Here is a 442365-nt window from a genome sequence, read left to right on the forward strand (position 1 = left end):
GGCCGTGCCGCGACCCGGCCCGGGCGAAGTCCTGTTGCGGGTGCGCGCCGCCGGCGTCAACCGGCCCGACATCATGCAGCGCCAGGGCCTGGCCCGTCCCGCCGCGGGCGTCACCGATGTGCTGGGCCTGGAAGCCTGCGGCGAGGTAGCCGCCTGCGGTCCGGGCGTGCCCGACACCCTGCGCGGACGACGCCTGATGTGCCTGCTGCCGGGCGGCGGATATGCGCCCTGGTGCGTGGCGCGGGTCGAGCACGCGCTGCCGGTGCCGCCGCATCTGGACGACGAGGCGGCAGCGGCCCTGCCTGAAGGGCTGTTCACGGTGTGGCACAACCTTTTCGAGCTGGGCCGCCTGCGGCAGGGCGAGACCGTGTTGATCCACGGCGCGGCCGGCGGCATCGGCACGCTGGCGATCCGCATGGCGCACGCGGCCGGGGCGCGCGTCATCGCAACCGCGGGCCGCGCCGAGCGCCTGCCGGCGCTGCGGGAAATGGGCGCGGTCGATGCGCTGTGCTACCGCGACACGGATTTCGTGCCGGCCTGCCTCGACCTGACCGAGGGGCGCGGCGTGGATGTGGTGCTGGACGTGGTGGGCGGCGACTACGTGCGGCGCAACCTGCAGGCGCTGGCGTTCGGCGGGCGCCACGTGAGCCTGTCGTTTCTGCAGGGCGCCACGGTCACGCTCGATCTGCTTGTGCTGATGCAAAAGCAACTCAGCCTGCATTCCTCGACCTTGCGGCCCCAAACCGTGGCCGAGAAGACGCGCATGGCCCAGGCGCTGGCGCGTCATGTCTTGCCGCTGATCGCCGATGGCCGGGTCGCGCCGCGACTGAGCGCCAGCCTGCCGCTGGCGCAGGCGGCCGATGCCCACCGCCTGCTGGAAAGCGGCGAGGTGTTCGGCAAGGTGGTGCTGCGTCCCTGACGTCCGCGCGCCGGTTTCCGATTTTCATTGAAGGCACGGACCCGCCATGCTCAAACTGCTATACGCAACGACTTCTCCCTACGTTCGCAAGGTCATGGCCTGCGCCCATCTCGCCGGCGTGGCGGACCGCATCGAATGGCTCGATAGCGCGGCCCATCCAGTGCGTCGCGACGACCGTATCGCGGCGCACAACCCGCTGGCCAAGGTGCCGACGCTGATCCTGGCGGATGGCACGGCGCTGTACGACAGCCGGGTCATCTGCGAATACCTGGCCGACCTGGGCGCGGCGCCCGGGCTCTTTCCGCCCGCCGGAACGCGGCGCTGGCAGGCGTTGACCTGGCAGGCCCTGGGCGATGGCCTGCTCGATGCGGCGCTGCTGGCGCGCTATGAGCACACCGCCCGGCCAGCGCAATGGCAGTGGCCGGACTGGCGCGAGGCGCAGTTGGCCAAGGTGGCGGCCTGCCTGGCCGCCATCGACCGGCTGGCGCCCGCGCTGGCGCGGGACCTGCCCACGATCGGCGAGGTCACGCTGGGCTGTGCCCTGGGGTATCTGGATTTCCGGTTCCCCGAACTCGACTGGCGCGCCGGCCATCCGGATGCCGCGCGCTGGGAGGCCGCCTTCGCCACGTTGCCCGCGATGCGGGCCACGCTTCCCCACGAACCTTGAGGTCATCGTCCATGAACGCATCGACGCCCGCCACCATCCCCACGCCGGATCGCACCATCTGGTTTCTGAACGGTCCCAACGCCAACCTGTATGGCCTGGATGCCAACAAGACTTATGGCAGCGACAGCTTTCCGGTATTGCGCGAACGCTGCGAACGCAAGGCCGCCAGCCTCGGCCTGGGGCTGAGCTTCCTGCAGTCCAACCATGAAGGCCAACTTGTCGACTGGATCCAGGAGGCGCGTGGCCAGGCGCCGGGGCTGATCATCAACGCCGCGGGCCTGACCTATTCCTCGGTTCCCATCCTGGACGCGCTGCTGGCGTTTCCCGGCCGCATCATCGAGGTGCACATGAGCAATATCTGGCGGCGCGAGCCGTTTCGTCATCACTCGTATATCTCGAAGGCCGCCGACGGCGTCATCGCCGGCCTGGGCGGCGATGGCTACGAACTGGCCATTGAAGCCATGGCGCGCATGATCGCGCGCCTTGCCTGAGGACGCGGCGATGCGGGCAGACAATACGACGCCTTCCGGCGCGCTGGTGTTCTACAGCGATTTCGACGACTTCGACACCTGGCGCCAGGCGCTGCGGGCGCGCTTGCCGGGGTTGCGCATCCTGCATTCGAGCGAGGTCGCCGACCCGGCCGACATTCATTACGCATTGGCCTGGAAGCCCCCGGCGGGCTTCTTCGGCCGCATGCCCAACCTGCGCCTCATCATCAACCTGGGCGCTGGCGTGGACTCCCTGGTGGGCCGCGACGACCTGCCGGCCGGCGTGCCGGTCACGCGCATCACCGATCCGGACATGGCGCGCATGATGGCCGGCTACGTGCTGTTCGCCGTGCTGCGCCACGCGCGCGACATTCCCTGGTTCGAACAGGCCCAGCGGCGCGGCGAGTGGGCATACCGCCATCCGCGCGCGCCGGCCGACACGCGCGTGGCGGTGCTCGGCCTGGGAGAACTGGGCGCATACGCCGCGCGCGAATTGCAGCGTCAGGGTCTGACGGTTATCGGTTGGTCGCGCAGTCCGCGCGTCATCGACGGCATCCAATGCCATGCCGGCATGCAGACGCTGGATGCCGTGATCGCCCAGGCTGACATCCTGGTGGTGATGCTGCCGCTCACGCCGCAGACGCGCGGCCTGCTCGATCGCCAGCGGTTGCAGCGCCTGCCGCGCGGCGCGGCATTGGTGAATGTGGCGCGCGGCGCACTGGTCGACCAGGCCGCGATGACCGAGCTGTTGCGCAGCGGCCATCTGGGCGCCGCCACGCTGGACGTGTTCGAGCGCGAGCCGTTGCCGCCGGAAGATCCGCTCTGGCGGATGGACAACGTCCTGATCACGCCGCATCTGGCGTCGGTGGCGATTCCGGCCTCCGCCGCCGCCCAGATCGCCGACAACATCCTGCGCGTTTCGCGCGACGAAGTGCCGCACAACCAGGTCGATCCGACACGCGGTTACTGAGGCCCGATGTCGTTTGGCGTGGCAAAAAGGCGGCGTGGACGTTCCGGTCCACGCCGCCTTTTTCCGTGCCGCCGCTCAGTGCGTCTCGTCGATGTTGAGGATGCGGCCCAGCCCCAGGAAATAGTTGGCGAAGGCCAGCAGGCTCGCCGTCACGGCGATGTAGACCACTGACAGCGCCGCCAGGGTCGGGTCGGCGAATTCACGCACATAGTTGTACATGGCTACCGGCAGCGTTTGGGTCGCCTGGGTGGTCACGAACAGCGAGGCGGTGAATTCGCTGAAGGACATGATGGCGGCGAACAGCCAGCCGCCGAACAGGCCGGGCGCCAGCAGAGGCACCGTCACGGTGAGCATGACCTTCAGCGGCGAGGCCCCGAGGCTCGCCGCGGCCTGCTCCAGGCGCTCGTCGATGTTCTCCATGGAGACATAGACGCTGCGCATGACGAACGGCAGGACCAGCATCACATGGCACAGGATCACCAGGCCGTAGCCGCGGTCCATGTCCAGCTGGGCCACCAGGATCAACAGGCCCAGCCCCAGCGTGAAGTGCGGGATCACCAGCGGCGACAGCAGAATCGCCTGCAGCAGCTCCTTGCCCGGAAAGCCCATGCGCTTGACGGCAATCGCCAGGGCGGTGCCGATGAACAGCGCCAGGAACGATGTCCAGGCCATGACCACCAGGCTGGCGCGAAAACCCTGCTGGAAGTCCGGATAGGTGAATACCCGCGTGAACCACCGCAGCGACCAGCTCTGTGGCGGAAAGGTCAGCAGGGCTTTGTCGTTGAACGAGGCCAGCGTGACCACGAGTACCGGCAGCAGCACAAACGCCAGGATCAGCGTGATGAGCAGCGGCGCGCCCAGGCGCAGCGCCAGGGAAGATTTATGGGTCATGTCAGTGGGCTCCCAATGCCTTCAGACGCTTGGTGGCGCGGCCCAGCAGCAGCAAGGACACGACCGTCAGGGCCAGGCCGGAGACGCTCAGGCTGGCCGCCAGCGGGAAGTTCATCGAAGAGAATCCAAGCTGGTAGACCAGCGTGGAAACGGTGGGAACGCGTCCGCCGCCGATCATCTGCGGCGTGGCGAAGGCGCTGAAGGTCCAGGCGAAGGCGGTGGTGATACTGGCGATGATGCCCGGCATGGACAGCGGCAGCGTGACGGTGATAAAGGTGCGGACCGGCCCGGCGCCCAGGCTCTGCGCGGCCTTTTCATAGTCGCGGTTGATATGCGAAATGGCCGTGGCCAGCATCAGGACCACTACCGGTATCGTGACGTGGACCAGGGCGATCAGCACGCCCAGGTGCGTGAACATCAGATTCAGCGGCAGGTCGATCACGCCCAGTTTGCGCAGGACGGTGTTGATGAAACCGTTGCTGCCCAGCACGATGATCCACGAATAGGTGCGAACGATCTCGCCCAGGAACAGCGGCGTGATCGACACGATCAGGATGAACGACTTCAACAGGCGGTTGCGCACGCGCACCATGGCATAGGCCAGGGGATACGCCACCAGCAGCGAGCACAGCGTGGTTTCAATGCTCAGCAGCAGCGTGTTGGCGAATGCCGTCAGGTAAATGGACTTGCCCAGTCCGGAGAAGTTGGCCAGCGTCAGGCCGCCAACCGCCATCGAACCGGGGATAAAGGCGCGCACGCTGAATTGCAGTACCGCGGCCATCGCCACGACGATGCACAGTGCGATGAAGCCCGCTGGCGAGATCAGCCATCCCCTCAGGCCGGAACGCGTATTCATAGATCGTTTTATTCCCGTATGCGTTGATGCGTGCGGCAATGCCCGCATCCCGGCAAGGCGAATCGCCGGGACGCGGGCGCGGCGCTGGACGGCACCGCCATCAGTTCATGATGTTCTCGGTGAACCACTTGCGCCAGGTCGCCGTCTTCTCCGCGCGCAGCTTGTCGTCGATGACGATGGCCTGCTTGTCCCATTGCTCCTTGGTGGTGAAGACGCCCGGCAAGGCGGCGTCTTCGGGGGAAACCTTGGCATTGGTAATGACCGGGCTGGCCTTCTTGTAGGCCACGATCTTGGACTGGACTTCGGGCGACAGCGCGATGTTCATGAATTTATAGGCCAGGTCCGTCTTGGCGCTGCCTTTCATGATGCCCATGGTGTCGATGCCGAGCACGGCGCCTTCCTTGGGCATCGCGACCTTGATCGGCACGCCCTGGCCGATCATGTAATAGGCGTTCATCGACAACAGGATCTGCACCGGGGTTTCGCCGGTGGCGATCAATTGCTGGCTATTGGCGTCGTTGGTGTAGAACGCCTTGAAGTTGGGCTTGAGGGCCTTGAGTTTTTCCTCCCCTTTTTCCCATGTGGCCGCGGTGCCGCCCGACAGCAGGGCGGCCACCGTGATGATGTGGCTGGGATCGAAGTCGGGCGCCGACAGCTTGCCCTTGAGCGCGGGATTCCACAGATCGTTCCAGCTGTCGAACTTGATGTCCTTGGGCACCAGGTCGGGGCGGTAGCCGATCGTGTAGACATAGGCCCAGCTGCCGATGTGGTACGGACTGACCTTGGCGCGGTTCACCAGGTTGGCGTAGTTCGGCAGCTTGGCCGTGTCGAGTTTCTCGAACAGGCCGCCGTCGACATACAGCCAGCCGATGTGCGAGGTGGTGAAAGTAATGTCGCTTTCCGGCGTCTTGGCGAGCTTGGCCTTGTTCAGGCGGTCGATCGTGCCGCCGGTGATGTACTTGACGGGCACGCCGGTCTGGCGCGTGAATTCCTTGCCGATGTTCTCATCGATGAGGTCACGGAAGCTGCCGCCCCAGGTGCTGACCACGAGCGCATCCTCCGCCCAGGCCACATTGGCCAGCAGCACGGTTGAGAAAAGACCGGCTACGGTTAGTTGTCGAATCATTGCAAACCCCTTGAGTGTTTTGTGTCCGCCGAGCGCCGCCGACTTGAGCCCAGATGATGAAAGAGGGGGGCGGCGCGGGCCAAGTCGCCTTTTCCTTAGGCCTGGCTCGCAATTCCTGAGGCGCCGCGTTAACCCTTGCATGCGGGCCCGCAGGCGTCCCGGGTCGGAATTTCCGAGACCGGCCCCCGGAAAAAACAAATAGGCGTGGCGCGGCGCCGGGTCCGAAGATGGAGTCCCGGCGCGGCGTCCAGCGCGCGCCCTTGCCTACAGGCCCCATTTCTCGAGCAGCCATGAAACACAAGCGCATCCGCACCTTCAATACCAAGGCGACCTACCCCGAACAGAACCTGGACAACGACCTGTGCCAGGCGGTGGTGGCGCGCGGCAGCACGGTATTCCTGCGTGGACAGATCGGGCAGAACCTGGATACCTCCGAAAGCGTGTGCATCGGCGACGCCGCGGGCCAGGCCGAGCAGGCCATGGCCAACATCGCCATGCTGCTCAAGGAGGCCGGTGGCGACATCGAGGACATCTGCAAGATCACCATCTACATCATCGACCCGCGCTATCGTGAAGCGGTCTACCGCGTGGTCGGCCGCTGGCTCAAGGGCGTGTTTCCGGTCTCGACCGGCATTGTGGTGTCGGCGCTGGCCCGTCCCGAGTGGCTGGTGGAGATCGATGCCACCGCCGTCATACCCGACTGACCCGCTACAGGCAAAGGCCCTCGACCATGACCTTCTCGATCATTGCCCGCTGCCCCGCGTCCGGCCAGTTCGGCGCCGCCGTGTCCTCGTCCTCGCCCGCCGTGGCGGCGCGTTGCATACGCGTGCGCGCCGGCGTCGGCGCGGCGGTCAGCCAGAACATCACCGATCCGGCGCTGGGGCCGCTGGCCCTGGACCTGATGGCCGCCGGACGCACCCCGGCCCAGGCGCTGGCGCAGCTGCAGGAACGCCCGTTCATCGACTACCGGCAACTGATGGCGATCGACGCCACCCATCCGCCCGCGGTCTTCACCGGCGCCAGCGCGCTGGGTACGCTGGCCAGCGCGGCAGGCGCGCACGCCGCCTGCGCCGGCAATATGCTGGCCTCGCCCGAGGTGCCGGCGGCCATGCTGGCGGCCTTCGAACGCGCCGAGGGCGTGTTGGCCGAACGGCTGATGCTGGCGCTGCTGGCCGGGCAGGCCGCCGGCGGCGAAGCGGGGCCGGTGCATTCGGCCGGCCTGCTGGTGTGCCAGGACCTGGATTGGCCGATGGTCGACCTGCGCCTGGACTGGGTCGAAGACGGCCCCGTGCAAGCGTTGTACGCGGCCTGGAAGCTATACGAACCGCAGATTCCCGCCTACCTGACGCGGGCCCGCGATCCGCGAGATGCCCCGAGCTTTGGCGTGCCGGGGGATCTCTGAGTTCGGCAGCCGGACGCGCCTGAGGAAAATCTTGCCCGGCGCCGCGCGAGGAGGGGATACTTTGCGTGCCCCTTCCGCGCGTTCGCCGGCCTTTTGACCCTGTTTCCTCAAGTCGGACCATGCTCAACCGCATTTCCCTACGCCAGATGGAATACTTCGTGGCGACCGCCAAGCATGGCAGCATCGCCGCGGCTTCCGCCCAGATCCACATCTCGCCGCCGTCGATCTCCGCGGCCATTGCCCACATCGAAACCGAACTGGGCGTGCAGCTGTTTGTCCGGCATCCGTCCAAGGGACTGGCGCTGACGCCGCTGGGCACGCAGGTCATGCAGGAATGCGAGGACCTGCTGGAACGCGCCGCCAAGCTGTACGAGATCGCTTCCAACTCCAACGACACCATCCAGGGCGTGCTGCGCGTGGGTTGCTTCCAGCCGCTGGCCGCCATGATCGCGCCCGAGGTCATCTTCGGGTTTTCGCGCGCGTTCGAGAAAGTCGAGCTGCATATGGCCGAAGGCGACCAGCAGGAACTCATCAACCGGCTGCATCTGCTGGAAATCGACCTTGCCATCACCTATGACCTGCAACTGGGCGACGAGATCGGTTTCGAGACGCTGGCGCATATGCCGCCGCACGTGCTGGTGAGCGAGTTGCATCCGCTGGCCCAGCAGATCGCCGTCACGCTGGACGAACTGGCGCAGCTGCCGATGGTGCTGCTGGACCTGCCCATGAGCCGCGAGTATTTCCTGTCGCTGTTCGCCAAGGCCGGCCTGGAGCCGAACATCGTGGCGCGCTCGCGCTCCGAAGACGTGGTGCGCTCGATGGTCGCCAACGGCATCGGCTATGCGCTGTTCAACGTGCGGCCCAAGTCGAGCCAGTCGCTCGACGGCAAGCGCCTGGTGCGGCTGCGCCTGGCCGGCGAGCACCGGCCCATGCTGCTGGGATTGGCCACCTACCGGCCGATGAAGCCATCGCGGCTGACGCAGGCCTTCATGCAGCGCTGCCGCGCCTATATCTCCGATCAATACATTCCCGGCATGAGCGCGGCGAGTTTCTTCGATCCGTACATCTCCGGCCCGGCCGCCGACACGCTGCCTTCTTCCTGAGCCTCGCATGAATCGCCTCCCCCCTGACAGCCTGGCGCTGCTGCGCGAACTGATCGCGTTTCCCTCCGTCACCCTGACGTCCAACGCCGCCCTGATGGACCGCGTGCAGGCGGTGCTGGAGCAAGCCGGCATCGCCTCGACCCGGGTGCCGGACCCGCAGGACGCGACGCGCTGCAATCTGTACGCCAGCGTCGGCCCGCGCGACGTGGCGGGCATCCTGTTGTCGGGCCATACCGACGTGGTGCCGGTGGCGGGCCAGCCCTGGACCACGCCGCCTTTCGAGGCCAGCGAGCGCGACGGCCGACTGTATGGCCGCGGCGCGGCCGACATGAAGGGGTTCGTGGCGTGCGCGGTGATGGCCATGGTGCGGGCCGCGCGGCGTCCGTTGCGGCGGCCGCTGCTGCTGGCCTTGTCGTTCGACGAGGAGATCGGCTGCGTCGGCGTGCGGCACCTGCTGCGCGAACTGGAGGGCCTGGAGCCGCAGCCGCTGCTATGCGTGGTGGGCGAGCCCACGCTGATGCAGATCGGCACCGGCCACAAGGGCAAGGCGGCCTACCGCGCGCGCTGTTGCGGGCAGGCGGGCCATTCCGGCCTGGCGCCGCGCTTTGTCAACGCCATCCATACCGCCGCCGACCTGGTGGGCGCGCTGCGCGATGTGCAGCGCGAGCTGGCCGAACAGGGGCCGCGCGAGGACGGCTACGCGATCCCCTATTCGACGGTGCATGCCGGTACGGTGCGCGGCGGGACGGCGCTGAACATCGTGCCGGCCGAATGCGAGGTGGACTTCGAGATCCGCAATGTCGCCCAGGATGAGCCGCAGCGCATCCTGGCGCGCGTGCTGGAGCGCACCCGGACGCGGATGCGCGAGGCGCAGGCCCTGCCCGAGGCCGCAATGCCCGAGATCGTGCCGGGCAACGCGTATTCTCGCAGATCGAGGCCTGCGACGCGATGCTGGCGCGCCTGACCGATTATCTGTGCGACTGAGCGTCGCCGAAAAAGAAAAACCCCCGGGGCGAAGGACCGGAGGTTTTTCGGGGTACTGCGTTCCCCGGCCGAAGCCGGGGAGGCCTTGCAGGGGAAGCGGGGCTTAGAAGTCCATGCCGCCCATGCCGCCCATGCCGCCGGGCATGGCCGGGGCAGCGGGCTTGTCTTCGGCCAGTTCCACAACGGCGGCTTCGGCGGTCAGCAGCAGGCTGGCGACCGAGGCGGCGTTTTGCAGGGCGGTGCGGGTCACCTTGGTGGGATCCAGCACGCCTTGCTCGACCAGGTCGGTGTACTCGCCGGTCGCGGCGTTGTAGCCGTAGTTGCCCTTGCCTTGCAGCACGGTGTTGACCACGACGCTGGCTTCTTCGCCGGCGTTGGTGACGATGGTGCGCAGCGGCTCTTCGACGGCACGCAGGATCAGCTTGATGCCGGCGTTCTGGTCAGGCGTGTCGCCCTTCAGGTCGGTGATGGCTTGCTTGGCACGCAGCAGGGCCACGCCGCCGCCGGCCACAACGCCTTCTTCCACCGCAGCGCGCGTGGCGTGCAGGGCGTCTTCGACGCGAGCCTTCTTTTCCTTCATTTCGACTTCGGTGGCAGCACCGACGCGAATCACGGCAACGCCGCCGGCCAGCTTGGCCACGCGTTCCTGCAGCTTTTCACGGTCGTAGTCGGAGGTGGCTTCCTCGATCTGGACGCGGATCTGCTTGACGCGCGCTTCGATCGACTTGCTGTCGCCAGCGCCGTCGATGATCGTGGTGTTTTCCTTGCCCACTTCGATGCGCTTGGCCTGGCCGAGTTCGGCCAGCGTGGCCTTTTCCAGCGACATGCCGGTTTCTTCGGAGATCACCGTGCCGCCCGTCAGGATGGCGATGTCTTCCAGCATGGCCTTGCGGCGGTCGCCGAAGCCCGGGGCCTTGACGGCGGTGGTCTTCAGGATGCCACGGATGTTGTTGACCACCAGGGTCGCCAGGGCTTCGCCCTCGACGTCTTCGGCGATGATCAGCAGCGGACGGCTCGACTTGGCGACTTGTTCCAGCACCGGCAGCAGGTCACGGATGTTGCTGATCTTCTTGTCGAAGATCAGGACGAACGGGTCTTCCAGCGCGGCGACTTGCTTTTCCGGGCTGTTGATGAAGTAGGGCGACAGGTAGCCGCGGTCGAATTGCATGCCTTCGACGACGTCCAGCTCGTTTTCCAGCGACTTGCCGTCTTCGACGGTGATGACGCCTTCCTTGCCGACCTTGTCCATCGCGTCAGCGATGATCTGGCCGATCGAGGAATCGCTGTTGGCCGAGATCGAGCCGACCTGGGCGATTTCCTTGCTGGTCGTGACCGGCTTGGATTGCTTCTTCAGTTCGGCGACGGCGGCGGCGACGGCCTTGTCGATGCCGCGCTTCAGGTCGATCGGGTTGAAACCGGCGGCAACGTACTTCAGGCCTTCCTGAACGATGGCCTGGGCCAGCACGGTGGCGGTGGTGGTGCCGTCACCGGCGTTGTCGGAGGTCTTGGAGGCAACGTCCTTGACCAGTTGGGCACCGATGTTCTCGAACTTGTCCTTCAGTTCGATTTCCTTGGCGACGGAGACGCCGTCCTTGGTCACGGTCGGGGCGCCGAACGAGCGCTCCAGCACGACGTTGCGACCCTTGGGGCCCAGGGTGGTCTTGACGGCGTTGGCGAGGACATTCACGCCACGGACGATGCGCACGCGGGCGTCGTCACCGAACAGTACTTGCTTGGCAGCCATTTGTTAGCTTCCTTCGAAAATTCGTTTGAGGCAGGGTTTACAGCACCACGGCGAGGATTTCGTCCTCGCGGATGACGAGCAGCTCTTCGCCATCGACCTTGACGGCCTGGCCGGCGTACTTGCCGAACAGAACCTTGTCGCCAGCCTTCAGGTCGACCGGCAGGATCTTGCCGTCTTCGGTCTTCTTGCCGGGGCCGACGGCCACGACTTCACCTTGATCAGGCTTTTCAGCGGCGCTGTCGGGGATGACGATGCCCGACGCAGTCTTGCGCTCGTTTTCGAGGCGTTTGACGATCACGCGATCGCCCAGGGGACGCAAGGCCATGAGGAACTCCTGTTACTAAAGAAGAAAGTGAATGATCGGTTGGGCCCGGGAGGATTGTTAGCACTCACCGGAGTCGAGTGCTAATTATAGGGATGATGTCGCGGGGTTCAAGGGGGGAGGGGCACGCTGTTACATTTGGGCGAGGTGTCGGGGAAGTGCGTCCCTGTTTTGTCGAATTTCATCGAACTTGAGATTTGGTTCATGGACGTCGAACGCCACTCAACTTGGCAGTTGCGTCATGCCGATTGAGATTAACCAAAATGTGTCGGCCCAAAGCAGATCTGGCACTTGGGTCGATTTCAGCCCCTAAGGTACTTAGCCCCGAGTCCGTTTTTTTTTGAGAATTTCTTGGCACTGGGTCGTCACGGGTGAGCGATAGGCTCAACCCGCTTTCAGAGAACTTCCGCTTTCGACCCGAAGCAGCCCTTAAACCGAAGCCGACCCGTTTGGCCGAGGCGCGCTGAATCAGGTGCGGCCCTGAAGAGCTACGCCTCGGGCTTCTTCGAGAATCCATGTCGCAAATGCCTGAAGCGGCCCTGCACTCAATTCGATTGGCTCGGGAAGAACGAGGCAGAAGTTCTTGGAGACCCCTTTACCGTCCGGCCAGGGCGTTACCAAACGGCCTTGTTCAAGCTCTGTCCCGATGTAAAGGCGCGGCACCAATGCCACGCCCAAGCCGGCTAGCGCTGCCTCAATCAGCATGGAATGGAGATCGTAACGGGCACCGACCGCAGAGTTCGTCAGCACGAAGCCGGACTCTTGGGCATAGAGCTGCCAGGCGTCCGGATTTTGCCGCCTGTGAAGGCGTGGCAGTGCATCCAGTGACGTGTTTGCACCGGCGTCCTCGAGGAGCGCCGGACTGCACACGGGCACCAGCACCTCTTCGAGCAGGTGATGCAGATGCATACCCGCCCACGCGGGATGCTCGAAATGGATGGCGGCATCGAATCCGCTCCCGGCTAGGACGAAGGGGTCCATGCGCTCGGCAAGATGCACAGTGATGTTCGGATGTTTCTGTTGGAATCTTGACAAGCGAGGAATGAGCCATCGCATCGCGAACGTGGGGATGGTGGCAATGTCCAGGCTCGCGCCATCGCTCGGCTGCCCCATCAAGTACTGGCTGTCCCGATCCAGGCGGTCAAGCGATTCGCGGACTTGGGCCGCGTAACGCTCTCCGTTGGGCAGGAGGCGCACACGATTGCCGACCCGCTCGAACAGCGTGACCCCGAGGAAGGCTTCCAGCCTGCCAATCTGGCGACTGATGGCTCCTTCAGTCAGAGACAGTTCCTCTGCCGCGCGCGCGAAGCTGCCGTGGCGGGCGGCGGCTTCAAATGCGGTCAGTGCCGTGCTGCTGGGGATCTTCCTTCGCATGAGCGCTCCCGTTCTGAAGCTGGTGATCCAGCTTAGCTTGATCTTTTATCACTGAAGCATACCGAATAATCGTTTTATGCGCGGATATCAAGGTCATACCATGACGGAACATCAACAAAGAGGGCCGGACGCACAAGAAGTCCGGTAGCGAGTCACCCATGATCTATACCGTCGAGTGCAGCTTTGCCGACCCAGCCAGCGAAGCGGAGTGGAATGATTTCTACAGCCTGGAAAAGCTGCCCGCGCTTATTTCAGTAAGCGGGTTCCATACCTCGCAGCGATTCAAGGCGTTGAGCCTTGGCTGCCCCGTCTACCTGGCCATGCACTCCATCGACGGTTTGTCCGTGCTTGAGGGCGATGAGTACCGCCAGAAGGGTGGCGGCAATTTCGCTCGTTGGCAGCACCACATCACCGATTGGCACCGCAATCTTTATGGCGGCCTTGAACGCGCGCCTGCCATCGGTGAAGGAGACCATCTGATCGTCAGCGCAGTCGGTCCCGAGCCGCTCATCGAGATGGGGCTAAAGCCGGATCTGATGCGGGCCGTCGCATTGGAGAAATTCCCTGAAAACAGGTGGCTGGCGAAGCTGGATAGCGCCATCGGTCTTAGTGTGGAAACCCTTCCGAAGGACGTGTACCTCTATGCCCCGATGACCCCGCAATTGACGAGTGGCCATGGCGCAGTGCCCCAGACGCAGGGGCAGAATCGACATGCCTAACCTGACGATCTTCATCCAGGCGGAAAGGATGCCGCCCGAAGCGAATCTGGCGGAACTCACCGAACGATGCACTCGGCTTTGCACGGACGTCCTCCAGGCTGCGCTGGACAACGTGCATGTCATCTATGTCGCTGTTCGCCAGGGGCGCGGGCATCCTGCTTACGCGGAAATCAAATACCGCCTCGAACCGCTCAGAACGCCATCGGTCATGGACGCCTTCATGGCGCGACTGGATGAGGCCATAAAGCGCCATACGGGGCTAACGGCGCGCATCCGTTGCTTCGGCTATCCGGCCCCTGCCATCTGCGCGCGGAACTGATGACGCGCAAGGAGCGCCACAATGAAAAAAATGAAATTTCCAGGCCAGCAGATCGGCGAGTTTTCGATCACGGCCGTCGGTGACGGATACCTTTTTGCAAGTCTGGATCTTCTCTCCAATATCGATCCTATGGAGGCGTCCAAGTTGCAGCAGGACGCAGGCGTGAGCGACCCATCCTCGATCCACATCAACTGCTATCTGGTGCGTGGAAGGGGTCGCACGATCCTCATCGACGCAGGGGCGGGTGGGTTCAAGCAATGGGGTGGAAAGTTGATCGCGAATCTCGCACTTGCTGGTGTGCAGCCCGCTGACATCGACACCATTCTTCTGACGCATGCCCATCCCGACCATGTTGGGGGGCTGCTTGACGCGTCAGGGGAAGCTGCCTTTCCCGATGCAGAGTTAGTCATCCACCAGCGTGAGGCTTCTTTCTGGAAGGATGATGGCAACCTCAGCCGAGCGAGTGAGCGGGCTCGTGGCAACTTCCTGTTTGCTCGGAAGGTGTTCGATCAGTATCGGGAGAGGACGCGCGTATTCACTGATAGCGAAGTTCTCCCCGGCATTAGTGCGGTGCCCCTTCTGGGGCATACCGCAGGACATTCCGGTTATCGCATCGAATCCGATGATCGTAGTCTGCTGGTTTGGGGGGATATCGTTCATTTCCCCCAGATCCAGATTGCGCGTCCCGACGTATCCATTGCATTCGACCAAGATCCGATTCTCTCCGCCGAAACACGATCAAAACTGTTGGATGTTGTTAGCTCGGACAATATCCTTATCGCTGGCATGCACCTTGGCGAGCTTGGATTCGGAAACATCGAGCGCAAAGGTACGCGCTACGAGATTTCCTATGAGGCTTAGCGCCCGGTAGAGATGTCTGGGATCAGCCAGCAGCGAGGAATGAGATCAATGATCCCATGGTGCTTGCTGCCAGCGATCAAACAGAAAATCACTGAACGCCGTCAGCCGGCGCGGCACCGGTTCGCGCCGTGCTCGCACGATGCTGACCTGTATTGACCCAGCGGAACCTGCTCAGGTTAAGCGGCTACCCGAATGCGCGTTGTCCGTTTCTGGCCGGGCGCCGCCAACCCGTTACTCTCTCATCCTTGCCAGGCACTGGCCGCCACGCCGGCGGCCAGCAGTAGGCACAGTGGTGAAAACACGTACGTGTCCAACCGGGCGAAGGGCTCGCCGCCAAACCGCTTGAACAATCCCACGTAGCGGAAGTCGCCAATTGCCCGTCCGAGCAGAGCCAGCGCCAGCACAGCGCCAGCCCAGCGTAGCCAGGTTGGCGCCCCAAGTGTGTTCAGTAAGCCCGCGTTAACCGCAACGAGCCCGGCAAACGCCATCAATGCCAAACCCACCACGAATGTCCCCAGCGCAGACGGCCGAAACAGGGGCTTTCCGTCTTTAACAGGCAAGGCGATCTGGTAGGCGACGCGACCGCCCAGGGCCCAGTAGATGTGCCACAGCGACAGCACGACGAACACGGCACAGGTCAAGGCGGCAATGGTGGCTTGCATGATGATTTCAGAAAGTTGGAACCTGCGTGATTGTGCCCCGGAATTACTGAGAATGATCGGTAGGGACGAGCCGGTCATTGGCAAGCGGTCAGGTGGTCAACGCGCCGTTATCGGCTCTTGGAAATCACATCGCTCATGTACTTGTTCAAATCGCGAAAATCCTGAACGCTCCAGGAGTGCGGCGCCAGCTTTACGCCGTTCTCCCTCAACGTTCTCGGAATCAGGTCTCCGTTCGGACGAAGTATTACCGACGAGACAATGACGCCAGGATAATCATTGAGCCGCTTTTTGAACGCAGCAGTTGTGAGGTCAGGCGTGGGAGGATTGCTTTTCTTAGCCAATGGCCCTGTGCCCTTGATATCTGCACCGTGGCACATCGCGCATCTCTGCGTGTAGAGAGCCTTTCCGTTGATGTTTTCTGCGAAGGATGGCGACGGTTGAGTCAAAACCAACGTTCCTAGCGTAGCGATGAGTAATTCTCTTGCTTTCATGGGCCCTGGCTTATCACGCAAATTGGCGGGGCGCCGAGTATAGACTCCTAAGCTAGGAATGGCTCGTCTTGGCCGCTTCTGGCCGATTACGGGCATTGCGTGACACGAGGTCCCGACCCGCGCGACCTGGACGACCTGAGCGACGACAGCGTCCATCCGGGGGCGCACGTCTCAACGCTAAGCCTTGATGGCGATGAGGTCAGTTAATTTGTGCTGCGATACCTTGTCGGTATTTGCCGGGACCGATACCGAAGTATCGCTTGAACACGCGGTGGAAGGCGGCCTCTGACTGGTAGCCGACAGCCTCCCCAACGGCTGCGACCGAAACGCCACCGCGTTTGAGCATGGCACTGGCGTGTGCCATACGCGTTTGCAGCAATAGCACTGCCGGCGTTGTTCCTGAAACTTGCTGGAACAGCCGTGCCAACGTAGCGCGCGACATATTGCACTCGCGCGCCATGTCTTCAAGCGACCAGTCTCTTTCGGGGGCGGCCAACATACCGTGCAGTGCAGGCTGCAGACGGCGCTCACCCAGTAACGCGTAGAGCCCTGATACCGCAGGCGCTTGTTCTAGCCACGCACGGATCAGTAGGGCGAACAGCACCGAAGCCAGTTGAGAGACCACAATGTCCGAACCTGGGCGCGGCGTCTCCGTTTCTTTGCGCAGCATATCAATCAACGCCCGCAGATCGGCAATACCGCTAGCGTGCGCATCGCCTCGAATCACGACCGTATCCGGCAACGCCGCCACCATCGCATTCGGCACACCGGAAATTGGTGCGAATTCGCCGCAGAGTATGTCCGTCACCGGCCCATCTCCGTCATTGACCCGCTGCATCAGCGACGACACGGAAGGGACCAGGCGACTCGGCGATGCGTCGGCTGGTGCCCCGGTGTAAAGACGATGCGCCCGACCTCTGGGAAAGAGGGCGACGTCGCCGATATTGAGCGGCGTAGCGGTTTCGTCTGACCCATCCAGCCACGCGGTTCCGCTCAGTACCAGGTGATAGGGCACGACACCTGGCGCCGCGGCAGGATGATCAATGACCCACGGGGCACGGAAGTGACAGCGAACATCAAGCGACCCCTGCATGGGATAGAGCGACAAAAGCCGGCTGAGGGTATCCATCAGGAAAGAACGTTGAGACGAAAAAGCAAATTGTAGAGTGATTCAAGCATTAATCATCCGAAGTGAGCGCCATACACTGGGTTCATGTCAGCACGAGCTGTCACCGAACCGATCACCACAAGGAATCATCATGAGCCGTCTGTATACGCAAGCCCTTTCCGAAGCCACTGGCCAGTCTGCCGAACTGTTTTCCGCAATCAAGAGCGCCGTGGGCATGGTGCCCAATGCCTACCAGGTCATCGGCAATAACAGCCCCATTGCGTTGGAAGCGGCACTGAAGCTGGATGCTGCCCTCGGCAAGAGCAGCCTCGATGCGCGTGAGATCGAAGTCGTCAAGCTGGCCGTCAGCGAGGCAGCGGGTTGTGACTATTGCCTGGCCGCGCATACCCTCATGGGCCGGAAGAAAGGGCTGAGCCGCGAAGCGATGTTGGCCGTGCGCCAGGGCGAGCCATCGGGCGAGGAGCGTTTCGACGCGCTGGCCAATTTCGTGCGCACACTGGTGTCGACTCGTGGCACCGCCTCGCAGGAGGTATTGGCCGAGGTGAAGCGGGCGGGTTACAGCGATGCGCAAATTGTGGACACTCTGCTGGCGGTGGCAAGCATTACCTTCACCAATCTTTTCAACCGGGTCAATGACACTCCCGTGGATTTTCCCGCCGCAGATTGAGGCGCAGGTGATCCACCGGGTTTCCTGGATAGCGTCGATGTTAGTAATCGAGCGGTCATGAGTTCCGACTTGCTCAAGCAGCCCGGTGGACACGTCCCGCAGATCGGGCTGCATCTGGTCAATCGATTCATGCCAGGTCATGCGGCCTCGTAATGCGGATGTGCTCATCCAGCAAGGTGCGGTGCAGCCGTTCGACGACGCCGTTGCCACGCCCCAAGGTGGTCACCTGTCAGGTGAATACCCTCTCCGTACACGCCAGGTCCATGACAACTCATCGGGCGCGTTGCAGCAAGCTCTCGTTGACCTCCCGCAGATCGACGATACCGAGCAGGCCCATGTTGCGTCGCACCTCTTCGGTGATGAGCGCGATGGCATGGGCCACGCCGCGCTGGCCGGCCACCGTGGCCGCGTAGTTGAATGGACGGCCGACGAATACGCAGCGCGCGCCAAGCGCCAGCGCCTTCAGCACGTCTGTGCCGCGCCGCACGCCGCTGTCGAGCATGACCTCCATGCCGCCCGCGGCGTCCACCACCGCGGGCAGGGCCTGCAAGGGCGCCAGGCTGCCGTCCAGTTGCCGGCCGCCATGGTTGGACACGATGATCGCGTCCATGCCGTGCGCGCGGGCGGTGCGCGCATCGTCCGGGTGCAGGATGCCCTTCAACACCATCCTGCCTTTCCATGTCTTGCGTATGGCGGCGATGTGCCGCCAGTTCAGGTGGCCGCGATCGGAAAAATCCCGCAGCACATGCCTGGACAGAATCGGCGCGCCGCGCGTGGCGTAGTTGTTTTCGAAGTGCGGCATGCCGTGGCGGGCCAGCGTGCGCAGCAGAGTTCCGATCAACCAGCGGGGGTGCGTGAGGCCCTGCCAGGCCAGGCTGACGCTCGGCCGCAGCGGGGTGGAAAAGCCCGCCCGCACGTTGTTTTCGCGGTTGGCGGTGACCGGTGTGTCGACCGTCAGCACCAGCGTGTCCACCCCGGCGGCGGCGACGCGATCGATCAAGGCGGCGATCTGTGCGCTGTCGCCGGGCAGGTAGGCCTGGAACCAGGTCCCGGGCGCCGCCTCCATCACGGTTTCCAGGCGGATCAGCGAAGAACCGCTCATGATGCAGGGCACGCCTGCCTCGGCCGCCGCGCGGGCGAGCACCACGTCCCCGCGATAGCGCGTGAGCGCGGCAATTCCCATGGGCGCCACGCCAACGGGCGCCGCGTATTCGCGGCCCAGTACCGTGCAGCGCGTGCCGCGGCGGGACACGTCCACCAGCACCTTCGGACGGAACCCGTACTCGCCGTAGGCCTGCCGGTTGCTCCGCTCGGACTGCCCGTCTTCCACCGCGCCCGACACATAGGCAAACAGGGGTTTGGGCAGAATCCGCCGGGCGGCGTCTTCGAAGTCGTGCAGGCTGAGCATGTGGCGCAGCGGATCTGGCATGGCTGGGGTTCCTGGCGGCGCTCGGCGGGCACGCCGCCGCGCAAGGGTCATCGGTTACGGCGAATGACTATAGGCCGGGCCGAGGTTTGAATAAAGTGACTTTATTGAAGTCCCTTATTACACTTTTCTTCGTGCTCAATCGCCTGCCGCCGCCCGGCCTTTACTCCCATGACGCTCAAGCAACTCGAGGCCTTTTACTGGGCCGCCACCTGCAAGAACTTCGCCATCGCCGCGAATCGCCTGAATATTTCGGTGTCGTCGTTGTCGAAGCGGATCGGCGAACTGGAATCCTCGATCGGCGCCGCGCTGTTCAGCCGCAGCGCCCGTAGTGCGAGCTTGACCGCGCTGGGCGAGCAACTGGTACCCCATGCCAAGGACTTGCTGCGCAATGCGGACCAGTTCATGCAACAGGCCAGTGACAACCTCAGCTACTCCGGCCGATGCCGCTTCGGCGCCGGCGAGCTGACCGCCATGACGTGGATGGCCGGACTGATCGACGTCATCCAGCAGGCTCACCCCAATCTGCTGGTCGAGCCTTTCGTGGGCGTGGGCGAACTGGTCGAGCGCGGGCTGGAGGAGGGCGAGCTCGACTTCGCTGTGATCGCGGGCCCGTCGTCCCGGGCATCGCTCGCCTCGCGCGTGATCGGCAGCGCCCGCTTCGAATGGGTGGTGTCGGCTCGGGCCGTGCCCGATGCGGCCGCGCTCGAACCGGCCGACCTGCCAGGCCTGACGCTCATCACCCTGCCGCAAAGCTCGGGCGCGATCCGCATCCTCGACGACTGGCTGACCGAGCAGCGCGTGTCGCCGGGCCGCAATCAATGCTGCAACAGCTGGTCAGGCATTGCCGCCATGCTGCGGCAAGGGCTGGGGCTGGGCTTCCTGCCCGCCGCCTGGGCCCGGATTTTGATCGAGCGCGGCGACTTGCAGCCACTGTCGCGCTTTCCGCCATTGCCTCCCCTGGCCTATACCTTCCAATGGCGTCGCGACGACACGCGGCCCATGCTGGAAAGCCTGCGCGCACACGCGCAGGCGTGTCTGGACTTCCACGCGCCCGCCGGGATGATCTAGCCCGGGCGCCGGCGTGCGACGTGCGCGACATTTTCCAAAAAGCGTTGTTTTCCACATCAAATTATTCGCTTTAAACCGCCTTGAGCCCGGCGTAGAGTCTTCCCGGACAACGATCCAAGGAGACCAGGCGTCATGTCGGAGTTCGGATTTACCCTGCAGGAATGTCCTGCCGGCCCCAGCCGCGAGACGCTCGCGGCCTATCAGGCGCTGGCCGTGGCCAACATCAGCGATGCGATGAGCCGCGCGACCGGCACCTCGGCCTTGCTCCCGATGCATCGCTCGCGCCGTATCCTTGGCCGTGCCTACACCGTGCGCACGCGGCCGGGCGACAACCTGATGGTCCACAAGGCGATCGATTCCGCCGAGCCGGGGGACGTGATCGTGGTGGATGCCGGCGGCGATATGAACAACGCCATCATCGGCGAGATCATGGTGGGTTGGGCGGCCCGGCGCGGGCTGGCCGGCTTCGTGATCGACGGCGCCATCCGCGATAGCGAAACGATCGGCGCGGGCGATTTTCCCGTCTATGCGCGCGGGGTCGCGCATCGCGGTCCCTACAAGGATGGCCCCGGCGCCATCAATGTGCCGGTCGCGGTCGACGGGATGGTGGTGCTGCCCGGCGACCTGCTGGTGGGCGATGCCGACGGTCTGTTGGCCATCCGTCCCGACGAGGCGCCCGCTATCGCGGCGCGCGTGCGCGCGATCGCCGCGGCGGAAGCCCGAGTGCTGGAGGATATCGCGCGCGGAACGCTGGACCGCGCCTGGGTCGATGCCACGCTCAAGGCGCGAGGCGTGCTGTGAGCGTGGCGTCCCATCCCAAGACTGCCCGGCTCTGCCGCCTGGATCTCTGGCTCAATCCGGTGTTCGACGAGATCATCGGCGGCACGCCCGGTGTCTCGCTGTCGGTGCTGCCGGCAAGGGGCGACGATGCCCGCACGCTGGCCGGCCTGCAGTCGGCCCATGCGTATCACGTTTCCGCGGCCAAGGACGAGTTGCCGCGGCAATGGTTCGTCAATGCCGAACTGATCTCGCAATGCCCGGACCTGGTATGTGTCTCGTCCGGCGGCGCGGGCTATGACACCATCGACGTGGCGGCCTGCACCGCGGCAGGCATCGCCGTGGTCAATCAGGCGGGGGCAAACGCGGAGTCCGTGGCCGAGCACACGTACGCGCTGCTGCTCGCCGTGCAGCGCCGCGTGGTGGAATCGCACCATCGCCTGCGCCACGACGCCGGCTTTACGCGCGAGGACCTCATGGGCCATGAGATCCATGGCCTGGTCCTCGGCCTGGTCGGCATCGGCAAGATCGGCAGCAGCGTCGCCCGCATTGCGCGCGGCTTCGGCCTGCGCGTGATCGCGCACGATCCGCTGCTGTCCGCCGACACCATCCGCAGCCGTGGCGCGGAACCGGTGTCGCTGGACGAATTGCTGGCGCGGGCCGATGTGGTGTCGCTGCATTGCCCGCTGGACGCCTCCACGCGCGGCCAGTTCGGCGCAAAGGCCTTCGCGGCCATGAAGCGCGACGCGGTGTTCATCTCGACCGCGCGCGGCGGCATCCATGACGAAGCGGCGCTGCACGACGCGCTACGCGCCGGGCATCTGCGCGGCGCGGGACTGGACGTCTGGGAACAGGAGCCGCCCGAACGCGGCGCCCCGCTGCTGGGTCTGCCCAATGTTGTCGCCACCTTCCATACCGCCGGCGTCACCCACGAAGCCCGGCGCAATGTCGCCCGTTCATCGGCCACGCAGCTCGTTGCGATGCTGCGCGGCGAACGTCCACCGCAACTCGTCAATCCGGAGGCCTGGCCGCTGGCGGCCAAACGCATCGCAAACCTGGCATGACAACACGGCATGGGTCCCTGCCCGCATCGAAAAGCGCGAATCAGGCAGCCCCCCGCCAAAATACAAAGGAGACAACTCATGCAAAAACAAGACAAACGCTGGAAGCGGCGCGCCGTGGCGACCCTGCTGGCGACCGCTGCGCTGCTCACCAGCGGCGCGCAGGCGGCCGGCTACCCCGAACACCCGATCAACCTGATCGTGTCGTACGGGCCAGGCGGAGGCACCGACCTGGTGGCCCGCATGATGGCGCCCTATCTGCAGAAATACCTGGGCAGCGACGCCCGTATCGTCGTACTGAACCGCCCTGGCGCGGGCGGGGCGATAGGTTTCTCGGAATTGGCGCGCGCCCAGCCGGACGGCTATACCATCGGCTTTATCAACACGCCGAACTTGTTGACGATTCCCATCGAACGCAAGACGAGCTTCACGTGGCGCAGCTTCGATCTGCTGGGCAACCTGATCGACGATCCCGGCGCATTTTCGGTGCTGAACGACAATCCGATCAAGACCCTGGCCGATCTTTCCGCCTATGCCAAGAAGAACCCGGGCAAGGTGACGGTGGGCACCACCGGCACGGGCTCGGACGACCATCTTGCCATGCTGCGCTTCGAGCGGGTTTCCGGCGGCAAGCTCAGCCATATTCCCTACAAGGGCGCGGGAGAAGTGCGGGGCGCGCTGGCAAGCGGCGAGATCACGATCGGCGCCATCAACGTGGGCGAAGCGCTGCAGTACCAGAAGGGCGGAACCCCGTTGCGCATGCTGGGCCAGATGGGCAAGACCCGGTCGGCGGCGCTGCCGGACGTGCCGACGTTCAAGGAACAGGGCTTCGATTTCGAGTTGGCCTCGCTGCGAGGATTGGCCGCGCCCAAGGGCTTGCCCGAAGATATCCGCGCCAAGCTTGTCTCCGCGGTGAAGCGCACGGTGGACGATCCGGAATTCCAGGCCAAGGCCAAGGACATGTTTGTCCCGCTGCGCTATCTGCCGCCTCCCGAGTACGCCAAGGAACTGGCGGCCGGCGAAGCGGAATTCCGGGCGCTCTGGAAAGAAGCGCCGTGGCTGGATAAGTAACGGGTCGGGTGGCGGGAAGCGGGCCTCGGCCTGAGGTCCGCGTCAAGCGGTGCATGTCCCGGTTTCGCGGCTAATTCACCTTGATTTTGAACTCCCGCACGAGAACCGTATTGCGCTCCAGTTCTGTCTTTATGCGTGCGCCGAACGCAGCACCCGGCAGGCCCACCGGATCGGTTCCCATCTCGGCGAGCTTTGCGCGGACCTCGGGTTTGGCCAGTACGGCCAACGCGGCATCCTGCAGCTTCTTGATCGCTTCAGTCGGCGTGCCTGCTGGCGCCAGCAGGCCGTACCAGGTCGTGGCAATAACATCTTTGCCAGCAGGCCCGAGCAGTTCGCCGACCGTGGGGATGTCGGGCGCCAGCGGCGTGCGGGTTAGCTGGGTCACGGCCAGCGCCCGTAGCTTGCCCGCATGAATCTGCGGCAGCAGCGGCGGCAGCCCCGCGATCACCAGTTGCACCTGGCCCCCCAAGGCATCGGACACGGCCGGCCCCGCGCCCTTGTACGGAACGTGGATCAGATCGGCGCCGGTTCGGGCCTTCATGATTTCCAAAGCCAGTTGATGTGTGGATCCCGTTCCAGGCGTGCCCACGGTCAGGGGCGAACCTGATTTTGCCTGTGCAACCACGTCTTTCAGCGTGCCCTGGACCGACGGATGGGCGGCAATGATGTTCGGCGATTCCGCTATCAGCACAAGCGGGACCAAGTCGCGCGACACGTCGTATCGCGTATCCCGATACAGCGCGGGGTTGACCGTCAGTTCCGGGTTGCCCGCAACCAGCACGGTGTACCCATCCGCGCGGGCGCGCACAACGGATTCCGTGCCGATCATGCCCGCAGCGCCGCCTTTGTTTTCGACGACCACGCTTTGCTTGAGCTCGGTGGACATGGCTTGCGCAAGCAGACGCGCAATGACGTCGATGCCGCCTCCTGCCGGGTACGAAACCACCATGCGTATCGGCCTGTCGGGATACGTATCCGCCTGCGCCACGCCTGCCGTCATGGCCGTGGCAGCGGCTAATACGGCAAGTTTCGCACCGAGGCCTTTGCGCGCCAGACGCGCGAACGAATCGAACATGGATGTCTCCTGCGATGCCGGCATTGAGCGCCGATCTGGTAGGTGTAATGAAGAGGATTAATAGAAACGGGGGCGCTCGTTGGGCGCGGGGGTGTTCCCGAAGTCCCCGCGCTGCAGGATAGCGTCACGGCCGCCATGTTTGGCAATCAACTCGGATTGCCGAGTCTTGGCGCGTTGGTCGACGGCTTCGGGAATGCAGATAGCGCGCAGCGCCCGATCACACGCAGCGCGTTCGCTGGCATAGCCGGGATCGTCCGCGACATTACGCAGTTCTTCGGGATCGGCCTGCAGGTCGTACAGCTCGGGCGGCAAGTCGATATGGTGTATGTATTTCATCCTGCCAAGGCGCACGGCGAAGGCGCCCGCCACCGAACCGGTCGCGTGATACTCGATCAGCACGCCGCGATCTGGCTGTTGACCTTCGCATAGTTGCGACAGCGAAACGCCAGGGCGGTCGTCCATCAGGCCGGCCGTGTCCTCCCCCACGGCTTCGAATAGAAAGGGGAATATGTCGACGTGGCTGACCGGCGTCTGGACCGTCTTGCCTGACGGCAGCCCCGCGCCGCTGACAATCAGCGGGCAACCCGCTGACTCTTCGTACAGGGTCGATTTCCCCCATAACCCGCGCGCGCCCAGGTTGTCGCCATGGTCGCTGGTGTACACGATACGCGTATTGTCCTGAAGCCCTGCTTTGTGCAATGCCGACATCACGTTGCCGATCTGTTCGTCCAGGAAGGTGCACAAGCCGTAATACGAAGCCAACGCGCGTTGCACGTGCGCGTCGTCTTCGAAGTAGGCGCCGTAGTCCAGGCAGGACGCATAGTTGCGCACGTACGGATGCAGGTCGTCGCCAGGGCGCTGATGCAGTTTGGGCATGGGCAAGGTGCGATCGGCATAGCGGTAGTAATGCTCCGGGGGCGCGGTCAACGGAAAATGCGGCGCGACAAACGACACGAAGAGCACCCATGGCTTGTTCGTGTATTTGTGTGCCTCTTCTCGCAGCCACACCTGCGCGCTGGCCGCGATGGCGCGGTCGTAAGTTGTGTAGGTGGATTCGCCAGGCCCGGCGGTGGCGGCCAGCTTTTTGGCATGCCCACGCACGGCCAAGGGATCGCGCAGCAAGCCGATCAGGTCTCCCTTGCCCTCGACGACATGCATGGGCAGCAGCTCCTCCGAAAAGCCATTGTCCTCGTCTGAACTGCGAAAGTGCAGCTTGCCGATCGAGGCCACATGATGTCCGCGGTCGCGAAGCAGGTGATGCCAGCTTTTTACCGAGCCGTCATACGGGTCGGCGTTGTCCCAGAATCCAATCTGGTGCACGTACTTGCCCAGGGCAAAAGCCGCGCGTGCCGGCACGCAGATGGGACTGGTGGTGTAGGCGTCGGTGAACAGCGTGCCTCGCTGCGCCAATGCATCCAGATTGGGCGTATGCACAATGGGGTTGCCGTAGCAGCCCAGGACTTTACGGCTATGTTCGTCGGACATGATGACGAGCAGGTTTTGCGGTTTCATGCGGGTCTCCGGTGTTTTTCGATGTTGTCGCGGGAAAGTCTAGGCCCGGCTTGGCAGCGCGATGCGGAACGAGCTTATATGGGATAAGCTAATTCTTATGAATGCGCCCATATACGATTCGCTGGATGACGCACGCCGCGCGCTCGGCCGCTTGACGATGACCGAATTCCGGACGTTGCTGGCCATCAAGACGGCGGGAACCTTGTCGCGCGCCGCAGTGGCCTTGGGCGTGAGCCAGCCTGCGCTCAGCCAACATGTGCGTGACATGGAAAGCAAACTGGGCGTGCCTATGTTTGTGCGTGGCGCGGGCGGTATGACGCCCACCGCCTATGGCGACGCAGTCTGGCAACTGGCGGCAAGCCTGCGGGCGGACATCGGGGTCGCTGCCGAGGCGCTATGGCACGCGTCACGGAACGACAAGCCGCCGCTGCGCATTGGCAGCATGTCGGTCACCTCGGGCGGCATATTGGCCGTGGCGCTGGGGCGCTACGCCTCGGAAGCGGCCAACCCCGCGTGCGTGCTGGTCGAAGGGTCGCGCGAAGTTCTGCTTGAGCATTTGCATCACCGGCGCATCGATATGTTCGTGGGCAGGTTGGCCGACGATGAGCCCCCTTCTGGCATGCTGCGGGAAACCTTGTTCCAGGATAGTTGCGTTGTCATCTCCTCGTTGCGGCACCCGCTGGCACGTAAAAGCCGCCTGAATATGGAAGCGCTTTACGATCATTCCTGGATCGTGCCTGCCGAAGACACCAGCTTCTACAAGCAGATTGCGGAATCCATGCGGCGGGCGGGTGTGGCGCAGCCCGAGGCGCGCATCGCATCCTATTCCATGCTGGCATTGGCGGCCGTCGTTTCAACCTCGGAATTATTGGGCTTCCTGCCGATGTCGTTGTACGCATCGGGTACCTTGTCCAACAGTGTGCGCAGGCTGGAGGTGGATCTGGCCTGGACGCCGTCGCCGCTAGGTATCGTGATGTGGCGCGATGCCAGCCTGAATCCACGCGCGCAGCGTCTGTTGGAAATCCTGCGCGCCGTTGCTGGCAGCGCTCGCGCTTCGGCGCCGCATGCATGACTCCTTGATCCGTTAACCATGACGCCACGCCAGCTTCGTTATTTTCTTGAAATCGCCCGCAGTGGCAGTCTGTCGCTGGCGTCCAGCGCGCTGCGTATCGCGCAGCCCGCGCTCAGCCAGCACGTGGCGGTGCTGGAAAGCGAGTTGGGCGTGGCCCTGTTCGAGCGGCACGCCAAGGGCGTCACGCTGACGGCCGAAGGCAAGCGCCTGCAGCAGCGCGCCGCGTCCATCCTGGACCAGTTGGAATCGCTGAGAGCCGATGTGCTGGGCTCGACGGGAAAACCGCGAGGACCGGTGCGGGTATGCCTGGCGCGTTCGCTGGCGCAGGTGGTGGCCGCGCCCTTGATACGGTATGTGGAACGGGAATATCCCGACATCCGGCTCTTGTTGTCGTCGGCGCTGTCCAGCCAGGTGCGCGCGGCGCTTGAGACGCGGCAACTGGATGTGGCGCTGATGCCCAACGCGTTCGAACTGCCGGGCTTGTATTGCAAGCCGGTATACGAGGAAGGATTTTCGCTGTTCGGTCTGGAATCGATGTTCGACCGGCGCGGCAAGACCATCGCGTTTTCGGAGATCGGGTCGCGGCCACTGGTGGCGCCGGACCGCGATCACGATCTGCGCCGGCTGGTTGAGCGCACGGCGGTGGATCTGGACTGCCCGTTGAACGTGAAATATGAAATCAACGATCCCGAGTTGAATTTTGCCTTGGTGCGTGAGGGCGTGGCGTTCGCGATCCTGCCCGACAGCGCAGGCCGGGAACTGGGGCTGGGCACCCACACCGTGGGAGCACGGCGCCTGCTGCGGCCGCCGATCAAACGGATGCAGGCCATCGTGCGCGTGGCGGATAACGCGCCCGGCAGCGCGGTGCTGGCCGTGGAGCTGGCGCTACAGGCTGTGTTGCGCAGCTTGGTGGAACACAAGGTGCTGCGCGGCACGCTGGTATATGAAAAAACTTATACAAAACGCAGATAAATAATATTTGTCTTCAGGGCCGCTGCGACCGTACGCTACCCCAAAAATGGCGCACAGAAAGCGCCGATACGGAGACAAGCATGCAAGTCGGACGCAGACAATTTCTAGGCGCCCTGGGCGCCGCCGCGTGCTGTAGCGCGGTGCCGTTCAGGCAGGCGCGAGCCAATCCCCCTTTGCGTATGTTGGTCGGTTTCGCCCCGGGAGGCGCGGCCGACCTGGTGGCGCGTGCGCTGGCCGAAGGCATGCGAGCATCGGGCTACACCACCATCGTCGAAAACAAGGCGGGAGCGGGTGGCCGCATTGCGGTCGATGCGCTGTTGGCGTCGGGCGCAGATGGCAATTCCGTGCTGTTCACGCCCTCCACGAACCTGACGCTATATCCCCATTTGTACAAGGACTTGCGCTACACCACGGCGGATTTCACCCCCCTGGGAACGGCCAGTCAATTCGATTTCGCGTTCGCGGTGGGCGCCAACAGCCCTGCCAGAACACTGGCTGAATTTCTGCAACTGGCGAAAAAGGACATGCGCATGGCCGTGTACGGCACTCCCGGCGCCGGCACCGTCATGCATTTCCTGGGCATCATGCTGGCGAACGCCAGCAAAGTGCCCTTGACGCCCATTCCCTACAAGGGCGGATCGCCGGCGCTGGCCGACACCGTGGGCGGGACATTGCCTGCGTTGATCACAACGCTGCCCAACCTGATTCCCATGCACAAATCCGGCAAGATCCGGATCCTGGCCACGACGGGATCGGCGCCGTCGGCTGCGCTGCCCGACGTGCCCACGTTCGCGTCCGCTGGATATCCGTCGCTGACGATGGCCGAATACTTCACGCTGCTGGGCAACAAGGGCTTGCCCGCCGAGCGGATGCAGGCATTGACCCGTGCCGTGGCCGACACCGTGCGCTCCCCGGCTTTCGAACGGGTCATGCGGCAGCAATTCTTTCAACCCAAAGTCACCGCGCCCGCGGCCTTGAAGCAGCAGCTGGTACGCGAAGACGCGTTCTGGGATCAGGTCGTCAGGGACAGCGGCTATCGCCCCGAGGCCTGACGCCGCGTGAGCGCGGCTATCCTATTTGCAGGAAGCACAATGAAAGGCAAGAACATCGTCGTCATCATGTCCGATGAGCACAATCCCCAATTCATGGGCTGTTCCGGGCATCCGTTCATCAAGACCCCCCATTTGGATGCACTGGCTGCGCGCGGCGCACGGTTTCCCAACGCATACACCCCCAGTCCGATCTGCGTGCCGGCCCGGGCGGCGTTTGCCACAGGCCATCGGGTGCACCAGACCCGGCATTGGGACAACGCCATGCCGTACGTGGGCGATCCCCAAGGCTGGGGCCATGTGCTGCAACAGCGCGGCATCAACGTGGAGAGCATAGGCAAACTGCACTACCGCAATGAAGAGGACCCAGTCGGCTTCGACGCGGAACATATCCCCATGCATGTGGTGGGCGGGCACGGAATGGTGTGGGCGTCGATCCGCGATCCGTATCTGCCCGTGGCCGGCCGCAAGCGCATGCTAGGCGACCGCATCGGCATGGGGGAATCTGCCTATACCTCCTATGACCGATCGGTCACGGGGCGCGCGCTGGACTGGCTGCGCGCGGCGGCGGACCGGGGGCATCCCTTTGTGCTGTACGTGGGCCTGGTGGCGCCCCATTTTCCGCTGATTGCGCCGCAGGAATTCTTCAGTTTGTACGAGGCGCGCCAGATTCCCGAGGCCAAACTGCATCCGAAAAACGGCTACGAACGACACCCCTGGGTGCAGGCCTATGCGGAATTCGAGCGCAGCGAGGAAACGTTCCAGGATGAAGAGGAGCGGGTCAACGCCTTCCTGGCGTATTACGGACTTTGCAGCTTCCTTGACAGCAACGTGGGCCGTATCGTGGACGCGCTTGCCACGCTGGGCCTGGCCGACTCGACCCACGTGGTCTACACATCGGACCACGGCGACAACGTCGGGGCCCGCGGTTTGTGGGGAAAGTCCACGCTGTATCAGGAAAGCGTGGGCATCCCCATGATATTGGCGGGCCCGGACGTGGCGCCCACCGTCTGCGAGACGCCGGTGGATTTGCTGGATCTTTACCCGACGCTGTTGCAAGCCGTGGGCGTGGATCCGGCGCCGTATCAGGGCGCCCGGCCAGGAAAGTCCTTGTTCGACATCGCGCGGCAGCCGGCCGACGCCAGCCGCGCGATTCTCAGCGAATACCATGCCGCCGGCAGCAACACGGCGGGCTTCATGCTGCGCAAGGGGCCTTGGAAGTATCACCACTATGTGCGCTTCCAGCCGGAGCTTTTCAACCTGGATTCAGATCCCGGCGAACTGCACGATCTGGCGGGCGACCCGGCTTATGCGGCCGTACTGTCCGAGATGAAGACGGCGCTGTACGCAATCTGCAATCCGGAAGACGTGGACAGGCAGGCCAAGGCCGACCAGGCCGCGATGATCGAACGCTTGGGCGGCCCCGAAGCCGCCTCGACGATGGGCGCCAGCGGGGCAACGCCGGCGCCCAGGGTGGAGCAAGCAGCATGAACGTGGATGCCCGGTATCTCAAAGACTGGAGCGGCCTGACGCGGGGTGTGCCTAGCGAGGTGCACCGGCCCATGACCACGGACGACGTGGCGGCGCTTGTTCGCGATGCCGATCTGCGGGGGCGCAAGATCACGATCCAGGGCGGGATGACGGGGCTGGCTGGCGGCGCGGTGCCGGGCGATGGCGATGTGGTCATCAACATGGAGCGCATGAATCGCATTGAATCCATCGACGAGGTGGAAGGGATCATGCAGGTGCAGGCGGGCGCCACGCTGCAACAGGTGCAGGAAGCCGCCGCCGCAGCAGGTTGGTTCTTTCCGGTGGACCTGGGCGCGCGCGGCACGTGCCAGGTCGGCGGCAACGCCGCTACCAACGCGGGCGGCACGCAGGTTGTGCGCTACGGCACGATGCGCGATTCGGTGTTGGGGCTGGAAGCGGTCTTGCCTGATGGGTCGGTCGTGACGTCGTTGACGCGCCTGGTCAAAAACAGTTCGGGTCTGGACTTGCGTTACCTGTTCATCGGCTCCGAAGGGACGCTGGGCGTGATCACCCGGCTGATCCTGCGCTTGCAGCCCGATCCGGGTGCGCCGGCGACGGCGTTGGTGCAGGTGCCGGACACGGCGTCCATGGCCTTGTTGTTGCGCCATTTGAAAAAGACCTTGGGTCCGCAACTGACCGCCTATGAATTCATGTCGGCGCCGTTTCTACAACGCGCCGCAGCGCTGACGGACGTGTCCCTGCCATTGCCTGGCGGCGCGCCATGGAGCGTGCTGATTCAGGCCAGCGGGTTGGCTGGCGTGGACCCGCAACTGGCGCTGGAAGGCGCGTTGGAACAGGCGTGGGAGGCCGGTACGATCAGCGATTGCGCGGTGGCGTCCAGCCTGTCCGATGCGCAGAAATTCTGGCGGCTGCGGGAATGCATTCCCGAACTGTTGACGGCGCTCAAGCCCACAGTGAATTTCGACTGTGGCCTGCCCTGGACCGAAATGTCGGGCTTCGTGAGCGAGGTCGAGGCCGCGCTGAGACTGAAATACCCGGATGCGGCGCACTTGTTCCTGGGCCATTTGGGCGACAACAACGTTCACATCCTGACGGGACCGCATGACCCAAGCGAATGGCTGGACGTGGAGGAGGTGGTGTACAGCGCGCTGCGAGGCCGGCAAGGGACTGTCAGCGCTGAACACGGCATAGGCTTTCTGAAAAAGCCGTTTCTGGGCTATACCCGCAGCAACGGCGAGATCGCGTTGTTGAAGCGCCTGAAGCGTGCGCTAGACCCCAACAATACGTTGAACCCGGGCCGCATTGTCGATTGACGGTCGGTTTCCGACGGAAAGTGTTCCGGGTGCAAGTGGCTCTGCCCCATCCGGAGGTTCGTAGCGCGGGTGACTGGTCACGGCCGCGCCGAACGGGCGCCAGCCCCCCGGCGGTGGGCCTCGAACGCCAACCGCCGGCATGCGCACCTCCCAAGTAAGCCGTGACACGCCACGGCATTGGCAGGATGCGCTTTGCCTCGCCGCAGGTAGGGGGCCCAGCCCTAGTTTTTATCCCCGATGCCAGCGTCATCGACGACTTTCTTCCAGCGGGCCTGTTCCGCCGCGATGTAGGTCTGATAGGCCTCGGGCCCCATATAGTCTTTCTGCAGGCCCAGATTCGCCAGCTTATCCGCGACGCCTTTCTCGTTGAGAATCTGCTCGATATCCTTGGCGAGCTGATGCACGATGGGCGCTGGCGTCTTGGCCGGCGCGGCGAAACCGAACCAGGACCTGACATCGAAGTCCTTGATGTTCAGCGCCTCCTCGACGGTCGGCACGGACGGCAGCGCCGAGCTGCGCACGTTGGTCGCCGCGGCCAGCGCTTTCAGTTTGCCCGCTTTGACGTATTGCCCGGCCAATGCGGAAGTGAGCGCCATCATGTCGACGCGGCCGGCCATCAGGTCTGACAGCGCATCCGATTGGCCCTTGTACGGCACATGGACCAACTCGGTGTGGGTGCGCTGGGACAGCAATTCGCCGGTGAGGTGATTGGAGGTGCCGACGCCAGGCGACGAGTAGGTCAGGGGCGGGCCGGACTTGGCGCGATTGAGCAGGTCCCGCAGCGACGAGGCCGGATTGCTGGGGTTGACCACGATGACGTTGGGAATCATCCCGACGTTGGCGACCGCGACAAAGTCCTTGGTCGGAGACCACGGGATGGTCTTGCTGATGCTGGGCAGTACCGTGAAGTAGGTGCTGACCGCCAGCAAGGTATAGCCGTCCGCGGGCGCGCTGGCGACGTGTCCGGTGCCAATGGCGCCGCCGGCGCCCGCGCGGTTCTCCACGACCACCGGCTGCCCGTATTTGGCTGACAGGCGCTCGCCGATGATGCGGGCGATGGAATCCACGACCCCGCCCGGCGAGAACGCGACGACCAGCGTGATGGGTTTGGTGGGATACGCGGCGTCCGCCGCCGAGGCGACGCCCGTCGTCGCCAATGCGCTCGCCGCGACTGCGGCCAGTATGATTTTTTTCATGGTCTCCTCCGGTGCCGTGGCGATTGTCCGCCCGGCCGTGCTGTGGCTGATGCGCCGTTCTAGTTGTTCAGTTGTCCGGGCAGCGTTGCGCTGCTTGCGCACACTTCAAAGTATTCGACTTTGGGGTCATAGGATTCCAGGCGCTTTTGCGTGCTTTCCTTGACGATCGCATCTTCCAGGGGCGCGCCCTTGGCGAACAGCTTTACGGCGTCCATGTCGCGCCAGTAGCTCAGATATAGCAGTTCGAATTTGTCGCCGACCGGCTTCTTGGACAGGGATGCGCCCAGGTTCCCGTCCAGCGCGGCCATTTCCCGGAACGTGGTTGCCTGCAGATGCGCAATGTACTCGTCGATGACGGCTTGGGATGTGGCGATCGCGCGCCAGGATCGGATGATCATGTTTTGCTCCAATTGAAGGGTGGGTTGAGAGCGGCTCGTCGCTCGCGTTAGTCTGGTTGAACGACTTTGCCGGGGTTCAGCAGGTTCCTGGGATCGAGCGCCTGCTTGATGCGCTGCATCATGCGCAGGCGGGCGCCCGCCTTGTACTTGCGCAGGTGGCTCGTCTTGCGAGCGCCGATGCCATGCTCGGCGGAAAACGATCCTTCGAGATCGAGCACGATGCGATACAGCTCGTCGCGCAGATCGTCCTCGATGTTTGGCGTGACTGCCGCTTCGTGCAGACGGGACGTATGAACGCTGAAATGCAGGTTCCCGTCGCCCAAGTGGCCGAAGCAGACGATTGGCAGCGCGCCATGGCGTTCTTCGATTTTCCGCGCCGACAGAACCAGGAATCGATTGACCGCCGAAATCGGCACGGAAATATCGACATTGACGACGTGCGGCTTGCTGGCCTGGGCCAGGACGATGTTCTCCCGGATCAGCCAGAAGCTCTTGGCGCGCTGCATGCTGTCGGAGATCGAGGCATCGATCAGTTCGGCGTCGTCCATCGCGGCGCCCAGCGTCTGCTCGATGCGTGCCTGCAGCGTCTCGTGCGGCGCCTGACTGTCTAGCTGCATCAGGGCAAACTGTTCGACATCCTTGTTGTCGAGAAAGGGTATTGGCATGCCGGGAAATGCGTCCGCCGCCAATTCCAGGCTGGCGCGATTCATGATCTCGAAGCTGGTGAGCTCGGTTCCCAGCGAGGCCTGGCAGCGGCGCAGGAGCGCGACCGCGCTGTCCACGTTCCGCAAGCCCATCCAGGCGCACACCGATGACGCCGGCGCGTGTTCGATCTTGAGCGTTGCCGCCGTGATGATGCCCAGGCTACCTTCGCTGCCGATGATCAGGCCCTTGAGATCGAAGCCGGTGTTGTTCTTGCGCAGGCCGCCCAGCTCCGACACGAGTTCTCCGTCGGCGGTCAGGAACTCCAGACCCAGGCAGAGGTCGCGTGCGTTGCCAAAGCGCAGGGCCTGCGCGCCGCCGGCATTGGTGGCGAGGTTGCCGCCGATCGTGCACGTGCCTTCCGAACCCAGGCTGAGCGGAAAGAGCAGGCCTTGTGCCATCAGCGATTCACGCAGGCCTTGCAAGGTGCAGCCGGCTTCCACCGTGACGGTCATGTTGGCGCGGTCGACCTTGCGGATCGCGGTCAGCCTGCGCAGGCTCAGGATGACCTGGGAACCCGATGCGTCAGGGGTCGCGCCGGCCGCCAGCCCCGTGTTGCCGCCTTGAGGCACGATGGCAACATGCCGGTCGGCGCACTGTTGTACGACCGCGCGGGTTTGCTCGACCGATCCGGGTCGCACGACGGCGAGCGCCGATCCGTGGACCTGGCCGCGCCAGTCCGTTTCATAACTTGCCTTGTCGTCGCCGGCCAGCACGTTGGCCGGGCCGACGATCCGGCGCAACGCGCCCAACAGTTCGTCATGCATTCGATGGCTCCCCCGATATTCTTTCGGCGCCATAGCGCCATTTTGCTGGCGAGTCTGGCCGAGGATCCTTGTCTTGGAAAGGGCTGTTTCGCTGTGCGGTTCACCGTGGCGCCACGGCGTCGGTCAGGCGCCGGGGCGTCTGTTTTGCAGTGCGAAACGGCTCCTCATGGTCAGGGAGCCTTGATCTACTGTCTGGGTATTGGCCGATGCGCGGCCCTTGCCGCCGTTGGGGAGAAGCCGCTTCGGTCGCATAGAAACAAGAACATACGATGCGTGGATGGGACAATGGATCAAAAATTCGCTGATTATTTCGTGAAGCCGCTCGAATCGCCGATTCGAGCGCTGTTTCCCTATCTCAAGGATCCGTCGATCATCGGATTTGCCGGAGGCAACCCGGCCGTCGACGTGTTTGACGTGGCGGGGCTTCGTGAGGCCATGGCCGAGGCGATGTGCGCGTCGGCCGACGGCTGGGCGCAGTACTCGGCCACCGACGGCTTGCCGCGTCTAAGGCAGGCCATCATCGGCTACATGGGCAGGCGGGGCGCGCCAGTCGACGAGGCCTCGCTGTTGCTGACGGCGGGCTCGCAACAGGCGCTGGACCTGTTGGCGCGGGTACTGGTCAATCCGGGCGACAGGATCATCGTCGAGCGGCCGACGTATCCGACGGCCATCCAGACATTCAAGTCCGCCGGCGCGCGGCTGGTTGGCGTGGATAGCGGACCCGACGGCATCTGTCTGGCGCACCTCAGAAGCATCCTGGAGGAGTCCAGCGCGAGCGGCAGACCCAAGGCGCTTTATTGCGTGCCTACGTTCGGCAACCCCACCGGGCGGACGTTTTCCGCGCAGAACCGCCGCGGCCTGCTGGCGCTGGCGAGCGAATTCGATCTGCTGATCATCGAGGATGATCCCTACAGCGCGCTCAGCTTCGAACCCCTGGATTTGCCGAGCCTCCATCGCCTTGCGCAGCAAGACGCGTCGACCTCCGGTCTGGTCGTGTATCTGTCGAGCCTGTCCAAAGTCATGGCTCCCGGGATGCGAATCGGCTGGATGATCGGGGCGGCTGCGCTGGTGCGGCGATGCGCCATCGCCAAGCAATCGGTGGATCTATGCTCCAGCACCTGGACGCAGGCGGCGGCCGCGGTCTACCTCGAGGCGGGACGGCTGGAGGCGCATCTGCCGCGCGCGTGCGAAGTCTATGCGGAACGCGCCCTGGCGATGCAGTCCTGCTTGTCCTCCCTGCTTGGCGACCGATTCGAATTCGACGCGCCACGGGGAGGCATGTTCATCTGGGGACGCTTTCCGGCGCGGGTGAATACTCAGGCGTTGCTGAAAGCATGCATCGCTCAAGGAGTGGTGTTCGTGCCGGGGGATGCGTTCTATGCCGATGACGCGGACGGCAGCACGGCGCGGCTGTGCTTCTCGATGTGCTCGCCGGATCGCATCGAAGCAGGCGTGCGCCGGCTGGCGCAGGCGCTCGACCGATACCAGGCCGGTCAGGTCGCCGATTGATTCGGCCGATCGCCCGATGCCGGCATTATCCGCTGCGGCGCGATGGCGCGTCAGGCGCCGCCGAGTACTGCAGCGCGATTTTCCTGGCGGCGGCGTTCAGTTGTGGCGCCAGTTCGGCAAGGTCGACCTTCAGGTTGGCCTTGTTCGAGATCGTGCAGTTGATGGCCGCGGGCTCGGCCGAGCTGGGCAGGGGGATATACGTTGCAATGGCGTCGATATCCGCCAGCCATGGGCCGCGCGCGCGGCAATGCCCCGCGGCGCGAAAAAGCTGTTCATCGGCTTCGAGGTATTCGAGGCCCGCGGCGTAACTGGCGGGATCGGAAACCTTGATGCGGTTGAGCAGTTGTTCGCGCTGTTTGGCTGGATGCGCCAGGACAAGCGCCCGGCCGATGGCGCTGTGCAGCAACGGGCTGACGCTGCCCACGTCGGGCAGGTACGGATTGGCCAGATCGGAACGAACCGAGTCGATATAGATGGCTTGGACCCGTTCCTGGGCCGCGAGGTTGACCGTGCAACCGGTTTCCGTGGCAAGTTGCTGCAAGACCGGTCTGGCGATCTGCCGTAGCGCGAGTCCGCCCAGTACGGGGTGCGCCAAGGTGAGCACGGCGGTGCCCAGGCGGTATGCCCCCGCCTCGTCCTGGCGCAGATAGCCGAAGGCGGCGAGCGTGTAGGTCAGGCGCGAGACCGTCGCCTTGGGCAAGCCCGTGCGATCCGAAATCGTGCGATTGGTGAGCACGGGATCCGCGGCAGTGAAGGCGCGCAAGACTTCGAGCCCGCGCGCGAGGTTCATGGAGAACTGGCGGTCTTCGCCCCCCGAACTGGCCTCTTCGATTATCGGCGAAAGACGCCGCGCGGCTTTTTGCTTGGGATGGGCGTCCATCGCGGGCTTTCGCTCCGGTTAAACAACGGTAGGGGAGGGATTATAGTGACTGTCACGGCCGCGAGACCGGCAAGCGTTGATCGCCCGGGGAGGCCGACGCCGGGTCCGTCCAACCCGCGCCCAGCGCCTTGTACAAGGCAACCGCGCCACGCAGCTGCGCCAGTTGGCTAAGGGCCAGCGCGTCGCGCGCCTGGTTCACGCTGCGCTGCGCCACGAGCACCGGCAGGTAGGCGCTCAGCCCGCGCGCATAGCGTTGCGTTGCCTGCTGCCGGGCCTGTTCGCTGTCGGATGCGGCCTGGCGCAACGCGGATTGCCGCTGGCGTTCGCTGTTCCAGGCCGTCAAGGCGTCTTCCACGTCGCGCAGCGCGGACCTCACATCCCGTTCGTAGACGCGCCGCACGGCGTCGGCGTTGGCCTGCGCCGCCGTAACCCCTGCCTGTGCGCGTCCTGCATCGTAGAGGGACTGACTGCCCTGTATCGCGGCCGACCATGCCAGGCTGGCGCCCGAGAACAGGTCATGGATGACGCTGGCCGTGGAGCCGATGCCCAGCGGGATGCGGAAGGTTGGGAACCGCCCGGCCTGCGCGACACCGATTTGCGCGGTGGCGGCGGCCAGGCGGCGTTCGTCCGCGCGCACATCGGGACGCTGGCGGATGACCTCCGAGGGCAGCGACAGCGGCAGGTCCGCCGGCACCGGCAAGGCCGGCGCGGCAGTGGCCAGGGCGGCGTGCCAGTCGCCGGGAAACCCGCCCGCCAGCACGCCGATGGCATGGCTGAAACGGGCGATATCCGCTTGCAGCAATGGCGGCTGCGCCTCGGCCGCTTCGCGCTCGGCGCGCGCCTGGGTGACGTCGGCCAGCGCGCCCAGACCGGCGCGGTATGCCTGTTCGGCCAGCTTCTCGGCGTTTACGAGGGTGCGGATATTGTCGCGCGCGATGGTCAGGCGCACTTGCGCGGCGCGCAACCCGGCGTAATCGGACACCATTTCGGCCACCAGGCTCACTTGCAGCGCGCGATGGTCCTCGGCCAAAGCCTGGATGCCGGCGTCGGCGGCCTCGACCGCGCGGCGCGTGCCGCCGAAAAGGTCCAGTTCCCAGCTGGCATCGACGCCCAGATGCCAGGTCCGCGCCTGTCCGCCGGGCTGCGAGGCGAGCGCTTTGCTGTCGCGCACGGCCTGGCCGGCGGCGCCGGCGGACACCTCGGGCATGGCCGCCGCGGCGATCTGCACGCGCTCGGCGCGTGCCTGACGCAGGCGCGCCAAGGCGATGTCCAGGTCCTGGTTGTGGGCCAGGGTCTGGCCGACCAGCTTGTCCAGCAGGGGATCCTGGAAGGCGCGCCACCAGGCGCGCAGGCCGTCGTGGCCGTCGGCAGGCATGGCCGTCCCGGCCTCGGTCCAGTTCGCGGGCACGTCCTGCGTGGGCGCGCGATAGTCAGGGCCCACGGTGGCGCAACCGGACAGGCCCGCCAGCAGCGAAGCCAGCCACAGTGCGGGCCGAGGGCACCGCCACGCGCGGAGAAATGATGCATGCATGGCCTGCCCCTCACATCCAGCGATGCAGCAGGGAGATCAGCCGGCCCTGGGGCATCCCGGCGCTTCCCGGTGGCGCCACTTCGATGCTGCCGGTCATGCCGGCCGCCAGCACGATCTCATGCGGGAGGTGTTCGAACTCGACGCGCACGGGAATGCGCTGCGCCAGCCGGACCCAGCTGAAAGTGGGTTCCACGCTCGGCAGCCCGCGCGCATCGGCCTGTTGGTTGGCGTCGGTGATGCCGCGCCCGATGCTCGCCACGCGTCCCGGCAACACCTGGTCGAACCCCATCAGGCGAATCCGCGCGGCGGCGCCGGGCTGGATGCCGCGCAGTTTGGTTTCCTCGAAATAGCCGGTGATCCAGAAGCTGTGGGCGTCGATCAAGGCGATATTGGGCTGGCCGGCCACGGCGTAGTCGCCTTTGTTCAAGCGCAGGTGCGTGACGTAGCCATCCGCTGGCGCACGCAGCACGGTTCGCGCCAGGTCCAGCTTTGCCCTGTCCACGGCGACCTGCGCACTGCGCAGCTCGGCCTGGGCGATGGCGGCCGCCTGTTTCGCGCGCTGGATTTCCTCGGCGGGTACCAGGTGTTCCATGCCCTGACGGCGGCGCGCATCGTCGGTTTTCTGGCGCCAGGAAAGTTCGGCCGCCGCCAACTGCGCTTCGGCCTGGGCCAGTGCCAGCGTGAAGCTGGCGCTGTCGACCCGATAGAGCACATCGCCCTGTTTGACGTATTGATCGTCCGATACCGAGACGTCGGCGACGGCGCCGGACACCTGCGGGGCGATGCGCACGATCTGCGCGCTGACGCGGCCATCGCGTGTCCAGGGCGCGACGACGTAGGCGCGCCACAGCGCGCTGACCAGGAAGCCGGCGGCGATGACCGCTGCCAGCGTGAGTACCGCCCGCAGAAGTTGGCTGGCGGGGAATGAGCGTTCAGACATAGAGAACCAACAAGGAAACGAGGCAAAGGGAAAGGGCGAATTCGAACAGGCCCGGATGCCAGACCCAGCGCAGCACGCCCGTGCGCGCGAGCACGAAGCGGATGCCCAGGTAGATCGGCAGGGCGACGCAGGCGTAGACGAAGAAGGGCGGCAGGTAGATGCCGGCCACCGGGAATTCACTGAGCATGGGCATGGCTTCCAGAGGGAGATGAAACGGCGTCCGCGTGGCGCTCCAGCAGCGCGGCAATATCCAGCAGCACGACCGTCAGCCGCCGCACTTCGTTTGTCGTCGCGTGCGACTGCGCCGGCGAGCGCGCCAGGGATTTGGCCGCGCGGCGGGCATGGCGCGCGGCCCGCGCGGGATCGCCCGCCCGCAGGCGCATGCGGCGCAGCGCGGTGTCCACCACACGCGGACACTCGGCGTTCTTGGGCGCCTGGCGCAGCCAGCGCCGCAGGCCCAGGACTTCCTGGCCCAGATGCAGGCTGGCCAGGGCCTGGGCGATGGCGCGATCCATCGCCTGCGGCTGCGTCCTGAGCAAGGCCCCCAGCTGCGTGATGCGGTGCTGCTGGCGCCACTGCCAGGCCCGCGCATCGGCGGGCGCGCCACGTAAGGTGGCCAGCGCCTCGTCCCTGATGCGCTGGCGCAGGCGCGTGACGTCGCGCGCCAGGTTGCGCGGCAGCACGATCCTGAAACCCAGCAGCGTGAAACACGTCGCCAGGACCCAGGCCGCGGCGCTATTGAGGAATAGCGCGAAGTCGTAGCGCATCGGATTGTCCGCCGCCGCCAGTGTGGTGAAGGCCACCAGATAGGCGACGCCCGCCAAGGCATGGCGCGGCATCGTGGTGGCGTACACGCCGGGCAGCCAGAACAGGATCAGGACCGCCAGCAACAGCGGCAGTCCCGCGACGTGCGGCAGCACGATGAACGTGCACAGAAAGGCCATGGCCACGGCGGCCACCGTGCCCTTGATGAAGGCGACGGCGCCCAGGCGCGGGTCAGGGGCGGTGGACAGCAGCGCGCATGCCGCCGCCAATCCGGCCAGCATCATGTTGCCGTTTGTCCAGCCGGTGGCGATCCAGAAGGCGCCGCCCATCAACACGGTCAGCAGGGCGCGCGCGCCGTTCTGGATGGCCGCCGCCGGGTCGCGGTGGAACGGCACGGACACGCGCGCCGGGGCGGGCCTGGGCTGGTGCAGGCGCCCGATGCCGGCCAGGGCCTGCAGGTAATCGTCGAGCTGCCTGGTCAAGCGGTCGCCCGCGAGCATCAGCGCGGCATGTTCGCGGGCATCGTCGAGCGAGGCCGCGTCGAGCACGGCCGCCAGCTGGGCACGCAGGCCGGTCAGAAGCCGGACGGCGCACGCCCGCCCGCCGGGGCCGGGTTCGCGCGCCAGGGCCTGGCCGGCTTCCCGCCAGGCCTGCTCCCATTGCGGCCGCAGTGTTCTCAGCGTATCGAGGCTGGCACGGTGTTCGCGCTGGGGCGGCGCGCCGCCCACCAGGGCGGAAAACAGCGACACCATCGTTTGCCGCACCGTGCCGGCGCGATGGGCCAGATCGGCGGACTCGGCTTTGCCCAGCGCCAGCAGATCATCCAGGCCATAGACCTCGACAATGAGACTGCGCCGGTCTGCATCCAGCGGCTCGCCGCCGGGGTCGGCGCTGCCGTGAATGGCCTGATGATGGGTGGCCAGCACGCCCGCCGTGGCGGCGGCCAGCCGGTCTAGCTGCGTGGCCAGGCGGCTGCGCACGCTGCGGGGGCTGAACAAGGCCGACACCACCGCCAGGCAGATCACGCCAACCAGCACGGACGCGCCGCGCCCCATCACCTGGTCGAAGGTGAGCTGCGGATGCTGCATGGCGCCAAAGGCCGCCAGGCCGACGGTGTAGCCTGCCAGCGCCGCGCCATAGGCGCGGAAATGGCGCAGCAGGGTCATGCCCACCACGCAAAGCCCCAGCCACAGGCCGAAGCCGAGCAGGAACAGCCACGGCATCTGCCCGAAGGCGCTCATCAGGACGAACGCAGCCAGCATGCCGGCCAGGGTGCCCAGAACCCGCCAGACCCCTTTGCCGATCACGGCGCCCTGGACGGGGTTGATGACGAGCAGCACGCTGGAGGCCGCCGCATAGGGCGCGTGCAATTCCAGCAGATAGGCCACTGACAAGGCCAGGCAAGCGGCCAGGATAGAACGCATCACATAGGTCGCGCGCGGTGTCGTCAGATCGAGGCAGCACAGCCCGCGCGCGAGCCCCGCCCGAAGCCGGGAAATGGCTGGAGAGACGCCTGAATCCGCTTCAGGCTGGTTCGCCGAATGCACGATGCAACCCTTCTGCAGTGACCAGAATGCATCACTGTAGGCAGGCGCAATCGTTCCGAAAAGTGAATTTATTGCAATCGGTCGATTGCGCTACGCGCACTGATTGCCGGCGTGCCAGCGCTTACACCTTGGCTCGCATCGCCGCCTGTGCGGGATGCTCCTGGCAGAGCGCGTGAATGGTGTGCCGCAGCCATTGGTGGGCCGGGTCGGCATCCAGGCGCGGATGCCAGGCCTGCGTCAGCAGCACCGTTTCCAGCGGCGTCGGCAGGTCGAACAGCCGAATGCGCAGGCCAGCGGCCAGCGCGCTATTGGCCAGATGCCGCGGCAAGGGCAGGAGCAGATCCGAATTCTGCAGCGCGAATAGCGCCGTATACGGGCTGGGCACCACCAGGGCAACATGCCGGCGCAGCCCTTGCGCTTCCAGCGCGTCGTCGACCGGCCCGGCGGCCTTGCCGCGCCGCGACACGCTGATGTGCTCCCAGCGGGTGAGGCGCTCGGGCGTGATCTCGTCGTCGAAAATCGGATGATTGGCGCGCGCGACGCCCACGAAGGTCGTGGTGTACAGGGACTGCACGCGGATTTCCGGCCCCAGCTTGCGCGACGCGCTGATGAACAGGTCGATGCGGCCGTTGCGCAGCGCCTCTTCGTCCACGTCGTCTTCCTCTGGCGCGAAACGCAACGTCGCGCGCGGCATCTCCCTGGCCACGGCATCCAGGAGATGGCCGAGATGGGCGCTGACGAACTCATCGGTGGCGCGGATATTGAATCGCCTGGCGAGCGATTTCAGGTCGATCTGCGTGCCGGAAGAAAAAACCTGCGAGGCCTGCGCGACCGCCGTGCGCACCGTCTCGCGCAGCGCCAGCGCCTTGGGCGTGGGCACGAGCTTGCGGCCGACCTGGACGAACACCGGATCGCCCAGCGCCTCCCGGATTCGGCTCAGGGTGCGGCTCATGGCGGGAGCGCTCAGGTGCATGCGACGCGCAGCGCCGATGACGCTGCCTTCGTCCAGCAAGGCATCCAGCGCCAGCAGCAGGTTGAGATCGGGACGCGTCATGAAAGTCCCCCGTGAGCGTTAACGTGTGTGCAATCATATTCCATATGACGCTGGGCGCATGGACCGGTTTGCCATCTGCGCCGGCATTCAGGCGGGTCGGAGCGCGGTCACCCAGGACCCAAGAAATGAGGCTCTCTCCTGTCCGCCGAAATCTTCCGCCATCGCACCGCCGAACGCGCCAAGACGCTGGACAAAGACGAATACCGCCAGAAGGCCAGCGGCGTCGGCATGCGGCGGCTGCCGGTACCGGACGGTCGCGCGAGATCACTGCGGCATGCATGAGAAGCGGTCATCGGCGGGAGGCATCGATGGGGATGAAGATCGCGACGCTAAGACCGCTTTGCTTCTCTCTGTCAGAGAAATCGAGTTGAATCTTCGCGCCAATGCGGTTCGCGATTGTCTGGACGATGGATAGTCCCAGGCCCGAGCCCTGGTGGGTGTTGCCGAGCGTGCGATAAAAGGCGTCGAATACCCGCTCCCGTTCGGCCAGGGAAATGCCGGGACCGTTATCCTCGATGCGCAGTTCGGCAAAGCCGCCGGATGCGCGAATCGAGAGATCCACGCGTCCTCGCTCCGGGGTGTAGCGGATCGCGTTATCGACCAGATTTCTGATGAGGAGGGTGAGGTCCAGCTCGCTGGTCCATATTTCGACATCTTTGGCCCCTTCCACGCCGATGTCGATGTGCTTGGCCTCGGCGAGCGGCATGAGGTCTTCAAGCACGCGTCTGAATACATGCTGGGCGGAGACCGGTACCGGGGCAGGCATCGTGCGCGACTGCGCTTTGGCCAGGGCGAGCAATTGATCGACCAGACTTCGGCCGCGTTCTATGCCCTGGCGCAGCACGGCCAGCCGTTCGCGCGCGACCTCGGACATCTCCGCTTGCGCCAGGCGCTCCGCCTGCAGCGAAAGCGCGGTCAAGGGCGAGCGCAGCTCGTGAGCGGCGTCCGCGAGAAAGCGCCGTTGTGATGTCATCGCCTGGTCGACACGCGCGAGCAGGCGGTTGATGGCCACGGCGAAGGGGCGTACCTCGACGGGCAAATGATGGTCCTGCACCGGGTGCAACGCCTGTTCTTCCCGCAAATCCACCTCTTTGGATAGCGTTGCGATGGGGCGGAACATTTTCCGGATCAGATCGCCGACGATCAGCAGGAGCACGGGTACCAGGATCAAGAAGGGCATCACCGTGCGCAGCGCGCCATCGCGGGCGATTTCGTTGCGGAAATCTGCTTCCTGCGACACGGCAAAGCGTTCGCCCGAGGCGAATGTCTTGATCATCACACGGAAGGACTCTCCGTCCAGTTCAAGGGTGTGCAGTCCATCCGCCAGGTTGGCCGGGATCGGGAGTGTTCCGGCGCCTGCCGCAACGGGCGTCGACGGTGGGGAATCTCCCAGCCGCTGAACGGTCACGCGGGCATCTTCATTGCTCTCGTCGAGCGCAGCGTTGGCGGGGGAGGCAACGAGATGCTGCCGATCCATGAGGTGGGCGATCTGCCGCAACAGATCATCCTGTAGTTCATGTGCTTCGTTCAAAGCCGAGGCGAACGAGAAGACGCCCGCCACCAGTGCCGCCAAGAGAATCGATAGCGACAGTGTGAACGAGAGCTTGAGCTGGACTGACTCGTTCAGGCGCCTTTTGAGACCATCCATCCAACCCCCCTGACATTCTTTATGATTTCGCTACCGAGCTTGCGCCTAAGTGCATGGATCAGGTATTCAACAGCGTTGCTTTCGACTTCTTCGCCCCAGCCGTATATGCGATCTTCCAGTTCGCTGCGCGAGAGAATGGCTCCTGGCCGGACCAGCAGGGCTTGCAGCAATGAGAGTTCGCGGTTGGAGAGTTGCTGGGCGGCGCCGTCCTTGGCCCAAGCCTCTTTGGTGGCCAGATCCAGGGAAACCAGGCCGTTGCTCATTACCGGTGCCGAAGATCCGGCTTTGCGGCGTAACACCGCGCGCATCCGGGCTTGAAGCTCCGCCATCTCAAAGGGTTTAAGCAGATAGTCGTCGGCCCCGCCGTCCAGACCGCGCAGCCGGTCGTCAAGACCGTCACGCGCGGTGATGATGATCAGCGGTACGTCATTGTTCCTGGCGCGAAGATCGCTCAATATCTGCAGCCCATCCTTGCCCGGCAGGCCCAGGTCCAGCAGCAGCAGATCGTAATGCTGGCAGTCCAGCGTTGTCAGCACACATAGCCCATCCTGCACCCAATCGACCGCATAAGCGGCGTCCTTCAACGCGCTTTGGATCGCTCCACCAATCATGAGGTCGTCTTCGACGAGCAGGATCCGCATAGATTCTCCAGACGGTTCGGTGAGCCGCTCAAGGCAGCATTGACCGCAGCACCCTGTCCTTGAGCACGAAGTGGTGGTAGAGGGCGGCCACTGCATGGCCCCCCGCCAACCAGATGATGGCATCGCCCAGGAAGGCGTGAACGTCGCCCCAATCGGCCAAGCCGAGGATGGGCAACGAGGTAATCCCAGGCAGTTCAGTGATGCGCAAGCCCCCCAACAATGTCAGGGGCTGGCCTTCCGAGGCCACGGTCAGAAATGCGGTCAAAGGCAATGCAAAAAGCAGGGTCCACAAGACGACGTGCGTCAATTTGGAGGCAAAGTGCAGCTTGGGTTCGAGCTTATGGTCCGGCGCTCCCGACCGCAGGGCGACCCAGAGCAGGCGCAGAAAGGTCAGCACGAAGATGCTGACTCCCAGCGTTTCGTGCCAAACGATGTCCAGCCTTGCGCCCGGATCCGCGCCGGCGCGGACCAGGCGCCCGAAATCCCCCGGGCCGAGAATAAAGGCGGCAAGAATGAGGATGACCGTGAGCCAGTGAAATATCTTGCTGACCCCGTCGTAGTGGATGGTTTCAGTCGTGTTCATCTTTTTCTCCAGGCAGTTGCCGCGTCGCGTGTGTTGCGGCTCATCAGTGCGCAGCGCGGGCTGCCCGTTGTTTGAAGAGAAGAATGGCGGTCAGCATGAAAGCCAACAGCGCGGCCGAAGCCGAATAGCGATCCAGCGCCAGCCCGCCGGAACTCAAGGGTTTGTCGAGAAAGTCGCCGACCACCGCGCCCAGGGGACGAGTGAGGATGAATGCCGCCCAGAACAGCAGGGTGCGTGAGATTCTGGTGAAGTAATAACCCATGGCCACGAGCGCCAGCAAGCCGCCGAAGACCAGGGCCGCGCCGGTATAGCCCAGGCCGGCGGTGTCGGCAGTCCAATCGCCCAGCGCGGTGCCCAGGGTTTGCGAGAGCATGATCGTGAGCCAGTAGAACGCCTCCGCCTGGGGCGAGATGACCGTGTTGACAGACACCGATCCGAGCACGCGCTGCCAAGCGAAGAGCGATGCCAGCAACAATACGAGCAACAGGCTCGTCCCGCCCGCATACCCTATCCCCAACGAACGGTCGGCGAAGTCGGCCAGCGTCGTGCCGACGGTGGTCGTGGCGATGATCGTAATCCAGTAGAGCATGGGATGAAAGCGCCGGGCCTTGACTTGCGCGGCCACCGCCAACAGGAAGAGCACGGCAAAAATGCCCGTCCCGACCAGGTAACCCAGGTTCAGGGACATGGAGACCGCGTCTCCGCCGGTTTCGCCCAGGGTGGTGGCGGCAATTTTTATGAGCCAGAACCCCAATGTGACTTCGGGTACCTTGGATAGGGCGTTTTCTGTCGATGCGTTCATGGGAGTCCCTCATGTTAAGGCTGGCCGCGTCCGTTTTGCGCGCCATCGCCGTTGCGGCGATGGCTCAAGCGCGGTTACGCCGAGTCTGAGGGGACAGACTTAGCGTAGCCATAGGGATCACGCGCGTACCCGGCCCGTTGTGGAAACGGCCAGGAGCGCGCGCTACGCATCGATCTCCCGGACCTGCAGGTCATGCAGGATTCCTTCCTTCAATGCCATGAGCGTGGCGGCGTGGCGGCGCTCGATCGACGCGCCGGGCTCATCGGTTGCCAGGCTCAGGTTCAACACCATCGCCTGCCCGCCGGTTCCGTTCAAGGGCGTGGCGATGGCCACGACGCCCGGCTGCCAGGAAGCCACGCAATAACCGGCCGCCGACACCTTGGCGATCGCCTTGTCGATTTCCTGGCCGACGGGCCGCCATGATGCGCTGCGGTAGCTGCGCATGATCCGCGCCAGCAGCTCGCCACGGGCCGCGTCGTCCAGCGTGGCGAGGTAGGCCCGTCCCAGGGAGGTCAACTCGATCGGCACGCGCTGGCCGGCCACGATGGTGCGCAGCGAGGCCCTGCGGTTGTAGCGAATCGATTCCAGGTAGACCATCTCGGCGCGATCGGCGCTGGCCAGACCCACATTGACGTGGTGCTTGAGCGAGACGTCGCGCATCAGCGGGGTGGCCGCCCGCAGGACCGGCGATGCCGCGCGCATCGCGTGTCCCAGGCTGAGCACGGGCGCGGCCAGCCGGTAGGCGCGGGCCCGCCGGTCATGTTCCAGGAAGCCGCTGGTCACCAGCGTCTGGGTCAGCCGGCTGACTGTCGCCGCGGACAGGCCGGTGCGTTCGGCCAGTTCGCCGTTGCCCAGCAGGTCGGTGCCGGGTTTGAAGGCGCGCAGGATTTCCAGCCCCCGCTCCAGCGAGCGGTTCTGGCTGGTCCCATCGAAACGCCGGTGCTCGCCGGCCGCGGCGCCGGATACCTGTTTCGCGTTCATGCAATTCCATTCTGTGGAAATAGGGGCGTGTCTGCGCATACTGTAGCGCCTACTGTGTCGCCATATCCAGAAAAAACCTGCTGCCGCCAGGGCAGGAGCAACCGAACACGGAGAGAGCGAGAACATGGCCGACTATGAATTCATCACACTGCAATCCCATGAGGGCGTGGCGACGCTGACGCTGAACCGGCCCGACAAGCGCAACGCGATCAGCGATGCGATGCGCACCGAACTGATCCATGCATTGGAGACGGTGGCGCAGGACCGCGCCATCAGGGCGCTGGTGTTGACGGGGGCCGGCAAGGGATTCTGCGCCGGCGGCGACATCGCCGGCATGCAGCGCCGCATGGACGCGCCGGCCGGCGAAGTGGCGTTCAACGGGTGGTCGCGCCAGCAGCGGGTCCATCACGCGGTCAGCCTGCTGTACCACATGCCCAAGCCGACCATCGCCGCGGTCAACGGCGCGGCCGCGGGCCTGGGCGCCGACACGGCGCTGAGCTGCGATTTCGTGGTGGCATCCACGGCCGCCAGCTTTACCTGGAGCTACATCGCGCGCGGCCTGATCCCGGACGGGGGCGGCATGTATTTCCTGCCGCGCCGCGTCGGCCTGGCGCGGGCCAAGGAGCTGATCTATTCGGGACGCAAGGTGTCGGCCGATGAGGCGCTCAAGCTGGGCATCGCCGACCGCCTGGCGTCGGCCGGTGACGAACTGGCCGCGGCCCAAGGCTGGGCCGCGGAACTGGCGCAGGGCTCGGCCACCGCGTTGGCATTGAGCAAATCCATTCTCGACCAGAGTTCCGAACTGACGGCCGACCAGGTTTTCGCCATGGGCAGCCAGGCCCAGGGCATCTGCTACACCAGCAGCGAGCATCGCGAATCGGTGGCGGCGTTCCTGGACAAGATCGGGCAGGCCAAGGAGCAAGCGCGATGAGCGGCGTGTGGCAATTGCTGCGACCCCGCAGCGTGGCGGTGGTGGGCGCGTCGGCCGATCCCGCGAAGACGGCCGGGCGGCCGGTGGCCTATTTGCGCAAACACGGCTTCGAAGGGCGGATCTACCCCGTCAATCCGAAGGCTGCCGACATCGATGGCTTGCGCTGCTATCCCGATGTGCGGTCGTTGCCGGAGGCGCCCGACGTGGCGATCGTGCTGCTGGGCGCGGAACGCACCCAGCAGGCGATTCGTGAACTGGCGGCGATCGGCACGGGCGCCGCCATCGTCCTGGCCAGCGGCTACTCGGAGACCGGCGAAGAGGGCGCGCGCCGGCAACGCGAATTGCGCGAAGCGGCCGGGTCCATGCGCATCCTGGGGCCGAACACGATCGGGCTGGTCAATCTGACGGACCGGATCACGCTGTCGGCCAGCGGCGCGCTGGCGGTGGATCAATTGGTCAGCGGCGGCATCGGCCTGGTGTCGCAAAGCGGCGGGATCCTCGGCGCGCTGCTGTCGCGCGCCACCGCGCGGGGAATCGGATTCTCCAAACTGATTTCCACCAGCAATGAAGTCGATCTGGAGCTGGCGGATTTTGTCGATGCGCTGGCCGACGACCCGGCGACCCGGGTGATTGCGCTCTATGTCGAGAGCATCCGAAATCCGGCCGCGTTCCGCGTCGCGGCGCGCAAGGCGGTCCAGGCGGGCAAGCCGATCGTGGCCTTTAAGATCGGCCGCTCCGAGTCGGGCGCCCAGGCCGCGGCATCGCACACCGGGGCGCTGGCAGGCGCCGATGGCATGTATGACGCGCTGTTCGAGGATGCCGGCATCATCCGCGCACAGACGTTTTCCGACCTGCTCGATCTGCCCATGGCGCTGGCCTGCGAGCGGCCGCTGAACGGGCGCCGCATTGCAATCCTGACCTCGACAGGCGGCGCGGGCACGCTGGTGGCCGATTGCCTGGGGCTGGCCGGCTTTGACCTGCCCGCGCCCGACGCGCAGACGGGGGCGGCCCTGCGGGCGCTGCAGACGGGCGACCATGCGGCGCTGGACCGCAATCCCATCGACGTGACCCTGGCCGGGCTGCAGCCTGATCTGTTGCGCGGCGCGATCCGTATCGTCCTGGAGAGCGACGCTTATGACGCGCTGGTGGTCATCGTGGGATCTTCCGCCGTCGCCCAGCCGGAACTGATGGCCGATGCGTTGCGCGATTCGCTCGCCTTGAACGCAAAGCCCGTTCTGGCCTATATCAGTCCGCATGCGCCGCGGGCGGCCGAGGTGCTGAGCCGCTATGGCATTGCCGCCTTCCATTCGCCCGAGAGCGTTAGCGCGGCGTTGGGGGCCATGTGGCGGGTCCGCGCGCGCGGCTCGGCGGTGGCATCGGCGCCGCCGCCGGCGCCCGAACCGGTTTCATGTCCGGAACGCGGTTCATTGGATGAAGCCCGGGCCAAGGCCCTGTTCGCCCGGTTCGGCGTTCCCGGCGTGCGGGAGATCGTCGTGCGGTCGCCGGCCGAGGCGCAGCGGGCCGCCGTGCAACTGGGGCCGCGCGTGGTGTTGAAGGTGCTGTCCGGCGAGATTCTGCACAAGAGCGAGGTTGGCGGGGTGGCGGTCAACGTGGCGCCCGAAGACGCCGGGCCGCGATTGACGCAGATGGCGGCCGACGTACGGCGGCATACCGGCCAGACCCCGGAGGCTTTTCTGGTGCAGGAGATGGTGTCCGGGGCGGCCGAGGTGATCCTGGGCGTCCATCGCGATCCGCTTGGCACCGCGATCCTGCTGGGAATGGGCGGGGTGGTCGCGGAGCTGATCCGTGACACCACGCTGGTGCTGCTGCCCGAAGACGGTACGGCGTTGACGGCGGGGCAGGTCGAGGCGGCGTTGCGGCGGCTCAAGACCTGGCCATTGCTCGACGGCTATCGTGGCCGCGAGCGCGCTGATGTGCCGGCGCTGGTCGATGCGGTGCTGGCCTTCGCGCGCATGGCGCAGTCCCTGGGCGATCAGCTCGTGGAGGCGGAGATCAATCCCCTGTTCGTCAAGCCGCTGGGCCAGGGCGTGTGCGCGGCCGACGGCATCGCGATCCTCGGGCCCGGCGCAGGCGGATTCCGATAGGTGGAATTGACGGGATGGCAGGCCGAGCCGGCCTCCCTACACTTTTTCTTAGCGTCGCGACCAGACTGGCGCTGAACAACATCAGGAGACAATCCATGAAGAACAGCTGGATCAAGGCGCGCTGCGCCAAGAGCATTGCCACCGCGTTGGTCGCGGTGGGCACGGTGATGGCGTCGTCGCTGGCGCAGGCCGCCTTTCCGGAGCGGCCGCTGCGTATCGTGGTGCCGTTCACGCCGGGCGGCGGCACGGACATCGTGGCCCGCCAGTTGGCCAAGGGCCTGACCGATGTGCTGGGCCAATCCGTCATCGTCGAGAACCGGCCGGGCGGAAGCACCATCATTGGCACCGAAAACGTCGCCAAGAGCCCCGCGGATGGTTATTCGCTGTTGATGGCCACCTTCGCGCACGCGGTGAACCCCGCCATCCACAGGAAGTTGCCCTATGACACGGACAAGGCCTTCGCGCCGGTCGCGCTGATCGGCAAGTCGCCCAACGTGCTGGTGGTGTCGACGAAATCGAAGTTCAACAGTGTGCAGGACATTCTTGCGTACGCCCTCGCCCATCCGGGCAGGCTGACCTTCGGGTCTTACGGCAATGGCACGTCCGCGCATCTGGCCGGCGAAATGTTCAAGAGCCTGGGACATGTGGATATCCTGCATGTGCCCTACAAGGGCGCCGGCCCCGGGATCAACGACTTGATGGGCGGGCAGATCGACATGATCTTCTCGACCTCGGCCAGCGTCAGCGGCCAGATCAAGAACGGCCAGCTGCGCGCGCTGGCGGTGACGACGAAGGAGCGCTCGCCGTCCTACCCCGGCGTGCCCACCGTGGCCGAGTCCGGCGTGCCAGGCTATTTCGTCGACAGTTGGTATGGCGTGTTCGTGCCGCAGGGCACCCCCAAGGATGTCATCGACAAGTTGAACAGCGCCATCAAGAAGGTGTCGGCCAATGCGGAATTCCAAACGGCGCTGAAGCTGGAGGGGCTGGTGGCCGATGTGGGCACGCCCGAGGCGCTGGGCGATTACGTCAAGGAAGAAGAGGCGCGCTGGACCAAGATTGTCCAGCAGGCGGGTATCACCGACAAGCCTTAGCCGCCCACGCCGCCGGCCTTGGGGGCCGCGCGGCGCCCGGCGCCTGCGGGCCTGCCGCAACGGCAGCCCGCCAGGCCGGGGTCACTCGGCCCTGACGTTTCCGGTCTTGATGACCGACGCCCATTTCCCGGTGTCCCGGCGCACCAGTTCGCGGAAGGCTTCGGGCGATGAGGGGCTGGGCTCGATCCCCAGGCTGGCGAGGCTGGCGACCAGCGCCGCCGACTGCAGACTGTTGCGCACGGCCTGGTTCAACCTGCCGACCACTTCCGTCGGCGTCCCCTTCGGGGCGAACATGCCGTACCAATTGCTGGCTTCGACGTTTGGAATGCCCTGTTCGGCCAGGGTGGGCACATCGGGCAGCGATTTCAGCCGCGCTGGCGCGGCGACCCCGAGCGCCACGAGCTGGCCGTCCTTGATGAAGGGCATCAGGCCCGAGACGTCGCCGAAGAAGGCTTCCACGTGGCCGCCGATCGTATCGGCGATGGCCGGCGCGGCGCCCTTGTAGGCCACGTGCAGGAAGTCGACTTTGGTCTGGCTCTTGAATAATTCGATGGTCATGTGCGGCATGCTGCCGACGCCGGAGGAGGCCAGGGTGGCCGCTTCGCCGCGCTTGCTTGCGGCGGCGACATAGTCCGCCGCGCTCCTGGCGGCGTTTTTCGGCGAAACGACCAGGACTTCAGGTGTGTGGACGACCAGGGCGACAGGCGTCAGGTCTTCGGCCGGCTTGTACGACAGGTTGGGATAGAGCGATGGATTGATGGCGATGGCGCCGGCCGAGCTGAGGAACAGCATGCTGCCGTCGGTGGCGCCGCGCATGACGTAGTTGACCGCGATGGCGCCGTTGGCGCCCGGTTTGTTCTCGACGATGACGGTCGTCTTGAGTTCTGTCTCCAGTTCCTTGGCCAGGATGCGAGCCAGCGAGTCGGCCGGCCCGCCGGGCGGGAAGGCGACGACCAGCCGCGTGGGCGGGGTCGCGTGGCTGACGCTGGTCAGGGAAAATGCGGCGAGCAGGGCGCCCGCCAGGAGGGTGCTGGCGATGGTGGGTTTCATGATGGGTATTCTCCTTGCGCGGCGCGGTCAACCGCCAGGCGCGCCTTGCGTGTTGACGTAGAGCGAATAGATGGAGGTGCAGGAAGCCATGAACAGCCGGTTGCGGTGCGTTCCGCCGAAGCACAGGTTGGCGCAGCGCTCCGGCAGCGCGATATGGCCGATGGCGTCGCCGTCCGGCGTGAAGACGCGAACGCCGTCGAGTTCTTCGGTACCCATGCCCCAGCCGCACCACAGGTTGCCGTCGACGTCCACGCGAAAGCCGTCCGGCGTGCCCGGTCCTGCGTTCATCAGCACTTCGGCATGCGACAGCGATGCGCCATCGTCCTGTACCCGGAAAACCAGAAAGTTGCGCGGTCGGGCGCGTGATTCCACGACATACAGCAGCTTTTCGTCGGGCGAGAAGGCCAGGCCGTTGGGGCCGTTGACGCCTTCTGCCACGACGCTCAGTTGTCCCGACACGCCATCGATCCGATAGATATTGGCCGGCAGCTCCTGGCGCGCGGGCTCGCCCTGGTAGTGGCCGACAATGCCGAACGGCGGATCGGTGAACCAGATTGAACCGTCCGACTTCACCACGACGTCGTTGGGCGAATTCAGGGGCCGGCCGGCGTGGCTGTCGGCCAGGACGGTAATGCGTCCGTCGTGCTCCGTCCGGGTGACTCGCCGCGTGCGATGTTCGCAGGTGATCAGCCGGCCCTGGCGGTCGCGGGTGTTGCCGTTGGCATGGTTGGAGGGCGAGCGGAAGGCGTGGACGGCGCCGGTGATTTCATCCCAGCGCAGAATGCGGTCGTTGGGAATGTCGCTCCACAGCAGGTAACGGCCGTCGCCGAACCACACGGGCCCTTCGGCCCAGCGGCTGCCGCTGGCCAGACGTTCGACCGCCGCCGATAGCAGGTGGTACTTTTCGAAGGCCGGCGCCAATACGCGGATGGCGGGGTCGGGATAGCGTTGCGAGGGTTGCCACATGGGGCCTCCGCGGAAAGAGAGTTGGAATCAGCCGTAGAGGCGGCCGGGGTTGTCATGCAGGATCGCGGTGAGCGTTGCCGGGTCGGCGTCGCAGGCCCGGCGCAGCAACGCCAGCAGGCGTGGCACGCTGGGCTGGGGATAGCGGATGTTGACGTGCGGCCAGTCGCTGCCCCAGATGGCGCGGCCGGGGAATGCCTGCATCAGGCGCGTCATCAGGGGCAGGGCGGCCTGGTAATGACTGGCGCCGCCGGTGACGCGGTCGGCGCCCGAGAGCTTTATCCAGACGTCCGGACAGTCCGCCAGTGCCAGTAGCGGCGCCAGGGCGGCCGCGTCCGATAGCGGCGCTCTGGCCATGTGGTCGATCACCAGGGGCACGCCGTGCCGCAGCAATGCCGGGACGCTATTCAGCACGTCCGGCATCTCGGCATGCACCAGCGCGTGCCAGCCGTATGGCCGGATGCGTTCCAGCAATGCGCCCATTCTGCCGATGTCCGGCTTGCCCGCCAGATGCTTCATCATGCCCAGGCGGATGCCGCGCACCCCCGCCTGATGCATGTGCGCGAGCGTCTCCGGCGGGGTTTGCGCGTCGATCAGCGCGATGCCCCGGTACGCGCCGCCGCTGGCGCGCAAGGCCGCCAGCAGGGCGCGATGATCCGCGCCGTAGGGCGTGGCCTGCACGATTACGCCGCGCGTGATGCCGGCCGCGGCATGCAGGGCGGCGAGCGCCGGGAACGGGGCTTGCGCAGGCGTGTAGGTGGCATCGTCCGCGAGCGGATAATCCTCCCAGGGGCCAAAAATGTGGGTATGGCAGTCCCAGACGACGGGGTCCATGTGCATGGCGGGTTTCGCTTCAGTTGGAGGTGGCGCCGGTTTCTTTGATGGTCGCGCTCCAGCGGCGGTACTCCGACTTGATCAGCGCTCCGTATTGCGCGGGCGTGCCGGGGGTGGGTTCCGCGCCCTGGGCATCGAGGCTGGCCTTCAGGCTGGCATCCTTGAGCGCGTCGTTGACGGCCTGGTTGAGCCGGGCGGTCACCTCGGGCGCCATGCCGGCGGGGCCGACAATGCCTTGCCAGGTGCCGGAATCGAAGCCCGGGGCCACCGTCTCGGCCAGGGTCGGTACGTTTGGCAGGGCCGAGACGCGCTGCGCGGTCGTGACCGCCAGGGCTTTGAGTTTTCCCTCCCTGACATAGGGCAGGAAGGCGTTGAGGCTGCCTGACATCATGAATTGGATCCTGCCTGACAGCAGGTCGGGCAGCGCCGCCGCGTTGCCCTTGTAGGGCACGTGGGCGAACTCGGTGGCCGTCTGCCGGGCAAACAGCACACTGGTCAGGTGGTCGATCGTGCCGTTGCCGGATGAGCCCATATTGAGCATCCCGGGCTTTTCCTTGAGCAGCTTGACGAAGCCCGCGGCGGTATCGGCGGGAACTTCGGGATTGACGATGAGCACCAGCGGCACGTTGGCGACCGAGGCGACCGGCGTGAAGATCTTGCCCGGGTTCAGTTTTTCATTGCCGAAGAGGGCGGGCGAAATGGCGATGGATGAGCTGTTGTAGAGCAGGGTGTAGCCATCGGCCGGCGCGTTGGCGACCATCTCGGCGGCGATGTTGCCGCCGGCGCCCGGCTTGTTTTCGACCACGACCTGCTGGCCCAGGTCGTCGCCAAGGCGTTTGGCCACCAGGCGCGCCAGCACATCGGTGGGGCCGCCGGGCGAAAACGCGACGATCAGCCGGATCGGCTTTTCCGGGAACGTGGCCGCCGACACGGGGGCGCCGGTCAGGGCCAGGAACGTTGCTGCGGTCAGGGCGCCCAGAAGGCGCCGGCGCGGTTTACCGGAAAGCGGCGGGAATTGATGCATGGTGTCTCCTTGGAGACGCTGGGCGCGTCTCTCTTTTCTGGGAAAGAACGGGGGGGCAGTCGCAGCGCACGCTCATGCCGCCGTCGACAATGATTTCGGTGCCGGTCACAAAGCGGGCCTCGTCCGAGGCGAGAAAGAGCGCGGCATTCGCGGTATCGGTGCCGTCGCCCATGAAGCCCAGCGGAATGCGGGCCTGGCGCTGGGCCAGCAAGGCGTCTACGTCGCCGCCCGCGCGCTGGCCGGCCAACCGGGCTTCGACCATGGGGGTATGCATCTGCCCGGGCACCACGGTGTTCACGCGGATGTTGTGTTTGGCATATTCCACGGCGACCACGCGCGATAGCTGAATGATGCCGGCCTTGGCGGATGCATAGCCGACCTGGGCCGCGCCCGTCCAGCGGATGCCCGAGGTGGACGCCGTATTCACGATCGCGCCGCCGCCATGGCGCTGCATGACGGGAATCACATGCTTGCAGGCCAGGAAGACACTCTTCAGGTTGAAGTCCATCTGCGCGTCCCAATCGGCCTCGGACAGATCCACCGGACCGCCGCGGCGCGATCCGCCTACGTTGTTGACCAGGATATCGACGCGCCCGTAGCGCTCGACACACGCCTGCACCATGGCCTCGACGTCCGCGCCGAGCGTTGCGTCGCCGGTCCAGGCGGTGATGTCGCCGCCCGCGGCCCGGGCGCGCGCAAGCGTCTCGTCCATGGCCTGCGCGCTCTTGTCCACGGCGAAGACCTTGGCGCCTTCCTGGGCAAAGCGCACCGCCACGGCGCGGCCATTGCCCCAACCCGGGCCGACGCAGCCGGCGCCGGTGACGATCGCGACTTTTCCTTCCAGTCGTTTTTGCATGTGCTTCTCTCTTGAGTGATGTGATCGGGACCCGTCAATCGCCGCCGTTATCGGCGGCCGCCAGCTCGCGCGGTTCGCCCTCGGGCGGCTCGATCTCGAACACGTTCAGGGTCATGGATATCAGGGTGTAGTACCCGGCCAGGGCCACCAGATCGATGACGCCATTGCGCCCGAACATGGCCTCGGCGCGGCGGTACAGCGCGTCGGGAACGCGGCGTGTCCGGTGCAGTACGGTCAGGAACTCGTGGACCAAGGCTTCGTCCGCGTGTTCGAAGGCAATGTCCCGGCCATCGCGCAGGGCGTCGATGACTGCCGGCGCCACGCCCGCCTGCAAGGCAATGGCCTTGTGCGCCCACCACTCGAACTCCGAGCCCCACCAGCGCGCCAGGACCAGGATGCCCAGTTCGGACAGGCGCGGCGGCAGCGAGCTGTCGTAGCGGCAGAACTGCCCCAGCGCCTGGGCGGGCTCGGCCATGGCGGGGCGATGCAGCCAGACGGCGAGGGGTCCGCGCACGCGGCCGCGCGGGCCGGAGGCGATGACCGCATGGATGCGTTGTTGTTCCGCGGTCATCTCCTGGACCTGCGGCGGGTGGATTCGGGCCATCGTGATTCCTGTGTTACGCGGGCTTGGTGCCTGGCTTGCTTGTTCGGTGGGGCGATTCTGCTTATTCTCGGTAATAGCCGTCCAATACGTTTTTCGGATGTCAGTAATTCGATTACGGAATTACGCTTCTTGGTATCGTCCGCTACCCCCTCACCGTTCGAGCTTTCCCCATGGATCAGAAATCGATGCGCATGTTTCTCGCGTTGGCCGAAGAGCTGCACTTCGGGCGCGCGGCGGCACGTCTTTTCATCTCCCAGCCGCCGCTGACCAAGGCCATCCAGCAGTTGGAGGAGCGCCTTGGCGTCACGCTGTTCGACCGCAACAAAAGAAGCGTGAGGCTGACGGTGGCCGGCGCCGCGATGGTCCAGGAGGCGCGCAGGCTGCTGGCGCAGACGGAACTGTCGATTCGCGCCGTGCAGCGCGCCGAACGCGGCGATGCGGGGCGCCTGCGCATCGGCTTTGTCGCCGCGGTGCTGTTCATGGACATACGCGAAGTCATCCTCGGGCTGGAGCGCGACCTGCCCGGTCTGGAAAGTGTCTGGGAGGAAATGGGTTCGTCCGAGCAACTGCAGGCGCTGGCGCAGGATCGCATCGACATTGGATTTGCCCAGGTGTCGCAAGGCGTGGGCGAGATGCGGTCGATTCCGGTGGGGCGCGTCGACCTGGTCATCGCGCTGGAGCAGGGGCATCGGCTTGCCCGCCGGCGGCGGGTGCGGCTGCAGGACTTGGCCGAGGACGCCTTCGTGGCCATCCCGCGCCACAGCGGGCCGAGTTTTCACGACCTGACGATCGCGGCCTGCATGCAGGCGGGATTCAGCCCGCGCATCATGCACTACGCCAAGCATCTGGTGTCGGTGGTGAGCCTGGTGGCGATGGGGCGCGGCGTGTCGCTGGTGCCCCGGTCGTTCGCGCGCGCGGGGGTGCCCGGTGTCGTGTTCAAGGATATCGACGCAATGGTGGTGGAGGCGGAGTATTCCGCCGTATGGAATCCCGCCAACACCCTGCCCCTGCTGCCGCATGTGTTGAGCCTGCTGGGCGATAAGTGCTAGGCGCGGCGGATGCGCCGCGCAGCGCATTTCCATTGGATGGAACGCCAGGATTGCCCGGCGGGGCGCGGCCTCCTAGACTCGGACGCGCCGGCCTGACAGGCGGGCAGTCCCTGGATATCGACAATTTTCACGAAGCCGCGCCATGTATGCCATCGAAACCCTGAGCGCTTTTGCGCAGCAATTCCAGCAACGTCCCCTTTCCGACGAAGTCGTCCGGCACGCCAAGCGGGCGCTGATCGACTGGTATGCGGCCGCCTATCCCGGGGCCGCGGACCGGGCCGTCGGGATCCTGCGTGCGGTGCTGCTGGACGAGCCGGCCGCGGATGCCGCCGGCCTCGTCGGCGGCGGATCGGCCACCGCGCGCGCGGCGGCGCTGATCAATGGCGCGGCCGCGCACGCGGCGGAGCTGGACGACAGCTATCGTGACGCCATGTACCACCCCGGCGCGGCAACGATCGCCGCGGCGCTTGCCGCCTGCCAGGAGCAGGAGATGAGCGGCGCGCGGCTGCTCAGGGCCATCGTGACCGGCTACGAAGTGTCCACGCGCATCGGTGTCGTGCTGGGGCGGGCGCACTATCGCTACTGGCACAGCACGGGCACCGTCGGCACGTTCGGGGCCGCCGCGGCGGCGGGTTCGGCATACGGGCTGGACCGGGCGCAGTTCGCGCATGCGCTGGGCACGGCCGCCACCTTCGCAGCCGGCCTGCAGCAGGCATTCCGCAGCGATTCGATGTCCAAACCCTTGCATGCGGGACGCGCGGCGGAGGCGGGCGTGCTGGCCGCCAAAGCCGCGCGCCGCGGCCTGACCGGGGCGATGGATATGCTGGACGGGGAGGATGGCCTGGGCCGGGCCATGAGCAACGCGCCCGCCTGGGACGACATCGGCGATACCCTGGGGAAGGATTTCCATATCACCCGCCTGACCTTCAAGAACCACGTGGGATGCGGCCACACCTTCGCGGCGATCGATGCGGCGCTGGCGTTGCGAGAGCGCGCCGGATTCGATTGGCGGGCCATCCGGCGTATCCATGTCCACACGTATCGTCCGGCGCTGGATATCGCCTGCTACGGCATGCCCGCCTCGGCGGGCGAAGCGCGCTTCAGCTTGCGCTACGTGGTGGCGCACGCCTTGCGGTACGGCAGCGTGCGCCTGGACGCGTACCGCGACGAGCGCGTCAACGATCCGGAGATCCGCGCGCTGATCGCGCTGATGGATGTGTCCACGGACCCGGATATCGATGCCGCCTTTCCCGCCAGCCGGTCCGCGCGCGTGGAGATCGAATCGGTCGCGGGCGAAAGGCATGTCCACTTTCAGCGCGACCGCAAGGGCGACCCCGAGGCTCCCCTGAGCGATGCGGAACTGAACGATAAATTCATGGAGCTCGTCGCGCCGCATCTGGGGATGCCGGCGGCGCGCGCGCGGCTGGACGATCTGTGGCGCGTCGAGCAGCGCCCGGACCTGCGGGCAATGACGTAGTCCGGCATATAACTGTCGGTCGAAAACGGTATTGGACCGTCTCGACGCCACGCAGCTAGAGTGCCTGTACGGACGCGACAGACGTCCCGCGCGCGCCGCGCCTGCTCAGTGACGCAGGTGCGTGTGCCCGCCGAATGAACTCGACCTGTGGCTGGAGACACCATGACATTCCATCAACGACGCGCCATGCTCGGCGCGAGCCTGTCCGTGGCCGCGCTGGCCATGCTTGGCCCCAATGCGTGGGCCGACGCACCCTATCCCAAGAAGAAAGCGATCACCATGGTCGTGCCCTACACGCCGGGCGGTTCCATCGATACGATGGCGCGCCTGGTGGCCGAGCAATTGCAGACCGGGTTGGGCCAGAGCATCATCGTGGAGAACCGCGCGGGGGCGTCGGGGTTCATTGGATCGGAATACGTGGCGCGTTCGGCGCCAGACGGCTACACGCTGCTTTTCAATGCGTCCAGCCAGGTGGAGATGCCGCTGGTCATGGGACGCGCCACTTATGACGCGGAAAAGGATTTCACGCCGATCGCGCAGGTGGGGCATGTGCCTTTGCTGGTCGTGACCGATCCTGCCATTCCCGTCAGGAACCTGCGCGAGTTCACCGCGCTGGTCAAGGCCGGGAAAGCCAAGTACACGTGGGCGACCTCGGGCTATGGCACCTCCGGCCACTTGGCCGAAGAGCGTATCAGGCATGGCCTGAAGCTGGATATGGACATCATTTCCTATAAAGGCGCCGCCCCGCAACTGACGGACGTGATGGGCGGTCACGTGTCGGCTGCCGTGTCGCCCATGCCGGGCGTCTATCCCCACGTCAAGTCCGGCAAGCTGCGTCCGATTGCCGTGACGAGCGCCCAGCGCCTGCCGCAATTGCCGGACGTGCCGACCGTGGCGGAAAGCGGTCTGCCCGGGTTCGAACTGCTGTCGTGGTATGGCGTGTGGGGACCGGCCGGCATGCCGCCGGACGTGGTTCAACGGCTGGCCGACGCGGTCGAAACCGCCAAGCAGAGCGCCGCGCTGCAACAGCGCCTGCGCGAGCTCTCTTTCGTGTCGGTGCCGTCCACGCCCGCCGGCTTTGCCGAGATGATCCGCAAGGATATCGAGAAGGTCAGGGGCATCGTCGCGGATGCGAACATCCGCGTGGCTTTCTGAGGAGCGCGGCGAATGGAACCGATCACGATGACGCTGGCGCAATGGATCAGTGGTCTGCGCCGCGACGACGTTCCCGCCGACGTGCGCGCGACCTTGCGCCTGCTGGCCCTGGATACGTTCGCGTGCGCGTTGGCTGGCCGCAGCCAGCCCTGGACCCGTGCCGTGCGCGCCTGGGCCTTGGCGCCGGGTTCGATCCCGCAGGCGCCGTCGCGCATCTGGGGCGAGCCTTGCGGCCGCCTGCGCGCGGCGGACGCGGCCCTGGTGAACGGCGCGGCCGCGCATGCGTTCGAGCTGGATGATTTCCATAACGCCAAAGTGCATCTGGGCGCCGTGGTGGTGCCGGCGGTATTTGCGCTGGCCGAGTCATTGAATGCCGTGCCCGAACGCATCGAGGCGGCACTCGCCGCCGGCTACGAAGTCGTTATCCGCAGTTCGCTGGCGCTCAGGCCCGGGTTGGCGCGCTTGCAGGGGTGGCACCTGACCGCGGTGTGCGGCCCGTTGGGCGCCGCTGCGGCGGCCTCGGTGCTGCTGGGCCTGGATGCGCAGCGCACGGCTTGGGCGTTGGGGCTGGCCGGCACCCAATCGGGCGGGTTGTTCGCCTTCACGGCCGATGGCGCCAGCTCCAAGCGCTTCCATCCCGGGCGCGCGGCGCAGGCCGGCGTCATGGCGGCCGAGTTGGCCAGCCTGGGACTGAGCGGTCCGACACAGTTGTTCGAGGCGCGCGACGGCGGCTGGCTGCGGGCGTTTTCGCAAGACCCGGACCCCGCGGCGCTGATCGATGGCCTGGGGAAACTCTGGCACGGCGCGGAAACGAACTTCAAGCCCTATGCCTGTTGCGGCAGCGTGCATGCGCATGTGGACGCCGCGCTTGCCCTGCGGTCGCGGTGGGCGCCTGGGCGCGGCGTTCGGGTCGGCATGCCGAAGGTGGTGCTCGTGCAGTGCGGCTACGAGTATCGGCCGGGCACGGCGCTGAATGCGCAAATGAGCGGGCGCTACAGCGTGGCGGCGGCGTTGCTGGACGGCGCGGTGCTGCCCGGGCAATTCGATGACGCGCGCATGCGCGCGGCCGATGTGGTCGATCTGGCCGGGCGGCTCGAATTGGTGCATGACGAGGCGCTCGATGCGTTGTATCCGCGGAACTTCTGCGGCTGGGTGGAGGTGCAGGAAGGCGACGGCGCCTGGCTGCGCCATGCCGTGTTGAACCCGTCGGGATCGGCGGCGAACCCGGCCCGGGGCCAGGCCATTGCGCGCAAGGCCGAGCTGCTGCTCGAGCCGATCGTCGGCGCGGGCGGCGCGATGCGCCTGCGTCGGTCATTCGAGGAACTGGACGCGACGCCCTTGCGTGAACTGCTGGCGGACGGGTGTGTCGGTGAATCGGTCGCGCCAGGCGAGGCCGGCAGCCCCGGCGCCTAGGCGATCGGCGGTTCGAGGATTTCCCGCACCACGTTGGCAACCAGGTCCGAGGGCGTCTTGGGGTCCCAGATGGCGCAGATGCGCACGCGCTGCGTGACCTGGTCCAGTTCGCGATAGGTGACACCGTTGGTGGCGCCGCGCGCGAACGAACTGGGCACCACCGCCATGCCCAGTCCGAGGCCGACCATCTGGAAGATCGTCAGGGCATGGCGGGCCGTGTGCGCGATGTTGGGACTGAACCCGGCCTGCGCGCAGGCGGCGATGAAGCTGTCGAACAAGGCCGGCGCATGTTCGCGTGAAAATGCCACGAACGGCTGTTCGCGCAGTTCAGGCAAGGGGATGCTGAGACGGGCGGCCAGCGGGTGGGCGGACGGAATCGCCAGACTGAAGGCCTCGCTGAAAATCGGGCGCGAAGCCAATTCTTCGATATGCGGCTGCTCGTGGATGATGCCGATGTCGATCTTGCCCTGATGCACGGCGCGGATCTGGTCGCGCGAACCCATGTCGGTGACCGCGACGTTCACCTGCGGGAACTGCCGCCGCAGCCGTTCCAGGATGGCGGGCATGACGTGGAAGACCGCCGAGGTGGCCATGCCCAGGCGCAGTTCTCCCACGTCGCCCTTGGCCGTGCGCAGCGTGGTGTCCACTGCCGCTTGCAGGTGCGCCAGGACCGCGCGGCTTTCACGCAGGAACACATGGCCGGCGTCGGTGAGCTTGACCTCGCGCCGCGTCCGCAGGAAAAGCGCCACGCCCATCTCGTCTTCGAGCGCCTTGATCTGTTGCGACAAGGGCGGCTGCGACATGTGCAGGCGTGTTGCGGCGCGGCTGAAATTCAATTCTTCCGCCACGGTGACGAAGTAGCGCAGTTGGCGTATGTCCATTAGTTCCTGTGCCGATAACTGTTAGCCGAATTCCATATTGGATGAATTGGCGGAGAGTGCATACAGTGCGGGAGCGGCTCCGTCATCGGGGCAATGTGTCAATGCTGCCAGGAGAAAAAATTGGAACGATTGGATCAACAGTCTCGCATGGAATCGCGCGAGCCGTTGGGAAATTTCGCGTCGGTTGAGGTTTCCAGATTCTTTGTCGAGCGCCCGGGCGGAATCCGCCTGGAGGTCTACGCCCAAGGGCGCGGCGACCTGCTGGTGATGCTGCCGTCCTTGGGGCGGGGAGCGGTGGATCTGGAAGCGATCGCAACGCCGCTGGCCGCGGCCGGGTTTCGCGTGCTGCGGCCGGAGCCTCGCGGCAATGGCGCGAGCGTGGGGCCGTTGGAGGGGAAAACGCTGCATGACTGGGCGGCGGACATCGCCGCCGTGGTGGAAAGCCAGAATGCGGGGCCGGCTTTCATCGTCGGCCATGCGCATGGCAACTGGATCGCCCGGACGCTCGCGTCGGACCGCCCTGATCTGGTGCGCGCCTTGTTGCTGCTGGCCGGGTCGGCGGGGAAGGTGCCGGCGGATCATTCGGGCGTGCCGATCAGCGATGAAATCCGGGCCGTTATCGAGCGTTGCGGTGACACATCGCTTTCCGATGCGGTGCGGCTGCAAAGCTTGCAGCAGGTCTTCTTCGCGCCGGGAAACGATGCCCGCGCCTGGCTGGACGGCTGGAATACCAGGCTGTTGACTCTGCAGACCCAGGCACAGAAGCGGACGCCGGTGGACGACTTCTTCGCCGGCGGGCGCGCGCCAATTCTGAATCTGCAGGCGGAACACGACGTCATTGCCCCGCAGCGGTTCGCGCGGGTGCTCAGCGATGCGCTGGGCGAGCGCGTCACCAACGTCACCATCCGCAATGCCGCGCACGCGTTATTGCCGGAGCAGCCCCAGGCCGTGGTGGCGGCCTTGCTCGACTACCTGGCGCGGTTCCGCTAGGCACCCGCGAGGTCCGCGGGACCGCCGGCGCCAGAGCCGGGGGCGGGTCGCGGCGCGCAGCGCGTTTGCGTGGCGGCCCGCGCGCCCCGGGTTCAGGTTCGATGGGCGTCAACGTCCGGCACCCTGGCCCCATCGAGGGAATGCGCCGTGGCGCCGAACCGCTCGGCCAGTTGCCGCGCCTGGCCGGCGGCCAGGCGCGCATTGACTTCCATGGATGTGGTCCAGAAGTACGTGCCCGCGGCCAGGCTGCCGAGCACCGACACGGCATCGACACGCCGGCCGTGCGTGTCCAGCAGGCAGCCGGTGTCGAAGTCCAGGTCGAACCCGCCCAACCCATGCGCGCGGGCGATGCCGTCCTCGCACAGTTGCCTGACCAGCGCATCCGCCGTGCTGGCCACGTCGAGCGAAAAGCTGGTGGCATTGATGACCCAGGGCGCACGCAGCTCGCCGGGGGCTGCCTGGATGACGAAGCCGTTGCGCGCGGCCTCGAAGCGGACGTCGCGGAATCCGCCATGCACGTGCAGGCGGCCCTCATGCAGCAAGGTCTGCAGCGTGAGCGCATTGCGCATCGGAAAGGTGGCGCGGCGCGCCATCCATAGGGTCCGCCAGTCGCGATGGAAGCGGTTGCGCTGCGCGTCGTCGAGCGCGTGCCAGATGTGCTCGATGCGATCGTTGGTGGCCGCGGCCACTGCCTGCCAGGGACGCGGGCCGGCCTGGGAGCGCGCGATTTCCGCGTCCAGCGCTTGCGCGGCGGGGCCCGGCACGCCCAGGATGTCGTTCGGTTCCTCGATGCCGCCTGCCTCGCGCAGCGCGCGGCGCAGGCTGTCGAGCAGGCCATCGAGCGTGACGCGGCCGTCGGCCTCGGGCTCCGGCAACATGGGCAGCCGCAGGCTCTTGTTGTGGGGGCTGCGCACCGCGGGCAGCCGGCCATTGCGCGAGACGCAATGGATGGGGCCGCGATGGCCGGACGCCTGCAGTGCCGCGATGGCGTCGATGGCGCTCAGGCTGGTGCCGATGATGCAGACCGCATCGTCCTGGCCGATCTTGCCGGTCATGCCGGCCACCGGATAAGGGCTGTTGAAATAGCCGGGCAAGGCCGCGAGGCGCGGGAACGCGACCGAGGGCAGGTTGCCGTTGCACAGCACCACGCGATCGGCCCGCAGGTGCGTGCCGCGCTCGCCCAGCACCGCCGCGCCGCCGCCAGCCTGCGGCCAGACGCCGACGACCCGTTCGGCATGGCGCGTCACCGGGATGCCGCGCGCGGCTGCCCGGGCCAGCGCGGCTTCATAGAGATCGCGCAGGTACAGGCCGAAGACCGGGCGGGGCACGAAGTCGCCCGGATCGATGCGCCGCACGCCCATGCCGGCGAGGAACGCGGGTTCGCGCTGGCGCAGCCAGGCCAGGAAGCTGTCGGGATCGCGGCACACTGCCGACATGCGGCTGACCGGGATATTGAGCAGGTTGCTGGCCGCGTCGGCTTGATAGGCCGTGCCGGGCCCTACGTCGGCGGCGGGCTCGAAAAGCGCGACCGACAGCGGCGCGCCATCCGGCAGGGCATCGATCAGTTGATACAGGAAAGACACGGCGACAGAGCCGCCGCCCACGATGGCGACGCACGCGCGGGATACGGACATGCAGGACTCCTGGGAACGTTATCGGCGGTGGGGCGCGGGCGCGTCGGCGCGCCCGCGGCCAGCGGTCATTGCTTGGCGGTGCGGGTCACGGAGCGGCGTACCACCGCGCCCCATTTGTCAATTTCGCCGGCGATCACCTTGTCGGTTGCCGCGGGCGTGGTGGGCGTGGCCTTGGCGCCCAGTTTGGCCGCGCCCTCGCGCAGTTGCGGCGATGCGCCGGCTTGCTGCATGGCCATGGACATCTTCTCGATGGCTTGGGCGGGCGTGCCGGTCGGCGCGAGCAGCGCGTACGTGGTGGCCACCGCATAGCCCGGCACGCCCTGTTCGGCCAGCGTCTTGACCTCGGGCAGGGCGGGGGCGCGCGTATCGGTCGTGACACCCAGGATGCGGATCTTGCCGCTGGCCAGCTGCGGCAGCAGGGCGGGCAGGGTATCTATCACCATGTCGATCTGCCCGCCAAGCAGGTCGGTGACGGCCGGGCCGCTGCCGCGATACGGCACGTGCAGGATGTCGGTGCCGGTGATCTGCTTGAACAATTCCCCCGCCATGTGCTGGGAACTGCCGTTGCCGGCCGAGCCCATGGTGAGCTTGCCAGGACGCGACTTGGCCAGCGCGATCAGTTCCTGCACCGTCTTGGCGGGCACGGCGTCATTGACCGCCAGCGCCATCGGCATCGTGATGGCGACGGATACGCCCTTGAAGTCCTTGACGAAACTGTAGTTCTGCTTGTCCAGCAGCGAGGCGTTGATGGCCAGGCTGCCCAGGGCGCCCATGAGCACGGTGTAGCCATCGGGCGTGGCGCGCGCCACGGCTTCGGCGCCGACCTCGCCGCCCGCGCCGGCCTTGTTTTCCACGACCACGGTTTGCTTGAGGTAGTCGCCCATCTGCTGTGCATAAAGGCGCGCGGCCACGTCGGTGGCGCCGCCAGGCGGGTAGGGCACGATCATCCGGATCGGGCGGTCGGGCCAGTCGGCGGCGTGCGCCGCGGGCAGGACGGAGCCGCTGATGGCAGCGGCGAGAAACAACAATAGGTACTTGCGCATGATGGCTTGTCTCCGATGTTTTTTTCGCCGCTGACCGCGCGGCTTGTTCTGCTTTGTGTCCTAACATATAGGAAGTGAATCCCAAATTAGGCTTAACAAGAATCTCACGCAGTGATATTCTGGTCAAGCAATGATCGATATCTCCGGGTTTTCTTGGGATTCGATTTACAAGAATCAGGATCAAAAGCGAGACGACATGGATCACAAGCAAGCGTTGGCCGGCGTGCGCGTTATCGAGGTGTGCAACGTGGCCGCCGGTCCCTACTGCGGCATGCTGTTGGCCGATATGGGCGCGGACGTCATCAAGATCGAACATCCCGAGGGCGGCGACACGCTGCGGGCCTGGCCGCCGATCAGCGAGGGCTACAGCGAGAATTTCGCTTCGCTCAACCGCAACAAGCGTTCGGTCACGCTCAACCTGAAGGACCCGGCCGATGCCGAGCTCGCGCGGCGCCTCATCGACGAGGCCGATGTACTGCTGGAGAACAACCGTCCCGGCGTGATGGAGCGGCTGGGGCTGGGCTACCCGGCGCTGTCGGCGCGCAACCCGCGGCTGATCTACTGCTCGATCTCGGCGTACGGCCAGACCGGTCCGCGCGCGCAGGAAGGCGGCTTCGACCTCACCATCCAGGCCATGAGCGGCATCATGAGCGTGACCGGCGAGCCCGGCGGCGCGCCGGTCAAATGCGGCGTGCCGCTGGCCGATTTCACCGCGGGCCTGTATGCCGCCACGTCGATCACCGCGGCGTTGCGCGTGGCCGAGCAGAGCGGCGTCGGCACGCATCTGGATGTCGCCATGCTGGGGGTCACGCTGGGCATCGCCGCTTTGCAGACCTCTGAGTATTTCGGCAGTGGCAAGGACCCGCAGAAGCTCGGTTCCGCGCATCCGCGCAATGCGCCCTACCAGGCGTTCCGTTGCCGCGACGGCTACTTCGGCATGGCGGCGGGCAACAACGCGCTGTGGCGCGCGGTCTGCGAGATCGTGGGCCATCCCGAGCTGGTGGAAGACCCGCGTTATGCCACGACGACGCTGCGCGCGCGCAACCAGGCCGAACTGCGTGAATTCCTCGAAGCCATTTTCGAGACCCGCGATGGCGACCACTGGCTGCGGCAGTTCCGGGGCCGCGGCGTGCCGTGCGCGCCCATCAACAGCTACTCGGAAGTGCTTGCCGATCCGCAGGTCGAGCATATGGAATGGGTGCGGCCGCTGGAACTGCCCAATGGCGTGCGCACCCGCACGTTCGGTGCGCCGGTGCGTATCGGCGGCGCCGCGACGCCGATACGGATGCGGCCGCCAGGGCTGGGCGAACACAGCGACGAGATCCTGGGCGCGCTGCGCGGCGCGCGCAAGGAGCCGGCATGAGCTTGGTCGATGTGCGTCATGAAGAGGGGTGCAGCCGCATTACATTGCAGCGCCCGGACAAGATGAATGCCCTGTCCGGCGAGCTGGTCGAGGCCCTGATCGCCGCGGTGGATGACGCCCATGCCCGCGAGAGCGATGCCATTGTGTTCCAGGGGCAAGGCAGGAATTTCAGCGCTGGCTTCGATTTCGGCGGTTTTGCCGAACAGAGCGAGGGCGACCTGTTGCTGCGCTTCGTGCGGCTCGAACAGCTGCTGCAGAAAGTGGCGGCGTCGCCCGCGCTCACGCTGGCGCTGGCCCATGGCAAGAATTTCGGCGCCGGCGTCGACCTGTTCGGCGCGTGCCGGCTGCGGGTGGCGGCGCCGGACGCGAGCTTTCGCATGCCGGGCCTGAAGTTCGGCCTGGTGCTGGGCACGCGGCGCTTCGCCGCGCTGGTGGGCGCGCAGACGGCGCACGACGTGCTCCTGCATACCCGCACGTTCTCGGCGCAAGCCGCGCGCGAGATGGGCTTTGCCACCCAACTGGCGCAGCCATTGGAGTGGGAGCCGGTGGCGGCCGCCGCGTTGGCGAGCGCGCGCGAGCTCGACGCGGTCACGCGCGCGCGGCTGCACGCCGCGATTGGCGGCGGCGAGCGCGACGCCGACCTGGCCGACCTGGTGCGATCGGCCGCCGCGCCCGGGCTGAAGGACCGCATACGTGCTTATCTGAATCCCTAGGCGCAGGCCTGTATTGGGCACCGACGTTGCCAGCGAGCAGCGCGGTCAACTGGAGCGAGACACATGACATCAGGTTTCAACCAATCCGATAAGCGGATCTCCCTGGCCGCGCTGGGCGCGATGATTCCAGACGGGGCATCGGTGGCGCTGGGCGGCAGCTTTCTGCATCGCGGGCCTTTCGCGCTGGTGCGCGAGCTGATCCGGCAAGAGCGCCGCGGCCTCGAAATCATCAAGCAATCGCCGGGTTACGACATCGATATCCTGTGCCGGGCCGGCGTGGCCACGCGGGCGCGGGCCGGCATCGTGGCGATGGAAGGCAATTTCGGCCTGGCCCCCTGGTACCGCAAGGCCATCGAACAGGGGCGGCTCGAACTGGAAGAGCACGCGTGCGCCAGCCTCACGGCGGGCCTGCGCGCCGCCGCCTTCGGGGTGCCGTTCATGCCCTGCGGCGGCCTGCATGGCAGCGATCTGCCCGCGCTGAATCAATGGAAGCTGCTCGACGATCCCTATGGCAGCGGGGCCAGCACCTATCTGATTCCCGCGGTAAAGCCCGATTTCGCGGTGCTGCAGGTGTCGGAGATCGACCGCCTGGGTAACGCCCGCGTCCATGGCACGGCGCATTGGGACCGCATCATGTCGCGTGCCGCGGGCTCGGTGCTGGTGGTGGCCGAGAAGCTGGTCGAGACGGAAGTGTTCGAAGCGCAGCCCGAAGCCACGCTGCTGCCCTACTTCATGGTCGAGGCGTTCACGGTATTGCCGGGCAGCGCGTGGCCAGGGTCCTGCACGCCGTATTACGACATCGACTACCCCGCCGTCGAGCGCTATATGGATACGGAACGCACGCTGCAGGCGCATATGGCCGAGGCGCCCGAGCTCAAGGAGACTTCGCATGCCTGACACCTTTTCGCCCTTCGCGCACGTGGTGCTGGGGCTGGCCCGTTTCATCCAGCCCAATGAGATCACCTTCAGCGGCGTGAACTCGACGCCGCCGATGCTGGCCTGCCTGTTGGCCAAGCAGGCCTACGATTTCGATTTCATCTACATCAACGTGGCGGGCGGCGTCGATCCGCGCCCCGAATCCATCCCGATTTCCAGTTCGGATCCGCAACTGGCCGCCCATACCGCCTCGATTTTCTCCAACGAAGATTTCTATGATCTGTGCACCCGCGGCCGGATGGATCTGACCTTCCTCGGCGCCGCGCAGATCGACGGCGAGGGCTGCGCCAACAACTCGTGCATTGGCGACTGGCATCAACCCAAGGTGCGTCTTCCGGGCGGCGGCGGTGGCGCGGTGATGTTGCCGACCGCGCGGCGCGCCTGCACCTGGCGCACCGAGCATTCGCCGCGGACCTTCGTGCAGACGCTCGATTTCCGCACCTCCTGGGGAGGCTTTCACGGCGTGGTCACGCCCATCGCCGTCTTCATCAAGCGCGATGGCCGCCTGGCCCTGCAGTCGTGGCATCCGGAATCGAGCCTGGCCGAGGTGCGTGAGCGCACGGGATTCGCGTTCGACGCCACCGGCGCGGCGCCGACGCCGCAGCCCACCGCGGCAGAGCGGGCCGCCCTGGCGGCGCTCGACCCCGAAGGCATATTCGAACGCGATGCCAACGTGCGGCTGCGCTGACGCGCGGCAGGGAGACTGGCAATGAATGAAATTCCGACGCTGCCGCAGACCTGGCAGGCGCAGTGGCGCGCGCCCGGACTACGCGACCGGCCCGCACTGATCACGGCACAGCGCGAATGGACCTACCGGCAATTGGACGCGGCCGTGCGCGGCGTCGCGGGCGGCCTGCGGCGCGCCGGCGTGCAGGCCGGGGATTTCGTGGCGCTGGCACTGGAACGCGGGCCGGCGCAAGTGATCGCGCTGCTCGGATGCATCGCCGCGGGCGCCTGCCCGTGTCCGCTGGAGCCGCGGATCGCCGCCGAGGAAACTGCGCGGCGGGTCCAGGCGGTTGGGCTGGGCTGGATCGTGCACGATGATGACAATGCCGCAGGCGCGACGGCTTGCGGGCTGCCGGCGGCGCGCATCCTGGCCTGGGAGGCGTTGGCGGATGCGCAGCCGTACTGGGCGCCGCACCCGGCGCCCGCCGATGCGGCGTTGCTGCTGTTCACGTCGGGCAGCACCGGCAGGCCAAAAGGCGTGCTGCTATCGCATCGCGGTATCGCGCGCAATACGGCAGGCATTCTGGCGCACACCGGGCTTGGTCCGGAGGATGTGCTGCTGCACCTGATGCCGCTGCACCATACCAACGCCATCAACAACCAGGTGTTCGCGCCGCTGGCCTGTGGCGCCGCCATCGCCTTGGCCGAGCGCTTTCGCGCCGAGGCCCTGCCGCAGGTGCTGTCGCGCTTCCGGCCGACGGTGTTGACCGGCGTGCCCACCATGTATGCGCGCATGCTGCGCCAGACCTTCGCGCCGGATGCATTTTCGCGGTTGCGGCTATTGCGTTGCGGGTCGGCGCCGATTACGACCACGCTGCATCGTGAAATCGAGGCGTTCACGGGCTGCGAACTGATGGTGTCGTATGGGCTGTCCGAGGCCACCTGCACCTCGACCATGAATCCGCCGGGCGCGCGCCGCATCGGCACGGTCGGCACCGTGCTGGCGGGGCAGCAGGTGGCCTTGCTGGACGCCTCCGGCAAGCCGGTGGCCGCCGGGGGGGAAGGGGAGATCTGCATCGGCGGCGATGCGCTGATGCTCGGCTATCTTGGCCACGATGGCGATGACCCGGTGCGCGACGGCTGGCTGCACACCGGCGACCTGGGCCGTTTCGACGCCGACGGCTATCTCAGCATCACCGGCCGCATCAAGGAAGTGATCATCCGCGGCGGCGAGAACATCTCGCCCAGGCTGATCGAAGACGTGCTGGTCACGCTGCCGGGCATTGCCGCCTGCTGTGTGGTGGCGCAGGGCGATGCGGATCTGGGCGAAGTGCCGGTGGCGGTGGTGATGGCCGATGGTTCGGCGGCCATGCCGGCCGAGGCGGACATGCGGGCCCTGGTGCAGGAGCGGCTGGGCCGGATCTATGTGCCGCAAGCGGTCTACTGCCGCGATGCCCTGCCCGAGAATGCGGTGGGCAAGGTGGATCGCAAGGCGCTGGCGGAGTGGGTGCTGACCCGCGCGGCCGAGCGATAGGCGACCAGGCGTGGCGCGGCTGCCGGCGTCCCGCGCCACGGCATCAATGGCATTGAAGTCCGCGGCCGCCGCGCCGGCGCGCGGGCGTCAGGGGCTGGCCGCGGGCGTTGGCGCCACCACGGTTGCGCGCGGCAGCTCCACGCGGAAACGCGTGACGGCGTCGCGCGATTCGGCACTGATGCGGCCGCCATGGGCCTGCACCACCTGTTGCGCGATGAACAGTCCCAGCCCCAGGCCGCGATGGCCGCCGGCGCGCCGGGCGCCGCTGCGGAAGGGGTCGAACAAGCGCGGCAGCACATCTGGCGGAATGTTGCCGCCGTTGCTGACGGTGACGGCGACTTGGCCGGCCGCCGTGCCGTCGACCTCGACCTGCACCGGGACGTCGGGGCTGCCGTGGTGCAAGGCGTTGCCCAGCAGGTTGGCCAGCACCTGCGCGATGCGCTCGCCGTCCCAGACTCCGTTGGTGTCGCCGCGATAGGCGGCTTCGATCGGGCGGCCGGCGAAGCCGGTGCGGATTTCGTCCAGCGTGCGCTCGACCAGGGTTTCCATGTGGGTGCTTGCGGGCGCCAGCGCCAGGCCGCCGGCCTGGCGGATGCGCGTCACGTCGAGCAGGTCCGAAATCAGGAGGTTCATGCGCTCGCCGCTTTGCAGGATGCGCTGCGCCAGGCTGACGACGCGCGCGTCGTCGCTCTGGCGCCGCAGCAGCGCAGCGCCCATGATGACCGCCTGCAGCGGCGTGCGCAGATCGTGGCCGAGCACCGCCATGAACATGTCATTGACCCGCAGGGCCTCGGTGCGCGCTTCCAGTTCGCGCGCCAGCGCGCGCCGGCGTTCATGCAGTTCGAAGAAGACATTTGCCTTGCTGCGCAGCATGTAGGGGTCGACCGGCTTGTACAGGAAGTCCACCGCGCCGCTTTCGTAGCCGCGGAATTGCCAGCTCTGTTCATGCGAGCCGGCGGTGATGAAGATCAGCGGGATATGGCGGGTGCGCGCGCTGCCGCGGATCAGTTCGGCCAGCTCGAAGCCATTCATGTCGGGCATCTGCACATCGAGCAGCGCCAGCGCCACGTCGGGATGGTTCAACAGCAGTTCCAGCGCCTGCGGGCCGGACTGGGCCTTCAGTACCTGGACGCGGTCGCTGGCCAGCAACGCTTCCAGCGCGACCAGATTCTCGGGAACGTCGTCGACCAGCAGGCATTTGACAGGGGTGTCCGGCGTGGGGGCAGGTGTCGATATCATGGTGTCGGGGAAGTGGAATCAGGACAGCGGCCGCGCGGGCAGGCGCGCCAGCAGGGCGGCGATGGCCGCGGGAGAGCGCACGCAGGGCGTATCCAACAGCGCCAGCGCGGCGTCGGGCATGGCGCGCATGGCGGCCGAGTCCGGTGCCTGCACCACGGCCTGGCCGCCGGCGGCGTGGATCGCCGCCAGCCCCTGGGCGCCATCTTCGTTGGCGCCGGACAGCAATATGCCCAGCAGCCTGGCGCCGTAGCAGTCGGCGGCGGATTGGAACAGCACGTCGATCGATGGTCGCGAGAAATGCACCGGCGGCCCGATCGACAGCGCCAGGCGCGGGCCGCGGTCGACCAGCAGATGGTAGTCCGGCGGCGCGAAGTAGAGATGTCCGGGCAGTATCGGCTGCTGGTCCTCGGCCTCGCGCAAGGGCAGCGCGCAGCGGTCGCGGAAGATCTCGACCAGCAGGCTGCGGCGGTCGCGCGGCAGGTGCAGCAATACGATCACCGCCGCGCGCAGGCCGGCGGGCAGGGCCGGCAGCAGCAGATTCAGGACTTCGATGGCGCCGGACGAGCCGCCGATGACGATCGCGTCCCAGCCGGGCGTGGACGCCTTGTCGTCGCGGGGCGCTGACGGGCGGCGGCTCACAGCCCGGCCTTTTTGCGGTAGATGCGGTCTTCGAGCACGAAGTCGTCGAAGCCGTCGGCCTGGGCCGAAAAGCGTACCGATTCCCGCGACCCCAGGCCCAGGAAGCCGCGATGGACCAGGGCATCGTGGAACAGGCGCAGCGCCCGGTTCTGCAACTCGCGCTCGAAGTAGATGAGCACGTTGCGGCACGACACCAGGTGCACTTCGGCGAACACGCTGTCCGTGGCCAGGCTGTGGTCGGAGAAGACCATGTGCGCGCGCAGCGCCTTGTCGAACACCACGCGGCCGTAGCGGGCGGTGTAGTAGTCGGACAGGGAGCTACGGCCGCCGGCCTGAGCGTGGTTGCGGGTGAACGCGGCCACCCGCTCCAGGTCGAACACGCCTTGCTCGGCCGTGCGCAGCGCATGGGGATTGATGTCGGTGGCATAGATCAGTGCGCGCTCCAGCAAGCCTTCCTCGCGCAGCAGGATGGCCAGCGAATAGACTTCTTCGCCGGTACTGCAGCCGGCCACCCATACCTTGATCGAAGGGTAGGTGCGCAGGATCGGCACCACTTCTTTGCGCAGCGCCAGGAAGTAGCCAGGATCGCGGAACATGTCGCTGACCTGCACCGTCAGGAACTGCAGCAACTCGGTGAACACCGGCGGTTCGTGCAGCACGCGGTCCTGCAGCAGGGACAGGGTCTTGCAGCCGAAATGCGCCAGGGCGCTTTGCAGGCGCCGCTTGAGCGAGGCCTGCGCGTAGGCGCGAAAGTCGTAGTGATAGTGGTGGTAGATCGCCTCGAGCAGCAAGCGCTGCTCGATATCCTCGGTAGGCGTCTGGTTCGGTCGCGGCATGGTCGTCATCGGGGCAGGGGGCGGCCGGTCATTTTCCCATCCAGACGCGCACCAGCGACAACAGGCGTTCGACATCCAGCGGCTTGGCGATGTAGTCGTTGGCGCCCGCGGCCAGGCATTTCTCCTGGTCGTCCTTCATGGCCTTGGCGGTCAGGGCGATGATGGGCAGGCGGCGCCATTGCGGCCGTGCGCGGATCTCGCGCATGGCGGTGTAGCCGTCCATCTCGGGCATCATGATGTCCATCAGCACCAGGTCGATGGCCGGCTGGCCCTCGGCGCCGGCGCGGTCCAGCGCCTCGAGCGCCTCGCGGCCGTTGCGCGCGATCTCCACCCGCAGGCCGGTCGGCTCCAGAATGCTGGAGAGCGCGAACACATTGCGCACGTCGTCCTCGACCACCAGCACGGTGCGGCCTTCGAGCGCGGAATCGCGGCTGCGGGCCAGTTCCAGCATCTGGCGCTGCTGCGGCGGCAGGTCGGCTTCGACCTGGTGCAGGAACAGCGTCACTTCATCGAGCAGGCGTTCGGGCGAACGCGCGTCCTTGATGATGATGGACTTGGAGAAGCGGCGCAGCTGCTGTTCCTCGTCGCGCGACAGCGCCCGCCCGGTGTAGACGATGACGGGCGGGAACGACACGCTGTCCTGCTCGGCCATGGCGCGCAGCAGCTCGTGGCCGCTGATGTCCGGCAGGTTCAGGTCCATGACGACGCAGTCGAAGGTGGTGTTGCGCAGCAATTCCAGCGCGGCATGGGCGGTGGCGGCCGGGACGATCTGCACGTCGTCGCGCGCCAGCAGTTCCCGCACGCTGTCGCGCTGGCGTTCGTCGTCCTCGACCACCAGCACGCGCCGCACGTTCTGGGTGAACTTGGCTTCCAGGCGCTGCAGGGCCCGCTCCAGTTCCTCGCGCTTGACCGGCTTGAGCGCGTAGCCGACCGCGCCGCGGCCCATCGCTTCCTGGGCGTAGTCGGCGACCGAGACGATATGGACCGGAATGTGGCGGGTGTGCGGATTGCGCTTGAGCTGGTCCAGCACGCCCAGGCCCGAGAAATCGGGCAGGTTGATATCGAGCACGATGGCGTCGGGCCGGCGCCGCGCCGCCAGCGCCAGCCCTTCGGTGGCGGTGTGCGCCGCCAGGCAGCCGAAGCCCATCTCGCGCGCCAGGTCGCCCAGGATGGCGGCAAAGCGCTCGTCGTCTTCGATGACGAGGATGCTGCGGCCGGCGTCCTGTTCCGGTTCGGGCTCGGGGTCCGCGGCAAGGGGCGTGGGGGAAGGCGCCATCGCGGGGGGCTGGGGTATCGCCGCGCGCGGCGGCACGCCGTCATGCGGCGCCGGCTGGGCTTCCAGGCGCAGCGGCAGCAGCAGCGTGAAGACGCTGCCTTGCCCCGGCGTGCTGACCAGCGACAGGGTGCCGCCCAGCAGCTTGGCCAGGTCGCGCGAGATCGACAGGCCCAGGCCGGTGCCGCCATGCTTGCGGTGAGTGCTGCCGTCGGCCTGGCGGAAGGCCTCGAAGATCAATTCCTGCTGCTCGGCCGGCACGCCGATGCCGGTATCTTGCACCGCGAATGACAGCATGCCGCGAGGCGCGCGCGCCACCTTGAGGGTGACACTGCCGCGCTCGGTGAATTTGAGGGCGTTCGACAGCAGGTTCTTGATCACCTGGCCGAGGCGCTGCGGGTCCGTGTGCAGGGCCGCCGGCGAGTCGGCGGCGATATCCAGGTCCAGCTTCAGCCCCTTTTCCTGGGCGATCGGCCGCAACGGGTCGAGCAGCCGTTGCAGCGTCGGGGCGATCGCCACCTCTTCGACCTCCACGGTGGCCTGGCCGGCCTCGATCTTGGCCAGGTCGAGAATGTCGTTGATCAGCGCCAGCAGGTCGCTGCCGGCGGCATGGATGGTCTGCGCATACTTGACCTGTTCCGGGCTCAGGTTGCCGGGCTTGTTGTCTGCCAGCAGCTTGGCCAGGATCAGGGTCGAGTTGAGCGGCGTGCGCAGTTCGTGGCTCATATTGGCCAGGAATTCGCTCTTGTACTGGCTGGCCTGGCTCAACAGGCGCGCCTTGTCGGTCAGCGCGCCCTGGACCCGCAGCAACTGCTCGGTCTGCAATTCCAGGCTGACGTTGGCCTGCTTGAGCTCGGTCTGCTGCGTTTCCATGCGCGCCTGCGATTCCTGCAGGATGCGGCTTTGCTGTTCCAGTTCTTCGTTGCTGACGCGCAGTTCTTCCTGCTGGGTCTGGAGTTCTTCGGACTGGCGTTGGGTTTCCGCCAGCAGCGCTTCCAGCCGGGTGCGGTCCAGCCCGGCGCGGATGGCCGAGGCCAGCATCTCGGAGGCGCCTTCGAGCAGGCTGCGTTCGCTCTGGCCCACCGGATGATTGAAGCCCAGCTCGATCACGGCATACACCCGCTCGTTCTGCATGGCGGGCGCCAGCACCAGTTCGGCCGGATTGGAGCGGCCGGTGGCCGAGGACACCTCGAAGTGGCCGGCGGGCACGTCGCGCAGGTGCAGCAGTTGGCGTGAACGGGCCGCCTGTCCGACCAGCCCTTCGGCGGGGGATATCTTCTGCGCCAGGCGCTCGGGGGGCAGAGCATAGCCGCCGAACAGCGTCAGGTCGTCGCCGCCGTTGACCACGTAGCCGGCCCCCACGCTGGCGTTGAGGTACTGCGCCAGGTATTCGAGCGCGCGCTTGCCGATCTCGTCCAGACGGTGATCGCCGCGCAGGCGCAGGCTCAATCCGGAAAGCCCGGCGGTGATCCAGGCCTGGCGCGCCTTGGCGCGGTATTCGCGGATGGTCATGGCGGCCGAGGCCGTGATCAGCACCAGCAGCAGCAACGACCCGCCCCATGAGTAGTAGGCCGAGGTGGCCGAGGCGGCGACCCAGGCCTCGCGTTGTTCCGTGACCAGGGACATTTGGCGCGTGTACAGGTCGGCGACCAGGTCGCGCAGCCGATCCATTGCTTCCTTGCCCGAGTCGGTCCGCACTACGGCCAGCGCGCCTTCGACATCGCCGGCCTTGCGCATTTCGATGGTGGTCCGCAGCTCGGCCAGTTTCTGCTGCGTGATGCCGGCGATATCGTTGACGATGCGGCGTTGCGCCGCGTCCGCGGCGGCGGCTTGCTGGACCACCGCCAGGCGCTGTTCGATCAGCGGCACCGAGCGCAGGTAGGGCTGCAGGTAGGCCGGATCGCCCGTCAGCAGATAGCCGCGCTGGCCGATTTCGGCGTCCTTGAGCGCCGAGTTGAACAGGCTCAGCTGGCGCAGTGTCTCGGTCGTGTTGTCCATGGCCTTGACCGCCTCGGCGCGGGTATTGGCCGAGCGCACGTTGACGAAGGCGATGAGCAGCGTGGCCAGCGCGGCCATCACGAAACCGATCATCAGGGCGCGCGGAACGGCATGGCGGCTGGCGGAGTGCGGCATGTGCGGCATGGGAACGGTTCGGCGGGGAAAAAATGAAGCAACGACTATACAGGGGTCCGGGGGAGTGGTTTCGTCCGGATACAATTGCTTCCCCCTCGAAGGGCGCGCATCCCCTAGGATTCGGCCTTCCCCGCTGTGCCAATCCGCTTGCGCGCCGCCTGTGGCGCGCGCGGGACATGACAACCATGACGAAAATCCTTTTGGTCGACGATCAGCCGGCGTTGGTCGCCCTGATGAGCGAATTCCTGAGTAGCGAAGGCTACGACGTCATCACGCATACCGATGGCTTGACGGCCTTGCGGCAGATGCTGGAATTGCGGCCCGACCTGGTCATCACCGACTTTTCCATGCCCGGCATGGACGGCGGCGCCTTGCTGACCGCCATGCGTGAAAACGCCTATCTGAACGATACCCCGGTCCTGGTGCTCAGCGGCCGGCCCGAATCCGAGATCGGCCCGGCCTGCGCCGGGCGCGCGACCCTGTTGCGCAAGCCCGCCGAGCCGGAAGCGGTGCTGCTGGCCATCCGGCGCTTGCTGCCGGCCGCGCCGCGGCAGGGGGCCGGGCGTATGGACGCGGGCCTGGCCGCGACGGCCCCGGCATTGACGGCGGGTTGCTAGCCGGATCGGGGACGGCGCGGCGGCGCGCGCCATGCGGCCAGCGGGCAAGGCGCGGATCGCTGGCGGCTCATTGTTGCTGGGGAGGCGTCGCGGCGCGGGAGGCCTGCGTGGACAGGCGTTCCTGCGTCAGGGTGCCTGGTTCGGCCTGGGAAGGACGCACCACGACGGCATTCCGGCTGTCGCTGGCGCCCAGCTTGGGCAGGTCCACCGGACGCGCGGCCAAGTTCGAAAAGGGGCCGCCGCCGCTGGCCGGCACGCCGTCCAGCGTCAGGTTCGCCGCCCATTGGCCATCACGGCGCGATAGCACCTGGTAGCGCTGTGGCGAGCCAGCCATGCGCGCCACCACATACAACGTGCCGTCAATCAAATGGATCGCCGGCGGTGACGCCGCCTCGGCCGGCAGCCTGGCGGGCTTGCCGCGCTCGACCAGCCAGAGCGGGCCATCCGCGCGCTCCAGGACCGCCACCACCACGTTGCCCTGCGCGTCGGCATCGATTGCCGGACGGCCTATGTAGGGCACGCCCAGGTCGGCCGGCACGCTCCAGTCCATTTCCAGGTCGGTGGTGTCGCCGGTTTCCTCCAGGCGGGTCAGGTGGTTGTTGCCACGTTGGCGGAAATACAGTTCGACCCGGTGTTCGTGGTTGCGGATCGCGGCCAGCCCGCCGGCCGCCGCGGGCGCCGGCACGCGGCGCCAGGCCTGCCAGTCCGGCCGCTGGCCCTTGGCGGCCGGCAATTGGCGGGAGGAGAACAACTGCCCGCCCGCCGACGCGAAGACGATGTAGCGGCCATCGTCGCCGCGCACCACCGCGGGCGCGCCGGAGGCGCCGTCCAGCGGCGGCAGGCTTTGCCAGGGCCCCCAGCTGCCATCGATGCCGGACGGTGAGATCCAGTGCAGCCGGCCGTCATAGCCCAGCGCGACGGCGGCGGCCTCGCCGCGCGGCGCCACCGCGGGAATCTGGATGACGCGGATGCCGGCCAGCGCCTGCCACCCCTGCCAGGTGCCGTCGTGGCGTTGCTTGTTGGCCCATACCCCGCCCAGCGGATCGCGCGCCATCAGGCCGGCGGTGCCGTCGGCGTGGCCGAACGTGACCAAGGGGCCGCCGGTGCGGCCGCCCAGGCTTTGCCAGCGGCGCTGACCCGCGTCCCAGCGGTTGGCGGCGGCGTTGGTCTCGCCCGCCGCGAACACCACCAGCCCGTCGCGCTTGTCGGGATAGATCTGCGGCGGCATGTCCCGGCGCGAGACGTAGTAGGCGCGCTGTACCCAGGCGGCCGCGGGACCGGCGGGTTCCTTGCAGCCGCTGGGGCCGGCGCAATAGTGGTAGTCGTTCCAGGCGTAGTGCTGGAAGATGATGGATTTGCTGGCGATCTCGCTGTCGGCGAGATTGCTGGCGCGCTCCTGGCTGGGATAGTCGATATAGCCGGTCTCGGCATAGTTGCCGGGCGCGCGCAGCATGGCGGCGCGCACCAGCCGCGCGCTGGCGATGTGGTCGGGATGGCCGTGTCCGGCGCAGCGCCAGCACAGTTGCGTATACGGCACGCTGATCGTGTCGTCCAGGTGACGCACGGTGGTCGGCTGGTATTGCCGGATCAATTCGGCCAGGGTGTCGATCAACTGTTCGCGCGAGTACACCTCGGGGTATGGGCCGAGCGTGTCCACGTTCTGTCCGGGTTCGGATTCGGCGCGGCTCAGCGGCGTGAGGCTGCCCCAGCCGTTGCCCAGCCACGGGTCCTTCAGGCGCAGATGCCACAGTTGCACGCGCGGGTTGCCCGACAGGCTGAAACGCGCGATCCGGCGCTGGCCCGCGTGGCCGACGCCTTCCTTCCAGAGATCGGGCTGGCCTGCCATATAGGCATAGGCCGCGCGCACGCCGCGTTCCCGACCCAGCATGTAGGGGGCGCCTTCGCCCGCATCGCTGGCGGTCAGGTAGACCACCCGCACGCAGCCGCCGGCCGCGATGTTGGAGGCGATGTCCGGGTTCATGAACAGCAGGTCGTCGTCCAGGTGGGCGACGAAGGCGAGGTCTTTGATGCCATTGCATTGCGCCAGGGTGGGGGGCGCGGCGAAGGCGGCGCCGGCCAGGCCGGCGAGCATCAGCGCTTGCCCGAAACGGGCGAGCAAGGTCGTGAGAATCCGCGTCAAGGGGCCCGCTCCTGAGGCATGGTCATGAAACTGCGCGATTGCGCGCATCTTAGCAAGCCGCGCCTGGGCGCAGGCAGGCGGGATGGCGCCCTTTGGCGAAAAGCCAACAAGCGGATTGCCTGGCAATGCAACCGCCGCGCGCAACGGCCAGCCGCCGCCGCGGCGTTGGCCGCCTGCACACAAAGTGGGTGCGTGCGCATAGAATCAGGCAGGAAATCCAGCGGATTGCACTACCGGCAGGCGCTCCGATTCCGGAAAATGCCAGTCTGGCCGGCTGCCGGCCCCGTTTCGGGACGACGGCCGGCGGATGCCCGCCGCCGTTGCCGCGCCAGTTCGCCACCTCCTTCCACCTCCATGAGGATTTCGCCATGACACAACTGCAAGTCAACGGCCAGGCCAGGGACGTGACCGTTCCGGACGATATGCCTTTGTTGTGGGTGCTGCGCGACGAGCTTGGCATGACCGGCACCAAGTTCGGCTGCGGCATGGCCCTGTGCGGCGCCTGTACCACGCACCTGGATGGGCAGCCGATCCGCGCCTGTGTCACGCCCGTGTCGGCGGTGGCCGGCCGGGCGATTGCGACCATCGAGGGCATGGATGCCGATCCGGTCGGCCGGACCGTGCAGCGCGCCTGGATCGAGAACAATGTGGCGCAATGCGGTTATTGCCAGGCGGGGCAGATCATGACGGCGGTCGGCCTGCTCAAGGCCACGCCCGCGCCCACCGAGCAGCAGATCGACGAGGCCATGAGCGGCAACATCTGCCGCTGCGGCACCTATCCGCGCATCCGCGCCGCGATCCAGCAGGCGGCGGCCCGCCTGGCCCAGGGAGGCAAGTGATGATGGACACGGCACAACGCGCGCGACGCGATTTTCTCAAGGGCGGGCTGGGCGCGCTGACGCTGGCGGTGACAGGCAGCGGCCTGGTCAGCGCGGTGCGGGCGGCCGGGGCGGAGCCTCGCAAGTACGGCGCCGATTCGATGCCGGGCGGCACGGTGGATGATCCGCTGGTGTTCGTCTCGATCGCGCCGGATGGCACGGTCACCATCGTGGCGCACCGGGCCGAGATGGGCACGGGCGTGCGCACCAGCCTGCCGATGGTGGTGGCCGATGAAATGGAAGCCGACTGGGCGCGGGTCCGCGTGGTCCAGGCCGGGGCCGACGAGGCGCGCTACGGCAACCAGAACGTGGACGGCTCGCGCAGCGTGCGGCACTTCCTGTTGCCGATGCGCCGGGTGGGCGCCGCCGCCCGCCAGATGCTGGAGGCCGCCGCCGCCGCGCGCTGGTCGGTGCCGCGGGACCAGGTGCGCGCGACCCGCCACGAGGTCGTCCATGACGCCAGCGGCCGCAGGCTGGGCTATGGCGAGCTGGCGGCCGATGCCGCCCGGTTGCCGGTGCCGGCCGGTGACGCGCTGCGGCTCAAGGTGCCCGCCGATTTCCGCTACATCGGCAAGAGCGAAGTGCGCCTGGTCGACCTGGAGGCCATCGGCAAGGGCCAGGCCGCCTATGGCATGGATTGCCACCTGCCCGGCATGGTGTACGCGGTGGTGGCGCGGCCGCCGGTGGTCGGGGGCAAGCCGCGCCGCGTCGACAGCGCCAAGGCGCTGGCCGTGCCCGGCGTGCTGAAAGTGGTGGACATTCCGCCGATGCAGGGCGCGCCCGCCTTCCAGCCCCTGGGCGGCGTGGCGGTGGTGGCGCGCAATACCTGGTCGGCGATCCAGGGCCGGGCGGCGCTGGAGATCGAGTGGGACGATGGCCCCAATGGCGACTACGATTCGGCGGCCTACCGGCAGACCCTGGCGGCCGCCAGCCGCGCGCCGGGCAGAGTCATGCGCGACCAGGGCGACGCGCCGGGGGCCTGGGCCCAGGCCGGGGAGGCCGAACGTTTCGCGGCCGATTACCATGTGCCGCATCTGGCGCATGCGTCCATGGAACCGCCGGTGGCCACGGTGCGGATCCAGGGGGATCAGGCCGAGGTCTGGACCTCGGTCCAGAACCCCGCGGCGGCGCAGGAGGCCGTGGCCCGGCGGCTCAAGCTGGACCCGGCGAAAGTCAAGGTGAACGTGCTGTTGCTGGGAGGCGGGTTCGGACGCAAGTCCAAGCCCGACTACGTGGACGAAGCCGCCATCGTGGCCCGTGCGATGCCGCAAGGCACGCCGGTCAAGCTGGTATGGACGCGCGAGGACGATATCCATCACGACTATCTGCACACGGTATCGGCAGAGCGCCTTGAGGCAGTGGTGGACCAGGACGGCAAGGTGCGGTCGTGGCTGCATCGCAGCGCCGCGCCCACCATCGGTTCGCTGTTCACCGAGGGCGCCCAGGGCGAGCAGTTGTTCGAATCGGCCATGTCCGCCATCAACATGCCCTATGTCATCCCCAACGTGCGCGTCGAGACCGCGCCGGTCGCCGCGCATGCGCGCATTGGCTGGTTCCGTTCGGTGTCCAACATTCCGCACGCGTTCGCGGCGCAGTGCTTCATCGCCGAGTTGGCGCATCGCGCCGGCAAGGATCACAAGCAATACGCGCTGGACTTGATCGGGCCGGCCCGCCGCATCGATCCAGGCACCCTGGCCGATACCTGGAACTACAGCGAATCGCCTGAACGCTACCCCTACGACACGGGCCGCCTGCGCGGCGTGATCGAGGCGGCCGCGCGCGGCGCCGGCTGGGGGCGGGAACTGCCGCGGGGTCATGGTCTCGGCCTGGCCTTCTGCTACAGCTTCATGAGCTACACCGCCACGGTGGTGGAAGTGGCGGTGGACGCCAAGGGCGAGGTCCAGGTGCTGGCCGTGGACATGGCGCTCGACTGTGGGCCGCAGATCAATCCCGAGCGCATCCGCGCGCAGATGGAGGGCGGCGCCATCATGGGCCTGAGCCTGGCCTTGCTGGGCGAGATCACGTTCGAGCGGGGGCGCGTCAAGCAGAACAACTTCTACGATTATGAAGTGCTGCGCCACGGGGCGTCGCCGCGCGTGATCCGCACTCACCTGGTCAACGATGACCATGCCTTGCCGCCAGGCGGCGTGGGCGAGCCGCCCGTGCCGCCGGTGGCGCCGGCGCTGTGCAATGCGATATTCGCGGCCACCGGCAAGCGGGTGCGCGACCTGCCGGTACGGACGGTGGCCTAGCATGGACCGGTACGACGCTTCGGACACGGCCGTGCCGCGCGCCGGGTTGCCCACGGTCATCGTGCTGGCCGCCGGCCGGGGCGAGCGCTTCACGCGTTCCGGCGGCGCCACCCACAAGCTGCAGGCGCCGCTGGCCGGCATGACCGTGCTGCAACGGGTGTTGCGCGCCGTGGCGGAATCGGGCCTGCCTTGCCATGTGGTGCGGGCCGAGGCGGACGATGGCGCCGGCGGGGCGGCCGGCATGGGCGATTCGATCGCCCGGGGCGTGCGCGCCACCGCCCGGGCCGCCGGCTGGCTCATCCTGCCGGGCGACCTGCCGCTGGTCGGCGCCGACAGCCTGCGGCGGGTCGCCGCCGCGCTCGCGTCCAGCCCGGTGGCGCTGCCATTCTGGAATGGCAATGGCCGGCAGGGGCATCCGGTCGGCTTCGGGCGGTGCTGCTTCGCGGCGCTGGCGCGATTGCAGGGCGACCAGGGCGCCGCGTCGATCGTGGCGGCGCACCGGCAGGCCGGCACGCTGTGCACGCTGGCATTGGCGGACCCGGGCATCGTTGCCGACATCGACACCGTGGCGGATCTGGCCCGGGCCGAAGCGCGGCTTGCCGCCACCATGCCCACCCTGGGAGCGTGCTGAATGGAAAGTGTCGATGTGCGCGTGCTGCGCGCCGCCCGTGACTGGGCCATGGCGGGCGACCGGGTCCTGTTGGCGACGGTGGCCCGGACCTGGGGATCGTCGCCGCGCCCGGCCGGCTCGATGATGGTGTTGCGTGAGGACGGCCGCTGCGTCGGCTCGGTCTCGGGCGGTTGCATCGAAGACGACCTGGTGTCGCGCTATACCCGCGCCCACGGCGGCCCCGGTATGCCGCGGGCCCGCCCCGAGCGGCTGCGTTATGGGGTGCAGGCGGACGAGGCGCGGCGCTTCGGCCTGCCCTGCGGCGGCACGCTGGAGCTGTTGCTGGAGTTCGATCCCGATGTCTCGCTGCTCGATGCGCTGGTGCGTCAGCTGGAAGCGGGCCAACTGACGCAACGCACCGTGGACTGCGTCACGGGCGCGGTGACGCTGGCGCGCGCCGGCGCGCCGGCGGCGCTGTGCTTTGACGGCGCGGTGCTGTCGCACACGCTGGGGCCGCAGTACCGCATGCTGCTGATCGGCGCGGGCGCGCTGGCCGAGTATGTCTCGACCATGGCGCTGTTCAACGATTTCGCGGTCACGCTCTGCGATCCGCGCGTCGAGCATCTGGGCGCCTGGTCGGTGGCCGGCGTGCAGCTCACCACCGAGATGCCCGACGATGCCGTGCGGGCGATGCGTCCGGACACGCGCACCTGTATCGTGGCGCTGAGCCATGATCCGAAACTGGACGACCTGGCGTTGCTCGAAGCGCTGCACAGTCCGGCTTTCTACGTGGGCGCGATCGGCTCGCGGCGCAACACCGAGCTGCGCCGCCAGCGCTTGATCGAACACTTCGACGAAACCGAGGAATCGCTGCAGCGCCTGCGGGCGCCGGTCGGCCTCTACATCGGCAGCCGCACGCCCGCGGAGATCGCCGTGAGCGTGATGGCCGAGATCCTGGCCGTGAAAAATGGCGTGCCGCTGCCGCCGGCCCTGTCGGTGGCGGCGGCCAAGACGCGGTTCCAGGCGCCCGCCTAGGTGGCGGGCCGCGCTAGCCCGCGCGCGGCAAGTCCGGGGGGGCGGTGGCGGTCGTCGCGGCGTCGGAAGGGAGCCGCGAAGGCCCCCTGAGGCGCCGGCCACCGCGTCCGCCCCGCTCCGCCGGGCCGGACTTGCCTGTATCATGCGTTCGAAGAGATCCGTCCCCCCGAGCGCCGTTTTCCGTCGCGCGGCCTGATTGCCAGTGACCCCGGATAGCCCTCATGCCCGACCCGCTTCGTCTGCAGGCTTTGATACAGGATTGTGCCCGCGGCCAGGAATCCGCGCTGGCCGAACTCTATCGACAGACTTCCCCGCATCTGTTTGCGCTCGCCGTACGTATATTGCGTCGAAGCGACTGGGCGGAGGAAGTCCTCCAGGACAGCTTCATCAATATCTGGCGCAATGCCGCCCGCTATTCTTCGGAGCAGAGCCAAGTGATGACCTGGATGACGCGCATCGTGCGCAACCGCTGCATCGACCTGTTGCGCAGGCCGGACCTGGAGCGCCCCGACGCCGACGGTGAGCTGACGCTGGCCTGGGCCGATGACGCACCCGGCCCGTTCGAACGGCTGCAGCGCGACCAGGACGGCCAGCGCCTGGCCGACTGCCTGAAGCAGCTCGAGGGGCCGCAGCGCACCGCCATCGCGTTGTCCTTCTTCGACGACCTCAGCCACAGCGAGATCGCCCGCCGCCTGCAGGCGCCGCTGGGCACGGTCAAGAGCTGGGTGCGGCGCGGCATGGACCGGCTCAAGAGGTGCCTGTCATGAACTACAGCAACCCCCAACTGCGCGCGCGGCTGGCGGCCGACTACGTGGCCGGCGCGATGCGCGGCGGCGCCCGCCGCCGCTTCGAGGGCCTGATGGCCGCCGATGCCAATCTGCGCCGCCAGGTGCGCGATTGGGAAGACGACATCTACCCGCTGCTGTGGTCGCTGCCGGCCCGGGTGCCGCCGCGCCGCGTCTGGCGCGCCATCGAATCGCGTCTCAAGCCGGGGCGCGCCCGGGGCTGGCAGGGCCTGGCGTTCTGGCGCGTGCTCAGCGGCGCGCTGGCGGCGGTGCTGGTGGCCGGGGTGGTGGTCTACCCGATGCAGGTCGACCGCGCCGCGCGCACGCAACTGATGGCGGTGCTGCAAAGTCCGGAGGCCCAGGCCATGCTGGTGGTGCGCGCCGACGAGCGCGGCGGCCTGCACGTCCATGCCCTGCAGGACTTGGCATCGCGCGCCGGCGGCAAGGCGCTGGAGCTGTGGGTGATTCCGCCCGGGCAGGCGCCGCAATCGGTCGGCCTGGTGGCGCCCGAGGGCCTGACGGCGCTGCAACGCCGCCAGGGCCTGGAAGGCATCCAGAAGCTGGCCATCACGCTCGAACCGCCGGGCGGCTCGCCTTCGGGCAAGCCGACAGGGCCGGTCATCATGAGCGGCGACGTGCTCAAGATCTGAACCGCATCCAAAGCGGGCCGGGCCGCGTATAGAGGGGTGTCCCATTGCGGAGCCCCTCATGTTTTCCTGGATAACCGCAGGCCCGCGCGGCCCGCTTGCGATCGTGGTCCTGGCCGCGCTGGCCCTGGGCCTGCTGGCCGCCTGTTCTCCCCTGACGCTGCTGAACGGCGCGGTGCCCGACGGCGCCAACCGCGTTTCGGCGGGGCTGGCCTATGGCCCGCTCGCGCGCCAGCGGCTGGACATCTACCGGCCGCCCGGCGCGGCCGGGGCGCCGGTGGTGGTGTTCTTCTACGGGGGCAGCTGGCGCAGCGGGGATCGGGCCGATTACCGTTTCGTCGGCGATGCGCTGGCGGCGCGTGGCATGGTCGCGGTCATTGCCGACTATCGCGTCTATCCCGAGGCCGGCTACCCGGACTTCCTGCGCGACGCGGCTCAGGCGGTGGCCTGGACCCAGCGCCATATCGACGCCTATGGCGGCGACCCCGGGCGCGTCTTCGTCGCCGGCCACAGCGCCGGCGGCTATATCGCCGCCATGCTGGCGCTGGACGGGCGCTGGCTCGGCGGCGCCGGCTCCAGCCCCGCGACGCTGGCGGGCTGGATCGGCCTGGCCGGACCCTATGACTTCCTGCCCATCGTCGCGCGCGACGTGCGGCCGGTGTTCGGCTATCCCGACACGCCGGCCGACTCGCAACCCATCCACCATGTCACTCCCCATGCGCCGCCCGGCCTGCTGCTGACCGGCACGGCCGACACCACGGTCGACCCGCGCCGCAACAGCGCCAGCCTGGCGGCCGCCCTGCGAACGGCCGGCGCCTGCGCGCGGCTGGTGACGTATCCCGACCTGGGCCACAAGCTGCTGGTGGGCGCGCTGTCGCGCCCGCTGCGCTGGCGCGCGTCCGTGCTGGACGACCTGGACGCGTTCGTGACCCATCCCTGTCCGTCGACCCAAGGAGAATGACGATGCGACGCCTGCTCGCGGTCCTGTTGCTGACTCCCCTGGCCGCATCGGCCGCCAACGAACACTACGTGGGCTACGCCTATGACAGCCGCGATGGCGCGGAACGCTATCGCGAAGAGCACTGGGTGGTGCGCGAGGGCGGCCGGCAAGTGCGGCTGGTGTTGTACCGCTGTCCCGGCGGCGAGGCATTCGCGCGCAAATGGGTGCGCGGCGCGGTCGATGATCCCGCGCCGGATTTCGCCCTGTATGACCAGCGCGACGGCTATCGCGAAGGCGTCGATACCCGCTTGGGCCGGCGCACTGTCTACGTGCAGGCGCGCGCCGGCGCGCCGATGCGCAGCCGGCCGCTGCCCGCCGTGGCCGACGCCGTGGTGGATGCCGGCTTCGATGCCTGGCTGCGGGCCAACTGGCAGCCGCCGGCCGCGCCGCTGCATTTCCTGGTGCCCAGCCGGCTGGAATGGATGCCGCTGACGGTACAGGCACGCGCCGCCGGCCAGGGCGAGCGCAGCTTCCGCCTGCGGCTCGATGCCTGGTATGGCTTCGCCGCGCCGGCCTTGCGCGTGACCTACGACAGCGCCAGCCGGCGCCTGCGGCGCTTCGAAGGGCCGAGCAACCTGCGCGACGGCAACGGCGGCACGCAGACCGTGCGCATCGAGTTCCCGGCCGACGCCGTCCGGCCGCCGCCCGCGGCGCAGGACCTGGACGCGGCGGCGGCCACGCCGCTGGTGTCGCGCTGCGGATAAGGGTTTTCACCTATGCATCCACCGCATCTCCGCGCCCGTATATCCCGACACGTTTCACACAGGACACCATGATGCGCTCCGTTCTCTCCGGCTGGACCGCTTCGATACGACGCTGGGTCGATACCCAGGCGCAGGACGCGCCGGGCGGCGATCCCGACCGTATCGACTGGACCCGCGCCTTGCCCTTCGCGTTGTTGCACGCCGGCTGCCTGGGGGCGCTGTGGACCGGCGTATCGCCCGCGGCGCTGGCGCTGGCGGTGGCGTTGTACGCCGTGCGCATGTTCGCCCTGACCGGGTTCTACCACCGCTACTTCTCGCACCGCACTTTCCGCACCTCGCGCGGCATGCAGCTGGTGTTCGCCGTGCTGGGCGCCTCGTGCGCGCAGCGCGGACCGCTGTGGTGGGCGGCCCACCATCGCCACCACCATCGCCATGCCGACGATGAGCATGACCTGCATTCGCCGCGCCGCCATGGTTTCTGGTGGAGCCACATGGGCTGGTTTCTGACGCGCCGCGCCTTCGCCACCGATCTGGCGCGGGTGCCGGACCTGCGCGGCTACGCCGAACTGCGCTGGCTCGACCGCTTCGACGCGGCGGTGCCGCTGGCGCTGGCCCTGGGCTGCTACGGCCTGGGCGCGCTGCTGGCACGCGTGGCGCCCGGCCTGGGCACAGACGGGCCGCAGATGCTGGTATGGGGCTTTTTCATTTCGACCGTGGCGCTGTTCCACGCCACCGTCACCATCAATTCGCTGGCGCACAGCTATGGCAAGCGGCGCTACGACACCGCCGACGACAGCCGCAACAACGCCTGGCTCGCGCTGCTGACCTTCGGCGAGGGCTGGCACAACAACCACCACTTCTACCCGGGGTCGGCGCGGCAGGGATTCCGTGCCCATGAGATCGACATCACCTGGTACGGCCTGCGCCTGCTGGCCGCCACCGGCCTCATCTGGGACCTCAAGGGCGTGCCGGCCTGGGCGCTGGCCGCCGCCAAGGAGTGAACATGCGCATCGCCATCATCGGTTCGGGCATCGCGGGACTGGTCTGCGCCTGGAAGCTGGGCCGCGATCACGACGTCACGCTGTACGAGGCCAACGACTACCTGGGCGGGCATACGCACACGCACACGGTCGAGCAGGACGGCCGGCGTTACGAGGTGGACAGCGGTTTCATCGTCCACAATCCGCACAATTACCCGCAGTTCACGGCATTGCTGGAAGAGCTGGGCGTGGCGTCGCAGCCCACCACCATGAGCTTCTCGGTGCACAAACAGGCCGACGGGCTGGCGTACAACGCCACGTCGCTGGACACGCTGTTCTGCCAGCGGCGCAACCTGCTGTCGCCGCGCTTTCTGGGCATGGTGCGCGACCTGATGCGTTTTTACCGGCAGTCGCCCGCGCTGTTGCGCGCGCCGGAGCCGGGCCCCACGCTGGGCGAGTACCTGGCGCAACACCGCTACGGCGAGGCGTTCCGCACCGACCACCTGATCCCGATGGCCTCGGCGCTGTGGTCGTCGCCGGCTGCGCGCATCCTGGAATTCCCGGCGCGGTATCTCGTGCAGTTCATGGCCAATCACCAGATGCTGCAGGTCAGCGGCCGGCCGCAGTGGCGCGTGGTGCAGGGCGGATCGCGCCGCTATATCGACGCCATGCGCCAGCGCTGGACGGTGCGCGAACGGTTGAACTGCGCCGTGCGGGCCGTCCGGCGCCAGCCGGCCGGCGTGCAGGTGATCACGCGCGATGGCCAGGAGCACCATGACGAAGTGATCTTCGCCTGCCACAGCGACCAGGCGCTGGCGCTGCTGGCCGACCCGACGCCGCAGGAACGCGCGGTGCTGGGCGCCATCACCTACCAGGACAACGACGTGGTGCTGCACACCGACGCCCGCCTGCTGCCGCGCCAGCGCAAGGCCTGGGCCGCCTGGAACGCCTACGTGCCGGCCGATCCGGGGGCGCCCTGTTCGGTCAGCTATTGCATGAACCTGCTGCAGGGCATCGCCTCGCCGCGGCCGTTCATCGTGACGCTCAACCGCAGCGAGGCCATCGACCCGGCGCAAGTGCTGGCGCGCATGCGCTATCACCACCCCGTGTACACCCACGAATCGGTGGCCGCGCAGGCGCGCCGGGCCGAGATTTCGGGCCGGCATCGCAGTTGGTATGCCGGCGCCTACTGGGGTTGGGGCTTTCACGAGGATGGCGTGGCCAGCGCGCTGGACGTGGTGCGCGCCATCCTGGGGCGGCCGCGGGTCTGGGCGCGGGAGGCGGCATGAACCTGCATAGCGCCGTCTATGAGGGCCGGGTGACGCACCGGCGCCACCATCCGCATGCGCATGGCTTCGGCTACCGCATGGGCCAGCTCTACCTGGATCTGGACGAGATCGACCAGGTGTTCCAGGGCCGCTGGCTGTGGTCGGTGGAACGGCCCAACCTGGCCCAATGGCGGCGCGCCGATTACCTTGACGCGGGCGGCGGGCTGCCGCTGGCGCAGGCGGTGCGGCAACGCCTGCGGGCGCATCTGGGCGACATGCCGGACGGGCCCATCCGCCTGCTGGCGCATCCGCGCTACGCCGGCTACGTCTTCAATCCAGTGAGCTTTTACTACTGCTACGAAGCCGACGGCCGCACGCTGGCCGCGATCGTGGCCGAGATCACCAATACGCCGTGGAAGCAGCGCCATTGCGTGGTGCTGCCGGCCGCGGCCGCCGAGCGCGAAGGCGACGCGCTGGCCTGGCGCTTCGACAAACGCTTCCACGTCTCTCCCTTCATGCCCATGGACTGCGCCTACGACTGGCGCTTCACTGCGCCGGCCGACGAGCTGCGCGTGCACATGCGCGTCAGCCGCCAGGACGTGCCGCAATTCGACGCGCGCCTGGATCTGCGGCGCCGCGCGCTCGACGGCGCGGCGCTGGCGCGCCTGTTGTGGCGCTACCCGCTGATGACGCTGCAAGTCATCGGCGCCATCCATTGGCAGGCGCTGCGCCTGTGGCTCAAGCGCAATCCCGTCTACGACCATCCCCGCACCCCCAACGGAGAACCGCAATGAAACCCATGACGCCCTCGGAACACGCTTCGATCGCGGCCAGCCGCCGCGCCGGCCCGCTCGACCGCCTGTTGCGGCGGCGCCTGTTCGCCAGCCTGGCGGCGCTGGACCATGGCCAGTTGCTGATCGAGGACAGCCTGGGCAGCGTTACGCTGGGCCGCGGCGAGCCGTGCGTGCGCCTGACCGTCAGCGACCTGGGCTTCTATCGGCTGGTGGCCGCGCAAGGCAGTGTCGGCGCGGGCGAGGCCTATGGCGACGGCCTGTGGCGTTGCGACGACCTGGTCGGGCTGGTGCGCCTGCTGGTGCGCAACCGCGACACGCTGGACGCCATGGAGTCCGGGCTGGCGCGGCTGGCCGGCTGGGCGCTGCGGCGCTGGCATGCCGGCAATGCCAATACGCGCGCCGGCAGCCGGCGCAACATCGCCGCGCACTACGACCTGGGCAACACTTTCTTCGGGCTGTTCCTATCGGATGACCTGATGTATTCGTCGGCGCTGTGGACGGGCGCCGATGACACGCTGGAAGCGGCCTCCCACCGCAAGCTGGAGACGATCTGCCGCAAGCTGGAGCTGCGGCCCACGGACCGCGTGGTGGAAATCGGCAGCGGCTGGGGCGGCTTCGCGATCCACGCGGCGCGTCATTACGGCTGCCATGTCACCACCGCCACGCTGTCGCGCGAACAGCACGACCTGGCGGTCGAGCGCGTGCGCGCCGCCGGATTGCAGGACCGTGTGGATGTCGTGCTGCGCGACTATCGTGATCTGCAGGGCCAGTATGACAAGCTGGTGTCGGTGGAGATGATCGAGGCCGTCGGCGCGAACTTCCTGGAAACCTATTTCGCCAAGGTCGCCAGCCTGCTCGACCCGCGCGGCCGGGCGCTGATCCAGGCCATCACCATCGAAGACCACCGCTACCAGCAGGCGCTGACTTCGGTCGATTTCATCAAGCGCCATATTTTTCCGGGCAGCTTCATCCCGTCCATCGAGGCGATGCTGCGCGCCAAGACGCGCGCCTGCGACCTGGCCTTGGTGCACCTGGAGGACTTCGGCCTGTCGTACGCGCGCACGCTGCAGGCCTGGCGCGAGCGCTTCCTGGCGCGCCTGCCCGAGGTGCGGGCGCAGGGCTTCGACGCGCGCTTCTGCCGCTTGTGGGAGTTCTACCTGGCGTACTGCGAAGGGGGCTTTCGCGAGCGCTCCATCGGCGTTGCGCACCTGTTGCTGACGCATCCGCAGGCGCGCGCCACGGGCGGCCGCTGGGCGCGGGAGGCGGCGTGATGCGTTTCTGGGCCAACCTGATCGGCTACCAGCTCGTGTGGTTCAGCGCCGTGATCGGCGCCGGCCGCGGGCTGGCCTGGCCGGGCGTGGCCGCCGCCCTGGTGTTCATCGCGGCGCAACTGGCGGCGTCGGCCACGGCGCGCGCCGACCTGCGGCTGGCCGGGGCTGCCGTGCTGTGCGGCGCGGCGCTGGATGGCACGCTGTCGGCGCTGGGCTGGGCGCGCTATGCCGCCGACGCCTGGCCCGCGCCGCTCTGGATCCTGGCGTTGTGGGCGGCGTTCGCGCTGACGCTGAACCATTCGCTCGCCTACCTGCGTCCCAGGCCCTGGCTGGCCTGCGTGTTCGGCGCGGTCGGCGGGCCGCTGGCGTATTGGGGCGCGGCCCGTGGCTGGCAGCCGGTGCAATTCGAACCGCCGGCCTGGCGCGCCACCGTCGCGCTGGCGGCGGGATGGGCGCTGGCATTGCCGGCGCTGACCGCCGGCGCGCGGCGCTGGGTCCGGGAGGCGCCATGACGGCCTGGCAACAATGGTTCTGCATCGCGGCCGCCATGGTGGTGGCGATGGCGCTGGCCTGGCGCTGGCAGCGCCGCCGCGCCAACGCCGGCATCGTCGATGTGGTGTGGTCGCTGGGCATGGGCGCGGCCGGCGGGCTGATCGCCGCCACCGGCACGGGCAGCGTCGCGGCCCGGTTGGCGCTGGCGCTGATGGCGGGCGTCTGGTCATTGCGGCTGGCCTGGCACCTGTGGCGCCGCGTGCGCGAAGGCGAGGACGGCCGCTATCGCGCGTTGCGCGAGCACTGGCAGGGCCACCAGGGCAAGTTCTTCGGCCTGTTCATGTTCCAGGCCGCGCTGGTGATGCTGTTCTGCCTGCCGTTCCTGGCGGTCGGCGCCAGTCCGGCGCAAGGCTGGCCGGTGGCGCTGGGCCTGCTGATCTGGCTGGCGGCGCTGGCGGGCGAGGTGATCGCCGACCGCCAGCTCGATCGTTTCCGCGACGACCCCGCCCACCGTGGCCGCACCTGCCGCGAAGGCCTGTGGCGCTATTCACGGCATCCCAATTACTTCTTCGAATGGTGCCACTGGTTCGGCTATGTGGCGCTGGCCTGGGGCTCGCCGCTGCAATGGCTGGCCTGGCTGGGGCCGGCGTTGATGTACGTGTTCCTGCGCTGGATCAGCGGCATTCCGTTCACCGAGCAACAGGCGCTGCGCACGCGCGGCGACGACTACCGCGATTACCAACGCCGCACGTCGGCCTTCTTTCCCTGGTTTCCCAAATCCTGACGAGGCACGCCATGACGACCGCTACCTTGCACGACACTTCCCTGGCCACCGACCGCCCCGCGCCCGGCCTGCTCGGCCTGGCCGAACGCGGCCTGCTGCCCGACGCGCTGCTGCGGTTGGGCATGCGGCGCCTGTGCGGCCAGCGCCTGGCGCAGGAATATGCCGGCGGCATCGAGGCCTGGACCGAGCGCGACCGCCAGCTCATCGCCACGCTGCGCGCCAGCGCCGTCGCCCTCCATACCGACGCCGCCAACGCTCAGCACTACGAGTTGCCGACCGCGTTCTTCCAGCTTTGCCTGGGCGCGCGCATGAAGTATTCGAGCTGTTATTACCCGACCGGCGCCGAAACCCTGGACCAGGCCGAAACCGCCATGCTGCGGCTGTACGGCGAGCGCGCCGGGCTGGCCGACGGCCAGGACATCCTGGAGCTGGGCTGCGGCTGGGGCTCGCTGACCCTGTGGATGGCCGAGCAGTTCCCCAACGCCCGCATCACGGCGGTGTCGAACTCCGCCACCCAGCGCCAGCATATCGAGGCGCGCTGCCGCGAGCGCGGCTGGTCGCACGTGCGCGTCGTGACCTGCGACGTCAACGTCCTGGCGCTGCCCGCCGCCGCCTACGACCGCTGCGTTTCGGTGGAGATGTTCGAACACATGCGCAACTACCACGACCTGCTGGCTCGCATCGCCCATTGGCTGCGGCCCGGCGGCAAGCTGTTCGTGCACATCTTCGCCCACCGCGAGCGCGCCTACCCCTTCGAGACCGACGGCGCCGACAACTGGATGGGGCGGCATTTCTTCACCGGCGGCATCATGCCGTCGGCCCATACCCTGCTGCATTTCCAGGATGACCTGCGGCTGGAGGAGCGCTGGTTCCTCGACGGCACCCACTATGCGCGCACCGCCAATCATTGGCTGGCCAACCAGGACGCCCGCCGCGAGCAGGCACGCGCGGTGCTGGCACAGGCCTATGGCGCGCCCCTGGCCGGGCTGTGGCACCAGCGCTGGCGCATGTTCTGGATGGCGTGCGCCGAACTCTTCGGCTACGACGGCGGCCAGCAATGGGGCGTGGCGCACTACCGCTACACGCGGCCCTGAGGAGAACGATCATGCTGCGCACCCTGTGTATCGGCCTGGCCGCCCTGCTGGCCGGCTGCGCGTCGCCGCCACCGATGCCGCCGGTGGCCCAGGTGGACCTGGATCGCTTCATGGGCGACTGGTATGTGATCGCGCACATCCCGAGCTGGCCCGAGCGCAACGCCTACGATGCGGTGGAAAGCTACCGCCGGCTGCCGGACGGCCGGGTGCAGACCGACTTCCGTTACCGCGATGGCAGCTTCGACGCGCCGGTCGACACCATGCACCCGGTGGCCACCGTGCGGCCCGGCACCGGCAACGCGGTCTGGGGCATGCAGTTCATTTGGCCCATCAAGGCCGAATACGTCATCGCCTACCTGGATGAGGGCTACCAGACCACCATCATCGGCCGTTCCAAGCGCGATTACGTCTGGATCATGGCGCGGGTGCCGTGCCTGGACCAGGCGGTCTATGCCGATCTGCTGCGCCGGGTGACGGCTCTGGGCTATACGGAAACCCCGCGCAAAGTGCCGCAGCGGTGCCCCCGGTGAAAGCGGGCCGGCGCCGCGGTTTTCATTCAAAGCATTGAAATGGAAGATAAAACGATGCGGGGTTAAGCGCGGGCCCCTGGTGTCGTCAATGGATCTGGAACCCTTTTTAAGGGAATGTTACTTACCGGGTTAATTATCTCGGTTTCCAAGGTCCATTGTGAAAAGAAACGCCTCGCTTGCCCCCGCCGTGCGTTCCGGCGTGTGGCCCTGTTCGCTGTCGCTTATCGCCGCGCTGCTCGCGGGCGCCACCGCTGGCGCGCAGGCGCAGGGGATACCGCATCTCTGGATCGCGGGCGGCGGCGCCGATACCCGATGGAGCACCGGCGGCAATTGGGATCTGTCGTCCCCGCCCGGGCCGGGCGACGATGTCTACATCGGCAATTCGGCCTCCCTGCAAACCGTGCGCCTGGATGGCGCGCAGCAGGTCGGGCTGTTCTATCTGGGCACCTCGGGCAGCGCCACGCTCGATTTCGATCCCGCCGCGAGCCTGCAGACCAATCTGAGCATCCTGTCCAACAGCGCCGCCTCCCAGGTTTCCATGAACCTGGCCGGGGGCCAGTCGTGGACGGATACCTCGTTGTCCGTCATCGGCAACTTCGGCCGGGCGCAGGTGTCGCTGTCCGACGGCGCTTCGTTCAACGGCTTTCGGGTCTACCTGGGAAGCGAGCAGGGGGCGCACGGCACCCTGCACATGCGTGACCGGGCCTCCGCGATCATCACCGCGCTGGAAATCGGCGCATCGGGCACCGGGGTACTCGATGCCGCGGACAAGGACACGCTGCTGCAGACCAGTTCGGCGGTGCTTGCGACCTCCGCGGGGTCCAGCGGCTCGGCCACGTTGGCGAACGAGGCGAAATGGATCGTCCTCAATCCGTTGACGGTCGGCAGCCAGGGCGCGGGCACCATCAATGTGGCCTCCGGCGCGCAACTGTCGGCGCAGGGCCAGGTGACCATGGGCCTGTACGCCGGCAGCCGGGGCGACATCACGGTCACGGGCTCCGGTTCCCTGTTCAGCGCCTCGGGCGCCCTTTTCGTGGGCGCGCGGGGCACGGGCCTGATCACGATTGAAAACCAGGGCGCGATGGTCGCGGGCGATACCGTGCTCGGCCGGGGCGGTTCGGCCAACGGCGGCATCGTGCTCAGGGGGGCCGGCACGACGATGGGGGTCAATACCCTTACCATCGGCGGCGACCGCACCGATACCGGCGCCGTGGCGGCCGTGGGCCGCCTGGACATCAGCGACGGCGCCAAGGCCACCACGGCCCAGGTCCGATTGGGCGATGCGGTCAACGCCAGCGGCACGCTGACTTTGACCGACACGGGCTCGTCGTTGACCTCCAGCGACCGGATCAGCGTCGGCTATGCCGGCACCGGCTCGCTGGTCATGACCCGCGGCGCGGGGCTGACGGCGCAAGGCATGCTGATCGGCCATGAGGCCGGTTCGTCCGGCACCGCCACTCTGGACGGGGCGGGCACGCGCCTGAACAGCGCCGGCGTGGTGTACGTGGGCAATGTCGGCAACGGCACCCTGGAGATGAGTGGCGGCGCCCGCCTGGACAGCACCGACGGCTACGTCGGCACCGAAAACGGCTCCACCAGCAGCGCCACGCTCAGCGGCGGCGCGGCCTGGGTGAACAGCGGCGACTTCTTCGTCGGCCACAACGCCGGGGCCCGGGGCGAGGCCGTGGTGGCCGGCGGCGCCCGCGTCGAAAGCCGCTATGGCATCCTGGGCGATCTGAACGGCGCCAACGGCACGATGCTCGTCACGGGCGCCGGTTCGCTCTGGCAGACGTCCAACGACATGAACGTCGGCCGTCTGGGCCAGGGCGAGATGACCCTGGCCAATGGCGGCACGGCGCGCGCGCCCGTGATCTATATCGCCAACAACGCCGGCTCGCGCGGCGTGCTCAACGTTGGCGCCGCGGCCGGCGCGGCGCCAGCGGCCGCTGGCGTGCTCGACACCCCGCGCGTGCATCTGGGCGATGGCGATGGCCGGCTGGTGTTCAACTTCGCCGGCGCGCCGCTGGTCTACGGCGGCAACATCGCCGGCCAGGGCGCCGTCGATCTGTACGCTGGCGACCTGGTGTTGAACGGCGCCAGCACCAACACCGGCCAGACCACCGTGCGCGGCGGTTCCCTGGCGGTGAACGGCAGCCTGGCCGGGCCGGTTCAGGTGCAGACCGGCGGCGTCCTCGGCGGCAGCGGCGCCGTGGGCCCGACCACGGTGGCGTCCGGCGGGGTGTTGGCGCCCGGCAATTCGATCGGCACGCTTACCGTCAACGGCGACCTGAGGCTGGCGTCCGGCTCGGTCTATCGCGTCGAAGCCGAACCGGCGGGCACCCAGAGCGATCGCGTCGACGTGCGCGGCACTGCCTATCTGGGCGGTTCGGTGCTGCACGTGGGCCCGCAAGGCAACTTCACCCCCAACCAGCGCTACACGATACTGACCGCCAACGCGATCTCGGGCCGCTTCGACAGCGTGGCTTCCAATTACGCCTTTCTCGACCCGGCCTTGAGTTACGACGGCGGCGCCGTCAGCCTGCAACTGGATCAGACCCGTTCGTTCGCCAGCGCCGGCGCCACGGGCAACCAGCGCGCGGTCGGCGCGGCGCTCGACAGCCTGCCGGAAGGGCACGCGCTGCGGCGTTACGTATCGACCTTGCCTGCGGGCCAACCGCAAGCCGTGTTCAACAGCCTGTCGGGTGAAGCCCACGCCAGCGTCAGCGGTTCGCTGGCCCAGGGCGCGGCCACCTTGCGCGCGCTGCCGATGACGCGGCTGCGCGCCAATCTGCAGGCCGGCATGCTGCCGGGGGCGCCCACGGCGCAGGCGGGCGGCGCCTTGCCGCAAGGCGCGCTGCCCGCATCAGCCGCCTTGCCCGCCTGGGCCGAGGTGGTGGGCGGCTGGCAGACCTTCGATGGCGACGGCAACGCGGCGCGCTTGCGCCAGCATACCGGCGGCGTCTTCGTCGGCGCCGATCAGCCTGTTGGCGCGGGCTGGCGCCTGGGCGGCGCGTTGGGCTTCACCGATACCCGGGCCAAGGTCGACGACCGCAGCAGCCAGTCGGACATCGGCAGCTACAGCGCTCTGGTCTATGGCGGCAAGTCGTTCGCGGCCGCCAGCGGCGCCTGGAACCTGCTGGCCGGCGCGGGCTACACCTGGCACGATATTTCCACCCGGCGCCAGGCGGCCAGCCAGGCCGATGCGTTGACGGCCGATTACGGCGCCAGCACCGTGCAACTGTTCTCCGAGCTTTCCTATGCATGGGCGGCAACCGCGGACTTCACGCTCGAACCGTATGCCGGACTGGCCTGGAGCGACCTGCGCACGCGCGGCTTCCGCGAGACCGGCGGCGCCGCGGCGTTGACGGGCCAGGCCTCGCGCCAGCAGCAGACCCAGACCTCGCTCGGTCTGCGCACGCGCCAGGATTTCGAGTGGGGCGGCCGGCAAGGACGGGTGACCGCGATGCTGGGCTGGCGCCACGCCTTCGGAGACGTGGAAGCGAAGACCCGGCTGGCGTTCGACGCCAGCCAGCCGTTCACGGTGGCCGGCACGCCCATCGCGCGCGACGCGGCCCTGGTGGGATTGGGCGCCGACCTGGCGCTCGGGCGCAACAGCAGCCTCGGCCTGTCCTACGACGGCCAGTTCGCGCGCGATAGCCGCGAGCACGCCGCGAGCGTGCGCGTGGCGTGGCGGTTCTGACCCGTCGATAGCCATCGCCCACGCCGGGCTGGCCCGTTTCAGCCGGCCCGGCGCCGCCCGAAGTGCATCAGCGCCATGCCCGAGATGGCGAGCGCGGCGCCGATGAACAGGCTGCCGGGCGTGGGCTCGCCGAGCCACAGGCTGGAGAACAGCACGCCGAACACGGGCACCAGCGTGATGTAGCCGGAAGCGGCGCCGGCGCCCAGCGCCTTGACGCCTTCGAAGTACCAGGCGTAGGCGATAGCGGTGGCGCCGAAGGCCAGCGCCAGCACGCTGATCCAGGCATTCAGCGGCGCGTCGCCCAGCGCCCGCCAGGCTGCGCTGCCCTCGAAGGCGAGGCTCGCCAGCAACAGCATCGATGCGCCGATCACGGTGGTGACCGTGGTGGTGGTCAGCGCGTCCACGCCCTTGAGCACCAACCGCCCGATCAGGGTATAGGCCACCCAGCAGGCCACGCAGCCGAGCAGCAGCAGTTCACCGACGCCGAGCGCGCCGGGCAGGGTGGCGCCCGAGCCGCCGCTGATCGCGATGTAGGCGCCGATGGCCGACAGCACCATGCCCGTCAGGATGGCGGGGTTCAGGCGCTCGCGGAAAAGCAGCGCGGCCAGCAACAGCGTGGCGCCTGGATTGAGCGTCACCACAATGGCGGCGCGGCCGGCCGGCACCAGTTGCAGGCTCAGCATGAAAAAGCTGGAGTAACCGAACACGCCCGCCAGGGCGGCGGCGGTCAGGCCGAGCCACTGGTTGCGGGTCAGCTTCTTCAGGTCGCGCAGCGCCGAGGCGCGATGCATCCACAACAGCAGCGCCACGCTGGCGAACAGGAACCGCAGGCTGGCCGCGGCCAGCGGCGCCATCGACTGGGCCACGACTTTGCCCCAGGACCACGACGCGCCCCATAGCGCCGCCATGCCGACCAGGCGCAGGTGCGTGGCCATCAATGTGTTTTTCATGTGTCGTTCTAGGCCTGGCGGCAAGGGTCGCGCGACGCGCGACGGGGCAAGGGGAGGGCGTCGGGACGGCGTGGGCCGACCGATCGCAGGCGGAATTTTAGCCGGCCATCGCCCCGGCCGGCATCGAGCGCCACGTCGAACCCGGGTTCAAGCGGTACACCACCAGGCGACCGCCTCGTACGAACACGGGATTGCATGCGCGGCGCTTGCTTCCGGCCGGGCGGATCCGTAGCCTGTACGCGTGGATGTCACTGCTGCCGGTATGATTGGCGCCTTTGGCACTGTCCAGCAAAGCACCAGGAGTACCCATGATCCGTTCGCATGCGCCCAGCCGCTTCCTCTTCGCTCTGATGGCCATGCTGGCCGCCGCCGGCACCCAGGCCGCCCCGGATCGCCCCGCCGTGCTCAAGGCGCTGGAGGCGCGCGGCCTGCGCGTGGTGCAGGAATTCAAAATCGACGGCGACCTGCGCGCCTTCGCCGGCGTGGCCGGCGACCAACCCGTGGCGATCTACGTGACCCGCGACGGCAACGCGATCATCGGCGCCCGCCTGGATGCCCAGGGCAAGCCGCTGGACGATGCCACGATCGAGACCCTGGTCAGCAAGCCGATGGGCGACCAGGCCTGGGCCCAGCTCGAGAAATCGACCTGGGTGCGCGATGGCCGCAAGGACGCGCCGCGCATCATCTACACCTTCAGCGACGCCAACTGCCCCTATTGCCACAAATTCTGGGAAGCGGCGCGGCCGTGGGTCGATGCCGGCAAGGTGCAACTGCGCCACGTGATGGTGGGCGTCATCCGCCAGGACAGCCCGGCCAAGGCCGCCGCCATCCTGGGCGCGGCCGATCCCTCCGCTGCGCTGCTGGAGAACGAGCACAAGTTCGACCGCGGCGGCATCACGCCGGCCGAGCGCGTGCCGGAGGACATCGGCAGGCAGCTCGACGCCAACCAGGCGTTGATGGTGTCGCTGGGCTTTCGCGGCACGCCGGGCATCATCGTGCGCGACGATGCCGGCGCGCTGAAAAAGTACAAAGGCATGCCGCAAGCCAGCGAACTGGACCAGGTGTTCGGGCCGCGCTGACGCGTTCGCGGCCGGCCCTCAGTAGCTGCCGGCCGGCAGGACGTCGCCGAGATAAGCCTGGGGCGCTGGCGCGGCGGTCAGCATGTGCCGTACCCAGGCATCGCGCTCGTGTGCGGTGACCACCAGTTCCCAGACACACGCCAGCGCCGGCGCCTGCACCGGCGTGTAGTCGCCAGGCCGCGCCAGCGGCGCCGACAGCATGCGCTGGCAGGCAATGCCGCCCGTGATCCACCAGTCCACCAGCAGCCATACGGCCTCCTGGCCCACGTGCACCATGCAGAAGCCCAGGCCATGGCCGCGCGCGTCCCGCGCGTGCTCATCCAGCACGGCGCCGACGGCCTCCCGCGCGGCCGCGACGGCGGCCGCATCGAGCAATGGCGCCGCATGGCGCGCGTCGTGGTGGATGGCGTAGGCCTTGATGGCGTGGGCGGTGAATTGCCAGTTGCCTAGCGGTTCGATGCGGCGGGGCAGGTAGGGTTCGGGCGGGTGTGTCATGGCGGCGGCTTGAACGACGGATCCGGTGATTTTATTGCGCCGGGCGGCGCGGGTCGGTTGCCGGTCTTGCCGGCGCGGGTTCAGAATGCCCGGGGCCAGCAAGGGAGAGGCGCCACGGGCAGCCGCGCGTCGCCGGCGCGTCAGATCGACGCTTGCCGCAGCCGCGCCGACAGCGCCTGCGCGCTTTCCTTGCGTTCGCTGTAGCGATCCGTCAGGTACGGCGACACGTCGCGCGTGAGCAGGGTGAACTTCATCAGTTCCTCGACCACGTCGACGATGCGGTCGTAGTACGGCGACGGCTTCATGCGGCCGGCCTCGTCGAATTCCTGGTACGCCTTGGCCACCGACGACTGGTTGGGAATGGTCAGCATGCGCATCCAACGTCCCAGGATGCGCATCTGATTGACCGCGTTGAAGGACTGCGAACCGCCGGACACTTGCATGACGGCCAGCGTCTTGCCCTGGGTCGGGCGCACCGCGCCCACCGACAGCGGGATCCAGTCGATCTGCGTTTTCATCAGGCCGGTCATGGCGCCGTGGCGTTCCGGTGAACTCCAGACCATGCCCTCCGCCCATTGCACCAGTTCATGCAGCTCGCGCACTTTCGGATGGCGCTCGCTGCCCGGCGCGTCGACCAGCGGCAGGCCGGTCGGATTGAACAGGCGGGTGTCGCCGCCCAGGGCCCGCAGCAGGCGCGCGGCTTCCTCGGCGGCCAGCCGGCTGTAGGAGCGCTCGCGCAGCGAGCCATACAGCAGCAGGAAGCGCGGCGCGTGGCGGGCGCGGACGGGCGCAAACAGCGCGGCGGCATCCGGCCGCGCGAACAGGGTGGCATCGAGGTTGGGCAGGTCGGTCAAGGAATGTCTCCGGACAAGGTGAGCCAGGGGCGGGGTCAACGGCGCGCGAGGCCGGCGTCGTACCAGCCCTTGCTGCGGTTGACGATGCGCACCACCAGCAGCATCACCGGCACCTCGATCAGCACGCCCACCACGGTCGCCAGCGCCGCGCCCGACTGGAAGCCGAACAGGCTGATGGCGGCCGCCACCGCGAGCTCGAAGAAGTTGGACGCGCCGATCAATGCCGACGGGCAGGCGATGCTGTGGCGCTCGCCCACGCGGCGGTTGAGCCAGTACGCCAGTCCGGAGTTGAACAGCACCTGGATCAGGATCGGCACCGCCAGCATGGCGATCACCAGCGGCTGGCGCAGGATGGCCTCGCCCTGGAAGGCGAACAGCAACACCAGCGTCAGCAGCAGCGCCGCCATCGAGAACGGCCCGATGCGCGTCAGCGCCGCGTCGAACGCCGACGGCCCGCGCTGCAGCAGCGCGCGCCGCCACAGTTGCGCCAGGAGCACCGGGATCACGATGTACAGGCCGACCGACACCAGCAGCGTGTCCCACGGCACCGTGATGGCCGACAGGCCCAGCAGCAGCCCTACCAGCGGGGCAAAGGCGAACACCATGATGGTGTCGTTGAGCGCCACCTGCGACAGCGTGAACACCGGGTCGCCGCCGGTCAGCCGGCTCCACACGAATACCATGGCGGTGCAGGGCGCGGCGGCCAGCAGGATCAGGCCGGCGATGTAGCTGTCGAGCTGATCGGCGGGCAGCCAGGCGGCGAAGACGTGGCGGATGAACAGCCAGCCCAGCAGGGCCATGGAGAACGGCTTGACGGCCCAGTTGATGAACAGCGTCACGCCGATGCCGCGCCAGTGCCGTCCCACCTCGCCCATGGCGGCGAAGTCCACCTTGAGCAGCATGGGGATGATCATGACCCAGATCAGCAGCCCCACCGGCAGATTGACCCGCGCGACCTCGAGCCGGCCAATGGCCTGGAACAGCGCGGGCAGGCTTTGGCCGAGCGCGATGCCGAGCACGATGCAGAGCAGGACCCACAGCGAGAGATAGCGCTCGAACAGGTTCAACCCTGGCGCGCGCCGCGATGCGGACGCCGGCTGTGTTTGCGACCTCATGGGTTACTCCTGTGTGTGGCCGATGCCGCGTAGTTCGGCCTGCAGCGACAAGGCGTCCAGCTTGTCGTGCGGCAACGACAGGAACAGTTCGATGCGGCGCTTGAGCATGCGCGCCGCGTCGTGGAACGCCTTGGCCCGTTGCGCCTCGTCGCCGCCATGGCTTGCGGGGTCCGGCACGCCCCAGTGCGCCGTCAGTGGATGGCCGGGCCAGACGGGACAGACCTCGCCGGCGGCGTTGTCGCAGACCGTGATGATGAAGTCCATCTCCGGCGCGCCGGGCGCGGCGAATTCATCCCAGCGCTTGCTGCGGTAACCCTCGACCGGCAGCGAATACGAGCCGAGCGTTGCCAGCGCGAGCGGATGGACCTCGCCCTTGGGCATGCTGCCGGCGGAGTACGCATGGAAGCGGCCGCCGGCCAGGCCGTTGAGCAGGCCTTCGGCCAGGATCGAGCGGGCCGAATTGCCCGTGCAAAGGAACAGCACGTTGAAGGGACGGGATGGCATGGGGGATCTCCAGTTCAGCAGGTGGCGCAGGCGCCGGGGACGTTGACGTCGCAGGGTTCGCCCTGGCAGCAGTGTTCGGTGAGATAGCCGAGCAGTCCGTTCATGCGTGAATAGTCCGCGCGGTAGATCAGATTGCGGCCCTGTTGTTCGACCGTGACCAACCCGGCATGCGCCAACGCCTTCAAGTGGAAGGACAGCGCGTTGCGGGCCACGCCGAGCTGTTCGGCCAGCACGCTGGGAGTGAGGCCGGGCAGGCCGGCCACGACCAGCGCGCGGAAGGTGCGCAAGCGTTGGGGGTGGGCGAGGGCGCCAAGCGCCGCGACGGCATGATCTTCATTCATTTTTCAATAATACAACGATTATTGAATCATTGCGAAAGTCATGCCGAGGTCTGCCTGCCCCAGGCATTGGCTGGAGGGCCCGCCCCGCGCCAGGAGCCGGCACCGGACGTATCGATGCCGGCGCGGGGCGGCGTTACCCCTGCTGCGCTTGCCACATCTGCCGATAGCGTCCCGGCCGCGCCAGCAATTCGGCGTGCGTGCCCTGCTGGGTGATGCGGCCGTCCTCGAACACCAGGATGCGGTCGGCCGCGACGATGGTCGACAGCCGATGGGCGATGACGATGACGCTGCGGTCCGCGACCAGGGTATCGATGGCCGCCTGCACCGCCAGTTCGCTCTCGGTGTCGAGCGCGGCGGTGGGCTCGTCCAGGATCACGATGGGCGCGTTCTTCAGGATGGCGCGCGCGATCGACAGGCGCTGCCGCTCTCCGCCCGACAGCTTGCCGCCGGCCTCGCCCAGGCGCGTCTGCCAGCCTTGCGGCAGGCGCTCGATGAAGTCCAGGCAATGGGCCGCGCGCGCCGCCGCCCGCACCTCGGCCTCGCTGGCCTCGGGCCGCGCCATGCCGATGTTGCCGAGCACGGTGTCATCGAACAGATGCACGTCCTGGAACACGGTCGAGATCAGGTCGTTCAGGCCGGCGGGCGGCAGGCTGCGGATGTCCACGCCGCCGATCCGGATGGCGCCGCGCTGCGGATCGGCGTGCCGCATCAGCAGGCGCGTCAGCGTAGTCTTGCCGGAGCCGGACGGCCCCACCAGCGCGGTCAGGCCGCGCGCCGGCAGGTCCAGGTCGATATCGCGCAAGGCCGGCGCGCTGCCGCCGGCGTAGCGGAATTCGAGGTGTTCGATGCGGATGCCGGCGGGCCCGTCCACGCCTGCCTGCGCGGGCCATTGCGGTAGCGGCGCCACCGCGCGCACGTCCTCGATGCGGGCCAGGGCGGCTTCGATCAGCGCCAGGACCGTGGTGAAGTTCACGAAGGTCGCCAGCGGCTCGGCAAAGCGCGTCACCAGCACCAGCACCGCGCCCAGCGCCGCGGGCGCCAGACTGCCCTGCGTGACCCAGAGCATGCCGCAACCCAGGATCGCCAGCATGCCGGATTCGACGATGGCGGCCACCATCAGCGACGGTTTGGCGCCGCGCGAATGGTGCTCGCGCTGCAATTGCTCCATCTGCTCGAAGCCGGCGCGCAGGCGTTCGTTGGCAGTGCCGGCCCGGCCCGTCGCCAGGCACACGGGCAGCCCCTGCATGTATTCCAGCAGTTCGGCGTTCAAGGCTTCGTTGGCGTGGCCGGCGGCCGCGTGGCCGCGGTCCAGCGCCGGCCGGCGCCAGCGGTAGAGCGGCACGATCAGCGGGAACACCAGCATCAGCGCCACGCCCAGCCGCCAGTCCCAGGCCAGCAGCGCCACGGCTGCGGTGGCCGGCGTGACGATGGCGGCCAGGATCAGGTTGATCAACGTCAGCGCATAGTTCATCTGCTCGTCGACGCCGCCCAGCAGCTTGGCGGCGATGCCGCCGGTGCGATGGGTCTGCAGGGCCTCCAGCGGCATGCGCCGCAGTTGTTCGCCCAGCAGCACGCGCAGCTCGTGCGTGGCGCGCGCCATGTGGCCGCGATAGTCGAAGCCCTGTGCGCGCCAGCGCAAGGTGATGGCGGCTGCCGCCAGCAGGGTGAAGGCCGCCAGCCAGGACAACGATGCGGACCAGGGGCCGCCATCGGCCACCTGCGTGAACAGGGGTACGATGCAGGCCAGCGACAGGCCCTGGCACGCCGCGGCCAGCAGCAGCAGGCACAGGCTGGCGCGCAGGCGGTCCGCCTGGCTGCCGGCGCTGCGCAGGAGGCGGCGATAGGTGTCGCGCCAGGGAGCGGGAGATGTGTTCATGATGGGTGCTCCCCCAAAGTCCAGCGACGGGCGCGTTGATGGTTGTGCCACAGTTGGGCATAGAGGCCGCCGGCCGCGACCAGGGCGTCGTGCGTGCCGGATTCGGCCAGCCGGCCCCGGTCCAGCACCAGGATCTGGTCGGCGTGGCGAATGCTGGCCAGGCGGTGGGCCACCATGATGACGGTCTTGCCGCGCATCAGCGCAGCCAGCGCCGCGCCGACCGCGCGCTCGTTCTCGGGATCGGTGGCGGCGGTGGCCTCGTCCAGCACCAGGATCGGGCGGTTCATCAGCACGGCGCGCGCGATCGTCAGCCGCTGGCGCTGGCCGCCGGACAGGTCCTTGCCGCCTTCGCGCAGCACGGTGGCGTAGCCGTCGGGCAACGCCAGGATGAAGTCATGCGCCTGCGCGGCCCGGGCGGCGGCCTCGATCTCGTCGGGGTGGGCGTCTGGGCGCCCCATGGCGATGTTCTCGGCCACGCTGCCGGAGAACAGGAAGCTGTCCTGGAACACGAAGGCCACCTGCTCGAACAGCGTTTCGCGTTCCAGGTCGCGCACGTCGACGCCGCCGATCAGCAGGCGTCCTGCGTCGATGTCCCAGAAGCGCGCGATCAGCCGCGCCACGGTGCTCTTGCCGGCGCCGGAGCGGCCGACCAGCGCCGTCACCTGGCCGGCGCGCGCGGTGAAGCTCAGGCCATCCAACGCGGTATTGCCGCCATAGCCGAAGCGCACGTCCTCGAAGCACACGCTGGCGTCGGCCGGCCGCCGCTGCGGCGCGCGCGCCGGCGGCAGCGGTGTGATCGCCAGCACCTGCTGGATGCGCGCCACGCTCAGCTTGGCCTGGTCGATCATGTGGGCCAGCGACATCATCGGGAACATGGCTTCGGCCATGCCCATGCCGAACAGCAGCAGCGCCAGCCAGATGGGGAAATCGAGCTGGCCCTGCGCCGTCCACCAGGCGCCCAGCCACAGCAGTGCCGCCAGTGTCGGCAGCGGCCCCAGCACGGCGATCGCGAAGCGCGAGCTGAAGCTGGCGCCGCGATACCAGTCGGTCAGCATGGCCAGGTAGCGCTCCAGGGCGCGATGGTAGCGGCCGAAGGTGGTCTGGCCGGTATCGAACGTGCGCACCACCGGCATCGCCTGCACGTACTCGATCACCGCGGCGCTGACCTGTTCGCGCGCCTGGTGGTAGCGCCGCGTCATGACTTCGCGGCCGCGCATCGCCAGCGACAGCCCGCCGGCGCCCACTGCCAGCACGCCCACGGCGGCCAGCGCCATGCGCCAGTCCAGCGCGAACAGCAGCACTGCGCTGAACACCGGCATGGCGTAGGCGCGGGCGAACAGCGGCGTGCTGTCGGCCACGAACACATGCAGCGCCTGCACGTCGTTCTGCACCACCTTGGCCAGCGGCCCGCTGCCCAGCGCCTGCAATTCACCGAAGGACAGCCGCGCCAGGTGCCGGACCAGGTCGTTGCGCAGGATCACTTCGAGACGGAAGGCGGCGTAGTGCGACTGGTTGAAGGCCTGCAGCCGCAGGAAGCACGCCAGCAGGGCGCAGAGCAGCGCGCCCGCGAACGCGGGCCAGGGATAGGTGGCCGGGGACCGCAGCAGGTCGCGCATGGCCAGCGCCAGGCAGCCCAGGCTGCCCAGGCTGCACAGCACGCCGGCCACGGCCAGTCCCATGGCCAGTCGGATCTGGCCGCGTACCGGCCGCATGATTTCCCAAGGCTTGTTCATACCGCCTCCCTGGGGATCCAGCGCGCGGCGGCGAGCAGCGCCAGCACGGCCAGCGCGACCGCCGCGCCGACCACGCCGCCGTAGCCGATGCGGCCCGCCAGCATGGTGCCGGCCGACGTCAGCAGCATCGAGAAGAAATGGCTCACGCTCATCTGCAGCGTGTAGTCGGTGGCGGGGCTCTGCGGCGAGGACTGATCCATGATCAGCGTGCACAGCACCGTGGCGGCCGGGGTGTACAGCATGTAGTACAGCACCACGGCCACGCCCGCGCTGGCGTGCGAGCCCCAGGCCATGGCCGGCAGCGCCAGGCCGGCGATGCCCACCACCTGCAGCAGGGCCGCCGAAAGCGTGGCGCCGCGCCGCGACCAGCGTTTCAGCAGGCGGCCGTAGGCCAGCGCCACGAGCAGGCCGGCGCTGGCGCCCACCACGTTGAGCACCAGGCCGATGTCGGCGAGCGACCAGCCGGTGTCGATCAGCGCGGGCATGATGACCGCGTAGCCCAGCGACGCGGAAGCCGGATAGAGCACCAGCAACAGCAGCCAGCGCTTGCGCTGCGGCCCGCGCCAGAAGGCCAGCAGGCGCGCATGGCCGGCGGGTCCGGCGCTGCGGGGCCATTGCGGTTCGCGGTAGCCCAGCAGTTGAACCCACGACATCGCCGTGAGCGCGGCCAGCAGCAGGCAGCAGCCGCCCCAGCCGAGCCGCGGATACAGCATCAGCATCATGCCGCCGCCGACCAGGTTGCCGATCAGGCCGCCGGCGATCTGCAGGCCATTGCCCAGGCCGCGGTCGGCCGGGCTGTCCAGCAGCCGGCAGGCCAGGCCATCCAGCGCGACGTCTTGCGCGCCCGAGAGCAGCGCGGTGGCCCAGCACAGCAGGTAGATCGCGGTGAAGTCGGCGCGCAGGTCGAGCATGCCGATCAGGGCCAGGCACAGCGCCAGCCCGCCCTGGGTCACCAGCAGCCAGCCGCGGTAATGGCCGCGCAGGCCGGTGGCATGGCGGTCGATCCAGGGGGCGTACAGCGCCTTGAGCGGCCAGGCCATGCCCATCAGGTAGACCAGGCCAATGGTATCCAGGCTGGCCCCGCCCTCGCGCAGGATGGCCACCATGGCGATGACGAAGAACATCAGCCCCAGGAACTGGGTGCTGTAGAGGCTGGCAAGCAAGGCCCAGGCGCGGCGGGATGGCACGGCGAGATTTCTCCGGACAAATGGACAGGCGGATTCCGAACCGGCGGATTTCGGGTGTGCGGCGCGGGGGAGGGCTTGCGCAAGGCGCGCGCGGCAAGCCGGGACCGCATGCCGGCTATCTGTTGATGATAATGATTTGAATTATTATTTCTACCCGATTCCGGTCATGTCAGCCTGAATCGGATGAACCTTGCATGAAACGTCTTTCATGAGCGCCGCCCTTGGTCCGCTTTTCGGGGAGGGAGGTAGGGGTACTGCACCGCCGGGATGGCCTTTATAATATAGTCCCCTACACTATATTTCCGCGCGCCGACCATGGCTCATACCATCCGCCAGAAAGAAAAACTCATCGCCCGCGTGCGCCGCATCCGCGGCCAGCTCGATGGGATCGAACGCGCGCTCGAGGCCGAGGCCGCTTGCGGCGAGGTGTTGCGCCAGCTGGCGTCGGCGCGGGGCGCGCTCAGTGGCCTGACCGCGGAGGTCATGCAGGGGCACCTGGACGAACACGTCGTGCATGCGCCCAGCGAGGCCGGGCGCGCGCAAGCGGCGCAGGAAATGATGGATGTCATCCGGGCCTACATGAAATAGCGGTCGGCCGGCATCGGGCCGCCGGCGCAACGTCCCGCGCGCAGGAGCAAGTCCATGAATACCCCCACGACCCATGAACACGTCTTTCTCGGCCAGGATCATCGGCGCAACGAGCGCCGGGTGTGGTGGGTCATCGCCCTGACGGCGGGCATGATGGCCGTCGAGATCGTCGCAGGCCATCTCTACGGATCGATGGCGCTGGTGGCCGATGGCTGGCACATGTCGACGCATGCCGGCGCGATGCTGATCACTGCCCTGGCCTATGGTTACGCGCGCCGCCACGCGCGCAATCCGCGCTTCACGTTCGGCACCGGCAAGCTGGGCGAACTGGCGGGATTCGCCAGTGCCATCGTGCTGGCCCTGATCGCGCTGATCATCGGCTGGGAAAGCGTGACGCGCCTGGTCGATCCCGTGCCCATCCGCTTTGACCAGGCCATCGCCATCGCCGTGGTGGGGCTGCTGGTGAACCTGGCATCGGCTTGGTTGCTGAAGGACGACCACGGGCATTCGCATGGACAGGGTCACGACAACAACCTGCGCTCGGCCTACATCCACGTGCTGGCCGACGCCATGACCTCGGTGCTGGCCATCGCGGCGCTGCTGCTGGGCCGCAGTTATGGCTGGCTATGGGCCGATCCGGCGATGGGCGTGGTCGGCGCGCTGGTCATCGCCCGCTGGTCCTGGGGCCTGATCCGTGACGCGGGCACCGTGCTGTTGGACGCCGCGCCGCAGAGCGGCCGGATGCGCCGCGACATCGAACGGGCGCTGGACGCCGGCGACGGCGAGATCGCCGACCTGCATGTGTGGCAGATCGGGCCTGGCCACTATGCGGCGATCGTGTCGCTGGTGACGCGCCATCCGCGCGACAGCGCGTTCTACAAGGCCAAGCTGGCGCATATCGCCGGCCTGTCGCATTTGACGGTGGAAACCCAGGCCGCGCCGTGAACGCCTCGTAACGGACTCGGCAGGCGGGTGGCGTTATGCTCGACCGGCGGCATCGCGCGCGCGGGATGCCGGGCCTTCGGGGCCGGGCGCGCGCGTGTTTCGTGTACCTCATCGCAGGAGACCGAAGATGATCAGCAAGAACACCATTTGCCTCTGGTACGACCGCGACGCCCTGGAAGCGGCGCGTTTTTATGCGCAGACCTTTCCGGACAGCGCTGTGGGCCGCGTGATGCACGCGCCTGCCGACTATCCGTCGGGCACGCAGGGCGACGTGCTGACGGTGGAATTCACCGTGGCCGGCATTCCCTGTCTGGGCCTGAATGGCGGCCCTGGCATCCAGCACAACCAGGCGTTCTCGTTCCAGATCGCCACCGACGACCAGGCCGAGACCGACCGTCTTTGGAACGCGATCGTCGCCAATGGCGGCTCGGAAAACGTCTGCGGCTGGTGCCAGGACAAATGGGGCTTGTCGTGGCAGATCACGCCGCGCGTGCTGACCGAGGCGCTGGTGTCGCCAGACCGCGCCGCCGCCAAGCGCGCCTTCGAGGCCATGATGCAGATGGGCAAGATCGACGTGGCCGGCATCGAGGCGGCGCTGCGCGGCTGAACGCGGCGGGCCGCTTGTCTCCGTTTCCCGGGCGCCGCAAGGCGCCCGCCTTGTTGTTGCCGCCTCGGGCACGCCAGTTGCTGCAGCCCGTGGGTCCGGACTCGCGCAAAGGACGGTCCGGACTTTTCTTCAACGACAGGCAGCGGGACGATCCCGCGGGAGAAACGCGATGGAACAGCAATCGAATATCGTCGGCGGTCCGAAGGCCAAGGCGCAGGGCCCCGGCCCGGAGGTCATGGCCGCCAACACGCTGGAAGGCAACGACGTCTACAACGGCGCCGGCGAGAGTCTGGGCGACATCAAGGCCATCATGATCGACGTGCCGCGCGGCCGCGTGGCCTATGCCGTGCTGGCACGCGGCGGTGTGCTGGGAATGGGCGAGAAGCTGTTCGCCGTTCCCTGGGCGGCGCTGACGCTGGATACCGACCGCAAGTGCTTCGTGCTCGACGTCGACAAGGAAACGCTCAAGAGCGCGCCGGGGTTCGACAAGGACAACTGGCCGAGCATGGCCGACGAGACCTGGGCGCGTGAGCTGCACAAGTACTACAACCAGGATATCTACTGGTAGGAACGGGCAGGCGCCGGGCTTCAGTCCGCGTCGGCCCAGTGGCCGTGGTCCGGCCGCACTTGCTGGCGGGCGGCGCCGCGGCGCACCTGCTCCGCGTCCAGCCGCGCGGCGCCGGCCGGATCGACGTCGAAGTCGATGCCCAGCGCGGCCGCCACGCGGGCATCTTCGATCGGCAGTTCCCAGGTCAGGAATACCTGCGACAGATCGCGGCCGTGTGTGAAGCCGGCGGCGTCGAACACGCTGGCGCCGCGCGGCACCACGCCATGCGGCTGGCAGGTGTCGAACAACACCGCGGTGCCGCGCGTCAGGGCGATGCGCTGGCCGGTCTGGGCGAACACCAGGTCCAGGCCCTTGTCGTCGCTCAGGAACAGGTTGCAGAAGGCCGCGCCGCCATACTGATCGCCGTCGTGGTGGTAACGGGCGCCGCGGCAGGCCATCAGGGCGATATCGCCGTCCTCCAGCGCATCGCCCAGGCCAAGCGTCGCGGCCCAGTCGCGCATGGCCTGCAGGCAGGCGCCATAGCCGGGCCAGCGCGCGATGGTGCGCGCCAGCGGCATCTGCTCGACATCGCCCGCTTCCAACTGCAAGCGGGTCTCGATTTCGCGCGTCCAGTCGGCCTGCAGGCGCGCGGGCGGCGCGGGCAGGGCCAGCGTGGCGCAGGGGGCGGCGATGCCGATGGCGCGGCTGCGCAGGGCTTCGCCGCTGCGGAAATAGGAGACGAGCGGGGCGCGGGACATACCGTCATTAGAGCGCAAAGCCGGCTCCGGGAGTCGACACTGCGCACTGGCGTCCAGGCAGCCGCGCCCCGGCGCGATTCGCGATTCAGCCGCCGAGCGCGCTGGCCCAGAGCCGCTGAATCCAGGAGCGGCGCGGCGGGCGCGGCCGGTTGCCGGTGTAGTCCTTCTGCGAGGCCTTGACCACGTCGCCGAACGGCGCGGCGGCGCGATAGTCGTCGAGCCGGTGGCCGGCGGCCAGCGCTTCCTCGTAATAGCGGTCGAACAACTCGGCCAGGTCGGCGCGCGCGTGCGCCACCACTTCGCCATCGAACCAGTGGCGCCGGCCTTCGGCCTGCAGGCGCGGCATGGCGTAGCGGTGCGAGAACTGCGTGCCCATGTCGGAATAGTGCAGGATGCCGATCTCGTCGCGCGCCAGTCCCGCGCCGTCGATGCTGTTGTAGCGGGCATCGAGGTGCTGTACCAACTGCGGGCGTTCGGCGAAATAGTGCTTCATCTCGCGATTGGCGTGGCGCTTGGCGCGCAGGGCATCGAGCGTGGGCAGGTGGGCGCGGGCGCGGGCGCAGTCCCACAGCGCCACGCATGACCGCCAGCCATCGCCGTCGCGGCGGCCGGCGACGATGGCCTCGCCCTCGAACGGCAGATCCCAGATGTCGGCCAGATCGCACAGCACCAGCATGTCGGCGTCCATGTACAGGGCGCGGCCCTGGAAGCCGGCGGCGGCCGGCACCGCCCAGCGGAAGGCGGAGAATGGCGTCGACCATTTTTCAGTGCGCCAGCCGCGTCCGCTATCCGGATCGCAATACCAGGGGCTGGCGGGGTCGCGCGACAAGCGCATCCAGGTGATCTCGACTGGCCGCGAGGCGTGCTTGCGGGCGCTGTAGTCCAGCACCATCATCTGTTCCAGGTCGCAGTCGTTCGGGTCGCAACCGACAAAAATCCTGATGGCGTCGCGCATGGGTCTCGTCATCCTCGGCAGTAGGGGGCGCCTGGCATGGGGCGCCGCACCTGAATTATTGCTGAATTGTAATCGGACTTTACCGTCCAGGCGATGCCGACGGACGCCGCGTGGTTGAATTCCCGCCGCGACGCCACTGTGCCGCTCTCATGGCAGCGCAGCAAGCTGCGTGCCCGCGCGCCGCGTTGCACGCAGCGGACGCTTGCCCGTGTCGCGCTGGCGCCCGGGCGCAAACCGAATAAAGTGCCTGGACCCCGTGGCGCGCGTGCCCGGGGCCCAGACACGACAAGGGAGACGATATGGATACGGCAGGGAACATGGGAACCGGCGTGCGCGAGCAGGTCAGCGCCACGGAATGGCAGGTGCGCAAGGATCTGGCGGCGCTGTACCGGCTGGTGGCGTTGTTCGGTTGGGACGACCTGATCTTCACCCACATCACCGCCAAGGTGCCGGGCACCGAGCATTTCCTCATCAACCCCTACGGCATGATGTTCGACGAGATCACCGCGTCTAGCCTGGTCAAGATCGATCTGGACGGACGCAAGGTGATGGATTCGGAATACGACATCAATCCGGCCGGCTTCACCATCCACAGCTGTATCCACGCGGCCCGCAAGGACGCCATGTGTGTGCTGCACACGCATTCCATCAATGGCGTGGCGGTGTCGGCGCAGAAGGATGGGCTGCTGCCGTTGTCGCAGTTCGCCTTCATCGTGCTGCGTTCGCTGGCTTATCACGACTACGAGGGCCTGGCGCTCAATCCCGAGGAACAGCCGCGGCTGGTGCGCGACCTGGGCAACAGCCAGTACCTGATCCTGCGCAACCACGGCCTGTTGACGGTGGGGCAGAGCATGGCCGAGGCGTTCCAGGCCATGCACCGGCTGGAAGCGGCCTGCATGGTGCAGGTGCGGGCCCAGGCGGGCGGCGGGGAGCTGAGCTTCATCCCGCCCGAAGTGCTGGCGCGCGCCGCAGTGGAGTCGCCAGCCGACCGCGCCCACAAGGCCGCGCTGGCCTGGCCGGGCCTGCTGCGCCGCCTGGACCGGCGCAATCCGGGCTACGCGGACTGATGCGCGCGGCGCAAGCCGCCGGAGCGGCGGCCTGGCGCCCGCGCCGCGCCCGCGGGCTGGCTCAGCCCTTCGCGGGCCGGGCTTGAAGGAACTCGGCGCAGTCGGGCAGCGGCGTGGCCGGCTTGTAGACCGAATCGTCGGCCTGCCACTTGTAGGTCACGGTGTAGCTGCATTGCTTGTCGGCCTGCGGTTGCCGCTGGGCCGCCGTCGGCGCCGGCTGCTTGGCCGGATCGGCGTCGCGGCTGGCGCGGGCCGGCGCGCGCGTGGCCCGCGTGGTGACCTGCAGATCCGGATACGGTTGGTCGCTGGCCAGGGCCTTGACCGTGGCGTCGTAGCGGTACTGCTCCATGCAGTCGCCTGCGCGCCGGCCCTCGTCGGCCTCGTTGACGCAGGCGCGGACCGACGCCTGGGTCGCGTACGGCAGCATCTGCGCCAGGTTCGACGACCTGTCACCCAGGTCGACCGCGAACAGGTATAGGTCGCGGCGCGAGAAGCTGCCGCCCGGGAACTGGATTTCTTCCTTGTAGTCGGGTTCGCTGGGGCCGATCACACCTACCAGGGCGCGTTCCTCGCTCAGGCGGATCAGGTGCGGCCAGACCGTGAAGTGCGAGAAGTCCGGGATCTCCGGCAGGTCCCAGAGCCGGTATTCGGCGCGCAGCGTGCGGCTGCTGGCGAACGGGCCGTTTTCCTCGAAGCCGCCATCGACCTTGATGCCGACGCACCAGTCGGCCTGTTCGTTGCAGTACAGCTTGTTCCGTGGATCGAGCGTCAGCGCCTCGACATCGGGCTGGGCGGCGGTGGCCAGCGTGGGCAGGGCGGCGCAGAGCAACAGGGCAAGGGCTTTATTCATCGGGGTTCCTGGTGAGGCGACAAAGACGGGGCGGAAGATGCCGGCGCATTGTGGCCTGAATTCCCCGCTAACACGTCACCAATTGTGTAAAGCGCTGCAGGAACCTACGGCGCTGGGGCTGGCACTGATGATTTCGACGCCCCCGCGGTCCGGCAGCGAGGCGGAGCGCCCGGCCATGTCTTATCATCGGGGCAGAAATCAAGGTGCCGCTGAATGGCTCCTGATCCACCTGCGTGGGAGACACACATGGATATCGGATTCATCGGCCTGGGCGTCATGGGCACGCCCATGGCGCTCAACCTGGCCCGCGCCGGCACGCCGCTGGTGGCCTGGAGCCGTTCCTCCGGCGGCTTTGACGCGTTGCGCGCCGCCGGCGCGCGCATCGCCGACGATGTCGGCCAGGTCTACGCCCAATGCCGCACCGTGATCCTGATGCTGGCCCACGACCAAGCCATTGACGCAGTGCTGGCGCGCGGCACGGATGATTTCGGCGCGCGCGTGCGCGGTCACGTGATCGTCAACATGGGCACCACCTCGGCCGACTATTCGCGCCGGCTGGGGGCGGACATCGAGGCGGCCGGCGGCCGCTATGTCGAGGCGCCGGTGTCGGGCTCGCGCAAGCCGGCCGAGGCGGGCCAACTGGTGGTGATGCTGGCCGGCCATGATGATGACGTGGCGGCGGTGCGCCAACTGGTGCGGCCCCTGTGCCGCGACAGTTTCATCTGTGGCGCGGTGCCGTCCGCGCTGGCCATGAAGCTGTCGGTCAACCTGTTCCTGATCACCATGGTCACGGGGCTGGCCGAGTCGGTGCATTTCGCCGAACGCCAGGGCATCGACCTGGCGCTGTTCGCCGAGGTGCTGAATGCCGGGCCCATGGCCAGCGACGTGTCGCGCGTCAAGCTGGGCAAGCTGGTGGCGCAGGACTTCTCGGTGCAGGCCGCGATCACCGACGTGCTCAAGAACAGCCGGCTGGTGGCCGAGGCCGCGCGCGGCGCCGGCATCGCTTCGCCCTTGCTGGATGCCAGCCATGCCCTCTACGGCGAGACCGAGGCGCAGGGCCTGGGCACGGCCGACATGGTGGCCGTCATCCGCGCCATCGAACGGCGCACCGAAGCGGGCTGAACCCCGCTGCGTACTTCCTTTTTTTTTGCGGTCTCATGATCACTTTCAGGACTTCCACCCCCGCGGACGGCGAGCGCGTCGTCGACATCTGGCGCCGCTCGGTCGACGCCACCCATGACTTCCTGACCCCGCAGGATCGCCAGGCCATCGAGGCCGAGGTGGTCGGCTTCCTGCCCGCTGCCGCGCTCGACCTGGCGCTGGACGCGAGTGGCCGGCCGCAGGCCTTCATGTTGCTGGACGGCAGCTACATGGAAGCGCTGTTCGTCGACCCGGACGCGCGCGGCGCCGGCGTCGGGCGCGCGCTGGTCGAGGAGGCGCTGCGGCGCCATCCGGACCTGACTACCGATGTCAATGAGCAGAATGCGCAGGCCGTGGGCTTCTATGAACGCATGGGATTCGAGCGCACCGGGCGTTCCGATCGTGACGGCCAGGGGCGGGCCTATCCGCTGATCCATTTGCGTCATCGCGGGTGACGCGACGCCGTTGCCGGGGCCCGCGTCACGGCATCGGCGGGTGGCGCGCCCAGGCGCTTTCCTGCAAACCGCGTGGCGGGTGCGCGCGACGCTACCGATCGTTAGCGATCGGCGCAGCGGTGTCGGATCGCAGGTCCGGGAGATCGAAGGCCCGCACCGCCGGCGCATCGCCGCGCCAGCGTTCCACCTGCACCAGCGCCGACAGCGCGCTCGGGCCTTGCGCCAGCCGTGACGTGCCCACGTCCACCGTCAGCACGTTGGGGTTGCCGTGGCGTTCCAGCGCGTCGTCCCGCGGATCGAACCAGGCGCCGGTGGGCATCACCACCACGCCACGCAGCAGGTCGGCGCTGAGTTGCGCGCCGCCGAGGCAGGCGCCGCGCTCATTGAAGATCCGCACCACATCGCCTTGCGCGATGCCGCGTTCGGCGGCGTCGTCGGGGTGTAGCAGCACCGCCTCGCGGCCGGCGACCTTGTTGGCGCGGGTGGCCGGCGCCGGGTCGAGCTGCGAGTGCAGCCGGTCGGCCGGCTGGCAGGTCACCAGGTGCAGCGGCCAGCGCGCCGCGCTTTCAGCGCCCAGCCATTCCACCGGTGGCAGCCAGGCCGGATGTGGCGGACTGTCGTCGTAGCCGAATTCGGCGATGGCCGCGCTGTGCAGTTCGAGGCGGCCGGAACGGGTCTTGAGCGGATGCGCGGCGGGATCCTCGCGGAACTGCTCGAACAGCACGAAGTCGCGGGCTGGCGGCGGCAGCGCGACATGGCCGCGCTCCCAGAATTCGTCGAAGGCCGGCAGCGTCAGGTGCGCGGCCTCCCAGGCCGGCCGCATCTGTTCGTAGATGCGGCGGATCCAGGCCATTTCGTCGCGGCCTTCGGTGAAGGCCTGCTCGAAACCGCCGCGCGCGGCCAGTTCGCGGTAGATGTCGAAATCGTTGCGGCTGTGGCCCACGGGCGCCACCGCCTGCCGCATCGCCAGGATGTAGCGGTCGCGCGAGGAGCCGCCGATGTCGTTGCGTTCCAGCGTGGTGGTGGCCGGCAGCACGATGTCGGCGCGACGCGCGGTCGGCGTCCACCACGGTTCGTGCACGATGATGGTCTCGGGCCGCGCCCAGGCCCGCGCCAGGCGGTTCAGGTCCTGGTGATGGTGGAAGGGGTTGCCGCCGGCCCAATAGACCAGGCGGATGTCCGGGTAGGTGCCGGTCCTGCCGTTGAATTCATACGATTCGCCCGGCTGCAACAGCATGTCGGCCAGGCGCGCCACCGGGATCGAAGCGCCGGCCGGATTGCGGCCGGCGCGCATCTCCGGCGCCGGCAGATCGGGGCGCGGATTGCCGGCGCCGTTCATCGAGCCATGGCCGAAGGCGAAGCCGCCGCCGGGCAGGCCGATCTGGCCCAGCATCGCCGCCAGTGCGACACTGCCCCAGTACGGCTGTTCGCCACGATGGCCGCGTTGCAGCGACCATGAGCAAGACAACAGCGTGCGGGTGGCGGCCGCGTCCCGCGCCAGCGCGCGGATGGTTTCCGCCGGCACGCCGCAGATGCTCTCGGCCCAGCGCGCATCCTTGGGCTGGCCGTCGGCGCGGCCCAGCAGGTAGTCGGCGTATTGCTCGAAGCCGTTGCAGCAGCGCGCCAGAAAGTCCCGATCGTGGCGCGCCTCGGCCAGCAAGGTATGCGCCATGCCCAGCATCAGCGCGGCGTCGGTGTTGGGCCGGATCGGAATCCACTCGGCCGCCAGCGCCGCCGGCGCGTCGGCGCGCGTGGGGCTGACCACCACTGTGCGCATGCCAGCCTGCCGCGCCTGCGCGAGCCAGCCAGGCGCGCTGTGATCGCCGGCGCCGCCCGAGGCGATCTGGGTGTTGCGCAGGGCAATGCCGCCAAAGGCAATCAGCAGCCGCGTATGGCCGACCACGCTGTGCCAGTCGGTGATGCGGCCGGTCACGGGCGCATAGGTGCCGATGATGTGCGGCAGCAGGAATTGCGCCGCGCCCCAGCTGTAGTTGCCGGATTGATCGACGCAGCCGCCGCCGGCATAGAGGAAACGGTGCGTGAGCGTACGCGCATGGTGCAGGCGGCCGGCCGAGGACCAGCCGTACGATCCGCCGAAGATGGCGGTGGGGCCATGCTGCGCGCGCACCCGTTGCAGTTCGTCGTGCACCAGCGCCAGCGCCGTGTCCCAATCGACTTCGACGTAGCCGTCGACCCCGCGCAGTTCGGGTGCGCCGCGGTGCCTGAGCCAGCTGGCGCGCACGGCCGGACGGTCGATGCGCAGCGGCGAATGCACCATGTCGGGCATCGTGTGGATAAGCGGGGACGGGGCCTGGTCGTGGGCGAACGGCTCGCAACCCACGACACGGCCATCGCGCACCAGCGCGGTGTACGCGCCCCAGTGGGACAGGGACGGATAACGGGAGATCGCTTCGGTCATGCGGGCGGCGCCGTGAAAAGCGTATTGTTATGGAAATCCTCATAACTTAACCGCATTGCTTTAGAAATTCTTTGTCTTTCGGGCGCCCTGGAAGTGTGGAAAATAGAATAATTTTCGGGGCCGCTCTTCCTATACTGCGTAAGCAACAAGGGGAATGGTCAGGTGCAGGCGCCGACCGCGCGCCACCCTGGCTTTGATCGGGCAGTCCATCCGCAAGTGGAGTAGGTCATGAGCAAAATGAAAATCCAGGGGTCTTTCGTCGCCATCGTCACGCCGTTCAATCGTGATGGCAGCGTCGATTTCAGCGCCTTCCGCAGCCTGTTGAAGTTCCAGGAAGACAACGGCACCGCCGCCGTGCTGATCATGGGCTCCACCGGTGAAGTTTCGATGCTGTCGCCCGAAGAACGGCGCCAGGTGATCGTCGAGACGGCCAAGATGAAGACCGGCAAGATGAAGCTGTTCTACGGCTGCACCGGCAACAACACCGACGCCACCATCGATTACCTGAAGTTCGCGCGCGCCAACGGCGCCGATGGCGCCATCCTGGCCGCGCCCGCCTACATTTGCGCCTCCGAGGCCGACACCGAAGCCTATTTCCTCGAGGTGGCCGATGCCACCGATCTGCCGCTGGGTATCTACAACAACCCGCCGCGGGTCAAGAGCGACCTGCACTGGGACCAGTTGCTGCGCATCTTCAAGCACCCCAACTACGTTGTGCACAAGGAATCGACCACCCGTGTCGGCCAGGTGGCGCAGGTGCTGCGCGGCCGTCCCGACGTGTCGGTGATGTGCTGCGATTCGCCCAACCTGGGCCTGGTGGTGCCCACCATGAGCCTGGGCGGCCACGGCACTGCCAACATGACCGGCAACATCGCGCCGGCCGAGATGGCCGGCATTTCGCGCCCCTGGGACACGCCGGACGTTTCGGTCAGCTTCCGCGAGGGCTATTTGGGCCTGCTGCCGATGCTGCACTACTCGTACTCCGCCATCAATCCGGTGGCGATCAAATCGCTGATGAAGGCGGTGGGCCTGCCGGTCGGTGACCTGCGGCGTCCGCTGCGCGGCCTGGAGGGCGATGCCCTGGCCAAGGGCCTGCGCATCGTGCGCGAACTGGGCCTGGACACCAAGTACGGCTTCAGCTCGGCGCAGCTCAAGGCGGCCTGATTCCTCTGTGCCGGCGGCGCGAGCCGCCGGGTTCATATGACGATCCACGACATGGCGGCCGCGCGCAACGCGGCCGATGGCGTGGTCGGCTCCTGCGCGTCCGGAACGGCCGCGCCATCGCCAAGAGAGACCCATCATGTTCCGATCCCTGTCCCGCCCCGCGCCGCTCAAGCGTCTGCTCAATGCCGCCCTGTTGGCGGTGGGCCTCGCATGCGGCGCCCATGCACTGGCCGAAGACACCTATCCGCAGCGCCCCATCACCCTGGTGGTGCCGCATCCGCCCGGCGGCTCCGTCGACGGCTTGGCGCGCCTGTATGCCGAACAACTGGCCAAGGAACTGGGGCAGTCCGTGGTGGTGGAAAACCGCGCGGGGGCCTCGGGCATGATCGGCGCGGCGTATGTCGCGCGTGCCGCCCCGGACGGCTACACGCTGTACCTGAACGCGTCGATCCACGCGATCAATCCGCTGCTGTACAAGAAGACCATCAAGTTCGATTCGGTCAAGGATTTCACGCCCATCAGCGAACTGGCGCAGGGCGCGCTGATCTTCAGCGTCAACCCCAAGGTAGCGGCCAACAACGTGCAGGAACTTGTCAAACTGCTCAAGGCAGAGCCACAGAAATACTCGTTCGCCACCACCGGCTTCGGCTCGGCGGGCCATCTGGCCGCCGCGTCGTTCCTGCACGACAACGGCCTGGAGCAGATCCCCATTGTGCTGTATCGCGGTGGCGGTCCGGCGCTGTCCGACTTGATCGGCGGACAAGTGCAAGGCCTGTTCGATCCGATGTTGTCGTCGCTGCCGATGGTGCGCGCCGGCAAGCTCAAGGCGCTGGCGCTGACCGGCGCCGAACGCAGTCCCCTGCTGCCCGACCTGGCCACCATGAAGGAGCAGGGGCAGAAGAATTTCGCGTTCTATTCCTGGTACGGGGTGTGGGGCCCGGCCAAGCTGCCGGCGCCGGTGCTGCGCAGGCTGGAGGCGGCTTCCGCCAAGGTGATGGCCAGCCCGAAGCTCGTCGAGCAGTTGAACGGGCTGGGCTTCGAGCCGTCGGTGAAGGATTCGGCGGCCTTCGCCAGGTTCATCGACGCGGAGATGAAACGCTATCAGATCATCATCGACCAGGCCAAGATCCACATCGCCCAATAGCACAAGCCGGGCCGCGGCGCGCTTCCCGGCGGCGGCCTGCGTTTCACGGCGCGGCCATCGCCTCCGTGGTCCGGCGCGGCGTGAAGGTCGCGGCCAGGGCCAGCAGCAGCAACAGGCCCGCGGCGATCGTGTACGGCAGCCACGGGCGCACGCCATACAGCAGCGTGCACACCAGCGGCGCCACCACCATCGCCATGCCCTGTACCGCGATCACCGAGCCGGCGGCAATGCCTTGCTCGTCGGCCGTGACGGCATTGGCCGCCATGGTCTGGATCGACGGGAACACCAGCCCCATGCCGGCGGCCATGACGGCATAGCAAGCCTCCAGGCCCGCGGTGCCGCCCAGGACCGGCACCAGCGCGAAGCCGATCGCCGACAGCAAGGCGCCGCCCGCCAGGCAACGCCCCGCGTTCATGCGGCGCGCCTTGGACAGCCCCACCTGCACCAGGATCAGCATGACGCCGACGGTGGTCATGGCGAACCCCGCCGTGCGCGCCGCCGGGCCGGGCGCCAGGCCCAGCGCGTCCATGGCGTAGAAGCCGACGATCATCTGCGCGGTAATGACGGCGCTCATGGCCAGCAGCATCGCGGCCAGCGGCAGCCGCAGGCGCCGGTCGCTCAGCTTCAGCGGCGGCGTGGCGCGCGGTTCGTGCGAGGCGTCGGACGGCAGCTTCGCGGCCAGCCACAGCGTGCCCAGCAGCGGCAGCGCCGCGGCGATATAGAGCGGCAGGGTCAGGCTGTCCGCGACCAGCAGGCCGCCGATGGCGGGGCCCAGCACCATGCCCAGGCCGTTGGCCGCGCCCAGCCTGGCCATCATGGCGCCGCGCTGTTCCGGCGCGGTGATGTCGGCGATGCGCGCGGCGCTGACGGTGGGCATGGCGGCGTAGAAGGCGCCGAGCAGCGCGCGCAGCGCCATCAGCGCGGCCAGCGCCAGCCACACCGGCGGCGGTTCGCGCAACATCAGATCCAGGCCCACAGCCAGCAGCAGGTAGCTGACGATGTAGCCGGCGGCGGCGCGCAGCAGCACCGCGCGGCGGCCGATGCGGTCGCTGCGGCCGCCCCAGTAGCGCGCCATCAGCATCCACAGCAAGCCGGCCACGGTGACCACCAGGCCGCCATGCCATTCGGCCAGCCGCAGGCCGCGCACCACCGGGCCGATCACGGGCATGAAGGCCATGATTGCAGTCAGGCACAGCGTATTGAAGACGAACAGGGCGGTGGCCTCGTTCGGCCGATGGGCGGGGTCTGGCAAATGGGACATGAAAAGGAAAGATGAGGATGAAAATTGTTATCATCCCGGCCGAGCGGCGGTTGCGCTAGCGAATCCGCGCCGGAAATTGCGGAATTGGAACAAAATGGCCTCTCAGCCTCGTCTTGCCCCTGACCGCGGCGCGCCCCTGACCGCGCAGGACCTGCTGCGCCTGCTGCCGCCCGATTGGCTCAGGATCCGCACCCAGCACGAGTTGCCGGGCGGGATCTCGATCGGCTGCCTCGATGGCCGGCCCGAGTCCGACTGGGCTGCCAGCGGCGCGGCCGAATCCAGCGTCGGTATCGCGATCGTGCTCGAGGGGCAGTTCGGCGTGGGTTTCGAGGGCGGCGCGGCCCTGCGCATTCGGCCTGGCAGCGTGATCCTGCACGGCACGGCCGAGCCGGTGCCGGGCTGGGACGAATTCAAAGGGCGGCACACCATCCGCGCGGTCGACATCCGCTTTTTCAACGAGGCCGTGCGCGCCCTGTGGCGGCGCACCTTGCGGCAGGTGCCGGCCTCCGCTTTCGCCGCCGACGGCAGCGTGCCGGCGCGCGATGCGCAGCTGGCGATGTTGCCGCTGTGGCCGGGCCTGGCCCGCGTGGCCAGCGAGATCCTGGCCTGGAACCAGGACCGCGGCGAGATCGCCGACCTTTATCTGCAAGGCAAGGCCCAGGAAGCCCTGGCCTTGACCCTGGCGCACCTGGCCGGACGCGGCGCGGCCGACCTGCCGCCGCCGGCGGACCGCGAGCGGCTGGCGGAGGCGCACCGCCGCATCCAGCGCGACTACGCCGATTGCGGCAGCGTGCGCCAACTGGCGCGGGCGGTGGGCCTGAGCGAAAAGCGCCTGCAAGCCGGCTTCATGTCGCTGTACGGCCAGTCGGTGCATGGCTGCCTGCTGCAAGCCAGGATGGACGCCGCCGCCGGCCTGTTGCGGCGCGGCTGCTCGGTCACCGAAACCGCCTACCGCATCGGCTTTTCCAGCCTCAGCCATTTCATCAAGGCCTTCAAGGCGCATCGCGGCGCCACGCCCAAGGCGTGGCTGCGCGGCGCGGCGCAATAGCGCGGCCAGGGCCGCCACGCCACGGCGCGGCCAGTCTGTGGGGGGTAGCCGCAATACCGGTATCGCGGCTGGCCTTGCTGCGCGGGACCTGGCTGGCAACAATTCCGGTTCCGCATATTCCCGCCCGATCGCCACAAGGCCCTTGTTCCATGACCGCACCCATTTCCACCGACGCCGACGCGGCCGCTCCGGCCCATAACATCCACTGGCGCCGCAATCTGGCGGTCTGTTTCGCCGGCTCGTTCAGCACCATCGTGGCGATGACGCTGCTGCTGCCGTTTCTGCCGCTGTATGTGGAAGAGTTGGGCGTGCAGGGCCATGCGGCCATCGTGCAATGGTCGGGCGTGGCCTACGGCGCCACCTTCTTCGCCGCGGCGCTGGTCGCGCCGTTGTGGGGCCGGCTGGGTGACCGCTATGGGCGCAAGCTGATGCTGGTGCGCGCCTCGTTCGGCATGGCGATCTGCATGTCGCTGACCGGCATGGTGCAGAGCGTGTGGCAACTGGTGCTGCTGCGGCTGCTGGTCGGGCTGGCCGGCGGTTATGCATCGGGCTCGACCATCCTGGTGGCGATGCAGGCGCCCAAGGCGCGCTCGGGTTGGGCGCTGGGCGTGCTGTCGGCCGGCATCATGGCGGGCAATCTGGTGGGGCCGCTGATCGGCGGCGCGCTGCCGCCGCTGATCGGCATCCGCGCGACCTTCCTGCTGGCGGGCGGCGTGATTTTCCTGGCGTTCCTGGCCACCGTGTTCCTGATCAAGGAAATGCCGCGCGCGGCGCGGCCCGCGCGCCAGGAAGGCAAGCGGCAGGGCGGCTGGGCGCAGATTCCCGACAAGCGGCCGGTGGCCGCGATGCTGGCGACCGGCATGCTGCTGATGTTCGCCACCATGTCGATCGAGCCCATCATCACCGTGTACGTGGGGCAATTGGTGGAGGATCCGGCCCGCGTCACGCTGGTGTCCGGCGTGGTGATGTCGGCGGCGGCGCTGGGCGCGATCCTGTCGGCATCGCGCCTGGGCCGCCTGGCCGACCGTGTCGGCCATTGGACCGTGATCATCGGCGCGCTGGCGGTGGCCGCGCTGCTGCTGGTTCCGCAAGCCTTCGTCAGCGCCGGCTGGCAACTGGTGGCGTTGCGTTTCCTGATGGGCCTGGCGTTGGGCGGACTGCTGCCGTGCGTGACCAGCGTGATCCGCCACAACGTGCCGGACGGCGTCGGCGGCAACGTGCTGGGCATGTCGATTTCCGCGCAGTACGTGGGCCAGGTGGCGGGGCCGCTGCTGGGGGGATTCGTCGGCGGCCATTTCGGCATGCCGGCCGTGTTCCTGGGCACCGCGGTCTTGCTGGCGCTGGGGGCGTTGGCCAATGGCGTGCTGCGCGCGCGCCACCAGCGGCTCGTGGCCGGCGCGTGACGCGCCGCCGCCTCAGAAACCGGCCGAGCGCGCGTCCATGACGTGGTCGATCAGGCCCCACTCCACCGCCTCCTCGGCCGTCATGTAGCGGTCGCGATCGAGGCTGCGCTCAACGTCCTCGTAGCTGCGGCCGCAATGCGCCGCATACAGGCGGATGATGCGCTGCTTGGTGCGCTGCATTTCCTCGGCGTGGATCAGCATGTCCGAGGCCTGCCCCTGGAATCCGCCCAGCGGCTGGTGCACATGCAGGCTGGCATTGGCCAGCGCGGCGCGCTGGCCGGGTTCGCCGGCCATCAGCAGGAACGAGCCCATCGAGCGCGCCGTGCCCATGCACAGCGTGTGCACCGGCGACTTGATGAATTGCATGGTGTCGTACATGGCCAGTCCGCTGGTGATGACACCGCCGGGCGAGTTGATGTACAGGTGGATCGGCTTGCCCGGGTTCTCGGCTTCCAGGAACAGCAGTTGCGCGCATACCAGCGCCGATACCGCGTCGTTGACCTCGCCGCTCAGGAAGATGATGCGTTCGCGCAGCAGGCGCGAATAGATATCGAACGAACGTTCCCCGCGGCCGGATTGTTCCACCACCATCGGGACGAGCTGCATCGTTTCGCTCATGAGCGAACTCCTGTCTTGCGTGAAAAGGAAGGGGCGGCGTCAGGCGGCGAGCTTGAAGCCGGCCCAGGCATCATTGGCGGCCTGCGGCAGCGGCTGCGTCAGGCGCGCATCGCCGGGCGTATGGGTGATGGTGAGCCGCGTGCCGCCGTCGGCGGTGGGGCTGAGCTGGAAGGTGACGACGCTGGCCAGGCAGGGCGGCAGCGTTTCGCGCATGCGATAGCACACCTCGACGCCAGGCGTGGCGGCCAGTGGCTCGGGGTCGGCCAGCGCGCTGTCCGGCAGCCACTGGTCGCGCAGGGCGGGGATGCTGAGCGCGCGCCAGACTTTCTCGGGCGGCGCGTCCAGTTCGTAATCGAGCACCAGGGCCGGGTCCTGCGGGGTGTTGTCCGTGGGGGTCATTGGTCCATGTCCTTGAGCAGCGTCTTCAGGGCGTCAACGCGCGCCGGCCAGTAGGCGCGGTACTTGGAGAGCCAGCCGGCGAGCAGCGCCAGGCCATCCGGATCGACTTCGTAATTGACGTAGCGTCCCTGGCGTTCCTCGCGCACCAGGCGTGCCTGGCGCAGCACCGCCAGGTGCTGCGAGACCGCGGGTTGGCTGATGTCCAGGCCTGCCCGCAAGGCGCTGGCGTTCATGGCGCCCAGCGCCAGCTTGTCGAAGATGGCGCGGCGCGTCGGGTCGGCCAGCGCCTTGAAGAGGTCGTTTTCGATCATGACGACACATTAGCAATGACTTATGTTTTGTGCAAGCCTTGTCCCGGCGGAAGGGGCCGCGCCTCAATGAATGGTGCGGGCCGCCTTGCGCGCATGCTTGACCTCGTACATGCGGGCGTCGGCCTGCCGTACCGCTTCTTGCGCCGACAGGCCGCGCGGATCCAGCGCCACCACACCAACGCTGGCGCCTTCGTAGGGCAGGAGGCCGTCGCCGAGCGGGTAGCGGCCGGCGGTGGCCGCGGCGACACGGTCTTCCAGCGAGCGGGCGGCTTCCTCGGCATCGCCGCGCTCGGCCTCGTGCCCCGGTGCCGCGTCGCCGCGCGCCAGCGCCGGGCCCGGCCCGATCAGCACGAATTCATCGCCGCCCAGCCGGCCCACCATGTCGGAGGCGCGCACGGCCATCGCCAGGCGCCGCCCGACTTCCTGCAGGAACACGTCGCCCTGCTGATGGCCATGGGTATCGTTGATGCCCTTGAAGCCGTCCAGGTCGACCACGCCCACCAGCACGCTGCCGCCGTCGCGCAGGGCGCGGCCGCGCAAGCGCTCCAGTTCTTCGTACAGGGCGCGGCGGTTGGGCAGGCCGGTCAGCGGGTCGGTCAGGGCGAAGGCCAGCAGCTTGGCGTTGGCGTCGCGCAACTGCGCCACCAACAGCTCGCGTTCGAGGAAGCTGGCGATCACGTTACAGAATAGTCGCAGGATCGACTCGGTCTGCGGCGCGACCGGCTGCCGGCTGGCGCTGGCGCCGCACAGGGTGCCCAGCAATTGGCCATCGTCGGTGCGGATCGGGGCGCTGACGTAGGTCCGGATACCCAGCTGGCGGGCGGCGTCGGCATCGGGCCAGCAAGCGCTGACGTCGCTGGTCGTCATGCGGCCCTCGTCCAGCGCGCGCTTGCACAGCGTGTCCGGCCACGGCACCGACAGGCCCTCCGGAATCTGCAGCGCGCCGGTATTGCGCGCATAGCGCACGTGCTGCAGCTGACCGTGCGGATCGATCGACGTCAGATAAGTGGACTCCAGGCCGGTCACGGCGCCGAGCATGTCCAGGAGCGGGCGCGTGAGTTGCTCGACCGATCGGGCGGCCTGCAGCGATGTCGACAGTTCGGCGAGTATGGGGTCCAACGAAAGCTCCCAGGCAGGCGTTGGCATGGCGATGCCGGTTGCGGGCCTTTCCGGGATGTCCTGGCATCCCGGGCCCCGAGGGGGGACGGAATTGTTCCCCATTATGCCTTGCCGGCATGACAACGCCACATCCCTTGGGCGGGCGCGGGCCGTGGTCGTGTCCAGGCCCTAAAGTCCCTTGCCGTATTGCCGTAAGCCAGGGTGGCGTGGACGCCACCGTGCGCCGCGTACCTGGATACCCGTGCCCTCCGGCATGGGCAGCTGCAGTAAGAAGACAAGCATGAAAATCACCTCGTTGCGCAACCGGATCCTGTTGATCACCTGTTTCACCGTTATCGGCGCGCTGGTGCTCTCGGGCATCGGCATCTACCACATTGTGCGCGACAACATGATGGCAACCATCTCCGCCGACCTTGACGCCATCGCTTCCGGCAACGCCAGCGCTATTGACCGTTGGTCGGCCGACAAGGCCCAGGCGGTTGCCGCGACCGCGGCGGTGGTCGAGAAAGGCGATCCGCGCGGCCTGACCCGGCTCATGGGCGAAACCAACGGCTTTCCCATCACCAGCATTGGCTGGAGCGACAAGAGCTTTTTCTCGACCGCGCAAACTCCCGCCGGCTACGACCCCACCGCGCGCCCCTGGTACAAGAGCGCGGTGGCGGCCGGCAAGCTGACCGTGACCAAGCCCTATGGCGATTCGGGCACCGGCAAGCCGTACGTGGCCTTCACCGCGCCGATCGTGCGCGACGGCCAGACCACCGGCGTGGTCAGCGGCGCGGTGGCGCTGGACGGCATCAAGGACATCATCAAGGCCATCCGCCCCACGCCTTCCAGCACCGCGTTCGTGTTGGCCAGCGACGGCCAGGTGATCTCGCACGTCGACGACAAGCTGGCGCTCAAACCGTCGACCGAGGTGGCCGCCGGCCTCACGCCGGCGGTGCTGGCCGACATGGCGCGCGATGGCGCCGCGCCGGTTGCGCTGACGCTGGGCGGCGTGCCCAAGCTGCTCAAGGCGCGCCGCGTGCCGGGCACCGACTGGTTCCTGGTGATCGCGCTGGATCAGGCCGAGGCCACCGCCGGCCTGTCGCAGGTGTTCAACGCCACGCTGGTTTCGATGGTGGTGCTGACGCTGGTCGCGGTGTTGCTGGCCAGCGTGGTCACCTCGCGCGCGTTCAAGCGCCTGTCGGCGGTGCGCGACGCCATGGACACCATCGGTTCGGGCAACGGCGACATGACGCAGCGGCTGGCGGTGGTGGGCCACGATGAAGTGGCGCAGATTTCGTCGTCGTTCAATGCGTTTGTCGACAAGATCAGCCATGTCATGCTGGACGTGCGCAGCGGCGTGCATTCCATGACCTCGGCCACGCGCGAGATCGAAATGGGCAACCGCGACCTGTCGCAGCGCACCGAGATCTCGGCCGGCTCGCTGCAGGAAACCTCGTCGGCGCTGACCGAGCTGACTTCCAGCGTGCGCCAGACCGAGGAAGCCGCCGAGCACGCCACCCGCCTGGCCACCGAAGCCAGCCAGGCGGCCGAGCGCGGCGGCCAGGTGGTGACCGATGCCGTGAGCACCATGGGCGCGATCGCGCAGTCGTCCGAACGCATCACCGAAATCATCAGCGTCATCGACGGCATCGCCTTCCAGACCAACATCCTGGCGCTGAACGCGGCGGTGGAAGCGGCACGCGCCGGCGAGCAGGGCCGCGGCTTCGCCGTGGTGGCCGGCGAGGTGCGCACGCTGGCGCAGCGCAGCGCCGCCTCGGCACAGGAAATCCGTACGCTGATCCAGGCGTCGGTGCAGAACGTGCGCAGCGGCGCCGAACGGGTGCAGGCCGCGGGTTCGACGATGCAGGAAATCGTCGAAGGCGTATCGCGCGTGCAGAAGCTCGTCAGCGAAATCCACGGGGCCATGGCCGAGCAGAGCGTGGGCATCAGCCAGATCGACCGCAGCGTCTCCGAGATGGACCAGGCCACGCAGCAGAATGCCGCCCTGGTGGAGCAGTCGGCCGCGGCCTCGGCCATGCTGAGCGACCAGGCCGGCGCGCTGGCGGGTACGGTGGCGCTGTTCAAACTGCGGGAAGACGCGCTGGCGGTTGCCCCGGCCAGGGTCGCGCTGGCAGCCTGAGCGGGAAGGGGGCGTCAGCCCCCCAGCGCGGCCAGGTTGAGCGCGTGGCTGTGGCCGATCCATACCGCGCAGTCGCGGTGGTCACGCAGCGATTCGCCGGTATTGGGATGCAGGAACACGTCCAGCGCGCCATGGTTCAGCGTCAGCCAGGTGAGCACGCGCGGCAGCGCGGCTGGCGCGAAGGCGAGCTGGTAGCTCCATTGCGGATGCGGGCCGACCGGACGTTCGTGAAAGCGGCCCATCTGGAGGCTGTCGCCGAACGCGGCGATGATCCGGTCGCGCAGCGCCCAGGCCGCATCGCGGCTGTCGGCGTTGAAATAGACGTGGGCGTGCCAGCTGTCGACGCTGGCGGGGTCCAGGATCATGGCGGTCAACCTCCGGCGCGCTTGGCGCGATAGCCGAGTTTTTCGAGCGCGGCCAGGATGCGGTCGCAGTGATCGCCCTGCACTTCGATGACGCCGTCCTTGACGGTGCCGCCGGAGCCGCAGGCGGTGCGCAACTGCCTGCCCAGCGCGGCCAGCGCGTCGTCGTCCAGCGGCAGCCCCTTGACCACGGTCACGGCCTTGCCGCCGCGCCCCTTGGTTTCGCGCGAGACGCGCGTGGCGCCGGCGGGCGGCATGGGCCGCGCCGCCACCTTGCAGTGGCAAGCGGCGAGCGGTTGGCGGCATTGCGGGCACATCTGGCCACCGTCGGTGGAATAGACGAGCCCGCCTCGGGAGCTGCTTTTCATGGGGATTGCGGGGTGTTGCGGTTCAGGCAGCCATTATGCCGCAGCGGCCGCCGCGCCTGTTGCCGGTGCTTGTTCATTCGTCGAAACCGCGCGGCCCCAGCGCCTCGACCAGGTAGTCGATGAACGACTTGATGCGCGACGAGATCGCGGTGTTGCGGTAGTACACCGCATTGACCGGCTGGCGCACGTCCAGCGTCTGGCGCGGGAACAACTGGCGCAGGGCGCCGGACTGGCGGTCGGCGCGCGTCATGAAGTCCGACAGGCAGACGATGCCGGCGTCATTCAGCGCCAGTTGCCGCAGGGTCTCGCCGTTGAACGCGCGCAGCGCCGGCTGGATGTGCAGCGGCTGGCCATCGGCGTCCGCCAGCGGCCATTCGTTCAGCGATTCCAGCTGCGAGAATCCCAGCAGGGTGTGTGCGCTCAGGTCGGCCACGCGCCGCGGCGTGCCGTGCGCCGCCAGGTAGCCGGGGCTGGCCAGCACCCGCACGCGGCTGCGGCCGATCGGCACGGCATGCAGCGACGAGTCCTTCAGGTTGCCGATGCGCAGCGCCAGATCGGTGCGGCGCTCCAGCAGGTCGATGTTGCCTTCGTTGCTGTTCAACTCCAGTTCGACCTTGGGATAGCGCTGGCGGTAGCCCGGCACCAGCGGCACGATCACATGCAGCATGAAGGGCGAGGCGGCGTCGACCCGCAGGCGTCCGGCTGGCTGGTTGCGGCGCGCGCGCATCTGTTCCTCGGTCTCTTCGACCGCGGCGATGATCTTGCGGGCCTGCTCCAGGTAGGCGCTGCCTTCCTCGGTCAGTTCCAGCCGCCGGGTGGTGCGGCGCATCAGCGTGGTCTGCAGCTTTTCCTCCAGCCGCGTCATGGTGCGGCTGGTGGCGGAAATGGTCTGCTGCAGCGCATCGGCGGCGGCGGTGATCGAGCCGCAGTCCACGATGGCGATGAACACCTGCATTTCGTCGAGGGTCGTCTTCATCTTTGACGTCATATCAAAAGTATTTCGCCAATATAGGGCTTATTCCGCAAGTATTGCGCGGGCACACTGAGCGCATTCCAACACTTTCCGCGAGTTTTACATGAGCATTCCGTCTTTTGGCGTCGGCACGTTCCGCCTGCAGGGCCAGGTCGTCATCGATTCCGTGCGCAACGCGCTGGCGGTCGGCTACCGCGCCGTCGACACCGCGCAGATCTATGAAAACGAGGCCGAGGTCGGCCAGGCCATCGAGGCCAGCGGCGTCGCCCGCGGCGAGCTGTTCCTGACCACCAAGATCTGGGTGCCGAACTACGGCCGCGCCAGACTCGCGCCGAGCCTGAAGGACAGCCTGGCCAAGTTGCGCACCGACTACGTCGACCTGACCCTGATCCACTGGCCCGCGCCCGGCAACGGCGTTGCCATCGCCGAGATGATGGCCGGTTTGATGGACGCGCGCGAACAGGGCCTGACGCGCCGGATCGGCATTTCCAATTTCCCCATCGCCGAAACCCGCGAGGCCATCGCCGCCGTTGGCAAGGATGCGATCGCTACCAATCAGATCGAGTTGAGCCCGTATCTGCAGAACGCGAAGCTGGTGGACTTCCTGAATGAGCAGGGCATTCCCGTCACCTCCTACATGACGCTGGGCTACGGCAAGGTGCTCAAGGACCCGGTGATCGGCCAGATCGCGCAGCGCCATGCCGCCACGCCGGCGCAGGTGGCCCTGGCCTGGGCGCTGCAGCGCGGCTTCGCCGTGATTCCGTCGTCGACCAGGCGCGAGAACCTGGCGAGCAACCTGCTGGCCCGCGACCTGCGCCTGACCGAGGCCGACATGGCGCAGATCGCCGCGCTCGAACGCAATGGCCGCGAGGTCGACCCGGCGGGCCTGGCGGCGGCCTGGGACTGAGACAGGGGCTCGGCGTCAGCGGCGCCCGGCCCTGGAGACGAAACCGGGCCGGCGCGGCTTGAACGGGGCTGGCTGTCCACGGCGTGGGCCAACCGCGCGGCCCCGTCAGCAAAACGCCAACCGAGTTGCGGTAAGGTAATTGCTTCCTTCAGAGATTCCGCACGGAGCAGAACTTGAAATACCGCAAACTCGGCCGTACCGACCTGGACGTCAGCCTGATCGGCCTGGGCACCATGACCTGGGGCGAGCAGAACACCGAGGCCGAGGCCCACCAGCAGTTGGACTACGCGCTGGAGCGCGGCGTCAACCTGGTCGACGTGGCCGAAATGTATCCGGTGCCGCCCAAGGCCGAAACCCAGGGCCTGACCGAAACCTATATCGGCACCTGGCTGGCGCGCGGCAAGCGCCGCGACGACATCGTGCTGGCCAGCAAGGTGGCCGGTCCGGTGCGCGACCCCAAGCGCCCCGGCCACATCCGCGACGGCAAGACCTTCCTGGACCGCAAAAACCTGACCGAGGCGCTGGACGCCAGCCTCAAGCGCCTGCAGACCGATTACCTGGACCTGTACCAGTTGCACTGGCCCGACCGCACCACGGCCACCTTCGGCCAGCTGTCGTATCCGTGGGTCAAGGACGAGCACACCGTGCCCATCGAGGAAACCCTGTCGGTGCTGCAGGACTTCGTGCGCGCCGGCAAGGTGCGCCACGTCGGCGTCTCCAACGAAACGCCCTGGGGCGTGGCGCAGTTCCTGAAGGCTTCCGACAACCTCGGCCTGCCGCGCATCGCCTCGATCCAGAACGCCTACAGCCTGCTGAACCGTGTCTACGAGATCGGCCTGTCGGAATTCACCCACCACGAAGGCGTGGGGCTGCTGGCCTATTCGCCGCTGGCCATGGGCATGCTTTGCGGCAAGTACCTCGACGGCGCCCGCCCGGCCAATGCCCGCCTGACGCTGTACACGCGCTTCACCCGTTACAGCAACCCGCAGGCCGAAGCCGCCACCCGCGCGTACGTCGAACTGGCGCGCCAGCACGGCATCTCGCCGACCCACCTGGCGCTGGCCTGGGTCAACCAGCGCCCGTTCGTCACCAGCAACCTGATCGGCGCGACCAATCTGCAGCAGTTGAAGGAAAACATCGACAGCGTCGACGTCGAACTGCCGGCAGACGTGCTGCAGGCCATCGAGCAGATCCACGCGCGTCACCCGAACCCGGCGCCCTGAGCGCCGCCGATGCCAGGCGGTCCATCCGGCCCGCCTGGCGGCCGCGCCTGTCTTGCGCTCGCGCCGCTCAGTACACATCGCGCACATAGCGCTTGTCGGCGGCCATGCGCGCCACGTAGGCGGCCGCCGCATCGGCATCCATGCCGCCGTGTTCCGCCACCACCTGCCTGAGCATGGCGTCCACATCCCGCGCCATGCGGCCGGCGTCGCCGCAGACGTAAAAATGCGCGCCATCCGCCAGCCACGCCCATAGCCGCGCGCCTTGTTCGCGCATGCGATCCTGCACATACACCTTGGCGGCCTGATCGCGCGAGAACGCCAGGTCCAGCCGCGTCAGCAGGCCATCGTCGCGCAGCGCCTGCAGTTCGTCGCGATAGTAGAAATCGCTGGCCGCGTGCCGTTCGCCGAAAAACAGCCAGTTGCGGCCGCGGTCGCCGCGCGCCCGCCGTTCCTGCAGGAAGGCGCGGAACGGCGCCACGCCGGTGCCGGGGCCCACCATGATCATCGGCGTGTCGCCCTGACGCGGCGGACGGAAATGGCTGGCTTGCTGCACGAAGACAGGCACGTCGGCCTCGCCGGCGCGGTCGGCCAGGAACGTTGACGAGACGCCCTTGCGTTGCCGTCTGCCGTTGTCGTAGCGCACGGCGGAAACCGTCAGGTGGACCGCGTCGGGATGCGCTTTGGGGCTGGAGGCAATGGAGTAGAGGCGCGGCTGCATGCGCTTGAGCGCGTCCAGCCAGGCCTGTGCGGGCAGCGCCACGGGGAACGCGTGCAGCACATCGGCCAGCTGCTTGCCCCACAGCCATTGCCGCAGGTCGGCGCGGCGCTCCTCGGCCAGCAACTGTCGCAGGCCGGAGTCGCGCGCGTGTTCCGCGATCAGCGCCAGCGTGGCGGGCGCGGGGCGCGCGATTTCGTAATGCGCGGACAGCGCCCGGGCCAGCGGCATGTCGCCGACGCCCGGCACGCTGGCCACGGCATCGCCCGACAGGCCGGTCTGCGCCAGCAGTTCCTCCACCAGCTCGGGACAGTTCACCGGCCATACGCCCAGGGCGTCGCCGGCCTCGTAGTCCAGTCCCGTGCCGGCGATGTCCAGCGCCAGCGCGCGCGTGTCCTTGTCGCCGCTGGCGTTCAGCCGCTGGTTGCCGATCAGGCGCGCGGGGGCCGGCCGCGTCCGGGACGGGGGCGCGGGGCGCGCACCGGCCGGCGGGGCGAGCGGCTCGGGCGGCGCGAGGCCGACCACCACGGGGGACGGGGTGTCGGCCGCCAGCGCCGCCGCGATGTCGTCCGGCATCCGGCCACCGGCCGGATGGCCATGTTGTTCCGCCTCGGCCGCATGGATGGCGGCGATGACGCTTTCCAGCCAGGCGTCGGCCAGCGCTTCGTAGTCCGTATCGCAATCGACCCGCGCCAACAAGGGCTGCGCGCCCAGTTGCGCCAGCCGCTGGTCGAGCCGGCGACCGTGGCCGCAGAAAGCGTCATAGTTGCTGTCGCCCAGCGCCAGCACCGCATAGCGCAGCGACGCCAGCCGCGGCGCATCGGCGGCCGACAGGGCGCGCCACAGGTCCTGGCCGTTGTCCGGCGCGTCGCCATCGCCGAAGGTGCTGGTGATCAGCAGCAGGTACTGCGCGCGAGCCAGGGCATCGAGCGCACGGTCTGCCATGCAGGCGGTGCGCAATTCGAAGCCGGCCGCGGCCAGCGCGCTGGCGCTGCGTTCCACCAGCGACTCGGCATTGCCGGTCTGCGAGGCCCACAGCAGTGTCACGCGCGGACGCGGGCCGATGATGCGGGCGGCGCTTTCTTCGGTGCCGGCGGCCGCGGTGATCGCCGACGCGGCGTGCATCGGCGCGCGGCTGTAAAGGCCATGCAGCAGGCCGTTCAACCACAGGCGGGTGGCGTCGTCGAAAGGCGCATGGACGGGCAGTTCGGGTACGCCGGACGCGCGGCCGGCCTGCCGCAAGCCGCCAAGAAAGCCCGACAGGTAATGGCGTTGGCGCGTATCCAGCGCGGGCGGCTCGCCGCCCGCCAGGCCCAGCACGGCGGCCATGGCCTCGGCCGGCGCGGTCGCGCCAGCCAATGCGGCGACCGGCAGCGGGGCCGTGTCGGCAGGCAAGGGGGCGGCCGTCACAGGCGCTTGCACGCGGCACAGCGCAACCGCGCAGAACTTCAGCTCCGGCTGTTGCGATACCGGATCGATGGCGTCGCTGGTGACGGCGTTGATGCAGAGTTCATCGCCATACACGTCGTTCCAGTGCATGGGCGCGAAGCAGTTGCCGGGCCGCACCCGTTCGGTGACGACGGCGGGCAACACCGCGCGGCCGCGGCGCGAGCGGATCTCGACGCTGTCGCCGGCGCCGATGCCGAGCGTGGCCGCGTCGTCGGGGTGGATCTCCACGAACGGCGCGGGATTGAGCTTGTTCAGCATTGGCACCTTGCCGGTCTTGGTCAGCGTATGCCACTGATGCTGCAGCCGCCCCGTGTTGAGCACCATGGGGTAGTCGGCATCGGGCAGCTCGGCCGGATCCCCGTGCGGCCGCGCATGGAACTGCGCGCGACCGTTGGCGGTGGCGAACACCAGGCGCGGGCGGGCGCCGTCGTCCGCCAGGAGCGATGGCTGGCTGATGCCGTCGTTGAGATAGCGGATCGGATTGCGCTCCGGGCCGTCGGCGCGCGCGCAGGGCCATTGCAGCGGCGTCTCGCGCAGCCGCGCATGGCTGGCGCCGCGCAGGTCGTAGCCGGTGGCGGGGTTGGAGAAGCCGGCGATCTCATCGAACACCTCGGCCGCGCTGGCGTACTGGAACGCGTGGCCGTAGCCCATCTCGCAGGCCACGGTGGCGATGATGCGCCAGTCGGGCAGGGCGTCGCCGGGCGGCGGCACGGCTTGCGGCATCAGCGTCAGGGTGCGTTCGGAATTGATCATCACGCCCTCGGCCTCGGCCCACAGCGCGCCGGGCAGCAGGATGTCGGCGTAGCGGTTGGTCTCGGTATCCAGGTAGGCGTCCTGCGCGATCACCAGTTCCGCCGCCCGCAGCCCGGCCACGACGTTGGCGCGGTTGGCCACGCTGGCCACCGGGTTGGAGCAGATGATCCAGCAGGCCTTGACCTCGCCCGCGGCCATGCGTTGGAACAGGTCGATGGTGCCTTGCCCGAGCCGCGTAGGCAGCGTGCCGGCGGGCACGCCCCAGCGTGCCTCGACAAAGGCGCGATCCGAGGCCGACAGCACGCTGCGCTGGCCCGGCAGGCCGGCGCCCATGTAGCCCATCTCGCGCCCGCCCATGGCGTTGGGCTGGCCGGTCAGCGAGAACGGCCCGCTGCCGGGCCGGCAGATGCGGCCGGTGGCCAGGTGCAGGTTGCACAGCGCGTTGGTATTCCAGGTGCCGTGGGTGCTCTGGTTCAGCCCCATGGTCCAGCAGCTCATCCATTCGGGCGCCGCGCCGATCCAGTCGGCGGCCTGGCGCAATTGCGCGGCGGGAATGCCGGTCAGCGTCTCGACCCGCTCGGGCGCATAGTCGCGCAGGAAGTCCGGCATCGCCTCCCAGCCGTCGGTGTGGGTGGCGATGAAGGCCGCATCGGTCTTGCCCGCCGCGTGCAGCAGGTGCAGCAGGCCATTGAGCAGCGCCAGGTCGGTGCCCGGACGGATCGCCAGGTGCAAATGCGCTTTCTCGGCGGTGGTGGTGCGGCGCGGGTCGACCACGATCAGGCGCGCGCCGGCCTTGACCCGTTCCATCATGCGCAGGTACAGGATCGGATGGCAATCCGCCATGTTGGCGCCGATCACCAGGAACAGATCGGCGCGGTCGATGTCCTCGTAAGATCCAGGCGGCCCGTCGGCGCCCAGCGACAGTTTGTAGCCGCTGCTGGCGCTGGCCATGCACAGGCGCGAATTCGATTCGATGTTGTTGGTGCCGATGAAGCCCTTGGCCAGTTTGTTGGCCAGGTATTGGGCCTCGATCGACATCTGTCCCGACACGTACAGCGACACCGCGTCTGGGCCATGCGCATCGATGATGGCGCGCAACCGCGTGGCGGTGTCGCGCAGGGTGTCCGCGATCGGCCGCGGCGCCAGATCCTGTCCACGGCGGGCGCGCACGTAGGCGTGTTCCAGCCGGCCCGACTGGCGCAGGGCGATGTGGGCCGAGGACCCCTTGGTGCACAGGCGGCCGAAGTTGCTGGGATGGTCGCGGTTGCCGGTGATTTTCACCACCTGCTCCCGTTCCACGTGCAGGGTCATGCCGCAGCCCACGCCACAGTAGGGGCAGACGGTGTCGACGGTGCGCGGGGTGCCGCTCATGCTCGGCTCCAAAAAAGAAAGGCGCCCTGCCTGCGCGGCCAGCGGGCCGGGCGGGCAGGGCGCCATTGCCCTGGTTTCCCGGCAGCGCCGGGTCGATACCCCGTCGATGCAAGTTCCATGCCAATCGCTTGCCACGGGCGGGCAGCGGGGCATGGGGAGCGGCGGCGTGCGCGGTGGTGCGCGGCCGCACCGGGTTGGTGCGGCGCGGAACCGTTTGGGTGCGCGGCGGGGGTGGCGGCGCGGCGCCGCGCGGGCGCCGCCGGGATGGCACGCTTATTGCTTTGATTGCCATACCGGGCCCGTGTCCGGCCAGACAACGCAAGCATTGCAGGCAACGGCGCCCGGACCCAACAGTCCCGGGCGCCGTTTGTCTTTTTGGAAACCGAACGGCTCCGCCTGGATGGACCCATGAATACAGCGACCTCCACGACTCCCATGCAGACCCTGATCGTCATCGGCAACGGCATGGTCGGCCATCACTGCGTCGAGCAACTGATCGAGCGCGGCGCGCTGGCGCGCTACCGCATCCTGGTGCTCGGCGAAGAGACCCGGCGGGCCTACGATCGCGTGCACCTGTCCGAGTACATCGGCGGGCGCGACGCCGAATCGATGGCCATGAGCGAGGCCGCGTTCTATGAACGGCCGGGCCTGACGTTGCGGCTGGGCACGCCGGTGCTGCGCATCGACCGCCAGGCGCGGCAGGTGGTGACGGCGGACGGCAGCCATGGTTACGACAAGCTGGTGCTGGCCACCGGCTCCTATCCCTTCGTGCCGCCGATCGCCGGCGCCGAAGGCGCGTCGCGCCTGGTGTACCGCACGCTGGATGATCTGGACCAGATCCGCGCGGCCGCCGACGGCGCCCGGCGCGGTGTGGTGGTCGGCGGCGGGCTGCTGGGCCTGGAGGCCGCCAACGCGCTCAAGTCGCTCGGGCTGGAAGCGCACGTGGTCGAGTTCGCGCCGCGCCTGATGCCGGTGCAATTGGACGAGGCCGGCGGCGCCGCGCTCAAGGCGCGCATCGAAGCGCTGGGTGTGGGCGTGCACCTGGCGCGCGCCACGCAGGAAATCAAGGACGGCACGCAGTACCGCTACCGCATGCGCTTCGCCGAGGGCGCGCCGCTGGAGACCGATCTGGTCGTGTTCTCGGCAGGCATCCGCCCGCGCGACGGCCTGGCGCGCCAGGCGGGACTGACCGTGGCCGAGCGCGGCGGCGTCGCTGTCGATGGCCATTGCCGCAGCAGCGATGCATCGATCTACGCGATCGGCGAGTGCGCCGCGTTCGACGGCGCCATCTTCGGGCTGGTCGCGCCCGGCTACCAGATGGCGCGGGTGGCCGCCGCCGACCTCTGTGGCCAGGAAAGCGCGCCGTTCGCTGGCGCCGACATGTCGACCAAGCTCAAGCTGCTGGGGGTGGACGTCGGATCGATCGGCGATGCCCACGGCGCCACGCCGGGCGCGCGCAGCTATCGCTACATCGATGAGGCCGGCGCCTCGTACCGCCGCCTGGTGGTGTCGGCCGACGGCAAGCGCGTGCTGGGCGCGGTGCTGGTGGGCGACAACCGCTACTACGACACGCTGCTGCAGTACGCGCAGAACGGCATCGCACCGCCGGCCGACCCGGCCAGCCTGATCCTGCCCGCCGGCCAGGCCGCGCCCGCGCTGGGCGCCGGCGCGTTGCCGGCCACCGCCACCATCTGTTCATGCCACAACGTCAGCAAGGCCGCCATCTGCGAGGCGCTGGACGGCGGCTGGGCCGATGTCGGCGGCGTCAAGGCCTGCACCAAGGCGGCCACGGGTTGCGGCGGCTGCGCCGCGCTGCTCAAGCAGGTGGTGGAACACGAACTGGCCAGCCGCGGCATCGCGGTCGACAAAAGCCTGTGCGAGCATTTCGCGTATACCCGCCAGGAGCTCTACGCCATCGTGCGGGTGCAGGGCATCGAGTCGTTCGAGGAACTGCTGGCGCGCCACGGCCGCGGCCAGGTCGGCTGCGACCTGTGCAAGCCGGTGGTGGCGTCGATCCTGGCGTCGTGCTGGAACCGGCCGATCCAGGACCCGCACCTGGTGCCGCTGCAGGACACCAATGACACCTTCATGGCCAATATGCAGAAGAACGGCACCTACTCGGTGGTGCCGCGCATCCCGGGCGGCGAGATCACGCCCGACGGCCTGATCGCGATCGGCGCCGTGGCCAGGAAGTACAAGCTCTACACCAAGATCACCGGCGGCCAGCGCATCGACCTGTTCGGCGCGCAGCTGCACGAGCTGCCCGACATCTGGGCCGAACTGATCGCCGCCGGCTTCGAGACCGGCCACGCCTACGGCAAGTCCACCCGCACCGTGAAGTCCTGCGTCGGCAGCACCTGGTGCCGCTACGGCGTGCAGGACAGCGTCGCCATGGCGCTGCGCATCGAAGACCGCTACAAGGGCCTGCGGGCGCCGCACAAGCTCAAGTTCGCGGTCTCGGGCTGCACCCGCGAATGCGCCGAGGCGCAGAGCAAGGACATCGGCGTCATCGCCACCGAAAACGGCTGGAACCTGTACGTGTGCGGCAATGGCGGCATGCGGCCGCGCCACGCCGAGCTGTTCGCGCAGGATCTGGATGACGCCACGCTGATCCGCTATATCGATCGCCTGCTGATGTTCTACATCCGCACCGCCGACAAGCTGCAGCGCACCTCGGTCTGGCGCGAGTCGCTGGAAGGCGGCCTGGATTACCTGAAAGCCGTGGTCATCGACGACAGCCTGGGGCTGGGCGCCGAGCTGGAGGCGCAGATGCAGCTGGTGGTGGACCGTTATGAATGCGAGTGGGCCAATGCCCTGTCCGATCCGGAAAAGCTCAAGCGTTTCCGCACTTTCGTCAACAGCGCGGCGGCGGACCCGGACATCCGTTTCGTGCAGGAGCGTGGCCAGCCGCGGCCCGCGCCCGCCGCGCGCGTGATTCCCATCGCCGAGGAGCTTGCCTGATGCGCCCGAATGCCGCCCTGGCCACCCCGCCTGTCCCCGACACGCCCGCCACCGCGCCCCCTGCCGCCTGGCGTCCCGCCTGCGCGCGCCACGACCTGGTGGCCTATTCCGGCGTGGTGGCGTTGGTGGACGGTCTTCAGGTGGCCCTGTTCTACCTGCCGGACGCCGCTGAAGGCACGCTCTACGCTCTCGACAACCGCGATCCGAAATCGGGCGCCAATGTCATCGGTCGCGGCATCGTGGGCCACCTGGCGGGCGAACTGGTGGTGGCCTCGCCGCTCTACAAGCAGCATTTCCGGCTGCGCGACGGCGCCTGTGTCGAATATCCCGAACAATCGCTGCGGGCCTGGCCGGTGCGTTTCCACGGCGATAAGGTGCAGGTCCAGCCGCCGGCGGCGGGTTGAGGATGTCCGCGATGTCGCCACGCGCCATGCCTTCGACCCTGCGTTTCCTCCTGGCGGCCCGCCGCAGCGAACTGCATGGGCTGGAGGCGCTGGCCGGCACTTGCGAACTGGCCACCCTGGTCAGCAAGCTGGTGCACGTGCTGCAGAAAGAGCGCGGCTCGTCCAACCTGTACCTGCGGGGCGGCCAGGATACGTTGCGCCAGACCCTGGCCGGCCTCAGTTCCGATGCCTGCGCGGTCGAGGAAGAGGTGCGCCGCTTCCTCGACCGGCTCGAACCGGACGCCACCCGCAGCGCGGGTAAGGCGCGCCTGCTCAATTGCATTGCGTGTGCCCTGTACCGGCTGGACGAACTGCCGCGCACGCGCCGCGCCATCCGCGACCGGCGGGTGGCGGCCGAGGAAGCGGGCGCGGTTTTCACGCGGCTCATCGCCAGCCTGTTCGCGCTGGTGTTCGAGGCCGCCGATTCCTCGCTGGACGCGGGTGTCACGCGCCTGCTGGTGGCCCTGCTGAATTTCATGCAAGGCAAGGAACTCTGCGGCCAGGAGCGTGCCTATGGCGTCACGGGCTATACCGCCGGCTACTTCACCGAGTCGCAGAAGGCCCGGGTGCGCGAACTGATGGACCTGCAGGCGCGTTGCTTCGACAGCTTCGCCCAATACGCCAACCCGCAGGCGCTGGCGGCCTGGCAGCAGGTGGAGCAGGGCGCCGCCCCGGTGCAGCGGCTACGCGACATGGCCTTGCGTACCTCTGACGCCGAGCGCGTCGACACCGGCCTGGCCGAGTTGTGGTTCGCCCTGTGCACCGAACGCATCGACGCCATGCGCGCGGTCGAAAGCCTGCTGGCCGAGGCGTTGACGCTGCAATGCCACCGCCGCATCGTCGAGACGCGCGCCGAACTCGACAACCACCGGCTACTGTTGAGCCGCTTTGCCGATCACGCCAGCGACGCGGCGCCGGCGATGCTGTTCCAGTTGCAGGGCCGCATTCTCGATGTGCCGCCGCAGGACGGCGTGGGCGAAGCGATGGAGCGCTCCATCCTGGATCTGATGCGCGAGCAGGCGCAGCGCCTGCGCCAGTCCGATGATGCGCTGGCGCTGGCTCGCGGCGCGCTGGAGGAGCGGCGCCGCATCGAGCGCGCCAAGTGGCTGCTGGTCAGCCGCCACGGCCTGAGCGAACAGGCCGCGCACGACCAATTGCAGCGCGTGGCGATGGACCACCGGCGTTCGCTCGACGAGGTCGCGCGGCAGGTGCTGGCCGAACTGGAGCCCGCCGCGCGCTGAGCGGCGCTGCGTTACGCGGCCGGCACCTCCCACAGCGCGTCGGGCAGGAAGCCGTCCTGCTCGCCCTTGCGGGCATAGCCCAGCGGATTGGCCACCACGCGGCAGCCATCCTTTACGTAATCGAGCGGGCAATGCAGGTGGCCGTGCATCCACAGGTCGGCCAGCGGCAGCAGGTGGTCCAGTGCATTGCAGAAACCCGCCGTGCCCGCCGTGACGCCATAGCGCGGATCGGCGCTGGCCAGGCTCGGCGCGAAGTGGGTGATGGCCAGGGTCGGGCCGTCGAACGGCACGCGCAGCGCCTGTTCCAGCCAGGCCTGACAGGCCAGCCCCTGTTCGCGCATCTGCTCGGCCATGAAGGCCGCGCCGTGGCGCCGCATCTGTGCTTTCTCCAGATAAAAGTCGGCGGCGCGAAAAGCCTTGCCGCGCTTGGCCAGCACTTGCGTCAGCGTGTCGCCGGGCGCGGCCAGCGCGTCGAAATCGGTCCACAGCGTGGTGCCCACCAGGCGCACGCCGTCGATCACCCGCGTATCGCGCTCCAGCCATTGGATTTCCAACTGGTGGCAGAGCGCCTGCAGGCGCTCGTGGGTCTGGTCGAAATCGAGGTTGTCGTATTCATGGTTGCCCGGCACGTACACCACCGGCGTCGGCCAGCCGTTGCGCGGCGCGTAGCGGCCCAGGCCGAAGTCGTCGGTGGTCAGCCGGGAGCGCGCCTGGTACGAGCCGATGTCGCCGGCCAGCACCAGCAGGTCCGCGCCCGGCACCGGCTGCGCGGTGAACGTGGGATCGGATTCCAGGTGCAGGTCGGACAGCAATTGAATTTTCATGGGCCAGGGCTTGTGTTGGTTGCGATTCGCAAGTAAATTGGTTGCGACCCGCAACTTCAGGACGCGACACCATGGATCTTATCGACTTTCCTTCCCGATCCCGGGAACAGACCATCCGCGACCTGCGGGAATTCTCGCGCAAACTGGTGCGCGAGCTGGGCTTCATGCGGCCATCCCTGGCCGGCAGCGACCTGGCGCCGTCGGCGGTGCACGCCATCATCGAGATCGGCCTGCAGCCCGGTATCCAGGCGCGCGACCTGGCCCTGGTGCTGCGGCTGGACAAGTCCAACACCAGCCGCCAGGTCGCCAAGCTCGAAGCGGCAGGCCTGGTGGCGCGCGAAAGCGACAGCGGCGACGCGCGCGCGTCGCGCCTGTCGCTCACGCCCGACGGCCTCGCGCTGCGCAACCGCATCGACCAGTTCGCCACCGAGCAGGTTTCGCGGGCGTTGCGCCAGCTGGCGCCGCCCGACCAGGAAATCCTGGTGCGCTATCTGTCCTTGTATGCCGACGCCTTGTCGCGCGAAAACCCCAACACCCGCGCCGCGCAGGCCAGCGATATGATCGACGCGCAGATCCAGGAGGGCTACGCGCCTGGCTGTATCGGCGACGTGGCCGCCTTGCACGCGCGCTACTACGCCCAGGCCGCCGGCTTCGGCGTGGTGTTCGAGCGCCTGGTGGCCACGGGGCTGGCGGCCTTCGCCGAAAGCCTGCCCGCGCCCGGCAAGAACCTGTGGCGCTACACCGACGGCAATCGCACCCTGGCCTCCATCGTCATCGACAGCGACCTGGCGGCGCGCACGGCGCACTTGCGCTGGTTCATCGTCGATGAATCGTTGCGCGGCATGGGCGTGGGGCGCGCGTTGCTGGCGCGCGCCATGGCCTTCGTCGATACGCTGGAAATTGACGAAACGTATCTGTGGACCTTCAGGGGCCTGGATGCCGCGCGCCATCTGTACGAGTCCGCGGGCTTCGTGCTGACGCAGGAAGCCGAGGGCACGCAGTGGGGCGGCGTGGTGGTCGAGCAGCGCTTCAGCCGCCGCGCCCGTTGACACACCGTTGACGCATCCGGACACACACTGAGGCCGCGCGCGCGCCGCGGCCCGCTGTCTTTCATTGCGCTGTCACTTCGCGTTCCTAGACTCGCTGGGGTCTTGCCGATCCTTCGCGGCAAGGCTGGTCCTTCCCTTTCCAAAGAACCTCCCCATGCCCTCCCCGAGTCTTGCAAGAACCCTTGCCGCGGTCCTGTTCGCCGCCGCTACGCTCGCCGCCTGTGGCGGCGACGATTCCCCGGATGATCCCGCGCAGCCGCCGGCCGCCGAACACCCTCAGCCCGCGCCGCAGCTGCGTTGCGCGCCGTAAGCGGCGGTTGCGCCGACCTCAACGAATCCGAGTATCCCCGATGACCTCCCGCCGCAATTTCCTCCAGACCGCCACCGGCGCCGGCTTCGCCGCCGCCGCGCTGGCCGCCTTTCCGCCGAGCATCCGCCGCGCCCTTGCGATTCCCGCCAACAACGCCACCGGCACCATCAAGGACGTCGAGCATGTGATCATCCTGATGCAGGAGAACCGCTCGTTCGACCATTACTTCGGCACGCTCAAGGGCGTGCGCGGCTTTGGCGACCGCTTCACCATTCCGCTGGCCAACGGCCGCAAGGTCTGGCAGCAGCAGCGCGCCAACGGCGCCGTGCTGACCCCGTTCCATATCGATGGCAGCACCCACAACGCGCAGCGCGCCGCCGGCACGCCGCACAGCTGGGACGACAGCCAGAAGGCCTGGGACGGCGGCCGCATGGCGCAATGGCCCACGCACAAGAACGACATCTCGATGGGCTACTTCAAGGACCGCGAGATTCCGTTCCAGTTCGCTCTCGCCAACGCCTTCACCCTGTGCGATGCCTATCACTGTTCGATGCATACCGGCACCGACGCCAATCGCTCGTTCCACCTGACCGGCACCAACGGCGCCGTGCCCACCAACACCGCCTTCGTCAACAACGAATGGGACTGGATCGACGGCCTGCCGGCCAACGTCGACAAGGGCTACACCTGGATGACGTATGCCGAGCGGCTGGAGCAGGCCGGCGTCAGTTGGATTTCGTACCAGAACATGCCGGATGAATGGGGCGACAACATGCTTGGCGCTTTCCGCACCTTCCGTCAGGCCAACGTGGATTCCGGCTATCCGGTATCCAGCGGCGGCCAGCCCGGCGTGCCGTACGCCAACACCGGCCAGGCGCTGCCCTACAAGGCCTATGACCCTGCCACCGACAACGCCGCCAATCCGCTCTACAAGGGCATCGCCAACACCTTGCCGGGCGCCGCGCCCGAGAACTACCTGGACGCCTTCAAGCGCGATATCCGCGAAGGCCGGCTGCCCCAGGTGTGCTGGATGAACGCGCCGTCGATCTACTGCGAACACCCGGGCCCGTCGAGCCCGGTGCAAGGCGCCTGGTTCCTGCAGGAAGTGCTGGACGCGCTGACCGCCGTGCCCGACGTCTGGAGCAAGACGGTTCTGCTGGTGAACTTCGACGAGAACGACGGTTATTTCGACCACGTGCCTTCGCCTTCCGCGCCGTCGCGCGACGCCGGCGGCCAGCTGGCCGGCATGACCACGCTGGCCGATGCCGACATGGCATTCGAGTATTTCACGCACGCTTCGCCCGTCGGCAGCACCAGCCAGCCGGCGACCAAGGATGGCCGCGTCTACGGTCCCGGCCCGCGCGTGCCGATGTTCGTGATTTCGCCCTGGAGCCGCGGCGGCTGGGTCAATTCGCAAGTGTTCGATCACACCTCGGTGCTGCGCTTCCTGGAAGCGCGCTTCGGCGTGGCCGAGCCCAATATCAGCCCATTTCGCCGCGCGGTCTGTGGTGACCTGACCAGCGCCTTCAATTTCAAGACCCCCAACACCGAGCCGCTGCCGACCCTGGCGGGCCGCGCCACGCGCGCGGCGGCGGACCAGTTGCGCAGCGCGCAGGAAGCGTTGCCGCAGATGCCGTTGCCCACCGACATGCAACTGCCCCTGCAGGCCAGCGGCACGCGGCCGTCGCGCGCCTTGCCCTACGAATTGCACACCAGCGCGCGCTGCGCCGCGACGGGCACGGTGGAACTGGTGTTCGCCAATAGCGGCGCCCAGGGCGCGGTGTTCCATGTCTACGACCGCTATCACCTGGACCGCCTGCCGCGCCGTTACGCGGTCGAGGCGGGCAAGACGCTGTCCGATACCTGGGATGCGCTGCGGGACAACCTCGGCATGTATGACCTGTGGGTGCTTGGCCCCAATGGCTACCACCGCCACTTCAAGGGCGACACCAACCGCATCGCCGACAGCGGCGCGCTGCCCGAGATCCGGGTCTGCTACGACATCGCCAATGGCGAGGTCTACGCCGAGTGCATCAACACCGGCGCCAATGCCTGCACCTTCACCCTCACGCCGCAAGCCTACCGGCAGGATGCGCCCGTGGCGCTGGAGGTGGCCGGCGGCGGCAAGGCCAGCCGCCACTGGAACCTGGCCGCCAGCGGCCAGTGGTACGACTTCGACGTCACCTGCTCCAGCGACCCGGCGTTCTATCGCCGCTTCGCCGGCCGCGTGGAAACCGGCGCGCACACGGTGAGCGATCCGGCCATGGGCGTGGCCGGCCGCTGAGCCGGCCCGGCGCCGGCCAGGCGGTCGGCGCTGGGCGATCCGTTACTGGAACATGCCGCTCTCGACGCAGAACGTCACCAGTTCCTGGTCGGTCTGCACATTGAGCTTGCGCATGGCCGAGATCTTCTGGCCGCTGACCGTCTTGACGCTGCGTTTGAGGCTGTCGGCCACCTGCATCATCGATTCACCGCGGATGAAATGCCGCAGCACCTCGAATTCCTTGGGCGACAGGCTGTTGATGCGTTCGCCGATGAATTTGCTGCGCGCCGCCAGCGTGCCGTCGCGCTGAAAGCCCGGGGGATAGTACTTGCGGCCCAGTTGCAGTGCGTGCAGCGCGGTGACGATCTCGCCCAGGTTGTCGTGCTTGAACACCACCGCGTCGACGCCGGCGTCGTACAGCGCCGAGATGATCATGGGGTTCGAGACCATGGTCAGCACGACGACGCGCGTATCCGGATAGTGGCGCAGCAGGTACTTGATCAGGCGGATGCCGTCGCCGTATACCTCGTCGCCGGGCATGGAGTAGTCGGTAATGACAACCTCCGCCTGGTCGCGCGCCAACTGCTCGACCAGCGCGGTCGGGCCGCCCAGCGTGGCGACGACGTCGAAGCTCAGGTCTTTGCGCAGCAGGTCGGTCATGGCCATCAATACGAGCGGATGGTCGTCGGCGATGACGATGCGGAGTCTTTGCATGCGAGGTGCAGTCAGTGGGGCCCGGTTGGGCATACGGCTCATTCTGCACCAGGATCCGGCCCTGAACCAGAATATTGCGCAGCCGGACGTAAGACCAAATCGTAGGTGCCGCGGCAGACGCCGGACATAAGAAGAATCTTAAAAAACAGGGACGCCGGCTCCGGACGGCAAAGGGCGCCCGCGGCTACGGGAGCGGTCCGGTCGAGCGGATGAATTGAGAATTTTCTTGTCCAGGCGCCCATTGCCGTTTGGCATCATCGTCGACTTACCCGCTCCAGTCTTCCAGCGTGCCGCGCCGCCGCCGGAATTGCGGTGCTCCCGCGCCGATACGAGGTTCCATGATGTTTCCCTCCACGCGCCGCCGCCGGCCGGCGTCCGTGGCACGGCTCCGCCATGCATGATGCCGTGCCGCCGTGGCCTGCGCGCGAAAACTCCCTGTTCCTGCGTTTCCAGCCGGTGTTCACGGCGCAGGGCCGGGTACACGAATACGCGGTGGCCGGCAGTCTCATGCCGTTGCGCAACGGCAGCGCGGGCCTGACCGCTCAGCGCAACCGCCTGCGGGCCGCCGCGGTGTTCGCCGCGCAATTCACCACGCCCATCGATATCTCCTTCGAACACGCCCTGGCCGCGCCCGACGGCGCCAGCCTGGCGCAACGCTTGTGCGCCGATCTGGATATCGGCCTGGCGCATGAGCTGCTCTGCTTTGGCGCGCCCGACGCGCTCACCTCGCCGCGCCTGTCCGGCCAACGGCTGGTCTTCGACCTGCCCTTGCTGCGCCATCTGTCGCCGCACGCGCAGGCGTTGGCCGCTTATGACGATTTCCCGGCCGGCCTGCGCGCGCGCCTGCTGCCAGCCCGCGGCGGCGGCAAGGCGGCCGCCGGCGGCAGCCTGCGCGTCGAAGGCCTGACGGTCCGCGTCCCGTCGGGCTTGGGGGGCAATCGTGCCTTGCAGCGGCGATTCCTCAGCCTGCTCGGCTACGCCGCCGATGCCAGGTTGGCGGTGGTGGCCGATGGCATTGACGACATCCACGATTTCGTCTGGCTGCGCCCGCAAAGGGGCCTGCTGTTCCGGGGCACGGCATTGTCGGCGCCGCTCAGCGCGCAGTGCCTGGAGGTCTGGCTGCGCGCCGACGGCCAGGCCTGGCGTAGTTTCAATGCCTGTGTCGCGCCATCGGGCTGGGCCGAGCGCTAGGCTGCGGCCCCGCGCACGCGCCAGCGCGCGACCCTCCCGCGGCGCGGGCGCGCCACGGCCGCCGGGTCATTCGGACTGCAGGCGGCCCAGGATGAAGCCATCGACCGCGCTGCTGCGCCCGCGCCACAGCGTGGGCTGGCCCGCGATCGGCGTGCCGTCGGCGGTGAAGAACAGGGCATCGTCCAGGTGGATGTAGTTGGGCAGCGGCTCGGCCGGCTGCGGCAGCCGGAAGACATCGCCCAATTCGGCCAGCGAGGTGCGCACCGACTGCCGGGCTTGCGGGTCCATGTCGGACAGGGAATCGGCGAAGGACGCGGCGAAGCGGTCGAAATACTCGGCGCCGGACACGATCGAGCCCGATACCAGCATGCCTCCCATTTGCAGCGTCACGCCGATGCTCTCGAGCTGGCCGCCGTTGTTCACCAGGTTCACCAGGAATTGCAGGAAGACGTCGGCCGGCGGCATGGGCAGGGCAGGGGTTTGGGGGTCGGCGGGGGTCGGTTCGAGACTCATGGCGGCGCATGCTCCGGAATAGGTGAAGGTGACACAAGATACTTGAACCCGGGGCGATGCGCACCGGGTGCAATCGGCGGATAAGCGAGGCGATCGGGCATCAGTCCATGGATTCGCCCGCGCCGCTCACGGGGTAACGTGTGGACCATCGAGCTATTCACGCAAAGGCCGCGTCATGATCGTCCTGAACCCCTCGTCCGCCGCCGACCCGGCCGCCCCTCGCCATTCCGTGACCGGTACCGACAACGGCGCCTTCCGCGCCGCCTTCGCCGATGCGCGCCAGCGCGGCGCCTCGTCCCTGGGCGGTGGCGTGCAGGGCGCGACCCAGGCCGCGCCCTCCGCCGCCGAACAGGAGTTCATGGACTACGCGACCCTGTCATTGCAGGACAAGATGTTCTACGCCGCGCTCGCCGCGCTTGGCATTTCCAAGGAAGACTACGACGCCATGTCCGCGGCGGACAAATTGAAGATCGCCGACAAGGTCTCGCTGGTCATGCAGCAGTTGGCCAAGGCCGAGCTGGTCAAGCAGTCCGAACAGGCCGGTCAACCCGCCTGATCCCCTTCCGTTCGCGCCGCGTCCGCGGCGTGGCGGCGCAGCATGCGGTCGATGCGCTCGCCCGCCTGCCGCAGGCGCTGCACCAGCGCCGCCGGCGCCAGCACATCGAATTCCACATCCAGCGCCAGCAGCCAGTAGCTCAGCGCGTCCATTGACTGGCCCGCGCAGCACAACAGGCAGCGGCCGTCGTCCAGCGCTTCGAGTTCACCGGCCCAGGACGGAATGCGCGCCGCCATCGCCGCGCGTGGCGCGTGCAGGACGATGCGGGCCTGCTCGGTGTTGGCGCCCTGGCCCACCGAGCGCGCGACATAGCCGCGCAGGTCGCCGCCGTCCGGGGGCGGCCGCGGCCGGAAGTGCGTTCCCGGCGTGACCGCGCCGCCGATACGGTCGAGCCGGAACGTACGCCAATCCTCGCGCGCCGGGTCCCAGGCCACCAGATACCAGCGCCAGCCCGTATGCGCCAATCCCTGCGGTTCGACCTGGCGCGTGCTGGGCTGGCCGCGGCCATCCGTATAGTCGAAGCGCACCCGCAACTGGTCGCGGCAAGCGGCGGCCAGGGCGGCCAACAGGCTCGCATCCACCAGCGGCGTGTGGCGCGCCAGCGGCACCAGGGCCGAGCGCAATGCGTCCATTTTGTGGCGCAGCCGCGCGGGCATCACCTGTTCCAGCTTGACCAGCGCCCGCAGCGCGGCTTCCTCGATGCCGGCGACCGTGCCGGTGGCGGCGGTGCGCAAGGTGATCGCCACCGTCAGCGCTTCCTCGTCGTCCAGCAGCAAAGGAGGAAGCGCGTGCCCGGCGCGAAAAGCGTAGCCGCCCGCCACGCCGCTGCTGGCCTGGATCGGATAGCCCAGTTCGCGCAACCGTTCGATGTCGCGCCGCAGGGTGCGCGGGTGCACCTCGAGGGCTTGGGCGAGGTCCGCGCCGCTCCAGTGGCGGCGGGTTTGCAGCAGCGATAGCAGGCGCAGGAGGCGGTTGCTGGAGGTGAGCATGGGGGGGAACGATACCGGGTATCAAGGGCGGAAACTGTCCGCAATGGATTCTACAGTTCACCGTATCGCCGGCGGCCATGGGGCCGCGGCGCAACCCCCTCGAAACGGAGTCTGTTCCATGTCCATCGTCTTCTATTGGCACCCGCAGTCCAGTGCTTCCCCGATCGCCTCCGCCCTGGCCGAACTGCAAGTGCCGCACGAGCGCGTGAAGGTCGATATCCGTGCCGGCGAACAGCGCCGTCCCGAATTCCTGGCGATCAACCCGAACGGCAAGGTCCCCACGCTCACCGTGGACGGCGCGCCGCTGTTCGAGGCGCTGGCGATCCAGCTCTGGCTGGGCGAGCAATGGGGCGTTGAACGTGGCCTGTGGCCCGCCGCGGGCACGCCGCAACGGCTGGCGGCCATGTCCTGGTGCTCGTGGGTCTATGTTTCCTATGGCGCGGTGCTGTGGCGCCTGTTCCATGTCGGCCACGGCGAAGCGGGCCAGCGCGACCCGCGCCAGGCGGAACGGGCGCTGGCCGATCTGGATGCCTTGCTGGCGGTGTTGGACGGCCACCTGGCGCGCCAGCCCTGGATGCTGGGCGCCGACTACTCGCTGGCGGATCTGGTGGTGGGATCGGTGATCGGCTACAGCACGATGCTCGGGGCGCCGGTGGCGGCGCACCCGAAGGTACAGGCCTGGCTGGGCAAGGTGCAGGCCCGGCCGGCCATGCAGATCGACCGCTGACGCGGGCCGGCGCCTGCTCCGTTGCGCGACATGCCGGCGCCGCGCTACCAGCCCCAGCAGGTGCCGGCCGCCGGCTTGCCGCAGGCGCGGTAGTTGACCGCGAACCACAGCTTGCCGGCGCCGCGCGGGCTGCCGTCGCCCTTGACGTCGTTGCGGGGCAGCTCTTCGAGCGTGTCGCGCGCGTTCTTGGTCGGCGAGCCGCCAGGCGCGCCGGGCACCAGCACGATGCGGCCGAGGCTGGCCGCCGTGCGATCCTCGAACACGAGGTCATTATCGGCCAGCGCCGTCATCTTCAGGGCGGCATTGCGCACCGCCGCCGCATAGCCGTCGTTGGCGCCGGTGGCGGCCAGCGCCGAACTCAGGGTACTGACCGTCAGGATCTGCGCCGGGGTCGAGGGCGCCATCATGGCGTACTGGTCCAGGTTCGGCAATTGGCCGCCGGCCACCTGGCGGCGCAGCCAGTCGCCCCACAGGAATTCGGCGAATTCCGGCAGATCGCCGTTGCTGTAGGCGATGTCGCGGGTGAAGTACACCAGCGAACGGTAGCGGTCTTCCTGCATGCCTCCGGCCTCCTGCGCATTGGCCATCCCCAGGCGCGTCGGCAACTGGTCCACCGTGATGGGCTGGTTCTGGCCATCGCGCAGCCAGGCCTTGCGTTCATCGACCATGCGTTGCCAGAACGCCGCGGCGCTGCCGATGCCGCTGTAGTTGGCGTCGACCTTGACCCACACCGGCAGCGTGGGGCCGCCGTCGGCGATCTCGCGCAGCGACGAAAAAGTGTGATGGCCGTCGGTCAGGTACAGATTGCCGTCCCAGCCGACCACCACCGTTTTCAGGTGGGTCGGGTCGGCGCCCATGGCGGCGATGCAGTGGAACGTGGCGGGCTGGTCCAGGCGCGCGGCCTGCGCTTCGGCTATCGAGGCAAAGGCCTGGGCGGTGGTGGCGCCCATGTCTTCGCAGTAGTCGCTGAATTTCTTGCCGACCGTGCGGTTCAGGTAGTCCAGCTGCTTGGCCGGATCGGCGGCCCAGGTGGCGCGATTGAAGTCGCCCTGCCAGCGGCCCAGCTTGTAGTAGATCTGGTCGTAGCCGATCGCGGCCTGGGTCGGGCGCAGCGCCTCGATGCGCACCTTGATCACATCGCCGGGCTTGGCCGCCAGGTAGGCCGGGTTGCGCGTATCCGCCGGCGGCGCCGGGTTTTCGGCCACGGGGCTGCCGCCTTCATCGTTGTCGCTGCCGTTGCATGCGGCCAGCATCAAGGGGAGCGCGGCCAAGGCCAATAGCCGCAGGACGGAACGCCAGGGAGGAGAGAGCGGACGAGGCATGGCGGGGGGAGACAGGCGCGGCATGGAAGCGGGACCGTAGACCAGGGAAGTATCCAATGATGACAGCAACGTGTTGCGCGTTGATGGCACCGCCCTGCCCGGGACAGGGGATAGGGGCGCGGGTGGCGCAATGCTAAGATCGCCGCCAATGACCGCGCCACCTGTCCAACCCTCGCTCGCCGCCGAATTGGCGGAGCTTGCCCGCACCCTGGGCAACGCCCATCGCCTGATCCTGCTGGAACACATCGCGCAGGGTGAACGTCCGGTCGAACGGCTGGCTGAACTGGCCGGGTTGTCGGTGGCCAATGCGTCGCAGCACCTGCAACAGTTGCGCCGGGCCGGATTCGTGGCGACCCGACGTGACGGCAAGCACGTGTATTACCGCCTGGGCACCGCGCCAATCGCCGGCCTGCTCAACGCGCTGGGCGCGGTGGCGCAGCACAATCGCGGCGAAATGCGGCGCCTGGTGGCCGACAGCCAGGACCGGCGCGACGGCCTCGAGGCCATCTCGCGCGACGAACTGCTGAGCCGGCTGGGCGAAGGCAGCATGACCCTGCTCGATGTCCGGCCCGCCGACGAGTTCGCGCAGGGGCACCTGCCCGGCGCCATCAATATTCCCGCGGACGAACTGCTCCAGCGGATCGGCGAACTGCCGGCCGACCATGAAATCGTGGCCTATTGCCGCGGGCCGTTCTGCGTGTTGTCTTCGGACGCCGTTACCGCGTTGCGCGCCCACGGCTTGCGCGCGCGGCGGCTGGACGCCGGATTTCCGGATTGGCGCGCCGAGGGCCTGCCGGAAGGGTGATCCCCAGACGGTAAGCCCCAGGCGGGTAAAGCCAAAACGGGGTGCGCCTGGACGCGCGCTTGCGACCCCGCGAATGCTGGCCGGCTTCCTAACCGCGCTCGCGCGCCAGCAGCAAACACCCGGCCACCGCCAGCCACGCCAAGCTCAATGGCAGCGGCGTGTCGAACGGCAGCCAGGACGTGGCTGCCAGACCCAGGCCCAGCAGACTGTAGTAGGCCAGTCCGAACAGGGCGCCGGCGCGGCCCAGGCAATCGCCATAACGGCGCAGCGCCGGGCCCAGCAGGTTGGGTATCGCCAGCCCGTAGCCGGCGAACACCGGCAGGGCCGTGGCGGCCCACAGCCAGCCTGGCTGCGGCTGCCAGGCCATCGCCAGCGCCTGGGCCGTGGCGCCGAGGGCGACGCAGCGCAGGCCATGGCGGACCCGTCGCGCGGCGTTCGCCGTGGCCGGCAGCCGGCGGTTGGCGGCCGCGCCCAGGCAGCCGGCCAGCGCCACGCCCAGGCCCACCCAGCCGAAACCCAATCCGGGCAAGCGCCCCGTCATGAACGGCCCGGCGGCATAAAAGGAAAACACCAGCAGGTTCAGGCCCGCCACCCGCAACACGGCCAGGCGCAACGCGGCGTCGCCCAGCATCCGGCGTGCCAGCGCGGCCAGCGCCACGGGCCCGGCCGGCGCCGGCCGGGTCTCGGCCCAGCGCCAGACGACCGCGCCCAGCAGCAGTGCCACGCCTGCCGCGATCGCCGCCAGCACGCCGGGATAGCCTCGCCAGTCGGCCAGCAATTGGCCGGTCAGCGGTCCGACCGCGGGCGACCATGCCAGCACCGCGCCCAGCGTGACGAAGTAATGGGTCAGCCGCTGGCCGTCCAGGCAATCGCGCAGCACGGTCTGCGTCACCACCGAACAGGCCGCCAGCCCCAGCGCCTGCACGAAGCGCCCGGCCAGCAACCACGGATAGCTCGGCGCCGCCAGCGCGCCCAGCGTGCCCGCCAAGCCGACGGCCAGCCCCGCCAGCATCGCCGGGCGGCGGCCGCGGGTGTCGGCCAGATGGCCCCACAGCAACACCCCGGCGGCAAAGCCGACGAAGAAGACGCCCATGACCGGCTGGGTGGCGGCGGGATCCAGGCGCCAGTGGCGCGCCAGGTCGGGCAGGGCCGGGGCGAGGATGGTTTCGGCGATCTGTGGCAGCGCCAGCAGCGCGATGACGAGCCACGGCGGCGGCAGGGCGCCCGTGGTGCAAGAGGATGAGGAGGAGAAGGAGGAAGGGGAAGCCATGATGCCGCCGTCACGCAAAAAGACGCTAGCGTAGGCGCGCCACGGCATGCAGAATCACGATATTCAGCCATAAAACATCGCCAACCAGACATGCCCGTCTACCCACCCGCCGCCGTCGAGGATCCGGATCTCGTGGCCTGCCCTGTCGTGGGCATGGCGATCGACACGCGCGCGCACGCCTCGGATTGGCATACCCACCGGCGCGCGCAATTGCTGTATCAGGCCGAGGGAGGCGTGACCCTCTATCTGGACGACCGGGTGGGACAGCTGGCGCCGCTGCAGGCGGCCTGGCTGCCGGCCGGCTGCCGGCATCGCACGGTGATGCAAGGCTCGTTCGCCTATCGCAGCCTGTATTTCGATGTCGGCGTCTATCCCGGCCTGCCGCGGGAGCCCGGAATCCTCGACGTCAATCCGCTCCTGCGCGAGATGATCCTGCGCGTGACGCAATGGCCCTCGAACCAAGCCCTGGACGCGCCGCGCCAGCGCCTGGTGCGCACGTTGCTGGATGAACTGAGGGCGGCGCCGGCGACGCCGTTGCATTTGCCGATGCCGCGCGACCGGCGGCTGCTGCCCATCGCGCGCGAACTGCTGGCGAATCCGGCCTGCCCGCTGTCGATCGACGATTGGGGAGGGCGGGTCGGCGCCAGCGAGCGGACGCTGGCGCGGCTGTTCCTGGCGGAAACCGGCCTGTCCTTCACCCGCTGGCGCACCCAATGCCGGCTGCTGATGGCGCGGGCGCGGCTGGCCGAGGGCGCGTCGGTGACGGCGGTGGCGCATGCCATGGGCTATGCCAGCGACAGCGCCTTCATCGCCATGTACCGGCGCGCCTACGGTGAACCGCCGGGGCGCCGGCAGCGCCGGCGCGAGCCTTCGTCTTAGAACACGTGGCGGATGCCGACACCGGCCGCGGTGCTCTTGAGGCCGTCGATGAACGCGTAGTCCTTGCCGTATGAGCCATAGGCGTACAGGTTGGTGCGCTTGGACAGGTCGTAGGTATAGCCCACGCTCCAGACGTTCATGTTGGCATCGCCGCCGGTCAGGCGGTCGTTAGACGGCGAAACGTGCTGCCACGACGCGAACAGGCTGCTGGCGCCGCTGAGCGGCAGCGTCGCGCCCAGCATGTAGGCGTTGGCCTTGAAGCCGTCGACGTAGCGGTTGGTGCCGAATTCATCGCTGAACGGCGTGCCGGCCGGCAGGTCCTGGCCGACGAACCAGCCATCGGTGGTGCGGCCATAGGCGGCGGCCAGCTTCACCACTTCCAGGTCGTACGAAGCGCCCACGGCATACTGGCGCGGCGTGGCATCGTGGTCGATCGACGCGCGGTTCGAACCATTGAGCTGGTCGTAGGTCAGCGTGACATTCACCGGGCCTTCGACATAGCGCAGGCCGGCGGTGATGCCGCGCGAGTTGTCGGCGGTGCGGAAACGGGTTTCGTCGCTATTGGTATCGTCGACGTTGAAGGAATAGCCCGCGGCGAACTGGAAGCCGCTCATCGAGGGGCTGCGGTACATCACCATGTTGTCCCAGCGCATGGTGTTGGCCGCGCTGAAACCCAGGCCCATGTTCGATTGGGTGTAGCTGGTATAGAAGGGGTCAATGTCGGCCAGGTAGTTCGAGCCCACCGTGGCCTGGCGGCCGAACTCGATCGTGCCCCAGGCGTCGTTGGCCAGCCCGATGGTGGCCTGGCGACCGAACAGGCGGCCGCTCTGGCCGCGGGTGCCATTGCCCGAATCGAAGCCGCTTTCCAGCTTGAACTCGGCGCGCAGGCCATCGCCCAGGTCTTCGGATCCGCGCAGGCCCCAGCGGGAGCCGGCCTGGATGCCGTTGATCATGCCGAGCTTGCTGCCGTCATAACCATTGCCCTTGATCTTGTTGTAGCCAATGCCGGTGTCGATGACACCATAGAGAGTGACTGACGGTTCTGCCTGAGCGATGCCTGCAAAAGTGGTCAACATTGCGGCTGCGAGCAGCGTCTTCTTCATCCGTGGAACTCCTGTTGTGAAGAGAAAAAACAAAGGGAACAGCACGTCAGGCAAGATGCCGATTGCTGTCCCCAGATTTCATTGTAGGTCAAAAATCCTTATTTTCTGGCAAAACGCATGAAATTCTCGCTACTTTGATCGGCTGGGCGAGGAGCCGAATCACAAGCACCTCGCGATCCGAAAGTCCAGGCCGCACCCGGGAAGGATCGCGAAAAAAACGCCGTCACGGACAGAGGCGTCCGTGACGGCGTTTTGGCGGCGTGGTGCCGGCGGTGCCGGCGCCGCAAGCGGGTTTAGAAGCGGTGGTGGATACCGACGCCGCCAGCAGTGCTATTGAGGCCGTCGACCAGCAGGTAGTTCTTGCCGTACGAGCCATAGGCATACAGGCTGGTGCGCTTGGACAGGTCGTAGGTATAGCCCACGCTCCAGACGTTCATCTTGGGATCGTCACTGTCGGTGGAGGCAAGATGTTGCCACGAACCAAACAGGCTACCTGCGCCACCCAGCGGCAGCGTGGCGCCGAGCATGTAGGAGTTGGCCTTGAAGCCGTCGCTGTAGAGGTAGGCTCCGGAGTTTTCGTTGAGCGAGCCCACCGGCAGATCCTGCATGACGAACAAGCCGTTGGTCGTGCGTGCGTAGGCGGCAGCCAGCTTCACGACTTCCAGATCGTACGAGATGCCCAGCGCGTATTGGCGCGGCGTGATGTCGTGGTTGAATTCGGTGGGGGTGCCGTTGATGGTGCGTTCGCGGCCGTTTGCGGCGATGTCGCGAGCCTGATTCGAACTGCTCAGTTGGTCATAGGTCATCGACACATTCAACGGGCCGTTGACATAGCGCAGGCCCGCCGTGATGCCACGCGCATTGTCGGCGGTGCGGAAGCCGCTCTGGTTCGCGTCCGTGCTGTCGGCGTTGAAGGAATAGCCCACCGCGAACTGGAAGCCGTCGGTCCAGGGGCTGCGGTACATGATCATGTTGTCCCAACGCATGGTGTTGGCTGCGCTGAAGGTCGTACCGATGTTGGCCTGGGTGAAGCTGGTGTAGAAGGGATCGATTTCTGCCAGGAAGTTGCCGCTGAGGGTGGTCTGGCGGCCGAATTCCAGGGAGCCCCAGCTATCGTTGGCCAGGCCGACGGTGGCCTGGCGGTTGAACAGGCGGCTCTGCTGCGACTGGCCGTTGCCCGAGTCGAAGCCGCTTTCGACCGTGAACATGGCGCGCAGGCCGTCGCCCAGATCCTCGGAGCCCTTCAGGCCCCAGCGCGAACCGCCCTGGATGCCATTGATCATGCCGACCCTGCTACCGCTCAAGTCGACGTCACGGCTCACGCCGGTATCGTCCATCATGGACGTGTGGCCGGAGATTTTGTTGTAGCCGATGCCGGTGTCAACGACGCCGTACAGCGTGACCGACGTCTCGGCTTGGGCGGCGCCGGCGAACGAGGCCAGGATGGCGGCGACAAGCAGGTTTTTTTTCATCGCGGGAACTCCTAGAGTTTTTAGGGAAGCCGAAGAACATGCCGCCGGGCGTGGTGCGCGGGGTGGTTTCGATGGCCTGTGTGGATTGCACTGGGCCATTCTCCGGTAGCTTCGGCCGACGCTCTGTGATCCGCAGGCGTTCTAGGACGTATCTGAGACGAGTTCGCCACAGGCGACGAACAGCCGCACGCCTAGCGACCTTTGGGCCGCGATAGGTGGGTATGCAGAGGGGAGGGCGGCGAGAGGGCTCGCCGCAGGCGGACACTCGCGGCCGCTGGCCGCGAGGGCAGGGATCAGCGGCGCGCGCGCAGCCGCCGTTCTTCGCGCACCACGATGCCGGCGCCGACGATGATCATCGCGGCCAGGGCATACCAGGTGATGGCATAGACCAGGTGATTGTTGGGAAAGGTCAGCGTCGTCAGGCCGCCGACCGGGGCCTGCGCCGGATCGCGGACGGCGCCGGGGGCGGCGTCGGCGTCAATGAAGTACGGCGCCACCGCGCCCAGCCCGCGCGCCTGGGCGATGGCCGGCAGGTCGCGCGAATACCAGAGGTTGGCGGCCGGATCGTTGTTGCGCAGGAAGCCGTTGCCCGGCTCGCCCATGCGCAGCAGGCCCTCGACCTTGACCGGCGCGGCCCCGGCCCCGGGCGGGGCGCCGGCGGCCTGGCGCTTGCGCCATTCGGGCAGCACGAAGCCGCGGTTGACCAGCACTGTGCCGCCGCCGTCCGCCCGTTGCAGCGGCGTCATGACCCAGTAGCCGCTGCCCAGTTCGGTGGCGGCCTGCACCAGCGTCTGCTTGTCGTATAGGTAAGTGCCGCTGGCCGATACGCGGCGGTATTCGGCATTGTCGGACGTCAGCGCCGGCCAGTCGGCGCGGGCCGGCGCGGGCACGGCGGGCGCATGGGCGCGCTGGTCCACCTGCGCGATCAGGTTCTGCTTCCAGGCCAGGCGGTGCACCTGCCAGGTACCGAGGGCGCACAGGCCCGCGAACAGCGCGGCTGCCACCACGCCCAGGATGACCAGGGTGGTTGCGCTGCGAGGGTTGCGGGGGGTGTCGCCGGAATGCGTAGAGTCTTTTGTTGCCGCCATCACGTCAGGGCATATTCCGCATGTCGTGGATCGACATGGGCATCATGTTGGAGTTCAAGTGGTACATGATCCAGATGGATCCGCTGAGCGTGATCACGACCAGCACCAGCGTGAATATTAACGCCAACATGTTCCAGCCGTTTTCGGACCTGGCATCCATGTGCAGGAAATAGACGATGTGCACCACGATCTGGACCGCCGCGAACGCCAGGATGATCAGCGCCGTGGTGCGCGAGCTCTCGAATACCCGGTCCATCACCAGCCAGAACGGGATGGCGGTCAGGATGGCCGCCAGGATGAAGCCGGTGACGTAGCTTTTCAGGGTGCCATGGGCGGCGCCGTCGTCATCGTCGTGATGGCCGTGATCGTGGCCGTGGCCGGCAGCATCGGCATGGGCGTTCATGGCAGCACTCCCATCAGGTAGACAAAGGTGAACACGCCGACCCAGATCAGGTCCAGGAAGTGCCAGAACATCGACAGGCACATCAGCCGGCGGCGGTTTTCGGGAATCAGGCCGTGCACGCGCACCTGCACCATCATCGTCACCAGCCAGACGATGCCGAACGTGACGTGCAGCCCGTGCGTGCCCACCAGGGTGAAGAACGACGACAGGAAGGCGCTGCGCTGCGGTCCGGCGCCGATGTGGATCAGATGCGCGAACTCATACAGTTCCAGCGACAGGAAGCCCAGCCCGAGCAGGCCGGTGACCGCCAGCCAGGCCTGCGTGGCGCCGACCCGGTTGCGCCGCATTTCCAGCATGGCGAAACCGTAGGTGATGGAGGACAGCAGCAGCAGCGAGGTGTTGACCGCCACCAGCGGCAGATCGAACAGATCGGCGCCGGACGGCCCGGCCGCATAGCTGCGCCCCAGCACGCCATAGGTGGCGAACAGGCAGGCGAAGATGAGGCAGTCGCTCATCAGGTAGACCCAGAAGCCCAGCAGCGTGCCGTTTTTCGGGTGGTGTTCGCCAGCCACGTGGAACACGGGCTCGGCGGGCGGCGCGCTGCCGCCGGGCAGGGTGGGAGCCAGGGTATCAGACATGTTTCGCCAACAGTTGGGTGCGGGCGGCCTCCGTGCGCACGACCTCGTCGGCCGGCACGTAGTACTCGCGCTGGTAGTTGAAGGTATGGACGATGGCCACGATGATCAGCGCGGCGAACGACAGCACCGCCAGCGGCCACATATGCCAGATCAGCGCGAAGCCCATGACCACGCTGATCCCCGCCAGCACGATGCCGGCCCAGGTGTTCTTGGGCATGTGGATGGGGATGAAGCCGCTCTGCGGACGCTGGTAGCCGTGCTGTTTCATCTGCCACCAGGCGTCCTGGTCATGCACCCGCGGCGTGAAGGCGAAGTTGTAGCTGGGCGGCGGCGAGGAGGTCGACCATTCCAGCGTGCGGCCGTCCCATGGATCGCCGCTGTCGTCGCGCAGCGCTTCCCGGCGGCGGTAGCTGACCACCAGCTGGATCAGGAAGCAGGCGATGCCGATGGCGATCAGGAAGGCGCCGAACGCGGCCACCTGGAACCAGATCTGCAGCGACATGTCTTCGAAGTGGTTCAGGCGCCGCGTCACGCCCATCAGCCCCAGCACGTACAGCGGCATGAAGGCGAAATAGAAGCCCACCAGCCAGAACCAGAACGAGCATTTGCCCCAGAACGGGTCGAGCTTGTAGCCGAATGCCTTGGGGAACCAGTAGGTGATGCCGGCCATCAGGCCGAACAGCACGCCGCCGATGATGACGTTGTGGAAGTGGGCGATCAGGAACAGGCTGTTGTGCAGCGCGAAGTCGGCCGGTGGCACCGCCAGCAGTACGCCGGTCATGCCGCCGATCACGAAGGTGACCATGAAGCCCATGGTCCACAGCATCGGCACCTCGAAGCGGATGCGGCCGCGGTACATGGTGAACAGCCAGTTGAAGATCTTGGCCCCGGTCGGGATCGAGATGATCATGGTGGTGATGCCGAAGAACGAGTTCACGCTGGCCCCGGAACCCATGGTGAAGAAGTGGTGCAGCCACACCAGGTACGACAGCACCGTGATCACCACCGTGGCGTAGACCATCGACGCATAGCCGAACAGGCGCTTGCGGCAGAAGGTGGCGACCACCTCCGAGAAGATGCCGAAGGCCGGCAGGATCAGGATGTAGACCTCGGGGTGGCCCCAGATCCAGATCAGGTTCACGTACATCATGGCGTTGCCGCCGAAGTCGGCCGTGAAGAAGTTGGTGCCGACATAGCGGTCCATCGACAGCAGCGCCAGCACCGCCGTCAACACCGGGAACGCCGCCACGATCAGCACGTTGGTGCACAGCGCGGTCCAGGTGAAGATCGGCATGCGCATCAGCGACATGCCGGGCGCGCGCATCTTGACGATGGTGACCAGCAGGTTCACGCCCGACAATAGCGTGCCGACCCCGGCTATCTGCAGGGCCCATATGTAGTAATCGACCCCCACGTCCGGACTCTGCGCGATGCCCGACAGCGGTGGATACGCCAGCCAGCCGGTGCGCGCGAATTCGCCGACGAACAGCGACATCATCACCAGCACCACGCCGCCGGTGGTCATCCAGAAGCTGAAATTGTTCAGGAACGGAAAGGCCACGTCGCGCGCGCCGATCTGCAGCGGCACCACGTAATTCATCAACCCCGTGACCAGCGGCATCGCCACGAAGAAGATCATGATGACGCCGTGCGCCGTGAAGATCTGGTCGTAATGGTGCGGCGGCAGGTAGCCGGTGGAATCGCCGAAGGCCACGGCCTGCTGCAGCCGCATCATGATGGCGTCGGCGAAGCCGCGCAGCAGCATCACCAGCCCCAGGACCATGTACATGATGCCGATCTTCTTGTGGTCGATGCTGGTGAACCACTCATGCCACAGGTAGCCCCACTTGCGGTAGTAGGTAATGGCGCCCAGCACCACGATGCCGCCGATGGCCACCATCACGAAGGTGGCCAGCAGGATCGGCTCGTGGAAGGGGATGGCGTCCCAGGTCAGGCGACCGAAGATCAGCTTGGTGAGGTCGGGTTGATCAGTCATCTCGGTTTCCAGGGTGAAGACCTTGGTTTCACGCAATGCGCCGCTGCTCCGGCGCAACCCCTACAACGTCAGATCCGCCGTCGACGTGCACATGGCGCCGACATACTTGCGCGGCGGCGCGCCGGCCAGGCCGAGGCGCTCGCGCGTGGCCTCGTCCAGGCTGGCGATGTTGCGCGCGCCGGGAATGCCCAGGCCGCCGCGGGCGTCGATCGCCATGGCGTCACTCATGCACATGCGGTTCGGCTCCACGCAGCGGTTGACGATGGCGTCGAACAGGCCGGGGGCGACGCTGGCGTAGCGCTGCACCGGATTGCGTTCGCTCGGCTGTTCCAGTTTCAGGTAGGTGTCGCGGCCCAGCGTGGCGCCGGAGGCGCGGGCGTCGGCGATCCATTTGTCGAAGCCCTGCTGGTCCAGGCCATGGAAGCGAAAGCGCATGCCGGAAAAGCCCGCGCCGCTGTAGTTGGCGGACAGCCCTTCGTATTCGCCGGGGTGGTTGATGACGGCGTGCAGCGTGGTCTGCATGCCCGGCATGGCGTAGATCTGGCCGGCCAGCGCCGGGATGAAGAAGGAGTTCATCACCGTGGACGAGGTGATCTTGAACTGGATCGGGCGATCGACGGGGGCCGCCATTTCATTGACCGCGGCCACGCCCTGCTCGGGATACAGGAACAGCCATTTCCAGTCGAGCGCCACGACTTCGACCACCAGCGGCTTGGTGCCGGGCGGCACCTCGCGGCCTTCGGACAGCCGCGCCAGGGGGCGGTAGGGGTCGAGCTGGTGGGTGCTGACCCAGGTGAGCGCGCCCAGCGCGATGATGATCAACAGCGGCGCGGCCCAGATCAGCAGCTCCAGCACCGTGGAGTGGTGCCAGTCGGGGTCGTAGTGCGCATCGCGATTGCTGGCGCGATAGCGCCACGCGAACAGGAAGGTCAGGCAGATCACCGGCACGATGATGAGCAGCATCAGGCCGGTGGAAATGATGATGAGGTTGCGCTGCTGCAGCGCGATATCGCCCGATGGGGAGAGCAATACCGCATTGCATCCGGAGAGCAATGGCAGGGCGGCAAACAGGAACAATCCGCGGAGCCTTGGGAAAGACGGCATGGCCATACCCCGAAACGTAACCGTGGGAGTTAAACGCAACACTACGCTGGAAGCCGCGAAAAATCTAGGGTAAAAAGAGCAAAAGTATGCACGCGTAGGTGTGCGGGCCAGGGCTGGCCGCCAGCGCGGCACGGCACGCGAGTCCCGGCCGCATGTGCGTACGAGTGTGTTGCAAATTCGTAGACAAGGCGTTGTTCAAACATCCTTTCAGCGAGCACTCACATGGCGACCACCACGCATTATCCCGGCCACGCCTCCGCCTTGCCGGGCCAGGGCGCGACAGGCGCAACCGGCAGCCACGCCAAGGTGGCGCCCGGCGAGATCGCGGTGGGGGTCGTGATCGGACGCGCCTCCGAATACTTCGACTTCTTCGTTTTCGGCATCGCCTGCGTGCTGGTGTTTCCACGGGTGTTCTTTCCGTTCGAACCGCAGCTTGAAGGCACGCTGTGGGCTTTCGTCATCTTCTCGTTCGCGTTCATCGCGCGGCCCATCGGCACCGCGGTATCGATGGCGATCCAGCGGCGCTGGGGGCGCGGCACCAAGCTCACCATTGCGCTGTTCCTGCTCGGCACCGCCACGGTCGGCATGGCCTTCCTGCCGGGCTACAACGCCATCGGCTCGCACGCCATCGTGCTGCTGGCGGTGTTCCGCTGCCTGCAGGGGCTGGCCTTCGGCGGTTCCTGGGACGGGTTGCCTTCATTGCTGGCGCTGAACGCGCCGCCCAAGCGCCGCGGCTGGTACGCGATGCTGGGCCAGCTGGGCGCGCCCATCGGCTTCATGATCGCCAGCGCGCTGTTCCTGTTCCTGCATGTGACACTGACCGAGGCCGACTTCCTCGACTGGGGTTGGCGCTATCCCTTTTTCGTGGCCTTTGCCATCAACGTGGTGGCGCTGTTCGCGCGGCTGCGGCTGGTGCTGACCGAGGAATACACGCAACTGCTCGAAGAGGGCGAACTGGAGCCCATCAGCACTGGCCAGATGGTGCGCGAGCAGGGCTACAACCTGTTCCTGGGCGCGTTCGCGGCGCTGGCCAGTTATGCGTTGTTCCACCTGGTGACGGTGTTTCCGCTGTCGTGGATCGCGGTCAGCGCCACGCAACAGATTCCCGATGTGTTGATCGTGCAGATCATCGGCGCGGGCGTGGGCATCGTGGGCACCATCGCCTCGGGCTGGATCGCCGACCGCATCGGCCGGCGCACCACGCTGGGCGTGCTGGCCGCGCTGATCGGCGTGTTCGCACTGTTCGCGCCGTGGCTGCTGGGCGGCGGCCCCAAGGCGCAGGACGCCTTCATCCTGATCGGTTTCGCGCTGCTGGGGCTGTCCTATGGCCAGGCCTCCGGCACGGTGACGGCCAACTTCAGCAAACGCTTCCGCTACACCGGCGCGGCGCTGACCACCGACATGGCCTGGCTCATCGGCGCGGCTTTCGCGCCGCTGGTGGCGCTGGGGCTGTCCGCGCGTTTCGGGTTGGTGGCGGTCAGCATCTACCTGCTGTCCGGCACCGCCTGCACGCTGCTGGCCCTGCGCATCAACAAGGCGCTGGAGACGCGCGACTGACGGACCGATGAGGGCCGGACCCGGCCGCTGTGCGTATCCGCCGTCGGCCGCCGGGTTCGATCAAGCGGCGTAGCCTTCCAGCACGTTGGCGACGTTGGTGCCGACCTCGGCCACCGCATAGCCGCCTTCCATGGTGAATACCGTGGGCAGGCCCAGCCGGGCCAGCCGCGCGCCCACCCGCAGGTAGTCGGCGCTGCGCAGCTTGAACTGCGAGATCGGATCGCCTTCGTAGGTGTCCACGCCCAGCGCGACCACCAGCGCGTCCGGCCGGAAGCGGGCGATGGCGGCCAGCCCCTGTTCGAGCGCCAAGGTCCAGCCGGCGAAGTCGGTGCCGGCCGGCAGCGGCAGATTCAGGTTGGCGTCCAGGCCCGCGCCCTGGCCGGGTTCGTCGGCATAGCCCAGGAAGAAGGGGTATTCGGTGGTCGGGTCGCCGTGCACCGACACGGTCAGCACGTCGCCGCGCGCGTAGAAGATGCTCTGCGTGCCATTGCCGTGGTGGTAGTCGATATCCAGTACCGCGACGCGTTCGGCGCCGGCCTCGCGCAACGCCTGCGCCGCCAGGGCGGCGTTGTTCAGGAAGCAGTAGCCGCCGAAGAAATCGGCGCCGGCATGGTGGCCAGGCGGGCGCGTCAGCGCCATGGCGGCGCGCGGGCCGTTGCCGCCCGATATCGCGCGCGCGGCGTCGATGGCGCAGGCCGCGCCGGCGGCGGCGGCTTCCCAGGTGCCCGCCGTCAGCGGGCTGCCGCTATCGAACGAGAACAGGCCAACGCGCGCGGCGAAATTGCTGGGCGAGATGTCGTGGCGAAAGCCGCGCACCGGCCACACCGACGGCAGGATGTCGAGGTCGGCGTTGGCCGGGTCCAGCGCGATCCAGTCGCGCCAGGCGCTTTGCAGGAAGTCGACGTAGCGCGGGCTGTGCACGCGCCGGACCAGCTCCAGGTCGGGCGCGGCCGGCGCCTGCAGCGTGCCGATGCCGCGCTGGCGCAGGGCCTGCAGCACGTATTCGAGGCGGGCCGGGGTTTCGTGACAGGGCACCAGCTTGCCGCGGAACATTTCCTGGCGGCCATCGTGTTTGCCGTGGACGGGGTTGTGGAAGATATGCACGGTAGCGTCTGGGGAAAAGGAAGGGGAATTAGAGCGGCCGCATCGCGTACCAGGCGATGGCGGGCAGCTCGCGCAGGATGGAATACAGGTCCCGCGCCTCGACGAAGCGGGGCGAGGCGCCGCCGACCTCGGGCACGCCGTGGCGCCTGAGCGCCAGCATGGTGCGCGGCACGTGGAAGTACTGCGTGATGGCGATGGCGCTGACGTAGCCATGCTCGCGCATATAGGCGCTGGCGTGGATGGCGGTGGCCCAGGTGTCGTTGCCGAGGCTGTCGGCCACCACCCGGTCGGCCGGCACCCCGCGCGCGATCAGATAGTCGCGCATGACCGCCGCTTCGTCGCGGCCGGCCGGATCGACGCCGCCGCTGACGAACAGCACGCGGCAACGCGCGGCGGCGTAGCAGTCGTAGGCGCGGTCCAGCCGGGCCGCCAGGCGCGGCGACGGGTGGCCGTCGGCGTCCACCGTATTGCCCAGCACGACGGCGACCTCGGCGGCGGGGGCTGGGGCGGCAAGGCCCGCGGCAACGAGCGCGCCGGCCGCTGCCAAGGTCAGGCAGGCGAGCGCGGCAAAGCGGCGCAGGAAAAGTGTCTTCGGAATCGGCACGGGGGGGGTGGGGCGGTGGCTGTTGCGGCAAGAGCTTAAGCCAGATCGGCCAGGGGCGCCGTGGCAGTGGGGCAATTGCTGACGTGGCTGCGCTGCGGGTTCCTTGTGGTAATGAGAATCATGATCGATAATGCGCGACTTCTTTCCTTGCCCGTTCATGCCGCCATGTCCCGCCGTCCGCCGTCCGAAAAAGGTTGGCTCGCTCATTATCGCGAGCTGATCGGGACGTGGACGCGCCGCGGCGGCAGCCGCCATGATGCGGAGGACGCCGCGCAAGACGTGGTGGTCAACATGCTGCGCAACGGTGATGGCGCGGTGCTGGACCCCAAGGCCTATCTGTACGGCGCCAGCCAGAACCGGCTCAATGGGGAAGTGCGGCGCCAATTGCGGCACGACCTGATCGCGCTGGACGAGTTGTCGGATGCCGATCATCCCGCGCACCAGGATCCCGATTCCGCGTTGCGCGCGGCGCGATTGGCCGATGCCCTGAAGGCCGCCCTGGCCGAGTTGCCTTTGAAGTGCCAGCAGGTCTTCCTGTGGAACAAGCTCGAAGGCTATACGCAGGCTGAAATCGCGGGGAAACTGGGGCTGACACAAAGCACCGTTGAAAAGCACATGAAATGCGCACTCGGCCATATCCAGAAACGGTTGCAAGATCATGCCCCGCACTGAGCTTTCCCACCAAGCCGTTGAGGCGCTTCAGGCCCAGGCCGTGCATTGGTTCACGCGCGAGCGATTGGGCACGCTGGATGACGCGGCGCGGGCGCAACGCGACGCCTGGCTGGCTGCCGACCCCGAGCACGCGCGCCGATACCATGCCGTCCAGGCGATGTGGCGGGTGGCTGACCATCTGCCGCAGGACGAGATGCGGGCCATCCTGGCGCGCACCGATGAAGCGCCGCGCGCTTTGCCGCGCCGGCGCCTGGCGTTGGGACTGAGCGTCGCCTGTGGGGTGGCGCTGGTGGCGGGCGTGATGGGCCCCCAGCTGTGGGCGCCGACAGCGGAATTCAGGATGGCCCTGTCCACGGCGCAGGGCGAGCGCAGCCGACACACGCTGCCCGATGGTTCGTTGCTGGAGTTGAATACCGGCACGCAGGTCGACGTTGCGCTCTACCCCGATCGCCGCGAGGTCGAGCTGGCGGCGGGGGAGGCCCTGTTCACGGTCAGTCCAGACGCCGCGCGGCCATTTGTCGTGACTGTGGGCCAGGCGCGCGTGCGAGTGACGGGAACGCGCTTTAATGTCCGACGCGATGGCGACGCCGTGACGCTCGCCGTGGAAGAGGGCCGTGTCCAGTTTTCCGCTGGGCCGTGGTGGAACCGGCGCACGCGCCGGCTCACGGCCGGCTATGTCGCGCACTATACGCCGGGCGCCGAGCTCGAAGCGCCGCGCCAGGAGAACGTGGCGGCCATTACGGCATGGCAACGCGGCCGGCTGGTGTTTCGCGACACGCCGCTGCGGCAGGTGGTGGCCGAACTGAACCGCTATCTGCGCGAGCCGCTGAGAATCGACGATGCCACGCTGGCACGCCTGCGTGTGGCGGGCACGCTGCCAATCGACGACCCTGAGGCCGTTCTGGATGTGCTGCCGCGGATTGCACCGGTGATCGTGCTCTATCCCGCTGGCGGTGGCCGGGTGCTGGCGCCCCGCTGACGCGCTGTGCGGTGGCTTGCGATGATACATTTAGTTTCAATAATTATACCGAGAATCATTCCGGTTTTTCTCCAATCGTGGCGTCTACCCCTTGAAGGGGTGCGTGCTCGCTCGCCGATCTCGACCCTGGAAGCGACCTTTGGCCAAGGGTGTGGGGCGCAACATGCGCGGGTAGGTGTACTGGAATGTTCTATTCATGGTGGACAAGCAAGTGATTTGGCGCGCGGAGCAAGCGCGCAAGTGGGCTCGGATGCAAGGGCGCGCGCAATGCGGCGCGCTGGCCGTGGCCTTGGCATTGGCCTGCGGCGCGATGCCGGCGGCGCAGGCGCAATCGGCGCCAGTGGCGATCAGCATCCCGGCCCAACCCTTGGGTGATGCGCTGATCGCATTGGGCGAGCAGGCGTCGCTGGTGATCTTCTATCTGCCGGAAACCGTGCGAGGGCGCGGCGCGCCCGCGGTGTCGGGCACGTTGACGCCCGACGAGGCGCTGCGCAGCCTGCTGGCCGGCACGGGCATCACCTTCCAGCGCGATGGCCGCAATGTGTCGTTGGCGCCGCCGTCCGGCGGTACCGCGCAACTGGAGCCGGTGACGGTGCGCGGCGTTGCCGTGGGCACGGCCGACAGCTACGTCGCGCTGAACTCGGCGAGCGGCAAGCTGGACGTGCCGCTGATCGAGACGCCGCGCTCCGTGTCCATCGTGACGCAGGAGCAGATCAAGATGCAGGCGCCGCGCAGCCTGGAAGGCGCGTTGGCCTACACCCCGGGTGTGCAGACGGAAGTGTCGGGATCGAGCGACGCGCGCATGGTCGGTGCGGTTATCCGGGGTTTCAGCGACGGCAGCGCCTACTACAAGGACGGCCTGAAACAGTTGTCCAGCGGCACGTACGCGTCGTGGAACGACAATCTGGACGAGTTGGACAGCATCGAGGTGCTGAAAGGGCCGGCGTCCGTGCTGTACGGCCAGGGCCGTCCTGGTGGCGTGATCAACGTGGTGTCCAAGCGGCCTACGCCCGGCCAGGTCAATAGCGTGGGTCTGAGCTACGGCACCTATGACCGGCGCCAGGCCACGGCGGATCTGGGCGGGGCGTTCGACCAGGACCAGAAAGTGCTGTATCGCCTGAACGTGACGGGCCGCAAAAGCGACGGCCGCACCGACGGCTCGCGTGACGACCGCCTGTCGGTGGCACCGTCGGTGTTGTGGAATATAAGCAGCCAGACGCGGCTGACGGTCTTGGGCACGTATTCGAAAGAACGGGCCACGCCCAAGAGTTGGTGGCCGAACCTGTTCACCTATCCAGCGATCAAGGACCTGCCCCTGAAGCGTACCGCCGGCGATCCGGATTTCGATCGTTTCGACCGCACCACCAAATCCATTGGCTACGCTTTCGAGCACGACACGGACAACGGATGGCGCTTGCGCCAGAATCTGCGCTATTCCGAGATCGACATCGACTATCGCCACCTCTACGCGATGGACCTGCTGGCCGACCAGCGCACCGTCACGCGCGGCAGCCTTGCCCAGCAGACCAACGGCAAGACGCTGGCCGTGGACAGCCGCGCCACGCGAGATTTCCAATGGGGCGACCTGAGCCATACCTTCGCGGTGGGCGTGGATTATCTGCGCTACAAGGAGCACGACGGATTGGGGTTTGGCTGGGATGTGCCTAACCTGGACATCTATGCGCCGGTGTACGGGCAACAGGTGGCGTATCCCGACCTGGATTACAGCCGCACCGATTTGAAGCAAACCGGTATCTATACCCTGAACCAGCTGAAGTGGAACCGCTGGGTCGGCAACGTCAGCCTGCGCCGTGACATCGTGCGGACTACCCAGAGCAGTGTCACGCAGCCCCGGGTCAACGATGAGGCCACCACCGGCAGCGTGGGCCTGCTGTACCTGTTCGACAGCGGCCTCGCGCCGTATGTCAGTTATGCCACGGCGTTCGATCCCATAACCGGCCAGAAATTCGACGGCAGTCCGTTCAAGCCTCGCGAAGGCAAGCAGTACGAGGCTGGACTGAAGTACCAGCCGCCGGGGGCCGATGCATTGTTCACGGCCGCTGTGTTCGACATTCGCCAGACGAACGTGGCCACGCAGGATCCAGACCATCCGCGCTTCAATGTGCAGACCGGAGAGGTTCGTTCGACGGGCCTGGAGCTCGAGGCCAAGTTTCCGCTGTCGCGCGAACTCAGCGTGATGGCCGGCTACACCTATCTGGATCCGCGCACCACCCGCAGCAACCGGCCGGCCGAGGTGGGCCGCCAGACGGTACAGACCGCCAGGCAGACGGCCAGTCTGTGGCTGGACTATCGGCCGCGGCAGGTGCAGGGCCTGATCCTGGGGGGCGGCGTGCGCTATCGGGGCAAGTCACCCGTCAACGTGGCGGCGGACGGTTCGACCAATTACAACCCCGCCTTTACGCTGGCGGACGTCGCGGTGGCCTATGAAACGCCGCGCTACCGCATCGCGTTGAACGTCAACAACGTCTTCGACAAGCGCTACTACACCTACACGTTCCGCGGGATGGAACGCGAGGCGATGCTCAGCGTGAATTACTACTGGTAGCGTCAGGCGGCCACTTCTGGAACGGGGGGCTTCGGGCGCGGCGCGATCTCGCCGGTAACCGAGCCGCCGAGGGTCGCGGCGGCGCGGGGTTCCTGGGTAGAATCATCGGATAGCTTGCGATGCGCCTGCCATGAACCTTCCGTTCCCCATCCGTCAAGAATGTCCCCCGGGCGCCTGTATGTGCGACCGCGACCGGCTGCTGGCCGATCCCGCGGCCGACGTGCGCATCCTGCGGCTCACCAAGGAAGAGGAAAAGCGCCTGGTGGCGCGGCTCGAGAACATCACCAGCCTGGAAGATCTGCGCGCGATGCAGGGCCGCATGCAGGCGCAACTGGGCATCGTGGTGCGCATCGTCCCCAGTGACAACGAGGTGCGCACCTCGCGCGGCATCGCCATCCAGCTCGACGACCAGCCCGGCCTTTGCCGCAAGACGCGCTCGTCGATTCCGGCCGCCATCCGCCGCGGCTTCGACAACCGGCCCGAAATCGTCTACGCCCTGCTGAACGAGCGCGATCTGCTGCATGGCGCCTAGGGCGTGTGGGCGGCGCCCCGCTGTATGAGCCGGCCGGGTGCGCCGGCCTGCCGGCAGAAGCGCGCGGCACGACGCCCGGCGGGCGCCGCTAGCGTGCGCGCGGCACGACGCAGGGCATGAGCGGAGTCACCTCGCTTGGCGCGCGGCCCGCCTCGGGGCGGTGGTCGCGCGGCTTGCCGGCGCGCGCGGGATAGGCCAGCAGGACCGCGCTGCCGGGCGCGAGGCGCGGCGCTTCGGGGCCGCCATAGGCCACCGTCCAGCCGCGCACGGCCAGCGGCGCCAGCGTGTATTGCAGCGCCGATCCGGGCGAAACGTGGGCGACCTTGCCGGCGTACAAGTCCTGCTGGCGGGTTTCGACACCGTCGATCATGCGGTAGGTAGCGATGCTGACCGGCGCGGCCGATTCGCCGTGGCGCGCCAGGATGGCGGTGGCGTATCTGCCCGGCGCGATGACGCCCAGGCTGACGTCGAAATTGTCCAGGGCCTGGCCGGCGGCGTCCAGCCGCACGCCGGTGATGTCGACGCGCGCCAGCGGCGCCGAGCCGGTGTTGCGCACCCGCACGCTGTACTGGCCCGAGGTTCCGGTCAGCGTGCAGACCTCGATGCCGTAAGGGGCCGGGCCCGCATGGGCGGGCGCCAGCGCCGCGAGGGCGACGGGCAGGATGGCGGCGCGAAGGAATCGGGACGGCACGGCATGCTCCTGTAGGGAGGCAGCGCGCCGGGACGCCGCGTTGCCTGCCTTATTACACCACTTGGCGGCCGGGGCCGTCGCCCTGCGGGCGCCTGCCGGCCAGCCAGTGCAGGATCAGCGCCAGCACCAGCAGGGCGGCCATGATGAAGCCCCAGAACAGCCAGCCCAGCACGGCGATCCAGGTGCCCAGGCTGCCGGCGGCGGGCAGGATCTGGTTCAGGCCCTGCACCAGCCAGACCAGGCCGGATTGCAGTGACTGGATCAGGCCGGCGTCGACCCAGGGGGCGGCCCAGGCGGGCGCGGCCCATTGGGCAGAGCCGATGGCCGTGGCGCCGGGCACTTGCGCCGAGGCGATGGTGGCCAGCACCCAGTCGGTCAGTTGCAGCGTCAGCGCCACCAATCCGGTCCATAGCGCGGCCAGCACGGCGAAACCGAGCCAGATGATCTTTTTCATTGCGGGGTACTCCGGTGATTCAAGAAAGAAACGTCACGATAGAGCGGAAATGGTTTCTAAAAAACCAGTATGTATGTGACAAACATTAAGAAAAAACCGAAGTCTTGGCATGCGCCAGTATCCGCTGCACCAATGGATGATGCTGTCCGCGCCGGTTGCGGATGCCGTGGATTTCCTCGTGCACGCTGTCGCAGCGCGCCAGCGGCCGCAGGCCGCGCAGCAGGCCGACATCGTCGCCGCCCAGGCGGCTGAGCGGGAATACGCCCAGGCCGCGCGCGGCGAACACCGACATCAGCGCGCTGTCCTCGAATTCGCCCACCACGTTGGGCCGCAGGCCCTGGTCATTGAACCACCGGTCCAGCGTCTGGCGCAGCACCGAATGGCCGGTGGGCAACAGCACCGGCAGGCGCTCCAGGCAGCGCGGGAAGTCCTGCGTGTCGGCCTTGCGCACCAGCCGCGCTGGACCGTACCAGTCCACCGGCGAGGACACCAGCCGGTCGCTGGTCAGGCGCAGGTTGGGGTTGGCCGGCGCGCCCTGGCCGGCCAGCACCAGGTCCAGGTGGTGGCGCGCCAGCTCGCCCAGCAGCTCCTCGACCTCGCCCTCGTGACAGGTCAGGCGCAGGTCGGGCGTGTCCAGCACCGGGCCCAGCAGCGCATGGGCGGCCAGCTTGGAGATGCCGTCCGACAGGCCCACCGACAGCCGGATCACCGGCTTGGTGGCGGCGGCGCGAACCTCCTGCGGCAGTTCCTGGCCGATCTGGAAGATCTCCTCGGCGCGGGCGAAGGCGGCCTGGCCGGCGTCGGTCAGGGCCACGCCGCGGCCGGCCGGGCGCAGCAGCTGGTGACCCAGGTTCTTTTCCAGTTCGCGCACCTGGGCGCTGATGGTCTGGATGGCCATGTCGAGCCGCTCGGCGGCGCGCGAGAAGCCGCCTTCCTTGGCGACCATCCAGAAGTAATACAGGTGGCGGTAATTGAGCATGGCGACATTCACTTCGGTTTTTTCGAACCATAACTCACTTTCAGGCTGATTTCTCGATCTGCCCGAGATCCGGATCATGAGGGCCTTCACCTACACGCGGGAACATCATGGAAGCCTTGCTCTCATTTCTACAAGCCGACTTCGCCGGCACGCCGGCCTGGAGCTGGCTGCTGTTCATCGGTATCGTCATCGCCCTGCTGGTCTTCGACCTGGGGGTGCTGCACAAGGAAGACCGCGAGATCGGCGTGCGCGAAAGCCTGCTGCTGTCGGCCGGCTACATCTCGGCCGCGTTGCTGTTCGGCGGCTGGGTCTGGTGGCAGATGGGCCCGGCCAGCGGCATGGCCTACTACACCGGCTTCCTGATCGAGAAATCGCTGTCGCTGGACAACGTCTTCGTGATCGCGCTGATCTTCAGCTTTTTCGCCATTCCGCGCCAGTTCCAGCACCGCGTGCTGTTCTGGGGCATCCTGGGGGTGATCGTGCTGCGCGCCATCATGATCGGCCTGGGCGCCGCGCTGGTCAGCAACTTCGGCTGGTTGATGTACCTGTTCGGCGCGTTCCTGGTGTTCACCGGCATCAAGATGTGGATGATCGCGGACCAGGAGCCGGACATCGCCACCAACCCGATTTTGAAGTTCCTCAAGCGCCGCATGCGCGTCACGGAAGGCCTGCGCGGCAACGCCTTCTGGGTGCGCGAGCCGGACGCGGCCACGGGCAAGACGGTGCGTTGGGCCACGCCGCTGTTCCTGGCCCTGGTGCTGATCGAGTTCGTGGACCTGTTGTTCGCGGTGGATTCGGTGCCGGCGATCTTCGCCATCACCACCGACCCGTTCATCGTGTACACCAGCAACATCTTCGCCATCCTGGGCTTGCGCGCGCTGTACTTCGCGCTGGCGGCGATGATCCACCGCTTCCACTACCTGAAGTACGCGCTGTCGCTGGTGCTGGTGTTCATCGGCACGAAGATCTTCCTGGTCGGCTTCATCGGCAAGATCCCCGCCGTGGTGTCGCTGTCGGTGACCTTCGGACTGATCGGTGGCGGCGTGCTGTTCTCGCTGTGGAAAACCCGCTCGGGCGCGCCGCAGCCTGAGTTGAAAACGGAGTAAGCACGGCACTTTTGCAGGGCCCGCCCATGGCGGGCCCTTTTTTCATGGGCCGGCGGATGCCGGTTCGAGCGCGCGCAGAAAGCCGGTGATGGCCTCGGCCGCGGCCTCGGGCGCGGCCTGCAGCAGGCAATGCGGCGCCTCGATGCCGATGAGGCGGGTCTGTGGCGCCAGCCGCGCGACCAGCGCGGCGGCGGCGGCGGGCACAACGCGATCATGGCGGGCCTGCAGGTACAGCAGCGGCATGCGCACAGCGGCAAACGTTGCGGTCTGGTCGGCGGCCATCACCGCTTTGAGCCGTGCCTGCATGACAGCGGGCGCGACCTGGGCGACGGCCTGGTCCAGCGCGGCGCGCAACGCCGGCGTGCCGTACGCGCCCAGCAGCAGATGATGCAGGATCGCGCGCGGCATCAGCTTGAGCGGCAACCAGCCGGCCAGGGGGCGCGCCACGCCCAGCCGGGGATAGGGCGCCCGGATGAACGAGGCGCACAGGATCAGGCCGCGCAGGTTCGGCGGCGGGGCGGCGGCGATGGCGGCGCCCAACGGCCCCGAGAACGATTCGGCCAGCAGCACGAAGGGCGCCTGCGCGGGCAGGGCCTGCCGTACCCGCGGTTCCAGCGCGGCGTAGCCGAGGGGTTCGGTGGTGGGATAGCGCACCACCACGGGCGGCGGCGCGGGCGGCAGCGCGGACAGCAGCGGGCCGAACAGATCGCCGGTGCCGTCCATGCCGGGCAACAGGACCAGGTGGGTCGTCATTCACGATGTTCCGAAGAGGCGATAACCGCATTCTGACAGGCCATTGGCATATTCAGTGGATATGTATTGATAGCGCTGTATATATTTGTCATATGGAAAGAGCCGGCGTAGAGTGCGGAACGTATCCAGACCCGCGCAAGGAGCCGTCATGACCTGGTCCGCCAAACAGTATTCCGCCTTCGAAAGCGAACGCACGCGCCCGGTGCGCGACCTGGTTGCAGCATTGCCCAACGAGGCCGTCGCGACCGCCATTGACCTGGGCTGTGGCCCGGGCAATTCCACCGAGGTGTTGGCCAGCCGCTACCCGCGGGCCGACGTGACCGGCATGGACAGTTCCGACGACATGGTGCAGGCCGCGCGCAAGCGCCTGCCGTCGATTGCCTTCGAACTGGCCGACATCGAAACCTGGAACCCGCCGCACCAGTATGACGTGATCCTGGCCAACGCGGCGCTGCAATGGGTGCCGGACCACGCCACCCTGTATCCGCGCCTGGTGGGCAAGCTGGCACCAGGCGGCAGCCTGGCGGTGCAGACGCCCGACAACATGGAAGAACCCGCCCACCGACTGGCGCGCCAGATTGCCGCCGAGGGGCCCTGGGCCGGCAAGATCGGCGGCGTGAGGCATCCACCGCGCCACAGCGCCGCCTGGTATTACGAATTGCTCAAGCCGCATTGCGATCGCCTGGATGTATGGCGCACGACCTATATGCATCCGCTGGCCGGCGCGCAGGCCGTGGTGGAGTGGTTCAAGGGCACGGCCCTGCGGCCTTACCTGAACGAGCTGGATGCCGGCGAGCAGGCCGCGTTCCTGGCGCGTTACCAGGAAGCGATTGCGCGCGCTTATCCGGCGCTGGCGGACGGCACCGTGCTGCTGCCGTTCCCGCGGCTGTTCCTGGTGGCGGGGGCGAAGCCCTGACGTAACGCCGCCGGCGCTGCGCCCGATGGCCCTAGGCCCTGGCGGCGCGCCAGTGCGCGTTCGCTCATGGCCAGGCGCCGGCCTCATTCGGACACCGTGCTGCGATCGGCCGGGTCCGCTCGCAGCGACTCGGCGATGTCTTGGCTGGATTCAGGGATATTTTGTCATTATCTCGAAACTCAGCAGCGCCGATTTTGCCTATGCTGGCGGCATGCATGCCTCTCCCGCCTCCCAACGCCCCGTCCTGCTGATCGCGGGCATTCTCTTCATCGCCATGGCATTGCGCGCGCCGGTCACGGGCGTGCCGCCGCTGGTCGGCCTGATCCGCGCGCAGCTTGGATTGTCGAATACCGCCGCCGGCATGCTGATCACGCTGCCGCTGCTGGCCTTCGCGGTCGTCTCGCTGGTGTCAGCCGGCATGGCGCGCCGCCATGGCCTGGAGCGCACCCTGTTCCTGGCGCTGCTGCTGATCGCTGGCGGCATCGTGCTGCGCAGCCAGGGCCAGGCCTGGGCGCTGTACCTCGGCACCGCGGTGATCGGATCGGGCATCGCCATTGGCAATGTATTGCTGCCCAGCCTGGTCAAGCGTGACTTTCCGCAGCGCGTGGCCGGCCTGACCTCGGCCTACGTGCTGACCATGAGCATCGCCGCCGGCGCGGCCTCGGCGTTGGCGGTGCCGCTGGCCAGCCTGGCCGGCGACGACTGGCGTTTCTCCACGTTGTGCCTGCTGGCGATTCCGGTGGCCGCGGGACTGTTGTGGCTGCCGCAGCTGGCCAACCATACGCCGCCGGCGTCTTCCACCACGCACGCGCCGCACGGCGGGCGGCTGTGGCATTCGGCGCTGGCCTGGCAGGTGACGCTGTACCTGGGCATCAATTCGTTTGTGTTCTACGTGGGCGTGAGCTGGCTGCCGGCGATCCTGCGCGATATCGGCTATTCGGCCGAGCGGGCCGGCTCGCTGCATGGGCTGCTGCAATTGATGTCGGCCGGGCCGGCCTTGTTTCTGGCGCCGGTGGTGCGGCGCATGCAAGACCAGCGCGCCGCCGCCTTCTGCGCGGCGGCGTCCTCGCTGGCGGCATTTGCCGGCCTGATCGTGGCGCCGGGCTGGGCCACGCTATGGATCGTGTTGCTCGGGTTGGGCACGGGCGGCGGCATCATCCTCGGCCTGACGTTCGTGGGGTTGCGCGCCAGCCATGCGCAGCAGGCGGCGGCGCTGTCCGGCATGGCGCAGTGCGTCGGCTATCTGTTCGCGGCCAGCGGGCCGGCGCTGGTTGGCGCCATGCACGACCGGCTGGGTGGATGGACGGCGGCGCTCGGGCTATGCGCCGCGCTGTGCGTGGCGATGGCGGGCTGCGGCCTGCTGGCGGGGCGCGCGATCCAGATCGGCCAGTTCCGGACGCCGCCGGCCAAGGCAGCGCCACGCGCGCCACGGTGACGCGGCCGCGCGGGGCGCTAATGCGCAAGCGCGCCGGGTCCGGCCGCTGGCCGGGCGCCTTTTCCGGCCTGCGCGTCAGCGGTCCTCCGGTGCGCGCCACAGGCGCACCAGCGCGTCCGGCGCCTGCGCCTCCGGCACGTCGAAGACCAGGCGGGTGGCGGCGCCGCCGGCTGGATCGCGGAACTCCAGTTCGATATGGAAGTAGCGCTGGTCGCCGCCCTGCCTGGCGCAATCCGGCGTGGCCAGCGGGGCGGTGCGTTGCAGGGCTTCGCCGACTTCCTGGCGCAGTCCGGGCGGGCAATGGGTCAGATCGATGCGGCGGGTGTGCGCCAGGCCGGGCAGGTAGGCCAGGCCGCCTTCGCGCGTCAGACTGACGCGCAGCGCGAACTCGAGCGGGGGCAGCTCGATCATGATGTCACGCCCACTGCCGCCCAGGCGTCGGCCACGGCCTTGCGCGCGGCTTCGCCGTGCGAATCGCGCGCCACCTCCAGCGTCAGGCGCGCGAACGTGGCGAAGTCGGCGTCGTGGCGCAGCCGCTTGTCGCGCAGGGTGTCGTACCAGATGCGCCCGGCCACTTCCCAGGCCGCGCCTTTCAGGGCGATCGCGGCCAGGTGGAAGGCCCGGTTCGGAATGCCGGAATTGATGTGCACGCCGCCATTGTCCCGCGGCGTATCGACGTAGTCGCGCATGTGGGCCGGCTGCGGGTCCTTGCCCAGCACCGGATCGTCATAGGCGCTGCCGGGCTCGGCCATCGAGCGCAGCGCGCGCGCCTGCAGCCGCGGCAGGAACAGGCCCGCGCCCACCAGCCAGTCGGCCTCGCGCGCCGTCTGGCCCAGCGAGTATTGCTTGACCAGGGCGCCAAACACGTCGCACAGCGATTCGTTGAGCGCGCCGGACTGGCCCTGGTAGGCCAGCGCCGCTTCGCTGTCGATGACGCCGTGGGTGAGTTCGTGGCCGACGATGTCGACCGCCACCGTGAAGCGGTTGAACACCTCGCCGTCGCCGTCGCCGAACACCATCTGCGTGCCGTTCCAGAAAGCGTTGTCGTAGTCGTCGCCGTAGTGCACGCTGCCCACCAGCGGCATGCCGGCGCCGTCGATGGAATCGCGCTGATAGACGTCGCGGAACAGCCTGTAGGTCGCGCCCAGGTGATCGTAGGCCTCATCGACCGCCGCATCGCCACTGGCGCGTTCGCCCTCGGCGCGCACCAGTTTGCCGGGCAGCGCGGTGGTATTGGCCGCGTCGTGCACAGCGCGTTGCGGCGTGCCGGCGTCGCGGCGCGCGCCGGCCGGCAGCTCATGGGCGCGCCGCGGCTGCGCCGCCATGTCGCGCAATCCGCGTTGCTGCTGGTCGATGATGAGCGTCTTGACCGCCGGCATGCTGACGCGCGCGTCGGCATGTTGTGCCAGGCGGTCCAGGACATAAGGCGGGATCACGCCGATCAGGGGCGTGGACGCGGAAGGGCGCGGCATGGTCGATCTCCCTGCGAGGTCATGGGGGACATGGCGCGCGGGCCGGGCCCGCGGCAGCCTTCACGGTAGCAGATCGGATGCGCGCGGACGTAACAGTGTGCGGCGCGATGCCAGGAACGTTAAATGCGCGCCCCGGATTGCGCCGTGTTAGTCGAACACGCCAGCCAGCACGTCGGCGACGACGCCGGTCGCGATGGCGATGAGAATCAGGTCGTTGCCGGCCACGCGCCATTCATAGCCCGGATGCACGGGCAGGCGCGTCAGCATCGGGCCCGGCACCATCTTCTTGGCGATCCCGGGCGGCAGCGGCTTGCCGCGCGCAAGGTTCTTGCGGATGCCGGGCGGCAGCGCGCCGTAGCCGGTGGCTCCGGCCTGCACGGCGTAGCCGCGCGCGGTCGAGACGCTGATGCCGGCGGTGCTCAGGGTCACGCTGAGGTGGGTATCGGCGTCGCGGCCGCCGCCATTGTTCTTGCCGTTACCGTTGCCGTGGCCGGCATGGTCCGGCTTTCCGCGGTTTTCAGGGGGGGCCGACCAGGCCGGCGCGATAAGGGCGGCACAGGCCAGGGCGGTCAGGAAAGCGGCGAAATGGCGGCGCATGATGCGATCCCAGTAGTGTGGCGCGCACAGCGTAGCGCAATGCCGGAACGCGCACTGTCTCTATTGGCAAGTGGTTTTTCTCATTGCAACAACCGTAACCTTTCATGCCGCTGACTCGGGCTAGAATCGCTCGCTTCCATTCCGGGGGAAAAGCCAGATGCGATATTTCCTGATCTTGGTGGGGGCGGCCGCGGTCGCCTACTTGCTCGCGCGCGGCATCGCCGCCGTGCTCTCGGATCGTAAACGCAATAAATCAGAAAGGGACTGAAAGTGAAGCCGACCGACCTCCAGATCGTCAAGTCCGTGAAACCACGCAGCCTGAAGCTGGCCATCGGCACGGCGGTGTTGTTCGTGTTGATCCTGTGCCTGGCGTTCGGTTCCTGGTTCCAGGTGGACCAGGGCGAGCGCGGCGTGGTGTTGCGCAATGGCAAGCTGGTGCGCGTGTCGGAGCCGGGCCTGGATTTCAAGACGCCGTTCATCGACACCGTGATGATGGTGTCGGTGCGCGACCACACCTTCGTGTTCGAAAAGCTCGAAGCCTACAGCTACGACCAGCAGCCCGCCACGCTGCGCGTGTCGGTGACCTACCGCGTGCCGGCCGAGCACGTGGCCGAGCTGTACTCGGAGTACGGCACCATCGGCAATCTGCAGATGCGCGTGCTCGAGCGCAAGACGCCCGACGCGGTCAAGAATGTTTTCGGCCAGTACACCGCCGTGCGCGCCATCCAGGAACGCCAGAAGCTGGGGCTGGACGTCAACAACGCTGTCCACAAGACCATGGAAGGCGCGCCGGTGCAGGTGGTGGGCGTGCAGATCGAGGAAGTCGGTTTCTCGCAGGCCTACGAGCATTCGATCGAGCAGCGCATGCTGGCCCAGGTGCAGATCGAGACCACGCGCCAGCAGAAGGAAACGGCGATGATCAACGCCGAGATCCAGGTGGTCAAGGCCAAGGCCGAAGCCGACGCGCGCCGTCAGCAGTTCACCGCCGAGGCCGACGGCATCCGCATGCGTGGCGAAGCCGAAGCCGCGTCGATCCGCGCCAAGGCCGAGGCGCTGGCCGCCAATACCAACCTGGTCAGCCTGAACGCGGTCGAGAAATGGGACGGCGTGCTGCCGGCGACCCAGGTGCCGGGATCGGCCCTGCCGTTCATCGGCATCAAATAGCGGCGGCGCTGCCGCCGGGCACGGCGGCGGGCTGTTCGCGCCGCGCGAACGCCATCATGGCGTCGCCCGACAGCGCCTTGCTGTAGAACCAGCCCTGCACGATGATCTCGGCGCTGGATTCCAGCGCTGTCAGCTGTTCGCGCGTTTCCACCCCTTCGACGATGATCCGCAGGTCGAGCGCCTCGCAAAAGCGCAGCAGGCCGCTCATCACCTGCGCGCCGCGCTCGCTGCCCTGCGCCTGCACGAAGCTGCGGTCGATCTTGACGGCGTCGATCTCGAACTGGTGCAGGTAGCTCAGGGCCGAATAGCCGGTGCCGAAGTCATCGATGTAGACCTGGCAGCCGATCGCGTGCAATCGGTCGAAGGCGGTGTGCAGGGCCTGCGCGTCTTCCACCAGCGCGTCCTCGGTCAATTCCACCGACACCTGGCCTTGGGCCTGCTCCAGCACCTTGATGAGCTTGTCCAGGTATGACGCGGACGTCAGCGTGCCGCTGGTGACGTTGATGGTCAGCGGCAGGCTGAAGCCCGCCAGGCGCCAGGCGCGGCATTGCAGCACCGCCTGCTTGGCCACCCACAGGTCCACTTCGCGCATCAGATCGGCCTGCGCCAGCCAGCGCAGGAATTCCAGCGGCGCCTGCTGCAAACCTTCCGGGCCGGTGGCGCGCAGCAGCGCCTCGCAGCCGGTGCAGCGGCCGCTGCGCAGCGACACCTGCGGCTGGTATTCGAGATAGAAGTCGTACTCGCTGATGGTGCGGATGCGCGAGATCTCGGCGCTGCGACGGGCGCGATTGGCGTAGGTGGAAACCACCGGGTCGTGCGCAAACAGCAGCGATTCTTCCTGCAGACGCGGAAACGTGGTGTCCAGCGACTTGAAGTAGACCGTGGCGTCGGCCTTGCGCTGCCGTTCCAGCGCCACCACGAACGGCGCGTAGATGCAGGCGCCGAGCGCGATCAGGAGCAGTTGCAGGACCACGCCGCCGACATGGCCGCCGGCGCCGAGATAGGCGTTGAGCAGCACGGGCGAGGTCAGCGGCAGCGTGACGCTGGCCGGCTCCAGCCAGCCGGCCTGCACCACGGCCAGCGCGATCAGCACGTTGCACACCGGCGCCAGGACAAAGGGCAACAGCAGGCGCGGATTGAGGATCAGCGGCAGGCCGAACAGCAGGATCTCGTTGACGTTCAGCAGTGATACCGGAATGCTGGCCAGCGCCAGCAGACGCAGGGATTCGCTGCGCGAGAACAGCAGGATGGCGGCGACCAGCGACAGCGTCGCGCCGGCGCCGCCGATGAAGACGAAGGCGCCCAGCAGGGTGCCGTTCAGGGCATACATGCCCTCGTAACCGGCGGCGGCGCTGGCGGCGTTCAGTTGAGTGGCCTGGTCCAGCACATCGATGATGGGCGACAGCGCGTGGTAGCCGTGGATGCCCAAGAACCAGAAGAGGGAATTCAGCGCCGCAATCACCGGCCCGGTGGTGAAGGGGCTTTCGAGCGACGCCAGGTCCAGCGGGATGTCGAACTGCGCCACCCCGGGGATGCGCAGCAGCGCGGTGACCGCCAGCGCCACGACGCCGGCGGTCAGCAGCCCGGGTATCACCATGTTGAGGGTGCCGCGCACGTTCTCGCCGATCAGCCCGTCCGGCGCCAGCCGGGTCCAGGGGCGCCGGTGCAGCAGGGCCAGCAGCGGCACGCAGCCCAGCGGCAGGAGGAGGGCGATGCACAGGATCAGGGTGGCGGCGGCGTGCGGATACGGCGCCAGCAGGGCGGTGGCGATGACCACGTATGACAGGCACAGGAATGCCGCGGGCAGGTTGGGCACGCGGTAGCGGATCGACATCATGTAGCCGACCGAGGTGCTCACTAGCATCGGCATGATGGCGTTGAGCCGACTATGGACGTCGGCCAGCGCCTCGGCGACGGCGACGGGCAGTCCCAATTGGCGGGCCAGCACCGACAGCACCAGGAACAACGCGGCCACCAGCAGGCATGGCATCGTCCAGAGCAGGCCTTCCCGTATGGCGCGCAGTCCGTTCGCGCCCGCCAGGGCCGCCAGCCGATCTTTCGGATAGCGCATGAAGCTCGATGTCGGCATACGGGTTCGCCCCAAATGGCCCCCTACCGAGGAGGGCTTGCACGGGGCGCGGGTGTGTTGCCGGCTCCCGGGTTTGTAAGAATCCTTTGCCGCATCCTAGCGCCGGAGTTCCCGCTTTAGCAATCGAGTTTCGGAAAAATCCTAGGGATTCCCCCCTGTCAAGAATTGAAAAGCGGGCGCATCGTGTGCTTATCGGGAGGCAGGCATCGCTATACGATTGAACGCGGTCCCCCGCGGGACCGCGCCTTCGGAACAGGCTGGATCAAGAGGGAGACGGGATGTCGCAGTTGGAATGGGTGTCTGGCGACACGGCGCCGGAACGGCAGGGCTATTACGAAACGCGGTTCGACACGGGCGGCACCGCGATCACGCTGTACAGCGTGCTGGGCTGGATGCCGGCCAAGGCGCCCGGCAACATGGTGAGCTGGCGCGCCTTGCCGCCTGCCGTCGAGCGCGAGCATGCCGAGCGGCACATCCAGGAACTGCGCGGGGCGCAAAGCCACGTACCGATGGATTACTAGCGCGCGGACACGGCTTGGCCGGCCGGGCGCGCTTGCGATAATGAGAATTGTTTGTAAAATCCGCAGCGTCGCTACCCTACGCCACCGGATCGTTCCATGTCCCGCCCCGTTTCGCCTCGCCCCGGATGGCTCGCCTGCTATGACGAGTTGATTGGCGCGTGGAGCCGTCGTTCGGGCAACCGGCACGACGCCGAAGATGCCGCGCACGACGCGATCGAACACCTGCTCAGGGCCGACGGCAGCGTGGCGGCCAAGGCGCGTGGCTATCTGTTCCAGGCGGCCGGCCATCGGCTGATCGACCGTTGGCGCCGCCAGCGCCGCGAGCAGCATGTGCCGCTGGATGAACTGGGCGAGCACGACGAACCCGTGCAGGCCGATCCCGACGGGCCGGTGCGCGCGGCGCGGCTGGCTGACGACCTGGCGCGGGTGCTGGCTGAACTGCCTCCCAAGTGCCGCCAGGCCTTCGTGCTGAACCGCATCGAGGGCTGGACTCAGGCCGAAGTGGCCACCCATATGGGGCTGTCCAAGAATATGATTGAACGCTACGTCATGCGAGCGATCGAACACGTGCGGGAACGCCTGCGCGAGCACAATCCGTGACGCGGTTTTCCTTCACCCCAGTTCCGCGCCACGGCGCGAGCCACAGCCAACGATGACCGAGTCCTGCTCCCGCGATGCCGACGATCCGCGCCAGCCCGCTACCGCCGCCTGGTGGTTTGCCCGCTGGCATTCGGGCGACATGACGCGGCGCGAGCGGCGCGCGTTCGCGCGTTGGCGCCGCGAGCAGCCGGATGCGGCGCGCGAATTCGACCGCATGCAGCAACTGGGCCAGGTCGCCGGGCAACTGCCGCGCGACCGGGTGCGCGACCTGCTGGGCGGCGCGGTGCCGGCCCGTCCGCCCCGCCGCCGCATCGCGGCGCCGTTGCGCTTCGCTTTCGCTTGCGCGGTAGTGGCGATGGTGGCGCTGGTCACCTGGTGGAGCCTGCCCAGCGAGGCGCCCACCTATGCCACGGTGGTGGGCGCCGACCGGGGCGAGCGCAAGCAGATCACCCTGCCCGATGGTTCGGTGCTCGAGATCAACGGCAGCACCCTGGCCGAGGTCAAGTTCTATGGCGGCCGCCGCGAGGTCGAATTGCAGGGCGGCGAGATCCTCTTCAGCGTCAGTCCGGATGCGGACCGGCCCTTCATCGTGCGCGCGGGCAGCGGCGAAGTGCGCGTGACCGGCACGGTGTTCGATGTGCGCCGCGACGAAGACGTGGTGACCGTGCTGGTGCGCTCCGGTACCGTCGAAGTAACCGGCGGCCATTGGTGGAACCTGGGCCTGGCGGTGTTGCGTGACGGCCATGGCATCCGTGTGCCGGGCAGCGGCGCCATCGGTGTTCCGGCTCCGGCCGACGTCGATACCGCGCTGGCCTGGCAGACGGGCAGGGTGGTGTTCAAGAACGCCCCGCTGGCCGACGTGGTGAGCGAGATGAACCGCTATCTGGCCACGCCGCTGCGGCTGACCGACAGCAAGGCAGGCCGCCTGCGGGTGTCGGCTTCGTTCAGCCTGGATCGGCCCGAGGCGTTGCTGGAGGCGCTGCCGGCCGTGGCGCCGGTGAAGTTGGTGCCGGCCGCCAATGGCGCCATCGATGTGACCCTGCGCTAGGCGGTATCGAGAACCAGGCACGCCGCGCCGTTACAAAATAATCGTCCCCCGCATTCAGGTTTTTTAGCGTCGGCATCGTTCTAGGAGAGAAGGCGCGCCGCGCCCTGTCTCCGCAAGGAGACTTCCTTCTTGCCCTCGAACCGAAACTGTCGCTGATCGTGAATGCTTCCTCCAGGCGCCGCGCGCGCGCCATGCCCCGTATCGTTCTCTCTTCCCTGATGTTGTCGTTGGCCATGACGACGGGTGTCTGCGGCGCGGCCGGGACGCAGGCGCCCGCGGTGGCGGTCGACATCGCCGCCATGCCGCTGGGCGAAGCCCTGCTGCTATGGGCCGCGCAGACGCGCCAGCGCGTGTTCTATGCCCCTGAACTGGTGGCCGGGCTGCAAACGCCGGGCCTGCGCATGAATGCCAGCCCGGCGCAGTCGCTGGCGCGCTTGCTGCGGGGTTCCGGCGTGGGCTACCGCTGGCAGGGCGACAGCATCGTCCTGACGCGCCAGGAGCAAACGGCGAGCCTGGCGCCGGTCACGGTGCTGGGCGCGGGCGATCCGGTCGTGACCGAAGGCACGGGGTCCTACACCACACCCGCGACGGCGGCGGCCACGGGGCTGTCGTTGTCGCTGCGCGAAACGCCGCAGTCGGTCACGGTGGTGACGCGCCAGCGCATCGAGGACCAGAACCTGCGTTCGCTGGACGAGGTGATGGGCAACGTGGTCGGCGTGCAGGTGGTGGCCGAAGACAGTGACCGCACCGATTTCTGGTCGCGTGGCTTTTATATCGATAGCCTGCAGTACGACGGCGTGCCGACCACGATCGGCTTGTCGATGTATGGCGAGTCCAACAACGATTCCATCATCTACGACCGCATCGAAGTGGTGCGCGGGGCCACCGGCCTGATGACGGGCGCTGGCAATCCGTCGGCCTCGATCAACCTGGTGCGCAAGCATGCCAACAGCCGCGAATTCACCGGCGAGGTCAACGCGGGCATGGGTTCGTGGAACCGGTATCGCGGGTCGGTCGACCTGACGACGCCGCTGAACGCGGCGGGCACGGTGCGCGCGCGCATGGTGACGCTGTACCAGAAGACCGATTCCTACATCGACTACTACCACGCCGACAAGAAGGTGTTCTATGGGGTGATCGACGCGGACCTGACACCGGCCACGCAACTGAGTGTCGGCATGGACTACCAGGACAAGCGGCCGCGCGGCTCGACCTGGGGCGGCCTGCCGGTCGTGTTCAGCGATGGCACGCCCACCGATTGGCGTCGCTCCAAGAGCAGCGCGGCCGACTGGACCTATTGGCACACGACGCAGCGCACGGCCTTCGCGACGCTGTCGCACCGCTTCGACAACGATTGGGAAGCGCGGCTCGCGTGGTCGCAACGCAAGAGCAAGTATGACGCCAAGCTGTTGTGGTTCAGCGGCCTGCCCGATCGCGCCACCGGCGCCGGTTGGCGCGGCTTTCCCGGCTACTGGAATTCCTATGCGCAGCAGACCGCGCTGGATCTGCTGGTCAAGGGGCCATTCCAGTTGCTCGGCCGTCGCCACGAGCTGGTGCTGGGTGCCTCGCGCAGCCGCTACAGCGAGGATTTCTACAGCTACGCCCGGCCCGCGTCGATGCCGCCGACGGGCTCGTTTCATGACTGGGACGGCTCCTATCCCGAGCCCGCCTGGGGCGCGTCGACGCTGCGCGACACCGTGACGCACCAGCGCGGCGTGTATGCCGCCGCGCGCTGGTCGTTTACTGACGATGTGACGCTCATCACTGGCGCCCGCCACGCATCCTGGAAGTCGCGCTCGCCCACCCGCGACCAGCGCGACTCGCGCCTGTTGCCATACGCCGGCGTGGTGATAGACCTGGATCGCACCTATTCGGCCTACGCCAGCTATACCGACATCTTCCAGCCGCAGGACTACCGCGACCGCAATGGCAACTACCTGGACCCGGTCGCGGGGCGGAACTACGAAATTGGCCTCAAGGGCGAATACCTGGAAGGCCGGCTGAATGCGTCGGTGGCATTGTTCAAGGTCAAGGAAACCAAGACCGCCGTGCCGGATCCAGGCTATGTGGTGCCGGGGTCGACCGATGGCGCCTACCGGACAGCCGACGGGGTCACCACGCGCGGCATCGAGATGGAACTGACCGGCCAACTGGCGCCAGGATGGAACACCACGCTGGGCGGCACCTACTACACCAGCCGCGACGTGCATGGCGTATCGGTCAATACCGAGCGGCCGCGCGCCTCGGCCACCCTATTCACGACTTATCGCCTGCCAGGTGCCTGGAACAAGCTGACGCTGGGCGGCGGCGCCAACTGGCAGATCAGCACCTATAGCAAGGTGCAGCTGAACGAAGGCAGTGTTACCGCCCGGCAGAAGGCGTACGCGGTGTTCAACCTGATGGCACGCTACGACTTCAGTTCGCACCTGTCGGCACAGCTGAACCTGAACAACCTGTTCGACAAGAAGTACTACCTGGGAGGCGTGGCCAATCAGGTGTATTACGGCGAGCCTCGCAACGTCTTTCTGAATCTGAAGGCGACGTTCTGAATGTGGCGTTCTGGCGGCGCGCGGGCGAAGCCCGGGAGGCGCGCGCAAGCATCGGCGGGAATGGGATAAAATAGTAACAATTCCCATTTAGATTGCTCGCGAGCTGCGCCGTGTCCCCGACCGATTTCCTGCCCGCCGACACCGTCACGCGGATCTATCGCCAGCACCATGGCTGGCTGTCGCTCTGGCTGCGCAGGAAGCTCGGTAATTCCTTCGATGCGGCCGACCTGGCCCACGATACCTTCGTGCGCCTGATGGCCGCGCGGGTGCGGGCCGGCGGCGGCGACGAGCCGCGCGCGTTGCTCACGCACATCGCCAAGGGGCTGGTGGTGGACCACTGGCGCCGGCGCTCGCTGGAAGATGCCTATCAAGCCGCGGCGGCGCAACTGCCGCCGCGAGAAGCGCCGTCGCCGGAACTGCGGGCGCTGATCCTGGAAACCCTTTACGCCATTGACGCCACCTTGCGCACCCTGCCGGCCAGGACGCGCGCGATCTTCCTGTCGTCGCAGTTCGACGGCATGGCGTATGCCGATATCGCCCGCGTGCAACGGGTGTCCCTGGCCACCGTCAAGCGCCACATGCAGAAGGCGTTGACGGCCTGTCTCATCGCCTACCAGGCCGATTCCGCGTGAGCGCCGCGCCGGACCCCGTGTTGCTCGAAGAGGCCGCCGGCTGGCTGGTGCGCTTCCAATCCGAAACGCTGTCGGCCTCGGACCGGGCGGCGTTCGAGCGCTGGCGCGGCCGCAGCGCGGCGCACGCGGCGGCCTGGCGCCGGGTCGAAGACATGTTGCGCAGTTTCGGGCAGGTGCCGCCGGCGCTGGGGGCGCGCACCTTGCGGCAACTGGACCGGCCCGCGCGCCGCCAGGCGCTGCGCACCGTGGCGGGCCTGCTGGCAGCAGGGCCGGCGGCCTGGCTGGCCTGGCGCGAACTGCCCTGGCGCGAATGGCGCGCCGACGCCCGTACCGCCACCGGCGAACAGCGGCAGATGCTGCTGGCCGACGGCACGCGGTTGTGGTTGAACACGGCCACGGCGGTGGATGTCCAGTACACCGCGCGGCAACGCCAGCTCTGGCTGCGCGCCGGCGAGATCCTGCTGGCCTCCGGCCGGGACCCGCAGCAGCCGCCGCGACCATTACGGGTGCGCACCGCGTTCGGCAGTGTGCGGGCGCTGGGCACCCGCTTCATGGTGCGCGACGCGGGCCATGACATCCAGGTGGCGGTGTTCGAAGACGCGGTGGAAATCCACACCGACGGCGATGCGCGGCGGGTGCTGCATGCGGGGCAGCAGGCGCGCTTCGATGCGGCCGGCATCGGACCCGGGCGGGCCGCCGATGCGGCGCTGGTGTCATGGGAGCACGGCATGCTGGCCGCGCACAACTGGCGGCTGGCCGACCTGGTGGACGAACTGGCGCGCTATCGGCGCGGCTTCCTGCGCTGCGATCCCGAGGTGGCCGGATTGCGGGTCTCGGGCGCGTTTCCGCTGGGCGACATCGATGCCAGCCTGCGCCTGCTCGAGAAGACCTTGCCGGTGCGGATCCAGCGCGTCACGCCGTACTGGATCAAGGTGGCCGCGCGGAGCGCGGGTGGCGATCCCGCTGTTACAAATTAATCGCGCTTGCCCTGACACTTTTTGCGCCTTCGTCCGGTGTGCCGGGTGAATCGTCGCGGCCCGGCCGCGAGCCCCTCGCCCATGAAGGATCGTTCCATGCCCGTCAGCTCCACCCGCCTTCCGTCGTTCCGCCGCGCGCGGCTCCCCTGCGCTTCACTGCGGGCCACCGCGAGCGCGTTCGGGCTGGGCCTGGCCCTGCTGCTGGCGGCGCCGCCGGCTGCCCACGCCACCGACGGCGCCAGCGCCGCGCCGGGCAGATCCTATGCGATCGCGCCCGGGGCACTGGGCGATGTGCTGGCGCAGTTCGCCGCCGCTTCGGGCGTGCCGCTGTCGTTCGATCCGGCGCTGCTGGCCGGGCGCCGCAGCGACGGCCTGAACGGCGTCTACACCGTGCGCGATGGCTTTGCGCGGCTGTTGGCCGGGTCGGGCTATGCCCTGGCCGAGCAGGGCGACGGCGCGTATTCACTGCGCACGCTGTCGCCGTCGGGCGCGGCCACCCTGTTACCGAGCATCGTTGTCGATGGCGCCGGCGTGTCGCCGTCGGCGTTGCCGTCCGAGTATGCCGGCGGCCAGGTCGCGCGCGGCGGCCGGCTGGGCATGCTGGGCAACCGCGACGTGATGGATGCGCCCTTCAGCGTCGCCAACTACACCGCCGACCTGCTGGCCAATCGCCAGGCGGTGACGCTGGCCGACGCGCTCAACGTCGACTCGTCGGTGCGCTTCACCGGCCAGATAGGCGGGGTGACGGATTCGTTCTATATCCGCGGTTTCCCGATAGGCGAAGGCAACCTGGGCGAGATCGCCTTCGACGGTGTCTATGGCGTGGCGCCCAACTACCACGTGTTCACCGACTACATCGAACGCGTCGAGGTGTTGAAGGGCCCCGCCGCGCTGCTGTACGGCATGTCGCCCAACAGCGGCGTGGGCGGCGTCATCAATATGGTGCCCAAGCGCGCCTTGCCGCAGGACCTGACGCGTGTGTCGGCCGACTACGCCGGCGCCTCGCAGTTCGGCGGACGCGTCGACCTGAGCCGGCGCTTCGGCGACGACGGCGCCTGGGGCGTGCGCGTCAATGGCCTGCACCGCCAGGGCGACACGCCGCTGGACAACCTGCATTCGCGCACCGACATCGGCGCGCTGTCGCTGGATTACCAAGGGGAAAAACTGCGAGCCTCGCTGGACCTGCTGACGCAGGAGGAGAAAGTCGATGCGCCCACGCGGCCGTTCCTGGTGGCGGCGGGGTTGCGTACGCCTGATGCGCCGGACGGCCGGCGCAACGCGACGCAGCCGTGGGGCTGGTGGAAATCGTCGGGGCAGTCCGCGCTGCTGCGGGTGGAGTACGACGTCAGCGACCGCCTGACCGTGTTCGCCGACGCCGGTGGCTCGGATACCGCCATCAACCGTCTGTCCGATCAGACCCCCACCATCGTCAATGCCGCCGGCGACACCGTGGTGACGCCCAACCACTTCAAGTTCCAGGTTGACCGCAGCACCTACAATGCCGGCCTGCGCGCCAGGCTGGATACTGGTCCGGTGCGCCACGCCATCACCTTCATGGGCACGCTGTACAGCGACCGCAATTCGCAGGCCAGCGTGACCGGCACGCCGCTGTCGTCCAACATCTACCACCCGGTGACGCGGCCGCGGCAGGACATCGCCGCGCCCGCCAGCGTGCCCAAGGTGTCGTCATCGGACCTGACCGGCTTCGCGCTGGCCGACACCCTGAGCGTGCTGGACGAGCGCGCGCAACTGACGCTGGGGGCGCGCCAGCAGCGCATCGAGTCGCGCAATTTCAATCCCGCCACGGGGGCGCGCACGCTCAGCTATGACGAGAGCGCCGTCACGCCGCTGGCCGGCCTGGTGCTCAAGCCGTGGGGCAATGTCTCGTTCTACGCCAACTACATCGAAGGCCTGAGCAAGGGCGACGTGGCGCCAGCCACCGCGTCCAACGCCGGACAGGTGTTCAAGCCCTACAAGGCCAAGCAGAAGGAGGTGGGCGTAAAGGTCGATTTCGACAGCGCCATGCTGACCCTGAGCGCCTTCGAGATCACCAAGCCCAGCGGCCAGTTGACCGGCTCGGTGTATGCCGCGGACAGCGAACAGCGCAACCGCGGCCTGGAGCTGAACCTGTCGGGCGAGCCGCTGCGCGGCCTGCGTCTGCTGGGCGGCGTGACCTTCCTGGATGCCGAGCTGACACGCACCAGCAACCCCGCCACGCGCGGCAACCGGCCGGTGGGCGTGCCGCGCTTTACCGCCAACCTGGGCGCGGAATGGGATACGCCCTGGGTCGCCGGCCTGACCCTGACCGGCGGCGTGATCCACACCGGCAAGGAATACGTCAACCAGGCCAATACGCAATCGGTGCCGTCATGGACCACGTTCGACCTGGGCGCCCGCTACGTTACGCGCATCGATGGCAAGGCGGTGACGCTGCGCGCCAACGTGGTCAACCTGTTCAACCGCGCTTACTGGTCGGGCGTGGCGTCCTACGGCACCCTCTCGCAGGGCGTGCCGCGCACGCTGATGCTGTCGGCGTCGATGGACTTCTGACGGCGCCGGGTTGTCCAGGCCTTACGGCGGGGCGGACTGGCCGTCCAGCGGCAGCGACAGCCCGACCCGCTCGCCGCTGCGCACCCGGCTGATGGCATGGCGCAGCGTGGCGCGGTAGTCGCCGTTGGCGCCCCGCACCGGCCGGTGCGCCGCCGCGATCACGGCGCCATCGCCCCGGCGCAGCGGCAGAACCATCGGGCGCGATTGCTGGCGCGGCCGTTGCTCGGTCATGACGAATTCGCCGCCGGTGAAGTCCCGTCCGGGCTCGGACAGCAAGGCAATCAGGCAGAAGGGGAACGCGGCGTCGTCCGCGGCATGGCGCAGGGGGAGGCTGCCGTCCTGGCCGAGCCGGCTCAGGCAGGCCGGGGCCGCCGCCGTGGCCGCGGGGGCGGCGCGTCCCAACCGCTGCGCCCATGACCGAGCCAGCGGCGCCAGCCGCGCGTGCAGCTGCCGTTGCAGCGCGTCCAAGCCATCAGGCAGGGGCGGGCGCCATGATCGGCATGCCTGGCCATCGGCGCCGGCGGGCAAGGTACGCGGATCGTCGAAGGCGCGCGCCAGTTCAGCGGCCCGCGCGGGGCTGAACAACGCGGGCAGCGGCGCCCAGCCCTCGGCGTCCAGCTGTTCAAGGATGTGGGTCCAGTCGTAGCGGTCCAGCGCCGGCAGCGCGCTCATGACGCCGCCGGTGAGGGCGAGGCGGGCAGGCGCCACAGATACCAGGCCGCGATCGTGCGGTAGGGGCTGAAGGCCTCGCCGATGGCGCGCATCTGCGCCGGCGAGGGCGCCTTGTCCAGCCGCTTCAGGCGGCGGTAGCCCTCGCGCACGCCATAGTCGTCCACCGGCAGGATATCCATGCGTTCGAGCGTGTAGATCAGCAGCATCTCCACCGTCCAGCGGCCCACGCCGCGCAGCGTCACCAGGCGCGCGATCAGGTCCTCGTCGCGCATCGCCAGGGCTTCGTCGCGCGCGGGGATCAGGCCGTCCAGCGCGGCCTGCGCGATGCCGCGGATGGTGGCCAGCTTGGACGCCGAAAAGCCGCAGGCGCGCTGGATACCGGGGTCGGTGTCCAGCAGCGCGCGGGGCGCGGGAAAGGCCTGCCCCGGATACAGCGCCAGCAGGCGGCCGAGAATGGCATCGCCGGCGCGCGCGTGCAGTTGCTGGTAGGCGATGGCGCGTACCAGCGCCTCGTAGGGATCGCGCGCCGGCCGCGAGGCATGGCGGCAGGGGCCGATGGCGGCCACATGGTCTGCCCAGTCCGCGTCCAGTGCGGCCAGGTGCCGCGCCGCGCGGGCATACAGGGCGGACATATCGTCGGCGGCGGGAGCCGTCCCGGCACGTTCAGAGGGCTTGGCGGGAGCGGGCCGGCGGCGGGCGGGCAGGGGAGCGGTTGGCGGCATGGGCACGGGGCAGCGGGTGGACGGGAGCGGGGCGCGCAGGGAGCGCCGCCCGCGAAACAGCATAGCGAACCGCGCGGCGCCGCGCACTCCGTTGCTTGCGCGGGCGGCCGAGGCGCCGGAGGTGAAGTATGCTCTGGGGCTTCTCCGCCCCTGACCCCCGTAGCCGCAATGACTGATTTTCCCTTTGACGCCGTGTTGTTCGACTGTGACGGCGTCCTGGTCGATTCCGAGCCGATCACCGCCCGCGTCCTGACCGAGATGCTCAACGAGCTGGGCTGGGCCATCACCTTCGAAGAGGCTACCCGCATCTTCACCGGCAAGGCGGTGCGTGATGAACTGCCCTTGATCCAGGCGCGCACCGGCGTGGCGCTGTCGCCCGAGTGGTTCGCGCAATTCCGCGAGCGCCGCAATGCCGCGCTCGACCGCGAGCTGCGCGAGATTCCCGGCGCGCCGGATGCGGTGCGGGCCTTGCACCAGACGCTGGCGGGCCGCATCGCCGTGGCCTCGGGCGCCGATCGCCGCAAGGTCGAGTTGCAGCTGGCCAAGGTTGGCATCGCCGAGTGTTTCGGCGAACGGGTCTTCAGTGGCCACGAGATGCCGCGCAGCAAGCCGCATCCCGATGTCTACCTGGCCGCCGCCAGCGCGCTGGGCGTGGATCCGCGCCGCTGCGCCGTGGTCGAAGACACCATCACCGGCGCCACCGCCGGGGTGGCGGCGGGCGCCACCGTGTTCGGCTACAGCCCGAGCGCCAACGGCCACAGCAGCGCCTCGGCGCTGCGCGAAGTTGGCGTGGCGCATGTGTTCACCGACATGGCGCATCTGCCGGCCCTGCTGGCCGGCTGGGCCGCGGCGCGCTGAGCCACAGGGCGCATCAGCGGCCGGCGTACTGCTCGCCGCCGTCCAGGTCGATCACCGTGCCGCTGAGATAACCGGCGCGCGGCGATGCGCCGAACACCACCATGTCGGCGACCTCTTCCGGTTCCATCAGACGGCCGAAGGGCAGGTCGTTAAGCGTCTCCTGCCAGCGCGATGCATCGCCCCAGCGGGCTTGCGCGCGCTGTCTGGCCAGGGTCAGCACCCGGTCGGTGCGGGTGCGCGACGGATTCACGCCGAACACGCGCACGCCGTGGCGCGGCCCGTCGCCGCCCAGGGCGCGGGTGAAGGCGATCAGCGAGGCATTGGCGGCGGCGCCGCAGATGTAGTCGGCGCGCGGCGCCGAGCCGGCCATGCCGATGATGTTGGCGATGACGCCGGCGCCCGCCTGGCGCATCAGCGGATAGTAGTGGCGCGCCAGATCGATGTAGCCATGCACTTTCAGGTCCCAGCCGGTGCGCCAGCGTTCGTCCTGCACCTGGTCCAGGGCGCCGCCAGGCACCGCGCCGGCATTGTTGACCAGGATGTCGATCGCGCCGGTCTGTTCCAGCACCCGCGCCGCCGCGCCGCGTTGCGCCAGGTCGACCGCCAGGGTGCGCGCCGCGCGGCCGGTCTGCGCCTGGATCGCCTGCGCGGCGGCCTGCAGCGCCGCGTCGTCGCGCGCCGCCAGGATCGGCTCGGCGCCCTCTCGCGCAAAGGCCAGGGCGCAGGCCAGGCCGATTCCCTTGGACGCGCCCGTGATCAGTACGCGCTTGCCATCCAGCTGCAAATCCATCCGAAGCTCCTCGTGGTGCCCGTCTCGATGCGGACCTGCCTGACGTTGTAAACCAGATGGCCGGCGCCGCGCCAGCGCGGCCTGCTATGCTGGCCGCATCCACCTGCCGCGGGAGACGACAATGGCGGATATCTGGCTACAAGTCTGGACCACTTTGCGCAGCGAATTCGCCGACATTCCCGATGTCGGCGAGGCCACTCGCATCGTGCTGCGATTGGGCATGGCGGTGCTGCTGGGCGGCTTGCTCGGCTACGAGCGCGAACGCAGCGGCAAGGCCGCGGGCCTGCGCACCCATATGCTGGTGGCGCTGGGCGCGGCCATCTTCGTGCTGGTGCCGCTGCAGAACGGCATGCAGGTCAGCGACCTGAGCCGGGTGCTGCAAGGGGTGATCGCGGGCATCGGTTTCCTGGGCGCGGGTGCCATCATCAAGCTCAGCGACGAGCGCGAGATCCGCGGCTTGACGACGTCGGCCAGCATCTGGATGACGGCCGCCATCGGCGTGACCGCCGGGATGGGGCGCGAGGCCACCGCCGTGGTCAGCACGCTGATGGCGCTGTTCGTGTTGGCGGTGCTGCGGCGGGCCGAGGCCCGCATCGCCGACAAGGACGACAAGCGGTTGATCGAGCGCGACCGGCCCTGAGCGGTCCTCAGATCCAGACATCGTTGGGCGCGCTGCGCTCGCCGCCCTGGTCGCCGGTGTTGCGCACGCCACGCGGCTCGATCAGCATGGCCTGCACCTCCTGCGGCGCACAGGGCTTGTGCTCCACCCCCTTGGGGATAACGGCCATTTCGCCTGGCCCCAGATCGATGTGGCCGTCGCGCAGGTCGATGCGCAAGTGGCCGGCCAGGACGATGAAGGTCTCGTCGGTGTCGGCATGGGCATGCCAGACGAACTCGCCGTGCAGCTTGACCAGCTTGAACTGGTAGTCGTTCATTTCGGCGATGACCTTGGGCATCCAGGTTTCCTGGATCAGCGACAGCTTGTGGGCGAGATTGATGGCGGTGATGGCGGGCATGGCGGCGTCCTTGGCCGGGGAAGAAAACCACAGCTTAGGGGCTGGCGCGCGCGGGGTCTTGTACGTTTGTGCGCAAGGCCGCGCGTCAGGGGCGCAGGGTGCCGCGCCAGCGCGCGGGCGTCATGCCGAAGGTTTCGGTGTGGCGGCGCGTCAGGTGGCTCTGGTCGGTGAAGCCGGCGGCCAGCGCGGCCTGCGCCAGGGGTTCGCCCACGGCGATCAGGCGGCGCGCCAGGTCGAGGCGGCGCAGCAGGGCATAGCGGTACGGGCTGGTGCCGTACAGCGCGCGGAAGTCGCGCGACAGGCTCCAGCGGTCGATGCCGGCGGCGCGTTCCAGGTCGTCCAGCGACACCGCCTGGCCGCGCGCGTCGTGGATGTACTGGCGTGCGCGCTCGCAGGCGGCATAGTCGGGGCGCGCCCGGGCCGGGACCTGTCCGGCGGCGGCGCACAGCGCCTGCGTCAGGTCGTAGAGCGCGTCGTCCTCGCGCAGCGGATCGGCGCAGGCGTCGGCGCCACGCAACAAGGTGGCGCAGGCCGCGCGCAAGCGCGCATCGTTGGAGATGCCGCCGCGCACGAAGGGCAACGGGCGGCCGCCCAGGATGCGCTGGATCAGCGCCGGCTGCACATAGGCCATGCGGTAGTGAAAGCCGGCGTCGGTGCCGGCCTGGCCGTCGTGCGCCTCGTCGGGGTGCAGCACCAGCACGCCACCCGGCAGGCTGTGCCGCAGGTCACGGCGGTAGTGAAAGCTCTGCACGCCCGCCAGCGTGCAGCCGATGGCGTAGGTGTCATGCCGATGCAGCCCGTAGCCGCGGCCGCCGAAGTAGGCCTCGATGTGCTCGAAGCGGTCGCCCGGCGCGTGGCGCACGATCCAGTCGCGGGAGGCGGGGCGGGCGGCCATCGGGCTACTTGAGCTGCACCAGCACGAACTCGTTGCCGTACAGGTCGATGAAGTGCGCGTAGCTGGTGGCGGAGTCGTCCACCGGCTCCTTGGTGAAGCGCACACCGCGCGCGGCCAGGCGGGCGTGGTCGCGCATCAGGTCATCGGTGTAGAACACGCCCACCGGCTGGCCGCCGGTCTGGTCGCCGACGCGGTCGCGCTGGGCCTGGGTCTGCGCCAGCAGCAGCCAGACCCCCACCGACGGCTGTTCGGGCAGGCGCAGGTGCACGTAACGTTGCGGCCCCACCGCCATGTCGACGATGGCCTCCATGCCCAGCTTGTCCTGGTAGAAGGCGATGGCGGTGTCGTAATCGTTGACCAGCACGACGAGGCGGCCAAGTGAATGCATGTCGGGACTCTTTTGAAAGTTCAGCTTGCGGCTATGCTAACCGGTCTTCATGGCGCCGCCGTGCGCCATGGGTGGAATCCGACCCGCGGAGCCGGCCTGCAGCGGGAATTTCAGCGGGCACGCTCGCGTGGGCCCCGTCGGCAAGGCCTCAGTCGGCCCGGCGCAGGGTGAAGTTGAACCGCAGGCTGCCCAGCGTCGGGTGGGGGCGCTCCTTGAGCGGCAGCACGCCGTGGTAGCGCAGCCGGTCGACCCCGCCCCACACCACCACGTCGCCATGGAACAGTGGCACATGCACGGCCCGGTCGCCGCGCGCATGGCCGCCAAACAGGAACACCGCCGGCATGCCCAGCGAGACCGAGACGATGGGCGCGCCGTAGTCGCGCTCGTCCTTGTCCTGGTGCAGCGACAGCCGCGAGCCCGGCTGGTAGCGGTTGATCAGGCAGGCGTCCGGCGCGAAGGCGGCAAAGCCCGCCGCCAGCGCGGCCTCGCGCGCCAGTGTGTCGAAGGCCTCGGGCATGTCCGGCCACGGACTTCGCGACTGCGGATCCTCGCGGGTGTAGCGATAGCCTTGCGCGTCGCTGGTCCAGCCGTAGCGGCCGCAATTGGTCAGCGCTACCGACATGGGCAGGCCCCCGGGCGTGACCATGTGGCGAAACGGCGCCTGCCGGCGCACCGTGTCGACGCCGGCCAGCAGCGCCTGCGCCACGGGCAAGGCGTAGCCGCGCAGCACCATCGACTGCGGGCCGATGCGCTCGCGGCCGGTCTGCGCGGTCTCTGCGTCATTGAACAGGTTGAGGCTGGTTCCCATGTCAGGCCGCATCGTGGAAGATCACGCCGAGCGTGTGGCGCCGCCCGCCGCGCAGCGCGCTGACGCCGTGGCGCATGGCCACGCGGCGCCAACCGCGCGCGCCGGCCACGGGACGCTGGTTGACGGTGAAGATCAGCGCATCGCCCTGGTCCAGTGGCACCACCTCGGCACGCTGCCCGGCGCTATCGGTTTCGGTCATGACGAATTCTCCGCCGGTGAAGTCCGCGCCCGGGCGCGACAGCAGCACCGCCGCCTGCAGCGGGAAGACATGCTCGCCGTACAGGTCCTGGTGCAGGCAGTTGTAGTCGCCGGGCCCGTATTGCAGGATCAGGGGGGTCGGCCGGCGCTGGCCGGCCTCGTGGCAGCGCGCCAGGAAGGCGGCATGCTCGGCCGGATACTCGACCGCGATGCCCATCTGGCGGTTCCAGCGGTTGGCGATCGGCGCCAGTCGCGGATACAGCGCGGTGCGCAGGTTGTGCAGCAGGCGCGGCAGCGGATAGGCGAAGTACTGGTATTCGCCGCGGCCGAAACCGTGACGGCTCATGACGATGCGGCTGCGGTAGCGATGTTCGTCGCCGTAGCCGCTGGCCAGGGCCTGGCACTGCGCGGGGGTGAGCAGGCCGGCGGCCACGGCGTGGCCGCGCGCGTCCAGTTCGGCGGCGAGGCGGGTCCAGTCCAGGGTGTCGAGTTTGCTCATGGGAAACGCGTGGTGGTGGGCGGTCGGCGGATATCCAGTCTACCGCCGACGCGGCCGGCGTGAACGCCGTAATTTGCGCCGCGGTCTGCGCAGTTCTCCGGGCCGTAAGCTGCTGCATCGAGTGCGGCCGCGCGGATCGGCGCCACGCCGGGCGCAGTCAGTGATTGATGGTTTTCCATATATGGGATAAATTTCCTTATATGGAAAAATCATCCGCACCCGATACGGACCTGGACCAACGCCTGGCCGGCCGCCTCAAGACCCTGCGCCTGGAGCGCGGCTGGTCATTGGACGAACTGGCCGGCCGTGCCGCGGTCAGCCGCGCGACCCTGTCGCGCCTGGAAAACGCCGAGGTCAGTCCCACCGCCAGCGTGCTGGGCAAGCTGTGCGGCGCCTATGGCATGACGATGTCGCGCCTGATGCGCATGGTCGAAGACGACTTCACCCCGCTGGTGCCGGGCGCGGCACAGGCGCTGTGGGTCGATGGCGACACGGGCTTTCGCCGCCGTTCGGTGTCGCCGCCCTCGCAGAAGCTGGCCGGTGAAGTGTTGGCCTGCGAACTGCCCGCGGCTACCCATATCGACTACGCGCAGTCGCCGCGGGCCGGCCTGGAACATCACCTGGTGATGCTGGAAGGCGAACTGACGATCCGCGTCGATGGCCAATGCCACACCCTCGCGCCCGGCGACTGTCTGCGGTACCAGCTCTATGGCGCCAGCGCCTTCGACACCCCGCCGCACAGCGGCGCCCGTTATCTGTTGTTCATCGTCTGAGTCCACCATGGCCATCGATTCCCTTGCATTGAACCGCGTCAGCGCGGCGGAGGCCCGCGCCTTGTTGCCCGGCCTGGGAGAACTGCTGCTTGCCTGCGTGCAAGACGGCGCCAGCGTCAGTTTCGTGCTGCCTTTCGACGCCGAGGCGGCACGGGCGTTCTGGCGCGACAAGGTACTGCCGCCGCTCGAAGGCGGCGGGCTGGTGCTGCTGGTGGCGATGCAGGACGGCCGGGTGGCCGGATCGGTGCAACTGGACTGCGATACGCCGCCCAATCAGCCGCACCGCGCCGAGATCCGCAAGCTGTTGGTGCATCCGGATTTCCGGCGCCGCGGCATTGCCCGCGCGCTGATGCGGGCAGCGGAAGCGGCCGCCGTGCAGGCCGGCCGCAGCCTGATCACGCTGGACACGCGCAGCGGTGACAACGCCGAGCCGCTGTACGCCTCGCTGGGGTATCGAACGGTGGGGAGGATTCCGGGATTCGCCCGCGATGCGCGCGATCCGGCGCGGCTGGACGCCACCACCATCATGTACAAACCGTTATAGCAACGCCCGGCGGCGGGCGGGAACCGCCGCTCAGGCGAGCGGCTTGAGGCCCACGCTGTAGGGCGGGGCGTTGCCGCGGGCAGCGGCCTTGATCTTCAGCATCGAGCCGCCGGGGGTGAATTCGAATTCCTGGAACGGCACTTCGAACCACTGGTGGAAACTGGTGCGCGAGAACTCCGGCACCCACACCTTGGGCCGCTTGGCATCGCAGTGGAATTCCACCAGCGTGCGGTCGATGCCCAACGGCCGGGTGTTGCCGATGCGGTAGCTGGCGCGCAGTTCGATGCTCTCGGTGCGGCCAGGTTGCCAGGTCAGGCCGATGGACATCATGAATTGTTCGATCGCCTCAATGCCGCGATACATAGCTGACTCCGAATGCTGCCCGGCGCGGGCGCCGGCGGGAAATAGCGGAATTATCCGCCATTCCCCGTTTTCCTGCGCGCCGCGCCCCGGCCTTGCGTTCCTTCAATGGCCCTGATTGAGTAAACCAAATGGACGCGCGCCGCCGCGCCCTGCACGATGATGCCCATGTCTTATATAAGACTGGCGCAGCCGCCGCCGGTCTGGGCATTCGACTCAAAGGAATCATCATGGCGAATCTTCTCCTGGCACTGGTCACCGCAGAACTCTCCCTTTTCGGTGTGGATGCCGCCGCGCCCGTCACGGAGCCGGTGGCGGACAGGGCCCCCGCCGGCAGCGCGCCGCGCTTCGACAGCGAGCACTATCGCAGCGCGCTGGGCTGATCCACCCGGCCGCCCGTTCGGGCCGGGGCGCCGTGGCGGCCCCCGTTTCCACGTGCGCCGGCGGGTGTCGGCAAGCCCGTAGAAATAGGCAGGTATCGCGCAAGAACGAGCCTGTGCGTGATGGCGCGCGATGCTTAATATCGCTCTCACGCCTGGGGTCGATGGGTTCCGCGTGAATCCGTCGGCGCCTGCGGGCCGCCGGCGTGTTGCCGGCCGCGGCGAGTTGAGGGAGATCGCATGAGCACCGAAAAAATCTGGTTTGTGACGGGCGTTGCCGACGGCCTGGGTCTGGCGCTGGTCAGGATGCTGCTCGATCAGGGGCACAAGGTCGCGGCCACGTCGCGCGACGTCGATGCGTTGCTGGACGCGGTGGACGCCAAGCTCGAAGGCCGCTTCCTGCCGCTGGAAGTGAACCTGGCCGACGAAGGCAGCGTGCGCCGCGCGGTCGATTCCGCCGTGGCCGCCTTCGGCCGCATCGACGTGGTGGTCAACAACGCCAGCCACGGCCTGCCGGGGGCGCTGGAAATGCTGTCGGACGCCGCGCTGCGCAGCAGCTTCGATATCAATGTCTTTGGCGTGTTGAATGTGGTGCGCGCGGTGATGCCGCGCCTGCGGGCGCAGCGCGCCGGCCACGTGTTCAACATTTCGTCGATCCTCGGTTTCGACGGCGGCAGCGCCGGCTGGGGCGCCTACAGCGCCGCCAAGTTCGCCGTCAGCGGGCTGAGCGAAGCGCTGGCCGCCGAGGCCGCCCCGCATGGCGTGCGCGTGTCGCTGGTCTATCCCGGCGCGATGCGCGCGCAGGCGGACGGCTCGCGCCCGGAGGCGGGCATCGGCCACGCCGCTTGCGGCGATCCGACCAAGGCCGCGCGCGCCCTGATCCAGGCGGCGCAGGCGCAATACGCGCCGCTGCACCTGTTTCTGGGGCGCGACGCCTTCGACCAGGCGCGCGGCAAGATCCAGTCGGTGCAGCAGGAACTGGCTCGCTGGCGTGAAATGTCGGTGTCGATCGGTTTTGTCGATGAACGGCGCCTGGCGGCCTGACGCTGGGCGTCTACCCGGACAGCCCCTGCGCCACCTGGTAGGCGCCCAGCAGCGCCAGGCTGACCATGAAGCATTGCTTGAACGCGCGCGCCGACAGCCGGCTGCGTAACCACTGGCCCAGCGCCATCCCGGCCAGCGCCGGCAGCAGCATCAGCACCGAGGTGCCGGCCGCGCCCGGCGTGTAGCTGCCGTTCAGCCACAGCCCCGCCGCCAGCGCCACGGTGGACAGCGTGAACGAGATGCCCATCGCCTGGATCAGGCCGTCCTTGCCCAGGTTCAGCGCCTGCAGATACGGCACGGCGGGAATCACGAAGACCCCCGTGGCGGCGGTGATGAGCCCCGTCACCGCGCCCACCGCCGCGCCCAGCGCGCCCTCGCGGCGCGCCGGCACTGTGGGCGGCGCGCCGAACATACCCCAGGCGGCATAGGCCACCAGAGCGGCGCCCAGGCAGACGCTGGCCCAATGGCCGGCGGGTGCGCCGAACCACGCGGCCCCCGCCAGCGTGCCGACGCAGACGCCGATCTGCATGGCGGCGATGCGGCGCCATACCCGCAACAGCGTCGGCCACGGCCGCGCCTGCCACAGGTTGGTGATGAGCGACGGCACGATCAGCAGCGCGGCGGCCTGCGCCGGCGCCATGATCAATGCCAGCATGGCCATGGAAATGGTCGGCAGGCCCAGCCCCACCACACCCTTCACCATGCCGGCCAGCACGAAGATCGCGGTGGTCGCGGCCAAGAGCGCGGGCGTGCCCACGCCCGGCAGGTCGGCGGCGCTCAAGCGGCCTCGCAGTGCGCGGTGAGCGCGTCGCGTGGACGGCCGAACAGGGCATAGGCGACGTCGTCGCCGGCGCCCTGGCTGGCGGCGCGCAGCAGCCACTGGCGGCCCTCGCACAGGTCGGCGGGCTGGCCGGCCCCATACAGGGCCGGGCCGCCGATCAGCGCGATGCCGAGCATGCGCTGGGCCGGCGCATGGCCGGCGCGCGCCGCCGCCCGCAGCCAGGTCAGCATCGCGGGGTAGTCGCCCAGGGTCTGGGCCTCCAGCGCCAGCGCGTACTTCTGCGCCGGCGTGGCGTAGGCCGACAGGGTGCCGTTGGCTTCGGCCAGGCCTGAGGAATGCAGCGCCAGCGCCGTCAACAGCGCCGCGCACCAGGTTCCGGCCTGGCGGCCTCCAGGGGAGAATGTCATGGGATTGATCCGCTTTCGGTGATGGATGCAGGCATTCTGCGCGCGGGGCGGCGCCGGCCCTATCGGGATCTGGCGCAGGCCGCCTACGGAACAGCCTGAGCCTGGCGTGCTACGCTTTTCGGTATGCGCTTCGACCTGACCGATCTGCGGCTTTTCCTCAATGTGCAGGAAACCGGCTCCATCACCGCCGGCGCGCGGCGTTCGCACATGACGCTGGCGTCGGCCAGCGAGCGTATCCGAGGCATGGAGCAAACGCTGGGCGTGCCGCTGCTGTTGCGCGAACATCGCGGCGTGCAGGCCACGCCCGCCGGCCGCACGCTGGCGCATCACGCGCGCCTGGTGCTGGCGCAGATGGACCGCATGCGCGGCGAACTGGACCACTATGGCCAAGGGCTCAAGGGCCACGTGCGGGTGTTGTGCAACACCACCGCGCTCAGCGAGCACCTGCCGGCGGTGCTGGGCGAGTTCCTCAAGGATCATCCGCGCGTGTCGGTCGATCTCGAAGAACGCCTCAGCTTCGACATTGCCGACGCCCTGCGCGCCGGCACCTGCGACATCGGCGTGCTGGCCGATTCGGCCGACCTGCAGGGCCTGCGGGTGTCGCGCTTTCGCCATGATCCGCTGGCGCTGGTGGTGCCGCCGGATCATCGCCTGGCCGGCGGCAAGACCGCGTTGCTGGCCGACGTGGCGGACGAGGAATTCGTCGGCCTGGTGGAAGGCAGCGCCTTGCAGGAACACATCGCCCAGCATGCGCGCCGCCGCGGCAAGGCGCTGTCGTACCGCGTGCGCCTGCGCGATTTCGACGCGGTCTGCCGCCTGGTGGGCCAGGGCGTGGGCATCGCCATCATGCCGCGCGTGGCCGCCGTGCGCCACGGCCGCGCCGCGGGCGTGCGGCGGCTGGCGCTGATGGATGACTGGGCGAGGCGCGACCTGGTGCTGTGCGTGCGCGGCGAGTTGCCGGCCTATGCCCAGAAGTTGGTGGCGTACGCGCTGCGCGACGCGCCCCGCGCCTAGTCTGGCGCGCGGCGTCTTCGCATGCGAACAGGGCCTGGTCGGCGCGGCTCAAGGCCCTGCCAGCGGCGCCCCGCGCAAGTGGCCGCGCTCGAACCACGACCCCGACGCCACGGCGGCCAGGATCACCAGTCCGTACAGGCCCATGGCCAGCGCGGCGACCGCGAAGAACCAGGTCAGCGATCCCGTCAGGTGCAGCACCGCGCCACCCAGGCCGATGGCGGTGGCCAGCCGCAGGACCCCGGCCCACAACGGCCATTTCAAGCGGCCCGCGCCCTGCGAGGCGAAGTACATCGAAAAGCCCATCGCGAAAAAGCCGTACATCGGACCGGCGATGCGCAGATAAGCGGCGCCGGCTTCCAGCATGTGGTCCTCGGCGCCGAACAGGCGCAGCCAGGCTTGGGGGAACAACGCCGCCGTCAGACCGATGGCTTCGGCCAGCGCGAAGGCCATGGCGCCGCCGGTCAGGGCGATGCGCAGCGCCCGTTCCGGCTGGCCGGCGCCGATGTTGGAACCCACCATCGCCACCATCGGCGCGCCCAGGCCGAACGCCAGCGGCATCATCAAGTATTCCAGCCGCACCGCGATGCCGTAGCCGGCCACCGCGGCGGTGCCGGCATAAGCGCCCACCAGCGCCGCCGTCAGCGCCACCAGGCCGTTGGTGAGCAGAGGGTTGAGCGTGGCCAGCGCGCCCACCCGCAGGATGCTGCGCATCAGGCTCAGGTGCAGGCGGCTGCGGGTCAGGCGCGCGGCGTTGCGGCCGCTCAGGCAATAGCCGCCCAGTACCAGCGTGCCCACCGCGTAGTAACTGACCAGCGCCCAGCCGCCGCCGGCCACGCCCAGCGCCGGGAACGGGCCCCAGCCGAAGATCAGGCAGGGCGACAAGGGCACCAGCAGCAGCGCGCCGCCGCAGATCACCGCGCCCGGCACCAGCATGTTGCCGGTGCCGCGGATGACGCTGGCGAAGGCGTTCATCAACCACATCAGCACGATGCCGCTGAAGATGACGTTGGAGTAGGCCAGCGCCGCGTCCAGCGCCGCGCCTTCGGCGCCGAGGGCGCCATACAGCAGCGGCCCGCAGGCCAGTAGCAGCACGCAGAACACCAGGCCCAGCGCAGCGTTCAATACCACCGCGTGCAGCACCAACTGATCGGCCTCCCGTTGCCGTCCGCCGCCCAGGGCGCGCGCCACGGCCGCCGAGATGCCGCCGCCCATCGCGCCCTGCGACATGTTCTGCATCAGCATCAGCACCGGCACCACCAGCGCCACCCCGGCCAGCACCGGCGTGCCCAGGCGCGCCAGGAACCAGGTCTCGATCAAGCCGGTGGCGGACTGCGCCAGCATCATCAGGATATTGGGCCAGGCCAGCCGCGCGAGCGTGGGGGCGATCGGCGCGTGCAGCATCGCCTGCAGGCGTGCGTTGGCGGGGTGGGGCACGGCGGCGGCGCGGGTGGCGGGCATGGTCGGGGAGGCCGGAGGAGAGCGTGCGGAAAATTTACGTGCATATGCCAATAATTGTCAACAATGCGCTAGACTCGGGTCCGTCGCGGCAGTAGCGTAATGGACTTGCCGTGCCCCTCCGAACCCATCATGTCCGACACCGATTCCTCCGCCATCCCCCCGGACCCGCTGGTCTGCAACGGCGCCGCCTTGCGCAAGGCCACCCGGCGCGTCTCGCAGTTGTACGACACGGTGCTGGCGCCCTGCGGCCTGAAGGTGTCGCAACATTCGATCCTGGTACACATTGCGCGCGCCGGCACGCCGTCCATGACCGATCTGGCGCGCGCCATGGTGCTGGACCGCTCCGCGCTGGCGCACAACCTCAAGCCGCTGGAACGCGATGGCTATGTGCGCATGGCGCGCGACGAGCGCGACGGCCGCAGCCGCCGCGTGGCGCTGACCGACGCCGGCCGCGACAAGCTGGCCGAGTCCAAGCGCCTGTGGAAGGATGCGCAACGGCGCTTCGAGGCGGCCTATGGCGCCGAGCGCGCCGCCGCCTTGCGTCAGTCGCTCGCGGACATTTTCTCCGACGATTTCGCGCTGGCGTTCAGTCGCGGTTGACGGGGGCCGGCTTGCGGGTCCGGCCCTGGATCAGGACCGCGCCCAGCACGCACGCCATGCCCGCGAGCTGATGGCGCGACAATGATTCGTGCAGCAGCAGCGCCGCCAGCAGTACGGCCGAGACGGGCGCGATGGCGGTGAACAGGGCGGCTTCCGACCCGGCCACGCGCTGCGCGCCGGCGTACCACAGCACGAAGCCGGCCACGGTCGGCACCAGCGCGTAATAGGCGACCGCCAGCAGCGCCTCGGCGGAGAGCGCCAGCGTCCACGGCGCTTCCATCAGGCTGGCCGGCAGGCACACGGCCAGGCCCATGGCGCACATCAAGGTCGACAGCGCCAGGGGCGGCAGCGGCACGCGCAGCCGCTTTTGCAGCAGGATGAACAGGCCTTCGCACACCACCGCGCCCAGCACCAGCGCATTGCCGACCCATGAGCCGGCGCCCGGCGCCGCGGCGCCGCGCGTCATCAGCCATACACCGGCCGCCGCCGTGGCGATGGCCAGCAGCGTGGCCTTGCCGGGCCGTTCACCCAGCAGCGCGATGGCGATGGCGGCCGACACCAGCGGCAGGGTGCCGAGGATTACCCCGCCATCGACCGCCGAGGTGCGGCCCAGGCCGGTGATCAGCAACGTGGTGTAGCCGACACTGCCGGCCGCCGCCTGCGCCGCCAGCAGCAGCCAGTCGTGCCGGCTCAGGCGCGGCAGGCGCATGCCGGCCAGCCATCCCAGCAGCGCGAAGCAGGGCAGCGCCAGCGCGAAGCGCAACGCGGTGGCGGTAAAGGGCGGCAGCCCGGTGGCGATAATCTTGCTGGCGACGACGGTGCTGCCCACCAGCACCATGGCGGCGGCCAGGCAGGCATACCCTTGGGTTCGGTTCATGGAAAACGGCCGGAATCAGGACAAGGCCGCAGCGTAGGCGCGAGCGGCGCCCACGGTCTTGAACGAAATTGCGGCGGGCCTGCCGGGGGCGCCGTCAGCGCGCGGCAGCCTGGGCGTAGCGGCCGGGCGACACGCCATAGGCGCGCGAGAACAGCCGTGTCATGTGGCTCTGGTCGGCGAAGCCGGCGGCCGCGGCGGCGTCGGCCAGCGCCATCCCCTGGCGCAACAGGCGGCGCGCCAGCAGCAGACGGCGCTGCATCTGGTATGCGTGGGGTGTCATGCCGGTGGCGCGGCTGAAGGCGCGCAGCACCTGGAAGCGGCTCAGGCCGCTGGCCCGGGCCAGGTCGGCCAGCGACAGCGCGGCGGCGGGCGCGTCATCGATCAGGCCGAGCGCGTGGCGGATGCCTGCGGGAATGCCAGGCCGTGACGGCTGCGCGGCCTGGCGGCCGGCGCGCGCCAATACCCGCAGCAACAGCGTGTCGCGCGCCAGCGGCTCGCCACCGGCAATGGCCAGTGCGTATAGCGACAGCAGGTCCGCCGCCAGCGCGGGTGCGTCCATCACCGGGTGCTCGAATTCGAAGCCCGCGCCGGCCGGCAGCGCGCCGGCGGCGTCGGCCACCACCGCCGGGTCCAGGTACAGCATTTGCCAGGCGCGCTCGCCGCCGACGGGGGCGCCGTCGTGCACCTCGCCGGGATTGACGGTGATCACCTGGCCCGGACCCGCCTCGACCTGGCCGCGGCCGCTGTGCGAGACCTGTCCGCCCTGGCGCAGCACGCCGATGCCGTACTGCTCGTGCGTATGCCGCGCAAACGTCCGGGCGCTGCGCGCGGCCACCGCCTGAATGCCGGCCAGGGCGCTGCGGTGCATGACGAACTGGTTGGCGCTCATGGGTGGGTTCCGGGGTGTGCCGATACGCTTGCGCGCGGATTCAGGGCCGCGCGTTGCGGCTGAAGACGTCGCGCAAGGCCGCCGCGAACAGGGCATCGACATCGCGGCGCAAGCCGTCGGCGCGGCTGAATAGCGAAATCGGCGGCAGGGTCCAGTCGAAAGAATACGGCACGATCGCCGCGCCGGCGATACGCACCAGCTCGTCGGCGATGTCGGCCGGCAGGATCGATACGGCGCGGTCGCTGGCGACGATCATCTCGCCGATCAGCTTGGACGAATCGCTCTGCACCGAGGGCGTCGGCGGCGCCAGGCCGGCTCGCAGGAAAATGTCGGCGACCTGCTCGCGGATGGGGCTGTCCGGCGTGCCGAGGATCCAGTCCAGGTCGGCCAGCATGTTCCATTCGAGGCGCGCGCGGCCCAGGCGCGCGGCCAGGCGGCGGCTGGCGATCAGGCGTGGCGGCTGGTGATACAGCACCTCGAAGTCGATCTGGCCCAGGTCCACCGAGGGCGTGGCCCAACCCACCACCACGTCCAGGGTGTGGTCGCGCAACTGGCGCAGCAGGGCCGGTCCCTGGCCTTCGTGGATGGTGGCGGTGATTCCGCGGCCCTGCGGCACGGTGCGCGCAATGGCGGCCGACAGCAGTTGCCCCGAGACGAACGGGATCACGCCGATATGCAGATGGGCCGCGTGGCCGGCGGCCACTGCCTCCATTTCCTGCACCAGGTGGCCCAGGTCGTGGACCAGCGCGCGGGCCCGCGCCAGCACCACCGCGCCCAGCGGCGTGGGGGTCATGCCGCGCACCGAGCGCTCGAACAGCGGCACATCGAACATGCTTTCCAGTTCGGCCAGCGCATTGGTCACGGCCGGCTGGCTGGTGGCCATGTGTTCGGCCACCCGCGTCAGCGAGCCATGCTGCTCGATTTGCAGCAAAAGCATCAGGTGCCGCATCTTGAGCCGCGAGCTCAGTTTCCGGAGCACGTCGTCCGGGGAAAACGGTGTCATAGACAAGGCATAAGAAAAAGGTAATGTGACAATATTAAATCCGAATGGTCGCCTTATGTCTGTCATCCTAGAATCTGCCCTATTCAAGACTAGGAGGCGCCGCCCCATGAATTCGCAAGCAGACCGCCAGGCCGCCCTGGATTACCACGAGTTTCCCACCCCGGGGAAGATCTCCGTCGTGGCGTCCAAGCCGCTCGTCAACCAGCGCGACCTGGCCCTGGCCTATTCGCCCGGCGTGGCGGCGGCCTGCGAGGAAATCGTGGCGGACCCGGCCAATGTGTTTCGCTATACCGGCCGCGGCAACCTGGTGGGCGTGATCACCAACGGCACCGCGGTGCTGGGCCTGGGCAATATCGGCGCGCTGGCCTCCAAGCCGGTGATGGAAGGCAAGGCGGTGCTGTTCAAGAAATTCGCCGGCCTGGACGTGTTCGACATCGAGATCAACGAAACCGACCCGGACAAGCTGGTCGAGATCATCGCCGGGCTGGAAGCCACGTTCGGCGGCATCAACCTCGAAGACATCAAGGCGCCGGAGTGCTTCACGGTCGAGCGCAAGTTGCGCGAGCGCATGAAGATCCCCGTTTTCCACGATGACCAGCACGGCACCGCGATCACGGTTTCCGCCGCCTTCATCAATGGCCTGAAGGTGGTGGGCAAGGACATCGACAAGGTCAAGGTGGTCACGTCGGGCGCCGGCGCGGCCGCGCTGGCCTGCCTGGATCTGATGGTGGATCTGGGCCTGCCGCTGGAGAACATCTGGGTCACCGACATCGAAGGCGTGGTCTACGAAGGCCGCACCGTGCTGATGGACCCGGACAAGGCGCGCTTCGCGCAGAAGACCGAGGCGCGCAAGCTGGCCGAAGTCATCGAGGGCGCGGACGTGTTCCTGGGTCTGTCGGCCGGCGGCGTGCTCAAGCCCGAGATGGTCGCCAAGATGGGGCCGCGCCCGCTGATCCTGGCGCTGGCCAACCCCACGCCGGAGATCCTGCCGGAAGTGGCGCATTCGGTGCGCGACGACGTGGTGATGGCGACTGGCCGTTCGGACTACCCGAACCAGGTCAACAACGTGCTGTGCTTTCCGTACATCTTCCGCGGCGCGCTGGACGTGGGCGCCACGACCATCACGCGCGAAATGGAAAAGGCGGCGGTCTACGCCATCGCCGAGTTGGCCGAGGAAGAACAGAACGAAGTGGTGGCCGCGGCCTATGGCACCTACGACATCTCGTTCGGCCCCGACTACCTGATTCCCAAGCCGTTCGATCCGCGCCTGATCGTGCGCATCGCCCCGGCGGTGGCCAAGGCCGCCATGGAGGGCGGCGTGGCCACGCGCCCGCTGGCCGACCTGGAAGCCTACGAAGAGCAACTGCAGCAGTTCGTGTACCACTCCGGCGCCTTCATGAAGCCGCTGTTCTCGGCCGCCAAGCGCATCGTGCGCGGCGGCGGCAAATCGCGCATCGTCTTCACCGAGGGCGAAGACGAACGCGTGCTGCGCGCGGTGCAGGTGGTGGTGGATGAAGGCCTGGCGCGCCCTATCCTGGTGGGCCGCCCTGCGGTGCTGCTGTCGCGCATCGAGAAATTCGGCCTGCGCCTGCGCCTGGGCGAGGACGTCGAGGTCACCAACCCCGAATACGACGAACGCTTCCACCAGTACTGGACCACGTACTGGGAGCTGATGTGCCGCCGCGGCATCACCAAGGAAATGGCGCGCGTGGAAATGCGCCGCCGCCTGACCCTGATCGGCGCGATGATGGTGCATCTGGGCGATGCCGACGGCATGGTCTGCGGCACGGTCGGCGCTTACCACGACCACCTGCGCTTCATCGACGAAGTGATCGGCCGCCGTCCTGGCGCCAACGTCTATGCCGCGATGAACATCCTGCTGCTCAACGAGCGCACCGTGGTGCTGGTGGACACGCACGTCAACGATGAGCCCACGGCCGAGCAGATCGCCGAGTTCACCATCGCTGCCGCGCGCGAAATGGGCCGCATGTTCCTGGCGCCCAAGGTGGCGCTGCTGTCGCGCTCGAACTTCGGTTCGGGCAGTTCGGCATCGGGCGCCAAGATGCGCCGCGCGCTGGAGCTGGTGCGCGAGGCTGCACCTGACCTGGAGATCGACGGCGAGATGCACGGCGATTGCGCGCTGGACGAGGCGCTGCGCCTGCGCATCCTGCCGTCCTCGACGCTCAAGGGCGAGGCCAACCTGCTGGTGTGCCCGAACGTGGACGCCGGCAACATCGCCTACAACCTGCTCAAGACGGCCGCCGGCGGCAACGTGGCGGTGGGCCCGATCCTGCTGGGCGCCAATGCGCCGGTGCACATCCTGACTTCCAGCTCGACCGTGCGCCGCATCATCAACATGACGGCCATGACGGTGCTGGACGCCAACCGCATCGAAGGCTGATCGGCGCGCGGTCCCGCGCGGCCGCAAGGCAAAACGCCCGCGTCATCGCATGATGACGCGGGCGTTTTTTCATGGGGCCGACCAGGCCGGCAGGCGACTCAGTTGGCGCTGGCCTTCCAGGTGCCGTCGGATTGCTTGCAGAACCAGAACTTCCAGGTTTCGGTGGTGCTGGTGCGGGCGAAATCGCCTTCCAGCAGGCGACAGGTGCGATCGCCCGCCGTGCTGGTCTGCAGCGGTGTGATCTTGGCGGTGATCGGCGCGGCCTTGCGCTTGGGCGTGCTCGACCAGTTGACGCTGCGGCCATCGGCAGTGTTGTTCAGCGCTTCCGCGACGGCCTGGTGGAACGCGGGCTTGTCGGCCTTGGAAATCTGCGTGATGAGGGCGTTGTTCAGCATCACGGCGGGAGCCGCCAGGACCGGTCCGGAAGCGGCGCCGGCGGCGAGTGCGAATGCGATGAGTCGGATGGTTTTCATTGCGGGGTCCCTCGTTGTTGTCAGGGCTGCGCGCGCAGCCTTTTGATGGTCAGGTACCGATGGTACGCGAAGCCCGCGCTTCTTGTCTCGACCGCCCCGTGACATGCGCCGGCGTGTTTGCGCGGGCACAAAAAAGGCCGCCCGGAGGGCGGCCAAGGTACAACAAGGGGAGGGGTAAATCCGTGCGACGGGCGCTCAGTTGGCGCTGAGATACACGCCGGCGAATGGCGTGTCGTCGGGTTCGACACCCGAGACTTGGCCGGCGGCCTTGGCGGCGGCCAGGTCGGCCTGCACTTGGGTGCGCGTCAGGCCGGATTGGGGGGCGCCATAAACGCCCTGGAAGGGCATGTCGTTGGGCTCGACGTTCGAGACCTGGCCGGCGATCTTGGCGGTGGCCAGGTCGGCCTGCACCTGGGCGCGGGTCGGGCCTTCATAGGGGGTGCCGTAGACGCCCTGGAAGGGCATGTCGTTCGGTTCGACGTCCTGCCCGGCGTAGGCGCCGGCGCTCAAGGCGGCCAGGGACATCAACAGGGCAGAGGCAAGGGTCTTTTTCATGGTGAATCTCCGATTTCAGAAGCCGGGGAGCGAATCCGGCGGCTTGTCCGTCGTGGTTCGTTGTTGTTTCCCGATGGCTCAATACTGCGCGCAATCGAGATACGGATAAACCCTGATATCGGTAAAAGATTTTTCCATGAATGGAAAGAATTCGCAGGAAGCTGGAATTAGATCCAATTTATGGAATTAATAGCCGTTGCGCGATGGCTCGGCATGCGGGCGGCAAGGCATGTGTCCCCCCGCCCGCGAGGCGCCCATGGCCTGGACCAGGCGCGCCTTCGCCGGCTGGCCCAGGCCCGCCAGACGCGTCGGCGCGAATCGCGCCAGGACCCTGCCCCTGTTGGGGGGGCGGTTCAGTAGTGCGGCGGCAGCTCGTCGCGCAGGCTGCGCCACTGCGCGCCGCCCTCGGGCGCCTGCTGCTGGCGCAGGTCGGCAAGCTCGCGCTGCAGGCGGTCGATCTGCTGCTGTTGGCGCACGATGATCTGGTTCAACTGTTCCAGCAGGTCGTCGGCGAAACTGGCCTTGACCTCCAGGTCCAGCAACCGGCGTTCGATGTCTTGCGAATTTTCCATGACGCTATTAGAACCCATTGTCCTGCGTCCATTCCCCGCGCGCCGGGCCGTATCGACATTGCCGACGTCCTGTGCGAGGCTGCGGGGCACGGTGGCATATCGGGGAATTCGATTGACGCGGGAGCGATACTGGCGCGGCGCCCTGGCCCGCCCCTTTCTGCATGGCCTGCTGGGCATGGCGCCGGCGGTGACGGCGTTGGCGCAATCCGCGGCGCCCCAGGCGCTGGCGCCGGTGGTGGTGAGCGGTACCCGTATCGGCGTGCCGCTGCTCGAGACGCCGGCCTCGGTCGATATCGTCGGCGGCGCGGGAATGCGCCGTGGCCAGCCGGGGATCAACTTGTCCGAAGGCCTGGCCGGCGTCCCCGGCTTGCAAATCCAGAACCGCCAGAACTACGCGCAGGACCTGCAGATATCCAGCCGGGGATTCGGCGCGCGCTCCACCTTCGGCGTGCGCGGGGTGCGGCTATATGTGGACGGCATCCCGGCGACCATGCCCGACGGGCAGGGCCAGACTTCGAACATCGACATCGGCTCGCTCGATCGGGTGGAGGTGCTGCGCGGGCCGTTCTCGGCGCTGTACGGCAATTCCTCGGGCGGCGTGATCCTGGCTTATACCGAAGACGGCGCCGTGCCCTCGGCAATCGGCGCCTCGGCCTGGGCTGGCAGCGGCCACACCTGGCGCTATGGCGCCAAGGCTTCCGGCACGTCCGGCGACATGGACTACGTGCTGGACCTGTCGCGCATGACCACCGACGGCTACCGCGACCACAGCGCCGCGCGCAAGAACCTGGGCAACGCCAAGCTGGGCGTGCAACTGGACGATGCCAGCCGGCTGACGATCGTGGCCAACCGCGTGGACCTGAGAGCCCAGGACCCGCTCGGCCTGACCTACGCACAGTTCCAGGACGCGCCGCGCAGCGCCGGCCTGGCGGCGCAGTACGACACCCGCAAGACCGTGCGCCAGACCCAGGGGGGGCTGGTCTACGAGCGCCACATCGACGGCGCCAACACGCTGCGCCTGATGGTCTACTACGGCCAGCGCGACACCACGCAGTTCCAGGCCATCCCACCCGCGGCGCAGGCGGCCCCGACCCAGTCGGGCGGCGTCATCGACCTGCGCCGGCGCTATGGCGGCGCGGACCTGCGCTGGACCGCGGAACTGGGGCCGGCGGACCGGCCCTTGACCCTGGTCGGCGGCTTTGCCTACGACACGCTGCGCGAGAACCGCAAGGGCTACCAGAATTACACGGACGACGGCGCCACCCGCCAGCTCGGCGTGCAAGGGACGCTGCGGCGCGACGAGACCAATACGGTCTCCAACGCCGATCCCTACCTGCAGGCCTCGTGGCGCGTGGCGCCGCGCTGGACACTGGACGCGGGCCTGCGCTACAGCACGGTCGCGTTCCGTTCGCGCGATCATTACATCGTGCCTGGCAACGGCGATGACAGCGGCGACGCCCGCTACCGTCGCGCCCTGCCGGTGGCCGCGCTACGTTACCAGCCCGACACGCGCACCAGCCTGTATGTGTCTTATGGCCGCGGTTTCGAAACCCCCACGTTCAACGAGCTGTCGTACCGGCCGGGCGGACAGCCCGGCCTGAACTTCGGCCTGGCGCCCGCGCTCAGCGACAACGCCGAGGCGGGCCTGAAGACGGACCTGGCGGGCGGGCAACTGAGCGCCGCCGTGTTCCGGGTGTCGACGCGCGACGAGATCGTGGCGGCCGGCAGCACGGGCGGGCGCGCCACGTTCCGCAACGCCGGGCGCACCCGGCGCGATGGCGTGGAGCTGGGCTGGTCGGCCGGTTTCGCCAGGCACGGGCGAGCGCAACTGGCGTATACCTGGCTGGATGCGCGCTACCGCGATGAGGGCGGCGGCGCGATCCGCGCCGGCAGCCGTATCCCGGGCATCGCGCGCCAGTCGGCCTACGCCGCGCTGGCCTGGGCCCCGCCGCAAGGGTGGCAGGCCGGCATCGAGGCTCGCTATCTCGGCCGTCTGTACGCCAACGATGCCAACGACGCCGCCGCGCCTGCCTATGTGGTGGCGGCGCTGTCGGCCGGCTATGTGAAGCGCCTGGGCAACTGGGAGGTGAATGCCTATGCCCGCGTCGACAATCTGTTCGACCGGCGTTACGCCGGTTCGGTCATTGTCAACGAGAGCAATGGCCGCTATTACGAACCGGCCCCGGGGCGTGGCCTGGGTGGGGGGCTGGGGGCGACCTACCGGTACTGAGCCGGACGTCCGGGCCCGTTCAGCGTTCGCGCTGATCCCCATAGCAGAAGGCGTGGTCCTCGCAGGCGCCGCAACCCGGCGCGGCCTGCGGCGGCAGGCCGGCATGCTCGAAAGCGGAATACGCCAGGAATTGCTTCCAGCGCAGGTTGCGGCTGTTGCGCGCCACCAGGCCGGGGTAGTGGCGGGTCAGCAGCGCGGTGACGTCCTCGCGCCCGCTCAGGCCGAGGTCGCGCCACAGGTGGTCCGGCCGCAGGCAGGCGTGCGCCAGCACGCTGGTGACCCAGGCGGTCGTCATGGCCTGGCCGCTGCAGGCGTCGAGCAGCACGCGCAGCCGCCGCGTGAAATCCGGTTGCGGGCTGGCCAGGCCGCGCGCGGCGTAGGCCGGCAGTTGCGCCCGCAGGCCGGCGCCGGCCGGCGCGCCAGGGAACAGGTTGGCCAGCACCTCGACCAGCTCGGCGGGAGACAGGCCGGTGCGGGCCAGATCGCGGTGCGCCAGGCTCTTGCCGATCACCGTGGCGAAAAAGCGGGCGTCGGGATGGTCGGGCGCGGCCTGCTCCAGCAGGCTATCGGTCAGGGCATCGATGTCCCGGGCGAGCGGGGCGGCGGTCAGGACGGCATCCATGGCGGTTCGCGGCAAGCAAGGTTCTAAGGAATCGTTATATGCCGCAATATATAACGAAGAAGGATACCCCTGTCTGCGATCGGTCAAGGCGGCCGGGCCGGGCAGGGCGGCGGACAAATGGGGGCGGTATCATCGGCGGGCTTCCCACCACAGGTTCATGCGATGCCCCGTCTTGCCCCTCTTGCGGTTCCCCGCCATCTCGGCGCCGTTGCGCTGGCGCTGGCCGGCCTGTTCGCCCTGTCCGCGCCGCCGCCCGCGGCGGCGCACGACATCGGCGCCTTCATCGAGGCCACGCGCCTGGGCCGCTACCCGTTGCGCGAGCCGGAGCGCCGCGTCTGGGGCGCCGAAAATGTCAGGGATGCCGTGCTGGTGGGGCAGGTGGAGAACCGGCTGTACCTGTACCACTACCTGCGCCAGGGTGGCGCTGGCACGCCGTCCGAACTGGCATTCCGTTCGCGGCCACTGGTGATCGATCCGGCCGCCTGGAACCCGGCGCGCGAGGAGGATGTCAGCGTGTCGGCGCCGCGCGACGGGCTGGGGTTCTATTGGGTGACTTACACCTATCCCGATGCCGATGGCCGGCAGGCCCACGGCTTCCTGGTGGACGAGAGCGGCGCCGTGGTGACGGTGCGCGCCGATGCCACCCGGGTGGTGGCGACGGCCGAGCAGCCTTGGGACGAGGCGCGCCGCGCCCGGGCGCTGGCCACGCTCAAACCGGCGCTGGCGGGGTTTCCCTGGCGCCTGCCGGCTTTTCCCGCCGATGTGCGTTTCGAGACGCGGCCGCCGGTCGAGACGACCGCGGCCTTCCGCAAGCTGCATCAGGCGGTGCGCGCCATCCCGCGCGCCCGGGCGGCCGACTTCAACCGGGCCTTCGCCGCGCTGCGCCGCTTCGTGCTGGAGCACGACTACCGCGAGATCGATCCGCAGAACAAGGACGCCGAGATGCTGACGGCCCTGAACGACTATGGCTTCTGGCTGGCCGAGGCGGGCGAGGCGGTCGAGGCCGAGCGGGTGCTGGACGAGGTGTTGCGCCGCGATCCGGCACGCACGCCGGCCTACTTGAACCGCGCCGACGCGCGCATCAAACTGCGTGACCGCCAGCGCGAGCAGCGCGATGTGCACGCAACGCGGGCCCAGGAAGACTATCGCCTATATTGCTCGCGCAGGCTGGCGGCCGGCGAGGCGATCCCGGCGAACGTGGCCGCGCGCATCGGCGCGGCGTTGGGCGCCAAGGCGCTCGATGCGACGGCGTGCCGGCCGCGGTTGGTGATTTTCGAGGCGATCCGCGCTGGCGACCTGAACGCCGTGCGCGCCGAACTGGCGCAGGGCCAGGACCCGAATGGCGTCAACGAGTACGGCGTGTCGGCATTGAGCATTGCCACCCACAACCGGCAACTCGAGATGGTGCGGGCGCTGCTGGCCGCCGGCGCCAAGGTCGATGGCCCCAATCGCGGCGCGCCGCTGCTGGCCTCGGCGCTGCCGCAGGCGCGCGACACCCGTCCGGCCGCCGAGCGCTATGCGCTGGCCGACACGCTGATCGCCGCGGGCGCCTCGCTGGAGGCGCTCGACGCCAATGGCACGCCGCTGCTGCTGCGGCGTGTCTCGTACTACGCCGAGGATAGGGACACGCTCGACTACCTGCTGGCCAAGGGCGCCGATCCGAATGGCCGCGAGAAGAATGGCCGCTCGGTGCTGCACGCGGCCATGAGCAGTCCGTCGAAATTCTGGTTCGCGGAAAAACTGCTGGCCAAGGGCGCGGACATCAATGCCGCCTATATCCGCATGTACTACGGCCGCCAGGCCATGTGGGAAACACCGCTGCTGGAAGCGCTGCGTGAATCGCCCGGCGGCGAGCCCAAGCCGCAGGTGTTCGAGCGCGTGGCGTTCGCGCTGGCCAGGGGCGCCGATCCGGCCGTGGGCGGCTATGGGCCGAAGGCGGGGCAGCAGCGCGCCGGGCTGGACGAAGCCTTGAGCCTGGCGGCGCGGCAGATGTCGCCGGAACTGGTGGACCGGTTGGCGCAGGCCGCCGCCGGCAAGCCGCGCGCGCCGTTGACGACGGCGGCACTGTCGAGCCTGCTGCGGCAATGGAACGAGGTCGAGAACCGCGCCGATGCGCAGGCCAAGGGGGCGCAGTGGGACGATCTGCGGGCGCGCCTGCGCGCCACCGCCGAGCGCCTGCTGGCGGCGGGCGTGCCGCTGGCGTATTCCGGCAACGCCACCGGCGAATCAACTGACCAGATCGCGCCGCTGTCGCTGCCCTGGTTGCCCGACGATCTTTACCAGGCGTGGCTGCTGGCGGGCGCGAACCCGTCGGATCGCAGCGATCGCGGCACGCGGCTGCGTGGCGTGGTGGATGCCGATGCCCTGCCGCTGGTCATCATGCTGCGGCTGGGCAACGACGCCAAGGCGCGCATGCTGTTGGCGCACGACGGCGGCCTGTATGCCACGCCCGCGCGCTGCGGCATGGCGGTGGCGGACATGCTGGCCTGGAGCCTGAGCGACAACGGCCCGCTCGGGCCGTCCGCCGCGCGCGCTTTGCAGCAGGTGCTGGATGGCGCGGCCAAGGCGCCGGCCTGCGACCTGGCGCAGGGGGCGCGGGTGAAGCCGTTCGTCGGGGTCAGCGCGCGCGACCTGGCGCAGCGCGCCGGCGTGACGCTGGCGGTGAAGGCGCCGGGCTGAGGCTCAGGCCGTGCCTGGCCAACTGGCCCGCGCCGCGCCCGCCGACAGGGGCAGGCTCAGCGCAGAATAGACGCGGGCGTCGCGGCGGGCGAAGGGATCTTCGCCCTTGCGCTTGAGAATATGCCAAAAAAACAGGCGCCTCTCGGCGCCTGTCTGTCGTCATGGAATGACGGGTCTTACATGGCGTGGCCCATGTTGACGTTCATGTTGTACAGCACCCAGGCCGAACCCCCGACGATGATGGCGATGATCATCACGGTGAAGACGAACGTGGCCAGGTTGTCACGGGCCGATTTCGAAGCGCCCATGTGCAGGAAGTACACCAGCTGCACCAGCAGCTGGAGCACGCACAGCGCCACCACACCGGCGATGGTGATGGTGTGGGACAGCGCGCCGCTCATCACCAGCCCGAACGAGCCGAAGGTGAGCAGGAGCGAAAGCACGAAACCGATGATGTAGGACTTCACGGTGCCGTGGTCGGCGGCGTGATCGTCGTGGCCGTGGGCGGCCGCAGCGGAGTGCGACATCAGAGGGCTCCCAGAAGATAGACGAAGGTGAAGACGCAGATCCAGACGATGTCCAGGAAGTGCCAGAACAGGCTCAGGCACGCCAGGCGGCGCTTGTTGACCGAGTCCAGGCCATGGCGGCGGACCATGTCGATCATGACGACGATCCAGATCAGGCCGAACGTCACGTGCAGGCCGTGCGTGCCGATCAGCGTGAAGAACGCCGACAGGTAGGCGCTGCGGCCGGGGCCGGCGCCTTCGGTGATCAGGTGATGGAATTCATAGACTTCCATCGCGATGAAGCCCGCGCCGAACAGGAACGTGACCATCAACCAGCCGATTGCGCGGCTCTTGTTGTTGGCGTGGACGTTCAGGTTGGCCATGCCGAAGGTGAAGCTCGAGAACAGCAGCAACAGGGTTTCGACCAGCACGAACTTCAGGTCGAACAGTTCCTTGCCGGTGGGACCGCCCGCGGTGGCGTTGGACAACACCGCGAACGTCGCGAACAGCACCGAAAAGATCAGCAAGTCGCTCATGAGGTAGACCCAGAAACCGAAAACGGTCTTGGATCCATCGTCATGGTGCGCGTGATCGTCGTGACCCGCGTGGGGGTGAGTGGCTACGGCTTGAATCATGGCTCAGGCGGCCTTCTGCATTTTTTCAAAATGGGCGTTTTCGATGCGTTCGACTTCCGCGGCCGGGACCCAGTAGTCGACGTCGCGGTCATAGGCGCGGACGATGAACGAACCGATCATGCCGACGAAACCGACAATCGCCAGCCACCAGATGTGCCAGATCAGGGCAAAGCACATGACCAGGCCGAACGCGCCGATGAAGACGCCGGCGGCGGTGTTCTTCGGCATGTGGATGTCTTCGTACTTGGCCGGGCGCTTGTAGGCCTTGCCGTTCTGCTTGTCTTCCCAGAACTGGTCCAGTTCATCGACGTGAGGAACATGGGCGAAGTTGTAGAAAGGCGCGGGCGAGGCGATCGACCATTCCAGGGTACGGCCATCCCAGGGGTCGCCCGTGATGTCCAGGTTCTGCTTGCGCTGGCGCACCGACACGAACACTTGCTGCAGCAGGAACCAGATGCCCAGCATGATCAGCGCGGCACCGGCCAGCGCCACCAGCAGGTAGGGCTGCCATTCGGGGTTGTCGTAGTGGTTCAGGCGACGCGTCATGCCCTTGAAGCCCAGGATGTACAGGGGCATGAAGGCCAGGAAGAAGCCGACGAACCAGCAGTAGAACGAGTAGCGGCCCAGGCGTTCGTTCAGCTTGAAGCCGAAAGCCTTGGGGAACCAGTAGGTCATGCCGGCGATACACCCGAACACCACGCCACCGATGATGGTGTTGTGGAAGTGGGCGATCAGGAACAGGCTGTTGTGCAGCACGAACGACACGCCGGGGATGGCCAGCATCACGCCGGTCATGCCGCCGATGACGAACACCAGCATGAAGCCCAGCGTCCACAGCACCGGCGTGGTGATGCGCAGGCGGCCGCGGTAGATGGTGAACAGCCAGTTGAAGATCTTCGCGCCCGTCGGGATCGAGATGATCATTGTGGCGATGCCGAAGAACGCGTTGACGTTGGCCCCCGCGCCCATGGTGAAGAAGTGGTGCAGCCAGACCAGGAACGACAGCACGCCAATGGCGGCCGTGGCGTAGACCATGGACTTGTAGCCGAACAAGGTCTTGCGGGCGAACGTGGCGACCACTTCGGAGTACACGCCGAAGGCCGGCAGCACCAGGATGTAGACCTCGGGGTGGCCCCAGATCCAGATCAGGTTCACGTACATCATGACGTTGCCGCCCATGTCGTTCGTGAAGAAGTGCGTGCCCAGGTAGCGGTCCATCGTCAGCAGCGCCAGCGTGGCGGCCAGCACCGGGAAGGCGGCCACGATCAGGACGTTGGTGACCAGCGAGGTCCAGGTGAAGATCGGCATCTTCATCAGGCTCATGCCCGGCGCGCGCATGCGCAGGATGGTCACGATGAAGTTGATGCCGCTGAGGGTTGTTCCCAGCCCGGAGATCTGCAGCGCCCAGATGTAGTAGTCCACCCCGACACTTGGGCTGTAATCGAGCCCGGACAGCGGCGGATAGGCGAGCCAGCCGGTCGCGGCGAATTCACCGACGAACAGCGAGATCATCATCAGCGCGACGCCGGCGCCGAACAGCCAGAAGCTCAGCGAGTTCAGGAACGGGTAGGCCACGTCGCGGGCGCCGATCTGCAGCGGCACCACGATGTTCATCAGCCCGGTGATGAAAGGCATCGCCATGAAGAAGATCATGATGACGCCGTGGGCGGTGAAGATCTGGTCGTAGTGGTGCGGCGGCAGGAAGCCGGCGGAGTCGGCCGATGCCACGGCCAACTGGGTGCGCATCATGATGGCGTCGGCGAAGCCGCGCAGCAGCATGATCAGCGCGACGATGATGTACATCACGCCGATGCGCTTGTGGTCGACCGAGGTCAGCCATTCGGTCCAGAGATACTTCCACTTGCGGAAGTAGGTGATGGCGCCGAAGACCGCTAGGCCTCCCAGGCACACGGCGGCCAGCGTAACCATGACGATGGGTTCATGGTACGGAATGGCCTCGAGGGTAAGTTTCCCGAGCATTATTGAGTCAATCCTGCAACAAGATTATTCGACGTGGGGGTGCACGTGGCGTCTTCGACGCCGGCCATCTTGGACATGGTGCTGCCCAGGATGTAGTCGAACATGGACGGCGGCACCGAGGCGTACCTGGCGACCGGGTTGTGTTCGCTGCGCTTGGTCAGTTCCTGGTACACGGCCGGGGTCAGCGCGGTGCCGGAAGCCTTGGCTTGCTTGACCCAGTTGTCGAAGCCTTCCTGGGACGTGGCGATGGCCTTGAAGCGCATGCCGGAGAAGCCGGCGCCGCTGTAGTTGGCCGAGATGCCGGCGTAGGTGCCGGGTTCGCGCGCGTTCAGGTGCAGCTTGGTCTCCATGCCGGCCATCGAGTAGATCTGGCTACCCAGCTGGGGAATGAAGAACGAGTTCATGACCGAGGCCGAGGTGATCCGGAAATTGACCGGGACGTCGACCGGGAACGCGATCTCGTTGACCGTGGCGATGTCGTACTCGGGGTAGATGAACAGCCACTTCCAATCCAGCGACACCACTTCGATGGTGACCGGCTTGTGCTCGGAGACGAGCGGCTTGTAGGGATCGAGCGCGTGGGTGGAGCGCCAGGTGATCACGGCCAGGATCGCCACGATGACACACGGGATGGTCCAGACCACGACTTCGATCGCCGTGGAGTGGGCCCACTTGGGCTGGTAGTCGGCTTTGGTATTGGATGCGCGGTATTTCCAGGCAAACGTCAGGACCATGATGATGACCGGGATCACCACCAGGAGCATCAGACCGGTTGCCGTGAACAGCAGGGTCTTTTCCTGAGCGCCAATATCTCCCTTGGGGGAGAGGATTTCCATGTTGCAGCCGCCAAGCAGCATGACCGCGCCGACGCCAAAAATGCGCGTAAGGGTCGCAAGGAGGGGGTGTTTCACGTACAGCCTTGGATGGAAGGTGGGAAATGCTGCGGAGCAGCAGACTGGAATGCTGCTAGGCAGCAACGTCCATCCTATCGGTTTGACCTGGGTCAAGCGTGCGACGAATGGTCGCATTGCCCTGTGGGCTTTTGCCCTCAACGCGGCCGGTCTAGGGTTTTCCCAGGCGGGAGCGGGCGTTGTGGAGAGGAAGTGAGTGCGACGATATGTCGCACCTGCACAAAAAGAGATTGTTGCGATGTGTGGCGTCCGCGCCAATCAGTCGACCAGGACCTCGCGTTCCGGCCCCGGTTTTTTGGCCAGCTTGCGCTGCAGGGAGCGCCGGTGCATGCCCAGCAGGCGGGCGGCGGCCGAGACGTTGCCGCCGGTCTCATGCAGGGCCTGGTGGATGTGCTCCCATTCCAGGCGGTGCAAGGGCGTCATGGTGCTCTCGATGGTAACGGATTCCGGTTTCACCAGGCCCAGGGTGCGCAGGATCATGGGCGCGGTGGCGGGCTTGGGCAGGTAGTCGTCGGCGCCGCGCTTGATGGCTTCGACCGCGGTGGCCACGCTGGCGTAGCCGGTGACCAGCAGGATGCGCATGTCGGCGCGCAGGGCGCGCAGGGGGCGGATCAGGGTCAGGCCGGAGTCTTCGCCCAGGCGCAGGTCGACCAGCGCGAAGGCGGGGCGGATTTCTTCGGCCACGCGCAGCGCCTCGGCGATGCTGGTGGCGGTGCGGGTTTCCAGGCCGCGGCGCGACAGGCTGCGCTGCAGGGTGCGCACGTAGAGCTCGTCGTCGTCGATCAGCAGGCCAAGGTCGGTGGGATTCAACATATCAGGTCCCGGAGCTACCGAGAGGTAAATAAAAGCGGATGCGGGTGCCGCCGCCATCGGCGGCCGTCATGGTCATTTCACCGCCCATCTGCTCGACGGTGGCGTGCGACAGGGCCAGGCCGACGCCCAGCCCGCCGGGCTTGCCGCTGTTGAACAGGCTGGTGGCCGGCAGCAGCGTGTGGTCGGGGTCGAAGCCGTGGCCGTAGTCGCGCACTTCGCCGCGCAGGGCGCCATAGCCGTATTCCAGGTGCAGGTCGACGCGCGGCTCGCTGGCGGCCTCGCCGGCGTCGGCCGCGTTGTTCAGCAGGGCCTGCAGCAGGTGGGCGATGGCCGGATCGACCCGCAGGCTGGCCGGCAGTGTGCCCGATCGCCGCAGGTCGATGGTCGGGCGGATCAGGCGCCACTGCCCCACCACGCGCACCAGGTCCACGGCGGTTGGGACCGCCAGATTGCGGATACGTTCCCGGCACAGGGCCAGCAGTTGGCTGAGGGTGGCGACGTCCTGCTTGAGTTCGGGTTCCTTGACCTCGGCGGCGATCTCGTCGGCCAGCAGGGTCATGGTGGCCAGCGGGGTGTTCAGTTCGTGCGCCATGGCCGCGGCGTGGGTGGCCAGCGCGACGATGCCCTCGTTGCGGGTGAAGCGTTCGCGCAGCCGCGCCAGCTCGCGTTCGCGCGCCCGCAGGTCCGCCGCCAGGCGGGTGCTGAACACCAGCACCACCACCACGGAGATCAGGAAGTTGGCGCCCAGGCCCCACAACAGCAGCGTATGGGTGTTGAGGTCGCCGCGCAGCGGCTGGCCGAAGATGGCGGCGGCGAAATAGCCGGAGATGCCCGCCAGCGCCGCCGCCAGCGCCCAGTTGCGCGGCAGCGCCAGCGCCGCCAGGGCGGTGAGGATCAGGAACATCATGCCGAACGGATTGCTCAGGCCGCCGCTCCAGCCCACCATCCAGGCCAGCACCGCCATGTCCACCAGCAGGTGGCCGAAGGCGGTGGCGGGCGACAGGTCGCGGCTGTGGCGCAGGCGCAGGCTGGCGTAGACGTTGAAGCCGATCAGCACGCCCACGCCGATCCATAGCGGTTCGAGCGGCAGGGCCAGGCCGAGCACGGCGCTGGCCACCAGGATGGTGGCAGCCTGGCCCGCGATGGCGAGCCAGCGCAGGCTGCAGAGGGTACGCAGGAAGGAGAAGGCGGAACTACCGGGCATATCCAGACACAGGGTTGCCGGTCTATCGCCGGCGGATCGGGCGCCCGGCTGCGCGGAACGCTGGCATCCAGGGCGGCGTGGGGGCGCCGCACTGCCGCCGGGCCCCGGGAGGCCGCCGGCGGCGGATGTGTGCAGGCATTGTATGAGGAATCAGGACGGGCCGCAGGCTGCGGTGCGTCCCTTATTATTGAATGTCGGACGTGCCGCTATGGGCCATGAGCACCGGCGGATAGCTTTCCTGGTCGGACGCCATTTGCCCTTGCATTTCGGCGGTCTGGAGTTGCTGTTCGACCTGGGCCCGGCTTTCGCCGGGGCCGCTGGACGCAATGGCGGGCGGGTAGTCTTCCTGCCCGAAGGTGTACTGGCCGTCGGCCTTGGCGCGGGCCAGTTCGGAGGATACCTGGTCCGAGGTCTTGGCGGCGGGCGCGGGATAGCTGACCCGCCAATTGCCGTACAGATCGCGCTTGTACTGGGCGGCCGGGGCCTGGGCCGGCTGGGCTTGCACGGTTGCGGCGACGGTCAGGCCGGCGCAGAGCAACAAGGTGGCTGTCAATGTCTTCATGAAACGCTCCTGGCAATCAAAGCAAACGGCCTGGAGGCAGGCCGCGCCGTCGTCCCCGTTGCGGCATGGGGGCGATTTCCTGGGATGCGGACGATGCATGTCCGGGGCGCCGCCTGGCGGCGCGTCCGGCCTTTTTCAATTCGACCGGCCGCGCGCCATGGCGTTGCAGGAAACGCGGGCTGTCGGGCAAACAGCTATTTCAAGCTTGACATACAGCTGTCAATCCGCTTGCGGCGAGGCGGTGCCCGTATTTCGCTGTGCTGCTTCAGTGCTTGTGACTTCCGGCCGGCGCGGCCGCCGCGGCCAGCGGGCGGGCCTCGGCCGTCACCGGCACGCGCCGCTGCTTGCCATCGGCGTCCTGCACCAGCAGCGTCAGGGTCACCGGGTCGCCCACGGAGATCTGTTTCGCCAGGTCGATCAGCATGACGTGGTAGCCGCCCGGCTTGAGTTCCACCGGCTTGCCGGCCGGCAGGTCGATGGCGGGCACCTGGCGCATCTTCATGACGTTGTCCTGCATCGCCATTTCGTGCACCTCGGCATGCTTGGCGGCGGCGGATTCGACGCCGACCAGACGGCTCGCGGTCGACGAGGTCAGGCGCATGAAGACGCCGGTGGCATGTTGGTTGGGCACCGTGGCGCGGACCCAGGCGTCCTCGACCTTGAGGGTGGCGTCCTGCGCCGAGGCGGGCGCGCTGGCCAGCATCAGGGCGCCCAGGGAGAAGGCGCAGGCAAGGGACTTGAAGGTGGTGGTCATGGTCATTGGAAATTCCTTTGGAGTTGGCGGGGGATCAGAGCACGGTGCGCAGGTCGGCGGCGCATTCCTCGGCGCTCTGCTGGTGTCGCAGGGCCAGGCGCAGCTTGCCCTGGGCGTCGATGACGTAGGTCAGCGCGGTGTGATCCATGGTGTAGGACGAGCCGGTCGGCACCTTCTGGTAGAACACCTTGAAGGATTGCGCGGCCGCGCGGGTCTGCTCGGCGTCGCCGCGCAGGCCCACGAACGCGGGGTCGAAGGCCTGCATGTAGGCGCGCAGGATGTCCGGCGTGTCGCGTTCCGGGTCCACGGTGATGAACAGCACCTGCAACTTGGCGGCGTCGGCCCCGAGCAGGCTTTTGATTTCCAGTGCGCGGGTCAGCGCGGTGGGGCAGATGTCGGGGCATTGGGTGAAGCCGAAGAACAGCATCACGGTCTTGCCGCGATAGTCGGCCAGTTGGCGCGGATGGCCGTCGGTATCGCGCAGCTGGAAATCGCCGGTGGGCATGCTGGACAGATCCATGCCGTTGATCTTGGGGGCGTCGGGGCCGCAGCCGGCCAGGGGCAGCAGGGCCAGGGCCGACAGCAGGCGGCGCCGATGACGGTCGGGCGCCGGCGGCGCGCCCAGGGGGGCGCGCATGGGAAGAGCATGCATTGAAACCTCGTTGCTTGACGGTTCGCACAGGCGCGGCGGCGCCGCGCGGGAGGGCGGGGTCAGGCGGCGCGAGGCGGGGCGCGCGATCCCAGCGGCGGCCCTTGGGCTGGCTGCACGGGCAGCGCGAGCGGGACCGGCGCGCGCAGGAGCGCGGGCCCGGCAGCGGCGAGCGCCAGCGGCGCCAGGAACGGGGCGGGGGCGGGCGTGAGGTGCGCCAGCAGCCCGAACGGGCACTGCGCGCCGGTATCGGCGCCGGAGTGGGAGCCGGACCCCGCGTCGTGCCTGCCCGCGGGTGACAGCGCCAGCTGCAGCGAGGACAGGTCGCCGGCGGCCGAGCAGAAGGTGACTTCGATCCGGCCATCGTGCAGCGCGCGGGCGTCGGGCATGTACCCCTGCGGCACCGCGGCGCGCAGCAATACCGCCAGGAACGCCAGCCACAGCACGACGCGCACGCTCAGGGCGTTGCGGGTTCGCGGAGGTCGGATCGGGGCGGACATGGCGCGATTGTAGGCCGAGCGGCGGCGAGCGTGCTTCAGGTGTCCGGATCCAGGCGTCGGATCAGGGCGATATAGCGGCGCCGGGCCTGGTCCGCGGGCAGGCCTGCCAGCAGGCGCCAGGCGGCCAGATCGATCCGGGCGCGCAGGGGCGCATCGGGGGCGTCCTGCGGCGGGGCATCGCCCCGCCGCGCCTGCTGCTCGTAGGCGTGCAGGCGAATGGCGACGTTCAGGGAAGGGGCTTGCGGCAGGGCGCGCAGTGCGATCACCGCGGCCTCGAAGGCGTCTTCCAGGGCGTCGGCCGGGATGGCCTGGGTGGCCGGGTCCATGGCGTCGCCTTCGGGTTCCAGGCCGCTGGCCACGGCCAGCCGCCGCCACAGGGCGTCGGCGGCGGCCGGATCGACGGCCTGCGAGGTGACCCTGGCGATGCTGTCGTTGCGCAGGCGCAGCGTGTGGGTGGCGGCGCCGTGGCAGGGCGTGGCGCCGTCGCGCACCTGGAAGGCCAGCGGCATCGCGAAGCCGCGTCCGGCCGGCGCCGGCGGGCCGACGCTGGCAACCGTGAAGGTATTGCGCGAGTAGTCCATCACGCGCGAGAACAGGTCGATCAATCCGCCGCGGCCGTGGTAGACGCCGCTCAGGGGGGTGTCGCCGCCTTCCTGCCAGACGACGTCCTCGGCAAACAGCGGAAACAGGTCCTCGAAGCGGCCCGACAGCATTGCCTCGCGGTATTGGCCCAGCAGGCGCTCGGCCTGGTCCGCGCTCATGGCGGCGGCGCGGCCCGCACGCGCGGGGGCGGGGGACCGGTCCATGAACTGCAGGATGTCGGCGGCGACCTGATCGCGGTCGTTGTCCACGCAGATCATGTGATAGCTGTTGTCCAGCAGAACCATGCGGCTGTCGGCAATGGCGTCGTTCAGGAAGCGGGCCGACCGCACCGAGGTCAGCTCGTCCTCGTGCGCGTGGATGATCAGGCTGGGGCAGGCGATGGCGTCAAGGCCGCGCTGCACGAAGCGGCGCAGCCGGTCCACCTCGCGGATGCAGGCCAGCGGCACCCAGCGGTAATGGAAATTTTCGCCGCGCTCGAACTTGGCCTTGACGATGGAGCGGACCAGTTCATTCTTGATGCCGTAAGGTTCTTCTTCCTCGACCCGCATGCGCGCCGCCAGGCCTGGGATGCGGTAAACCAGCTTGCGCAGGCCGCGGTACCAGGGGGTGCTCCAGCCGTCGATGAAGACGGGCGCCGCCAGGCTCACCAGTTTGCCCTGGCGGTGCCGCACGCGCTTGCACAACTCCACCGCCAGCAGCGCGCCCAGGCACATGCCGATCACGTGCAGGGTGTCGTGGCGGGCGGCCACTTCGCGGTAGCGGGCGGTGACGGCGTCGATCCAGTCCTCGGCGCGCACCGGCAGCAGATCTTCGGGCGTGGTGCCATGGCCGGGCAGGGTCAGCGTGTGCGTCTCGATGCCGGCGCGCTTGAGGGTCTTGTGCAGCGATCCCAGGTCGTATTGGGTGCCGCCCAGGCCATGGATGAGCAGGGCGCCCGTGCTAGTGGACATCGGCCTGCTCGATGTCACCGAGACGCCACATGCCCGCCACCACGGCCACGCTGCCGTCGAAATCCTCCAGCGGCGAGCCGCGGTCGCTGACCACGCGCCAGCCGCCGCCGGCATGCGCCATGCGGAACAACAGCGGCGTGCGGTCTTGGGCGCCGGCGCGGCGCGCGCCCCAATGCAGCGTCAGGCGTGCGCGGTCGTCGGGGTGCGCGAGGGCCAGCAACGCATCCAGGTTGGCCAGCGCGGCAGCCTGCACGCCGAAGGCGCCCTGCACATCGCCGGCCAGTTCGAGCGAGCCGTCAAACGGGCTGTAGCGGTACATCAGCTGGTGGCTGCCCGCCAGCGCCAGGTCGAAGCGGCCGCGCCACTGCTCGGCGTTTTCGAGTTCCTGCGCGCGGGCGCCGCGCAGGGTGTTGACCAGCAGGATCAGCAGCGCCGTGACCACCAGATAGACCTGGGTGGCCAGCAGCACGTGCCAGGGGTCATTGGCCTCGACGAAAGGGCCTTCGCCCTGCGCGCTCTGGTACAACGCCATCCCGGTCAGGGTGACGACGGCGAGGGTGCCGCCCAGCGGCCCCCATACCAAGGCGGCCAGCACCGCGAACACCAGCGGCAGATAGGTCAGTTCGAACGTGACGACATAGGGCAGGTTCCTGATCATTTCGCCGTCGAAGGTCATGAAGGTCGATACGATCAGGCCGGCGTAGGCGATCACGCCCAGCGCCAGGTCGCGCATGCGCGGGCCACCCGAACGGCGCGGCCGGAAATGGGCCCACCCGGTCAGCGCCGGCGCCAGGATCAGGATGCCGGCCAGATAGGCCGCGACCCAGGTGCGCAGCCGGACCAGGGCGTCGCTGGCCTGCGTCAGCCAGAGCCAGCCGCCGCCCAGCAGCGCCGAGAGCGCGGCGCCGGCCACCGCGCCGGCCAGCAGCGCCGCCACCAGTCCCAGTCCGCCTTCGCGCGGCGTCAGGCGCCGGACTGTCCAGGCCGCCAGCAGGCTGGACACGCTGGCGTTGATGGCGAACACCAGCGCCGTGGCGGGCTGGCCCCGAGTGAAGCTGGTGAGCGCCAGCTGGGCGCAGAAGAAGGCGGCCAGCAGCAGCGGCCAGTTCTGGCGCCGGGTCAGCAGATAGGCGCCGACGGCCACGCCCGGTGGCAGCCAGACGAATACGGCATGGCTGACCGGATCGTTGAGCAGGCGCGAGAAGACCCCGCACAGCAGATACGGGACGGCCCATAGCAGGCAGTATGGATTTCTTCGCGGTGCTTGGGGCATTCCCATATGGTTCCTTGCAGACGCTGTGGCACAGGGCGAGCCGGGGCTCGCGGCGATCAGCGGGTTATACACGGCACCGCCCGGTCCGCGAAAGCTGGCGCGCGCGTACCGCCATCCGAAAATCTTGGTACCCTTGGACGCAGTCGATTCCACTCCGTTCCAGGACTCAGTGCACTCCTTGCCCGCCCAGACCCTGCCCGCCTTCGATTCCACCGCCGTTTCCGGCCTCGCCCGGGCATGTCCGCCCGCCCGCGGCATCCTGCGCCGGGTCCGGCTGGTGTTGCTGGCCGCATTGCTGGCATTGCTGACGGCCTGCGGCACGACGCCCAAGGTCCAGCCCGGCTATTACCGGGTGCAGTCGGGCGACACGCTGACGCAGATCGCGCGCAAGCACGGCACCAGCGTATCCAACCTGGCGCGCTGGAACAAGCTGTCGAACACCAATGCCATCGAGGTCGGTCAGATGCTACGGGTGGCGCCGCCGGCCGGCCAGGCCAGCGGTTCGGCACGCTCCAAGTCACGTCCCAAGGCCTCGGGCGGGTCGCGCGCGTCGGCGTCGTCGATGGGCAAGCGGCGCACCGCGCCGCCAGGGGCGATCTCGCTGGTGTGGCCGGCGCAGGGCAAGGTGACGCGCGGCTACGACGGGTCGGGCTCGAACGGCATTGTCATCTCCAATGCCTCGGGCACGCCGGTGGTGGCCGCCGCCGCCGGGACCGTCGCCTATTCCGGCAGCGGCCTGCGCGGCTATGGGCATCTGGTGATCGTCAAGCACAACGCCAGTTTCCTCAGCATCTATGCGCACAATCGCAAGCTGCTGGTCAAGGAAGGCCAGCGGGTGAGCCAGGGCCAGAAGATCGCCGAAATGGGCAACAGCGACAGCAAGCAGGTCGGACTGTACTTCGAGTTGCGGTACGACGGCCAGGCGGTCGATCCGGCGGGATCCCTGCCGGGGCGGTGATAGGCCCCACGCGGCGCGCGCGTTGCGCGCTTGCTGCCCCCCGAGGGGGCTGCCCGGCCTTCGGGCGGCCGGGCGCCGCCTCAACCGATCTGGCCGGTCTCCTGCGTCAGCGTCGAGATGAACGTTGCGGTGCGCGGGTCGCGCGGCCGGGTGAACAGGTCGCGCGAGGCGCCGGATTCGACCACGTTGCCATCGAGCAGGAACACCGCTTCGCGCGAGACGCTGGCGGCCAGGCGCAGGTCGTGGGTGGCCATCAGCATGGTCATGCCCTCGGTGGCCAACTGCCGCAGCACGTCCACCACTTCGGCCGCCAGGCCGGGGTCGAGCGCCGAGGTCGGCTCATCGCACAGCAGCACGCGGGGGGCGGGCGCCAAGGCACGGGCGATGGCCACGCGCTGCTGCTGGCCGCCCGACAGGTTGGCGGGCCAGGCCTCGGCCTTGTCCAACATGCCGACCTTGCGCAGCAGTTCCTCGGCGCGCGCGCGGGCGCGGTCGGCCGGCCACTTCTGCACCGTCACCAGCCCTTCCATCACATTGCCGATCACGGTCTGGTGCGGGAACAACTGGAAGTTCTGGAACACCATGCCGGTCTGCTTGCGCACCCGCTGCACCTGGTCGCGCGCCAGCTTCAGGCCGGGTTCGAAATCGACCCGCTCGGGGCCGATTTCGAGCGTGCCGCGGTCGGGCACTTCCAGCAGGTTGACGCAACGCAGCAGGGTGCTCTTGCCGCTGCCGGACGGGCCGATCAGGGCGGTGACGCTGCCCTCGGCGATGGCCACGTCGACGCGCTTGAGCACCAGGTTGCCGCCGAAGGATTTTTCGATCTGTTCCAGGCGGATCATCGGTTGTTCTCGGAAAACACCGCATGCCGGCCGAAGCGCCGTTCCAGGCGCACCTGGGCGGCGGACAGCGCCGAACTGAACACCAGGTAGATCAGCGCGGCCTCGGTGTACAGGATCAGCGGTTCATACGTGACGGCGGCGATGCGCTGGGCCGCCTGGAAGATCTCGGGCACCGTCAGCACGGCGGCCAGCGAGGTGTCCTTGACCAGGGCGATGAAGGCGTTCGACAACGGCGGCACCGCCACCCGCGCGGCCTGCGGCAGCACGGTGCGGCGCAGGGCCTGGCCGCGCGTCATGCTCAGTGAATAGGCGGCTTCCCACTGGCCCTTGGAAATCGACTCGATGGCGCCGCGGATCACTTCGGAGTTGTAGGCGCCGACGTTCAGGGTGAAGCCGATCAACGCCGCCGGCAGCGGGTCGAGCACCACGCCGACGCTGGGCAGGCCGTAGAAGATCACGAACAACTGCACCAGCAGCGGCGTGCCGCGGATCAGCCAGACGTAGAAGCGCACCAGCGCCACCAGCGGCGCCGGTCCGAACAGCCGGATCAGCGCCACTACGAAGGCCAGCGCCAGCCCCAGCGCGAACGACATCAGCGTCAGCGGCACGGTGAACACCAGCCCGGCGTGCAGCAGGGGCCAGAACGAGTCGGCCATCAACTGCACCCAGGCCGGCACCGTCAGGGCGTCGAGCTGGGCCAGGATCCAGTCGGGCAGGGCGTCGCGCAGCCAGATGGGGAGCGTCATGGAACGGCCCGCTTATTGCTGCGCCGACAGGTCCGTGCCGAAGTACTTGACCGAGATGGTCTTGTAGGTGCCATCGGCCTTGATGTCGGCCAGCGCCTTGTTGATGGCGGCCACCAGTTCGGGATTGTTCTTGCGCAGCAGCACGCCGGAGTTGCTGAATTCGGCGGCCTTGTCGGTGGCGGCGATCCTGACCTTGGCGTTGGGCTTGTGCTTCTTGAAATCCAGGAACGACAGGTTGTCGTTGACGGTGGCTTCGACGCGGCCCGAGGTCAGCAGGTCGATGGCTTCGTTGAAACCCTGCACCGCGACCACCTCGGCGCCGTGGCGCTGCGCCAGCTTGCCGAAGTTGCTGGTGAGCGTGTTGGCGGACTTCTTGCCCTTGAGGTCGGCGAATGACTTGATGGTGGTGTTGTCGTCGCGCACGATCAGCACCGCGGCCGACGAGATGTAGGGGTCGGAGAAGTCGTACTTGGCGCGGCGCGCGTCGGTGATGCCGACCTGGTTGATGACGGCGTCGTAGCGCTTGGCGTCGAGCCCGGCGATCAGGCCGTCCCACTTGCCTTCGACGAATTCGGCCTTGACGCCCAGGCGCTGGGCGATGGCGCGGCCGATGTCGACGTCAAACCCGGTAAGCTGTCCGGAGGCGTCGTGGTAGGTGAAGGGCGCGTAGGTGCCTTCGGTGCCGATCTTGAACACGCCGGCGGACTTGATCTGGTCCAGCCCCGACTGGGCATGGGCGGCGGACAGGGCGGCGGCCTGGATCAGGCCGGCGATGAACAACGAGCGCAAGAGTTTCATGGCAATGCTCCACGGATGAGAGATCACTGCGAAAGGCCCGCGCAGCGCGCCGCCTTCCGGTGTAGCCGCACTCTAACAACGCGTCTATTTTTCCACAAAGCATAAGGAATAGTAAAAATATAGCGGCAAGTCATATGCGGCATTCGCGCCCCGGGCCGCCTGGCCCGGGGGCATCCAGGTGATATCCAGATGGAGACAGGCGTGCAACAACAATGGAACAGGCGGGCTTTCATGATGGCGGCGGCGGGCGTCGCGGCATCCGCGGGCGTGATGCCGGCGCAGGGCGCCAGCGGTTTGCGCCGGGTGCCCGGCGGCGGCAGCATTACCGACGTGGCCGGCCTCAAGGTGGGGCACTACACCGACACCCGGCGGCCGACCGGCTGCACCGTCATCATCGCCGAGGCGGGGGCCACCGGGGGCGTGGATGTGCGCGGCGCCGCGCCCGGCACGCGCGAAACCGACCTGCTCAACCCGGTCAACATGGTGGAGAAAGTGCACGCGGTGATGCTGGCCGGCGGCAGCGCCTTTGGCCTGGAGGCCGCCACCGGCGTCATGCGCTATCTGGAAGAGCGCAAGATCGGCTTCGACGTGGGCGTGGCGCACGTGCCGATCGTGCCGGCCGCCATCCTGTTCGACCTGGGCGTGGGCGACGCCTCGATCCGGCCCGACGCGGCGGCCGGCTACCAGGCCTGCAAGGCGGCCAGCGCCAAGCCGCCGCAGGAGGGCAATGTCGGCGCCGGGGCCGGCGCCACGGTCGGCAAGCTGTACGGCGCCAAGCGCGCCATGAAGGGCGGCCTGGGCAGCGCTTCGCTGACCGTGGCGGGCGTCACCGTGGGCGCGATCGTGGCGGTCAACGCGGTCGGCGACGTGGTCGATCCGGCCACTGGCCACGTGCTGGCCGGCGCCCGCAGCGCCGACGGCAAGACCTTGCTGGACACGCGCGCGGCGATCCTGGCGGGCGACCTGCCGACCTCGATGCGCGAGGGCGCGGCCACCACCATCGGGCTGGTGGCGACCGATGTCAGGCTGACCAAGGCCCAGGCGCAGAAGATGGCGCAGAGCGCGCATGACGGCCTGGCGCGCACCATCAACCCGATCCACACCATGCTCGATGGCGATACCGTGTTCGCGCTGGGCACGGGCGCCGTCAACAAACCCGCCAACATGATGCTGCTGGGCGTGATGGCGGCCGAGGCCATGGCGATCGCGGTGCAGCGCGCCATCCTGGCGGCGCGCGCGCTGGAAGGCTACCCGGCGGCGGTCGACTTCATCGCCTGAGCCGCCGCCGCTTCGCGGCGCCGCGCCCGGATGACGCGGCTTTTCACGCCGCGTCTGGCGGCGCCCCTCCCGGACCCCTGACCCCAGGCTGTCACATGGCGTGGGCAAGATGGAAAGCGTCGGCGCCACGCCTGCGCGCGGGAGAGGGACAGCATGTACCAGGGAGAGCGTTTCAACGGGGCCACGCATCTGGCCGGCCTGGCCTTGGCGGTGGCCGCCTCGGCCGCGCTGATCGCCCGGGCCGCGGAACTCAGGGTGGACGCGCGCCAGATCGCGGCCTGCGCCGTGTTCGCGGCGTCGATGATCGCGGTCTACGCGTCCTCGGTGCTGTATCACTGCTCGCGCGGGCGCCGCAAGGCGCTGTGGGCCAAGGCCGACCATTGCGCTATTTATCTATTGATCGCCGGCACCTATACGCCGCTGGCCTTCGTCCCGCCGGAACTGGGATGGGGCGCCGCCATGGCGGTGGCGATCTGGCTGCTGGCGCTGTATGGCATTGGCCGCGAATTGTGGTGGGCGCGCGGCGCCGCGCCGGCCCTGCCGCTGTACCTGGCGATGGGCTGGCTGGGGGTGATGTGCGCCGCGCCCATTGCCGGCGCGCTGTCGGGCGCCGGGCTGGCCTGGCTGCTGGCCGGGGCCGCGCTCTATACGGTGGGCACGGTGTTCTACGCCAATGACAAGCGCTGGCGCCATGCCCATGGCATCTGGCACCTGTTCGTCATGGGCGGATCGGCCTGCCATTTCGTCACGGTGTTCGGCTTCCTGCGATACGCCTGAACGCCGCGGGGGGCCGTCAGCGCCAGGGCGCCAGCGGCAGCATGCCGCCGCGATCCTTGATCTTGCGCATGACGATATGCGAACACAGATCGCGCACGCCGGCGAGCTTGCTGAGCTTGTCCTCGACGAACTGCGAGAACGCCGCCAGGTTGCGGGTGCGCACGGTCAGGATGTAGTTCGAGGCGCCCGTGACAATGCTGGCTTCGGTGATTTCGTCATGCAGGGCGATGCCGGCCAGGAATTCCTCGTGCCAGCCCGGCCGCGACTGGTCCAGCGACACGTGCACGATGGCTTCCAGTTCGAAACCCAGCCGTTCGGCGTCGAGCACGGCGCGGTAGCCGCGCACGAAGCCGCCTTCTTCCAGCGCCCGCACCCGCCGCAGGCAGGCTGAGGGCGACAGGGCCACCTGCTCGGCCAGGTCCTGGTTGCTGAGCTGGCTGTTCTCCTGCAGGCGGTAGAGGATGCGATGGTCGATGGTGTCCAGCTGCATGGTGCAATCCAATTCTGAAAAATGGCTGATGGCGCAATTTAATGCGAAATTCCAGGGTAAGTCACGCCTGATTTTGCAAGTTTTCGGCTGGTTCACGCTGATAGTATGTAGCCAGCCCATTGCCTCAAGGAGCCGTGAATGAACACCCGCGAAGCCTGCGTCGCCGCCGACCGGCAGGACCCCCTTGCGCCGCTGAAGGCGCGTTTCGATCTGCCGCCCGGCGTGCTGTACATGGACGGCAACTCGCTGGGCGTGATGCCGCGCGCCGCCGCCGCGCGCGCCGCCGAAGTCATCACCCAGGAATGGGGCACGGGCCTGATCCGCAGCTGGAACACCGCCGGCTGGTTCGAGCTGCCGTCGCGGCTGGGCGACAAGCTGGCCGGCCTGCTGGGCGCGAAGGAAGGCGAGCTGGTCATCACCGACACCACCTCGCTGAACATCTTCAAGGCGCTGGCGGCCAGCCTGCGCATCCAGCAGAAGCGCCACCCCGAGCGCCGCGTGATCCTGTCCGAGCGCGACAATTTCCCCACCGACCTGTACATGATCCAGGGCATGATCGACCTGCTGCAGCAGGGCTACGAGATGCGCCTGATCGACGACGAACTGCCGCTGGACCGCGCCCTGGACGAGGACGTGGCGGTGGTGCTGCTGTCGCACGTCAACTACCGCAGCGGCCAGATGCACGACATGGCGGCGGTCACGCGCCAGGCGCACGCGCGCGGCGCGCTGGTCATCTGGGACCTGGCGCACGCCGCCGGCGCGGTGCCGGTGGACCTGAACGGTGCCGACGCCGACTATGCCGTGGGCTGCACCTATAAATACCTGAACGGCGGCCCGGGCTCGCCGGCCTTCATCTGGGTCGCGCCGCGCCATATTCCCGACTTCTGGCAGCCGCTGTCGGGCTGGTGGGGCCACCAGCGGCCGTTCGACATGACCGTCGCCTATGAACCCGCCGGCGGCATCCGCCGCTACCTGTGCGGCACCCAGCCGATCGTGTCGCTGGCCATGGTCGAGTGCGGCCTGGACGTGGCGCGCGAGGCCGACATGGCCGAGGTGCGCAGGAAGTCGCTGGCGCTGGGCGACCTGTTCATCGCCCTGGTCGAGGAACGCTGCGCCGGCCATCCGCTGACGCTGGTGACGCCGCGCGAACACGCCGCGCGCGGCAGCCATGTCAGCCTGCGCCATCCCAACGGCTACGAGGTCATGCAGGCGCTGATCGCGCGCGGCCTGATCGGCGACTACCGCGAACCCGAGGTGCTGCGCTTCGGCCTGACGCCGCTGTATTTCGGCTATGCCGATGTCTGGGACGCGGTGGAAATCCTCAAGGATGTGCTCGACAGCAAGGCTTGGGACACGCCCGAGTTCAAGCAGCGCTCGGCCGTGACCTGACCCGCCGCGCACCGGCCCAAGCGACATCCAGCAAGAGCGCGCAGTACCGGAGGAGACAATGAATCAACAACAAGGCTTCGGCAAGATCGCCGAACGGGAGCAGGGGCTCAAGCGCCGTCTGACGTCCGGCCAGATGAGCATGATCGCGATCGGCGGGGCCATCGGCACCGGCCTGTTCCTGGGCAGCAAGTTCGCGATCGGCTTTGCCGGCCCCAGCGTCATCATCAGCTACGCCATCGGCGGGCTGATCACGCTGCTGCTGATGGGCTGCCTGGCCGAGATGACGGTGGCGCATTCCACCTCGGGCTCGTTCGGCGCCTACGCTGAGCACTACATCGGCCCGCTGGCGGGCTTTCTGGTGCGCTACGCGTACTGGTCGTGCGTGGTGCTGGCAGTGGGCACCGAGGTCACCGCGGTGGCCGAGTACATGAAGTTCTGGTTCCCGGCGGTACCGGGCTGGCAATGGGTCTGCCTGTTCTCGGCGGCGCTGATCTTCATCAACGCCATGAGCGTGAAGGCGTTCGGCACCATCGAATACGGGTTCTCGACCATCAAGATCAGCGCCATCGTGGCGTTCATCATCCTGGGCGCCTATGTGGTCTGGGGCAATCCGCAGTACGGCGCGGCGCAATATACGGCACACGGCGGCTTCTTCCCCAACGGCGTGTGGGGCATGTGGATCGCGGTGGTCATCTCGATCTTCAGCTACCTGAGCGTGGAGATGATCGCGGTGGCGGCGGGCGAGGCCGAAGACCCCGAGCGCGCGGTGAAACAGGCGTTTCGCGCCACCATCGTGCGGCTGGTGGTGTTCTACCTGCTGACGCTGGCGCTGATCCTGGCCATCGTGCCGTGGGACCAGGCCGGCAAGGGCGGCAGCCCGTTCGTGACGGTGATGGCAGCGGTGAAGGTGCCGTACGCGGCCGGCGTCATCAATTTCATCGTGCTGGTGGCGGCGCTGTCGGCCATGAACAGCCAGCTGTATATCACCACTCGCATGATGTTCAGCCTGTCGCGCGCCGGCCATGCGCCGGCGGCGCTGGGCCGGCTGACGCGCAGCGGCACGCCGCTGAACGCGCTGCTGCTGTCGACCAGCGGCATCGCCATCGCCACCGTGCTGAATGTGCGGTATCCGGAAACCTCGTTCACGCTGATGATGGCGATCTCGATGTTCGGCGCGCTGTTCACGTGGATGATGATCTTCGTCACGCATTACTTCTTTCGCCGCCGCTGGGCGCGCGAAGGCGGCGCCGCGCTGTCGTTCCGCATGCCGGGCTTTCCGCTGCTGACGCTGCTGGGCGCCGGCGCGATGCTGGCGATCCTGGTGACGACCTCCTTCACTGGCGTGTTCAAGATGACGTTGGTGTTCGGCGTGCCGTTCCTGCTGGTGCTGGCGGCGTTGTACCTGCTGCTGTTCCGCAAGCGCGCCGCGGCGGTGGTGCTGCAAGCGCGCGGGCAGCGCTCCTAGTTCACGGAAAGCGCATCGCGCAGGCCGGCAGTCGGCCGCCGCGTCGGCGCCGCCCTGCGCAACCGGCGCATGCCGTGGGGGCCGGCCACGTTCGTGGCGCTGGCTGCGCCGGCCCGGGGATCAGGCCCCTGGGAAGGCCGGGATCGTGACCGGTTCGTCGGCGGCGGGCACGGTGTCGGGCGCCGGCGAGAACACGCGCAGGCGATGGCCGTCGGGGTCGAGCGCGACGAAGGTGCGGCCGAAGTCCATGTTGGTGGGGGCCTGCAGGATGGCCAGCCCGCGCAGGCTCCAGTCGCGATGGCATTGGCCGAGGGCTTCGGCGTCGGGGACGGTGAAGGCCAGTTCGGTGCAGCCGCCGCGGCCGGCCGCCGCCGGCTCGACGGTGTGGCGCGACCACAGCCCCAGCATCAGGCCGGAGTCGAGCGCGAACAGCGCGAAGGTGGGCGAGCTTTCGACCGGCGGACGGTTCAGCAGCGCGCTATAGAACGCCGCGCTGGCCTCGGGTTTGTCGACGTAGAAGATGACGAAGTTCTTGGCGGACATGATGCGCTCCTGGTTGAATGAGCGCTCATCTTAGAGAGGCATGCTGTCAGATTTTGTCAGTAGTCCGCGCGCCGATGTCGCACCGCGCCGGCGGCCGCGTCAGCAGCCGTCGCAATGAGCCGCGTTGATGACGCGCCACTCCTTGAGCAGGGCATGGCGGCGGCGCGGGTAGCGCGGTCCGGGGTCGAGCGTGGCGATGCGGTCGGTGCGGAAATGGCGGTAGTCCTGGCGCAGCTCGCACCAGGCCATGACGATACGCACGCTATCGAAGAACCCCAGCGCGAACGGCCAGATGACGCGTTGCGAGTCGGCGCCCTTGTCGTCGCGGTAGGTGATGGCGATTTTCTGTTCGCCGCGTATCGCCTGGCGGATCTGGGACAGGTCGACCCGGTCGGCCACCGCCCAACTGCTGGGGCCGACCAGCAATGGGATGGCGTCGAGTTCGTCGCGCAGTTCCTGGGGCAGGACCGCGCTGATCTTGGCCAGCGCGTTGGCCGCGGCCTGGCCCAGGCGCGGGTCGGAGCGCCCGGCGACCCAGCGCGTGCCCAGCACCAGCGCTTCGATCTCTTCGGTGCTGAACATCAGCGGCGGCAGCATGAAGCCGGGCCGCAGCACGTAGCCGACGCCGGGCTCGCCCTCGATCCCGGCGCCCTGGGCCTGCAGCGTGGCGATATCGCGGTACAGCGTGCGCAGGCTGATCCCCAGGTCGGCCGCCAGGCGCTGGCCGCTGATGGGCAGGCGATGGCGCCGCAGGATCTGCAGCAGGTCGAGGAGTCGTTCGGCGCGGGACATGGGACGGGGCGGAGAGGGCGGCGGGCGGGACGGCCCAATGCTGCCACGGAATGGCAGCAGCGGGAAGTCTCGCCCGCCGCCCTCTCCGCCCCGCAGGCCGCGCCGCCAATCAGACGCGCGCGGCCCGCGGGGCGAACCGTCCGGCTCAGCGGTTGACCGGCTTGCCGCTGGCCACGTCGAGGGTGGAGCCGTCTTCCAGGCTGACACGGTAGATTTCGCGCAGCACGTTACCGGCAAAGCCGATCTCGACGATGGACACGTCCTTGAACGTGGTGGCGATGCCGTCGGGCAGCGCGGCGTTGAACTTGGCGGCTTCCTGTTTCATGGCGTCGGCCAGGCGTTCGTCATACCGCGCCATGCTGTAGACCAGCGTGGTGTGCGGGTTGTGGGCGCGCACTTCCTGGCCGTCGCGCATGACGTTGACGCCGCTCACGCCGACCGACTTGACCAGGGCGCGGCCGGCCTCCGACATCTTGGCGTAGACCGGGCCGGTCACGCGCGGCAGCGGGCCGTCGCGCAGCGGCGCCAGGGCAGCGGTGGCCACGGTGTTATAGGCCATCATGGCCTCGAAGCCCGGGCCGCTCTTGACCACGCCCAGGTCCAGCCACCACGGATGGCCCGCGCCCTTGGCGGCTTCGGTCGGATAGAAGCCCTTGAGCGTGATGGCCAGCGGCGCCGGCGGTTTGGGCAGCGCCTGCAGCATGCGTTGCGGGGTGGCGGGGTCGGCGCTATGGATGTGGACCACCGTGACGTGGGGCATGTTGGGCGTTTCGGCCTCGGTCTTCAGGCCCAGCGCCAGCAGGTCCTGTTTGAGCGTGGCGTTGACCTTGGCGTCCAGCACGGCGTTGACTTCCTGGGGCAGGCGGTACACCACGCCATAGGTGGCCTTGTGCGGGCGGAACGCGGATTGTTCCAGCGCGCTGTTGTCGATGGGGGCGGCGGCGTGGGCGGCGGCGAGGGTGGCGAAGGACAGGCCGAGGGCGGCCAGGGGCAGGATACGCTTGATCATGGATTTTCCTTTTATGTGGGACCCGCGAGAGTCCGCTCAAGTGTCGCCACGCCGGATGTAAGGCGTATTGCACCAGTCCAAAGAAATCCGATAGCCAACCCCGGTTGGCCGATAGCTGCGACGTAGGCGGCCGATACCCCTAGAGCAGGAAAACGGCCGCGACGATGGCCAGCCCCAATAGCAGATTGACGCCGACCCAACGGCGGATGCTGGCCATGGCCAGGCCGCCGCGCGGCCATTCCGAAGCGGCCACCGCCGCGCGCAGGCGCGGATAGAGCGCCGCGCGGATGTAGGCGTAGATGGCCGTCATCAGCAGCCCGCCCGCGGCCATCACGGTCCACGCGCGCGGCATGAAGAAGGCGCCGCCACTGCGCGCGGCCTGGGCCGCCTCCTGGCCGATCATTGCCGCGCCGGTGGCAAGAATCAGTACGACGGCGGCCAGCACGGCGTTCAGGAATGGGCCCAGCACTGCGTTCATCAGCCGTAGCCGTTGCGGCGGCTCCAGTTGCGCCGCCGCCGGCCGCAGGAAACAGTGGGCGAACAGCATGCCGCCGACCCAGAGGATCACGGCCAGCAGGTGGATGAGCTTGAAGGCGCTATAGGACATGGCAGGGAACCGTTGATATTGCGGGGGGCCGGCACGGGCCGGGGCCGGCCGCCGCTCGCGGCGGCCAAGTCCGTCCCCATCATATCGTCAAGGCGGCGCTTGACCTGCGGCCGGATTTTCCATTTAGAATGAGATTGATTTGTATTTGTGATCGAGCCTGTTCGGGAGTCCACCGTGTCCAACCTTGCGCCAGCCTCCGGCGACGCTGTCCACTTGCTTTACCGCGCGCACCACGGATGGCTGCACAGCTGGCTGCGGAGCAGGCTGGGCAATCCGTCGGATGCCGCCGACCTAGCCCAGGACACCTTCGTGCGCGTGCTGCGCCATCGCCACGAACTCGCTGCGTTGCGCGAGCCGCGCGCCTACCTGACCACCGTCGCCAAGCGGCTGGTGCTGAACCTGTACCGGCGCCGCTCGCTCGAACAGGCCTACCTCGACGCGCTGGCCGCCATGCCCGAGGCGCAGGCACCGTCGCCGGAGCAGCGCCTGCTGATCCTCGAGGCGCTCCAGGAAATCGACGCCATGCTGGCGGGCCTGCCGCGGCCCGCGCGCGCGGTGCGCACGCGGCAGGGCGACATCCAGGCCCAGGCGGCGCGATTCTGCGTGCAGGAAACGGGCGCGGCCTGCCGGGTCAGCGTGCAAGAAGGCCGTGTGATGCTGGGCCGGGCCGATACCTGGGCGGCGCTGGCGGCCGGCGAGCAGGCCTGGTTGCGCGGCGATGACGTGCCCCGCCCCGAGCCCGCCGATCCGCACGCCGCCGACTGGACGCGCGGCGTGCTGCACGCCAGCGCCTGGCGCCTGGACGCATTCGCGGCCGAGCTGGGCCGCTATCGGCCAGGGGTGTTGCGTTGCGACCCGGAGGTGGCCGGGCTGCGGATCTCCGGGGCGTTCCAATTGCACGACACCGACGCGGTGCTGGCGGCCTTGCCGTCCACGCTGCCGGTACAGGTGCGCTACCGCAGCGCGTATTGGGTGACGATCCTGCCGCGCGCGGCTATTCACTCGACCGAGAGGCCCTATGCCGACTGACCCGCCTGGCCCTGGCGCTGCGTATTGCCACCGCACTGGCCGCCCTGGCCGTGGCGCTGTGGCCGGCCGCCGCCGCCGCCGGGCTATGGCGTGGTGGACCTGATGGGCTACTGGCGCCCGGCCTCGGTGAAGGGCCTGCAGGTGCAGGCCGGTGTGTTCAACCTGTTCGACAAGAAGTACTGGGAAGCCATCAATGTGCCGACCGCCGGCGCCACGGCGCTGCCGCGGCCGGTGGACGAGTACACGGAACCGGGACGCAGCCTGCGCGTCTCACTGACGTATCAATATTGACCCGCGCTGCCGCCGCCGCGCGCCAGCGGTGGCAGCCCCGATTTTCCTTTCCGGCCGGAGAGCCCGCGATGAGCAACGAAGTGAAGCAACCCGATTTCGACACCCGCGCCGCCGAGCTGCGCGCCCGCCACGAAGCGCTGGCAGCGTCCCATCCCGGCCTGCGCGCCCGCAACCTGGCCCGGGAACTCGGCGTGTCCGAGGCCGAATGGCTCGCCGCCGGCAGCGGCGGCGTCAAGGCGATCGAGCTGCATGGCGAGCCGCAGGCGATCTTTCGCGAACTGGGCACGCTCGGACGCGTGATGGCCTTGACGCGCAACGACTGGTGCGTGCACGAGCGCCATGGCGCGTACCTGGACATCCAGGCCGATGGCCCGGTCGGCCTGGTGCTGGGGCCCGACATCGACCTGCGGGTGTTCTTCTCTTGCTGGAAGTCCGCCTGGGCGGTCGAGCAGGACGGCCGTCACAGCCTGCAGTTCTTCGACGGCGCGGGCGTGGCGGTGCACAAGGTCTACCGTACCGAGGCCACCGACGTGGCCGCCTACGACGCGCTGGTGGCCCGGTTCGCCGGCGCCTCGCGCTGGCCCGAGACCACGCCCTACATGCCCGCTGACGAAGCGCCGCGGGTCGAGGACAGCGCGCAATGGCGCCAGGCCTGGCTGGGCATGCAGGACACGCACGAGTTCTTTCCGCTGCTGCGCAAGTTCAAGGTGTCGCGGCTGGCGGCGCTGGCCGCGGCCGGCGAGGACCTGGCGCAGACGGTGCCGGCCGACTCGGTGGAACGGATGCTGGAGTCGGCGGCGGCCAGCGGCCTGTCGATCATGTGCTTCGTGGGCAACCGCGGCATGATCCAGATTCACACCGGCCCGGTGCGGCAGCTGCGCCGCACCGGCCCCTGGTTCAACGTGCTGGATCCGGCCTTCAACCTGCACCTGGACACCAGCGCCATCGCTTCGGCCTGGGTGGTGAACAAACCCACCAGCGATGGCTGGGTGACGTCGCTGGAACTGTACGCGTCCAGCGGCGACCTGATCGCGCAGTTCTTCGGCGAGCGCAAGCCGGGCAAGCCGGAACTGCAAGGCTGGCGTGCGTTGATGCTGGGCCTGTGCCGCGTGCCTTTGGCCGCGTGAGGACGAAACCATGAAGAAATGGCTGATGGTGGTGGCGGGATGGCTGCTGGTGGCGGGCGCGCAGGCGGCGCCGCCCACGCGCGTGGTGACCCTGGGCGGCACCGTGACGGAGATCGTGTACGGCCTGGGGCAGGGCGACCGGCTGGTCGGCGACGACCTGTCCAGCCTGTATCCGGAGGCCGCGACCCGCCTGCCGCGGGTCGGCTATTACCGCGCCGTGCCGGTCGAGGGCGTGCTCGCGCTCAAGCCGGATCTGGTGCTGGCCTCGGAGCAGGCCGGTCCGCCCGACGCGCTCAAGCGGTTGGGCGAGGTCGGCGTGCGGGTGGTGAGTGTGCCGGACGCGCCGTCGGTCGATTCGCTCAAGGCGCGCATCCGCGCCGTGGCCGCGGCGCTGGACGCAGCGCCGGCGGGCGAGCAGATGGTGCGGGACGTGACGCGCGCGCTGGCCAAGGCCGAGGCCATGCCGGCCACGCGCGCGCGGGCGCTGCTGCTGATCAACCGCAGCGGCGCGCCGCAAGGCGCGGGGCGCGGCACCGCGGCGGCCGAAATCATGCATTTGGCCGGGCTGGACAACGTGCTGGACGCGCAGCAGGGCTACAAGCCGCTGTCGCCCGAGGCCATCGGCGCGCTGGCGCCCGACCTGATCATCGTCACGCGCGAATCGGTGCAGGCCAGCGGCGGGCTGGAGGGCTTCGCGCGACTGCCCGGTATCGCCGTCACGCAGGCCGCGGCCAAGCAGCGCATCATCGTGATGGACGATCTGCTGATCCTGGGCCTGGGCCCGCGCCTGCCGCAGGCGCTGGCCCAGCTCAAGCAGGAGGCCGCGCATGCCATGGCGCGTTAGGACGCCGTGGGCGCTGGCGCTGCTGGCCGTGGCGCTGCTGCTGGCGATGGCGGTGGCCAGCGCCAGCGGCGCGGTGTCGATTCCGTTGCGCGACTTGCCGTCGCTGTTGTGGGGCGCGCCCGCGCCCGAACAGGCCTTGTGGCGCAACGTGCTGATCGACATCCGCCTGCCGCGCGTGCTGCTGGCGGTGGTGATGGGCGCCGGCCTGGCGATCTCGGGGGCGGCGTTGCAGGCGCTGTTCCGCAATCCGCTGGCCGAGCCGGGGCTGATCGGCATTTCCGCCGGCGCTTCGCTGGGCGCGGTCATCGCCATCGTGATGACGCAAGGCGGCTTCTGGTACACGGCGCCGGGCGCCTTCATCGGCAGCCTGGCCGCGACGCTGTCGGCCTATCTGGTCGGCCGGCGGGTGCCGGGCGTGGCGGGGCTGTTGCTGGCGGGAGTGGCGATCACAGCCATCGCGTTCAGCCTGATCGGCCTGTTCACCTTCATGGCCAGCGATGCCCAGCTGCGCGACCTGACCTTCTGGAACATGGGCAGCCTGGCCGGCGCCAACTGGAAGCTGCTGGCGTTCCTGGGACCGTGGGTGCTGCTGCTGTCATGCTGGCTGTTGCGGCAATGGCGCGTGATGAATGCGCTGCTGCTGGGCGAGCGCGAGGCCCAGCACCTGGGCTATTCGCTCGGGCAGGCGCGGGCCCGGCTGGTGCTGGCCTGCACCTTGATCGTCGGGCCGCTGGTGGCCGCCAGCGGCACCATCGTGTTCGTCGGCCTGGTGGTGCCGCACCTGGCGCGCATGACGCTGGGCGCCAACCACCGGCTGCTGTTGCCGGCCTGCCTGCTGGGCGGCGCGCTGGTGATGACGCTGGCGGACTGGCTGGCGCGCATCGTGGTGGTGCCTGCCGAATTACCGATCGGCCTGGTGACCGGGCTGGTGGGCGGTCCTTTCTTTCTGTGGCTGCTGGCGCGCGGCCGGAGGCATGGTTGATGCTGGCCGCCGAGAACCTGACGTTGGCGCGCGGCGGCAAACGCATCCTCGACCGGGTGTCGCTGGCGATCCCGGCGGGCGAGGTGGTGGGCCTGCTGGGCAGCAATGGCGCGGGCAAGTCGACCCTGCTGGGCGCGCTGTCGGCCGAACTGGCTGCCGACAGCGGCAGCCTGACGCTGGATGGCCGCCCGCTGGGCGCGATGCGGCCGCGCGAGCAGGCGCGCAAGCGCGCGGTGCTGCCGCAGAAGCCCGGGCTGACCTTCGACCTGGGCGTGCGCGAAGTGGTGGCGATGGGCGCGTATCCGTTTCCGGAGCTGTCGCCGGATGCGGTCGACGACCTGGCGCGGCAGGCGCTGGCGTGGGCCGATGCCGGCCACCTGGACGGGCGCCGCTATCCGCAACTGTCGGGCGGCGAACAGCAGCGGGTGCAGTTCGCGCGGGCGCTGGTGCAATGCCGCGCGGCGCGCGCAGAGGGCGAGGCCCGCTACCTGCTGCTGGACGAACCGACCGCCAGCCTCGATCCCAAGCATCAGGCCGAGTTGATGCGACGGGCGGCGGACCTGGCGCACGAGGGCAACACGGGCGTGCTGGTGATCCTGCACGACATGAATCTGGCGGCACGCTGGTGCGACCGCCTGTTGCTGCTGGGCAGTGGCCAGGCGATCGCGCAGGGCACGCCGGCGCAGGTGCTGACGCCGGCCAACCTGTATCTGGCCTACGGCATCGAGGCGCGGGTGATGCCGCATCCGTTGCAGGCGGACCGGTTGCTGGTGCTGATGGCTTGATGGGCGCCAGCCCCGGTAAAATGGGGCAATCCGCGGCGGCCGCGGCCGCCTTTTTTTCTCTATCGACAGGACCCAGTGTCATGCCTACTTTCGACGTCGTCTCCGAAGTCGACAAACACGAACTCACCAACGCCATCGACCAGGCCAACCGCGAACTCGCTACCCGTTTCGATTTCAAGGGCACGGATGCCAAGTTCGAGCTGGAAGGCTTCGTGGTGACGCAGGTGGCGTCGAGCGCGTTCCAGCTCAAGCAGATGCTGGACATCCTGCGCGGCCGGCTGTCGGCGCGCGGCATCGATGTGCGGTGCCTGGATGTGGCGGACCCGCTGGAGAACCTGGGCGGGGCGCGGCAGAAGATCACCGTGAAGCAGGGGATCGAACAGCCGGTGGCCAAGAAGCTGATCGCGGCGATCAAGAACGCGAAGCTCAAGGTCGAGAGCCAGATCAACGGCGACAAGCTGCGCATCAGCGGCAAGAAGCGGGATGACCTGCAGACGGCGATTGCGTTGCTGAAGAAGACGGATGTGGACTTGCCGTTGCAGTTCGAGAATTTTCGCGACTGACTTTTGATGCGGCCGGGGGGCTTCGCAGGCCGCCCGTTGCGCGGGGGGCCGGGCGGGGCTGAGAGGCGCGCGCCGCGGCATTGCGTAACGCCATCCGGCTGACTCAATACGCTGCCCACAGATGCTGGGCCGCATACGCGCGCCAGGGGCGCCAGGCTTCGGCGCGGGCCAGGAGCTGGGCCGGGGTGTATGTGCGGTTTTCGAGTTTTTCCAGGGCGCGGATCAGGCCGATGTCGGAGGCGGGGAAGGCATCGGGTTCGCGCAGTTGGCGCAGGGCGATGTACTGGGCGGTCCATTCGCCGACACCGCGGAGGGTACGCAGCCGGGTGACGGCGCTGTCCAGGTTGTCGCTGGCCTCGAACCGCTGCGGGTCGGCCAGGGCCGCGGCGGCGACGGCGCTGAGCGTGGCGGCGCGGCTGCGGGGCATGCCGAGGGAGGCGAGGTCGACGGGGGCGATGGCGGCCGGTGTCGGGAACAGGTGGCTCAGGCCGCCGTCGGGCTGGTCCAGCGGCTGGCCGTGGGCGGCGACGAGTTTGCCGGCCAGCTTGATGGCCGCGCCCACCGTGATCTGCTGGCCGAGGACGGCGCGCAGGGCGAGCTCGAAGCCATCCCAGGCGCCGGGCACGCGCAGGCCGGGACGGGCGGCGGTCAGCGCGGCCATAACGGGATCATGCGCCAACTGGGCGGCGAGCGCGGCGGGATCGCTGTCCAGGTCGAAGACGCGCCGCAGCCGGGCGATGAGGGCGGGCAGGGCGTGCAGCCGGGGGAACCGCAGGGTGGCTTGCAGCGCGTTGCCGGCGCCGGGTTCGACCCGCACGGTGCCCTGGGCGCCGTCCAGGCCGATGGTGCGCGTGTAGCGGTTGTCCGTGACCCGTTCGATGCCGGGAATGGCGCGCACGCGCAGGAAATCCAGCATGGCGGGCCAGTCATAGGGCGGGCGGTAGCGCAGCAGCAGCCTGATTTCGCCTTGCGGGCCGGCCGAGACGTCGGGCTTGCCGGAACGGCGCAGTTCGCCCGGCGCGCGGCCAAACAGGGCCAGGAAGATCTCGTTGAAGCGGCGGATGCTGCCGAAGCCGGCGGCAAACGCGATCTCGGCCATGGGCAGCCGGGTTTCGTGGATCAGCTGCTTGGCCAGCAGCACGCGCCGGGTTTGCGCCACCGCCACGGGCGAGGCGCCCAGGTGCTGGCGGAACTGGCGCCGCAGCTGGCGTTCGCCGACGCCCAGGCGCGCGGCCAGGGCGTCCACCCCGGCGTCGTCGAGCGCGCCGAGTTCGATCATGCCGAGGGCGCGCGCGACACTGTCGGGCAGCTCGCGGGCGCGGCCGGCGGCGGGCGCGGTTTCGGGCCGGCAGCGCAGGCAGGGGTGGAAACCCGCTTCCTGGGCGGCGGCGGCCGTGGGGTAGAAGACGACATTGCGCGACAGCGGCGTGCGCGCCGGGCATACCGGGCGGCAGTAGATGCGCGTGGTCTTGACGGCGGTGAAGAAGCGTCCGTCGTAGCGGGCGTCGCGCACGCGGATGGCGCTGTAGCAGGCGTCGTGGTCGAGGTTCATGAGGGTCATGCTAGCGCCGTCGGTCGCCCTGATCTAGCGGATTCCGGACATTGTTGTCACGACGACTGCCATGTCCGGAATCCGCCAGCGAAGGTCCGCCGACGCGCCTATATTGGTCCCGTCAACGCCGCCTCCGGAGCCTGTCATGCCCGTCCAGACTTTCACCCTTGAACGCATCGCCACGCCCATCGGGCAAATGCTCGTGCTGATCGATGCCGGGCAATGCCTGCGCGCCGTCGATTGGGCGGACTACGAACCCCGCATGCATGATTTGCTGCGCCGCCAGTACGGCAAGGGCGCGGTCAAGGTGGAGGACGCCGCGCGCGCCTCGGCGGCCAGCCGCGCCTTGCAGGCGTATTTCGAGGGTGAAGTCGATGCGATCGACCGGCTGCGGGTGGCGCAGGGCGGCACCGATTTCCAGCGGCAGGTGTGGCGGGCGCTGCGCGCTATCGGGCCAGGCGACACGGTCAGCTATGGCGTGCTGGCCGGGCGTATCGGCCGCGCCTCGGCGGTACGCGCCGTGGGTCTGGCCAACGGCGCCAATCCGGTGGGAATCGTGGTGCCGTGCCACCGGGTGATCGGCGCCGATGCGTCGCTGACCGGCTACGGCGGCGGGCTGCTCCGCAAGCGCTGGCTGTTGGCGCACGAGGCCCGCTGGCGCGCCGCCCGGGACCGCTCGTTGGCGCGGGCCGCCTGACCCGGCCGCAACGGTAAGGCGATGCCCGCGGCGCATCGGCGCGGGCGGTCAGGCGCGGTCAGGCGCGGATCCAGCCGCGCGTGATCGGCAGGGCCAGCAGCTTGCGGTAGATGCCCTGCAGCAAGGCCGTCAGCGGCGCGCCGACACGGTGCCATACCGGCACGGCCAGTCCGGCGGCCACGGGCGCCAGCAACAGGCCGCCGGCGATGTCCAGCGGGAAGTGCACGCCCAGATAGACGCGCGACAGGCCGACCACGGCCGCCAGCAGCAGCGTGGCGTAGCCCCAGCCGGCCCAGCGCCGGTCGAAGATCAGCGTGAACGCCAGCGTGGCGATGATGATCGTGTGGTTGCTGGGGAAAGACGAGGTCGGCTTGTGGACGAAGAAGGCATGGCCCAGCCCCAACACGAAGGGGCGCGCGTGCGGCCACAGGGCGCCGCACAGATAGCTCAGGCACAGTCCCACGCCAATGCTGGCCAGCGCCTTGAGCGCCAGGCTGCGCGGGGCAGGTCCGCCCCACAGCCACAGCGCGGCAAGCGTGGCGGGCACCAGCAGGATCAGCTTGTTGGCGACCAGCAGCGCCAAGTGGATCTGCCACGCCGGCGTGGCCGGGGCGGCGTTGATCTGTAGAAAAAGAGACTGGTTGAAAGCTTCAAGGAAATCCATGACCTGTCATCGTGGCGTAATAATTGATCAGCCGCGATGGTAATGGGGTTTCCCGTCAGTCCGCTTACAAATCGTGCCTAAAACCCGGCATTTACTTCTGGATGCGTTTGCCCTGCGCATCCACCACCGCTTCGCCGTCTTCCTTGGTGAAGGCGCCCTGCTGCGGCGCCGGCAGGATGTCCAGCACCCGTTCGGACGGGCGGCACAGGCACGCGCCCAGCGGGGTGGTGACGAAGGGCCGGTTCAACAGGATCGGGTGGGCCTCGATGGCATCCAGCAGGGCGTCGTCGCTCAGCGAGGTGTCATCCAGGCCGAGTTCGGCATAGGGCGTGCCCTTTTCGCGCAGGGCATCGCGCACGGTGATGCCGGCGCGCTTGAACAGCGCCTGCAGTTCCGCGCGTGAGGGCGGCGTCTCCAGGTACAGGACGACGCTCGGCTCGATGCCGGCGTTGCGGATCATGGCGAGCGTGTTGCGCGAGGTGCCGCACTTGGGGTTGTGGTAGATGGTGACGTCGGACATGGGCGCTTCCTTGAGGTGTTGCGGGAACAGGGAGGAGCATAGTGCATTCCCGACCTGTCCCCGCCACGCCGGCCTCAGGCGCGCAGCTTGCGCCCCAGCCGGCGCCAGCCGATCACCACGCCGGTCAGGCTGAGCGCCGCGCCACCCAGGCTCAGGAACACCAGCAGGATGTCCCACAGCGGCCGGCGCGCCAGCAGGCCGGTCCAGTCCCAGCTGTGCAGGAAGGCGAACAGCCAGCGGCTGGCGCGGTTGCCCCGGTCCTGCCGGCTCAGCACCTGGCCGGTGCGCGGGTCCAGGTAGATCCAGCTGGCCTGTGGGTCGTCGAACACCAGGCGCCAGGCCGGCAGCGGCTTTTCGATATGGCCCAGCATGGCGTGCTCGTCGCGGCCGTAATAGTAGAAGTCGTAGCGGTCCAGCACCTGCACGTCGGTGAGGGTGGCGCCGGGCAGCAGTCGGGCGGCGGCGGCGCGCAGGGCGGCCGGATCGAGCGTGACCGGCCGCGCGTCGGCGGCCGACAGCAGTTGCGGCGCGCCCGGGCCGCTGCGGGCCAGCACCAGATCCTGGCCGTCCACGCGTTGCCAGCGCAGTTCGCGCGGCGGCGCGGGCAGGGCGCGGATCAGCGCGGCGGGGGACGCTTGCGGCGCGTCGGCGGCGTAGGCGCCGCCGGCGTAGGCCTGTTGCGCCATCGGCGCCGCGTTGCTGCTGAACACCTTCCACGGATTCATCGACATCAATCCGCTGAAAATCCAGGTGAGGGTGATGCCGGCGAACAGCAGGCCGGCCAGGTGATGCCAGCGCATCATGTTCTCGCGGTAGGGCGAGCGGCTGCCGCTGGCGTAGGGACGCGAGAAGCGCCAGCGCAGGATGCCCACCACCGTGCCCGTCAGCGCCACGGCCACGCCAGCCAGCGACAGCCAGACGACGATGTCGTGCCACCACGGATCGAAGACATTGCCGCGAAACGGGTACAGCCAGTGGATCCAGGCGCCGGCGTAGTTCCACAGCCGTTCGCGGCGGGTGGCGTCCAGCACCACCGCGCCGGTGGCGGACGAGACATACAGCCGCGTGTGGTCGGGGTCGTCCATGTCGATACGGTGCAGCGGCCGGTGCATGTCGAGCGCGCCGGAATGCGTGTAGACGTCCTCGTCCACCTCGCCCTGGTAGTGCGCGGCGTAGCGGCCATCGAACCAGGCCGCGGCGCTGGCGGTGGCGACCGTGGCATCGGCGCGCGGCAGCGGCATGCCGCTGGCGGCGTCCACCACTTTGGGCGCGCGGCCACGGCCCATCGGCACCAGGTAGACCGGCGCGCCGCCGCGCAGCGCGGCCAGGCCCAGGCCCGTCATGTCGTTCGCGCCGGCTGCCGCCAGCGCCTGGGCCGGCGTGGCCGTGACCCGGGCCGGGTCCAGCGGCGCCAGGTGCGTCATGCGTTCCTGCGGCGTGAGCTTGGGGTAGCCCACGTACATCATCACCGCGCCCGAGATGAACCACATGGCGAAGAACAGGCACAGCACGATGCCGGCCCAGCGGTGCGTCAGGTACAGCCAGCGCTTGGCGCGGGCGGACCACGGCACGGGCGCGGGCCGGCGGCGGGCGGAGGGGATCGCGTCCATGGCGGTCCTCAGTAGCGCGCCTGCAGCGTCAGTTCGAACGAGCGCGGCGCGCCCAGGTAGAACATCGGCGTGCCGCTGACATTGGCCGCGTACACCTTGTCGGTCAGGTTGCGGACCCGGCCGGTGACGGTGAAGTGGCGGTCGATGCGGTGCGACAGCGCCGCGTCGAACACGGTGTACGACGGCGCCCAGACGGTGTTGGCGGCATCGGCGTAGGCGCGGCCGACGTAGCGCGCGGCGATGCTGGCGTTCCAGTCCGGCAGGAAGGCGTAGTCGATCCAGGCATTGGCCACGCGCCGCGGCGTGTTGGCCGGCACCTTGCCGTTGCGCGATACCGCGACACCGTTGACCGTCTGCGAGAAGTCGTCATACCTGGGATCGACGAAGGCGATGTTGGCCTGTAGCGACAGCGCGCGCGTCAGGCGCAGTCCGCCCGCCAGTTCCAGGCCGCGCGCCGACTGCTGGCCCACGGGCAGGCTGACCCCGGGATTGTCGGGGTCGGGCGTCGCGATGTTCTTGCGGATGATCTCGTAGGCGGCGACGGTGGCCGAGCCGCGGCCGTCCCAGAACTCGAACTTGCCGCCCACTTCCTTCTGCGTGCCGGTGGTCAGTTTGTCGTTGTTGAGCACGTCGGCGAACGAGGCCGTGGCCATGATGCCGGATGGGGGATCGGCGGCGGTGGCGTACTGCGCGTAGAGCGAGGCCTGCGGCGTGATGGCCCAGTTCAGCGCCAACCGGCCGGTGGTGGGGGCGTAGCGGCGCGAGGCCGAGGCCGGCGAACTGGCCGTGACCGCGCGGCGGTTGGTCAGGTCCAGGTCGATGAAGTCCTTGCGCAGGGCAGACACGATGGCCACGCCGGGCAGCACTTCGGTGCGGTTTTCCAGCGTAAAGGCCAGCGTGCGGATGCGGTTGTCGCGGTCCGGATTATGGCCGCGCGTCATGCCGGGGATGTCGTAGAAATCGCCCGGCTGGAACGTATACGGATCGACCGCGTCCACCGTGGCCGGCAGGCTGGTGGGGTAGCGGGTCTGCTTGTTCACGCTCAGGTCGGCGCCGAACGACCAACGGCTCGGCAGCCCGGCCAGGGTCGATTCGACCAGGCCTTCGACGCGGTTGCCGATCAGGCTTTGCTCATGCCGTTGCAGCAGCGCGCCCGAGCGCAGCACGCGGCTGTTGGCGGCGTTGTAGCGGTAGGTTTCCAGGTTGCGGAAATCGCGCTCGGCCCGATAGTAGTAGAGCGTGTTCGTGAACGTCACGCCCGGCGCCGCGCGCCATTGCGTCAGCGAGCGGGCCCACAGCACCGACTGCGCGTACTGGCCATCGTCGACGTTGTAGTTCTTGAAGCGGGTGCCGCCGCGGATGTGGCCCTCGCCGCTGACCTTGCCGTTCGCGTCCACCGTCAGCGGCGTGCCCCAGTAGGGGCGGTCGACCCGCTCGCGCTGGTATTCGAAGGCCCAGGTCTGGGTGACGTCCTCGCCCAGGTCGGACAGCAGCGAGGCCGCCACCTGCGTGGCGCGCGAACGTTCGCCGTCGACCCAGCCATTGCTGGCGGTGGTGTTGGCGTCGATGCGCAGGTAATGGCCGCGTCCGCCGGGCGAACCGGACAGTTGCTGGTTGATGCCGGCCGATGCCTGGCGCGTATCGAACGAGCCCAGCCGCAACTGGCCTTCGTAGAAGGTGTCGCGCTCGGCCAGCTTGGTGACGTAATTGATGGCGCCGCCGACCGCGCCGGCGCCGAACAGGAAGGTCGAGGGGCCGCCGATGGCTTCGACCCGGTCGTAGATCCAGCTGTTGACCGGCCGCGCCGCGACTGCGTCGTACTGCACCGAAATGCCGTTGAACAGTTGAGACACCTGGCTGCCGCCGAAGCCGCGGTAACTGACCGCGCCAGCCATGCCTGGCGGCGAGGCGGCCGTCACGCCCGGGATGCCGCGGGCGATGTCCTGGGTATCGACGGCGCCGCGGGCCTCGATCTGGCGGCGCGAGACCACGGTGACGGAGGCCGGCGTGTCTTTCAAGCTAAGGCCGAGACGGCTGCCGGTGGCGTCGATGCGCGTCAGGTCGAGCGGGCCATTGGGCTGTTCGTCGGCGTCGTCGCCTTCGACCACGGTGGGCGCCAGGGTTTCGATGGCGGGCTCGCTGGTCAGGGCGAGCGCCGGATTGGCGGCGCAGGCGCCGGCCAGCAAAGAGGCTGCGTAGGTTTTTTTCATGATCGGTGCCGGCGCTGGCCGGCATGCACGCTCGCGCCGATGCCGCGATGCAGGGCGGCGAAGGCACGGACGCAGGGTTCCGCGGAGGCGCCGCCAAGGGGCGGACGGCGCCGGTTCTGGCGGGCGCGGCGGCCGTCGCGAGGACGGCGCCAGCGCGGTCAGGCCGCGGGCGGGGCGCGCGGCTGAGGCGCGCGCCAGGCATGGAGCGGATGGGCGGCGCGGTAGAACAGCGCCGGATAGGTGACGCCGCCGGCGGCGGGCGCGGGCAGCACGATCAGGGGCGCGGGCAGGATGCCGGGACCGGCCTGGGGATTGCGGCAGAACGGGCAGTGTGTGCCGTCGCCGTGGTGGGCGGCGTGGTCGCCGGCCGCGTCATCGCCCTGAACCTCGATGGTCAGGGAGGACCGGCCCTCGGGGGCGCAGTAGTCCAGCGTGACCTGGCGGCTGGCGCCGGCCTGGGGAGCGCCATGCGCCAGCGACGGAACCACGGACGCCCACAGGATCGCGATCAGGGCGATCCAGGCGTAGCCGCGGTTCAGGAAGTGGGCAAGGTGCATGACGGCGCATTATATCCAAGCCGTTTCAGACGGAAAGATGGCGCCGCACCTCCTCGCCGTGGATGGTGGCGCGGTCGCCGCTGGCCACCACCTCGCCGCGTGACAGCACCACGTAGCGATCGGCCAGCTCGCGGGCGAAGTCGAAGTACTGTTCGCACAGCAGGATGGCGATGTCGCCGCGCTGGCGCAGCATGTGGATGACGCGGCCGATGTCCTTGATGATGGATGGCTGGATGCCTTCGGTCGGCTCATCCAGGATGATCAGCTTGGGTTCGGCCACCAGCGCGCGGGCAATCGCCAATTGCTGTTGCTGGCCGCCGGACAGGTCGCCGCCGCGCCGCGCCAGCATGCTCTTGAGCACCGGGAACAGCTCGAATACGTCTTCCTTGATGCGGCGCGCGCGCGCCGCCGGCTTGGTCGCCATCCCCATCAGGATGTTCTCTTCCACCGTCAGCCGGGCGAAGATATCGCGGCCTTGCGGCACATAGGCCATGCCGCGCGCGGCGCGCTGGTGCGGCGCCAGCCGGGTGACGTCGGCGCCGTCGAAACCGATGGCGCCGCGCGCCACCGGCAGCACGCCCATCACGCATTTGAGCAGGGTGGTCTTGCCGACGCCGTTGCGGCCCAGCAGCGCCAGGCATTCGCCCTGGTTGACCGCCAGGGACACGCCGCGCAGGGTATGGCTGCCGCCGTAGTACTGGTCGATGGTGTTCACGTTCAGCATGTCAGCGCCCCAGGTAGACTTCGATCACGCGCGGGTCGGCCTGCACCTTGGCCATCGGCCCCTCGGCCAGCACCGAGCCTTCGTGCAGCACCGTCACCTTGCCGTCGCCGGCGATCTGGTTGACGAAATCCATGTCGTGCTCGACCACCATCAGTGAATGGCGGCCGCGCAGTTCATTGAGCAGTTCGCCGGTGCGTTCGGTTTCGGCATCGGTCATGCCGGCCACCGGCTCGTCCAGCAGCAGCAACTGCGGTTCCTGCATCAGCAGCATGCCGATCTCCAGCCATTGCTTCTGGCCGTGCGACAGCAGGCCGGCGGGGCGGAAGGCCTCGGGCCGCAGCCGGATCAGGTCGAGCGTCTCGCCGATGCGGTCGGCCTGCGCGCCGGTCAGGCGCGCGAACAGCGTGGGCCGCACGCGCTTGTCGGTCTTCATGGCCAGCTCCAGGTTCTCGAACACGGTGTGCTGCTCGAACACGGTGGGGCGCTGGAACTTGCGGCCGATGCCGGCGTGCGCGATCTGCGCCTCGTTCAGCGTGGTCAGGTCGATGCTCTGGCCGAAGTAGGCGCTGCCGGCGCTGGGGCGGGTCTTGCCGGTGATGACGTCCATCATGGTGGTCTTGCCGGCGCCGTTGGGGCCAATGATGCAGCGCAGTTCGCCGACGCCGATGTCCAGCGTCAGGTCATTGAGCGCCTTGAAACCGTCGAAGCTCACGGTGATGCCTTCCAGGTACAGGATGGCGCCGTGGCTGGTGTCCAGTCCCTTGGGGCTGACGCGGCCGTAGCCGGCGTCGCCGCTGGGGCCGCCGTCGAGCATGGCGGTTTCGGAATGGGTGCTGGTCATGCGCGTCGCTCCTGATAGCGGGCGGCCAGGCGCCGGGCCAGGCCGACGATGCCGGTGGGCAGGAAGAGGGTCACCAGCACGAAGATCAGGCCCAGCGCGTACAGCCAGAACTCGGGCAGCACGCTGGTGAACCAGGTCTTCAGGCCGTTCACGGCGCCGGCGCCGATGATGGGGCCGATCAGCGTGCCGCGCCCTCCGGTGGCCACCCAGATCACCATCTCGATGGAGTTCTCGGTGGACATCTCGCTGGGGTTGATGATGCCGACCTGCGGCACGTACAGCGCGCCGGCGATGCCGCACAGCACGGCCGACAGCGTCCACACGAATAGCTTGAAGCCGAGCGGGTCGTAGCCGATGAAGCGCAGCCGGCTCTCGGCATCGCGCACCGCCGTCAGCACCCGGCCCAGCTTGGACTGGGTGACGGCGCGCGCCAGCACCAGCGCGCCGGCCAGCGCCGCCAGCGTGATCCAGTAGAGCGCGGCGCGGGTGCCGGGCGCGGTGATATCGAAACCCAGGATGCGCTTGAAATCGGTGAAGCCATTGTTGCCGCCAAAGCCCGTGTCGTTGCGGAAGAACAGCAGCATGGCGGCAAAGGTCAGCGCCTGGGTGATGATGGAGAAATACACGCCCTTGATGCGCGAGCGGAAGGCGAAGTAGCCGAACACGAAGGCCAGCACGCCCGGCACCAGCACCACCAGCAGCATGGCGTACCAGAAGTGGTCGGTGAACGACCAGTACCAGGGGTAGTCCTTCCAGTCCAGAAACACCATGAAGTCCGGCAGGTTGCTCTGGTAGACGCCGTCGCGGCCGATGGCGCGCATCAGATACATGCCGTGGGCGTAGCCGCCCAGCGCGAAGAACAGGCCGTGGCCCAGCGACAGGATGCCGGCGTAGCCCCACACCAGGTCCAGCGCCAGCGCCGCCATGGCGTAGCACATGAACTTGCCCAGCAGCGCCACGGCGTAGGCCGAGACGTGCAGCGGATGACCGGCGGGAAACACCAGGTTCAGCAGCGGCACCAGCGCCAGCAGCAGCACGCCCGCGCCCAGCGCGGCCCAGGCGCGGCCGTTGAACAAGGGCCGGCGCGCCAGCAGGTTGAGATCGGTCAGCGCGGTCTGTTTCATTCGACGCTCCGACCACGCGGGGCGAACAGGCCTTGCGGCCGCTTTTGCACGAAAAGCACGATGAGCACCAGGATGGTGATCTTGGCCATGACCGCTCCGGCGTAAGGCTCCAGGAATTTGTTGACACCGCCCAGGCCGAGCGCGGCGATGACGGTGCCGGCCAGTTGGCCGACGCCGCCCAGCACCACCACCATGAAGGAATCGACGATGTAGCCGCGGCCCAGGTCCGGGCCCACATTGCCCAGCTGCGACAGCGCCACGCCCGCCAGCCCGGCGATGCCCGAGCCCAGGCCGAAGGCCAGCATGTCGACGCGTCCGGTGGGTACGCCGACGCAATCGGCCATGCGCCGGTTCTGGGTGATGGCGCGCACGAACAGGCCCAGCCGCGTGTGGTTCAGCAGCGCCCACACCAGGAACACCACGAACAGCGCGAAGCCGATGATGACCAGCCGGTTGTAGGTCAGCACCAGGCCGCCCAGCACGGTGACGCCGCCAGACATCCAGCTGGGGTTGCCCACCTCGACGTTCTGCGCGCCGAACAGCGTGCGCACGCCCTGCATCAGCATCAGGCTGATGCCCCAGGTGGCCAGCAGCGTCTCCAGCGGCCGGCCGTAGAGCCAGCGGATGACGGTGCGTTCCAGCGCCATGCCGACCAGCGCGGTCACCAGGAAGGCCAGTGGCAGCGCCGCCGCCACGTACCAGTCGAGCCAGCCCGGCAGCCAGGCGCGGAAGAAGGTCTGCACCAGGTAGGTGACATAGGCGCCGATCATCAGCAGCTCGCCGTGCGCCATGTTGATGACGCCCATCAGGCCGAAGGTGATGGCCAGGCCCAGCGCCGCCAGCAGCAGCACGCTGCCCAGGCTGAGACCGTAGAACAGGTTGCCGGCCCACTCGATGGTGGCCAGATGGCGGTCGATGCGTTTGACCGCGTTGGCCGCCGCCTCGCGCACCGCGGCGTCCGGTTCGGCGTAGACGCCGTCGCGCTGTTGCGTCAGCGCCAGCAGCGTGGGCCGGAAGGTGGCGTTGTCGGTGCGTCCCAGCAGTTCGACCGCATGGCGCCGCACGGCCGGGTCGGTGCTCTTGAGTTCGAGGTTGGCCTGCGCGATTTCCAGCGCGGCGCGCACCGCGGTGTCTTTTTCGGCGGCCAGCGCTTTTTCCAGCAGCGGCAGGCGCGCCGGATCGCCGGTCTGTTGCAGGCGGCGGGCCGCGTCCAGGCGCTCGCGCGCATCCTCGGAAAACAGCCTCGATCCGGCCAGCGCGGCCCCGATCGCGCGCCGCAGCCGGTTGTTGATGCCGATGGTGTCGGCCTGCGGCGGCAGCGCCATGGTCGCGCCGCTGACCGGATCGGTGCCCTGGCCGTTGCCGTCACCGATCAGCACGCGGCCGTCCGGCAGCGCATACAGTTGATCGTTGCCGAGGGCTTGCAGCACCGCTTGCGCGCCGGGCTGGCGGCCCAGGGCGGCGATGGCCTGCAGCTTGGCGTCGGTGTCGTCGCCGGCCAGGGGCGCAAGCAGCGCCGGGTCCACGCCGGGCGCGGCCGCGTGGGCGGCCAGCGCCGGCGCGGCCAGCAGCCATGCAAGCAGGAGGTGACGCAGGAATTTCGCGATGACCGCATTGAGCATGGCTGCGCTTCCGGTTCAGGTTTAAAGGCCTTGCTTGCTTTCGTTGCCCGGGATGTACGGGCTCCACGGTTGCGCGCGGATCGGGCCCTTGCTCTTCCAGACCACGTTGAACTGGCCGTCCGCCTTGATCTCGCCGATATAGACCGGCTTGTGCAGGTGGTGGTTGGTCTTGTCCATCTCGATGGTGAAGCCGCTCGGCGAATTGAACTTCTGGCCGCCCATGGCCGCGATCACCTTGTCCACATCGGTGGTCTTGGCCTGCTCGACCGCCTGCTTCCACATGTGGATGCCGATATAGGTGGCTTCCATCGGGTCATTGGTGACCACGGTGCTGGCGTTGGGCAGGTTCTTGGCCTTGGCGTAGGCCTGCCACTTCTTGATGAATTCCGCGTTGACCGGATTCTTGATCGACTCGAAGTAGTTCCAGGCGGCCAGGTGGCCCACCAGCGGCTTGGTGTCGACGCCGCGCAGTTCTTCCTCGCCCACCGAGAAAGCCACCACCGGCACGTCGGTGGCTTTCAGGCCGGCGTTGCCCAGCTCCTTGTAGAACGGCACGTTGGAGTCGCCGTTGATGGTGGAGATGACGGCGGTCTTGCCGCCGGCCGCGAACTTCTTGATATTGGCGACGATGGTCTGGTAGTCGGAATGGCCGAAAGGCGTGTAGACCTCGTCGATGTCGCTGTCCTTGACGCCCTTGGAATGCAGGAAGGCGCGCAGGATCTTGTTGGTGGTGCGCGGGTATACATAGTCGGTGCCCAGCAGCACGAAGCGCTTGGCGCCGCCGCCGTCTTCGCTCATCAGGTATTCCACCGCCGGGATGGCCTGCTGGTTGGGCGCGGCGCCGGTGTAGAAGACGTTCTTCTCCAGTTCCTCGCCTTCGTACTGCACCGGGTAGAACAGCAGCCCGTTCAATTCCTTGAACACCGGCAGCACCGACTTGCGCGATACCGAGGTCCAGCAGCCGAACACCACCGCCACCTTGTCCTGCGACAGCAGCTGGCGCGACTTTTCGGCGAACAGCGGCCAGTTCGAGGCCGGATCGACCACCACGGCTTCGAGCTTCTTGCCCATCACGCCGCCGTTGGCATTGATCTCGTCGATGGTCATCAGGGCGACGTCCTTGAGCGACGTTTCCGAGATGGCCATGGTGCCCGACAGCGAATGCAGGATGCCGACCTTGATGGTGTCTTCGGCGGCGAACAGCTGCGGCGTCCAGCCCGACATGGCCAATAGGCTCGCGGCGGTCAATTGCTTGAGGACTAGTCTGCGTTTCATGGTGACTCCTGGATGGGAAGAGGCCGGCGGCGCCGGCGATAACGGTCTCAATGCCTGAACTACATCCAACTACCTCTGCGCGCGGCCCTGCCGGAGCAGGGGCGTGACCAGGACTTCAAAGCAAGAGCCGTGCCAACTGCGTGGCGAGGACGGAGGCGCCGCAGGGAGCCGTGGCGTCAAGAGGGGCGGGACGGCGGCGGGCGGCGTGGCATGGCGTGGTTCAATCTGGTGCCGCGCGCACAAGATCGGTGCGCGGGTTGCCCGTTGGGAGTGCGCGCGCGGCGGCGGTGCGGGCGGCGCCGCCGCCGCGGCGTGGGTGCGCAAGGGGAAGGCGGGCGGCGCGGCGCACATGGCACGCGTATTGCTTGGGTATCCGGACTTGTATACAAGAAAGGATTCCAGCATGAATGCCGTAGCAACGCCGCAGGCCCCTCTCGGTTGGACCATCGCGCAATGGCTGTCCGCCTATCAGGATGGCGCCACGCCCGAAGCGCTGTTGATGCCCCTGGCCGCCGCGCCGGACGATCCGGCCGACAATGCCTGGATCACGCGCGCCAGCGCCGCGGTGCTGGCGCGCCAGCTCGACGATCTGCGCTTGTTGCTGGCCGCGGCCGGCGGCGACCGCTCGCGTCTGCCGCTCTACGGCGTGCCGTTCGCCATCAAGGACAACATCGACGCGGCGGGCTGGCCCACCACGGCGGCCTGCCCGGCATTCGCCTACACCCCGGACGAGGACGCCACCGTGGTGCGGCGCCTGCGCGCGGCCGGCGCCATCCTGATCGGCAAGACCAATCTCGACCAGTTCGCCACGGGCCTGGTCGGCACCCGTTCGCCGCACGGCGCGGTGGCCAACAGTTTCCAGCCCGAGTACATCAGCGGCGGCTCCAGTTCCGGTTCGGCCTCGGTGGTGGCGCGCGGGCTGGCGGCGTTTTCGCTGGGCACCGACACGGCGGGCTCGGGCCGGGTGCCGGCGGGTTTCAACAATATCGTCGGCCTCAAGCCGACCAAGGGGTGGCTCAGCACCGCCGGCGTGGTGCCGGCCTGCCGCACGCAGGACTGCGTATCGATCTTCGCGCTGACGGTGGACGATGCCGAGCGCGTCGCGGGCATCGCCGGCGGCTATGACGCACGCGATGCCTATTCGCGCGCGCAGCCGGCCGGCGCCGCCGCGCCCTGGCCCGCGACGCCGCGCTTGGCCGTGCCGGACCGGCTGGAGTTCTTCGGCGATACGCAGGCCGCCGCGGCATTCGAGGCGGCGGTGCAGGCGCTCAAGGCCAGTGGCGCCCAGGTCGACAGCATCGACTTCGCGCCCTTTGCCGAACTGGCGGCCCTGCTGTACCAGGGGCCCTGGGTGGCCGAGCGCTTCGCCGCCGTCGAGCCGCTGTGGCGCCGCGATCCCGATGCCATCCACCCGGTGGTGCGCGGCATCGTGGAAGGCGCGGCGCATTACGATGCGCTGGATGCCTTCAAGGCGGAGTACCGCCGCGCCGAGCTGACGCACCGCATCCATCAGTCGCTGCAGGGCTTTGACGCGCTGGTGGTGCCGACCGCGCCGTCGATCTACACCATCGCGCAGTTGCAGGCCGACCCGGTGCGGCTCAATTCGCAATTGGGCATCTATACCAACTTCGCCAACCTCGCCGATCTGTCGGCGCTGGCGCTGCCGGCCGGCATGCGCGAGGACGGCCTGCCGGCCGGCATCACCGTGATCGGCATGGCCTGGCAGGACCGCGCGCTGGCGTGCTTTGGCCGCCAATGGCAGGCGCAGCGCGGGCTGCCATTGGGCGCCACGGGCCTGCCGCTGCCGCCCCAGGGACCGCCGCCGGCCGATCCGGGCTTGCTGCGCGTGGCGGTCGTGGGTGCGCACCTGAGCGGCATGCCTTTGAATCACCAGCTGACCTCGCGCCGCGCGGTGCTGGTCGAAAAAACCCACACCGCCGCCGACTACCGGCTCTATGCGTTGGCCAATACCACCCCGCCCAAACCCGGCCTGGTGAAGTCCGACAGCGGCGCGCCGATCGAGGTGGAACTGTGGGACATCCCGCTGGCGGCGTTCGGCGCCTTCGTGGCCGAGATCCCGGCGCCGCTGGGCATCGGCACGTTGACGCTGCACGACGGCCGCCAGGTCAAGGGCTTTATCTGCGAGCCGCGCGGCCTGGCCGGCGCGCGCGACATCACCGCCTTCGGCGGCTGGCGCGCCTATCTCGCCAGCCTGAACGCCACCCCCCGCTAATTCCAATCGCCCCTGGGAGCCGAACCGTGTTCGATACCGTCCTGATCGCCAACCGTGGCGAAATCGCCGTCCGCGCCATCCGTACCCTCAAACGCCTGGGCATCCGCAGTGTTGCCGTGTATTCCGATCCCGACCGCAACGCGGCCCATGTGCGCGAGGCCGACGTGGCCGTGGCGCTGGGCGGCGAGAAGGCCGCCGACAGCTATCTGCGCATGGACCTGTTGCTGGCGGCCGCGCGCGAGCACGGCGCCCAGGCCATCTACCCTGGCTATGGCTTCCTGTCGGAAAGCGCCGAGTTCGCCGAGGCCTGCGAGGCCGCCGGCATCGCCTTCGTCGGCCCGACGCCGCTGCAGATCCGCGAGTTCGGCTTGAAGCACCGGTCGCGCGAGCTGGCGGCGGCGGCCGGCGTGCCCATGACGCCGGGCACCGGCCTGCTGGCCAGCCTGGGCGAGGCGCTGACGCAGGCCGAGCGCATCGGCTATCCGGTGATGCTCAAGAGCACCGCCGGTGGCGGCGGCATCGGCCTGTCGCGCTGCGACAACGAGGCCGAGCTGACGGTGGCGTTCGACAGCGTGCAGCGCATGGGCGAGCATTTCTTCCGCGACGGCGGCGCCTTCATCGAACGCTACGTGGACAATGCCCGCCATGTCGAGGTGCAGATCTTCGGTGACGGCATGGGCCGCGTGCTGGCGCTGGGCGAGCGCGACTGCTCGGTGCAGCGGCGCAACCAGAAGGTGATCGAGGAAACCCCCGCGCCGCACCTGCCGGCCGCGACCCGCGCGGCGCTGCTGGACGCCGCGGTCAAGCTGGGCGAGTCGGTGGCCTACCGCTCGGCCGGCACGGTCGAATTCATCTACGATCCGGCGCGCGACAGTTTCTATTTCCTGGAGGTCAATACCCGCCTGCAGGTGGAACACCCGGTGACCGAGGCCGTGACCGGCCTGGACCTGGTCGAATGCATGCTGCGCGTGGCGGCGGGCGAGCCGCTGGACCTGGCCGCGATGTCGCGCGCGCCGCGGGGCGCGTCGATCGAGGTGCGGCTGTATGCCGAGGACCCGCTGCGCCAGTTTCAGCCCTCGCCCGGCGTGCTGACCGAGGTGTATTTTCCCGACGGCGTGCGCCTGGACGGCTGGGTCTCGACCGGCACCGAGGTGCCGGCGTTCTACGACCCGATGCTGGCCAAGCTGATCGTGCACGCCGACACGCGCGAGGCGGCGCTCGACAAGCTGGCCGATGCGCTGGCGCATACGCGCCTGCACGGCATCGCCACCAACCTGGATTACCTGCGCCAGATTGTGGCCGACGCGCGTTTCCGCGCCGGCCAGCTGTCGACCCGCTTCCTGGAGAGTTTCGTCTATCGCCCCGCGGCGATCGAGGTGCTGGAGGCCGGCACCTACACCAGCGTGCAGGATTACCCGGGCCGCACCGGTTATTGGGATATCGGCGTGCCGCCGTCGGGGCCGATGGACGATTATGCGTTCCGCCTGGCCAATCGCATCGTCGGCAACGCGCCCGATGCGGCGGGCATCGAGGCCACGTTGGTCGGGCCGACGTTGCGTTTCCATGGCGATGCCATCATCGCGCTGACGGGCGCCGAATGCGCCGCCACGCTGGACGGCGCGCCGGTGCCGATGTGGCAGCCGGTCACGGTGCGTTCGGGCCAGGTGCTGGCCACCGGCCGCGCGCTGTCCGGCTGCCGCACCTACCTGGCGGTGCGCAATGGACTGGACGTGCCGGTCTACCTGGGCAGCCGCTCGACCTTCGCGCTGGGCCAGTTCGGCGGCCATGCCGGCCGCACGCTGCGGGTTGGCGACATGCTGGCGCTGGTTCGTCCAGCGCTGGCCGCCGCGAACGCTGCGGCGCCCGTGAGCGCGCCGCAGGCGGCGCCGGCCGAGCTGATCCCGGCCTATGGCAACACCTGGGAAATCGGCGTGTTGTACGGCCCGCACGGCGCGCCGGACTTCTTCCGTCCCGAAGCCATCGAGGCCTTCTTCGCCGCCGACTGGGAGGTGCACTACAACTCCAACCGCCTGGGCGTGCGCCTGACCGGCCCCAAGCCGACCTGGGCGCGCGAGAACGGCGGCGAGGCCGGCCTGCATCCGTCCAATATCCATGACTGCGAATACGCCATCGGCAGCATCAACTTCACCGGCGACAGCCCGGTGATCCTGACGCGCGACGGCCCCAGCCTGGGCGGCTTCGTCTGCCCGGTGACGATCGCGCGCGCCGAGCTGTGGAAGGTGGGGCAGGTCAAGCCGGGCGACCGCATCCGCTTCGTGCGCATCGACTACGCCGACGCGGTGGCGCGCGAGGCGGCGCAGGATCGCAGCGTGGCGCTGCTCCAGGCAGTGGCGCCACAGGCCACCACGCCGTCGGCGGCGCCGGCCACGGCCTCGGAGACCATCGTCGCCGCCTTGCCGGCGGCTGGCTCGCGTCCGTCGGTGTCCTACCGCCAGGCGGGCGACGGCTATCTGTTGCTGGAATACGGCGACAACGTGCTCGACCTGGCGTTGCGCATGCGCATCCATCTGTTGATGGAGGCGCTGGCGGCGCAGCCGATCGACGGGGTATGCGAGCTGTCGCCGGGGGTGCGTTCGCTGCAGATCCGCTACGACAGCCGCGTGATCCTGCAGCAGGCGCTGATCGCGCGGCTGCTGGAAATCGAGGCGGGGCTGGCCGACGTGGCCACGCTGAAGGTGCCAACCCGCGTGGTCTACCTGCCGATGGCGTTCGAGGATTCGGCCACGCTGGGCGCGGTGCAGCGCTATCAGGAAACCGTGCGCGCCAGCGCGCCGTGGCTGCCGAACAATGTGGACTTCATCCAGCGCATCAACGGCCTGGCCAGCCGCGAGGACGTGCGCCGCATCGTGTTCGACGCCAGCTATCTCATCATGGGCCTGGGCGACGTCTACCTGGGTGCGCCGTGCGCGGTGCCGATCGACCCGCGCCACCGGCTGCTGACGTCCAAATACAACCCGGCGCGCACCTTCACGGCCGAAGGCACGGTGGGCATCGGCGGCGTCTACATGTGCATCTACGGCATGGACTCGCCCGGCGGCTACCAGTTGGTGGGCCGCACGCTGCCGATCTGGAACAAGTTCCTGAAGAACCCGGTGTTCCAGGATGGCAAGCCGTGGCTGCTGCGCTTTTTCGACCAGGTGCGCTTCTATCCGGTGAGCGAGGCCGAACTCGATACGCTGCGCGAGGACTTCCGCGAAGGCCGCGCCACGGTTCGCATCGAGGAAGAAGTGTTCGACTTCGCCGCCCACCAGCGCTTCCTGGCCGAACAGGCCGACAGCATCGGTGCGTTCCAGGCGCGCCAGAAAACGGCGTTCGACGCCGAGGTGGCGCTGTGGAAGCACGAGGATGTGGCGGCGGCGCCGGTCGAGGCTGCGCCGGAAGTGGAGACCGCGCTGCGCGAGGGCGAACGCCTGGTCAGCGCCGACATGTGCGGCAACATCTGGAAGATCCCGGTGCAGGTGGGCCAGAGCGTGGCGGCCGGCGACACGCTGGTGGTGGTCGAGGCCATGAAGATGGAGCTGTCGGTGATCGCGCCGGTGTCGGGCACGGTGACGGCGATCCGCTGCGTGCCGGGCAAGCCGGTGAACGCGGGCGACGCGCTGATCGTGCTGGCCGAGGATGCCACCTGCCCGGTGACCTGATCATGCGCGATTCGGTACGCATCGGGCCGGCGCTGCGGCAGGCGCCGGCGCTCGCGGGGTCGCTGGCGGACCAGGTCTACCAGCGGATCAAGGACGAGCTGTTCGACTTCCGGCTGCTGCCCGGCGACCGCTTCACCGAGGCGGAGCTGGCGCTGCGGCTGGGGGTGAGCCGCACGCCGGTGCGGCTGGGACTGGCGCGGCTGGAGCGCGAGGGCTTCGTGCTGCCCAGTCCGCGCAGCGGCTGGCAGGTGCGGCCGTTCGATTTCGAGCGCTTCGAGGCGCTGTATGACGTGCGCGTGGTGCTGGAGCTGGCGGCGGTGGAGCGGCTGTGCGCGCGTGAGCAGATGGATGAACGCGGGCTGCTGGGGGCGCTGGCGCAGGTGTGGCTGGTGCCGCCGGCGCAGCGCATTCTGGATGGGCGGATGGTGGCGCAGCTGGATGAGGCGTTTCACTGCTCACTGGTGGCGGCGGCGGGCAATGCGGAGATGGCGCTGATCCACCGCGAGGTGACGGAGAAGATCCGGATCGTGCGGCGCCTGGATTTCACCAAGGATTTCCGGGTGGATGCGACGTATGAGGAGCATGGGGCCATCTTGCGTGCGGTGCTTGCCCGGCGAGGGGAGGCGGCCGGGAGGATGTTGCGCGGGCATATCGAGATGAGCAAGGCCGAGGTGAGGAAGATCACGCTGCATATGTTGCATGTGGCGCGGGAGGGTTCTTGAGGCGCGGCGGGCTGCGGCGGATGGCAGGCAGGCGGTTTGCTTGGCGTTCTGCTCAGCGTCGGGGCGGTGGTCGCTGCGCGCGGTGGCGGCGATAAGGGCGCGCCCGCGTTCTCTCTCGCGCCCGGGTCAGCCCTGCAGTTGTTTGTAGACGTCTTCGGAGACGCGTTGCAGTTCTTCGCGGCTGACGGCGCCGGAGAGGGCGTAGCCGAATTGGCCTTCGACCCAGTAGAAGACGCGCACGGGGCCTTCCTGGGTGAACTGGAAGGCGGTCTGGCCGCCGGCGGCTTCGCGGGTGACGTAGAGGGTCAGGCGTTGGCCGTCGGGGGCGCCGTACATGAAGAGGGCGACGGGACCGCTGCCGCCCGGCAGCAGGCGGCCGCCGACGAGGTCGTAGCCGGCCTGGGTCAGCGAGGGGGCGCGCACGGGGGCGCCGAGGCGCTTGGTGAGCCAGGTGACCAGGGCCTTTTCGTTGTCGCCGCTGACTTCGACGGGGCGGCCCATGTCGGGGGCGTAGACGGCGTGGGCGATGGCGGCGCGCTGGGCGTAGCCGCCGGCGGCGCGGTCGGGGGCGGCGGTGGCCAACACGGTTTGCAGATGGCGGGCGTCCAGGGCGCCGCGCGCCAGCCAGGCGCTGCTGGCGCTGATAGCGGCGATGGCGATGCCGGCGGCAACGGCGCGCCAGGGCAGGCGGCGGGCGGGCGGCGACAGCGGCAGGCGCAGGGGCAGGGGTTCGTCCAGCACCGGGTCCAGCAGCGCGTGCAGCGCGCGGCGCTGGGCCTGCCAGGCGTGCACGCGGGCCAGGTCCTGCGGATGGGCGGCGAGGAAGGCATCGACCTCGGCGTGGCGGCCGGGCGGCAACTGGCCGTCGGCGTAGGCATGCAGGTCGGCTTCGGTGATCGGGTTGCCGGCGGTGGGGACGGCGTGGAGGCGTTTGTCGTTCATGTCATTTCACGCGATGGAGCCGGCTGGCGGGTTGCTGGCCTTGCATCAGGGCGCCCAGCCGTTCGCGGGCGCGCGACAGGCGCGACATGACCGTGCCCATCGGCACGCCCAGCACCTGCGCGGTTTCCTGGTACGACAGGTCTTCCACGCATACCAGCAGCAGCACTTCGCGCTGCTCGGCCGGCAGGCCTTGCAGGCAGCGGTCCAGGTCGCGCACCTCCAGGTGGTCGGTCTGCGTGGCGCGCACCGGCACGTCGGGCAGGTCGCCCGCGCCGGCCTGTTCGGCCTGCCGGTGGTTGGCGCGCACGCCGTCGATGAAATGGTTATGCATGATGCCGAACATCCACGCCCGCAATTCGCCGCGCCGCTGCCAGCGCGAGTAGCGGCTCCAGGCGCGTTCGAGCGTGTCCTGCACCAGGTCGTCGGCCCGGTGCGGGTCGCCCGTCAGCCCGCGGGCGTACCGCCGCAGGCTGGGGATGCAGGCCAGGATTGCGGCTTCGTCGTCGGCGCGCATGGTCGGGCGTGGATGGGCGGCGAACCCGGTTCAGGGCTTGATCACGTGCCAGACGTCCTTGACGTTGTCGCCGGTCTTGTCGCCCGGTTTGGCGTCCTTGGCGAACAGGTAGATCGGCTTGCCCTTGTAGGCCCACTGCTTGGAGCCGTCGTCGCGGGTGATGATGCTCAGGTCGCCCGAGGCCTTGGCGTCGGCGGCGGCCATGACCGGTGGCCAGATCTTGGCGCACTGGTCGTTGCAGGCGCTCTTGCCGCCGGCATCCTTGTCGAAGGTGTAGAGGGTCATGCCGGCGCTGTTGACCAGGATGCCGTTCTGGGTCTTGACGGCCTGGGCGTGGGCGCCGGCCGAGAACAGGGCGGCGCAGGAGAGGGCCAGGGTGGCGGCGATTTGAGTACGCATGTCGTGCCTCGCAGGTAGGAAGGTGGGGAACTGCCGACTACAGACGCCGGGCGAAACGGGAATATTCCGCCGCGGGAAAAAAAAGTGGAGGGCCGGCAACCGCATATCCGGCCGCGCGCCACCCGTGAACGCCCGTGCCCGACGGCGCTGGCGAATCGGGTCAGGCGTGGCCGGCGGCGGGCGGGGCCGGGTCGTAGCGCATTTCTATTTCCTGGGCGGTCTCCTGGACGGGGGTGAAACCCAGCGACTGGTAGAGCCGGCGGGCGGGGTTGCCCTTGAGCACCGACAGGGTCACCGGCGCGCCTTCCTGGTCGGCCTGCCGCAGCAGTCCCGCCAGCAGGCGCCGGCCCAGCCCCTGGCCCTGGAAGGCGGGGTCGATCTGGATCTGCACCACGCGCCAGCCATCCGGATCGCGGTGGGTCTTGAACAGGCCGGCCGGACGCCCGTGCAGCCAGACGATCCGGGCGTCATCGAAGTGATGGCGGATACGGGTCAGGTGATGGGCATCGTCGCGCGGCGCGCCCACGCGCGCCAGGTGCTCGGTCATGGTCGCCTTGCGCAGCGCCAGCAGGAACGGCAGGTCATCTTCGGTGGCGGCTTGCAACGCCAGGGAATGGAGAGTCATGGTGCGGCCTCAGGGTTGCTTGGGGGAAGAACCACGCTTGGCGCTCTTGCCGGTCTGGTGGATAAGGTTATAGAGCTGTTGCGCCGCCGGCGCCAGGGGGCGGCCGCGGCGCGAGATCAAGCCCAGGCTGCGGGTGACGCGCGGATGTTCGAGCTTGACGCCCGCCAGGGTGGCGTGGCCGGCCGGCGGCATCGCCAGCTGCGGCACCGCCGCCACGCCCAGGCCGGCCTCCACCAGCCCCAGCAGGGTCATGACGTGGCTGACCTCGAAGGCGCTGACGGTGCGCTTGCCGCTCTTGGCCAGCGCATCGTCGATCAGCAGGCGGTTGCCGCTTTCCTTGGCCACGGTCATGAAACGTTCCTGCGACAGCTCTTCCCACGATACGCTGCGGCGCGCGGCTAGCGGATGATCGCGGCGCACCGCCAGCACGAAGTCCTCGCGCAGCACCGCCTTGAAGTCCACGTCCGGCTCCTGGGTGCCGAAAAAGCTGATGCCGAAATCGGCGCGGCCCGTCACTACGCTGTTGAGCACGGTGTGGGCGGTTTCGTCGATGATGCGCACGCGGATGCGCGGAAAACGTTCGGCGTAGTCGCGGATGATGGCCGGCAGGAAGTAATAGGCCACCGATGGCACGCAGGCCACGGTCACCAGCCCGCCGCGCTGCGCCGCCAGGTCGCCGATGCTGAGCACCGCGCGCTCCAGTTCGTCGATGGCGCCGCGGGCCCGCTCCAGGAAGATGCGGCCGACGTGCGTCAGCGCCACGCGGCGGGTGGTGCGTTCCAGCAGGCGTGCGCCCAGCAGGTCTTCCAGTTTGTCGATGCGCCGGCTCAGCGCCGGCTGCGACAGGCTCAGGTCTTCGGCCGCGGCGCGGAAACTGGCGCGTTCGGCCACGGCCACGAAGGCCTGTAATTCCTGTAAATCGAAATTGATGCGTGCCATGCATTAATCCATCCGTAAGTTGCAATTCAAATAATAGCCGCGTCGTCGCAGAATGCACCGCATGGAAACGATCATCCCTTGCGTACTGATGCGCGGCGGCACTTCCCGCGGCCCCTTTTTTCTGGGCGACTGGCTGCCCGCGGACCCCGCCGAGCGCGACCGGCTGCTGCTGCAGGCGATGGGCTCGCCGCATGCGTTGCAGGTCGACGGCCTGGGCGGCGGCAACTCGCTGACCAGCAAGGTCGCGATCGTGTCGCGCTCGACCCGGCCCGGCTGCGACATCGACTATCTGTTCGCCCAGGTGTCGGTGGACCGCGCCAGCGTCGACACCCGTCCCAACTGCGGCAACATGCTGTCGGGCGCCGCGCCCTTCGCCATCGACGAGGGCCTGATCCCGGCCGCCGACGGCGAGACGTCGGTGCGGGTGCACAACGTCAATACCGGCGCCGTCATCGAGGCGGTGGTGCAGACGCCCGGCGGCCGGCTGACCTACGAAGGCGATGCGCGCATCGATGGCGTGCCGGGCGCCGCCGCGCCGGTGCGGCTGAACTTCCTGGACGCCTGGGGCGCGCTCACCGGACGCCTGTTCCCGACCGGCCTGCGCCAGGAGACCGTGGATGGCGTGGCCGCCACGCTGATCGACGCGGCCATGCCGATGGTGCTGCTGCGCGCCGCCGACTTCGGCCTGCGCGGCGACGAATCGCCGGCCGAGCTGGACGCCAACCCGGCGTTGCTGGCGCGCCTGGAGCGTATCCGCCGCGAGGCCGGCGCCCGCATGGGGTTGGGGGACGTATCGAACAGCGTGATTCCCAAGCCGGTACTGCTGGCGCCCGGGAGCGACCCGGCGGTTCTGTCGGTGCGTTCGCGTTACTTCACGCCGCACGCCTGCCACCGCGCGCACGCCGCCACGGGCGCGGTGGGCGTGGCCGCCGCTTTCCTGATGGCGGGCACCGTGGCGCACGATTGCGGCGGGCCAGCCCCGCGCCCGGGCTATCGTGGCGTGCGCATCGAGCATCCGTCGGGCGGCATGGACATCGACGTCAGGCTGGACCCGGACAGCGGCGAGGTGCGGGCCGCCGGCCTGGTGCGCACCGCGCGCAAGATCATGAAGGGCCTGTTATACGTGCCGGGACGCTACGTGCCGGCGCGGGAGGAACCGGCCATGCGGCCGGCGCACGCCGCGATGGCGGCCTAGACCGGCGTCACCGATTCCACACCCGGAAGCCGTTCACGGCCTGCCGAACCGAAACAAGAAGGCAGCGGGCCGACCCGCTTCCGAACCGAGACACAGCGGTCCACAGAGACCGTCCCCATAACCGTCAGGAGACATGACATGGCTTTCCCCTCTCGCGGCGCGCTGTGCGCCGCCGCGCTTTGCCTGGCCCTGGGCGGCCAGGCCGCGCATGCCGAATTCCCCGAACGTCCCATCACCATGGTGGTGCCCACCGCCGCCGGTGGCGGCAACGACACCCTGGCCCGGGTCATCGGACAGAAGATGGGCGAACTGCTGGGCCAGACCGTCATCGTGGTCAACAAACCCGGCGCGCAGGGGGCCATCGCGTCCGACTACGTGGCGCGCCAGCCGGCCGACGGCTATACGCTGATACTGGGCTACATCGGCACGCACGGCATCAACCCCGCGCTGCAGAAGCTCAACTACGACCCGGTGCGTGATTTCACCGCCATCGGCATGGTGGCCGATTCACCCACGCTCATGGTGGTGTCCAGCAGCATCGGTGTGCAGGACGTGCCCGGCCTGCTCAAGTACGGCCAGGCCCATCCCGACGGGCTGAGCTACGCCACCGCCGGCCCGGGCACCGCGCCGGCGGTGGCGGGCGAACTGTTCAACCGCGCCACTGGCGCCGCCATGCTCGAAATTCCCTACAAGGGATCGGCGCCCGCCATGACGGATACGCTGGCCGGCGTCACCCAGGTCATGTTTCCCAGCCTGTTCAGCGCCTATCCGCACTTGAAGTCAGGCAAGATCCGCGCGCTCGGGGTGGCCGGCGCGCGGCGCGCCAAGGTGCTGCCGGACATGCCGACGCTGGCGGAACTGGGCGTGCAGGGCGTGGACGTGGCGCAGTGGTATGCCGTGTTCGCGCCCGCCAACGCCGATCCTAAGGTCGTCGCCAAGCTCAATGGCGCGCTCAATGGCGCGCTCAATGATCCGGCCGTGGCCGCCAAGATCGACGACCAGGGCGCCGAGGTACGCACCAGCACGCCGGCCGAGCTGGCGGCGTTCGTGCGCGAAGAAGCGGTCAAGTGGAAGCGGCTGGCGTCGACGATCCACGCGGCGCTGTAAACAGCGCCAGCGGCGCGGCGTCGAAGTGGCGCAGGTTCGGAAACACCAGGCGCAGGTCGTCGGCGCTGGCGCCGAACCAGCCGCCCAGCGCCGCGCCTAGTTGTTCCACCGCCAGCGTCGGCAGCAGCCGGCCGTTGTCGACGAAACCGGGGCCATCGGGCGCGATCGCCGGATGCGTGCCGTAGCAGCGGCCGCCGTTGACGGCGCCGCCCAGGACGAAATGGTGCGCGCCCCAGCCGTGATCCGAGCCGTTGCCGTTCGAGCCCAGCGTGCGGCCGAATTCCGATGCGGTGAAGGTGGTGACCTGGCGCGCCACGCCCAGGCCCGCCAGCGCCTCCTGGAACGTGGCCAGCGCCTGGCCCAGTTCCTGCAACAGGGCGGGGTGGGTGTCGTTCAGGCCGGTGTGATTGTCATAGCCATTCTGCGACACGAAGAACACCTGGCGGCGGGCGCCCAGCGCCTGGCGCGCGGCGATGATGCGCGCCACGATCCTGAGCTGCTGCGCCAGCGGCGAGGCGAAGTCGCCGGGCACCGCCACGCCCGCCAAGGCTGCCCGCAGCTGTGTGTCGGCGTCGATCGACTGGGCGGCGATGCGCGACAGTTCGCGTTCCATCAAGTGCTCGCGCGGTTGCGTGATCAGTTGCCGCAGCAGCGCGGTGCAGGCGCTGGAACCATACAGGTCGCGCGTCAGCAGCTCGATGCGGGTCGAGCCGTTCACGCCGACCCGGTAGCCGGCGACATGGCGGCCCGCCAGCAGCACGGTGTTGCCGCTGGCGGTGATGCCGGTGAAGCTGCGCCGCGTGTTGATGCCGGCGTACAGGTCCGTCAGGCGCCCGGCCCAGCCGGACGACGCGCCTTCCGGCGCCAGCGCCTGCCAGTATGACTGCTGGTCGTTGTGCGAGAACAGCTTCGGCGGCAGCGGCACCCGCGCGCCGAGGTAGTCCGCCTTGCTGGTGGGGACCACCAGCGGGCCGACGTTCAGCACCGCCGCCATGTCTGCGCGCGCGAACAGCGGCGCCAGCGGCGCCAGGGACGGGGCCAGCGCGAACGACATGCCGTCGGTGGCGGGCGTCGGGTCGCGCAGCGCCGTGGCCCGCAGCGCCTCGCGCGGCAACGCGATGTCGGTTCGCGCCGCGGCGTAGGCGCGATAGGCGGCCGGATCGAAAGGCACCAGGGTGTTGAACGGGTCATTGCCGCCGTACAGGAAGACGCACACCAGCGCCTTGTAGTCCCCCGGCGGCGCGGACTGCGCCGCCGCCGCGCCCAGCGCCGCCAGGTTCAGCGCCAGCGGCGCCGCCGCGCGGCTCGCGCCCAGGGCGCAGGCGCGCAGCAGGAATTCGCGGCGGTCGGCGTTCATTTCTGCACCAGGTATTCGGGGCTGGCCGCCACCAGCATGATGGCGGCGCGCACGCGGTCGCGGGGCCGCGCGCGCGGCAGGGTGTCGACCGCCTGCGCAATGGCGCGCGCGGTCGTCGCGCTGAAAGCGTCGCCGGCCAGTAGCAGCGACACCCGCGCCACCAGCGCCTCGGCGTCGCCGGCCACGGCGATCTCGGCGTCATAGCGCGTCTGCAGATCCTCCCAGCCGCGATCGACGTAGATGGCCAGGAAGTTCAGATAGCCGGCGACGCTGGTTTCGTCGGTGATCTGCAATTCCGGCGCCACCAGCCCGCGCCGCGCCAGTTCGGTGACCGGCGGGGTGTAGCGCGGCCGGAAGAAATTGAACACGCTGGCCGAGCGCATCGGGCTCTGCGCCAGCCGGATCGTGTTGTCGGTGGTGTCGGGCATGGCCCAGGCGCCGTTGGTGGAAGTCGCGCCGAAGGCCCGCGCCCAGCCGGAAAAGCGCAGGATGGGCTCGCGCACCTTGCCCCAGCCGGGCGCCGAAAGGTCGGGATGGCGCGCCTCGTCATCGAGCAGTATGGCGCGCACCACGGCCTTGAGGTTGCCGCGGGCGCCATGGCCGTCGTTGTCGAACACGGCCGCCACCCGGTCGACGTACGCGGGGCTGGGGTTGCTGGTGACCAGCCGCTGGATCAGCTGCGTGCCGAGGAACGGGCCGACATTGGGGTGGGCGCTGATCACCGTCATCGCCCGTTCAAGCGACAGGTAGCCGTCGGTGCCGGGCGGAATCACCGCGCCCAGGAAGCGCTTTTCGGCCAGCGAATGCAGTGCCGGGTTCAGAGCCATCGGACGGCGGTGGAATTGCACGTCGGTCTCCGGTCCGTCCAGGTCCCAGCCGGTGAATACCTTGGCCAGGCCCTGCACGTCGGCGTTGCCATAGGTCTCGACCGGCGCGCCATGCGCCAGCCGGGGGCTGCCGTCGCGATTCAATTCAATCAGGCCGATGCTGAACAGCTGCATCACCTCGCGCGCATAGTTCTCGTCGGGATGGCGGCCGGTGCGGGGGTCTTCCTTGCGGTTGCCGCGATAGGTCAGCATGCAGCCCATCGACAGGTTGCGCGTGACGGCGGTGAGCAGGTCCTGGTAGCGGCCGAAAGCGTGCTCGGCCAGCAAGTCCATGAAGCCGGCCGCGCCGAACAGCGGCCAGTTGGCGGTGATCGACGCCACGCCCACCACGAAGATCTCCGACAGCGCGAACGCCACGCGCGTGCGCACTTGGTCCTCGGCGCTGATGAACTTGCGCCACAGCGTGGATTCGAGCGGCGCATTGATGCCGTTGCCCTTGTAGGCCTCGGTGTCCTTGCCCTGCTGCAAGAGCCAGTCGAAATGGCTTTGTGACGGCGGCAGCGCCAGTTGCGCGTCGAGCCAGGCGGCATAGCCGTCGCGCACCACGGCGTCGATCTGCGCCGGGGTCGGGCCGAAGGTGGCCTGGGCCAGGAAGCGCGAGGCCTGGCCGGGCGTGGGAGGCGGGCGAGGGGAGGAAGCGGCCGGCGCCGCTTCGGACGGCAACGCGGACATGCAGGCAGCCCCGGGGGTCGAATGCGAGCCCCTACGGTACCGAAGCGCCGGGGGGCGCTTCAAGACCGTCATTCGGATGAGAGACTAAGCCATTCGCATGAGCGCGCGCCGGGGAGAAAGGCCGGCCCGCGGTGGCGGGCCGGGCGGCGCGGACTACACCGAACGGGTGATGCCGCCGTCGATGCGGATGTTCTGTCCGGTGATGTACGACGAGGCGTCGGATGCCAGGAAAGCGATCAGGTCGGCCACTTCCGCGGCGGTGCCGTAGCGGCCCATCGGGATGCGCGCGCGCCGGTCTTCCTTTTCCGGCAGGCTGTCGATGAAGCCGGGCAACACGTTGTTCATGCGCACATTGTGCTGGGCGTATTCGTCCGCGAACACCTTGGTGAACGCAGCCAGGCCGGCGCGGAACACGCCGGACGTGGGGAACAGCGCTTCCGGCTCGAAGGTCGCGTAGGTCGAGATGTTGACGATGGCGCCGGACTTCTGCTGCTTCATGACCGGCGCCACCAGGCGCGCGATGCGCACCACATTGAGCAGGTAGAACTCCATGCCCAGGTGCCAGTCGTCGTCGCTGATTTCCAGCAGCGGGCCCTTGGGGCCGTGGCCGGCGCTGTTGACCACCGCGTCGACGCGGCCCCATTGCTGCAGGGTCGTGTCCACCAGCCGCGACAGGTCTTCGGGCGAGCGGTTCGATCCGGTCACGCCCAGGCCGCCCAGCTCGGCGGCCAGCGCCTCGCCCTTGCCGGACGAGGACAGGATCGCCACGCGGAAGCCATCGGCCGCCAGTTTGCGTGCCGCCGCCGCGCCCATGCCGCTGCCGCCGGCGGTGATGATGGCCACTTTATCCGTGCTCATGCGTCGTTCCCCAAGAGTATTGGCAAAAAAGCCATTGTAGGGGTGGGCACGGCGGCCCCGCGAGGATCCCGCGAGGCCGTCAGGGCAAGGCTCAGTCGACCAGCTTGAGCACGCCCTTCATCAGCGCGAAGTGGCCGGGGAACGAGCAGAAAAAGGCGTAGTCCTGGCCGGCGGCCAGCTTGCTGACGTCGAAGGTGACGGAATCGCTTTCGCCGCCGCCGATCACCTTGGTGTGGGCGATGACGCGGGCGTCGTCCTTCTTGACATAGTTGTTGTCCAGGCCGGCGGCCATGCCGTCGTTGACGGCGCCCTGCATGTCGGCCTGCTTGGTCAGCACCCAGTTGTGGCCCATGACGTTCCTGGCCAGCTTGCCGGGGTGCGTGAGATTCACGGTGAACTGCTTGCAGCTCTTGCTGACCGTGATTTCCTTCTTGTCGAACTGCATCTGGTCGTTGCCGGCGATATCGACCGAACATTCGGCCGCCAGCACCGGGGCCGAGGCCAGGGCCAGGATGGTCGCGGCGCAGAGATTCTTCAACAGCATGTTCATGCCTCCAGGGATCGGGGGAAGGGGAACCGCATGCTCCGCCGGACGGAGCCTCGCGGCCGTTGCGGTATTCTCGCCCCAGTCTACTCCCGGCGGCGCACGCGCGCCCGCAAGCGGCTTGACGCAACGCAAGCGGGCGCCAGTGAATTGCGCGGCGCGGCCCTGGGCGTGCCGTTGCCGGCGTGGTTTCAGCGCGCCGGGGCCGCGGCGGTGACGCGCCAGATCGCGTTGCCGACATCATCGGCCACCAGCAGCGCGCCTTGCCGGTCCAGCGCCACGCCCACCGGCCGGCCACGCGCCTGGCCGGCCTCATCGAGGAACCCCGTCAGCACGTCGCGCGCCTGGCCGTCGGCGCGCGCGCCGGTGAAGGGCACGAAGATGACCTTGTAGCCGCTGCGCGGATCGCGGTTCCAGGAGCCGTGCTGACCGACGAACATGCCGTGCAGGAACGGCGCCGGCAGATTGGCGCCGCCGGACCAGGCCAGCCCCAGCGAGGCGGTGTGCGGCCCGAGCGCGTAATCGGGCACGAGCGCCCGCGCCACCAGGTCCGGGCGCGGCGGCTTGACCCGGGTGTCGACATGCTGGCCGAAGTAGCTGTAGGGCCAGCCATAGAAGCCGCCGTCGCGCACCGAGGTCATGTAGTCGGGCACCAGATCGCTGCCCAGTTCGTCGCGTTCGTTCACCGCGGTCCAGAGCGTCCGGCCGTCCGGCCCCCAGGCCATGCCCACCGGATTGCGCAGGCCGGTGGCGTAGAGGCGCTTGGCGCCGCTGGCGATGTCGATTTCCCAGATGGCGGCGCGGCCTTCCTCCTCGGCCATGCCGTTTTCGCCCACGTTGCTGTTCGAACCGACCGTCGCATACAGCTTGGCGCCATCCGGGCTGGCAATGAGGTTCTTGGTCCAGTGATGGTTGCGGCCCGCCGGCAAGTCGGTCACCTTGACCCCCGGCGCGCTGATGCGGGTCTGGCCGGTCTGGTAGGGAAAGCGCAGCACCGCGTCGGCGTTGGCGATATACAGCTGGTCGCCGACCAGGGCCATGCCGAACGGCGAATTCAGGCCTTCCAGGAATACCGTGCGCGTCTGCGCCGCGCCGTCGGGCCCCAGGCCGCGCAGCAGGGTGATGCGGTTGGCGCTGGGTGTGCGCGCGCCGGCACGCTTCATGACGATGCCGGCGACCCAGTCCTTGAGCCCGCCGGAGGCTTCGGGCGGCTTGGGCGGGGCGTTGGTCTCGGCCACCAGCACATCGCCGTTCGGCAGCACATGGAGCCAGCGGGGATGATCCAGGCCTCGGGCATAGGCGCTCACCGCCAGGCCGCTGGCCGGGGTGGGCAGGCCGGACTCGGGCCAGCCCACCGCCCTGGCCGTGTTGACCGTGGGGATCAGGGTGGCGTTGGGGGCGGGTAGCTCGGGGCGCGGCCCCATGCCGGCCTCGACCGGCAGGCGCGCGACTTCGCCGCAGGCGGCCACCAGGCCGGTGGCCGCGGCCAGCGCCACCAGCAGATATCGAATGCGCATGAGGCGGCTCCAGTCGCGTGGGGTAGGCAAGCCTTCATCATACGATGAGGCGGCGCGCCGTTGCGCCGCCGGCTAGCGCATGTCGAAGGCTTCCTGGTGCCAATGGACCCGGCCACGGCCCAGGCGCCGCAAACCCTTTCGCAACGCCGCCGCCAGGCCTGCCGGGCCGCAGTACCAGACGTCGGCGACCCGGCCGGCGGCCACTTCGCCCTGCGCCAGGGCGGTGGCATCCAGCCGCTGGCCCTGCGCCGCGCTGTGCACGTGCAGCGTGACGTTGTCGAGCCGTTCGCAGCGTTGCCGCAGCTCCTCGACGAAGGGGTCGGCGCCGGCGTCGCGCACGCAGTAGTGCAGCCATACGGGCGGGTGGCCGCCGGGCGCGTCGCGGGCCGCTTCCAGCCAGGCCAGGAACGGCGTGATGCCGATGCCGCCCGCGACCCACACCTGCGGACCCGCGGCGGGATCGGCGGGACGTTCGAAGCGGCCGTAGGGGCCTTCGACCGTGACCGGCGCGCCCGCGCGCAGCGTGGCGGCCAGGCGCCGGGTGTAGTCGCCCAGCGCCTTGATCTGGAACGTGACGTCGTGGCGGCCGGGGTGCGGTGCGCTGGCGATGGTGAACGGATGCGCGCCTTCGCGCCGGTCGAAAGTGACAAAGGCGAACTGCCCGGCGGCGTGGCCCGGCCAGCGGGGGCCGAGTTCGCAGGTGACTTCGAGGATGTCGCCGGGCCGCTGCACCAACCGCGTCACCCGGCCCGCAATGCGCCGGCCGCGGCCGATGCGGCCAGCCAGCGCCAGCAGCGCGGCCCCGGCGCCGCCCGCCATCAGCGGCAGCAGCAGTGCGCCGGTCGGTCCGGTCCAGTAATAGGCCGGCGCCAGCGCCAGGGTGTGAAACACCAGCACCAGGTAGGCCAGCGGCATGGCGCGATGGACAATGCGCCAGGCGTGGTACGGAAAACGGCGCCACAGGGTGATCGCCAGCATCGCCAGCAAGGCATAGAGCGTCCATTCGCCCAGGTCCTTGGCCAGCCCGCGCGAATCCGCCAGCATGGTCAGCACCGCGTCGCGCGCGGGCCGGCCCTCGGTGCCGACCAGCGCCTTCAGCGGCGTGCTGGCCAGCTTGATCAGCCAGTGCGCCGCGCCGGCGCCGATGGCCAGGATGCCGGCCCATTTGTGCAGCCGGTAGATCTTGTCCATGCCGCCCAGCGGCCCTTCCAGCCAGGCCGGGCGCAGCGCCAGCAGCATGATCAGGGACATCAGGCCGATCGACCAGACGCCCGTCAGGTACAGCGCCTGCTGGCGCAGCACCCAGGGCCAGGCGGCGGAGGCCGCTGGCTGCAGCACGATGGCGTCGACAGCCCAGGCGCCGGTCAGCGCCAGCAGGAAGAGACCCAAGGCGGAACGGGTTTTCATGGCGTCGGCCTCAATCCTTGATGCGGCTGCGCAACACCGCGCCAGTCTGCGCGTCCACGCGCAGCTTCACGCGCTGGCCTTGTGCGTTCTCGGCCTTGACGTCATAGGCGCGCTGATGTTCGAGTTCGATCTCGGTGATGTTGCGATAGCCCGCGGCGGTCAGCGTGTCATAGACCTGGCGCACCGTTAGGATCGGCGCGGCGGGCGCGGACTGGGCGGGCGCGGCGGCGGCCGGCGCAGGTTGCGGCGCGGTCTGCGCCAGCGCGGCGGCGCCGGCAACGGTGGCGGCGCCAAGGGTCAGGACGGACAGGGTCTTGCGGATGCGGTTCATGCTGCTTTCTCCTTAGGGTTGCGTCAGGCCGTGGATCGGCCATGACGTCATTATTCGGGGGGGCGCATGAACCCGTTCTGAAGGGCGCGTTCACCCGAGGTTCATGTTTGACGCGCTATAAATGGGGCGCTTGCACACCCTGTTTTTCCCCCGCGCGCCGGGTTACCCTGACGTGACCGTCCCATAGAATGCCCATGACCGCACGCTCTCGTATCGCAATCTGGCTGACCGGCCTGGCACTGGCGCTGGGGCTGGCCGTGGGGCCGGGCGCCGGACAGGCCGACGAGCGCGATCACGACCGGGCCCGCGAGGCCCTGCAGGCGGGCAAGGTGCTGCCGCTGCGGTCGGTGCTGGACATCGTCGAACGGGATTTCCCCGGCCAGGTGGTCAAGGTGGAATTCGAAGAGGACGATGGCCTGTTCCTGTACGAAATCCGCCTGCTGCAGCCCGGCGGCAGCCTGGTCAAGCTCAAGATCGACGCGCGCGACGGCAGGGTGCTGGGCATGAAGGGGCGCGACATCCAATTCCGGAACCGACACTGATGCGCATACTTGTCGTCGAAGACGAACCGACCCTGGCCTCGCAACTGGCCGAGGCGCTGCGCCACGCCGGCTATACCGTCGATACCGCGGCGGACGGCGGCACCGCCCACTACCTGGGCGAGGTCGAGACCTACGAAGTGGTGGTGCTGGACCTGGGCCTGCCGGTGATGGACGGCCTGACGGTGCTCAAGCAGTGGCGCGCGGCCGGGCGCGGCATGCCGGTGCTGATCCTGACCGCGCGCGCCAACTGGCACGAGAAGGTCGCCGGCATCGACGCCGGCGCCGATGACTACCTCACCAAGCCCTTCCACATGGAGGAACTGCTGGCGCGCGTGCGGGCGCTGCTGCGCCGATACAGCACCCATGCCAGCGCGCAATGGCGCTGCGGTCCGCTGATGCTCGATACGCGGCTGGCGCGGGCCACCGTCGATGGCGTGCCGCTGAACCTCACCAGCCACGAGTTCAAGGTGCTGGCCGTGCTGATGCAGCACGCCGGCGAAGTCGTGTCACGCAGCGAACTGATCGAGCACATCTACGCCCAGGACCACGATCGCGATTCCAACACCATCGACGTATTCATCGGCCGCCTGCGCAAGAAGCTGCCGGCCGACACCATCGAGACCGTGCGCGGACTCGGCTACCGGCTCACCTGTCCGCCATGACCTCGCCGCGCGCACCGGGGTCGCTGCGCTGGCGCATGCTGGCCGGCACGCTTGCCTGGATCGCGGCGATCATCGTGCTGGCCGGATGGGGACTGGGCAGCCTGTTCCGCCAGCACATCGCCGAACAGTTGCGGGCCGAACTGGCGCTGCACATGAACCAGTTGACGGCGGCGGTCAGCGTGGCGCCGGACGGCCGCCCCACGGTGGCCTCGCCGCTGAGCGATCCGCGTCTGGAGCAGCCGCTGTCGGGGCTGTATTGGCAGATCGACCGCCTCGATGACCAGGGGCGCGTGGTGGCCGCCGGGGTGGCGCGCTCGCGCTCGCTGTGGGATCAGGTGTTGGCGCTGCCCGCGGCCGACAATGCCGATGGCCTTCATGACATCGTCGGTCCCGAGAAGCACCGCCTGAGCGCGGTGACGCGCCTGCTCAAGCCGGAGGACAGCAACGCCGGCACGCTGCGGCTGGTGGTGGCCGCCGACCGCGCGGTGCTGGCCGAGCCGATCGAACGCTTCGATCACATGCTGTTGCTGTCGCTGGGCGCGCTGGCGGCCGGCCTGGTGGCGGCGGCGGTGGTGCAGGTGGTGGTGGGGCTGCGGCCGCTGGGGCGGCTGCGGCGTCAGTTGGCCGCACAGCAGGGCCGCAACAGTGTGCGGATAGAGGGCCGCTTTCCCAGCGAGATCCAGCCGCTGGTCGATGATTTCAACCGGGTATTGGCGGTCAACGCCGACATCGTGCAACGCGCGCGGACCCAGGCCGGCAACCTGGCGCACGCGGTCAAGACGCCGCTGACCATCATGGGCAATGCGGCGGCGGGCGAGGACGGCGCCTTCGCCCGCCTGGTGCGCGAACAGGTGGCGATGGCGCTGCGCCAGATCGATTACCATCTGGCGCGCGCGCGGGCCGCGGCCGCCTCGGGCACGGCGGGCGGGCGCACGCCGCTGCGGGCGCCGGTGCAGGCGCTGTTGCGGGTCATGCAGCGCTTGTATGCGGCGCGCGGGCTGGCGCTGGAGATGGACGAATTCCCTGCCGGGCTCGAATTTCGCGGCGAGGAGCAGGATCTGCAGGAGATGGTCGGCAACCTGCTCGACAACGCCTGCAAGTGGGCGGCGCGGCGCGTGCGGATCGGCGCCGGGGCGGCCGCGCCGGACCGCCTGCGGATCGTGATCGACGACGACGGCCCGGGCATCGCCGAGGACGAGCGCGAACGCATCTTCGAGCGTGGCGTGCGCATGGACGAGCAGCGTCCCGGCTCCGGCCTGGGGCTGGACATCGTGCGCGATCTGGCCGGCACCTACGGCGGCGAGGTCAGCGCCGGGCAGTCGCCGCTGGGCGGGCTGCGCGTGACGCTGACCCTGCCGGCATTGCCGGCCAGCGCCTAACGGGCCGGCCCGCGCCCGCCGGCGGGGTTCAGCGCACCAGCGTCACCGGCACCTCGGCCAACTGCACCACCTGGTTGGCGACCGAGCCGATCAGCATGCCGGCCAGCGCGCCGTGGCCGCGCGTGCCCATGACGATGCGGGCGCAATGGTGGTCCCGCGCGTAGGCCTGGATCTCCATCGCCGGGTTGCCGAACTCGACATGGCAGGTGTGGTCGGTGCCGGTCACTTCGAGCAGCTTGCGGGCCGCGTCGGCGGCCTGCCGGCCTTCGCGTTCGTAGTATTCGTCGATCATGTCCTGGGTGACCAGGCGCGACAGGCCGGCGCGGCCGTGCGGCGGCGTCTGCACATTGAGCAGGTGGACGCGCGCCGCGGGCGCGCCCTGGGCCAGCTGGCGCGCATGCAGCACGGCGCGATTGGCATTGTCGGAACCGTCGACGGGGACGAGGATGTTCAGCATGGCGGCTCCTTTACTTGACCAGGGTGACGGGCAGTTCCGTCAGGTGCAGGATTTTGGTGGCCACCGAGCCCATGAACAGCGAAGCCACCGAGCCCAGGCCGCGCGTGCCCATGTAGATCTCGTCGGCATCGATCTCGTCGGCGACGCGCGCGATGGTCTCGGCCACCGCGCCGGTTTCGATGCGCGAGGTGAACGGCACGCCGGCCGCTGTCAGCAGCGCGCGGGCCTCGCCCAGCGCGGCTTCGCCTTCTTCCTGGTGATAGGCGTCGATATCGGCCTGCGACAGGCCGCGGCCGATCTTGCCGGCCAGCAGCGGGATCTGCACGGTCAGCAGCGCCACCTGTTCGACGGGATCGTAGCTGCGCGCCTCGAGCATGGCGCGCACGGCGTGGACGGCATGCTGCGAGCCATCCACCGGGATCAGAATGCGTTTCATCGACGTCTCCTTGTTGTCCGCGAGCGCGCGGCGGCCCGTTCCTGGCGGCGCCGCGACAACTCCACTGTACGCAATTATTCCGCCGGGCGGGGGCCGGCGGGATGCGCGCAATCAAAGGAAGCGGGATTGGCCGGTCAACACCAGTCGGCGGGCACCTGCGCGGCCGCGGCCGGCAGGTCCAGCAACAAGGCGGCCATGCGGCCGAGCCGGGCGGCATCGCCGGTGGTCAGCAGTTCCACGGCGCCGGCGCCCGCGGCCGCCAACCGGCCGTGCTGCTGCAATTGGTGGCGCAGGCGCCGCGCCACCGGCCCGCCGGTCTCCAGCAAGGGCACCGCCGGGCCTGCCGCCGCCTGGATCGCGTCGTGCAGGAACGGGAAATGGGTACAGCCCAGCACCAGGGTATCCGCGCCCTGGGCCAGCAGTTCGCGCACCGGCTCCTGCGCCACGCGGGCGGCGGCCGCGCCATGGATGTCGCCGCGCTCCACCTGCAGTACCCATTCGGGGCAGGGGCGAAAGAGGATGCGGATCTCGGGCGCCTCGCGTTGCACCAGGGCCGCGAACTTGGCGCTGGCGAGCGTGCCGGTGGTGGCGAACACGCCCACCACGCCGCTGCGCGTCAGGTGCGCGGCCGGCTTGATGGCCGGTTCCACGCCGATGATGACCAGTCCGGGATGGCGGGCGCGCAGCGCGGCGATGGCGGCGGCGGTGGCGGTATTGCAGGCGACCACCATGGCCTTGGCCTGGCGCGACACCAGGTAATCGGCGATGGCCAGCGCGCGCTGCCGCACGTATTCCGGCGTTTTCTCGCCATAAGGCACGTGGGCGGAATCGGCCACGTACAGCAGGTGTTCGCGCGGCAGGGTCTGGCCGATGGCGCGCAGCACGCTCAGCCCGCCGACGCCGGAGTCATATACACCTATGGGAGCGAGGTCCTGCATGGGATGCGGTAAAGACAGGAAAAGGCGCCCAGTGTAGCGCCGCCGCGCCAGGGAAACTCAGCCGCGCGCGCGCGGCGGCTGCTTGAGCGCGTCCCCGGCCGCCGCGCGATGCGCCCGCACTTCCTCGATCAAGCGGCGGATCGCGCCGCTGAGCGGCGCGTCGCGCCAGATCAAGGTCAGCGGCGCGCGCATGGCCACGGGGCCGGTGACATTGACGTACACCACGCCTTCGATGTTGACCCGGCGCAGCGAGGCCGGCACCAGCGACACCCCCAGGCCAGCCGCCACCAGGCTGAGGGTGGACAGCATGCGTGGCGCTTCCTGCGCCACCCGCGGGCTGAAGCCGGCGGCGCGGCAGGCGGAGATGATGGCGTCGTAGAGCCCGGGGCCGCTGTGGCGGCGATACAGGATCAACGATTCCTCGGCCAGTTCGGCCAGCGCGATGCGCTTGCGCGGGCGCCCCTTGACCATGGGATGGTCGGCCGGAAAGGCCGCCAGCATGCTTTCCTCCAGCACGGTCTCCACCGCCACGCCGCGGTCGACGCCATGGGCGCCGCGCACGAAGGCCACGTCGACACGGCCGTCGCGCACGGCTTGCATCAGTTCGCCCGTGCTGCTTTCTTCCAGCACCAGCCGCACCTGCGGCGCGCTCTCGCGAAAGCGCCGGATCACCGAGGGCACGAAAGGGTGGAACGCCGCCGAGCCGGTAAAGCCGACGGTCAGCCGGCCGGCCTCGCCCAACGACACGCGCCGCACGCCGTCGACCGCCTGATCGACCAGCGCCAGGATGCTGCGGGCATCGGCCAGCAGGGCATGGCCGCTTTCGGTCAGCTCCATGCCGCGCGGCAGGCGGTGGAACAGCGTGACGCCCAGTTCCTGTTCCAGCACGCGGATCTGCTGGCTCAGGGGCGGCTGGCGAATGCCCAGGCGGGCGGCGGCCTTGGTCAAGTGGGATTCCTCGGCCACCGCGAGGAAGTAGCGCAACAGCCGCAGGTCGACGGATGCCATATGTAATGGATATGTTTGTTTAAGCAGTCATATATTAGACATTATCTGATCGCGGGAGTAGGCTGCGAGCTGTCCTTATCCCCCCGGCGCTGGCGCGTCGGCGCCTCCCGACCGGCCGCCGCGGCCGCACCACCATGAACGCAGCAGCACCTGATTCCCCCGACGCCGCGACCCGGCCGCCCCCCACTTGCGGGCAATTGTTCTCCGGATTCCTCATGCTCGGCCTGACCGCTTTCGGCGGCGCGCTGCCCCTGGCGCGCCGCATGGTGGTGGAAAAGCACCGCTGGCTGTCCGGCTCCGAATTCTCCGACCTGCTGGGCCTGTGCCAGTTCCTGCCGGGCGGCAACATCATCAACCTGTCGGTGGCCCTGGGCATGAAGTTCCGTGGCCCGCGCGGCGCCTTCGCGGCGCTGATGGGCCTGATCCTGGCGCCTTCGGCCATCGTGGTGCTGCTGGGCATGGTCTATGACCGCTTCCAGAACGATCCCCACATCCAGCACTTGTTCGCCGGACTGGCCGCCGCCGCCGCGGGCCTGCTGATTTCGATGGCGGTCAAGGTCGGGGTGCCGGTGTTCAAGCGCCGCGACTGGCTGGCCGGCCTGGTGGCCACCGCCTGTTTCATCGCCATCGCGGTGTTGCGCGTTCCGCTGCTGCCGACCATGGCGGTGCTGACGCCCCTGAGCATCCTGCTGGTCTGGAGGCAACGTCGATGATGCAGACGCTGATCTCCCTGGCCATCATCTTCTCGCAACTGTCGGTGCTGGCGTTCGGCGGCGGCAACACCATCCTGCCCGAAATGCAGCGGCAGGTCGTGGACGTGCACGGCTGGATGACCGCCGCCGATTTCTCCGCGCTGTTCGCCCTGGGCCAGGCGGCGCCCGGCCCCAACCTGATGGTGGTCACGCTGGTCGGCTGGCATGTGGCCGGCTGGGCCGGCATGCTGGTGACCACGCTGGCCAAGTTCGGGCCGTCATCGCTCATCACCATCATCGCGCTGGGTTTGTGGGAACGCTTCAAGGACCGGCCCTGGCGCGGCGTGATCCAGGCCGGGATCTTCCCCATGACGGTGGGCCTGGTGGCCGCCAGCGCCGCGCTGATCACCGAGGCGTCGGCCCACACCTGGCTGCTGGGGGCGATCACGGCGGTGGTGGCGCTGCTGGGCAGCTTCACCCGCATCCACCCGCTATGGCTGTTGTTCGGCGGGGCGCTGGTGGGATTGCTCGCGATCGGTTAGCGTGAAGGCTCCTGCCACGCTGGGAGTCCGCCATGAAGCTGCCGCTCAAGGAGCCGGAGATCGAATCGTCGCCCGCCGAGGTCGCCGCGCTTCCGTTCTACCACGCGCACCGGCGGCTGGTGTTGTGCGGCGCGCTGTTCGTGGTGCTGGCCGGAGTGCTGTGGCGCGTCGGGCTGTCGCCCAGCCGCGCCGGCCTGCTGGCCTTCGATGTGGCGGCGCTGCTATTCCTGCTGCTGACGGGGGCCGCCTTCGGCAAGGCCACGCCGGCCATGATGCGGGTCCGCGCGCAGCAGGTCGACGTCGGGCGCACGGCCGTGCTCTGGAGCAGCGTGGCGCTGTCATGCCTGGTGATGGTGGCGCTTTGGACCGAGCTGCGCGCGGCCGGCGGCCTCGAGGGCGTGGCCGACCTGGTGGCTGCCGCGGTCAGCATCGTGCTGTCGTGGCTCTACCTGAACATGATCTTCGCGCTGCATTACGCGCACGGCTATTACAGCCACCGCAACGCCATGCACAAGGGCCTGGACTTTCCGGGCAAGGAAGATCCCGACTATTGGGACTTCGCCTATTTCGCCCTGGTGCTGGGCATGACGTTCCAGGTGTCGGATGTGCAGATCGTCAGCCGCCGGGTGCGGCGCACGGCGCTGGTGCACAGCGTGATCGCGTTCTTCTTCAACGTCTTCATCATCGCCATCAGCGTCAACGTGGCTGCGGGGCGGGCCTGAGGCCATGGCCTCAGGCCACGGCCGGCGGCCGCCCGCCGGCCTGGGCGGGCGGCGTTCAGGCCGCTGCCAGCCGCCACAGCGACGTGACTTCCTTCGAGCGCGCCGCGTGCAGCGGGTCGCTGGGGTCCTTGGCGCGGCCGTGCGTGGGCCGCGTGTCGATGCGCTCCACCACGCGCAGGCCGGCCTGCTGGATCATGTCCAGCAATTGCTCGCGCGTGCGCAGGCCCAGATGCTCGGCCAGGTCCGACAGGATCAGCCAGCCCTCGCCGTTGGGCGTCAGGTGCGCCGTCAGGCCATTGAGGAAGCCGCGCAGCATGCGGCTGTCGGGGTCGTAGACGGCGTGCTCGACGGGCGAGCTGGGACGGGCCGGCAGCCACGGCGGATTGCAGACGGCCAGCGACACCCGGCCCTCGGGGAACAGGTCGGCCTGCACCACCTCGACCTGCCTGGACAGCCCCAGACGCTCCAGGTTGTCGCGGGCGCAGGCCAGCGCGCGCGGCTCCGTGTCGGTGGCGATGACGCGCTTGCCGCCGCGGCGCGCCAGCACGGCCGCCAGCACGCCGGTGCCGGTGCCGATATCGAACGCCACGCTGCCGCGCGGCATCGGGGTGCGCGCCACCAGATCGATGTACTCGCCGCGCACCGGCGAAAACACGCCGTAGTGCGGGTGGATGCGGTTGTCCAGCGCGGGAATCTCGATGCCTTTCCTGCGCCATTCGAAGGCGCCGATCAGGCCCAGCAGTTCACGCAGCGAGGCCACGTACGGTTCGTGCGCGGGGCCGTGGGCCGCTTCGCAGGCTTGCCGCGCATCCGGCGCGCGGCGTAGCGAAATGCCATGCCCGGCGTCGAATGGAATCAGCAGCATGCCGAGGATGCGGGCGCGCTGCGACTGGATCTGACGGTGTTGGTTGAAGGCCTCCAACATCGTCTCGACCGGCTTGCGCGGGCGCTTGTCGACCCGGCGCGTCATGGCCTGCAGCAATTGGCGCGCGTTCTGGAAGTCGCCGCGCCACAGCAGGCCGACGCCTTCGCAGGCCAGGCGATAGGCCGCGTCCGCCGTGGTGCGGTCGTCGGCCAGCACCACGCGCTTGGGCGGGGTGGCGCCGGATTCCGAGCGCCAGCGGGCGGTATGGCGGGTCTGGTCGGGGCCGTCGCCCTCCGTCCAATGCAGTTCAGGCGGGGTCAACGGAGCGCTCCGGCGAAGGCGGGCATCAGGGGCAGGGCGAACATGAGGGGGGAAATCCTGGGGAAGAAAAACAAAGGGCGCGGGCTGCCAATGTAGCAGCTTCGCGCCCCGGGGGCGGCGGACGGCGCCGCCGCCGCCCGTCCGGCCGGACTCAGTGGAACAGGACCACTGCCTTTTGCAGGGTGATCCAGATGCCCCAGGCCAGCGGGATGCCGACGCAGGCCCAGGCGAACAGCACCAGCACGGCCGGCGTGCGGAAAGTCGAGGCGCCCACGCCGTGGGTTTCGGCGGCGACGGCGCGTTCGTGGGCCAAGGCCTTTTCGCGCGCCAATTCCTCATCGTTCATGAAGTACTTGGGATTGACCGGACGGATCGCCAGGTTGCAGAGGAAGCCCAGCACCAGCATGCCCGCCAGGATGTACATGGTGATGTCGTACACCTGCGCCCGCGGCACGCCCATGGACAACTGGTATTCGCGGATGTAGTTGACCAGCACCGGGCCGAAGATGCCGGCCGCCGACCACGCCGTCAGCAGGCGGCCATGGATGGCGCCGACCATCTGCGTGCCGAACAGGTCCGCCAGGTAGGCCGGCACCGTGGCGAAGCCGCCGCCATACATCGACAGGATGACGCAGAAGGCCGCCACGAACAGCGCCAGCGCGCCCATGTGCGCAGTCCAGGGAATGGCGGCGTACAGCACGAAGCCGAGCACGAAGAAGATCAGGTAGGTCATCTTGCGGCCGAGCTTGTCCGACAGGCTGGCCCAGAAGAAGCGGCCGCCGATGTTGAACAGGCTGAGCAGCCCGGTGAAGCCCGCGGCGATGGCGGCGATGGCGGCCAACTGGTCTTTGTCGAGCTGGCCGTAGCCCAGCTCCGGCTTGTTGATCAGACCGCCGCCGAACACCTCTTGCAGCAGCGGCGAGGCCATGCCCAGGATGCCGATGCCGGCGGTCACGTTCAGGCACAGCACCAGCCACACCAGCCAGAACTGCGGCACGCCCCAGACCCGTGTCACATGCACGTGGCCCTTGGTGATCATGACGTTGTTGGCATGCTTGGCCGGCGCGGTCCAGCCTTCCGGCTTCCAGCCGGTGGGCGGCACGCGATAGCCGAGCGCGCCCGACATCATGAAGATGAAGTACACCAGCGCCATGCTCAGGAAGGTCTGCCACACGCCTGGCGAGGTGGGCGTGGCGAAGTGGCGCATCAGCAGGTCGGCCAGCGGCGCGCCGATCATGGCGCCGCCGCCGAAGCCCATGATGGCCATGCCGGTCGCCATGCCGCGGCGGTCGGGGAACCATTTGATCAGCGTGCTGACCGGCGAGATGTAGCCCAGGCCCAGGCCGATGCCGCCGATGACGCCGGAGCCCAGCCACAGCATCCACATCTGGTGCAGGTAGACGCCGAAGGCCGAAATCACCAGGCCGCCGCACCAGCACAATGCCGACACCACGCCGGCCTTGCGCGGACCGGCGCGTTCCAGCCAGCCGCCCCACAGCGCCGCCGAGCAGCCCAGCAGCACGAAGAACAGCGTGTACATCCACCCCATGGTGGAGATCTTCCAGTCGCAACTGGTGGTGAACAGCTCGGCGGCCAGGCTCATGTCGGCCGGGCAGGCCAGCGGCTTGGCGCCGCCGATGGCCTTGGACAACGGCAGCCAGAACACCGAGAAGCCATAGGCCATGCCGATGCACAGGTGGATGGCCAGGGCGGCCGGGGGTACCAGCCAGCGGGAAAAACCCGGCCCGGCGATGGTGCGTTCCTTGTCCAGGAAGCCAGGCTTGGCGCCGGGCAGGTCTAGCGTTGCAGTGCTTTCCATGAGGTCTCCTCGGGGTGCGGCTTTATAGCGTGCGTTGGCTGGAGAAATCCAGTCCCGCCGTCTCTTGTTGAACCCTTTGCTGCGGTAAAGCTTGCTGCGCCCGCGTGCCGTTGCCGGCTCGCGGATCGGCGCGGGCGTGGCGGCCGGTCAGGGCACGCGGGCCCGCGGCGTCAGCCGTTCGCGGTTTTGCGTGACGGCCTCCAGAACCAGCGGATGCAATTGTTCCTGGCCGGCGTCGCCATCGGGCTGGCGCGCCAGGAAGTCCAGCAGCTCGTTGCGCATGCGGGGCTCCCAGAATTTATGAATATGGTTGGCCACGCCTTCGATCGCTTCCGGCCTTACCGGCATGGCTTCGAAGAATTGGCCGATGCGGTTGGCCATGCGGATCAGATTGCCGATTTCCATGCGTGTGTCGGGTCCGGTCTAGGAGGTGATGCGTTCAGGGTGGGAATACAGGGTGGCGTCATCGTCGCGCAGAAAACCCAGCAGCGCGATGCCGGCGCTGTCGGCCAGGCGCACGGCCAGCGCGGTCGGCGCCGAGACTGCCGCCAGCACACCGACGCCGGCGGCGGCGGTTTTCTGCACCATCTCGAAACTGGCGCGGCTCGACACCAGCGCCATGCCGCCCGTGGCGGGCAAGGCCTGGCGCGCCAGTGCGCCGATCAGCTTGTCGAGCGCGTTGTGGCGGCCCACGTCCTCGCGCACCAGGGCCACCGCGCCGCTGGCGTCGGCCCAGCCGGCGGCGTGGGTGGCGCCCGTCAGGTCATGCAGCGCCTGGCGTGCGCGCATGGCGCGCATCGCCCGCAGCACCGCGCCTACCGGCAGCGGCGCGCCGGCCGGTACGGGCGCCACCGGCCGCAGCACCTCGGGCAGCGTCTCCACGCCGCACAGTCCGCAGCCGGTGCGTCCGGCCATGGCGCGGCGGCGCGATTTCAGGCGCGCCTCGCAGGCGCTGGAAATCTCGATCTGCACCACGATGCCGTCGCATTGCGGCAGCACATCGATGCCGCGCACGTCGGCGAGGCGGTCGATGATGCCTTCGGACAGCGAAAAGCCGACGGCGAAGTCCTCCAGGTCGGCGGGCGTGGCCAGCATGGTGGCGTGGCTGATGCCGTTGAACTCCAGCGCCACCGGCGTTTCCTCGGCCAGGCGATCGGCTTCGGCGCCGGGCACGATGGCGCCGGCCCGCACACGGGTCACCTGGGCCGCCGCGTAGTCGGGGCGGGAGGGCGGGGGAGGGGCGCTGTGGTCCATGGCGGGCTCGGCTGTCGGGGTTATTTCCCCGAGGTCACGGCTTCGCTTTCGCGCGAGCGTTCACGCAGCAGCTTCTGCTGGATGTCCGCGAAGCGCGACCATTGCCGTTGCCATTCCGACGGCTGGGACACGCGCGTGACCTGCACGGCCGTGACCTTGTACTCGGGGCAGTTGGTGGCCCAGTCGGAACTGTCGGTGGTGACGACGTTGGCGCCGGACTCCGGGAAGTGGAAGGTGGTATATACCACGCCCGGCTGCACCCGGTCGGTCAGGGTCGCGCGCAGCACCGTTTCGCCCGCGCGGCTCTGGATGCCGACCCAATCGCCTTCATTGACGCCGCGGTCCTCGGCATCCTGCGGATGGATCTCCAGCACATCCTCGCTATGCCACATGACGTTGGGTGTGCGGCGGGTCTGCGCGCCCACGTTGTATTGCGACAGGATGCGGCCGGTGGTCAGCAACAGCGGGAAGCGGCGCGTGCTGCGTTCGTCGGTCGGCACATACTTGGTGATCATGAACTTGCCCTTGCCGCGCACGAAGCTGTCGATGTGCATGATCGGCGTGCCCTCGGGCGCGTCGTCGTTGCAGGGCCATTGCAGGCTGCCGAGCTTGTCCAGCTTGTCGTAGCTGACGCCGCTGAAGGTCGGCGTCAGGCGCGCGATTTCTTCCATGATCTCGCGCGGATGGCGGTAGTTCATGGGGTAGCCCAGCGCGTTGGACAGCGCCACGGTCACTTCCCAGTCGGACTTGCCGTTCTTCGGTTCCATCACCTTGCGCACGCGCGAGATGCGGCGCTCGGCGTTGGTGAAGGTGCCGTCCTTTTCCAGGAACGACGATCCCGGCAGGAACACATGCGCGTACTTGGCGGTCTCGTTCAGGAACAGATCCTGCACCACGATGCATTCCATGGCCGCCAGCGAGGCCGCCACGTGCTGCGTGTTGGGATCGGACTGCACGATGTCCTCGCCCTGGCAGTACAGGCCCTTGAAGGTGCCGCCCAGCGCGGCCTCGAACATGTTGGGAATGCGCAGGCCGGGCTCGGGTTGCAGCGTCACGCCCCAGTCCCGCTCGAACTGCGCCCGCACCGAGTCGTCGGAGATGTGGCGGTACCCCGGCAGTTCGTGCGGGAACGAGCCCATGTCGCACGAACCCTGCACGTTGTTCTGGCCGCGCAGCGGGTTCACGCCCACGCCTTCGCGGCCGACGTTGCCGGTGGCCATGGCCAGGTTGGCGATCGCCATCACGGTAGTCGAGCCCTGGCTGTGCTCGGTCACGCCCAGGCCGTAGTAGATCGAGCCGTTGCCGCCAGTGGCGAACAGGCGCGCCGCGCCGCGCACCGCCTGGGCTGGCACGCCGGTGATCTCGGCCATGGCCTCGGGCGAGTTCTCGGGCAGCGACACGAAGTCGCGCCATTCCTGGAAGGCCTTGGCCTCGCAGCGCTCGGCCACATAGGCCTCGTCGATCAGGCCTTCGGTGGCGATCACGTGGGCCATTGACGACAGCAGCGCGGTGTTGGTGCCGGGCCGCACCTGCAGGTGGAAGTCGGCCTTGATGTGCGGCGAGCTCACCAGTTCGATGCGGCGCGGGTCGATCACGATCAGCCGCGCGCCCTGACGCAGGCGGCGCTTCAGGCGCGAGGCGAACACCGGGTGGCCGCTGGACGGGTTGGCGCCCATGACGATCACCACGTCGGTGTGCATCACCGAGTCGAAGGTCTGGGTGCCAGCGGATTCACCGAGGGTCTGCTTCAGGCCGTAGCCGGTGGGCGAATGGCAGACGCGGGCGCAGGTGTCGACGTTGTTGGTGCCGAAGGCGGCGCGCACCAGCTTCTGCACCAGCCAGGTTTCTTCGTTGGTGCAGCGCGACGAGGTGATGCCGCCGACCGCGTCGCGGCCGTACTGGCCCTGGATGCGGCGGAATTCCGAGGCGGCATAGTCGATCGCCTCTTCCCACGACACTTCCTTCCAGGAGTCGGTGATGTGCTTGCGGATCATCGGCTTGAGCACGCGTTCCTTGTGGGTCGCGTAGCCCCAGGCGAAACGGCCCTTGACGCAGGAGTGGCCGCGGTTGGCCTGGCCGTCCTTCCACGGCACCATGCGCACCACTTCCTGGCCCTTCATCTCGGCCTTGAAGCCGCAGCCCACGCCGCAATAGGCACAGGTGGTGACCACCGAATGCTCGGCCTGGCCCATCATGATGACGGTCTTTTCCTGCAGGGTGGAGGTCGGACAGGCCTGCACGCAGGCGCCGCAGGACACGCATTCGCTGTCCAGGAACGGCTGGTCCTGCCCCGGCGACACGCGCGACTCGAAGCCCTTGCCGGAAATGGTCAGCGCGAAGGTGCCCTGGGTTTCCTCGCAGGCGCGCACGCAGCGGTTGCAGACGATGCACTTGGACGGGTCATAGGTGAAGTACGGGTTGGATTCGTCTTTTTCGCTCTTGAGGTGGTTGGCGCCGTCGTAGCCGTAGCGCACGTTGCGCAGGCCCACCACGCCGGCCATGTCCTGCAACTCGCAGTCGCCATTGGCCGGACAGGTCAGGCAGTCCAGCGGGTGGTCGGAGATGTACAGCTCCATCACGCCGCGCCGCAGGTCGTGCAGCTTGGGCGTTTCGGTAAAGACCACCATGCCGTTCTCGGCCGGCGTGGTGCACGAGGCGGGATAGCCGCGGCGGCCCTCGATCTGCACCAGGCACAGGCGGCAAGAGCCGAACGGCTCCAGGCTGTCGGTGGCGCACAGCTTGGGGATGTTGATGCCGGCCTCGGCGGCCGCGCGCATCAGCGAGGTGCCCTCGGCCACGGTGATCTCCTGGCCGTCGATGGTCAGGGTGACGGTTTTTTCGGACACCCGCGCCGGGGTGCCCAGATCGCGGTCGCGCTTGATGACGGTTTCTAGCATGGCGGTCTCGGATTCAGGCGGGGTGGGCGGCGGATTGCGAGGACTCGATGCCGAAGTCCTGCGGGAAGTGGTTCAGCGCCGACAGCACCGGGTAGGGCGCCATGCCCCCCAGCGCGCACAGCGATCCGCCCAGCATGGTGTCGCACAGGTCGCGCAGCAGATGCACCTGCTGTTCGCGTCCCGGGCCGCCGGCGGCGATCTTGTCGATGGTTTCCACGCCGCGGGTCGAACCGATGCGACAGGGCGTGCACTTGCCACAGGACTCGATGGCGCAGAATTCCATGGCATAGCGCGCCATGCGCGCCATGTCGACGCTGTCGTCGAACGCCACCAGGCCGCCGTGGCCGATCATGGCCGAGATCTGCACATAGGCCTCGTAGTCCAGCGGCACGTCCCACTGCGATTCCGGCAGGTAGGCGCCGAGCGGGCCGCCGACCTGCACCGCGCGCAGCGGCCGGCCCGAGGCGCTGCCGCCGCCGAAGGTGTACAGCAGGTCGCGCAGGCTCAGGCCGAAGGCTTTTTCCACCAGCCCGCCCCGCTTGAGGTTGCCGGCCAGCTGGAACGGCAGCGTGCCATGCGAGCGGCCCACGCCATAGTCGCGGTAATAGGCCGCGCCCTTGGCCAGGATGATCGGCACGGAGGCCAGCGAGATCACGTTGTTGATCACGGTGGGCTTGCCGAACAGGCCCGAGATTGCCGGCAGCGGCGGCTTGGCGCGCACCACGCCGCGCTTGCCCTCGATGCTTTCGAGCAGCGAGGTTTCCTCGCCACAGATATAGGCGCCGGCGCCCTTGCGCACTTCCAGGTCGAAGCGGCGGCCGCTGCCGTGCACGTCGTCGCCCAGCCAGCCGACACTGCGCGCGCGTTCGATGGCGGCTTCGAGCGTGGCGATGGCGTGCGGGTACTCGGAGCGCACGTAGATATAGCCGTAGGTCGCGCCCACCGCCAGGCCGGCGATGGTCATGCCCTCGATCAGCACGTAGGGGTCGCCTTCCATCAGCAGGCGGTCGGCGAAGGTGCCTGAATCGCCCTCGTCGGCGTTGCAGACGATGTATTTGCGGTCGGCCGGCGAGCCCAGCACGGTCTGCCACTTGATGCCGGTGGGGAAGGCCGCGCCGCCGCGCCCGCGCAGGCCCGAGCTGATCATCTCCTGGACAATGGCGGCCGGCTCCATGGCCAGCGCGCGCTTCAGGCCCTGCAGGCCGCCGTGCGCGGCGTAGTCCTGCAGCGACAGCGGATCGATCACGCCGACGCGGGCGAAGGTCAGGCGTTCCTGCTGCTTGAGATAGGGGATTTCCTCGGTCAGGCCCTGGCGCAGCGGGTGGTCGCCGCCGCCGAGCCAGCCGGCGTCGAACAGCGCCGGCACGTCCTCGGGCTGCACCGGACCGTAGGCCAGGCGGCCTTCGGGCGTGGCGATCTCCACCAGCGGTTCCAGCCACAGCAGGCCGCGCGAACCGTTGCGCACCACCTGCACGGCCAGGCCGCGTTCATCGGCGGCCAGCTCGATGGCGGCGGCCACGGCATCGGCGTCCATGGCCAGCGCCGCGGCGTCGCGCGGCACGTAGATCAGGGTAGGGGCGGTCATTGGCCGGCCTCCCGGACGCGATGCAGCAGGCGGTCGAGCTTGGCCGGCGTGACGCGGGCATGCGGCTGGCCATCCAGCATCACCGCCGGCGACTGGGCGCACAGGCCCAGGCAGTACACCGGCTCCAGCGTGAAGTCGCCATCGCGCGTGCTGGCGTGGAAATCACAGCCCAGCGCCTGGCGCGCGTGGTCGGCCAGTTGTTCGCCGCCCATCGCCTGGCAGGATTCGGCGCGGCACACTTCCAGGGTATGACGGCCGGCGGGTTCGCTGCGGAAATGCGGATAGAAGGTGATAACGCCGTGGACCTCGGCGCGGGACAGGTTCAGGGCCTCGGCGATGGTCTGCACCGCCTCGGCCGGAATACAGCCCAGTTCATGCTGCACCGCATGCAGCACCGGCAGCAGGGGGCCGGGCTGGTCTTGCAGGCGGGCCAGGATGCGGGCGGTAACCGCCACCGCGGGGCGGGCGGACGCCTGGGCGGCGTCCAGGGCCAAGGCGCCGCCACGGGCGCCGCCGGTGGAAGCCAGATCGGATTTTGCCTCGCGCTGACGCATGGCGGTCTCCTCCAGTAGTGCTGGGACCCCGTAGGGAGGGGGTTCTGTTGCGATGGGGCGTCAGGTCGATTTATATGAAAAGAAAAACATATTAATTTCCTGCGCCCTGCGTTATTTGTGTACTCTAAACAGGTAATTAATCGCCTTCAATAAGAAATAAATGACATATAAGTTCCGACTCGGTCTGCGGCCGCAATGGACGTTGGGTGGAGACGACGGGGCGCCGGTGCCGCTGCAGGACATGCTGGCGCTGCTGGCCGCCATTGATGCCACCGGCAATATCGCTGGCGCCTGTCGCGCCTGCGATCTGTCATACCGCCACGCCTGGGGCGTGCTGCGGCGGTTCGAAGGCATCTTCGGCACCCAATTGCTGATCACCAACCGCCGCCAGGGCACGCAGCTGTCGCCGTTCGCGCAGCGCCTGCTGTGGGCCAACCGCCGCATCGAGGCGCGGCTGATGCCCACGCTCGACAGCATGGCGTCCGAACTGCAGGAGGAATTGGCGCGGCTGCTGCCCGAAAACGGCCCCCATCTGCGGCTGCACGCCAGCCACGGTTTCGCGGTCGAGTCCCTGATGGAACACATGGGCGGGCGCAAGCCCGGGCTGGAACTGCGCTACCGCACCGCGATCGAGGCGCTGGCCTCGCTTGAACGGCACGAGTGCGACCTGGCCGGCTTCCAGGTGCCGCTGGGCGACTTCGAGGCGCCCATCATGGACCGCTACGCACAGTGGCTGCACGCAGACGAATACCTGCTGATCCACCTGGCGGTGCGCAATACCGGACTGTTCGTCATGGCCGGCAACCCCAAGCGCATCGCCGGCATGGCCGATCTGGCACGCCAGGACGTGCGCTTCGTCAACCGCCAGATCGGCTCCAGCACCCGCTACCTGGTCAGCCTGATGCTGCAGCGCGCCGGGGTTTCGATCAGCGAGGTGCAGGGTTATGAAACCAACGAATTCACTCACATGGCGATCGCCGCGCACATCGCCAGCGGCATGGCCGACACGGGCGTTGGCGTGGAGACCGCCGCCTGCCGTTTCGGCCTGGACTTCATTCCGCTGGTGCGCGAGCGCTATTTCTTCGCCATCCGCAAGGGCGCGCTGGAAACCCCCGCCATGCAGGACCTGCTGTCCATCATGCGCAGCCCCGACTACGTCGGTTATGTCGGCCAATTGGTCGGCTACGACGCCCGCGACACCGGTCGGCTGCAGACCCTGGAAGAGGCTTTCGCCTGAGCGCGCGGCCGCGGGCGCCGGGCTATGATGTTCCCATGAGCAAAGTGATCCTCCTTGCCGATCGCCGCACCGAACGGCCGGCGCCCGTCGCGCCGCCGGCCGCGGGCCAGCCCGCGCTCGACCGGCGCGCGCGCCCGCTGCGCGACCTGCGCATCTCGGTCACGGACCGCTGCAATTTCCGCTGTACCTACTGCATGCCGCGCGAGGTGTTCGACACCGACTACGTCTTCATGCGCCACTCGGACCTGCTGTCGTTCGAAGAGATTGCGCGCCTGGCCGGTGTCTTCACCCGCCTGGGCGTCGAGAAGATCCGCCTGACGGGCGGCGAACCGTTGCTGCGCAAGCATGTGGAAAACCTGGTCGGCCTGCTGTCGCAGCTGCGCACGCCCGCCGGCCGGCCGCTCGAGCTGACGCTCACCACCAATGGCAGCCTGCTCGAACGCAAGGCCGCGGTGCTCAAGGAAGCGGGGCTGAACCGGGTCACGGTCAGCCTGGACGCGCTGGATGCGGCCATGTTCCAGGACATGAGCGACAGCGGCTTCACCCCCGACGACGTGCTGCGTGGCGTCGATGCCGCCGCCGCGGCCGGGCTGGCGCCGGTAAAAGTGAACATGGTGGTGCGGCGCGGCCTGAACGACGCGCAGATCCTGCCGATGGCCGAGCGCTTTCGCGGCAGCGGCCACATCCTGCGCTTTATCGAATACATGGATGTGGGCAACACCAACGGCTGGAACCTGACCGAAGTGGTGCCCAGCGCGCAAGTGCTGGCGCGCATCGGCGCGGTCTACCCGCTCGAACCGATAGCCGCCGATGGCATGGGCCGCGTCGCCGAACGCTGGCGCTATCGCGACGGCGCCGGCGAGATTGGCGTCATCTCCAGCGTCACCCAGGCCTTCTGCGGCGGTTGTACGCGCGCGCGCCTGTCGCCGGAAGGCAAGCTGTTCCTGTGCCTGTTCGGGCACGAAGGCCACGACCTGCGCGCGCCGCTGCGCGACGGCGCCAGCGACGACGAGCTGGCCGCCATCCTCACGGGCATCTGGGCCGTCCGCGGCGACAACTATTCCGAGCAGCGCGGCCGCAACATGGCCGACCCCGCGCGCAAAGTCGAGATGAGCTACATCGGTGGCTGAGACGTTCCCCGCGCTCGACCGGCAACAGGTGGCCGGCCTGATCCTGGCCGGCGGCCAGGGTTCGCGCATGCAGGGCAACGACAAGGGACTGGCCACGCTGCGCGGCGAACCGCTGGTGGCGCACGTGGCGCGGCGCCTGGCGCCGCAGGTCGGGACGCTCATCGTCAGCGCCAATCGCAATGCCGACCGCTACGCCCGTTATGGCCGGGTGGTGGCCGACGATACCGATGCGCTGGGCGCGTGGCAGGGGCCGCTGGCCGGCCTTGCCGCCGGCCTGGCTGCCGCCGCGTCATGCGCATGGCTCGTGGTGACGCCGTGCGACACCCCGTTCCTGCCTGCCGACCTGGCCCAACGCCTGATCGCGGCGGCGCAAGCGGCGGGCGCGCCCCTGGCCTATGCGATGGCTGGCGGCCAGCGCCATCCGGCCTGCATGGCGTTGCGCACCTCGCTGCTGCCGACGCTGCGCGACTATCTCGCGGCCGGCGAACGCAAGGTCGGCCTGTGGCAGTCACGCGTGGGAGGCGTGGGCGCGCCGTTCGATGACGCGCCCGGCGCATTCATGAACCTGAACACGCCCGAGGAACTGGCGGCCGCCGAGCGCTACGCCAGCCAGTGACGCAGGTCGTAGTAGGGCACGCGGTCGCCGTCCTGCACCTGCACGCCCGCGGGCAGGCGCGCCAGCCCGGTCGACCACGGCAATGAACTGATCACCCCGGAACCCTGGTGGCCGTACGGCACCAGTTCGGCGTTGCCGTCATCGGCGGCGCGGCGCTGCACGCGCAGGAATTCCTCGCGGCTGTCCTGGCGCGGATGCTCGGTGCGCAGCGGCAGCCGGCTGACCGGCGGGAACAGCTCGGCGCGGCCCTGCATGCGGCGCACCAGCGGCGACACCAGCATGGCGAACACCGCATAGGCCGAGACCGGATTGCCCGGCAGGCTCACCACCGGTTTGTCGCCGATCATCGCCAGCGCCACCGGCTTGCCCGGTTTCATGCGCACCTTCCACAACGACAGCTCGCCGCCGAGCGCGGCCAGCGCCGGCTTGACCAGGTCGCGCTCGCCGACCGACACGCCGCCCACGCTCAGTACCAGGTCGCATTCGGCCAACAGCGCCTTGAAGGCGCCGCGCAGGTCGTCCTCGGTGTCGCGCGCATGCAGCACCAGGGCGGGTTCGGCGCCCATGCCGCGCACCAGCGCGGCCAGCATCGGGCCGTTCGAGTTGTAGATCTGCGCCGGCTCGCGCGGGCCGCCAGGGGCGACAAGTTCGTCGCCAGTGGTCAGGATGCCGACCCGCAGGCGGCCATACACCGGCACGCTGGCCAGGCCTTGGGAGGCCAGCAGCGCCACATGGGCGGCGTGCAACGGCGTGCCAGCGGCCAGCAGCGGGGCGCCGGCCAGGGTGTCCTCGCCGCGCCGGCGGATATGCTGGCCGGGACGCGGCTCGCGCGTGATCTCAACCTGCTCGTCGGCCTCGTGCGTGTCTTCCTGCATCACCACCACGTCGGCGCCGTCGGGAATCAGGCTGCCGGTGAACAGGCGGATGACGTGGCCGGGTTTGAGCGGCTGTGGCGTGTCGCCGGCGTAGCAGCGCTGCTGGACCGGCAGGCGCGCGCCCGGCCGCCAATCGGCCAGGCGCAAGGCATAGCCGTCCATGGCGCTGTTATCGGCCGGGGGAATGTCCACGGTGGCGGCGAGGTCGGCTGCCAGCACGCGACCCGGCGCTTCGTCCAGGCCGACATGTTCACGGCGCGCGAGAGGGGCGGCCGCGTTGGCCAGCAAGGTCTGGGCTTGGTCGAAATCCAGCATGGGTATCAGTGGTCTTGGTCGCGGGGTTGGAGATGCGTGGCGAAATTGCAGGGGCGGTGGCTGCTGTCGAGCTGTTCGCGGATGATGCGGTTCCAGGCGGTGTCGCAGGCATTGTTCGAGCCGGGCAGGCAGAACAGCAGCGTCTGGTTGGCCGAGCCGGCGAAGGCGCGCGACTGGATGGTCGAGCTGCCGATTTCCTCGTACGAGATCTGGCGGAACAATTCGCCGAAGCCGGGAATCTCGCGGTCCAGCAGCGGCAGGATGGCCTGCGGCACGTGATCGCCGTGCGAGAAGCCGGTGCCACCGGTGGTCAGGATGACCTGCACCTCGGGGTCCGCGATCCAGTCGCTGATGACGCGGCGGATCTGGTAGACGTTGTCCTTGGATATGTCGCGCCGCACGCACTGGTGGCCGGCCTGCGCCAGGCTGTTGGCCAGCAGGTTGCCGGACGTGTCGTCGCCGGCGCTGCGGGTGTCGCTGACCGTCAGCACGGCGCAGGCCAGCGAAACGGGGGAGGCGTCGTTCATGGAGTCTCCTTGGGGGGCGGGGTGTCGGCGTCCCAGGACTGCGTGCGGTCCTGGTCGGATTGGCGCTGTTCCACCCAGAAGCTGTCGCCACCCGCGAGGGTTTCGCGCTTCCAGAAGGGCGCGCGGGTCTTGAGCGCGTCGATGATGAATTCGCAGCCGCGGAAGGCATCGCCGCGATGGGCGCTGGCGACGGCCACGAACACGATCTGGGCATTGCGGGCGAGGGCGCCGACCCGGTGCACGATCACAGTGCCGTCCAGGTTCCAGCGCGCGCGGGCGGTGGCGGCGATGTCTTCGAGCTCGCGCTCGCACATGCCGGGGTAGTGTTCCAGGTAGAGCGTGTCGGTGGGCGTGTCCGGCGCGTAGTCGCGCACATAGCCCACGAAGGTGACGATGCCGCCCACGCCCGGCCCGGCGCTCGCGCGCAGGGCGGCGGTGAGCGCGGCGCCGTCGAAGTCGGCTTCCTGCACGATGACCATGGCGTTCAGCCTCCGGTGACCGGTTCGAACACCGCGACCTCGTCGCCCGCGCGGATCGGCGCCGACGGCTTGGCGTGGGTCTGGTTGATGGCCAGCTTCAGGCGCGCGGCCGGGGCCAGCTGCGGATAGCGCTCGCCGAGCGCGGCCAGCAACTGCGCGCCGGTGGACGCGCCGTCCAGCGGCCAGGCTTCGGCGCGCTTGCCGACCAGTTCGGCCACGCGGGCGAAATACAGCAGGTTAATCGTTGCGCCATTCACCGCTTTTACCTCCCGCCTTGTACTTCAGGCGAACTTGTTCGATCACAATGCCCTTGTCGGCGGCCTTGCACATGTCGTAGATGGTGAGCGCGGCGACGCTGCAGGCGGTCATGGCTTCCATTTCGACGCCGGTCTTGTAGCTGGTGCGGCAGGTGGCCAGGACGTCGATGCGGTGCGACGCGTCGTCCAGCGCGAATTCGACGCCGACGAACGACAGCGGCAGGCTGTGGCACAGGGGGATGAGCTCGGCGCAGCGCTTGGCCGCCAGGATGGCGGCGACGCGCGCGGTGTTGAGCACTTCGCCCTTGCCCTGGCCGGGCTGGGTCAGCAGGCCATAGGCGACCGCGTTCATGCGGACGCTGGCGGTGGCGATGGCGACGCGCTCGGTGTCGGTCTTGCCGATGACGTCGACCATGCGGACCTGGCCGGCTTCATCCAGGTGGCTCAGGGTGGGGGCGGGCGTGGACATGAGGAATCGGGATCGAGAATTGTTAATGATTGAAAAGAGCGGTCCCGGCAGGCCGTGGCGGGCCGCTGATACGCCTATGATAGACGAGCCGCCGCCCGCCGCGCCTTGAGAAAAGCCAAGCGCGGCGGCATCGGCCGCGCCGCGCCTGGCGCGGCCAGCCACCCCGGCCGCGAGACCGGCGCCCGGTGCGCATCGCCGCACGGTGCCGGCGGCGCGCGCTTTCGTGCCCCCGCGGGGGCATTTTCGTTGCCGGCGGCCGACTGCAAAAAGCCCCAAATTTGTTCGAAGGACGCGATAATGGCCTTCAATTCGTACCAGGAGACGCACAATGCCCTTGCGGATGCCCAAGTTCCGGTTCACCCGCCGCTTAGGCAAGATCCTCTTGGGCGTCGTGGCCACGGTGCTGGTCCTCTGTGGCATCGCCGCCTGGCAGGTGCCCAAGGTGCTGCACAACGTCCTGACGCAGGACGTGGCCGGGATGCTGGGACGCGACGTCAGCGTCGGCAAGATCAGCTTCAATCCCTTCACCCTGACCGTGCGCGCCCGCGATCTCGCCGTGGCGCAGCCCGGTTCGCAGACGCCGCTGTTCACCGCCTCGGAACTGAATGTCAGCGCGGCCTGGAGTTCGTTGTTCTGGTTCGCGCCGGTAGTCGACCATTTCACGCTGCGTGCGCCCACGCTGTCGATCGTGCGCGAGGACGTCACCCGCTTCAACTTCTCCGACGTGCAGCAGCGCGTGGCCGAGATGACGGCCCCCAAACCGGACGAGCCGCCCAAGCCCGATGAGGGCCTGCCGCGCTTTTCCCTGAACAACATGGTGATCGAAGGCGGCATCGTGAGGCTGGACGACAAGGTTACCGGCCGCAAGCAGGTGATCGACGAACTGGCGGTGGGCGTGCCGTTCATCTCCACCTTCGGCTACGCCACCGACATCGACGTGCAGCCGCGGCTGCACCTGCGCATCAACGGCAGCCCGTTCGACCTGACCGGCGTGGCGCGGCCCTTCGACAAGGTGCCGTCGTCGACGCTGCGGGTCGCCTTCACCGGCCTGCAACTGGAAAAGTGGGCCGACGTCTGGCCCATGCCGCTGCCGTTCAAGCTGGAACGCGGGCTGCTCGACTCGAACTTGCAGGTCGTGTTCGAACAACCGAAGGATGCGCCGCCCAAGATCCGCGTGGTCGGCGACCTGGGCCTGCGCCAGTTCGACCTGCGCGACAGCGCTGGCGACAGCCTGGCGGCCTGGAGCGCCCTGACCGTCAACCGCCTCGAACTCGAACCCATCGCGCGCCAGGTCTACGTGGGCGATGTCGGCCTGTGGGCGCCGCAGGTCTACGCGCGCCGCTACGGCAACCAACGCCTGAACTGGCAGGATGTGGCCGACAAGCTCAAGCAGCTCGGCGGCCCGGCGCCGGCGGCCCAGCCTGCGCCGGCGCCGAAACCGGAACCCGCTGCCACGCCCGCACCGGAGCAGGGGGCCCGCACCGCGAACCCCGCGGCCGCGGCAACGGTCAAGCCTGCCGCAGCCACGCAGCCCGCCCTCGTCACGGCCGGCGACCAGGCGTCCGCGCCCGTCGCGGCTGCCCCGCCCAAGCCCACCGCGCCCGCCGAATGGAAGGTGACGCTTGACGCCTTCAACATCCATGAAGGCGAACTCTACGTCACCGACGCCATCAGCAAGCTCGACTACACCCTGACCGGCCTGGGCGTCACCGTCGAGGGCGTGGCGCTGCCGCAGGTCCAGGGCGAGCCCATCAATCTGTGGCTGACCGTGGACAACAGCACTGACGGCGGCTGGATCCGCGCAAAGGGGCCGCTGGTGCTGCAACCGCTGTCGCTGGAGCTGGCGCTGCGCATGGGCAACGTGGCGCTGGCGCCGTTCGCGCCGGCCGTGCGCAGCCTGTCGCCGATCCTGTTGCAGGACGGCCGCCTGGGGCTGACGGCGCAAGTGCACGTGCAGGACAGGAACGGCGCCATCGATGCCTCCGCCACGGGCGTGCGGGCCGAACTGGCCCAGTTCAAGGCGCGTGACGAAACCCTGAATCCCGCGCTCGACGTCGCCCTGCAACAGCTGGTGGTCACCGCCGACCGTCTGGCCATGGGGCCCGGCGCCAGCAATTTCACGCTGGCCGCGGCCGGCATCCAGGGCGGCGGCAAGCTCGACCTGAAAGGCGCCTTCACGCCGCAGCCCCTCAGCGTCAGGACCTCGGTCGACCTGTCCGGCCTGAACGTCGCCTCGTTCGCGCCGTATTTCGCCTCCAGCCTGAATGCCACCGTGCGCGCCATCACGCTGGGCGCCAAGGGCGACGCCGAATTCGCGGCCGCCAACGGCAGCGCGCCGATGAAGGCCGGCTGGAAGGGCGGCGTCGAGATCACCGACGTCGACCTGCAGGACCGTGTCAACAAAGACGACTTCCTCAACTGGAAGCGCCTGGGCCTGGCCGGCATGAACATCTCGGTGGCCGGCGAGAAGATCGTCGCCGGCCTGGGCGACATCGCGCTCGACGACTTCTATGGCCGCATTCTGTTGAATGCGCAGGGCCGCTTGAACGTCATGGATCTGGTTGCCGCGCCCGGCCAGGCGGGCGGCTCCATCACCCAGGATACGCAGACCCCCGGGCGCCGCGCCGCGCCTCCCGCGCCGGCGGCCAAGGGCGGCGGCATGCCCGACATCTCGCTCAATAGCGTCACGCTGTCGCGCGGCCGCATGACCTTCACCGACCGCTTCGTCAAGCCCAACTACGTGGCCGAGCTGTCCAGTATCGACGGTTCCATCACGGCGGTGTCGTCCACCAATCCGCAGCCCGCCAAGGTCAAGGTCAGCGGCCGGGTGTACACCACCGCGCCCCTGGCCATCAGCGGCGTGGTGCAACCCTTCGCCAAGTTTCTGTCGCTCGACCTGAAAGCCTCGGCCAAGGGGGTCGACCTGCCGCGCTTCAATACCTATTCGGCCAAGTACGTCGGCTACCCGATCAAGCGCGGCAAGCTGTCGGTGGACCTGGAATACAAAATCAAGGACCGCGCGCTGCAGGCCTCCAACCACGTGGTGCTGAACCAGCTCACCTTCGGCGACAAGACCAACAGCCCCGACGCCACCAAGCTGCCGGTGCTGCTGGCCGTGGCGCTGCTGAAGGATTCGCGCGGCAACATCGACATCAACCTGCCGATCTCGGGTTCGCTGGACGATCCGGAGTTCTCGGTCGGCGGCATCGTCGTGCGGGTGCTGCTGAACCTGGTGGTCAAGGCCGTCACCTCGCCGTTCAGCCTGCTGGCCTCCGCCTTCGGCGGCGGCGAGGAACTGTCGTACGTGGAATTCGCGCCCGGCAGCGCCGTGCTCACCGAAGACACGTTGCAGCGCATCGCAACCCTTTCCAAGGCCCTGGCCGACCGCCCCGCGCTCAGGATGGATCTGAGCGGCCGCGCCGATCCCAAGACCGACCTGGAAGGCCTGCGCCAGGCCTGGGTCGACGCCCAGATCCGCCTGGCCAAGGCCCGCGACGTCGCGCCACGCGGCAAAAAGCCGAATCCGGCTGGCGTCGAGGTTTCGGGCGCCGAACGCGCCAAGTACCTGGAAGAGGTCTACGACGACACCGACATCAAGGACAAGCCGCGCAATTTCATCGGCATGGCCAAGTCGGTGCCGCCAGCACAGATGGAGGAGATGCTGCGCGCCGCGGCCCCGGTGGGCGATGAGCAATTGCGCCGATTGGCCGACGCGCGCGCGCAGGCGGTCTATGAAAAGCTGCAAGCCCAGGAAGGACTCGCGGATCGCGTGTTCATCGTCGCTCCGCAACTGGACGCCGATGGCATCAAGGACGAGGGCCTGCCCTCGCGCGTGGACTTCTCCCTGAAGTGAACCCCGGCGGCCCGCCAGGACGTGCCCGCGTCCACCGGCCGTCCCTGCCCGGAGATGCATGATGAAAGACCAGGACGCGCATTTCGACAGCCTGCTGCCGCCGCTGAAGCTGAATCGGCGCGGCTTCATCGCCACCACCGTGGCGGCGGGCTTCTCGCTGGCCGCCGGCCCCGCCGTGGCCCAGACCGCCATCAAGACCGACGCCAACGGCCTGACCGCCGGCAAGGTCGACATTCCCACCTCCGACGGCAAGATGCCGGCCTATCGCGCCGCGCCCGCCGGCAAGAAGAACCTGCCGACGCTGCTGGTGGTGTCCGAGATCTTCGGCGTGCATGAGTACATCCAGGATGTCTGCCGCCGCCTGGCCCACCTGGGCTATATGGCTATCGCGCCGGAACTGTTCGCGCGCCAGGGCGATCCGTCCAAATACACCGAGATCCCCAAGCTGCAGGCCGAGATCATCGGCAAGGTGCCGGACCAGCAGGTCCAGGGCGACCTCGACGCCACCGTGGCCTGGGCCGCCGCCCATGGCGGCAGCGACGACAGGCTTGGCATCCTCGGCTTCTGCTGGGGCGGCCGCCAGGTCTGGCTCTACGCCGCCCACAATCCCAAACTCAAGGCCGGCGCCGCCTGGTATGGTCAGTTGGGCGGCGAGCCGAGCGAACTCAAGCCCAGATCCGTCCTGAGCCTGGTCAACGACCTCAAGGCCCCCGTCCTCGGCGCCTACGGCGGCAAGGACGCCGGCATCCCCCAGGCCGACGTCGACAAGATGCGCATCGCACTGGCCAAGGGCCCCGCCGCCGCAAGGGCTTCCCGCATCGACGTCTACCCTGACGCTCCCCACGCCTTCCACGCGGACTACCGGCCGAGCTATCGCAAGGCCGAAGCGGAGCAGGCGTGGCAGAGGATGCTCGACTGGTTCAAGCAGAACGGCCTGGGCGCCTGACCCGGCGCAGGGCGGGAGGCAGCCGCCTGTCCGCATACCCGCCGGCGCGCAACGTCCATCGCCAGCCGCGAGACTCCCTGTAAGCCCAAAGAGGCCGCCCGCGCGGCCGACTTTGGCGGGCCTCGCAAACGCCTCCCGTCCTTCCGTAGCGGCCGGCCAGCATGCCGCCGTTCCACCGCGCGGCTCAAGAACGCAATCGGCCGCCCGCAAAAAGCACGCCCCGGAGAATTCACTTCTCCGCGCTTTCTCCCGGCAGCCCGTCGCTGACCTCGGCCAACGCCGCCTTCATCTCCTCATAAGAACTCACCCGCTCATTCTGAAAGCTACCCAGCACTCCCCGGCAGCCATCGACGCCGGAGTGCTTCATCTCTTCCATCATCCGCGCCCCATCCGCGAGCCCCTTCCGGTACAACCCGTCATACCCCGCCGCCGAAAACCCATACTCCTTGGCATAGCGCTCCAGGTTCGCGCGCGAGGCCGCCTGGTGCTGCGCCAGGTCGGGTTCGGACGCCCCGCATGAGCGGGCCGCGCCGTTGGAGGCGCCCGCCGCCACCACGAAGGATTCGAACTGGGCCTGTTCGGCCGCGTCGGGCGCGGCCCCGGCCGGGGCGGCCACGGCCATCGTCCAGGCCAGGCCGATCAGCATCTTGCGCATCGGTTTGTCTCCGCGAAGCGCCCGCGCGCGCAGTCCGCACGGGCGTTGATTACCACGACATTATGGCAATGATCTCCTGGCCGTCCCGCGTGTGGAGTCGTTTCAGACTGTGCGGTTTCTTTTCCCGCCGGTCGGTGCTGGCCAGCAAGCGCCACGCGCAGGAACTATGATGAGGGCTGTGGGGCACGTCCGCCCCAATGCAACACCCCAACACTGGAGATTCCCCCATGAGCATCAAAGTCGGCGATCGCGTGCCCGACGGCACCCTGACCGAATTCATCGAAACCGAAAGCGAAGGCTGCTCGCTCGGCCCCAACGCTTTCCAGGTCGCCGACCTGACCCGTGGCAAGACCATCGCGCTGTTCGCGCTGCCCGGCGCCTTCACCCCGACCTGCTCGGCCAAGCACCTGCCCGGCTACGTCGAGCAGGCCGACGCCCTCAAGGCCAAGGGCGTGGACGAAATCTGGTGCGTGTCGGTCAATGATGCCTTCGTCATGGGCGCCTGGGGCCGCGAACAGAAAACCGCCGGCAAGGTCCGCATGCTGGCCGATGGTTCCGCCCTCTGGACCCAGACCCTGGGCCTGGAACTGGACCTGATTCAGCGCGGCATGGGTGTGCGCTCGCAGCGCTACTCGGCCCTGATCGTCGACGGCGTGGTCAAGCAGCTCAACGTCGAAGGCCCCGGCAAGTTCGAAGTCAGCGACGCCGCGACCCTGCTGTCGCAAATCTGATCCAGTCCCTGTTTCATCGCTCAATGCGCGGGCCGCCCGGCGGCCCGCGCCGCTACTTCCCGGCAGGAGTAGCCAGACGCCATGCTCACAACCATTTCCTCTTTTTCGTCGCTGTATGTCGCGACCCTGCTGATGCTCATCGGCACCGGTCTGTTCAACACCTACATGGGGTTGAGGCTGACCGCGCAATCGGTCAGCGAGATCTGGATCGGCGCCCTGATTGCCGGCTACTACCTGGGCCTGGTGTGCGGCGCACGGCTGGGACACAAACTCATCATCCGCGTCGGCCACATCCGCGCCTTCGTCGCCTGCGCCGCCGTCGCCACCAGCATGATCCTGGCGCAGACGCTGGTCGATTCCATGCCGCTGTGGCTGGTGTTCCGCGTCATCTCCGGCATCGTCATGGTGACCGAATTCATGGTCATCGAAAGCTGGCTCAATGAACAAACCGAAAACCACCAGCGCGGCCGCGTGTTCTCGGTCTACATGGTGGTGTCCGGGCTGGGCACCGTGCTGGGGCAACTGGCCCTGACCGCCTATGCCACGCTCGACCTGCGGCCGCTGACCCTGGTGGCCATGTGCCTGGTGCTGTGCCTGGTGCCGATCGCCGTCACGGCCCGCTCGCACCCGCCCACCCCGCTGCCGGCCGCGCTCGACATCCGCTTCTTTATGCGCCGCGTGCCGCTGTCCATGACCGTGCTGTTCGTGGCCGGCAACCTGTCCGGCGCCTTCTATGGCCTGGCGGCCGTGTACGGCGCCAAGCACGGCATGAGCACTTCGCAGGCCGCCATCTTCGTGGCCGCCGCGGTCACCGCCGGACTGTTGTCGCAATGGCCCATGGGCTGGCTGTCAGACCGAATCAACCGCGCCGGGCTGATCCGCTTCAATGCCCTGTTGCTGGTGGTGCTGCCGGCCGTGATGTGGGGCTGGCTGACGCTGCCGTTCTGGGCGCTGGTGCTGCTGTCGTGCGTCTTCGGCGTGCTGCAGTTCACGCTGTATCCGCTGGGCGCCGCCTTCGCCAACGATCACGTCGAATCCGAACGCCGCGTCAGCCTGTCGGCGGTATTGCTCATGACCTACGGCGTGGGCGCCTGCGTCGGCCCCATGATCGCGGGGGTGCTGATGTCGGTGGCCGGGCACAGCATGTACTACGTGTTCATCTCGGCCTGCGCCCTGATCCTGGTGTGGCATGTGCGTCCCACCCGCGTGACCGGCGTGCACCAGGTCGAGGAAGCGCCGGTGCACTTCGTGCCGATGCCTGACTCCCTGCAAAGCTCGCCGGCCGCTGCGGTGCTCGATCCGCGCGTCGATGTGGAAAACGACATCGGCATCGAGATGGTGCAGCCTGACCCGTCGGCCGCGCCCGCGCCAGTGGAAGGGGCCGGCGCCGTGGACCCGCCGGGCGGCTCGCTCGATCCGGCCGCCGTGCCCGTGGACGCCGCTGCGGTCGAGACGGTCGAGGCCGACGAGCCGGCGCGCCAGCCGCGCACCGGCACCTGAGGCCGGCACCCCCTACCAGGGCGCCATCAGCAGGATGGCCGCCAGCGCCAGCGCCAGGCCGAGTCCGTTGACGCGGCCGAGCGGTTCGCGGAACACCAGCGCCCCGACCAGCGTGCCCAGCGTGATCACGCCCATGTTCATGGCGGCGAACACCAGCGCGGGATGGTCCGGCAGCGCCTGGTGCGCGCGGATATAGGTAATGATGTTGCCGAAATTCACCACGCCCAGCGCAACGCCGGCGGCCAGGTGGCGTGGCGCCCAGCGCGCGCGGCGCCACAGCAGGTAGGCCAGCATCAGCATGCTGGCCAGCGCGAACGCCAACAGCAGCCCGCCGGCGAACGCGGTGCCGGCACGCGCCACCTGCTTGAACAGGATATCCACCAGGCCATAGGCCACCCATACCGCCAGCGGCCACAGCCATAGCGCGCGGCGTTGCCCGGTGTCGGCCGAATCGGCGGTATCGGCGGCGCGCGCTGGGGGCGGACGCCGCAGCAGGCAGAACAGCGCGGCAAAGGCCAGTGCGATGGCGCCCAGCTTGCGGCCGCTGACGGGCTCGCCGAACAGCAGGAAGGCCGCCAGCAGCGGGATGAAGAGCGACAGCCGCTGCGCTGCGTCGCTGCGCACCACGCCGGCGTGGCGCACGGCCAGCGCCATTGCCATGAAGCCGCTGGGCAGCAGCACGCCCAGCGCCGCCAGCACCAGCCATGGCGTTCGCGGCGTCAGCAGCGCGGCCGGGTCCGGCCGCAGCACGATCCAGCAAAGCAGGGCGGCCACGGCGTGGTTCACCATGATGGCCTGGCGCACGTCCACCTGCCAGCGCCGCGCCAGCTTGAGCATCGCTGCCACGGCGACGCTGCAGGCGACGCTGGCCACCAGGTAGGACGGACCGGAAGACAGCGTCACGCCGGCTCGTCCTGCCGCGGGTGATGATGCGGCTGCTGGCCGGCGTCGATACGCATGCCCAGGCGCTGCAGCAGACGCTGGTCGGCCTCCATGCGCGGGTTGCCGGTGGTCAGCAGCACATCGCCGTAGAACATCGAATTGGCGCCCGCCATGAAGCACAATGCCTGCATCGCGTCGTCCATGGCCTCGCGCCCGGCCGACAGGCGCACCATGGCGCGCGGCATGGTGATGCGCGCCACCGCGATGGTGCGCACGAACTCGAACGGATCAAGCGGTTCGGCATCGGCCAGCGGCGTGCCTTCCACCCGCATCAGGTTGTTGATCGGCACCGATTCCGGATAGGGCGCCATATTGGCCAACTGTGCGATCAGGCCGGCGCGCTCCTGGCGCGATTCGCCCATGCCGACGATGCCGCCGCAGCAGACGTTGATGCCGGCGCCGCGCACCCGTTCCAGGGTGTCCAGACGGTCCTGGTAGGTGCGGGTGGTGACAACCTTGCCGTAGAACTCGGGCGCGGTGTCCAGGTTGTGGTTGTAGTAGTCCAGGCCGGCGTCCCTGAGCTGTTCGGCCTGGCCTTCACGCAGCATGCCCAGGGTAACGCAGGTCTCCAGGCCCAACGCCTTGACCGCGCTGACCATTTCGGCCACGGCCTCCAGGTGGTGCGGCTTGGGGCTGCGCCAGGCCGCGCCCATGCAGAAGCGTTGCGCGCCGCCGGCCTGGGCCGCGCGCGCCGCGGCCAGCACTTCCTCCAGCGGCATCAGTTTTTCCGCTTCCAGGCCGGTGTCGTAGCGCGAGGACTGCGAGCAGTAGCCGCAGTCCTCGGGACAGCCGCCGGTCTTGATCGACAGCAGGCTCGACAGCTGGATGCCGTTGGGATCGAAGTGGGCGCGGTGGGTCTGCTGCGCGCGGTACACCAGGTCCATGAACGGCAGGTCATAGAGTTCCATCACGGCGGCGCTGCTCCAGGCAGGCGCCAGCGGCGTCTTGGGCGGTTTCGGAACGGGTATGTAGGCGGTCTGCATGAACGGACTCCAGAAGGCTCGCGAGGATCGCGCCGGGCGCCCGGGGTGGGCGGCTCGACCGGCGGATCGTATGAAGCTGCGCAGGGTTTGCGCAATCTGGTGCCGGTCCCCGATATAGCAGGGACGTTGCCGACGTTTTTGCTGGAAATGACGATTTTTAGGCGTGGGCGGAATCGAACGCGGCGGCATCTTCGCGCAGTCGGCCGCCCGGATTATTTTGCTTCAATTTGTAAGATCAGGAGGCGCCGCCCGGCGCGGACTTGCCGCGGGTCTTCGGTTTCTCGTGGCCGGTGATGCCGCGGTCGCGCGCCCAGACGATGGCCGCGCTGCGCCGGTGTACGCCGATCTTGCTGTAGATGGTCGCCACGTGGTTGCGCACCGTATTGCGCGACAGGCGCAACTGGCGCGCGATGCCATCGTCGTCATGGCCCTGGCACAACAGCCCGAGCACCTCGCGCTCACGCGCCGTCAACTGCGCCAGCTCGGCCACGTCGCGGCTCGCCGGCGCCGGCGCGCGCAATTGCGCCAGCTTCTCGATGATGCCGCGGCTGAACCAGGAGGTGTCCTGCATCACGGCTTCGATCGCGGTCAAGAGTTCGGTTTCGGTGCGCTTGCGTTCGCTGATGTCCTGCAGCACCAGCAGCACGCGCTGCTCGCCGCCGATCATGACGGGCTCGGCCGACAGCAGGCAGTCGAGCTGGGCGCCGTCCGCCGTGACCAGCGCGGTCTCGCGATTGCGCACGCTTTCGCCGCGCGCCAGCGCGGCCGTCAAGTCTTCGTCCGGGCGCAGTCCGAAGGCGGTCAGCTCCTGGCCCACGGCCTCCTCTGGCGCCACGTCCACGGCCTGGGCGTAGGCGTCGTTGATATCCAGCGCGTGCAATGAACTGCCCTCGCACAGCGCCATGGGCACGGGCGCCAGGCGGAACGCCTTGGAAAACCGTTCCTCGCTTTGCTGCAAGGCTTCTTCGGCGCGCTTGCGCTTTTCCAGGTCGATGAAAGTGAACAGCATGCAGGGCTCATCCTGCATGTCTATCGGCTGGCCGGCGACGATCACGAATTTGGCGCCGCCGTCGGCCAGCCGCAGCACGCCCTCGCGCTGGCCGATGGTCTGGCCCGCGTTGAGCTTGGCCACCGCGTCTTCCCGGTCGTCGCCGCCTTCCAGCACATCCAGTTCGTAGGCCGATTTGCCCAGCACCGCGTCGCGCGCCAGGCCGGTCATGTCCAGGAATCCCTGGTTCACTTTCACGTAGCGCAGGTCGGATAGCCGGCAGATCAGCGCGGGCGCCGGGTTGGCCGCGAAGGTGCGCTCGAAGCGCTGCTCGGCGTTGAGCTGGTCGGTCTGGTCATCCAGGATCAGCACGCGATAGTCGGCGTCTTCATTTTCGAGCAGCAGGCCTCGCGCGCGGATGTGGCGCTGGAAGTCCGGGTCGTCCTTGCGGGTCAGGTCCAACAGCAGATCGTCGAAGGCAAGGCCAGCGGCCAGCCGGTCCAGCGGATACTGCCGGGCCGGCACACGGTGGTGATTGCGGTAGGTCAGCGCGTAGCGCTTGCGGTAGCCGGCCGGTGTCTGCCCCAGCGCCTGCGCCGTGTCGGCCCCATGCAGCGCCAGGGCGCTGGCGTTGGCCCAGGCGATGGCACCATCGGCTTCGAGCAGGATGATGCCTTCGTTCAGGCCAGCGATGATGCGTTGCAGGTGCTGGCGATGCGTGTGCGGGGCGGCGTTGCTGGCGGTCACGTGGGCCTCTTGGCTTGGCTGGCACAAGCCCACAGGATGCGTTGCGATGGGCGGCCTGTCCAGAGGATAAACGGACGAGACGAGGGGATGGGAGCGGCATGGCGCCTGCCGCCGCGCAAAGCAAAAAAGCCCCGGAATCCGGAGCTTTTGGCGGGCGCCTTCTGGCGCAGTACAGGAAGACTCCTGCGGAACAACTGGTCTTGCGGCTTGCTGGGATGCACACAAGATGCTTGGCGGAGCGGACGGGGCTCGAACCCGCGACCCCCGGCGTGACAGGCCGGTATTCTAACCAACTGAACTACCGCTCCGCAGCGGCTTACGAGATTTCAGAGCACACCGTCTTGTCAGGACAGCCTTGCAAAATCCGGTTGGCGAGCCAGCGAACTGGCGTCCCCTAGGGGATTCGAACCCCTGTACTCACCGTGAAAGGGTGATGTCCTAGGCCTCTAGACGAAGGGGACCGGAACTTGCAACTGCTCGAACTACTGTACTACTTACTGCTTTACTGGTGGAGGTAAGCGGGATCGAACCGCTGACCTCTTGCATGCCATGCAAGCGCTCTCCCAGCTGAGCTATACCCCCCAGAATCCCTGCTGTTCCAAGCTGCAAACAACAAGGCTTACACCCTATAAATGCAAAAAGCCCCGAGGACGGAGCTCTTGAAAGGCACTGCGTAGAGCGCTTTTGGCGGAGCGGACGGGGCTCGAACCCGCGACCCCCGGCGTGACAGGCCGGTATTCTAACCAACTGAACTACCGCTCCGCAGCGGCTTACTCAACTACTGTGTCACTTCAACTGCATCTGGTACTGCTGCCAGTAAGACTGGCGTCCCCTAGGGGATTCGAACCCCTGTACTCACCGTGAAAGGGTGATGTCCTAGGCCTCTAGACGAAGGGGACTTGGACTTGCCGTACTGCTGATCTTTACTGCATTCTTCGCTTTGGACTGGTGGAGGTAAGCGGGATCGAACCGCTGACCTCTTGCATGCCATGCAAGCGCTCTCCCAGCTGAGCTATACCCCCGTTCTTCTAATCAAGTCCCGCTACGTTCCACGCTTTTTCGAGCACTTTCGTGTTCGTTTCAGGTGTTTCGTTGCCGGTTTGTTTAGTGCCGTTGGCGAAGAAACGAGATTATGCACGAACTAATTTTGGTGTGCAAGTCGATTGCAGGCAAAAAATGAAAAAGTTGCGCCGAAATTGTTTTCAGAGGGACCGATGCGGGGCCGCCGCGACGCCGGCCGCTGATCGAGCCGCGGGTTGCCTGGGGGCGGGCAGGGCCTTTGCCGCGCGATGCACGGCCCTCGCGCCGGCAGCAGGCGGCGGTTCGCGCGGCATGCAACGGCCGGAAAATCAAAGGCTTGCGCGAGTGCTATCGTGAGGGACGGTTGCGGGCACGCGCGGCGTGTTCCGCCATGATGTCCTGCCGGCAGGAGATTTTTCGCATGAGCACCAAGACTTCCTTTCCCACGCGCCCGTTGGGGCGCAGCGACATGTCCATCACGCGGATCGGCCTGGGCGCCTGGGCCATGGGCGGCAATGCCTGGGCCATCGGCTGGGGGCCACAGGATGACAGCGATTCGATCGATGCGATCCGCCTGGCGGTAGACCGTGGCATCAACTGGATCGATACCGCCGCGGTCTATGGGCTGGGCCATGCCGAGGAAGTGGTGGGACGGGCGCTGGCGCAGATGCCCCTCGGCGACCGGCCCTATGTCTTCACCAAGTGCGGCCTGACCTGGTCCGCCGACCAGCCTCGGGCGATGCCACGTCGCAGCGGCGCGCCGGACAGCATCCGCCGTGAAGTCGAGGCCTCGCTGCGGCGCCTGGGCGTGGAACGCATCGACCTTTATCAGATGCACTGGCCGGCCGGCGATGGCACGCCGCTCGACGTCTATTGGCAGACATTGCTGGACCTCAAGCGCGAGGGCAAAGTGCGCGCGGTGGGCCTGTCCAATCACAATCTGGCGCAGTTGCTGGACGCCGAGGCGCTGGGCCACGTGGAGTCGCTGCAGCCGCCGTTCTCGGCGATCCAGCGCGGCGCGGCCAGCGATCTGATCCCGTGGTGCGCGCAGAACGGCACGGGGGTCATCGTCTACAGCCCGATGCAGTCCGGCCTGCTCAGCGGCGGCTTCTCCGTCGAGCGCGCGCAAGCCCTGCCCGAGGACGACTGGCGTTCGCGCAACGCCGAATTCCAGGCGCCCAACCTGGTCCGCAATCTGGCGCTGGCCGAGGCCTTCAAGCCCATCGCCGAGCGCCATGGCACCACCCAGGCGGCGGTCGCCATCGCCTGGACGCTGGCATGGCCGGGAGTCACCGGCGCCATTGTCGGCATGCGCAATACGGCGCAGGTCAATGGCGTGCTGGGCGCGGCGGAGCTGGAACTGGACGGCGAAGACATGACGCGCATCGCGGACGCGATCGAGCGTACCGGGGCGGGCGTGGGACCGCTGCGGCCGCTCGACGACAGCGGCGCGCTGCCCGCCGATCTGCTGCGTTGAGGCCGCGCCGGTAAAGCGCCCGGCCCGAGGCGCGCGGCCCGGCCGGATGACCCGGGATGGGAGGGCGCCGGGCGCAGGCGCCCGGTCCGTTGTCAGCCGCGGCGCGCGCGGCGGCGGCCGAAGGCGGCGATGAGCGCCAGGCCGATCAGCGCCAGCGCCGACTTGTCGCCGAAACGCGCATAGGGCGTCAGGCCCGTCATGCCTTGCACCGATACCGGCAGCACGCCCGGCTGCAGCGGCGCCAGTTGAGCCGCCACATGGCCCTTGGCGTCGATGGCCGCGGTGATGCCGGTGTTGGTGGCGGTCAGCATGGGGCGCGCGGTTTCGATCGTGCGCAGGCGGCCGATCTGCAGATGCTGGCGCAACGCCCAGGTATCGCCGAACCAGCCCAGGTTGCTGACGTTGACCAGGATGGTGGCGCCCGGCTCGCCCTGGGGACCCGGTTGCAGCGCGGGCAGCAGGTCGGGGCCGAACAGGTCTTCGTAGCAGATGTTGAAGGCGATGTGCTGCCCGTCCACCGCGAACGGCGTCTGGCGCGCGGGACCGCGGTCGAAATCGCCCAGGGGAATGTTCAGCATGTCGACGAACCAGTGGAAGCCCGGCGGCACGTATTCGCCCCAAGGCACCAGATGGCGCTTGTCGTAGCGCATGGCGGTGCTGCCGCCGGTCAATTGTTCCAGCGGCGTCTTGCCGTCGAAGCCTATGACGCTGTTGGTATAGCGGTCGCGGCCATCGACCACGTCGTGGATCGGCACCCCCATGGCGATCACGGCGTCCCGGCGCGCGGCGACCTGGCGCCACACCTCCCAGGCGCGGGGATCGAGCTGGTCCTGGAAGATCGGCAGCACGGTTTCCGGCAGGATCACCAGTTGCGGGGGCGGCACGCCCGGCGCCGGCGCCATGGCGGTCAGTTCCAGGTGGCGGCGCAGGCTCTGGTCCAGCAGCGCCGGGTCGAATTTCTGCGACTGCTCGATATTGCCCTGGACCAGGCGCACGTTCAGCGCCTCGCCGCTGGGCGCGGACCAGTCGATGCGCGACAGCGGCCAGCCGGCGGCGGCCAGTGCCAGCGCCACGCCGGCGGCGAGCGCGCGGCGGCTGTCGCGGGCTGCGTTGCGATCGCCGGCCGGACGCCAGAGGCTGGCGATCGCGGCGGCGGCGAAGGCCGCCACCAGCGCCATGCCGTGTACGCCCAGCAGCGGCGCCCAACCGGCGATCGGGCCGTCGACCTGCGCGTAACCGATATTGAGCCAGGGGAAGCCGGTCAGGAGCACCGCGCGGATCCATTCGAAGCCGGCCCACAGCGCGCCCCAGGCCAGCGTCCCGGATAGCACGCGCGCCGGGGTCGAATCGGCCGCCAGCGGCGCATAGCGCCGCGCCAGCGCGCCCGCGGTGGCCGGAAACAGCGCCAGGAAGGCCGACAGCACCAGCACCGCGGCCACGGCCAGCGGCGCGGCCAGGTCGCCGTAGCGGTACAGGCTGATGAAGATCCAGTACAGGCCCAGGGCGTAGGTGGCGAAGCTGAACAGCCAGCCGCGCAGCCAGGCCTGGCGCGCCGAGGGCGCGTACAGCGTGACGCGGGCGGCCACCGCCAGCGCCAGGATCTGGGTGATGGCCAGGGCCCAGTCCGGCAGCGGGCCGGGCGCGAACGTGAGGGCGTGTACGGCGCCGGCCAGCGTCAGGCCGGCGGCGCCCAGCAGGACCGGACCGCGGGGGGCGCGGCTCATGCGCCGGCGTCGGCCGAGGTGCCGCGGGATGGCGCCACGCGCTTGACGCGCAGCCAGATGGCGCGGCGCGCGTCGCCGCGCGCCACTTCCAGCTTCAGGCCGTCGAATTCGGCGATGTCGCCGCGACGCGGGATGCGGCCCAGTTGGCCGCCCATCCAGCCGCCGACGCTGTCGTATTCGTCATCGGGCAACCGGCAGCCGAACACGTCGTTGAAGTGCGAGATGTCGGTGGCCGCCAGCACGCGCCACTGGTTCTCGCCCTCGGGGAAGATCGAGTCTTCCTCGGTTTCGTCGAACTCGTCTTCGATGTCGCCGACGATCTGTTCCAGCACGTCTTCCATCGTGACCAGGCCGGAGATGCCGCCATGCTCGTCGATGACGATGGCCTGGTGGTTGCGGCTGGCCCGGAACTCGTGCAGCAGCACGTTCAGGCGCTTGGATTCGGGAATAAACACGGCCGGGCGCACCAGCGAGCGCACCTCGATGTCGGGTTCCAGCATGCAGCGCAGCAGATCCTTGGCCAGCAGGATGCCGATGATGTTGTCGCGGTCGCCCTCGTAGACCGGGAACCGCGAGTGCGCGGTCTCGATCACGTTGGCCACCAAATAGGGGATGGGCTGCGTGACGTCGAGCAGGTCCATGCGCGAGCGCGGCACCATGATGTCGCCGACGGTGCCTTCGGACACGGCCAGCGCGCCCTTGATCATCTTGTAGGACTCCGCGTCCAGCAGGTTGCGGTCATGCGCGGCTTCCAGGATGGCCTTGATGCCTTCACGGTCCTCGGGCTCGCGGCGCACAAGGGAAAGCAGGCGGTCTAGAAGGGATTTGGTGGCGGGTTTGGATGAGCGAGCGGGAGTCGCTTCGGGAGCAGGGTAAGGGTCAGACATCGTCCGGGAGGACAAGTTATGGAGGGGCCAGCATAACCGAATCTGGCGCCCGATTTGTAACGCCGCCCCCCAAAATGGGGCCAACCGACGCGATCTGCGCCTTGCTGGACGCCATTTCGCGCCGATTGCTCAGGGTTGACCCCAAGCCTCCCGGTCAGGCGGCGGTATAGGGGTCGGCGATGCCCATGCGGGCCAGCGTGGCGGTTTCCAGCGCCTCCATGCGGCGGGCGTCGCGCGCCTTGATGTGGTCGTAGCCGAGCGAGTGCAGCACGCCGTGCAGCGTCAGGTGAGCGGCATGGTCGAGCAGCGCCTTGCGTTGCTCGCGCGCTTCGCGCACCAGCACCGGCACGCACATCACGATGTCGCCGCGCGCCACGCCCAGCGGGTCCACGCCATACTCGAACGTCAGCACGTTGGTGGCGTAGTCGCGCTGGCGGAAATCGCGGTTCAGGCGGCGCCCTTCGGCCGCGCCCACCAGGCGCAGGCTGAGTTCGGCGGCGGTGAAGTCCACCAGACCGTCCTCGGCCGCGGCGGCCAGCGCGCGCTCGGCCCAGCGCCGCAGGCGCCAGCGCGGCAGGCGGGGTTCATCGACTCCGTACTGGACGGACAGGGACAGTTCAGGCGCCATTTTCCTCGGCCCGGTCGTAGGCATCGACGATGCGCGCCACCAGCGGATGGCGCACCACGTCGCGGCTGGTGAAGCGGGTGGTGGCGATGCCCTGCACCTCGTGCAGTACCTTCACGGCGTGCGCCAGGCCGCTTTCCTGGCCGCGCGGCAGGTCCACCTGCGAGGGGTCGCCGGTGATGACGGCCTTGCTGCCGAAGCCGATGCGCGTCAGGAACATCTTCATCTGCTCCGGCGTGGTGTTCTGCGCCTCGTCCAGGATGACGAAGGCGTGGTTCAGGGTGCGGCCGCGCATGTAGGCCAAGGGGGCGATCTCGATGGTCTGCTTCTCGAACAGGCGCTGCACCTTCTCGAAGCCCATCAGGTCGTACAGGGCGTCGTACAGCGGGCGCAGGTAGGGATCGACCTTCTGCGCCAGGTCGCCGGGCAGGAAGCCCAGGCGCTCGCCGGCCTCCACCGCCGGGCGCGTCAGCACCAGGCGCTGCACCGTGTCGCGTTCCATCGCGTCGATGGCGCAGGCCACCGCCAGCCAGGTCTTGCCGGTGCCGGCCGGACCCACGCCGAAGGTGATGTCGTGCTTGAGGATGTTGTTCAGGTAGTCGCGCTGGCGCGGGGTGCGCGGACGCAGGTCGCTGCGCTTGGTGCGCAGGGCGATGGCATCGCTGTCGTCGTCCAGCGCGGGCAGCGGCTCGGCCTCGCGGGCGGGCACTTCCTGCAGCTTGTCTTCCTGGCGGCCGATGCCGATCTCGACCAGCCCCAGCTGGATGTCGTCGACCGACAGGGCGCGGTGCACGGCCTGCTCATGGAAGCGGCGCAGCACGCGTCCGGCCAGCTCCGCCCGCTCGCCTTCGATGGTGACGCGGCTGCCGCGGCGCGCGAGCTGCACGCCCATGCCGTCGGCCAGTTGGCGCAGGTTCTCGTCCAGCGGGCCGCACAGATTGGCCAGGTGGGTGTTGTCGCCGTCCAGGACGACGACGGCGGGCAGGGGGCGGCGGGCGCGGGGGCGGGAAGTGGTCATTCGGCCTCTTGGGAGTCGCGGTCGATGTCGGCCACCCGGGCGCGCAGCGAATTGGTGTGCGCGTCGGTGATGATGACGTCGACCATCTGTCCGATGAGCCGCGCGGGCGCGGCGAAGTTGACGATGCGGTTGTTCTCGGTGCGGCCCATCAGCTCGTTCGGGTCGCGCCGCGAGGGGCCTTCGACCAGCAGACGCTGGCGGGTGCCGATCATGTTGCGGGCGATGGCGGCGGCCTGCTCGTTGATCAGCGCCTGCAGCCGCTGCAGGCGGCGCAGCTTGACGTCCTGCGGGGTGTCGTCGTGCAGGTCGGCGGCCGGCGTGCCGGGGCGGCGCGAGTAGACGAACGAGAACGAGGTGTCGAAGCCGACGTCCTCGATCAGCTTCATGGTTTTTTCGAAGTCTTCCTCGGTTTCGCCGGGGAAGCCGACGATGAAGTCGGACGACAGTGTCAGGTTGGGGCGCGCGGCGCGCAGGCGGCGCACCACCGACTTGAATTCCAGGGTGGTGTAGCCGCGCTTCATGGCCGCCAGCACGCGGTCGCTGCCGGCCTGCACCGGCAGGTGCAGGAACGACACCAGCTTGGGCAGGCGGGCGTAGGCATCCACCATGCGCTGGGTCATTTCCTTGGGGTGCGAGGTGGTGTAGCGGATGCGCTCGATGCCGGGGATCTCGTGCACGTATTCCAGCAGCATGGCGAAATCGGCGATCTCGTCGCTGTCGCTCATGCGGCCGCGGTAGGCGTTGACGTTCTGGCCCAGCAGCGTCACTTCCTTGACGCCCTGGTCGGCCAGGTCGGCCACTTCGACCAGCACGTCGTCGAACGGCCGCGAGACTTCCTCGCCGCGCGTGTAGGGCACGACACAGAAGCTGCAGTACTTGCTACAGCCTTCCATGATCGAGACGAAGGCGGTGGCGCCTTCGACCCGCGGCGGCGGCATGTTGTCGAACTTCTCGATCTCGGGGAAGCTGATGTCGACCTGCGAACGCCCCTCGGCGCGGCGGCGCTGGATCAGGTCGGGCAGGCGGTGCAGGGTCTGCGGGCCGAACACCACGTCCACATAGGGCGCGCGCTTGACGATGGCCTCGCCTTCCTGGCTGGCGACGCAGCCGCCCACGCCGATCACCAGGTTCGGGTTGGTCTTTTTCAGGTGCTGCACGCGGCCCAGGTCGGAAAAGACCTTTTCCTGCGCCTTCTCGCGCACCGAACAGGTGTTGAACAGGATGACGTCGGCGTCTTCCGGGTTGTCGGTCAGCTCCAGGCCCTGGTCGCCGCGCAGCACGTCGGCCATCTTGTCCGAGTCGTACTCGTTCATCTGGCAGCCGAAGGTGCGGATGTACAGCTTGCGGGGAGCGCCGGTGGCGGGGGCGGGCGGGACGGCGGCAGCGCCGTCTTGCGCGTGGGGCACGCGCTTGAGGGAAGTTTCTTGCATGTCGGTCGCCGTGACGGGTGTAGATCCCGGGGGCAGAGGAGAGGGGAAAAGCGGGATTTTACCCCTTGCTGCAAATTTCCTTCATGGAGAAGCAATGCAGGGTTACGATAGCTGGCCTTGGCCGACTCCCCGGCCGAGAACAATTATCTTTACGCGACCGGTTCGATGACGACGAATCCTTCTCTTCCCCCGCGGGCCGCGCTGGCGCCGGGCGCCGCGGCGGCGCCGGACGCGTTCCGCAATCCGCTGTCGACCCGGGCCTGGCTGCTGGCCGGACTCGGCGTGGCCGTGGTGGCCGCGGTCTGTGCCCTGTGGGTGGATCTGCCGCTGGCGATCTGGATCCGGCAATCGGTCAGCGACGGCGTCAACACCTCATTCGAATGGATCGGGGAAATGGGCGAAAGCGGCCGCTACATCGGCGTGGCGCTGGCGTTCTACATCATTGGCCTGGTGGGCCTGGCGCGCGGCTGGCGCAATCCGGTGCGCATGAGCTACGCCAGCATGGCGCGCGGCAGCCTGCTGATGCTGTCGACCATGGCGGTGGGCGGGCTGGTGGTGCTGGCGCTCAAGCGCTCGGTGGCGCGCGCGCGCCCTGAGCTGTTCTTCGAGAAGGGCATCTACGGGCTGGGCGAATCGTTCTCGCGCGCCAACCAGTTCAATTCCTTTCCTTCCAGCCACACCTATGCGGCCTTCGCAGTGGCGGTGGTGCTGGGCATCCTGGCGCCGCGCTGGCGCTGGGCCTTCCTGTCGCTGGCCGCGCTGGTCGCCACCAGCCGCCTGATCAACCTGGATCATTACCTGTCCGACGTGCTCAGCGCCGCCGCGATCGCCATCGCGGTCGGTCATTTACTGGCGCCGCGCGTGCTCGGTAGCAAGTATCAGTGGCCGCTGCGCGCGCCGTGGCGCTGGTGGCGCAAGGGCTGAACCCGTCGCAATGCCGGGTGCAGGCCTTCGGCTTGAGCGCCTGACGGCCCGATCTCCGGGGGACGATGGACGGGCGGGCCTGGCCCGCGCCGGTCGGGTCAGGCCGGCGCGAACGCCACCACCACGCGGCGGTTGGTGCGGCTCTTCTTTTCGATCTTGGTGACGGTCACCCGGCCAATCTCGCCGGTGTTGGCCACGTGCGTGCCGCCACAGGGCTGGCGATCCACGCCGGGAATCTCGATGATGCGGATACGCTCGGCGCCCGCCGGCGGCGCCGCGCCGATGGTGCGCACCAGGTCCGGCTGCGCCGCCAGTTCCTCGGGCGTGATGGCGTTGACGGTGACGTCCGTGCCGGCCGTGATCAGCGCGTTCAGACGCTCGGTCAGGTCGGCCTTGTCCAGGGTCGATTCGGGCAGGTCGAAATCGATGCGCGCCGAATCGGGCGAAATGCTGCAGCCGGTGACCGGGGCGGGCACCAGCGAACCCAGCAGATGCAGGCAGGTGTGCAGGCGCATCAGCCGGTGGCGCCGCGGCCAGTCGACGGCTACCGTGACGCGCTCGCCCACCTGGGGCGCGGCCACGCCCTCGGCCAGCACATGCACGATGCGTTGGCGGTCATCGGCGTAGACCGTGTCGGCCAGCGCCAGCACCCGGCCGTCGGGCAGGGTCAGCGTGCCGCTGTCGCCCGCCTGGCCGCCGCTACGGGCGTAGCAGACGGTCTGGTCCAGTTCGATGCCATCGGCGCCGACGGCGATGACGGTGGCGTCGCACGCTTGCTGGTAGGGGGCGTCGTCGAAGCGCTTGTGGGTCGCGGTCATGGAGGTCTCCGTTGTTGTTGGGGGTCAGGCCAGGATGCGGACGCCCTGGCGGGTTTCGATGGCGGCGCGCAGGCGTGGCGGTCCGTCGTCCTGTTCGACGCTGATGAGGTGGCCGGCGCCCAGCCAGGCCAGCCCCTGGCGCAGCAGCGCCGCGCGCGGATGGGTGCCGGTCAGCGACAGCAGGGTCAGCGGCTGGCGCGTCAGGCTCACGCCAGGATAGGCGTCCACATCCCATTGGATCAGCGTCGGCAGCAGGCCGTCGCCGGCCGCTTCGCCGTGCTCGCGCCAGGCCGGCAGGTTGCCGTCATCGGGCACGGTAAGCCGCCAGCGCAGGTCGCCGCGCGTCATGGCGATGGCCGGCGCGATGCGCGCCGGGTGGCGCGCGCTCAGCGCGCTCAGGTCGTCCGGCGCTTCGACGCGCGCCGCCCAATGGGCCAGGAACGGCCCCTCGGCCAGCCGCGCGCGCATCGCCGGTTGGTCCAGCCCGAACCAGCGCGGCCGGTCTGGCGCGGGCGCATCCGGGTCGATGGCGATCACTTCCAGGTACGCGCCATCGGCCAGGCCGAGCACACGGTTGTGGGTGCCCATGCGCGGGTGCGCGCCACCGCCGGCGGGCGCGATGCCCAGCAGGTCGGCCACGTGGCGGGTGCCGCTGTCCAGGTCCGCGGCGGCGACAACGAGATGATCGAGGACGAGATTCATGGCGCTATGGTAGCGAATACGGGAGCAGTACCGTGCGCGCATGAAAAAACCCGCCACGATGGGCGGGTTGTCGGGGCCAGGAAACGACTCAGGCGACCTCGCCTTCCTCGCCTTCCTTCTTGACCGGCTTGATCAGATCTTCGCGCTTGACGCCCATCCACATGGCCAGCGCGGCGGCGACGAACACCGACGAGTAGATGCCGAACCAGATGCCGATGGTCAGGGCCAGGGCGAAGTAATGCAGGGTGGGGCCGCCGAAGAACAGCATGGCCAGCACCATCATCTGGGTCGAACCGTGGGTGATGATGGTGCGCGAGATGGTCTGGGTGATCGCGCTGTTGATGACTTCCTGCACGTTCGCCTTGCGGTACTTGCGGAAGTTCTCGCGGATCCGGTCCATGATGACCACGGATTCGTTCACCGAGTAGCCCAGCACCGCCAGCACGCCGGCCAGCACCGACAGCGAGAATTCCCACTGGAAGAAGGCGAAGAAGCCCAGGATGATCACCACGTCGTGCAGGTTGGCGAGCACGCCGGCCACGGCGAACTTCCATTCGAAACGGAAGCCCAGGTAGATCATGATGCCGATGACCACCATCAGCAACGCCATCAGGCCGTTGTGCAGCAGTTCCTGGCCCACCTGCGGACCGACGAACTCGACGCGGCGCAGTTCCACGCCCTGGTCCGCGGCTTTGAGCGCGGACAGGACGGTTTCGCTCTGGGTGGCGGACGTCTGGCCTTCCTGCAGGGGCAGGCGGATCATGACGTCGTGCGAGGTGCCGAAGTTCTGCACCTGGAAGTCGGTGTAGCCCAGCTTCGAGACCACACCGCGCACGCTTTCGAGCTGCGCGGTCTGGGCGTAGTTGACCTCCATGACCGTGCCGCCGGTGAATTCGATCGACAGGTGGAAGCCGCGCGTGATGATGAAAAAGACCGCCGCCACGAAGGTGACGAGGCTGATGATGTTCAGCACCAGCGCGTGGCGCATGAACGGGATGGTGCGGTGGATCCGGAAAAATTCCATTTTTTGCCCTGGCTAGTCGGTGACGGGCGGCGTGGCCGCCCGTGTCCATGTTCAGTTGGTCTTCGGCTTCCAGACTTCGCCGATGGAGATCGACGTGAGTTTCTTCTTGCGGCCGTACCAGAGGTTGGCCAGCGCGCGCACGCCCACGACCGACGAGAACATCGAGGTCAGGATGCCCAGGCAATGGACCACCGCGAAACCGCGGATCGGGCCCGAACCGAATGCCAGCAGGGCCAGGCCGACAATCAGCGTGGTGAGGTTGGAGTCGAGAATCGTGCCCCAGGCGCGCTCGAAGCCATGGTGGATGGCCTGCTGGGGCGAAGCCCCGTTGCGCAGTTCCTCGCGTATCCGCTCGTTGATCAGCACGTTTGAGTCGATCGCCATGCCCAGTGTCAGCGCGATGGCCGCGATGCCCGGCAGCGTCAGCGTGGCCTGCAGCATCGACAGCAGCGCCAGCAGCAGCAGCACGTTGAAGGTCAGGCCGATCGTGGAGAACACGCCGAACAGGTGGTAGTAGACGATGATGAAGATGGCGATGCCGATGAAGCCGTACAGGGTCGAATGGAAGCCCTTCGAGATGTTGTCGGCGCCCAGGCTGGGGCCGATGGTGCGTTCCTCGATGATCGACATCGGCGCGGCCAGCGCGCCGGCGCGCAGCAGCAGGGCGGTGTCGGCGGCTTCCTCGGAGGTCATGCTGCCCGAGATCTGCACCTGGCCGCCGGCGATTTCGCTGCGGATGACCGGGGCCGTGACCACTTCGCCCTTGCCGTTCTCGAACAGCAGGATGGCCATGCGCTTGCCGATGTTGTCGCGGGTGACGTCGCGGAAGATGCGTGCGCCCTTGGAATCCAGGGTCAGGTGCACGGCGGCCTGTTGGGTCTGGGAATCGCGGCCGGGTTGGGCATCCTGCAGGTTTTCACCGGTCAGCAGCACCTGGCGGCGCACCAGGATCGGGCGGCCGTCGCGGTCGGAATAACGCTCCAGGCCGAACGGCACCGTGCCGCCCAGCAGCGCGGCTTGGGCGGCCGGAGAATCGTCGACCATGCGGATTTCGAGGGTGGCGGTGCGGCCCAGCAGTTCCTTGGCCTTGGCCACGTCCTGCACGCCGGGCAGTTGGACCACGATGCGGTCCGATCCCTGCTGCTGGATGACCGGCTCGGCCACGCCCAGTTCGTTGATGCGGTTGTGCAGCGTGCTGATGTTCTGCTTGAGCGCGGAGTCCTGCACGCGCGTGACGGCGGCCGGGTTCAGCGCGCCCATCAGCAGCAGCTTGCCATTTTCCTCGCTTTCGGTGAATTCGAGGTCGGGCAGGCGGCTGCGCAAGGCGGCGATGGCGCGGTCACGGTCCTGGGCGTTGGCGAAGGTGGCGGCCACGCTCATGCCGGAACGCTCGACCCCGGCCACATTGACCTTCTGGTCGCGCAGCACCGAGCGCACGTCGGCGGCCAGCGAGTCGTAACGGGCGGTCAGGGCGCCCTGCATGTCGACTTGCAGCAGGAAGTGCACGCCGCCGCGCAGGTCCAGGCCCAGGTACATGGGCTTGGGCTCGAACCAGCCCATCGCGCGCATCCAGGCGGGCGAGGCCGGCAGCAGGTTCAGCGCCACGGTGTAGTGCGGGTCGCCCTGCACCGTGTTGAGGGATTTGTCGATCAGGTCGCGCGCCTGCAGTTGCAGGTCGGTCGAGGAGAAGCGGGCGCGCACGGTGCCGAGCGTGCCGTTCTGTTCGTAGTAGACCCCGTCGTTGGGGATCTTGGCGTCGGCCAGTACCTGCTCGACCCGGTCGCGCATGGCCGGATCCACCTTGATGGTGGCCTTGGCGCTGGAAACCTGGACGGCGGGCGACTCGCCGTAGAAATTGGGAAGCGTATACAGCAGGCCGATGAGGACCGCAATCAGGACCGTAATGTACTTCCAGAGGGGATAGCGGTTCATTGCCGGCTACGTCATGTAAGAGTGGAGAAAAGGCCGCCCGGGCAGCTGGCGCGACGGACGGCGGGGCGGCTGCCGCCCCGGACCCCGGGGCCCGGCGGCGGAGCTCCTGTGGGACGCTTACAGGGCCTTGATGGTTCCCTTGGGCAGCACCGTCGACACCGACGACTTCTGCATGATGACCTCGACCGGCTTGTCGGCCAGTTCCGAGACTTCGACGGTAACGTAGCTGTCGTTCACCTTGGTGACCTTGCCCAGCATGCCGCCGGCGGTGACGACTTCGTCGCCCTTGGCCAGGGCGGCGATCAGGTTGCGGTGTTCCTTTTGGCGCTTCATCTGGGGACGGATCATCAGGAAATAGAGGATCACGAACATCAGGATGATGGGCAGCATGCCCATCAGCGCATTGCCTTCGGGGGCGGCGGCCTGGGCCACGACAAGGCTGGCGGTATCGATAGCGGACATGTAATTCTCCTGCGTTTAGTCTGTTTGGGTTTGTTTGTATCGTGCTGTCGACGATCTTGTTCTGTGCCCATCCCCGCGCGAGCCATGGAAGGGCAAGCCGACTATTGTAGCGAGGTTATTCCGGGCTACCAGTCATGGCCTGTGCGCAGTGATGGGGGCGGATCGCCAAATAAAAAGCCCCGGCGGTCTCGTGGTTTTCACTAGGTCCGCCGGCGCCGGCCCCGCGCTAGTCGACCCCGCGCGCCCGGTCGGCCGCGAACTGCGCGCGCCAGGCGTCGAAGCGGCCTTCGGCGATGGCCTCGCGCATTTCCTTCATGATGGTCAGGTAGAAATGCAGGTTGTGCAGCGTGTTCAGGCGCGCGCCGGTGATCTCGTTGGCGCGTTGCAGGTGATGCAGGTAGGCGCGCGAGAAGTGGGCGCAGGTGTGGCAGGCGCAGCTCGGGTCCAGCGGACGGGTGTCGTCGCGGTACTTGGCGTTGCGGATCTTGACGTCGCCGAAGCGGGTGAACAGCCAGCCGTTGCGGGCGTTGCGGGTCGGCATGACGCAGTCGAACATGTCGACGCCGCGGCTCACGCCCTCGACCAGGTCTTCCGGCGTGCCCACGCCCATCAGGTAGCGCGGCGCCTGGGCCGGCAGCTTGGGCGTGACGTGCGCCAGGATGCGCATCATGTCTTCCTTGGGCTCGCCCACCGACAGGCCGCCGATGGCGTAGCCGTGGAAACCGATGTCCTGCAGGCCGGCCAGGGATTCGTCGCGCAGCGATTCGTACATGCCGCCCTGGACGATGCCGAACAGCGCGTTGGGGTTTTGCAGCCGGTCGAATTCCTCGCGCGAGCGGCGCGCCCAGCGCAGCGACATGCGCATCGAGCGGGCCGCTTCCTCGACGGTGGCGGGGCGGCCGTCGATCTCGTAGGGCGTGCACTCGTCGAACACCATGACGATGTCCGAGTTCAGCGAGCGCTGGATGCGCATCGATTCCTCGGGCGTCAGGAACAGGCGGGCGCCGTCGATGGGCGAGGCGAACTTCACGCCTTCCTCGGTGATCTTGCGCATGCCCTGCAGGCTGAACACCTGGAAGCCGCCCGAATCGGTCAGGATCGGCTTGTCCCACTGCATGAAGCCGTGCAGGCCGCCATGCTTTTCCATGATTTCCGTGCCCGGGCGCAGCCACAGGTGGAAGGTGTTGCCCAGCACGATCTGCGCGCCGATGTCCTTGAGCTCGTGCGGCATCATCGCCTTGACGCTGCCATAGGTGCCCACGGGCATGAAGATGGGCGTTTCCACCACGCCGTGGTTGAGCGTGATGCGGCCGCGGCGGGCGCCGCCGTCGGTGGCGAGCAGTTCGAAATTCAGTCCGGTCATGGGGCGGGGGATTCGATGAACATGGCGTCGCCGTAGCTGAAGAAGCGGTAGCGCTGGGCGACGGCGTGGGCGTAGGCGCGGCGGATCGGCTCGACGCCGGCCAGCGCCGACACCAGCATCAGCAGGGTCGACTGGGGCAGGTGGAAGTTGGTGACCAGGGCGTCGATGACGCGGTACTGGTAGCCAGGGGTGATGAACAGGCGCGTGTCGCCCTGCGCGGCGGCCAGCGCCAGGCCGGGAGCGGTGCGGCCCTCGGTCTGGGCGGCGGCCGATTCCAGGGCGCGCACGCTGGTGGTGCCGACCGCGATGACGCGGCCGCCGCGGGCGCGGGCGGCGCCGATGGCGTCCACCGTGGCCTGCGGCACGGTGAACCATTCGGCGTGCATGATGTGGTCGGCCAGGTTGTCCACGCGCACTGGCTGGAAGGTGCCGGCGCCCACGTGCAGCGTGACGAAGGCGCGCGCCACGCCCAGGTCCGCGAGGCGGTCCAGGGTGGCCTGATCGAAGTGCAGGCCGGCGGTCGGCGCGGCCACGGCGCCCGGTTCGCGGGCGTAGACGGTCTGGTAGCGGTCGTCGTCGCCGGCGTCGGCGGCGTGCGTGATGTAAGGCGGCAGCGGGGTGGCGCCATGCGCGTCCAGCAATTCCAGCACCGGGCCGGGGAAGCGGATGTCGAACAGCTCGCCGTCGCGGCCCAGCACCGTGGCGTCGAAGGCGTCGGCCAGCCGCAGCACCATGCCGGCGCCGGGCGACTTGCTGGCGCGCACGTGCGCCAGGGCGCGGTCGGTGTCGGTGATGCGTTCGACCAGCACCTCGACCTTGCCGCCGGTGATCTTGTGGCCGGCCAGGCGGGCCTTGATGACGCGGGTGTCGTTGAACACCAGCAGGTCGCCGGGGCGCAGCAGCCCTTGCAGGTCGCTGAACTGACGGTCATGCAGCTGGCTGGCGGCGTCCAGGTGCAGCAGGCGGCTGCCCGTGCGCTGGGCGGCGGGCGTCTGCGCGATGAGCTCGGGAGGCAGCTCGTAGTCGAAATCGGAAACGGTAAGGGCTTGCACGCGGGTATCGGTATCAGGGGCGGGCGCGGCCTGGGCCGGCCGCTGGGCCGCCGGCTTGGGCGGCGGCAAAAAAGCGAGCCGGACCTGTCGGGGCGGCTCTGGGCAACTGCGTATTGTAAAGGGGCTGGCGAAAACGGCGCCCGGACCGCGTCCCGGAACGGCGGGTCAGCGCCCGCCGCGCCAGCCGAGCCGGCGCGAGCAGTCGGCCGCCGCCGCCGTCAGCGCCCGCAGCGGCGCGCCGTCCGGCGCCAGGTCGAAGCCACCGTGCAGCCCGAGTCCGGTGATCGCGCCGGCCAATTGGCCCTGGGCGTCCAGCACCGGCAACGCGGCCGAGTCGATGCCGTGCAGCAGGTGGCCGCTGACGCTGGCGTAGCCACGCTGGCGCGTCGCCTGCCAGCGCGCGCGCAGCGCGGCGGCGGGATCGGCCGGATCGAATGGCAGGCCGTCGGCGGCGGGATCGTCCAGCAGGCGCGCGGCGTCGGCCCCCTGGCGCTGCGCGGTATCCCATTCGGCCAGGGCGCGCGGCAATGCCAGCGCTTCCGGCGACCAGGCCGCGAAGACCCGCCCGGTGGCGCTGTTGAGCAGCGGCAGCACCGAGCCGACCCGCACGTTCACCGTCACCGGCAGCCGCGCGTCGCGCCATTGCACGATGGTGGGACCATGCTGGCCCCAGACCGAAATGAAGACGGTCTGGCCGATGGCCGCGCTCAGGTCTTCCAGGCAACCGGCCGCCAGTTTGACGAAATCCACCTCGGCCAGCGCCGCCAGGCCGGTATGCAAGGCCTGCGGCCCGAGCCGGTAGCGGGCGCTGGCGGGATCCTGCTCGACATAGCCGCGCCGTTCCAGCGAGACCAGGTAGCGGTGCGCCTTGGCGCGCGGCATGTCCAGGCTGCGGCCCAGCTCCGACACCGACACGGCGCCGCCCAGCTCGGCCAGGCGGGTCAGGACGTCCAGGGCGGTTTCGGCCGACTGGATACCGGTGCTGCTTTCTGTTGACATCAGTTCGTCTCTTATTAGAATACGTGTATTACTAAAAAATACATCAGCCTGCCGTGGCGGACAAATAACCGGGCCGGATATCGGTCCGGCGGCACGGTCGGACAAAGACGGAGACAAGCAATGAAGATGTCCATCTTCTCGGTGCAGGACCATTACCCCGACCAGCCCCGCAGCCTGGGCCAACTGTACGGCCAGGTGCTGGAGCAGGCGCGCCGCGCCGAACAACTGGGCTACGACACCTTTTGGGTGGCCGAGCATCACTTCCATGAATACGGCGCGGTGCCCAATCCGGCAGTGTTCCTGGCGGCGCTGTCGCAGCAGACGACGCGGCTGCGGCTGGGCACGGCCATCTCGATCCTGACCTTCCACAACCCGCTCACGGTGGCCGAAAACTATGCCCTGGTGGACCAGCTTTCGCAAGGCAGGCTGTCGCTGGGCGTGGGCTCGGGCTATCTGAAGCACGAGTTCGAGGGCTACGGCGTCGATCCGGCCGCCAAGCGCGAGCGCTTCGACGAAAACCTGATGCTGGTCGAGCGCCTGCTGGCCGGCGAGCGCGTCAGCCACCAGGGCAAGTTCAACCGCATCGATGCGGTGCGCCTGAACGTGCAGCCGGTGCAGCAGCCGGTGCCCGTGTACGTGGCCATTCTGCGCCGCGAGGCCGCCTACCACGTCGGTCGCCAGGGGCGCCGCATGCTGTTCGTGCCGTACGCCGCTGTGGATAACTTCGAAGAGATCGGGCTGATGATGCAGGATTACCGCCGCGGCCTGGCCGAGGCCGGCATCCAGGACGCCAGCGGCATGGCGGCGGTGGCGCTGCACACCCATGTGGCCGCGACCGACGGCGAGGCCCGCGAGCGCGCCGCCCGCGCCTTCGACCTGTACGTGGAAACCCGCCTGTATGCGCGCAAGCAGGTCTACGACGACATCATTGCCAGCGGCCTGTCGCTGTTCGGCTCGGCCCGCACCGTGGCCGACAAGCTGGCGCGGCTGGCCGACATGGGCCTGGACCACGTCATGAGCCTGCACAACTTCGGCCTGATGCCGCAGGACCAGGTGATCGATTCGATGCAGCGGTTGATGACCGAGGCCCTGCCGCTGTCGGGCGTGGCCAGGGCCAGCGCGGTGCCGGCCTGACCCTGAGCCCCGACGGAGCCGCCATGAGCGCCAGCCATGATCTCAGTCCGGCCCAGTTGCGCCGGGCGCTGGGACGCTACGCCACCGGCGTCACGGTGGTGACCGCCGCCGGCGCCGACGGGCCGATCGGCCTGACGGTCAATTCCTTCGCCCCCGTGTCGCTGACGCCGCCGCTGGTGCTGTGGAGCCTGCGCCGGGCCAGCATCCACTACGCCGACTTCACCACCCGGGGCGGCTTCGCCATCCATGTGCTGGCGGCGCCGCAGCGCGACCTGGCGCGGGTGTTCTCGCAACCGGTGGCCGACCGCTACGCGGGGTTGGACTGGTACGCCACCGAGGACGGCATTCCCGTGTTCGACGATTGCGCCGCCCGCTTCGAATGCGTCACCCGCCAGGTGCTGGAGGTGGGCGACCATGCCGTGCTGATTGGCGAAGTGCGGCGCCTGCACGCGCCGGACGATCACGGCGGCGCCCTGGTTTTCCATGAGGGCGCCTTCCTGTCGCACGGGGAGGATCCCGTCGTATAACCCTATTACGCCGTAGCGGATCGGCAAGACGCATAACGATATCCGCGCCCCAAAGGAGATACCGCATGACCCCTCGTAGCACGTTGACGGCCGCGTTGGCGGCCCTGCTGGTCGCGGGCGCCGCGCCCGCGCTGGCGCAGGTGAAGATCGGCGCCACCCTGTCCACCACCGGTCCCCAGGCCTCGCTGGGCATTCCCGAACGCAACACCATCAGCCTGCTGCCGACCGAGATCGGTGGCGCCAAGGTCGAATACGTGGTGCTGGACGACGCCTCCGACACCACCCGCGCGGTCAGCAATTCGCACAAGCTGATCTCGGAAAACCAGGTCGACCTGATCATCGGTTCGTCCACCACGCCCAACACCATGGCCATGCTGGACACCGTGGCCAGCGGCGCCACGCCGGTGATCACGCTGGCGTCGTCGGCGCGCCTGATCGACCCGGTGGACGACAAGCGCCGCTGGATCTTCAAGACGCCGCATTCCGACTCGCTGATGGCCGAGGGCATCGCCCGCCATGCCGCCGCCAACGGCGTCAAGAAGCTGGCCTTCATCGGTTTCAACAACGCCCTGGGCGAGACCTTCTGGGTGGAAGTGGAAAAGGCCGCCAAGCGGCACGGCATCGAGATCGTCGGCAAGGAGAGCTTCGCTCCGACCGATACCTCGGCGGTGGCGCAGACCCTGAAACTGGTGGGCGCCGCGCCCGATGCCGTGGTGGTGGGCGCCTCCGGCACGCCGGCGGCGATGCCGGCGCGGGCGCTGCGCGAACGCGGCTACAAGGGCAAGATCTACTTCAACCACGGCGTGGCCAACAACGATTTCCTGCGCGTCTGCGGCGCGGCCTGCGACGGCGCCTGGGTGCCGGTGGGGCCGGTGATGGTGGCCGGCCTGCTGCCCGACACCCATCCGGTCAAGGCCACGGCGCAGGCATTCGTGAAAAAGTACGAGGCCGCCAACGGCGCGGGCAGCGTTTCGCTGTTCGCCGCCTATACCTGGGATATCGGCCTGTTGTTGCAGCAGGCGGTGCCGGCGGCGCTCAAGGTGGCCAAGCCAGGCACCCCGGAATTCCGCGCGGCGCTGCGCGATGCGCTGGAAAACGTCAAGAACCTGCCGACCGCCACCGGCGTGGTCAATATGAGTCCCACCGACCACAACGGCCTGGACGAGCGCGCGTTGGTCATGGCCACGGTGGCCGGCGGCAAGTGGAAACTGCAACCGTAGCGGCGCCGACGGGGCGGCCGGCGCGCGCTTGCGGCAGGCGCCGTCGCCCGTAACCGTCCCAGGTTTTGTATGCTCACGGTTTTGCAGGACGAGCAACCGGGTGGACAGGGCATGACGGGACTAGGGAAAAAGCGTGTGGGCGGGCTGTGGCAATGGCTGGCCGGTGGACTGCTGGCCCTGGCGGCCGGCGCCGCCTGCGCCCAGGTGCCGGGCCTGCCGCCCAGCGTGGTCAATGCCTGGAAGGCCAGCAAGCTGCCGGACAGCGCGCTGTCGCTGGTGGTGCAGGAAGTCGGCGGGCCACGGCTGGCGGCCCTGAACGCCAAGGAAGCGCGCAACCCGGCCTCGGTGATGAAGCTGGTCACGACCTGGGCGGCGCTGTCCGAGCTGGGGCCGAACTATGTCTGGCGCACCGCCTTCATGACCGAGCCCGGCGCCCGCCCCGACGCCAAGGGCGTGCTGCCCGGACCGCTCTACCTGCGCGCCGGCGGCGATCCGCAATTCCTGATGCAGGACCTGTGGGTGCTGCTGCGCGAGCTGCGTCTGCGCGGCGTCAAGCAGATCAATGACCTGGTGATCGACCGCAGCATCTTCGGCCAGGTCGCCACCGACCCCGGCGCCTTCGACGGGGCCCCCGACCGGGCCTACAACGCCAGTCCCGATGCGCTGATGGTGGGCTTCGGCGCCGTGCGCATCCTGTTCACCCCCGACCCCGTCGCCAACAAATGGGTGCCGCTGATCGACCCGCCGCTGCCCGGCCTGAAGATCGAAGGCCGGGTCGAATGGAGCGAGGCCCGTTGCCCGGGCGCGCCGGTGGTGTCGACCGATCCGGTCATCACCCAGCAGGGCGTCACCCTGCGCATCGGCGGCAAGGTGGCCGGCTCCTGCGGGGAGTTCGACCTGTACCGGCTGGCGCTGTCGCAGACCGACTACGCTACCGAGCTGTTCCGCCTGTTGTGGAAGGAGCTGGGCGGCACGTTCAAGGGCCAGGTGCGCTCCGGCGTGGTGCCGGGCGATGCCGTGGTGCTGGCCTCGCATGATTCGCCGACCCTGGCCGAGGTCATCCGCCAGATCAACAAGCGCAGCAACAATGTCATGGCGCGCACGCTGCTGCTGACCCTGGGCGCCGAGCGCGGGCGCCGCCCGGCCACGGTGGCCAGCAGCAGCGGCGTGGCCAAGAGCCTGCTGGCCCGGCAGGGCCTGGACATGCCGGAACTGGTGATCGACAACGGCGCCGGGCTGTCGCGCGAGGCGCGGGTGTCGGCCGACAGCCTGGCGTCGATGCTGACCCTGGCCTGGAGCTCGCCAGTGATGCCGGAGTACATTGCGTCGCTGGCGATCGCCGGCGTCGACGGCACCGTGCGCCGCCGCATGAAGGGCGAAGGCACGCTTGGCATGGCCCACCTGAAGACCGGATCGCTGCGCGACGTGCGCGCGATCGCCGGCTATGTGCTGGGCGCCAGCGGCAAGCGCTACGTGGTGGTCAGCATCGTCAACCATGAGCAGGCCGGCGCGGTGCGCGCTTTCGATGACGCCCTGATTGCCTGGCTGGCCGAACAATAAAGGTTGACGCTGCCCGCTGCACCCGCCCGCCAAACCGATTACGATTCCCAGGCGCGCGCCATGTCCGTGGCGGCGCGCCTGAGGCGAACACCCCTGTCTATCAATAATCCTGGAGATTTACGCACATGCCCGTGCACGAAATCCGCCATCCGCTGATCCGCCACAAGCTCGGGATCATGCGGCGCGCCGACCTCAGTACCAAGAGCTTCCGTGAACTGTCGCAGGAAGTGGGCGCGTTGCTCACCTACGAAGCGTCCAAGGACCTGCCGCTGGCGCCCGCCACGGTCGAAGGCTGGTGCGGCCCGGTGCAGGTCGAGAAGATCGCCGGCAAGAAGGTCACCGTGGTGCCGATCCTGCGCGCCGGCATCGGCATGCTGGACGGCGTGCTCAGCCTGATTCCCGGCGCCAAGGTCAGCGTGGTGGGCGTGGCCCGCAATGAAGAGACCCTGGAAGCCCACACTTACCTGGAGCGCCTGGTGGGCGAGCTCGACCAGCGCCTGGCGCTGATCGTCGATCCGATGCTGGCCACCGGCGGTTCGATGGTTGCGGCCATCGACCTGCTCAAGCGCGCCGGCTGCAAGGAAATCCGCGCGCTGGTGCTGGTGGCGGCGCCCGTCGGCATCGACGCGGTGCTGTCCAAGCACCCCGATGTGCAGATCTATACGGCGTCGATCGACGATGGCCTGAACGAGCACGGCTACATCATGCCGGGCCTGGGCGATGCCGGCGACCGCATTTTCGGCACCACGCAGAAGACCGACTGACATCCCGCCCGGGCGATGCGGCCCGGGCCCGGCGGCGCCGGCCGCTACGCCGCCAATCTTTGCGGCGCGCCTTCCAGGTGCTCGCCGAACCAATGCAGGGATTGCGCCAGCCCGGCCACCTCGCCCACGATCAGCAGGGCGGGCGAGCGTATGGCATGGGCCCGCGCCAGTTGCGGCAGGTCGCGCAGCGGGCCCGACAGCACCCGTTGGCCGGGGCGGCTGCCGTTCTCGACCAGCGCGAATGGGGTATCCGGCGCGCGGCCATGCTGGATCAGCCGCTGCGTCAGCCGTTCCAACTGGCCCACGCCCATGTAGAACGCCAGCGTCTGCCGCTCGCGCGCCAGCGCCGGCCAATCCAGGTTGTCCTCGTCTTCGCGGCAGTGCGCCGTCACCAGGCGCACCGACTGCGCGTGCTGCCGGTGGGTCAGCGGAATGCCGGCATAGGCGGCGCAGGCCAGCGCGGCGGTGATGCCGGGCACGACTTCGTAGCGTACGCCGTGCGCGCGCAGGTGTTCCAGTTCCTCGCCGCCCCGGCCGAAGATGAAGGCGTCGCCGCCCTTCAGGCGCACCACGCGGCGGCCGGCGCGGGCGTGTTCGACCAGCAGGGCGTGGATGCGCGCCTGCGTGGCGTGATGGTCCTCGCCGGGCAGTTTGCCCACCGCGATGCGCTCGGCGTCGCGGCGCGCCAGTGTCATGACCTCATCGCTGACCAGGCGGTCGTACAGGATCACGTCGGCTTCATTCAGCGCCCGCAGCGCCTTCAAGGTCAGCAGCCCGGGATCGCCGGGGCCGGCGCCCACCAGCACCACGCTGCCTTCGGCCGGCGCCAGCGGCCGCTCCAGCGCCGTGTCCAGGGCGGCGGCAGCGGCTTCGGGCCGCTGTTGGCGCAGCAGGCCGGCCACCGGGCCGTCCAGCAGCCAATCGTAGAAACGGCGCCGCGCGCCCAGGTCGGGATGGCCGGCGCGGATGCGGATGCGGTAGCGTTCGGCCAGGGCGGCCAACTGGCCCAGGCTGTGGTCGAACAGCGATTCGATGCGCTCGCGCAGGCGCCGCGCCAATACCGGCGCCACGCCCGACGACGAAATGGCCACGATCACCGGCGAGCGGTCGACGATGGACGGCACCTGGAACGAAGACAGCGCGGGGTCGTCCACCACGTTGCAGAAGAGCCGGCGGCTCGCGGCGGCCTCGGATACGCTGGCGTTGACGTCGCGGTCATCGGTGGCGGCCACCACCAGCCAGGCGCCGTCCAGCCAGGCCGGATCGAAGCGGCCGGGCAGGTGGCGGATGCGGCCCTCGGCCGCCAGGGCGGCCAGGGGCGCTGTCAGTTCGGGGGCGCCCACGGCCACGGCGGCTTGGGCTTGCAGCAGCGCGAGCGTCTTGCGCTCGGCCACCGCGCCACCGCCCACGACCAGCACGGGCCGGTCTTTCAGGTCGGCAAAAAACGGGAATAGCTTCATCAAGCAGCCTCGGGCGCACCCGGCAGAAGGTCAAACGATCATAGGGACCGGGTCTCATCCCCACAACTTCCGATTTCTTGAATCCATATAGCCATAACTTATTTGGCGGAACCGGCGCCAGGGCGCGGGCTCCGCGTTTCCCATGCAAATTCCATGCCCGGGGCGGCGCGCCCGCGGGCTGCCTGCCCGGGCGTCACCGACCGCACAGGGTTGGTGCGGTGCCGTATGGGAATGCGCACCAAGATGGGTCGCCGCCGGGGGGCGCGCGCGGCCCTCGGCGGCGCGCGGATTCCCCGTCAGTGCGCGCAGCGCCAGCATTGGCGCGGGTTTGCGGGTCACGGCGAGGCGGAGGGCGACAGCCTGGCATGGCGATTGCTTGATGGCTGGTGGGCCGGCCGCATGCGGCGGCCCATGCCAAGCGCCGCGATCCGCGGCAGGGAACAACGACGTTCCGCAACGCCGACGGGGGTGCCCGCGAGGCGTGCGGGACGTTTTTTTTTGCCAGGAGCCCCCGTATGACGCTCGTGAAATCCCGTTTCTCCACCGACGCCAGCGCCCAACCGGGCGCCGATAGCGGGCGGCGCCGCTGGCTCGCCGGCACGGCCCGCGCCGTGGCCGGCGCCAGCCTGCTGTCGCTGGTCGACCCGCTGGTGCGCGCCGGCGCCTGGGCCGCCGGCAGCGACGCGCCCGAGCAGACCGAGGTGAAAATCGGCTTCATTCCGTTGACCGACTGCGCTTCGGTGGTGATGGCCTCGGTACTCGGCATCGACAAGAAGCATGGCGTGACCATCACGCCGTCCAAGGAGGCTTCGTGGGCGGCCGTGCGCGACAAGCTCCTGAACGGTGAACTGGCGATGGCGCACGTGCTGTACGGCCTGATCTACGGCGTGCAGCTGGGCATCGGCGGACCCCGCAAGGACATGGCGGTGCTGATGAGCCTGAGCCAGAACGGCCAGGCCATCACCCTGTCGGACAAGCTGTTGCAGGCTGGCGCCCGCGATGGCGAGTCGCTCGCCAGGCTGATGGCGTCCGAGAAGCGCGAATACACCTTTGCCCAGACCTTTCCCACCGGCACGCACGCGATGTGGCTGTACTACTGGCTGGCCGCGTACGGTATCGATCCGATGAAGGATGCCAAGGTCATCACCGTGCCGCCGCCGCAGATGGTGGCGAACATGCGCGTCGGCAACATGGACGGCTACTGCGTCGGCGAGCCCTGGGGCGCGCGCGCCATCATGGACAAGATCGGCTTCACCGCCGTCACTACGCAGGCCATCTGGCGCGACCATCCCGAGAAGGTGCTGGGCGCCAGCGCCGATTTCGTCGCGCGCAACCCCAACACCGCGCGCGCGGTCACCGCCGCCATCCTGGAAGCGGGCAAGTGGATCGACGCCTCGCCCGAGAACCGCCGCAAGACCGCCGAGACCATCGCCGCCAAGTCATACGTCAACACCAACGCCAGCGCCATCGTCGACCGCATGCTGGGGCAGTACGAGGATGGCCTGGGCAAGCGTTGGAACGACGCCCACGCGATGCGTTTCTCGGGCGACGGCGCGGCCAATTTCCCCTACCTCAGCGACGGTATGTGGTTCCTGACCCAGCACAAGCGCTGGGGCCTGCTCAAGGAACACCCCGACTACCTGGCCACGGCGCGCCAGGTCAATCGCATCGATCTGTACAAGCAGGCCGCGCAGGCCGCCGGCATCGCCGTGCCGGCCAGCGAGATGCGCAGTTCCACGCTGATCGATGGCGTGACCTGGGATGGCAGCAACCCGGCGGCCTATGCCGACGCTTTCAAGGTCAAGGCCTGAGCGCCGCGATGCAAAGGAGAGACACGCAATGTCTAGCGTAACGAGCATGGAGCGGGCCGCGCCCGCCACTGTCCCGGCCGCGCCGCAAGCGGCCACGTCCGCCCCGCCGTGGCGCGAGGCCTGGCGCGAGCGGCTGGAAGCCGCGCTGCGCGCCGTGGTCGGCCCCCTGGCCGGTTTCGCGCTGTTCGTGCTGGTCTGGCAGGTGGTGGCCATGCGCATCCCGGAGATCCCCACGCCGGGCGTGACCTGGCAGGCAGCGGCGGAACTGTTCTCGGATCCGTTCTACGACAACGGCCCCAACGACAAGGGCATCGGCTGGAACCTGCTGGCGTCGTTGCAGCGCGTCGGCATCGGCTTCGGGCTGGCGGCGCTGGTGGGCATTCCGGTGGGCTTTGCCATCGGCCGCTACGCGCCGGTGCGAGCAATGTTCTCGCCCATCGTCAGCCTGTTGCGGCCGGTGTCGCCGCTGGCCTGGCTGCCGCTGGGACTGCTGCTGTTCAAGGCCGCCAATCCGGCCGCGATCTGGGCGATCTTCATCTGTTCGATCTGGCCCATGATCATCAACACCGCGGTCGGCGTGTCGCGCGTGCCGCAGGACTACCTGAACGTGGCGCGCGTGCTGAACCTGTCGGAATGGAAGGTCACCACCAAGGTGCTGCTGCCGGCCGTGCTGCCCTACATGCTGACCGGCGTGCGGCTGTCGATCGGCACCGCCTGGCTGGTGATCGTCGCGGCCGAGATGCTGACCGGCGGCACCGGCATCGGCTTCTGGCTGTGGGACGAGTGGAACAACCTGAAAGTCGAGCACATCGTCATCGCCATTTTCGTGATCGGCATCGTCGGCCTGATCCTGGAAACGCTGCTGGTCGCGCTGGCCCGCCGCTTTACCTACACCGAGGAGTAGCGCCATGAAGAAATTCGTACGCATCGAGCGCGTCGGCCAGACCTTCGCCACCCGCAAGGGCGCCTTCGTCGCGCTGCGCGACATCGACCTGACCGTGGCGCAGGGCGAATTCATCACCCTGATCGGCCATTCCGGCTGCGGCAAGTCGACCCTGCTGAACCTGATCGCCGGCCTGACCCGCCCGACCAGCGGCGTGCTGCTGTGCGCCGAGCGCGAGATCACCGGACCCGGCCCGGACCGCGCGGTGGTGTTCCAGAACCATTCGCTGTTGCCCTGGCTGACCTGCTTCCAGAACGTGCATCTGGCGGTGGAGCGGGTCTTCGGCGCGGCGGAAAAACGCGCGCAGCTGGCCGAACGCACCCGCGCGGCGCTGGATCTGGTGGGCCTGCTGCCGGCGCAGAACAAGCTGCCCGGCGAGATCTCCGGCGGCATGAAGCAGCGCGTGGGCATCGCCCGCGCGCTGGCGATCGAGCCGGGCGTGCTGCTGATGGACGAGCCGTTCGGCGCGCTCGACGCGCTGACCCGAGCCCATTTGCAGGACGAACTGCTCAAGATCGTCGCCAAGACCGGCACCACCACCATCATGGTCACGCACGACGTGGACGAAGCGGTGCTGCTGTCCGACCGTATCGTCATGCTCACCAACGGGCCGGCCGCCACCATCGGCGAGATCCTGCCGGTGCCGCTGGCGCGGCCGCGCGACCGGGTGCGCCTGGCCAATGACCCGGGCTATCTGTCGTGCCGGGCGGCGGTGGTCGACTTCCTGCACCGGCGCCATGGCAATCCGGAGCGTACCCAGCCGGCGGCATTGGCGGTCGTGCCGGAGCCTGCGCAGCCGGCGCGCGGCGACGGCGCGTCGCGCGCGGTCGCTTAGGCGGGGCGGCCCGCGGCGCTTCGCGGCCAGACACGTTCGGTCATGCGCCGGCGTTGCCAACCGGTGTAGTATCAAGCCAGCCTCGCGCCGATGGCGCGCGGCCTGTCCTGGATTTCTGGAGTGGCTTGTGGTGTTGCGAAAATTGGCATCCCTGGTGATTGTGGCTGGCGCGCTGGGCGCGGCCGGCATGGCGCAGGCCGGCGTCTGCGATGCGCAGTTCATGCACGACGGCGGGGCGGTCCAGCTCACCGGCTCGGGCAACATCGCGCTGGGCGCCGACCTGACCTTCGCCGAGGTTACAAAAAGCAATGGCGACAATTGCCGCGCCCGCGTGCAGGGGGTGGCCCGGTTCAGCTACGCGGGCCTGCCGCCCGGCAAGTCCCGGCTCGATTACCTGATGACCGTCAAGGGCGGCCAGGCCACTTTCCTCAAGTACGCCAGCGCCGGTGAAGCGCCGCGGCCGGCCGAAGGCCAGTTCGACCTGCGCATGCTCGGACTGTTCGCCTACGACGGCAAGCTGAGCGCCGGCCAGAAGTTGCCGGGCAACTCGTTCCGTCTGAAAATAGGCAAGGAAGCGCCGGTTGGCGGCCAGCCCAGCACCACGGTCCGCATCGGCGACAAGACCGTGGGCCGCGCCGCCGCCCTGAATACCGCGCTGGGCCGGCAGTCCTGCCATCCCATCACCTATACGCGCAATTCCGATCCCACCATGGCCACCTTCCAGGGGTTGACCATTCCGATTCCCGGCATGAAAACCACTGTGACCGATTGGTACTGCCCGGCGGTCAACCTGGTGATGAAGCAGGACATCGACCAGGGCGGCGTGAGGTCCGCGGTTGAGATTACGCAAATCAAGTAGCACACGGTAGCAAGCCGGCCTGGACCCTCGCGGGGCGGCTGGTATGATGATTTCGTCATAGACACAAACAGGAGCTCAAAACATGGCAACGAGAAAATCCGAAGACGTCGCAAAAGAAAAACTCATCGACAGTGTCAAGACCAGCCTGAACGATGCCGAAAGCCTGCTGCGCGAAGCGGCCAGCAGCACGGGCGACAAGGCGACCGAATTGCGCGAACGCGCCATGACTTCGCTCAAGCGCACCCGCGAAGCCCTTTATGAAGCGCAGGACGCGGTGCTCGAACGCGGTCGCAAGGCGGCGCGCGCCACCGACGACTACGTGCACGACAATCCTTGGCAAGCCATCGGCATCGCAGGCGTGACCGGCCTGCTGCTCGGCTTGCTGATCAGCCGCCGCTGACCAGGCAGGACACCGGGCGGGCGGCGCCGGCTGTTGGCCGGCTCTCCCGCCCGGTGTCCTTTTGTCCATGGGTCTACGCAAATCTGTCTTTGGCGTGGCGTCCAGCCTGGTCGGGCTGATGCGCACGCGCCTGGAACTGCTGGCGCTGGAAGCGGCGGGCGAGAAGGCGCGCCTGCTCAAGTTGCTGGGCATGGCGTTCGCCGCCTTGCTGTTCCTGACGCTGGCGGTGCTGGTGTTCACCATCACGGTCGCGGTGGCGTTCTGGCCGACCGAAGACCGCTACCTGGCGCTGGGCCTGCTGGCGGCTTTCTATCTGGTGGTGGGGGTGGCGCTGCTGCTGGGGGTGCGCCACGGCCTGGTCTATGGGCCGCCGCCGTTCGCCGCCACCCTCGAAGAGCTGGGCCGTGACGCCGAATTGCTCGAACGGGTGCGCGAAGCCCAGGACGATGACCGCGCGCAGCGGCGCCAGGAGGACGGATCATGACGAGAAGATCCCCTGCTGTCGACCGCGCCGTGCGCATTGAACTGCTGCGCGCCCGCGCCGCAATCGAGCGCGAATCGCTGGCGCAGGACATCGCGTCGGCCGCGCGCAAGCTCGAACCGGCGGCGCTGTTCAAGAGTTTCCTGCCCGGGCTGTCGTCGGGCGGCGCCTCGCGTTGGGCCATGCAGGCCCTGGGCCTGGCGCGGCGCTATCCCTTCATCAGTTCGTCTCTGTCGGCCCTGTTCATGCGGGGCGGCGGCAAGTCCAAGCTGCTCAAGATCGCCGGCGGCGCGCTGGTGGGCTGGCAATTGTTCAAGGTCTGGCGCGATTCGCGCGACGATCGCGACGACGGGCGCTGATCCGGCCCTTCATGCCCAGTCAAAGCAAAACCCCGCCGGCTTGATTCCGGCGGGGTTTTTTCATGAGGCGCGCAATGCCGTCCGGGCGACAGGCCGCGCATCGGGGCTATAGCCCCAATTGCCCCCACATGTCATCGACCCGCTTCTTGACGTCCGCATCCATGGCAATGGGCGTGCCCCATTCGCGCTGGGTCTCGCCCGGCCACTTGTTGGTGGCGTCCAGGCCCATCTTGCCGCCCAGGCCGGAGACCGGCGAGGCGAAGTCCAGGTAGTCGATGGGCGTGTTCTCGACCAGCAGCGTGTCGCGCACCGGATCCATGCGGGTGGTCATGGCCCACACCACTTCCTTCCAGTCGCGCGGGTTGATGTCCTCGTCGACGACCACGATGAACTTGGTGTACATGAACTGGCGCAGGATGCTCCACAGCCCGAACATGACGCGTTTGGCGTGGCCGGCATACTGCTTGCGGATCGAGACCACCGCCAGGCGGTAGCTGCAGCCCTCGGGCGGCAGGTAGAAATCGACGATTTCCGGCAGTTGGCGCCGCAGCAGCGGCACGAACACTTCGTTGAGCGCCACGCCGAGCACGGCGGGCTCGTCGGGCGGCTTGCCGGTGTAGGTGGAGTGGTAGATGGGGTTGCGGCGCATGGTGATGCGCTCGACCGTGAACACCGGGAACCAGTCCTGCTCGTTGTAGTAGCCGGTGTGATCGCCGTACGGGCCTTCCAGCGCCATCTCGTAGCCGCTGTCGGGCGGCGGATTGACGCCGTCGGGCACCACGGGGGCGATGGCGCGCGGATCGGACGCCGGCAGCAGGTGGCCTTCCAGCACGATCTCGGCCCAGGCCGGCACCGACAGGTTGCTGCCCAGCGCCTGCGCCACCTCGGTGCGCGAGCCGCGCAGCAGGCCGGCGAACTGGTATTCGGACAGGCTGTCCGGCACCGGCGTGACCGCGCCCAGGGTGGTGGCCGGGTCGGCGCCCAGCGCCACGGCTACCGGGAAGGGCGTGCCGGGATGGGCCAGCGCGTGATCGCGGAAGTCGAGCGCGCCGCCGCGGTGCGACAGCCAGCGCATGATCAGCTTGTTCGGGCCCAGCAGTTGCTGGCGGTAGATGCCCAGGTTCTGGCGGCGGGCGTTGGGGCCGCGCGTGATCACCAGGCCCCAGGTCAGCAGCGGCGCCACGTCGCCGGGCCAGCAGGTCTGGATCGGCAGGCGCGTCAGGTCCACGTCCTTGCCTTCCCAGACGATTTCCTGGCAGGCGGGGCTTTTGACGGTCTTGGGGCTCATGTCCCACAGCGCCGACTTCAGCATCGACACCTTGGCCAGCGCGTCGCGCAGACCCTTGGGCGCCTCGGGCTCGCGCAGCGAGGCCAGCAGCTCGCCGATGTCGCGCAGCGCGCTGACGTCGTCGGCGCCCATGCCGCGCGCCACCCGCGACGGCGTGCCGAACAGGTTGGCCAATACCGGCATCTCGGCCGGCCGGCCCTCGTGCAGGGGCTTTTCGAACAATAGGGCGGGGCCTTCGGCGCGCAGCACGCGGTCGGAAATTTCGGTCATTTCCAGGCGCGTCGAGACCGGCGCGGCAATGCGTTTGAGCTCGCCCATGCGTTCGAGTTGGGCGAGGAAGTCTCTAAGGTCGCGGTATTTCACTACAGATCCCGGCGATTTGGTTACATTTTGGGGAGAAAGAGAGGTTAACATTGACTCCCTCTTTTTTAACGCAGGAGGTTTCCATGCCCGATGCGTCAGTGGCCAGCCTGTTCAGGAACATGGCCCAAGGAGTGCACCAATATCTTGCCGAATCGCTGCGCATCTGCTCCGTCTATCTGGGCATCGCGGTGATCGTGACGGTAAGCATGGGATTCGCCCTGCCTGGTTTGCGCGACCAGGCATTGCAAGTGCACAAAGCCTTGTTGACCGCCCTCGCGCCTTCATCCATGCAGGCCGGTATCGATGCCGAGACCGGGACCGAATTCGGCGCCGACACATCGTCGGCGATTGCCATGGCCGTACCCACCGCGCCGTCCAGCAATGCGACCGGCATGCTCGGGCCTGCCCGCAGCGCGCCCGCCGCGGCCCAGAAGCCCGCGGCCGCCACCGGCGCGCAGGCCGAAGCCTTGCGCAACTATATTTCGCGCAAATACAAGGTGGCCTATGACGCCACCGGCCCGCTCCTGAACACCGTGTACCGGGTCGGCCGCGAAAAGAAACTGGACCCGCTGCTGTTGCTGGCGGTGATCGCCATCGAGTCGCGCTACAACCCCCTGGCCGAAAGCCATGTGGGCGCGCAGGGCCTGATGCAGGTGATGACCAGCGTGCACCAGGATAAATTCGATGCCGTGGGCAAGAATCCGCTGGACCCGACCGCCAACATCATGGTCGGCGCGACGATCCTGAGGGACTGCATCAACCGGCGCGGGTCGGTGGATGGCGGCCTGGCGTGTTATGTCGGCTCGACCGGGCCGGATGACAACGGCTATGGCGCCAAGGTGCAGGCCGAGCGGCGGCGGCTGGCGCTGGCGTCGGGGATCGCCTTGGCGCGGGACTGACTTGCCTTTGGATCGAGGCTTTCGCCGAGTGACACGGATAAGGGCCGCTCCAGTTGGAGCGGCCTTTTTCCTGATTTATCCGCCCAGCAGCTTGCCCATGCGGGCCACGGCTTCTTCCAGGCGGTCCAGGCCCGTCGCGTAGGAGAAGCGCATGGTGTGGTCACCGTGGGCGGGGCCGAAATCCAGGCCGGGGACGGCGGCGATGCCGGCTTCGAGCAGCAGGCGTTGCGAGAAGCTGGCGCTATCGGTGCCGAGGCCGCTGATGTCCGCGTAGATGTAGAAGGCGCCATCGGGCTTGACCGGGACCTTCAGGCCGAGGCGGTCGAATTCGGGCAACAGGTAGTCGCGGCGCTGCTTGAAGGCTTCGCGGCGATGCTCGAAGGTGCGCAGGGCGTCAGGCGTGAAGCAGGCCAGGGCGGCGTGCTGCGCCAGGGTGGGGGCGCAGATGGCCAGGCTGCCGGCTATTTTCTCGACCGGCGCGACCATGGCCTCGGGCACGATCATCCAGCCCAGGCGCCAGCCGGTCATGTGGAAATACTTCGAGAAGCTGTTGATGACGATGATGTCGTCATCCAGGGTCAGCGCGGAACGCGGCTGGCCTTCGTAGGACAGCCCCAGGTAGATTTCATCGACGATGGCGAAACCCTGTCGGGCCCGCACGTCGGCCAGCAGCTGAGCCAGCTCGCCGTGGTCGATGGAGGTTCCGGTGGGGTTGCTGGGCGAGGCCACCAGCACGCCCTGGGTGGCGGGGGTCCAGTGGCGGGCCACGTCCCGTGCCGACAGCTGAAAGCGCTGGTCGGCCGAGCTGGGAATCAGGCGCGGCCGCCCGCCCGCGGCCAGCACGAAGTTGCTGTTGGCGGGATACGAGGGGTCCGGCATCAGGACTTCCGCGCCGGGATTGACCAGGGCCGCGCAGGCCAGGGTCAGCGCGCCCGAGGCGCCAGCGGTGACGATGACGCGCCGGGGGTCGACCGTGGCGCCGAACTGGTCATGGTAGAAATGGGCAATGGCCTCGCGCAGCGGCATCAGGCCGGCGGGCGCGCTGTAGCCGCTGTGGCCGGCCCGGGCCGCGCGCTGCAGCGCTTCCACGACCTGGGGCGGCGCGGTAAAGTCCGGTTCGCCGATGCCCAGGCTGATGATGTCCTTGCCCGCCGCCTGCAGCGCTTGCGCCTGCTTGAACAATTCAACCACCTGGAAGGTCAGGAATTCTTGGGTGCGGGCGGCAAGGCGGGGCATCTGAATCTCGAAGGCTACTTGAAGCGGAATAGGGAATTGTAGTCATGCAGCCATCTCGTCGCGCTTTTCTCCTGGGCCGGCGGCCCGTCCGGACGCCCTGGGCGACTTTCCTGCAGCGGCTGGCGCTGATGTGTCAGGGCGCCGCGCGCGATCTCGGCGAGGCGCCGGGGCTGGGTCCGCGCGCGCTGCTGACGCCGCTGCGCGATGACGATGTGGCGCATGCCCGCGCCCTGTGCGCCGAGTATGGCGTGGTGCTGGCGCTGGACGAGGCCCAGGGGCCATTCGCCCCGGTCGCCGGGCCATTGCTGTGGGTCGACCCTGGCAGCCTGGCGGGCATGGCGCGGTTGGCCGGGCCGGCGCCGCGCTGGCGCGTCCAGCCGGGCGTGCCGCTGGCGGCCTTGGTCCAGGCGGGCCTGCCCCAGTTCGCGGGGTTGCCCGGCGCCATGACGCTGGCGCAATGGCTGGCGGCACCCGCTGCGTGGCCGGCGGGCGGCTGCGCCGATTCCGGCGTGCTGGCGGTCGACCTGCTGCTGGCCGATGGGGTGGAGGAAACGTTGGGGCCTTTTGGCGCCGACGACGTGCAACCGTTGCGGTCGGCCACCGTGCAGCGGCTGGTGCCCGCGCTGTTTCAATTGGCCGGCGGTGAACTGGCCGGCGCTTGCCGTTCGGCCGCGGCCTGGCGCGCGCGCTACCGGCTGGACGCGTTGACGCCGCGGGCGCCGGCAAGCGTGAACCTGGCGCATCTGCTGCTGGGACACGGGGGGACGCTGGGGTGGGTGCGGGCGGTGACGCTGACCGCCGCGGCCGCGCCGGGAGCCGATGCCGGAGAACCGCCCGCCGCCGCCGGGCAGGCCCTGGCCCTGCAGGCGCGGATCAAGACCCTGTTCGACCCCTCTGGGCGTTTTCCCGAATTGGCGGCACGCGCGGATGGCGACAATTTGTAAGCCGGGGGTAAGATGGGCGGCGCCCGTGGCCAGGCCGGGGGCGCGCGCCGCCGGCGGCGCCGGGGAACGTTTCGCCCGGTCCGCCATCGGAATAGAATTGCCCCCTTTCCGTGATCCTCACTCTAGCCAGTAGCCGCCCCTATGGATGCCAACCTCCGCAAAGCCGCCCTTGAATACCACGAGCACGGCCGCCCCGGCAAAATCTCGGTCACCCCGACCAAGCAGCTCACCAACCAGCGCGACCTGGCCCTGGCCTATTCGCCCGGCGTGGCGGCGGCCTGTGAGGAAATCGTGGCGGACCCGACCAATGTGTTCCGCTACACCGCGCGCGGCAACCTGGTGGGCGTGATCACCAACGGCACTGCGGTGCTGGGCCTGGGCAATATCGGCGCGCTGGCCTCCAAGCCGGTGATGGAAGGCAAGGCGGTGCTGTTCAAGAAATTCGCCGGCCTGGACGTGTTCGACATCGAGATCAACGAAACCGACCCGGACAAGCTGGTCGAGATCATCGCCGGGCTGGAAGCCACGTTCGGCGGCATCAACCTCGAAGACATCAAGGCGCCGGAGTGCTTCACGGTCGAGCGCAAGCTGCGCGAGCGCATGAAGATCCCCGTCTTCCACGATGACCAGCACGGCACCGCGATCTGTGTGTCCGCCGCCTTCATCAATGGCCTGAAGGTGGTGGGCAAGGACATCGACAAGGTCAAGGTGGTCACGTCGGGCGCCGGCGCGGCCGCGCTGGCCTGCCTGGATCTGATGGTGGATCTGGGCTTGCCGCTGGAGAACATCTGGGTCACCGACATCGAAGGCGTGGTCTACGAAGGCCGCACCGTGCTGATGGACCCGGACAAGGCGCGCTTCGCGCAGAAGACCGAGGCGCGCAAGCTGGCCGAAGTCATCGAGGGCGCGGACGTGTTCCTGGGTCTGTCGGCCGGCGGCGTGCTCAAGCCCGAGATGGTCGCCAAGATGGGCCCGCGCCCGCTGATCCTGGCGCTGGCCAATCCCACGCCGGAAATCCTGCCCGAGCTGGCGCATTCGGTGCGCGACGACGTGGTGATGGCGACTGGCCGTTCGGACTACCCGAACCAGGTCAACAACGTGCTGTGCTTTCCGTACATCTTCCGCGGCGCGCTGGACGTGGGCGCCACGACCATCACGCGCGAAATGGAAAAGGCGGCGGTCTACGCCATCGCCGAGTTGGCCGAGGAAGAACAGAACGAAGTGGTGGCCGCGGCCTATGGCACGTTCGACATTTCGTTCGGCCCTGAATACCTGATTCCCAAGCCGTTCGATCCGCGCCTGATCGTGCGCATCGCCCCGGCGGTGGCCAAGGCCGCCATGGAGGGCGGCGTGGCCACGCGCCCGCTGGCCGACCTGGAAGCCTACGAAGAGCAACTGCAGCAATTCGTGTACCACTCCGGCGCCTTCATGAAGCCGCTGTTCTCGGCCGCCAAGCGCATCGTGCGCGAAGGCGGTCCGGCCCGCATCGTGTTCGCCGAGGGCGAAGACGAACGCGTGCTGCGCGCGGTGCAGGTGGTGGTGGACGAGGGCCTGGCGCGCCCCATCCTGGTGGGCCGCCCTGCCGTGCTGCTGACCCGCATCGAGAAACTGGGCCTGCGCCTGCGCCTGGGCGAGGACGTCGAGGTCACCAACCCCGAATACGACGAACGCTTCCACCAGTACTGGACCACATATTGGGAGCGCATGTGCCGCCGCGGCATCACCAAGGAAATGGCGCGCGTGGAAATGCGCCGCCGCATGACCCTGATCGGCGCGATGATGGTGCACCTGGGCGACGCCGAGGGCATGGTCTGCGGCACGGTCGGCGCCTACCACGACCACCTGCGCTTCATCGACGAAGTCATCGGCCGCCGGCCGGGCCGCAACGTCTATGCCGCGATGAACATCCTGCTGCTCAACGAGCGCACCGTGGTGCTGGTGGACACGCACGTCAACGATGAGCCCACGGCCGAGCAGATCGCCGAGTTCACCATCGCCGCGGCCAAGGAGATGCAGCGCATGTTCCTGGCGCCCAAGGTGGCGCTGCTGTCGCGCTCGAACTTCGGTTCGGGCAGTTCGGCATCGGGCGCCAAGATGCGCCGCGCGCTGGAGCTGGTGCGCGAGGCCGCACCTGACCTGGAGATCGACGGCGAGATGCACGGCGATTGCGCGCTGGACGAGGCGCTGCGCCTGCGCATCCTGCCGTCCTCGACGCTCAAGGGCGAGGCCAACCTGCTGGTGTGCCCGAACGTGGACGCCGGCAACATCGCCTACAACCTGCTCAAGACGGCCGCCGGCGGCAACGTGGCGGTGGGCCCGATCCTGCTGGGCGCCAATGCGCCGGTGCACATCCTGACTTCCAGCTCGACCGTGCGCCGCATCGTCAACATGACCGCGATGACGGTGGTCGATGCCAATACCCCGCGTTGAAGTCAACAATGGCGGTCCGGCGTGCCCGCGCGCGCCGGTCGGCCTGGTCCTGACCGGGGGCGGTGCCCGCGCCGCCTATCAGGTCGGGGTGCTCAGTGCCATCATGGAACTGCTGGACCCCGACTGGCATTCGCGCTTCAAGAACCCTTTCGACATCATTTGCGGCACTTCGGCCGGCGCCATCAATGCGGCCGCGCTGGCCTGCCGCGCCGAGCGGCCGCACCTGGGAGTGCGCCGCATCCGCCGGCTGTGGTCGTCGCTTAACACCGACATGATCTACCGGGCCGACGCGCCCGGCCTGATCCGCACCGGTGTGCGCTGGCTGGGCCTGCTGTCGCTGGGATGGATGTATTCCGGCCTGACGCGCAAGCGGCCCCAGTCGCTGCTGGACAACAGCCCGATGCAGGCCTTGCTGGACCGTGTGTTGAATTTCGACCACTTGCAGTCGGGCCTGGAAAGCGGCGCCCTGTCGGCGCTGGCGATCACGGCCTCGGGCTACACCAGCGGCGAGCATTTGACCTTCTACCAGGCACACACGCCGATCGAGCCGTGGCATCGCTACCTGCGGCTGGCCATTCCGACGCCGATCACGGTCGATCACCTGATGGCGTCATCCGCCATTCCGTTCGTTTTTCCGGCCAGGCAGATCACCGTGCATGGCAAGGGCGAGTGGTGCGGCGATGGCTCCATGCGGCAATTGGCGCCGATCAGCCCCGCCATCCACCTGGGCGCGCACCGGGTGCTGGTGATCGGCACCGGGTTTCGCGACGATACCCATCCGGAACATCGCGAGGATGCGCCGCCGTATCCCTCCTTGGCCCAGGTCGGCGGCCACGCCCTGTCCAGCATCTTCCTGGACGGCCTGTCGATGGACATCGAACGCCTGGAGCGGATGAACCACCTGGTCGAGCTGGTGCCCCCCCACAAGGGCGGCGAGCCGGTCACGGTGCGCCGCATCCAGGTGCTGACGATCACCCCGAGCCGTTCGCTCGATGCGCTGGCGCTGGAGCATATGGACGATATGCCGCCCCAGGCCCGTGCCCTTTTTCGCGTACTCGGTGTATCGTCCGATCCAAGCCGCCCTGGGGGCGGCGCGCTGATGTCATACCTATTGTTCGAGTCCAGCTACACCAAGCGATTGATCGAACTGGGTTATGCCGATACGATGCAGCGTAACGAGGAAGTGATCGCCTTTTTCAAGGAGGCACAGGCATGACGCGCAATGCCCAATCTACCCTGCAGCGGCAGTTGAAGCGAGGTGGAGCGCTGCCCCATGAAGGGTTGGACAAAAAGGCCGTGGTCGATGCCGCGCACGAACTCGGCCTGGCGCTGTTCGTGGCCAATTGCGACCCGGCGCGCAGCCGTTCCGCGGTGCTGCGCGCCATCGTCAAGGCGGTGGATTTTCCCGAGTATTTCGGCGGCAATCTCGACGCGCTCTATGACTGCCTGTGCGACACCGTGCTGGATCACAAGACCGGCGTGGTGCTGTGGCTGTACAAGCTGCACTCCGGCGACCCGGCGCTGGAGGAAGACGCCGCCCGCATCGAATCGGTGTGCGCCGACGCCGCCGAATTCGCCCACGAGAACGGCCGCACCTTCGCGTATGTGATCGAACACGCGGGCAAGCATCCGGACCCCGAACCCGGCGTGGCCGCCGCGCCCTACGGCGAGAACCACTGAACGTTTCGCCGCTACCAGCCCAGCACGGCGCTGGCGGCGGATATCAATGCCAATCCGGCGGTCTCGGTGCGCAGCACCCGTGGGCCGAACCTGACGGCGTGCACGCCCGCCTCGCGCGCCTGGGCCAATTCCTTGTCCGACCAGCCCCCTTCGGGGCCGACCAGCAGCGTCAGGGACGCCAGGCCAGGCGTGGCGCCAAGCAGACCGGCCACGTCGGTGTCGGCCTCCGGGTGGCATAACAGACGCAGGCCGTCGGTAGGCTGCGCCAGCCAGTCGGCCAGCGCCACGGGCGCGTCGACCGCCATCAGGCGGTTGCGGCCGCATTGCTCGGCGGCCGACTGGGCGATGCGCTGCCAGTGGGTCACCCTTTTTTCCAGGCGCGGGCCAGTCAGCTGCAGCACGCTGCGCTGCGCGGCGATGGGACAGACCCGGGCGGCGCCCAGTTCCACGGCCTTTTCCACCACCCAGTCCATCTTGTCGCCGGACGGCAGGCCCTGCACCAGGGTGATGCGCCCGGCCAACTCGGCTTCGCGCGGATCGAACGCGCCCAGTTGGGCGAAGCCGGCCTTGCCCTCGATGTCCAGCACCGCCGGATATTCGCCGCCCTGGCCGTTGAACAGCACCACGGTTTCGCCCGCGCGCAGCCGCAGCACCCGGATGGCGTGGTGCGCCAGGGACTCGGGCAGGGCGATGCGGGCGCCGGCGGACAAGGGAGCGTCGCAGAAGAAGCGGGGAGCGGACATGGGTGTTGCAGTAATGGACGGACGGCGGACGTGGGGCAGGGCGCAGGCCCCGGGGCCGCAGGCTGGGGCGGCCCGGCTACAGGTTACCTGAGAGGTTGGCTGAGCGTGTAGCCTACCACCTCGATGCCCCGGCCGATCAGGTTGGCGGCGCGGGAACGACGCCATGCCATTGGGGTTGCCACCCTTGGAGCCCATGTTTCACCCAGGGGGCATCGTCCATCTGGCGGACCCCGCCAGCGGCCGCCGGCCGGGCCATCCCCAGGTGTTAAAATCGTCTGCTTCGCAACCTACTCAACTGGCCCCCATTTCCTGCATGGGCGAGCCAGCTTCAAAGAGCCTTCCGAATGAGCAATCCGACCGCCCCTAAACTTGCCTTGGCGGATGCCATCCGCGTCCTCGCGATGGATGCCGTGCAACAAGCGAACTCCGGGCACCCGGGCGCTCCCATGGGCATGGCGGAAATCGCCCAGGCCCTCTGGATCGGCAATCTGCGCCACAACCCCAAGGATCCCGCCTGGGCCAACCGCGACCGCTTCGTGCTGTCCAACGGCCACGGCTCGATGCTGATCTACGCGCTGCTGCACCTGACCGGCTACGACCTGCCGATCGAAGAACTGAAGAATTTCCGCCAACTGCATTCCAAGACGCCGGGCCACCCCGAAGTGGGCATCACGCCGGGCGTGGAAACCACCACCGGCCCGCTGGGCCAGGGCCTGGGTAATGCCGTCGGCATGGCGCTGGCCGAAGCGCTGCTGGCCGCCGAGTTCAACAAGCCCGGCCACACCATCGTCGACCACCACACCTACGCCTTCACCGGCGACGGCTGCCTGATGGAAGGCATTTCGCACGAAGTGTGCTCGCTGGCCGGCACCCTCAAGCTGTCCAAGCTGGTGGTGCTGTACGACGACAACGGCATTTCCATCGACGGCCACGTCGAGCACTGGTTCGCCGACGACACCGCCAAGCGCTTCGAAGGCTACGGCTGGAACGTCATCCGTGGCGTCGATGGCCACGACGCCGCCGCCGTGGACGCCGCTATCAAGGCCGCCCGCGCGCAATCGGAAAAGCCCACGCTGATCGTCTGCCGCACCGTCATCGGCAAGGGTTCGCCCAACATGGCCGGCACCCACAACGTGCACGGCGCCCCGCTGGGCAAGGACGAGATCGCCGCCACCCGCGCCGCGCTGGGCTGGTCGGCCGAGCCGTTCCAGATCCCGCAGGACATCTACGACGGCTGGGACGGCCGCAAGACCGGCGCCGCCGCGCAGGCCGAATGGCAGTCGGCGTTCGACGCCTACGCCGCCGAATTCCCGGCCGAGGCCGCCGAGTTCACCCGCCGCATGCAGGGCAAACTGCCGGCCGGCTACGCCGAACAGTTCCAGGCGTTCCTGAATGCCACGCTGGAAAAGGCCGAAACCGTCGCCACCCGCAAGGCTTCGCAGTTCGCGATCACGGCGCTGGCCGCCGCGCTGCCGGAAATGCTCGGCGGCTCGGCCGACCTGACCGGCTCCAACTTCACCGACTGGAAGGACGTGGCCGCCGTGCGCGCCGGCGACAAGGGCATCCAGTTCGGCCGCCACATCAACTACGGCGTGCGCGAGTTCGGCATGGCCGCCATCATGAATGGCGTGGCGCTGCATGGCGGCTACCTGCCGTTCGGCGGCACCTTCCTGACCTTCTCCGACTACTCGCGCAACGCCATCCGCATGGCCGCGCTGATGAGGCAACGCGTGGTGCACGTGTTCACGCACGACTCCATCGGCCTGGGCGAAGACGGCCCGACCCACCAGTCGATCGAGCACGCCGCCAGCCTGCGCCTGATTCCCAACCTGTCGCTCTGGCGCCCCTGCGACACGGCCGAGACCGCCGTGGCCTGGAACGCCGCCGTGACGCGTCCGGCCAGCATCGGCATGGACGTGCATGACGGCGGCCCGACGGCGCTGCTGCTGTCGCGCCAGAACCTGCCGTTCGTGCAGCGCGATGCCGCCACCGTGGACGCCATCGCCCGCGGCGGTTATGTGCTGCGCGACGCCGAAGGCGCCCGTGCCGTGATCATCGCCACCGGTTCCGAAGTCGCCATCGCCCTGGACGCGCAAGCCCAGCTGGCCAAGGAAGGCATCGCGGTGCGCGTGGTGTCCATGCCGAGCACCGACGTGTTCGACAAGCAGGACGCCGCCTGGAAGCAGTCGGTGCTGCCCAAGGGCCTGCCGCGCGTGGCCGTCGAGGCCGGCGTGACCGCCTTCTGGCACAAGTACGTGGGCCTGGAAGGCGCCGTGGTCGGCATCGACCGCTACGGCGAATCCGCCCCGGCCGGCGCGCTGTTCAAGTTCTTCGGGCTGACCGCCGACAAGGTGGCCGAGACCGTCAAGCAAGTTCTGTAAAAAAGGAGCCTAGTCATGACCATTCGCGTCGCCATCAACGGTTACGGTCGCATCGGCCGCAACATCCTGCGTGCCCACTACGAAGGTGGCAAGAAGCACGATATCGAAATCGTCGCCATCAACGACCTGGGCGATCCCAAGACCAACGCCCACCTGACCCGCTACGACACCGCCCACGGCAAGTTCCCGGGCACCGTCGAGGTCGACGGCGAGTTCATGGTCGTCAACGGCGACAAGATCCGCGTGCTGGCCAACCGCAACCCGGCCGAACTGCCGTGGGGCGAGCTGAAGGTCGACGTGGTGCTGGAATGCACCGGCTTCTTCACCACCAAGGAAAAGGCCGGCGCGCACATCAAGGGCGGCGCCAAGAAGGTCATCATCTCGGCTCCCGGTGGCAAGGACGTTGACGCCACCGTCGTCTACGGCGTCAACCACGGCGTGCTGAAGGCCTCCGACACCGTCATCTCGAACGCCTCGTGCACCACCAACTGCCTGGCCCCGCTGGTCAAGCCGCTGAACGACAAGCTGGGCCTGGAAAACGGCCTGATGACGACCGTCCACGCCTACACCAACGACCAGGTCCTGACCGACGTCTACCACGAAGACCTGCGCCGCGCGCGTTCGGCCACCATGAGCATGATCCCGACCAAGACCGGCGCCGCCGCCGCGGTCGGCCTGGTGCTGCCGGAACTGAACGGCAAGCTGGACGGCTACGCCATCCGCGTCCCGACCATCAACGTGTCGATCGTCGACCTGTCCTTCGTGGCCAAGCGCGACACGACCGTCGAGGAAGTGAACGGCATCCTGAAGGCCGCCTCGGAAGGCGAGCTCAAGGGCATCCTGGACTACAACACCGAGCCCCTGGTCTCGGTGGACTACAACCACAACCCGGCCTCCAGCACCGTCGACGCGTCGCTGACCAAGGTCTCGGGCCGCCTGGTCAAGGTTTCGTCCTGGTACGACAACGAGTGGGGCTTCTCGAACCGCATGCTCGACACCACCGTCGCGCTGATGTCGGCCAAGTAAGCACCGCTGTCGGGTCGAAGGGGACGAACAGGTTTTCCGCCACGGCGGAAGGCGGGTTCGTCCCCTTTGCTCGCCAACTCTAGGAGAAGCAAAGCATATGCCCAAGGTCAATACCCTGTCCGCGCTGGCCAAGGCCGGCGCCCTGTCCGGCAAGCGCGTGTTCATCCGCGCCGATCTGAACGTGCCGTTCGACGACGCCGGCCGCATTTCCGAAGACACCCGCATCCGCGCCTCGGTGCCCGGCATCCGCCTGGCGCTGGACGCCGGCGCCGCGGTGATGGTCACCTCGCACCTGGGCCGTCCCAAGGAAGGCGAGCTGACCGAAGCCGATTCGCTGGCCAAGGTCGGCCAGCGCCTGTCCGAGCTGCTCGGCATGCCGGTGCCGCTGGTGCGCGACTGGGTCGACGGCGTCAAGGTCGAGCCGGGCCTGGTGGTGCTGCTGGAAAACTGCCGCGTCAACGTCGGCGAGAAAAAGGACGACGAGGCGCTGTCACGCAAGATGGCGGCGCTGTGCGACGTCTACGTCAACGACGCTTTCGGCACGGCGCACCGCGCCGAGGCCACCACGCACGGCATCGCGCGCTTCGCGCCGGTGGCCTGCGCCGGCCCGCTGCTGGAAGCCGAACTGGACGCGCTGGGCCGCGCGCTGCATGAGCCCAAGCGCCCGCTGGTGGCGATCGTCGGCGGTTCCAAGGTGTCGACCAAGCTGTCGATCCTGCAATCGCTGGCCGACAAGGTCGATCAGTTGGTGGTGGGCGGCGGCATCGCCAACACCTTCATGCTGGCGGCGGGGCTGCCGATCGGCAAGTCGCTGGCCGAGCCGGACCAGGTGGATCAGGCGCGCGCCGTGATCGAGCTGATGAAGCAGCGCGGCGCGGATGTGCCGATCCCGGTGGACGTGGTGTGCGCCAAGGCCTTCGGCGCGGACGCCGAAGCCACGGTGAAGGCGGCCGATGCGGTTGCCGCCGACGACATGATCCTGGATATCGGCCCGCAGACCGCGCAGCAACTGGCCGAAATCCTGAAGAGCGCCGGCACCATCGTGTGGAACGGTCCGGTGGGCGTGTTCGAGTTCGACCAGTTCGCCAATGGCACCAAGGTGGTGGCGCAGGCGATCGCCGATTCCGAGGGCTTTTCGATCGCGGGCGGCGGCGACACGCTGGCGGCGATCGCCAAGTATGGCATCGGCGATCAGGTGGGCTATATCTCGACCGGTGGCGGCGCATTCCTGGAGTTCCTGGAAGGCAAGACCTTGCCGGCGGTGGCCGTGCTGGAAGAGCGGGCCAACTAAGTCGGCCTGATTCGATCAGAAAGCCGCTCCTTCCGGAGCGGCTTTTTCATGGGCGCTTTCCGCCGCTGCGCCCGGGCGGGGATCGAGCCCGCCGCTGCGCGCGCGGGTTCGCGGCGTTTATTCCATCTTCGCGCCTGAGAGTTTGACGATGCCGGCGTAGCGGTCGATCTCGCTGCGCATGAAGGCGCCGAACTGGGCGGGGGTCTGGCCGGCGGGGACGATGGCGCCCATGGATTCCATGCGCTGGCGCATGGCGGGGTCGGCGGTGATGGCGTTGATGTCGTGGTTCAGCCGCTGGACGATGGCGTCGGGCGTGCCGGCCGGCGCGACGATGCCGTACCAGGCGGAGGCATACATATCGCTGACGCCGGCTTCGGCGAAGGTTGGCACGTTCGGCAGCGCGGGCAGGCGCTGGCGCGCGGCGACGGCGAGGGCGCGCAGGGCGCCGGCCTGGACCTGGGCCAGCGAACCGGTGTCGATCATCATGTCGACCTGGCCGGCGAGCAGGTCGGAGACGGCCGGACCGCTGCCTTTGTAGGGGATGTGCAGGATGTCGACGCCGGTGCGGGCGTTGAACATGGAGCCGGCCAGGTGCTGCGACGAGCCGACGCCGCCAGAACCATAATTGAGCTTGCCGGGCGCGGCCTTGGCGGCGTCGATCAACTGCCGCACGGACTGGTAGGGCGACTGCTTCGGCACTTCCAGGATATTGGGAATTTCGGCCACAAAGGCGATAGGGGCGAAGTCCTTGACCGGATCGAAGCCCAGGCGCGCGTACAGATGCGGGTTGGCGGCATTGGTGGAGCTGGTGGCGACCAGCAGCGTATAGCCGTCGGGCTTTTCGCGCACGAAGGCGGCGGTGCCGATATTGCCGCCGGCCCCCGCCTTGTTGTCGACGATCACGGTCTGGCCCAGGCGCTCGCTCAGGCGTTGCGCCAGCATGCGGCCCAGGGCGTCGGTGGCGCCGCCCGGGGGCCAGGGCACGACCAGCTTGATGGGGTGGTCGGGATAGGCCTGGGCCTGCGACAGGGCGGGGAAGGCGGCGAACGCGGCCAGTGCGAGCGCGCTGGCGGCGCGACGCAGGAATGCGTGCGGCATGGAGTCTCCTGTTTGCGCGGTCCGGGGGACGGCCGCGCTGTTTGTTATCGGGGGCTGTCGGCGACAGCCTGCGTGCGGCATTGGTGCCGCGTATGGGGTGGCACGACTCTACGCAAATTGGCACTTGATAAAAAGGGATAAATATTTAAGAAAATACATTCCTTTTTGGAATGAAGGGGCAGGCAGGCACACGCGGATTTGATCTGCCGCCGATGCGGGGCGGCCGGACTGGTGTAGGCTTGGCGCTCGCCCGCGCTCTGCGGTTCTTCGGTCCTATTTCGCCTGTCCCGCAGTCCCATGAACCTACGCTTTCTTCCTGGCCTGAACAATCTGCGGGGCATGACCCGGCAGTCCGCCGGCCGCGACATCGCCGCAGGCCTGAGCGTGGCCGCGGTGGCGTTGCCGGTGGGGCTGGCGTACGCGGCGATGATGGGCGTCCCGCCGGTGGCGGGCCTGTGGGCGGCGATCGCCGGCATGTTGGGCTATGCGCTGTTCGGTTCCTCGCGCACGTTGATCGTGGGGCCGGACACCGCCACCTGCACGCTGATCGCGGCAACCCTGACCAGCATGGCGCTGACCTCGCCCGAGGAGCGCCTGATGGCCGCGACCGGCATCGCGCTGACGGTGGGCGTGGGATGCCTGATCGCGCGGCTGCTGCGCCTGGGCGTGCTGGCGAACCTGCTGTCGCGGCCGGTGCTGATCGGCTACATGGCGGGCGTGGCGGTGACGTTGGCGATCTCGCAATTGAGCGGCCTGACCGGGGTGGGGCTGCGCAACAGCGGTCTGGTGCATCCGTTCCTGGAACTTACGCGGCGCGTGTCCGAGATCCGCATACCGACCCTGTGCCTGGGGATCGCGTCGTGCCTGCTGTTGGTCGCCATCAAGCGTTGGCGGCCGACCTGGCCCGGACCGATCATGCTGGTGGTGGGGGCCTGTCTGCTGTCGTGGCTGTTCGATTTTCCCCGTCTCGGCATCGCCGTGGTGGGCGAAGTGCCGGCCGGACTGCCGGCCCTGCGACTGCCGGTGCGGCTGGAGGGCGTGGACGACCTCCTGCTGGGCGCGGCGGGGGTGCTGGTGGTGAGTTTTTCCAGCGGCATCGTGACCGCGCGCAGCTTCGCCGCGCGCACCGGCGAGCATGTCGATCCGAACCGCGAGCTGGTCGGTTTCGGTGCGGCCAACGTGGCGGCGGGATTGTTCCAGGGGTTTGTGGTGACAGGCGCCGATTCACGCACGGCGGTGGGCCTGGCCGCCGGCGGGTCGTCGCCGCTGGTGGGCGTGAGCGCGGCGCTGGCGCTGGCGGTAGTGGTGGGCCTGCTGAGCGCGCCGCTCTATTGGCTGCCGCAGGCGGTGTTATCGGCCATCCTGCTGCTGGCGGCCGCCAGCCTGTTCGATGGCCAGGCCTTCATGCGGCTGGCGCGCATCTCGCGCATCGAACTGGCGTTCGGCATCCTGGCGGCGGTGGGGGTGGTGGGCTTCGGCGTGCTGCAGGGCGTGGCGGTGTCGGTGGGCGCCACGCTGCTGTACGCCATGTACGTCTCGGGCAATCCGCGCGATGCCTTGCTGGGCCGTCTGCCGGGCGAATCGGTGCTGGGCAAGATGCACCTGAACCCGCAGGCCCAACCGGTGCCGGGCACGGTGATCTGGCTGTTCGAATCCTCGGTGTGGTTCTTCAATGCCGACGCGTTCCGCCGCCGCGCGCGCGAGGTCATCGAGCAGGCCGGCGACGCCACCTGGTTCGTGCTCGACGCCGAGGCCATGACGCAGGCCGATGCCGACGCGATCGAGGCGCTGTATGAATTGCGGCGCGAACTGCGCGACCGCGATATGGTGCTGCTGGTGGCCGGCGGCCACGGCCAGTTCCGCCTGGCGCTGGAGCGCTCCGGCCTGGCCGAGCGCATAGGCCGCGACAAGATCTTCCCCACGCCCGAACAGGCGGTCGAGGCCATCGAGCGCTGGCGCCAGGGGCCGGCGCCGGCAACGCTGGCCTGACGTGCCTTCAATCGATGATGTGATAACCGCCGTCGATGTACAGCGTCTGGCCGGTCATGCGGCGGGCGGCATCGGTGGCAAGCCAGGCGGTAGCCTCGCCGACGTCGTCGATCGACACCAGGCTGCGGGCTGGCGCCTTGGCCTGGGCGCGGTCGAGCAACGCATCGAACTCGGCGATGCCCGAGGCGGCGCGGGTCTTGAGCGGCCCGGGTGAAATGGCGTGCACGCGGATGCCCTGCGGGCCAAGCTCGGCCGCCAGGTAGCGGGTGGCCGATTCCAGCGCGGCCTTCACCGGGCCCATCATGTTGTAGTGCTCGACCACCATCTGCGAGCCGTAGTAGCTCATGCAGAACAAGGTGCCGCCGGCCGGCATCAGCGGCTCGGCCAGTTTGGCCATGCGAATGAACGACCAGCACGACACGTCCATGGCCGTGAGGAAGCCGTCGCGCGAGCAGTCGGTGACGCGGCCGTGCAGGTCTTCGCGCGGGGCGTAGGCGATGGAGTGCAGCACGAAGTCCAGGCCGCCCCATTCGCGGGTGATGCGCTCGAACACGGCCTCCAGTTCGCCCTCGCGCAGCAGGTCCAGCGGCAGCAGCAGCGGCGCGTCGACCTGGCGCGCCAGCGGCTCGACGTGCGGGCGCGCCTTGTCGTTCAGGTAGGTCACCGCCAGTTCCGCGCCCAGGGCACGGAACGCCTTGGCGCAGCCCCAGGCGATGGAGTCGGCGTTGGCGATGCCGGTGACCAGGCCGCGCTTGCCGGCGAGGGGAAGCGGCGCGTTCATCGCTGTTGCACCAGGGCCAGGGTGTGCTGGGCGATGATCAGCTCTTCGTTGGTGCGCACCACGTATACGCCGATGCGGCTGTCGTCGCTGGAAATGCGCGGCCCGTGACGCGCGTTGCGTTCCGGGTCGAGCTTGATGCCGAGCCAGCCCCAGTGTTCGCTGATGGCCTGGCGGATCTCGGCCGAGTTCTCGCCGACGCCGGCGGTGAAGACAATGCCGTCGATGCCATTCATGGCGCAGCCCAGCCCGATCATGCCTTCGGCCACACGCCAGGCGAAGTACTTCAGCGCCAGCTTGGCCGACGGCGCGTCGCTGGCCAGCAGTTCGCGCATGTCGTTGCTGATGCCGGACAGTCCCTTCATGCCGCAGTCGTGATACAGCATATGCTCGATCTCGTCGTGCGACATGCCCTGCTCCATCATCCACAGCACCACGCCCGCATCCAGGCGGCCCGGACGCGTGCCCATCGGCAGGCCTTCGAGGGCGGTGAAGCCCATGGTGCTGTCGACGCTTTTGCCCTGGTGCATGGCGCAGGCGGATACGCCCGAGCCCAGGTGCGCGGCGATGATCCTGCCCATGGCGATCTCGGGCAGCGCCTGGCGCAGCCGCTGCGCGATGTACTCGTACGACAGCCCATGGAAGCCGTAGCGGCGCACGCCTTGCTGGTAGAGCGATTCGGGCAGCGCGTAGCGGTCGGCGACGTCGGAATGGCTACGGTGGAAGGCGGTGTCGAAACAGGCCACCTGCGGGATCCAGGGGCGCCGCTCGCGGATCACGCGGATCGGCGCCAGGTTGTTGGGCTGATGCAGCGGCGCCAGCGGCGTGAGGGTGTCGAGCCTGGCGAGGATGGCGTCGTCGATCAGTACCGGCTCGGCCAGGTCGGGGCCGCCGTGCACCACGCGGTGGCCCACCGCCAGCGGCGCCCCGCCCAGGTGGCCGCTGAGCCAGGTGCCGACCACCTCCTGGCCGTTGGGCACGTCGGGCGCGTGGCTGGGCGCAATGTCGCGTTCCACCAGCGTGTGGCCGGCCGCGTCGCGCACCCGCAGGCGCGGATGACTGGTGCCGATGCCTTCGAGCTGGCCGCCCAGCCGCGGCGCCAGCGCCTGCTTGTCGTCGATGTCGTACAGGTAGAACTTGATGCTGGAACTGCCGGCGTTGATGACGAGGATGGTGTCGGACATGGGGCGATCGCCTCCGGTTGCAACGAACGGACAAGGCGGGGCCGGGATGGATCGCTCCGCGCCGCGTGCGCGGGGGTGTCGATCCAAGCCGGGCCCGCCGCTTCAGGCCAGCGCACGCGCCTGCTGCGTGGCCAGGTGGTTCGCGTAGATCGCCGCCACCGCGCACGAGGCCAGGCGCGAGCGCGGGCTGTCGGCGCGGCTGGTCAGGATGATCGGCACGCGCGCGCCCAGCACGATGCCGGCGGCCTCGGCATTGGCCAGAAACGTCAGGTTCTTGGCCAGCATATTGCCGGCTTCCAGGTCGGGCACCACCAGCACCTGGGCCACGCCCGCCACCAGCGAACGGATGCCCTTGATGCGGGCGGCGTCGGGGCTGATGGCGTTGTCCAGCGCCAGCGGGCCGTCGAGTACGCCGCCGACAATCTGGCCACGGTCGGCCATCTTGCACAGCGCGGCGGCCTCGATGGTGCTGGGGATGTTGGGCGTGACCTGTTCCACCGCCGACAGGATCGCCACGCGCGGTTCGCCCAGGCCCAGGCCGTGGTGCAGGTCGATGACGTTGCGGATGATGTCGGCCTTGGTTTCCAGGTCCGGGAAGATGTTGATGGCCGCGTCGGTGATGAACAGCGGCTCGGGGTAGGTCGGCACTTCCATGATGAAGACATGGCTGATACGCCGGCCGCTGCGCAGGCCGGTGGCGCGCGCCACCACCTCGTGCATCAGCTCGTCGGTGTGCAGGCTGCCTTTCATCAGCAGCGCGGCCTCGCCGCCGCGCACCAGCGCGACCGCGCATTCGGCCGCGGCGTGGCTGTGCGGGGCATCGACGATGCGGGCGTCGCCCAGGTGGAGCCGGTATTGCGCGGCGGTGTCGCGGATCTTGTGTTCCGGCCCCACCAGGATGGGGTGCAGCAGCCCGAGGTCGCGCGCTTCGAGCGCGGCCGACAGCGACGGTTCGTCGCAGGGATGGGCGATGGCGCAGGGGGTGGGCGCCAGGGTCTGGGCGCGCGCGATGAGCTTGTCGTAGTGTGTCGAGGGGGGCAGGCTCATTCTGGTTTGGCCTTGGCGGTGGCGGGTTTGCGGACGCGCGTGGCGGGGGCGGCAGCCTTTTTGCGGGCGGCGGCCTGCTTCCGGGCGGGGGCGGGCTTGGCGTCGGCGGGCGGCTCGATACGGGCGGTCGCGGCCCGCACCGCCTTGCGCGCGCGCGGCGCTGGCGCTTGCTGCTGCGCGCGGCGCGCGGCGGTCTCGAAGATCTGTTCCATCTCGGCCAGGCTGGCGCGGGCGGCCGGACTCAGGGGCTCGGCGGCTTCCAGCACGTGCTTCATCATGGCCAGCGCCTCGCGGATGGCGGCCGGCGTGGCGTCTTCCAGCAAATGCGGCATGGTCTTGAGCACGGCGGCCGAATCGAGCCGCATCATCATGGCCTGGTCGCGGGTGATGTCCTTGAATTCCTGCAAGGTCATGGCGTTGCCCGCTTCGGCCCGCATCTTGCGGATCAGCGCGAAGCTGCGCTCGTCCAGGCCACCCTCGGCGCCGGCCACGTACAGCAGCATGCGGATGGCGGCCACGCGCAGGCCGCCTTCCTGCAGCAGCGATCGCAACTCGGCGGCTCGTTCTTGCATGAAGCGGCGGTGTTCCGGCGAGACGCCCGGGTGGCGGCGCGGCGGCCCTTCCTTGGCCCCCAGGCCGGCCATGTCCTGGACCAGCGGCGAGCCATACACGTTCATGAACGTGCGCTCATCGGCCGAGTCGCGCAGTTCCTGGAAGATGTTCAGGCTGGTCTCGATCAGCTTGGACATCATCTCCTGGGCCTGCAGGAACGGATTGTCGGGCGCCACCGGCTGGCGGTGCTCGCGCACCCGCTCGGCGACCTGGGCGATCGGGGCGATCAGCGGATTGCGGTCGGACACCAGTTCATACGGCAGGCGCAGGGGATGCAGGCGCTGGCTCCACTCGGCCGATTGTGGCGTCACCAGGGCGCGCAGCCACGGCTGCAGGAAGCTGCGGTACATGCCCAGGTTGATGTCGGAGATGCGGGCCACGGCGGCAAAGCGCAGGTCGTCATCTTCCTTGCGCTCGACGATGGCGCGCACGTCGTCCATGTTGCGCTGCTCGAACGACAGCACGTAGTTGCCGTAGGCCAGATCGGCGTTGGGCGTGTCGGGGGTCTTGTCGGTGATCTCGGCCTGGTAGATGCCCGGCGGCAGCACATCGATCATGTCGATGTTGGAGGTGAATTCCTGGTGCTCCTTGCGCGCCACGCTGCCTGACACGAAGATGCCCAGGTGGCCGATGCTTTCGTGCACGGCATAGACGATGGTCTGGTCGTGCGCCAGCACTTCGGCATCGTCCTGGTACAGGTCGGGGATCCAGCCCAGCGCCTGCGGCGGCGGGGTGATGTTGTCGCCCTTGGAGCAGAACACCACGATCGGCGAGCGAATGTTGCGCAGGTCGATGCGGATGCCGTCGGAGGTCACCAGCCCGGCGGTCGAGAGGCGGTTGCCGACGAACAGGTTGTCGACGATGTACTGGATTTCCGGCCCGTTCAGGAACACGTGGCCGCCCCACCATTTCTCGAAGCTCAGATAGCGGCCGGCTTCGGTGTCGACTTTGGAATACAGGTTGTATTGCTTGGACCAGAGCGTGTTGGCGGGGTTGAGGTTCTCGAAGTTCTGCACCAGCCAGGCGCCGTCGAACTTGCCGTTGCCCAGGTCGCTGGTCAGGGCGGTGAGCCAGCTGCCGCCGAGCAGGCCGCCAGCGTAGCGCATCGGGTTCATGCCGCGCCAGCCGGCCCAGTAGGACAGCGGCGCGCCGGCGATGATGATGGGGCCGAACAGCTCGGGACGTACGGCGGCGGTCATCATGATCTGCCAGCCGGCCTGGCAATTGGCCACCACCACTGGCTTGCCTTCGGCGTCCGGGTGGCGCGCGATGATGGTTTCCAGGAAATGGGCCTCGGCCTTCATCACGTCTTCGACGGTCTGGGTCGGCACGGGTTGGGGCAGGAAGGTGGCGAAATAGCAGGGGTGGCCGGCGCGCACCGCCACGCCGATCTCGCTCTCGGGCTTGAAGCCGCCGATGCCGGGGCCGTGTCCGGCGCGCGGGTCGACCACCAGGAAGGGGCGCTTGATCGGGTCCACCACCACGCCCTCGGGCGGCTTGATGCGCAGCAGGCCGTAATTGACCGGGCGCGGCAGCTCGCGGCCGTCCAGCACCAGTTCGTACTCCATGCTGAGCACGTTGGGGGCCCGCTTGGCCATGTGTTCGTGGTACTGGTTGCCGCGTTGGCGCATGACGTCTGCGTACAGCACGCCGCGCTGCCACGCGTCCACGGCATATTCATAGGCGGCCGTCCAGGGGTTGAAGGACGGCGCCGAAACGCGATCGTTGCCGGATCCGGCCATGGCGATCTCCTGTAGGTAGCTCCCGGCAGCGGGGGCTGCCGGCCCGGTTCCTCAAGTGGAACCAGCTGACTTGACCCCCCCATTACACCTGAATGGATGTTGCATCGCAACATGGGGACGGTTGATGCAAGTCAAATGCCCGGAACTATCTGTCCCTTCTTGATTGCAGCGCCGCGCCGGGCCTCATGGCGCGTCGTGGCAGACGGCTTCGATGCGGTTGCCCGACGGGTCCGACAGGAAAGCGGCGTAGTAATGCGGATGGTACTGCGGACGCGGCCCCGGGGGCCCCGCGTCGCGCCCGCCGTGGGCCAGGCCGGCGGCATGGAAGGCGTCCACCGCAGCGCGGCTGGCGGCCTTGAAGCACCAATGGCGGCGTGCCGGCGGCGTGGGCGAGGCGGCGGGGTCGGCCTGCACGCTCAGGTAGGTGTGGCCGGCGTCGCCGGGGCGGCAGCGCTCGCCGTAGCCCAGCGCGTCGGTCTGGTCGTAGACCTTGACCGCGCCCAGGGCGGCCATGACGGCGTCGTAGAACGGCCGGGCGCTGTCGAGCCCGGCGACGCTGATGGAGACGTGATCCAGCAATTGCATGGCGTTCTCCGCGGTGGCCGGGCTAGGCGCGGGCGGCGGCGTTGTGGTCCAGCCACTGCCGGACCGAGGGCCGTTGCCACTGGATTTCGACATAGGCGCGCAGCGACTCGGGCAGTTCGTCCTGCCACAGGCGCCGCAGCGCCACCGCAAGGTCCAGATCGGCGATGCTCCAGGCGTCGAACAGGCTGGCCTGGCCGGCGCCGATCAGCGCGCTGGCCACCTGGATCAGTTTGGCCGCGGCCGCATGGCCGGCGTCCGACAGCGGCTGGCCGGCTTCACCATGGAACACCCCCTCGGTCGGACGTTCCTGACGCAGGGCGGCCAGGTCGCTGCGCAGCCAGGCCTGCAACTGGCGGGCGCGGGCACGTTCACGCGGCTGGGCCGGATACAGCGCGGTACAGGCCGGCGCCGGATACAGGTCTTCCAGGTATTCCGCGATGGCGGTCGATTCGGTCAGGTTGAAGTCGCCGTGGGTCAGCGCCGGCACGCGCGCGGTCAGGGCGCGGCACTGGTACGGCTGCATGCGCTGTTCGCCGGCCTCGAGGTCGATCAGGCGCACCTCGAACGGCAGCTTTTTCTCGGCCAGCGCCACATAGACCGACAGGGCGTAGGGGCTCAGGAACTGGGAATCGACGTACAGCGTAAACGGGGCGCCCAAGTGCATCTCCGGTCAGGCGGTTGAATAGTGGCCGCGCGAGGCGGCGCAGCGCAAAGCGTAACGCAACTGAAATTCAGCGTGTCGCGCCCGCGCGTCAGTCGACGATGAACAGCTTGGCGCCGACGGCTGTGGACGAGCGGTGCGGCTCAGCCTGGTCGGCCACCTGGTAGCTCATGCCGGGCGTCAGCACGAAGGTGCGGCCGTCTTCCAGCTCGGTGTGCAGTTCGCCTTCGAGGCACAACAGGATGTGGCCCTTGCTGCACCAATGATCCGCCAGGTAGCCCGGCGTGTATTCGACCATGCGCACGCGCAGGTCGCCGAACTGGCGGGTGCGCCAGTAGGCCATGCCGGTATCGCCGGGGTGCTCGGTGGGTTCGACCTCGGACCAGTCGGTGGTGCCGAAGGGGATGTTGCTCATCTTCATGGTGGATTTCCTGGTGGCGGCGCGCTCACGGGCGCCGTGGTAATGCGGATGCGGGGGTCAGGCGGCCAGTTTCTTCTGCCAGAACATGGCGCGGCCGGTCGCTTCGTCCAGCGAGTAGCCTTCGTAGCCCAGCTTGCGGTACAGGCCCTGGGCCACCTGATTGCCTTCCAGCACTTCCAGCGTGATCTTGCAGCAGCCCAGGCGTTGGGCGCGATCTTCCAGCGCGGCCAGCAACTGCTTGCCCACGCCCTGGCCCTGGAAGCGCGGCGAGACGGCCAGGTCGTGCAGGTTCAACAGCGGCCGACAGGCGAAGGTCGAGAAGCCCTCGATATAGATGGCCACACCGGCGGCCGCGCCATCGACCCGCGCCAGCAGCGCGCGCGCCGTCGGCCGTTTCGCCAGTTCCGCGATCAGGTTGCGCTGCGCGTACTCGGGCAGGGGCGTGTTGCCGCCCATGGGGCCGCTGGCATACTCGTTGAGCATGGCCATGACCTGCTGGCCGTGTTCCGGGTTGTTGAAGTCGACGTCGATGATTTCCAGCACGATCGGTTCCTGTTCGTTGGCGATGGCTCGCCCCGCCCGGCGGCGGGCGATGCGACCGCTCATTATGCGCGAAGCGGCCTGACTGACGAAACGCATTGAAAAATCGCCCCGTAACCCCTATCTTCTTTCCAATCAGGGCCGAATCCGGCGCGAGCCGCCTTTGGCTGCAACCCTTACCATGGGCTGGAAAATGGAGTTCAAGGACTACTACAGCATTCTTGGTGTGGAGCGCGGCGCCACCGAAGACGAAATTCGCCGCTCCTACCGCAAGCTCGCCCGCAAATACCACCCCGACGTCAGCAAGGAAAGCGACGCCGAGGCGCGCATGCGCGATGTCAACGAAGCCTACGACGTGCTGCGCGACAAGGAAAAGCGCGAGGCCTACGACAACCTTGCCGCCGGCGTGTCGCCGGGCGGGGGCTTCCAGCCGCCGCCGGGATGGGACGAGGGCTTCGAGTTCCATCGCGGCCCCGCGTCGGGCGAAGAGGCCCAGTTCAGCGAGTTCTTCTCGTCGCTGTTCGGCGGCCGCGGCCAGCGCGGCGCGGGGCGGGGCCATGAACAGGCGTTTCGCGCCCGTGGCGACGATCACCACGCGGCCATCGAGGTCGACCTGGAAGACGCGTTGCAAGGCGCGACCCGCGACATCAGCCTGCGCGCCATGAAGCTCGACGACCAGGGGCGCCCGCAGATGCAGACCCGCACGCTCAGCGTGCGCATCCCGCCGGGGGTGCGCGAAGGCCAGTTCATCCGCCTGTCCGGGCAGGGCATGCCGGGCTATGGCGGCGGCGAGAACGGCGACCTGTACCTGGAGGTGCGCTTCAAGCCCCACCCCCGCTACCGTGTCGAAGGCCGCGACCTGTACATGACGCTGCCGGTGGCGCCCTGGGAAGCGGCGCTGGGCGCCAAGGTCAATGCGCCCACGCCCGGCGGCACGGTCGAGGTCTCGGTGCCGGCGGGGTCGGGCAATGGCCGCAAGTTGCGGCTGCGCGGCCGCGGCATTCCGGGCGATCCGCCTGGCGACCTGTACCTGGTGCTGGATCTGGCGTTGCCGCCGGCCGACAGCGAGGCGGCCAAGGAGGCCTACCGCAAGCTGCAGCAGGAACTGCCGTTCAACCCGCGCCGCCACCTGGGGGTCTGAGCATGAAAAAAATCGTCATCAGCAGCGCCACCGTGGTGGACAAGTCACAGCCGCTCAGCGCCGACGACCTGGCCCGCGCCTGCTGCGCCGAGGTCGAATGGGTCGCGCAACTGGTGGAGGTCGGCATCGTCGACGCCCGCGGTCCGCGTCCGGCCGAATGGCGCTTCTACAGCGTCGACCTGCAGCGCGCGCTGCACGCCCGCCGCCTGGAGCGTGACTTCGGGGCGGGCCTGGACGCCGTGGCGCTGATCCTGGACCTGAGCCAGGAAGTGCGCCGCCTGAAGGCGCAGTTACGCGCGCTGGGCGCCGAGGAATAGGGCGCGGGCCTGTCGCGGCGGACGGGCATCCGGTGTTCTCAGCCGATGCCGAACGGTTGGCGGCGCGTCCGGCGATGCACCGCGCATTGCCGCGCGACGGCGGCATCGGGCAAGGCTGATCACGCCAGGCGTGCGCGCAGGTCCGCCTGCCATTGCGACGGGCGGCCCAGGAAGCGGGCCGGTTCCAGCAGCTCACAGGCGCCATCGCGTTCCAGCGCCAGCGTCGGAAAGCCCGAGCCGCGCACCTGCCTGAGCAGGGCGCGGCTCTCGGCAATGTGGCGTTCGGTGGCCGCGCCTTCGGCCGCGGCGTAGGCGGACTGGAAGGCTGCGCCGTCCAGCCCGATCTGCCCGGCCTGGCGCCGCAGTTCGGCCGGGTCGGCGATGCGCCGGCCTTCCACGTAGTGGGCGCGTTGCAGCCGTTGCAGCAGGTTCAGGCCGCGGCCGTCCAGCGCCTGCGCGGCCAGGATGGCGGTGGTGGGCGGAGCCGAATCGAACACCGCGCCGCTGTCGCGCAGCAGGCCGTCGAAATAATCCGGGCCGAACGCCTGGCCGGTCAGGCCGGCGATGCGTTCATCGTGCGGCACGACGTAGCGGCGCAAGGCCTCGGTGACCGGTTGGCGGTTGGCGCCGGTCATCATGCCGCCGCCGTGCAACGCAATGGCCAGGCCGTCGATGCCGCGGGCGGCCTCCACCAGCGGCGCGGCGCCGTAGCACCAGCCGCAGAGCGGATCGTAGAGGTAATGCAGGATGGGGGAAGAGGTAGCCATGGCGCCATGGTAGAAGCGCGCCCGCGCCGGAGATAGCCCGGCGCGGTAGCCACTGTGTTGCGCCGGCCGGGCAGATGCGCTGCGCGGCCGGTGGGCGCGTCAGCCGGCGATCTGCACGCCGACCCAGAACAGGCCGGCCGCCAGCAGCATCGAGGCCGGCAGGGTCAGGATCCAGGCCAGCAGGATATTGCGCACCGTGCCGCCCTGCAGGCCGCTCTTGTTGGCGATCATGGTGCCGGCCACGCCGGACGACAGCACGTGGGTGGTGGACACCGGCAGGCTGAAGACGTTGGCCAGGCCGATGGCGCCGACCGCCGTCAATTGCGCCGACATGCCTTGCGCGTAGGTCATGCCCTGCTTGCCGATTTTCTCGCCCACCGTCAGCACCACGCGGCGCCAGCCGACCATGGTGCCGGCGCCCAGCGCCAGCGCCACGGCCACGATCACCCAGAAGGGCGCGTATTCGGTGGTGGCGGTCAGGTCGGCGCGCAGGCGTTGCAGGTCGGTGCGCTCGCGCGCCGGCAGGCCTTCGATGCGCGCCGCCTTCTTGGCGGTGTCGTCCAGGCACAGCAGGTAGCGGCGCACGTCGATGCGCTTGGCGGCCGACAGGTCAGCGTAGTTGCTGACGCCGCGCAGGTCGGCCTGCAAGGCGTCGATGGTGGGCAGCGTCAGTTCCGGATCGCAGCGGAAATTGCGCGGCAGGTCCGAGGCCGAACCGGCGCGCTTGAGCGCCGGGAAGTCGCCCAGCATGGCTTCGTTGCGCAGATAGAACGCGCTCAGGTGGGTGGCGGCATCGCGCGTGCGCTCGATCTGGTAGGTGGTGCTGTTGGTGTCGAGCACGAAGTTGGCCGGCACGATGCCGATCAGCACCAGCATGATCAGGCCGATGCCTTTCTGGCCGTCGTTCGAGCCGTGCACGAAGCTCACGCCCATGGCCGACAGCACCAGCACCAGGCGGTTCCAGAACGGCGGGTGCTTCTTGTTGTCGATGGCGCGGCGCTGTTCGGGCGTCTTGTGCATCTTGGACAGCGGCAGCCAGCGCTTGAGCGCCAGCAGCAACGCGCCCGCCACCAGGAAGCCGGCCACCGGCGACACCACCAGCGAGGCGCCGATGTCGATCGCCTTGCCCCAGTTCACGCCGTCGGCCAGCGGCAGGTCGGTGATCAGCGCGTTGGCCAGGCCCACGCCCAGAATCGAGCCGATCAGCGTGTGCGAGCTGGAGGCCGGGATGCCGAAGTACCAGGTGCCCAGGTTCCAGGCGATGGCCGCGGCCAGCATGGCGAACACCATTGCCAGACCGCGCCCGGTGTCGACGTTGATCAGCAGTTCCACCGGCAGCAAGTGGACGATGGCGTAGGCCACGCCCACGCCGCCCAGCAGCACGCCGAGGAAGTTGAAGATACCGGACAGCACGACCGCCAGGTGGGGCGGCATGGCCTTGGTGTAGATCACCGTGGCGACCGCGTTGGCCGTATCGTGGAAACCATTGATGAATTCGAAGGCCAGGACGAATGTCAGGGCCAGGACGAGGCTGAGGCCGACCCAGAAATCTAGGCCGTGAAAGAGGGAGGACATTGGGAGGCGGGGGGAGGTTCCGGCGAGCCCAGATTATTACAGATTTGTGACCCGTCCCTGGTTGCTCCCGGCACTTTTCTCGGTGTGCGCCGGCGGCGCCGGCCTGCGCGGGGCCCGGCCGGCGGAGAATGCGATAGCATCCTTGTCTGGCGGCCGGTCCCGCAGACCCGCCACCGGCCGGCCCCCGCTCTGTTCCCATTGCCTTTACGCCCAACCGCCCATGACCGCCCCTACCCGCATCGCCCGCCGCCACCCCGACGAACTGATCATCGGCCTGGTGTCGATCTCCGACCGCGCCTCGGCCGGCAGCTATCAAGACCAGGGGCTGCCCGCCCTGCGCGAGTGGCTGGGCGCGGCCCTGGCCTCGCCCTGGCAGGCGGTCGAGCGCCTGATTCCCGACGAGGCGCCGCGCATTTCCGAGACGCTCATCGAACTGGTCGACACCTGTGGCTGCGATCTGGTGCTGACCACGGGCGGCACCGGCCCGGCGCGGCGCGACGTCACGCCCGAGGCCACGCTGGCGGTCGGCACCAAGGAAATGCCGGGTTTTGGCGAGCAGATGCGCCAGATCAGCCTGCGCTTCGTGCCCACCGCGATTCTGTCGCGCCAGGTCGCCGTGATCCGCGAACGGCCTGCCCACGCCGCCCTGATCATCAACCTGCCGGGCCAGCCCAAGGCGATCCGCGAGACCCTCGAAGGCCTGCGGGCCGACGACGGCGCGGTGCAGGTGCCGGGCATTTTCGCCGCCGTGCCCTATTGCATCGACCTGATCGGCGGCCCCTACGCCGAGACCCGTCCCGAGGTCATCGCCGCCTTCCGCCCCAAGTCCGCGCGCCGCCCGCAGCCGTCCTCGGACGCTGCGGTATAGTTGGCCGCTGCTTTCCATCCATCGCTTGAGAGTCCCGATATGAAGGTCCGCACCGCCTTGTCCCTTACCGCTGTCCTGCTCGCCGTGTCGGCCTGCGCCAACGTCAAAGACGTCCGGCAGCGCGATCCGGTGTTCTATGGTTCGACCCAGCGCACGGCCGAGGACTACACCAATTGCGTGGCCGCGGCCTGGAAGGGCATGGACGTGAATTTCGAGCGCAAGGCGGTGCGCAATGGCTTCGAACTGATCCAGAGCGACAGCCTGGGGGTCGAAGCGGTGCTGACCACGACGACCTGGAAAGGCAAGACCGAGGCCCGTCTGTCGACCCGCATCGCCCGCCGTGATCAGAGCCTGATCGAGCCCGCCAACCTCTGCCTGCAACCGTGATGCCGGCGCGTCGGGACATGCTGCGGCTGGGCCTGGCCGCGGCGGCCGTGGGTCTGGCCCTGCCGGTCCGCGCCAGGCAGGCGCCGCCCGCGCCGTCGGGCGGCTTCATCAGCCGCAAGCTCGATGCGCCGGTGCCGGGAGGCGTCGCGGTGCTGTCCCTGGGCGATGCCGCGATCGCGCCCGAAGCGAGCTACCGCGATCGCCGCGTGTTGGTGGTGCGCGAAGCGGGCCGGCAATGGATCGCCGTGGTGGGTATTCCGCTGGCGGTCAAGCCCGGCCCGCAGGAAATCACGCTGCGCGATGCCGCCGGCGCGCGCCAGCTGCCTTTCACGGTGGGGGCCAAGGATTACGTGGCGCAGCACATCACCCTGAAGAACCCGCGCCAGGTCAATCCGAATCCCGATGACATGCGGCGCATCGAGCGCGAAATGGCCGAGCAGAGCGCCGCCTACCGCGCCTATCGCGCCGGCGTCACGCCCAGCAACCTGCTGCTGGACCGGCCCGTCAAGGGCGGCCGTCTATCCAGCCCCTTTGGGTTGCGGCGTTTTTTCAACGGCGAAGAGCGCAATCCGCACTCGGGCCTGGATTTCGCGGTGCCGGCCGGCACGCCGATCAAGGCGCCGGCCGCGGGAGTGGTGTCGTTGGTGGGTGACTACTTCTTCAACGGCAAGACCGTCTTCCTGGACCATGGCCAGGGCTTCGTGAGCATGTTCTGCCACATGTCGGCGATCGACGTGAAGGTGGGCGACACGGTGCCGCGCGGCGGCGTGGTGGGCAGGGTCGGGGCCACGGGGCGCGCCACCGGGCCACATCTGCACTGGAATGTCAGTTTGAATGATGCGCGGGTCGATCCCGCCATTTTCATCGGCGCCTTCAAGCCCTGAGGCCGGACGCGACCGTCTTCAGGCGGTCGCCGCCTGCGGCGCGGCCGTTTCCTGCGCCTGCTGCATGGCGATGCGGTGCAGGATGTACTGGTGCATGCGCTCGGCGTAGCGCATCTGTTCCATCATGTCGTGCAACTGCACTTCCTGGTCGTCCAGGCAGTTGTCGTACTTGGTCTTGGCTTCGGCGTAGGTCAGGCCGGTGTTGCGCAGGCTGTGGATGAAGGCTTCGCGCGATTGGCGCAGCAGGCGCAGGCCTTCTTCCCCCTTGGCGAAACGTCTTCGCGTCAGGGAGAGCTGGTCAGCCGCTTCTTTCAATTCCTGTTTCAGATCCATCTTGCTGCGCCATGCGTTGCCGCCGGGCCTGGCGCCGGGCGGAGCGCCATTCTTTCACGAACCGGGGTCTTGCGCATTACTACGACAAGGCGCGGGCGGTTTTAAGGCCGCGCCCTGGCCGCCGGGAGGCGGCAGGCCTGCGAGCGCCGGCCGCGCCGATCAGCGGCGGTGATGCTGGGGACGGCTCGGGGCCGGGCCGCGTTCGTCCTTGTGGCGGAAGTTGATGCGGCCCTTGGTCAGGTCGTACGGGGACATTTCCAGGGTGACGCGGTCGCCGGCCAGGATGCGGATGCGGTGCTTGCGGATGCGGCCGGAGGCGTAGGCGCCCACTTCGATGCCGTTGTCCAGGGTGACGCGGTAGCGGCTATCGGGCAGCACTTCGTCAACGATGCCGTCCAGTTCGATGAGTTCTTCTTTAGCCATTCTCTACTCCTTGATCAATACGCGCCGCCATGCCGTCGGCATGGCACGCCGCCTGGGGCAGCGGGCGCGTCGGACTCTGTTAGCCAGGTCCTGCGGTTGAACGTAAAACGTCCGGGCAGGCGCGGGTATGGGCCATGGCATCCCGAGTGGATGTCTGAAATGACGGATACTCGCGCCGCGAGGGCTGTGTGCGCGAAGCGCAGCTTGGTCGCGGGGCGGCGCTTGTGGCGCGTTGCCGGAAGAAGCGGTTGGAGTGTCTGCTGCGATGCCGGGCAACGCGCAATGCGCCGCGGGGCGGGGGCAGGGTTCACCCAAGAAAACCGGTTGCCGTGCCACAGGCATGCCGGGCGTAAGTCCGACATGACCCACCACTGCGGGGAGGTATTCAGACTGCCACCGTGGGTTGGCACTCGATGTTGGGAACGAAGCCCGGTTTTTGCGGAAAAATCACGCACTTATGTTACTGCAAAGCGCGATGATTAGCCAGTTTTTATGCTCCGGGACGGCGTGATAGTTGCTGCTGGGCGACTGCGCCGCGCGCGATCCGGCCGCGGCCGCCGGGCTTCGCCCGGGTGGCGCCGCGATCACGCCGGGATGCGCGCCTGGTAGTCGGCTTCCCAGCGCAGCAGCGCCGACCAGAATGGGCCGGGCGCACGGCCGGCCAGGCGCGCCGCCAGCACCTCCAGGTGGGTGTGCCAGCCGCCGGCCACGTCGATCATGTCGGCGCGCGAGGCCAGTTTGCGGTGGGTCAGCACCAGCCGCGTGTCGTTACCTTCGGGGGACAGTTCAAAGGTGACTTCGGACGGTTCGCCCTGCGAGCCGCCCCAGGTGAACGCCAGTAGCCGCGGCGGTTCGCAGCGGGTGATGACGCCGTGCGTGGTGACGCCGTTTTCATACGGTTTGTACGGCTCGGGGGCCGGTTCGGGCACCGAGGAGAGATCGGCATGCACGAAGCGCAGCGTCACGCCGCCGCCCTCGCGCAGCTCCATGTCGCCGCTGGCCAGCCATAGGCCGCGCTTGTCGGACTCGGTCAGGAAGGCCCAGACCCGTTCCACCCCGCCGGGCAGGATGCGGGTGAAGCAAAGGGACGTGGGGCTGGTGACGACACCGTAATCACTCATGGGGGATCTCCTGGGAATCCGGCCGGGGCGCATGGGCGGCCAGCGCGGCTTCGAGCGCGTCCAGCCGGCCCGACCAGAAATGTTCATAGAAGCGCAGCCATTGCATGGCCTCGGCCATCGGGGCCGGGTTCAGGCTGCACACGTGGCTGCGGCCCTTGACGGTGCGCCGCAGCAGGCCGGCCCGTTCCAGCGCCTGCACATGCTTGGAGGCGCCGGCGAAACTCATGCGCAGGGGCGCGGCCAGTTCACCGATGGTCCGGTCTCCGCCGGCCAGGCAGTGCAGCATGTCGCGGCGCGTGGGATCGGCCAGCGCTCGAAATACGGCATCGAGGGACGGGGGAGACAGTGATTCAACCATAAGGTTGAATATAGCCTTTCCGGCGAGCCGCATTCAACGATCTGGTTGAATTTTTATGTAACCGTCTCAAGTGACCGCGTGCGGCAATGCCGTCCCGGCGTCTTCGCAGGCCTCGGGGTATTGCGGCAGGGAATCTGTGATGTCGAACCACGGCGCCTTGCTCGCCACGTGGCAGTGCGCGGCCGGTTTGATGCCGGGATCGTCGTCCAGCGCGCCCAGCGGCAGGCCGTAGATGTCGGGCGTCTGATCGAAGCGGCTGAGCAGCGGCGTGCCGCAGGCTTCGCAGAAGCCACGGTAGGTGCCAGGCGAGGAGCAGTACCAGGTGACGTGGTTTTCGCCCTTGGTCCAGGCGAAGTCCCCGGCCTGCACGGTGGCGCGGCTGCGGAACGCGGCGCCGTGCGATTTGCGGCACATGGCGCAATGGCAATTGAGCGCGTCGGTGAGCGGGCCGGTGATGTGGTAGGCCACACGGCCGCAAAGGCAGGAACCGTTGAGCATGATGACCGCCTGTCGGAAAGGAGGGTGGTTTGACTATACCCGCCGCGCGCGGCCGCGGCGCGGCCTTGTATGACAGAGGTCTTTCAGTCGGTTGCCTTGGCCCCGATTTTCCGCCAAATGATTCGATTCCCGGGTCATCGCGCTGTCATGCCGCGAAAACAGAATGCGCGAATGAATCAAACCAAGGGGATTCAACGATGACCTACGCCATCGAAGTTCAGGGGCTGAGCAAGTCCTTCCACCCCGGCGCGCTGGCGCTGGACAACGTCGATCTGCGCGTGGCGGACGGCGAGATGGTCGCGCTGCTGGGCGCCTCGGGTTCCGGCAAGTCGACGCTGCTGCGCCACCTGGCCGGTTTCGTGGCGGGCGACGCGGGCCAGGGCAGCGTCACTGTCAATGGCCAGTTGATCCAGCGCCATGGGCGTCTGTCGCGCAATGTGCGCGCCGCGCGCGCCGGCATCGGCTTCGTGTTCCAGCAGTTCAATCTGGTGGGTCGCCTGCCGGTGATCACCAATGTGTTGACCGGCCTGCTGCCGCGCGTGCCGGTGTGGCGCAGCCTGACGCGCGTGTTCCTGCGCGCCGAAGTGCGCCAGGGGCTCGACGCGCTTGCCCAGGTTGGTATAGACGACTATGCATTTCAGCGTGCTTCGACGCTGTCCGGCGGTCAGCAGCAGCGCGCCGCGATCGCCCGCACGCTGGTGCAGAACGCCCGCGTGATCCTGGCCGACGAGCCCATCGCTTCGCTCGATCCCGAATCGTCGCGCCGCGTGATGGACACGCTGGCGCAGATCAACCGCAGCCGCAAGGTGGCGGTGGTGGTGTCGCTGCACCAGGTCGAGGTGGCCCTGCGCTACTGCCCGCGGGTGGTGGCGCTGCGCCATGGCAAGGTGGTCTACGACGGCCCCTCGGCTGCGCTGACCCCCGCCATGTTGCGCGATCTCTACGGCTCGGAATTGAGCGAGCTGCTGCCCGAATACGCGCCGCAAGCCCAACCCGTGCCGGCCCTGGCGCCGCTTTCCCAACAGGCCTACGCGGCCTGACCCTGCCTGTTCCCTACCCGGAGCTTTCCATGCTACGCAGAACTTTCTTTGCCCTGATCACCGCTGCCGCCCTGTCCACGCAAGTCCATGCGCAAGAGGCCAAGCCGCTGAACTTCGGCATCATCTCGACGGAATCGTCGACCAACCTGAAATCGGTCTGGCAGCCGGTCATCGATGACCTGAGCCGCGCCCTCGGCGTGCCGGTCAAGCCGTTCTTCGCTTCGGACTACGCCGGCATCATCGAGGGCATGCGCTTCAATAAGGTGCAGTTGGCCTGGTACGGCAACAAGTCGGCCATCGAGGCCGTCGACCGCGCCAAGGGTGAAGTGTTCGCCTCGGTGATCGACAAGGACGGCAACCCGGGCTACTGGTCGTTGCTGATCGTCAACAAGGACAGCGATCTCAAGACCCTGGACGACGTGCTCAAGCGTCGCGGCCAGCTGACTTATGGCGCCGGCGATCCCAACTCGACCTCGGGCACCGCGGTGCCGGGCTACTACCTGTGGGCCGCCAACAAGATCGAGCCCAAGACCTTCTTCAAGGCGGTGCGCGTCAGCAACCACGAGACCAACCTGTTGTCGGTGATCAACAAGCAGGTCGATGTGGCCGTCAACAACACCGAGGCGCTGGAGCGCTATCGCCTGAGCACCGGCAAGGATGCCAACGACAGCGTGCGCGTCCTGTGGAAGTCGCCGTTGATTCCGGCCGATCCGCTGGTCATGCGCAGCGACCTGCCGGCCGACATGAAGGCCAAGATCCGCGACTTCTTCGTCAACTACGGCAAGGGCAAGGACGCCGCGCGCGAAATGGCCAACCTGAAGGCGCTGACCTACCAGGGTTTCCGCGCCTCGGACAATCAACAGCTGGTGCCGATCCGCCAGATCGAGCTGGCGCGCGAGAAGGCCAAGGTCGAGGCTGATGCCACCATCGGCCAGGCCGAAAAGCAGAAGCAACTGGCCGAGCTGGATGCCAAGCTGGCCAGCCTGGGCCAGCCCACCGCCAAGCCGTAACGACGCCGCTGCGCGCCGGCGCCTGCCGCCGGCGCGCGACCATCCGCTTTCTCTATTCCGGAATTTCCATGTCCCTGGCCGTGTCTGCTTCCCGTTCTCCCGCCGCGCCGCGTTCGTCGCTGCCGGTCCTGCTCGTCTGGGCGTTCGTGCTGGCGCTGCTGGTGCTGTCCTGGCGCGGCGCCGACATGCGGCCGCTGGACCTGCTGCGGGACTCGGGCAACATGGCGCAATTCGCCGCGGATTTCTTCCCGCCGAATTTCCGCGACTGGCGCATGTACCTGGACGAGATGATCGTGACGGTGCAGATCGCCGTGTGGGGCACCTTCCTGGCGATCGTGTTGGCGGTGCCGCTGGGGCTGCTGTGTTCGTCGAACATGGTGCCGGCCTGGGTCTACCAGCCGATGCGGCGCCTGATGGACGCCTGCCGCGCCATCAATGAAATGGTGTTCGCGATGCTGTTCATCGTGGCGGTGGGCCTGGGGCCCTTCGCTGGGGTGCTGGCGTTGTGGGTGCATACCACCGGGGTGCTCGCCAAGCTGTTTTCGGAGGCGGTCGAGGCCATCGATCCGCGTCCGGTCGAGGGCGTGCGCGCCACGGGCGCCAATGCGCTCGAGGAGATCGTCTATGGCGTGATCCCGCAGGTGCTGCCGCTGTGGATCTCGTATTCGCTGTACCGCTTCGAGTCGAACGTGCGTTCGGCCTCGGTGGTGGGCATTGTCGGCGCCGGCGGCATCGGCACCGTGCTGTGGGAGATCATCCGCAGCTTCCGCTATGCCGAGACCTGCGCGGTGATGATCATCATCGTCGGCTTCGTGGTCGTGATCGACATGGCGTCGGCGCGCATCCGCCGCGCGCTGATCTGAGACCGGGCGCGCGGTGGCGCGCCCGTTGCTCAAGCGGTCGGTGTCAGCGCCAGGAAGGCCGGCAGGGCCAGCACGCCCGCCAGGCGGGCGGCATCGACGTCGGCCGGCGCCAGCGCGGTGCGCGCCATCAGGAAGTTCACGGTGCCCAGGCAGGCGCCGTCGAACACCACCGGCACGTTGATCACCGATTGCAGGCCGAGCGCCTGAATGGCGTCGTGATCGTCGAAGAATTCACGGATCGCGTCGACGCCTTCGCCGATGAAGACCTTGCGTTCGAGCAGCACATGGCGACCCCAGGCGGTGCCGCGCTTGTCCTTGCTGCCGCCGGGCGGATAGGCGCCGGGATTCGAGCTGTACAGCCGCACCATCCGCATGTGTTCGGCGTCGTGGCGGTTGATGGTGCACAGCGTGTGTCCCAGCGTGGCGCGGGCCTGCGCGTCGAGCGCTGCGAAGGCGGCCGGGGCCGAGGCCTCGGCGTAGGCCTGCGCGAGGCGCTCGACGTCGGTGGAGTCGGGCGTGGCGCTCATTCCGCGGTGATTCCCAGTTCCTTGATTAGCTTGCCGTACTTGTCGGCATCGCGCGCCAGTACCTGGCCGAACTGTTCCGGCGTGGTGTCCAGCAGCAGCACGCCCATGTCGCCCATCTTCTTGACGACCTCGGGACGCTTGAGGATCTTGTTGATTTCCTGATTCAGGCGGGCGGTCAGTTCGGGCGGCATGCCGGCCGGGCCGAAGGCGCCGTACCAGACCGCCAGTTCGTAGCCGGGCAGCGTCTCGGCCACGGTCGGCACTTCCGGCAGCAGCGGCGAACGCTTTTCTTCGGTGACGGCCAGCAGCTTGAGCTTGCCGCTCTGCACGTGCGGCAGCGTCTGCGTGCCGGCGCTGAACAGCACCTGGGTGCGGCCGGCCACCGTGTCCAGCACCGCGGGCGCGCCGCCGCGGTAGGGGATGTGCATCATCTTCACGCCCGCCGCCTTCTCGAACAGCACGGCGCTCAGGTGGTTGGTCGAGCCCTGGCCGGCCGAGGCATAGGCCACCTTGTCGGGGTTGGCTTTGAGGTAATCGATGAATTCCTTGACGTTGCTGGCCGGCACCGACGGATGCACCACCAGCGTGTTGGTGACCAGCGCCAGTTCGGCGATCGGCGTGAAGTCCTTGACGCCATCGAACGGCATGTTGCTGTAGAGCGCCTGGTTCATGGTGTGGGTGCTCATCGAGCCGACCAGCAGGGTATAGCCGTCGGGCTTGGCGCGCGCGACGAAGGTGCTGCCGATGTTGCCGGAGGCGCCCGAGCGGTTCTCCACGATCACCGGCTGGCCCAGCGATTGCGTCAGTCCTTCGGACAGCACGCGCGCCAGGATGTCGGTGGAGCCGCCGGCCGCCCATGGCACGATCAGGGTGATCGGCTTTTCGGGCCAGGCGGCATGGGCCAGCGCGGGCGCGGCGCAGGCCAGGGTCAGGGCGCAGGCGCGCAAGAGTCGTCGGATGGTCTTCATGGTATGTACCCCGTGTGATAAGGCCGGTCTGGTCGCCGGCTGGATGGAAAATCGGTTCATCGGCCCACGGCGTAGCCCTGCATACCGCGCGGATTGGCGGCGGCGCGCAGCAGCAGGCCGCCGCCGGCCGCGGGCTCGCGGGTGCAGGCGCTGATGCGGCCTTCCGACCAGTCGGGGCCGACGCGCACATCGTGGCCGGCCTCGCGCAGCGCCTGTTGCGTGGCGTCGGGCAGGCGGCCCTCGACGGTCAGGCGGTTCAGCGTCAGCGCGCGCGGCCAGAACGAGCCGGGGAAATGGTCGATGTGCCAGGAGGGCGCATCGATCGCTTCCTGCAGGTTCAGGCCCATGGCGTGGCGCAGGAAGAAGGCCACGGTCCACTGGTCCTGCTGGTCGCCGCCGGGTGTGCCGAAGGCCATATAGGGCTGGCCGTCGCGCAGCACCAGGCCGGGCGAAAGCGTGGTGCAGGGCCGCTTGCCGGGTTGCAGCTGGCCGGGCACGCCCTCGTCCAGCCAGGTCATCTGCAGCCGCGTGGTCAGCGGAAAGCCGAGCGTCGGCACCACCGGGCTGGACGAGAGCCAGCCGCCGGAGGGCGTGGCCGCGACCATGTTGCCGTGGCGGTCGATGACGTCGATCTGGCAGGTGTCGCCGACGAAGATCTCGCGCGCGGCCCATTCGGCCACGGGCGGCAGCGCCGCGAAAGTCGGTTCGCCCACGCCGAAGCGGGTGTCGGACGCGGCCAGCGTGCGCGCGGCGGCTTCCAGGTCGGGCAGGCGCGGCGCGCGGCCCGCCGGCGCGCCGGGTTGCAGCGCGGTGGCGGCGCGTGGGCCGATGGCAGTGGCGCGCGCGCGGGCATAGTCGTCGCTCAGCAAGGCCGCCAATGGCACGTCGACGAAATCCGGGTCGCCGTACCATGCCGCGCGGTCGGCGAAGGCCAGCTTGGCGGCTTCGGCCACGCGGTGCACGAACTGTGGCGAGGCCGGGTCCAGCGTGTCCATCTGCAGGTGCCGCAGCAACGCCAGTTGTTGCAGGTGCACCGGGCCTTGCGACCAGACGCCGCACTTGGCCACGGTGTAGCGGCCATATTGCAGCGTGACCGGATCGTCGTAGCGGGCGCGCCAGTCGGCCAGGTCGGCCTTGCGCAGCAGACCGCGATTGCGCTGGCCGGTGGTGTCGCGCACCGCTTCATGGGTGTAGTAGCTGTCGATGGCGTCGGCCACGAAGCCGCGATACCAGATGGCCAGCGCCGCGTCGATGCGGCCGACGCGATCGGTCGCCGCCGCGTGCGCCTCGTCCAGGATGCGGGTGTAGGTGGCGGCAATCGCTGGCGTGCGCAGCAGCGCGCCGGGCGCGGGCACCTTGCCGTCGGGCAGCCAGACCGCGGCCGAACTGGTCCATTCGTCGCGGAACAGCGCCTGCACCGCCAGGATCGCCTGCGAAATACGCGGCACCAGCGGGAAGCCGTTGCGGGCATAGTCGATGGCCGGACGCAGCACGTCGGACAGTTCCCAGGTGCCGTAGTCGCGCAGCAGGGTCAGCCAGGCGCCGAACGCGCCGGGCACGGTGGCCGGCAGCAGGCCGATGCCGGGCACCAGGTCCACGCCCAGGCCGCGGAAATAGGCCGGCGTGGCCAGCGCCGGCGCCGGGCCCTGGCCGCACAGCGCGCGCATGCGGCCTTCCTGCTCGCTCCACAGCAGGATCGGCACTTCGCCGCCCGGACCGTTCAGGTGCGGCTCGACGATCTGCAGCGTGAAGCCGCCGGCCACCGCGGCGTCGAAGGCGTTGCCGCCGCGCTCCAGCACGCCCATGGCGACTTGCGAGGCCAGCCAATGCGTGGACGAAACAACGCCGAAGGTGCCGCGGATTTCCGGGCGGGTGGTGAAGGCGGACATGGGACGACCGGGATGCAAGGGTTGGGATCGGTTGCAGTATAGGAGCCTGAAATAACTTCGGTAGCCGTTGTTGGCATAATCCAATAACCATACAGTTATAGGAAGAACGGCCATGACCTGGGACGCCGCCCGCCTTGCCAACCGCCTGCGGCAACGCCATCTGGTCCTGCTGGAGAACATTGCCCGGCATGGCACGCTGACGCGGGTGGCGGCGGCCACGGGCATCAGCCAGCCAGCGGCGACCAAGGCGCTGGCCGAGCTGGAGGCGATCTTCGGCGCGCCGTTGTTCCTGCGCACCGGGCGCGGCCTGCAGCCGACCGCGCTGGGTGAGCTGGCGCTGGTGCGCGCGCGCCGCATGCGCAGCGACCTGGCCTTGTGGGCGCGCGAAGTCGAGGCGCTGCACGATGGCCGCGCCGCGCACTTGCATGTGGGCGTGGTGCCGTATGTATCCAGCGCGCTGCTGACCGACGCCATCGGCCGCTTGCACCAGCGCCACGGCGTCACGCTGACCTTGCACCGGGCCACCACCGATCATCTGGTGCCGATGCTGCGGCGCCACGAGCTCGATTGCATCGTCAGCCGGGCCACGTCGACCGTGGCGCAGGACGACCTGAGCCACCAGGTGCTGTACTGCCAGCAGCCGCGTCTGATCGCGCATGGCCGGCTGGCGCAGCGGCTGGCGCGGCGCCGGCCGGACTGGGCGGCGCTGGCGGAGATGGACTGGGTGCTGCCGGCAGTCAACACGCCGACGCGCCAACTGATCGTCGAGCATTTCATCCGTGCCGGCCTGCGCTCGCCGGCGCCGGTGCTGGAAGCCTATTCCACCGATGTGATCGAGGGCATGCTGAGCGCCAATCCCGCGCTGGTGTCGGTGGTTCCGGAGGACATCGCGGGCGAGTTGTGCCAGCGCGGCAAGCTCGGCATGGTGCCCTGGGACTTCGGCTGGGCGCTGCCGCCGATCAACCTGATCCGGCGCCGGCGCGAGCAGGCGCTGGCCGCCGAGGAGCGCTTTTCGGAGATCCTGCTGGAATTGTGCGCCGGCCTGGATTCGCGGGCGCGAACCGGGGCATGACGCGGCGCTGGCCGGCCGCGGACCGCGCAGGCGCGGTGGCGGCGGGCATCAGGCGCTCAGCCGGTCACGCGCGATGTCCAGCAATTCGGCGGCGGCCGCTTCGGGCGCGCCGTCGTTGTCCACGCGCAGCAGGCGGCAGCCTTCGGGCACGCGAAAGGCCTGCGTGGCGCGGCGCAGGCGCTCGGCGATCTGCGCCGCGCTTTCGCGGCCGCGCGCGGCCAGCCGGCGCGCGAGCAGGTCGGGATCGACGCAGATCTCGACCGCCGTCAGCGCCGGATAGCGCCGGTGCGCCTCGGCCAGGTGGGCGCGCGAGCCATTGATGATGACGGCCGCGCCGCCGTCCAGCCAGGTATCGACTTCGATGCCGATGCCGTAGTGCAGGCCGTGGCTGCTCCAGCGCAGGGCGAAGCAGCCCAGCGCGGCGCGGCGCGCGAACTCGTCCGCGCTCAGGCGCAGCGCGTCCTCGGTGACGCCGCTGTCGCGGGTGATGTAGCGGTGCGCCACCAGCACTGGCTCGCGCTCGCGCAACCCGGCGCGCAGCAGGCGCAGCAAGGTGTCCTTGCCGCTGCCGGATGCGCCCATCAGGTAGACCAGGCGTTCGCCGCGGGCGGGGGGATTCATGCCGTGGCCGGTCCTTCCAGGTAGGCCGCGCCCGCGGCGTCGGTGTGGCCGCCAGCGAAGAGGTAGTGGCGCGCGGCGATGAAGTCGGCGCCCGCTGCCGGCTGCACATACACACTGACGCCGGGCACCGTCATGGGCTGGCCGCGCAACGGGTCGGCGAAGGCGGCGATGCCCGCGCGGGCCCGCTCCAGCGCCTCGCCGTCGAGCCGGCCGGTCAGGGTGATGTGGAAGGTGTAGGTGTCGAACACGTAGGGGTAGCCCCAGCGCGCCAGCATGGCCTGCTGCCCGGCCGAAAGCGCGTGCGCCTGGCGCCGGGCCAGTTCGTCGGCGCTGGGGGCGGCGCGCAGGTCGTCCAGACCGCGCACGGCGGCGGCGGCCAGGGCCTCGATGCGGGCGCGGCCTTCGGCGTCGGCGGATGCGATGCGCCAGGCCAGGAAGCCGCGCAGCGGCTCGCATTCGAGCTGGATGGCGAAGGCGCTGTCGCCGGCGGCGAGGCGGCGCGCGGCGGCGTCCACGTCCTGCGGCGTGGCGCCGGCGCGCAGCCGGAACGGCGGCTTCAGCGTGGCGTGCAGGCCGTAATGGCGCGGCGCCTCGGTCCAGTCACGCGCGGCCTCGGGCTGGCCGGGCAGGGGCGGCAGGGCCGCGCCGGTGTCGGCGCAGCGGCCCAGCCAACGGCTGCCGAATTCGCGCCAGGGGCCGGTGGGGGCGAGATACAGCGCGTAGCGATGGGCCGCGGGCATGGTCAGGCCGCCATGCGCTGGTGGCGCTCGTCGCCGAAGGCGCGGGTGGCGTAGCGCAGCTCGCCGCCGACGATGGCGGCGCAGACGCGCGGCAGGCCGGGAACCTGATCGTCGACCACGATGGCGTCGGCGATCAGGCCGGGCGCCAGCATGCCGCGATCCTGCAGGCCGGCGGCGCGGGCCGGGTTCAGCGACACCAGGTTCCAGGCCTGTTCCAGCGGCAGCACGCCTTCGCTGGCCAGGCGCAGGACCGCGGCCAGCGGCGCGGGATAGTAGTAGTCGGAGGTCAGGATGTCGCACAGGCCGGCGCGGATCATCTCGGTGGCGCTGGGGGCGTTGGTGTGGCTGCCGCCGCGCACCACATTGGGCGCGCCGAAGACCACCGCGTTGCCCAGGTCGCGGGCCACGCTGGCGGCCTCGCGCGTCAGCGGAAACTCCGCCACGCCGCAGCCCAGTTGGTGGTAGTAGCGGCGGGTGGCGGCATCGGGGTCGTCGTGCGAGGCGACCCGCAGTCCTGCCGCCTGCGCGGCGCCGGTCAGTTCGCGCATGGCGTCGGCCACCGAGTCGGCCGCGCCCATGGCGCGGCGGATGCGCTCCTGGAAGGTGTCCAGGTCGCATTCGGCGCGGTCGGCGTATTGCAGCAGCTTGCGGTCGTCGCCCAGACGGCGCGCCATGCTGGGCAGGTGGTCGTTGAGCGCGACGAAGCGCACGCGGCCGTCGCGGATCCACTGCCGGGCGGTGTCGACCCCGTCGATGTGATGGGTTTCGAAACGCAGGTGCACGTAGTGGCGCGCGCCCATGATGTGGCGCATGCGATCGAGCGCGGCGAACATGCGTTCGGCATAGGCTTCGCCGCGCAGGCCGCCTTCCCACGACAGCGTGACGCCGTGGAATTCGGTGGTGATGCCGTTGGCCAGCAATTGGCGGTCGACATCGTGCAGCGCGCCATCGTAGGGAAACGTGACGCTGGGGCGCGGCATGATGGCGCGCTCGAAGGCATCGCCATGCAGGTCGACGATGCCGGGCAGCACCAGCAGGCCGCCGGCGTCGAACCAGGCCGCACCGCGGGCGGGCGTGCCGGCGGCGTCGTCGATCAGTCCGCCATGGAACCGCAGGCTGGCGTGCTCGATGCCGCGCGGGGTCAGGATACGTTGGCCTGTGACACCGGCCAGGGGCGAGGGGGCGTGTGCTTGGTTCATGTGGAGAAAGTTAGCGGGGTTGCATTACAACCAGATGTCTAGATGTTTGAAATCGCATGGCGGCCCTTGCCGCCCCCCCTGGGGGCGGCCCGGCGGCTTCAACTGTCGTCGGCCACCATCAGTTGCACCAGGTCGCCGACGAAACGGGTGATGCTGTATTGCAGCGGCGCCCCGGCCTGGTCCACATTCAGGGCTTCCACTTGCAGGATCGGGCGGGTCTTGGGCTGGCCCAGAATGCGCGCCACTTCCGGCGTCGGCAGCGCCGCGGTGATGCGCGACCACTTGCGGGTGTAGTCACCGATGCCGTAGTGGGCATAGACCTTGGAGACCGAGCGCAGCGTGTTCATGCGCTCGATGAAGTCGGGAAAGCGCTTGTCATCGAAGTAGTGTTCCGAAGCGCTGATGGGGCGGTTCTCGGCCTTGCCCACCATCTGCACCCGCAGCAGCGGCGCGGTGCGCGGCAGGCCCAGGTGCCGGGCGATCTCGGCCGCGCGCAGCGTCTGGCTGCCCAGGGCCTCGAGGTGGCCCAGCATGCCCTGGCTGCGCAGGTTCTCGGAAAAGCGCGTGCGCTTGCCGATGGCGTAGTCGATGGCGTGTTCCTGCACGAAGGTGCCGCGGCCTTGCTCGATGCGGACCAGTCCGCTCTGTTCCAGTTCGCCCATGGCGCGGCGGATGGTGTGGCGGTTGACGGAGAACTTGGCGGCCAGTTCCGGTTCGGAGGGCAATTGTTCCCCCGCCGTGTACAGCTTGTTGCGGATGTCGTCCGCCAATGACTCGCCAATCTGCCGCCATACGGCGATACCGGAACCTCTTTCGACCATGGGATGTGCTCGTGCTGTCATGTCAGCTTCATCAAGAATGGCTGTGATTGTGCACCAAGCGGCGGGCGCGGGATAGGCGATGCGTCCCCACCGCAACTGTCATCAAAAATTCACGCCAGGCTGTTGAACTTCCATCTGGACGCGATCATACTTCATCCAGTCGTCTAGACGTTTAGAGGAAATAATGGACCATCCACAAACAGCGCAGGGCGCAGTCCCGGCGCAACGGGCCGCCTGGATGCGGGTGTTGGCACTGGCCGATCCGGCCATGCTGGAAGGCGCGTTCGGCGCGCTCGGCGGCGTGCCGCCCCATCAGATGCTGCGCCCGGCGCAGACCGGCATGGCCATGGTGCGAGCCCGCAGCGGCGGCACCGGCGCGCGTTTCAACCTGGGCGAAATGACGGTGACGCGCTGCGCGGTCAGCCTCGATAACGGCGTGGTCGGGATCGCGTATGTGCAGGGCCGTTCGCTGCGCCACGCCGAACAGGCGGCGGTGGCCGACGCGCTGCTGCAATTGCCCGACTGGCACGACACGGTGCAGGCGCAGTTGATCGCGCCGTTGGCGCAGGCCCGCGCCGAGCGGGTCGAGCGCCAGGCGCGCGTGGCCGCGCAGACCAAGGTCGAATTCTTCACGATGGTGCGAGGCGAGGACTGACATGCATCAAGAACTTCTTGGCGCGGCGGCCGCCAGCCGCCAACTGCTGCCGGGCTTCGCGAATCCGGTGAACGACGCGCAGGCCACCTTCCGCGCCGCGCTCGACGCCATGGCGCATCCCGGCCGCGTATACGAGGTGGCCGCCGCCAGCGGCGTGCCGGCCGGCCTGTCGCCAGCCTTGACCGCGCTGCTGCTGACGCTGGCGGACGTGGACACGCCGTTGTGGCTGCCGCCGGGCGTGGACGCTGGCGTGCTGGACTTCCTGCGCTTTCATTGCGCCTGCCCGGTGGTGCCGTCGCCCTCGCTGGCGCGCTTTGCCGCGGTGCCGGCCGGTCGCGCGGCGCCGACGCTGGCGTCCTGCCATCCGGGCGATCCGGCCTATCCGGACCTGTCCACCACGTTGCTGATCGAGGTCGCGTCGCTGGACGCCGGCCCCGAGGTCGCGCTGAGCGGCCCAGGCATCCAGAACCGCCAGGCGCTGCGCGCCGCCGGCCTGCCGGATGGCTTCTGGCGCGAATGGCGCATCAACCATCAACGTTTTCCGCTGGGCGTCGACGTGTTCCTGACGCACGGCCGGCAATTGTGCGCGCTGCCCCGCAGCACGCGCGTGGAGAGCTGACATGTATGTGGCCGTCAAAGGGGGCGAACGCGCCATCCTCAATTCCTATCGCATGCTGGATGACTACCGGCGTGGTGACCGGGACCTGCCCGAACTGAGCCTGGACCAGATCCGCGAACAGATGCCGCTGGCGGTGTCGCGCGTGATGGCCGAGGGCTCGCTCTACGATCCGCAACTGGCGGCGCTGGCGCTCAAGCAGGCGGCGGGCGACGCGATCGAGGCGGTGTTCCTGCTGCGCGCCTACCGCACCACGTTGTCGCGCTATGGCTACACCCAGCCCATCGACACGGGCAGCATGCGCCTGCAACGGCGTATCTCGTCCACCTTCAAGGACGTGCCGGGCGGCCAGATCCTCGGCCCGACCTACGACTACACCCAGCGCCTGCTGGATTTTTCACTGGAAGCCGGGCGCGAGGCCGATGCCCTGCCGGCCGGCGGCGCACCGCTGGACAGCGCCATGCCGCGCGTCACCGACCTGTTGGCGCACGACGACCTGATCGACACCGAGCCGGTGCCCGAAGGCGATCCCGAGCCGTTCGACCTGACGCGCCAGCCGCTGGACTTTCCCGCCTCGCGCGCCGCGCGCCTGCAGAATCTGGCGCGCGCCGACGAAGGCTTCCTGCTGTCGATGGGCTATTCCACGCAGCGCGGCTACGGCAACACGCACCCGTTCGCCGCCGAGATCCGCTACGGCTTCCTGGAAGTCGAGATGCACATCGAGGAACTGGGGTTCGCGGTGACCGTGGGCGACATCGAGATCACCGAATGCCAGATGGTGAGCCAGTTCGCCGGCAACGCGGGGGAAGGCCCCAAGTTCACCCGCGGCTACGGCCTGACCTTCGGCTACGGCGAGCGCAAGGCCATGTCGATGGCGCTGGTGGACCGCGCCCTGAAGGCGCAGGAACTGGGCGAACGCGCCGATGCGCCGGCCAACGACCACGAGTTCGTGCTGTACCACAGCGACAACGTCGAGGCCTCCGGTTTCGTGCAGCACCTGAAACTGCCGCACTACGTGGACTTCCAGGCCAACCTGGAACTGTTGCGCCGCCTGCGCGCCGAGCGCGCCGCGCCGGCGCCCGAGAACACCCGCCAGCTGGACGAGGCCGTTGCCCCATGAACACTTGCCACACCCCCGACGCCGCGGTCGAACGCGACGACCACTACAACTACGCCTACCTCGACGAATCCACCAAGCGCATGCTGCGCCGCGCGCTGCTCAAGGCGGTGGCGGTTCCCGGCTACCAAGTGCCGTTCGGCAGCCGCGAGATGCCGCTGCCCTACGGCTGGGGCACGGGCGGCATCCAGGTGACGGCGTCCATCATCGGCCCCGGTGACGTGCTCAAGGTGATCGACCAGGGTTCGGACGACACCACCAATGCCATCAGCATCCGGCGCTTCTTCGGCCGCGTGACCGGCGTGGCCACCACCGAATCGACGCGCGAGGCCAGCATCGTGCAGACGCGCCACCGCATTCCGGAAACGCCGTTGCGCGCGGGCCAGATCATGGTGTTCCAGGTGCCGATTCCCGAGCCGCTGCGCTGGCTCGAACCGAGCGAGAGCGAGACCCGCGCCATGCACGCGCTGGCCGAATACGGCGGCATGCACGTCAAGCTGTACGAGGACATCGCCCAGCATGGCCACATCGCCACCACCTACGACTATCCCGTGATCGTCAACGACCGCTACATGATGCGGCCGTCGCCGATCCCCAAGTTCGACAACCCCAAGCTCGACAACAGCCCGGCGCTGATGCTGTTCGGCGCCGGCCGCGAAAAGCGTGTTTACGCGGTGCCGCCATACACGCGGGTCAAGAGCCTGGATTTCGAGGACCATCCGTTCGCGGTGGAAACGTGGTCGGAATGCTGCGACCTGTGCGGCTCGCGCGACACGTTCCTTGACGAAATCATCCTGGACGATGCCGGCACCCGCCGCTTCGTCTGCTCCGATACCGAATACTGCAACGACCGCCAGGCCGCGCAGGCCGCAAAGGAAGCCGCCGCATGAATGCCCAACCCTTGCTTTCCGTGCGCAGTATGACGCGCACCTGGGACGGCGTGCACGGCTGCCGTGACGTCAGCTTCGACCTGTTCCCCGGCGAGGTGCTGTGCGTGGTGGGCGAATCCGGCTCCGGCAAGAGCACGCTGCTGTCGGCCGTGTCGTACCAGACCCCGCCCGAGGCCGGCAGCGTCTGGTACGACACCCGCGACCAGGGCTTCACCGACCTGGCCGCTTTGCCGAGTGCGCGCCTGCGGCTGCTGGCGCGCACCGATTGGGGCTTCGTGCGCCAGAATGCGCGCGATGGCCTGCGCATGCAGGTCAGCGCCGGCGCCAACATCGCCGAGCGCCTGATGGCGGTCGGCGAGCGCCACTATGGCGAACTGCGCCAGGCCGCGGGCAATTGGCTGCGCAAGATGGAGATCGACGCCGGCCGCCTGGACGACGCGCCGGCCGCGTTTTCCGGGGGCATGCAGCAGCGCCTGCAGATCGCCCGCAACCTGGTGACGCATCCGCGCCTGGTGTTCATGGACGAGCCGACCGCGTCGCTGGACGTATCGGTGCAGGCGCGCCTGCTGGACCTGCTGCGCCAACTGGTGACCGACCTGGGCCTGGCCGCCATTGTCGTCACCCACGACCTGGCGGTGGCGCGGCTGCTGGCGCACCGCACTCTGGTGATGCGTGGCGGCGAGGTGGTCGAGAGCGGCCTGACCGATCAGATCCTCGACGATCCACAGCATCCCTACACCCAGTTGCTGGTGTCTTCCATTTTGCAGAGCTGAGCATGACTGTCGCGAAACCCATGATCGAGGTGCGGGGCCTCGGAAAGCTGTTCACCCTGCACAACCAGGGCGGCATCCGCCTGCCGGTGCTGGAGGCGGTCGATTTCGATGCCGCCGCTGGCGATTGCCTGGTGCTGGCCGGCCCTTCGGGCACCGGCAAGAGCACCCTGCTGCGCTGCCTGTACGGCAATTATCTGGCCACGGAGGGCAGCATCCGCGTGCGCGCCGGCGATGACTGGGCCGAACTGGTCGGCGCTCCCGAGCAGCGCATCCTGGCGCTGCGGCGCGACGTCATCGGCTACGTCAGCCAGTTCCTGCGGGTGATCCCGCGCGTGTCGGCGCTGGATGTGGTGGCCGAGCCATTGCGCATGGCCGGCGTCGAGGCCGGCGAGGCGCGCGAGCGCGCCGCCGCCATGCTGCGGCGCCTGAACCTGCCGCAGCGCCTGTGGGGGCTGGCGCCCGCCACCTTCTCGGGCGGCGAGCAGCAGCGCGTCAATATCGCCCGCGGTTTCATCGCCCGGCATCCGATCCTGTTGCTGGACGAGCCGACCGCCTCGCTGGACCCGGACAACCGCGCCGTGGTGGTGGAACTGATCCGCGAGGCGCGCGCGGCCGGCCGCTGCCTGCTGGGCATTTTCCACGATGCCGAAGTCCGCGATGCCGTGGCGTCGCGCGTCCTGGCCCTGCGTCCCGCGCAGGCTGCCGCCGAACGGGAGCGAGCATGACCAGCACCTACCTGACCCATGCCCGCGTCGTCCTGCCCGACCGCGTGCTGGAAGACAGCGCCGTCCTGATCGACGACGGCATCATCGCCGCCATCGCGCCCGACGGCGCCGCCGCCGACCGCGAGATCGACCTGCGCGGCCTGACCCTGGCGCCCGGCCTGATCGACCTGCATTGCGATGCCATCGAGAAGGAAGCCGAGCCGCGCTCGAAAGTGCTGTTTCCGCTGGATTTCGCGGTGGCGCAGGTGGACCGCCGCAACGCCGCCGCCGGCATCACCACGCCGTACCATGCGCTGTCGTTCGCCAACAGCGAATGGGGCGTGCGCAATAATGAAACCGCCGCCCAGGTGGTGCGCGGCGTGCGCGCCTTCCGCCAGCACAGCCTGGTGGACAACCGCGTGCATTGCCGCTACGAAGTCACCGATGCCACCTCGGTGCCGCTGTTGCGGGCGCTGATGGACGAGGGCGCGGTGGACCTGCTGTCGGTGATGGATCATTCGCCCGGCCAGGGGCAGTTCAAGACGCTGGAATCCTACCTGCAGTACATGATCGGCAACCACGCCATGAGCCGCGAGCAGGCCGAAGCGGCCGCGCATGCCAAGACCCGCGCCAAGGACGGCGCGGTGCAGCGGGTCGAAACCCTGCTGGCGCATGCGCACGGCCTGGGCATTCCCACCGCCAGTCATGACGACGATTCGATCCACCGCATCGCCACCATGCGCAACCTGGGCGTGTCGATGAGCGAATTCCCGATTACGCTGGACACCGCCCGCGCCGCCGTCTCCTGCGGGCTGCCGACCATCCTGGGCGCGCCCAACGTGCTGCGCGGCAAGAGCCAGAGCGGTTCGATGCGCGCCATCGACGCGATCCGCGCCGGCGTGGCGAGCTGCCTGTGCTCGGATTACCAGCCCTCGACCCTGATCGCCGCGGCCTTCGCGCTGGCGGCGCAGACCGAACTGACGTTGCCGCAGGCGCTGGCGCTGGTCACGGCCAATCCGGCCGACGCCTGCGGCCTGAGCGATCGCGGCCGCATCGCGGTGGGCCTGCGTGCCGATCTGGTCGCGGTGGCGCAGGTCGGCGCGCTGCCGTTGATCAGCCACACCTGGAGCGCGGGCCGGCTGGTGTTCTCGACCCATTATCCCTCCGCCCGCGCGGCCGAGCCGGCCGCCGAAGCGCGCGGACGGGTGGCGGCCTGACCCGCAGGGCCGGCGGTATCGCGCGGCCAACCTTGTCGCCGGACAAGCGCCGGACACGCGCATCTGGTTAAATGGGTGATGACGGGGGGCCGCGGCTTGCGCGGCCCGTCTCCTTTATTTTCCGGAGCGTACGATGGCACGATTCAATTTCACCCAGGACCTCGAAGAACCCGATCTCTGGGCCGCCGAAAACGTGCCTGCGGGCGAGGGGCGTCCGCCCATCCACGTCATGATCCAGACCGACGGCGAAGCGCCGACCGGCGCGGCGTCCAAGGTGGTCAAGGCCATCATCGACAACCTCGACGAACAGATCCTGGCCGCCGCCGACTTCCTGCTCGACAACTACTCGTACGAGCATTACAAGAAACTCGGTCTCGAAGACGACCAGCTGCTGGGCGAGGAAAGCGCCGAGGCCATGGCCGAGAAGGCCGTGCTGCGCGCGCTGTGGCTGTTCGACGAGGACGGCGACGGCTACGAACTATGGTTCACGCTGCCCTGGGACCCGGTCCACACTTACGACGTCGAATTCGAGGATGGCGCGCCGGTGGCCTGCTCGGTCAACGACTGAGCAGGCGCGGATCCGTCCGCGGCCGCCAGATCCTCTTCCTTGCCTTCCAGCTTGGCGATGACGGCGGTGGCCAGGCTGTTGCCGACCACGTTGGTGGCGGTGCGGCCCATGTCGAAGAACTGGTCGATGCCCATGATCAGCAGCAGGCCGGCCTCGGGCAGATGGAACATCGGCAGCGTCGCCGCCACCACCACCAGCGAGGCGCGCGCCACGCCAGCCATGCCCTTGCTGGTCACCATCAGCACCAGCAGCAGCGTCAGCTGCTGCGAAAAGCTCATTTCGATGTTGTAGGCCTGCGCGATGAACAGCACCGCGAACGACTGGTACATCATCGAGCCGTCCAGGTTGAATGAGTAACCCAGCGGCAGCACGAAGCCCGAGATGCGCTTGGACACGCCGAAACGCGCCAGCGCCTCGATGGTCTTGGGGTAGGCCGATTCGCTGCTGGCGGTCGAGAAGGCCAGCAGGGTCGGTTCCTTGATCAGGCCGCCCAGGCGGAAGGTGGACTTGCCCAGGAACAGGTAGCCCACGCCGAACAGGATGGCCCACAGCAACGCCAGGCCCAGGTAGAACTCGCCGATCAGCTTGCCGTAGCTGACCAGCACGCCCAGCCCCTCGGTGGTGATGGCCGCGGCCATGGCGGCGAACACGCCCAGCGGCGCGAAGCGCATCACGTAGTCGGTGACGCGGAACATGATCTTGGCCAGCTCGTCGATCACGTTGTAAATGGTGTTGTGGCCCTTGCCGCGGATGAACGACAGCGCCGCGCCGAAGAACAGCGAGAACACCAGGATCTGCAGGATCTCATTGTTGGCCATGGCTTCGGCGATGCTCTTGGGGAACACGTGCGCGATGAAGGCCTTGAGGGTGAAGTCGCCGGTCTTCAGGCCGGCGCTGACGGCCGTGTCGGGCAGCGCCAGGTTCAAGTGGGCGCCCGGCTGGAAGATGTTGACCAGCGCCAGGCCCAGCAGCAGCGAGATGGCCGAGGCGGCGATGAACCAGAACATGGCGCGCAGACCGATGCGGCCGACGGCGCTGGCATCGCTCATGCTGGCCAGGCCCGACACCAGGGTGGCGAATACCAGGGGCGCGATGATCATCTTGATCATGCGCAGGAAGATGTCGGTGATCAGACTGAAGTACGAGGCGATGTCCTTGGCCTCTTGCGCGCTCTGCGCGTACTTGTTGCAGAAATAACCCACCACGACGCCCAGCACCATGGCGATGCCGATGTAACGCGTCAGCTTCTTAGTATTCATCTTCAAAAACAGGAGAACAGGGATCGTCCCGGTCGGCCCCAGGGAGGGCCTTACCCGCCGGCATGGGGCGGGGCGGATCGGTCCAATGACGGATATGCCGGAGGGCAACCGGAGTGCGGGTTAACCCTTGGGGCGCGATGTTAACGTCCCCAGCCTGACAGTCAGTTGTCAGGTTGGGGACGGGTCAACCCCGACTGCCGCGACGCCGCCGGCATGACAAAATGGCCTGGCCCGGGTCGCGCAAGCGCCCTGGGGCCCTCCCTAAATAAAGATAAGGACAGGGCCATGCCGGCCCGCCGCCACCATCAGGAGACAAAAGCCATGCCGCAACGCGAATTGTCCGTCTTGGTCTCGGGGTACACCTACCTGGAAGGCCTGCGCTGGCGCGACGGGCGCCTGTGGGCGTCGGACTTCTATACGGGCAAGGTGATCGCCGTGGACCTGCAGGGCCGGGTCGAGGTCATCTGCCGCGTGCTGGAACAACCGTCCGGCCTGGGCTGGCTGCCCGACGGGCGCCTGCTGATTTCCTCCATGAAAGACCGCAAGCTGCTGCGGCGCGAGCCCGACGGCCGGCTGGTCACGCATTGCGATCTGTCGGCCCTGACCGGCGGCCCGGTCAACGACCTAGTGGTCGACGAGCAGGGGCGCGCCTACGTGGGCAATTTCGGCTTCGACCTGATGGCCGGCGAGCCTTTCGCCACCACCACCCTGGTGCGGGTGGATCCGGACGGCGTGGCGCAGGTGGTGGCCGATGGGCTGTGGTTTCCCAATGGCTCCTTCATCACCCCCGACGGCAAGACCCTGATCGTCAACGAGACCTTCGGCAACCGCATCTCGGAATTCGACATCCTGGCGGATGGCGCGCTCGGACCGCGGCGCGATTGGGCCCATTTCGGCGCCTTGCCCGAGTCGGACGACCTGTCGGTGCTGATCGCGGCCTCGGCCATCGGGCCGGACGGCGGGGCGCTGGACGCCGAGGGCGCGCTGTGGGTGGCCGACGCCATCGGCAAGCGTATCGTGCGGCTGGCGCGCGGCGGCCGGATCCTGGAACAGATCGATACCGGCGAGCTGGGCATCTTCGCGGCGGCCCTGGGCGGCCCGGACGGCAGGACACTGTTCATGGCGGCGGCGCCCGACTTCATCGAGGCCAACCGCCGCGCCAAGCCGGAAGGGCGGATCCTGATGACCGAGGTGGACGTGCCGCACGCGGGACGGCCGTAGGACGGGCGAGGGTCGAACGGGGAGGCGGTGCGGCGGCGGTTCATCCCGCCGGTTTAGTCCTGGCGGATAGGGATACCGGCCGTTTCAAGACCTTTCCGCGAATCCCCCGTAAAATCCCACCATCCCGCTCGGTTTCAACCATCTTTCAATCGACAGTACCTAAGGAGGACCACTCATGGCCCTAGTCTCCATGCGCCAGTTGCTCGACCACGCCGCCGAGCATGGCTACGGCATTCCGGCATTCAACGTCAATAACCTGGAGCAGGTCCAGGCCATCATGGAAGCCGCGTCGGAGACCGACAGCCCGGTGATCATGCAGGCCTCGGCCGGCGCCCGCAAGTACGCCGGCGAAGGCTTCCTGAAGCACTTGATCCAGGCCGCCGTGGAGTCCTACCCGCACATCCCCGTGGTCATGCACCAGGACCACGGTCAGTCGCCCAAGGTCTGCCAGGGCGCCATCGACCTGGGCTTCTCCAGCGTCATGATGGACGGCTCGCTCAAGGAAGACGGCAAGACCATCGCCGACTACGACTACAACGTCGAAGTCACCAAGAAGGTGGTGGACGTGGCCCACAAGCTGGGCGTGACGGTCGAAGGCGAACTGGGCTGCCTGGGCTCGCTCGAAACCATGGAAGGCGACAAGGAAGACGGCCACGGCGCCGACGGCAAGCTGACCATGGACCAGTTGCTGACCGATCCGGAGCAGGCCGCCGACTTCGTGCGCCGCACCCAGCTGGACGCGCTGGCCATCGCCATCGGCACCAGCCACGGCGCCTACAAGTTCACGCGCAAGCCCACCGGCGACATCCTGTCGATCGCCCGCATCAAGGAAATCCACGCCCGCCTGCCCAACACCCATCTGGTGATGCACGGCAGCTCCAGCGTGCCGCAGGAACTGCTGGCCGAGATCCGTGAATTCGGCGGCAACATGAAGGAAACCTACGGCGTGCCGGTAGAGGAAATCCAGGAAGCCATCAAGTACGGCGTGCGCAAGATCAATATCGACACCGATATCCGTCTGGCCATGACCGGCGCCATCCGCCGTTTCTTCGCCGAGAACCCCGAGAAGTTCGACCCGCGCGAATACCTGAAGCCGGCCCGCGCCGCCGCCAAGGCGATCTGTGTGGCTCGCTACACGGAATTCGGCACCGCCGGCAACGCCAGCAAGATCAAGGCGCTGCCCCTGACCGAGATCGCCGCCCAGTACGCGTCGGGCAAGCTGGCCCAGGTGGTGCAGTAAGCCGCCAGCCGCCTCCCCTCGGGGAGGCCGGCCGCAAAAGGGCGGGCCCTCGCGGGCCCGCTTTTTTTTCGTCCGCCGCCAGCCGCCTCAGGCGGGCGGGGCGTTCCGGGGGAAATTCGGCACGCTCCGGTCCACGTGGTGCCAGGACGGCGCCGAGTCGGTCCACATGCTGACGCGGGTATGGAATGCCTCGGGGTCGTCCAGGGAGCCGGCCCGCACCACTTCGTAGGCCATGCCTTCGGAGCCGCCGAACAGCGGCGTGCCACAGTCCGCACAGAAACTGCGCATCACGGTGTGGCCGGAATCGCCCTTGTAGCGGTGTTCGCGCGCCTGGCCGCGCAGCAGGGTGACCGAGCCGGCCGGCAGGATCAGCGCGTGGGCCGGCGCGCCGCCGCTGGAGTACTGGCAATCGCGGCAATGACAGGTGGCCGCCATGATGGGTTCGTCGGTCACTGCGTAGCGCACCGCGCCACATTGGCAGCCACCGGTCAGGTGGACCTGCGCATCGGCGTGGGCCGGGCGTTTCTGGGTTGCATCCTGCATACGACTGTGTCTCCTCCAGGGGTCAAGGGGGCGCCGTGACGCGGCTGCGCGGCCGGCGCATTTTTTGGAATCCGGCCAGACTAACCCGCGCTCCGCCGCCCGGCAAGACGGTGCTATTTGCAGTAATCTATGCGCTTTGCGCGACCCCCATTTTTGCCATAGGCCATTTTTCCGTGACTTCTGCTTTGCATCAATCCAGCATCAAGTCCTTGCCGCTGCTGGGCCGCGGTAAGGTCCGCGACATGTACGCGGTGGGCGACGACAAGTTGCTGATCGTCGCGTCGGACCGCATCTCGGCGTTCGATGTCATCCTCGACGATCCCATCCCCGGCAAGGGGCAGGTGCTGACCGAACTGACCGAGTTCTGGCTGCAGAAGCTGGCCCACATCCTGCCGAACCACTCCACCGGCATCAAGCCCGAAGACGTGGTCGCGCCCGATGAAGTCGACCAGGTACGCGGCCGCGCCGTGGTGGTCAAGCGCCTCAAGCCGATCCTGGTGGAAGCGGTGGCCCGCGGTTACCTGATTGGCTCTGGCTGGAAGGACTACCAGGCCACCGGCGCCGTCTGCGGCATCAAACTGCCGGCCGGCCTGCAGCAGGCCAGCCAGTTGCCCGAACCGATCTTCACGCCGGCGGCCAAGGCTGAATTCGGCATGCATGACGAAAACGTCGATTTCGCCCACGTGGTCAAGGAAGTCGGCCAGGAAATGGCCGAGCGCATCCGCGACGTCACGCTCAAGCTGTACACCGAAGCGGCCAAATTCGCCGCCACCAAGGGCATCATCATCGCCGACACCAAGTTCGAGTTCGGCCTGGATGACGACGGCACGCTGCACCTGATGGACGAAGTGCTGACGCCCGATTCCTCGCGCTTCTGGCCGGCCGACGGCTACCGCGTGGGCATCAGCCCGCCCTCGTTCGACAAGCAGTTCGTGCGCGACTGGCTCGAAACCCAGACCTGGGACAAGACCCCGCCCGCGCCGCGCCTGCCCCAGGACGTGCTGGAAAAGACCGCCGCGAAATACCGCGAAGCGCTCGACCGCCTGGTTGCCTGAGACGCAGCCGCCGCAAGAAGCCGCCCGCTCCGGGCGGTTTTTTTTTGCCCGTGAGGCCACGCCGCTCAGGGTAATCCCTGTTTTTCCGTAAAAATTATTGCTTATTGTTACGTTATACTCGCCGGCAACCTGCAACAGGAAGCCGGCCAATCCGCGGCTTCCCTTCCGCCAATTTGCCGGACGCGGCCCGCAGCCGCCGCCTGGGCCTAGCGCCCACCGGATGTAGAAAGGAGCTGCGCATGATCATGATGTTGCCTTTCCTGACCGGACTGGTCGCCGTGTGGTTCGGCGTGCTGGGCAAGCGCCGTCCATGCGTCGCCTTCTGGCTGATCACCTTGCTGGTGTTCGCCGCCTGGTGCCAGTTCCACATGAACAGCCCGCTGACGCTGTCGCTGTAGGATGGGCCGCGATGATCTTTTCCCGTAATCCGGCGCGCGGCTCGCGCGTGCTCAATGCCCTGGCCCTGCTGGGCGTGACCGTCATCCTGGGCATGGCGTTCGCCTGGCAGTTCGCCTACGACGAATTGCCGTGCCCGCTGTGCCAGCTGCAACGCGTGGCCTTCATTCTGGCCGGCGTGGGCCTGCTGTTGAACCTGCGGCTGGGGCCTTCGCCCATGCACTACGCCATGACCATCGCCGCCTCGCTCGGGGGCATGGTGGCATCGGGCCGCCAGGTGCTGCTGCACATCGCCCCGGGCGATCCCGGCTATGGCACACCCTTCCTGGGCCTGCACTTCTATACCTGGGCTTTCATCGCCTTCTGCGCCCTGGTCGTGTTCTGCGTGCTGATGCTGTCGGTGGACCGCAAATGGGGCGACAACATGCTCAAGCGGCCGGTGTCGGTACTGGGCATGATCATCATGGCCCTGTTTTTCGTCCTGGTGCTGGCCAATCTGGGCAGCACCACGTTGCAATGCGGCTTCGGGCCTTGCCCGGACAACCCCACCACCTACCTCTGGCTGGATTCGGGCAGCGCGCCGTAAGCCTGCCGCCGACGCCGGGTAAAATAACGGGTTTCGCGGTACCGCCGCGGCCTTCCAACTACTCGACATCGGTTATGACAGCCAAGACTTCCGCAGCGGCAGAGGCCCCCCCCGTGGTGGGCGTGATCATGGGTTCCTCCAGCGATTGGGAGGTCATGAAGCACGCCGTCACCATGCTCGAAGACTTCGGCGTGCCGCATGAGGCGCGCGTGATTTCCGCGCACCGCATGCCTCAGGACATGGCCGAATACGGCGCCGCCGCCTATCAGCGCGGCCTGCGTGGCATCATCGCCGGCGCCGGCGGCGCGGCCCACCTGCCCGGCATGATGGCCGCCCTGACCGAAGTGCCGGTGTTCGGCGTGCCGGTGCCGTCCAAATACCTGCGCGGCGAGGATTCGCTGCTGTCGATCGTGCAGATGCCCAAGGGCGTGCCGGTCGCCACCTTCGCCATCGGCGAGGCCGGCGCCGCCAACGCCGCGCTGCACGTCATCGCCACGCTGGCGGGCACCGATGCCGGCCTGCACCAGAAGCTGGTGGCTTTCCGCGCGCGCCAGACGCAGGCCGCGCGCGACATGAAGGTTCCGCCCGAGGCCTGATCCGTATGACGCAATCGACTGCTTTCACCATTGCCCCCGGCGGCTGGCTCGGCCTGCTGGGCGGCGGCCAACTGGGCCGCATGTTCTGCCACGCGGCCCAGAGCCTGGGCTACAAGGTCGCGGTGCTGGACCCGGCCGCCGAATGCCCCGCCGGCATGGTGGCGGACCTGCACATCCAGGCCGCCTATGACGACGAAGACGGGCTGGCGCGCCTGGCGCAGACCTGTCAGGCCGTCACCACCGAATTCGAGAACGTGCCGGCCGACAGCCTGCGCGCGCTGGCGACCCGTTGCCGCGTCAGCCCGGCCGCCGACGCGGTCGCCATCGTGCAGGACCGCATCGCCGAAAAGGCCTTCATCGCCAGTCAGGGCATCGCGGTCGCGCCGCACGCCGCCATCCGCAGCGAAGCCGACCTGCGCGCGGCGCCCGACAGCCTGTTCCCTGGCATCCTCAAGGTGGCCCGCCTGGGCTACGACGGCAAGGGCCAGGCCCGCATCGACACGCGCGAGGCGGCGCTGGCCGCGTTCGCCGAGTTCGGCGGCGTGGCCTGCGTGCTGGAAGCGCTGATGCCGCTGGACTACGAAATCTCGGTGGTGATCGCGCGCGGTTTCGACGGCGCCAGCGTGGTGTTCCCGGTGGCGCGCAACGTGCACCGCGACGGCATCCTGGCCGTGTCGACGGCGGCGCCGGTCAAGCTCGATGCCGCCCATGCCGAACGCCAGGCGCAGGCCACCGCGGCGGCGCAGGCCATCGCGCAGGGCCTGGGCTATCACGGCGTGCTGTGCGTCGAATTCTTTGTGCTCAAGGACGGCAGCCTGATCGTCAACGAAATCGCGCCGCGCCCGCACAACAGCGGCCACTACACCATGGACGCCTGCATCACCAGCCAGTTCGAGCAGCAGGCGCGCGCCATGGCCGGCCTGCCGCTGGGCGCCACCGACCTGCTGGCGCCGGCGGTGATGCTGAACCTGCTGGGCGACATCTGGTATGCGGCGGCCACCGGCGATGCGCAGCGCGAGCCCGACTGGGCGGCCGCGCTGGCGGTGCCCACGGCCAAGCTGCACCTGTACGGCAAGCGCGAGGCGCGCCGTGGCCGCAAGATGGGCCACGTCACCATCGTCGCGCCGACGCTGCAACAGGCCCAGGCCGACGCCGCCCGGGTTGCCGCCGCCCTGGGCATGCAGGCGCCCGAGTAACGCCATGCCCGCTTCGCCCGACTCCGCCAGCGCCGCGGACATCGCCGACGCCGCCCGCCGCCTCTTGGCCGGCGAACTGGTCGCCTTCCCGACCGAGACTGTCTACGGCCTGGGCGCGGACGCCGAGAACCCGCAGGCGGTGGCCAGGATCTACGCCGCCAAGGGCCGGCCGGCGAACCATCCGGTGATCGTGCACATCGCGCCGCAGGGCGACCTGTCGTACTGGGCGGCCGAGGTGCCGCCCGAGGCGCGCCTGCTGATCGACGCCTTCTGGCCCGGTCCGCTGACGCTGATCCTCAAGCGCGCGCCGCATATCGCCGACACCGTCAGCGGCGGCCAGGACAGCATCGGCATCCGCTGCCCCTCGCATCCGGTGGCGCAGGCGCTGCTGGCGGCGTTCGCGGCCGGCAAGCCGAACGGGCAGGGCGGCGTGGCCGCGCCCTCGGCCAACAAGTTCGGCCAGGTCTCGCCGACCCGCGCCGATCACGTGCGCGGTGAATTCCCCGACGAGGTCGCGGCCGGCATGCCGGTGCTGGAAGGCGGCGCCTCCGAGGTCGGCATCGAATCCACCATCCTGGACCTGTCGCGGCTGGACCGTGGCGCCGGCCCGGTACTGCTGCGCCCCGGCCACATCAGCGCCGCGCAGATCGAGGCGGTGCTGGGCGTGCAGGTGTTCGCGCCCGACGCCGCCGCGCCGCGCGCCTCGGGCACGCTGAAGGCACACTACGCGCCGCGCACCGCGCTGGAACTGGCGTCGGATGCGCGTCTGCAGGCCGTGCTGCAAGGCCGCGGCCTGCCGCCGGGCAAGGTGGTGGTGGTGGCGTACACGCCGCCGCCGGCGGCCTGCGACGCGCGCATCCAATGGCAACAGGTGCCGGCCGATCCGGCGCGCTATGCGCAGGCCCTGTATGCGCTGTTGCGCGACCTGGATGGCAGGGGCTTCGAGCGCATCATCGTGCAGGCGCCGCCGGCCGATGACGCCTGGCACGCGGTCAACGACCGCATCGGCCGCGCCGCCGCCGCGTTCACGCTGGACACCACCGACCTGTAGGCCGGCGGTTCAGGCCGCCAGGAATTCGCCGATCCTGGCCACGGCCTGGCGCATCGGCGCCAGGAATTCCCCGGTCAGCCGTTCCAGCGGCACCCGCGCCGCCTTGACACTGACGTTCACCGCGCCGCAGGCCTTGCCGCTGGCCGAGCGCACCGGCACCGAGATGGCGCGCACATTCAACTCCAGTTCCTGGTCGACCACCGCGTAGTCCTGTTCGCGGATGCGCGCCAGTTCGGCCCGCAGCCGCGCTTCGGTGGTGAGGGTGAATTCGGTGTAGGGCTGCAGGTCGGTGGCGGCGAAATAGCGCGCCAGCGCCGGTTCGGACAACTGCGCCAGCAGCACGCGGCCGATCGAAGTGCAGTAGGCCGGCAGGCGGCTGCCCAGCCCCATCGAAGTGGCCAGCAGCCGGTTCACTTCCGAGCGCGCCAGGTAGAGCATTTCGTGCCCCTCCATGATGGCCAGCGCACAGGTTTCATTGACAGTGGCGCTCAGTTCTTCCAGCACCGGCTGCGCTAGCGAGACGAACGGCGTCGACGAGAAGTAGGCGTAGCCCAGCCCCAGGATGCGCGGGGTCAGGATGTACTGGCGGCCATGCTGTTCGGCGATGCCGAGCAGGATCAGCGTGTGCAGGCAGCGCTGCACCACCGCGCGCGGCAGGCCGGCGCGGCGCGCCAGTTCGGCCGCCGTCTGTGGATGGCGGCGGGTGCCGAAGGCGCGGATCACGTGCAGGCCGCGCGCCAGCGTCAGCATGTAGTCGGGATCGCCGCGCAACTGGTCGGGGTGATCCTCGGGGGCGAGCGGCGCGGCGTAGCCGGGCGGGGGAAGGTTGGGCAGCATCAGCCTGCGCGCAGCGGCGCGCCGGTGCGTGCCTGCAGCGCTGTCAATGTCATGCCGTCGATCATATCCCGGACCCACAGGCCGTCGGGCCTGACGTCGATCACGGCCAGGTCGGTGTAGATGCGGTCGACCACGCCGGCGCCGGTCAGCGGGTAGGTGCAGCGCTCGACGATCTTGGGCGAGCCGTCCTTGCTGTTGTGTTCCATCAGGATGTAGACGCTGCGCGCGCCCACCGCCAGGTCCATCGCGCCGCCCACGGCCGGCGCCTCGCCCGGCTTGTTGAGCGACCAGTTGGCCAGATCGCCGTTGGCCGCGACCTGCATGCCGCCCATGACGCAGATGTCCAGGTGGCCGCCGCGCATCATGGCGAAGGAGTCGGCGTGATGGAAATAGGCGCCGCCTTCGAGCAGCGTCACCGGTTGCTTGCCGGCGTTGATCAGGTCCAGGTCGATCTGCTCCGCGGCGGGCGGCGGGCCCATGCCGAGAATACCGTTTTCACTGTGCAGCACGATTTCGCGGCCGGCCGGCAGTTGCGCGGCCACCAGCACCGGCATGCCGATGCCCAGGTTGACGTAGCTGCCGTCGGGGATGTCTTGCGCCAGGCGCCGCGCCATGGCCTCGCGGGAGAGGGGAGTGGGCATGGGAATTCCTTCAGCTGGAGAACGCGGATTGGGCCACCTGGGTGACGCGCTGGACGAAAATGCCCGGCGTCACCACGGCTTCGGGCGACAGTTCGCCCAGCGCCACCTTGGCGCGCACCTGCACGATGGTGGTCGCCGCGGCCATGCACATGATGGGGCCGAAGTTGCGGGCGCTCTTGCGGTAGGTGAGGTTGCCCCAGCGGTCGGCCTGATCGGCCTTGACCAGCGCGAAGTCGCCGCGCAGCGGCGTTTCGAACACATGGCCGCGGCCGTCGATGATGCGGGTCTCCTTGCCGGCGGCCAGTTCGGTGCCGTAGGCGGTGGGGGTGAAGAAGCCGCCCAGGCCGGCGCCGGCGGCGCGCAGCCGTTCGGCGATGGTGCCCTGCGGCACGCATTCCAGTTCGATGCCGCCGCGCCGGTACAGATCGTCGAAGACCCACGAATGCGAAGCCTTTGGGAACGAGCAGATGACCTTGCGCACGCGGCCGGCCTTGATCAAGGCGGCCAGGCCGGTCTCGTGGTTGCCGGCGTTGTTGCTGACCACGGTGAGTTCGCGCGCGCCCTGGTCGATCAGGGCGTGCAGCAGTTCGGTGGGCATGCCGGCGCCGCCGAAGCCGCTGACCAGCACGGTGGCGCCGTCATGGATGTCGGCCACGGCGGCCGCGGGAGTGTCGATGAACTTGTCGATCATGGTTGCTGCTTCCGATGGGGCGCGCGGGCGGCGCGCCCCGTGTTGCTCAATTCACCGTGATGCGGGCCTGCTTGATGATCTCGGCGTAGCGCGCCGAGTCCTGCTTCATCAGTTCGGCGAATTGCGCCGGCGTGCCGCTGGCCGGCAGGAAGCCGGCGTCCAGGAATTTCTGGCGCACGTCCGGTTCCTGCACGATCTCGCTGATTTCGCGCGCCATGCGTTCGATGATCGGCCTGGGCGTGTTGGCCGGCGCCATCAGGCCAGCCCACGATCCGGTGACGAAACCGGGCATGCCGGCTTCCTCCATGGTGGGAATCGACGGTTCGGTCGGCCAGCGCTGCTTGCCGGTGAAGCCGAGCGCCTTCAGGCGGTTCTGCTTGACGTACTGCATCGGCACCAGGATCGGGTCGAACACCATCGACACCCGGCCGCCGAGCAGGTCGGTCAGGATCGGCGCGCTGCCCTTGTAGGCCACGTGCGTCATGGTGATCTTGTTGCGCAGCGCGAAATCGGCGCCGGTCAGGTGGGCGCTGGAGCCGTTGCCGCTGGAGGCGTAGGTGAGCTTGTCGGGATGCTTGCGGGCGTATTCCACCAGTTCGGCCACGCTGTTGACCGGAATGTCCTGGGACACGAACAGGAACAGCGGCAGGTCCGCCATCTGGGCCACGGGCGTCAGGTCGCCGGGCTTGTAGCCCAGCTTGTAGAGGTGGAAATTGATGATGTAGGCCGGCAGCACGGACAGGAAGGTGTAGCCGTCGGGATCGGCCTTGGCGGCGATCGACGCGCCCACGCTGCTGTTGGCGCCCGGCCGGTTCTCGACGATGATGGTCTGCTTCAGGCGCGGGCCGAGTTTGTCCATCACGATGCGGGTGACGGTGTCGGTGGAGCCGCCCGGCGTGTAGGGGACGATCACCTTGATCGGCTTGCTGGGCCAGTCGTCGGCATGGGCCGGCGCGGCGGCCAGGCCGCTGGCGGTCAGGGCGGCGCACAACAGGGTCTTGAGGGCGTGGCGGCGATAGCTTGCCGCCGGGCTGCGGAGCTGCGGTTTTCTTGCAAGTGCCATGGATTTGTCTCCTCCATGAGTCGGCCGTTGGCCGGCGCGCGTCCCGCGGATTGTTGTTTTGGCGCGGCCGGCTTTTCTGTGGATAGTTGATCGCGCCGTCCAGCGGACAGGGCGCGAAAAAAGTATGGCACGCGGGCCAGCCCTGGCCGCGGCGCGAGCCCGTCAATAAAGTTCGATCACCGGACTTCATGAGTCTCTACCTAACCATTTGCTACTCGGGTTTCCACTAGGGCCGGGCGCGTTGTTCACTCAGTGGACATCGCGTAATCTGGCGGCCGGTCCATAACGCATGGGCTTGGTTTCAGCCGCTGTGGGCCTACAGGCCGGCGCGGGCATCTAATTCAGGAGAAGCAATAATGAAGCGGTTGATTTCGTTTGCTGCCGGCGCGCTTGCCCTGGCGTGCGCCTCCCAGGCGGCGGTGGCCGGCCCGACGCTGGATGCGGTCAAGAAGAAAGGCTTCGTGCAGTGCGGCCTGACCGATGGCGTTTCGGGCTTCTCGGCCACCGACAGCAAGGGCGAATGGGAAGGCATGGACGTGGACATCTGCCGCGCCGTCGCCGCCGCCGTGTTCGGCGACCCGACCAAATTCAAGGGCACCGCCCTGTCCACGCAGCAACGCTTCACCGCGCTGCAGTCGGGCGAGGTCGACGTGCTGCTGCGCACCGTCACCCTGACCCAGACGCGCGATACCTCGCTGGGCCTGTCGGCCGTGGCCGCCAGCTTCTACGACGGCCAGGGCATCCTGGTGAGCAAGAAGCTGGGCGTGAAAAGCGCCAAGGAACTGAACGGCGCCACCGTCTGCGTGCAGCCGGGCACCACCACCGAACTGAACCTGGCCGACTGGTTCCGCGCCAACAACATCGAGTTCAAGCCGGTCGTGATCGACAAGGTCACCGAAGTCGTGCGCGCCTTCGAATCGGGCCGCTGCGACGCCTTCACCGACGACGCCTCGCAGCTGGCCGCGGTGCGCGCCACCCAGGTGGCCAAGCCGGATGACTACGAGATCCTGCCGGAACGCTTCTCCAAGGAGCCGCTTGGCCCCATGGTGCGCCAGGGCGACGAGAACTGGCTCGGCATCGTGCGCTGGACGCTGTTTGCGCTGCTGGAAGCCGAGGAATACGGCATCACGCAGAAAAACGTGGACGAGATGCTCAAGAGCAACAACCCCAATGTCCTGCGCATCCTGGGTGTGACGCCGGGCGCCGGCAAGAACATGGGCCTGGACGAAAAGTGGGCCTACAACGCGATCAAGGCCGTGGGCAACTATGGCGAAGTGTTCGAGCGCAATGTCGGCAAGGACAGCAAGCTCGGACTGCAACGCGGCACCAACGCGCTGTGGAGCAAGGGCGGCGCGATGTATCCGTGGCCGATCCGCTGAGCATGCCAGCCTGAGCTGGAACGGCCCGCCGCGCGCGGGCCGTTTGTGTTTTACGGCCCGTGCGACGGGCAATGGCGGGATCGTCATGCGATATGGCCGCACCGTAATGCGGTACGCTATGCGCTTTTCCACCGGACGCAGCGCGCGCCATGACGCAGACCCGACCCGAGGACTCTCCCTTGTTCATTGCCGCCCTGGCACGCGGTGTTTCCGTGCTGCGGGCCTTCAGCGAGGGCCGGCCGGCCATGACGCTGCCGGAACTGGCCGAAGCCACCGGCCTGAGCAAGAGTTCGGTGCAGCGCTTCACCCACACGTTGTGGACGCTGGGCTACCTGCGCAAGGACCCCGCCAGCAAGAAATTCTCGCTCGGGCCGTGGTCGCTGGAACTGGGCATGAAGTATGTGCAGACCAGTCCGCTGGTGCTGGGGGGCAATCCGTTCCTGCACTCGCTCAACCGCAATTGCCAGGAAACGTGCAGCCTGGCCGAGCCCGACGGGCTGGACATGGTGTACGTGGCGCGCTTTGCGACCCACAAGGAAATGTTCGTCAACATGCCGGTCGGCATGCGACTGCCGCTGTATTGCACGGCGGCCGGCCGCGCGGTGCTGGCGCGCCTGGATCCGGACGTGGCGCGCGGGCTGCTGGCGCGATGCGAGCGCAAGGCCTATACCGCGGCCACCATCACCGGGCTGGACGCGCTGCTGGCCGAGTTGGAGTTCGCGCGCCGCCATGGCTATGCGCGTTCGAACGGCGAGTTCTACCCCGGCGACATCACCGTCAGCGCGGCCGTGCTGGATGCCGGCGGTACGCCGCTGGGGGCGGTCAACGTCTCGGTGCCGTCGAGCCGCTGGTCGTTCGAGCAGGCGCAAGCCGTGTTCGGCCCCCAAGTGGTGGAGACCGCGCACGCCATCAGTGCCTCGCGCACCTTGGGGCGCTCGCATCCCTTCTATGAGCTTGAACCGCCCGGCGGCGCGCTGCGCGCCACGCCGTTTGCCGACGACGACGCCTGAGCGCGATCGCGGCGCCCCGCAGGCGCCGGCCCGGTGCGCCGCCGGTGCGCCCGCAGGGTGCCGCGCGTCCTGATTCCATACTTATTTTGTCGGATATTCCGTTGCCAATTCAGGGGAACTCCCTAATTGGCGGTGCCTTGGTGTACGCGCTAATCTGATTTTGACACGATCGTATCGCATAGCGATTTGATTGAATCTAAATTATCGGTTCGCCCAGATAGCGGGCCGTCGCCAAGGAGCTGCGCAGTGCCGTCGTCCGCCGAAGTCCGCTTTCATCCCGTGCCGGGATTCATGGGCCTGCCAGCGGCCCGCGCCGCCGCAGCCGGCGCGGCGCGCGCCTGCGTGGTGGGCATCCCGTTCGATTGCGGCACGCACCCTTTCCGGGTCGGTTCGCGCCAGGGGCCGGACGCCATCCGCGAGCAGTCGCGCCTGCTGCGGCCGGTGGATATCTTCCGCCGCCATGGCATCGACAATCCGCCGGAGTTCCTGCGCGCGATCGACGTCGGCAATGTGGCCTGCCATCCGGGCGATCCGGACGCTTCCTATCCCTTGATCGAGGCAGGCATCGGCGCCATCCTCGACAGCGGCGCGATCCCGATCTCGATGGGAGGCGATGGCGCGGTGACCCTGCCGCAACTGCGTGCCGTGGCGCAACGTCATCCCGATTTCGTGGTGCTGCACTTCGATTCGCACACCGACACCTATCCGATCCCTGGCTACAACACCGCCACCACCTTCACCCGCGCCGCCGAAGAAGGATTGCTGGACGTGCGGCGCAGCTACCACGTGGGCACGCGCGGCAGCTCGTTCATGCCGGGCGTGCTGGAATTCGGCCGCGAGGTTGGCTACACCATTGTGCCGTTCGATGAGTTCGACGCGGACCAGCGCGGCGCGCTCGATGCCATCAAGCAGCGCATTGGCCAGCGGCCGGTGTACCTGTGCTTCGACATGGACATCTTCGATCCTTCCTGCGCGCCAGGCGTCTGCACGCCGGAGTGGGGCGGGCTGTCGCCCAAGGAAGGGCTGGGCCTGCTGCGTCAGTTGGCGGGCCTGAACTTCGTGGCGTTCGATGTGAACACCGTCTCGCCGCCACAGGACGTGCAGGGCGCCACGGCGTTCCTGGCCGCCACCGTCATGCAGGAATTCTGCGCCCTGGCGGCGGTGGCGGTACGGCAGTACCCGCAAGGACGTCCGGACTGAACCGGCGCATTGCGGCATCCATTTCATACAAGGGGAATAGCATGAAACTCAAATCCATCCTGCTGGGCCTGGCGTCGGCCGCGTTGCTGGCGCAGGCCGGCGCCAGCGTGGCGCGCACGCTCGACGAAGTGCGTGCCGACAAGACCTTGAACGTGGTGACCACCGCGTCCGCGCCGCCGCACGGCTTCAAGAACCCGCGGTCGAACCGGCTCGAAGGCATCATGGTGGACGTGGCCGCCGCGGTCGCCAAGCACCTGGGCGTGGCCGACACGCTGACGGACGTGCCGTTCTCCGGGTTGATTCCGACGCTGACCTCGGGCCGCGCCGACCTGATGTCGGCGCCGTTGTTCATCACCGAGGAACGCGCCCGCGCCATCGATTTTTCGGCGCCGGTCTACGAATGGGGCGAAGGCATCGTGGTCAGCGACAAGGCCAAGCGCCGCTATGGCAAGTTCGAGGACATGCAGGGCCAGAAGGTCGGCGTGCTGGTGGACTCGGTGCAGTTCAACATGATCAAGGACATGCCGGGCACCAAGGTATCCACATACCAGGACTACTCGACGCTGCTGGCCGACGTGCGCGCCGGCCGTATCGACCTGGGCATCGTCGATCCGCCCAGCATCATCTACCAGATCAAGACCAAGAACATCCCCGGCGTGAAGCTGGACACCAGCTACCAGCCGCAGCGCAAGTGGCAGGTGGGCATGGCGGTGCAGAAGGGCAACGCGACTTTGCTGGAAGCCGTCAACGCCGCGCTGGCCGAGATGAAGCGCAACGGCGAACTCGCCGCGATCGGGCAGAAGTGGGGCGTGTCCGACCTGCTGAGCAAATAACGCGCCTCGCGCCACCGACAAGGAGCCGGAATTGGATCTCGCTACGTTGCGCATGTACCTGACCCCGCTGGCCGAGGGCACGGTATGGACCCTTGCGCTGTTCTTCTGTTCGGCCTTCCTGGCGGTGGCGCTGGGCCTGGTCGTGTGCCTGTGCCGCCTGTCGCGGCGGCCGGCGTTGAGCCGCGCCGCGCGCGTCTATATCGACATCATCCGCGGCACGCCGCTGCTGCTGCAATTGTTCTACATCTACTATGGCCTGCCGGAGCTGGGCGTGGTGATCAACGGCTTCGTGGCCGGCGTGCTGGGGCTGACGCTGAATTTCGGCGCCTATCTGGCCGAGCTGTTCCGCAGCGGCATCCAATCGGTGGACGCGGGGCAATACGAGGCGGCGCGCGCGCTGGGGCTGCGGCGCACGCAGCGGCTGCAGCGTATCGTGCTGCCGCAGGCGCTGCGCACCATCTTCCCGGCGCTCGGCAATTACGCGCTGGTGCTGGTCAAGGAGACCTCGCTGGTAGCCGTGATCAGCGTCTACGAACTGATGCGCGCCGGCGAGATGCTGGCCGGCGCCACTTTCCAGGCGCTGACGGTCTACACCATGGTCGGGGTCATCTACTTCGTACTGTGCAGCGCGCTGGCCTATCTGTTCCGGCGCTCGGAAAAGCGCCTGACCGTGCCCGGCTACTGGAGCGGCGCCGGCGACAACCACGATATCTCGAAGGCCTGACGCCATGGATGCAATCAACGACGTGGCGCCCATCATCAGCATGCGGGGCGTCTCCAAATGGTATGGCGACTTCAAGGTGCTCGACGGGCTCGACCTGGCGGTGCGGCCCGGCGAAAAGCTGATTCTTTGCGGTCCTTCCGGTTCGGGCAAGTCCACCACCATCCGCCTGCTCAACCGGCTGGAGGAACACCAGCGCGGCACCATCATTGTCGACGGCATCGAGCTGAACGACGAGGTCGGCAATATCGAGCGCATCCGTGCCGAGGTCGGCATGGTGTTCCAGCATTTCAACCTGTTCCCGCACCTGACGGTGCTGGAGAACTGCACACTGGCGCCGATGCTGGTCAAGGGCGTGGCGCCGGCGGAGGCGGAAAGCCGCGCCATGCAGTACCTGGAGCGCGTCAAGATCCCGCAGCACGCCGCCAAGTATCCGGGGCAGTTGTCCGGCGGCCAGAAGCAGCGCGTGGCGATCGCCCGCGCGCTGTGCATGCAGCCGAAGATCATGCTGTTCGATGAGCCGACCTCGGCGCTCGACCCGGAGATGGTCAAGGAAGTGCTCGATACCATGGTGGCCCTGGCGCGCGACGGCATGACCATGGTCTGCGTGACCCACGAGATGGGATTCGCGCGCGAGGTGGGCGACCGGGTGGTGTTCATGGACCAGGGCGCGATCGTCGAGACCGCCGCGCCCGACGAGTTCTTCCGCGCGCCGCGCACGGAGCGGGCGCAGGCCTTTCTGGGGCAGATCCTGGCGTAGGCGCGGCGCGCGCCGTCTGAAATTCCGTCCGACGGAACATGCCGAATGGTTCCATGCCGGCGCGCGCAACTGGCTCTAGCGGGTTTGCGCTACCCTACCTATCATGCCAATCGGGCCGGCGCGCCGCCGCCGGCCCGAGCTTACGTAAAACAACCAGGGAAAAACGATGAACGGCGCTGATAGTCTTTGCGATACCCTTCTGGCCAATGATGTGGACGTGTGCTTTGCCAATCCGGGCACGTCCGAGATGCACTTCGTCGCGGCGCTGGATCGCAAACCGAAGATGCGCTGCGTGCTGGGCCTGTTCGAAGGCGTGGTCACGGGAGCGGCCGATGGCTACGCCCGCATGGCCGACAAGCCGGCCGCCACGCTGCTGCACCTGGGTCCGGGCCTGGGCAACGGCCTGGCCAACCTGCACAACGCCAAGCGCGCGCGCACCCCGATGGTCAACATCGTCGGCGACCATGCCACCTACCATGTGCAGTACGACGCGCCGCTGACCAGCGATGTCGAAGGCGTGGCGCGCCCCATGTCGCACTGGGTCAAGCGCGGCATGTCGGCCGAGTCGATGTCGGCCGACGCCGCCGAGGCCATCGGCGTGGCGCGCCGCCATCCCGGCAACATCGCCACCCTGATCCTGCCGGCCAACTCCGCCTGGACCGAACTGCCGGCCGACAGCGCGGTGGTGAAGGTGGTCGACGAGGCCGTGCCGCACACCACCATCGAGGCGGTTCGCGCCGCCGCCAAGGCGATCCGTTCCGGCGAAGTCACCACGCTGCTGCTCGGCAGCACGGCGCTGCGAGAACGCGCGCTCAAGGCCGCTGGCCGCATCGCCCGCGCCACCGGCGTGCGGCTGATGTCCGAGACTTCCAACCGCCGCGTCGAGCGCGGCGGCGACCGCACGCCGGTCGACCGGCTGCCGTACCCGATCGACCTGGCCGTGGCCAAGCTCAAGGACGTGCGTCATCTGGTGCTGGTGGGCGCCAAGGCGCCAGTGGGCTTTTTCGCCTATCCCGGCAAGCCCAGCCTGCTGGCGCCGGAGGATTGCGAGAAGGTCGTGCTGGCCACGGTCGAGCAGGATCTGGCGCATGCGCTGGAATGGCTGGCCGACGAACTCGGCATCGCCGCCGACGCGCCGTGCCTGGCCGCGCCGGCGCCGGCCTACGAGGTCCCGGCCAGCGGCAAGCTGACCGGCGCCGCCGTCAACATCCTGGTGGCGCACCACCTGCCCGAGAACGCCATCGTCTGCGACGAGTCGATCACCCAGGGCCGCGAATTCCCGATCTACAGCGCCAGCAGCGCGCCGCACGACTGGCTGATGCTGACCGGCGGCGCCATCGGCATCGGCCTGCCGCTGGCGGCCGGCGCGGCGGTGGCCTGCCCGGACCGCAAGGTCATCACCCTGCAGGCCGACGGCAGCGGCATGTACACCTTGCAGGCGCTGTGGACCCAGGCGCGCGAGAACCTGGACTGCCTGACGGTGATCCTGGCCAATCGTTCCTACGCCACGCTGCACGGCGAGATGAAGAACGTGGGGGTGCAGGAGCCGGGCCGCAACGCGCGCCGCATGCTCGACCTGGAAGAGCCCTATCTGGAATGGACCCACTTGGCGCGCGGCATGGGCGTGGAGGCGGTCAGCGTCGATACGGTCGAAGGCTTTGCCCGCGCCCTGCAGGAGGGCCTGAAGCGCCGCGGCCCGTTCCTGATCGAAGCGCTGATCTGACGCCGCCGGCCCGCGCCGGGCAGTTCCGGCGCGGCGGGTTCAGACGCCCAGGTAGCGCGTCAATTGTTCGGGTTGGGCGGCCAGCGCCGTGCTATCGCCGTCCTGTACGATCACCCCTTTTTCCATCACCAGGCAGCGGTCGGTGTGCGCCAGCACCGCGCGGTAGTTGCGGTCGACGATCAGCGTCGACATGCCGGTGGCGCGGATCTGCCGGATGATCTTCCAGATCTCGGCCACGATCAGCGGCGCCAGGCCTTCGGTGGCTTCATCCAGGATCAGCAGGTCGGGGTTGGTCATCAGCGCCCGGCCGATCGCCAGCATCTGCTGTTCGCCGCCCGACAATTGCTGGCCGCCGTGGCCCAGCCGTTCGGTCAGGCGCGGAAAGGTCTCCAGCACGCGCGCATAGGTCCAGTCGCGCCGGCCCTGTTCGCCGGCGCGCGCCGCCACCAGCAGGTTTTCGCGCACGTTCAGGTTGGGGAAGATGCCGCGGCCCTCGGGCACGTAGGCCACGCCCATCTGCGCGATCGCATGCGGCCGGGCGCGGGTGCAATCGGCGCCGCGCACCGCCACGCGGCCCTGCGCGCTGCGGATCTGCCCGACCAGGCTGCGGATCAGCGTGGTCTTGCCCATGCCGTTGCGGCCCACCAGTCCCACCGACTCGCCCGCCGCGATGCGCAGGCCGACGCCGCGCAGCACATGGCTGGCGCCGTAGTACACGTGCAGGCCGTCGGCTTCGATCAGTGCGCGCATGCGTGCTCTCCGTCCAGGTCTTCGCCGAGGTATGCGGTGCGCACCTCGGCGTTGGCGCGGATCTGCGCCGGATCGCCGCTGGCGATGCTGCTGCCGTTGACCATCACCGTGATGGTGTCGGCGCTGCGGAACACCGCGTCCATGTCGTGCTCCACCAGCAGGATGGCGTGGTTGGCCTTGAGCGATTGCAGCAATGCCAGGATGCGGTCGGTTTCTTCCGGCCCCATGCCGGCCAGCGGTTCGTCCAGCAGCAGCACTTGCGGCTCGCCGGCCAGGCACATGGCGATCTCCAGTTGGCGCTTGCGCCCGTGCGGCAACAGACCGGCCGGCTGCGCGGCGTCGGCGGCCAGGCCGGTGCGTTCGAGCGCCTGCGCGGCCAGTTCGGCGCTGGCCGCGCAGGCCGTGGCCGGCCGCCACCAGCGCCAGAAGCGCTGGCGCCGGGCCTGGGCCGCCAGCCGGCAGTTCTCGAATACGGTCAGTTCGGGGAACAGCGTCGAGCGTTGGTAGCTGCGGCCCAGGCCGGCGCGGGCCCGCTCCGGCTGGCCCCAGGCGGTGATATCGCGCCCGCCCAGCGACACCCGGCCGCTGTGGGGCGCGAGTTCGCCGGACAGGATGTTGATCAACGTGGACTTGCCCGCGCCATTGGTGCCAATGACGGCATGGACTTCGCCACGCCGTAGCGCCAGCGACACGCCGTTGACGGCGGTCAGGCCGCCGAAGCGCCGGGTGACCGCGTCGGCAGCCAGCAGGGGGTCAGGCATGGGGTTCTCCTTGGATCGGCAGGGGCAGCGGCTTGGCGGCGGCGGCCGATGGGGCCGGCGCTTGCCGCGCGCGGCGCCGGCGCCATTGCGCCGGCAGGCCGGCCAGCCCGTCGGGCAGCAGCGCTACCAGCGCGATGATGGTCAGGCCCAGCGGCAGGTGCCAATGGCGCGCGTAGTCGCCGAACAGCGCCTGTGACTGGAACAGTTCCTGCAGCAGCACCAGCGTGGCCGTGCCCAGCACCGCGCCGCCCAGGCTGCCCATACCGCCCAGGATCACCATCAGCAGCACCAGCCCCGACTGTTCCCAGGCCAGCAGTTCGGGCGTGACGAAGCCGTCCTTGAGCGCGAACAGGAAGCCGGCCAGGCCGGCCAGCGCGGCGCCGATCACATAGGCCGACAGCTTGTACGGATAGGTCGAATAGCCGGCCGCCCGCATGCGTTGTTCGTTGATGCGGATACCGGCCAGCGCGGCGCCGAACGGCGAGCGCCGCAGCAAGGCCAGGAAACCCCAGGCCAGCGCCAGGCAGGTCAGCACGAAGAAGTAGTAGGTGTGGCCCTGGTCCAGGTCGAACGGCAGCCAGCCGCCGATGGCCGCTTGCGGCCGGAAATACAGATAGATGCCGTCGCTGCCGCCGCCGACCTCGGTGTCATGGAACACGTAATAGGCCATCTGCGCGAAGGCCAGCGTCACCATGATGAAGTACACGCCGCGCGTGCGCAGCGCCAGCGCGCCGGTCAGCGCGGCATAGGCTGCCGCTGCCAGCAGCGCCGTCGGCAACAGCAGCCACAGGCTGGCGGCTTCGGATTGCGGCGACAGCAGCGCGGCGACATAGGCGCCGATGCCGAAGAACGCCGCGTGGCCCAGGCTGACCAGTCCGGCGCCGCCCACCAGCAATTGCAGGCTGAGCGCGAACACCGCGTAGATCATGATCTTCACGGCCAGGCCGGTGTAGTAGTCGCTGCCGCTCCAGGCGAAGGCCGCCAGGGCCAGCAGGGTCGCGACAGGCAGGATTCGATGCATCTTCATGGTCAGCCCTGTTTGAACAGCCCTTCGGGCTTGCACAGCAGAATCGCGGCCATCAGCACGTACACCAGCACGCCGGCGGCGGCCGGGAACAGCACCTGGCCGAAGGTCTCGACCACGCCCACCAGCATCGCCGCCAGGAACGCGCCGCGGATCGAACCGATGCCGCCGATCACCACCACCACGAAGCAGATGATCAGCACGCTGTTGCCCATGCCGGGATAGACCGACGACACCGGCGCGGCGATGCTGCCCGCCAGCGCCGCCAGCGCCACGCCGGCCGCGAACACCAGCCGGTACAGCTTGTTGACGTCGATGCCCAGCGACCCGGTCATCTCGCGGTTGCTGGCGCCGGCACGCAGCATCATGCCCAGCCGCGTGCGCGCGATGACCCAGTACAGCAGCAGCGCCACCGCGATGCCCACCGCCGAAATGAACAGGCGGTACACCGGATAGCTCATCACGTCGCCCAGGGCGATGCTGCCTTGCAGCCAGGACGGCAGCGGCACGCCGTGGACGTCATTGCCGACCAGGATGCTGCGCAACTCCTCGAACACCAGGATCAGGCCATAGGTCATCAGCACCTGCTGCAAATGATTGCGGCGGTACAGGTAGCTGAAGAACGCCGCTTCCAGCAGATAGCCGAGCGCGGCGGCGGCCAGCACGCACACCGCCAGCGTGGCGACGAAGCCGCCGCCGAGCCAGCGCTCCACCGCCGGCCCCAGCGCGAACGCCATGTAGGCGCCGATCATGTAGAAGCTGCCGTGCGCCAGGTTGATGATCCCCATGATGCCGAAGATCAGCGTGAGCCCGCTGGCCACCAGGAACAGCAACAGGCCGTACTGGAAGGCGTTCAGGCTCTGGATGAGCAGGATGCCGACGTCCATGGGAGCGCCGTCCCTAGAGCTTGCAGCCGCGCGCGGGGTCGGCCAGCTTGCGCACGGCCACCTCGACCACCTTGTTCTCCAGGCCGTCGACGCGCCGCAGGTAGATGTCCTGCACCGGGTTGCCGGCCTTGGACAGCGTGAACGGACCGCGCGGGCTGTCGACCGTGGCGCCGCGCATGGCCTGGCGGAATTCCGCCTTCTTGCCGAAGTCGCCCTTGACCGCCGCCAGGCCCGACTGCATCAGTTGCGCGGCGTCATAGCCCTGCACCGCATACACGTCCGGCTGCATGTTGTAGGCCTTGCCGTAGTCGGCGCGGAAGGCGTTGTCGCGCGGCGTGTTCAGGCCGTCGGCATAGTGCAGCGTGGTCAGCAGCCCCTGCGCCGACGCGCCCTGCGCCTGCAGCGTGCCGTCGGTGAGAAAGCCCGAGCCGTACAGCGGAATGGTCTTGTCCAGGCCGGCCGCGTGATAGTCCTGCACGAATTTCACGGCGCCGCCGCCGGCGAAGAAGGTGAACACCATGTCGGGCTTGAGCGCGGCGATCTCGGTCAGCAGCGACTGGAATTCGACATTGGGGAAGGGCAGGCTGAGTTCCTTGACGACTTTGCCGCCGGCCTTTTCGAAACCTTCCTTGAAGCCGCCGATGGCTTCGTCGCCGGCCGCGTACTTCCAGGTGATGGTCACCGCGGTCTTGTGGCCGCGCGCCTTGGCCACCGGACCCATGGCGTAGGCGGGCTGCCAGTTGGTGAACGAGGTGCGGAAGATGCCGGGGCCGCACAGCGGTCCGGTGATGGCGTTGGCGCCGGCGTTGGTCACGATCAGGGTGGTGTCGGTGTCTTTGGCGGCCTTGGCCAGGGCCATCGCCACTCCCGAGTGCACGGTGCCGATCAGCACGTCGACCTGGTCGCGCTTGATCAGCCGGTTGGCGTTTTCGGCGGCCTTGGAAGGGTTGGACTCGTCATCCACCTTGAAGTACTCGAGCTCGCGCCCGCCGAGCTTGCCGCCTTGTTCGGCCACATACAGTTTGAAGCCATTCTCGATGGCGGTGCCGAGCGCGGCATAGGTGCCGCTGTAGGGCAGCATGAAGCCGACTTTGAGTTTGTCGGCGGCCAGGGCGCCGCTTGCGGCCAGCATCAGCGCCGCGCCTAGCGCGGCCCGGGTCAGGGCGTGGGTCATGGTGGAGTCTCCGTGCTTGTCATGGGCTGCCGCTGGGGCGGCCGGGTTGTTCCAGCGCGCCGACGAAGCCGGCGATGGCCTGGATAACGGTGGCGGGCTGGTCCTTGTGCGGCGAATGGCGGCAGTCGGGAATCTCCAGCAGTTGCGTCTGCGGCGCGGCGCGGCGGATACCGCGTATCTGTTCGAGCGTGCCGTATTCATCGTCCACGCCCTGCATCGCCAGGACCGGACAGGTAATGCGCGGCAGATGTTCTTCGATGTTCCAGCGGCGGAAGGGGGGATCGAGCCAGATATCGTTCCAGCCCCGGAAGGCCGAATCGACGTCGTCGTGGTGGCGCGCCAGCCGCGCGCGCAGATCCGTGTCCCGGTAGGCCTGGCGCGCCTGTTCGATGTGCGTCACGGTGCGGTCCTCGACGAAGATGTGCGGCGCGGCGACCGCCACGCCGGCCACCGCGCCGGGATGCATGGCGGCATAAAGCAGGGCGATCGAGCCGCCATCGCTGTGGCCGAACAGGATGGGGCGGTCGCGTCCGGCGTCGATGCCGAGCGCGGCGAACAGCGCCGGCAGCGCCTCGCCGGCCTCGCGGTGCATGAAATCCACCTGGCGCTTTTCCCCCGCCGCCAGCGGCGTGGAGCGGCCATAGCCGTAGCGCGAATAGACCAGGCCGCGGCAGCCGGCGGCCGCGCAGGCCTGTCGCGGCCAATCCTTCCACATCGACACCGAGCCCAGCCCTTCGTGCAGGAACACCAGCAGCGGCGCGTGCGGGCGCGATGCCGCGATCCACTGGTATTCCAGCTGCAGGGGGCGGCCGAACGCATGCACGTCGGCGCGGGCGCCGGATGCGGGAAGCGGCACGGCGCTCATGGCGTGACCTGTTCCAATTGCCGCAGCCGGAAGCGCTGGATCTTGCCGGTGGCGGTCTTGGGCAGTTCGTCGGTGAAGTCGATCTGGCGCGGGTATTTGAAGGGCGCCAGGTGCTGCTTGACGTAGCGTTGCAGGTCGGCGCCGGTGTTGGCGTCGGGCGCATAGCCCGGCCGCAGCACCACATAGGCCTTGGTCTTGACCAGCCCATCGTGATCGGGCACGCCGATCACCGCCGCTTCCAGCACCGCCTCGTGCTGCACCAGCACGTTCTCGACCTCCACCGGCGATACATATTGGCCGCTGACCTTGATCATGTCGTCGCTGCGGCCGGCATAGGTGTAGTAGCCGTCGGCGTCGCAGATGTACTTGTCGCCGCTCTTGAGCCAGTCGCCCAGAAAGCACTGGCGCGTCTTGTCGCGGTTGTTCCAGTACATCAGCGCGGCGCTGGGGCCTTTGATGTAGAGGTCGCCGATGGCGCCGGCGGCCACCGGCGCGCCGTTGTCGTCGCGCAGCTGTACTTCGTAGCCGGGCACCGGTTTGCCGGTGGTGCCGTAGCGTAACTGGCCGGCGCGGTTCGACAGGAAAATGTGCAGCATCTCGGTCGAGCCGATGCCGTCCAGGATGTCACAGCCGAAATGGCGCTGGAAGCGTTCGCCGATGTCGCGCGGCAGGGCTTCGCCGGCCGAGGTGCAGATGCGCATCGCCACCTGGTCGCGCGACGGCAGGTCCGGCGCGGCCAGCATGCTGGCGTAGAGCGTCGGCACGCCATAGAACACGGTCGGGCGGTGCCGCACCAGGCGCTGGAACACGGCTTGCGGCGTGGGCCGCTCGGCCATCAGCACGACGGTGGCGCCGACCGACAGCGGAAACGTCAGGCCGTTGCCCAGCCCGTAGGCGAAGAACAGCTTGGCGGCCGAGAACGCCACGTCGTCCTCGCGGATGCCCAGCACCGGCTTGGCGTACAGCTCGGCGGTGTGCCACAGATTGCCATGGGTGTGGACCACGCCCTTGGGCTTGCCGGTGGACCCCGACGAATACAGCCAGAAGGCGATTTCATCGGACAGCGTGCGCGCGGCGGGCGCCAGCGGGGCGGCGGCCAGCAGCGCTTCGAGGTCGTGGGCGCCGTCAGGCAGCGCCGCGGCCGGGCGCGACACCACCAGGTGCTCGACCTCGCCGGGCGCCTGAGCCAGCGCCGCCTGCAGCGTCGGCAGCAGGCTCCCGGAGACGAAGGCGGCCCGCACGCGGCTGTGGCTGAGGATGTAGGCATAATCGTCCGGCGTCAGCAGCGTGTTCACCGCCACCGGCACCACGCCCGCGTGCAGCGCGCCCAGGAACACCACCGGCCAGTCGGCCGTGTCCTGCATCAGCAGCAGGATGCGCTCTTCGCGCCGCAGCCCCAGCTGGCGCAGCGCGCCCGCCATGCGGGCCACGCGCTCGGCCAACTGGCCGTAGGTGATCTGGCCGCTATCGTCGATGTAGGCGGGTTTGGCGGCGCGCGGCGCGTTCAAGGCGGCCAGGTGGCTGGCGAAATTCAGTTCGGTGGGGCAGGCATTCACGGTTGTCTCCTGGTGTCCTGGCGGGCGGGGCGGCCCTTGCGGCGGTCCGCAAGCGTCTGGCGGCTTGTCGTGACCGGCGGCATGGCAGGGGCGTGGGTCAGCCGACGCCGGCGGGGGGCCGGCCGCGCGCGATGCGGCGGCGGGGAGGCGGACGCGGATTCATGGCTGGGTGAACTCGATGGCGCCGCCCGGCAGCAGATACAGCACCAGCGCGCGGCCCTGCGTCACCGTGGGGCGATGGGCGCTGCCAGGTCCGTAGACCAGCCAGCCGGCGCCGTGGCCGTCGAAGCGGGCCTCGGCGGTCAACGGCATGATCAGGTCGATTTCGCCATTCGGATGGGCGTGGTGCGGGCCGGCCAGGTCGTCCATGTCGACCACATCGACCGAGCAGCCGGCCAGGTCCTCGGCCGGCTTGATGACGCGGCCATAGCGGATGCCGCCGCCTTCCCGGCTGCACATCCAGCCGTCGGCCACGCCCTGCCTACAGGTGGTGAAGATGTCCGCGTACAGGGCGCTGTCGGGGCCGGCCTCGGCATTGAGCCGCTGTTGCAGGGCGCCGTCGAGCGCCTGGCCGGCCATCAGGCCCGTCACCTGGCGCATCAGCGCGTGGAATTGTTCTGGCGTGCTCACCCTGTCTCCTCCTATACACTGTCGGCGCTTCAGCGGCGGATGCAATCCAATGCTGTTTTGCTACACCTGACACACTGTTGAAGCCATGGAAGGAAAAATAGTGCTTCCATTGATGTGGGTCAAGCACTATAGTGCATAAATCGGGTGTTATCAGGGTTTTTGCGGAGTCAGCTACACCATGAACCAAGCGCTAGACACGGCGCCAACCGAACCCAGGCGGGAAGCCTTTTTGGTGGCATTGGGCGAGCGGGTGCGCCGCCTGCGGGCCATACGCGGCATGACGCGCAAGAGCCTGTCGCAGGTGACGGGCGTGTCCGAGCGCCACCTGGCCAACCTGGAACACGGGGTGGGCAACGCCTCGATCCTGGTGCTGTTGCAGATCGCCAAGGCCTTCAACTGCGCGCTGGCCGAGCTGGTTGGCGACGTCACCACCGAATCGCCCGACTGGCTGTTGATCCGCGAACTGCTCAGCGGCCGCACCGAATCCGACCTGCAGCGCGCCCGCGAGGCGCTGACCCAGTTGTTCGGCGTGGGCGCCGGCGCGCAGCGGCCCAACCGCACCCAGCGCATCGCGCTGATCGGTCTGCGCGGCGCCGGCAAGTCGACCCTGGGTCAGATGCTGGCCGACGACCTGGGCTACCCGTTTGTCGAGCTGAACCGCGAGATCGAGCGCGTCGCGGGTTGCAGCATCCTGGAGATCCACAACCTGTATGGCCCCAACGCCTACCGCCGCTACGAGCGCCGCGCGCTCGAAGAAGCGGTACAGATCTATCCGGAGATGGTGCTGGCCACGCCGGGCGGACTGGTGTCCGAGCCCGCCACGCTCAACCTGCTGCTGGCCCATTGCTATACGGTCTGGCTGCGCGCCACGCCCGAAGAGCACATGGGCCGCGTGATGGCGCAGGGCGATTTCCGGCCCATGTCCGGCAACAACGAGGCGATGGCGGACCTGAAGCGTATCCTGGCCGGACGCGAGGCCTTCTACGCCAAGGCCGACCTGACCTGGGTCACCAGCCACCTGGAGGTGCAGGAGAGCTTCGCCGGCCTGCGCGCGCAGGTGCGCAAGGCCTGCGGCCTGCCGTTGTAACGCCCGCGTCCTTGCGCCGGCCGCCGGGGCCGCCCTTTGGGGCGGCCTTTTCTTTGGCGGCCTTTTCTTTGGCGCGGCGCAGGGGGGCGGGGCGTCCGCGCACCGGAAGCGGCGCCAGCGGCCGGCAGCACGGCGGCATCCTGCGATCTGCACTTTTGTGCATCTTTTGCTTGACGGTCATTTTCGCCTGCACTAATCTGCATAATAATTCATGTCGTGCAGTATTTTTCCTGTCCGATTCGGGCATTAGGAGACAAGCGATGAGCAGCACCGCCAGCAAGGTCGACTTTCGGACCGATCCCACCCAGTACCGTCATTGGCGCCTGTCGTTCGATGGCCCGGTCGCCACGCTGGCGATGGACGTGGCCGAAGACGGCGGCCTGCGCCCTGGCTACAAGCTCAAGCTCAATTCCTACGACCTGGGCGTGGACATCGAGTTGCACGACGCGCTGCAGCGCATCCGCTTCGAGCATCCCGAAGTGCGCAGCGTGGTCGTCACCAGCATGAAGGACCGCATCTTCTGTTCGGGCGCCAACATCTTCATGCTGGGCCTGTCCTCGCATGCCTGGAAGGTCAACTTCTGCAAGTTCACCAACGAAACCCGTAACGGCATCGAGGACTCCAGCCGCCACAGCGGCCTGAAGTTCATCGCCGCGCTCAACGGCGCCTGCGCCGGCGGCGGCTACGAGCTGGCCCTGGCCTGCGACGAGATCCTGCTGGTCGATGACCGTTCGTCCTCGGTCGCCTTGCCCGAAGTGCCGCTGCTGGGGGTGCTGCCCGGCACCGGCGGCCTGACCCGCGTGACCGACAAGCGCCGCGTGCGCCATGACCACGCCGACATCTTCTGCACCTTGGTCGAAGGCGTGCGCGGCCAGCGCGCCAAGGACTGGCGCCTGGTCGACGATGTGGTCAAGCCGGCGCAATTCGAGGCCGCGGTGCGCGCGCGCGCGCTGGCCCTGGCCGAAGGCAGCGACCGTCCGGCCGGCGAGGCCGGCGTGGCGCTGACGCCGCTGGCGCGCGAGGAAAGCGCCGATGGCTTGTCCTACCGCTACGTCGACGTGCGGCTCGATCGCGACAAGCGCCAGGCCACCTGGACCGTGCGCGCGCCGCAGGGCCCGGTGGAATCCGAACTGGCCGACATCCTGGCCGCCGGCGCGGCCTGGTGGCCGTTGCAGATGGCGCGTGAGCTGGACGACGCCATCCTGTCGCTGCGCACCAATGCGCTGGACATCGGCACCTGGATCTTCAAGACCGAGGGCGATGCGCAGGCCGTGCTGGCGGCCGACGCCGCGCTGCAGCGCCACGCGGGTCACTGGTTCGTGCGCGAAACAGCCGGCCTGCTGCGCCGCACGCTGGCGCGCCTGGACGTGACCTCGCGCAGCCTGTTCGCGCTGGTCGAGCCGGGCTCGTGCTTTGCCGGCACGCTGCTGGAACTGGCGCTGGCTGCCGACCGCGGCTACATGCTGGACAGCGAGGGCGAGGAACACGAGGCGGCCCAGTTGATCGTGGGCGAGAGCAACTTCGGCGCCTACCCGATGGTCAACGGCCAGAGCCGTTTGCAACGCCGTTTCCACGAGGAACCGGCGCCTTTGGAAGCGGTGCGGGCCCGCGCCGGCCAGCCGCTGGCCGCGCGCGAGGCGCTGGAACTGGGGCTGGTGACCTACGCGCCCGACAGCATCGACTGGGATGACGAAGTGCGCATGATGCTGGAGGAGCGCCGCGCGCTGTCGCCCGACGCGCTCACCGGGCTGGAGGCCAACCTGCGCTTCGGCGGCCGCGAAACCATGGAAACGCGCATCTTCGGCCGCCTGACCGCGTGGCAGAACTGGATCTTCAACCGTCCCAACGCGGCGGGGGAGAAGGGCGCGCTCAAGTTGTACGGCAAGGGCGAACCGGCGGCGTTCGACTGGAACCGCGTCTGAGCGGCTTCCCACGGCAAACACCGAGACACGGCGTCGGTCCGCATGCGGCCGGCGCCCCACGTACCCGACGCCGCCCCGACGCGGCCTTCCATCCAGGAGCAGAGACAATGTCAGGCATCAACTACAGCGACAAGATTCCCAATAACGTCAACCTGTCCGGCGACCGCACGCTGCAACGCGCGCTGGAGCACTGGCAGCCCAACTACCTGCAATGGTGGCAGGACATGGGCCCTGACGGTTCCCACGGCTTCGATGTCTACCTGCGCACCGCCGTCAGCGTCGAGCCCGACGGCTGGGCCCACTTCAACCATGTGCGCATGCCCGACTACCGCTGGGGCATTTTCCTGGCGCCGCAGGACGGCCAGCGCAAGATCCACTTCGGCGAAAACATGGGCCGCGACGTGTGGCAGGACGTGCCGGGCGAACATCGCGCCAACCTGCGCCGCATCATCGTCACGCAGGGCGACACCGAACCCGCTTCGATCGAGCAGCAACGCCACCTGGGCCTGACCGCGCCGTCGCAGTACGACCTGCGCAACCTGTTCCAGATCAACGTCGAGGAAGGCCGCCACCTGTGGGCCATGGTCTACCTGCTGCACCGCTACTTCGGCCGCGACGGCCGCGAAGAGGCCGACGCGCTGCTGCAGCGCACTTCCGGCGATTCGGACAACCCGCGCATCCTCGGCGCCTTCAACGAGAAGACGCCAGACTGGCTGGCGTTCTACATGTTCACCTATTTCACCGACCGCGACGGCAAGTTCCAGCTGTGCGCGCTGGCCGAATCCAGCTTCGATCCGCTGGCGCGCACCACCAAGTTCATGCTGACCGAAGAGGCGCACCACATGTTCGTGGGCGAATCCGGCATCTCGCGCGTAATCCAGCGCACCTGCGAAGTGATGAACCAGCTCAAGACCGACGACCCGGCCGCGGTGCGCGCCGCCGGCGTCATCGACCTGCCGACGATCCAGCGCTACCTGAACTTCCACTACAGCGTCACCATCGACCTGTTCGGCGCCGACCAGTCGTCCAACGCCGCCATCTTCTACGGCTCGGGCCTGAAGGGCCGCTATGAGGAAAGCAAGCGCAACGACGACCACCAGCTCAAGAACGACACCTACCGCGTGCTCTCCGTCGACAACGGCAAGCTGCGCGAAATCGAGGTGCCGATGCTGAATGCGCTGAACGAAGTGCTGCGCGACGACTTCATCCGCGACTCGGTGGCCGGCATCGGCCGCTGGAACAAGGTGATCGAGAAGAGCGGCATCGCCTTCCGCCTGCAGGTGCCGCACAAGGCCTTCAACCGCCAGATCGGCTCGCTGGCCGGCATCCGCATGTCGCCCGAGGGCGAGATCCTGTCCGAAGCGCAATGGCAGGCGCACCGCCACCAGTGGCTGCCCACGCCGGAAGACCGCGCGTTCGTCGCATCGCTGATGGGGCGCGTGACCGAGCCGGGCAAGTTCGCCAACTGGATCGCGCCGCCGGTCATGGGCATCAACCGCCAGCCGGTGAACTTCGAGTACGTACGTTTCAACTAAGGCCCCGCGGCGGCGCCTGGCGCCGCCGCCCCGCGCATTCGGATGACCGCGATGAACGCAGCCCTGCCCGTAGCAGTCCTGAAGCAGCACCTGATCGATCCCGAGATCTGCATTCGCTGCAACACCTGCGAAGAAACCTGTCCGATCGACGCGATCACGCACGACAGCAACAACTACGTGGTCGATCCGGACATCTGCAACGGCTGCATGGCCTGCGTGCCGCCGTGCCCGACCGGCTCGATCGACAACTGGCGGCTGGTGGCGCGCAGCGACGCTTACTCGGTGCAGGAGCAACTTGGCTGGGACGAGCTGCCGCGCGAGCAGCCCTTGCCGGACGCGCTGGCCGCCGTGGAGCCGGCAGCGGATGCGGCCATCGACCCCGCGCCGGCGGCGCAGGCCAGCGTGACGCCGGGCGCCAGCGTGCCGCCCTGGTCCGCCGCGCATCCCTACGTCAACCTCTATACCCACAAGACGCCGGTGACCGCCACCGTGGTCGGCAACTACCGCGTGACCGGCGCCGACACCGACAGCGACATCCATCACATCGTGCTGGACTTTGGCGAACTGCCGTTCCCGGTGCTGGAAGGCCAGTCCATCGGCATCCTGCCGCCCGGCACCGACGCCCAGGGCCGGCCGCACCATGCGCGCCAGTATTCGCTGGCCAGCCCGCGCGACGGCGAGCGCGCCGGCTATAACAACCTGTCGCTGACGGTCAAACGCGTCATCGAAGACCACCAGGGCCAGCCAGTGAGCGGGGTCTGCTCCAACTACCTGTGCGACCTGGCCAGGAACGACACGGTGCAGGTGATCGGGCCCTTCGGCCATACCTTCCTCATGCCGAACCACCCGGGCGCCAATCTCATCATGATCTGCACCGGCACCGGCTCGGCGCCGATGCGCGCCATGACCGAGCGCTACCGGCGCCGCATCGAGACCGGCGAGAACGGCCGGCTGATGCTGTTCTTCGGCGCCCGCACCGAACGCGAGCTGCCGTACTTCGGCCCGCTGATGAAGCTGCCGCGCGACTTCATCGACATCAACCTGGCCTTGTCGCGCGAGGCCGGCCAGCCCAAGCGCTACGTGCAGGACCTGATCCGTGAACGCGCCGCCGACGTGCGCGGCCTGCTGGCCGATCGCAATACCTGCATCTACGTCTGCGGCCTGAAGGGCATGGAAGTCGGCGTGCTGGACGCATTGCGCGACGTGACGGTGCAAGCGGGACAGGATTGGACTATCCTGCACGATGTGCTGCGCCGCGAGGGGCGGCTGCACTTCGAGACCTATTGAGCGGGCGGCTGCGGCCGCTCGCGAACGGTCGCCAATGCGAGGGGAAGTCCACCAATGAAGTTCGCTGATTTCAAGGACGGCATGCTGATCAAGGCCGGCCCGGTCACCATCACGGAAGCGGAAATTCTCGATTTTGCCCGCAAGTTCGACCCGCAGTGGTTCCACACCGATCTCAAGCGCGCCGCCGAGGGCCGCTGGGGCGGCCTCATCGCCAGCGGCTGGCATACCTGCGCGCTGGCCATGCGCATGGCGGTGGACGCCGCGCTGCACGATTCCGAATCATTCGGTTCACCGGGCCTGGGCGAAGTGCGCTGGCGCACACCCGTGCGGCCGGGCGACCAGCTGCGCCTGGAAGCCCGCGTGCAGGGTGCGCGCACCTCGTCGTCCCGTCCCGACCTGGGCATCATCACCTGGGCCTGGACGGTGATCAACCAGCACGACGAAGCCGTGCTGGAACTGGACGCGACCAGCCTGTTCGATCTGTCGGGAGACTAGGCCGGCTTCGGCGATCAGGGCCGCCGTACCGCCTTCAGGATATTCGCACCCTCCGGTCCCGTCGCCGCTTCCCATTGTTTTACCGAATCCGCCGCCGCCTCCTTCAATGCGCGGCGCACCGCTATGGGCACTGCGGTATCGATGGTCACGCCGTTCTTGCGCATGTTGGCGTAGTTCTGTTGCAAGCGGCCCTCGATGCGTTTCCACTGTTCGGCTTCGGTCTGCGCGGCGGCCTGGTCGATGGCCTTGCGCGACTTCGCGTCCAGCGCCTGGTAAGCCTGCAGATTCATCGTGGCCACCGAGATCGGCATGGCGTAGTTGATCTCCGCAAAACGCGGCAGATGTTCCCACAGCTTGCGGCCGGCGCCGCCGTCGCCCGAGGACAGCACCGCGTTGACCTCGCCCGAGGCGATGCGCGGCATCGCATCCGCGAACGAGATGTTCTGCGCGCGTGCGCCGGCCTTCTGCATCACGTTTTGCGAGGTCGCGTCGTATGTGCGGATGCTCAGGGCCTTGAGGGCCGCCACGCTGTCGACCTTTTGCTTGGACCAGATACCCGAGGCCGGCCATGGCGTGGTGTAAAGCAGCTTCTGGCCGTGCGCGGCCAGCAGCTTTTCATAGGCGGGACGCGCCGACTTGTTGAGCGCGCGGGCCTTGGTCAGCGAATCGGCCAGGAACGGCAGCGAGGACACGCCGAACAGCGGGTATTTCGTCGCCAGCGCGCCGGCGAAGGCGTCACCGGCATCGACCTTGCGCGCCTCGACGGCGTCGATCATGTCGCCGGACTTGATGCCGCGGGCGGCGTCGAAGCTGGTGTCGATCAGAACCTGGCCGCCGCTCTTGCTGCGCACCAGGTCAGCGAAGGTGGACACGCCTTGCCCCGGCATCGAGGTGGCCGGATACTCGGTGGTCATGGTGAGGGTGGTGGCGGCAAATGCGCCGTGGCTGGCAAAGGCGATGACGATGCCCGCCCACAGGCGGAACGAGGGACTGCCGTGCATGCGCGACTCCTGGTCGTGACGAAAAATCCGGGGTCGGGCAGGCCGATGCAGCAGGCCGGCGCCAGGCCAATGCCGCACAGCGTACGGCAAGGGCCGGATGCCGGCTAGATCCTGAAAACCCTACGTTGTCACGATGTCGAAGGGGCCCCGCCCAGCGCTTCAAGCTGATGCCCGGCCAGGACCAGCGAGGTCGGCGTCGTTGGGACTCTGCCAAAAAAAAACGCCCCTCGAAAGGGGCGTCAACGTTTCGCCATGGCGGCGAACCGCGCGTCGGGAGCAGAGCCGGGCTCCTTCCGCGCAGCGAACTGTGAATCAATAGAAGGCCTGGATGCCGGTCTGCGCGCGGCCCAGGATCAGGGCGTGCACGTCATGGGTGCCTTCGTAGGTGTTGACCACTTCCAGGTTGACCAGGTGGCGGGCCACGCCGAATTCATCGGAGATGCCATTGCCGCCCAGCATGTCGCGGGCCAAGCGGGCGATGTCCAGCGCCTTGCCGCACGAGTTGCGCTTCATGATCGAGGTGATCTCGACGGCGGCGGTGCCTTCGTCCTTCATGCGGCCCAGGCGCAGGCAGCCTTGCAGCGCCAGCGTGATCTCGGTCTGCATGTCGGCCAGCTTCTTCTGGATCAGCTGGTTGGCGGCCAGCGGGCGGCCGAACTGCTTGCGGTCCAGGGTGTATTGGCGGGCGGTGTGCCAGCAGGCTTCGGCGGCGCCGACCGCGCCCCAGGCGATGCCGTAGCGGGCCGAGTTCAGGCAGGTGAAGGGACCCTTCAGGCCGGACACGCCGGGCATCATCTGGTCGTCGGACACTTCCACTTCGTCCATCACGATTTCGCCGGTGATCGAGGCGCGCAGGCCGACCTTGCCGTGGATCGCGGGGGCGGACAGGCCCTTGGTGCCCTTTTCCAGGATGAAGCCGCGGATCTTGCCGTCGAACTCGCCGCCGACGCACTTGGCCCACACCACGAACACATCGGCGATGGGCGAGTTGGTGATCCACATCTTGTTGCCGGTCAGCTTGTAGCCGTCGGCGGTCTTGACCGCGCGCGTTTCCATGCCGCCGGGGTCGGAACCGTGGTTGGGTTCGGTCAGGCCGAAGCAGCCGATCCACTCGCCGCGCGCGAGCTTGGGCAGGTATTTCTGCTTCTGCGCTTCGCTGCCGAATTCGTTGATGGGCACCATCACCAGCGACGACTGCACGCTCATCATCGAGCGGTAGCCGGAGTCGATGCGCTCGACTTCGCGGGCGATCAGGCCGTAGCTGACGTAGTTCAGGCCGGCGCCGCCGTATTCGGCGGGGATGGTGGCGCCCAGCAGGCCCAGCTCGCCCATTTCGGAGAAGATTTCCGGGTCGGTCTTTTCGTTGCGGAAGGCATTCAGCACGCGCGGCGCCAGCTTGTCCTGCGAGTAGGCGTGGGCGGCATCGCGCACCATGCGTTCTTCTTCGGTGAGCTGCTGGTCCAGCAACAGGGGGTCTTGCCAGTGGAACGAGGGATTCGAGGACATGCTGGGTCTCCGCTATGGATTTCCGTTTTCGGAATCTGGAAAGTTTAAACCTAAAATAATTGGCGCGGCAACCCGGGGTTTACGTGACGCGCGGGCGCGTCGCCGTGGGTTGCCGCCGCCCCGGGGTATCAGTGCTGGGCCTTGAGCGCCGCGTCGCGGATCTTGTCCAGCGTGGTCGACGGCGTGATGGCCTGCGGGTCGATGAAGCAGTGCAGGATGGCCGGCTTGCCACTGGCCAGCGCGCGTTCGAAGGCCGGGGCGAACTGCTCGGTGGTCTCGACGCGTTCGCCGTGGCCGCCGAAGGCGCGGGCGTAGTCGGCGAAGTCCGGGTTCTTCAGCTCGGTGGCGGACACGCGGCCGGGATAGTGCTTTTCCTGGTGCATGCGGATGGTGCCGTACATGCCGTTGTCGACCAGCACCACGATGATGGGCAGGTCGTACTGCACGGCGGTGGCGAATTCCTGGCCGTGCATCAGGAAGCAGCCGTCGCCGGCGAAGCAGACCACGGTCTTGTCGGGCCAGACGCGCTTGGCGCCCACGGCCGCCGGCAGGCCGTAGCCCATCGAGCCCGAGGTCGGTGCCAGCTGCGTGCCGAAGCGGGTGAAGCGGTGGAAGCGGTGCAGCCAGGTGGCGTAGTTGCCGGCGCCGTTGGTCATGATGGCGTCGGCCGGCAGGGTCTTTTCCAGGTAGTCCATGACCTGGCCCATCTGCAGCGCGCCCGGGGTGGCGACGGCTGTCGGGTCGCTCCATTTCAGGTACGACTCGCGCATGGCCTGCGTGCCTTCGGCCCAGGCCGGCTGGGCGGGGGCTTTCACGCCGGCCAGCGCCGCGGCGAAGGCGGCGGGCGAGGTGTTGATGGCCAGGGTCGGGCGGTACACGCGGCCGAGTTCGGCGGCATCCGGATGCACGTGCACCAGCTTCTGCCTGGGCACCGGGATGTCCAGCAGGGTGTAGGCCTGGCTCGGGTTTTCCGACATGCGGCCGCCGACCAGCAGCACCAGGTCAGCGTCGGCCACGCGCTTGAGCAGCGCCGGGTTGATGCCCAGGCCGACGTCGCCGATGAAACACGGGTGGTCGGCGGGGAACAGCATCTGGCGGCGGAACGACACCGCCGTGGGCAACGCGTGGCGCTGCGCGAAATCGGCGAACTGCTGCACCGCGCGCGCGTCCCAGCGCGTGCCGCCGAGAATCGCGACGGGGTGCTTCGCCTGCGCCAGCAGATGCTCCAGGTCGGCCAACTGGCCGGCGGTGGGGGCGGAGTCGATGACTTCGTAACGCGGCGCGTCGGCCACCTGGGCGGCTTCGACCAGCATGTCCTCGGGCAGCGCGATCACCACCGGGCCGGGGCGGCCGGAGGTGGCGATGTGGAAGGCGCGCGAGATCAGTTCGGGAATGCGCTCGACCTGGTCGATTTCGGTGACCCATTTGGCCTGGGTGCCGAAGACGGCGCGGTAGTCCATTTCCTGGAAGGCCTCGCGCTCGCGCATGCCGCGTTCGATCTGGCCGACGAACAGGATCATCGGGGTCGAGTCCTGCTTGGCGATGTGCACGCCGGCCAGCGCATTGGAGGCGCCCGGGCCGCGGGTCACCATGCAGATGCCGGGTTCGCCGGTCAGCTTGCCGTGGGCGTCGGCCATCATGGCCGCGCCGCCTTCCTGGCGGCAGACCGTGACCTTGATGTCGGCGTCGTGCAGCCCGTCCAGCACCGCCAGGTAGCTCTCGCCGGGAACGCAGAATACGTGTTTGACGCCTTGGGCGACGAGCTGGTCGACCAGGATGTGGCCGCCGAGGCGGGATGCTTGCTGGGACATGGTGGGTGTCAGGATGAGCCGAGAATAAGACTCCCGAGCATAATGTTCCTTGATCGCACAACGCAATTGATAAAATTGCACAATCTATTGATTCGCCGGCACGACCCGGCGGGACGGCCCGGGCCGCGTCGCCATTGACGCTGCCGGGCGGTGCCGCATCCCCGGCCGGTATTACGCCTCCGGTATTACGCCTCCCATGAGAAACGGCATTCCCAATCTGAGCGCCCTGCAGGCGTTCGAGGCCTCGGCCCGCCTGGGCAGCTTTTCGCGCGCCGCCGAAGAACTGTCGCTGACCCACAGCGCCGTCTATCGCCAGGTAGCCAGCCTGGAGGCGCGGCTCGGCGTGCAACTGTTCACGCGGGTGCGGCGGCGCATCGTGCTCACCGACCCTGGCGCCGAATATGCGGGACGTATCCGCCATCACCTGGACCAGATCGAGAAGGACACGTTCGGCCTGGTCAGCCGCACCGGCATGGGCCGCAGCATCCACATCGCCGTGGTGCCGACACTGGCCACCACCTGGCTGATCCCGCGGCTGGCGGATTTCCAGCGGGCACAGCCGGACATCACGGTCAGCCTGTCGGTGCGGACCCTGCCGTTCCAGTTCAAGGACCAGCCGTTCGACGGCGCGGTCTACCATGGCGACACGCTCTGGCCCGGCACGCAGGGGGTCTTGCTGTTTCCCGAGCGCGAGCTGGTGCCGGTCTGCGCGCCCGGGCTGATGGCAGGGGTTTCCGAGGCCGGAATGGGGGCGTTGGCCGGCATGACCCATTTGCACCTGAGCTCGCGGCCCGATGCCTGGCGCCAGTGGTACGGCGCCAACAACTACCTGTATGGCCCGCAGGCCGCGGGCGGCCCGCGCTATGAACTGTTCACCATGGTGATGGCGGCGGTGCAGGCCGGGCTGGGCGTGGGCCTGATGCCGCGCTTCCTGGCGCAGCCGGCGCTGGACCTGGGCACGCTGGTGATGCCGGTGCCGCAGTCGCTGACGGTGAGCCAGGGCTATTACTTTGGCTATCCGCAACGCAGCGAGCGCTCCGAGGCGTTGAAGCTGTTCGAGGCCTGGCTCAAGTCGGCTGCCGCGGCGGTGGTGGGGCGCTGACCCCGGGCGCGGGCCGCGCCGCCGTAGAATGTGGCCCATTGCCGGCGCCGCTTCCGGCCCCGCCAGCCGCCGGCCGGCTCTCCTGACGCATCGCATCCGCCCCATGCCCGATTCCCGCCCGACGCTCGCTTCCCAGGCCGACATCGATGCCTTCATCGACGCCGTCTGGCTCGAGGATGGCCTGTCGGCCAACACGCTGGCGGCATACCGGCGCGATCTGACCGGTTTCGCGCGCTGGCTGGAAGACCCCGCGGCCTACGCCCGCGAGATGGCTGACCGGCACGGCGAGGCGCCCCCGACCCATGCCGCGCCGGCGGCCGGCTCCGCCAAGGCGCTGGCCGAGGCGGGCAAGGCCGATATCGAGGCCTGGTTCGCCTTTCGCCACGAAGAAACCCGCGCCACCACCGCCAACCGGCGCCTGGCGGCGCTACGGCGCTTCTACGCCTGGGCCCTGCGCGAGCACCGCACCGCGCAAGACCCCTGCCTGACCCTGGTGGCGGCCAAGCAGCCCCCGCGCCTGCCCAAGACGCTGTCCGAGCAACAGGTCGATGCCTTGCTGCGCGCGCCGGACCTGTCCCAGGCGCGCGGCCTGCGCGACCGCGCCATGCTGGAAACGCTCTACGCCACCGGCCTGCGCGTGTCGGAGCTGGTCGGCCTGCGGGCGCTCGACGTCAGCCTGGACGAAGGCGTGGTGCGCGTGGTGCTGGGCAAGGGCGGCAAGGACCGGCTGGTGCCGCTGGGCGCGGAGGCGGCGCATTGGATCGATCGCTACCTGAAGACCGCGCGCCCCGAGCTGGCCGCCGGGCGCGTCAGCGATGCGCTGTTCATCACCGCCCGCGCCGAGGCCATGTCGCGCCAGGCGTTCTGGCAATTGGTCAAGAAGTACGCGGTGCTGGCGGGGGTGCATGCGCCGCTGTCGCCGCACGTGCTGCGCCATGCCTTCGCCACCCATCTGCTGAACCATGGCGCCGACCTGCGCGTGGTGCAGATGCTGCTGGGCCACGCCGACATCTCCACCACGCAGATCTACACCCATGTGGCGCGCGAGCGGCTGAAGGCGCTGCACGCCGCGCATCATCCGCGCGGTTGACGCCGGCGTTTGCGCGTCCGCGCCCGCCTGCCTACACTTTTGCCTTCGCCTTTCCAACGCCCTGCCATGAGCAAAGCCCGCCACGTTTCCGAAACCCCCGCCACCCAGTTCCTCAAGCAGCACAAGGTGGCGTACACCGAGCACACCTACGACTACGTCGATCATGGCGGCGCCGGCGAGGCCGCGCGCCAGTTGGGGCTGGACCCGCACGCGGTGGTCAAGACGCTGGTGATGGAAGACGAAGCGGCCAAGCCGCTGATCGTGGTGATGCATGGCGATCGCGAAGTCTCCACCAAGAACCTGGCGCGCCAGGCCGGCCTGAAGAAGGTCGAACCCTGCAAGCCCGAGGTGGCGCAGCGTCATTCCGGTTACCAGGTGGGCGGCACCTCGCCCTTCGGTACGCGCAAGAAGATGCCGGTGTGGGTCGAGGCCGAGATACTGCAATACCCGGTCGTCTACATCAACGGCGGCCGCCGCGGCTACCTCGTGGGCATCGATCCGAACGCGCTGGTGAGCCTGCTCGGCGCCAAGCCGGTGACGGTGGCGCTGGAGTAGGGGACTGGCCACGGCCTTGCGTTGCGCGCGGGCCGCTCATGACCCCCAAGGGCCGCACGCGGCGCCGCGTCGGGGCATCCGCCGCCGCGTGGTATCCGGTTACCACCCCCGTTCCTGCGGGCGGGGGCACAATGGCTACAGAACATCAAGAACCGGCCGCCCTGTCCTGGGGCGCCGTAGCCGGCGATTCCCCAACTCCAGGAGACAATCATGAGCAAGAGACTGTTGATGCTGGTCGGCGACTATGCCGAAGACTACGAGACCATGGTGCCGTTTCAGACGCTGTTGGCGGTGGGCCATACGGTGCACGCGGTCTGCCCGGGCAAGAAGTCCGGCGAAAGCATCGCCACCGCGATCCACGACTTCGAGGGCGCCCAGACCTACAGCGAAAAGCGGGGCCACAATTTCGCGCTGAACTACGACTTCGACCGGGTCGAGGCCGGCTCCTACGACGGCCTGGTGATCCCGGGCGGCCGCGCGCCGGAATACCTGCGCCTGAACGAGAAAGTGCTGGAGATCGTGCGCGCCTTCGACCAGGCCGGCAAGCCGATCGCCGCCGTCTGCCACGGCGCCCAATTGCTGGCGGCCGCGGGCATCCTCCAAGGCCGCACCTGCTCGGCCTACCCCGCGTGCGCGCCGGAAGTGCGGCTGGCCGGCGGCACCTATGCCGAGATCGGTATCGACCAGGCCTACACCGACGGCAACCTGGTGACGGCGCCGGCCTGGCCCGCGCATCCGGCGTGGCTGGCGCAATTCCTGGCCGTGCTCGGCACCCGGATCACGCCCTGAAGCGGCGCCGTGTGGCGGCCTGGGCCGCTGCGCGCGATCCGGCGCCGGTCGCCGCCTCGTTGGCGCGTCGCCCGGCCGATGGGCGTGTGCGCCGCAAAAAAAGGCGCCTGCCGCGGCAGGCGCCTTTTGCATGGCAGGCGAGGGTCAAGCTGCCATGTCCAGCACGATGCGGCCTTCGATCTGGCCGCGGCGCATGCGGTCGAACACGCTGTTGATGTTCTCCAGCTTCTCGGTGGCCACGGTCGCGTGCACCTTGCCTTCCTCGGCGAACTGCAGCGATTCCTGCAGATCCAGCCGCGAACCCACAATCGACCCGCGCACGGTCACGCCGTTGAGCACCATGTCGAAGATCGACAGCGGGAAGTCGCCCGGCGGCAGGCCATTGAGCGCCACCGTGCCGCCGCGGCGCACCATGCCCAGCGCCTGTTCGAAGGCCTTGGGCGACACCGCCGTGATCAGCGCGCCGTGAGCGCCGCCGATTTCCTTTTTCAGGTACGCCGCCGGATCGGTGGTCTTGGCATTCACCACCACTTCCGCGCCGAGGCGTTTGGCGAAGTCCAGCTTGTCGTCATCGATGTCCACCGCCGCCACGTTCAGGCCCATGGCGCGCGCATATTGCACCGCCATGTGGCCCAGCCCGCCAATGCCGGAGATCACGACCCAGTTGCCCGGGCGCGTGTCGGTCATCTTCAGTCCCTTGTAGACCGTGACGCCGGCGCACAGCACCGGGGCGATGTCCACGAAGCCGACATTCTTGGGCAGCAGGCCCACATAGTCCGCCGCCGCCAGCGCGTACTCGGCGAAGCCGCCGTTGACCGAGTAGCCTGCGTTCTGCTGCTGTTCGCACAGCGTTTCCCAGCCGCCCAGGCAATGCTCGCAGTGACCGCAGGCGGAATACAGCCACGGGATGCCGACGCGGTCGCCTTCCTTGACGTGCGTCACGCCCTGGCCCACCGCCACCACGTGACCCACGCCCTCGTGGCCGGGAATGAAAGGCGGATTGGGCTTGACCGGCCAGTCGCCCTCGACCGCATGCAGGTCGGTGTGGCAGACGCCGCAGGCCTCGATCTTCACCAGCAGTTCGCCGGCGCCGGGGCGCGGCACGTCGACTTCTTCGATTTCCAGGGGTTTGCCGAATGCGCGAGCCACGGCGGCCTTCATGGTTTTGTTCATTGCTACCTCCGAAGTCAGAACAGTCTTAGCATGCTCGGATGGGTGTGCGGCCGAGACCTTGATTTATATCAACGGGGGCCGGAAGGCTTCGACGCAAGAAACTTATCGTTGCAGAATGGGCGCGGTGCGCACCTGGGCGCGGTATCTTGCCGCGCTGGCGGCTCTCGTCGTACAGTGGCCCGCAGGTATCGTGTCGGCATCAGGAGCGCCCATGTGTGAAATCTTCATCCGCGCGAGCGAGCAGTCCTACGCGCCCGAGACCCGTTCCCTGCGCCTGCACGGCGCGGCCACCAGCCTGCGGCTGGAGCAGTTGTTCTGGCAGGTGCTGGAAGAAATCGCGGCACGCGACGGCATGCGGGTGACGCAACTGATCGAGCGCCTTTATGACGAACTGGTGGAATACCGCGGCGAGGCCGCCAATTTCACTTCGTTCCTGCGGGTGTGCTGCCTGAGGTACCAGCTGCTGCAAGCCGAGGGCCGCATTCCCGCCGATGCGGCGGTGCCGATCCGCTCGCTCAACGCCAAGGCGGTATTGGAGGGCCTGCCGCCTGCGATGTACGACCCTCAGCCGCTGCGTGCGAAACGGCCGGTGGCGGCGTAGACGGCTCACCGTGGCGCAGCAGGCGAAAAAAAGCCCGATCCTGGATCGGGCTTTTGCTTGGGCGGGGCGATGCGCGGATCAGCCGCCGGGCTGGGTCGAGGCCATGGCCACTTCGCTCTGCACGATGCGGCGGATGCGTACGGCATCGCCGATGCGCGACAACTTGCCTTGCGAATCCAGCAGCACGATCGCCAGATCGCGGCCATTGATGCGCGCCAGCATCACCAGGCATTCGCCGGCTTCGTTGATGTAGCCGGTCTTGGATACCTTGATGTCCCAGTCGGGCTTGCGCACCAGCAGGTTGGTGTTGCGGAAGGTCTGCGTGCGTTTGTTGATTTCGACGTCGTATTCGGTGTCGGTGGAATAGCGGTGGATCAACGGGCGCTGCGCCGCGGCGCGCAGCAGGCGGGCCAGATCGCGCGGCGACGAGACATTATTGCTGGACAGGCCGGTAGGCTCGATGAAATGCGTGCTGGTCATGCCCAGCGACTGCGCCTTGGCGTTCATGGCCGCGACGAAGGCGGGCAGGCCGCCGGGGTAATTGCGGCCCAGGGCATTGGCGGCGCGGTTTTCCGAGGACATCAGCGCCAGGTGCAGCATGTCGCCGCGCGACAGCCGGGTGCCCACGCGCAGGCGCGACGTGGTGTGCTTGAGGCCGTCGATGTCGTCATCGGTGATCTCGAGCATCTCGTCCATGGGCTGGTTGGCGTCCACTACCACCACGGCGGTCATCAGCTTGGAAATCGAGGCGATCGGGCGCACCACGTTTTCGTTCTTGGCGAAGATCACGGTGGAGGTGGCCAGATCCTGCACGTAAGCCGTGCTGGAGCGCAGCGCGGCGGCTTCGGCGCGCACCGACACCGCGGGTGGCGGCATGGCGGCGGCGGCCGTGCGTTGCGCGCGCGGCGGCTTGTTCGGCTTGCCGTTCTTGCCGCTGGCGCCCTTCTTGGATGAGCCATGTTGGGCCACGGCCTGGCGGCTGCCCTTGGGCGGCGCCTTCTTGCCCGCAACCTGCTTGGGCGCGCCCTTGCCAGCCGTATGTTTGCCCGCGGCGGCCTTGGGCGTGGCCTTGGCCGTGCTGTGCTTGGGCGTGGCCGCCTTGCCGGCGCCGGCTTTCTTGGCGGGGGCGGGGGCTTTCTTGGCTTGTTGGGCCTTGCAGGCGGCCGACTTGGCGTTGGTCTTGCAGGGATCGGTGTGCTTCGCGGCGAGCGCGGCAGGGGGCAGGAGCGCGCACATCGCCAGCGCCGCCGGCGCTATCGCGTTCGCAATTGCACGTTTCCAGTTAAATGCCATGGTTTGAGCAGGCTTGTCAGTCTGTGAAGAATTGTTTCCCGGGTCGAGCTTGTGGCGGTTCCGGAAAAGTCCAGATGAATTAGGGGGTTACGCGTCGAATTTAAACAGCAATTTCAAGTGATGCGCAAGGCGATTCACCATCATTGGGCAAAAAAATATCGGGGCCGTATTGACGGGCGACACAGACGTCACCGGGCGCGTTCCGCGACGCTACTGGCGCGCGGCGCGTGAGCGTAGCCCGGAATGACCCTCAATTGGCTGAATACGTGGGAAGGGTTTGCAATGGGCCTGCGTGATCGAGGCCGGGAAGGGTGGCCTCGCCGGGTGGAATCGAACCACCAATTGACCCTTAGGAGGGGCCGGTTATATCCATTTAACTACGGCGAGACGGGCAGCATGGGCGTTCCCGGAAGACGCCTGGGCCATAAAGGGCGCCTAGTGCCTTGATATTCCAGGGAAAGACCAGGGGCGCAAGTGTAACACCATTGGGTAGTAGCCGAAAAATAGTGGATTTAATCAACTATATGCCCTATATTGCCCGGCATGGGCCCGTCGTCGTCGCGCTGGACGCGGCGGGCCGGCCCCAGACCCAGAACATCCAGGAGCAGGCATGACCCCGACTTTCCACACGATCCTGCTGGACGTGCAGGACCGTGTCGCCACGGTGACGCTGAACCGGCCCGACAGCCGTAACGCGCTCAATTCCCTGATGTGCGCCGAGTTGGTGCAGGCCATGCAGCAACTGGCGGACAACCCCGACGTGCACGTGCTGCGGATCGCCGCGGCCGGCCCGGCGTTCTGCGCCGGCGCCGACCTGAAAGAGCGCAAGACCATGTCGAATGCCGAATTGACGGCGCGCCGGGTGCAGGGCTTTGCCGCCTATGCCGCCATCGAGCGCATGCCGCAGCCGGTGATCGCGGTGGTGCAGGGGGCCGCGTTCGGTTCCGGTTGCGAAATCGCCGCGGCCTGCGACTTCGTGCTGGCCTCGTCCGAGGCCACGTTCTGCTATCCGGAGGTGGGCTGGGGCACGGTGGGCGCCACCCAGCGCCTGCCGCGTATCGCCGGCGCCCGCAAGGCCAAGGAACTGTTGTTCACCGGCCGCCGTTTCGACGCGGCCGAAGCGCGCGAGATCGGTCTGGTCAATCAGGTCTATGCGCCCGAGGCGCTTGCCGCGGAGGCGGCGCGGATGGCGGCAGCCATTGCGCGCGCCGCGCCCCTGACCGTCAGGCTGACCAAGCGC

426 protein-coding genes, 7 tRNA genes and 3 pseudogenes (2 of these 436 cut by a window edge) are annotated in these 442365 nt (G+C 68.3%); 202 read left to right on the forward strand and 234 right to left on the reverse strand.

What is annotated here, in order from left to right:
• The 4 genes in view from K2W61_RS12200 to K2W61_RS12215 are tightly spaced (at most 46 nt apart) and all read left to right on the forward strand, a layout consistent with a single transcriptional unit that may run on beyond the window.
• A protein-coding gene (locus K2W61_RS12200) for an NAD(P)H-quinone oxidoreductase (RefSeq protein WP_236755707.1) crosses the window boundary here: on the forward strand, positions 1-919 show its 3' portion. The gene continues 83 nt to the left of window position 1, outside the view; only the last 919 of its 1002 coding nucleotides appear in the window; the start codon falls outside the window, past its left edge; it ends in the stop codon at positions 917-919.
• Positions 920-965: 46 nt separating this feature from the next.
• Positions 966-1586: a glutathione S-transferase gene (locus K2W61_RS12205; RefSeq protein ID WP_236755708.1), complete on the forward strand. Its 621-nt coding sequence runs from the start codon at positions 966-968 to the stop codon at positions 1584-1586.
• 11 nt (positions 1587-1597) lie between these two features.
• Entirely contained in the window at positions 1598-2077 is a 480-nt protein-coding gene (locus K2W61_RS12210; protein ID WP_175132220.1) for a type II 3-dehydroquinate dehydratase, read from the forward strand.
• A gap of 10 nt (positions 2078-2087) precedes the next feature.
• Complete coding sequence (locus K2W61_RS12215) at positions 2088-3044, forward strand: 2-hydroxyacid dehydrogenase (protein ID WP_236755709.1); 957 nt, start codon at positions 2088-2090, stop codon at positions 3042-3044.
• Between the two features lie 75 nt (positions 3045-3119).
• Here the strand turns inward: K2W61_RS12215 and K2W61_RS12220 are convergent, their stop codons facing one another.
• The 3 genes from K2W61_RS12220 to K2W61_RS12230 all read right to left on the reverse strand — a co-directional run bounded on the left by K2W61_RS12220 (position 3120) and on the right by K2W61_RS12230 (position 5917).
• The gene (locus K2W61_RS12220; protein ID WP_175132222.1) at positions 3120-3935 is read right to left on the reverse strand and encodes an ABC transporter permease; all 816 of its coding nucleotides are present in this window, start codon (positions 3933-3935) and stop codon (positions 3120-3122) included.
• A gap of 1 nt (position 3936) precedes the next feature.
• On the reverse strand, positions 3937-4791 hold the full coding sequence (locus K2W61_RS12225; protein WP_175132223.1) for an ABC transporter permease: 855 nt from the start codon (positions 4789-4791) through the stop codon (positions 3937-3939).
• A 100-nt stretch (positions 4792-4891) separates the two neighbouring features.
• Positions 4892-5917: an ABC transporter substrate-binding protein gene (locus K2W61_RS12230; protein ID WP_236755710.1), complete on the reverse strand. Its 1026-nt coding sequence runs from the start codon at positions 5915-5917 to the stop codon at positions 4892-4894.
• Positions 5918-6207: 290 nt separating this feature from the next.
• On the opposite strand from K2W61_RS12230, the gene K2W61_RS12235 reads away from it, so the two are divergent.
• The 4 genes from K2W61_RS12235 (at position 6208) to K2W61_RS12250 (ending at position 9386) form a co-directional block, all read left to right on the forward strand.
• Positions 6208-6621 (forward strand): RidA family protein, encoded by a 414-nt coding sequence (locus K2W61_RS12235; protein ID WP_175132225.1) that lies wholly within the window; start codon positions 6208-6210, stop codon positions 6619-6621.
• Positions 6622-6647: 26 nt separating this feature from the next.
• Entirely contained in the window at positions 6648-7319 is a 672-nt protein-coding gene (locus K2W61_RS12240) for a DUF1028 domain-containing protein (RefSeq protein ID WP_175132226.1), read from the forward strand.
• A gap of 119 nt (positions 7320-7438) precedes the next feature.
• The gene (locus K2W61_RS12245; RefSeq protein ID WP_236755711.1) at positions 7439-8422 is read left to right on the forward strand and encodes a LysR substrate-binding domain-containing protein; all 984 of its coding nucleotides are present in this window, start codon (positions 7439-7441) and stop codon (positions 8420-8422) included.
• Positions 8423-8429: 7 nt separating this feature from the next.
• Entirely contained in the window at positions 8430-9386 is a 957-nt protein-coding gene (locus K2W61_RS12250) for a M20/M25/M40 family metallo-hydrolase (protein WP_236755712.1), read from the forward strand.
• 123 nt (positions 9387-9509) lie between these two features.
• On the opposite strand, the gene groL is transcribed toward K2W61_RS12250, so the two are convergent.
• The 3 genes from groL to K2W61_RS12265 all read right to left on the reverse strand — a co-directional run bounded on the left by groL (position 9510) and on the right by K2W61_RS12265 (position 12846).
• Complete coding sequence (gene groL, locus K2W61_RS12255; RefSeq protein WP_175132229.1) at positions 9510-11150, reverse strand: chaperonin GroEL; 1641 nt, start codon at positions 11148-11150, stop codon at positions 9510-9512.
• Positions 11151-11187: 37 nt separating this feature from the next.
• The gene (gene groES / locus K2W61_RS12260; RefSeq protein WP_175132230.1) at positions 11188-11475 is read right to left on the reverse strand and encodes a co-chaperone GroES; all 288 of its coding nucleotides are present in this window, start codon (positions 11473-11475) and stop codon (positions 11188-11190) included.
• 465 nt (positions 11476-11940) lie between these two features.
• Positions 11941-12846, reverse strand: a complete 906-nt coding sequence (locus K2W61_RS12265; protein ID WP_175132231.1) for a LysR substrate-binding domain-containing protein — start codon at positions 12844-12846, stop codon at positions 11941-11943.
• Between the two features lie 158 nt (positions 12847-13004).
• On the opposite strand from K2W61_RS12265, the gene K2W61_RS12270 reads away from it, so the two are divergent.
• The 3 genes from K2W61_RS12270 to K2W61_RS12280 are packed head-to-tail and all read left to right on the forward strand — an operon-like array spanning position 13005 to position 14745.
• A complete protein-coding gene (locus tag K2W61_RS12270; RefSeq protein WP_236755713.1) occupies positions 13005-13565 on the forward strand; it encodes a sugar ABC transporter in 561 nt (186 codons plus the stop codon).
• A complete protein-coding gene (locus tag K2W61_RS12275) occupies positions 13558-13884 on the forward strand; it encodes a hypothetical protein (protein ID WP_175132233.1) in 327 nt (108 codons plus the stop codon). Before K2W61_RS12270 ends, K2W61_RS12275 begins: the two co-directional genes overlap by 8 nt.
• Positions 13885-13905: 21 nt before the next feature.
• Positions 13906-14745, forward strand: a complete 840-nt coding sequence (locus tag K2W61_RS12280) for an MBL fold metallo-hydrolase (protein ID WP_236755714.1) — start codon at positions 13906-13908, stop codon at positions 14743-14745.
• A 239-nt stretch (positions 14746-14984) separates the two neighbouring features.
• On the opposite strand, the gene K2W61_RS12285 is transcribed toward K2W61_RS12280, so the two are convergent.
• From K2W61_RS12285 to K2W61_RS12295, 3 genes are all read right to left on the reverse strand, one after another.
• A complete protein-coding gene (locus tag K2W61_RS12285; RefSeq protein WP_236755715.1) occupies positions 14985-15407 on the reverse strand; it encodes a DUF3995 domain-containing protein in 423 nt (140 codons plus the stop codon).
• A gap of 107 nt (positions 15408-15514) precedes the next feature.
• Complete coding sequence (locus K2W61_RS12290) at positions 15515-15898, reverse strand: c-type cytochrome (RefSeq protein WP_236755716.1); 384 nt, start codon at positions 15896-15898, stop codon at positions 15515-15517.
• A gap of 199 nt (positions 15899-16097) precedes the next feature.
• The gene (locus tag K2W61_RS12295; protein WP_236755717.1) at positions 16098-17027 is read right to left on the reverse strand and encodes an AraC family transcriptional regulator; all 930 of its coding nucleotides are present in this window, start codon (positions 17025-17027) and stop codon (positions 16098-16100) included.
• Between the two features lie 130 nt (positions 17028-17157).
• On the opposite strand from K2W61_RS12295, the gene K2W61_RS12300 reads away from it, so the two are divergent.
• On the forward strand, positions 17158-17694 hold the full coding sequence (locus K2W61_RS12300) for a carboxymuconolactone decarboxylase family protein (protein ID WP_175132237.1): 537 nt from the start codon (positions 17158-17160) through the stop codon (positions 17692-17694).
• A 99-nt stretch (positions 17695-17793) separates the two neighbouring features.
• Here the strand turns inward: K2W61_RS12300 and K2W61_RS12305 are convergent.
• Together K2W61_RS12305 and K2W61_RS12310 are read right to left on the reverse strand one after the other, a co-directional pair.
• Positions 17794-17905 (reverse strand): annotated as a pseudogene (locus K2W61_RS12305) (IS481 family transposase); the annotation flags it as partial.
• A 60-nt stretch (positions 17906-17965) separates the two neighbouring features.
• The gene (locus tag K2W61_RS12310) at positions 17966-19123 is read right to left on the reverse strand and encodes an alpha-hydroxy acid oxidase (RefSeq protein ID WP_236755719.1); all 1158 of its coding nucleotides are present in this window, start codon (positions 19121-19123) and stop codon (positions 17966-17968) included.
• Between the two features lie 168 nt (positions 19124-19291).
• Between K2W61_RS12310 and K2W61_RS12315 the strand changes: the two genes are divergently transcribed.
• The 4 genes from K2W61_RS12315 to K2W61_RS12330 all read left to right on the forward strand — a co-directional run bounded on the left by K2W61_RS12315 (position 19292) and on the right by K2W61_RS12330 (position 23100).
• Positions 19292-20191: a LysR family transcriptional regulator gene (locus K2W61_RS12315; protein WP_175132239.1), complete on the forward strand. Its 900-nt coding sequence runs from the start codon at positions 19292-19294 to the stop codon at positions 20189-20191.
• Between the two features lie 132 nt (positions 20192-20323).
• Positions 20324-20992 carry an RraA family protein gene (locus tag K2W61_RS12320; RefSeq protein WP_236755721.1) on the forward strand — a complete coding sequence of 223 codons (669 nt, stop codon included), beginning with the start codon at positions 20324-20326 and terminating at the stop codon, positions 20990-20992.
• Positions 20993-20994: 2 nt separating this feature from the next.
• Positions 20995-22032, forward strand: a complete 1038-nt coding sequence (locus tag K2W61_RS12325) for a hydroxyacid dehydrogenase (RefSeq protein WP_236755723.1) — start codon at positions 20995-20997, stop codon at positions 22030-22032.
• 78 nt (positions 22033-22110) lie between these two features.
• A complete protein-coding gene (locus K2W61_RS12330; RefSeq protein WP_175132242.1) occupies positions 22111-23100 on the forward strand; it encodes a tripartite tricarboxylate transporter substrate binding protein in 990 nt (329 codons plus the stop codon).
• A gap of 70 nt (positions 23101-23170) precedes the next feature.
• On the opposite strand, the gene K2W61_RS12335 is transcribed toward K2W61_RS12330, so the two are convergent.
• Positions 23171-24175, reverse strand: coding sequence for a Bug family tripartite tricarboxylate transporter substrate binding protein (locus K2W61_RS12335; protein ID WP_236755724.1), 1005 nt, complete (start codon positions 24173-24175; stop codon positions 23171-23173).
• A gap of 57 nt (positions 24176-24232) precedes the next feature.
• Positions 24233-25687, reverse strand: a complete 1455-nt coding sequence (locus K2W61_RS12340) for a sulfatase family protein (protein ID WP_236755725.1) — start codon at positions 25685-25687, stop codon at positions 24233-24235.
• Positions 25688-25784: 97 nt separating this feature from the next.
• Between K2W61_RS12340 and K2W61_RS12345 the strand changes: the two genes are divergently transcribed.
• The 5 genes from K2W61_RS12345 (at position 25785) to K2W61_RS12365 (ending at position 31584) form a co-directional block, all read left to right on the forward strand.
• A complete protein-coding gene (locus K2W61_RS12345) occupies positions 25785-26759 on the forward strand; it encodes a LysR substrate-binding domain-containing protein (protein WP_175132243.1) in 975 nt (324 codons plus the stop codon).
• A gap of 18 nt (positions 26760-26777) precedes the next feature.
• Entirely contained in the window at positions 26778-27731 is a 954-nt protein-coding gene (locus K2W61_RS12350; protein ID WP_175132244.1) for a LysR family transcriptional regulator, read from the forward strand.
• Between the two features lie 179 nt (positions 27732-27910).
• Positions 27911-28783: a tripartite tricarboxylate transporter substrate-binding protein gene (locus tag K2W61_RS12355; RefSeq protein WP_236756974.1), complete on the forward strand. Its 873-nt coding sequence runs from the start codon at positions 27911-27913 to the stop codon at positions 28781-28783.
• Positions 28784-28822: 39 nt separating this feature from the next.
• The gene (locus tag K2W61_RS12360) at positions 28823-30271 is read left to right on the forward strand and encodes a sulfatase-like hydrolase/transferase (RefSeq protein WP_175132246.1); all 1449 of its coding nucleotides are present in this window, start codon (positions 28823-28825) and stop codon (positions 30269-30271) included.
• Positions 30268-31584, forward strand: a complete 1317-nt coding sequence (locus K2W61_RS12365; protein ID WP_236755726.1) for an FAD-binding oxidoreductase — start codon at positions 30268-30270, stop codon at positions 31582-31584. Before K2W61_RS12360 ends, K2W61_RS12365 begins: the two co-directional genes overlap by 4 nt.
• A gap of 221 nt (positions 31585-31805) precedes the next feature.
• On the opposite strand, the gene K2W61_RS12370 is transcribed toward K2W61_RS12365, so the two are convergent.
• Genes K2W61_RS12370 through K2W61_RS12380 form a run of 3 tightly spaced genes read right to left on the reverse strand, consistent with a single transcriptional unit; the run spans position 31806 to position 34647 of the window.
• Positions 31806-32882, reverse strand: coding sequence for a Bug family tripartite tricarboxylate transporter substrate binding protein (locus K2W61_RS12370; protein WP_236755727.1), 1077 nt, complete (start codon positions 32880-32882; stop codon positions 31806-31808).
• Positions 32840-33178, reverse strand: coding sequence for a hypothetical protein (locus tag K2W61_RS12375; RefSeq protein WP_175132248.1), 339 nt, complete (start codon positions 33176-33178; stop codon positions 32840-32842). Before K2W61_RS12375 ends, K2W61_RS12370 begins: the two co-directional genes overlap by 43 nt.
• A gap of 47 nt (positions 33179-33225) precedes the next feature.
• A complete protein-coding gene (locus K2W61_RS12380; RefSeq protein WP_236755728.1) occupies positions 33226-34647 on the reverse strand; it encodes an FAD-binding oxidoreductase in 1422 nt (473 codons plus the stop codon).
• A 285-nt stretch (positions 34648-34932) separates the two neighbouring features.
• On the opposite strand from K2W61_RS12380, the gene K2W61_RS12385 reads away from it, so the two are divergent.
• Entirely contained in the window at positions 34933-36156 is a 1224-nt protein-coding gene (locus K2W61_RS12385) for an aminotransferase-like domain-containing protein (RefSeq protein WP_236755729.1), read from the forward strand.
• A 25-nt stretch (positions 36157-36181) separates the two neighbouring features.
• On the opposite strand, the gene K2W61_RS12390 is transcribed toward K2W61_RS12385, so the two are convergent.
• The 11 genes from K2W61_RS12390 to K2W61_RS12440 all read right to left on the reverse strand — a co-directional run bounded on the left by K2W61_RS12390 (position 36182) and on the right by K2W61_RS12440 (position 47528).
• Positions 36182-37036 carry an IclR family transcriptional regulator gene (locus tag K2W61_RS12390; RefSeq protein ID WP_236755730.1) on the reverse strand — a complete coding sequence of 285 codons (855 nt, stop codon included), beginning with the start codon at positions 37034-37036 and terminating at the stop codon, positions 36182-36184.
• Positions 37037-37088: 52 nt separating this feature from the next.
• Positions 37089-38567: an efflux transporter outer membrane subunit gene (locus K2W61_RS12395; RefSeq protein ID WP_236755731.1), complete on the reverse strand. Its 1479-nt coding sequence runs from the start codon at positions 38565-38567 to the stop codon at positions 37089-37091.
• Between the two features lie 10 nt (positions 38568-38577).
• Positions 38578-39507: an efflux RND transporter periplasmic adaptor subunit gene (locus tag K2W61_RS12400; RefSeq protein ID WP_175140429.1), complete on the reverse strand. Its 930-nt coding sequence runs from the start codon at positions 39505-39507 to the stop codon at positions 38578-38580.
• Positions 39500-39694: a DUF1656 domain-containing protein gene (locus K2W61_RS12405; RefSeq protein ID WP_175132254.1), complete on the reverse strand. Its 195-nt coding sequence runs from the start codon at positions 39692-39694 to the stop codon at positions 39500-39502. The genes K2W61_RS12400 and K2W61_RS12405 overlap by 8 nt, the downstream gene beginning before the upstream one ends.
• A complete protein-coding gene (locus K2W61_RS12410; RefSeq protein WP_236755732.1) occupies positions 39684-41696 on the reverse strand; it encodes an FUSC family protein in 2013 nt (670 codons plus the stop codon). Before K2W61_RS12410 ends, K2W61_RS12405 begins: the two co-directional genes overlap by 11 nt.
• A 244-nt stretch (positions 41697-41940) precedes the next feature.
• Positions 41941-42873 carry a LysR family transcriptional regulator gene (locus K2W61_RS12415; RefSeq protein ID WP_175132255.1) on the reverse strand — a complete coding sequence of 311 codons (933 nt, stop codon included), beginning with the start codon at positions 42871-42873 and terminating at the stop codon, positions 41941-41943.
• Between the two features lie 289 nt (positions 42874-43162).
• Entirely contained in the window at positions 43163-44521 is a 1359-nt protein-coding gene (locus K2W61_RS12420; protein ID WP_175132256.1) for an ATP-binding protein, read from the reverse strand.
• A complete protein-coding gene (locus tag K2W61_RS12425; RefSeq protein WP_236755733.1) occupies positions 44497-45162 on the reverse strand; it encodes a response regulator in 666 nt (221 codons plus the stop codon). The genes K2W61_RS12420 and K2W61_RS12425 overlap by 25 nt, the downstream gene beginning before the upstream one ends.
• 28 nt (positions 45163-45190) lie before the next feature.
• Positions 45191-45745, reverse strand: a complete 555-nt coding sequence (locus tag K2W61_RS12430) for a cytochrome b (RefSeq protein WP_175132258.1) — start codon at positions 45743-45745, stop codon at positions 45191-45193.
• A gap of 43 nt (positions 45746-45788) precedes the next feature.
• The gene (locus K2W61_RS12435) at positions 45789-46547 is read right to left on the reverse strand and encodes a COG4705 family protein (protein ID WP_175132259.1); all 759 of its coding nucleotides are present in this window, start codon (positions 46545-46547) and stop codon (positions 45789-45791) included.
• Between the two features lie 162 nt (positions 46548-46709).
• The gene (locus K2W61_RS12440) at positions 46710-47528 is read right to left on the reverse strand and encodes an IclR family transcriptional regulator (RefSeq protein ID WP_175132260.1); all 819 of its coding nucleotides are present in this window, start codon (positions 47526-47528) and stop codon (positions 46710-46712) included.
• A 124-nt stretch (positions 47529-47652) separates the two neighbouring features.
• Here K2W61_RS12440 and K2W61_RS12445 point away from each other — a divergent pair, with 124 nt between their 5' ends.
• The 3 genes from K2W61_RS12445 to K2W61_RS12455 all read left to right on the forward strand — a co-directional run bounded on the left by K2W61_RS12445 (position 47653) and on the right by K2W61_RS12455 (position 51655).
• Positions 47653-48459, forward strand: a complete 807-nt coding sequence (locus tag K2W61_RS12445) for an enoyl-CoA hydratase/isomerase family protein (RefSeq protein ID WP_175132261.1) — start codon at positions 47653-47655, stop codon at positions 48457-48459.
• Positions 48456-50564, forward strand: a complete 2109-nt coding sequence (locus K2W61_RS12450; protein ID WP_236755735.1) for an acetate--CoA ligase family protein — start codon at positions 48456-48458, stop codon at positions 50562-50564. Before K2W61_RS12445 ends, K2W61_RS12450 begins: the two co-directional genes overlap by 4 nt.
• A gap of 95 nt (positions 50565-50659) precedes the next feature.
• Positions 50660-51655: a Bug family tripartite tricarboxylate transporter substrate binding protein gene (locus tag K2W61_RS12455; protein WP_236755737.1), complete on the forward strand. Its 996-nt coding sequence runs from the start codon at positions 50660-50662 to the stop codon at positions 51653-51655.
• Between the two features lie 81 nt (positions 51656-51736).
• Here the strand turns inward: K2W61_RS12455 and K2W61_RS12460 are convergent, their stop codons facing one another.
• Genes K2W61_RS12460 through K2W61_RS12485 form a run of 6 tightly spaced genes read right to left on the reverse strand, consistent with a single transcriptional unit; the run spans position 51737 to position 56986 of the window.
• Positions 51737-52705, reverse strand: a complete 969-nt coding sequence (locus tag K2W61_RS12460) for a Bug family tripartite tricarboxylate transporter substrate binding protein (RefSeq protein WP_236755738.1) — start codon at positions 52703-52705, stop codon at positions 51737-51739.
• A gap of 27 nt (positions 52706-52732) precedes the next feature.
• Entirely contained in the window at positions 52733-53671 is a 939-nt protein-coding gene (locus K2W61_RS12465) for an SMP-30/gluconolactonase/LRE family protein (RefSeq protein WP_236755739.1), read from the reverse strand.
• Positions 53672-53698: 27 nt separating this feature from the next.
• Positions 53699-54508 (reverse strand): amidohydrolase family protein, encoded by an 810-nt coding sequence (locus K2W61_RS12470; protein ID WP_236755740.1) that lies wholly within the window; start codon positions 54506-54508, stop codon positions 53699-53701.
• Between the two features lie 13 nt (positions 54509-54521).
• A complete protein-coding gene (locus tag K2W61_RS12475) occupies positions 54522-55526 on the reverse strand; it encodes a Bug family tripartite tricarboxylate transporter substrate binding protein (protein WP_175132267.1) in 1005 nt (334 codons plus the stop codon).
• Positions 55498-56382 carry an SDR family NAD(P)-dependent oxidoreductase gene (locus tag K2W61_RS12480; RefSeq protein ID WP_236755741.1) on the reverse strand — a complete coding sequence of 295 codons (885 nt, stop codon included), beginning with the start codon at positions 56380-56382 and terminating at the stop codon, positions 55498-55500. Before K2W61_RS12480 ends, K2W61_RS12475 begins: the two co-directional genes overlap by 29 nt.
• A gap of 34 nt (positions 56383-56416) precedes the next feature.
• Positions 56417-56986, reverse strand: a complete 570-nt coding sequence (locus tag K2W61_RS12485) for a carboxymuconolactone decarboxylase family protein (protein WP_236755742.1) — start codon at positions 56984-56986, stop codon at positions 56417-56419.
• A 170-nt stretch (positions 56987-57156) separates the two neighbouring features.
• On the opposite strand from K2W61_RS12485, the gene K2W61_RS12490 reads away from it, so the two are divergent.
• The 4 genes from K2W61_RS12490 (at position 57157) to K2W61_RS12505 (ending at position 62080) form a co-directional block, all read left to right on the forward strand.
• Positions 57157-58035 (forward strand): LysR substrate-binding domain-containing protein, encoded by an 879-nt coding sequence (locus K2W61_RS12490; RefSeq protein ID WP_175132270.1) that lies wholly within the window; start codon positions 57157-57159, stop codon positions 58033-58035.
• Between the two features lie 142 nt (positions 58036-58177).
• On the forward strand, positions 58178-59512 hold the full coding sequence (locus tag K2W61_RS12495) for an MmgE/PrpD family protein (RefSeq protein ID WP_236755743.1): 1335 nt from the start codon (positions 58178-58180) through the stop codon (positions 59510-59512).
• 162 nt (positions 59513-59674) lie between these two features.
• Complete coding sequence (locus K2W61_RS12500; RefSeq protein WP_175132272.1) at positions 59675-60667, forward strand: Bug family tripartite tricarboxylate transporter substrate binding protein; 993 nt, start codon at positions 59675-59677, stop codon at positions 60665-60667.
• 12 nt (positions 60668-60679) lie between these two features.
• On the forward strand, positions 60680-62080 hold the full coding sequence (locus tag K2W61_RS12505) for an MmgE/PrpD family protein (RefSeq protein ID WP_236755744.1): 1401 nt from the start codon (positions 60680-60682) through the stop codon (positions 62078-62080).
• Here the strand turns inward: K2W61_RS12505 and K2W61_RS12510 are convergent.
• Positions 62077-62961, reverse strand: a complete 885-nt coding sequence (locus tag K2W61_RS12510) for a LysR family transcriptional regulator (protein ID WP_236755745.1) — start codon at positions 62959-62961, stop codon at positions 62077-62079. The two genes, K2W61_RS12505 and K2W61_RS12510, sit on opposite strands and share 4 nt — an antisense overlap.
• A 120-nt stretch (positions 62962-63081) precedes the next feature.
• Between K2W61_RS12510 and K2W61_RS12515 the strand changes: the two genes are divergently transcribed.
• Complete coding sequence (locus K2W61_RS12515) at positions 63082-63951, forward strand: alpha/beta fold hydrolase (RefSeq protein WP_272909290.1); 870 nt, start codon at positions 63082-63084, stop codon at positions 63949-63951.
• A gap of 92 nt (positions 63952-64043) precedes the next feature.
• Here K2W61_RS12515 and K2W61_RS12520 read toward each other — a convergent pair whose 3' ends face one another.
• Positions 64044-65585 (reverse strand): FAD/NAD(P)-binding protein, encoded by a 1542-nt coding sequence (locus K2W61_RS12520; RefSeq protein ID WP_175140443.1) that lies wholly within the window; start codon positions 65583-65585, stop codon positions 64044-64046.
• Between the two features lie 65 nt (positions 65586-65650).
• Entirely contained in the window at positions 65651-66628 is a 978-nt protein-coding gene (locus K2W61_RS12525) for a Bug family tripartite tricarboxylate transporter substrate binding protein (protein ID WP_236755746.1), read from the reverse strand.
• Positions 66629-66824: 196 nt separating this feature from the next.
• Between K2W61_RS12525 and K2W61_RS12530 the strand changes: the two genes are divergently transcribed.
• The 5 genes from K2W61_RS12530 (at position 66825) to K2W61_RS12550 (ending at position 71840) form a co-directional block, all read left to right on the forward strand.
• A complete protein-coding gene (locus tag K2W61_RS12530; protein ID WP_236755747.1) occupies positions 66825-67991 on the forward strand; it encodes a CaiB/BaiF CoA transferase family protein in 1167 nt (388 codons plus the stop codon).
• Positions 67988-68704 carry an enoyl-CoA hydratase/isomerase family protein gene (locus K2W61_RS12535; RefSeq protein WP_236755748.1) on the forward strand — a complete coding sequence of 239 codons (717 nt, stop codon included), beginning with the start codon at positions 67988-67990 and terminating at the stop codon, positions 68702-68704. Before K2W61_RS12530 ends, K2W61_RS12535 begins: the two co-directional genes overlap by 4 nt.
• Before the next feature lie 63 nt (positions 68705-68767).
• Positions 68768-69601 carry a CoA transferase subunit A gene (locus tag K2W61_RS12540; RefSeq protein WP_175132279.1) on the forward strand — a complete coding sequence of 278 codons (834 nt, stop codon included), beginning with the start codon at positions 68768-68770 and terminating at the stop codon, positions 69599-69601.
• Positions 69594-70328 (forward strand): CoA-transferase subunit beta, encoded by a 735-nt coding sequence (locus K2W61_RS12545; RefSeq protein ID WP_236755749.1) that lies wholly within the window; start codon positions 69594-69596, stop codon positions 70326-70328. The genes K2W61_RS12540 and K2W61_RS12545 overlap by 8 nt, the downstream gene beginning before the upstream one ends.
• A gap of 21 nt (positions 70329-70349) precedes the next feature.
• Positions 70350-71840 carry a class I adenylate-forming enzyme family protein gene (locus tag K2W61_RS12550; protein ID WP_236755750.1) on the forward strand — a complete coding sequence of 497 codons (1491 nt, stop codon included), beginning with the start codon at positions 70350-70352 and terminating at the stop codon, positions 71838-71840.
• Positions 71841-71927: 87 nt separating this feature from the next.
• Here K2W61_RS12550 and K2W61_RS12555 read toward each other — a convergent pair whose 3' ends face one another.
• From K2W61_RS12555 to K2W61_RS12570, 4 genes are read right to left on the reverse strand one after another with little or no spacing between them, the layout of a single operon-like run.
• Positions 71928-73079 carry a hybrid sensor histidine kinase/response regulator gene (locus K2W61_RS12555; RefSeq protein ID WP_236755751.1) on the reverse strand — a complete coding sequence of 384 codons (1152 nt, stop codon included), beginning with the start codon at positions 73077-73079 and terminating at the stop codon, positions 71928-71930.
• 18 nt (positions 73080-73097) lie between these two features.
• On the reverse strand, positions 73098-73718 hold the full coding sequence (locus tag K2W61_RS12560; protein WP_175132283.1) for a chemotaxis protein CheB: 621 nt from the start codon (positions 73716-73718) through the stop codon (positions 73098-73100).
• On the reverse strand, positions 73715-74554 hold the full coding sequence (locus K2W61_RS12565; RefSeq protein WP_175132284.1) for a CheR family methyltransferase: 840 nt from the start codon (positions 74552-74554) through the stop codon (positions 73715-73717). The genes K2W61_RS12560 and K2W61_RS12565 overlap by 4 nt, the downstream gene beginning before the upstream one ends.
• Positions 74555-74582: 28 nt before the next feature.
• Positions 74583-77969: a response regulator gene (locus K2W61_RS12570; protein ID WP_236755752.1), complete on the reverse strand. Its 3387-nt coding sequence runs from the start codon at positions 77967-77969 to the stop codon at positions 74583-74585.
• Between the two features lie 176 nt (positions 77970-78145).
• Here K2W61_RS12570 and K2W61_RS12575 point away from each other — a divergent pair, with 176 nt between their 5' ends.
• The gene (locus K2W61_RS12575; RefSeq protein ID WP_236755753.1) at positions 78146-78577 is read left to right on the forward strand and encodes a response regulator; all 432 of its coding nucleotides are present in this window, start codon (positions 78146-78148) and stop codon (positions 78575-78577) included.
• Between the two features lie 67 nt (positions 78578-78644).
• Here K2W61_RS12575 and K2W61_RS12580 read toward each other — a convergent pair whose 3' ends face one another.
• Positions 78645-80717 carry a DUF8189 domain-containing protein gene (locus tag K2W61_RS12580; RefSeq protein WP_474001609.1) on the reverse strand — a complete coding sequence of 691 codons (2073 nt, stop codon included), beginning with the start codon at positions 80715-80717 and terminating at the stop codon, positions 78645-78647.
• A 368-nt stretch (positions 80718-81085) separates the two neighbouring features.
• Between K2W61_RS12580 and K2W61_RS12585 the strand changes: the two genes are divergently transcribed.
• The 17 genes from K2W61_RS12585 to K2W61_RS12665 all read left to right on the forward strand — a co-directional run bounded on the left by K2W61_RS12585 (position 81086) and on the right by K2W61_RS12665 (position 99541).
• Positions 81086-81556: a (2Fe-2S)-binding protein gene (locus tag K2W61_RS12585; protein ID WP_175132286.1), complete on the forward strand. Its 471-nt coding sequence runs from the start codon at positions 81086-81088 to the stop codon at positions 81554-81556.
• Positions 81556-83847: a xanthine dehydrogenase family protein molybdopterin-binding subunit gene (locus K2W61_RS12590; protein WP_236755755.1), complete on the forward strand. Its 2292-nt coding sequence runs from the start codon at positions 81556-81558 to the stop codon at positions 83845-83847. The genes K2W61_RS12585 and K2W61_RS12590 overlap by 1 nt, the downstream gene beginning before the upstream one ends.
• Position 83848: 1 nt before the next feature.
• Entirely contained in the window at positions 83849-84478 is a 630-nt protein-coding gene (locus K2W61_RS12595) for a nucleotidyltransferase family protein (RefSeq protein WP_236755756.1), read from the forward strand.
• The gene (locus tag K2W61_RS12600; protein ID WP_175140451.1) at positions 84479-85492 is read left to right on the forward strand and encodes an XdhC family protein; all 1014 of its coding nucleotides are present in this window, start codon (positions 84479-84481) and stop codon (positions 85490-85492) included.
• 221 nt (positions 85493-85713) lie between these two features.
• Entirely contained in the window at positions 85714-86259 is a 546-nt protein-coding gene (locus tag K2W61_RS12605; RefSeq protein WP_175140452.1) for an RNA polymerase sigma factor, read from the forward strand.
• Positions 86256-86927, forward strand: coding sequence for an anti-sigma factor (locus K2W61_RS12610; RefSeq protein WP_175132290.1), 672 nt, complete (start codon positions 86256-86258; stop codon positions 86925-86927). Before K2W61_RS12605 ends, K2W61_RS12610 begins: the two co-directional genes overlap by 4 nt.
• A gap of 58 nt (positions 86928-86985) precedes the next feature.
• Positions 86986-87885: an alpha/beta hydrolase gene (locus K2W61_RS12615; RefSeq protein ID WP_236755757.1), complete on the forward strand. Its 900-nt coding sequence runs from the start codon at positions 86986-86988 to the stop codon at positions 87883-87885.
• 2 nt (positions 87886-87887) lie between these two features.
• Entirely contained in the window at positions 87888-88628 is a 741-nt protein-coding gene (locus K2W61_RS12620) for a hypothetical protein (protein ID WP_175140454.1), read from the forward strand.
• Positions 88629-88696: 68 nt separating this feature from the next.
• Complete coding sequence (locus K2W61_RS12625) at positions 88697-89629, forward strand: acyl-CoA desaturase (RefSeq protein WP_175132293.1); 933 nt, start codon at positions 88697-88699, stop codon at positions 89627-89629.
• A gap of 2 nt (positions 89630-89631) precedes the next feature.
• A complete protein-coding gene (locus tag K2W61_RS12630; RefSeq protein ID WP_175132294.1) occupies positions 89632-90897 on the forward strand; it encodes an NAD(P)/FAD-dependent oxidoreductase in 1266 nt (421 codons plus the stop codon).
• Positions 90894-91670, forward strand: a complete 777-nt coding sequence (locus K2W61_RS12635) for a DUF1365 domain-containing protein (RefSeq protein ID WP_175132295.1) — start codon at positions 90894-90896, stop codon at positions 91668-91670. Before K2W61_RS12630 ends, K2W61_RS12635 begins: the two co-directional genes overlap by 4 nt.
• Positions 91667-92941 carry an SAM-dependent methyltransferase gene (locus K2W61_RS12640; RefSeq protein WP_175132296.1) on the forward strand — a complete coding sequence of 425 codons (1275 nt, stop codon included), beginning with the start codon at positions 91667-91669 and terminating at the stop codon, positions 92939-92941. Before K2W61_RS12635 ends, K2W61_RS12640 begins: the two co-directional genes overlap by 4 nt.
• Positions 92941-93453 (forward strand): DUF2878 domain-containing protein, encoded by a 513-nt coding sequence (locus tag K2W61_RS12645; RefSeq protein ID WP_175132409.1) that lies wholly within the window; start codon positions 92941-92943, stop codon positions 93451-93453. The genes K2W61_RS12640 and K2W61_RS12645 overlap by 1 nt, the downstream gene beginning before the upstream one ends.
• A complete protein-coding gene (locus K2W61_RS12650) occupies positions 93450-94217 on the forward strand; it encodes a DUF1295 domain-containing protein (protein ID WP_175132297.1) in 768 nt (255 codons plus the stop codon). Before K2W61_RS12645 ends, K2W61_RS12650 begins: the two co-directional genes overlap by 4 nt.
• Before the next feature lie 11 nt (positions 94218-94228).
• On the forward strand, positions 94229-95311 hold the full coding sequence (locus tag K2W61_RS12655) for an SAM-dependent methyltransferase (RefSeq protein ID WP_175132298.1): 1083 nt from the start codon (positions 94229-94231) through the stop codon (positions 95309-95311).
• An 11-nt stretch (positions 95312-95322) separates the two neighbouring features.
• Complete coding sequence (locus K2W61_RS12660) at positions 95323-95841, forward strand: lipocalin family protein (protein ID WP_175132299.1); 519 nt, start codon at positions 95323-95325, stop codon at positions 95839-95841.
• Positions 95842-95998: 157 nt separating this feature from the next.
• The gene (locus tag K2W61_RS12665) at positions 95999-99541 is read left to right on the forward strand and encodes an autotransporter family protein (protein ID WP_236755758.1); all 3543 of its coding nucleotides are present in this window, start codon (positions 95999-96001) and stop codon (positions 99539-99541) included.
• Positions 99542-99579: 38 nt separating this feature from the next.
• Here the strand turns inward: K2W61_RS12665 and K2W61_RS12670 are convergent, their stop codons facing one another.
• Positions 99580-100491, reverse strand: coding sequence for a DMT family transporter (locus tag K2W61_RS12670; RefSeq protein ID WP_236755759.1), 912 nt, complete (start codon positions 100489-100491; stop codon positions 99580-99582).
• Positions 100492-100799: 308 nt separating this feature from the next.
• On the opposite strand from K2W61_RS12670, the gene dsbG reads away from it, so the two are divergent.
• Positions 100800-101570 carry a thiol:disulfide interchange protein DsbG gene (dsbG, locus tag K2W61_RS12675; RefSeq protein ID WP_175132301.1) on the forward strand — a complete coding sequence of 257 codons (771 nt, stop codon included), beginning with the start codon at positions 100800-100802 and terminating at the stop codon, positions 101568-101570.
• Positions 101571-101588: 18 nt separating this feature from the next.
• Here dsbG and K2W61_RS12680 read toward each other — a convergent pair whose 3' ends face one another.
• The 8 genes from K2W61_RS12680 to K2W61_RS12715 all read right to left on the reverse strand — a co-directional run bounded on the left by K2W61_RS12680 (position 101589) and on the right by K2W61_RS12715 (position 109675).
• Positions 101589-102065 carry a hypothetical protein gene (locus tag K2W61_RS12680; protein WP_236755760.1) on the reverse strand — a complete coding sequence of 159 codons (477 nt, stop codon included), beginning with the start codon at positions 102063-102065 and terminating at the stop codon, positions 101589-101591.
• Positions 102066-102205: 140 nt separating this feature from the next.
• Complete coding sequence (gene arsH / locus K2W61_RS12685) at positions 102206-102919, reverse strand: arsenical resistance protein ArsH (protein WP_272909291.1); 714 nt, start codon at positions 102917-102919, stop codon at positions 102206-102208.
• 35 nt (positions 102920-102954) lie between these two features.
• A complete protein-coding gene (gene arsB, locus K2W61_RS12690; RefSeq protein ID WP_236755762.1) occupies positions 102955-104034 on the reverse strand; it encodes an ACR3 family arsenite efflux transporter in 1080 nt (359 codons plus the stop codon).
• A 3-nt stretch (positions 104035-104037) separates the two neighbouring features.
• A complete protein-coding gene (locus K2W61_RS12695; protein ID WP_236755764.1) occupies positions 104038-104538 on the reverse strand; it encodes an arsenate reductase ArsC in 501 nt (166 codons plus the stop codon).
• Between the two features lie 14 nt (positions 104539-104552).
• Positions 104553-104879: an ArsR/SmtB family transcription factor gene (locus K2W61_RS12700; RefSeq protein WP_175132306.1), complete on the reverse strand. Its 327-nt coding sequence runs from the start codon at positions 104877-104879 to the stop codon at positions 104553-104555.
• A gap of 133 nt (positions 104880-105012) precedes the next feature.
• Entirely contained in the window at positions 105013-106755 is a 1743-nt protein-coding gene (locus tag K2W61_RS12705; RefSeq protein WP_236755766.1) for an ABC transporter ATP-binding protein, read from the reverse strand.
• Entirely contained in the window at positions 106752-108467 is a 1716-nt protein-coding gene (locus K2W61_RS12710) for an ABC transporter ATP-binding protein (RefSeq protein WP_272909445.1), read from the reverse strand. Before K2W61_RS12710 ends, K2W61_RS12705 begins: the two co-directional genes overlap by 4 nt.
• A 17-nt stretch (positions 108468-108484) precedes the next feature.
• Positions 108485-109675, reverse strand: coding sequence for an MFS transporter (locus K2W61_RS12715; protein WP_175140460.1), 1191 nt, complete (start codon positions 109673-109675; stop codon positions 108485-108487).
• 315 nt (positions 109676-109990) lie between these two features.
• On the opposite strand from K2W61_RS12715, the gene K2W61_RS12720 reads away from it, so the two are divergent.
• From K2W61_RS12720 to K2W61_RS12735, 4 genes are all read left to right on the forward strand, one after another.
• A complete protein-coding gene (locus K2W61_RS12720; RefSeq protein WP_175132309.1) occupies positions 109991-110263 on the forward strand; it encodes a metal/formaldehyde-sensitive transcriptional repressor in 273 nt (90 codons plus the stop codon).
• A 54-nt stretch (positions 110264-110317) separates the two neighbouring features.
• The gene (gene dmeF, locus K2W61_RS12725; RefSeq protein WP_236755767.1) at positions 110318-111208 is read left to right on the forward strand and encodes a CDF family Co(II)/Ni(II) efflux transporter DmeF; all 891 of its coding nucleotides are present in this window, start codon (positions 110318-110320) and stop codon (positions 111206-111208) included.
• Between the two features lie 127 nt (positions 111209-111335).
• Positions 111336-111815, forward strand: coding sequence for a VOC family protein (locus K2W61_RS12730; RefSeq protein WP_175132311.1), 480 nt, complete (start codon positions 111336-111338; stop codon positions 111813-111815).
• Between the two features lie 169 nt (positions 111816-111984).
• On the forward strand, positions 111985-112383 hold the full coding sequence (locus tag K2W61_RS12735; protein WP_175132312.1) for a PRC-barrel domain-containing protein: 399 nt from the start codon (positions 111985-111987) through the stop codon (positions 112381-112383).
• 20 nt (positions 112384-112403) lie between these two features.
• On the opposite strand, the gene K2W61_RS12740 is transcribed toward K2W61_RS12735, so the two are convergent.
• Together K2W61_RS12740 and K2W61_RS12745 are read right to left on the reverse strand one after the other, a co-directional pair.
• On the reverse strand, positions 112404-113120 hold the full coding sequence (locus tag K2W61_RS12740; protein WP_175132313.1) for a hypothetical protein: 717 nt from the start codon (positions 113118-113120) through the stop codon (positions 112404-112406).
• An 85-nt stretch (positions 113121-113205) separates the two neighbouring features.
• Entirely contained in the window at positions 113206-114075 is an 870-nt protein-coding gene (locus tag K2W61_RS12745; RefSeq protein WP_175140464.1) for a glycosyltransferase family protein, read from the reverse strand.
• A gap of 299 nt (positions 114076-114374) precedes the next feature.
• On the opposite strand from K2W61_RS12745, the gene K2W61_RS12750 reads away from it, so the two are divergent.
• The gene (locus K2W61_RS12750; RefSeq protein ID WP_175132315.1) at positions 114375-115142 is read left to right on the forward strand and encodes a class II aldolase/adducin family protein; all 768 of its coding nucleotides are present in this window, start codon (positions 114375-114377) and stop codon (positions 115140-115142) included.
• A 61-nt stretch (positions 115143-115203) separates the two neighbouring features.
• On the opposite strand, the gene K2W61_RS12755 is transcribed toward K2W61_RS12750, so the two are convergent.
• The gene (locus K2W61_RS12755) at positions 115204-115992 is read right to left on the reverse strand and encodes a hypothetical protein (protein WP_236755768.1); all 789 of its coding nucleotides are present in this window, start codon (positions 115990-115992) and stop codon (positions 115204-115206) included.
• Positions 115993-116238: 246 nt separating this feature from the next.
• On the opposite strand from K2W61_RS12755, the gene K2W61_RS12760 reads away from it, so the two are divergent.
• Together K2W61_RS12760 and K2W61_RS12765 are read left to right on the forward strand one after the other, a co-directional pair.
• Positions 116239-117114, forward strand: coding sequence for an NAD(P)-dependent oxidoreductase (locus K2W61_RS12760; RefSeq protein ID WP_175132317.1), 876 nt, complete (start codon positions 116239-116241; stop codon positions 117112-117114).
• A 35-nt stretch (positions 117115-117149) separates the two neighbouring features.
• Positions 117150-117587, forward strand: a complete 438-nt coding sequence (locus tag K2W61_RS12765) for an acetyltransferase (RefSeq protein ID WP_236755769.1) — start codon at positions 117150-117152, stop codon at positions 117585-117587.
• A gap of 91 nt (positions 117588-117678) precedes the next feature.
• Here K2W61_RS12765 and K2W61_RS12770 read toward each other — a convergent pair whose 3' ends face one another.
• Positions 117679-120006, reverse strand: coding sequence for a molybdopterin-dependent oxidoreductase (locus K2W61_RS12770; RefSeq protein ID WP_236755770.1), 2328 nt, complete (start codon positions 120004-120006; stop codon positions 117679-117681).
• Positions 120007-120234: 228 nt separating this feature from the next.
• Between K2W61_RS12770 and K2W61_RS12775 the strand changes: the two genes are divergently transcribed.
• Entirely contained in the window at positions 120235-121170 is a 936-nt protein-coding gene (locus K2W61_RS12775; protein ID WP_175132320.1) for a 4-hydroxy-tetrahydrodipicolinate synthase family protein, read from the forward strand.
• 136 nt (positions 121171-121306) lie between these two features.
• Entirely contained in the window at positions 121307-122314 is a 1008-nt protein-coding gene (locus K2W61_RS12780) for a Bug family tripartite tricarboxylate transporter substrate binding protein (RefSeq protein WP_175132321.1), read from the forward strand.
• A 43-nt stretch (positions 122315-122357) separates the two neighbouring features.
• Here the strand turns inward: K2W61_RS12780 and K2W61_RS12785 are convergent, their stop codons facing one another.
• A complete protein-coding gene (locus K2W61_RS12785) occupies positions 122358-123575 on the reverse strand; it encodes an MFS transporter (RefSeq protein ID WP_236755771.1) in 1218 nt (405 codons plus the stop codon).
• Between the two features lie 94 nt (positions 123576-123669).
• On the opposite strand from K2W61_RS12785, the gene K2W61_RS12790 reads away from it, so the two are divergent.
• Both K2W61_RS12790 and K2W61_RS12795 read left to right on the forward strand, forming a co-directional pair.
• Entirely contained in the window at positions 123670-124623 is a 954-nt protein-coding gene (locus K2W61_RS12790; RefSeq protein ID WP_175132322.1) for a helix-turn-helix transcriptional regulator, read from the forward strand.
• 149 nt (positions 124624-124772) lie between these two features.
• Complete coding sequence (locus K2W61_RS12795) at positions 124773-126026, forward strand: MFS transporter (protein ID WP_175140469.1); 1254 nt, start codon at positions 124773-124775, stop codon at positions 126024-126026.
• Between the two features lie 12 nt (positions 126027-126038).
• On the opposite strand, the gene K2W61_RS12800 is transcribed toward K2W61_RS12795, so the two are convergent.
• The 4 genes from K2W61_RS12800 to K2W61_RS12815 form a co-directional block, all read right to left on the reverse strand.
• On the reverse strand, positions 126039-126644 hold the full coding sequence (locus K2W61_RS12800) for an ATP-dependent Clp protease proteolytic subunit (RefSeq protein ID WP_175140470.1): 606 nt from the start codon (positions 126642-126644) through the stop codon (positions 126039-126041).
• A gap of 39 nt (positions 126645-126683) precedes the next feature.
• Positions 126684-127043 carry an SRPBCC family protein gene (locus K2W61_RS12805; RefSeq protein WP_175132325.1) on the reverse strand — a complete coding sequence of 120 codons (360 nt, stop codon included), beginning with the start codon at positions 127041-127043 and terminating at the stop codon, positions 126684-126686.
• Positions 127040-127354, reverse strand: a complete 315-nt coding sequence (locus tag K2W61_RS12810) for an ArsR/SmtB family transcription factor (protein ID WP_175132326.1) — start codon at positions 127352-127354, stop codon at positions 127040-127042. Before K2W61_RS12810 ends, K2W61_RS12805 begins: the two co-directional genes overlap by 4 nt.
• 63 nt (positions 127355-127417) lie before the next feature.
• Positions 127418-128473 carry a sensor domain-containing diguanylate cyclase gene (locus tag K2W61_RS12815; RefSeq protein WP_236755773.1) on the reverse strand — a complete coding sequence of 352 codons (1056 nt, stop codon included), beginning with the start codon at positions 128471-128473 and terminating at the stop codon, positions 127418-127420.
• A gap of 280 nt (positions 128474-128753) precedes the next feature.
• On the opposite strand from K2W61_RS12815, the gene K2W61_RS12820 reads away from it, so the two are divergent.
• Positions 128754-130598, forward strand: a complete 1845-nt coding sequence (locus K2W61_RS12820) for a methyl-accepting chemotaxis protein (RefSeq protein WP_236755775.1) — start codon at positions 128754-128756, stop codon at positions 130596-130598.
• A 14-nt stretch (positions 130599-130612) separates the two neighbouring features.
• On the opposite strand, the gene K2W61_RS12825 is transcribed toward K2W61_RS12820, so the two are convergent.
• The 3 genes from K2W61_RS12825 to K2W61_RS12835 all read right to left on the reverse strand — a co-directional run bounded on the left by K2W61_RS12825 (position 130613) and on the right by K2W61_RS12835 (position 132304).
• Positions 130613-130963, reverse strand: coding sequence for a DOPA 4,5-dioxygenase family protein (locus K2W61_RS12825; protein ID WP_175132329.1), 351 nt, complete (start codon positions 130961-130963; stop codon positions 130613-130615).
• A 5-nt stretch (positions 130964-130968) separates the two neighbouring features.
• Positions 130969-131328, reverse strand: a complete 360-nt coding sequence (locus K2W61_RS12830) for a translation initiation factor Sui1 (RefSeq protein WP_236755776.1) — start codon at positions 131326-131328, stop codon at positions 130969-130971.
• A gap of 73 nt (positions 131329-131401) precedes the next feature.
• Entirely contained in the window at positions 131402-132304 is a 903-nt protein-coding gene (locus K2W61_RS12835) for a LysR substrate-binding domain-containing protein (RefSeq protein WP_175132331.1), read from the reverse strand.
• 100 nt (positions 132305-132404) lie between these two features.
• Between K2W61_RS12835 and dkgB the strand changes: the two genes are divergently transcribed.
• Together dkgB and K2W61_RS12845 are read left to right on the forward strand one after the other, a co-directional pair.
• Positions 132405-133208 (forward strand): 2,5-didehydrogluconate reductase DkgB, encoded by an 804-nt coding sequence (gene dkgB / locus K2W61_RS12840; RefSeq protein ID WP_175140476.1) that lies wholly within the window; start codon positions 132405-132407, stop codon positions 133206-133208.
• 173 nt (positions 133209-133381) lie between these two features.
• Positions 133382-134431: an NADP(H)-dependent aldo-keto reductase gene (locus K2W61_RS12845; protein ID WP_236755777.1), complete on the forward strand. Its 1050-nt coding sequence runs from the start codon at positions 133382-133384 to the stop codon at positions 134429-134431.
• Positions 134432-134498: 67 nt separating this feature from the next.
• Here the strand turns inward: K2W61_RS12845 and K2W61_RS12850 are convergent, their stop codons facing one another.
• Positions 134499-138719 (reverse strand): bifunctional nitrate reductase/sulfite reductase flavoprotein subunit alpha, encoded by a 4221-nt coding sequence (locus K2W61_RS12850; RefSeq protein WP_236755778.1) that lies wholly within the window; start codon positions 138717-138719, stop codon positions 134499-134501.
• A gap of 408 nt (positions 138720-139127) precedes the next feature.
• Here K2W61_RS12850 and nirB point away from each other — a divergent pair, with 408 nt between their 5' ends.
• The 3 genes from nirB to K2W61_RS12865 are packed head-to-tail and all read left to right on the forward strand — an operon-like array spanning position 139128 to position 143364.
• Positions 139128-141680 (forward strand): nitrite reductase large subunit NirB, encoded by a 2553-nt coding sequence (gene nirB, locus K2W61_RS12855; RefSeq protein ID WP_236755779.1) that lies wholly within the window; start codon positions 139128-139130, stop codon positions 141678-141680.
• A complete protein-coding gene (nirD, locus tag K2W61_RS12860; protein ID WP_175140479.1) occupies positions 141680-142084 on the forward strand; it encodes a nitrite reductase small subunit NirD in 405 nt (134 codons plus the stop codon). Before nirB ends, nirD begins: the two co-directional genes overlap by 1 nt.
• An 11-nt stretch (positions 142085-142095) precedes the next feature.
• Positions 142096-143364 carry a nitrate- and nitrite sensing domain-containing protein gene (locus K2W61_RS12865; protein ID WP_236755780.1) on the forward strand — a complete coding sequence of 423 codons (1269 nt, stop codon included), beginning with the start codon at positions 142096-142098 and terminating at the stop codon, positions 143362-143364.
• An 11-nt stretch (positions 143365-143375) separates the two neighbouring features.
• Here K2W61_RS12865 and K2W61_RS12870 read toward each other — a convergent pair whose 3' ends face one another.
• A complete protein-coding gene (locus tag K2W61_RS12870) occupies positions 143376-144188 on the reverse strand; it encodes a metallophosphoesterase (RefSeq protein ID WP_175132338.1) in 813 nt (270 codons plus the stop codon).
• A gap of 71 nt (positions 144189-144259) precedes the next feature.
• Between K2W61_RS12870 and K2W61_RS12875 the strand changes: the two genes are divergently transcribed.
• Entirely contained in the window at positions 144260-145237 is a 978-nt protein-coding gene (locus tag K2W61_RS12875; RefSeq protein WP_236755781.1) for a bifunctional helix-turn-helix transcriptional regulator/GNAT family N-acetyltransferase, read from the forward strand.
• A gap of 350 nt (positions 145238-145587) precedes the next feature.
• Positions 145588-147831 (forward strand): phosphocholine-specific phospholipase C, encoded by a 2244-nt coding sequence (locus tag K2W61_RS12880; RefSeq protein ID WP_175132340.1) that lies wholly within the window; start codon positions 145588-145590, stop codon positions 147829-147831.
• A 42-nt stretch (positions 147832-147873) separates the two neighbouring features.
• Here K2W61_RS12880 and K2W61_RS12885 read toward each other — a convergent pair whose 3' ends face one another.
• Positions 147874-148524 carry a response regulator gene (locus K2W61_RS12885; protein WP_175132341.1) on the reverse strand — a complete coding sequence of 217 codons (651 nt, stop codon included), beginning with the start codon at positions 148522-148524 and terminating at the stop codon, positions 147874-147876.
• Between the two features lie 393 nt (positions 148525-148917).
• On the opposite strand from K2W61_RS12885, the gene K2W61_RS12890 reads away from it, so the two are divergent.
• Positions 148918-149715 carry a hypothetical protein gene (locus K2W61_RS12890; RefSeq protein ID WP_175132342.1) on the forward strand — a complete coding sequence of 266 codons (798 nt, stop codon included), beginning with the start codon at positions 148918-148920 and terminating at the stop codon, positions 149713-149715.
• Positions 149716-149781: 66 nt separating this feature from the next.
• On the opposite strand, the gene gvpU is transcribed toward K2W61_RS12890, so the two are convergent.
• Entirely contained in the window at positions 149782-150228 is a 447-nt protein-coding gene (gvpU, locus tag K2W61_RS12895; protein WP_175132343.1) for a gas vesicle accessory protein GvpU, read from the reverse strand.
• A gap of 175 nt (positions 150229-150403) precedes the next feature.
• Between gvpU and K2W61_RS12900 the strand changes: the two genes are divergently transcribed.
• Positions 150404-150784 (forward strand): hypothetical protein, encoded by a 381-nt coding sequence (locus K2W61_RS12900; RefSeq protein WP_175132344.1) that lies wholly within the window; start codon positions 150404-150406, stop codon positions 150782-150784.
• On the opposite strand, the gene K2W61_RS12905 is transcribed toward K2W61_RS12900, so the two are convergent.
• Positions 150772-151773 (reverse strand): helix-turn-helix transcriptional regulator, encoded by a 1002-nt coding sequence (locus K2W61_RS12905; protein WP_175140483.1) that lies wholly within the window; start codon positions 151771-151773, stop codon positions 150772-150774. The genes K2W61_RS12900 and K2W61_RS12905 overlap by 13 nt on opposite strands.
• A gap of 118 nt (positions 151774-151891) precedes the next feature.
• Here K2W61_RS12905 and K2W61_RS12910 point away from each other — a divergent pair, with 118 nt between their 5' ends.
• Positions 151892-152500: a glutathione S-transferase family protein gene (locus K2W61_RS12910; protein ID WP_175140484.1), complete on the forward strand. Its 609-nt coding sequence runs from the start codon at positions 151892-151894 to the stop codon at positions 152498-152500.
• A gap of 44 nt (positions 152501-152544) precedes the next feature.
• Here the strand turns inward: K2W61_RS12910 and K2W61_RS12915 are convergent, their stop codons facing one another.
• Positions 152545-153846, reverse strand: coding sequence for a ParB/Srx family N-terminal domain-containing protein (locus K2W61_RS12915; protein WP_236756977.1), 1302 nt, complete (start codon positions 153844-153846; stop codon positions 152545-152547).
• Positions 153847-153970: 124 nt separating this feature from the next.
• Here K2W61_RS12915 and K2W61_RS12920 point away from each other — a divergent pair, with 124 nt between their 5' ends.
• Positions 153971-154627: an ArsR/SmtB family transcription factor gene (locus K2W61_RS12920; RefSeq protein ID WP_175132347.1), complete on the forward strand. Its 657-nt coding sequence runs from the start codon at positions 153971-153973 to the stop codon at positions 154625-154627.
• 88 nt (positions 154628-154715) lie between these two features.
• Here the strand turns inward: K2W61_RS12920 and K2W61_RS12925 are convergent, their stop codons facing one another.
• On the reverse strand, positions 154716-155897 hold the full coding sequence (locus K2W61_RS12925; RefSeq protein ID WP_236755782.1) for a multidrug effflux MFS transporter: 1182 nt from the start codon (positions 155895-155897) through the stop codon (positions 154716-154718).
• 90 nt (positions 155898-155987) lie between these two features.
• On the opposite strand from K2W61_RS12925, the gene K2W61_RS12930 reads away from it, so the two are divergent.
• Entirely contained in the window at positions 155988-156776 is a 789-nt protein-coding gene (locus K2W61_RS12930; protein ID WP_175132349.1) for an AraC family transcriptional regulator, read from the forward strand.
• Here the strand turns inward: K2W61_RS12930 and K2W61_RS12935 are convergent.
• The 7 genes from K2W61_RS12935 to cyoA (K2W61_RS12965) all read right to left on the reverse strand — a co-directional run bounded on the left by K2W61_RS12935 (position 156773) and on the right by cyoA (K2W61_RS12965) (position 164580).
• Complete coding sequence (locus tag K2W61_RS12935) at positions 156773-157879, reverse strand: porin (protein WP_175140487.1); 1107 nt, start codon at positions 157877-157879, stop codon at positions 156773-156775. The genes K2W61_RS12930 and K2W61_RS12935 overlap by 4 nt on opposite strands.
• Positions 157880-158172: 293 nt before the next feature.
• Complete coding sequence (locus K2W61_RS12940; RefSeq protein ID WP_175140488.1) at positions 158173-159351, reverse strand: porin; 1179 nt, start codon at positions 159349-159351, stop codon at positions 158173-158175.
• Positions 159352-159644: 293 nt separating this feature from the next.
• Entirely contained in the window at positions 159645-160439 is a 795-nt protein-coding gene (locus K2W61_RS12945) for an SURF1 family protein (RefSeq protein WP_236755783.1), read from the reverse strand.
• A gap of 4 nt (positions 160440-160443) precedes the next feature.
• A complete protein-coding gene (cyoD, locus tag K2W61_RS12950; RefSeq protein ID WP_175132353.1) occupies positions 160444-160842 on the reverse strand; it encodes a cytochrome o ubiquinol oxidase subunit IV in 399 nt (132 codons plus the stop codon).
• The gene (gene cyoC, locus K2W61_RS12955) at positions 160839-161480 is read right to left on the reverse strand and encodes a cytochrome o ubiquinol oxidase subunit III (protein ID WP_175132354.1); all 642 of its coding nucleotides are present in this window, start codon (positions 161478-161480) and stop codon (positions 160839-160841) included. The genes cyoD (K2W61_RS12950) and cyoC (K2W61_RS12955) overlap by 4 nt, the downstream gene beginning before the upstream one ends.
• A complete protein-coding gene (gene cyoB / locus K2W61_RS12960; protein ID WP_175132355.1) occupies positions 161473-163476 on the reverse strand; it encodes a cytochrome o ubiquinol oxidase subunit I in 2004 nt (667 codons plus the stop codon). Before cyoB (K2W61_RS12960) ends, cyoC (K2W61_RS12955) begins: the two co-directional genes overlap by 8 nt.
• 60 nt (positions 163477-163536) lie before the next feature.
• A complete protein-coding gene (gene cyoA, locus K2W61_RS12965) occupies positions 163537-164580 on the reverse strand; it encodes a ubiquinol oxidase subunit II (protein ID WP_175132356.1) in 1044 nt (347 codons plus the stop codon).
• 222 nt (positions 164581-164802) lie between these two features.
• Here cyoA (K2W61_RS12965) and K2W61_RS12970 point away from each other — a divergent pair, with 222 nt between their 5' ends.
• Positions 164803-166137 carry an MFS transporter gene (locus K2W61_RS12970; protein ID WP_175132357.1) on the forward strand — a complete coding sequence of 445 codons (1335 nt, stop codon included), beginning with the start codon at positions 164803-164805 and terminating at the stop codon, positions 166135-166137.
• 60 nt (positions 166138-166197) lie between these two features.
• Here K2W61_RS12970 and K2W61_RS12975 read toward each other — a convergent pair whose 3' ends face one another.
• Together K2W61_RS12975 and K2W61_RS12980 are read right to left on the reverse strand one after the other, a co-directional pair.
• Complete coding sequence (locus tag K2W61_RS12975) at positions 166198-167241, reverse strand: histone deacetylase family protein (protein ID WP_336885393.1); 1044 nt, start codon at positions 167239-167241, stop codon at positions 166198-166200.
• Between the two features lie 28 nt (positions 167242-167269).
• Positions 167270-167845, reverse strand: coding sequence for a YdcF family protein (locus K2W61_RS12980; RefSeq protein ID WP_236755784.1), 576 nt, complete (start codon positions 167843-167845; stop codon positions 167270-167272).
• Between the two features lie 120 nt (positions 167846-167965).
• On the opposite strand from K2W61_RS12980, the gene K2W61_RS12985 reads away from it, so the two are divergent.
• The 4 genes from K2W61_RS12985 to K2W61_RS13000 all read left to right on the forward strand — a co-directional run bounded on the left by K2W61_RS12985 (position 167966) and on the right by K2W61_RS13000 (position 172594).
• The gene (locus tag K2W61_RS12985) at positions 167966-168517 is read left to right on the forward strand and encodes an RNA polymerase sigma factor (RefSeq protein ID WP_236755785.1); all 552 of its coding nucleotides are present in this window, start codon (positions 167966-167968) and stop codon (positions 168515-168517) included.
• A 40-nt stretch (positions 168518-168557) separates the two neighbouring features.
• Positions 168558-169496 (forward strand): FecR family protein, encoded by a 939-nt coding sequence (locus tag K2W61_RS12990; protein WP_236755786.1) that lies wholly within the window; start codon positions 168558-168560, stop codon positions 169494-169496.
• Positions 169497-169692: 196 nt separating this feature from the next.
• On the forward strand, positions 169693-172062 hold the full coding sequence (locus K2W61_RS12995) for a TonB-dependent siderophore receptor (protein ID WP_236755787.1): 2370 nt from the start codon (positions 169693-169695) through the stop codon (positions 172060-172062).
• Between the two features lie 130 nt (positions 172063-172192).
• Positions 172193-172594 (forward strand): hypothetical protein, encoded by a 402-nt coding sequence (locus K2W61_RS13000; RefSeq protein ID WP_175132361.1) that lies wholly within the window; start codon positions 172193-172195, stop codon positions 172592-172594.
• A gap of 88 nt (positions 172595-172682) precedes the next feature.
• Here the strand turns inward: K2W61_RS13000 and K2W61_RS13005 are convergent, their stop codons facing one another.
• The 3 genes from K2W61_RS13005 to K2W61_RS13015 form a co-directional block, all read right to left on the reverse strand.
• Positions 172683-173285 carry a hypothetical protein gene (locus K2W61_RS13005; protein ID WP_175140491.1) on the reverse strand — a complete coding sequence of 201 codons (603 nt, stop codon included), beginning with the start codon at positions 173283-173285 and terminating at the stop codon, positions 172683-172685.
• A 52-nt stretch (positions 173286-173337) separates the two neighbouring features.
• Entirely contained in the window at positions 173338-173739 is a 402-nt protein-coding gene (locus tag K2W61_RS13010) for a hypothetical protein (RefSeq protein WP_175132363.1), read from the reverse strand.
• An 85-nt stretch (positions 173740-173824) separates the two neighbouring features.
• Entirely contained in the window at positions 173825-174718 is an 894-nt protein-coding gene (locus K2W61_RS13015; protein WP_175140492.1) for a LysR family transcriptional regulator, read from the reverse strand.
• A 107-nt stretch (positions 174719-174825) separates the two neighbouring features.
• On the opposite strand from K2W61_RS13015, the gene K2W61_RS13020 reads away from it, so the two are divergent.
• Entirely contained in the window at positions 174826-175824 is a 999-nt protein-coding gene (locus K2W61_RS13020; RefSeq protein ID WP_175132365.1) for a TerC family protein, read from the forward strand.
• A 42-nt stretch (positions 175825-175866) separates the two neighbouring features.
• Here the strand turns inward: K2W61_RS13020 and K2W61_RS13025 are convergent, their stop codons facing one another.
• A complete protein-coding gene (locus K2W61_RS13025; protein WP_175132366.1) occupies positions 175867-176577 on the reverse strand; it encodes a serine aminopeptidase domain-containing protein in 711 nt (236 codons plus the stop codon).
• A gap of 148 nt (positions 176578-176725) precedes the next feature.
• Here K2W61_RS13025 and tam point away from each other — a divergent pair, with 148 nt between their 5' ends.
• Positions 176726-177493 (forward strand): trans-aconitate 2-methyltransferase, encoded by a 768-nt coding sequence (gene tam, locus K2W61_RS13030; RefSeq protein ID WP_175132367.1) that lies wholly within the window; start codon positions 176726-176728, stop codon positions 177491-177493.
• Between the two features lie 211 nt (positions 177494-177704).
• Positions 177705-178928, forward strand: a complete 1224-nt coding sequence (locus K2W61_RS13035; protein WP_236755788.1) for an MFS transporter — start codon at positions 177705-177707, stop codon at positions 178926-178928.
• Positions 178929-179003: 75 nt separating this feature from the next.
• Here the strand turns inward: K2W61_RS13035 and K2W61_RS13040 are convergent, their stop codons facing one another.
• The 3 genes from K2W61_RS13040 to K2W61_RS13050 all read right to left on the reverse strand — a co-directional run bounded on the left by K2W61_RS13040 (position 179004) and on the right by K2W61_RS13050 (position 180997).
• Positions 179004-179339, reverse strand: a complete 336-nt coding sequence (locus K2W61_RS13040; protein WP_175132369.1) for a protealysin inhibitor emfourin — start codon at positions 179337-179339, stop codon at positions 179004-179006.
• Positions 179336-180400, reverse strand: coding sequence for a M4 family metallopeptidase (locus tag K2W61_RS13045; RefSeq protein ID WP_175132370.1), 1065 nt, complete (start codon positions 180398-180400; stop codon positions 179336-179338). The genes K2W61_RS13040 and K2W61_RS13045 overlap by 4 nt, the downstream gene beginning before the upstream one ends.
• Before the next feature lie 147 nt (positions 180401-180547).
• Complete coding sequence (locus K2W61_RS13050; RefSeq protein ID WP_175140496.1) at positions 180548-180997, reverse strand: anti-virulence regulator CigR family protein; 450 nt, start codon at positions 180995-180997, stop codon at positions 180548-180550.
• A 303-nt stretch (positions 180998-181300) separates the two neighbouring features.
• Between K2W61_RS13050 and K2W61_RS13055 the strand changes: the two genes are divergently transcribed.
• Complete coding sequence (locus K2W61_RS13055; protein WP_175132414.1) at positions 181301-182161, forward strand: prohibitin family protein; 861 nt, start codon at positions 181301-181303, stop codon at positions 182159-182161.
• Here K2W61_RS13055 and K2W61_RS13060 read toward each other — a convergent pair.
• The gene (locus K2W61_RS13060) at positions 182154-184250 is read right to left on the reverse strand and encodes an EAL domain-containing protein (RefSeq protein ID WP_175132371.1); all 2097 of its coding nucleotides are present in this window, start codon (positions 184248-184250) and stop codon (positions 182154-182156) included. The genes K2W61_RS13055 and K2W61_RS13060 overlap by 8 nt on opposite strands.
• Positions 184251-184528: 278 nt before the next feature.
• Here K2W61_RS13060 and K2W61_RS13065 point away from each other — a divergent pair, with 278 nt between their 5' ends.
• The 7 genes from K2W61_RS13065 to K2W61_RS13095 all read left to right on the forward strand — a co-directional run bounded on the left by K2W61_RS13065 (position 184529) and on the right by K2W61_RS13095 (position 193127).
• Positions 184529-184771, forward strand: coding sequence for a hypothetical protein (locus tag K2W61_RS13065; protein ID WP_236755789.1), 243 nt, complete (start codon positions 184529-184531; stop codon positions 184769-184771).
• Between the two features lie 96 nt (positions 184772-184867).
• Positions 184868-185371, forward strand: a complete 504-nt coding sequence (locus tag K2W61_RS13070) for an RNA polymerase sigma factor (protein ID WP_175132373.1) — start codon at positions 184868-184870, stop codon at positions 185369-185371.
• A gap of 52 nt (positions 185372-185423) precedes the next feature.
• Complete coding sequence (locus tag K2W61_RS13075) at positions 185424-186419, forward strand: FecR family protein (protein ID WP_175132374.1); 996 nt, start codon at positions 185424-185426, stop codon at positions 186417-186419.
• Positions 186420-186610: 191 nt separating this feature from the next.
• Positions 186611-188968 (forward strand): ferric-rhodotorulic acid/ferric-coprogen receptor FhuE, encoded by a 2358-nt coding sequence (gene fhuE / locus K2W61_RS13080; RefSeq protein ID WP_236755790.1) that lies wholly within the window; start codon positions 186611-186613, stop codon positions 188966-188968.
• 110 nt (positions 188969-189078) lie between these two features.
• Complete coding sequence (locus K2W61_RS13085) at positions 189079-189600, forward strand: sigma-70 family RNA polymerase sigma factor (RefSeq protein WP_236755791.1); 522 nt, start codon at positions 189079-189081, stop codon at positions 189598-189600.
• Positions 189597-190577, forward strand: coding sequence for a FecR domain-containing protein (locus tag K2W61_RS13090; RefSeq protein ID WP_236755792.1), 981 nt, complete (start codon positions 189597-189599; stop codon positions 190575-190577). The genes K2W61_RS13085 and K2W61_RS13090 overlap by 4 nt, the downstream gene beginning before the upstream one ends.
• A 96-nt stretch (positions 190578-190673) precedes the next feature.
• Positions 190674-193127 (forward strand): TonB-dependent receptor, encoded by a 2454-nt coding sequence (locus tag K2W61_RS13095; RefSeq protein ID WP_236755793.1) that lies wholly within the window; start codon positions 190674-190676, stop codon positions 193125-193127.
• Positions 193128-193148: 21 nt separating this feature from the next.
• On the opposite strand, the gene K2W61_RS13100 is transcribed toward K2W61_RS13095, so the two are convergent.
• On the reverse strand, positions 193149-193799 hold the full coding sequence (locus K2W61_RS13100) for a 2OG-Fe(II) oxygenase (RefSeq protein WP_175140500.1): 651 nt from the start codon (positions 193797-193799) through the stop codon (positions 193149-193151).
• Positions 193796-194431, reverse strand: a complete 636-nt coding sequence (locus K2W61_RS13105; RefSeq protein WP_236755794.1) for a DNA-3-methyladenine glycosylase family protein — start codon at positions 194429-194431, stop codon at positions 193796-193798. Before K2W61_RS13105 ends, K2W61_RS13100 begins: the two co-directional genes overlap by 4 nt.
• A gap of 258 nt (positions 194432-194689) precedes the next feature.
• On the opposite strand from K2W61_RS13105, the gene K2W61_RS13110 reads away from it, so the two are divergent.
• The gene (locus K2W61_RS13110) at positions 194690-195379 is read left to right on the forward strand and encodes an HAD family hydrolase (RefSeq protein WP_175132381.1); all 690 of its coding nucleotides are present in this window, start codon (positions 194690-194692) and stop codon (positions 195377-195379) included.
• A gap of 13 nt (positions 195380-195392) precedes the next feature.
• On the opposite strand, the gene K2W61_RS13115 is transcribed toward K2W61_RS13110, so the two are convergent.
• Entirely contained in the window at positions 195393-196169 is a 777-nt protein-coding gene (locus K2W61_RS13115) for a short-chain dehydrogenase/reductase (protein WP_175132382.1), read from the reverse strand.
• A 121-nt stretch (positions 196170-196290) separates the two neighbouring features.
• Between K2W61_RS13115 and K2W61_RS13120 the strand changes: the two genes are divergently transcribed.
• A complete protein-coding gene (locus K2W61_RS13120; RefSeq protein ID WP_236755796.1) occupies positions 196291-196809 on the forward strand; it encodes an MgtC/SapB family protein in 519 nt (172 codons plus the stop codon).
• Positions 196810-196816: 7 nt separating this feature from the next.
• Here K2W61_RS13120 and K2W61_RS13125 read toward each other — a convergent pair whose 3' ends face one another.
• From K2W61_RS13125 to K2W61_RS13145, 5 genes are all read right to left on the reverse strand, one after another.
• Positions 196817-197185 carry a cupin domain-containing protein gene (locus tag K2W61_RS13125; RefSeq protein WP_175132384.1) on the reverse strand — a complete coding sequence of 123 codons (369 nt, stop codon included), beginning with the start codon at positions 197183-197185 and terminating at the stop codon, positions 196817-196819.
• A gap of 85 nt (positions 197186-197270) precedes the next feature.
• The gene (locus tag K2W61_RS13130; protein ID WP_236755797.1) at positions 197271-198080 is read right to left on the reverse strand and encodes an AraC family transcriptional regulator; all 810 of its coding nucleotides are present in this window, start codon (positions 198078-198080) and stop codon (positions 197271-197273) included.
• Positions 198081-198084: 4 nt separating this feature from the next.
• Positions 198085-198468, reverse strand: a complete 384-nt coding sequence (locus K2W61_RS13135; RefSeq protein ID WP_236755798.1) for a VOC family protein — start codon at positions 198466-198468, stop codon at positions 198085-198087.
• 148 nt (positions 198469-198616) lie between these two features.
• Positions 198617-199276, reverse strand: coding sequence for a DNA oxidative demethylase AlkB (alkB, locus tag K2W61_RS13140; protein ID WP_236755799.1), 660 nt, complete (start codon positions 199274-199276; stop codon positions 198617-198619).
• Position 199277: 1 nt separating this feature from the next.
• A complete protein-coding gene (locus K2W61_RS13145) occupies positions 199278-199973 on the reverse strand; it encodes a 2OG-Fe(II) oxygenase (RefSeq protein ID WP_175132388.1) in 696 nt (231 codons plus the stop codon).
• A gap of 200 nt (positions 199974-200173) precedes the next feature.
• Between K2W61_RS13145 and K2W61_RS13150 the strand changes: the two genes are divergently transcribed.
• Positions 200174-200746, forward strand: coding sequence for a helix-turn-helix domain-containing protein (locus K2W61_RS13150; RefSeq protein ID WP_236755800.1), 573 nt, complete (start codon positions 200174-200176; stop codon positions 200744-200746).
• Positions 200747-200753: 7 nt separating this feature from the next.
• Positions 200754-201290: a GNAT family N-acetyltransferase gene (locus K2W61_RS13155; protein WP_236755801.1), complete on the forward strand. Its 537-nt coding sequence runs from the start codon at positions 200754-200756 to the stop codon at positions 201288-201290.
• A gap of 30 nt (positions 201291-201320) precedes the next feature.
• Here K2W61_RS13155 and K2W61_RS13160 read toward each other — a convergent pair whose 3' ends face one another.
• Positions 201321-201653: a hypothetical protein gene (locus tag K2W61_RS13160; protein WP_175132391.1), complete on the reverse strand. Its 333-nt coding sequence runs from the start codon at positions 201651-201653 to the stop codon at positions 201321-201323.
• 128 nt (positions 201654-201781) lie between these two features.
• On the opposite strand from K2W61_RS13160, the gene K2W61_RS13165 reads away from it, so the two are divergent.
• Together K2W61_RS13165 and K2W61_RS13170 are read left to right on the forward strand one after the other, a co-directional pair.
• Positions 201782-202033: a hypothetical protein gene (locus K2W61_RS13165; RefSeq protein ID WP_175132202.1), complete on the forward strand. Its 252-nt coding sequence runs from the start codon at positions 201782-201784 to the stop codon at positions 202031-202033.
• A gap of 237 nt (positions 202034-202270) precedes the next feature.
• Complete coding sequence (locus K2W61_RS13170; RefSeq protein ID WP_236755802.1) at positions 202271-203074, forward strand: SDR family NAD(P)-dependent oxidoreductase; 804 nt, start codon at positions 202271-202273, stop codon at positions 203072-203074.
• Positions 203075-203084: 10 nt separating this feature from the next.
• Here K2W61_RS13170 and K2W61_RS13175 read toward each other — a convergent pair whose 3' ends face one another.
• A complete protein-coding gene (locus K2W61_RS13175; RefSeq protein ID WP_236756979.1) occupies positions 203085-203777 on the reverse strand; it encodes a sulfite exporter TauE/SafE family protein in 693 nt (230 codons plus the stop codon).
• Between the two features lie 74 nt (positions 203778-203851).
• Positions 203852-204262, reverse strand: coding sequence for a sel1 repeat family protein (locus tag K2W61_RS13180; RefSeq protein ID WP_236755803.1), 411 nt, complete (start codon positions 204260-204262; stop codon positions 203852-203854).
• A gap of 123 nt (positions 204263-204385) precedes the next feature.
• Between K2W61_RS13180 and K2W61_RS13185 the strand changes: the two genes are divergently transcribed.
• Positions 204386-205276, forward strand: coding sequence for a LysR substrate-binding domain-containing protein (locus tag K2W61_RS13185; RefSeq protein WP_175132395.1), 891 nt, complete (start codon positions 204386-204388; stop codon positions 205274-205276).
• A 48-nt stretch (positions 205277-205324) separates the two neighbouring features.
• Here K2W61_RS13185 and K2W61_RS13190 read toward each other — a convergent pair whose 3' ends face one another.
• Entirely contained in the window at positions 205325-206677 is a 1353-nt protein-coding gene (locus K2W61_RS13190) for an MATE family efflux transporter (RefSeq protein ID WP_175140527.1), read from the reverse strand.
• A 186-nt stretch (positions 206678-206863) separates the two neighbouring features.
• Here K2W61_RS13190 and K2W61_RS13195 point away from each other — a divergent pair, with 186 nt between their 5' ends.
• Positions 206864-207334 carry a MarR family winged helix-turn-helix transcriptional regulator gene (locus K2W61_RS13195; RefSeq protein WP_175132396.1) on the forward strand — a complete coding sequence of 157 codons (471 nt, stop codon included), beginning with the start codon at positions 206864-206866 and terminating at the stop codon, positions 207332-207334.
• Here K2W61_RS13195 and K2W61_RS13200 read toward each other — a convergent pair.
• From K2W61_RS13200 to K2W61_RS13210, 3 genes are all read right to left on the reverse strand, one after another.
• Positions 207321-208211, reverse strand: coding sequence for a DMT family transporter (locus tag K2W61_RS13200; protein ID WP_175132397.1), 891 nt, complete (start codon positions 208209-208211; stop codon positions 207321-207323). The two genes, K2W61_RS13195 and K2W61_RS13200, sit on opposite strands and share 14 nt — an antisense overlap.
• Before the next feature lie 94 nt (positions 208212-208305).
• Positions 208306-209100, reverse strand: a complete 795-nt coding sequence (locus tag K2W61_RS13205) for an AraC family transcriptional regulator (RefSeq protein WP_236755804.1) — start codon at positions 209098-209100, stop codon at positions 208306-208308.
• Between the two features lie 40 nt (positions 209101-209140).
• Positions 209141-210103 carry a LysR substrate-binding domain-containing protein gene (locus K2W61_RS13210; protein WP_175140506.1) on the reverse strand — a complete coding sequence of 321 codons (963 nt, stop codon included), beginning with the start codon at positions 210101-210103 and terminating at the stop codon, positions 209141-209143.
• Positions 210104-210209: 106 nt separating this feature from the next.
• Between K2W61_RS13210 and K2W61_RS13215 the strand changes: the two genes are divergently transcribed.
• A complete protein-coding gene (locus K2W61_RS13215) occupies positions 210210-212504 on the forward strand; it encodes an NADP-dependent malic enzyme (protein WP_236755806.1) in 2295 nt (764 codons plus the stop codon).
• Between the two features lie 98 nt (positions 212505-212602).
• On the opposite strand, the gene K2W61_RS13220 is transcribed toward K2W61_RS13215, so the two are convergent.
• The 3 genes from K2W61_RS13220 to K2W61_RS13230 all read right to left on the reverse strand — a co-directional run bounded on the left by K2W61_RS13220 (position 212603) and on the right by K2W61_RS13230 (position 214104).
• Positions 212603-212977 (reverse strand): hypothetical protein, encoded by a 375-nt coding sequence (locus tag K2W61_RS13220; protein ID WP_175133534.1) that lies wholly within the window; start codon positions 212975-212977, stop codon positions 212603-212605.
• Between the two features lie 195 nt (positions 212978-213172).
• On the reverse strand, positions 213173-213532 hold the full coding sequence (locus K2W61_RS13225; RefSeq protein WP_236755807.1) for a DUF4148 domain-containing protein: 360 nt from the start codon (positions 213530-213532) through the stop codon (positions 213173-213175).
• A gap of 353 nt (positions 213533-213885) precedes the next feature.
• A complete protein-coding gene (locus tag K2W61_RS13230; protein ID WP_175133536.1) occupies positions 213886-214104 on the reverse strand; it encodes a SlyX family protein in 219 nt (72 codons plus the stop codon).
• A 175-nt stretch (positions 214105-214279) separates the two neighbouring features.
• Between K2W61_RS13230 and K2W61_RS13235 the strand changes: the two genes are divergently transcribed.
• Positions 214280-216334 (forward strand): TonB-dependent receptor, encoded by a 2055-nt coding sequence (locus K2W61_RS13235; protein ID WP_236756980.1) that lies wholly within the window; start codon positions 214280-214282, stop codon positions 216332-216334.
• Positions 216335-216353: 19 nt separating this feature from the next.
• On the opposite strand, the gene K2W61_RS13240 is transcribed toward K2W61_RS13235, so the two are convergent.
• On the reverse strand, positions 216354-216956 hold the full coding sequence (locus K2W61_RS13240) for a nitrogen fixation protein NifQ (RefSeq protein ID WP_175133537.1): 603 nt from the start codon (positions 216954-216956) through the stop codon (positions 216354-216356).
• A gap of 162 nt (positions 216957-217118) precedes the next feature.
• On the opposite strand from K2W61_RS13240, the gene K2W61_RS13245 reads away from it, so the two are divergent.
• A complete protein-coding gene (locus tag K2W61_RS13245; RefSeq protein WP_236755809.1) occupies positions 217119-219635 on the forward strand; it encodes an ankyrin repeat domain-containing protein in 2517 nt (838 codons plus the stop codon).
• A gap of 176 nt (positions 219636-219811) precedes the next feature.
• Here K2W61_RS13245 and cyoD (K2W61_RS13250) read toward each other — a convergent pair whose 3' ends face one another.
• The 12 genes from cyoD (K2W61_RS13250) to K2W61_RS13305 all read right to left on the reverse strand — a co-directional run bounded on the left by cyoD (K2W61_RS13250) (position 219812) and on the right by K2W61_RS13305 (position 230975).
• Positions 219812-220162, reverse strand: a complete 351-nt coding sequence (gene cyoD, locus K2W61_RS13250) for a cytochrome o ubiquinol oxidase subunit IV (RefSeq protein WP_175133538.1) — start codon at positions 220160-220162, stop codon at positions 219812-219814.
• Positions 220162-220776 carry a cytochrome o ubiquinol oxidase subunit III gene (cyoC, locus tag K2W61_RS13255; protein WP_175133539.1) on the reverse strand — a complete coding sequence of 205 codons (615 nt, stop codon included), beginning with the start codon at positions 220774-220776 and terminating at the stop codon, positions 220162-220164. The genes cyoD (K2W61_RS13250) and cyoC (K2W61_RS13255) overlap by 1 nt, the downstream gene beginning before the upstream one ends.
• A gap of 3 nt (positions 220777-220779) precedes the next feature.
• On the reverse strand, positions 220780-222756 hold the full coding sequence (gene cyoB, locus K2W61_RS13260; protein ID WP_175133540.1) for a cytochrome o ubiquinol oxidase subunit I: 1977 nt from the start codon (positions 222754-222756) through the stop codon (positions 220780-220782).
• Positions 222756-223667, reverse strand: coding sequence for a ubiquinol oxidase subunit II (gene cyoA, locus K2W61_RS13265; RefSeq protein ID WP_175133541.1), 912 nt, complete (start codon positions 223665-223667; stop codon positions 222756-222758). Before cyoA (K2W61_RS13265) ends, cyoB (K2W61_RS13260) begins: the two co-directional genes overlap by 1 nt.
• 258 nt (positions 223668-223925) lie before the next feature.
• On the reverse strand, positions 223926-224480 hold the full coding sequence (locus K2W61_RS13270) for a response regulator transcription factor (protein WP_419761601.1): 555 nt from the start codon (positions 224478-224480) through the stop codon (positions 223926-223928).
• 1 nt (position 224481) lies between these two features.
• Positions 224482-225684 (reverse strand): ATP-binding protein, encoded by a 1203-nt coding sequence (locus K2W61_RS13275; protein WP_175133542.1) that lies wholly within the window; start codon positions 225682-225684, stop codon positions 224482-224484.
• 184 nt (positions 225685-225868) lie between these two features.
• Positions 225869-226246 carry a DUF4148 domain-containing protein gene (locus K2W61_RS13280; protein ID WP_236755810.1) on the reverse strand — a complete coding sequence of 126 codons (378 nt, stop codon included), beginning with the start codon at positions 226244-226246 and terminating at the stop codon, positions 225869-225871.
• Positions 226247-226511: 265 nt separating this feature from the next.
• A complete protein-coding gene (locus tag K2W61_RS13285) occupies positions 226512-227006 on the reverse strand; it encodes a copper chaperone PCu(A)C (RefSeq protein WP_236755811.1) in 495 nt (164 codons plus the stop codon).
• A 28-nt stretch (positions 227007-227034) separates the two neighbouring features.
• Complete coding sequence (locus tag K2W61_RS13290) at positions 227035-227652, reverse strand: SCO family protein (RefSeq protein WP_175133544.1); 618 nt, start codon at positions 227650-227652, stop codon at positions 227035-227037.
• A gap of 59 nt (positions 227653-227711) precedes the next feature.
• The gene (locus tag K2W61_RS13295) at positions 227712-228149 is read right to left on the reverse strand and encodes a DUF2946 family protein (protein WP_175141704.1); all 438 of its coding nucleotides are present in this window, start codon (positions 228147-228149) and stop codon (positions 227712-227714) included.
• A gap of 35 nt (positions 228150-228184) precedes the next feature.
• Positions 228185-229702 carry an acyl-CoA-binding protein gene (locus tag K2W61_RS13300; protein ID WP_236755812.1) on the reverse strand — a complete coding sequence of 506 codons (1518 nt, stop codon included), beginning with the start codon at positions 229700-229702 and terminating at the stop codon, positions 228185-228187.
• Entirely contained in the window at positions 229692-230975 is a 1284-nt protein-coding gene (locus K2W61_RS13305; protein WP_236755813.1) for an MASE1 domain-containing protein, read from the reverse strand. The genes K2W61_RS13300 and K2W61_RS13305 overlap by 11 nt, the downstream gene beginning before the upstream one ends.
• Positions 230976-231231: 256 nt before the next feature.
• On the opposite strand from K2W61_RS13305, the gene K2W61_RS13310 reads away from it, so the two are divergent.
• Positions 231232-231933, forward strand: a complete 702-nt coding sequence (locus tag K2W61_RS13310; protein WP_175133651.1) for a peptidoglycan DD-metalloendopeptidase family protein — start codon at positions 231232-231234, stop codon at positions 231931-231933.
• 80 nt (positions 231934-232013) lie between these two features.
• Here the strand turns inward: K2W61_RS13310 and K2W61_RS13315 are convergent, their stop codons facing one another.
• The 3 genes from K2W61_RS13315 to K2W61_RS13325 form a co-directional block, all read right to left on the reverse strand.
• Complete coding sequence (locus K2W61_RS13315) at positions 232014-232775, reverse strand: amino acid ABC transporter ATP-binding protein (RefSeq protein WP_175133548.1); 762 nt, start codon at positions 232773-232775, stop codon at positions 232014-232016.
• Positions 232772-233452 carry an amino acid ABC transporter permease gene (locus tag K2W61_RS13320; protein WP_175133652.1) on the reverse strand — a complete coding sequence of 227 codons (681 nt, stop codon included), beginning with the start codon at positions 233450-233452 and terminating at the stop codon, positions 232772-232774. Before K2W61_RS13320 ends, K2W61_RS13315 begins: the two co-directional genes overlap by 4 nt.
• 81 nt (positions 233453-233533) lie before the next feature.
• Complete coding sequence (locus tag K2W61_RS13325; protein ID WP_175133549.1) at positions 233534-234319, reverse strand: amino acid ABC transporter substrate-binding protein; 786 nt, start codon at positions 234317-234319, stop codon at positions 233534-233536.
• 189 nt (positions 234320-234508) lie between these two features.
• Between K2W61_RS13325 and K2W61_RS13330 the strand changes: the two genes are divergently transcribed.
• Positions 234509-235597, forward strand: a complete 1089-nt coding sequence (locus tag K2W61_RS13330; protein ID WP_175133550.1) for a P1 family peptidase — start codon at positions 234509-234511, stop codon at positions 235595-235597.
• A 153-nt stretch (positions 235598-235750) separates the two neighbouring features.
• Positions 235751-236374 carry a PAQR family membrane homeostasis protein TrhA gene (trhA, locus tag K2W61_RS13335; RefSeq protein WP_236755814.1) on the forward strand — a complete coding sequence of 208 codons (624 nt, stop codon included), beginning with the start codon at positions 235751-235753 and terminating at the stop codon, positions 236372-236374.
• Between the two features lie 16 nt (positions 236375-236390).
• Here the strand turns inward: trhA and K2W61_RS13340 are convergent, their stop codons facing one another.
• Positions 236391-236864 (reverse strand): Lrp/AsnC family transcriptional regulator, encoded by a 474-nt coding sequence (locus K2W61_RS13340; RefSeq protein WP_175133552.1) that lies wholly within the window; start codon positions 236862-236864, stop codon positions 236391-236393.
• Between the two features lie 138 nt (positions 236865-237002).
• On the opposite strand from K2W61_RS13340, the gene kynU reads away from it, so the two are divergent.
• Positions 237003-238253 carry a kynureninase gene (gene kynU / locus K2W61_RS13345; RefSeq protein WP_175133553.1) on the forward strand — a complete coding sequence of 417 codons (1251 nt, stop codon included), beginning with the start codon at positions 237003-237005 and terminating at the stop codon, positions 238251-238253.
• 58 nt (positions 238254-238311) lie between these two features.
• Complete coding sequence (locus tag K2W61_RS13350; protein WP_236755815.1) at positions 238312-239718, forward strand: amino acid permease; 1407 nt, start codon at positions 238312-238314, stop codon at positions 239716-239718.
• Between the two features lie 120 nt (positions 239719-239838).
• On the opposite strand, the gene K2W61_RS13355 is transcribed toward K2W61_RS13350, so the two are convergent.
• The 4 genes from K2W61_RS13355 to K2W61_RS13370 all read right to left on the reverse strand — a co-directional run bounded on the left by K2W61_RS13355 (position 239839) and on the right by K2W61_RS13370 (position 242669).
• On the reverse strand, positions 239839-240261 hold the full coding sequence (locus tag K2W61_RS13355) for a VOC family protein (protein WP_175133555.1): 423 nt from the start codon (positions 240259-240261) through the stop codon (positions 239839-239841).
• A 99-nt stretch (positions 240262-240360) separates the two neighbouring features.
• Positions 240361-241053 carry a helix-turn-helix transcriptional regulator gene (locus K2W61_RS13360; protein ID WP_175133556.1) on the reverse strand — a complete coding sequence of 231 codons (693 nt, stop codon included), beginning with the start codon at positions 241051-241053 and terminating at the stop codon, positions 240361-240363.
• 145 nt (positions 241054-241198) lie between these two features.
• Positions 241199-242062 (reverse strand): hypothetical protein, encoded by an 864-nt coding sequence (locus K2W61_RS13365; protein ID WP_175133557.1) that lies wholly within the window; start codon positions 242060-242062, stop codon positions 241199-241201.
• 139 nt (positions 242063-242201) lie between these two features.
• A complete protein-coding gene (locus K2W61_RS13370; RefSeq protein ID WP_175133558.1) occupies positions 242202-242669 on the reverse strand; it encodes a CopD family protein in 468 nt (155 codons plus the stop codon).
• A 174-nt stretch (positions 242670-242843) separates the two neighbouring features.
• Here K2W61_RS13370 and K2W61_RS13375 point away from each other — a divergent pair.
• The 7 genes and pseudogenes from K2W61_RS13375 to K2W61_RS13405 all read left to right on the forward strand — a co-directional run.
• Positions 242844-243311 (forward strand): annotated as a pseudogene (locus K2W61_RS13375) (sigma-70 family RNA polymerase sigma factor); the annotation flags it as partial.
• Positions 243312-243776: 465 nt separating this feature from the next.
• Positions 243777-243989 (forward strand): annotated as a pseudogene (locus tag K2W61_RS13380) (hypothetical protein); the annotation flags it as partial.
• A 68-nt stretch (positions 243990-244057) separates the two neighbouring features.
• Entirely contained in the window at positions 244058-245116 is a 1059-nt protein-coding gene (locus tag K2W61_RS13385) for a hemin-degrading factor (RefSeq protein ID WP_272909294.1), read from the forward strand.
• A gap of 10 nt (positions 245117-245126) precedes the next feature.
• Positions 245127-245960 (forward strand): heme/hemin ABC transporter substrate-binding protein, encoded by an 834-nt coding sequence (locus tag K2W61_RS13390; protein WP_175133559.1) that lies wholly within the window; start codon positions 245127-245129, stop codon positions 245958-245960.
• Positions 245944-246942 (forward strand): FecCD family ABC transporter permease, encoded by a 999-nt coding sequence (locus K2W61_RS13395; RefSeq protein ID WP_236755816.1) that lies wholly within the window; start codon positions 245944-245946, stop codon positions 246940-246942. Before K2W61_RS13390 ends, K2W61_RS13395 begins: the two co-directional genes overlap by 17 nt.
• Positions 246939-247727 (forward strand): heme ABC transporter ATP-binding protein, encoded by a 789-nt coding sequence (locus tag K2W61_RS13400; protein ID WP_236755817.1) that lies wholly within the window; start codon positions 246939-246941, stop codon positions 247725-247727. The genes K2W61_RS13395 and K2W61_RS13400 overlap by 4 nt, the downstream gene beginning before the upstream one ends.
• A gap of 80 nt (positions 247728-247807) precedes the next feature.
• Positions 247808-248290, forward strand: a complete 483-nt coding sequence (locus K2W61_RS13405; RefSeq protein ID WP_006386723.1) for a YajQ family cyclic di-GMP-binding protein — start codon at positions 247808-247810, stop codon at positions 248288-248290.
• A gap of 103 nt (positions 248291-248393) precedes the next feature.
• Here the strand turns inward: K2W61_RS13405 and K2W61_RS13410 are convergent, their stop codons facing one another.
• On the reverse strand, positions 248394-249842 hold the full coding sequence (locus K2W61_RS13410) for an AlkA N-terminal domain-containing protein (RefSeq protein ID WP_236756981.1): 1449 nt from the start codon (positions 249840-249842) through the stop codon (positions 248394-248396).
• Between the two features lie 145 nt (positions 249843-249987).
• Here K2W61_RS13410 and K2W61_RS13415 point away from each other — a divergent pair, with 145 nt between their 5' ends.
• On the forward strand, positions 249988-250539 hold the full coding sequence (locus tag K2W61_RS13415; protein WP_175141700.1) for a methylated-DNA--[protein]-cysteine S-methyltransferase: 552 nt from the start codon (positions 249988-249990) through the stop codon (positions 250537-250539).
• A gap of 58 nt (positions 250540-250597) precedes the next feature.
• Here K2W61_RS13415 and K2W61_RS13420 read toward each other — a convergent pair whose 3' ends face one another.
• The 10 genes from K2W61_RS13420 to urtA all read right to left on the reverse strand — a co-directional run bounded on the left by K2W61_RS13420 (position 250598) and on the right by urtA (position 261686).
• Positions 250598-251203 carry a phosphatase PAP2 family protein gene (locus tag K2W61_RS13420; protein ID WP_236755818.1) on the reverse strand — a complete coding sequence of 202 codons (606 nt, stop codon included), beginning with the start codon at positions 251201-251203 and terminating at the stop codon, positions 250598-250600.
• Positions 251204-251294: 91 nt separating this feature from the next.
• Positions 251295-251723, reverse strand: coding sequence for an arsenate reductase (glutaredoxin) (gene arsC, locus K2W61_RS13425; RefSeq protein WP_175133564.1), 429 nt, complete (start codon positions 251721-251723; stop codon positions 251295-251297).
• A gap of 74 nt (positions 251724-251797) precedes the next feature.
• Positions 251798-253333: a PepSY domain-containing protein gene (locus K2W61_RS13430; RefSeq protein WP_236755819.1), complete on the reverse strand. Its 1536-nt coding sequence runs from the start codon at positions 253331-253333 to the stop codon at positions 251798-251800.
• An 8-nt stretch (positions 253334-253341) separates the two neighbouring features.
• Positions 253342-255543, reverse strand: a complete 2202-nt coding sequence (locus K2W61_RS13435) for a TonB-dependent receptor (protein ID WP_236755821.1) — start codon at positions 255541-255543, stop codon at positions 253342-253344.
• 158 nt (positions 255544-255701) lie between these two features.
• A complete protein-coding gene (locus K2W61_RS13440) occupies positions 255702-256100 on the reverse strand; it encodes a DUF2946 domain-containing protein (RefSeq protein ID WP_175133567.1) in 399 nt (132 codons plus the stop codon).
• Between the two features lie 25 nt (positions 256101-256125).
• Positions 256126-256824, reverse strand: coding sequence for an urea ABC transporter ATP-binding subunit UrtE (urtE, locus tag K2W61_RS13445; RefSeq protein WP_175133568.1), 699 nt, complete (start codon positions 256822-256824; stop codon positions 256126-256128).
• 1 nt (position 256825) lies between these two features.
• Complete coding sequence (gene urtD / locus K2W61_RS13450) at positions 256826-257665, reverse strand: urea ABC transporter ATP-binding protein UrtD (RefSeq protein WP_175133569.1); 840 nt, start codon at positions 257663-257665, stop codon at positions 256826-256828.
• Positions 257662-258789, reverse strand: coding sequence for an urea ABC transporter permease subunit UrtC (urtC, locus tag K2W61_RS13455; RefSeq protein ID WP_175133570.1), 1128 nt, complete (start codon positions 258787-258789; stop codon positions 257662-257664). The genes urtD and urtC overlap by 4 nt, the downstream gene beginning before the upstream one ends.
• Entirely contained in the window at positions 258786-260411 is a 1626-nt protein-coding gene (gene urtB / locus K2W61_RS13460) for an urea ABC transporter permease subunit UrtB (RefSeq protein ID WP_175141696.1), read from the reverse strand. Before urtB ends, urtC begins: the two co-directional genes overlap by 4 nt.
• Positions 260412-260432: 21 nt before the next feature.
• Positions 260433-261686: an urea ABC transporter substrate-binding protein gene (gene urtA / locus K2W61_RS13465; RefSeq protein ID WP_175133572.1), complete on the reverse strand. Its 1254-nt coding sequence runs from the start codon at positions 261684-261686 to the stop codon at positions 260433-260435.
• A 403-nt stretch (positions 261687-262089) separates the two neighbouring features.
• On the opposite strand from urtA, the gene atzF reads away from it, so the two are divergent.
• Genes atzF through K2W61_RS13480 form a run of 3 tightly spaced genes read left to right on the forward strand, consistent with a single transcriptional unit; the run spans position 262090 to position 268303 of the window.
• Positions 262090-263919, forward strand: coding sequence for an allophanate hydrolase (gene atzF, locus K2W61_RS13470; protein WP_236755822.1), 1830 nt, complete (start codon positions 262090-262092; stop codon positions 263917-263919).
• Positions 263920-263945: 26 nt separating this feature from the next.
• On the forward strand, positions 263946-267581 hold the full coding sequence (uca, locus tag K2W61_RS13475; protein ID WP_175133574.1) for an urea carboxylase: 3636 nt from the start codon (positions 263946-263948) through the stop codon (positions 267579-267581).
• Positions 267582-267583: 2 nt separating this feature from the next.
• Positions 267584-268303, forward strand: a complete 720-nt coding sequence (locus tag K2W61_RS13480; RefSeq protein WP_175133575.1) for a GntR family transcriptional regulator — start codon at positions 267584-267586, stop codon at positions 268301-268303.
• A gap of 126 nt (positions 268304-268429) precedes the next feature.
• On the opposite strand, the gene K2W61_RS13485 is transcribed toward K2W61_RS13480, so the two are convergent.
• From K2W61_RS13485 to K2W61_RS13505, 5 genes are all read right to left on the reverse strand, one after another.
• Positions 268430-269245 carry an anti-sigma factor family protein gene (locus K2W61_RS13485; RefSeq protein ID WP_236755823.1) on the reverse strand — a complete coding sequence of 272 codons (816 nt, stop codon included), beginning with the start codon at positions 269243-269245 and terminating at the stop codon, positions 268430-268432.
• A 1-nt stretch (position 269246) separates the two neighbouring features.
• Entirely contained in the window at positions 269247-269759 is a 513-nt protein-coding gene (locus K2W61_RS13490; protein ID WP_175141693.1) for an RNA polymerase sigma factor, read from the reverse strand.
• Between the two features lie 30 nt (positions 269760-269789).
• A complete protein-coding gene (locus tag K2W61_RS13495) occupies positions 269790-270158 on the reverse strand; it encodes a COG4315 family predicted lipoprotein (RefSeq protein WP_175133578.1) in 369 nt (122 codons plus the stop codon).
• A 160-nt stretch (positions 270159-270318) separates the two neighbouring features.
• Positions 270319-270783, reverse strand: coding sequence for a GNAT family N-acetyltransferase (locus K2W61_RS13500; RefSeq protein ID WP_175133579.1), 465 nt, complete (start codon positions 270781-270783; stop codon positions 270319-270321).
• A gap of 9 nt (positions 270784-270792) precedes the next feature.
• Complete coding sequence (locus K2W61_RS13505) at positions 270793-271722, reverse strand: LysR family transcriptional regulator (protein WP_175133580.1); 930 nt, start codon at positions 271720-271722, stop codon at positions 270793-270795.
• 61 nt (positions 271723-271783) lie between these two features.
• Between K2W61_RS13505 and K2W61_RS13510 the strand changes: the two genes are divergently transcribed.
• Together K2W61_RS13510 and K2W61_RS13515 are read left to right on the forward strand one after the other, a co-directional pair.
• Positions 271784-272917 (forward strand): 4-oxalomesaconate tautomerase, encoded by a 1134-nt coding sequence (locus tag K2W61_RS13510; protein WP_175141692.1) that lies wholly within the window; start codon positions 271784-271786, stop codon positions 272915-272917.
• A gap of 138 nt (positions 272918-273055) precedes the next feature.
• Positions 273056-274024, forward strand: coding sequence for a Bug family tripartite tricarboxylate transporter substrate binding protein (locus K2W61_RS13515; RefSeq protein ID WP_175133582.1), 969 nt, complete (start codon positions 273056-273058; stop codon positions 274022-274024).
• Here the strand turns inward: K2W61_RS13515 and K2W61_RS13520 are convergent.
• From K2W61_RS13520 to K2W61_RS13550, 7 genes are all read right to left on the reverse strand, one after another.
• Positions 273981-275381 carry a DUF1501 domain-containing protein gene (locus K2W61_RS13520; RefSeq protein ID WP_236755824.1) on the reverse strand — a complete coding sequence of 467 codons (1401 nt, stop codon included), beginning with the start codon at positions 275379-275381 and terminating at the stop codon, positions 273981-273983. The genes K2W61_RS13515 and K2W61_RS13520 overlap by 44 nt on opposite strands.
• Complete coding sequence (locus K2W61_RS13525; RefSeq protein ID WP_175133584.1) at positions 275378-276940, reverse strand: DUF1800 domain-containing protein; 1563 nt, start codon at positions 276938-276940, stop codon at positions 275378-275380. The genes K2W61_RS13520 and K2W61_RS13525 overlap by 4 nt, the downstream gene beginning before the upstream one ends.
• Positions 276941-277093: 153 nt before the next feature.
• On the reverse strand, positions 277094-277798 hold the full coding sequence (locus K2W61_RS13530; RefSeq protein WP_175133585.1) for an SDR family oxidoreductase: 705 nt from the start codon (positions 277796-277798) through the stop codon (positions 277094-277096).
• A gap of 91 nt (positions 277799-277889) precedes the next feature.
• Positions 277890-278342, reverse strand: a complete 453-nt coding sequence (gene azu / locus K2W61_RS13535) for an azurin (protein ID WP_175133586.1) — start codon at positions 278340-278342, stop codon at positions 277890-277892.
• A gap of 191 nt (positions 278343-278533) precedes the next feature.
• A complete protein-coding gene (locus K2W61_RS13540) occupies positions 278534-279859 on the reverse strand; it encodes a PQQ-dependent sugar dehydrogenase (RefSeq protein WP_236755825.1) in 1326 nt (441 codons plus the stop codon).
• 72 nt (positions 279860-279931) lie between these two features.
• Entirely contained in the window at positions 279932-281266 is a 1335-nt protein-coding gene (locus tag K2W61_RS13545) for a ferredoxin reductase family protein (protein WP_175133588.1), read from the reverse strand.
• Positions 281267-281276: 10 nt separating this feature from the next.
• Positions 281277-281597 carry a PepSY domain-containing protein gene (locus tag K2W61_RS13550; protein ID WP_175133589.1) on the reverse strand — a complete coding sequence of 107 codons (321 nt, stop codon included), beginning with the start codon at positions 281595-281597 and terminating at the stop codon, positions 281277-281279.
• A 194-nt stretch (positions 281598-281791) separates the two neighbouring features.
• Between K2W61_RS13550 and K2W61_RS13555 the strand changes: the two genes are divergently transcribed.
• From K2W61_RS13555 to K2W61_RS13565, 3 genes are read left to right on the forward strand one after another with little or no spacing between them, the layout of a single operon-like run.
• Complete coding sequence (locus K2W61_RS13555; RefSeq protein WP_175141689.1) at positions 281792-282139, forward strand: PepSY domain-containing protein; 348 nt, start codon at positions 281792-281794, stop codon at positions 282137-282139.
• Positions 282139-282801 (forward strand): response regulator transcription factor, encoded by a 663-nt coding sequence (locus tag K2W61_RS13560; RefSeq protein WP_175133591.1) that lies wholly within the window; start codon positions 282139-282141, stop codon positions 282799-282801. Before K2W61_RS13555 ends, K2W61_RS13560 begins: the two co-directional genes overlap by 1 nt.
• Positions 282798-284180 (forward strand): ATP-binding protein, encoded by a 1383-nt coding sequence (locus K2W61_RS13565; RefSeq protein ID WP_175133592.1) that lies wholly within the window; start codon positions 282798-282800, stop codon positions 284178-284180. Before K2W61_RS13560 ends, K2W61_RS13565 begins: the two co-directional genes overlap by 4 nt.
• Positions 284181-284208: 28 nt before the next feature.
• On the opposite strand, the gene K2W61_RS13570 is transcribed toward K2W61_RS13565, so the two are convergent.
• The 4 genes from K2W61_RS13570 to K2W61_RS13585 form a co-directional block, all read right to left on the reverse strand.
• Positions 284209-284637, reverse strand: coding sequence for a universal stress protein (locus K2W61_RS13570; RefSeq protein ID WP_236755826.1), 429 nt, complete (start codon positions 284635-284637; stop codon positions 284209-284211).
• A 10-nt stretch (positions 284638-284647) separates the two neighbouring features.
• A complete protein-coding gene (locus tag K2W61_RS13575; RefSeq protein ID WP_236755827.1) occupies positions 284648-285073 on the reverse strand; it encodes a universal stress protein in 426 nt (141 codons plus the stop codon).
• 134 nt (positions 285074-285207) lie between these two features.
• Positions 285208-286011, reverse strand: coding sequence for a glutamate racemase (gene murI / locus K2W61_RS13580; protein WP_175133595.1), 804 nt, complete (start codon positions 286009-286011; stop codon positions 285208-285210).
• Positions 286012-286068: 57 nt separating this feature from the next.
• Positions 286069-287019 (reverse strand): LysR family transcriptional regulator, encoded by a 951-nt coding sequence (locus K2W61_RS13585; RefSeq protein ID WP_175133596.1) that lies wholly within the window; start codon positions 287017-287019, stop codon positions 286069-286071.
• 134 nt (positions 287020-287153) lie between these two features.
• Between K2W61_RS13585 and K2W61_RS13590 the strand changes: the two genes are divergently transcribed.
• From K2W61_RS13590 to K2W61_RS13600, 3 genes are read left to right on the forward strand one after another with little or no spacing between them, the layout of a single operon-like run.
• Positions 287154-287732: a chromate transporter gene (locus tag K2W61_RS13590; protein ID WP_175133597.1), complete on the forward strand. Its 579-nt coding sequence runs from the start codon at positions 287154-287156 to the stop codon at positions 287730-287732.
• Entirely contained in the window at positions 287729-288253 is a 525-nt protein-coding gene (locus K2W61_RS13595) for a chromate transporter (RefSeq protein ID WP_175133598.1), read from the forward strand. The genes K2W61_RS13590 and K2W61_RS13595 overlap by 4 nt, the downstream gene beginning before the upstream one ends.
• Positions 288254-288285: 32 nt before the next feature.
• Positions 288286-288975 carry a DUF1345 domain-containing protein gene (locus tag K2W61_RS13600; protein WP_175133599.1) on the forward strand — a complete coding sequence of 230 codons (690 nt, stop codon included), beginning with the start codon at positions 288286-288288 and terminating at the stop codon, positions 288973-288975.
• Between the two features lie 55 nt (positions 288976-289030).
• On the opposite strand, the gene K2W61_RS13605 is transcribed toward K2W61_RS13600, so the two are convergent.
• From K2W61_RS13605 to K2W61_RS13635, 7 genes are all read right to left on the reverse strand, one after another.
• Positions 289031-290161: a methyltransferase gene (locus tag K2W61_RS13605; protein ID WP_175133600.1), complete on the reverse strand. Its 1131-nt coding sequence runs from the start codon at positions 290159-290161 to the stop codon at positions 289031-289033.
• A 151-nt stretch (positions 290162-290312) separates the two neighbouring features.
• Entirely contained in the window at positions 290313-291980 is a 1668-nt protein-coding gene (locus tag K2W61_RS13610) for an OFA family MFS transporter (protein WP_236755828.1), read from the reverse strand.
• A gap of 147 nt (positions 291981-292127) precedes the next feature.
• On the reverse strand, positions 292128-292385 hold the full coding sequence (locus tag K2W61_RS13615) for a formate dehydrogenase subunit delta (RefSeq protein ID WP_175133602.1): 258 nt from the start codon (positions 292383-292385) through the stop codon (positions 292128-292130).
• Positions 292386-292403: 18 nt separating this feature from the next.
• Positions 292404-293234, reverse strand: a complete 831-nt coding sequence (fdhD, locus tag K2W61_RS13620; protein WP_175133603.1) for a formate dehydrogenase accessory sulfurtransferase FdhD — start codon at positions 293232-293234, stop codon at positions 292404-292406.
• A 20-nt stretch (positions 293235-293254) separates the two neighbouring features.
• A complete protein-coding gene (fdhF, locus tag K2W61_RS13625) occupies positions 293255-296131 on the reverse strand; it encodes a formate dehydrogenase subunit alpha (protein WP_175133604.1) in 2877 nt (958 codons plus the stop codon).
• A gap of 13 nt (positions 296132-296144) precedes the next feature.
• On the reverse strand, positions 296145-297716 hold the full coding sequence (locus K2W61_RS13630) for a formate dehydrogenase beta subunit (protein ID WP_236755829.1): 1572 nt from the start codon (positions 297714-297716) through the stop codon (positions 296145-296147).
• On the reverse strand, positions 297713-298270 hold the full coding sequence (locus K2W61_RS13635; RefSeq protein ID WP_236755830.1) for a formate dehydrogenase subunit gamma: 558 nt from the start codon (positions 298268-298270) through the stop codon (positions 297713-297715). Before K2W61_RS13635 ends, K2W61_RS13630 begins: the two co-directional genes overlap by 4 nt.
• A gap of 160 nt (positions 298271-298430) precedes the next feature.
• On the opposite strand from K2W61_RS13635, the gene K2W61_RS13640 reads away from it, so the two are divergent.
• From K2W61_RS13640 to mobA, 3 genes are read left to right on the forward strand one after another with little or no spacing between them, the layout of a single operon-like run.
• Positions 298431-299507, forward strand: a complete 1077-nt coding sequence (locus K2W61_RS13640; RefSeq protein WP_175133607.1) for a substrate-binding domain-containing protein — start codon at positions 298431-298433, stop codon at positions 299505-299507.
• A 35-nt stretch (positions 299508-299542) separates the two neighbouring features.
• Entirely contained in the window at positions 299543-300637 is a 1095-nt protein-coding gene (gene moaA, locus K2W61_RS13645) for a GTP 3',8-cyclase MoaA (protein WP_236755831.1), read from the forward strand.
• Positions 300630-301253: a molybdenum cofactor guanylyltransferase MobA gene (mobA, locus tag K2W61_RS13650; RefSeq protein WP_175133609.1), complete on the forward strand. Its 624-nt coding sequence runs from the start codon at positions 300630-300632 to the stop codon at positions 301251-301253. The genes moaA and mobA overlap by 8 nt, the downstream gene beginning before the upstream one ends.
• Here the strand turns inward: mobA and K2W61_RS13655 are convergent.
• The 5 genes from K2W61_RS13655 to moaC are packed head-to-tail and all read right to left on the reverse strand — an operon-like array spanning position 301238 to position 304175.
• Positions 301238-302443: a molybdopterin molybdotransferase MoeA gene (locus tag K2W61_RS13655; RefSeq protein ID WP_175133610.1), complete on the reverse strand. Its 1206-nt coding sequence runs from the start codon at positions 302441-302443 to the stop codon at positions 301238-301240. The two genes, mobA and K2W61_RS13655, sit on opposite strands and share 16 nt — an antisense overlap.
• A 5-nt stretch (positions 302444-302448) precedes the next feature.
• Complete coding sequence (gene moaB, locus K2W61_RS13660; protein ID WP_175133611.1) at positions 302449-302970, reverse strand: molybdenum cofactor biosynthesis protein B; 522 nt, start codon at positions 302968-302970, stop codon at positions 302449-302451.
• Positions 302967-303449, reverse strand: coding sequence for a molybdenum cofactor biosynthesis protein MoaE (locus tag K2W61_RS13665; RefSeq protein WP_236755832.1), 483 nt, complete (start codon positions 303447-303449; stop codon positions 302967-302969). Before K2W61_RS13665 ends, moaB begins: the two co-directional genes overlap by 4 nt.
• 5 nt (positions 303450-303454) lie before the next feature.
• The gene (locus K2W61_RS13670; RefSeq protein WP_175133612.1) at positions 303455-303706 is read right to left on the reverse strand and encodes a MoaD/ThiS family protein; all 252 of its coding nucleotides are present in this window, start codon (positions 303704-303706) and stop codon (positions 303455-303457) included.
• The gene (moaC, locus tag K2W61_RS13675) at positions 303687-304175 is read right to left on the reverse strand and encodes a cyclic pyranopterin monophosphate synthase MoaC (protein ID WP_175133613.1); all 489 of its coding nucleotides are present in this window, start codon (positions 304173-304175) and stop codon (positions 303687-303689) included. Before moaC ends, K2W61_RS13670 begins: the two co-directional genes overlap by 20 nt.
• 328 nt (positions 304176-304503) lie before the next feature.
• Here moaC and K2W61_RS13680 point away from each other — a divergent pair, with 328 nt between their 5' ends.
• Positions 304504-308028, forward strand: a complete 3525-nt coding sequence (locus K2W61_RS13680; protein ID WP_175141683.1) for a DUF748 domain-containing protein — start codon at positions 304504-304506, stop codon at positions 308026-308028.
• Positions 308029-308089: 61 nt separating this feature from the next.
• Positions 308090-308974, forward strand: a complete 885-nt coding sequence (locus tag K2W61_RS13685) for a dienelactone hydrolase family protein (protein ID WP_175133655.1) — start codon at positions 308090-308092, stop codon at positions 308972-308974.
• Between the two features lie 229 nt (positions 308975-309203).
• Here the strand turns inward: K2W61_RS13685 and K2W61_RS13690 are convergent, their stop codons facing one another.
• On the reverse strand, positions 309204-309629 hold the full coding sequence (locus tag K2W61_RS13690; protein WP_236755834.1) for a hypothetical protein: 426 nt from the start codon (positions 309627-309629) through the stop codon (positions 309204-309206).
• A gap of 227 nt (positions 309630-309856) precedes the next feature.
• Between K2W61_RS13690 and K2W61_RS13695 the strand changes: the two genes are divergently transcribed.
• Positions 309857-310360 carry a peroxiredoxin gene (locus tag K2W61_RS13695; protein ID WP_236755835.1) on the forward strand — a complete coding sequence of 168 codons (504 nt, stop codon included), beginning with the start codon at positions 309857-309859 and terminating at the stop codon, positions 310358-310360.
• An 81-nt stretch (positions 310361-310441) separates the two neighbouring features.
• The gene (locus K2W61_RS13700) at positions 310442-311860 is read left to right on the forward strand and encodes an MFS transporter (RefSeq protein WP_175133617.1); all 1419 of its coding nucleotides are present in this window, start codon (positions 310442-310444) and stop codon (positions 311858-311860) included.
• A gap of 12 nt (positions 311861-311872) precedes the next feature.
• Here K2W61_RS13700 and K2W61_RS13705 read toward each other — a convergent pair whose 3' ends face one another.
• From K2W61_RS13705 to K2W61_RS13745, 9 genes are all read right to left on the reverse strand, one after another.
• Positions 311873-312757 (reverse strand): EamA family transporter, encoded by an 885-nt coding sequence (locus K2W61_RS13705; protein WP_236756984.1) that lies wholly within the window; start codon positions 312755-312757, stop codon positions 311873-311875.
• 2 nt (positions 312758-312759) lie between these two features.
• Entirely contained in the window at positions 312760-313785 is a 1026-nt protein-coding gene (bioB, locus tag K2W61_RS13710; protein ID WP_175141681.1) for a biotin synthase BioB, read from the reverse strand.
• Positions 313786-314020: 235 nt separating this feature from the next.
• Complete coding sequence (locus K2W61_RS13715) at positions 314021-315520, reverse strand: helix-turn-helix transcriptional regulator (protein WP_175133619.1); 1500 nt, start codon at positions 315518-315520, stop codon at positions 314021-314023.
• Positions 315521-315751: 231 nt separating this feature from the next.
• Positions 315752-315828 (reverse strand) — tRNA-Asp (locus K2W61_RS13720).
• A gap of 77 nt (positions 315829-315905) precedes the next feature.
• Positions 315906-315981: transfer RNA gene (locus K2W61_RS13725), tRNA-Glu, on the reverse strand.
• A 45-nt stretch (positions 315982-316026) separates the two neighbouring features.
• Positions 316027-316102, reverse strand: a tRNA-Ala gene (locus tag K2W61_RS13730).
• 103 nt (positions 316103-316205) lie between these two features.
• A tRNA-Asp gene (locus tag K2W61_RS13735) sits at positions 316206-316282 on the reverse strand.
• A gap of 61 nt (positions 316283-316343) precedes the next feature.
• A tRNA-Glu gene (locus K2W61_RS13740) sits at positions 316344-316419 on the reverse strand.
• Positions 316420-316466: 47 nt separating this feature from the next.
• Positions 316467-316542: transfer RNA gene (locus K2W61_RS13745), tRNA-Ala, on the reverse strand.
• A gap of 419 nt (positions 316543-316961) precedes the next feature.
• Here K2W61_RS13745 and K2W61_RS13750 point away from each other — a divergent pair.
• Entirely contained in the window at positions 316962-318017 is a 1056-nt protein-coding gene (locus K2W61_RS13750) for an aldo/keto reductase (RefSeq protein ID WP_236755837.1), read from the forward strand.
• Between the two features lie 92 nt (positions 318018-318109).
• Here the strand turns inward: K2W61_RS13750 and lnt are convergent, their stop codons facing one another.
• From lnt to miaB, 5 genes are all read right to left on the reverse strand, one after another.
• Positions 318110-319741 (reverse strand): apolipoprotein N-acyltransferase, encoded by a 1632-nt coding sequence (lnt, locus tag K2W61_RS13755; protein ID WP_236755838.1) that lies wholly within the window; start codon positions 319739-319741, stop codon positions 318110-318112.
• On the reverse strand, positions 319738-320628 hold the full coding sequence (locus K2W61_RS13760) for an HlyC/CorC family transporter (RefSeq protein WP_175133622.1): 891 nt from the start codon (positions 320626-320628) through the stop codon (positions 319738-319740). Before K2W61_RS13760 ends, lnt begins: the two co-directional genes overlap by 4 nt.
• Before the next feature lie 154 nt (positions 320629-320782).
• Positions 320783-321256, reverse strand: coding sequence for an rRNA maturation RNase YbeY (gene ybeY / locus K2W61_RS13765; protein ID WP_175133623.1), 474 nt, complete (start codon positions 321254-321256; stop codon positions 320783-320785).
• Positions 321246-322271, reverse strand: a complete 1026-nt coding sequence (locus K2W61_RS13770; RefSeq protein WP_236755839.1) for a PhoH family protein — start codon at positions 322269-322271, stop codon at positions 321246-321248. Before K2W61_RS13770 ends, ybeY begins: the two co-directional genes overlap by 11 nt.
• Positions 322268-323701, reverse strand: coding sequence for a tRNA (N6-isopentenyl adenosine(37)-C2)-methylthiotransferase MiaB (miaB, locus tag K2W61_RS13775; RefSeq protein WP_175133625.1), 1434 nt, complete (start codon positions 323699-323701; stop codon positions 322268-322270). Before miaB ends, K2W61_RS13770 begins: the two co-directional genes overlap by 4 nt.
• A 165-nt stretch (positions 323702-323866) precedes the next feature.
• Between miaB and K2W61_RS13780 the strand changes: the two genes are divergently transcribed.
• Positions 323867-324625, forward strand: a complete 759-nt coding sequence (locus K2W61_RS13780; RefSeq protein ID WP_236755840.1) for a phosphatase PAP2 family protein — start codon at positions 323867-323869, stop codon at positions 324623-324625.
• 98 nt (positions 324626-324723) lie between these two features.
• Here the strand turns inward: K2W61_RS13780 and K2W61_RS13785 are convergent, their stop codons facing one another.
• From K2W61_RS13785 to K2W61_RS13820, 8 genes are all read right to left on the reverse strand, one after another.
• Complete coding sequence (locus K2W61_RS13785) at positions 324724-325443, reverse strand: alanyl-tRNA editing protein (RefSeq protein WP_175133627.1); 720 nt, start codon at positions 325441-325443, stop codon at positions 324724-324726.
• A 24-nt stretch (positions 325444-325467) separates the two neighbouring features.
• The gene (locus tag K2W61_RS13790; protein ID WP_175133628.1) at positions 325468-326145 is read right to left on the reverse strand and encodes a VOC family protein; all 678 of its coding nucleotides are present in this window, start codon (positions 326143-326145) and stop codon (positions 325468-325470) included.
• A gap of 88 nt (positions 326146-326233) precedes the next feature.
• Positions 326234-327169, reverse strand: coding sequence for a protein translocase subunit SecF (gene secF / locus K2W61_RS13795; RefSeq protein ID WP_175133629.1), 936 nt, complete (start codon positions 327167-327169; stop codon positions 326234-326236).
• 51 nt (positions 327170-327220) lie between these two features.
• Positions 327221-329101: a protein translocase subunit SecD gene (secD, locus tag K2W61_RS13800; protein ID WP_175133630.1), complete on the reverse strand. Its 1881-nt coding sequence runs from the start codon at positions 329099-329101 to the stop codon at positions 327221-327223.
• Positions 329102-329218: 117 nt separating this feature from the next.
• On the reverse strand, positions 329219-329563 hold the full coding sequence (gene yajC / locus K2W61_RS13805) for a preprotein translocase subunit YajC (protein WP_175133631.1): 345 nt from the start codon (positions 329561-329563) through the stop codon (positions 329219-329221).
• 226 nt (positions 329564-329789) lie between these two features.
• Positions 329790-330926, reverse strand: a complete 1137-nt coding sequence (gene tgt, locus K2W61_RS13810) for a tRNA guanosine(34) transglycosylase Tgt (RefSeq protein ID WP_175133632.1) — start codon at positions 330924-330926, stop codon at positions 329790-329792.
• Positions 330923-331978, reverse strand: a complete 1056-nt coding sequence (queA, locus tag K2W61_RS13815) for a tRNA preQ1(34) S-adenosylmethionine ribosyltransferase-isomerase QueA (RefSeq protein WP_236755841.1) — start codon at positions 331976-331978, stop codon at positions 330923-330925. The genes tgt and queA overlap by 4 nt, the downstream gene beginning before the upstream one ends.
• Before the next feature lie 165 nt (positions 331979-332143).
• A complete protein-coding gene (locus K2W61_RS13820) occupies positions 332144-332977 on the reverse strand; it encodes an IclR family transcriptional regulator (protein ID WP_175141676.1) in 834 nt (277 codons plus the stop codon).
• A gap of 120 nt (positions 332978-333097) precedes the next feature.
• Here K2W61_RS13820 and K2W61_RS13825 point away from each other — a divergent pair, with 120 nt between their 5' ends.
• The 5 genes from K2W61_RS13825 (at position 333098) to upp (ending at position 338182) form a co-directional block, all read left to right on the forward strand.
• Complete coding sequence (locus tag K2W61_RS13825; RefSeq protein WP_236755842.1) at positions 333098-334111, forward strand: LLM class flavin-dependent oxidoreductase; 1014 nt, start codon at positions 333098-333100, stop codon at positions 334109-334111.
• Positions 334112-334134: 23 nt separating this feature from the next.
• Entirely contained in the window at positions 334135-334638 is a 504-nt protein-coding gene (locus K2W61_RS13830) for a flavin reductase family protein (protein ID WP_175133636.1), read from the forward strand.
• A gap of 65 nt (positions 334639-334703) precedes the next feature.
• Positions 334704-335858 carry an ABC transporter substrate-binding protein gene (locus K2W61_RS13835; protein WP_175133637.1) on the forward strand — a complete coding sequence of 385 codons (1155 nt, stop codon included), beginning with the start codon at positions 334704-334706 and terminating at the stop codon, positions 335856-335858.
• 111 nt (positions 335859-335969) lie between these two features.
• A complete protein-coding gene (dacB, locus tag K2W61_RS13840; protein ID WP_236756985.1) occupies positions 335970-337418 on the forward strand; it encodes a D-alanyl-D-alanine carboxypeptidase/D-alanyl-D-alanine endopeptidase in 1449 nt (482 codons plus the stop codon).
• A gap of 125 nt (positions 337419-337543) precedes the next feature.
• On the forward strand, positions 337544-338182 hold the full coding sequence (upp, locus tag K2W61_RS13845; protein WP_175133638.1) for a uracil phosphoribosyltransferase: 639 nt from the start codon (positions 337544-337546) through the stop codon (positions 338180-338182).
• Between the two features lie 44 nt (positions 338183-338226).
• Here upp and cysG read toward each other — a convergent pair whose 3' ends face one another.
• Positions 338227-339642: a siroheme synthase CysG gene (gene cysG, locus K2W61_RS13850; protein WP_175141673.1), complete on the reverse strand. Its 1416-nt coding sequence runs from the start codon at positions 339640-339642 to the stop codon at positions 338227-338229.
• Positions 339643-340157: 515 nt separating this feature from the next.
• On the opposite strand from cysG, the gene K2W61_RS13855 reads away from it, so the two are divergent.
• The 7 genes from K2W61_RS13855 (at position 340158) to K2W61_RS13885 (ending at position 345330) form a co-directional block, all read left to right on the forward strand.
• Positions 340158-341453 carry a CmpA/NrtA family ABC transporter substrate-binding protein gene (locus K2W61_RS13855; RefSeq protein ID WP_236755844.1) on the forward strand — a complete coding sequence of 432 codons (1296 nt, stop codon included), beginning with the start codon at positions 340158-340160 and terminating at the stop codon, positions 341451-341453.
• A 46-nt stretch (positions 341454-341499) separates the two neighbouring features.
• Positions 341500-342357, forward strand: coding sequence for a nitrate ABC transporter permease (gene ntrB, locus K2W61_RS13860; RefSeq protein ID WP_175133658.1), 858 nt, complete (start codon positions 341500-341502; stop codon positions 342355-342357).
• 4 nt (positions 342358-342361) lie between these two features.
• Complete coding sequence (locus tag K2W61_RS13865) at positions 342362-343231, forward strand: ABC transporter ATP-binding protein (protein ID WP_236755846.1); 870 nt, start codon at positions 342362-342364, stop codon at positions 343229-343231.
• Between the two features lie 187 nt (positions 343232-343418).
• A complete protein-coding gene (locus K2W61_RS13870) occupies positions 343419-344090 on the forward strand; it encodes a hypothetical protein (protein ID WP_175133659.1) in 672 nt (223 codons plus the stop codon).
• Positions 344091-344172: 82 nt separating this feature from the next.
• Positions 344173-344490: an ElaB/YgaM/YqjD family protein gene (locus tag K2W61_RS13875; RefSeq protein WP_006390876.1), complete on the forward strand. Its 318-nt coding sequence runs from the start codon at positions 344173-344175 to the stop codon at positions 344488-344490.
• A gap of 67 nt (positions 344491-344557) precedes the next feature.
• Complete coding sequence (locus K2W61_RS13880; RefSeq protein WP_175133642.1) at positions 344558-344974, forward strand: phage holin family protein; 417 nt, start codon at positions 344558-344560, stop codon at positions 344972-344974.
• The gene (locus K2W61_RS13885; RefSeq protein WP_175133643.1) at positions 344971-345330 is read left to right on the forward strand and encodes a hypothetical protein; all 360 of its coding nucleotides are present in this window, start codon (positions 344971-344973) and stop codon (positions 345328-345330) included. Before K2W61_RS13880 ends, K2W61_RS13885 begins: the two co-directional genes overlap by 4 nt.
• A 106-nt stretch (positions 345331-345436) precedes the next feature.
• On the opposite strand, the gene ubiD is transcribed toward K2W61_RS13885, so the two are convergent.
• A complete protein-coding gene (gene ubiD / locus K2W61_RS13890) occupies positions 345437-346981 on the reverse strand; it encodes a 4-hydroxy-3-polyprenylbenzoate decarboxylase (protein WP_175141671.1) in 1545 nt (514 codons plus the stop codon).
• 83 nt (positions 346982-347064) lie between these two features.
• Here ubiD and K2W61_RS13895 point away from each other — a divergent pair, with 83 nt between their 5' ends.
• Complete coding sequence (locus K2W61_RS13895; protein ID WP_175133645.1) at positions 347065-347880, forward strand: lytic transglycosylase domain-containing protein; 816 nt, start codon at positions 347065-347067, stop codon at positions 347878-347880.
• 75 nt (positions 347881-347955) lie between these two features.
• Here K2W61_RS13895 and K2W61_RS13900 read toward each other — a convergent pair whose 3' ends face one another.
• Positions 347956-349116, reverse strand: a complete 1161-nt coding sequence (locus K2W61_RS13900; RefSeq protein WP_175133646.1) for a pyridoxal phosphate-dependent aminotransferase — start codon at positions 349114-349116, stop codon at positions 347956-347958.
• A 44-nt stretch (positions 349117-349160) separates the two neighbouring features.
• Between K2W61_RS13900 and K2W61_RS13905 the strand changes: the two genes are divergently transcribed.
• From K2W61_RS13905 to K2W61_RS13920, 4 genes are all read left to right on the forward strand, one after another.
• Positions 349161-350060 carry an FAD-binding protein gene (locus K2W61_RS13905; protein WP_236755848.1) on the forward strand — a complete coding sequence of 300 codons (900 nt, stop codon included), beginning with the start codon at positions 349161-349163 and terminating at the stop codon, positions 350058-350060.
• Between the two features lie 141 nt (positions 350061-350201).
• Positions 350202-352490, forward strand: a complete 2289-nt coding sequence (locus K2W61_RS13910) for an NADP-dependent malic enzyme (protein WP_236755850.1) — start codon at positions 350202-350204, stop codon at positions 352488-352490.
• Positions 352471-353706: a patatin-like phospholipase family protein gene (locus K2W61_RS13915; protein WP_236755852.1), complete on the forward strand. Its 1236-nt coding sequence runs from the start codon at positions 352471-352473 to the stop codon at positions 353704-353706. The genes K2W61_RS13910 and K2W61_RS13915 overlap by 20 nt, the downstream gene beginning before the upstream one ends.
• Positions 353703-354170 (forward strand): barstar family protein, encoded by a 468-nt coding sequence (locus tag K2W61_RS13920; RefSeq protein ID WP_175133878.1) that lies wholly within the window; start codon positions 353703-353705, stop codon positions 354168-354170. Before K2W61_RS13915 ends, K2W61_RS13920 begins: the two co-directional genes overlap by 4 nt.
• A gap of 11 nt (positions 354171-354181) precedes the next feature.
• Here the strand turns inward: K2W61_RS13920 and K2W61_RS13925 are convergent, their stop codons facing one another.
• Entirely contained in the window at positions 354182-354913 is a 732-nt protein-coding gene (locus K2W61_RS13925) for a 16S rRNA (uracil(1498)-N(3))-methyltransferase (protein WP_236755853.1), read from the reverse strand.
• A 344-nt stretch (positions 354914-355257) separates the two neighbouring features.
• Here K2W61_RS13925 and tkt point away from each other — a divergent pair, with 344 nt between their 5' ends.
• The 3 genes from tkt (at position 355258) to K2W61_RS13940 (ending at position 359611) form a co-directional block, all read left to right on the forward strand.
• Entirely contained in the window at positions 355258-357294 is a 2037-nt protein-coding gene (gene tkt / locus K2W61_RS13930) for a transketolase (RefSeq protein WP_236755854.1), read from the forward strand.
• 15 nt (positions 357295-357309) lie between these two features.
• On the forward strand, positions 357310-358320 hold the full coding sequence (gene gap / locus K2W61_RS13935; RefSeq protein WP_175133875.1) for a type I glyceraldehyde-3-phosphate dehydrogenase: 1011 nt from the start codon (positions 357310-357312) through the stop codon (positions 358318-358320).
• A 97-nt stretch (positions 358321-358417) separates the two neighbouring features.
• On the forward strand, positions 358418-359611 hold the full coding sequence (locus K2W61_RS13940; RefSeq protein WP_175133874.1) for a phosphoglycerate kinase: 1194 nt from the start codon (positions 358418-358420) through the stop codon (positions 359609-359611).
• Between the two features lie 117 nt (positions 359612-359728).
• Here the strand turns inward: K2W61_RS13940 and K2W61_RS13945 are convergent, their stop codons facing one another.
• The gene (locus tag K2W61_RS13945) at positions 359729-360709 is read right to left on the reverse strand and encodes a Bug family tripartite tricarboxylate transporter substrate binding protein (RefSeq protein ID WP_175133873.1); all 981 of its coding nucleotides are present in this window, start codon (positions 360707-360709) and stop codon (positions 359729-359731) included.
• A 297-nt stretch (positions 360710-361006) separates the two neighbouring features.
• On the opposite strand from K2W61_RS13945, the gene K2W61_RS13950 reads away from it, so the two are divergent.
• Entirely contained in the window at positions 361007-362698 is a 1692-nt protein-coding gene (locus tag K2W61_RS13950; RefSeq protein WP_175133872.1) for a SulP family inorganic anion transporter, read from the forward strand.
• Positions 362699-362705: 7 nt separating this feature from the next.
• On the opposite strand, the gene fabI is transcribed toward K2W61_RS13950, so the two are convergent.
• The 8 genes from fabI to K2W61_RS13990 form a co-directional block, all read right to left on the reverse strand.
• Positions 362706-363479 carry an enoyl-ACP reductase FabI gene (fabI, locus tag K2W61_RS13955; protein ID WP_175133871.1) on the reverse strand — a complete coding sequence of 258 codons (774 nt, stop codon included), beginning with the start codon at positions 363477-363479 and terminating at the stop codon, positions 362706-362708.
• Positions 363476-364660 carry an acetate/propionate family kinase gene (locus K2W61_RS13960; RefSeq protein WP_236755855.1) on the reverse strand — a complete coding sequence of 395 codons (1185 nt, stop codon included), beginning with the start codon at positions 364658-364660 and terminating at the stop codon, positions 363476-363478. Before K2W61_RS13960 ends, fabI begins: the two co-directional genes overlap by 4 nt.
• Positions 364661-364762: 102 nt before the next feature.
• A complete protein-coding gene (locus K2W61_RS13965; RefSeq protein ID WP_175141599.1) occupies positions 364763-365707 on the reverse strand; it encodes a phosphate acetyltransferase in 945 nt (314 codons plus the stop codon).
• Entirely contained in the window at positions 365704-368061 is a 2358-nt protein-coding gene (locus K2W61_RS13970; RefSeq protein ID WP_175133868.1) for a DUF3141 domain-containing protein, read from the reverse strand. The genes K2W61_RS13965 and K2W61_RS13970 overlap by 4 nt, the downstream gene beginning before the upstream one ends.
• A gap of 183 nt (positions 368062-368244) precedes the next feature.
• Positions 368245-368646: a VOC family protein gene (locus tag K2W61_RS13975; RefSeq protein ID WP_236755856.1), complete on the reverse strand. Its 402-nt coding sequence runs from the start codon at positions 368644-368646 to the stop codon at positions 368245-368247.
• A gap of 22 nt (positions 368647-368668) precedes the next feature.
• Positions 368669-369304 carry a glutathione transferase gene (gene yfcF, locus K2W61_RS13980; RefSeq protein WP_175133866.1) on the reverse strand — a complete coding sequence of 212 codons (636 nt, stop codon included), beginning with the start codon at positions 369302-369304 and terminating at the stop codon, positions 368669-368671.
• 94 nt (positions 369305-369398) lie between these two features.
• Positions 369399-369728 carry a DHCW motif cupin fold protein gene (locus K2W61_RS13985; protein WP_175133865.1) on the reverse strand — a complete coding sequence of 110 codons (330 nt, stop codon included), beginning with the start codon at positions 369726-369728 and terminating at the stop codon, positions 369399-369401.
• 57 nt (positions 369729-369785) lie between these two features.
• Positions 369786-370271, reverse strand: coding sequence for a GNAT family N-acetyltransferase (locus tag K2W61_RS13990; protein WP_175141606.1), 486 nt, complete (start codon positions 370269-370271; stop codon positions 369786-369788).
• Positions 370272-370461: 190 nt separating this feature from the next.
• Between K2W61_RS13990 and K2W61_RS13995 the strand changes: the two genes are divergently transcribed.
• Together K2W61_RS13995 and K2W61_RS14000 are read left to right on the forward strand one after the other, a co-directional pair.
• A complete protein-coding gene (locus K2W61_RS13995; protein WP_175141605.1) occupies positions 370462-371409 on the forward strand; it encodes a DnaJ C-terminal domain-containing protein in 948 nt (315 codons plus the stop codon).
• Between the two features lie 2 nt (positions 371410-371411).
• On the forward strand, positions 371412-371726 hold the full coding sequence (locus K2W61_RS14000) for a chaperone modulator CbpM (protein WP_175133864.1): 315 nt from the start codon (positions 371412-371414) through the stop codon (positions 371724-371726).
• 119 nt (positions 371727-371845) lie between these two features.
• On the opposite strand, the gene K2W61_RS14005 is transcribed toward K2W61_RS14000, so the two are convergent.
• Positions 371846-372493, reverse strand: coding sequence for a DsbA family protein (locus K2W61_RS14005; protein WP_236755857.1), 648 nt, complete (start codon positions 372491-372493; stop codon positions 371846-371848).
• Between the two features lie 99 nt (positions 372494-372592).
• Positions 372593-374068: an inorganic phosphate transporter gene (locus K2W61_RS14010; protein ID WP_175133862.1), complete on the reverse strand. Its 1476-nt coding sequence runs from the start codon at positions 374066-374068 to the stop codon at positions 372593-372595.
• 220 nt (positions 374069-374288) lie between these two features.
• On the opposite strand from K2W61_RS14010, the gene mog reads away from it, so the two are divergent.
• The 3 genes from mog to K2W61_RS14025 are packed head-to-tail and all read left to right on the forward strand — an operon-like array spanning position 374289 to position 376207.
• Complete coding sequence (gene mog, locus K2W61_RS14015) at positions 374289-374936, forward strand: molybdopterin adenylyltransferase (protein ID WP_175133861.1); 648 nt, start codon at positions 374289-374291, stop codon at positions 374934-374936.
• A gap of 39 nt (positions 374937-374975) precedes the next feature.
• Positions 374976-375323 carry a hypothetical protein gene (locus K2W61_RS14020; RefSeq protein WP_175133860.1) on the forward strand — a complete coding sequence of 116 codons (348 nt, stop codon included), beginning with the start codon at positions 374976-374978 and terminating at the stop codon, positions 375321-375323.
• A gap of 32 nt (positions 375324-375355) precedes the next feature.
• Complete coding sequence (locus tag K2W61_RS14025) at positions 375356-376207, forward strand: peptidoglycan DD-metalloendopeptidase family protein (protein ID WP_419761646.1); 852 nt, start codon at positions 375356-375358, stop codon at positions 376205-376207.
• Between the two features lie 18 nt (positions 376208-376225).
• Here K2W61_RS14025 and K2W61_RS14030 read toward each other — a convergent pair whose 3' ends face one another.
• The 5 genes from K2W61_RS14030 to K2W61_RS14050 all read right to left on the reverse strand — a co-directional run bounded on the left by K2W61_RS14030 (position 376226) and on the right by K2W61_RS14050 (position 378940).
• The gene (locus K2W61_RS14030) at positions 376226-376540 is read right to left on the reverse strand and encodes a hypothetical protein (protein WP_175133859.1); all 315 of its coding nucleotides are present in this window, start codon (positions 376538-376540) and stop codon (positions 376226-376228) included.
• A gap of 159 nt (positions 376541-376699) precedes the next feature.
• Positions 376700-376963: a translation initiation factor IF-1 gene (gene infA / locus K2W61_RS14035; RefSeq protein ID WP_175133858.1), complete on the reverse strand. Its 264-nt coding sequence runs from the start codon at positions 376961-376963 to the stop codon at positions 376700-376702.
• A gap of 584 nt (positions 376964-377547) precedes the next feature.
• Positions 377548-378084 carry an SRPBCC family protein gene (locus K2W61_RS14040; protein ID WP_175141593.1) on the reverse strand — a complete coding sequence of 179 codons (537 nt, stop codon included), beginning with the start codon at positions 378082-378084 and terminating at the stop codon, positions 377548-377550.
• On the reverse strand, positions 378077-378442 hold the full coding sequence (locus K2W61_RS14045) for an ArsR/SmtB family transcription factor (protein ID WP_236755858.1): 366 nt from the start codon (positions 378440-378442) through the stop codon (positions 378077-378079). Before K2W61_RS14045 ends, K2W61_RS14040 begins: the two co-directional genes overlap by 8 nt.
• A 66-nt stretch (positions 378443-378508) precedes the next feature.
• On the reverse strand, positions 378509-378940 hold the full coding sequence (locus tag K2W61_RS14050) for a GFA family protein (RefSeq protein ID WP_175133853.1): 432 nt from the start codon (positions 378938-378940) through the stop codon (positions 378509-378511).
• A 197-nt stretch (positions 378941-379137) separates the two neighbouring features.
• On the opposite strand from K2W61_RS14050, the gene phnC reads away from it, so the two are divergent.
• From phnC to phnE, 3 genes are all read left to right on the forward strand, one after another.
• Entirely contained in the window at positions 379138-379980 is an 843-nt protein-coding gene (gene phnC / locus K2W61_RS14055; RefSeq protein WP_175133851.1) for a phosphonate ABC transporter ATP-binding protein, read from the forward strand.
• 29 nt (positions 379981-380009) lie between these two features.
• The gene (gene phnD / locus K2W61_RS14060; protein WP_175133849.1) at positions 380010-380990 is read left to right on the forward strand and encodes a phosphonate ABC transporter substrate-binding protein; all 981 of its coding nucleotides are present in this window, start codon (positions 380010-380012) and stop codon (positions 380988-380990) included.
• Between the two features lie 68 nt (positions 380991-381058).
• Positions 381059-381853, forward strand: coding sequence for a phosphonate ABC transporter, permease protein PhnE (phnE, locus tag K2W61_RS14065; protein WP_175141591.1), 795 nt, complete (start codon positions 381059-381061; stop codon positions 381851-381853).
• 29 nt (positions 381854-381882) lie between these two features.
• Here phnE and K2W61_RS14070 read toward each other — a convergent pair whose 3' ends face one another.
• From K2W61_RS14070 to K2W61_RS14080, 3 genes are read right to left on the reverse strand one after another with little or no spacing between them, the layout of a single operon-like run.
• Positions 381883-382380 carry a GAF domain-containing protein gene (locus K2W61_RS14070; RefSeq protein ID WP_175141590.1) on the reverse strand — a complete coding sequence of 166 codons (498 nt, stop codon included), beginning with the start codon at positions 382378-382380 and terminating at the stop codon, positions 381883-381885.
• Positions 382377-383348 (reverse strand): Bug family tripartite tricarboxylate transporter substrate binding protein, encoded by a 972-nt coding sequence (locus K2W61_RS14075; RefSeq protein ID WP_175133843.1) that lies wholly within the window; start codon positions 383346-383348, stop codon positions 382377-382379. Before K2W61_RS14075 ends, K2W61_RS14070 begins: the two co-directional genes overlap by 4 nt.
• A 56-nt stretch (positions 383349-383404) precedes the next feature.
• The gene (locus tag K2W61_RS14080) at positions 383405-385237 is read right to left on the reverse strand and encodes a gamma-glutamyltransferase family protein (RefSeq protein WP_236755859.1); all 1833 of its coding nucleotides are present in this window, start codon (positions 385235-385237) and stop codon (positions 383405-383407) included.
• A 112-nt stretch (positions 385238-385349) separates the two neighbouring features.
• On the opposite strand from K2W61_RS14080, the gene K2W61_RS14085 reads away from it, so the two are divergent.
• Entirely contained in the window at positions 385350-386309 is a 960-nt protein-coding gene (locus tag K2W61_RS14085) for a LysR family transcriptional regulator (protein WP_175133839.1), read from the forward strand.
• Positions 386310-386357: 48 nt separating this feature from the next.
• Here K2W61_RS14085 and phnN read toward each other — a convergent pair whose 3' ends face one another.
• The 4 genes from phnN to phnF all read right to left on the reverse strand — a co-directional run bounded on the left by phnN (position 386358) and on the right by phnF (position 389690).
• Positions 386358-386930, reverse strand: a complete 573-nt coding sequence (gene phnN, locus K2W61_RS14090; protein ID WP_236755861.1) for a phosphonate metabolism protein/1,5-bisphosphokinase (PRPP-forming) PhnN — start codon at positions 386928-386930, stop codon at positions 386358-386360.
• On the reverse strand, positions 386927-387670 hold the full coding sequence (locus K2W61_RS14095; protein WP_175141586.1) for a DUF1045 domain-containing protein: 744 nt from the start codon (positions 387668-387670) through the stop codon (positions 386927-386929). The genes phnN and K2W61_RS14095 overlap by 4 nt, the downstream gene beginning before the upstream one ends.
• A 2-nt stretch (positions 387671-387672) precedes the next feature.
• Positions 387673-388869 (reverse strand): alpha-D-ribose 1-methylphosphonate 5-triphosphate diphosphatase, encoded by a 1197-nt coding sequence (locus K2W61_RS14100; RefSeq protein WP_175133834.1) that lies wholly within the window; start codon positions 388867-388869, stop codon positions 387673-387675.
• 98 nt (positions 388870-388967) lie between these two features.
• Positions 388968-389690 carry a phosphonate metabolism transcriptional regulator PhnF gene (phnF, locus tag K2W61_RS14105; protein ID WP_175133881.1) on the reverse strand — a complete coding sequence of 241 codons (723 nt, stop codon included), beginning with the start codon at positions 389688-389690 and terminating at the stop codon, positions 388968-388970.
• Between the two features lie 184 nt (positions 389691-389874).
• Here phnF and phnG point away from each other — a divergent pair, with 184 nt between their 5' ends.
• From phnG to K2W61_RS14145, 8 genes are all read left to right on the forward strand, one after another.
• Entirely contained in the window at positions 389875-390345 is a 471-nt protein-coding gene (phnG, locus tag K2W61_RS14110) for a phosphonate C-P lyase system protein PhnG (RefSeq protein ID WP_175133832.1), read from the forward strand.
• A 1-nt stretch (position 390346) separates the two neighbouring features.
• On the forward strand, positions 390347-390964 hold the full coding sequence (phnH, locus tag K2W61_RS14115; protein ID WP_175141585.1) for a phosphonate C-P lyase system protein PhnH: 618 nt from the start codon (positions 390347-390349) through the stop codon (positions 390962-390964).
• Position 390965: 1 nt separating this feature from the next.
• Positions 390966-392081, forward strand: a complete 1116-nt coding sequence (locus tag K2W61_RS14120; protein ID WP_175133828.1) for a carbon-phosphorus lyase complex subunit — start codon at positions 390966-390968, stop codon at positions 392079-392081.
• Positions 392078-392968 carry an alpha-D-ribose 1-methylphosphonate 5-phosphate C-P-lyase PhnJ gene (locus tag K2W61_RS14125; RefSeq protein WP_175133827.1) on the forward strand — a complete coding sequence of 297 codons (891 nt, stop codon included), beginning with the start codon at positions 392078-392080 and terminating at the stop codon, positions 392966-392968. The genes K2W61_RS14120 and K2W61_RS14125 overlap by 4 nt, the downstream gene beginning before the upstream one ends.
• Positions 392965-393741 carry a phosphonate C-P lyase system protein PhnK gene (gene phnK, locus K2W61_RS14130; protein WP_175141584.1) on the forward strand — a complete coding sequence of 259 codons (777 nt, stop codon included), beginning with the start codon at positions 392965-392967 and terminating at the stop codon, positions 393739-393741. The genes K2W61_RS14125 and phnK overlap by 4 nt, the downstream gene beginning before the upstream one ends.
• 2 nt (positions 393742-393743) lie before the next feature.
• Positions 393744-394466, forward strand: coding sequence for a phosphonate C-P lyase system protein PhnL (phnL, locus tag K2W61_RS14135; RefSeq protein ID WP_175133824.1), 723 nt, complete (start codon positions 393744-393746; stop codon positions 394464-394466).
• Positions 394463-395662: an alpha-D-ribose 1-methylphosphonate 5-triphosphate diphosphatase gene (locus tag K2W61_RS14140; RefSeq protein WP_236755863.1), complete on the forward strand. Its 1200-nt coding sequence runs from the start codon at positions 394463-394465 to the stop codon at positions 395660-395662. The genes phnL and K2W61_RS14140 overlap by 4 nt, the downstream gene beginning before the upstream one ends.
• A gap of 133 nt (positions 395663-395795) precedes the next feature.
• On the forward strand, positions 395796-396230 hold the full coding sequence (locus tag K2W61_RS14145; RefSeq protein ID WP_175133821.1) for a hypothetical protein: 435 nt from the start codon (positions 395796-395798) through the stop codon (positions 396228-396230).
• Here K2W61_RS14145 and K2W61_RS14150 read toward each other — a convergent pair.
• Positions 396176-397489, reverse strand: coding sequence for a dicarboxylate/amino acid:cation symporter (locus tag K2W61_RS14150; RefSeq protein ID WP_175133820.1), 1314 nt, complete (start codon positions 397487-397489; stop codon positions 396176-396178). The two genes, K2W61_RS14145 and K2W61_RS14150, sit on opposite strands and share 55 nt — an antisense overlap.
• 321 nt (positions 397490-397810) lie before the next feature.
• Between K2W61_RS14150 and K2W61_RS14155 the strand changes: the two genes are divergently transcribed.
• Together K2W61_RS14155 and fba are read left to right on the forward strand one after the other, a co-directional pair.
• On the forward strand, positions 397811-398710 hold the full coding sequence (locus K2W61_RS14155) for an SMP-30/gluconolactonase/LRE family protein (RefSeq protein ID WP_236755865.1): 900 nt from the start codon (positions 397811-397813) through the stop codon (positions 398708-398710).
• A gap of 175 nt (positions 398711-398885) precedes the next feature.
• Positions 398886-399950: a class II fructose-bisphosphate aldolase gene (gene fba / locus K2W61_RS14160; RefSeq protein WP_175133818.1), complete on the forward strand. Its 1065-nt coding sequence runs from the start codon at positions 398886-398888 to the stop codon at positions 399948-399950.
• 87 nt (positions 399951-400037) lie between these two features.
• Here the strand turns inward: fba and K2W61_RS14165 are convergent, their stop codons facing one another.
• On the reverse strand, positions 400038-400493 hold the full coding sequence (locus tag K2W61_RS14165; RefSeq protein ID WP_175133816.1) for a GFA family protein: 456 nt from the start codon (positions 400491-400493) through the stop codon (positions 400038-400040).
• 173 nt (positions 400494-400666) lie between these two features.
• Here K2W61_RS14165 and K2W61_RS14170 point away from each other — a divergent pair, with 173 nt between their 5' ends.
• The 6 genes from K2W61_RS14170 (at position 400667) to K2W61_RS14195 (ending at position 405373) form a co-directional block, all read left to right on the forward strand.
• Positions 400667-401548, forward strand: coding sequence for a phosphoribosylaminoimidazolesuccinocarboxamide synthase (locus K2W61_RS14170; RefSeq protein ID WP_175133815.1), 882 nt, complete (start codon positions 400667-400669; stop codon positions 401546-401548).
• 239 nt (positions 401549-401787) lie between these two features.
• A complete protein-coding gene (locus K2W61_RS14175; RefSeq protein ID WP_175141581.1) occupies positions 401788-401946 on the forward strand; it encodes a DUF5993 family protein in 159 nt (52 codons plus the stop codon).
• 11 nt (positions 401947-401957) lie between these two features.
• Positions 401958-402530 (forward strand): disulfide bond formation protein B, encoded by a 573-nt coding sequence (locus tag K2W61_RS14180; RefSeq protein ID WP_175133814.1) that lies wholly within the window; start codon positions 401958-401960, stop codon positions 402528-402530.
• Between the two features lie 74 nt (positions 402531-402604).
• The gene (gene purE, locus K2W61_RS14185; RefSeq protein ID WP_175141580.1) at positions 402605-403126 is read left to right on the forward strand and encodes a 5-(carboxyamino)imidazole ribonucleotide mutase; all 522 of its coding nucleotides are present in this window, start codon (positions 402605-402607) and stop codon (positions 403124-403126) included.
• A 5-nt stretch (positions 403127-403131) separates the two neighbouring features.
• A complete protein-coding gene (locus tag K2W61_RS14190; RefSeq protein WP_175133812.1) occupies positions 403132-404322 on the forward strand; it encodes a 5-(carboxyamino)imidazole ribonucleotide synthase in 1191 nt (396 codons plus the stop codon).
• A gap of 4 nt (positions 404323-404326) precedes the next feature.
• Entirely contained in the window at positions 404327-405373 is a 1047-nt protein-coding gene (locus tag K2W61_RS14195; RefSeq protein ID WP_236755866.1) for an L-threonylcarbamoyladenylate synthase, read from the forward strand.
• 9 nt (positions 405374-405382) lie between these two features.
• Here the strand turns inward: K2W61_RS14195 and K2W61_RS14200 are convergent, their stop codons facing one another.
• The 4 genes from K2W61_RS14200 to K2W61_RS14215 are packed head-to-tail and all read right to left on the reverse strand — an operon-like array spanning position 405383 to position 408605.
• Positions 405383-406210, reverse strand: coding sequence for an IclR family transcriptional regulator domain-containing protein (locus tag K2W61_RS14200; RefSeq protein WP_175133810.1), 828 nt, complete (start codon positions 406208-406210; stop codon positions 405383-405385).
• Positions 406210-406851 carry a 3-oxoacid CoA-transferase subunit B gene (locus tag K2W61_RS14205; protein ID WP_236755867.1) on the reverse strand — a complete coding sequence of 214 codons (642 nt, stop codon included), beginning with the start codon at positions 406849-406851 and terminating at the stop codon, positions 406210-406212. Before K2W61_RS14205 ends, K2W61_RS14200 begins: the two co-directional genes overlap by 1 nt.
• A gap of 10 nt (positions 406852-406861) precedes the next feature.
• On the reverse strand, positions 406862-407542 hold the full coding sequence (locus K2W61_RS14210) for a 3-oxoacid CoA-transferase subunit A (protein ID WP_175133808.1): 681 nt from the start codon (positions 407540-407542) through the stop codon (positions 406862-406864).
• A gap of 46 nt (positions 407543-407588) precedes the next feature.
• Positions 407589-408605 (reverse strand): Bug family tripartite tricarboxylate transporter substrate binding protein, encoded by a 1017-nt coding sequence (locus K2W61_RS14215; RefSeq protein WP_175141577.1) that lies wholly within the window; start codon positions 408603-408605, stop codon positions 407589-407591.
• Between the two features lie 356 nt (positions 408606-408961).
• Here K2W61_RS14215 and K2W61_RS14220 point away from each other — a divergent pair, with 356 nt between their 5' ends.
• From K2W61_RS14220 to K2W61_RS14250, 7 genes are all read left to right on the forward strand, one after another.
• Positions 408962-409984 carry an amino acid ABC transporter substrate-binding protein gene (locus K2W61_RS14220; RefSeq protein WP_175133806.1) on the forward strand — a complete coding sequence of 341 codons (1023 nt, stop codon included), beginning with the start codon at positions 408962-408964 and terminating at the stop codon, positions 409982-409984.
• A gap of 149 nt (positions 409985-410133) precedes the next feature.
• Positions 410134-410994 carry an IclR family transcriptional regulator gene (locus K2W61_RS14225; RefSeq protein WP_175133805.1) on the forward strand — a complete coding sequence of 287 codons (861 nt, stop codon included), beginning with the start codon at positions 410134-410136 and terminating at the stop codon, positions 410992-410994.
• 291 nt (positions 410995-411285) lie between these two features.
• Positions 411286-412194: an arginase family protein gene (locus K2W61_RS14230; protein WP_175141604.1), complete on the forward strand. Its 909-nt coding sequence runs from the start codon at positions 411286-411288 to the stop codon at positions 412192-412194.
• 41 nt (positions 412195-412235) lie between these two features.
• Positions 412236-413027, forward strand: a complete 792-nt coding sequence (locus K2W61_RS14235) for an ABC transporter substrate-binding protein (RefSeq protein WP_175133804.1) — start codon at positions 412236-412238, stop codon at positions 413025-413027.
• 31 nt (positions 413028-413058) lie between these two features.
• Positions 413059-413751 (forward strand): amino acid ABC transporter permease, encoded by a 693-nt coding sequence (locus K2W61_RS14240; RefSeq protein ID WP_175133803.1) that lies wholly within the window; start codon positions 413059-413061, stop codon positions 413749-413751.
• Between the two features lie 4 nt (positions 413752-413755).
• A complete protein-coding gene (locus K2W61_RS14245) occupies positions 413756-414508 on the forward strand; it encodes an amino acid ABC transporter ATP-binding protein (RefSeq protein ID WP_175133802.1) in 753 nt (250 codons plus the stop codon).
• 166 nt (positions 414509-414674) lie between these two features.
• Positions 414675-416231 (forward strand): acetolactate synthase large subunit, encoded by a 1557-nt coding sequence (locus K2W61_RS14250; protein WP_236755868.1) that lies wholly within the window; start codon positions 414675-414677, stop codon positions 416229-416231.
• 39 nt (positions 416232-416270) lie between these two features.
• On the opposite strand, the gene K2W61_RS14255 is transcribed toward K2W61_RS14250, so the two are convergent.
• From K2W61_RS14255 to K2W61_RS14290, 8 genes are all read right to left on the reverse strand, one after another.
• On the reverse strand, positions 416271-416981 hold the full coding sequence (locus K2W61_RS14255; protein ID WP_236755869.1) for an ABC transporter ATP-binding protein: 711 nt from the start codon (positions 416979-416981) through the stop codon (positions 416271-416273).
• The gene (locus K2W61_RS14260) at positions 416969-417742 is read right to left on the reverse strand and encodes an ABC transporter ATP-binding protein (protein ID WP_175141574.1); all 774 of its coding nucleotides are present in this window, start codon (positions 417740-417742) and stop codon (positions 416969-416971) included. The genes K2W61_RS14255 and K2W61_RS14260 overlap by 13 nt, the downstream gene beginning before the upstream one ends.
• Positions 417735-418763, reverse strand: a complete 1029-nt coding sequence (locus tag K2W61_RS14265; RefSeq protein ID WP_236756986.1) for a branched-chain amino acid ABC transporter permease — start codon at positions 418761-418763, stop codon at positions 417735-417737. Before K2W61_RS14265 ends, K2W61_RS14260 begins: the two co-directional genes overlap by 8 nt.
• Before the next feature lie 8 nt (positions 418764-418771).
• Positions 418772-419653: a branched-chain amino acid ABC transporter permease gene (locus K2W61_RS14270; protein ID WP_175141573.1), complete on the reverse strand. Its 882-nt coding sequence runs from the start codon at positions 419651-419653 to the stop codon at positions 418772-418774.
• A 13-nt stretch (positions 419654-419666) separates the two neighbouring features.
• Positions 419667-420827: an ABC transporter substrate-binding protein gene (locus K2W61_RS14275; protein ID WP_175141572.1), complete on the reverse strand. Its 1161-nt coding sequence runs from the start codon at positions 420825-420827 to the stop codon at positions 419667-419669.
• Positions 420828-420846: 19 nt separating this feature from the next.
• Complete coding sequence (locus K2W61_RS14280) at positions 420847-421692, reverse strand: alpha/beta fold hydrolase (protein ID WP_236755870.1); 846 nt, start codon at positions 421690-421692, stop codon at positions 420847-420849.
• A complete protein-coding gene (locus K2W61_RS14285) occupies positions 421689-423248 on the reverse strand; it encodes a benzoate-CoA ligase family protein (RefSeq protein ID WP_175133794.1) in 1560 nt (519 codons plus the stop codon). The genes K2W61_RS14280 and K2W61_RS14285 overlap by 4 nt, the downstream gene beginning before the upstream one ends.
• 159 nt (positions 423249-423407) lie before the next feature.
• A complete protein-coding gene (locus tag K2W61_RS14290) occupies positions 423408-423878 on the reverse strand; it encodes a DUF4863 family protein (RefSeq protein ID WP_236755871.1) in 471 nt (156 codons plus the stop codon).
• Between the two features lie 178 nt (positions 423879-424056).
• Between K2W61_RS14290 and K2W61_RS14295 the strand changes: the two genes are divergently transcribed.
• The 5 genes from K2W61_RS14295 to K2W61_RS14315 all read left to right on the forward strand — a co-directional run bounded on the left by K2W61_RS14295 (position 424057) and on the right by K2W61_RS14315 (position 430204).
• Positions 424057-424965: a helix-turn-helix transcriptional regulator gene (locus K2W61_RS14295; RefSeq protein WP_175133792.1), complete on the forward strand. Its 909-nt coding sequence runs from the start codon at positions 424057-424059 to the stop codon at positions 424963-424965.
• A 260-nt stretch (positions 424966-425225) separates the two neighbouring features.
• Complete coding sequence (gene boxC, locus K2W61_RS14300; protein WP_175133791.1) at positions 425226-426887, forward strand: 2,3-epoxybenzoyl-CoA dihydrolase; 1662 nt, start codon at positions 425226-425228, stop codon at positions 426885-426887.
• A 107-nt stretch (positions 426888-426994) separates the two neighbouring features.
• On the forward strand, positions 426995-428422 hold the full coding sequence (gene boxB, locus K2W61_RS14305; protein ID WP_175133790.1) for a benzoyl-CoA 2,3-epoxidase subunit BoxB: 1428 nt from the start codon (positions 426995-426997) through the stop codon (positions 428420-428422).
• A 51-nt stretch (positions 428423-428473) separates the two neighbouring features.
• Positions 428474-429709 (forward strand): benzoyl-CoA 2,3-epoxidase subunit BoxA, encoded by a 1236-nt coding sequence (gene boxA, locus K2W61_RS14310; RefSeq protein ID WP_175133789.1) that lies wholly within the window; start codon positions 428474-428476, stop codon positions 429707-429709.
• Between the two features lie 54 nt (positions 429710-429763).
• Positions 429764-430204, forward strand: coding sequence for a MaoC family dehydratase (locus tag K2W61_RS14315; RefSeq protein WP_175133788.1), 441 nt, complete (start codon positions 429764-429766; stop codon positions 430202-430204).
• Between the two features lie 14 nt (positions 430205-430218).
• Here the strand turns inward: K2W61_RS14315 and K2W61_RS14320 are convergent, their stop codons facing one another.
• From K2W61_RS14320 to K2W61_RS14330, 3 genes are all read right to left on the reverse strand, one after another.
• The gene (locus K2W61_RS14320) at positions 430219-431205 is read right to left on the reverse strand and encodes a TRAP transporter substrate-binding protein (protein WP_175133787.1); all 987 of its coding nucleotides are present in this window, start codon (positions 431203-431205) and stop codon (positions 430219-430221) included.
• Between the two features lie 312 nt (positions 431206-431517).
• Positions 431518-432711: an acyl-CoA dehydrogenase gene (locus tag K2W61_RS14325; RefSeq protein ID WP_175133786.1), complete on the reverse strand. Its 1194-nt coding sequence runs from the start codon at positions 432709-432711 to the stop codon at positions 431518-431520.
• 128 nt (positions 432712-432839) lie between these two features.
• The gene (locus tag K2W61_RS14330) at positions 432840-434522 is read right to left on the reverse strand and encodes a thiamine pyrophosphate-binding protein (protein WP_175133785.1); all 1683 of its coding nucleotides are present in this window, start codon (positions 434520-434522) and stop codon (positions 432840-432842) included.
• 196 nt (positions 434523-434718) lie between these two features.
• Between K2W61_RS14330 and K2W61_RS14335 the strand changes: the two genes are divergently transcribed.
• From K2W61_RS14335 to K2W61_RS14350, 4 genes are all read left to right on the forward strand, one after another.
• On the forward strand, positions 434719-435624 hold the full coding sequence (locus tag K2W61_RS14335; RefSeq protein ID WP_175133784.1) for a LysR substrate-binding domain-containing protein: 906 nt from the start codon (positions 434719-434721) through the stop codon (positions 435622-435624).
• A 103-nt stretch (positions 435625-435727) separates the two neighbouring features.
• The gene (gene xerD, locus K2W61_RS14340) at positions 435728-436714 is read left to right on the forward strand and encodes a site-specific tyrosine recombinase XerD (RefSeq protein WP_236755873.1); all 987 of its coding nucleotides are present in this window, start codon (positions 435728-435730) and stop codon (positions 436712-436714) included.
• A 66-nt stretch (positions 436715-436780) separates the two neighbouring features.
• Positions 436781-437269, forward strand: a complete 489-nt coding sequence (gene ybaK / locus K2W61_RS14345) for a Cys-tRNA(Pro) deacylase (RefSeq protein WP_175141567.1) — start codon at positions 436781-436783, stop codon at positions 437267-437269.
• Between the two features lie 210 nt (positions 437270-437479).
• Complete coding sequence (locus tag K2W61_RS14350) at positions 437480-438058, forward strand: DJ-1/PfpI family protein (RefSeq protein WP_175133781.1); 579 nt, start codon at positions 437480-437482, stop codon at positions 438056-438058.
• A 144-nt stretch (positions 438059-438202) separates the two neighbouring features.
• On the opposite strand, the gene adhP is transcribed toward K2W61_RS14350, so the two are convergent.
• Positions 438203-439231, reverse strand: a complete 1029-nt coding sequence (gene adhP, locus K2W61_RS14355; protein WP_175141566.1) for an alcohol dehydrogenase AdhP — start codon at positions 439229-439231, stop codon at positions 438203-438205.
• Between the two features lie 211 nt (positions 439232-439442).
• On the opposite strand from adhP, the gene K2W61_RS14360 reads away from it, so the two are divergent.
• Positions 439443-439832 (forward strand): ribbon-helix-helix domain-containing protein, encoded by a 390-nt coding sequence (locus tag K2W61_RS14360; protein WP_175133779.1) that lies wholly within the window; start codon positions 439443-439445, stop codon positions 439830-439832.
• Positions 439833-439910: 78 nt separating this feature from the next.
• On the opposite strand, the gene pbpG is transcribed toward K2W61_RS14360, so the two are convergent.
• On the reverse strand, positions 439911-441125 hold the full coding sequence (gene pbpG, locus K2W61_RS14365) for a D-alanyl-D-alanine endopeptidase (protein ID WP_236755874.1): 1215 nt from the start codon (positions 441123-441125) through the stop codon (positions 439911-439913).
• Between the two features lie 312 nt (positions 441126-441437).
• Positions 441438-441512: transfer RNA gene (locus K2W61_RS14370), tRNA-Arg, on the reverse strand.
• A 223-nt stretch (positions 441513-441735) separates the two neighbouring features.
• Between K2W61_RS14370 and K2W61_RS14375 the strand changes: the two genes are divergently transcribed.
• Positions 441736-442365: the 5' portion of an enoyl-CoA hydratase/isomerase family protein gene (locus tag K2W61_RS14375; protein WP_236755875.1), read on the forward strand. 135 nt of this gene lie beyond the right edge of the window; 630 of the gene's 765 nt are visible here — the first part of the coding sequence; it begins with the start codon at positions 441736-441738; its stop codon lies off the right edge, out of view.

Source organism: Achromobacter pulmonis (genome assembly GCF_021733725.1).
GTDB lineage: Bacteria > Pseudomonadota > Gammaproteobacteria > Burkholderiales > Burkholderiaceae_B > Achromobacter > Achromobacter pulmonis.

Excerpts from the sequence above, each read along its gene's own strand:
- K2W61_RS12205 (WP_236755708.1), top strand. The coding sequence starts at position 966 with ATGCTCAAACTGCTATACGCAACGACTTCTCCCTACGTTCGCAAGGTC.
- K2W61_RS12210 (WP_175132220.1), top strand. The coding sequence starts at position 1,598 with ATGAACGCATCGACGCCCGCCACCATCCCCACGCCGGATCGCACCATC.
- K2W61_RS12215 (WP_236755709.1), top strand. The coding sequence starts at position 2,088 with ATGCGGGCAGACAATACGACGCCTTCCGGCGCGCTGGTGTTCTACAGC.
- K2W61_RS12220 (WP_175132222.1), bottom strand. The coding sequence starts at position 3,935 with ATGACCCATAAATCTTCCCTGGCGCTGCGCCTGGGCGCGCCGCTGCTC.
- K2W61_RS12225 (WP_175132223.1), bottom strand. The coding sequence starts at position 4,791 with ATGAATACGCGTTCCGGCCTGAGGGGATGGCTGATCTCGCCAGCGGGC.
- K2W61_RS12230 (WP_236755710.1), bottom strand. The coding sequence starts at position 5,917 with ATGATTCGACAACTAACCGTAGCCGGTCTTTTCTCAACCGTGCTGCTG.
- K2W61_RS12235 (WP_175132225.1), top strand. The coding sequence starts at position 6,208 with ATGAAACACAAGCGCATCCGCACCTTCAATACCAAGGCGACCTACCCC.
- K2W61_RS12240 (WP_175132226.1), top strand. The coding sequence starts at position 6,648 with ATGACCTTCTCGATCATTGCCCGCTGCCCCGCGTCCGGCCAGTTCGGC.
- K2W61_RS12245 (WP_236755711.1), top strand. The coding sequence starts at position 7,439 with ATGCTCAACCGCATTTCCCTACGCCAGATGGAATACTTCGTGGCGACC.
- K2W61_RS12250 (WP_236755712.1), top strand. The coding sequence starts at position 8,430 with ATGAATCGCCTCCCCCCTGACAGCCTGGCGCTGCTGCGCGAACTGATC.
- groL (WP_175132229.1), bottom strand. The coding sequence starts at position 11,150 with ATGGCTGCCAAGCAAGTACTGTTCGGTGACGACGCCCGCGTGCGCATC.
- groES (WP_175132230.1), bottom strand. The coding sequence starts at position 11,475 with ATGGCCTTGCGTCCCCTGGGCGATCGCGTGATCGTCAAACGCCTCGAA.
- K2W61_RS12265 (WP_175132231.1), bottom strand. The coding sequence starts at position 12,846 with ATGCGAAGGAAGATCCCCAGCAGCACGGCACTGACCGCATTTGAAGCC.
- K2W61_RS12270 (WP_236755713.1), top strand. The coding sequence starts at position 13,005 with ATGATCTATACCGTCGAGTGCAGCTTTGCCGACCCAGCCAGCGAAGCG.
- K2W61_RS12275 (WP_175132233.1), top strand. The coding sequence starts at position 13,558 with ATGCCTAACCTGACGATCTTCATCCAGGCGGAAAGGATGCCGCCCGAA.
- K2W61_RS12280 (WP_236755714.1), top strand. The coding sequence starts at position 13,906 with ATGAAAAAAATGAAATTTCCAGGCCAGCAGATCGGCGAGTTTTCGATC.
- K2W61_RS12285 (WP_236755715.1), bottom strand. The coding sequence starts at position 15,407 with ATGCAAGCCACCATTGCCGCCTTGACCTGTGCCGTGTTCGTCGTGCTG.
- K2W61_RS12290 (WP_236755716.1), bottom strand. The coding sequence starts at position 15,898 with ATGAAAGCAAGAGAATTACTCATCGCTACGCTAGGAACGTTGGTTTTG.
- K2W61_RS12295 (WP_236755717.1), bottom strand. The coding sequence starts at position 17,027 with ATGGATACCCTCAGCCGGCTTTTGTCGCTCTATCCCATGCAGGGGTCG.
- K2W61_RS12300 (WP_175132237.1), top strand. The coding sequence starts at position 17,158 with ATGAGCCGTCTGTATACGCAAGCCCTTTCCGAAGCCACTGGCCAGTCT.
- K2W61_RS12310 (WP_236755719.1), bottom strand. The coding sequence starts at position 19,123 with ATGCCAGATCCGCTGCGCCACATGCTCAGCCTGCACGACTTCGAAGAC.
- K2W61_RS12315 (WP_175132239.1), top strand. The coding sequence starts at position 19,292 with ATGACGCTCAAGCAACTCGAGGCCTTTTACTGGGCCGCCACCTGCAAG.
- K2W61_RS12320 (WP_236755721.1), top strand. The coding sequence starts at position 20,324 with ATGTCGGAGTTCGGATTTACCCTGCAGGAATGTCCTGCCGGCCCCAGC.
- K2W61_RS12330 (WP_175132242.1), top strand. The coding sequence starts at position 22,111 with ATGCAAAAACAAGACAAACGCTGGAAGCGGCGCGCCGTGGCGACCCTG.
- K2W61_RS12335 (WP_236755724.1), bottom strand. The coding sequence starts at position 24,175 with ATGTTCGATTCGTTCGCGCGTCTGGCGCGCAAAGGCCTCGGTGCGAAA.
- K2W61_RS12340 (WP_236755725.1), bottom strand. The coding sequence starts at position 25,687 with ATGAAACCGCAAAACCTGCTCGTCATCATGTCCGACGAACATAGCCGT.
- K2W61_RS12345 (WP_175132243.1), top strand. The coding sequence starts at position 25,785 with ATGAATGCGCCCATATACGATTCGCTGGATGACGCACGCCGCGCGCTC.
- K2W61_RS12350 (WP_175132244.1), top strand. The coding sequence starts at position 26,778 with ATGACGCCACGCCAGCTTCGTTATTTTCTTGAAATCGCCCGCAGTGGC.
- K2W61_RS12355 (WP_236756974.1), top strand. The coding sequence starts at position 27,911 with ATGTTGGTCGGTTTCGCCCCGGGAGGCGCGGCCGACCTGGTGGCGCGT.
- K2W61_RS12360 (WP_175132246.1), top strand. The coding sequence starts at position 28,823 with ATGAAAGGCAAGAACATCGTCGTCATCATGTCCGATGAGCACAATCCC.
- K2W61_RS12365 (WP_236755726.1), top strand. The coding sequence starts at position 30,268 with ATGAACGTGGATGCCCGGTATCTCAAAGACTGGAGCGGCCTGACGCGG.
- K2W61_RS12375 (WP_175132248.1), bottom strand. The coding sequence starts at position 33,178 with ATGATCATCCGATCCTGGCGCGCGATCGCCACATCCCAAGCCGTCATC.
- K2W61_RS12380 (WP_236755728.1), bottom strand. The coding sequence starts at position 34,647 with ATGCATGACGAACTGTTGGGCGCGTTGCGCCGGATCGTCGGCCCGGCC.
- K2W61_RS12385 (WP_236755729.1), top strand. The coding sequence starts at position 34,933 with ATGGATCAAAAATTCGCTGATTATTTCGTGAAGCCGCTCGAATCGCCG.
- K2W61_RS12390 (WP_236755730.1), bottom strand. The coding sequence starts at position 37,036 with ATGGACGCCCATCCCAAGCAAAAAGCCGCGCGGCGTCTTTCGCCGATA.
- K2W61_RS12395 (WP_236755731.1), bottom strand. The coding sequence starts at position 38,567 with ATGCATGCATCATTTCTCCGCGCGTGGCGGTGCCCTCGGCCCGCACTG.
- K2W61_RS12400 (WP_175140429.1), bottom strand. The coding sequence starts at position 39,507 with ATGTCTGAACGCTCATTCCCCGCCAGCCAACTTCTGCGGGCGGTACTC.
- K2W61_RS12405 (WP_175132254.1), bottom strand. The coding sequence starts at position 39,694 with ATGCTCAGTGAATTCCCGGTGGCCGGCATCTACCTGCCGCCCTTCTTC.
- K2W61_RS12410 (WP_236755732.1), bottom strand. The coding sequence starts at position 41,696 with ATGCGTTCTATCCTGGCCGCTTGCCTGGCCTTGTCAGTGGCCTATCTG.
- K2W61_RS12415 (WP_175132255.1), bottom strand. The coding sequence starts at position 42,873 with ATGACGCGTCCCGATCTCAACCTGCTGCTGGCGCTGGATGCCTTGCTG.
- K2W61_RS12420 (WP_175132256.1), bottom strand. The coding sequence starts at position 44,521 with ATGGATGGTCTCAAAAGGCGCCTGAACGAGTCAGTCCAGCTCAAGCTC.
- K2W61_RS12425 (WP_236755733.1), bottom strand. The coding sequence starts at position 45,162 with ATGCGGATCCTGCTCGTCGAAGACGACCTCATGATTGGTGGAGCGATC.
- K2W61_RS12430 (WP_175132258.1), bottom strand. The coding sequence starts at position 45,745 with ATGAACACGACTGAAACCATCCACTACGACGGGGTCAGCAAGATATTT.
- K2W61_RS12435 (WP_175132259.1), bottom strand. The coding sequence starts at position 46,547 with ATGAACGCATCGACAGAAAACGCCCTATCCAAGGTACCCGAAGTCACA.
- K2W61_RS12440 (WP_175132260.1), bottom strand. The coding sequence starts at position 47,528 with ATGAACGCGAAACAGGTATCCGGCGCCGCGGCCGGCGAGCACCGGCGT.
- K2W61_RS12445 (WP_175132261.1), top strand. The coding sequence starts at position 47,653 with ATGGCCGACTATGAATTCATCACACTGCAATCCCATGAGGGCGTGGCG.
- K2W61_RS12450 (WP_236755735.1), top strand. The coding sequence starts at position 48,456 with ATGAGCGGCGTGTGGCAATTGCTGCGACCCCGCAGCGTGGCGGTGGTG.
- K2W61_RS12455 (WP_236755737.1), top strand. The coding sequence starts at position 50,660 with ATGAAGAACAGCTGGATCAAGGCGCGCTGCGCCAAGAGCATTGCCACC.
- K2W61_RS12460 (WP_236755738.1), bottom strand. The coding sequence starts at position 52,705 with ATGAAACCCACCATCGCCAGCACCCTCCTGGCGGGCGCCCTGCTCGCC.
- K2W61_RS12465 (WP_236755739.1), bottom strand. The coding sequence starts at position 53,671 with ATGTGGCAACCCTCGCAACGCTATCCCGACCCCGCCATCCGCGTATTG.
- K2W61_RS12470 (WP_236755740.1), bottom strand. The coding sequence starts at position 54,508 with ATGCACATGGACCCCGTCGTCTGGGACTGCCATACCCACATTTTTGGC.
- K2W61_RS12475 (WP_175132267.1), bottom strand. The coding sequence starts at position 55,526 with ATGCATCAATTCCCGCCGCTTTCCGGTAAACCGCGCCGGCGCCTTCTG.
- K2W61_RS12480 (WP_236755741.1), bottom strand. The coding sequence starts at position 56,382 with ATGCAAAAACGACTGGAAGGAAAAGTCGCGATCGTCACCGGCGCCGGC.
- K2W61_RS12485 (WP_236755742.1), bottom strand. The coding sequence starts at position 56,986 with ATGGCCCGAATCCACCCGCCGCAGGTCCAGGAGATGACCGCGGAACAA.
- K2W61_RS12490 (WP_175132270.1), top strand. The coding sequence starts at position 57,157 with ATGGATCAGAAATCGATGCGCATGTTTCTCGCGTTGGCCGAAGAGCTG.
- K2W61_RS12495 (WP_236755743.1), top strand. The coding sequence starts at position 58,178 with ATGTATGCCATCGAAACCCTGAGCGCTTTTGCGCAGCAATTCCAGCAA.
- K2W61_RS12500 (WP_175132272.1), top strand. The coding sequence starts at position 59,675 with ATGACATTCCATCAACGACGCGCCATGCTCGGCGCGAGCCTGTCCGTG.
- K2W61_RS12505 (WP_236755744.1), top strand. The coding sequence starts at position 60,680 with ATGGAACCGATCACGATGACGCTGGCGCAATGGATCAGTGGTCTGCGC.
- K2W61_RS12510 (WP_236755745.1), bottom strand. The coding sequence starts at position 62,961 with ATGGACATACGCCAACTGCGCTACTTCGTCACCGTGGCGGAAGAATTG.
- K2W61_RS12520 (WP_175140443.1), bottom strand. The coding sequence starts at position 65,585 with ATGTCCGTATCCCGCGCGTGCGTCGCCATCGTGGGCGGCGGCTCTGTC.
- K2W61_RS12525 (WP_236755746.1), bottom strand. The coding sequence starts at position 66,628 with ATGCGCAAGTACCTATTGTTGTTTCTCGCCGCTGCCATCAGCGGCTCC.
- K2W61_RS12530 (WP_236755747.1), top strand. The coding sequence starts at position 66,825 with ATGGATCACAAGCAAGCGTTGGCCGGCGTGCGCGTTATCGAGGTGTGC.
- K2W61_RS12535 (WP_236755748.1), top strand. The coding sequence starts at position 67,988 with ATGAGCTTGGTCGATGTGCGTCATGAAGAGGGGTGCAGCCGCATTACA.
- K2W61_RS12540 (WP_175132279.1), top strand. The coding sequence starts at position 68,768 with ATGACATCAGGTTTCAACCAATCCGATAAGCGGATCTCCCTGGCCGCG.
- K2W61_RS12545 (WP_236755749.1), top strand. The coding sequence starts at position 69,594 with ATGCCTGACACCTTTTCGCCCTTCGCGCACGTGGTGCTGGGGCTGGCC.
- K2W61_RS12550 (WP_236755750.1), top strand. The coding sequence starts at position 70,350 with ATGAATGAAATTCCGACGCTGCCGCAGACCTGGCAGGCGCAGTGGCGC.
- K2W61_RS12555 (WP_236755751.1), bottom strand. The coding sequence starts at position 73,079 with ATGATATCGACACCTGCCCCCACGCCGGACACCCCTGTCAAATGCCTG.
- K2W61_RS12565 (WP_175132284.1), bottom strand. The coding sequence starts at position 74,554 with ATGCCGCGACCGAACCAGACGCCTACCGAGGATATCGAGCAGCGCTTG.
- K2W61_RS12570 (WP_236755752.1), bottom strand. The coding sequence starts at position 77,969 with ATGCCGCACATGCCGCACTCCGCCAGCCGCCATGCCGTTCCGCGCGCC.
- K2W61_RS12575 (WP_236755753.1), top strand. The coding sequence starts at position 78,146 with ATGACGAAAATCCTTTTGGTCGACGATCAGCCGGCGTTGGTCGCCCTG.
- K2W61_RS12585 (WP_175132286.1), top strand. The coding sequence starts at position 81,086 with ATGACACAACTGCAAGTCAACGGCCAGGCCAGGGACGTGACCGTTCCG.
- K2W61_RS12590 (WP_236755755.1), top strand. The coding sequence starts at position 81,556 with ATGATGGACACGGCACAACGCGCGCGACGCGATTTTCTCAAGGGCGGG.
- K2W61_RS12595 (WP_236755756.1), top strand. The coding sequence starts at position 83,849 with ATGGACCGGTACGACGCTTCGGACACGGCCGTGCCGCGCGCCGGGTTG.
- K2W61_RS12600 (WP_175140451.1), top strand. The coding sequence starts at position 84,479 with ATGGAAAGTGTCGATGTGCGCGTGCTGCGCGCCGCCCGTGACTGGGCC.
- K2W61_RS12605 (WP_175140452.1), top strand. The coding sequence starts at position 85,714 with ATGCCCGACCCGCTTCGTCTGCAGGCTTTGATACAGGATTGTGCCCGC.
- K2W61_RS12610 (WP_175132290.1), top strand. The coding sequence starts at position 86,256 with ATGAACTACAGCAACCCCCAACTGCGCGCGCGGCTGGCGGCCGACTAC.
- K2W61_RS12615 (WP_236755757.1), top strand. The coding sequence starts at position 86,986 with ATGTTTTCCTGGATAACCGCAGGCCCGCGCGGCCCGCTTGCGATCGTG.
- K2W61_RS12620 (WP_175140454.1), top strand. The coding sequence starts at position 87,888 with ATGCGACGCCTGCTCGCGGTCCTGTTGCTGACTCCCCTGGCCGCATCG.
- K2W61_RS12625 (WP_175132293.1), top strand. The coding sequence starts at position 88,697 with ATGATGCGCTCCGTTCTCTCCGGCTGGACCGCTTCGATACGACGCTGG.
- K2W61_RS12630 (WP_175132294.1), top strand. The coding sequence starts at position 89,632 with ATGCGCATCGCCATCATCGGTTCGGGCATCGCGGGACTGGTCTGCGCC.
- K2W61_RS12635 (WP_175132295.1), top strand. The coding sequence starts at position 90,894 with ATGAACCTGCATAGCGCCGTCTATGAGGGCCGGGTGACGCACCGGCGC.
- K2W61_RS12640 (WP_175132296.1), top strand. The coding sequence starts at position 91,667 with ATGAAACCCATGACGCCCTCGGAACACGCTTCGATCGCGGCCAGCCGC.
- K2W61_RS12645 (WP_175132409.1), top strand. The coding sequence starts at position 92,941 with ATGCGTTTCTGGGCCAACCTGATCGGCTACCAGCTCGTGTGGTTCAGC.
- K2W61_RS12650 (WP_175132297.1), top strand. The coding sequence starts at position 93,450 with ATGACGGCCTGGCAACAATGGTTCTGCATCGCGGCCGCCATGGTGGTG.
- K2W61_RS12655 (WP_175132298.1), top strand. The coding sequence starts at position 94,229 with ATGACGACCGCTACCTTGCACGACACTTCCCTGGCCACCGACCGCCCC.
- K2W61_RS12660 (WP_175132299.1), top strand. The coding sequence starts at position 95,323 with ATGCTGCGCACCCTGTGTATCGGCCTGGCCGCCCTGCTGGCCGGCTGC.
- K2W61_RS12670 (WP_236755759.1), bottom strand. The coding sequence starts at position 100,491 with ATGAAAAACACATTGATGGCCACGCACCTGCGCCTGGTCGGCATGGCG.
- dsbG (WP_175132301.1), top strand. The coding sequence starts at position 100,800 with ATGATCCGTTCGCATGCGCCCAGCCGCTTCCTCTTCGCTCTGATGGCC.
- K2W61_RS12680 (WP_236755760.1), bottom strand. The coding sequence starts at position 102,065 with ATGACACACCCGCCCGAACCCTACCTGCCCCGCCGCATCGAACCGCTA.
- arsB (WP_236755762.1), bottom strand. The coding sequence starts at position 104,034 with ATGAGGTCGCAAACACAGCCGGCGTCCGCATCGCGGCGCGCGCCAGGG.
- K2W61_RS12695 (WP_236755764.1), bottom strand. The coding sequence starts at position 104,538 with ATGCCATCCCGTCCCTTCAACGTGCTGTTCCTTTGCACGGGCAATTCG.
- K2W61_RS12700 (WP_175132306.1), bottom strand. The coding sequence starts at position 104,879 with ATGAATGAAGATCATGCCGTCGCGGCGCTTGGCGCCCTCGCCCACCCC.
- K2W61_RS12705 (WP_236755766.1), bottom strand. The coding sequence starts at position 106,755 with ATGAACACATCTCCCGCTCCCTGGCGCGACACCTATCGCCGCCTCCTG.
- K2W61_RS12710 (WP_272909445.1), bottom strand. The coding sequence starts at position 108,467 with ATGCGGCCGGTACGCGGCCAGATCCGACTGGCCATGGGACTGGCCGTG.
- K2W61_RS12720 (WP_175132309.1), top strand. The coding sequence starts at position 109,991 with ATGGCTCATACCATCCGCCAGAAAGAAAAACTCATCGCCCGCGTGCGC.
- dmeF (WP_236755767.1), top strand. The coding sequence starts at position 110,318 with ATGAATACCCCCACGACCCATGAACACGTCTTTCTCGGCCAGGATCAT.
- K2W61_RS12730 (WP_175132311.1), top strand. The coding sequence starts at position 111,336 with ATGATCAGCAAGAACACCATTTGCCTCTGGTACGACCGCGACGCCCTG.
- K2W61_RS12735 (WP_175132312.1), top strand. The coding sequence starts at position 111,985 with ATGGAACAGCAATCGAATATCGTCGGCGGTCCGAAGGCCAAGGCGCAG.
- K2W61_RS12740 (WP_175132313.1), bottom strand. The coding sequence starts at position 113,120 with ATGTCCCGCGCCCCGCTCGTCTCCTATTTCCGCAGCGGCGAAGCCCTG.
- K2W61_RS12745 (WP_175140464.1), bottom strand. The coding sequence starts at position 114,075 with ATGCGCGACGCCATCAGGATTTTTGTCGGTTGCGACCCGAACGACTGC.
- K2W61_RS12750 (WP_175132315.1), top strand. The coding sequence starts at position 114,375 with ATGGATACGGCAGGGAACATGGGAACCGGCGTGCGCGAGCAGGTCAGC.
- K2W61_RS12755 (WP_236755768.1), bottom strand. The coding sequence starts at position 115,992 with ATGAATAAAGCCCTTGCCCTGTTGCTCTGCGCCGCCCTGCCCACGCTG.
- K2W61_RS12760 (WP_175132317.1), top strand. The coding sequence starts at position 116,239 with ATGGATATCGGATTCATCGGCCTGGGCGTCATGGGCACGCCCATGGCG.
- K2W61_RS12765 (WP_236755769.1), top strand. The coding sequence starts at position 117,150 with ATGATCACTTTCAGGACTTCCACCCCCGCGGACGGCGAGCGCGTCGTC.
- K2W61_RS12770 (WP_236755770.1), bottom strand. The coding sequence starts at position 120,006 with ATGACCGAAGCGATCTCCCGTTATCCGTCCCTGTCCCACTGGGGCGCG.
- K2W61_RS12775 (WP_175132320.1), top strand. The coding sequence starts at position 120,235 with ATGAGCAAAATGAAAATCCAGGGGTCTTTCGTCGCCATCGTCACGCCG.
- K2W61_RS12780 (WP_175132321.1), top strand. The coding sequence starts at position 121,307 with ATGTTCCGATCCCTGTCCCGCCCCGCGCCGCTCAAGCGTCTGCTCAAT.
- K2W61_RS12785 (WP_236755771.1), bottom strand. The coding sequence starts at position 123,575 with ATGTCCCATTTGCCAGACCCCGCCCATCGGCCGAACGAGGCCACCGCC.
- K2W61_RS12790 (WP_175132322.1), top strand. The coding sequence starts at position 123,670 with ATGGCCTCTCAGCCTCGTCTTGCCCCTGACCGCGGCGCGCCCCTGACC.
- K2W61_RS12795 (WP_175140469.1), top strand. The coding sequence starts at position 124,773 with ATGACCGCACCCATTTCCACCGACGCCGACGCGGCCGCTCCGGCCCAT.
- K2W61_RS12800 (WP_175140470.1), bottom strand. The coding sequence starts at position 126,644 with ATGAGCGAAACGATGCAGCTCGTCCCGATGGTGGTGGAACAATCCGGC.
- K2W61_RS12805 (WP_175132325.1), bottom strand. The coding sequence starts at position 127,043 with ATGACCCCCACGGACAACACCCCGCAGGACCCGGCCCTGGTGCTCGAT.
- K2W61_RS12810 (WP_175132326.1), bottom strand. The coding sequence starts at position 127,354 with ATGATCGAAAACGACCTCTTCAAGGCGCTGGCCGACCCGACGCGCCGC.
- K2W61_RS12820 (WP_236755775.1), top strand. The coding sequence starts at position 128,754 with ATGAAAATCACCTCGTTGCGCAACCGGATCCTGTTGATCACCTGTTTC.
- K2W61_RS12825 (WP_175132329.1), bottom strand. The coding sequence starts at position 130,963 with ATGATCCTGGACCCCGCCAGCGTCGACAGCTGGCACGCCCACGTCTAT.
- K2W61_RS12830 (WP_236755776.1), bottom strand. The coding sequence starts at position 131,328 with ATGAAAAGCAGCTCCCGAGGCGGGCTCGTCTATTCCACCGACGGTGGC.
- K2W61_RS12835 (WP_175132331.1), bottom strand. The coding sequence starts at position 132,304 with ATGAAGACGACCCTCGACGAAATGCAGGTGTTCATCGCCATCGTGGAC.
- dkgB (WP_175140476.1), top strand. The coding sequence starts at position 132,405 with ATGAGCATTCCGTCTTTTGGCGTCGGCACGTTCCGCCTGCAGGGCCAG.
- K2W61_RS12850 (WP_236755778.1), bottom strand. The coding sequence starts at position 138,719 with ATGAGCGGCACCCCGCGCACCGTCGACACCGTCTGCCCCTACTGTGGC.
- nirB (WP_236755779.1), top strand. The coding sequence starts at position 139,128 with ATGAATACAGCGACCTCCACGACTCCCATGCAGACCCTGATCGTCATC.
- nirD (WP_175140479.1), top strand. The coding sequence starts at position 141,680 with ATGCGCCCGAATGCCGCCCTGGCCACCCCGCCTGTCCCCGACACGCCC.
- K2W61_RS12865 (WP_236755780.1), top strand. The coding sequence starts at position 142,096 with ATGTCGCCACGCGCCATGCCTTCGACCCTGCGTTTCCTCCTGGCGGCC.
- K2W61_RS12870 (WP_175132338.1), bottom strand. The coding sequence starts at position 144,188 with ATGAAAATTCAATTGCTGTCCGACCTGCACCTGGAATCCGATCCCACG.
- K2W61_RS12875 (WP_236755781.1), top strand. The coding sequence starts at position 144,260 with ATGGATCTTATCGACTTTCCTTCCCGATCCCGGGAACAGACCATCCGC.
- K2W61_RS12880 (WP_175132340.1), top strand. The coding sequence starts at position 145,588 with ATGACCTCCCGCCGCAATTTCCTCCAGACCGCCACCGGCGCCGGCTTC.
- K2W61_RS12885 (WP_175132341.1), bottom strand. The coding sequence starts at position 148,524 with ATGCAAAGACTCCGCATCGTCATCGCCGACGACCATCCGCTCGTATTG.
- K2W61_RS12890 (WP_175132342.1), top strand. The coding sequence starts at position 148,918 with ATGCATGATGCCGTGCCGCCGTGGCCTGCGCGCGAAAACTCCCTGTTC.
- gvpU (WP_175132343.1), bottom strand. The coding sequence starts at position 150,228 with ATGAGTCTCGAACCGACCCCCGCCGACCCCCAAACCCCTGCCCTGCCC.
- K2W61_RS12900 (WP_175132344.1), top strand. The coding sequence starts at position 150,404 with ATGATCGTCCTGAACCCCTCGTCCGCCGCCGACCCGGCCGCCCCTCGC.
- K2W61_RS12905 (WP_175140483.1), bottom strand. The coding sequence starts at position 151,773 with ATGCTCACCTCCAGCAACCGCCTCCTGCGCCTGCTATCGCTGCTGCAA.
- K2W61_RS12910 (WP_175140484.1), top strand. The coding sequence starts at position 151,892 with ATGTCCATCGTCTTCTATTGGCACCCGCAGTCCAGTGCTTCCCCGATC.
- K2W61_RS12915 (WP_236756977.1), bottom strand. The coding sequence starts at position 153,846 with ATGCCGCGCCTGTCTCCCCCCGCCATGCCTCGTCCGCTCTCTCCTCCC.
- K2W61_RS12920 (WP_175132347.1), top strand. The coding sequence starts at position 153,971 with ATGACCGCGCCACCTGTCCAACCCTCGCTCGCCGCCGAATTGGCGGAG.
- K2W61_RS12925 (WP_236755782.1), bottom strand. The coding sequence starts at position 155,897 with ATGGCTTCCCCTTCCTCCTTCTCCTCCTCATCCTCTTGCACCACGGGC.
- K2W61_RS12930 (WP_175132349.1), top strand. The coding sequence starts at position 155,988 with ATGCCCGTCTACCCACCCGCCGCCGTCGAGGATCCGGATCTCGTGGCC.
- K2W61_RS12935 (WP_175140487.1), bottom strand. The coding sequence starts at position 157,879 with ATGAAGAAGACGCTGCTCGCAGCCGCAATGTTGACCACTTTTGCAGGC.
- K2W61_RS12940 (WP_175140488.1), bottom strand. The coding sequence starts at position 159,351 with ATGAAAAAAAACCTGCTTGTCGCCGCCATCCTGGCCTCGTTCGCCGGC.
- K2W61_RS12945 (WP_236755783.1), bottom strand. The coding sequence starts at position 160,439 with ATGGCGGCAACAAAAGACTCTACGCATTCCGGCGACACCCCCCGCAAC.
- cyoD (WP_175132353.1), bottom strand. The coding sequence starts at position 160,842 with ATGAACGCCCATGCCGATGCTGCCGGCCACGGCCACGATCACGGCCAT.
- cyoC (WP_175132354.1), bottom strand. The coding sequence starts at position 161,480 with ATGTCTGATACCCTGGCTCCCACCCTGCCCGGCGGCAGCGCGCCGCCC.
- cyoB (WP_175132355.1), bottom strand. The coding sequence starts at position 163,476 with ATGACTGATCAACCCGACCTCACCAAGCTGATCTTCGGTCGCCTGACC.
- cyoA (WP_175132356.1), bottom strand. The coding sequence starts at position 164,580 with ATGCCGTCTTTCCCAAGGCTCCGCGGATTGTTCCTGTTTGCCGCCCTG.
- K2W61_RS12970 (WP_175132357.1), top strand. The coding sequence starts at position 164,803 with ATGGCGACCACCACGCATTATCCCGGCCACGCCTCCGCCTTGCCGGGC.
- K2W61_RS12985 (WP_236755785.1), top strand. The coding sequence starts at position 167,966 with ATGATCGATAATGCGCGACTTCTTTCCTTGCCCGTTCATGCCGCCATG.
- K2W61_RS12995 (WP_236755787.1), top strand. The coding sequence starts at position 169,693 with ATGGTGGACAAGCAAGTGATTTGGCGCGCGGAGCAAGCGCGCAAGTGG.
- K2W61_RS13000 (WP_175132361.1), top strand. The coding sequence starts at position 172,193 with ATGAACCTTCCGTTCCCCATCCGTCAAGAATGTCCCCCGGGCGCCTGT.
- K2W61_RS13010 (WP_175132363.1), bottom strand. The coding sequence starts at position 173,739 with ATGAAAAAGATCATCTGGCTCGGTTTCGCCGTGCTGGCCGCGCTATGG.
- K2W61_RS13015 (WP_175140492.1), bottom strand. The coding sequence starts at position 174,718 with ATGCTCAATTACCGCCACCTGTATTACTTCTGGATGGTCGCCAAGGAA.
- K2W61_RS13020 (WP_175132365.1), top strand. The coding sequence starts at position 174,826 with ATGGAAGCCTTGCTCTCATTTCTACAAGCCGACTTCGCCGGCACGCCG.
- K2W61_RS13025 (WP_175132366.1), bottom strand. The coding sequence starts at position 176,577 with ATGACGACCCACCTGGTCCTGTTGCCCGGCATGGACGGCACCGGCGAT.
- tam (WP_175132367.1), top strand. The coding sequence starts at position 176,726 with ATGACCTGGTCCGCCAAACAGTATTCCGCCTTCGAAAGCGAACGCACG.
- K2W61_RS13035 (WP_236755788.1), top strand. The coding sequence starts at position 177,705 with ATGCATGCCTCTCCCGCCTCCCAACGCCCCGTCCTGCTGATCGCGGGC.
- K2W61_RS13040 (WP_175132369.1), bottom strand. The coding sequence starts at position 179,339 with ATGATCGAGCTGCCCCCGCTCGAGTTCGCGCTGCGCGTCAGTCTGACG.
- K2W61_RS13045 (WP_175132370.1), bottom strand. The coding sequence starts at position 180,400 with ATGCCGCGCCCTTCCGCGTCCACGCCCCTGATCGGCGTGATCCCGCCT.
- K2W61_RS13050 (WP_175140496.1), bottom strand. The coding sequence starts at position 180,997 with ATGCGCCGCCATTTCGCCGCTTTCCTGACCGCCCTGGCCTGTGCCGCC.
- K2W61_RS13060 (WP_175132371.1), bottom strand. The coding sequence starts at position 184,250 with ATGCCGACATCGAGCTTCATGCGCTATCCGAAAGATCGGCTGGCGGCC.
- K2W61_RS13065 (WP_236755789.1), top strand. The coding sequence starts at position 184,529 with ATGTCGCAGTTGGAATGGGTGTCTGGCGACACGGCGCCGGAACGGCAG.
- K2W61_RS13070 (WP_175132373.1), top strand. The coding sequence starts at position 184,868 with ATGTCCCGCCCCGTTTCGCCTCGCCCCGGATGGCTCGCCTGCTATGAC.
- K2W61_RS13075 (WP_175132374.1), top strand. The coding sequence starts at position 185,424 with ATGACCGAGTCCTGCTCCCGCGATGCCGACGATCCGCGCCAGCCCGCT.
- fhuE (WP_236755790.1), top strand. The coding sequence starts at position 186,611 with ATGCCCCGTATCGTTCTCTCTTCCCTGATGTTGTCGTTGGCCATGACG.
- K2W61_RS13095 (WP_236755793.1), top strand. The coding sequence starts at position 190,674 with ATGCCCGTCAGCTCCACCCGCCTTCCGTCGTTCCGCCGCGCGCGGCTC.
- K2W61_RS13100 (WP_175140500.1), bottom strand. The coding sequence starts at position 193,799 with ATGAGCGCGCTGCCGGCGCTGGACCGCTACGACTGGACCCACATCCTT.
- K2W61_RS13105 (WP_236755794.1), bottom strand. The coding sequence starts at position 194,431 with ATGTCCGCCCTGTATGCCCGCGCGGCGCGGCACCTGGCCGCACTGGAC.
- K2W61_RS13110 (WP_175132381.1), top strand. The coding sequence starts at position 194,690 with ATGACTGATTTTCCCTTTGACGCCGTGTTGTTCGACTGTGACGGCGTC.
- K2W61_RS13115 (WP_175132382.1), bottom strand. The coding sequence starts at position 196,169 with ATGGATTTGCAGCTGGATGGCAAGCGCGTACTGATCACGGGCGCGTCC.
- K2W61_RS13120 (WP_236755796.1), top strand. The coding sequence starts at position 196,291 with ATGGCGGATATCTGGCTACAAGTCTGGACCACTTTGCGCAGCGAATTC.
- K2W61_RS13125 (WP_175132384.1), bottom strand. The coding sequence starts at position 197,185 with ATGCCCGCCATCACCGCCATCAATCTCGCCCACAAGCTGTCGCTGATC.
- K2W61_RS13130 (WP_236755797.1), bottom strand. The coding sequence starts at position 198,080 with ATGGCCGCCCGCCCCGCCTCCCGCGACTGGATCGTGCGCCACGCGCCG.
- K2W61_RS13135 (WP_236755798.1), bottom strand. The coding sequence starts at position 198,468 with ATGCATTCACTTGGCCGCCTCGTCGTGCTGGTCAACGATTACGACACC.
- alkB (WP_236755799.1), bottom strand. The coding sequence starts at position 199,276 with ATGGGAACCAGCCTCAACCTGTTCAATGACGCAGAGACCGCGCAGACC.
- K2W61_RS13145 (WP_175132388.1), bottom strand. The coding sequence starts at position 199,973 with ATGAGCAAACTCGACACCCTGGACTGGACCCGCCTCGCCGCCGAACTG.
- K2W61_RS13150 (WP_236755800.1), top strand. The coding sequence starts at position 200,174 with ATGGAAAAATCATCCGCACCCGATACGGACCTGGACCAACGCCTGGCC.
- K2W61_RS13155 (WP_236755801.1), top strand. The coding sequence starts at position 200,754 with ATGGCCATCGATTCCCTTGCATTGAACCGCGTCAGCGCGGCGGAGGCC.
- K2W61_RS13160 (WP_175132391.1), bottom strand. The coding sequence starts at position 201,653 with ATGTATCGCGGCATTGAGGCGATCGAACAATTCATGATGTCCATCGGC.
- K2W61_RS13165 (WP_175132202.1), top strand. The coding sequence starts at position 201,782 with ATGGACGCGCGCCGCCGCGCCCTGCACGATGATGCCCATGTCTTATAT.
- K2W61_RS13170 (WP_236755802.1), top strand. The coding sequence starts at position 202,271 with ATGAGCACCGAAAAAATCTGGTTTGTGACGGGCGTTGCCGACGGCCTG.
- K2W61_RS13175 (WP_236756979.1), bottom strand. The coding sequence starts at position 203,777 with ATGGTGAAGGGTGTGGTGGGGCTGGGCCTGCCGACCATTTCCATGGCC.
- K2W61_RS13180 (WP_236755803.1), bottom strand. The coding sequence starts at position 204,262 with ATGACATTCTCCCCTGGAGGCCGCCAGGCCGGAACCTGGTGCGCGGCG.
- K2W61_RS13185 (WP_175132395.1), top strand. The coding sequence starts at position 204,386 with ATGCGCTTCGACCTGACCGATCTGCGGCTTTTCCTCAATGTGCAGGAA.
- K2W61_RS13190 (WP_175140527.1), bottom strand. The coding sequence starts at position 206,677 with ATGCTGCACGCGCCGATCGCCCCCACGCTCGCGCGGCTGGCCTGGCCC.
- K2W61_RS13195 (WP_175132396.1), top strand. The coding sequence starts at position 206,864 with ATGTCCGACACCGATTCCTCCGCCATCCCCCCGGACCCGCTGGTCTGC.
- K2W61_RS13200 (WP_175132397.1), bottom strand. The coding sequence starts at position 208,211 with ATGAACCGAACCCAAGGGTATGCCTGCCTGGCCGCCGCCATGGTGCTG.
- K2W61_RS13205 (WP_236755804.1), bottom strand. The coding sequence starts at position 209,100 with ATGAGCGCCAACCAGTTCGTCATGCACCGCAGCGCCCTGGCCGGCATT.
- K2W61_RS13210 (WP_175140506.1), bottom strand. The coding sequence starts at position 210,103 with ATGACACCGTTTTCCCCGGACGACGTGCTCCGGAAACTGAGCTCGCGG.
- K2W61_RS13215 (WP_236755806.1), top strand. The coding sequence starts at position 210,210 with ATGAATTCGCAAGCAGACCGCCAGGCCGCCCTGGATTACCACGAGTTT.
- K2W61_RS13220 (WP_175133534.1), bottom strand. The coding sequence starts at position 212,977 with ATGAAAACCATCCGACTCATCGCATTCGCACTCGCCGCCGGCGCCGCT.
- K2W61_RS13225 (WP_236755807.1), bottom strand. The coding sequence starts at position 213,532 with ATGAAAAAGACCCTTGCCTCTGCCCTGTTGATGTCCCTGGCCGCCTTG.
- K2W61_RS13230 (WP_175133536.1), bottom strand. The coding sequence starts at position 214,104 with ATGGAAAATTCGCAAGACATCGAACGCCGGTTGCTGGACCTGGAGGTC.
- K2W61_RS13235 (WP_236756980.1), top strand. The coding sequence starts at position 214,280 with ATGGCGCCGGCGGTGACGGCGTTGGCGCAATCCGCGGCGCCCCAGGCG.
- K2W61_RS13240 (WP_175133537.1), bottom strand. The coding sequence starts at position 216,956 with ATGGATGCCGTCCTGACCGCCGCCCCGCTCGCCCGGGACATCGATGCC.
- K2W61_RS13245 (WP_236755809.1), top strand. The coding sequence starts at position 217,119 with ATGCCCCGTCTTGCCCCTCTTGCGGTTCCCCGCCATCTCGGCGCCGTT.
- cyoD (WP_175133538.1), bottom strand. The coding sequence starts at position 220,162 with ATGTCGCACTCCGCTGCGGCCGCCCACGGCCACGACGATCACGCCGCC.
- cyoC (WP_175133539.1), bottom strand. The coding sequence starts at position 220,776 with ATGATTCAAGCCGTAGCCACTCACCCCCACGCGGGTCACGACGATCAC.
- cyoB (WP_175133540.1), bottom strand. The coding sequence starts at position 222,756 with ATGCTCGGGAAACTTACCCTCGAGGCCATTCCGTACCATGAACCCATC.
- K2W61_RS13270 (WP_419761601.1), bottom strand. The coding sequence starts at position 224,480 with ATGTTGAATCCCACCGACCTTGGCCTGCTGATCGACGACGACGAGCTC.
- K2W61_RS13275 (WP_175133542.1), bottom strand. The coding sequence starts at position 225,684 with ATGCCCGGTAGTTCCGCCTTCTCCTTCCTGCGTACCCTCTGCAGCCTG.
- K2W61_RS13280 (WP_236755810.1), bottom strand. The coding sequence starts at position 226,246 with ATGAAGACATTGACAGCCACCTTGTTGCTCTGCGCCGGCCTGACCGTC.
- K2W61_RS13285 (WP_236755811.1), bottom strand. The coding sequence starts at position 227,006 with ATGACCATGACCACCACCTTCAAGTCCCTTGCCTGCGCCTTCTCCCTG.
- K2W61_RS13290 (WP_175133544.1), bottom strand. The coding sequence starts at position 227,652 with ATGCATGCTCTTCCCATGCGCGCCCCCCTGGGCGCGCCGCCGGCGCCC.
- K2W61_RS13295 (WP_175141704.1), bottom strand. The coding sequence starts at position 228,149 with ATGTCCGCCCCGATCCGACCTCCGCGAACCCGCAACGCCCTGAGCGTG.
- K2W61_RS13300 (WP_236755812.1), bottom strand. The coding sequence starts at position 229,702 with ATGTCCACTAGCACGGGCGCCCTGCTCATCCATGGCCTGGGCGGCACC.
- K2W61_RS13305 (WP_236755813.1), bottom strand. The coding sequence starts at position 230,975 with ATGCCCCAAGCACCGCGAAGAAATCCATACTGCCTGCTATGGGCCGTC.
- K2W61_RS13315 (WP_175133548.1), bottom strand. The coding sequence starts at position 232,775 with ATGATCCGCCTGGAACAGATCGAAAAATCCTTCGGCGGCAACCTGGTG.
- K2W61_RS13325 (WP_175133549.1), bottom strand. The coding sequence starts at position 234,319 with ATGAAACTCTTGCGCTCGTTGTTCATCGCCGGCCTGATCCAGGCCGCC.
- K2W61_RS13330 (WP_175133550.1), top strand. The coding sequence starts at position 234,509 with ATGGAGACAGGCGTGCAACAACAATGGAACAGGCGGGCTTTCATGATG.
- trhA (WP_236755814.1), top strand. The coding sequence starts at position 235,751 with ATGTACCAGGGAGAGCGTTTCAACGGGGCCACGCATCTGGCCGGCCTG.
- K2W61_RS13340 (WP_175133552.1), bottom strand. The coding sequence starts at position 236,864 with ATGCAGCTGGACACCATCGACCATCGCATCCTCTACCGCCTGCAGGAG.
- kynU (WP_175133553.1), top strand. The coding sequence starts at position 237,003 with ATGAACACCCGCGAAGCCTGCGTCGCCGCCGACCGGCAGGACCCCCTT.
- K2W61_RS13350 (WP_236755815.1), top strand. The coding sequence starts at position 238,312 with ATGAATCAACAACAAGGCTTCGGCAAGATCGCCGAACGGGAGCAGGGG.
- K2W61_RS13355 (WP_175133555.1), bottom strand. The coding sequence starts at position 240,261 with ATGTCCGCCAAGAACTTCGTCATCTTCTACGTCGACAAACCCGAGGCC.
- K2W61_RS13360 (WP_175133556.1), bottom strand. The coding sequence starts at position 241,053 with ATGTCCCGCGCCGAACGACTCCTCGACCTGCTGCAGATCCTGCGGCGC.
- K2W61_RS13365 (WP_175133557.1), bottom strand. The coding sequence starts at position 242,062 with ATGATCAAGCGTATCCTGCCCCTGGCCGCCCTCGGCCTGTCCTTCGCC.
- K2W61_RS13370 (WP_175133558.1), bottom strand. The coding sequence starts at position 242,669 with ATGTCCTATAGCGCCTTCAAGCTCATCCACCTGCTGGCCGTGATCCTC.
- K2W61_RS13385 (WP_272909294.1), top strand. The coding sequence starts at position 244,058 with ATGAGCAACGAAGTGAAGCAACCCGATTTCGACACCCGCGCCGCCGAG.
- K2W61_RS13390 (WP_175133559.1), top strand. The coding sequence starts at position 245,127 with ATGAAGAAATGGCTGATGGTGGTGGCGGGATGGCTGCTGGTGGCGGGC.
- K2W61_RS13395 (WP_236755816.1), top strand. The coding sequence starts at position 245,944 with ATGCCATGGCGCGTTAGGACGCCGTGGGCGCTGGCGCTGCTGGCCGTG.
- K2W61_RS13405 (WP_006386723.1), top strand. The coding sequence starts at position 247,808 with ATGCCTACTTTCGACGTCGTCTCCGAAGTCGACAAACACGAACTCACC.
- K2W61_RS13410 (WP_236756981.1), bottom strand. The coding sequence starts at position 249,842 with ATGAACCTCGACCACGACGCCTGCTACAGCGCCATCCGCGTGCGCGAC.
- K2W61_RS13415 (WP_175141700.1), top strand. The coding sequence starts at position 249,988 with ATGCCCGTCCAGACTTTCACCCTTGAACGCATCGCCACGCCCATCGGG.
- K2W61_RS13420 (WP_236755818.1), bottom strand. The coding sequence starts at position 251,203 with ATGGATTTCCTTGAAGCTTTCAACCAGTCTCTTTTTCTACAGATCAAC.
- arsC (WP_175133564.1), bottom strand. The coding sequence starts at position 251,723 with ATGTCCGACGTCACCATCTACCACAACCCCAAGTGCGGCACCTCGCGC.
- K2W61_RS13430 (WP_236755819.1), bottom strand. The coding sequence starts at position 253,333 with ATGGACGCGATCCCCTCCGCCCGCCGCCGGCCCGCGCCCGTGCCGTGG.
- K2W61_RS13435 (WP_236755821.1), bottom strand. The coding sequence starts at position 255,543 with ATGAAAAAAACCTACGCAGCCTCTTTGCTGGCCGGCGCCTGCGCCGCC.
- K2W61_RS13440 (WP_175133567.1), bottom strand. The coding sequence starts at position 256,100 with ATGCACCTTGCCCACTTCCTGAACCGCGGCTACGCCTGGATCGCCCTG.
- urtE (WP_175133568.1), bottom strand. The coding sequence starts at position 256,824 with ATGCTGAACGTGAACACCATCGACCAGTACTACGGCGGCAGCCATACC.
- urtD (WP_175133569.1), bottom strand. The coding sequence starts at position 257,665 with ATGACCAGCACCCATTCCGAAACCGCCATGCTCGACGGCGGCCCCAGC.
- urtC (WP_175133570.1), bottom strand. The coding sequence starts at position 258,789 with ATGAAACAGACCGCGCTGACCGATCTCAACCTGCTGGCGCGCCGGCCC.
- urtB (WP_175141696.1), bottom strand. The coding sequence starts at position 260,411 with ATGCTCAATGCGGTCATCGCGAAATTCCTGCGTCACCTCCTGCTTGCA.
- urtA (WP_175133572.1), bottom strand. The coding sequence starts at position 261,686 with ATGAAACGCAGACTAGTCCTCAAGCAATTGACCGCCGCGAGCCTATTG.
- atzF (WP_236755822.1), top strand. The coding sequence starts at position 262,090 with ATGAATGCCGTAGCAACGCCGCAGGCCCCTCTCGGTTGGACCATCGCG.
- K2W61_RS13480 (WP_175133575.1), top strand. The coding sequence starts at position 267,584 with ATGCGCGATTCGGTACGCATCGGGCCGGCGCTGCGGCAGGCGCCGGCG.
- K2W61_RS13485 (WP_236755823.1), bottom strand. The coding sequence starts at position 269,245 with ATGAACGACAAACGCCTCCACGCCGTCCCCACCGCCGGCAACCCGATC.
- K2W61_RS13490 (WP_175141693.1), bottom strand. The coding sequence starts at position 269,759 with ATGCGCGCCGACGACGAAGCCGCAATCCTGGCCTGCATCCCCAGCCTG.
- K2W61_RS13495 (WP_175133578.1), bottom strand. The coding sequence starts at position 270,158 with ATGCGTACTCAAATCGCCGCCACCCTGGCCCTCTCCTGCGCCGCCCTG.
- K2W61_RS13500 (WP_175133579.1), bottom strand. The coding sequence starts at position 270,783 with ATGACTCTCCATTCCCTGGCGTTGCAAGCCGCCACCGAAGATGACCTG.
- K2W61_RS13505 (WP_175133580.1), bottom strand. The coding sequence starts at position 271,722 with ATGGCACGCATCAATTTCGATTTACAGGAATTACAGGCCTTCGTGGCC.
- K2W61_RS13510 (WP_175141692.1), top strand. The coding sequence starts at position 271,784 with ATGGAAACGATCATCCCTTGCGTACTGATGCGCGGCGGCACTTCCCGC.
- K2W61_RS13515 (WP_175133582.1), top strand. The coding sequence starts at position 273,056 with ATGGCTTTCCCCTCTCGCGGCGCGCTGTGCGCCGCCGCGCTTTGCCTG.
- K2W61_RS13520 (WP_236755824.1), bottom strand. The coding sequence starts at position 275,381 with ATGAACGCCGACCGCCGCGAATTCCTGCTGCGCGCCTGCGCCCTGGGC.
- K2W61_RS13525 (WP_175133584.1), bottom strand. The coding sequence starts at position 276,940 with ATGTCCGCGTTGCCGTCCGAAGCGGCGCCGGCCGCTTCCTCCCCTCGC.
- K2W61_RS13530 (WP_175133585.1), bottom strand. The coding sequence starts at position 277,798 with ATGAGCACGGATAAAGTGGCCATCATCACCGCCGGCGGCAGCGGCATG.
- azu (WP_175133586.1), bottom strand. The coding sequence starts at position 278,342 with ATGCTGTTGAAGAATCTCTGCGCCGCGACCATCCTGGCCCTGGCCTCG.
- K2W61_RS13540 (WP_236755825.1), bottom strand. The coding sequence starts at position 279,859 with ATGCGCATTCGATATCTGCTGGTGGCGCTGGCCGCGGCCACCGGCCTG.
- K2W61_RS13545 (WP_175133588.1), bottom strand. The coding sequence starts at position 281,266 with ATGAAAACCCGTTCCGCCTTGGGTCTCTTCCTGCTGGCGCTGACCGGC.
- K2W61_RS13550 (WP_175133589.1), bottom strand. The coding sequence starts at position 281,597 with ATGAACCGCATCCGCAAGACCCTGTCCGTCCTGACCCTTGGCGCCGCC.
- K2W61_RS13555 (WP_175141689.1), top strand. The coding sequence starts at position 281,792 with ATGACCGCACGCTCTCGTATCGCAATCTGGCTGACCGGCCTGGCACTG.
- K2W61_RS13560 (WP_175133591.1), top strand. The coding sequence starts at position 282,139 with ATGCGCATACTTGTCGTCGAAGACGAACCGACCCTGGCCTCGCAACTG.
- K2W61_RS13565 (WP_175133592.1), top strand. The coding sequence starts at position 282,798 with ATGACCTCGCCGCGCGCACCGGGGTCGCTGCGCTGGCGCATGCTGGCC.
- K2W61_RS13570 (WP_236755826.1), bottom strand. The coding sequence starts at position 284,637 with ATGCTGAACATCCTCGTCCCCGTCGACGGTTCCGACAATGCCAATCGC.
- K2W61_RS13575 (WP_236755827.1), bottom strand. The coding sequence starts at position 285,073 with ATGAAACGCATTCTGATCCCGGTGGATGGCTCGCAGCATGCCGTCCAC.
- murI (WP_175133595.1), bottom strand. The coding sequence starts at position 286,011 with ATGCAGGACCTCGCTCCCATAGGTGTATATGACTCCGGCGTCGGCGGG.
- K2W61_RS13585 (WP_175133596.1), bottom strand. The coding sequence starts at position 287,019 with ATGGCATCCGTCGACCTGCGGCTGTTGCGCTACTTCCTCGCGGTGGCC.
- K2W61_RS13590 (WP_175133597.1), top strand. The coding sequence starts at position 287,154 with ATGAACGCAGCAGCACCTGATTCCCCCGACGCCGCGACCCGGCCGCCC.
- K2W61_RS13595 (WP_175133598.1), top strand. The coding sequence starts at position 287,729 with ATGATGCAGACGCTGATCTCCCTGGCCATCATCTTCTCGCAACTGTCG.
- K2W61_RS13600 (WP_175133599.1), top strand. The coding sequence starts at position 288,286 with ATGAAGCTGCCGCTCAAGGAGCCGGAGATCGAATCGTCGCCCGCCGAG.
- K2W61_RS13610 (WP_236755828.1), bottom strand. The coding sequence starts at position 291,980 with ATGGAAAGCACTGCAACGCTAGACCTGCCCGGCGCCAAGCCTGGCTTC.
- K2W61_RS13615 (WP_175133602.1), bottom strand. The coding sequence starts at position 292,385 with ATGGAAATCGGCAATCTGATCCGCATGGCCAACCGCATCGGCCAATTC.
- fdhD (WP_175133603.1), bottom strand. The coding sequence starts at position 293,234 with ATGGACCACAGCGCCCCTCCCCCGCCCTCCCGCCCCGACTACGCGGCG.
- fdhF (WP_175133604.1), bottom strand. The coding sequence starts at position 296,131 with ATGCTAGAAACCGTCATCAAGCGCGACCGCGATCTGGGCACCCCGGCG.
- K2W61_RS13630 (WP_236755829.1), bottom strand. The coding sequence starts at position 297,716 with ATGACCGCCCCTACCCTGATCTACGTGCCGCGCGACGCCGCGGCGCTG.
- K2W61_RS13635 (WP_236755830.1), bottom strand. The coding sequence starts at position 298,270 with ATGCGTCAGCGCGAGGCAAAATCCGATCTGGCTTCCACCGGCGGCGCC.
- K2W61_RS13640 (WP_175133607.1), top strand. The coding sequence starts at position 298,431 with ATGACATATAAGTTCCGACTCGGTCTGCGGCCGCAATGGACGTTGGGT.
- moaA (WP_236755831.1), top strand. The coding sequence starts at position 299,543 with ATGAGCAAAGTGATCCTCCTTGCCGATCGCCGCACCGAACGGCCGGCG.
- K2W61_RS13655 (WP_175133610.1), bottom strand. The coding sequence starts at position 302,443 with ATGCTGGATTTCGACCAAGCCCAGACCTTGCTGGCCAACGCGGCCGCC.
- moaB (WP_175133611.1), bottom strand. The coding sequence starts at position 302,970 with ATGAACGACGCCTCCCCCGTTTCGCTGGCCTGCGCCGTGCTGACGGTC.
- K2W61_RS13665 (WP_236755832.1), bottom strand. The coding sequence starts at position 303,449 with ATGGTCATCGTGCAGGAAGCCGACTTCGACGGCGCCGCGCTCACCGCC.
- moaC (WP_175133613.1), bottom strand. The coding sequence starts at position 304,175 with ATGTCCACGCCCGCCCCCACCCTGAGCCACCTGGATGAAGCCGGCCAG.
- K2W61_RS13680 (WP_175141683.1), top strand. The coding sequence starts at position 304,504 with ATGCCCTTGCGGATGCCCAAGTTCCGGTTCACCCGCCGCTTAGGCAAG.
- K2W61_RS13685 (WP_175133655.1), top strand. The coding sequence starts at position 308,090 with ATGAAAGACCAGGACGCGCATTTCGACAGCCTGCTGCCGCCGCTGAAG.
- K2W61_RS13690 (WP_236755834.1), bottom strand. The coding sequence starts at position 309,629 with ATGCGCAAGATGCTGATCGGCCTGGCCTGGACGATGGCCGTGGCCGCC.
- K2W61_RS13695 (WP_236755835.1), top strand. The coding sequence starts at position 309,857 with ATGAGCATCAAAGTCGGCGATCGCGTGCCCGACGGCACCCTGACCGAA.
- K2W61_RS13700 (WP_175133617.1), top strand. The coding sequence starts at position 310,442 with ATGCTCACAACCATTTCCTCTTTTTCGTCGCTGTATGTCGCGACCCTG.
- bioB (WP_175141681.1), bottom strand. The coding sequence starts at position 313,785 with ATGCAGACCGCCTACATACCCGTTCCGAAACCGCCCAAGACGCCGCTG.
- K2W61_RS13750 (WP_236755837.1), top strand. The coding sequence starts at position 316,962 with ATGAGCACCAAGACTTCCTTTCCCACGCGCCCGTTGGGGCGCAGCGAC.
- lnt (WP_236755838.1), bottom strand. The coding sequence starts at position 319,741 with ATGAGCCGCGCCCCCCGCGGTCCGGTCCTGCTGGGCGCCGCCGGCCTG.
- K2W61_RS13760 (WP_175133622.1), bottom strand. The coding sequence starts at position 320,628 with ATGTCTGACCCTTACCCTGCTCCCGAAGCGACTCCCGCTCGCTCATCC.
- ybeY (WP_175133623.1), bottom strand. The coding sequence starts at position 321,256 with ATGGCGCCTGAACTGTCCCTGTCCGTCCAGTACGGAGTCGATGAACCC.
- K2W61_RS13770 (WP_236755839.1), bottom strand. The coding sequence starts at position 322,271 with ATGACCACTTCCCGCCCCCGCGCCCGCCGCCCCCTGCCCGCCGTCGTC.
- miaB (WP_175133625.1), bottom strand. The coding sequence starts at position 323,701 with ATGCAAGAAACTTCCCTCAAGCGCGTGCCCCACGCGCAAGACGGCGCT.
- K2W61_RS13780 (WP_236755840.1), top strand. The coding sequence starts at position 323,867 with ATGACGACGAATCCTTCTCTTCCCCCGCGGGCCGCGCTGGCGCCGGGC.
- K2W61_RS13785 (WP_175133627.1), bottom strand. The coding sequence starts at position 325,443 with ATGACCGCGACCCACAAGCGCTTCGACGACGCCCCCTACCAGCAAGCG.
- K2W61_RS13790 (WP_175133628.1), bottom strand. The coding sequence starts at position 326,145 with ATGAATCTCGTCCTCGATCATCTCGTTGTCGCCGCCGCGGACCTGGAC.
- secF (WP_175133629.1), bottom strand. The coding sequence starts at position 327,169 with ATGGAATTTTTCCGGATCCACCGCACCATCCCGTTCATGCGCCACGCG.
- secD (WP_175133630.1), bottom strand. The coding sequence starts at position 329,101 with ATGAACCGCTATCCCCTCTGGAAGTACATTACGGTCCTGATTGCGGTC.
- yajC (WP_175133631.1), bottom strand. The coding sequence starts at position 329,563 with ATGTCCGCTATCGATACCGCCAGCCTTGTCGTGGCCCAGGCCGCCGCC.
- tgt (WP_175133632.1), bottom strand. The coding sequence starts at position 330,926 with ATGACCGGACTGAATTTCGAACTGCTCGCCACCGACGGCGGCGCCCGC.
- K2W61_RS13820 (WP_175141676.1), bottom strand. The coding sequence starts at position 332,977 with ATGTCAACAGAAAGCAGCACCGGTATCCAGTCGGCCGAAACCGCCCTG.
- K2W61_RS13825 (WP_236755842.1), top strand. The coding sequence starts at position 333,098 with ATGAAGATGTCCATCTTCTCGGTGCAGGACCATTACCCCGACCAGCCC.
- K2W61_RS13830 (WP_175133636.1), top strand. The coding sequence starts at position 334,135 with ATGAGCGCCAGCCATGATCTCAGTCCGGCCCAGTTGCGCCGGGCGCTG.
- K2W61_RS13835 (WP_175133637.1), top strand. The coding sequence starts at position 334,704 with ATGACCCCTCGTAGCACGTTGACGGCCGCGTTGGCGGCCCTGCTGGTC.
- dacB (WP_236756985.1), top strand. The coding sequence starts at position 335,970 with ATGACGGGACTAGGGAAAAAGCGTGTGGGCGGGCTGTGGCAATGGCTG.
- upp (WP_175133638.1), top strand. The coding sequence starts at position 337,544 with ATGCCCGTGCACGAAATCCGCCATCCGCTGATCCGCCACAAGCTCGGG.
- cysG (WP_175141673.1), bottom strand. The coding sequence starts at position 339,642 with ATGAAGCTATTCCCGTTTTTTGCCGACCTGAAAGACCGGCCCGTGCTG.
- K2W61_RS13855 (WP_236755844.1), top strand. The coding sequence starts at position 340,158 with ATGACGCTCGTGAAATCCCGTTTCTCCACCGACGCCAGCGCCCAACCG.
- ntrB (WP_175133658.1), top strand. The coding sequence starts at position 341,500 with ATGGAGCGGGCCGCGCCCGCCACTGTCCCGGCCGCGCCGCAAGCGGCC.
- K2W61_RS13865 (WP_236755846.1), top strand. The coding sequence starts at position 342,362 with ATGAAGAAATTCGTACGCATCGAGCGCGTCGGCCAGACCTTCGCCACC.
- K2W61_RS13870 (WP_175133659.1), top strand. The coding sequence starts at position 343,419 with ATGGCGCAGGCCGGCGTCTGCGATGCGCAGTTCATGCACGACGGCGGG.
- K2W61_RS13875 (WP_006390876.1), top strand. The coding sequence starts at position 344,173 with ATGGCAACGAGAAAATCCGAAGACGTCGCAAAAGAAAAACTCATCGAC.
- K2W61_RS13880 (WP_175133642.1), top strand. The coding sequence starts at position 344,558 with ATGGGTCTACGCAAATCTGTCTTTGGCGTGGCGTCCAGCCTGGTCGGG.
- K2W61_RS13885 (WP_175133643.1), top strand. The coding sequence starts at position 344,971 with ATGACGAGAAGATCCCCTGCTGTCGACCGCGCCGTGCGCATTGAACTG.
- K2W61_RS13895 (WP_175133645.1), top strand. The coding sequence starts at position 347,065 with ATGCCCGATGCGTCAGTGGCCAGCCTGTTCAGGAACATGGCCCAAGGA.
- K2W61_RS13900 (WP_175133646.1), bottom strand. The coding sequence starts at position 349,116 with ATGCCCCGCCTTGCCGCCCGCACCCAAGAATTCCTGACCTTCCAGGTG.
- K2W61_RS13905 (WP_236755848.1), top strand. The coding sequence starts at position 349,161 with ATGCAGCCATCTCGTCGCGCTTTTCTCCTGGGCCGGCGGCCCGTCCGG.
- K2W61_RS13910 (WP_236755850.1), top strand. The coding sequence starts at position 350,202 with ATGGATGCCAACCTCCGCAAAGCCGCCCTTGAATACCACGAGCACGGC.
- K2W61_RS13915 (WP_236755852.1), top strand. The coding sequence starts at position 352,471 with ATGCCAATACCCCGCGTTGAAGTCAACAATGGCGGTCCGGCGTGCCCG.
- K2W61_RS13920 (WP_175133878.1), top strand. The coding sequence starts at position 353,703 with ATGACGCGCAATGCCCAATCTACCCTGCAGCGGCAGTTGAAGCGAGGT.
- K2W61_RS13925 (WP_236755853.1), bottom strand. The coding sequence starts at position 354,913 with ATGTCCGCTCCCCGCTTCTTCTGCGACGCTCCCTTGTCCGCCGGCGCC.
- tkt (WP_236755854.1), top strand. The coding sequence starts at position 355,258 with ATGAGCAATCCGACCGCCCCTAAACTTGCCTTGGCGGATGCCATCCGC.
- gap (WP_175133875.1), top strand. The coding sequence starts at position 357,310 with ATGACCATTCGCGTCGCCATCAACGGTTACGGTCGCATCGGCCGCAAC.
- K2W61_RS13940 (WP_175133874.1), top strand. The coding sequence starts at position 358,418 with ATGCCCAAGGTCAATACCCTGTCCGCGCTGGCCAAGGCCGGCGCCCTG.
- K2W61_RS13945 (WP_175133873.1), bottom strand. The coding sequence starts at position 360,709 with ATGCCGCACGCATTCCTGCGTCGCGCCGCCAGCGCGCTCGCACTGGCC.
- K2W61_RS13950 (WP_175133872.1), top strand. The coding sequence starts at position 361,007 with ATGAACCTACGCTTTCTTCCTGGCCTGAACAATCTGCGGGGCATGACC.
- fabI (WP_175133871.1), bottom strand. The coding sequence starts at position 363,479 with ATGAACGCGCCGCTTCCCCTCGCCGGCAAGCGCGGCCTGGTCACCGGC.
- K2W61_RS13960 (WP_236755855.1), bottom strand. The coding sequence starts at position 364,660 with ATGTCCGACACCATCCTCGTCATCAACGCCGGCAGTTCCAGCATCAAG.
- K2W61_RS13965 (WP_175141599.1), bottom strand. The coding sequence starts at position 365,707 with ATGAGCCTGCCCCCCTCGACACACTACGACAAGCTCATCGCGCGCGCC.
- K2W61_RS13970 (WP_175133868.1), bottom strand. The coding sequence starts at position 368,061 with ATGGCCGGATCCGGCAACGATCGCGTTTCGGCGCCGTCCTTCAACCCC.
- K2W61_RS13975 (WP_236755856.1), bottom strand. The coding sequence starts at position 368,646 with ATGCAATTGCTGGATCACGTCTCCATCAGCGTCGCCGGGCTCGACAGC.
- K2W61_RS13985 (WP_175133865.1), bottom strand. The coding sequence starts at position 369,728 with ATGAAGATGAGCAACATCCCCTTCGGCACCACCGACTGGTCCGAGGTC.
- K2W61_RS13995 (WP_175141605.1), top strand. The coding sequence starts at position 370,462 with ATGGAGTTCAAGGACTACTACAGCATTCTTGGTGTGGAGCGCGGCGCC.
- K2W61_RS14000 (WP_175133864.1), top strand. The coding sequence starts at position 371,412 with ATGAAAAAAATCGTCATCAGCAGCGCCACCGTGGTGGACAAGTCACAG.
- K2W61_RS14005 (WP_236755857.1), bottom strand. The coding sequence starts at position 372,493 with ATGGCTACCTCTTCCCCCATCCTGCATTACCTCTACGATCCGCTCTGC.
- K2W61_RS14010 (WP_175133862.1), bottom strand. The coding sequence starts at position 374,068 with ATGTCCTCCCTCTTTCACGGCCTAGATTTCTGGGTCGGCCTCAGCCTC.
- mog (WP_175133861.1), top strand. The coding sequence starts at position 374,289 with ATGACCGCCCCTACCCGCATCGCCCGCCGCCACCCCGACGAACTGATC.
- K2W61_RS14020 (WP_175133860.1), top strand. The coding sequence starts at position 374,976 with ATGAAGGTCCGCACCGCCTTGTCCCTTACCGCTGTCCTGCTCGCCGTG.
- K2W61_RS14030 (WP_175133859.1), bottom strand. The coding sequence starts at position 376,540 with ATGGATCTGAAACAGGAATTGAAAGAAGCGGCTGACCAGCTCTCCCTG.
- infA (WP_175133858.1), bottom strand. The coding sequence starts at position 376,963 with ATGGCTAAAGAAGAACTCATCGAACTGGACGGCATCGTTGACGAAGTG.
- K2W61_RS14040 (WP_175141593.1), bottom strand. The coding sequence starts at position 378,084 with ATGAGTGATTACGGTGTCGTCACCAGCCCCACGTCCCTTTGCTTCACC.
- K2W61_RS14045 (WP_236755858.1), bottom strand. The coding sequence starts at position 378,442 with ATGGTTGAATCACTGTCTCCCCCGTCCCTCGATGCCGTATTTCGAGCG.
- K2W61_RS14050 (WP_175133853.1), bottom strand. The coding sequence starts at position 378,940 with ATGCTCAACGGTTCCTGCCTTTGCGGCCGTGTGGCCTACCACATCACC.
- phnC (WP_175133851.1), top strand. The coding sequence starts at position 379,138 with ATGACCTACGCCATCGAAGTTCAGGGGCTGAGCAAGTCCTTCCACCCC.
- phnD (WP_175133849.1), top strand. The coding sequence starts at position 380,010 with ATGCTACGCAGAACTTTCTTTGCCCTGATCACCGCTGCCGCCCTGTCC.
- phnE (WP_175141591.1), top strand. The coding sequence starts at position 381,059 with ATGTCCCTGGCCGTGTCTGCTTCCCGTTCTCCCGCCGCGCCGCGTTCG.
- K2W61_RS14070 (WP_175141590.1), bottom strand. The coding sequence starts at position 382,380 with ATGAGCGCCACGCCCGACTCCACCGACGTCGAGCGCCTCGCGCAGGCC.
- K2W61_RS14075 (WP_175133843.1), bottom strand. The coding sequence starts at position 383,348 with ATGAAGACCATCCGACGACTCTTGCGCGCCTGCGCCCTGACCCTGGCC.
- K2W61_RS14080 (WP_236755859.1), bottom strand. The coding sequence starts at position 385,237 with ATGTCCGCCTTCACCACCCGCCCGGAAATCCGCGGCACCTTCGGCGTT.
- K2W61_RS14085 (WP_175133839.1), top strand. The coding sequence starts at position 385,350 with ATGACCTGGGACGCCGCCCGCCTTGCCAACCGCCTGCGGCAACGCCAT.
- phnN (WP_236755861.1), bottom strand. The coding sequence starts at position 386,930 with ATGAATCCCCCCGCCCGCGGCGAACGCCTGGTCTACCTGATGGGCGCA.
- K2W61_RS14095 (WP_175141586.1), bottom strand. The coding sequence starts at position 387,670 with ATGCCCGCGGCCCATCGCTACGCGCTGTATCTCGCCCCCACCGGCCCC.
- K2W61_RS14100 (WP_175133834.1), bottom strand. The coding sequence starts at position 388,869 with ATGAACCAAGCACACGCCCCCTCGCCCCTGGCCGGTGTCACAGGCCAA.
- phnF (WP_175133881.1), bottom strand. The coding sequence starts at position 389,690 with ATGGTCGAAAGAGGTTCCGGTATCGCCGTATGGCGGCAGATTGGCGAG.
- phnG (WP_175133832.1), top strand. The coding sequence starts at position 389,875 with ATGGACCATCCACAAACAGCGCAGGGCGCAGTCCCGGCGCAACGGGCC.
- phnH (WP_175141585.1), top strand. The coding sequence starts at position 390,347 with ATGCATCAAGAACTTCTTGGCGCGGCGGCCGCCAGCCGCCAACTGCTG.
- K2W61_RS14120 (WP_175133828.1), top strand. The coding sequence starts at position 390,966 with ATGTATGTGGCCGTCAAAGGGGGCGAACGCGCCATCCTCAATTCCTAT.
- K2W61_RS14125 (WP_175133827.1), top strand. The coding sequence starts at position 392,078 with ATGAACACTTGCCACACCCCCGACGCCGCGGTCGAACGCGACGACCAC.
- phnK (WP_175141584.1), top strand. The coding sequence starts at position 392,965 with ATGAATGCCCAACCCTTGCTTTCCGTGCGCAGTATGACGCGCACCTGG.
- phnL (WP_175133824.1), top strand. The coding sequence starts at position 393,744 with ATGACTGTCGCGAAACCCATGATCGAGGTGCGGGGCCTCGGAAAGCTG.
- K2W61_RS14140 (WP_236755863.1), top strand. The coding sequence starts at position 394,463 with ATGACCAGCACCTACCTGACCCATGCCCGCGTCGTCCTGCCCGACCGC.
- K2W61_RS14145 (WP_175133821.1), top strand. The coding sequence starts at position 395,796 with ATGGCACGATTCAATTTCACCCAGGACCTCGAAGAACCCGATCTCTGG.
- K2W61_RS14150 (WP_175133820.1), bottom strand. The coding sequence starts at position 397,489 with ATGAATACTAAGAAGCTGACGCGTTACATCGGCATCGCCATGGTGCTG.
- K2W61_RS14155 (WP_236755865.1), top strand. The coding sequence starts at position 397,811 with ATGCCGCAACGCGAATTGTCCGTCTTGGTCTCGGGGTACACCTACCTG.
- fba (WP_175133818.1), top strand. The coding sequence starts at position 398,886 with ATGGCCCTAGTCTCCATGCGCCAGTTGCTCGACCACGCCGCCGAGCAT.
- K2W61_RS14165 (WP_175133816.1), bottom strand. The coding sequence starts at position 400,493 with ATGCAGGATGCAACCCAGAAACGCCCGGCCCACGCCGATGCGCAGGTC.
- K2W61_RS14175 (WP_175141581.1), top strand. The coding sequence starts at position 401,788 with ATGATCATGATGTTGCCTTTCCTGACCGGACTGGTCGCCGTGTGGTTC.
- K2W61_RS14180 (WP_175133814.1), top strand. The coding sequence starts at position 401,958 with ATGATCTTTTCCCGTAATCCGGCGCGCGGCTCGCGCGTGCTCAATGCC.
- purE (WP_175141580.1), top strand. The coding sequence starts at position 402,605 with ATGACAGCCAAGACTTCCGCAGCGGCAGAGGCCCCCCCCGTGGTGGGC.
- K2W61_RS14190 (WP_175133812.1), top strand. The coding sequence starts at position 403,132 with ATGACGCAATCGACTGCTTTCACCATTGCCCCCGGCGGCTGGCTCGGC.
- K2W61_RS14195 (WP_236755866.1), top strand. The coding sequence starts at position 404,327 with ATGCCCGCTTCGCCCGACTCCGCCAGCGCCGCGGACATCGCCGACGCC.
- K2W61_RS14200 (WP_175133810.1), bottom strand. The coding sequence starts at position 406,210 with ATGCTGCCCAACCTTCCCCCGCCCGGCTACGCCGCGCCGCTCGCCCCC.
- K2W61_RS14205 (WP_236755867.1), bottom strand. The coding sequence starts at position 406,851 with ATGCCCACTCCCCTCTCCCGCGAGGCCATGGCGCGGCGCCTGGCGCAA.
- K2W61_RS14210 (WP_175133808.1), bottom strand. The coding sequence starts at position 407,542 with ATGATCGACAAGTTCATCGACACTCCCGCGGCCGCCGTGGCCGACATC.
- K2W61_RS14215 (WP_175141577.1), bottom strand. The coding sequence starts at position 408,605 with ATGGCACTTGCAAGAAAACCGCAGCTCCGCAGCCCGGCGGCAAGCTAT.
- K2W61_RS14220 (WP_175133806.1), top strand. The coding sequence starts at position 408,962 with ATGAAGCGGTTGATTTCGTTTGCTGCCGGCGCGCTTGCCCTGGCGTGC.
- K2W61_RS14225 (WP_175133805.1), top strand. The coding sequence starts at position 410,134 with ATGACGCAGACCCGACCCGAGGACTCTCCCTTGTTCATTGCCGCCCTG.
- K2W61_RS14230 (WP_175141604.1), top strand. The coding sequence starts at position 411,286 with ATGGGCCTGCCAGCGGCCCGCGCCGCCGCAGCCGGCGCGGCGCGCGCC.
- K2W61_RS14235 (WP_175133804.1), top strand. The coding sequence starts at position 412,236 with ATGAAACTCAAATCCATCCTGCTGGGCCTGGCGTCGGCCGCGTTGCTG.
- K2W61_RS14245 (WP_175133802.1), top strand. The coding sequence starts at position 413,756 with ATGGATGCAATCAACGACGTGGCGCCCATCATCAGCATGCGGGGCGTC.
- K2W61_RS14250 (WP_236755868.1), top strand. The coding sequence starts at position 414,675 with ATGAACGGCGCTGATAGTCTTTGCGATACCCTTCTGGCCAATGATGTG.
- K2W61_RS14255 (WP_236755869.1), bottom strand. The coding sequence starts at position 416,981 with ATGCGCGCACTGATCGAAGCCGACGGCCTGCACGTGTACTACGGCGCC.
- K2W61_RS14260 (WP_175141574.1), bottom strand. The coding sequence starts at position 417,742 with ATGCCTGACCCCCTGCTGGCTGCCGACGCGGTCACCCGGCGCTTCGGC.
- K2W61_RS14265 (WP_236756986.1), bottom strand. The coding sequence starts at position 418,763 with ATGCATCGAATCCTGCCTGTCGCGACCCTGCTGGCCCTGGCGGCCTTC.
- K2W61_RS14270 (WP_175141573.1), bottom strand. The coding sequence starts at position 419,653 with ATGGACGTCGGCATCCTGCTCATCCAGAGCCTGAACGCCTTCCAGTAC.
- K2W61_RS14275 (WP_175141572.1), bottom strand. The coding sequence starts at position 420,827 with ATGACCCACGCCCTGACCCGGGCCGCGCTAGGCGCGGCGCTGATGCTG.
- K2W61_RS14280 (WP_236755870.1), bottom strand. The coding sequence starts at position 421,692 with ATGAGCGCCGTGCCGCTTCCCGCATCCGGCGCCCGCGCCGACGTGCAT.
- K2W61_RS14295 (WP_175133792.1), top strand. The coding sequence starts at position 424,057 with ATGAACCAAGCGCTAGACACGGCGCCAACCGAACCCAGGCGGGAAGCC.
- boxC (WP_175133791.1), top strand. The coding sequence starts at position 425,226 with ATGAGCAGCACCGCCAGCAAGGTCGACTTTCGGACCGATCCCACCCAG.
- boxB (WP_175133790.1), top strand. The coding sequence starts at position 426,995 with ATGTCAGGCATCAACTACAGCGACAAGATTCCCAATAACGTCAACCTG.
- boxA (WP_175133789.1), top strand. The coding sequence starts at position 428,474 with ATGAACGCAGCCCTGCCCGTAGCAGTCCTGAAGCAGCACCTGATCGAT.
- K2W61_RS14315 (WP_175133788.1), top strand. The coding sequence starts at position 429,764 with ATGAAGTTCGCTGATTTCAAGGACGGCATGCTGATCAAGGCCGGCCCG.
- K2W61_RS14320 (WP_175133787.1), bottom strand. The coding sequence starts at position 431,205 with ATGCACGGCAGTCCCTCGTTCCGCCTGTGGGCGGGCATCGTCATCGCC.
- K2W61_RS14325 (WP_175133786.1), bottom strand. The coding sequence starts at position 432,711 with ATGTCCTCGAATCCCTCGTTCCACTGGCAAGACCCCCTGTTGCTGGAC.
- K2W61_RS14330 (WP_175133785.1), bottom strand. The coding sequence starts at position 434,522 with ATGTCCCAGCAAGCATCCCGCCTCGGCGGCCACATCCTGGTCGACCAG.
- K2W61_RS14335 (WP_175133784.1), top strand. The coding sequence starts at position 434,719 with ATGAGAAACGGCATTCCCAATCTGAGCGCCCTGCAGGCGTTCGAGGCC.
- xerD (WP_236755873.1), top strand. The coding sequence starts at position 435,728 with ATGCCCGATTCCCGCCCGACGCTCGCTTCCCAGGCCGACATCGATGCC.
- ybaK (WP_175141567.1), top strand. The coding sequence starts at position 436,781 with ATGAGCAAAGCCCGCCACGTTTCCGAAACCCCCGCCACCCAGTTCCTC.
- K2W61_RS14350 (WP_175133781.1), top strand. The coding sequence starts at position 437,480 with ATGAGCAAGAGACTGTTGATGCTGGTCGGCGACTATGCCGAAGACTAC.
- adhP (WP_175141566.1), bottom strand. The coding sequence starts at position 439,231 with ATGAACAAAACCATGAAGGCCGCCGTGGCTCGCGCATTCGGCAAACCC.
- K2W61_RS14360 (WP_175133779.1), top strand. The coding sequence starts at position 439,443 with ATGTGTGAAATCTTCATCCGCGCGAGCGAGCAGTCCTACGCGCCCGAG.
- pbpG (WP_236755874.1), bottom strand. The coding sequence starts at position 441,125 with ATGGCATTTAACTGGAAACGTGCAATTGCGAACGCGATAGCGCCGGCG.